The organism is Pseudomonas sp. KBN12P06040 (assembly GCF_037574965.1).
GTDB classification, from domain to species: Bacteria; Pseudomonadota; Gammaproteobacteria; order Pseudomonadales; family Pseudomonadaceae; genus Pseudomonas; species Pseudomonas aeruginosa.
In genome coordinates, this window is record NZ_JBBELS010000001.1 from 115,344 (window position 1) to 564,019 (window position 448,676).

401 protein-coding genes, 1 tRNA gene, 8 pseudogenes and 1 riboswitch (2 of these 411 cut by a window edge) are annotated in these 448,676 nt (G+C 67.3%); of the genes and pseudogenes, 222 read left to right on the forward strand and 188 right to left on the reverse strand.

Annotated elements, in window-relative coordinates; genetic code table 11:
- The 4 genes from VQ067_RS00525 to VQ067_RS00540 all read left to right on the forward strand — a co-directional run.
- A protein-coding gene (locus VQ067_RS00525; protein ID WP_003111522.1) for an MBL fold metallo-hydrolase crosses the window boundary here: on the forward strand, positions 1-262 show its final stretch. The gene continues 626 nt to the left of window position 1, outside the view; the window shows 262 of its 888 coding nt (coding positions 627-888); the start codon falls outside the window, past its left edge; the stop codon is at positions 260-262.
- A gap of 62 nt (positions 263-324) precedes the next feature.
- Positions 325-1,029, forward strand: a complete 705-nt coding sequence (gene dsbM, locus VQ067_RS00530; protein WP_003111521.1) for a disulfide reductase DsbM — start codon at positions 325-327, stop codon at positions 1,027-1,029.
- 83 nt (positions 1,030-1,112) lie between these two features.
- Positions 1,113-1,568, forward strand: a complete 456-nt coding sequence (locus VQ067_RS00535; RefSeq protein WP_003118563.1) for an OsmC family protein — start codon at positions 1,113-1,115, stop codon at positions 1,566-1,568.
- Between the two features lie 110 nt (positions 1,569-1,678).
- Entirely contained in the window at positions 1,679-1,912 is a 234-nt protein-coding gene (locus VQ067_RS00540) for a DUF1161 domain-containing protein (protein ID WP_003083610.1), read from the forward strand.
- Positions 1,913-1,923: 11 nt separating this feature from the next.
- On the opposite strand, the gene VQ067_RS00545 is transcribed toward VQ067_RS00540, so the two are convergent.
- Both VQ067_RS00545 and VQ067_RS00550 read right to left on the reverse strand, forming a co-directional pair.
- A complete protein-coding gene (locus tag VQ067_RS00545; protein ID WP_003083612.1) occupies positions 1,924-2,361 on the reverse strand; it encodes a PA0061/PA0062 family lipoprotein in 438 nt (145 codons plus the stop codon).
- A 56-nt stretch (positions 2,362-2,417) separates the two neighbouring features.
- The gene (locus tag VQ067_RS00550) at positions 2,418-2,834 is read right to left on the reverse strand and encodes a PA0061/PA0062 family lipoprotein (RefSeq protein ID WP_003083614.1); all 417 of its coding nucleotides are present in this window, start codon (positions 2,832-2,834) and stop codon (positions 2,418-2,420) included.
- Positions 2,835-2,925: 91 nt separating this feature from the next.
- On the opposite strand from VQ067_RS00550, the gene VQ067_RS00555 reads away from it, so the two are divergent.
- Positions 2,926-4,053, forward strand: a complete 1,128-nt coding sequence (locus VQ067_RS00555; protein ID WP_020750957.1) for an aminopeptidase — start codon at positions 2,926-2,928, stop codon at positions 4,051-4,053.
- A gap of 7 nt (positions 4,054-4,060) precedes the next feature.
- Here VQ067_RS00555 and VQ067_RS00560 read toward each other — a convergent pair whose 3' ends face one another.
- The 3 genes from VQ067_RS00560 to VQ067_RS00570 are packed head-to-tail and all read right to left on the reverse strand — an operon-like array spanning position 4,061 to position 6,277.
- The gene (locus tag VQ067_RS00560) at positions 4,061-5,044 is read right to left on the reverse strand and encodes a hypothetical protein (RefSeq protein ID WP_015502121.1); all 984 of its coding nucleotides are present in this window, start codon (positions 5,042-5,044) and stop codon (positions 4,061-4,063) included.
- Between the two features lie 32 nt (positions 5,045-5,076).
- Positions 5,077-5,742 carry an HAD family hydrolase gene (locus tag VQ067_RS00565; RefSeq protein ID WP_033991475.1) on the reverse strand — a complete coding sequence of 222 codons (666 nt, stop codon included), beginning with the start codon at positions 5,740-5,742 and terminating at the stop codon, positions 5,077-5,079.
- Positions 5,735-6,277, reverse strand: a complete 543-nt coding sequence (locus VQ067_RS00570; RefSeq protein WP_033991476.1) for a gamma carbonic anhydrase family protein — start codon at positions 6,275-6,277, stop codon at positions 5,735-5,737. The genes VQ067_RS00565 and VQ067_RS00570 overlap by 8 nt, the downstream gene beginning before the upstream one ends.
- 77 nt (positions 6,278-6,354) lie before the next feature.
- Here VQ067_RS00570 and prlC point away from each other — a divergent pair, with 77 nt between their 5' ends.
- From prlC to VQ067_RS00585, 3 genes are all read left to right on the forward strand, one after another.
- Positions 6,355-8,400, forward strand: coding sequence for an oligopeptidase A (gene prlC / locus VQ067_RS00575; protein ID WP_003083621.1), 2,046 nt, complete (start codon positions 6,355-6,357; stop codon positions 8,398-8,400).
- On the forward strand, positions 8,397-8,672 hold the full coding sequence (locus tag VQ067_RS00580) for a YheV family putative zinc ribbon protein (RefSeq protein WP_003083624.1): 276 nt from the start codon (positions 8,397-8,399) through the stop codon (positions 8,670-8,672). The genes prlC and VQ067_RS00580 overlap by 4 nt, the downstream gene beginning before the upstream one ends.
- A gap of 88 nt (positions 8,673-8,760) precedes the next feature.
- Positions 8,761-9,819 carry a PA0069 family radical SAM protein gene (locus tag VQ067_RS00585; protein ID WP_009314900.1) on the forward strand — a complete coding sequence of 353 codons (1,059 nt, stop codon included), beginning with the start codon at positions 8,761-8,763 and terminating at the stop codon, positions 9,817-9,819.
- A 230-nt stretch (positions 9,820-10,049) separates the two neighbouring features.
- On the opposite strand, the gene tagQ is transcribed toward VQ067_RS00585, so the two are convergent.
- The 12 genes from tagQ to tagH all read right to left on the reverse strand — a co-directional run bounded on the left by tagQ (position 10,050) and on the right by tagH (position 27,408).
- Positions 10,050-10,964, reverse strand: coding sequence for a type VI secretion system-associated lipoprotein TagQ (tagQ, locus tag VQ067_RS00590; protein WP_003083630.1), 915 nt, complete (start codon positions 10,962-10,964; stop codon positions 10,050-10,052).
- Between the two features lie 61 nt (positions 10,965-11,025).
- Positions 11,026-12,738: a type VI secretion system-associated regulator TagR gene (gene tagR / locus VQ067_RS00595; protein ID WP_015502123.1), complete on the reverse strand. Its 1,713-nt coding sequence runs from the start codon at positions 12,736-12,738 to the stop codon at positions 11,026-11,028.
- Positions 12,731-13,930, reverse strand: coding sequence for a type IV secretion associated ABC transporter permease TagS (gene tagS / locus VQ067_RS00600; protein ID WP_015502124.1), 1,200 nt, complete (start codon positions 13,928-13,930; stop codon positions 12,731-12,733). The genes tagR and tagS overlap by 8 nt, the downstream gene beginning before the upstream one ends.
- Entirely contained in the window at positions 13,930-14,649 is a 720-nt protein-coding gene (gene tagT / locus VQ067_RS00605) for a type IV secretion associated ABC transporter ATP-binding protein TagT (protein ID WP_003136959.1), read from the reverse strand. Before tagT ends, tagS begins: the two co-directional genes overlap by 1 nt.
- Positions 14,646-17,744 carry a serine/threonine protein kinase PpkA gene (ppkA, locus tag VQ067_RS00610; RefSeq protein ID WP_015502125.1) on the reverse strand — a complete coding sequence of 1,033 codons (3,099 nt, stop codon included), beginning with the start codon at positions 17,742-17,744 and terminating at the stop codon, positions 14,646-14,648. Before ppkA ends, tagT begins: the two co-directional genes overlap by 4 nt.
- A gap of 7 nt (positions 17,745-17,751) precedes the next feature.
- Positions 17,752-18,480 carry a serine/threonine phosphatase PppA gene (gene pppA / locus VQ067_RS00615; RefSeq protein WP_003083639.1) on the reverse strand — a complete coding sequence of 243 codons (729 nt, stop codon included), beginning with the start codon at positions 18,478-18,480 and terminating at the stop codon, positions 17,752-17,754.
- Between the two features lie 9 nt (positions 18,481-18,489).
- Complete coding sequence (gene tagF, locus VQ067_RS00620) at positions 18,490-19,170, reverse strand: type VI secretion system-associated protein TagF (RefSeq protein ID WP_003083642.1); 681 nt, start codon at positions 19,168-19,170, stop codon at positions 18,490-18,492.
- Positions 19,167-22,697 (reverse strand): type VI secretion system membrane subunit TssM, encoded by a 3,531-nt coding sequence (tssM, locus tag VQ067_RS00625; RefSeq protein WP_009875647.1) that lies wholly within the window; start codon positions 22,695-22,697, stop codon positions 19,167-19,169. Before tssM ends, tagF begins: the two co-directional genes overlap by 4 nt.
- Complete coding sequence (locus VQ067_RS00630; RefSeq protein ID WP_003118500.1) at positions 22,694-24,043, reverse strand: DotU family type VI secretion system protein; 1,350 nt, start codon at positions 24,041-24,043, stop codon at positions 22,694-22,696. Before VQ067_RS00630 ends, tssM begins: the two co-directional genes overlap by 4 nt.
- Positions 24,044-24,049: 6 nt before the next feature.
- Complete coding sequence (tssK, locus tag VQ067_RS00635; RefSeq protein WP_004355761.1) at positions 24,050-25,384, reverse strand: type VI secretion system baseplate subunit TssK; 1,335 nt, start codon at positions 25,382-25,384, stop codon at positions 24,050-24,052.
- 15 nt (positions 25,385-25,399) lie between these two features.
- Positions 25,400-25,864 carry a type VI secretion system lipoprotein TssJ gene (gene tssJ / locus VQ067_RS00640; RefSeq protein WP_003083660.1) on the reverse strand — a complete coding sequence of 155 codons (465 nt, stop codon included), beginning with the start codon at positions 25,862-25,864 and terminating at the stop codon, positions 25,400-25,402.
- 44 nt (positions 25,865-25,908) lie between these two features.
- A complete protein-coding gene (gene tagH, locus VQ067_RS00645) occupies positions 25,909-27,408 on the reverse strand; it encodes a type VI secretion system-associated FHA domain protein TagH (RefSeq protein ID WP_119564292.1) in 1,500 nt (499 codons plus the stop codon).
- 367 nt (positions 27,409-27,775) lie between these two features.
- On the opposite strand from tagH, the gene tssA reads away from it, so the two are divergent.
- The 10 genes from tssA to vgrG1a all read left to right on the forward strand — a co-directional run bounded on the left by tssA (position 27,776) and on the right by vgrG1a (position 40,559).
- Positions 27,776-28,810 (forward strand): type VI secretion system protein TssA, encoded by a 1,035-nt coding sequence (tssA, locus tag VQ067_RS00650; protein WP_033990906.1) that lies wholly within the window; start codon positions 27,776-27,778, stop codon positions 28,808-28,810.
- A gap of 88 nt (positions 28,811-28,898) precedes the next feature.
- On the forward strand, positions 28,899-29,417 hold the full coding sequence (gene tssB, locus VQ067_RS00655; RefSeq protein WP_003083666.1) for a type VI secretion system contractile sheath small subunit: 519 nt from the start codon (positions 28,899-28,901) through the stop codon (positions 29,415-29,417).
- 12 nt (positions 29,418-29,429) lie between these two features.
- Complete coding sequence (tssC, locus tag VQ067_RS00660) at positions 29,430-30,926, forward strand: type VI secretion system contractile sheath large subunit (RefSeq protein WP_003104973.1); 1,497 nt, start codon at positions 29,430-29,432, stop codon at positions 30,924-30,926.
- Positions 30,927-31,001: 75 nt separating this feature from the next.
- The gene (gene hcp, locus VQ067_RS00665; RefSeq protein WP_003083670.1) at positions 31,002-31,490 is read left to right on the forward strand and encodes a type VI secretion system receptor/chaperone Hcp; all 489 of its coding nucleotides are present in this window, start codon (positions 31,002-31,004) and stop codon (positions 31,488-31,490) included.
- Between the two features lie 167 nt (positions 31,491-31,657).
- Positions 31,658-32,503, forward strand: a complete 846-nt coding sequence (gene tagJ / locus VQ067_RS00670; RefSeq protein ID WP_003119488.1) for a type VI secretion system accessory protein TagJ — start codon at positions 31,658-31,660, stop codon at positions 32,501-32,503.
- Between the two features lies 1 nt (position 32,504).
- Positions 32,505-33,014 carry a type VI secretion system baseplate subunit TssE gene (gene tssE / locus VQ067_RS00675; RefSeq protein ID WP_003111625.1) on the forward strand — a complete coding sequence of 170 codons (510 nt, stop codon included), beginning with the start codon at positions 32,505-32,507 and terminating at the stop codon, positions 33,012-33,014.
- Positions 33,011-34,870, forward strand: a complete 1,860-nt coding sequence (gene tssF / locus VQ067_RS00680) for a type VI secretion system baseplate subunit TssF (protein WP_003083676.1) — start codon at positions 33,011-33,013, stop codon at positions 34,868-34,870. The genes tssE and tssF overlap by 4 nt, the downstream gene beginning before the upstream one ends.
- Positions 34,834-35,880, forward strand: coding sequence for a type VI secretion system baseplate subunit TssG (tssG, locus tag VQ067_RS00685; protein WP_003083679.1), 1,047 nt, complete (start codon positions 34,834-34,836; stop codon positions 35,878-35,880). Before tssF ends, tssG begins: the two co-directional genes overlap by 37 nt.
- The gene (gene tssH, locus VQ067_RS00690) at positions 35,873-38,581 is read left to right on the forward strand and encodes a type VI secretion system ATPase TssH (protein ID WP_031693485.1); all 2,709 of its coding nucleotides are present in this window, start codon (positions 35,873-35,875) and stop codon (positions 38,579-38,581) included. Before tssG ends, tssH begins: the two co-directional genes overlap by 8 nt.
- Before the next feature lie 46 nt (positions 38,582-38,627).
- Positions 38,628-40,559 carry a type VI secretion system spike protein VgrG1a gene (gene vgrG1a / locus VQ067_RS00695; RefSeq protein WP_340080958.1) on the forward strand — a complete coding sequence of 644 codons (1,932 nt, stop codon included), beginning with the start codon at positions 38,628-38,630 and terminating at the stop codon, positions 40,557-40,559.
- Between the two features lie 114 nt (positions 40,560-40,673).
- Here the strand turns inward: vgrG1a and VQ067_RS00700 are convergent, their stop codons facing one another.
- Genes VQ067_RS00700 through eagT6 form a run of 4 tightly spaced genes read right to left on the reverse strand, consistent with a single transcriptional unit; the run spans position 40,674 to position 43,026 of the window.
- Positions 40,674-40,958, reverse strand: coding sequence for an immunity protein Tsi6 family protein (locus VQ067_RS00700; protein WP_003111794.1), 285 nt, complete (start codon positions 40,956-40,958; stop codon positions 40,674-40,676).
- Positions 40,959-40,970: 12 nt separating this feature from the next.
- On the reverse strand, positions 40,971-41,204 hold the full coding sequence (gene tis1, locus VQ067_RS00705; protein ID WP_003083689.1) for a T6SS immunity factor Tis1: 234 nt from the start codon (positions 41,202-41,204) through the stop codon (positions 40,971-40,973).
- Positions 41,194-42,576, reverse strand: a complete 1,383-nt coding sequence (gene tas1 / locus VQ067_RS00710) for a T6SS effector (p)ppApp synthetase Tas1 (protein WP_023092250.1) — start codon at positions 42,574-42,576, stop codon at positions 41,194-41,196. The genes tis1 and tas1 overlap by 11 nt, the downstream gene beginning before the upstream one ends.
- 15 nt (positions 42,577-42,591) lie before the next feature.
- A complete protein-coding gene (eagT6, locus tag VQ067_RS00715) occupies positions 42,592-43,026 on the reverse strand; it encodes a type VI secretion system effector EagT6 (RefSeq protein ID WP_003083692.1) in 435 nt (144 codons plus the stop codon).
- Between the two features lie 253 nt (positions 43,027-43,279).
- On the opposite strand from eagT6, the gene vgrG1b reads away from it, so the two are divergent.
- The 9 genes from vgrG1b (at position 43,280) to VQ067_RS00760 (ending at position 54,143) form a co-directional block, all read left to right on the forward strand.
- Positions 43,280-45,505 carry a type VI secretion system spike protein VgrG1b gene (gene vgrG1b / locus VQ067_RS00720; protein ID WP_033990902.1) on the forward strand — a complete coding sequence of 742 codons (2,226 nt, stop codon included), beginning with the start codon at positions 43,280-43,282 and terminating at the stop codon, positions 45,503-45,505.
- Positions 45,506-45,532: 27 nt separating this feature from the next.
- A complete protein-coding gene (locus VQ067_RS00725; protein ID WP_003083695.1) occupies positions 45,533-45,982 on the forward strand; it encodes a DUF6484 domain-containing protein in 450 nt (149 codons plus the stop codon).
- Positions 45,983-45,998: 16 nt separating this feature from the next.
- Positions 45,999-47,111, forward strand: a complete 1,113-nt coding sequence (locus VQ067_RS00730; RefSeq protein ID WP_023081672.1) for a DUF2169 family type VI secretion system accessory protein — start codon at positions 45,999-46,001, stop codon at positions 47,109-47,111.
- Positions 47,108-48,145: a 3-oxoacyl-ACP synthase gene (locus VQ067_RS00735; RefSeq protein ID WP_003110648.1), complete on the forward strand. Its 1,038-nt coding sequence runs from the start codon at positions 47,108-47,110 to the stop codon at positions 48,143-48,145. The genes VQ067_RS00730 and VQ067_RS00735 overlap by 4 nt, the downstream gene beginning before the upstream one ends.
- Positions 48,146-49,093, forward strand: coding sequence for a DUF4150 domain-containing protein (locus VQ067_RS00740; protein ID WP_003123791.1), 948 nt, complete (start codon positions 48,146-48,148; stop codon positions 49,091-49,093). It abuts the gene before it with no gap.
- A gap of 10 nt (positions 49,094-49,103) precedes the next feature.
- Positions 49,104-50,018, forward strand: coding sequence for a WD40/YVTN/BNR-like repeat-containing protein (locus tag VQ067_RS00745; RefSeq protein WP_033990899.1), 915 nt, complete (start codon positions 49,104-49,106; stop codon positions 50,016-50,018).
- Between the two features lie 6 nt (positions 50,019-50,024).
- The gene (locus VQ067_RS00750; RefSeq protein WP_003110651.1) at positions 50,025-51,257 is read left to right on the forward strand and encodes a TIGR02270 family protein; all 1,233 of its coding nucleotides are present in this window, start codon (positions 50,025-50,027) and stop codon (positions 51,255-51,257) included.
- 375 nt (positions 51,258-51,632) lie between these two features.
- Entirely contained in the window at positions 51,633-52,361 is a 729-nt protein-coding gene (locus VQ067_RS00755; RefSeq protein ID WP_003083701.1) for a carbonic anhydrase, read from the forward strand.
- Between the two features lie 210 nt (positions 52,362-52,571).
- The gene (locus VQ067_RS00760; protein WP_003128311.1) at positions 52,572-54,143 is read left to right on the forward strand and encodes a SulP family inorganic anion transporter; all 1,572 of its coding nucleotides are present in this window, start codon (positions 52,572-52,574) and stop codon (positions 54,141-54,143) included.
- Here VQ067_RS00760 and VQ067_RS00765 read toward each other — a convergent pair.
- Positions 54,130-54,768, reverse strand: coding sequence for a hypothetical protein (locus VQ067_RS00765; protein WP_016254346.1), 639 nt, complete (start codon positions 54,766-54,768; stop codon positions 54,130-54,132). The genes VQ067_RS00760 and VQ067_RS00765 overlap by 14 nt on opposite strands.
- A gap of 371 nt (positions 54,769-55,139) precedes the next feature.
- Between VQ067_RS00765 and coxB the strand changes: the two genes are divergently transcribed.
- From coxB to VQ067_RS00785, 4 genes are read left to right on the forward strand one after another with little or no spacing between them, the layout of a single operon-like run.
- Positions 55,140-56,264, forward strand: a complete 1,125-nt coding sequence (gene coxB / locus VQ067_RS00770; RefSeq protein WP_003101203.1) for a cytochrome c oxidase subunit II — start codon at positions 55,140-55,142, stop codon at positions 56,262-56,264.
- A gap of 9 nt (positions 56,265-56,273) precedes the next feature.
- Complete coding sequence (ctaD, locus tag VQ067_RS00775) at positions 56,274-57,866, forward strand: cytochrome c oxidase subunit I (protein WP_003083723.1); 1,593 nt, start codon at positions 56,274-56,276, stop codon at positions 57,864-57,866.
- Between the two features lie 10 nt (positions 57,867-57,876).
- On the forward strand, positions 57,877-58,431 hold the full coding sequence (locus tag VQ067_RS00780) for a cytochrome c oxidase assembly protein (protein WP_003110652.1): 555 nt from the start codon (positions 57,877-57,879) through the stop codon (positions 58,429-58,431).
- A gap of 10 nt (positions 58,432-58,441) precedes the next feature.
- A complete protein-coding gene (locus VQ067_RS00785; protein ID WP_003115030.1) occupies positions 58,442-59,329 on the forward strand; it encodes a cytochrome c oxidase subunit 3 in 888 nt (295 codons plus the stop codon).
- A 15-nt stretch (positions 59,330-59,344) separates the two neighbouring features.
- Here the strand turns inward: VQ067_RS00785 and VQ067_RS00790 are convergent, their stop codons facing one another.
- Positions 59,345-59,554: a twin transmembrane helix small protein gene (locus tag VQ067_RS00790; RefSeq protein ID WP_003110653.1), complete on the reverse strand. Its 210-nt coding sequence runs from the start codon at positions 59,552-59,554 to the stop codon at positions 59,345-59,347.
- Between the two features lie 15 nt (positions 59,555-59,569).
- Between VQ067_RS00790 and VQ067_RS00795 the strand changes: the two genes are divergently transcribed.
- From VQ067_RS00795 to senC, 5 genes are all read left to right on the forward strand, one after another.
- A complete protein-coding gene (locus VQ067_RS00795) occupies positions 59,570-60,364 on the forward strand; it encodes an SURF1 family protein (protein WP_074241147.1) in 795 nt (264 codons plus the stop codon).
- The gene (locus VQ067_RS00800; protein WP_003110655.1) at positions 60,339-60,917 is read left to right on the forward strand and encodes a hypothetical protein; all 579 of its coding nucleotides are present in this window, start codon (positions 60,339-60,341) and stop codon (positions 60,915-60,917) included. The genes VQ067_RS00795 and VQ067_RS00800 overlap by 26 nt, the downstream gene beginning before the upstream one ends.
- Before the next feature lie 64 nt (positions 60,918-60,981).
- Complete coding sequence (locus tag VQ067_RS00805) at positions 60,982-62,055, forward strand: COX15/CtaA family protein (RefSeq protein WP_003115033.1); 1,074 nt, start codon at positions 60,982-60,984, stop codon at positions 62,053-62,055.
- A 25-nt stretch (positions 62,056-62,080) separates the two neighbouring features.
- Positions 62,081-62,995, forward strand: coding sequence for a heme o synthase (cyoE, locus tag VQ067_RS00810; protein ID WP_003083746.1), 915 nt, complete (start codon positions 62,081-62,083; stop codon positions 62,993-62,995).
- Between the two features lie 25 nt (positions 62,996-63,020).
- On the forward strand, positions 63,021-63,656 hold the full coding sequence (gene senC / locus VQ067_RS00815; RefSeq protein ID WP_003083748.1) for a cytochrome c oxidase copper chaperone SenC: 636 nt from the start codon (positions 63,021-63,023) through the stop codon (positions 63,654-63,656).
- Positions 63,657-63,695: 39 nt separating this feature from the next.
- Here the strand turns inward: senC and VQ067_RS00820 are convergent, their stop codons facing one another.
- On the reverse strand, positions 63,696-64,148 hold the full coding sequence (locus VQ067_RS00820; protein ID WP_009314933.1) for a GNAT family N-acetyltransferase: 453 nt from the start codon (positions 64,146-64,148) through the stop codon (positions 63,696-63,698).
- A gap of 131 nt (positions 64,149-64,279) precedes the next feature.
- Here VQ067_RS00820 and VQ067_RS00825 point away from each other — a divergent pair, with 131 nt between their 5' ends.
- The 7 genes from VQ067_RS00825 to VQ067_RS00855 all read left to right on the forward strand — a co-directional run bounded on the left by VQ067_RS00825 (position 64,280) and on the right by VQ067_RS00855 (position 70,089).
- Complete coding sequence (locus VQ067_RS00825; protein ID WP_003083753.1) at positions 64,280-64,753, forward strand: winged helix-turn-helix transcriptional regulator; 474 nt, start codon at positions 64,280-64,282, stop codon at positions 64,751-64,753.
- A 256-nt stretch (positions 64,754-65,009) separates the two neighbouring features.
- Positions 65,010-65,738: an SDR family oxidoreductase gene (locus VQ067_RS00830; protein ID WP_033990896.1), complete on the forward strand. Its 729-nt coding sequence runs from the start codon at positions 65,010-65,012 to the stop codon at positions 65,736-65,738.
- A 24-nt stretch (positions 65,739-65,762) separates the two neighbouring features.
- Positions 65,763-66,350 (forward strand): 2-hydroxychromene-2-carboxylate isomerase, encoded by a 588-nt coding sequence (locus VQ067_RS00835; RefSeq protein ID WP_003083757.1) that lies wholly within the window; start codon positions 65,763-65,765, stop codon positions 66,348-66,350.
- 229 nt (positions 66,351-66,579) lie between these two features.
- Positions 66,580-67,929, forward strand: coding sequence for a C4-dicarboxylate transporter DctA (locus tag VQ067_RS00840; protein WP_003137006.1), 1,350 nt, complete (start codon positions 66,580-66,582; stop codon positions 67,927-67,929).
- A gap of 48 nt (positions 67,930-67,977) precedes the next feature.
- The gene (locus tag VQ067_RS00845; RefSeq protein ID WP_003083762.1) at positions 67,978-68,664 is read left to right on the forward strand and encodes a FadR/GntR family transcriptional regulator; all 687 of its coding nucleotides are present in this window, start codon (positions 67,978-67,980) and stop codon (positions 68,662-68,664) included.
- Between the two features lie 100 nt (positions 68,665-68,764).
- On the forward strand, positions 68,765-69,499 hold the full coding sequence (locus VQ067_RS00850; RefSeq protein WP_003128333.1) for a GntR family transcriptional regulator: 735 nt from the start codon (positions 68,765-68,767) through the stop codon (positions 69,497-69,499).
- A 179-nt stretch (positions 69,500-69,678) separates the two neighbouring features.
- Positions 69,679-70,089 carry an aegerolysin family protein gene (locus tag VQ067_RS00855; RefSeq protein ID WP_003110659.1) on the forward strand — a complete coding sequence of 137 codons (411 nt, stop codon included), beginning with the start codon at positions 69,679-69,681 and terminating at the stop codon, positions 70,087-70,089.
- 31 nt (positions 70,090-70,120) lie between these two features.
- Here the strand turns inward: VQ067_RS00855 and VQ067_RS00860 are convergent, their stop codons facing one another.
- The 4 genes from VQ067_RS00860 to VQ067_RS00875 form a co-directional block, all read right to left on the reverse strand.
- The gene (locus VQ067_RS00860) at positions 70,121-71,029 is read right to left on the reverse strand and encodes a LysR family transcriptional regulator (RefSeq protein WP_033990895.1); all 909 of its coding nucleotides are present in this window, start codon (positions 71,027-71,029) and stop codon (positions 70,121-70,123) included.
- A gap of 299 nt (positions 71,030-71,328) precedes the next feature.
- Positions 71,329-71,610, reverse strand: a complete 282-nt coding sequence (gene parE / locus VQ067_RS00865) for a type II toxin-antitoxin system toxin ParE (protein WP_031640969.1) — start codon at positions 71,608-71,610, stop codon at positions 71,329-71,331.
- On the reverse strand, positions 71,607-71,834 hold the full coding sequence (locus tag VQ067_RS00870) for a CopG family ribbon-helix-helix protein (RefSeq protein WP_003083775.1): 228 nt from the start codon (positions 71,832-71,834) through the stop codon (positions 71,607-71,609). Before VQ067_RS00870 ends, parE begins: the two co-directional genes overlap by 4 nt.
- A gap of 175 nt (positions 71,835-72,009) precedes the next feature.
- Positions 72,010-72,630: a hypothetical protein gene (locus VQ067_RS00875; protein WP_003101226.1), complete on the reverse strand. Its 621-nt coding sequence runs from the start codon at positions 72,628-72,630 to the stop codon at positions 72,010-72,012.
- A 100-nt stretch (positions 72,631-72,730) separates the two neighbouring features.
- Here VQ067_RS00875 and VQ067_RS00880 point away from each other — a divergent pair, with 100 nt between their 5' ends.
- Complete coding sequence (locus tag VQ067_RS00880) at positions 72,731-73,231, forward strand: LEA type 2 family protein (protein ID WP_003101228.1); 501 nt, start codon at positions 72,731-72,733, stop codon at positions 73,229-73,231.
- A 71-nt stretch (positions 73,232-73,302) separates the two neighbouring features.
- A complete protein-coding gene (locus VQ067_RS00885; protein ID WP_003101229.1) occupies positions 73,303-73,644 on the forward strand; it encodes a zinc ribbon domain-containing protein YjdM in 342 nt (113 codons plus the stop codon).
- A gap of 81 nt (positions 73,645-73,725) precedes the next feature.
- On the opposite strand, the gene gabP is transcribed toward VQ067_RS00885, so the two are convergent.
- The 4 genes from gabP to bauA all read right to left on the reverse strand — a co-directional run bounded on the left by gabP (position 73,726) and on the right by bauA (position 78,532).
- Positions 73,726-75,153: a GABA permease gene (gabP, locus tag VQ067_RS00890; RefSeq protein ID WP_003083784.1), complete on the reverse strand. Its 1,428-nt coding sequence runs from the start codon at positions 75,151-75,153 to the stop codon at positions 73,726-73,728.
- 168 nt (positions 75,154-75,321) lie between these two features.
- Positions 75,322-76,815: a CoA-acylating methylmalonate-semialdehyde dehydrogenase gene (locus VQ067_RS00895; protein ID WP_003101230.1), complete on the reverse strand. Its 1,494-nt coding sequence runs from the start codon at positions 76,813-76,815 to the stop codon at positions 75,322-75,324.
- Between the two features lie 83 nt (positions 76,816-76,898).
- Complete coding sequence (bauB, locus tag VQ067_RS00900) at positions 76,899-77,186, reverse strand: beta-alanine degradation protein BauB (protein WP_003083790.1); 288 nt, start codon at positions 77,184-77,186, stop codon at positions 76,899-76,901.
- Positions 77,186-78,532, reverse strand: coding sequence for a beta-alanine--pyruvate aminotransferase (gene bauA / locus VQ067_RS00905; protein WP_003101231.1), 1,347 nt, complete (start codon positions 78,530-78,532; stop codon positions 77,186-77,188). Before bauA ends, bauB begins: the two co-directional genes overlap by 1 nt.
- A gap of 135 nt (positions 78,533-78,667) precedes the next feature.
- Here bauA and bauR point away from each other — a divergent pair, with 135 nt between their 5' ends.
- On the forward strand, positions 78,668-79,585 hold the full coding sequence (bauR, locus tag VQ067_RS00910; protein ID WP_003083805.1) for an HTH-type transcriptional activator BauR: 918 nt from the start codon (positions 78,668-78,670) through the stop codon (positions 79,583-79,585).
- A 112-nt stretch (positions 79,586-79,697) separates the two neighbouring features.
- Here the strand turns inward: bauR and guaD are convergent, their stop codons facing one another.
- Positions 79,698-81,068 carry a guanine deaminase gene (guaD, locus tag VQ067_RS00915; protein WP_074241149.1) on the reverse strand — a complete coding sequence of 457 codons (1,371 nt, stop codon included), beginning with the start codon at positions 81,066-81,068 and terminating at the stop codon, positions 79,698-79,700.
- A 1,110-nt stretch (positions 81,069-82,178) separates the two neighbouring features.
- On the opposite strand from guaD, the gene VQ067_RS00920 reads away from it, so the two are divergent.
- The 5 genes from VQ067_RS00920 (at position 82,179) to ahpF (ending at position 88,234) form a co-directional block, all read left to right on the forward strand.
- The gene (locus VQ067_RS00920; RefSeq protein WP_033990892.1) at positions 82,179-83,750 is read left to right on the forward strand and encodes an ABC transporter ATP-binding protein; all 1,572 of its coding nucleotides are present in this window, start codon (positions 82,179-82,181) and stop codon (positions 83,748-83,750) included.
- Entirely contained in the window at positions 83,750-84,847 is a 1,098-nt protein-coding gene (locus VQ067_RS00925; RefSeq protein WP_003083816.1) for an ABC transporter permease, read from the forward strand. The genes VQ067_RS00920 and VQ067_RS00925 overlap by 1 nt, the downstream gene beginning before the upstream one ends.
- A gap of 22 nt (positions 84,848-84,869) precedes the next feature.
- Positions 84,870-85,796: an ABC transporter permease gene (locus tag VQ067_RS00930; protein ID WP_003083821.1), complete on the forward strand. Its 927-nt coding sequence runs from the start codon at positions 84,870-84,872 to the stop codon at positions 85,794-85,796.
- Positions 85,797-85,960: 164 nt separating this feature from the next.
- Positions 85,961-86,524 (forward strand): alkyl hydroperoxide reductase subunit C, encoded by a 564-nt coding sequence (gene ahpC / locus VQ067_RS00935; RefSeq protein ID WP_003083828.1) that lies wholly within the window; start codon positions 85,961-85,963, stop codon positions 86,522-86,524.
- A gap of 144 nt (positions 86,525-86,668) precedes the next feature.
- Positions 86,669-88,234: an alkyl hydroperoxide reductase subunit F gene (gene ahpF, locus VQ067_RS00940; protein WP_023092263.1), complete on the forward strand. Its 1,566-nt coding sequence runs from the start codon at positions 86,669-86,671 to the stop codon at positions 88,232-88,234.
- A gap of 79 nt (positions 88,235-88,313) precedes the next feature.
- Here the strand turns inward: ahpF and ppk2 are convergent, their stop codons facing one another.
- Positions 88,314-89,210, reverse strand: coding sequence for a polyphosphate kinase 2 (gene ppk2 / locus VQ067_RS00945; RefSeq protein WP_003137024.1), 897 nt, complete (start codon positions 89,208-89,210; stop codon positions 88,314-88,316).
- Positions 89,211-89,664: 454 nt separating this feature from the next.
- On the opposite strand from ppk2, the gene VQ067_RS00950 reads away from it, so the two are divergent.
- Together VQ067_RS00950 and VQ067_RS00955 are read left to right on the forward strand one after the other, a co-directional pair.
- Positions 89,665-91,014 (forward strand): 8-oxoguanine deaminase, encoded by a 1,350-nt coding sequence (locus VQ067_RS00950; RefSeq protein WP_034019640.1) that lies wholly within the window; start codon positions 89,665-89,667, stop codon positions 91,012-91,014.
- 106 nt (positions 91,015-91,120) lie between these two features.
- On the forward strand, positions 91,121-92,173 hold the full coding sequence (locus tag VQ067_RS00955; RefSeq protein ID WP_033991517.1) for a nucleoside hydrolase: 1,053 nt from the start codon (positions 91,121-91,123) through the stop codon (positions 92,171-92,173).
- A 36-nt stretch (positions 92,174-92,209) separates the two neighbouring features.
- On the opposite strand, the gene VQ067_RS00960 is transcribed toward VQ067_RS00955, so the two are convergent.
- The 3 genes from VQ067_RS00960 to VQ067_RS00970 form a co-directional block, all read right to left on the reverse strand.
- Entirely contained in the window at positions 92,210-93,058 is an 849-nt protein-coding gene (locus VQ067_RS00960; RefSeq protein ID WP_003111661.1) for a nucleoside-specific channel-forming Tsx family protein, read from the reverse strand.
- A gap of 34 nt (positions 93,059-93,092) precedes the next feature.
- Positions 93,093-93,719: a nucleoside 2-deoxyribosyltransferase gene (locus tag VQ067_RS00965; protein ID WP_074241151.1), complete on the reverse strand. Its 627-nt coding sequence runs from the start codon at positions 93,717-93,719 to the stop codon at positions 93,093-93,095.
- Between the two features lie 149 nt (positions 93,720-93,868).
- A complete protein-coding gene (locus VQ067_RS00970; protein WP_033991516.1) occupies positions 93,869-94,387 on the reverse strand; it encodes a nucleoside 2-deoxyribosyltransferase in 519 nt (172 codons plus the stop codon).
- A 237-nt stretch (positions 94,388-94,624) separates the two neighbouring features.
- Here VQ067_RS00970 and VQ067_RS00975 point away from each other — a divergent pair, with 237 nt between their 5' ends.
- From VQ067_RS00975 to VQ067_RS01050, 16 genes are all read left to right on the forward strand, one after another.
- The gene (locus VQ067_RS00975; RefSeq protein WP_033991514.1) at positions 94,625-95,722 is read left to right on the forward strand and encodes a BMP family ABC transporter substrate-binding protein; all 1,098 of its coding nucleotides are present in this window, start codon (positions 94,625-94,627) and stop codon (positions 95,720-95,722) included.
- Positions 95,723-95,794: 72 nt separating this feature from the next.
- The gene (locus tag VQ067_RS00980; protein WP_003106716.1) at positions 95,795-96,757 is read left to right on the forward strand and encodes an isopenicillin N synthase family dioxygenase; all 963 of its coding nucleotides are present in this window, start codon (positions 95,795-95,797) and stop codon (positions 96,755-96,757) included.
- 104 nt (positions 96,758-96,861) lie between these two features.
- Positions 96,862-97,812 carry an adenosine deaminase gene (locus VQ067_RS00985; RefSeq protein WP_003083850.1) on the forward strand — a complete coding sequence of 317 codons (951 nt, stop codon included), beginning with the start codon at positions 96,862-96,864 and terminating at the stop codon, positions 97,810-97,812.
- Positions 97,813-98,009: 197 nt separating this feature from the next.
- The gene (locus tag VQ067_RS00990) at positions 98,010-98,555 is read left to right on the forward strand and encodes an RNA polymerase sigma factor (protein WP_003112642.1); all 546 of its coding nucleotides are present in this window, start codon (positions 98,010-98,012) and stop codon (positions 98,553-98,555) included.
- Positions 98,552-99,547, forward strand: a complete 996-nt coding sequence (locus tag VQ067_RS00995; protein ID WP_049243810.1) for a FecR family protein — start codon at positions 98,552-98,554, stop codon at positions 99,545-99,547. Before VQ067_RS00990 ends, VQ067_RS00995 begins: the two co-directional genes overlap by 4 nt.
- A gap of 147 nt (positions 99,548-99,694) precedes the next feature.
- A complete protein-coding gene (locus tag VQ067_RS01000) occupies positions 99,695-102,082 on the forward strand; it encodes a TonB-dependent siderophore receptor (protein ID WP_031686274.1) in 2,388 nt (795 codons plus the stop codon).
- A gap of 287 nt (positions 102,083-102,369) precedes the next feature.
- Entirely contained in the window at positions 102,370-103,287 is a 918-nt protein-coding gene (pcaQ, locus tag VQ067_RS01005; RefSeq protein WP_003083859.1) for a pca operon transcription factor PcaQ, read from the forward strand.
- 134 nt (positions 103,288-103,421) lie between these two features.
- Entirely contained in the window at positions 103,422-104,141 is a 720-nt protein-coding gene (pcaH, locus tag VQ067_RS01010) for a protocatechuate 3,4-dioxygenase subunit beta (RefSeq protein WP_003102187.1), read from the forward strand.
- Positions 104,142-104,151: 10 nt separating this feature from the next.
- Positions 104,152-104,757 (forward strand): protocatechuate 3,4-dioxygenase subunit alpha, encoded by a 606-nt coding sequence (pcaG, locus tag VQ067_RS01015; protein WP_003137038.1) that lies wholly within the window; start codon positions 104,152-104,154, stop codon positions 104,755-104,757.
- A gap of 206 nt (positions 104,758-104,963) precedes the next feature.
- Positions 104,964-105,803: an IclR family transcriptional regulator domain-containing protein gene (locus tag VQ067_RS01020; RefSeq protein WP_003083866.1), complete on the forward strand. Its 840-nt coding sequence runs from the start codon at positions 104,964-104,966 to the stop codon at positions 105,801-105,803.
- 152 nt (positions 105,804-105,955) lie between these two features.
- Complete coding sequence (gene triA / locus VQ067_RS01025; RefSeq protein WP_024946948.1) at positions 105,956-107,107, forward strand: triclosan efflux RND transporter adaptor protein TriA; 1,152 nt, start codon at positions 105,956-105,958, stop codon at positions 107,105-107,107.
- Positions 107,104-108,174, forward strand: a complete 1,071-nt coding sequence (triB, locus tag VQ067_RS01030; RefSeq protein ID WP_003083872.1) for a triclosan efflux RND transporter adaptor protein TriB — start codon at positions 107,104-107,106, stop codon at positions 108,172-108,174. Before triA ends, triB begins: the two co-directional genes overlap by 4 nt.
- On the forward strand, positions 108,171-111,218 hold the full coding sequence (gene triC / locus VQ067_RS01035; protein ID WP_003083874.1) for a triclosan efflux RND transporter permease subunit TriC: 3,048 nt from the start codon (positions 108,171-108,173) through the stop codon (positions 111,216-111,218). The genes triB and triC overlap by 4 nt, the downstream gene beginning before the upstream one ends.
- Before the next feature lie 198 nt (positions 111,219-111,416).
- Complete coding sequence (locus VQ067_RS01040; RefSeq protein ID WP_003083876.1) at positions 111,417-112,355, forward strand: LysR family transcriptional regulator; 939 nt, start codon at positions 111,417-111,419, stop codon at positions 112,353-112,355.
- A 115-nt stretch (positions 112,356-112,470) separates the two neighbouring features.
- The gene (locus tag VQ067_RS01045; protein ID WP_003083879.1) at positions 112,471-112,656 is read left to right on the forward strand and encodes a hypothetical protein; all 186 of its coding nucleotides are present in this window, start codon (positions 112,471-112,473) and stop codon (positions 112,654-112,656) included.
- A 586-nt stretch (positions 112,657-113,242) separates the two neighbouring features.
- Positions 113,243-114,577, forward strand: coding sequence for an OprD family porin (locus tag VQ067_RS01050; RefSeq protein WP_003102204.1), 1,335 nt, complete (start codon positions 113,243-113,245; stop codon positions 114,575-114,577).
- Between the two features lie 28 nt (positions 114,578-114,605).
- On the opposite strand, the gene VQ067_RS01055 is transcribed toward VQ067_RS01050, so the two are convergent.
- Positions 114,606-115,403, reverse strand: a complete 798-nt coding sequence (locus tag VQ067_RS01055; RefSeq protein ID WP_003083886.1) for an AraC family transcriptional regulator — start codon at positions 115,401-115,403, stop codon at positions 114,606-114,608.
- Between the two features lie 77 nt (positions 115,404-115,480).
- Between VQ067_RS01055 and VQ067_RS01060 the strand changes: the two genes are divergently transcribed.
- The 5 genes from VQ067_RS01060 (at position 115,481) to VQ067_RS01080 (ending at position 121,607) form a co-directional block, all read left to right on the forward strand.
- The gene (locus tag VQ067_RS01060; protein ID WP_003102206.1) at positions 115,481-117,097 is read left to right on the forward strand and encodes a gamma-glutamyltransferase family protein; all 1,617 of its coding nucleotides are present in this window, start codon (positions 115,481-115,483) and stop codon (positions 117,095-117,097) included.
- 671 nt (positions 117,098-117,768) lie between these two features.
- On the forward strand, positions 117,769-118,605 hold the full coding sequence (locus tag VQ067_RS01065) for an outer membrane protein OmpK (protein WP_003102209.1): 837 nt from the start codon (positions 117,769-117,771) through the stop codon (positions 118,603-118,605).
- A 241-nt stretch (positions 118,606-118,846) separates the two neighbouring features.
- Positions 118,847-120,253 (forward strand): uracil-xanthine permease family protein, encoded by a 1,407-nt coding sequence (locus VQ067_RS01070; RefSeq protein WP_003083900.1) that lies wholly within the window; start codon positions 118,847-118,849, stop codon positions 120,251-120,253.
- A 92-nt stretch (positions 120,254-120,345) separates the two neighbouring features.
- On the forward strand, positions 120,346-121,011 hold the full coding sequence (locus VQ067_RS01075) for a TetR/AcrR family transcriptional regulator (protein ID WP_003083903.1): 666 nt from the start codon (positions 120,346-120,348) through the stop codon (positions 121,009-121,011).
- Positions 121,012-121,016: 5 nt separating this feature from the next.
- Entirely contained in the window at positions 121,017-121,607 is a 591-nt protein-coding gene (locus VQ067_RS01080; protein ID WP_003102213.1) for an IMPACT family protein, read from the forward strand.
- 6 nt (positions 121,608-121,613) lie between these two features.
- Here the strand turns inward: VQ067_RS01080 and siaD are convergent, their stop codons facing one another.
- From siaD to VQ067_RS01145, 13 genes are all read right to left on the reverse strand, one after another.
- Positions 121,614-122,441, reverse strand: coding sequence for a biofilm formation regulator diguanylate cyclase SiaD (gene siaD / locus VQ067_RS01085; protein WP_003083910.1), 828 nt, complete (start codon positions 122,439-122,441; stop codon positions 121,614-121,616).
- Between the two features lie 6 nt (positions 122,442-122,447).
- The gene (siaC, locus tag VQ067_RS01090) at positions 122,448-122,828 is read right to left on the reverse strand and encodes a biofilm formation regulator SiaD modulator protein SiaC (RefSeq protein WP_003083913.1); all 381 of its coding nucleotides are present in this window, start codon (positions 122,826-122,828) and stop codon (positions 122,448-122,450) included.
- A 26-nt stretch (positions 122,829-122,854) separates the two neighbouring features.
- Positions 122,855-123,397: a biofilm formation regulator kinase SiaB gene (gene siaB / locus VQ067_RS01095; RefSeq protein ID WP_003083916.1), complete on the reverse strand. Its 543-nt coding sequence runs from the start codon at positions 123,395-123,397 to the stop codon at positions 122,855-122,857.
- A gap of 8 nt (positions 123,398-123,405) precedes the next feature.
- Entirely contained in the window at positions 123,406-125,397 is a 1,992-nt protein-coding gene (siaA, locus tag VQ067_RS01100; protein ID WP_003083920.1) for a biofilm regulation protein phosphatase SiaA, read from the reverse strand.
- 262 nt (positions 125,398-125,659) lie between these two features.
- A complete protein-coding gene (locus VQ067_RS01105) occupies positions 125,660-126,709 on the reverse strand; it encodes a protein-glutamate methylesterase/protein-glutamine glutaminase (protein ID WP_003083922.1) in 1,050 nt (349 codons plus the stop codon).
- Between the two features lie 19 nt (positions 126,710-126,728).
- Complete coding sequence (gene cheD / locus VQ067_RS01110; protein ID WP_031638337.1) at positions 126,729-127,331, reverse strand: chemoreceptor glutamine deamidase CheD; 603 nt, start codon at positions 127,329-127,331, stop codon at positions 126,729-126,731.
- A 5-nt stretch (positions 127,332-127,336) separates the two neighbouring features.
- Entirely contained in the window at positions 127,337-128,179 is an 843-nt protein-coding gene (locus VQ067_RS01115) for a CheR family methyltransferase (protein ID WP_023091475.1), read from the reverse strand.
- 69 nt (positions 128,180-128,248) lie between these two features.
- Entirely contained in the window at positions 128,249-130,288 is a 2,040-nt protein-coding gene (gene aer2, locus VQ067_RS01120; protein ID WP_003123817.1) for an aerotaxis transducer Aer2, read from the reverse strand.
- Positions 130,289-130,323: 35 nt separating this feature from the next.
- The gene (locus tag VQ067_RS01125) at positions 130,324-130,809 is read right to left on the reverse strand and encodes a chemotaxis protein CheW (protein WP_003083938.1); all 486 of its coding nucleotides are present in this window, start codon (positions 130,807-130,809) and stop codon (positions 130,324-130,326) included.
- The gene (locus VQ067_RS01130) at positions 130,796-132,724 is read right to left on the reverse strand and encodes a chemotaxis protein CheA (protein ID WP_033990151.1); all 1,929 of its coding nucleotides are present in this window, start codon (positions 132,722-132,724) and stop codon (positions 130,796-130,798) included. The genes VQ067_RS01125 and VQ067_RS01130 overlap by 14 nt, the downstream gene beginning before the upstream one ends.
- 27 nt (positions 132,725-132,751) lie before the next feature.
- A complete protein-coding gene (locus VQ067_RS01135; RefSeq protein WP_003083943.1) occupies positions 132,752-133,117 on the reverse strand; it encodes a response regulator in 366 nt (121 codons plus the stop codon).
- Between the two features lie 197 nt (positions 133,118-133,314).
- The gene (cttP, locus tag VQ067_RS01140) at positions 133,315-134,499 is read right to left on the reverse strand and encodes a trichloroethylene chemotactic transducer CttP (protein WP_404936398.1); all 1,185 of its coding nucleotides are present in this window, start codon (positions 134,497-134,499) and stop codon (positions 133,315-133,317) included.
- Between the two features lie 178 nt (positions 134,500-134,677).
- Positions 134,678-135,610, reverse strand: a complete 933-nt coding sequence (locus VQ067_RS01145; RefSeq protein WP_033990149.1) for a LysR family transcriptional regulator — start codon at positions 135,608-135,610, stop codon at positions 134,678-134,680.
- A 116-nt stretch (positions 135,611-135,726) separates the two neighbouring features.
- Here VQ067_RS01145 and VQ067_RS01150 point away from each other — a divergent pair, with 116 nt between their 5' ends.
- Positions 135,727-136,479, forward strand: a complete 753-nt coding sequence (locus VQ067_RS01150; RefSeq protein WP_003083953.1) for a 3-oxoacyl-ACP reductase family protein — start codon at positions 135,727-135,729, stop codon at positions 136,477-136,479.
- A 99-nt stretch (positions 136,480-136,578) separates the two neighbouring features.
- On the opposite strand, the gene atsA is transcribed toward VQ067_RS01150, so the two are convergent.
- The 3 genes from atsA to VQ067_RS01165 all read right to left on the reverse strand — a co-directional run bounded on the left by atsA (position 136,579) and on the right by VQ067_RS01165 (position 140,729).
- Complete coding sequence (gene atsA, locus VQ067_RS01155) at positions 136,579-138,189, reverse strand: arylsulfatase AtsA (protein ID WP_033990148.1); 1,611 nt, start codon at positions 138,187-138,189, stop codon at positions 136,579-136,581.
- Between the two features lie 87 nt (positions 138,190-138,276).
- Positions 138,277-139,116, reverse strand: coding sequence for an ABC transporter ATP-binding protein (locus tag VQ067_RS01160; RefSeq protein WP_003137062.1), 840 nt, complete (start codon positions 139,114-139,116; stop codon positions 138,277-138,279).
- Positions 139,113-140,729 (reverse strand): ABC transporter permease, encoded by a 1,617-nt coding sequence (locus VQ067_RS01165; protein WP_073665879.1) that lies wholly within the window; start codon positions 140,727-140,729, stop codon positions 139,113-139,115. Before VQ067_RS01165 ends, VQ067_RS01160 begins: the two co-directional genes overlap by 4 nt.
- Positions 140,730-140,995: 266 nt before the next feature.
- Here VQ067_RS01165 and VQ067_RS01170 point away from each other — a divergent pair, with 266 nt between their 5' ends.
- Entirely contained in the window at positions 140,996-142,063 is a 1,068-nt protein-coding gene (locus tag VQ067_RS01170; protein WP_019485360.1) for an ABC transporter substrate-binding protein, read from the forward strand.
- Positions 142,064-142,085: 22 nt separating this feature from the next.
- On the opposite strand, the gene VQ067_RS01175 is transcribed toward VQ067_RS01170, so the two are convergent.
- A complete protein-coding gene (locus tag VQ067_RS01175) occupies positions 142,086-143,444 on the reverse strand; it encodes an OprD family porin (protein WP_003083961.1) in 1,359 nt (452 codons plus the stop codon).
- A 247-nt stretch (positions 143,445-143,691) separates the two neighbouring features.
- Here VQ067_RS01175 and VQ067_RS01180 point away from each other — a divergent pair.
- A pseudogene (locus tag VQ067_RS01180) lies at positions 143,692-144,416 on the forward strand (acid phosphatase).
- 23 nt (positions 144,417-144,439) lie between these two features.
- On the opposite strand, the gene VQ067_RS01185 reads toward VQ067_RS01180, so the two are convergent.
- On the reverse strand, positions 144,440-145,357 hold the full coding sequence (locus tag VQ067_RS01185; RefSeq protein ID WP_003117232.1) for a LysR family transcriptional regulator: 918 nt from the start codon (positions 145,355-145,357) through the stop codon (positions 144,440-144,442).
- 350 nt (positions 145,358-145,707) lie between these two features.
- On the opposite strand from VQ067_RS01185, the gene VQ067_RS01190 reads away from it, so the two are divergent.
- From VQ067_RS01190 to VQ067_RS01230, 9 genes are all read left to right on the forward strand, one after another.
- Entirely contained in the window at positions 145,708-148,080 is a 2,373-nt protein-coding gene (locus tag VQ067_RS01190; protein WP_340080801.1) for a TonB-dependent receptor, read from the forward strand.
- 40 nt (positions 148,081-148,120) lie between these two features.
- Positions 148,121-149,023 (forward strand): TauD/TfdA dioxygenase family protein, encoded by a 903-nt coding sequence (locus VQ067_RS01195; RefSeq protein WP_033990146.1) that lies wholly within the window; start codon positions 148,121-148,123, stop codon positions 149,021-149,023.
- A gap of 67 nt (positions 149,024-149,090) precedes the next feature.
- A complete protein-coding gene (locus tag VQ067_RS01200; RefSeq protein ID WP_003137071.1) occupies positions 149,091-149,990 on the forward strand; it encodes a TauD/TfdA dioxygenase family protein in 900 nt (299 codons plus the stop codon).
- 646 nt (positions 149,991-150,636) lie between these two features.
- Positions 150,637-151,755, forward strand: a complete 1,119-nt coding sequence (locus VQ067_RS01205) for a Re/Si-specific NAD(P)(+) transhydrogenase subunit alpha (protein WP_003083972.1) — start codon at positions 150,637-150,639, stop codon at positions 151,753-151,755.
- A 75-nt stretch (positions 151,756-151,830) separates the two neighbouring features.
- Positions 151,831-152,139: an NAD(P) transhydrogenase subunit alpha gene (locus tag VQ067_RS01210; RefSeq protein ID WP_003083974.1), complete on the forward strand. Its 309-nt coding sequence runs from the start codon at positions 151,831-151,833 to the stop codon at positions 152,137-152,139.
- Positions 152,139-153,575 (forward strand): NAD(P)(+) transhydrogenase (Re/Si-specific) subunit beta, encoded by a 1,437-nt coding sequence (locus VQ067_RS01215; protein ID WP_003083975.1) that lies wholly within the window; start codon positions 152,139-152,141, stop codon positions 153,573-153,575. The genes VQ067_RS01210 and VQ067_RS01215 overlap by 1 nt, the downstream gene beginning before the upstream one ends.
- Positions 153,576-153,918: 343 nt before the next feature.
- The gene (locus VQ067_RS01220; RefSeq protein WP_033990144.1) at positions 153,919-154,731 is read left to right on the forward strand and encodes an energy transducer TonB; all 813 of its coding nucleotides are present in this window, start codon (positions 153,919-153,921) and stop codon (positions 154,729-154,731) included.
- A gap of 28 nt (positions 154,732-154,759) precedes the next feature.
- Positions 154,760-155,479: a MotA/TolQ/ExbB proton channel family protein gene (locus VQ067_RS01225; protein ID WP_003083979.1), complete on the forward strand. Its 720-nt coding sequence runs from the start codon at positions 154,760-154,762 to the stop codon at positions 155,477-155,479.
- 1 nt (position 155,480) lies between these two features.
- On the forward strand, positions 155,481-155,882 hold the full coding sequence (locus VQ067_RS01230; RefSeq protein ID WP_003106175.1) for an ExbD/TolR family protein: 402 nt from the start codon (positions 155,481-155,483) through the stop codon (positions 155,880-155,882).
- Between the two features lie 180 nt (positions 155,883-156,062).
- Here VQ067_RS01230 and VQ067_RS01235 read toward each other — a convergent pair whose 3' ends face one another.
- A complete protein-coding gene (locus VQ067_RS01235; protein ID WP_003111981.1) occupies positions 156,063-156,275 on the reverse strand; it encodes a DUF3079 domain-containing protein in 213 nt (70 codons plus the stop codon).
- Between the two features lie 215 nt (positions 156,276-156,490).
- Between VQ067_RS01235 and VQ067_RS01240 the strand changes: the two genes are divergently transcribed.
- The 10 genes from VQ067_RS01240 to madM all read left to right on the forward strand — a co-directional run bounded on the left by VQ067_RS01240 (position 156,491) and on the right by madM (position 164,556).
- On the forward strand, positions 156,491-157,072 hold the full coding sequence (locus VQ067_RS01240) for an alpha/beta hydrolase (RefSeq protein WP_003106176.1): 582 nt from the start codon (positions 156,491-156,493) through the stop codon (positions 157,070-157,072).
- 110 nt (positions 157,073-157,182) lie between these two features.
- Positions 157,183-158,847, forward strand: a complete 1,665-nt coding sequence (gene mdcA / locus VQ067_RS01245) for a malonate decarboxylase subunit alpha (protein ID WP_003145070.1) — start codon at positions 157,183-157,185, stop codon at positions 158,845-158,847.
- Positions 158,847-159,728 carry a triphosphoribosyl-dephospho-CoA synthase gene (locus tag VQ067_RS01250; RefSeq protein ID WP_012613463.1) on the forward strand — a complete coding sequence of 294 codons (882 nt, stop codon included), beginning with the start codon at positions 158,847-158,849 and terminating at the stop codon, positions 159,726-159,728. The genes mdcA and VQ067_RS01250 overlap by 1 nt, the downstream gene beginning before the upstream one ends.
- A gap of 1 nt (position 159,729) precedes the next feature.
- On the forward strand, positions 159,730-160,029 hold the full coding sequence (locus VQ067_RS01255) for a malonate decarboxylase subunit delta (RefSeq protein WP_003084001.1): 300 nt from the start codon (positions 159,730-159,732) through the stop codon (positions 160,027-160,029).
- On the forward strand, positions 160,022-160,885 hold the full coding sequence (locus VQ067_RS01260) for a biotin-independent malonate decarboxylase subunit beta (RefSeq protein ID WP_003084003.1): 864 nt from the start codon (positions 160,022-160,024) through the stop codon (positions 160,883-160,885). The genes VQ067_RS01255 and VQ067_RS01260 overlap by 8 nt, the downstream gene beginning before the upstream one ends.
- Positions 160,882-161,688, forward strand: a complete 807-nt coding sequence (gene mdcE, locus VQ067_RS01265) for a biotin-independent malonate decarboxylase subunit gamma (protein ID WP_003112668.1) — start codon at positions 160,882-160,884, stop codon at positions 161,686-161,688. The genes VQ067_RS01260 and mdcE overlap by 4 nt, the downstream gene beginning before the upstream one ends.
- Positions 161,689-161,703: 15 nt before the next feature.
- Entirely contained in the window at positions 161,704-162,396 is a 693-nt protein-coding gene (locus VQ067_RS01270) for a malonate decarboxylase holo-ACP synthase (protein WP_074241156.1), read from the forward strand.
- A complete protein-coding gene (gene mdcH, locus VQ067_RS01275; RefSeq protein ID WP_003133101.1) occupies positions 162,393-163,325 on the forward strand; it encodes a malonate decarboxylase subunit epsilon in 933 nt (310 codons plus the stop codon). The genes VQ067_RS01270 and mdcH overlap by 4 nt, the downstream gene beginning before the upstream one ends.
- A gap of 56 nt (positions 163,326-163,381) precedes the next feature.
- Positions 163,382-163,786, forward strand: coding sequence for a malonate transporter subunit MadL (madL, locus tag VQ067_RS01280; protein ID WP_003084010.1), 405 nt, complete (start codon positions 163,382-163,384; stop codon positions 163,784-163,786).
- Between the two features lie 5 nt (positions 163,787-163,791).
- Positions 163,792-164,556: a malonate transporter subunit MadM gene (gene madM, locus VQ067_RS01285; protein WP_003084016.1), complete on the forward strand. Its 765-nt coding sequence runs from the start codon at positions 163,792-163,794 to the stop codon at positions 164,554-164,556.
- 84 nt (positions 164,557-164,640) lie between these two features.
- Here the strand turns inward: madM and VQ067_RS01290 are convergent, their stop codons facing one another.
- Together VQ067_RS01290 and VQ067_RS01295 are read right to left on the reverse strand one after the other, a co-directional pair.
- Positions 164,641-165,570, reverse strand: coding sequence for a LysR family transcriptional regulator (locus tag VQ067_RS01290; protein WP_003084019.1), 930 nt, complete (start codon positions 165,568-165,570; stop codon positions 164,641-164,643).
- A 346-nt stretch (positions 165,571-165,916) separates the two neighbouring features.
- Entirely contained in the window at positions 165,917-166,837 is a 921-nt protein-coding gene (locus VQ067_RS01295) for a LysR substrate-binding domain-containing protein (RefSeq protein WP_003084035.1), read from the reverse strand.
- 350 nt (positions 166,838-167,187) lie between these two features.
- On the opposite strand from VQ067_RS01295, the gene VQ067_RS01300 reads away from it, so the two are divergent.
- From VQ067_RS01300 to VQ067_RS01315, 4 genes are all read left to right on the forward strand, one after another.
- Positions 167,188-168,678: an aldehyde dehydrogenase gene (locus VQ067_RS01300; RefSeq protein WP_003084042.1), complete on the forward strand. Its 1,491-nt coding sequence runs from the start codon at positions 167,188-167,190 to the stop codon at positions 168,676-168,678.
- Between the two features lie 57 nt (positions 168,679-168,735).
- Positions 168,736-170,169 carry an APC family permease gene (locus VQ067_RS01305; protein ID WP_003084045.1) on the forward strand — a complete coding sequence of 478 codons (1,434 nt, stop codon included), beginning with the start codon at positions 168,736-168,738 and terminating at the stop codon, positions 170,167-170,169.
- A 30-nt stretch (positions 170,170-170,199) separates the two neighbouring features.
- Positions 170,200-171,582 carry an aspartate aminotransferase family protein gene (locus tag VQ067_RS01310; protein WP_003101901.1) on the forward strand — a complete coding sequence of 461 codons (1,383 nt, stop codon included), beginning with the start codon at positions 170,200-170,202 and terminating at the stop codon, positions 171,580-171,582.
- A 163-nt stretch (positions 171,583-171,745) separates the two neighbouring features.
- The gene (locus tag VQ067_RS01315) at positions 171,746-172,804 is read left to right on the forward strand and encodes an ABC transporter substrate-binding protein (protein WP_003133095.1); all 1,059 of its coding nucleotides are present in this window, start codon (positions 171,746-171,748) and stop codon (positions 172,802-172,804) included.
- A 77-nt stretch (positions 172,805-172,881) separates the two neighbouring features.
- Here VQ067_RS01315 and VQ067_RS01320 read toward each other — a convergent pair whose 3' ends face one another.
- Positions 172,882-173,763: a dihydrodipicolinate synthase family protein gene (locus VQ067_RS01320; protein WP_003110235.1), complete on the reverse strand. Its 882-nt coding sequence runs from the start codon at positions 173,761-173,763 to the stop codon at positions 172,882-172,884.
- A gap of 59 nt (positions 173,764-173,822) precedes the next feature.
- Positions 173,823-174,605, reverse strand: a complete 783-nt coding sequence (locus tag VQ067_RS01325) for an aldolase (protein ID WP_003084054.1) — start codon at positions 174,603-174,605, stop codon at positions 173,823-173,825.
- 154 nt (positions 174,606-174,759) lie between these two features.
- Between VQ067_RS01325 and VQ067_RS01330 the strand changes: the two genes are divergently transcribed.
- The 10 genes from VQ067_RS01330 (at position 174,760) to VQ067_RS01375 (ending at position 184,443) form a co-directional block, all read left to right on the forward strand.
- Positions 174,760-175,299: a helix-turn-helix domain-containing protein gene (locus VQ067_RS01330; RefSeq protein ID WP_003084057.1), complete on the forward strand. Its 540-nt coding sequence runs from the start codon at positions 174,760-174,762 to the stop codon at positions 175,297-175,299.
- Positions 175,300-175,449: 150 nt separating this feature from the next.
- Entirely contained in the window at positions 175,450-176,301 is an 852-nt protein-coding gene (locus VQ067_RS01335) for a CoA transferase subunit A (RefSeq protein WP_003084060.1), read from the forward strand.
- Entirely contained in the window at positions 176,298-177,080 is a 783-nt protein-coding gene (locus VQ067_RS01340; RefSeq protein ID WP_003084062.1) for a CoA-transferase subunit beta, read from the forward strand. The genes VQ067_RS01335 and VQ067_RS01340 overlap by 4 nt, the downstream gene beginning before the upstream one ends.
- Positions 177,077-178,282: a 3-oxoadipyl-CoA thiolase gene (gene pcaF, locus VQ067_RS01345; protein WP_003101891.1), complete on the forward strand. Its 1,206-nt coding sequence runs from the start codon at positions 177,077-177,079 to the stop codon at positions 178,280-178,282. The genes VQ067_RS01340 and pcaF overlap by 4 nt, the downstream gene beginning before the upstream one ends.
- 149 nt (positions 178,283-178,431) lie before the next feature.
- Positions 178,432-179,730, forward strand: coding sequence for an MFS family transporter (locus VQ067_RS01350; RefSeq protein ID WP_033990142.1), 1,299 nt, complete (start codon positions 178,432-178,434; stop codon positions 179,728-179,730).
- Positions 179,731-179,752: 22 nt separating this feature from the next.
- Positions 179,753-181,132 carry a 3-carboxy-cis,cis-muconate cycloisomerase gene (locus VQ067_RS01355; protein ID WP_033990140.1) on the forward strand — a complete coding sequence of 460 codons (1,380 nt, stop codon included), beginning with the start codon at positions 179,753-179,755 and terminating at the stop codon, positions 181,130-181,132.
- 14 nt (positions 181,133-181,146) lie between these two features.
- Complete coding sequence (pcaD, locus tag VQ067_RS01360; protein ID WP_003110231.1) at positions 181,147-181,938, forward strand: 3-oxoadipate enol-lactonase; 792 nt, start codon at positions 181,147-181,149, stop codon at positions 181,936-181,938.
- 10 nt (positions 181,939-181,948) lie between these two features.
- Positions 181,949-182,350: a 4-carboxymuconolactone decarboxylase gene (gene pcaC / locus VQ067_RS01365; RefSeq protein ID WP_003084072.1), complete on the forward strand. Its 402-nt coding sequence runs from the start codon at positions 181,949-181,951 to the stop codon at positions 182,348-182,350.
- A 127-nt stretch (positions 182,351-182,477) separates the two neighbouring features.
- Positions 182,478-183,419 carry a LysR family transcriptional regulator gene (locus VQ067_RS01370; protein ID WP_003084073.1) on the forward strand — a complete coding sequence of 314 codons (942 nt, stop codon included), beginning with the start codon at positions 182,478-182,480 and terminating at the stop codon, positions 183,417-183,419.
- Between the two features lie 190 nt (positions 183,420-183,609).
- Positions 183,610-184,443 (forward strand): hypothetical protein, encoded by an 834-nt coding sequence (locus tag VQ067_RS01375; protein ID WP_003110230.1) that lies wholly within the window; start codon positions 183,610-183,612, stop codon positions 184,441-184,443.
- 138 nt (positions 184,444-184,581) lie between these two features.
- Here VQ067_RS01375 and VQ067_RS01380 read toward each other — a convergent pair whose 3' ends face one another.
- Positions 184,582-185,928: an MFS transporter gene (locus tag VQ067_RS01380; RefSeq protein WP_003137113.1), complete on the reverse strand. Its 1,347-nt coding sequence runs from the start codon at positions 185,926-185,928 to the stop codon at positions 184,582-184,584.
- Between the two features lie 305 nt (positions 185,929-186,233).
- On the opposite strand from VQ067_RS01380, the gene VQ067_RS01385 reads away from it, so the two are divergent.
- The 4 genes from VQ067_RS01385 to VQ067_RS01400 all read left to right on the forward strand — a co-directional run bounded on the left by VQ067_RS01385 (position 186,234) and on the right by VQ067_RS01400 (position 190,166).
- Positions 186,234-187,013: an IclR family transcriptional regulator gene (locus tag VQ067_RS01385; protein WP_033990135.1), complete on the forward strand. Its 780-nt coding sequence runs from the start codon at positions 186,234-186,236 to the stop codon at positions 187,011-187,013.
- 243 nt (positions 187,014-187,256) lie between these two features.
- Positions 187,257-188,300 carry a Gfo/Idh/MocA family protein gene (locus VQ067_RS01390; RefSeq protein ID WP_023109545.1) on the forward strand — a complete coding sequence of 348 codons (1,044 nt, stop codon included), beginning with the start codon at positions 187,257-187,259 and terminating at the stop codon, positions 188,298-188,300.
- A gap of 22 nt (positions 188,301-188,322) precedes the next feature.
- On the forward strand, positions 188,323-189,138 hold the full coding sequence (locus tag VQ067_RS01395) for a sugar phosphate isomerase/epimerase family protein (protein WP_340080802.1): 816 nt from the start codon (positions 188,323-188,325) through the stop codon (positions 189,136-189,138).
- Between the two features lie 149 nt (positions 189,139-189,287).
- A complete protein-coding gene (locus VQ067_RS01400) occupies positions 189,288-190,166 on the forward strand; it encodes a DMT family transporter (protein ID WP_003121656.1) in 879 nt (292 codons plus the stop codon).
- Between the two features lie 25 nt (positions 190,167-190,191).
- Here VQ067_RS01400 and VQ067_RS01405 read toward each other — a convergent pair whose 3' ends face one another.
- Both VQ067_RS01405 and VQ067_RS01410 read right to left on the reverse strand, forming a co-directional pair.
- Entirely contained in the window at positions 190,192-191,457 is a 1,266-nt protein-coding gene (locus VQ067_RS01405; protein ID WP_033990133.1) for an OprD family porin, read from the reverse strand.
- A gap of 65 nt (positions 191,458-191,522) precedes the next feature.
- On the reverse strand, positions 191,523-192,848 hold the full coding sequence (locus tag VQ067_RS01410) for an MFS transporter (protein WP_033990131.1): 1,326 nt from the start codon (positions 192,846-192,848) through the stop codon (positions 191,523-191,525).
- A gap of 546 nt (positions 192,849-193,394) precedes the next feature.
- Between VQ067_RS01410 and quiC the strand changes: the two genes are divergently transcribed.
- Both quiC and VQ067_RS01420 read left to right on the forward strand, forming a co-directional pair.
- On the forward strand, positions 193,395-195,299 hold the full coding sequence (gene quiC / locus VQ067_RS01415; RefSeq protein WP_033990129.1) for a 3-dehydroshikimate dehydratase QuiC: 1,905 nt from the start codon (positions 193,395-193,397) through the stop codon (positions 195,297-195,299).
- A gap of 92 nt (positions 195,300-195,391) precedes the next feature.
- Positions 195,392-196,060: a TetR/AcrR family transcriptional regulator gene (locus VQ067_RS01420; protein ID WP_033990127.1), complete on the forward strand. Its 669-nt coding sequence runs from the start codon at positions 195,392-195,394 to the stop codon at positions 196,058-196,060.
- Between the two features lie 39 nt (positions 196,061-196,099).
- Here the strand turns inward: VQ067_RS01420 and VQ067_RS01425 are convergent, their stop codons facing one another.
- The 4 genes from VQ067_RS01425 to pobA form a co-directional block, all read right to left on the reverse strand.
- Positions 196,100-196,954: a shikimate dehydrogenase gene (locus tag VQ067_RS01425; protein WP_023095058.1), complete on the reverse strand. Its 855-nt coding sequence runs from the start codon at positions 196,952-196,954 to the stop codon at positions 196,100-196,102.
- Positions 196,951-197,397: a type II 3-dehydroquinate dehydratase gene (gene aroQ, locus VQ067_RS01430; protein ID WP_003106162.1), complete on the reverse strand. Its 447-nt coding sequence runs from the start codon at positions 197,395-197,397 to the stop codon at positions 196,951-196,953. The genes VQ067_RS01425 and aroQ overlap by 4 nt, the downstream gene beginning before the upstream one ends.
- 116 nt (positions 197,398-197,513) lie before the next feature.
- Positions 197,514-199,019: an MDR family MFS transporter gene (locus VQ067_RS01435; RefSeq protein ID WP_003084091.1), complete on the reverse strand. Its 1,506-nt coding sequence runs from the start codon at positions 199,017-199,019 to the stop codon at positions 197,514-197,516.
- 174 nt (positions 199,020-199,193) lie between these two features.
- Entirely contained in the window at positions 199,194-200,378 is a 1,185-nt protein-coding gene (gene pobA / locus VQ067_RS01440) for a 4-hydroxybenzoate 3-monooxygenase (protein WP_033990125.1), read from the reverse strand.
- Positions 200,379-200,555: 177 nt separating this feature from the next.
- Here pobA and VQ067_RS01445 point away from each other — a divergent pair, with 177 nt between their 5' ends.
- Positions 200,556-201,422: a helix-turn-helix domain-containing protein gene (locus VQ067_RS01445; RefSeq protein WP_003111457.1), complete on the forward strand. Its 867-nt coding sequence runs from the start codon at positions 200,556-200,558 to the stop codon at positions 201,420-201,422.
- Here VQ067_RS01445 and VQ067_RS01450 read toward each other — a convergent pair.
- The 6 genes from VQ067_RS01450 to hudA all read right to left on the reverse strand — a co-directional run bounded on the left by VQ067_RS01450 (position 201,419) and on the right by hudA (position 205,816).
- Entirely contained in the window at positions 201,419-201,865 is a 447-nt protein-coding gene (locus tag VQ067_RS01450) for a GNAT family N-acetyltransferase (protein WP_003084100.1), read from the reverse strand. The genes VQ067_RS01445 and VQ067_RS01450 overlap by 4 nt on opposite strands.
- Positions 201,866-201,942: 77 nt before the next feature.
- The gene (locus tag VQ067_RS01455; RefSeq protein WP_003084101.1) at positions 201,943-202,377 is read right to left on the reverse strand and encodes a CBS domain-containing protein; all 435 of its coding nucleotides are present in this window, start codon (positions 202,375-202,377) and stop codon (positions 201,943-201,945) included.
- Between the two features lie 164 nt (positions 202,378-202,541).
- Positions 202,542-203,183, reverse strand: coding sequence for a suppressor of fused domain protein (locus VQ067_RS01460; RefSeq protein WP_003084105.1), 642 nt, complete (start codon positions 203,181-203,183; stop codon positions 202,542-202,544).
- Positions 203,184-203,450: 267 nt separating this feature from the next.
- A complete protein-coding gene (locus VQ067_RS01465) occupies positions 203,451-203,717 on the reverse strand; it encodes a hypothetical protein (protein WP_033990123.1) in 267 nt (88 codons plus the stop codon).
- 91 nt (positions 203,718-203,808) lie between these two features.
- Positions 203,809-204,285: a MarR family winged helix-turn-helix transcriptional regulator gene (locus VQ067_RS01470; RefSeq protein ID WP_074241158.1), complete on the reverse strand. Its 477-nt coding sequence runs from the start codon at positions 204,283-204,285 to the stop codon at positions 203,809-203,811.
- A 40-nt stretch (positions 204,286-204,325) separates the two neighbouring features.
- The gene (gene hudA / locus VQ067_RS01475; RefSeq protein WP_033990119.1) at positions 204,326-205,816 is read right to left on the reverse strand and encodes a UbiD family decarboxylase HudA; all 1,491 of its coding nucleotides are present in this window, start codon (positions 205,814-205,816) and stop codon (positions 204,326-204,328) included.
- A 196-nt stretch (positions 205,817-206,012) separates the two neighbouring features.
- Here hudA and VQ067_RS01480 point away from each other — a divergent pair, with 196 nt between their 5' ends.
- Positions 206,013-206,435 carry a hypothetical protein gene (locus VQ067_RS01480; protein ID WP_003118121.1) on the forward strand — a complete coding sequence of 141 codons (423 nt, stop codon included), beginning with the start codon at positions 206,013-206,015 and terminating at the stop codon, positions 206,433-206,435.
- A 19-nt stretch (positions 206,436-206,454) separates the two neighbouring features.
- Here VQ067_RS01480 and VQ067_RS01485 read toward each other — a convergent pair whose 3' ends face one another.
- The 12 genes and pseudogenes from VQ067_RS01485 to VQ067_RS01540 all read right to left on the reverse strand — a co-directional run bounded on the left by VQ067_RS01485 (position 206,455) and on the right by VQ067_RS01540 (position 222,405).
- Positions 206,455-207,141: a YoaK family protein gene (locus VQ067_RS01485; protein WP_074241160.1), complete on the reverse strand. Its 687-nt coding sequence runs from the start codon at positions 207,139-207,141 to the stop codon at positions 206,455-206,457.
- Positions 207,142-207,304: 163 nt separating this feature from the next.
- Positions 207,305-208,237 (reverse strand): hypothetical protein, encoded by a 933-nt coding sequence (locus VQ067_RS01490; RefSeq protein ID WP_003084116.1) that lies wholly within the window; start codon positions 208,235-208,237, stop codon positions 207,305-207,307.
- 262 nt (positions 208,238-208,499) lie between these two features.
- Positions 208,500-209,644: pseudogene (locus VQ067_RS01495) on the reverse strand (IS3 family transposase); the annotation flags it as partial.
- A 41-nt stretch (positions 209,645-209,685) separates the two neighbouring features.
- Positions 209,686-211,269: a type VI lipase adapter Tla3 domain-containing protein gene (locus tag VQ067_RS01500; RefSeq protein ID WP_317951663.1), complete on the reverse strand. Its 1,584-nt coding sequence runs from the start codon at positions 211,267-211,269 to the stop codon at positions 209,686-209,688.
- Positions 211,269-213,426: pseudogene (locus VQ067_RS01505) on the reverse strand (T6SS effector phospholipase Tle3 domain-containing protein). The gene VQ067_RS01500 and the pseudogene VQ067_RS01505 overlap by 1 nt, the downstream one beginning before the upstream one ends.
- The gene (locus VQ067_RS01510) at positions 213,423-213,920 is read right to left on the reverse strand and encodes a hypothetical protein (protein ID WP_003133038.1); all 498 of its coding nucleotides are present in this window, start codon (positions 213,918-213,920) and stop codon (positions 213,423-213,425) included. Before VQ067_RS01510 ends, VQ067_RS01505 begins: the two are co-directional and overlap by 4 nt.
- 3 nt (positions 213,921-213,923) lie before the next feature.
- A pseudogene (locus VQ067_RS01515) lies at positions 213,924-214,442 on the reverse strand (type VI secretion system tip protein VgrG); the annotation flags it as partial.
- Positions 214,443-214,785: 343 nt separating this feature from the next.
- Complete coding sequence (locus VQ067_RS01520; protein WP_153549362.1) at positions 214,786-216,069, reverse strand: T6SS immunity protein Tli4 family protein; 1,284 nt, start codon at positions 216,067-216,069, stop codon at positions 214,786-214,788.
- Positions 216,066-217,835 (reverse strand): esterase/lipase family protein, encoded by a 1,770-nt coding sequence (locus tag VQ067_RS01525; protein ID WP_023109553.1) that lies wholly within the window; start codon positions 217,833-217,835, stop codon positions 216,066-216,068. The genes VQ067_RS01520 and VQ067_RS01525 overlap by 4 nt, the downstream gene beginning before the upstream one ends.
- A gap of 40 nt (positions 217,836-217,875) precedes the next feature.
- Complete coding sequence (locus VQ067_RS01530; RefSeq protein ID WP_060853346.1) at positions 217,876-220,374, reverse strand: type VI secretion system Vgr family protein; 2,499 nt, start codon at positions 220,372-220,374, stop codon at positions 217,876-217,878.
- A 181-nt stretch (positions 220,375-220,555) separates the two neighbouring features.
- The gene (locus VQ067_RS01535; RefSeq protein WP_003083317.1) at positions 220,556-221,074 is read right to left on the reverse strand and encodes an Hcp family type VI secretion system effector; all 519 of its coding nucleotides are present in this window, start codon (positions 221,072-221,074) and stop codon (positions 220,556-220,558) included.
- Between the two features lie 1,254 nt (positions 221,075-222,328).
- Positions 222,329-222,405, reverse strand: a tRNA-Arg gene (locus tag VQ067_RS01540).
- 629 nt (positions 222,406-223,034) lie between these two features.
- On the opposite strand from VQ067_RS01540, the gene gabD reads away from it, so the two are divergent.
- The 3 genes from gabD (at position 223,035) to VQ067_RS01555 (ending at position 227,536) form a co-directional block, all read left to right on the forward strand.
- Entirely contained in the window at positions 223,035-224,486 is a 1,452-nt protein-coding gene (gabD, locus tag VQ067_RS01545) for an NADP-dependent succinate-semialdehyde dehydrogenase (protein ID WP_003106269.1), read from the forward strand.
- 244 nt (positions 224,487-224,730) lie between these two features.
- The gene (gabT, locus tag VQ067_RS01550) at positions 224,731-226,011 is read left to right on the forward strand and encodes a 4-aminobutyrate--2-oxoglutarate transaminase (protein ID WP_003084201.1); all 1,281 of its coding nucleotides are present in this window, start codon (positions 224,731-224,733) and stop codon (positions 226,009-226,011) included.
- 325 nt (positions 226,012-226,336) lie between these two features.
- A complete protein-coding gene (locus tag VQ067_RS01555) occupies positions 226,337-227,536 on the forward strand; it encodes an HDOD domain-containing protein (protein ID WP_003084206.1) in 1,200 nt (399 codons plus the stop codon).
- Positions 227,537-227,706: 170 nt separating this feature from the next.
- Here VQ067_RS01555 and pdxR read toward each other — a convergent pair whose 3' ends face one another.
- Complete coding sequence (gene pdxR / locus VQ067_RS01560; RefSeq protein WP_033991374.1) at positions 227,707-229,128, reverse strand: MocR-like pyridoxine biosynthesis transcription factor PdxR; 1,422 nt, start codon at positions 229,126-229,128, stop codon at positions 227,707-227,709.
- A 126-nt stretch (positions 229,129-229,254) separates the two neighbouring features.
- Here pdxR and VQ067_RS01565 point away from each other — a divergent pair, with 126 nt between their 5' ends.
- Genes VQ067_RS01565 through VQ067_RS01575 form a run of 3 tightly spaced genes read left to right on the forward strand, consistent with a single transcriptional unit; the run spans position 229,255 to position 230,429 of the window.
- Positions 229,255-229,692, forward strand: coding sequence for a carboxymuconolactone decarboxylase family protein (locus tag VQ067_RS01565; protein WP_033991372.1), 438 nt, complete (start codon positions 229,255-229,257; stop codon positions 229,690-229,692).
- Positions 229,693-229,703: 11 nt separating this feature from the next.
- Positions 229,704-230,111, forward strand: a complete 408-nt coding sequence (locus VQ067_RS01570; RefSeq protein WP_003084212.1) for a cupin domain-containing protein — start codon at positions 229,704-229,706, stop codon at positions 230,109-230,111.
- A 33-nt stretch (positions 230,112-230,144) separates the two neighbouring features.
- On the forward strand, positions 230,145-230,429 hold the full coding sequence (locus VQ067_RS01575) for an antibiotic biosynthesis monooxygenase family protein (protein WP_003106257.1): 285 nt from the start codon (positions 230,145-230,147) through the stop codon (positions 230,427-230,429).
- On the opposite strand, the gene VQ067_RS01580 is transcribed toward VQ067_RS01575, so the two are convergent.
- From VQ067_RS01580 to VQ067_RS01595, 4 genes are all read right to left on the reverse strand, one after another.
- Positions 230,426-231,358: a LysR family transcriptional regulator gene (locus VQ067_RS01580; protein ID WP_003137203.1), complete on the reverse strand. Its 933-nt coding sequence runs from the start codon at positions 231,356-231,358 to the stop codon at positions 230,426-230,428. The genes VQ067_RS01575 and VQ067_RS01580 overlap by 4 nt on opposite strands.
- 49 nt (positions 231,359-231,407) lie before the next feature.
- Positions 231,408-232,622 (reverse strand): cyanate transporter, encoded by a 1,215-nt coding sequence (locus tag VQ067_RS01585; protein WP_033991370.1) that lies wholly within the window; start codon positions 232,620-232,622, stop codon positions 231,408-231,410.
- A gap of 162 nt (positions 232,623-232,784) precedes the next feature.
- Entirely contained in the window at positions 232,785-233,555 is a 771-nt protein-coding gene (locus VQ067_RS01590) for a hypothetical protein (RefSeq protein ID WP_033991367.1), read from the reverse strand.
- Positions 233,556-233,663: 108 nt separating this feature from the next.
- On the reverse strand, positions 233,664-234,350 hold the full coding sequence (locus tag VQ067_RS01595; RefSeq protein WP_003128506.1) for a Crp/Fnr family transcriptional regulator: 687 nt from the start codon (positions 234,348-234,350) through the stop codon (positions 233,664-233,666).
- A gap of 75 nt (positions 234,351-234,425) precedes the next feature.
- Here VQ067_RS01595 and VQ067_RS01600 point away from each other — a divergent pair, with 75 nt between their 5' ends.
- Positions 234,426-234,941 carry an Mpo1 family 2-hydroxy fatty acid dioxygenase gene (locus VQ067_RS01600; protein ID WP_003084225.1) on the forward strand — a complete coding sequence of 172 codons (516 nt, stop codon included), beginning with the start codon at positions 234,426-234,428 and terminating at the stop codon, positions 234,939-234,941.
- A gap of 39 nt (positions 234,942-234,980) precedes the next feature.
- On the opposite strand, the gene VQ067_RS01605 is transcribed toward VQ067_RS01600, so the two are convergent.
- Together VQ067_RS01605 and VQ067_RS01610 are read right to left on the reverse strand one after the other, a co-directional pair.
- Positions 234,981-235,739 (reverse strand): M48 family metallopeptidase, encoded by a 759-nt coding sequence (locus VQ067_RS01605; protein WP_003084230.1) that lies wholly within the window; start codon positions 235,737-235,739, stop codon positions 234,981-234,983.
- A gap of 171 nt (positions 235,740-235,910) precedes the next feature.
- Positions 235,911-236,663 carry a sulfite exporter TauE/SafE family protein gene (locus tag VQ067_RS01610; protein ID WP_022580821.1) on the reverse strand — a complete coding sequence of 251 codons (753 nt, stop codon included), beginning with the start codon at positions 236,661-236,663 and terminating at the stop codon, positions 235,911-235,913.
- A 93-nt stretch (positions 236,664-236,756) separates the two neighbouring features.
- Between VQ067_RS01610 and VQ067_RS01615 the strand changes: the two genes are divergently transcribed.
- Positions 236,757-237,455: an ArsR/SmtB family transcription factor gene (locus tag VQ067_RS01615; protein WP_033991364.1), complete on the forward strand. Its 699-nt coding sequence runs from the start codon at positions 236,757-236,759 to the stop codon at positions 237,453-237,455.
- A gap of 12 nt (positions 237,456-237,467) precedes the next feature.
- Here the strand turns inward: VQ067_RS01615 and VQ067_RS01620 are convergent, their stop codons facing one another.
- From VQ067_RS01620 to VQ067_RS01645, 6 genes are all read right to left on the reverse strand, one after another.
- Complete coding sequence (locus VQ067_RS01620) at positions 237,468-238,457, reverse strand: sulfate/molybdate ABC transporter ATP-binding protein (RefSeq protein ID WP_003084237.1); 990 nt, start codon at positions 238,455-238,457, stop codon at positions 237,468-237,470.
- Between the two features lie 3 nt (positions 238,458-238,460).
- Positions 238,461-239,330, reverse strand: a complete 870-nt coding sequence (cysW, locus tag VQ067_RS01625; protein ID WP_003084239.1) for a sulfate ABC transporter permease subunit CysW — start codon at positions 239,328-239,330, stop codon at positions 238,461-238,463.
- Between the two features lie 10 nt (positions 239,331-239,340).
- Positions 239,341-240,159: a sulfate ABC transporter permease subunit CysT gene (gene cysT / locus VQ067_RS01630; protein ID WP_003084241.1), complete on the reverse strand. Its 819-nt coding sequence runs from the start codon at positions 240,157-240,159 to the stop codon at positions 239,341-239,343.
- Between the two features lie 161 nt (positions 240,160-240,320).
- Entirely contained in the window at positions 240,321-241,319 is a 999-nt protein-coding gene (locus VQ067_RS01635; protein ID WP_003084243.1) for a sulfate ABC transporter substrate-binding protein, read from the reverse strand.
- Between the two features lie 176 nt (positions 241,320-241,495).
- The gene (gene oscA, locus VQ067_RS01640) at positions 241,496-241,678 is read right to left on the reverse strand and encodes a sulfur starvation response protein OscA (protein WP_003084246.1); all 183 of its coding nucleotides are present in this window, start codon (positions 241,676-241,678) and stop codon (positions 241,496-241,498) included.
- A 163-nt stretch (positions 241,679-241,841) separates the two neighbouring features.
- A complete protein-coding gene (locus VQ067_RS01645) occupies positions 241,842-244,124 on the reverse strand; it encodes a putative bifunctional diguanylate cyclase/phosphodiesterase (protein ID WP_003084250.1) in 2,283 nt (760 codons plus the stop codon).
- Positions 244,125-244,295: 171 nt separating this feature from the next.
- On the opposite strand from VQ067_RS01645, the gene desA reads away from it, so the two are divergent.
- From desA to VQ067_RS01695, 10 genes and pseudogenes are all read left to right on the forward strand, one after another.
- Positions 244,296-245,474, forward strand: a complete 1,179-nt coding sequence (gene desA / locus VQ067_RS01650; RefSeq protein ID WP_003104496.1) for a delta-9 fatty acid desaturase DesA — start codon at positions 244,296-244,298, stop codon at positions 245,472-245,474.
- 228 nt (positions 245,475-245,702) lie between these two features.
- Complete coding sequence (locus tag VQ067_RS01655) at positions 245,703-247,088, forward strand: sodium:solute symporter (RefSeq protein WP_003104497.1); 1,386 nt, start codon at positions 245,703-245,705, stop codon at positions 247,086-247,088.
- A 55-nt stretch (positions 247,089-247,143) separates the two neighbouring features.
- A complete protein-coding gene (gene speB, locus VQ067_RS01660) occupies positions 247,144-248,100 on the forward strand; it encodes an agmatinase (RefSeq protein WP_022580766.1) in 957 nt (318 codons plus the stop codon).
- Positions 248,101-248,152: 52 nt separating this feature from the next.
- Complete coding sequence (locus VQ067_RS01665; RefSeq protein WP_009315018.1) at positions 248,153-249,115, forward strand: LysR family transcriptional regulator; 963 nt, start codon at positions 248,153-248,155, stop codon at positions 249,113-249,115.
- A 112-nt stretch (positions 249,116-249,227) separates the two neighbouring features.
- Positions 249,228-250,199, forward strand: a complete 972-nt coding sequence (locus tag VQ067_RS01670) for a GGDEF domain-containing protein (protein WP_003084261.1) — start codon at positions 249,228-249,230, stop codon at positions 250,197-250,199.
- 613 nt (positions 250,200-250,812) lie between these two features.
- Positions 250,813-251,973, forward strand: a pseudogene (locus VQ067_RS01675) (OprD family porin); the annotation flags it as partial.
- 91 nt (positions 251,974-252,064) lie between these two features.
- Entirely contained in the window at positions 252,065-252,400 is a 336-nt protein-coding gene (gene tnpA / locus VQ067_RS01680; RefSeq protein WP_023105889.1) for an IS66-like element accessory protein TnpA, read from the forward strand.
- Positions 252,397-252,732 (forward strand): IS66 family insertion sequence element accessory protein TnpB, encoded by a 336-nt coding sequence (gene tnpB, locus VQ067_RS01685; RefSeq protein ID WP_023105888.1) that lies wholly within the window; start codon positions 252,397-252,399, stop codon positions 252,730-252,732. Before tnpA ends, tnpB begins: the two co-directional genes overlap by 4 nt.
- A gap of 63 nt (positions 252,733-252,795) precedes the next feature.
- The gene (gene tnpC, locus VQ067_RS01690; protein ID WP_023105887.1) at positions 252,796-254,307 is read left to right on the forward strand and encodes an IS66 family transposase; all 1,512 of its coding nucleotides are present in this window, start codon (positions 252,796-252,798) and stop codon (positions 254,305-254,307) included.
- Positions 254,308-254,321: 14 nt separating this feature from the next.
- A pseudogene (locus VQ067_RS01695) lies at positions 254,322-254,564 on the forward strand (OprD family outer membrane porin); the annotation flags it as partial.
- A 134-nt stretch (positions 254,565-254,698) separates the two neighbouring features.
- Here VQ067_RS01695 and aguA read toward each other — a convergent pair.
- The 5 genes from aguA to VQ067_RS01720 all read right to left on the reverse strand — a co-directional run bounded on the left by aguA (position 254,699) and on the right by VQ067_RS01720 (position 260,353).
- Complete coding sequence (gene aguA, locus VQ067_RS01700) at positions 254,699-255,805, reverse strand: agmatine deiminase (RefSeq protein WP_033991362.1); 1,107 nt, start codon at positions 255,803-255,805, stop codon at positions 254,699-254,701.
- Positions 255,806-255,890: 85 nt separating this feature from the next.
- Entirely contained in the window at positions 255,891-256,769 is an 879-nt protein-coding gene (gene aguB / locus VQ067_RS01705) for an N-carbamoylputrescine amidase (protein WP_003111119.1), read from the reverse strand.
- 162 nt (positions 256,770-256,931) lie between these two features.
- Positions 256,932-257,597 (reverse strand): TetR/AcrR family transcriptional regulator, encoded by a 666-nt coding sequence (locus VQ067_RS01710; protein WP_003137218.1) that lies wholly within the window; start codon positions 257,595-257,597, stop codon positions 256,932-256,934.
- Between the two features lie 62 nt (positions 257,598-257,659).
- On the reverse strand, positions 257,660-258,721 hold the full coding sequence (locus VQ067_RS01715) for a polyamine ABC transporter substrate-binding protein (RefSeq protein WP_003107781.1): 1,062 nt from the start codon (positions 258,719-258,721) through the stop codon (positions 257,660-257,662).
- A 255-nt stretch (positions 258,722-258,976) separates the two neighbouring features.
- Positions 258,977-260,353 (reverse strand): glutamine synthetase family protein, encoded by a 1,377-nt coding sequence (locus tag VQ067_RS01720; RefSeq protein WP_003112937.1) that lies wholly within the window; start codon positions 260,351-260,353, stop codon positions 258,977-258,979.
- 278 nt (positions 260,354-260,631) lie between these two features.
- Here VQ067_RS01720 and VQ067_RS01725 point away from each other — a divergent pair, with 278 nt between their 5' ends.
- The 8 genes from VQ067_RS01725 to VQ067_RS01760 all read left to right on the forward strand — a co-directional run bounded on the left by VQ067_RS01725 (position 260,632) and on the right by VQ067_RS01760 (position 270,023).
- Positions 260,632-261,384 carry a gamma-glutamyl-gamma-aminobutyrate hydrolase family protein gene (locus tag VQ067_RS01725; RefSeq protein ID WP_003112938.1) on the forward strand — a complete coding sequence of 251 codons (753 nt, stop codon included), beginning with the start codon at positions 260,632-260,634 and terminating at the stop codon, positions 261,382-261,384.
- 40 nt (positions 261,385-261,424) lie between these two features.
- Entirely contained in the window at positions 261,425-262,783 is a 1,359-nt protein-coding gene (locus VQ067_RS01730) for a glutamine synthetase family protein (protein ID WP_003084290.1), read from the forward strand.
- 65 nt (positions 262,784-262,848) lie between these two features.
- Positions 262,849-264,219, forward strand: coding sequence for a putrescine--pyruvate aminotransferase (spuC, locus tag VQ067_RS01735; RefSeq protein ID WP_003084297.1), 1,371 nt, complete (start codon positions 262,849-262,851; stop codon positions 264,217-264,219).
- A gap of 115 nt (positions 264,220-264,334) precedes the next feature.
- On the forward strand, positions 264,335-265,438 hold the full coding sequence (spuD, locus tag VQ067_RS01740; protein WP_003084299.1) for a putrescine-binding protein SpuD: 1,104 nt from the start codon (positions 264,335-264,337) through the stop codon (positions 265,436-265,438).
- Positions 265,439-265,856: 418 nt separating this feature from the next.
- Positions 265,857-266,954, forward strand: a complete 1,098-nt coding sequence (gene spuE, locus VQ067_RS01745; protein WP_003084301.1) for a spermidine-binding protein SpuE — start codon at positions 265,857-265,859, stop codon at positions 266,952-266,954.
- A gap of 54 nt (positions 266,955-267,008) precedes the next feature.
- The gene (gene potA / locus VQ067_RS01750; RefSeq protein WP_340080803.1) at positions 267,009-268,163 is read left to right on the forward strand and encodes a polyamine ABC transporter ATP-binding protein; all 1,155 of its coding nucleotides are present in this window, start codon (positions 267,009-267,011) and stop codon (positions 268,161-268,163) included.
- A gap of 26 nt (positions 268,164-268,189) precedes the next feature.
- Positions 268,190-269,071 carry an ABC transporter permease subunit gene (locus VQ067_RS01755; RefSeq protein WP_003121722.1) on the forward strand — a complete coding sequence of 294 codons (882 nt, stop codon included), beginning with the start codon at positions 268,190-268,192 and terminating at the stop codon, positions 269,069-269,071.
- An 82-nt stretch (positions 269,072-269,153) separates the two neighbouring features.
- On the forward strand, positions 269,154-270,023 hold the full coding sequence (locus VQ067_RS01760) for an ABC transporter permease subunit (protein ID WP_003084307.1): 870 nt from the start codon (positions 269,154-269,156) through the stop codon (positions 270,021-270,023).
- 197 nt (positions 270,024-270,220) lie between these two features.
- Here VQ067_RS01760 and hacB read toward each other — a convergent pair whose 3' ends face one another.
- A complete protein-coding gene (gene hacB / locus VQ067_RS01765) occupies positions 270,221-272,608 on the reverse strand; it encodes an N-acylhomoserine lactone acylase HacB (protein WP_033990762.1) in 2,388 nt (795 codons plus the stop codon).
- A gap of 110 nt (positions 272,609-272,718) precedes the next feature.
- On the opposite strand from hacB, the gene VQ067_RS01770 reads away from it, so the two are divergent.
- The gene (locus VQ067_RS01770; RefSeq protein WP_031686310.1) at positions 272,719-273,771 is read left to right on the forward strand and encodes an AraC family transcriptional regulator; all 1,053 of its coding nucleotides are present in this window, start codon (positions 272,719-272,721) and stop codon (positions 273,769-273,771) included.
- On the opposite strand, the gene VQ067_RS01775 is transcribed toward VQ067_RS01770, so the two are convergent.
- Both VQ067_RS01775 and VQ067_RS01780 read right to left on the reverse strand, forming a co-directional pair.
- Positions 273,750-274,253, reverse strand: a complete 504-nt coding sequence (locus VQ067_RS01775; RefSeq protein ID WP_003110710.1) for a transcriptional regulator — start codon at positions 274,251-274,253, stop codon at positions 273,750-273,752. The two genes, VQ067_RS01770 and VQ067_RS01775, sit on opposite strands and share 22 nt — an antisense overlap.
- A gap of 104 nt (positions 274,254-274,357) precedes the next feature.
- Entirely contained in the window at positions 274,358-274,969 is a 612-nt protein-coding gene (locus VQ067_RS01780; RefSeq protein WP_023108702.1) for a DUF6436 domain-containing protein, read from the reverse strand.
- 76 nt (positions 274,970-275,045) lie between these two features.
- Between VQ067_RS01780 and VQ067_RS01785 the strand changes: the two genes are divergently transcribed.
- The gene (locus VQ067_RS01785; RefSeq protein WP_015502199.1) at positions 275,046-275,987 is read left to right on the forward strand and encodes an alpha/beta hydrolase; all 942 of its coding nucleotides are present in this window, start codon (positions 275,046-275,048) and stop codon (positions 275,985-275,987) included.
- Positions 275,988-276,006: 19 nt separating this feature from the next.
- On the opposite strand, the gene VQ067_RS01790 is transcribed toward VQ067_RS01785, so the two are convergent.
- On the reverse strand, positions 276,007-276,759 hold the full coding sequence (locus VQ067_RS01790; RefSeq protein ID WP_003084320.1) for a hypothetical protein: 753 nt from the start codon (positions 276,757-276,759) through the stop codon (positions 276,007-276,009).
- Positions 276,760-276,807: 48 nt separating this feature from the next.
- Here VQ067_RS01790 and VQ067_RS01795 point away from each other — a divergent pair, with 48 nt between their 5' ends.
- Entirely contained in the window at positions 276,808-277,506 is a 699-nt protein-coding gene (locus VQ067_RS01795; protein WP_003128868.1) for a 2OG-Fe(II) oxygenase, read from the forward strand.
- Positions 277,507-277,527: 21 nt separating this feature from the next.
- Here the strand turns inward: VQ067_RS01795 and VQ067_RS01800 are convergent, their stop codons facing one another.
- Positions 277,528-278,082 carry a DUF6160 family protein gene (locus VQ067_RS01800; RefSeq protein WP_003084327.1) on the reverse strand — a complete coding sequence of 185 codons (555 nt, stop codon included), beginning with the start codon at positions 278,080-278,082 and terminating at the stop codon, positions 277,528-277,530.
- A gap of 265 nt (positions 278,083-278,347) precedes the next feature.
- On the opposite strand from VQ067_RS01800, the gene VQ067_RS01805 reads away from it, so the two are divergent.
- Positions 278,348-278,842: a DUF523 domain-containing protein gene (locus VQ067_RS01805; RefSeq protein ID WP_003084333.1), complete on the forward strand. Its 495-nt coding sequence runs from the start codon at positions 278,348-278,350 to the stop codon at positions 278,840-278,842.
- 4 nt (positions 278,843-278,846) lie between these two features.
- Here VQ067_RS01805 and VQ067_RS01810 read toward each other — a convergent pair whose 3' ends face one another.
- Complete coding sequence (locus VQ067_RS01810) at positions 278,847-279,539, reverse strand: amino acid ABC transporter permease (protein ID WP_003084339.1); 693 nt, start codon at positions 279,537-279,539, stop codon at positions 278,847-278,849.
- Between the two features lie 71 nt (positions 279,540-279,610).
- A complete protein-coding gene (locus tag VQ067_RS01815; RefSeq protein WP_003084341.1) occupies positions 279,611-280,381 on the reverse strand; it encodes a cystine ABC transporter substrate-binding protein in 771 nt (256 codons plus the stop codon).
- A gap of 292 nt (positions 280,382-280,673) precedes the next feature.
- On the opposite strand from VQ067_RS01815, the gene VQ067_RS01820 reads away from it, so the two are divergent.
- Positions 280,674-281,111 carry a DUF4399 domain-containing protein gene (locus VQ067_RS01820; protein ID WP_003084345.1) on the forward strand — a complete coding sequence of 146 codons (438 nt, stop codon included), beginning with the start codon at positions 280,674-280,676 and terminating at the stop codon, positions 281,109-281,111.
- Positions 281,112-281,168: 57 nt separating this feature from the next.
- On the opposite strand, the gene serA is transcribed toward VQ067_RS01820, so the two are convergent.
- Positions 281,169-282,398: a phosphoglycerate dehydrogenase gene (gene serA, locus VQ067_RS01825; protein WP_003084348.1), complete on the reverse strand. Its 1,230-nt coding sequence runs from the start codon at positions 282,396-282,398 to the stop codon at positions 281,169-281,171.
- Between the two features lie 203 nt (positions 282,399-282,601).
- Here serA and VQ067_RS01830 point away from each other — a divergent pair, with 203 nt between their 5' ends.
- The 4 genes from VQ067_RS01830 to VQ067_RS01845 all read left to right on the forward strand — a co-directional run bounded on the left by VQ067_RS01830 (position 282,602) and on the right by VQ067_RS01845 (position 286,275).
- On the forward strand, positions 282,602-283,996 hold the full coding sequence (locus tag VQ067_RS01830) for an FAD-binding oxidoreductase (RefSeq protein ID WP_003084351.1): 1,395 nt from the start codon (positions 282,602-282,604) through the stop codon (positions 283,994-283,996).
- Positions 283,997-284,087: 91 nt separating this feature from the next.
- Positions 284,088-284,753 carry a fumarylacetoacetate hydrolase family protein gene (locus VQ067_RS01835; protein ID WP_003110705.1) on the forward strand — a complete coding sequence of 222 codons (666 nt, stop codon included), beginning with the start codon at positions 284,088-284,090 and terminating at the stop codon, positions 284,751-284,753.
- A gap of 98 nt (positions 284,754-284,851) precedes the next feature.
- On the forward strand, positions 284,852-285,841 hold the full coding sequence (locus VQ067_RS01840; RefSeq protein WP_004364976.1) for an SdiA-regulated domain-containing protein: 990 nt from the start codon (positions 284,852-284,854) through the stop codon (positions 285,839-285,841).
- 83 nt (positions 285,842-285,924) lie between these two features.
- Positions 285,925-286,275, forward strand: coding sequence for a NirD/YgiW/YdeI family stress tolerance protein (locus tag VQ067_RS01845; RefSeq protein ID WP_003084357.1), 351 nt, complete (start codon positions 285,925-285,927; stop codon positions 286,273-286,275).
- 80 nt (positions 286,276-286,355) lie between these two features.
- Here VQ067_RS01845 and aphB read toward each other — a convergent pair whose 3' ends face one another.
- The 6 genes and pseudogenes from aphB to VQ067_RS01875 form a co-directional block, all read right to left on the reverse strand.
- Positions 286,356-287,390: an acetylpolyamine amidohydrolase AphB gene (gene aphB / locus VQ067_RS01850; protein ID WP_022581068.1), complete on the reverse strand. Its 1,035-nt coding sequence runs from the start codon at positions 287,388-287,390 to the stop codon at positions 286,356-286,358.
- Positions 287,391-287,405: 15 nt separating this feature from the next.
- Entirely contained in the window at positions 287,406-288,800 is a 1,395-nt protein-coding gene (locus tag VQ067_RS01855) for an APC family permease (protein WP_022581067.1), read from the reverse strand.
- 420 nt (positions 288,801-289,220) lie between these two features.
- A complete protein-coding gene (locus VQ067_RS01860; RefSeq protein ID WP_033990764.1) occupies positions 289,221-290,264 on the reverse strand; it encodes an ABC transporter substrate-binding protein in 1,044 nt (347 codons plus the stop codon).
- Between the two features lie 47 nt (positions 290,265-290,311).
- Positions 290,312-291,100, reverse strand: a complete 789-nt coding sequence (locus VQ067_RS01865; RefSeq protein WP_003084366.1) for an ABC transporter permease — start codon at positions 291,098-291,100, stop codon at positions 290,312-290,314.
- Positions 291,097-292,026 carry an ABC transporter permease gene (locus VQ067_RS01870; protein WP_033990766.1) on the reverse strand — a complete coding sequence of 310 codons (930 nt, stop codon included), beginning with the start codon at positions 292,024-292,026 and terminating at the stop codon, positions 291,097-291,099. Before VQ067_RS01870 ends, VQ067_RS01865 begins: the two co-directional genes overlap by 4 nt.
- Positions 292,023-293,073: pseudogene (locus VQ067_RS01875) on the reverse strand (ABC transporter ATP-binding protein). Before VQ067_RS01875 ends, VQ067_RS01870 begins: the two are co-directional and overlap by 4 nt.
- Before the next feature lie 327 nt (positions 293,074-293,400).
- On the opposite strand from VQ067_RS01875, the gene VQ067_RS01880 reads away from it, so the two are divergent.
- On the forward strand, positions 293,401-294,366 hold the full coding sequence (locus VQ067_RS01880; RefSeq protein ID WP_014602377.1) for an SdiA-regulated domain-containing protein: 966 nt from the start codon (positions 293,401-293,403) through the stop codon (positions 294,364-294,366).
- Between the two features lie 38 nt (positions 294,367-294,404).
- Here the strand turns inward: VQ067_RS01880 and VQ067_RS01885 are convergent, their stop codons facing one another.
- Complete coding sequence (locus VQ067_RS01885) at positions 294,405-296,348, reverse strand: autotransporter outer membrane beta-barrel domain-containing protein (protein WP_033990768.1); 1,944 nt, start codon at positions 296,346-296,348, stop codon at positions 294,405-294,407.
- 289 nt (positions 296,349-296,637) lie between these two features.
- On the opposite strand from VQ067_RS01885, the gene VQ067_RS01890 reads away from it, so the two are divergent.
- Positions 296,638-297,363, forward strand: coding sequence for a CatB-related O-acetyltransferase (locus tag VQ067_RS01890; protein WP_033990769.1), 726 nt, complete (start codon positions 296,638-296,640; stop codon positions 297,361-297,363).
- Positions 297,364-297,404: 41 nt separating this feature from the next.
- Here the strand turns inward: VQ067_RS01890 and VQ067_RS01895 are convergent, their stop codons facing one another.
- A complete protein-coding gene (locus VQ067_RS01895) occupies positions 297,405-297,737 on the reverse strand; it encodes a YegP family protein (protein ID WP_003110581.1) in 333 nt (110 codons plus the stop codon).
- Positions 297,738-297,859: 122 nt separating this feature from the next.
- The gene (gene rpiA / locus VQ067_RS01900; protein ID WP_003084386.1) at positions 297,860-298,531 is read right to left on the reverse strand and encodes a ribose-5-phosphate isomerase RpiA; all 672 of its coding nucleotides are present in this window, start codon (positions 298,529-298,531) and stop codon (positions 297,860-297,862) included.
- A 234-nt stretch (positions 298,532-298,765) separates the two neighbouring features.
- On the opposite strand from rpiA, the gene ilvA reads away from it, so the two are divergent.
- The 4 genes from ilvA to VQ067_RS01920 all read left to right on the forward strand — a co-directional run bounded on the left by ilvA (position 298,766) and on the right by VQ067_RS01920 (position 302,677).
- A complete protein-coding gene (gene ilvA, locus VQ067_RS01905) occupies positions 298,766-300,304 on the forward strand; it encodes a threonine ammonia-lyase, biosynthetic (protein WP_017001827.1) in 1,539 nt (512 codons plus the stop codon).
- A gap of 119 nt (positions 300,305-300,423) precedes the next feature.
- Positions 300,424-300,891, forward strand: a complete 468-nt coding sequence (locus tag VQ067_RS01910; protein ID WP_003084389.1) for a DUF2269 domain-containing protein — start codon at positions 300,424-300,426, stop codon at positions 300,889-300,891.
- 50 nt (positions 300,892-300,941) lie between these two features.
- A complete protein-coding gene (locus VQ067_RS01915) occupies positions 300,942-302,213 on the forward strand; it encodes an SDR family oxidoreductase (protein ID WP_033990770.1) in 1,272 nt (423 codons plus the stop codon).
- Positions 302,210-302,677, forward strand: coding sequence for a DUF2269 family protein (locus VQ067_RS01920; RefSeq protein WP_003084393.1), 468 nt, complete (start codon positions 302,210-302,212; stop codon positions 302,675-302,677). The genes VQ067_RS01915 and VQ067_RS01920 overlap by 4 nt, the downstream gene beginning before the upstream one ends.
- Here the strand turns inward: VQ067_RS01920 and VQ067_RS01925 are convergent.
- Both VQ067_RS01925 and VQ067_RS01930 read right to left on the reverse strand, forming a co-directional pair.
- Positions 302,650-303,891, reverse strand: a complete 1,242-nt coding sequence (locus tag VQ067_RS01925; protein WP_340080804.1) for an MFS transporter — start codon at positions 303,889-303,891, stop codon at positions 302,650-302,652. The two genes, VQ067_RS01920 and VQ067_RS01925, sit on opposite strands and share 28 nt — an antisense overlap.
- Before the next feature lie 49 nt (positions 303,892-303,940).
- Entirely contained in the window at positions 303,941-304,594 is a 654-nt protein-coding gene (locus VQ067_RS01930; RefSeq protein WP_033990772.1) for a histidinol-phosphatase, read from the reverse strand.
- Between the two features lie 203 nt (positions 304,595-304,797).
- Between VQ067_RS01930 and VQ067_RS01935 the strand changes: the two genes are divergently transcribed.
- The 3 genes from VQ067_RS01935 (at position 304,798) to VQ067_RS01945 (ending at position 308,735) form a co-directional block, all read left to right on the forward strand.
- Positions 304,798-305,277, forward strand: coding sequence for an RNA pyrophosphohydrolase (locus tag VQ067_RS01935; protein ID WP_003084400.1), 480 nt, complete (start codon positions 304,798-304,800; stop codon positions 305,275-305,277).
- A gap of 22 nt (positions 305,278-305,299) precedes the next feature.
- Positions 305,300-307,579 (forward strand): phosphoenolpyruvate--protein phosphotransferase, encoded by a 2,280-nt coding sequence (gene ptsP / locus VQ067_RS01940; RefSeq protein WP_003084404.1) that lies wholly within the window; start codon positions 305,300-305,302, stop codon positions 307,577-307,579.
- A gap of 118 nt (positions 307,580-307,697) precedes the next feature.
- Entirely contained in the window at positions 307,698-308,735 is a 1,038-nt protein-coding gene (locus VQ067_RS01945) for a sensor domain-containing diguanylate cyclase (RefSeq protein WP_016254322.1), read from the forward strand.
- Positions 308,736-308,738: 3 nt separating this feature from the next.
- On the opposite strand, the gene VQ067_RS01950 is transcribed toward VQ067_RS01945, so the two are convergent.
- Positions 308,739-309,494: an NRDE family protein gene (locus VQ067_RS01950; protein ID WP_003084407.1), complete on the reverse strand. Its 756-nt coding sequence runs from the start codon at positions 309,492-309,494 to the stop codon at positions 308,739-308,741.
- A gap of 121 nt (positions 309,495-309,615) precedes the next feature.
- Here VQ067_RS01950 and VQ067_RS01955 point away from each other — a divergent pair, with 121 nt between their 5' ends.
- The 3 genes from VQ067_RS01955 to VQ067_RS01965 all read left to right on the forward strand — a co-directional run bounded on the left by VQ067_RS01955 (position 309,616) and on the right by VQ067_RS01965 (position 312,229).
- On the forward strand, positions 309,616-310,419 hold the full coding sequence (locus VQ067_RS01955; protein WP_003128899.1) for a sulfite exporter TauE/SafE family protein: 804 nt from the start codon (positions 309,616-309,618) through the stop codon (positions 310,417-310,419).
- A 9-nt stretch (positions 310,420-310,428) separates the two neighbouring features.
- Positions 310,429-311,229 carry a prolipoprotein diacylglyceryl transferase gene (gene lgt, locus VQ067_RS01960; protein ID WP_003128900.1) on the forward strand — a complete coding sequence of 267 codons (801 nt, stop codon included), beginning with the start codon at positions 310,429-310,431 and terminating at the stop codon, positions 311,227-311,229.
- Positions 311,230-311,434: 205 nt separating this feature from the next.
- Complete coding sequence (locus VQ067_RS01965; RefSeq protein WP_033990773.1) at positions 311,435-312,229, forward strand: thymidylate synthase; 795 nt, start codon at positions 311,435-311,437, stop codon at positions 312,227-312,229.
- Between the two features lie 26 nt (positions 312,230-312,255).
- On the opposite strand, the gene VQ067_RS01970 is transcribed toward VQ067_RS01965, so the two are convergent.
- From VQ067_RS01970 to VQ067_RS01980, 3 genes are read right to left on the reverse strand one after another with little or no spacing between them, the layout of a single operon-like run.
- Positions 312,256-313,053, reverse strand: a complete 798-nt coding sequence (locus VQ067_RS01970; protein ID WP_003112965.1) for an FkbM family methyltransferase — start codon at positions 313,051-313,053, stop codon at positions 312,256-312,258.
- A gap of 34 nt (positions 313,054-313,087) precedes the next feature.
- On the reverse strand, positions 313,088-314,467 hold the full coding sequence (locus VQ067_RS01975; protein WP_009315038.1) for a GTPase/DUF3482 domain-containing protein: 1,380 nt from the start codon (positions 314,465-314,467) through the stop codon (positions 313,088-313,090).
- The gene (locus VQ067_RS01980) at positions 314,460-315,845 is read right to left on the reverse strand and encodes a DUF2868 domain-containing protein (protein WP_004365009.1); all 1,386 of its coding nucleotides are present in this window, start codon (positions 315,843-315,845) and stop codon (positions 314,460-314,462) included. The genes VQ067_RS01975 and VQ067_RS01980 overlap by 8 nt, the downstream gene beginning before the upstream one ends.
- A 191-nt stretch (positions 315,846-316,036) precedes the next feature.
- On the opposite strand from VQ067_RS01980, the gene VQ067_RS01985 reads away from it, so the two are divergent.
- Entirely contained in the window at positions 316,037-316,399 is a 363-nt protein-coding gene (locus tag VQ067_RS01985; protein ID WP_004365011.1) for a hypothetical protein, read from the forward strand.
- 36 nt (positions 316,400-316,435) lie between these two features.
- On the opposite strand, the gene VQ067_RS01990 is transcribed toward VQ067_RS01985, so the two are convergent.
- Complete coding sequence (locus VQ067_RS01990) at positions 316,436-317,587, reverse strand: glycerophosphodiester phosphodiesterase (protein WP_003110415.1); 1,152 nt, start codon at positions 317,585-317,587, stop codon at positions 316,436-316,438.
- Between the two features lie 209 nt (positions 317,588-317,796).
- Here VQ067_RS01990 and VQ067_RS01995 point away from each other — a divergent pair, with 209 nt between their 5' ends.
- The 3 genes from VQ067_RS01995 to VQ067_RS02005 all read left to right on the forward strand — a co-directional run bounded on the left by VQ067_RS01995 (position 317,797) and on the right by VQ067_RS02005 (position 320,505).
- A complete protein-coding gene (locus tag VQ067_RS01995; RefSeq protein WP_003110414.1) occupies positions 317,797-318,891 on the forward strand; it encodes a hypothetical protein in 1,095 nt (364 codons plus the stop codon).
- Positions 318,888-319,928 (forward strand): hypothetical protein, encoded by a 1,041-nt coding sequence (locus VQ067_RS02000; protein ID WP_012613491.1) that lies wholly within the window; start codon positions 318,888-318,890, stop codon positions 319,926-319,928. Before VQ067_RS01995 ends, VQ067_RS02000 begins: the two co-directional genes overlap by 4 nt.
- A 70-nt stretch (positions 319,929-319,998) precedes the next feature.
- Positions 319,999-320,505: a dihydrofolate reductase gene (locus VQ067_RS02005; protein ID WP_003084430.1), complete on the forward strand. Its 507-nt coding sequence runs from the start codon at positions 319,999-320,001 to the stop codon at positions 320,503-320,505.
- Positions 320,506-320,520: 15 nt separating this feature from the next.
- Here VQ067_RS02005 and VQ067_RS02010 read toward each other — a convergent pair whose 3' ends face one another.
- The 5 genes from VQ067_RS02010 to pfpI form a co-directional block, all read right to left on the reverse strand.
- Positions 320,521-320,994 (reverse strand): metallophosphoesterase family protein, encoded by a 474-nt coding sequence (locus VQ067_RS02010; RefSeq protein ID WP_003102894.1) that lies wholly within the window; start codon positions 320,992-320,994, stop codon positions 320,521-320,523.
- A 138-nt stretch (positions 320,995-321,132) separates the two neighbouring features.
- Positions 321,133-322,518 (reverse strand): nucleobase:cation symporter-2 family protein, encoded by a 1,386-nt coding sequence (locus tag VQ067_RS02015; protein WP_003102887.1) that lies wholly within the window; start codon positions 322,516-322,518, stop codon positions 321,133-321,135.
- A 229-nt stretch (positions 322,519-322,747) separates the two neighbouring features.
- Entirely contained in the window at positions 322,748-324,586 is a 1,839-nt protein-coding gene (ilvD, locus tag VQ067_RS02020) for a dihydroxy-acid dehydratase (protein WP_003084436.1), read from the reverse strand.
- A 328-nt stretch (positions 324,587-324,914) separates the two neighbouring features.
- Complete coding sequence (locus VQ067_RS02025) at positions 324,915-326,111, reverse strand: class I SAM-dependent rRNA methyltransferase (protein ID WP_019485881.1); 1,197 nt, start codon at positions 326,109-326,111, stop codon at positions 324,915-324,917.
- 72 nt (positions 326,112-326,183) lie between these two features.
- Positions 326,184-326,723 (reverse strand): protease PfpI, encoded by a 540-nt coding sequence (gene pfpI / locus VQ067_RS02030; protein WP_003110411.1) that lies wholly within the window; start codon positions 326,721-326,723, stop codon positions 326,184-326,186.
- Positions 326,724-326,939: 216 nt separating this feature from the next.
- Here pfpI and VQ067_RS02035 point away from each other — a divergent pair, with 216 nt between their 5' ends.
- From VQ067_RS02035 to VQ067_RS02055, 5 genes are all read left to right on the forward strand, one after another.
- A complete protein-coding gene (locus tag VQ067_RS02035) occupies positions 326,940-327,764 on the forward strand; it encodes an HDOD domain-containing protein (RefSeq protein WP_003128920.1) in 825 nt (274 codons plus the stop codon).
- A 58-nt stretch (positions 327,765-327,822) separates the two neighbouring features.
- On the forward strand, positions 327,823-328,635 hold the full coding sequence (gene mutM / locus VQ067_RS02040; RefSeq protein ID WP_003102876.1) for a bifunctional DNA-formamidopyrimidine glycosylase/DNA-(apurinic or apyrimidinic site) lyase: 813 nt from the start codon (positions 327,823-327,825) through the stop codon (positions 328,633-328,635).
- Between the two features lie 76 nt (positions 328,636-328,711).
- Positions 328,712-329,290, forward strand: coding sequence for a lysophospholipid acyltransferase family protein (locus VQ067_RS02045; protein WP_003084450.1), 579 nt, complete (start codon positions 328,712-328,714; stop codon positions 329,288-329,290).
- Between the two features lie 82 nt (positions 329,291-329,372).
- The gene (locus VQ067_RS02050; RefSeq protein WP_003084452.1) at positions 329,373-329,717 is read left to right on the forward strand and encodes a hypothetical protein; all 345 of its coding nucleotides are present in this window, start codon (positions 329,373-329,375) and stop codon (positions 329,715-329,717) included.
- Positions 329,718-329,986: 269 nt separating this feature from the next.
- On the forward strand, positions 329,987-330,973 hold the full coding sequence (locus VQ067_RS02055; RefSeq protein ID WP_033990774.1) for a tetratricopeptide repeat protein: 987 nt from the start codon (positions 329,987-329,989) through the stop codon (positions 330,971-330,973).
- A 112-nt stretch (positions 330,974-331,085) separates the two neighbouring features.
- On the opposite strand, the gene VQ067_RS02060 is transcribed toward VQ067_RS02055, so the two are convergent.
- From VQ067_RS02060 to VQ067_RS02090, 7 genes are all read right to left on the reverse strand, one after another.
- Positions 331,086-331,517 (reverse strand): hypothetical protein, encoded by a 432-nt coding sequence (locus VQ067_RS02060; RefSeq protein ID WP_003084454.1) that lies wholly within the window; start codon positions 331,515-331,517, stop codon positions 331,086-331,088.
- A 151-nt stretch (positions 331,518-331,668) separates the two neighbouring features.
- Entirely contained in the window at positions 331,669-333,402 is a 1,734-nt protein-coding gene (gene ggt / locus VQ067_RS02065; RefSeq protein WP_004365022.1) for a gamma-glutamyltransferase, read from the reverse strand.
- A gap of 127 nt (positions 333,403-333,529) precedes the next feature.
- Positions 333,530-333,781 (reverse strand): YfhL family 4Fe-4S dicluster ferredoxin, encoded by a 252-nt coding sequence (locus tag VQ067_RS02070; RefSeq protein WP_003084462.1) that lies wholly within the window; start codon positions 333,779-333,781, stop codon positions 333,530-333,532.
- A 120-nt stretch (positions 333,782-333,901) separates the two neighbouring features.
- Positions 333,902-334,381, reverse strand: a complete 480-nt coding sequence (coaD, locus tag VQ067_RS02075; RefSeq protein ID WP_003084466.1) for a pantetheine-phosphate adenylyltransferase — start codon at positions 334,379-334,381, stop codon at positions 333,902-333,904.
- 147 nt (positions 334,382-334,528) lie between these two features.
- Entirely contained in the window at positions 334,529-336,124 is a 1,596-nt protein-coding gene (locus tag VQ067_RS02080) for a GMC family oxidoreductase (RefSeq protein ID WP_033990775.1), read from the reverse strand.
- A gap of 55 nt (positions 336,125-336,179) precedes the next feature.
- Positions 336,180-336,728 (reverse strand): hypothetical protein, encoded by a 549-nt coding sequence (locus tag VQ067_RS02085; RefSeq protein WP_003084486.1) that lies wholly within the window; start codon positions 336,726-336,728, stop codon positions 336,180-336,182.
- Between the two features lie 54 nt (positions 336,729-336,782).
- Entirely contained in the window at positions 336,783-338,213 is a 1,431-nt protein-coding gene (locus VQ067_RS02090; RefSeq protein ID WP_017001597.1) for a coniferyl aldehyde dehydrogenase, read from the reverse strand.
- Between the two features lie 288 nt (positions 338,214-338,501).
- Between VQ067_RS02090 and VQ067_RS02095 the strand changes: the two genes are divergently transcribed.
- On the forward strand, positions 338,502-339,149 hold the full coding sequence (locus tag VQ067_RS02095) for a TetR/AcrR family transcriptional regulator (protein WP_003084488.1): 648 nt from the start codon (positions 338,502-338,504) through the stop codon (positions 339,147-339,149).
- On the opposite strand, the gene VQ067_RS02100 is transcribed toward VQ067_RS02095, so the two are convergent.
- The 6 genes from VQ067_RS02100 to VQ067_RS02125 form a co-directional block, all read right to left on the reverse strand.
- Positions 339,134-339,544: a GNAT family N-acetyltransferase gene (locus VQ067_RS02100; protein ID WP_003084489.1), complete on the reverse strand. Its 411-nt coding sequence runs from the start codon at positions 339,542-339,544 to the stop codon at positions 339,134-339,136. The two genes, VQ067_RS02095 and VQ067_RS02100, sit on opposite strands and share 16 nt — an antisense overlap.
- A 62-nt stretch (positions 339,545-339,606) precedes the next feature.
- Positions 339,607-340,605 (reverse strand): hydrolase, encoded by a 999-nt coding sequence (locus tag VQ067_RS02105; RefSeq protein ID WP_003084490.1) that lies wholly within the window; start codon positions 340,603-340,605, stop codon positions 339,607-339,609.
- A 36-nt stretch (positions 340,606-340,641) separates the two neighbouring features.
- Positions 340,642-341,208: a hypothetical protein gene (locus VQ067_RS02110; RefSeq protein ID WP_023098354.1), complete on the reverse strand. Its 567-nt coding sequence runs from the start codon at positions 341,206-341,208 to the stop codon at positions 340,642-340,644.
- Between the two features lie 2 nt (positions 341,209-341,210).
- Positions 341,211-341,807, reverse strand: a complete 597-nt coding sequence (gene rsmD, locus VQ067_RS02115) for a 16S rRNA (guanine(966)-N(2))-methyltransferase RsmD (RefSeq protein WP_003102864.1) — start codon at positions 341,805-341,807, stop codon at positions 341,211-341,213.
- Positions 341,807-343,294 carry a M16 family metallopeptidase gene (locus VQ067_RS02120; RefSeq protein WP_023092305.1) on the reverse strand — a complete coding sequence of 496 codons (1,488 nt, stop codon included), beginning with the start codon at positions 343,292-343,294 and terminating at the stop codon, positions 341,807-341,809. Before VQ067_RS02120 ends, rsmD begins: the two co-directional genes overlap by 1 nt.
- Positions 343,287-344,684, reverse strand: a complete 1,398-nt coding sequence (locus VQ067_RS02125; protein WP_003084498.1) for a M16 family metallopeptidase — start codon at positions 344,682-344,684, stop codon at positions 343,287-343,289. The genes VQ067_RS02120 and VQ067_RS02125 overlap by 8 nt, the downstream gene beginning before the upstream one ends.
- A 120-nt stretch (positions 344,685-344,804) precedes the next feature.
- Here VQ067_RS02125 and ftsY point away from each other — a divergent pair, with 120 nt between their 5' ends.
- From ftsY to VQ067_RS02150, 5 genes are all read left to right on the forward strand, one after another.
- On the forward strand, positions 344,805-346,181 hold the full coding sequence (ftsY, locus tag VQ067_RS02130) for a signal recognition particle-docking protein FtsY (protein ID WP_034019553.1): 1,377 nt from the start codon (positions 344,805-344,807) through the stop codon (positions 346,179-346,181).
- Positions 346,178-346,849 carry a cell division ATP-binding protein FtsE gene (gene ftsE, locus VQ067_RS02135; protein WP_003084505.1) on the forward strand — a complete coding sequence of 224 codons (672 nt, stop codon included), beginning with the start codon at positions 346,178-346,180 and terminating at the stop codon, positions 346,847-346,849. Before ftsY ends, ftsE begins: the two co-directional genes overlap by 4 nt.
- Complete coding sequence (gene ftsX / locus VQ067_RS02140; protein WP_003084508.1) at positions 346,849-347,856, forward strand: permease-like cell division protein FtsX; 1,008 nt, start codon at positions 346,849-346,851, stop codon at positions 347,854-347,856. The genes ftsE and ftsX overlap by 1 nt, the downstream gene beginning before the upstream one ends.
- A 113-nt stretch (positions 347,857-347,969) precedes the next feature.
- The gene (gene rpoH / locus VQ067_RS02145) at positions 347,970-348,824 is read left to right on the forward strand and encodes an RNA polymerase sigma factor RpoH (protein ID WP_003084510.1); all 855 of its coding nucleotides are present in this window, start codon (positions 347,970-347,972) and stop codon (positions 348,822-348,824) included.
- Between the two features lie 64 nt (positions 348,825-348,888).
- Positions 348,889-349,494, forward strand: a complete 606-nt coding sequence (locus VQ067_RS02150) for a hypothetical protein (protein ID WP_003084511.1) — start codon at positions 348,889-348,891, stop codon at positions 349,492-349,494.
- 4 nt (positions 349,495-349,498) lie between these two features.
- On the opposite strand, the gene mtgA is transcribed toward VQ067_RS02150, so the two are convergent.
- Positions 349,499-350,230, reverse strand: coding sequence for a monofunctional biosynthetic peptidoglycan transglycosylase (gene mtgA, locus VQ067_RS02155; protein WP_019486534.1), 732 nt, complete (start codon positions 350,228-350,230; stop codon positions 349,499-349,501).
- Positions 350,231-350,266: 36 nt separating this feature from the next.
- On the opposite strand from mtgA, the gene VQ067_RS02160 reads away from it, so the two are divergent.
- The 5 genes from VQ067_RS02160 to VQ067_RS02180 all read left to right on the forward strand — a co-directional run bounded on the left by VQ067_RS02160 (position 350,267) and on the right by VQ067_RS02180 (position 354,137).
- Positions 350,267-350,644, forward strand: a complete 378-nt coding sequence (locus VQ067_RS02160; protein WP_003084513.1) for a DUF423 domain-containing protein — start codon at positions 350,267-350,269, stop codon at positions 350,642-350,644.
- 102 nt (positions 350,645-350,746) lie between these two features.
- Positions 350,747-350,947 (forward strand): sulfur carrier protein ThiS, encoded by a 201-nt coding sequence (gene thiS / locus VQ067_RS02165; protein WP_003084514.1) that lies wholly within the window; start codon positions 350,747-350,749, stop codon positions 350,945-350,947.
- A gap of 58 nt (positions 350,948-351,005) precedes the next feature.
- Positions 351,006-351,803, forward strand: a complete 798-nt coding sequence (locus VQ067_RS02170) for a thiazole synthase (protein WP_003084517.1) — start codon at positions 351,006-351,008, stop codon at positions 351,801-351,803.
- A 153-nt stretch (positions 351,804-351,956) separates the two neighbouring features.
- The gene (trmB, locus tag VQ067_RS02175) at positions 351,957-352,628 is read left to right on the forward strand and encodes a tRNA (guanosine(46)-N7)-methyltransferase TrmB (RefSeq protein ID WP_074198336.1); all 672 of its coding nucleotides are present in this window, start codon (positions 351,957-351,959) and stop codon (positions 352,626-352,628) included.
- Between the two features lie 162 nt (positions 352,629-352,790).
- Entirely contained in the window at positions 352,791-354,137 is a 1,347-nt protein-coding gene (locus VQ067_RS02180; RefSeq protein WP_003084522.1) for a DUF1329 domain-containing protein, read from the forward strand.
- A 12-nt stretch (positions 354,138-354,149) separates the two neighbouring features.
- Here the strand turns inward: VQ067_RS02180 and VQ067_RS02185 are convergent, their stop codons facing one another.
- From VQ067_RS02185 to VQ067_RS02240, 12 genes are all read right to left on the reverse strand, one after another.
- The gene (locus VQ067_RS02185; protein ID WP_003084524.1) at positions 354,150-354,407 is read right to left on the reverse strand and encodes a hypothetical protein; all 258 of its coding nucleotides are present in this window, start codon (positions 354,405-354,407) and stop codon (positions 354,150-354,152) included.
- Between the two features lie 61 nt (positions 354,408-354,468).
- The gene (locus VQ067_RS02190; protein ID WP_003084525.1) at positions 354,469-354,792 is read right to left on the reverse strand and encodes a DUF3392 domain-containing protein; all 324 of its coding nucleotides are present in this window, start codon (positions 354,790-354,792) and stop codon (positions 354,469-354,471) included.
- Positions 354,793-354,872: 80 nt separating this feature from the next.
- On the reverse strand, positions 354,873-356,027 hold the full coding sequence (gene hemW, locus VQ067_RS02195; RefSeq protein WP_031635657.1) for a radical SAM family heme chaperone HemW: 1,155 nt from the start codon (positions 356,025-356,027) through the stop codon (positions 354,873-354,875).
- A gap of 120 nt (positions 356,028-356,147) precedes the next feature.
- Positions 356,148-356,741, reverse strand: a complete 594-nt coding sequence (gene rdgB, locus VQ067_RS02200; RefSeq protein ID WP_033991905.1) for an RdgB/HAM1 family non-canonical purine NTP pyrophosphatase — start codon at positions 356,739-356,741, stop codon at positions 356,148-356,150.
- Positions 356,738-357,157, reverse strand: coding sequence for a DUF4426 domain-containing protein (locus VQ067_RS02205; RefSeq protein ID WP_003084528.1), 420 nt, complete (start codon positions 357,155-357,157; stop codon positions 356,738-356,740). The genes rdgB and VQ067_RS02205 overlap by 4 nt, the downstream gene beginning before the upstream one ends.
- Positions 357,158-357,288: 131 nt before the next feature.
- Positions 357,289-357,909 (reverse strand): methionine biosynthesis protein MetW, encoded by a 621-nt coding sequence (gene metW / locus VQ067_RS02210; RefSeq protein ID WP_003084530.1) that lies wholly within the window; start codon positions 357,907-357,909, stop codon positions 357,289-357,291.
- A 7-nt stretch (positions 357,910-357,916) separates the two neighbouring features.
- Positions 357,917-359,056 carry a homoserine O-succinyltransferase MetX gene (gene metX, locus VQ067_RS02215; RefSeq protein ID WP_003084535.1) on the reverse strand — a complete coding sequence of 380 codons (1,140 nt, stop codon included), beginning with the start codon at positions 359,054-359,056 and terminating at the stop codon, positions 357,917-357,919.
- A gap of 88 nt (positions 359,057-359,144) precedes the next feature.
- The gene (locus VQ067_RS02220) at positions 359,145-361,112 is read right to left on the reverse strand and encodes a dynamin-like GTPase family protein (RefSeq protein WP_031693617.1); all 1,968 of its coding nucleotides are present in this window, start codon (positions 361,110-361,112) and stop codon (positions 359,145-359,147) included.
- A 107-nt stretch (positions 361,113-361,219) separates the two neighbouring features.
- On the reverse strand, positions 361,220-361,516 hold the full coding sequence (locus VQ067_RS02225) for a DUF167 domain-containing protein (protein ID WP_031628111.1): 297 nt from the start codon (positions 361,514-361,516) through the stop codon (positions 361,220-361,222).
- Complete coding sequence (locus VQ067_RS02230; protein WP_003084544.1) at positions 361,513-362,106, reverse strand: YggT family protein; 594 nt, start codon at positions 362,104-362,106, stop codon at positions 361,513-361,515. The genes VQ067_RS02225 and VQ067_RS02230 overlap by 4 nt, the downstream gene beginning before the upstream one ends.
- A gap of 10 nt (positions 362,107-362,116) precedes the next feature.
- Entirely contained in the window at positions 362,117-362,938 is an 822-nt protein-coding gene (proC, locus tag VQ067_RS02235; RefSeq protein ID WP_003084546.1) for a pyrroline-5-carboxylate reductase, read from the reverse strand.
- 11 nt (positions 362,939-362,949) lie between these two features.
- Positions 362,950-363,642: a YggS family pyridoxal phosphate-dependent enzyme gene (locus VQ067_RS02240; protein WP_003084549.1), complete on the reverse strand. Its 693-nt coding sequence runs from the start codon at positions 363,640-363,642 to the stop codon at positions 362,950-362,952.
- Positions 363,643-363,856: 214 nt separating this feature from the next.
- Between VQ067_RS02240 and pilT the strand changes: the two genes are divergently transcribed.
- Positions 363,857-364,891: a type IV pilus twitching motility protein PilT gene (gene pilT, locus VQ067_RS02245; RefSeq protein ID WP_003084552.1), complete on the forward strand. Its 1,035-nt coding sequence runs from the start codon at positions 363,857-363,859 to the stop codon at positions 364,889-364,891.
- 177 nt (positions 364,892-365,068) lie between these two features.
- The gene (gene pilU, locus VQ067_RS02250; RefSeq protein WP_003110016.1) at positions 365,069-366,217 is read left to right on the forward strand and encodes a type IV pilus ATPase PilU; all 1,149 of its coding nucleotides are present in this window, start codon (positions 365,069-365,071) and stop codon (positions 366,215-366,217) included.
- Between the two features lie 7 nt (positions 366,218-366,224).
- Here pilU and czcD read toward each other — a convergent pair whose 3' ends face one another.
- A complete protein-coding gene (czcD, locus tag VQ067_RS02255) occupies positions 366,225-367,124 on the reverse strand; it encodes a CDF family zinc transporter CzcD (RefSeq protein WP_003100957.1) in 900 nt (299 codons plus the stop codon).
- Between the two features lie 154 nt (positions 367,125-367,278).
- Here czcD and VQ067_RS02260 point away from each other — a divergent pair, with 154 nt between their 5' ends.
- From VQ067_RS02260 to VQ067_RS02270, 3 genes are all read left to right on the forward strand, one after another.
- Complete coding sequence (locus VQ067_RS02260) at positions 367,279-367,683, forward strand: NINE protein (protein WP_003084560.1); 405 nt, start codon at positions 367,279-367,281, stop codon at positions 367,681-367,683.
- A 242-nt stretch (positions 367,684-367,925) separates the two neighbouring features.
- Positions 367,926-369,299, forward strand: coding sequence for a pyridoxal-phosphate dependent enzyme (locus VQ067_RS02265; RefSeq protein WP_004365040.1), 1,374 nt, complete (start codon positions 367,926-367,928; stop codon positions 369,297-369,299).
- The gene (locus tag VQ067_RS02270; RefSeq protein WP_003110017.1) at positions 369,296-370,480 is read left to right on the forward strand and encodes a cystathionine gamma-synthase; all 1,185 of its coding nucleotides are present in this window, start codon (positions 369,296-369,298) and stop codon (positions 370,478-370,480) included. Before VQ067_RS02265 ends, VQ067_RS02270 begins: the two co-directional genes overlap by 4 nt.
- Before the next feature lie 227 nt (positions 370,481-370,707).
- Here VQ067_RS02270 and VQ067_RS02275 read toward each other — a convergent pair whose 3' ends face one another.
- The 7 genes from VQ067_RS02275 to gshB all read right to left on the reverse strand — a co-directional run bounded on the left by VQ067_RS02275 (position 370,708) and on the right by gshB (position 376,673).
- On the reverse strand, positions 370,708-371,979 hold the full coding sequence (locus VQ067_RS02275; protein ID WP_004365041.1) for a dihydroorotase: 1,272 nt from the start codon (positions 371,977-371,979) through the stop codon (positions 370,708-370,710).
- Positions 371,976-372,980: an aspartate carbamoyltransferase catalytic subunit gene (locus VQ067_RS02280; RefSeq protein ID WP_003084569.1), complete on the reverse strand. Its 1,005-nt coding sequence runs from the start codon at positions 372,978-372,980 to the stop codon at positions 371,976-371,978. Before VQ067_RS02280 ends, VQ067_RS02275 begins: the two co-directional genes overlap by 4 nt.
- A gap of 23 nt (positions 372,981-373,003) precedes the next feature.
- Entirely contained in the window at positions 373,004-373,516 is a 513-nt protein-coding gene (gene pyrR / locus VQ067_RS02285; RefSeq protein ID WP_003084574.1) for a bifunctional pyr operon transcriptional regulator/uracil phosphoribosyltransferase PyrR, read from the reverse strand.
- Between the two features lie 111 nt (positions 373,517-373,627).
- A complete protein-coding gene (gene ruvX / locus VQ067_RS02290) occupies positions 373,628-374,062 on the reverse strand; it encodes a Holliday junction resolvase RuvX (RefSeq protein WP_003084575.1) in 435 nt (144 codons plus the stop codon).
- On the reverse strand, positions 374,062-374,631 hold the full coding sequence (locus VQ067_RS02295; protein WP_033991523.1) for a YqgE/AlgH family protein: 570 nt from the start codon (positions 374,629-374,631) through the stop codon (positions 374,062-374,064). The genes ruvX and VQ067_RS02295 overlap by 1 nt, the downstream gene beginning before the upstream one ends.
- 48 nt (positions 374,632-374,679) lie before the next feature.
- Positions 374,680-375,573 (reverse strand): TonB family protein, encoded by an 894-nt coding sequence (locus tag VQ067_RS02300; protein WP_003084580.1) that lies wholly within the window; start codon positions 375,571-375,573, stop codon positions 374,680-374,682.
- A 146-nt stretch (positions 375,574-375,719) separates the two neighbouring features.
- Positions 375,720-376,673 (reverse strand): glutathione synthase, encoded by a 954-nt coding sequence (gene gshB / locus VQ067_RS02305; protein ID WP_003100943.1) that lies wholly within the window; start codon positions 376,671-376,673, stop codon positions 375,720-375,722.
- A 254-nt stretch (positions 376,674-376,927) separates the two neighbouring features.
- Here gshB and pilG point away from each other — a divergent pair, with 254 nt between their 5' ends.
- The 10 genes from pilG to VQ067_RS02355 all read left to right on the forward strand — a co-directional run bounded on the left by pilG (position 376,928) and on the right by VQ067_RS02355 (position 391,862).
- Complete coding sequence (gene pilG, locus VQ067_RS02310; protein WP_003121755.1) at positions 376,928-377,335, forward strand: twitching motility response regulator PilG; 408 nt, start codon at positions 376,928-376,930, stop codon at positions 377,333-377,335.
- A gap of 46 nt (positions 377,336-377,381) precedes the next feature.
- Entirely contained in the window at positions 377,382-377,747 is a 366-nt protein-coding gene (pilH, locus tag VQ067_RS02315) for a twitching motility response regulator PilH (protein WP_003084587.1), read from the forward strand.
- A 50-nt stretch (positions 377,748-377,797) separates the two neighbouring features.
- Positions 377,798-378,334, forward strand: coding sequence for a chemotaxis protein CheW (locus VQ067_RS02320; RefSeq protein WP_003084590.1), 537 nt, complete (start codon positions 377,798-377,800; stop codon positions 378,332-378,334).
- An 84-nt stretch (positions 378,335-378,418) separates the two neighbouring features.
- Positions 378,419-380,467 (forward strand): chemotaxis chemoreceptor PilJ, encoded by a 2,049-nt coding sequence (gene pilJ, locus VQ067_RS02325; protein WP_003084592.1) that lies wholly within the window; start codon positions 378,419-378,421, stop codon positions 380,465-380,467.
- A gap of 60 nt (positions 380,468-380,527) precedes the next feature.
- Complete coding sequence (gene pilK / locus VQ067_RS02330) at positions 380,528-381,403, forward strand: type 4 fimbrial methyltransferase PilK (protein ID WP_003084594.1); 876 nt, start codon at positions 380,528-380,530, stop codon at positions 381,401-381,403.
- Between the two features lie 11 nt (positions 381,404-381,414).
- Entirely contained in the window at positions 381,415-388,845 is a 7,431-nt protein-coding gene (gene chpA / locus VQ067_RS02335) for a chemotaxis signal transduction system protein ChpA (RefSeq protein ID WP_317951667.1), read from the forward strand.
- Entirely contained in the window at positions 388,838-389,869 is a 1,032-nt protein-coding gene (locus tag VQ067_RS02340; RefSeq protein WP_003084598.1) for a chemotaxis protein CheB, read from the forward strand. Before chpA ends, VQ067_RS02340 begins: the two co-directional genes overlap by 8 nt.
- Complete coding sequence (locus VQ067_RS02345) at positions 389,866-390,372, forward strand: chemotaxis protein CheW (RefSeq protein ID WP_019485126.1); 507 nt, start codon at positions 389,866-389,868, stop codon at positions 390,370-390,372. Before VQ067_RS02340 ends, VQ067_RS02345 begins: the two co-directional genes overlap by 4 nt.
- Before the next feature lie 7 nt (positions 390,373-390,379).
- The gene (locus VQ067_RS02350) at positions 390,380-391,174 is read left to right on the forward strand and encodes an AraC family transcriptional regulator (RefSeq protein ID WP_003111539.1); all 795 of its coding nucleotides are present in this window, start codon (positions 390,380-390,382) and stop codon (positions 391,172-391,174) included.
- 76 nt (positions 391,175-391,250) lie between these two features.
- Positions 391,251-391,862, forward strand: a complete 612-nt coding sequence (locus tag VQ067_RS02355) for a LysE family translocator (protein WP_033955004.1) — start codon at positions 391,251-391,253, stop codon at positions 391,860-391,862.
- 7 nt (positions 391,863-391,869) lie between these two features.
- Here VQ067_RS02355 and VQ067_RS02360 read toward each other — a convergent pair whose 3' ends face one another.
- The 3 genes from VQ067_RS02360 to VQ067_RS02370 form a co-directional block, all read right to left on the reverse strand.
- Positions 391,870-393,285, reverse strand: a complete 1,416-nt coding sequence (locus VQ067_RS02360) for a hypothetical protein (protein ID WP_023443539.1) — start codon at positions 393,283-393,285, stop codon at positions 391,870-391,872.
- Between the two features lie 34 nt (positions 393,286-393,319).
- Positions 393,320-394,042 (reverse strand): 16S rRNA (uracil(1498)-N(3))-methyltransferase, encoded by a 723-nt coding sequence (locus tag VQ067_RS02365; RefSeq protein ID WP_023088759.1) that lies wholly within the window; start codon positions 394,040-394,042, stop codon positions 393,320-393,322.
- 92 nt (positions 394,043-394,134) lie between these two features.
- Positions 394,135-395,538, reverse strand: coding sequence for an adenosylmethionine--8-amino-7-oxononanoate transaminase (locus VQ067_RS02370; RefSeq protein WP_003106128.1), 1,404 nt, complete (start codon positions 395,536-395,538; stop codon positions 394,135-394,137).
- 173 nt (positions 395,539-395,711) lie between these two features.
- Here VQ067_RS02370 and VQ067_RS02375 point away from each other — a divergent pair, with 173 nt between their 5' ends.
- From VQ067_RS02375 to VQ067_RS02385, 3 genes are all read left to right on the forward strand, one after another.
- Positions 395,712-397,202, forward strand: coding sequence for a flavin monoamine oxidase family protein (locus VQ067_RS02375; RefSeq protein ID WP_003118815.1), 1,491 nt, complete (start codon positions 395,712-395,714; stop codon positions 397,200-397,202).
- Between the two features lie 180 nt (positions 397,203-397,382).
- Positions 397,383-397,952 carry a cytochrome b gene (locus VQ067_RS02380; protein WP_003106133.1) on the forward strand — a complete coding sequence of 190 codons (570 nt, stop codon included), beginning with the start codon at positions 397,383-397,385 and terminating at the stop codon, positions 397,950-397,952.
- Between the two features lie 11 nt (positions 397,953-397,963).
- Positions 397,964-398,539 carry a YceI family protein gene (locus tag VQ067_RS02385; RefSeq protein ID WP_003084626.1) on the forward strand — a complete coding sequence of 192 codons (576 nt, stop codon included), beginning with the start codon at positions 397,964-397,966 and terminating at the stop codon, positions 398,537-398,539.
- Positions 398,540-398,607: 68 nt separating this feature from the next.
- Here VQ067_RS02385 and mexR read toward each other — a convergent pair whose 3' ends face one another.
- Complete coding sequence (gene mexR / locus VQ067_RS02390) at positions 398,608-399,051, reverse strand: MarR family transcriptional repressor MexR (protein ID WP_004365054.1); 444 nt, start codon at positions 399,049-399,051, stop codon at positions 398,608-398,610.
- A gap of 274 nt (positions 399,052-399,325) precedes the next feature.
- Here mexR and mexA point away from each other — a divergent pair.
- The 3 genes and pseudogenes from mexA to oprM all read left to right on the forward strand — a co-directional run bounded on the left by mexA (position 399,326) and on the right by oprM (position 405,093).
- Positions 399,326-400,478: pseudogene (mexA, locus tag VQ067_RS02395) on the forward strand (multidrug efflux RND transporter periplasmic adaptor subunit MexA).
- Between the two features lie 15 nt (positions 400,479-400,493).
- On the forward strand, positions 400,494-403,634 hold the full coding sequence (gene mexB / locus VQ067_RS02400) for a multidrug efflux RND transporter permease subunit MexB (protein WP_003109724.1): 3,141 nt from the start codon (positions 400,494-400,496) through the stop codon (positions 403,632-403,634).
- A 1-nt stretch (position 403,635) separates the two neighbouring features.
- Positions 403,636-405,093 (forward strand): multidrug efflux RND transporter outer membrane channel subunit OprM, encoded by a 1,458-nt coding sequence (gene oprM, locus VQ067_RS02405; RefSeq protein ID WP_003084633.1) that lies wholly within the window; start codon positions 403,636-403,638, stop codon positions 405,091-405,093.
- Positions 405,094-405,188: 95 nt separating this feature from the next.
- On the opposite strand, the gene VQ067_RS02410 is transcribed toward oprM, so the two are convergent.
- From VQ067_RS02410 to ahcY, 5 genes are all read right to left on the reverse strand, one after another.
- A complete protein-coding gene (locus VQ067_RS02410; RefSeq protein WP_003084635.1) occupies positions 405,189-407,108 on the reverse strand; it encodes a DEAD/DEAH box helicase in 1,920 nt (639 codons plus the stop codon).
- Between the two features lie 250 nt (positions 407,109-407,358).
- Positions 407,359-408,429 (reverse strand): hypothetical protein, encoded by a 1,071-nt coding sequence (locus VQ067_RS02415; RefSeq protein WP_003084637.1) that lies wholly within the window; start codon positions 408,427-408,429, stop codon positions 407,359-407,361.
- A gap of 69 nt (positions 408,430-408,498) precedes the next feature.
- On the reverse strand, positions 408,499-409,347 hold the full coding sequence (gene metF / locus VQ067_RS02420; RefSeq protein ID WP_003084639.1) for a methylenetetrahydrofolate reductase [NAD(P)H]: 849 nt from the start codon (positions 409,345-409,347) through the stop codon (positions 408,499-408,501).
- A 66-nt stretch (positions 409,348-409,413) separates the two neighbouring features.
- Positions 409,414-409,968 carry an HD domain-containing protein gene (locus VQ067_RS02425; RefSeq protein WP_052150375.1) on the reverse strand — a complete coding sequence of 185 codons (555 nt, stop codon included), beginning with the start codon at positions 409,966-409,968 and terminating at the stop codon, positions 409,414-409,416.
- 40 nt (positions 409,969-410,008) lie between these two features.
- Positions 410,009-411,418, reverse strand: coding sequence for an adenosylhomocysteinase (gene ahcY, locus VQ067_RS02430; protein ID WP_033990527.1), 1,410 nt, complete (start codon positions 411,416-411,418; stop codon positions 410,009-410,011).
- A gap of 22 nt (positions 411,419-411,440) precedes the next feature.
- Positions 411,441-411,546, reverse strand: a riboswitch (S-adenosyl-L-homocysteine riboswitch).
- 178 nt (positions 411,547-411,724) lie between these two features.
- Between ahcY and VQ067_RS02435 the strand changes: the two genes are divergently transcribed.
- From VQ067_RS02435 to VQ067_RS02450, 4 genes are all read left to right on the forward strand, one after another.
- Positions 411,725-412,141, forward strand: a complete 417-nt coding sequence (locus VQ067_RS02435; RefSeq protein WP_169311258.1) for a DUF2946 domain-containing protein — start codon at positions 411,725-411,727, stop codon at positions 412,139-412,141.
- Positions 412,142-412,266: 125 nt separating this feature from the next.
- Complete coding sequence (locus VQ067_RS02440) at positions 412,267-414,459, forward strand: TonB-dependent receptor (protein WP_042852966.1); 2,193 nt, start codon at positions 412,267-412,269, stop codon at positions 414,457-414,459.
- Positions 414,460-414,469: 10 nt separating this feature from the next.
- Entirely contained in the window at positions 414,470-415,948 is a 1,479-nt protein-coding gene (locus VQ067_RS02445) for a PepSY domain-containing protein (RefSeq protein WP_033957785.1), read from the forward strand.
- Positions 415,949-416,032: 84 nt separating this feature from the next.
- Entirely contained in the window at positions 416,033-416,653 is a 621-nt protein-coding gene (locus VQ067_RS02450; protein WP_003084655.1) for a TetR/AcrR family transcriptional regulator, read from the forward strand.
- A gap of 36 nt (positions 416,654-416,689) precedes the next feature.
- On the opposite strand, the gene VQ067_RS02455 is transcribed toward VQ067_RS02450, so the two are convergent.
- The 5 genes from VQ067_RS02455 to hydA all read right to left on the reverse strand — a co-directional run bounded on the left by VQ067_RS02455 (position 416,690) and on the right by hydA (position 423,558).
- Positions 416,690-417,961, reverse strand: a complete 1,272-nt coding sequence (locus VQ067_RS02455) for a cytosine deaminase (protein WP_003084657.1) — start codon at positions 417,959-417,961, stop codon at positions 416,690-416,692.
- The gene (gene codB, locus VQ067_RS02460) at positions 417,951-419,201 is read right to left on the reverse strand and encodes a cytosine permease (RefSeq protein ID WP_003084659.1); all 1,251 of its coding nucleotides are present in this window, start codon (positions 419,199-419,201) and stop codon (positions 417,951-417,953) included. Before codB ends, VQ067_RS02455 begins: the two co-directional genes overlap by 11 nt.
- Positions 419,202-419,382: 181 nt before the next feature.
- A complete protein-coding gene (gene preA / locus VQ067_RS02465; protein WP_003118829.1) occupies positions 419,383-420,660 on the reverse strand; it encodes an NAD-dependent dihydropyrimidine dehydrogenase subunit PreA in 1,278 nt (425 codons plus the stop codon).
- The gene (locus VQ067_RS02470) at positions 420,657-422,024 is read right to left on the reverse strand and encodes an NAD(P)-dependent oxidoreductase (RefSeq protein ID WP_003084667.1); all 1,368 of its coding nucleotides are present in this window, start codon (positions 422,022-422,024) and stop codon (positions 420,657-420,659) included. Before VQ067_RS02470 ends, preA begins: the two co-directional genes overlap by 4 nt.
- Positions 422,025-422,118: 94 nt before the next feature.
- Positions 422,119-423,558, reverse strand: coding sequence for a dihydropyrimidinase (hydA, locus tag VQ067_RS02475; RefSeq protein WP_003099919.1), 1,440 nt, complete (start codon positions 423,556-423,558; stop codon positions 422,119-422,121).
- Between the two features lie 615 nt (positions 423,559-424,173).
- On the opposite strand from hydA, the gene VQ067_RS02480 reads away from it, so the two are divergent.
- Together VQ067_RS02480 and VQ067_RS02485 are read left to right on the forward strand one after the other, a co-directional pair.
- Positions 424,174-425,664, forward strand: coding sequence for an NCS1 family nucleobase:cation symporter-1 (locus tag VQ067_RS02480; protein WP_003084674.1), 1,491 nt, complete (start codon positions 424,174-424,176; stop codon positions 425,662-425,664).
- Positions 425,665-425,722: 58 nt separating this feature from the next.
- Complete coding sequence (locus tag VQ067_RS02485) at positions 425,723-427,006, forward strand: Zn-dependent hydrolase (RefSeq protein ID WP_019396478.1); 1,284 nt, start codon at positions 425,723-425,725, stop codon at positions 427,004-427,006.
- A 196-nt stretch (positions 427,007-427,202) separates the two neighbouring features.
- Here VQ067_RS02485 and VQ067_RS02490 read toward each other — a convergent pair whose 3' ends face one another.
- Both VQ067_RS02490 and VQ067_RS02495 read right to left on the reverse strand, forming a co-directional pair.
- Positions 427,203-428,426, reverse strand: coding sequence for a CaiB/BaiF CoA transferase family protein (locus VQ067_RS02490; protein ID WP_003099921.1), 1,224 nt, complete (start codon positions 428,424-428,426; stop codon positions 427,203-427,205).
- 119 nt (positions 428,427-428,545) lie between these two features.
- The gene (locus tag VQ067_RS02495) at positions 428,546-429,727 is read right to left on the reverse strand and encodes an acyl-CoA dehydrogenase (RefSeq protein ID WP_003084682.1); all 1,182 of its coding nucleotides are present in this window, start codon (positions 429,725-429,727) and stop codon (positions 428,546-428,548) included.
- Between the two features lie 220 nt (positions 429,728-429,947).
- On the opposite strand from VQ067_RS02495, the gene VQ067_RS02500 reads away from it, so the two are divergent.
- Positions 429,948-430,856: a LysR family transcriptional regulator gene (locus VQ067_RS02500; protein ID WP_003109731.1), complete on the forward strand. Its 909-nt coding sequence runs from the start codon at positions 429,948-429,950 to the stop codon at positions 430,854-430,856.
- A gap of 151 nt (positions 430,857-431,007) precedes the next feature.
- Positions 431,008-431,412: an acyl-CoA thioesterase gene (locus VQ067_RS02505; protein ID WP_003084686.1), complete on the forward strand. Its 405-nt coding sequence runs from the start codon at positions 431,008-431,010 to the stop codon at positions 431,410-431,412.
- A gap of 42 nt (positions 431,413-431,454) precedes the next feature.
- Here VQ067_RS02505 and VQ067_RS02510 read toward each other — a convergent pair whose 3' ends face one another.
- Complete coding sequence (locus tag VQ067_RS02510; RefSeq protein WP_033990531.1) at positions 431,455-433,077, reverse strand: inorganic phosphate transporter; 1,623 nt, start codon at positions 433,075-433,077, stop codon at positions 431,455-431,457.
- 379 nt (positions 433,078-433,456) lie between these two features.
- On the opposite strand from VQ067_RS02510, the gene VQ067_RS02515 reads away from it, so the two are divergent.
- From VQ067_RS02515 to VQ067_RS02525, 3 genes are all read left to right on the forward strand, one after another.
- Positions 433,457-434,788: an NfeD family protein gene (locus VQ067_RS02515; RefSeq protein ID WP_033983368.1), complete on the forward strand. Its 1,332-nt coding sequence runs from the start codon at positions 433,457-433,459 to the stop codon at positions 434,786-434,788.
- A complete protein-coding gene (locus VQ067_RS02520) occupies positions 434,785-435,579 on the forward strand; it encodes a slipin family protein (RefSeq protein WP_033957778.1) in 795 nt (264 codons plus the stop codon). The genes VQ067_RS02515 and VQ067_RS02520 overlap by 4 nt, the downstream gene beginning before the upstream one ends.
- 107 nt (positions 435,580-435,686) lie before the next feature.
- The gene (locus tag VQ067_RS02525; RefSeq protein ID WP_033990532.1) at positions 435,687-436,418 is read left to right on the forward strand and encodes a substrate-binding periplasmic protein; all 732 of its coding nucleotides are present in this window, start codon (positions 435,687-435,689) and stop codon (positions 436,416-436,418) included.
- Here the strand turns inward: VQ067_RS02525 and yccS are convergent.
- Positions 436,415-438,616 (reverse strand): YccS family putative transporter, encoded by a 2,202-nt coding sequence (gene yccS / locus VQ067_RS02530; RefSeq protein ID WP_033990534.1) that lies wholly within the window; start codon positions 438,614-438,616, stop codon positions 436,415-436,417. The genes VQ067_RS02525 and yccS overlap by 4 nt on opposite strands.
- Positions 438,617-438,877: 261 nt before the next feature.
- Complete coding sequence (dbpA, locus tag VQ067_RS02535) at positions 438,878-440,254, reverse strand: ATP-dependent RNA helicase DbpA (protein ID WP_003084703.1); 1,377 nt, start codon at positions 440,252-440,254, stop codon at positions 438,878-438,880.
- Between the two features lie 347 nt (positions 440,255-440,601).
- Between dbpA and VQ067_RS02540 the strand changes: the two genes are divergently transcribed.
- Both VQ067_RS02540 and rloA3 read left to right on the forward strand, forming a co-directional pair.
- The gene (locus VQ067_RS02540; protein ID WP_003084710.1) at positions 440,602-440,811 is read left to right on the forward strand and encodes a cold-shock protein; all 210 of its coding nucleotides are present in this window, start codon (positions 440,602-440,604) and stop codon (positions 440,809-440,811) included.
- A gap of 150 nt (positions 440,812-440,961) precedes the next feature.
- Complete coding sequence (rloA3, locus tag VQ067_RS02545; RefSeq protein WP_003084714.1) at positions 440,962-441,486, forward strand: retropepsin-like aspartic peptidase RloA3; 525 nt, start codon at positions 440,962-440,964, stop codon at positions 441,484-441,486.
- Between the two features lie 102 nt (positions 441,487-441,588).
- On the opposite strand, the gene mdtD is transcribed toward rloA3, so the two are convergent.
- Positions 441,589-443,022 carry a multidrug transporter subunit MdtD gene (gene mdtD, locus VQ067_RS02550; RefSeq protein ID WP_003084717.1) on the reverse strand — a complete coding sequence of 478 codons (1,434 nt, stop codon included), beginning with the start codon at positions 443,020-443,022 and terminating at the stop codon, positions 441,589-441,591.
- A gap of 374 nt (positions 443,023-443,396) precedes the next feature.
- On the opposite strand from mdtD, the gene clpG reads away from it, so the two are divergent.
- Together clpG and VQ067_RS02560 are read left to right on the forward strand one after the other, a co-directional pair.
- Positions 443,397-446,195 carry an AAA family protein disaggregase ClpG gene (clpG, locus tag VQ067_RS02555; protein WP_033990535.1) on the forward strand — a complete coding sequence of 933 codons (2,799 nt, stop codon included), beginning with the start codon at positions 443,397-443,399 and terminating at the stop codon, positions 446,193-446,195.
- 101 nt (positions 446,196-446,296) lie between these two features.
- Complete coding sequence (locus VQ067_RS02560; protein ID WP_003084725.1) at positions 446,297-446,875, forward strand: DUF2780 domain-containing protein; 579 nt, start codon at positions 446,297-446,299, stop codon at positions 446,873-446,875.
- 318 nt (positions 446,876-447,193) lie between these two features.
- Here the strand turns inward: VQ067_RS02560 and VQ067_RS02565 are convergent, their stop codons facing one another.
- A complete protein-coding gene (locus VQ067_RS02565; RefSeq protein ID WP_003084727.1) occupies positions 447,194-448,081 on the reverse strand; it encodes an acyltransferase in 888 nt (295 codons plus the stop codon).
- A 142-nt stretch (positions 448,082-448,223) separates the two neighbouring features.
- Between VQ067_RS02565 and rloA2 the strand changes: the two genes are divergently transcribed.
- Positions 448,224-448,676, forward strand: the 5' portion of a protein-coding gene (gene rloA2 / locus VQ067_RS02570) for a retropepsin-like aspartic peptidase RloA2 (protein WP_003084733.1). The gene runs 57 nt beyond the window's last position; the window shows 453 of its 510 coding nt (coding positions 1-453); it begins with the start codon at positions 448,224-448,226; its stop codon lies off the right edge, out of view.

Below are 448,676 nucleotides of genomic sequence, written 5' to 3' on the forward strand. Positions count from 1 at the left end.
CTGGGTGGCGATGCTCGACCGGATCGAGGCGCTGCAACCGCGGCGCGTGGTGCCCGGCCATTTCACCGGCGAGGAGCCGAAGGGCCTGGACGGCGTGCGCTTCACCCGTGACTACCTGAAGGCCCTGGAAGCCGAACTGCCCAAGGCCAGGGATTCCGCCGCGCTGGTCGAGGCGATGAAGCGCCGCTACCCGAACCTGCCGGGCGAGGAAGGCCTGGAGCTGAGCGCCAAGGTGCTCAAGGGCGAGATGCAGTGGCCCTGAGCCGCGCCCGCCGATAGCCGCTGATCGAGGCGTCCCCTGCGGGGCGTCTCGTGGAGACCGAGATGAACGACCTCACCCTGCATTACCTCTACGATCCGCTCTGCGGCTGGTGCTACGGCGCCTCACCGCTGCTCGCCGCCGCCCGCGAGGTGACGGGTCTGGACGTACGCCTGCATGGCGGCGGCATGATGACCGATGCCAACCGCCAGCCGGTCGGCGCCGGTCTGCGCCACTACGTGATGCCCCATGACCTGCGGATCGCCCAACTGACCGGCCAGCCGTTCGGCAAGGACTACTTCGACGGCCTGCTGCGCGACACCAGCGCGGTATTCGACTCGGCCCCGCCGACCGCCGCCGTGCTTGCCGCCGAAGCGCTCGACGGCCTCGGCGCGGCGATGCTGGCGCGGATCCAGCGTGCCCACTACGTCGAGGGCCGGCGTATCGCCGAGCGTCCGGTGCTGCTCGAGCTGGGTGCCGAACTGGGGCTTGGCGAGGGCTTCGCCGAGGCGTTCGACGCCTGCTCCGGCGAGCCGCTGCGCGCGCACTTCGCCGACAGTCGGCGGCTGATGAACCGTCTCGGCGCCGCTGGCTTCCCGACCTTCGCCCTGGAGCGCGACGGCCGCCTGCAGGTGCTCGACACCGGGCGCTACCTCGGCCAGCCGGACGACTGGCGGGCTTTCCTCGAAACGCAGCTGCGCCTTGCCGGCGGCAGCGGTGCCGTGGGCGGGGCCGCGGCGCCGCTCTGCCGCATCGACGGTTGCGCCTGAATCCCGCCGCCGCGCAAGCGGACTGAACTTGTCCGGCTGCGTCGTCCTCCCATGTAGACATGCCCGCTCGCCGACGCGAGCGGATGTCCATCCACAGCTCCGGAGGAGTCGACATGAAGAAGACGGCATCGGCGGTCTGGCAAGGCGGCCTGAAAGACGGCAAGGGCACCCTTTCCACCGAAAGCGGCGCGCTCAAGGACAACCCCTATGGCTTCAATACCCGCTTCGAGGGCGCACCGGGAACCAACCCGGAAGAGCTGATCGGCGCGGCCCACGCCGGCTGCTTCAGCATGGCCCTGTCGATGATGCTCGGTGAGGCCGGCCTGACCGCCGAACGTATCGAGACCCGCGCCGAGGTCACCCTCGACAAGCAGTCCGACGGTTTCGCCATCACTGCCGTGCACCTGGTGCTCAGGGCGCGCGTGCCGGGGGCGGACGCGCAGACCTTCGAGCAGATCGCCAACAAGGCCAAGGCCGGTTGCCCGGTATCCAAGGTGCTCAACGCGAAGATCAGCCTGGACGCCAGCCTCGACGGCTGAGCGGAACGCTTCCCCAGCCCGGCGAACTGGCCCTGGCCTGCCGCAGTCGAATGCGGCAGGATGCGCTGCGCAGCACTCGGCTGCCAGGCATCGACGAGGAGTGACGGGTCATGAAAACCATCGGGCTGGGGATTGCCGCCTTGCTGTTCAGCGCCACGGCGCTGGCCGCGCCGAAGCCGTGCGAGGAACTCAAGGCGGAGATCGAGACCAAGATCCAGTCGGCCGGGGTGACCTCCTACACCCTGGAGATCGTGCGCAACGACGAAGTCAGCGACCCGAACATGGTGGTCGGCAGTTGCGAGAACGGCACCAAGAAGATCATCTACCAGAAGAACGACGACTGAGCCGCTGCGTTTCAGTACGGCGGGCAGCGGCTGGTCTGGAAGTTCGAACGGGCGACCACCTCGCCGCGCTCGTCGCTCAGTAGCGCCAGCGCCCTGCGCAATTGCGGGCGCACCTCCAGGCGATAGCGCCGGCCCGCCTCGAAGCCGTCATAGACCACCTGCTGGTAGCAGTTGATCTGCACCGGCTCGCCGAAGCCGCCGCCCCCGCCGCCGGAACCGCCATAGAGTTCGTACTGGAAGCGCACCTCCAGCACATGGCGTCCCGGAGTGACCTGGAAGTAGCGCCCGTCGCTCAACCGCTCGCCGTCCAGGCGCTCGGCCAGCAGGGTATTGGCCGGCGCGCTGCGCAGCTCGACCCAGGCCATCTGCGGGTCCGGCTGCGGCAGCGGTCCGGCGCAGCCGGCGAGGAGCAGCAGCGCGAGCGGGACGAGACGGGTGAGTGGACGCATGGGGCGGGCTCCGGAGGGCGTTCAGCTCCTAGCATAGCGCCCTCGCCTTGCGCCGTTCAGACCTTCGCGCAGCGCCCCTCGCGGCCGCGCGCCAGTTCCCTGTTGTCCTGGTCGTAGAGCTTCGCCCAGGGACGGAAGCCGATGTGCCCGGCCTCCAGGCGGTAGCGCTGGCCGGCGCTGAAGTCCTTGAACTTGAGGTTGAGCTGGCAATCGCGCCAGAGCGGGCTGTCCACGGGGCCGATGTTGGTCGGGTCGACGGTGAACTGGTAGCGCACCGTGAGTTCGCGGGTGCCGGGATCGACCTCGAAGTAGCGCGTGCGGTCCCAGCTCTTGTCGTCGACTTCCACGGCGGCGAGATCGGCGTCGGGCTGGGTATCGAGGTCGACCCAGGCGCGGTTCGGGTCGGGGGTGGGCATCAGCAGTGAGCAGCCGCTCAGGACGAGCAGGCCACCGGCAAGCAGCAGCGTACGCATAGAAGACTCCGAAGCTCCTTTAACCCGGCCGCCATCCGTCGCGCCTTGGAAAAACGCCTTGCGTTCCTCCGCCTCGCCGGATCGCGGACCGGTGCTGGTAGGGCGGCGGGCGGTCCGCGTGCTGTGCTATGTTCCGCCCATGCCACGCCGCCTTCGCCATCCGCTTGCTGACCTTCGACTGCCCCGTTGGGTTCCCTGCCTGGCGCTGTTGGCGCTGAGCGGTTGCTCGACCGTCTCCTACTACGGGCAACTGGCCAGCGGCCAGTTCGCCCTGCTGCGCGCCCGCGAGCCGGCCGCCGCGGTGATCGCCGACCCGCAGCGCGACGCGCGCTTGCGCGAACGCCTGGCGAAGGCGGAAAAGGCCCGGCAATTCGCCAGCGAACGCCTCGGCCTGCCGGACAACCGCAGCTATCGCCTGTACGCCGATATCGGCCGGCCCTACGTGGTATGGAACGTGTTCGCCACCCCGGAGCTGTCGCTGCAGCCGGTCACCCATTGCTTCCCCATCGCCGGCTGCGTGGCCTACCGCGGCTACTACAGCGAGGCCGCCGCGCGCGCCGAGGCGGCGCGCCAGCGGGCGCTCGGCGACGACGTTTACGTCGGCGGGGTGCAGGCCTACTCGACCCTCGGCTGGTTCGACGATCCGATCCTCAGCAGCATGCTGCGCTGGGACGACGAACGGCTGGCGACCTTGATCTTCCACGAACTGGCGCACCAGAAGTTCTACCTGCGCGACGACACCGCCTTCAACGAATCCTTCGCCACCTTCGTCGAACAGGAAGGTACCCGCCAGTGGCGCGAGTATCGTGGACTGCCGCCGGCGGATGGCCGCGAGGAGAAGCGCCGCGAGCAGTTCACTGCGCTGGTCCTGGCCAGTCGTGCGCGCCTCGAAGCACTCTATGCCGGGCCGTTGGACGATGCCGCCAAGCGTGCCGGCAAGGCTGCCGAATTCCAGCGCCTGCGCCGTGAGTACGCGGCGCTGAGCCAGCGCGAATGGGGCGGCGAGTCGCCGTTCAAGGCCTGGATCGACGCGCCGTTCAACAATGCCAAGCTGCTTCCCTTCGGCCTCTACGACCAATGGGTGGCGGCGTTCGCCGCGCTGTTCCGCCAGGTCGGCGGCAACTGGCCGGCGTTCTATGCGCGGGTCCGTGCCCTTGGCCAGCTCCCCCTGGCAGAGCGCCAGGCGGCGTTGCAGCGGCTGGCCGCCGCAGCGCCCTGACGCCTGCTCAGGCGGCGAGCTGGTCGGCGTAGCACCAGCGCGTGGCCAGCCGGCCGATCGGCCAGAGCAGCGCCAACAGGCCGACGCCGAGCAGCGCCACCAGCAGCGTATAGCCGATGCCAGCGGGCGCCAGGCCGAGGATCATCAGCAGCGCCAGCCCCCCGCCGACCGCCAGCAGCGCGACGCTCCAGAGCAGCATGGCGACCACCGCGAGCAGCAGCGCGCGGCCGGCGGCGAAGCGTTGCAGGCGCGCCGGCAGGCGCGTGCAGACGGCGCCGAAGAGCAGCGCCGCGGGCAGCGCCACGCCGCTCAGGTACAGGCCGTATAGCCAAGGCTCGTCGTAGCGCAGCAGGGCGTAGGGAAGGAACTGCATCAGCTTGAAACACAGCGTGGCGAAACACAGCGCGGCGCCCAGGGCGACCTGCCAGGCAGCGACGCGGGCTTCTTCCCCTTCGGCCAGGCGCGGCGAGTTCACCCGGCTGCCGAGCAGCACCAGCCCCAACGGCAGCAGGCTGCCCAGGAGCAGGTAGACCCAGCTCATCGCTTCGTTGAACGCCATCAGCCAGACGCCGTAGCTGGATTGCGCCGTCACCCACTGGTAGAACGGCAGCGTCAGCGGTGCCAGGCCGATCCCGGCGAGCATGCCGCAGACCAGGTTGAGCAGACCGTAGCCGATCAGCAGCAGCGCCAGCGGGCGGAACTCGACGAGCCGCCGCTTCTCGCGGTAGGCATGCAGCACCAGCAGGTTGGCCGCCGCGTAGAACACCAGGCCGGTGAACCAGTGCGGCGCCATCAGTTGCAGGTGCTCGGAGAAACGCTGGCGGATCTCGCCGATGTCGTTGTACCACTGGATGCCCAGGCTCACGGCGAAGGACAGGCAGGTGACCAGCGCCAGCACCGCGATGAACGCATAGGGCTGGGTGGTGGCGGGCACCTCTCTGGCCGGCGGCTGCACCGGGGCGGTGGGGGTGGCGAAGGGATTGTCGGTCATGTCAGGCGTCCTTGTCTGAAACGGAGCATGGGTCAGTGGGATTCCAATACCTGCCGCAGGGCGGCGAGGTCGGCGCAGTAATGGGTCGGCTGGTGCGCGCGCAGTTCGTCTTCGCTGCCGAAGCCGTAGCCGACGCCGATGCAGGCGACACCGTTGCGGCTGGCGCCGAGCAGGTCGTGCATGCGGTCGCCGATCATCAGGCAATGCTCCGCTGCCAGGCCTTCGCTGTCGAGCAGATGGCGGATCAGTTCGTCCTTGTGCGTGCGGGTGCCGTCCAGCTCGCTGCCGTAGATCGCCTTGAAGTGACGGTCGAAGGCGAAGTGGCGGGCGATCTCGCGGGCGAACTCGCCGGGCTTGCTGGTCGCGACGTAGAGCGTGTGGCCGCGTCCGACCAGGGCTTCGAGCAGCTCGGGAATGCCGTCGAACACGCGGTTCTCGTAGAGACCGGTGAGCCTGAAGCGCTCGCGGTAGTGGTTCACCGCCTCCCAGGCGCGCGCTTCGTCGAAGCCGTAGGTCTGCATGAAGCACTGCAACAGCGGGGGGCCGATGAAGTGCTCCAGGCGCGCCAGGTCCGGCTCGTCGATGCCCAGGCGGGCGAGGGCGAACTGCACCGAGCGGGTGATGCCCTCGCGCGGGTCGGTGAGGGTGCCGTCGAGATCGAAGAGGATGTTCGGGTAGCGCAGCGTGGCGTCACGCATGGTAGTCCTCGGCGATGTGCAGGTCCTTGAGCTTCACGTAGTTGCCGGCGGTGTAGGTGAAGAAGCCGCGCTCCTTGTCGCTCAGCGGACGGGCCTTCTTCGCCGGGCTGCCGACGTAGAGGAAGCCGCTCTCCAGCACCTTGCCCGGCGGCACCAGGCTGCCGGCGCCGAGGATCACTTCGTCCTCGATCACCGCGCCGTCCATGACGATCGAGCCCATCCCCACCAGCACCCGGTTGCCGATGCTGCAACCGTGCAGCAGGACCTTGTGCCCGACGGTCACTTCATCGCCGATGCTCAGCGGAAAACCGTCCGGGTTGAAGGGGCCGGCGTGGGTGATGTGCAGCACGCTGCCGTCCTGGATGCTGCTGCGCTGGCCGATGCGGATGCGGTGCATGTCGCCGCGGATCACCACCAGCGGCCAGACCGAGCTGTCGGTGCCGATCTCGATGTCGCCGACGAGCACGGCCGAGGGATCGACGAAGACCCGCTCGCCGAGCAGTGGCGTTTTGCCCTGGTAGGAACGAATGGTCACGATAGTTTTCCTCAGGCTGCGGATGCCGCCGATTGTATTTAAGATGGTCGGGTATTTCCTTAGCCAAGGTTGCCAACGTGAGCGCGAATCCCCTTCTGCAGGCCTACGACCTGCCGCCTTTCTCCTCCATTCGCCCGGAACACGTGAAGCCGGCCATCGAGCGGATCCTCGCCGATAACCGCGCCGCCATCGCCCGCCTGCTGGAAACCCAGCGCGAGCAGCCGACCTGGAAGGGCCTGGTGCTGGCGATGGACGAACTCAACGACCGCCTGGGCGCCGCCTGGAGTCCGGTCAGCCACCTCAACGCGGTGTGCAACAGCGCCGAGCTGCGCGAGGCCTACGAGGCCTGTCTGCCGGAGCTGTCGGCCTACTCCACCGAGCTGGGGCAGAACCGCGCCCTGTTCGAGGCCTACGAGGCGCTGGCGAAGAGCCCCGAGGCGGCCGGCTTCGACGTGGCCCAGAAAACCATCCTCGAACACGCCCTGCGCGACTTCCGCCTGTCCGGCATCGACTTGCCGGCGGACAAGCAGAAGCGCTATGCCGAGGTGCAGTCGCGCCTGTCCGAGCTGGGTAGCCGTTTCTCCAACCAGCTGCTCGACGCCACCCAGGCCTGGACCAAGCATGTCACCGACGAAGCCGCGCTGGCCGGCCTGACCGATTCGGCCAAGGCCCAGATGAAGCAGGCCGCCGAGGCCAAGGGCCTGGACGGCTGGCTGATCAGCCTGGAGTTCCCCAGCTACTACGCGGTGATGACCTATGCCGATGACCGCGCCCTGCGCGAAGAGGTATACGCCGCCTACTGCACCCGCGCCTCCGACCAGGGCCCGAACGCCGGGCAGAACGACAACGGTCCGGTGATGGAAGAGATCCTCGACCTGCGCCAGGAGCTGGCCGGCCTGCTCGGCTTCGCCAACTACGCCGAGCTGTCGCTGGCGACCAAGATGGCCGAGTCCAGCGACCAGGTGCTCAGCTTCCTCCGCGACCTGGCGGTGCGCAGCAAGCCGTTCGCCGCCCGCGACCTGGAGCAGCTGCGCGCCTACGCCGCCGAGCAGGGCTGCACCGAATTGCAGAGCTGGGACGCCGGCTACTACGCCGAGAAACTCCGCGAGGCGCGCTACAGCGTGTCCCAGGAGGCGCTGCGTGCCTACTTCCCGGTGGACAAGGTGCTTTCCGGCCTGTTCGCCATCGTCGAGCGCCTCTACGGCATCCAGATCCGCGAACTGCACGATTTCGAGCGCTGGCACGCCGACGTACGCCTGTTCGAGATCCTCGAGAACGGCGAGCACGTCGGCCGCTTCTACTTCGACCTCTATGCCCGCGCCAACAAGCGCGGCGGTGCCTGGATGGACGGCGCCCGCGACCGCCGGCGCGACGCCCAGGGCCGGCTGATCGACCCGGTGGCCTACCTGGTGTGCAACTTCACCCCGGCGGTGAACGGCAAGCCGGCGCTGCTGACCCACGACGAGGTCACTACCCTGTTCCACGAGTTCGGCCATGGCCTGCACCACCTGCTGACCCGCGTCGAGCATGCCGCCGCCTCGGGGATCAACGGGGTGGCCTGGGACGCCGTCGAGCTGCCCAGCCAGTTCATGGAGAACTGGTGCTGGGAACCGGAAGGCCTGGCGCTGATCTCCGCCCACTACGAGACCGGCGAGGCGCTGCCGCAGGACCTGCTGGAGAAGATGCTGGCGGCGAAGAACTTCCAGTCCGGGATGATGATGGTCCGCCAGTTGGAGTTCTCCCTCTTCGACTTCGAGCTGCACGCTACCCACGGCGACGGCCGCAGCGTGCTGCAGGTACTCGAGGGCATCCGCGACGAAGTGGCGGTGATGCGTCCGCCGGCGTACAACCGCTTCGCCAACAGCTTCGCGCACATCTTCGCCGGCGGCTACGCGGCCGGTTACTACAGCTACAAGTGGGCCGAGGTGCTGTCCGCCGATGCCTTCTCGCGTTTCGAGGAAGAAGGCGTGTTCAACCCCGATACCGGGCGTGCCTTCCGCGAGGCGATCCTGGCCCGCGGCGGCTCCCGCGAGCCGATGCTGTTGTTCGTCGATTTCCGCGGTCGCGAGCCGTCCATCGACGCCCTGCTGCGTCACTCCGGGCTGGTCGGGGAGGCCGCATGAGCCCGGCGATCACCAGGAAGCGCTTCATCGCCGGGGCGGTCTGCCCGGCGTGCAGCGAACAGGACAAGATCCAGATGTGGGAAGAGGACGGCGTGCCGCACCGCGAATGCGTGGCCTGCGGCTACGCCGACACGCTCAACGCCCAGGGCCAGTCGATCCCGAAGGAGCTGGGTACGCGGGTCAACCAGAACGCGCCGAAGCCGGCCAACCCGAAGGTGCAGTCGGTGCAGTTCTTCCCCAATCCCAAGCTGAAGAAGAAGCCCGACGCCTGACCGCTCGCCGCCGACCGGCGGCGATGGCTGTGGGTCGGGGCCCGGTGCGATACTGTATACATATACAGTATCGCACCGGGTTCCCCTCATGAGCGCTCCCCTGCCCCCGCGCGGTCGCGGTACCGCCAGCAACCCCCTCAACCGCTTCGCCCCGACCCACAGCGAGGCCTTCGACGATGGCTGGGAGCAGGAGGTGCCGCCGATCCAGCTCACCGAGGTGCGCGAGGAGATCGCCCGCACGGTGATCTCCCGCAACCAGTCGCCGGACCTCCCTTTCGATCGCTCGATCAATCCCTACCGTGGTTGCGAGCATGGCTGCATCTACTGCTATGCGCGGCCCAGCCATGCCTATTGGGACCTCTCGCCGGGGATCGATTTCGAGACCCGGTTGATCGCCAAGAGCAACGTCGCCAGCGCGCTGGAGCAGGAACTGAGCAAGCCCGGCTATCGCTGCGCGCCGATCAACCTGGGTGCCAATACCGACCCCTACCAGCCGCTGGAACGCGAACGCCGCCTGACCCGCCAGGTGCTGGAGGTGCTGCTGCGCTTCCGTCACCCGCTGACCATCGTCACCAAGGGCTCGCTGATCCTTCGCGACCTCGACCTGCTGCGCGAACTGGCGGAGCAGAACCTGGTGGCGGTGATGATCAGCCTGACCACCCTCGACGACGAGCTGAAGCGCATTCTCGAACCGCGCGCGGCGGCGCCCTCGGCGCGACTGCGGGCGATCCGCACGCTCAGCGGCAACGGCATCCCGGTGGGCGTGCTCTGCTCGCCGATGATCCCGATGGTCAACGACATGGAGCTGGAGCGCCTGCTCCAGGCGGCGCGGGACGCCGGCGCGCGCAGCGCCGCGTACATGCTCCTGCGCCTGCCGCGCGAAGTCGGCCCGCTGTTCGAGGAATGGCTGGCGGCGCACTACCCGCAACGCGCCGAGCATGTGATGAGCCTGGTCCGCCAATGCCGTGGCGGCGAGGTCTACGACAGCCGCTTCGGCCACCGCTTTCGCGGCCAGGGACCGTTCGCCGACCTGCTGGCGCAGCGTTTCGCGGTGGCGATGAAGCGCCTCGGGCTGGACCGCCGCGAGGGCTTCGGGCTGGATTGCAGCCGGTTCGCCGTGCCGGGGGCGCAGATGGCGTTGTTCTAGCGTTTTCCCCGCGGCGCAGCATTTCGTATAGGGCGGAGTTGCGGCGGAGCGTGCCGGTGGCGGTATCCGCCCTGCGGGAAGAACCGCTGCCGCCGGGGAAGCCGGAAACGTCGGAAGCAGCCGTCCCGGCGAACGCTCGCCCTTCAGGCCGGCCGGGTCAGCGCGCCAGGCCCATCAACGAAACGGCGACCCGAAGGTCGCCGTCGCGTTCGTGCTGGTAACGAGGCCGATCAGGCCTTGGCGCAGCTCGGCGGTGCCCAGTCGCCCATGTCCGGGCTGTTGCAGACTTCCTGGATCATGCCCTGGCCCCGGGAGGCCACCTTGTTGCCTTCGCTTTGCGCGTCCTGGGCCTTGCGGATAGTCTGCTCGGTGGCGACCGCTTCCTTCGGCACCTTGGGATTGCTGCCGGTCTTGGGCTTGCTGCCGCCTTTCGTAGTGCTGGCGCGGTTCTCGGCCTCGGCGACCTTGGTCACTTCGGTGCGCGGTACGCCGACCTGCTGCAGGTCTTTCTCGTAGGCCTGGGTGTAGTTGTTGATGTTCTCGCCGGCACGGCCGTTGGCGGCGACCAGCAGAGCGTTGGTCTCCTGCAGGCCGCTGACGATCTCGGCCAGGCGCTTGCGCCCTTCGGCTTCGTTGATCGACTTGTTCTTGCGGCCGTCGAGCAGGGCCTTGAACTGGCTCTGGTAGCAGCTTTGCGCCGACTTGGCGTAGGCCACGCTACGGTTGATCTCGACGGTGCTGCGGTCGACGTCGGTAGCGTAGGAGCCGATGCGCGCGCGGTCGTCGCTGATCTGCTTCTGCTTCTCCATGTAGTAGCCCGCCGCGCCGCCGGCCAGGGCGCCGCCTGCGGCAGCGAGGGCGGCATTGCGGCCGCGGTTCTCGTCGCTGGCCAGGCCGCCGGCCAGGCCGCCCAGCAGGCCGCCGGTGATGGCGCCAGTGATGGCCGAGTTGCGCACCGCGTTATCGGTGCTGCGCAGGTGCGACACCGGCTCGTAGCAGGACGGGTAGTATTCCGCGCGGGTGGTCTGGGCGACCGAGCCGACGCCGCTGCTGGCGCAGCCGCTGAGCAGCACGCCGCTGGCGGTCAACAGGCAGAGCGCGTAGCGCGCCGAGGTGATCAAACGGTTTTCGCTGGGTTGGCTCATTGCATCTCACTCCTGGTTTGATGAACCGCCCGGCTGCCGAGAGGTGCCGGACGGAACTCCTTCAACGCCCGCTGGACGCGAGCAATTCCTTCAATACCGCCTCCGGCTCGGCCCGGTGCTGCTGGCGATAATCTCCGACGTGTTTGACGAACAGGGTCGCGCGCTTGACCAGGCTCTTGCCCAGAACCGGGTTGCGATTGAGTTCTTCCTGGATGCGCTGGAACTGCGCCTGGATCACCGCGTCGGTGTAACGGGTGCCGGTGGCGAGGTTGTCGATGTAGATGGCCAATGCGCCATCGAGGGCGCTGCGCCCGTTGGCGATGGCGCCGGCATAGAGCTGGGCGGTCGCCTGATCCCTGGCTGCCACGGCTTTCTCCCTGTCCTTCTTGAGGTTGGTCAGGCGTATGTTGTAGTTGTTGATCGTCTCGGCGACCAGTGCCGCCGACTGTATCAGGTTTCCGGCGGCCTCTTCGCGCTGCCGAGCGATCAACGAAACGTTACGCTTGAGTTCCTCGTTTATCTGGGCCAACTGCGCCTGCATCTGCGGGTCGCGGGTGGCGGCAATGATTCCGTCCAATTGCTTGGTGGGATCTTGAGCGTCATCGATGGCATCGGTCAATGCCGCTAGTCGGCCTTCCTTCTGCCATTGGGCGAACAGCTCGGGATAGCGCGAGCGCGGCGCGGACAGCGCGCCGATGGCGACGCGGAAACCGGTGGTCTCGTTGCGCTGTTCGCTGCCGTCGGCGGCGAACAGCGGGTATTCGCGGCGCATCCCGGTGAATAGAGTCATCTCGCCTTCGAGATAGTTCCCGCCCTTCACCACGAAACCGCCATATGTGCCCTGCCGGCGACCGGCGTGGACCAGTTGGAAGGACTCCTGGACCATCTCCGCGGCATTGCCGATCACGTCGAACAGGCCCAGCGGGTTCGGCCGCTTCATCCCTACCGGCAACAGTCGCGCGGCCTGGCCGGTGCCGCCGGCGACCTGGTTGTACACCGCCCAGTCGCCCAGCGGGCCTTCCTGGTCGCTGCCCTCGACCTTGCGCGGGAACAGCCGTCCTTCCAGTTCCTGGCGGCTGACCGCCTGGCCGCCGCGCGCGGCGAACTCCCACTCGACCTCGGTGGGCAGGCGGACGAAGCCGATGCCGCCGTCCTCGGGATTCTTGCCGCGGCCGCTGACCGGCAGCAGTTCCGGGTGATTCTTCATCAGCCAGGCGCTGTACACCGCGCCGAAGCGTTCGGCGTCGAAGCGCGAGAGGTTGACCTTGGGCAGCCGCGCGGCCATTCCGTCCGGCACGTCGCAGGCCGGCGCCTCGCCCTGGCCGGAGAGCGCGGCCGCCTGGCTCATCACTGCGGCGTACTGGCGGGCGGTCACCTCGTACTTGCCGATGAAGTACAGCATCGGCTTCAGCGGGGTGCCGGCGGCGGGCTTCGGCAGGCTGGCGGAGAGCTTCTGCTGCCAGGCCGGTGCCAGGTCGGCGAGGCTGAACTGGCCGTTCACGTAGTCGCGCCGGTAGCCGGAGATGAACGACTGCTGGTAGCCCGCCTCGCCTTCGTTGAAGGCGTAGCCGAGGTTGACCTCGCGATCGTCGAGGGCGCCTTCGGCGAGTACGTAGACATGCCGGAAGACCATCTCGCCGCCACACGGCAGCGGCAGGGCGACGTCGTCGGCCAGCGGCTTGGGATTGTCCGGCGAGTCGCCTTCGGCCCAGGCCGGCGCGGCAAATGCCAGGCAGGCGCCGAGGGTGAGCGGAAGAATGGCTTTCTCAAACATCGCGTAATCCCTCTGCGGCTTCGATCCGCGCCGCGCGCCAGCCGCCGCTGGCGGCGGCCAGGACGCTGCACAGCAGCGTGGCGAGCAGCGCCGTCAGGTAGTGGCTGGGCAGCAGGCGGCAGACGAACTCGCCGCTCTGGTTGTCGAACAGGTGGTTCAGCGCGCCGGCCGTGGCGGCGTACAGCAGCCCGGCGAGGAACAGGCCGAAGACGGCGCTGAACAGCGCCAGGAGCATGACGAAGCCGACCAGCGCGGCGGTCGGGAAGCCCAGTAGACGTAGCACTGCCAGGGCGCGGCGCTTGCGTTCGACGGCGGCCAGGCTGCTGGCGGCGATGGCCGCGAAGGCACCGCCGATGGCCAGCGCGGCGACGATCCAGAACACCAGGCCGAGGTTGCGGCTGAGGCTGCGCACCTGGGCGATGGCCTCGGCCTGGGTGGCGACCTCCACGCCGCTCGCGACGAAGTGCCGGCGCAGCCCTTCCACCGCGTCGAGGTCGCGGGCGTACAGGCGGAAGCCCGGGTAGATGCGTGCGCGCGGGGTCTCGCCGGCCTTCCCCGGCCAGCCGTAGGCGGCCACCGCGCGACCGTCGCGATAGTCCTCGGCGGCTTCCAGCAGGGCCAGCGGGGCGAACAGCGCGTCGCGGGCGAAACGCTCCTGCGGCAGCACCGCGAGCACTTCCAGCTCCAGGCGCTGGCTCTGTGCCTGGCCATCCATGCGCCGGCCGATGCGCGCGACGATGCGCTCGCCAGGCTGGGCGCCGAGTTTTTCCGCGGCGCCGTGGCTGAGCACCACGCGGGTCGGCCGGTCGGGTTGCGGCAGGCCGGCCAGCAGCGGGTCGCCGGCGGCGCTGGGAATCATCTCGACGCTCAGGGCGGTCTCGCCGCCGCCGCTGAGGTCGGCGGTGGCGGCGATCTGCCGGGTGCGCGGCACGGCGAAGGCGACGTCCACGCGTGCGGCCAGGGCGGCGATGTCCTCGGCGCGGTAGCGGGCGCCGCCGACCGGAATGATCTCGCGCACCGAAGGCGCGCGCTCCAGCCGCTCGGTGAGGGTGCTGACCAGGCCGTACTTGAGGCCGAACAGCACCAGCAGCGGGGTGATCACCGCCGCCAGGGCGAAGATCGCGCAGAGCGACAGGCGCGCCTCGCCGCGATAGTCGGCCCAGGCCAGCGAGAGCAGCAGGCCGGCGCGCATCAGCCGACGTCCTCGAGGCAGGCGCCGACGCTGTCGTCGGCCTCGCGTTGCCAGCGGATGGCCAGGACTTCGAGTCCGGCGGCGCGGGCCAGGCGCTCGTCGTGGGTGGCGACCACGGTGCAGGCGCCGCGCTCGCGGGCCTGTTCCACCAGCAGGCGCATCACCCGTTCGGCGTTCAGCGGGTCGAGCGCCGCGGTCGGCTCGTCGGCCAGCAACAGGCGCGGCGCATGCGCCAGGGCGCGGGCGATGGCGACCCGCTGGCGCTGGCCGACCGACAGCGCCGCCGGTTTCTTGTCCAGCTGGTCGCCGATTTCCAGCCGCTCGGCCAGCGCCTGCACGCGCTCGGCGGACGGGGCGCCGAGCAATGCGCAGGGCAGTCCGATGTTGCGCCGCACATCGAGGAACTCGAGCAACCCGCCGCTTTGCAGCACGTAGCCGCAGTGCTGCCGGCGCAGCGCCGCCAAGCGGTCCTGGCGGCCGTCGCGCCAGAGCGCGGCGATGTCCTGTGGGCGTTCCCCGGCGAGGAATTCGAAGCGCCCGCCCGGGTCCGGCGCCAGGGCCAGCGCCAGCAGGTCGAGCAGGGTGCTCTTGCCGCAGCCGCTGGGGCCGACGATGGCCAGCTGGCGACCCGCGCGCAATTCCAGCGCCGGCACCCGCAGGCGGTAGCGCTGGCGACCGGCGCCGTGGCTGCGGGCGACCTCGTGCAGGCGCAGGATCATGGCAGCGTCGACAGCGGCACGCGGTACAGCGCGTCGCCGGCGTCGGCGTCGCCGAACCGGACCCAGTTGGCGACGTCGTTGTGGAAGGTTTCGTAGAGGCGGATCTTCGACTCCAGTTCGTCGATGAAGTCCTGCTGCTCGGCGACGCTCAGCGACAGCCAGAGGTCCTGGGTCATGTTCAGCGACTTGCTGCGGTACGGCAGGCCTTCCAGGTATTCGCCGAGCACGCCGCTCTGCGCCAGGTTGCTGCCCTTCACCAGTTGCGCCGGGTCGCGGCTCATGTAGGCGCTGGCGCTGGCGATTTCCTGGAAGAAGTCCTTGGGCGAGGTCTGGGTGCGCTTGGCCGCGTCGACGATCAGTTTCAGCGACTGTTGCAGTTCGTTGAGTTGCAGCTTGCTCAGCAGCACGCAGACCTGGAACGCCGGCAGCGCCGGGTTGGTCAGGTCACGGTCGGCGGTCCAGGCGGTGACGACCTGCGGCGCGCGCACCGGGTCGCGGCGACCGAGGAATTCCATCTGCATGGCGTAGCCGATGGCCGCCGACTTGCTCGCCACGCTTGGCGCGGCGTCGAAGCGCGGCGCCTGCGGCTTGCGGTTGCCGGCGTCGTGGACCAGGTCGGCGAACACCGTGCCGATCTCCTTCACCGTGTTGCCGAAGGCGTTCACCTCGCCGCCGGCCACCGGGATGTAGAGGTCGGCGATCTTCGGGTTGGCGTCGGCGGTGAGGCTGCGGTACTGCTGCTCGGCGTAGCCGTGGTTGTTCTTCCCGGCCGGGGTGCGCAGGTGCAGCGCATAGATCTTCACGCCCTTGCGCAGCGCCGCCTGGCGGACCTCGGCCTCGTTCATCTGGGTGCGCCCGAGCGGGTCGTTCTTGCGCAGCGCGCCGGCGTCGGTGACCAGCAGCACCACGCGCCCGGCGTAGGGCGACCAGTCCATTTCGTCGACCGCCTGCATGATCCCGGCGAAGGCGTCTTCGTTGAACGAGTGGCTGGAGACGTCGGTGGCGCGCACCTGGCTGCTCAACTCGGCGAAGCGCTGCGCGTCGTTGCCCGGTTGCAGCGGCACCAGGGTCTTGCTGACGTATTCCAGGCCGGGGGTCTTGTCGGTGTTGTTGCGGAAGCCGACCAGGCCGAAGCTGACCTTGTCCAGGTCGCCGCGCTCGCCGATCTGCCGCTGCAGGCCGTCGATCACCTCGCGCACGCGGTCGATGTAGGGCTGCATCGACACCGAGGTGTCCACCACCAGGACGATGCCGGTGCGGAAGGTGTCGCTCGCCGCGCCGCTGGCGCCGCCCCGCCCGGCCTGGCCCGGCGCCTGGGGTGCCGTGGCGCTGCCGCCGGGGTCGATCGAAGCGACCTCCAGCAACTGCGCCGGCTGGCCGTCGGCGTCGAAGCTCTCCTTGGAGTCGAAGATCGGCAGCAGGTAGAACTGGTCCTGGGGGATCGCCCGGTCGTTGGGCTCGACCGCGACCACCTGCGGATCGCCCTTGTGGTCCACCGCCTGGGTCAGGGTGTCGCGCGCCGCGCGGGTATCGCCGAGCAGGCGTTCGACCTGCTCGGCGCTGTTGAGGAACATCACCGGCGCGCGGCCGGAGCGTTCGGTGAACTTCAGCACCAGGCTCTGCTTCCAGTCGCTCACCGCGCTGGCCGGCAGCCAGCCGTCGCCCTCGCCGTTGCTGGAGGCGCCGACGCGCAGCCAGGGGCTGCCGCCGACCTGCTTGCGGGCGTACACGTAGAGCACCGAGAAGGCCGGCACCGCGCCGGCCCGGGGCGGGCCGCCAGCCTCGGCGGAGATGGCCGCGCCGGGTTTGGTCAGGACGCGCTGGAACAGCGTCTTCTTGCCTGGCATCAGCAGCGGACGCTCGCCGCCGTCCTGTTCGGCATCGGCCACCGGGGTCTGCTGCTGCGGCTTGTCCGCCGGCGTCTGTCCCAGCGGCGCTGGATCGGCAGCGCTCGGCGCGTCGCCCGAGCCCAGCAGCCACCAGGCGCCGCCGCCGATCGCCAGGAGCACGGCGGCCGCGGCGGCGACGATCAACGGCGTGCGGCTGCCGCCGGCACGTGGCTTCGCCGGCGGCAACGGAGGCGGCGGGGGCGATGGCGGTTTCGCCGCTTGCGACGGCGGAGGCGGAGGCGGCGTGGCGCTGCCGGCGCTGGGCGTGACCGGCGGCAACTGGATCGACACCGGTTGCAGGCCGCCGAGGTCGGCGGGCGGCAGGGGCGCGGGTTCGGCCGGCGGCGGGTTGCTCGCTCGCGGCGAGCCCTGCGGCGTCGCCAGCGGACGGATCTGGGTGGCTTCCAGGGCGCTCGGCGCCAGGCGGTCGAGGGCGGCGATCAACGCGCCGGCGGTGGGGAAGCGCTCGGCCGGGTCCTTGGCCAGCAACTGGCGCAGGATGTCCTGGTAGCGGCCCTGCTCGATCGGCAGTTCCGGCAGCGGCTCGGTGAGGTGGGCCAGGGCGGTGGAGAGCGAGTCCTTGCCGTTGTAGGGCAGCTTGCCGGTGAGGATCTCGTAGAGCACCACGCCCAGCGCGTAGAGGTCGGCGCGGCCGTCGATCTCCTGCCCGCGGGCCTGCTCCGGGCTCATGTAGCTGGGGGTGCCGACGGCGAAGCCGACCTGGGTGAACTGGGTATTGTCCTCGATCGACTTGGCGATGCCGAAGTCCGAGAGCACCGCGGTGCCGTCGGCGCGGAACAGGATGTTGGCCGGCTTCACGTCGCGATGCACCAGGCCCTGGGAGTGCGCGTAGCCGAGCGCGGCGGCCACCTGCCGTACGTAGGCCAGGCCCTGCTCGGGATCGAGGCCCTGCTGGATGCGCTCCTTGAGCGTGCCGTTGGGCAGGTATTCCATGGCCATGTAGTAGCAACTGCCGACGTTGCCGATGTCGTGGATGGTCACCGTGTTCGGGTGCGACAGCCGCGCCAGGGTCCGACCTTCGCGCAGGAAGCGTTCGGCGAAGCTCGGGTCGGCGGCCAGCGCCGCGGCCATCACCTTCAGCGCCACCTTGCGCTGCAGCGAGCGCTGGGTGGCCAGGTAGACCGTGGCCATGGCGCCTTCGCCCAGCTCGCGTTCGATGTCGAATCCCGGAAGTTCTATGTCCATGTCCGTCTCAGAAGGCCCTGACCACCAGGGCCGTGATGTTGTCCGGGGCGCCGCGGGTCAGGCCCAGGTGGACCAGGCTGCGGACCACCGCATAGGGATCGCTGTGGCTGAGCACGTCGCGCAGTTCGCTGTCGTCGGCGGTCTTGTTGAGGCCGTCGCTGCAGAGCAGGAAGCTGTCGCCGGGCAGCACGTGCAGCGCGGCTTCCGACAGTTCCAGTTGCTCGTGCACGCCGACCGCGCGGGTGACCACGTTGGCGCGCGGATGGTGGCGCGCCTCTTCCTCGCTGATCAATGCGTTGTCGAGCAGCTCCTGGACGTAGCTGTGGTCCCGCGAGATGGCTTCCAGCACGCCGCCGCGCAGGCGGTACAGGCGGCTGTCGCCGGCCCACAGGCAGCTCGCCTGGTTGCCGCGCGCGGCGAGCAGTACCAGGGTGCTGCCCATCACGCTGACGCCACGCAGGCCGGCCTCCTGGCGAACCCGCTCGTTGACCTGGGCGAGGCCGGTGCGCAACGCGCCGACGTAGGCCGGTAGCGAGGAGGCCGCCGGGATGCGCCGCAGGGTATCGACGATCAGGCTGCTGACGAAGTCGCCGGCGGCGTGGCCGCCCATGCCGTCGGCGACCACCCAGAGTCCCGACTCGGGGGCGTCGAGACTGGCGTCTTCGTTGACCTTGCGGACCATGCCGACGTGGCTGTAGCTGGCCGACCTGTAGTAGCTGACTGAGTTGGGCACCATCAGTTGTCCTTAACCGGGTATGCCGGGAAAGAGCGGGATCACCTCGCCCTCTCCGGTGAGGAATCGTCCGAACGCCGGCGCCGGCGGCAGGCCCTGGTAGCGCATCAGGCCGGCGGAGATCCGTGCCGAGCCGCGTCCCCACCAGTGGCTGGCGCCGTCGCAGGCATGCTGGGCCAGCGCGGCGAGGCGCTGTGCCGGGGTCACCGCTTCGCTGCGCAGCAGGTTGCCGCTGATCAGCGATTGTTCGATGCGCGGTCCGCAGGGAGGGGCCGGGAGCTGCGCCACCGCCTGCTCGAAGGCCTCGACCTCGGCCTCCGGTTCGAGGGTGGAGAGCAGCAGGCTCTCGACCTGCTCGAACCAGCCGTCGTCGCCGCCGACCAGCCCGCCGAGGTCGGCGTTCGCCGGCAGCAGGCAGGCGACGGTCAGCGGGAAATAGCGACCGACCCGGTCGATGCTCGGCATCACCACCCCGGCCACCGCTTCGCCGCCGAGCAGGCCGGGGGCGATGGCGAAGCGCCACAGCGGGCTGGTCAGGTAGGCGTCGAGCCAGGCCGCGCCGAGTTCGTCCTGGCTGGCGCGCATGCCGCTGGCCAGCCAGGCGTCCCAGGGTTCGACGAAGGTGTTCGGCAGGCCGCGGCTGACGAAATCGCCGCGGCCGGCCAGCTTGCCGTAGAAACCGACGCTGTTCAAAGGCGCTCCGGGAGGCTGAAGCCGGACACGACCCGGCTCTTGAAGGGGTTGAAGGCGCTGCTGGCGCGCAGCTCGCAGGCGATGCTGGAGCCGTCGATGCGCAGCCGCAGGGTGAAGCGGTCCGGCGAGTTGCCGCGTTCCAGGTCCGACTGGTCGAGCAGGCGGAACCAGGCCCAGGGGCCTTCCAGGGTCAGGCCGGAACGGCCGCTGCTGGGCGGCGGCGTCACGGTCAGGCGGACCACGCCGAGGCCGTTGGCGCTCGGCCACTGCATCGCCACCGGGCGGGCGGGGCCGTGGTCGTAGGTCAGCTGCTGGCCGTCGAGGTCGAGGATGAACTGGCTGATCGCCGCGTCCATGGTCACCGGCTTGAGTTCGAAGCGCACCGCCGGCTGCATGCCGCCGGAGCGGAAGAAGGCGTCGCGGATCGCCGCTGCGCGCTGGAAGGTGTGCAGCACGCCGGGGTTGATGCCGAGCTTCTGCGCCGCGCCGGGCTGCCAGCGCCAGGTGCTGGCGGAGGTGTCGACGTAGGGTTGCAGGTACTGGCGGAAGTAGCTGTCCATCACCCCACCGGCACCGAAGAAGTGGCCGAAGTCCTCCAGGGTGGCGTCGCGCGAGCTGCCGGCGGCGATCGGGTAGCGCCCGGCCAGGGACTGCCGGTAGACGCTGACCACGTCGCTGATCCAGGCCGCGTTGAGCTGGTTGCGCACGCTGCCCATCATGCTGCTGGTGGTGGAGTTGACCACGTTCTTCACCAGGCCCTGGACCACCGGCGGCTGGCGCTCGGCGCTGAGGGCCACGCGCGAGGCGGCGGCGGCCACCTGGTTCTTGGCGTCGCCGAGCAGCGAGTCGCCGCTGGCCCCAGCCATGGCGCTGACCTGCACGTAGAGCGCGTTCATGTCCTCCAGCAGGCTGTCGATCGGCGCCGGCTCGTTGCCACCCTCGCCCTTGCTGACCAGGCTGTTGAGTTCGGCGAAGTGGGCGCTGATCGGGTCGCTGTCGACCTGCCGCGGCTGTTCGCGGGCGCCCTCTTCCTCCTGGCCGACCAGCGAGCCGAGGCGCTGCTTGAGCTTGTCCACGGTGCCGTCGGCGGCCTTCTTCACTTGCGCGGCGACCAGCCGGTCGCCCTTCTGCAGGTCGGTCTCGCGGGCCACCGCCTCGAGCAGCTTGCGGAACGGCGAGGTCGGTCCGGAGAGAATGCGCAGCACGTCGGCGGCCTGGGTGACATTGGTGATCGGCACCACGGTGAGGTCGGCGAGCAGGTCGTCCCATTGCCGCAGGTAGTCCTGGAAGTACAGGCGACGCACGTCGAGGGCCAGGTTGGCGGCATCGCCGGCATCGTTCAGGTCGCGCCCGAGCACCCACTGTTCCTCGGCGATGGTGCCGGCCTGGCTGAGGCTGGCGGTGAGGAACACCTCGCGATAGCCGCGGTAGGTGAAGAAGCCGCTGAGCGGGTCGGTGAGCGGCTTGCCGCTCTTGCGCGCGAACACCAGCGGTGCGTCGCGGCCGGCGGCGTCGCTGATGCGGAAGTCGGGCACGTCCTTGGGCAGCCTCTGCCGCTTGACCCGGTCGTAGACCCGCTGCGCCACCGGCAGTTGCTGCAACTGGCGGCGCAGGTCCTCGACCAGGTCCTGGTCCAGGCGCGCCGACGGCGGCCGTCGTTCGAGCAACGCGTCGAGGTGCGCGTGCAGCGCCTGGCGCTGTTCCGGCGAGAGGTCGCGCGGCAGGTTGCGTTCCCAGTCGAGGCTGATCCAGGCCTTGATGAAGTCGGCGTCGTAATGGTCCGGGCTGCCGAGCATCAGGTAGGCCTTCAGGCCCTCGTAGAGGAAATCGCTGCTGCCGCCGGAGCGCAACTGTTCCTCGATGCGGGTCACCAGGCGCGGGGCGAACACCGCGATCAGCAGCTTGCGGTAGACGCTGGCGGACTCCTCGCCGAGCATGTCGCCCTGGTACAGCCCGTAGCCTTCGGCCCAGCTCGGCGCGTCGCCGGCGAGATTCTGCACCGCGTTGAGCTGTGGCAGTACGGCCAGGACGTCGCGCTGGGCCGGGCTCAGCGACTCGATGCCGCGCGCCAGCGGGTCGACGCGCTGGTCGACCGCGGCGATGTAGCTCTGGTTGGCGCGGTAGCTGGCGATCCATACCGCCGTCACCGCCAGCACCACCAGCGCGGTGGCGCTCAGCGCGCCGATGGTCAGCCACTTGCGGCGGCGCTCGACCTTCGGGTTGGTGCCGACCAGGCCGCGTTCGCCGAACGCCACTTCGCGGAACAGCCGCTCGATGAAGTAGCTGCGCCCGGTTCCGGTCTGCCGCGCCAGGTGCTGGCGGTCGAGGTTCATCGACTGCGCCATGCTGCCGATCAGGCGGTCGATCGGACTGCCTTCCTGGGTTCCGCTGGTGAAGTACAGGCCGCGCAACAGCGGGCGTTCCTCGTAGGGGTTGGGCTTGAACACGCCGTTGAGGAACTCGCCGAGGCATTCGCGCAGGGCGGCGAATTGCTGCGGGAAGCCGTAGACCAGGTCGCGCCGCGCCGGGTCGCGCTCCTGCTGCAGGCGTTCCACCAGGCGCGCGGTGAGACGCTGTTCGAGCAGGGCGAATTCGCTGTCGAACACCGCCAGCGGGCCTTCCGCGCTCTTGCCGTCGTCGAGGGCGAAGGTCATCCCCCAGACCTGCGCGCGTTCCTCGCGGTTCAGGCTGTCGAAGAACTCCATGAAGCCCGGCACCAGGTCGAACTTGGTCAGCATCACGTAGATCGGGAAGCGCACCCCGAGCTGCTGGTACAGCTCCTGGATGCGTGCGCGGATCGCCTGGGCATGGGCGGCGCGCTCGGCGTCGCTGCCCAGCAGCAGGTCGGAAAGGCTGATGGCGATGAACGCGCCATCGATGGGGCGGCGCTTGCGCTGGGTCTTGAGCAGGTCGAGGAAGCCCAGCCAGGCGGCCTTGTCCACCTGGGCGTGGCTGTCCTGGGTGGTATAGCGGCCGGCGGTGTCCAGCAGCACCGCTTCGTCGGTGAACCACCAGTCGCAGTTGCGCGTGCCGCCGACCCCGCGGATCGCCCCGGCGCCCATCTGTGCGGCGAGCGGGAAGTCCAGGCCGGAATTCATCAGCGCGGTGGTCTTGCCCGAACCGGGCGGGCCGATGATCACGTACCAGGGCAACTCGTACAGGTTGCGCCGCTCGCTGCCGCCCAGCTTGGCCCGCTTGAGCAGGGCCAGGGCCTCGTCCATGCGTTGCTTGAGGGTCGCCAGCTCTTCGGCGGTGGCGACGCTGGCGGCGTCCGGCGCGCTGACCTCGGCGAGACTCTGCATGACCTTCGCCGCGTTGCGCCGGGCCTGCACGATGCGCAGCACGCGGAAGCCGATCCAGACCAGGAACAGCAGGACGATCAGCACCCAGCGGCTGGTCGCCGAGGCCAGCGGTTCGTAGTTGCCCAGGCGCAGCAGCGGGCCGAGGAACCAGATGATCAGGCTCAGGGCGAGCAGGCCGAGCACCGGCACCACCCAGCGCGCGAAGAAGTTGAGGAAGCCTTTCATTGCGCGCCCTCCGCGAATACGGTGATTTCCACCCGGCGGTTGCGTGCGCGGCCTTCGGCGCTGGCGTTGCTCGCCACCGGCTCGGTGTCGCTGCGCCCTTCGGCGGTGAAGCGGCCGGCGTCGCCGGTGGTCGCGCCGAGCAGGTCGGCGACCTCCTGGGCGCGGGCCTGGGACAGTTTCCAGTTGGACGGGTAGCGCAGCGTGGCGATCGGCCGGTTGTCGCTATGGCCGGTGACCAGCACCTGGCCCTTGACCTTGCGCAGGGCGTCGGCGATGCGCAGCAGCAGCGGCTGGAACTCGTCGCGCACGCTGGCGCTGGCGCTGGCGAACAGCTCGTCGCCGCGGATGGTCACCACCGAGCGGTCGACGGCGTCCTCCACCGCCACTCGCTGGGCCTTGATGTCGTCGGCGAGGAAGCGCGCCAGGCGTGGCCGTTCGATCACCCGCGGCTGCACCGCCGGGCGGTCGATGGCCTGCACCGGGATCTCGCCGATGGCGTGGATGCGCTTGAACACCGGCTCGGCGTCGGCGGCCAGCTTCATCCGCAGGCCGAACAGCAGGGCCAGCAGCAGGGCCAGGCCGATGGCGATACCGACCCACGGCGGCAGGTATTGCGAAAGGCGATCGCGCATCACGCTGAGGCCGCGCCAGTGCGGCGACAGTTCGTGCTCGTACTCGCCGCGGGTGCTGCGGATCACCGCCGCGGTGCGCTCGCGCAGCGCCTCCAGTTGGCTGCGGCCGTCGTGCATGACCCGGTAGCGGCCTTCGAAGCCGAGGCTGGTGCACAGGTACAGCAGCTCCAGCAGGTGCAGGCGCTGGTGCGGGTTCTGCAGGCAGTGTTCGAGCAACTGGAAGACCTTCTCGCCGCCCCAGGCCTCGTTGTGCAGGGTGATCAGCAGGCTCTGCTTGCCCCAGTCGCTGGTGCTGCCCCACGGCGTGCTGAGCACCGCTTCGTCGAGGGCGGTGCAGAGCACGTAGCGCGCCAGCATCACTTCGTCCGGCGCCACGCCGGCCTGGCGTGCCTTCTCTTCGAACTGGCGCAGGTAGCCGAGCAGTTGCGCGCGCAGGCTGGCCGGCGCTGGATGGGCGATGGTGTTGCGCAGGCGGGTGAGCATCGCCAGCAGCGGGCCGGCGGCCTGCTCCAGCGGGTTGAGGCCGTCGCCGCGGCCGCTCAGCGGCGCCAGGCTGGCCATCGGCGGCGGCGTGTAGGGGTCGCCGCCGCGGGGGCCGCCGGCCGGTTCCGGGGCGCGGCCGCCGGGACGCGGCATGATCATGGTGCGGTCGTCGGGCGGGCTTCCGTTGCCGCCGCCGGCCGGGGTGCCGAAGGGATCGTCGATGGGAGGCATCGTTGCTTATCCTCGAATGGCCCAGAAGGCCAGGTTCAGCCCGGGGAACTGGCCGGCGATGTGGAAGGCGAAGCCGCCGGAATGCGTCAGCTGCTTCCAATGCGCGCTGCCGCGGTCCAGTTCGAAATAGGTGGAGCCGGCGTGGTAGGGGATCTGCCGCGGCGCCACCGGCATCGGCAGCAGGCCGATACCCGGCAGTTGCAGGTTGACCAGGTCGCGGATGTGCTCCACCGAGCCGACCTTGGCCTGCTGCGGGAAGTGCCCGCGCAGGCTCTCGCCGGGGACGTCGGCGCGCACCACCAGGACGAAGCTGGCGTTGTCGATCAGGCTGCGGTCGCTGAGCATCGCGACGTGCACGCCGTAGGCCTTCTCGACGATCGGGATGGCGATCGCCTTGGCGTCGATCACCGTCGCCAGCGCCTGGCGCAGGGCGAGCATCACCGGGGCGAAGCTGGCGGCCAGGTCGTCGTGGTTGTACACCGGGTACTCCTCGGGACGCCGCTGGCTGGCGGTGAAGGTGCAGAACTCGCCGGCCAGGGCCACCAGTTCGCGGTACAGCTCCTGCGGGTGCAGCGGGCGCACGCGGGACAGGTGACCGGTGAGGGCCTCGGCGCGGTTGACCAGTTGCAGCAGCAGGAAGTCGGCGATTTCCGAGGCGCCCCCGGCGCTGGAGGCCACCACCCGCCCGGCGAGGGCTTCGCCGCGCTGGTGGAGCAGGCCCAGCAGCTCCTTGGCGAAGGACGCCAGGGGCGGCGCGGCGGCAATGTCGAGTACCGGCGGCAGGTAGTCCTCGTCCAGGCTCAGGGCCTGGTCCGCGCGCTTCTCGCGGACCCGCGCGACGCCCACCGCGGCGTATTCGCCGAGGCCGTCGCGCTCGGTCAGCAGGCGGAACGCCTGGCTGCCCAGGGCCACCGGCGCGCGGCTCTCGAAGGGGGCATTGTCGTCGCGCACTTCCTGCACCTGGCTGACGTAGCGGGCGCCGCCGAGGGCCTCGCCCTCCTCTACCGTGTCGCGGGTGCCGACCCGCTTCAGCGGCAGGCCGAGGTAGACGATGCCATCGCGCAGGCTTTCCTCGACATTCAGCGGCGCCGGCGCCGGATCGTCGGCGGGGATGTTGAACGGCGTACCATCCGGCAGCACGCCGCGGGCGCTGACGATGGCCAGCTTGCCCTGGGTCAGCAGGGCATCGTCCAGCTTCAGCTCGGAAAAGCCCCAGCCGCCCGCCAGGAGCGAGCGGCAGCGGCCATCCACCAGGGTTTCCAGGTAGCGGTCGTGCTGCTGGAAATGCTGTGGCCGCAGGAACATGCCTTCGGACCACACCACGCGGTTATTCCAGGACATAGGGACTCCGAAGGTTCAGGGCGCGGGACGCGCGACGATGCCGATGGCCTGCGCGCCGAGCGTGATGTCGAGATGGCTGGTGCGTTGCCCCGGCACGTCGAGGACCTGGCGCCAGGTGGCGCGGTCGAGGTCGCGGTAGGCGGCGACGAAGCCGAGCTGGCGGGTCTGCTCGTCGAGCGTGCGTTCGATGCGCCGTTCCTCGCCCGGACGCAGGAGGAACTCGTCCTGCTCCACCAGGTCGCCGCCGAGGGTCGACTGGGCGTTGTCGGTGAGGGCGAAGTAGTCGGCGCGGCCGAACGCGGTGTCTTTCTTCAGCTCGTACAGCCGCAGGCGCAGCGGCGCCGCCTGGCCGGCGGCGGACGGGTTGAGGTTCGGTGCGGCGTGGAGCCAGATCACCACCCGGGTCGGCGGGGTTTCCGGCGGGCTGGACGAACAGGCGGCGAGCAGCAGCCCGAACAGCGCGACGATCAGTTTCTGCATGGTGTCGTCCTCATTGACGTTGTTTCTCCTGGTGTTCGTTGGCGTCAGGAACGCCGTAGTCGAGCGCTGTGTTCCTCATAGGCGCGGCTGAATTCGCGGCCGAAAAGCTCCTGGAAGTCGTCCTCCGCCTCGCGCAGGATCTTCGCGTACAGCTCGGTGAAACTGTCCCAGTTCTGTGCCTGGCGGGCTCCCGGCAGCAGGCCGGAAAGCCCGGCCGGCTTGCCGAAGCGGGCTTCCAGCGCGGCCGGTTCGAAGCGCGCCAGCAGGTGGCGGATGGCGGCCTGCACGCCGGCCATCACCGCCAGCTGGTGCGCCTTGAGGTCTTCGAAGCTGTCGGCCACCGCGCGATCCGGCGCCATGAACGCCTGGTTGTCGCGGCGCAGCAGGAGCAGCATGGCTTCGTCGACGTTCGGCGCGAACTTCAGCGGGTTGTTCTGCACCGGCTGGATCATGGTCTGCGCCATGCGGAACTCGCCCTTCAGGCTGGCCCGCGCGCGCAGCACGTCCACCAGTCCTTCCACCAGGCCGCGATAGCTGCGGCCGATGGCTTCCATCTGCGCTTCGGCGCCGGCCGGGTCGACCTTCAACTGGGTCATGCCGGCGCCGCGCAGGAACGCCTGCAGCAGGTCGCCGCCGGCCGTCGCGGCGGCGCTTGCCGGCGGCGTCGGCGCCGCCACGCTCGCTGGCTGTGGCTGTGGCTGTGGCTGTGGCTGTGGCTGTGGCTGTGGCTGTGGCTGTGGCTGTGGCTGTGGCTGTTGGGTGATCCCTGGGTCGGCGAAGGGCATCGCCAGCGGCGTCGGTTCGGCCGTCGGCAGCGGTTGGGCGACGGGCGTGGCGCTTGGCGCGGGCGTGTTGCCGAGCAGTTCGGCGAACGGGTCCCAGTCGGCCGGAATCAGCGGTGCGCCGCCAGCGGGCGGTGGCGCCGGGGTGGTCGCGGGGGGCGGCGGGATCACCGGTTCCGGCGGGCGGAAGTCGTGCTGTTCGGCCGGTACATGGTCCGGACGCGGCGCCGCGCCGGGCGGCGGCGGGGTGAGGAAGTCGAACAGGTCGGGCTTGGTGTCCAGCGGCGAGCCGCCCTGGAAATGCGCCGTCACCGCGGGGTGCGGGGTGGGCGCCGGTTCGGCGAAGGCAGGCGCCGATCCGGCGGCCTGCCGGCTCATCAGGGCGTCGAAGCTGGTGAACGGATCGGTCTGCGGATTGCCGCTGCCGGGCAGGGCGATGTCATGGCCGAGCTGAACGAGGATGTCGTATTCGCCGAGGCGGACGGTCTCGCCGTCCTGCAGCGGCTCGCTGTTGCCGCGGCGCAGGCGGTGCCCGGCATTGACCAGCAGCACGCCGTTGGTGCTGGTGTCGGTGAGGTAGTACACCCCGTCGCGGTTGAGGATGGTGCAGTGGCGGCTGGAGACCAGGCGCTCCGGGTCCGGCAGGACCCAGTCGTTGTCCGGGCCCCGACCGATGGTCAGCTGTCCCTGGTCCAGTACCTTTTCCGAACACTGACCGGGGGTCAGCTTGTGGTAGCTGGTGATGGTCAATCGCAGCGGCATTGCTACTCCTTGCATTGCCAGCGCCCGGCTCTTCCAGGCGCTCACCCCCGTGCCCGAGGGATTTCGGTTCGCATCCAGGCTGGCCCGACGGCTTTCCGGCGTTTCGTCGCCTCGGGAAGACACATCGGGTGGTACCGGATTATAAAAGACTAATCCTACGTCTTTTAAAGATTTGTCCGATCTGCGGTGTCATGCAACTAGTGGCGTTGTGCCTTCCTTGACAAGCCTTGCGGCATGCCACAAGAATTTTGCCAACCTTTCGAGTCATCCGATATTCATCAATGGCTCCTACAAGATCCGACGGAGTGGATCTTACAAGCGAAGGTGAGGGCCGCGCAGCGGCTCCGATGATAGGGAGATCGTCACCGTGCTGGATGTACCCGTTTTGCTGGCTGCCGTGTCCCCGGACTCGCCCTGTGGCGACGATCTGGAGTACGACGCCGCGTTCCTCGAACTCGAACGCATCGCCCAGGGCCAACCCGAGCGCCAGATGGGCGATGCCGTGCTGCCCGCCGAACCGCCGGAGTGGCCGCGCGTACGCGCGCTGGCCAGCGAGCTGTTCGGCCGTAGCAAGGACCTGCGGGTAGCCAACCTGCTGCTGCAGAGCAACGTCGCCCTCGACGGCCTGGGCGGGCTCGCCGAAGGCCTGCTGCTGGTCCGCGAGCTGCTCGGCCAGTACTGGGACGGCGTCTATCCGTTGCTCGACGCCGATGACGACAACGACCCCACCTTCCGTATCAACGCCCTCACCGGCCTGGTCGCCGAACCGCTGCTGCAACTGGTCTGGGCGATCCCGCTGGTGCGCTCGCGGGCGTTCGGCCCGGTCAACCTGCGCGCCGCGCTGAACGCCGCCGGGCTGCAACGCTTCGCCAGCGAGACCCTGAGTCCCGAGCAGATCGCCGGCGCCTTCGCCGATGCCGACGCCGATGCGCTGGCCGCCACCCGGCGCGCCCTGGATGGCGCCCAGGAACATGCCCTGGCCATCGAGAGCGGCGTCGCCGAACGGGTCGGCTCGGCCCAGGGCCTCGACCTCGGTCCCCTTCGTCAACTGCTGCGCCAGGCCCTCCAGGTGTTCGACCTGTACGGCCCGCAGGGCGCCGGCGAGCCCTTGGCGCCGGGCGCCGAAGCGGCCACCGGCGAGCAGGGGGGCGCCGCGCCTGTCGCAGCCGTCGCCGCGCCGGCACCGCGTGCCAGCGGCGAGATCGCCAACCGCGAAGACGTCCTGCGCCAGCTCGATCGCCTGCTCGAGTATTACGTTCGCCACGAGCCGTCGAGCCCGGTGCCGGTGCTGCTCAAGCGCGCCAAGACACTGGTGACGGCCGACTTCGCCGAAATCGTGAGGAATCTCATCCCCGATGGGATTTCCCAGTTCGAAACCCTGCGAGGCCCGGAAAGCGAGTAACGCCTAGCGGCCGTCCGGGCCAACGCTGCAAGCCGCCGGGGCGATTCCGACGGCGCTAACAACCGCCGTCGCGCGAGGGAGAAACAAGATGGGAAGCACTACCAGCAGTCAGAAGTTCATCGCCAGGAACCGGGCGCCACGCGTGCAGATCGAGTACGACGTGGAGCTGTACGGTGCCGAGAAGAAGGTCCAGCTGCCCTTCGTCATGGGCGTCATGGCCGACCTCGCCGGCAAGCCCGCCGAACCCCAGGCGGCGGTCGCCGACCGCAAGTTCCTGGAGATCGACGTGGACAACTTCGATGCCCGGCTGAAGGCGATGAAGCCGCGGGTGGCCTTCAACGTACCGAACGTGCTGACCGGCGAAGGCAACCTGAGCCTGGACATCACCTTCGAGAGCATGGACGACTTCAGCCCCGCCGCGGTGGCGCGCAAGGTCGATTCGCTGAACAAGCTGCTCGAGGCGCGTACCCAACTGGCCAACCTGCTGACCTACATGGACGGCAAGACCGGCGCCGAGGAAATGATCATGAAGGCGATCAAGGACCCGGCCCTGCTTCAGGCCCTGGCCAGCGCGCCGAAGCCCAAAGACGACGAGCCGCAGGCGTAAGAGGATTCCAGCATGGCCGAATTGAGCACCGAGAACCTGGCCCAGGGCCAGACCACCACCGAGCAGACCAGCGAGTTCGCCAGCCTGCTGCTGCAGGAGTTCAAGCCCAAGACCGAGCGCGCCCGCGAAGCGGTGGAGACCGCCGTGCGGACCCTCGCCGAGCACGCCCTGGAGCAGACCAGCCTGATCTCCAACGACGCGATCAAGTCGATCGAGTCGATCATCGCGGCGATCGACGCCAAGCTCACCGCCCAGGTCAACCTGATCATGCACCACGCCGACTTCCAGCAACTGGAAAGCGCCTGGCGCGGCCTGCACTACCTGGTCAACAACACCGAGACCGACGAGCAACTGAAGATCCGTGTGCTGAACATCTCCAAGCCGGAGCTGCACAAGACCCTGAAGAAATTCAAGGGCACCACCTGGGACCAGAGCCCGATCTTCAAGAAGCTCTACGAAGAGGAATACGGCCAGTTCGGCGGCGAGCCCTATGGCTGCCTGGTCGGCGACTACTACTTCGACCAGTCGCCGCCGGACGTCGAGCTGCTCGGCGAGATGGCGAAGATCTCCGCCGCCATGCACGCGCCGTTCATCTCCGCCGCCTCGCCGACGGTGATGGGCATGGGTTCCTGGCAGGAGCTGTCCAACCCGCGCGACCTGACCAAGATCTTCACCACCCCGGAATACGCCGGCTGGCGTTCGCTGCGCGAGTCCGAGGACTCCCGCTACATCGGCCTGACCATGCCGCGCTTCCTGGCGCGCCTGCCCTACGGGGCGAAGACCGATCCGGTGGAAGAGTTCGCCTTCGAGGAAGAAACCGACGGCGCCGACAGCAGCAAGTACGCCTGGGCCAACTCGGCCTACGCGATGGCGGTCAACATCAACCGCTCCTTCAAGCTCTACGGCTGGTGCTCGCGGATCCGCGGCGTCGAGTCCGGCGGCGAGGTGCAGGGCCTGCCGGCGCACACCTTCCCCACCGACGACGGCGGCGTGGACATGAAGTGCCCGACCGAGATCGCCATTTCCGACCGCCGCGAGGCGGAGCTGGCGAAGAACGGCTTCATGCCGCTGCTGCACAAGAAGAACACCGACTTCGCCGCCTTCATCGGCGCGCAGTCGCTGCAGAAACCCGCCGAGTACGACGATCCGGACGCCACCGCCAACGCCAACCTGGCGGCGCGCCTGCCCTACCTGTTCGCCACCTGCCGCTTCGCCCATTACCTGAAGTGCATCGTTCGCGACAAGATCGGTTCCTTCAAGGAGAAGGACGAGATGCAGCGCTGGCTGCAGGACTGGATCCTCAACTACGTCGACGGCGACCCGGCCCACTCCACCGAGACCACCAAGGCCCAGCACCCGCTGGCGGCGGCCGAAGTGGTGGTGGAGGAAGTCGAAGGCAATCCGGGTTACTACAACTCGAAGTTCTTCCTTCGCCCGCACTACCAGCTCGAGGGACTGACGGTATCGCTACGCCTGGTATCCAAGCTGCCTTCGGCCAAAGAGGCCTGAGGCATTCAACGACAGCGCCTGCCATGGTGGCGGGCGCTTGCATAGCGTAGTGGCGCGAGCCACACGGGAGGAAAGATGGCTGTTGATATGTTCATCAAGATCGGCGACGTCAAGGGTGAGTCCAAGGACAAGACTCATGCCGAGGAAATCGACGTGCTGGCATGGAGCTGGGGCATGTCCCAGTCCGGGTCGATGCACATGGGCGGTGGCGGCGGCGCCGGCAAGGTCAACGTGCAGGACCTGTCGTTCACCAAGTACATCGACAAGTCCACGCCCAACCTGATGATGGCCTGCTCCAGCGGCAAGCACTATCCGCAGGCGAAGCTGACCATCCGCAAGGCCGGCGGCGAGAACCAGGTCGAGTACCTGATCATCACCCTGAAGGAAGTCCTGGTGTCCTCGGTGAGCACCGGCGGCAGCGGTGGCGAGGATCGCCTGACCGAGAACGTGACCCTGAACTTCGCCCAGGTCCAGGTCGACTACCAGCCGCAGAAGGCGGATGGCGCGAAGGACGGCGGTCCGGTCAAGTACGGCTGGAACATCCGCCAGAACGTGCAGGCCTGATGAGCCGGCTGCCGGTCATGGCGTGGCCAGGCCATGCCGTGGCCGGTGCGAGCGCCCGCCATGCCGGGTGCCGAAGGCGCGCGCGGCGCGCCGCGGACCTCGTCCGCCCGACCTCCTGCCGGAGGTACTGAATTCCACCGGGTCGTCCGTCGCGTCCGCCGGGCGCCATGGCCGACCCTTCATTCGCATCCGGGCGCCTGGGCTCCCGGCTACAGGGAAGTATCGCGATGATCGCCGAAGAACTGTTGCGCGCCGGGCGCCTGGACGATGCCTTGAAAGCCTTGCAGGAACAGGTGCGCAGCCAGCCGTCGAACGCCACCCTGCGGATCTTCCTGTTCCAGCTGCTGGCCGTGATGGGCCAGTGGGCGCGGGCGCAGAACCAGCTCAAGGTGGTCGGCGAACTGGATGCCTCGGCGCTGCCGATGGTACAGACCTACTCCACCGCCATCGACTGCGAGGCGCTGCGCCGCGAGGTGTTCGCCGGGCGCCTGACGCCGGTGATCCTCGGCCAGCCGGCGGAATGGATCGCGCCGCTGTTGCAGGCCCTGAGCCTGGACGCCGAAGGCCATGGCGAGGCCGCCCAGGCCCTGCGCGAGCAGGCCTTCGACGCCGCGCCGGCGGTGCCCGGGCGGATCGGCGAAGCGCCGTTCGCCTGGCTGGCAGATGCCGACACGCGCCTCGGCCCGGTGCTCGAGGTAATCGTCAACGGTCGCTATGCCTGGTTGCCGATGAGCAACCTGCGCAGCCTCAAGGTCGAGGCGCCGAGCGACCTGCGCGACCTGGTCTGGCTGCCGGCCGAACTGACCCTGGCCAACGGCGGCGCCACCGTCGCGCTGCTGCCGGCGCGCTACGCGGAAACCGTCGAGCACGGCGACGACGCCGCGCGCCTGGGGCGCAAGACCGAATGGCTGGACAGCGGCCTGCCGGTCGGCCAGCGGCTGTTCGTCACCGATGCCGGCGAGACCGCGCTGTTCGACCTGCGTGAGCTGGACTTCGAGCCGACGGACGCCTGACATGGCCGAACTGACCCTCCAGGAGCGCCTGCAGCCGTCGCTGCTCGACCGCCTCACCGACGACGAGCCGGGCAACCTCAAGGAAGCCGCGGAGCGCCGGGTGCTGACCCTGAGCCAGCTGAAGGCCTCGGTGCTGCGCGACCTGGCGTGGCTGTTCAACACCACTTCGCTGTTCGACCACGGCCCCGCCGCACGGATGCCGGCCGGCAACTCGGTGCTCAACTACGGGCTGCCGGCGCTGGCCGGGCACACCGCGTCGAGCGTCGACGTGCATGCCATCGAGGCGCTGCTCACCGAGACCATCGCCACCTTCGAGCCGCGCATCATCCGTTCTTCGTTGCGGGTGCGCGCGCAACTGCTGCCCGGCGAGATGGACCACAACGCCCTGAGCTTCGAGATCGAGGGTGACCTCTGGGCCGAACCGGCGCCGCTGCGCCTGCTGCTGACCACCAACCTGGACCTGGAGACCGGCCACGTGCGCGTCGCCCAGGGCGAGCGGAGGCGTACATGAACCCGCGCCTGCTCGAGTACTACAACCAGGAATTGCAACACATCCGCGAAAGCGCCGCGGAGTTCGCCGAGGAGTTCCCGAAGATCGCCGGGCGCCTGTCGCTGTCCGGCTTCGAGTGCGCCGACCCCTACGTCGAGCGCCTGCTGGAAGGTTTCGCCTATCTCACCGCGCGGGTCCAGCTGAAGCTCGACGCGGAGTACCCGACCTTCACCCACAACCTGCTGGAAATCGCCTACCCGCACTACCTGGCGCCGACTCCGTCGATGACCGTGGTGCAGCTGCGCCCGGACCCCAACGAAGGCGCCCTGAGCAGCGGCTTCAGCGTCGAGCGCGGGGCCTCCCTGCGCGGCCAGCTCGGCCCCGATGACCAGACCGCCTGCGAATACCGCACCGCCCACCCGGTGACCCTGTGGCCGTTGGAAGTGGCCCAGGCCGACTACTTCGGCAATCCCGCCGCGGTGCTCGGCCGCCTCGCCGCCAGCGAGCCGCGGGCCAAGGCCGGCCTGCGCATCCGCCTGCGCAGCGGCGCCGGTATCCCGTTCGACAGCCTGTCGCTGGACGCCCTGCCGCTCTACCTGCACGGCGCCGACGAACAACCCTACCGCCTCTACGAACAATTGCTCGGCAACGCCTGCGCGGTGTTCGTCCGCGCCCCGGACAATGCCTGGGTCGAACGCCTGCCGACGAGCAGCCTGCGTGCGCGTGGCTTCGACGACGAGGACGCGCTGCTGCCGGTGGTGCCGCGGGCGTTCCAGGGTTACCGCCTGCTGCAGGAATACTTTGCCCTGCCGGCGCGCTTCCTGTTCGTCGAGTTCTCCGGCCTGAACCGCGCCCTGCGTCGATGCCACGGCGAGGAGCTGGAACTGGTCGTGCTGTTCGGCAAGCACGACCAGCGCCTGGAGGGCACGGTGGACGCGGAGCAACTGGTGCCGTTCTGCACCCCGGCGATCAACCTGTTCCCGCGCCGCTGCGACCGCATCCACCTGTCCGACCGGGTCAACGAGCATCACGTGATCGTCGACCGCACCCGTCCGCTGGATTTCGAGGTGCATTCGCTGCAACAGGTGAGCGGCCACGGCAGCGGTCCGGAGCAACCCTTCCAACCGTTCTACGCGGTGCGCGACCCGGCGCGCTACGGCCGCGAGCAGGCCTACTTCAGCGTGCGCCGCGAACCGCGCGTGCTGTCCAGCAAGCAGCGGCGCAAGGGCCCGCGCTCGACCTACGTCGGCAGCGAGACCTTCGTCGCCCTGGTCGACGCCAACCAGGCGCCCTATCGCCACGACCTGCGCCAGCTCGGCATCGCCGCGCTGTGCACCAACCGCGACCTGCCGCTGTTCATGCCGATCGGCGCGCACAAGAGCGACTTCACCCTGGAGGACAGCGCCCCGGTCATGCAGGTGCGCTGCCTCGCCGGACCGAGCCGGCCGCGCGCCAGCCGTGCCCACGATGCCAGCGCCTGGCGGCTGATCAGCCAGCTGTCGCTGAACTACCTGTCGCTGGCCGAGCGCGGCCAGGGCGCCGCCGCCCTGCGCGAGCTGCTGCGGCTCTACGGCGACAGCGGCGATCCGGCGCTGCAACTGCAGATCGAGGGCCTGCGCGAGGTCAGCAGCAAGCCTTGCACGCGGCGCCTGCCGATGCCCGGGCCGATCGTCTTCGGCCGTGGCCTGGAGATCACCCTGGACTTCGACGAGAACGCGTTCCGCGGCACCGGGGTGTTCCTCCTCGGCGCCGTGTTCGAGCGCTTCCTGGCACGCTACGTGTCGATCAACAGCTTTACCGAGACGGTGCTGCGCACCGGCGAACGGGGCGAGGTGATGAGATGGCAGGCGAAGCCGGGCAGCCGTCCGAACCTCTGAACCTGCTCGCCGGGATGGCGGCGGCGCCCTGGGACTACGACTTCTTCCAGGCGCTGCGGCGCATCGAGTGCGAGTCGCCGCAACTGCCGCGCCTCGGTCATTCGGTGCGGCTGGCGGACGATCCGCTGCGCCTCGGGCAGAAGCCCGACTGTACCTTCGCGCCTTCGACCCTGGCCTCGGTGAGCCACACCGGCACCGCCGCGACGCCGCGCCTGGACCAGTTCTTCTTCGGCCTCACCGGCCCCAACGGGCCGCTGCCGCTGCACCTCACCGAATACGCCCGGGAACGCCAGCGCAACGTCAACGACGCGACCTTCAAGCGCTTCATGGACGTCTTCCACCACCGCCTGCTGACCCTGTTCTACCGGGCCTGGGCGGAGGCGCGGCCGGAGATCAGCCACGACCGGATCGACGACGACTACTGGTCGGCGCGTCTCGCCGCGCTCTCCGGGCGCGGTATGCCGAGCCTGCGGGGGCGCGAGCCGCTGGCGGACACCGCACGCTACTACTACACCGGCCACCTCGCCGCGCAGACCCGCTACCCGGACGGCCTGCGGGTGATCCTCGCGGAGTATTTCGAGGTCCCGGTGGCGGTCGAGGAATACGTCGGCCAATGGCTGGAGCTGCCCGAGCGCAGCCGCCTCGGCGTCGACTCGACGAGCCTGGGCATGGACGTCTGCCTGGGCACCCACGTCTGGGACCGCCAGCACAAGTTCCGCCTGCGCCTGGGGCCGCTGGACCTCGATCAATACCAGCGCTTCCTGCCCGACGGCGACCACTTCGTCGAGCTGGCCGCCTGGGTCGCCGAATACCTGGGCGAGGAGCTGGACTGGGACGTCAACCTGGTCCTGCAACGCCACGAAGTACCCCCGCTCGGCCTGCAGGGCGGCGGGCGGCTCGGTTTCAACACCTGGCTGGGCGATCCCGGCCAGGACGCCAGGGATCTACTGCTGGCCCGCCAGTACGCCACTGCGCGGCCGCACGAGCACAAGGAGAAGGAACATGAGTGAGATCAGTCGCGTTGCGCTGTTCGGCAAGCTGAACAGCCTGGCCTACAAGGCCATCGAGGCCGCCACGGTATTCTGCAAGCTGCGCGGCAATCCCTATGTCGAGCTGGTGCACTGGTTCCACCAGATCCTCCAGTTGCCGGACTCGGACCTGCACCAGATCGTCCGCCAGTCCGGGATCGACCCGGCGCGCCTGGCCAAGGACCTGACCGAGGCCCTCGACCGCCTGCCGCGCGGCTCGACCTCGATCACCGACCTGTCCTCCCATGTCGAGGAAGCGGTGGAGCGCGGCTGGGTCTATGGCAGCCTGATGTTCGGCGAGAGCCAGGTGCGCACCGGCTACCTGGTGATCGGCATCCTCAAGACGCCGAGCCTGCGCCATGCCCTCACCGGGCTGTCGGCGGAATTCGCCAAGCTCAAGGTCGAGGCGCTCACCGAGCGCTTCGACGAGTACGTCGGCGCCTCGCCGGAGAACGGCCTGTCGGCCAGCGACGGCTTCAACGCCGGCGCCGCCCCGGGCGAGGCCAGCGGCGCCCTGGCGCCGAGCGCGATGGGCAAGCAGGAGGCGCTCAAGCGCTTTACCGTGGACCTCACCGAGCAGGCCCGCAGCGGCAAGCTCGACCCCATCGTCGGGCGTGACGAGGAGATCCGCCAGTTGGTGGACATCCTCATGCGCCGCCGGCAGAACAACCCGATCCTCACCGGCGAGGCCGGCGTCGGCAAGACCGCGGTGGTGGAAGGCTTCGCCCTGCGCATCGTCGCCGGCGACGTCCCGCCGGCGCTGAAGGACGTCGAACTGCGCGCCCTCGACGTCGGCCTGCTGCAGGCCGGGGCGAGCATGAAGGGCGAGTTCGAGCAGCGCCTGCGCCAGGTGATCGAAGACGTGCAGAGTTCCGAGAAGCCGATCATCCTGTTCATCGACGAAGCCCACACCCTGGTCGGCGCCGGCGGCGCGGCCGGCACCGGCGACGCCGCCAACCTGCTCAAGCCGGCCCTGGCGCGCGGCACCCTGCGCACCGTGGCGGCGACCACCTGGGCCGAGTACAAGAAGCACATCGAGAAGGACCCGGCGCTGACCCGGCGTTTCCAGGTGGTGCAGGTGGACGAGCCGTCCGAGCATAAGGCCATCCTGATGATGCGCGGCGTCGCGTCGACCATGGAGAAGCACCACCAGGTGCAGATCCTCGACGAGGCGCTGGAGGCGGCGGTCCGGCTGTCGCACCGCTACATCCCGGCGCGCCAACTGCCGGACAAGTCGGTGAGCCTGCTGGATACCGCCTGCGCGCGCACCGCCATCAGCCTGCACGCGGTGCCGGCCGAGGTCGACGATAGCCGCCGGCGCATCGAGGCGCTGGAAACCGAGCTGGCGATCATCCGCCGCGAGAGCGCCATCGGCGTCGCCACCGCCGAACGCCAGCGCAACGCCGAGACCCTGCTGGCCGAGGAGCGCGAGCGCCTGGCCGCCCTGGAGCAGCGCTGGGCCGAGGAAAAACGCCTGGTCGACGAACTGCTGGAGACCCGCGCCCGTCTGCGCGCCGCCGCCGAAGCGGTGGACGCCGGCGGCGCGCCGCTGGGCGAAGGCGAGGCGCGTCTCGACGAGGAACAGCGCCAGGCGCTGCATGCGCGGCTGGCCGAACTGCAGGCGCAACTGAGCGCGTTGCAGGGCGAAGAGCCGCTGATCCTGCCGACCGTGGACTACCAGGCGGTGGCCTCGGTGGTCGCCGACTGGACCGGCATCCCGGTCGGCCGCATGGCGCGCAACGAGATCGACACCGTGCTCAACCTCGACCGGCACCTGAAGAAGCGCATCATCGGCCAGGACCACGCGCTGGAGATGATCGCCAAGCGCATCCAGACTTCCCGCGCCGGCCTCGACAACCCGAGCAAGCCGATCGGCGTGTTCATGCTCGCCGGCACCTCCGGGGTGGGCAAGACCGAGACCGCGCTGGCGCTGGCCGAGGCCATGTACGGCGGCGAGCAGAATGTCATCACCATCAACATGAGCGAGTTCCAGGAAGCCCACACCGTCTCCACCCTCAAGGGCGCCCCGCCCGGCTACATCGGCTACGGCGAGGGTGGCGTGCTGACCGAGGCGGTGCGTCGCAAGCCCTACAGCGTGGTGCTGCTGGATGAAGTGGAGAAGGCCCACCCGGATGTCCACGAGATCTTCTTCCAGGTCTTCGACAAGGGCGTGATGGAGGACGGCGAAGGCCGGGTGATCGACTTCAAGAACACCCTGATCCTGCTCACCACCAACGCCGGCACCGAGATGATCGCCAGCCTCTGCGCCGACCCGGAACTGATGCCCGAGCCGGAAGCCATCGCCAAGTCGCTGCGCGAGCCGCTGCTGAAGATCTTCCCGCCGGCGCTGCTCGGCCGCCTGGTGACCATCCCCTACTACCCGCTCAGCGACGACATGCTCAAGGCCATTTCGCGCCTGCAACTGGGGCGGATCAAGAAGCGCGTGGAGGCGACCCACAAGGTGCCGTTCGAGTTCGACGAGGGCGTCGTCGAGCTGATCGTCTCGCGCTGCACCGAGACCGAGAGCGGCGGCCGGATGATCGACGCGATCCTCACCAACACGCTGTTGCCGGACATGAGCCGCGAGTTCCTCACCCGCATGCTCGAAGGCAAGCCGTTGGCCGGGGTACGTATCAGTAGCCGCGACAACCAGTTCCACTACGACTTCGCCGAGGCCGAGTGACAACCGGCGACACGCAGAGCAGTAGAAGGAACCGTCGATGGGATTGATGCAACTGACCCGCCTGGTCCAGGTGGATTGCCCGCTGGGGCCGGACGTGCTGCTGTTGCAGCGCATGGAGGGACGCGAGGAACTGGGACGGCTGTTCGCCTACGAGCTGCACCTGGTATCGGAAAATCCCAACCTGCCGCTGGAGCAGTTGCTCGGCAAGCCGATGAGCCTGTCGCTGGAGCTGCCCGGCGGCAGCCGGCGCTTCTTTCACGGTATCGTCGCGCGCTGTAGCCAGGTGGCCGGGCACGGCCAGTTCGCCGGCTACCAGGCCATCCAGCGGCCCTGGCCGTGGCTGCTGACGCGCACCTCGGACTGCCGCATCTTCCAGAACCAGAGCGTGCCGGAGATCATCAAGCAGGTGTTCCGCGACCTCGGCTTTTCCGATTTCGAGGATGCCCTCACGCGCCCCTACCGCGAGTGGGAATACTGCGTGCAGTACCGCGAGACCAGCTTCGACTTCATCAGCCGGCTGATGGAACAGGAGGGCATCTACTACTGGTTCCGCCATGAGCAGAAGCGCCACATCCTGGTGCTCTCCGACGCCTACGGCGCGCATCGCAGCCCGGGTGGCTACGCCAGCGTGCCTTACTACCCGCCGACCCTCGGCCATCGCGAGCGCGACCACTTCTTCGACTGGCAGATGGCACGCGAGGTCCAGCCCGGTTCGCTGACCCTCAACGACTACGACTTCCAGCGCCCCGGCGCGCGCCTGGAGGTGCGTTCGAACATCGCCCGGCCGCACGCGGCGGCCGACTACCCGCTGTACGACTATCCCGGCGAATACGTGCAGAGCCAGGACGGCGAGCAGTACGCGCGCAACCGCATCGAGGCGATCCAGGCGCAGCACGAGCGCGTGCGCCTGCGCGGCGTGGTGCGCGGGATCGGCGCCGGGCACCTGTTCCGCCTGAGCGGCTATCCGCGCGATGACCAGAACCGCGAGTACCTGGTGGTCGGCGCCGAATACCGGGTGGTCCAGGAACTCTACGAAACCGGCAGCGGCGGCGCCGGCTCGCAGTTCGAGAGCGAGCTGGACTGCATCGACGCCAGCCAGTCGTTCCGTCTCCTGCCGCAGACTCCGGTACCGGTGGTGCGGGGTCCGCAGACCGCGGTGGTGGTCGGACCCAAGGGCGAGGAGATCTGGACCGACCAGTACGGCCGGGTCAAGGTGCACTTCCACTGGGATCGCCACGACCAGTCGAACGAGAACAGCTCCTGCTGGATTCGCGTGTCCCAGGCCTGGGCCGGGAAGAACTGGGGTTCGATGCAGATCCCGCGGATCGGCCAGGAAGTGATCGTCAGCTTCCTCGAAGGCGACCCGGACCGGCCGATCATCACCGGGCGGGTCTACAACGCCGAGCAGACGGTGCCCTACGAGCTGCCGGCGAACGCCACCCAGAGCGGGATGAAGAGCCGTTCGAGCAAGGGCGGCACGCCGGCCAACTTCAACGAGATCCGCATGGAGGACAAGAAGGGCGCCGAGCAGTTATACATCCACGCCGAGCGCAACCAGGACAACCTGGTCGAGAACGATGCCTCGCTGTCGGTCGGCCACGACCGCAACAAGAGCATCGGCCACGACGAGCTGGCGCGCATCGGCAACAACCGCACCCGCGCGGTGAAGCTCAACGACACCCTGCTGGTGGGCGGGGCGAAGAGCGACAGCGTCACCGGCACCTACCTGATCGAGGCCGGCGCGCAGATCCGCCTGGTCTGCGGCAAGAGCGTGGTGGAGTTCAACGCCGACGGCACCATCAATATCTCCGGCAGCGCCTTCAACCTCTACGCCAGCGGCAACGGCAACATCGACACCGGCGGCCGCCTCGACCTAAATTCCGGCGGTGCCAGCGAGGTCGACGCCAAGGGCAAGGGCGTGCAGGGCACCATCGACGGCCAGGTACAGGCGATGTTTCCGCCGCCGGCGAAGGGCTGAGGCGGCGGCATCCTGGCCGCCCGCCCTCGGGCAGGACGCCGCGGGAGCCTTGACGATTCGCGCATCTCCTCGCCAGGCAGAAGCGGCGGTCGCTCAAGACCGATGGTGTTGCGCTCAGGGTAGGTCGACCTTCAGGCCGCGGCCAGTGCGTATGCCGACGTAGAATGCGTCCTTGAGGGCCCTGGCGAGTTCCGGGTCGGTCTCCTCGAACTCTTTCCCGGCGATGCCGCCGAAGCTCAGCCGGTGCAACGCGGAACGGTCCAGGCTGCGGTCGAGCAGCACGGCTTTCAGGTACAGCAACTGCTTTTCCACGGAGAGCAGCATCCCGCATTGCGGATGCCGGGCCAGCCGCTCGGCGACCAGCGCCAGGGCGCGTTCGACATAGTTCACGGGGGACATGGCTGCGCCGCTTCAGCCCTTGGGAAAGCCCGTCTCGTACTCCTCGCGGGTGATTTCCCGGCCGAAACGCAGCGCATCGTTGAACAGGCGGTTGTCGTGCTCAACCGGCTCGGGGGATTCGGCTTCGCCGTAGAAGCGCACGTGGATCGTGCCCTGCCGATGGTCCCAGCGGTAGGTGACGTCTTCGAAGTCGTAGTCGATGTAGATATCGCGCCTGGCGAACGCTTCGCCCTTTTCAATTGCCATTGCCTTTCCTCACTGCGTCGTAGTACGCCCGGCTCTTCTCGGCGATGGCCTGGGCCTCCGGGGACTTCGGATCCAGTACCCGCCAGTCCTCATAGTACTTGTGGCCCTGCCCTCCGGGTACGCCGGCCTTGGCCGCCACCGCGTCGTAGGTGTCGTTGCCGAGGAGGATGCGAGCCATGTCCTCCGACTCCTTGGCGTAGATCATCTCCGGCGAGTTGACCTGGATCTCGCCGGGTATCCCGGCCTTGGTGTTCATCGTCGAGTTCACCCCGCTGTAGCCGAGCGGGTCGGCGTTGCCGTCGATCACCTTGACCTTGGCGCCGCGGTTGGCCAGCTCGGCGGCAACGGTGTTCACCTTGTCGCCTTCGACGATGATGGTGTTGCGGGCCAGATCCTTGATCTTGGTCGGATCGCCCTTGTAGTCGTTGTTGATCTTCTGCATGGCGCGTTCGCGCGACTTGATCGGTGCCTTGGCGACCCTGCCGCCGTGCTTCGCCGCCAGTCCGTCGGCCACCGCGTCGATCTCGGCCTTGGCTGCCGGCGCCTTGCCATAGACCTTCTCGAAGCCTTTCGGCACCTGGGTCTTCGGCGCGCCCTTGGGTGCGTTGCCGAGCCGTGCCATCTTCGGTCCGAAGCCCAGCAGCGCCATGCCGGCCACGCCCTGGAACAGGTCGCGGTAGCCGGGACCGAAGCGGTCGCCGAGGTCGCCGAGCAGGGCCATGCCGCCCATCATCAGGCCGCCGATGGCGACCACTCCAACCAGCGCCGCGACCCCGGCCATCGCCGCCAGCAGCAGGCCGCCGGCAAGGGCCGCCAGGCCCAGCGCCTCGAGGCCGGTGTGCAGCCATTCCTCCAGGTCGAGGACGAAGGCCACCCGCTCGGTGGGGCCGCCGATGAAGGTGTCCTGGCTGCCGGTCTTGATGTGCGCGCCGCAGACCATCTTGCTCTGCAGGCGCGCCGCCGGCTTGCCGTTGATGTACACGGTGGCGCTGCCTTCGGCGATCAGCACCGGGAACGGCCACAGCGGATGGTTCAGCGGCAGGCCGCTGCAGGTGGCGGAGACGTCGTCGCCGGCGCGCATCGCGTTGCGACTGTTCACGTAGACGTTGAAGCTGCCGCGTATGAGCACCCCGGTGGTCGGCTCGGGTAGCTCGAAGATGGTGGTCAGGCCCTTGACGATCTGGAACATCGACAGCCCGCCGGCGGCGATCGAACCGGCCAGGATCACCGCGGCCAGGCCGCCGGTGGCGGCGGTGGCGGCGACCACGGCGGCGCCGATCAGGGCTCCGGCCACGGCTCCGGCGACCATCGCGGCGACACCGAAACCGTGGGCTATCTCATCGCCCAGTCGGGCGGCGGCTTGCGCATCCATGCGTCGGTACTCGGATCAGCTAGGGGTCGGGCGCGGGACCAGGGTCTGCATCGCCTGCTTCCAGGCCGGCTCGTGGTGCGGCAGGTCAGCCGGGGTGGTGGTCAGGGTGGTGATCAGCACCGCCGGGCGGCGCTCGATGAATACCTGGCGCAGCATCAAGTCGCGGCCCTCGCGCTGCCACTGGTAGTCGAGGAGCACGGCGGCGTGGCCGTGGATGTTGATGTCCCAGCGCTTGTGCAGCTTGAAGCCGGGCAATTGCTTCTCGGCGTTTTCCAGTTGGCGGGCGACATAGTCGGCGAACGGCGCGTCGCCCTGGCTGGCGTCGCGGCTGATGACGAAACTGGCTTCGCGGGCGGGGCCGCTGGCGGGGAGCTTGAAGATGTTGATGCTCTGGTCCTGCCAGGCATCGGGAATCTCGAGATCGGCTTCGTGGAGGCGATAGAGCGTCACTGTGTTAACCCCTTCCCTAGGATTCTGAGTGAGTTATTGCTGGACAAAAGCTTTACGGAATGTTGCTCGCGAATCAAGGCTTTCCTGGCCCGAAGCGGCCTTTCGTGATGGCCTTCTGCCTGTTCGCCGTCGGTCGGGGCGCTCGTCGGAATCTGTGTCACGCAGCTCCCCTTTCCACCGCATCCGCGCCTATGCTGCTTGGGTGGCGCCGCTCCAACGGCGCCAGTGATGGACGTGGATCAAGGATGATTTCATGGCACTTGCGCAACAGACCCGCCTGGTCCGGGTCGACAGTCCGCTCGGCGCGGAGGTCCTGCAATTGCAGCGAATGGAGGGTCGCGAAGAGCTCGGCCGGCCGTTCGCCTACGAGCTGGAACTGATCTCGGAAAACCCCGACCTGCCACTCGACGGGCTGCTGGGCAAGCCGGCCAGCCTGGCGCTGGAACTGCACGACGGCAGCCGGCGGCATTTCCACGGCATCGTCGCCGCTTGCAGCCAGGGATCCGGCAACGGCCAGTTCGCCAGCTACCAGGTCACCCTGCGCCCCTGGCTGTGGCTGCTGACGCGCACCTCCGACTGCCGCATCTTCCAGAACCAGAAGGTCCCGGACATCATCAAGCAGGTGTTCCGCGACCTCGGCTTCTCCGACTTCGAGGACGCCCTGAGCCGCTCCTACCGCGAGTGGGAATACTGCGTGCAGTACCGCGAGACCAGTTTCGACTTCGTCAGCCGGCTGATGGAGCAGGAAGGCATCTACTACTGGTTCCGCCATGAGCAGAGCCGCCACATCCTGGTGCTCTCCGACGCCTACGGCGCGCACCAGAGCCCGCCGAACTACGCCAGCGTGCCCTACTACCCGCCGACCCTGGAACAGCGCGAGCGCGACCATTTCTACGACTGGCACATGGCGCGCGAGGTGCAGTCCGGCTCACTGAGCCTCAACGACTACGACTTCCAGCGTCCCGGCGCGCGCCTGGAGGTGCGTTCGAACATCGCCCGCTCGCACGCGGCGGCCGACTACCCGCTGTACGACTACCCCGGCGAATACGTGCAGAGCCAGGACGGCGAGCAGTACGCGCGGACCCGTATCGAAGCCTTGCAGGCGCGCTACGAACGGGTGCGCCTGCGCGGCCGCGCCCGCGGCCTCGGTTCGGGCCACCTGTTCAAGCTCAGCGGCTACCCGCGCGAGGACCAGAACCGCGAGTACCTGGTGGTCGGTGCCGATTACCGGGTGGTCCAGGAACTCTACGAGACCGGCGGCGGCGGGGTGGGCGCGCAGTTCGAAAGCGAGCTGGACTGCATCGATGCCGGCCAGGCCTACCGCCCCTTGCCGACCACTCCGCTGCCGATCGTCCGTGGCCCGCAGACTGCGGTGGTGGTCGGGCCCAAGGGCGAGGAGATCTGGACCGACCAGTATGGCCGGGTCAAGGTGCATTTCCACTGGGACCGCCACGACCAGTCCAACGAGAACAGCTCCTGCTGGATGCGCGTCTCGCAGGCCTGGGCGGGGAAGAACTGGGGCTCGATCCAGATCCCGCGGATCGGCCAGGAAGTGATCGTCAGCTTCCTCGAAGGCGACCCGGACCGGCCGATCATCACCGGGCGGGTCTACAACGCCGAGCAGACGGTGCCCTACGAGCTGCCGGCGAACGCTACCCAGAGCGGCACCAAGAGCCGTTCGAGCAAGGGCGGCACGCCGGCCAACTTCAACGAGATCCGCATGGAGGACAAGAAGGGCGCCGAGCAGTTGTTCATCCATGCCGAGAAGAACCAGGACATCGAGGTCGAGAACGACGAGAGCCACTGGGTCGGCCACGACCGGACCAAGACCATCGACCACGACGAGACGGTGCATGTGAAGCACGATCGCACCGAGACCGTGGACAACAACGAGACCATCACCATCGGCGTCGACCGCACCGAGAAGGTCGGCAACAACGAGAAGATCAGTATCGGCGCGAACCGCACCGAGGACGTCGGCAGCAACGAGACTATCAGCATCGGCGTCGACCGCACCGAGAAGGTCGGCAGCAACGAGAAGATCAGCATCGGTGCCAATCGCACCGAGGACGTCGGCAACGACGAGACCATCAGCATCGGCGCGAACCGTAGCGAGTCGGTGGGCAACAACGAGACGATCAGCATCGGCGCCGACCGCAGCGAGTCGGTGGGCGCCAACGAGACCATCGACATAGGCGGCAACCAGAGCACCAGCATCGGCAAGAACGAGTCGCGCAGCGTCGGCCAGGGCCGCGATACCTCGGTGGGCAAGGACGATAGCCTGGACGTGGGCAAGAGCTTCACGCTCAACGCCGGCGACTCGATCACCCTGGTCACCGGTGCCGCCAGCATCCGCATGAAGAAGGACGGCAGCATCGTCATCAGCGGCAAGAACATCACCATCGACGGATCCGGGGCGATCAACGTCAAGGCCGACAAGAACGTGGTGGTGAAGGGACGCAAGATCCTCCAGAACTGAAGCGGCGCAGAGCCAGGGAGTCAGCGCATGAGTGTCGAGATCCATCTACCTGGGGCCACGACGGCCCTTCCCGCGCGCCTGGACGGCGTGGTCATCGGCGTCCTCCTCGACGTGCCGGACGCCGCCGCTCCGGTGGTCGCCTATCCCGGTTGCCCGAGCGAGCACGGCCTGGCGGCGGCCACCACCACCCAGCTCAGTCGCGCCGATATCGGCGCCCAGGTGGCTTTGCTGTTCGTCGCCGGCGACCCGCGCCAGCCACTGGTGATCGGGCGTATCCAGCGCCTGCCGCAGGAAGCGTCCGCCCGGCTGGACGGCGAACGCCTGGAGTTCAGCGCCGAACGCGAGATCGTCCTGCGCTGCGGCAAGGCCAGCATCACCCTGACCCGCGCCGGCAAGGTGATCATCCGTGGCGCCTATCTTTCCAGCCGCTCCACCGGGGTCAACCGGATCAAGGGCGGTTCGGTGCAGATCAACTGAGCGCGGCGGGCCCGACATGGAACTGTTGAACGCCACCCCGCTGGCCGCCGCCTACAACCAGGGGCTCGACGCCGAAGGCCGGGAGTCGCTGGTGGTGATCGCCAAGGGCAGTTTCGACCTGCCGCTGGACGGTCGCGAGGCGCGCCTGCTGGACGAGCAGCAGACGCTGCTGATGGTCGATGAATTCTATGGCGAGCCGGGGCTTTCCGCGCCGCGCCGGGAGTGCGAGTTCGTTCCCTTCAAGCCGTTCTGCGATGTGCTGGTGCTGGGCAGCGCCCGGGCGCCCGGCGGGCGGCCGGTACAGCAGTTGACCGCGGGCATCCGCGTCGGCCGGGTGAGCAAGGCGCTGACGGTGCATGGGCCGCGCCAGTGGGAACCGGGATTGCTCGGTGCCGGCGCGGGCGTCGCGCAGCCGTTCCAGCGCCAGGATATTTCCTACGCCAGTGCCTTCGGCGGCAGCCATGCCTCGCCGGACAACCCCGGTTTCATGGATTGCTACATGGCCAATCCGGCCGGATGTGGCTGGTTTCCGCGCAGCGCCGACACCGCCGAGATCGTCGGCACGCCGATGCCGGCCACGGAAAAGCTCGGCGAGCCGGTGGACAGCCCCCACGGCCGCTTCACGCCGATGGCGCTCGGCCCGCTCGGTCGCCACTGGCAGGCCCGGGTCGGCTTCGCCGGTCGCTACGACGACGCCTGGCTGGCCGAGCGCTTCCCGTTCCTGCCCGCCGACTTCGACGAGCGTTACTTCCAGTCCGCGCCGGCCGACCAGTGGACCGACCATCTGCGCGGCGGCGAGGAGGTCCTGCTGCTCAACCTCACCGGCGAGGAGCGCGCGGCCTTCCGCGTGCCGCGCAGGGAGGTGCCGGTGACCTTCTTCCTGAAAAAGGGTGGCCACGAAACCGCGCAGGCGCGGATCGATACCCTGCTGGTGGACTGCGACGCCCGTCGCGTGGAAGTCACCTGGCGTATCCGCCGGCCGTTGAAGCGCAACCTGTTCGAGATCGCCCAGGTGCTGGTCGGCAGCAAGTCCGCCGCCTGGTGGCGCGCCCGCGAGCTGGGCAAGGACTACTACCCCTCGCTTGCCGCACTGGTACGCAGCCGCCAGGCCGAGGAGGACGAGGCATGAGCCAGGCCCTGAGCATCGTCGCCTCCGGCATGGTCAGTGCGGTCGGCCTCAGCGCGCCGGCCAGCTGCGCGGCGATCCGCTGCGCCCTGGACAACTTCCAGGAAACCCGTTTCATCGACCAGGGCGGCGAATGGTTGGTCGGCGCTCCGGTGATGCTGCCCGAGCCGTCCTCCGGCTACGCGCAATTGGTGGGGATGGCTGCCATGGCCATCGCCGAATGTGTGGCCGGGTTGCCCGCCGAGGACATTCGCGAAATGCCGTTGCTGCTTGGCGTTGCCGAAGTCGACCGGCCCGGACGACTGGCGGGGTTGGAGCAGCCTTTGCTACAGGCCATCGAAGAGCGCCTGGGTTACCGCTTCCATGAACGTTCCTGCGTCATCCCGCGCGGTCGGGTGAGCGCCGCGGTGGCGCTCCTCAACGCGCGCAAGCTCATCGAACAGGGGTGTTCGAAGGTGCTGATCGCCGGAGTCGATTCCTACCTGACCGCGGCGACGCTGGCGGCCTACCAGGAACGCGACCGGCTGCTGGGCAGCCACTGCCAGGATGGCTTCATCCCCGGCGAAGGCGCGGCGGCGGTACTGGTGACGGCCGCGTGCGCCAGCGAGGAACCGCAATTGCTGTGCCTGGGGCTGGGGTTCGGGGTGGAGAAGGCTACCGTCGAAAGCGAGGGCCTGCCGCTGCGGGCGGACGGCCTCACCCAGGCGGTGAAAGCGGCGTTCGCGGACTGCGGGTTCGGTTACGAACTTGTCGACTATCGCCTGGCAGACCTCCCCGGCGAGCAGTATTACTTCAAGGAGGCCGCGCTGGCCTTGAGTCGAACCCTGCGGGTGCGCAAGGAGCGCGTCGAACTCTGGAGCCCTGCGGATTGCATCGGCGAGTGCGGAGCGATGACAGGCCCCGCGCTGCTGTGCATCGCCCTTGCCGCCTCACGCAAGGGGTATGCACACGGCCCGCAGGTACTCTGTCATTCGGGCAACGATGCTGGCGAACGGGCCGCGGTGGTGCTTGGCTACCAGCGAGTGAGGGCGAACTAGATGGCCAACGAGGTCTATGCCAACGGCCGCGAGCTCTCCTGCAAGTCGGCCTCGGGGAAATCGATAGCGTCGTTCCCCGACGTCTGCTTCACGCCGCCTCAGGCACCACCGACGCCGTTGGGCGTGCCGGTCCCCTACCCTAATACCGGCATGTCGAAGGACACCACCCGAGGTAGCCGGACCGTAAGGATCACCCGCAAGGAAGTGATGCTCAAGAACAAGAGCCACTTCAAGAAGAGCTACGGCGACGAGGCTGGGCGTGCGCCGAAGAAAGGCATCATCACCAGTACCAATACCGGCAAGGTCTATTTCACTTCATGGTCGATGGACGTGAAGATCGAAGGCCTGAACGTCGTCCGCCATCTCGACCTGACCACCCACAACCACAACCCCTCTCCCGGCAATACCGCGACCTGGCCGCACACCTCGAAGATGAAGGCGGCCTTCAAGCCGGGCGGCAAGTGTGCCGGCATGGAGCACCTGCGCCTGCAGCCCTACAGCAAGGCGTGCCCTAGCACGGCGGGCGGGGGCGCACAGACCGGCCACCACCTGATTCCTGGTCGCTGTATGCGCGGCAAGGCCGGCTACAGCCACTCCAAGGCCCCGGTGATCTGTGTGTCGCGCGGCAACCAGCACCAGGGCTCGCACAAGCGTTGTCACGCGAAGTTCGATCCGGTCGAACTGGACCACTTCGACAAAGGCAAGCCGTTCAAGTACGAAACCGCGCGCAACACCGCGGCTGCTTCGGCAGGGGGAGCGTTGAGCCCGCCGCGCGAGCTGACGAAAAAAGAAAAGGAGTGCGTCGCCTTCCAGCTCGACCAGTACTACAAGGCCAAGCCCAAGAAGGGGCCGGGCTGCACCACCGCCACGAACCTCCGCGCCTCGGGCGCGGCGGGAAAAGTCATACCACCCGCGCGTTCCGCGCCGGCACCTGCGGGACGTCCATAGGAACTGAACCATGGCAAAGAGCGAGACCGCCCTCTATTTCACCAACATCATTGCGATCGGGCCTCAAGAGGCGCTGCTCGCCGGGCACCTCTACCTGGAGGGCGCGGAACCCAGCGTGACCCGGGTGATGATGATCGACCAGGACGACTGGTTCCACGTCTACGATATCCCCGAAGTCGTCTACAGCGCCCTGCAGAGGAGTCCGCGGCGCGGGCAGCAGAAAGGTGACTACTGCTTCCTGGGACGCGCCGGCCTGTTGCGTGAACACCCGTCCGGGCAGTCCAGCACGGATGCCACGCTGGACATCGACAACGTCTACCTGATGGATCTCTGCGAGGTGGACGGTGAGCTCTATGCCTGCGGCACCCAGAACCAGGTGCTGCGGCAGAACAAGGGCGTTTGGCAGCGTATCGACCAGGGGCTTTATGTCCCCCTGGGGGACGAGGTTACCGCTTGCCTGAACGGTATAGACGGGTTTTCGCGCGACGATGTGTATGCCGTCGGCGATGCCGGCGCCATCTGGCATTGGGACGGCAAGGGCTGGCAGGCATCGGCGGCGCCCACCAACCTGCCGCTCTACTGCGTGCACTGCGCCGCCGATGGCACTGTCTACATAGGCGGTTCCGGCGGCATCCTGCTACGCGGCAGCGCACAGGTCGGCTGGACCGATATCGGCGACCGCGACCTGTGCTCGGAGGTACTGGAGAATATGGTGGAGTTCGCCGGCAAGCTCTATGTGACCGCGACCGACCAGTTGCTCGAGTACGACGGTACGCGCCTGAGTGAGACCAAGGTGCCAGTGCAGGGTAAGAAGGCTTACTACGCCATCGATGCCAAACCCGAGGTGATGTGGGTGGTGGGCGATGAATGCGTGCTCAGCTACGACGGCGGCACCTGGCAGCGTCATGTCTGCCCGGAGAACTGACCGACGATGAATGTCGCCGCTGTCATCGACCAGCACGTCGAGGAGGCCGGCTTTCTGGCGGGGCTGCGCGACCATGCCGTGCGTGCTCCCCACTACGACCTGGCGCACCTGCTGGATCTCGACAATCGGATTGAGGCGCATCTGGATGCGTTGCAGATAGGTGGACTGAGGAGCCTGGACCTGGTGCTGAAGGCGCTGGACACAAACGCCGAGGGAGAGGTTTTCGTCGCTGCGATACTGGTGTTTCGTGGCACGAACGGTACAGCCCTGGCCCAGTTGTGCGAGCACCTACGGCGTTTTCCCGAGGGCGCGCGATTCTTCGCCGCAGCCCTCGGCTGGCTCGACTGGGGCCAGGCGCGGCCCTGGGTGGAGCGCCTGCTGGCCTCGCCCGAGCCGCTGTTCCGCGCCATTGGCCTGGCCGCCTGCGGCATGCACCGGCATGACCCGGGGCCGGCGCTGCTGTCCGCCCTTGGCCACGCCGACCCGGCGGTGCTGGCGCGCGCCGCGCGCACCGCCGGCGAGCTGCGTCGGCGCGACCTGATGGCGAATATCCGCGCCTACCGCGCCCACGACGACCCGAGCCTGCGCTTCTGGGCCAACTGGGCCACCGCGCAGATGGGCGACGAGGAGGCGTTAGGGCCATTGCGTGCGTTCGCCGGGCAGCCCGGCCCGTTCCAGCTGCCGGCGACCATGGTGCTGCTCGCCTGGCAGCCGCGTGACACCAGCATGGCCTGGATTCGCCAACTGATGCAGGCGGCGGACACGCGGCGGATCGGCATCCAGGCCACCGGCCTGTTCGGCGATCCGGTGGCGGTGCCCTGGCTGATCCAGCAGATGCGCGACGAGAGTCTGGCGCGGGTCGCCGGCGAGGCCTTCAGCCTGATCACCGGCGCCGACCTGGCGCTGCTCGACCTGGAGCTGGAGGCCTTGCCCGACTACGACCCTGGCCCCAACGACGATCCCGACGACGAAGACGTCGCCCTCGACGACGATGAGAACCTCACCTGGCCGGACGCGGCGCGGGTTACCGCCTGGTGGCGGGACCACGGCGCACGCTTCGTCGCCGGGCGCGCCTACCTGCTCGGCGAACCTCTGGGCGAGGCGCGCTGCCGCCAGGTCCTGCGTGACGGCCAGCAACGCCAGCGAATGGCTGCGGCGTGCCTGCTGGCGCGCTTCGTGCCGAACCTGCCGCTGTTCCCCACCGGTGCGCCGGTGCGCCGCCAACTGGACCTGTTCTGATAGCTGGCTGGCGCCGGGCGGCCAGGTCATGGCCGCTGGCGCGGTGCGCCGGATTTTCCCATTCGACGAATTTCCCTGCACGTAGCCAACCGGTTGACTGAAACCTTTCACCACTTATGCGGGACGAATGGAAATGCCACTCGTTTGCCATGATAGCCTGTCGACATCCTCTGGAAATATCGTGAAAAAAGCTGACAACGTGCGAGATAGAGGGATTTTTTAATTTATGGTTAAGCTTCGGGCATTAGCGTTGAGCACCAGAAGTGACCGGTCGGTCACATAGGTCGCTCTGCGTTTGTTGTGCCTTTTTCCTCTGGGGAAAGCGTCGGCAGACGTGGGAAAATTCAATCGATCCATTCATCGAGGTTCCGAACCATGCCAGACCGTATGCGGGGCGTTAAGTCCGATTCTCCAGAGCAGGAAAGCGCTGACGACGCATTGAAAAGGATTGTCGATGGATTCCAGCATTTCCGCCGGGAGGTCTTTCCCGAGCAGCAGGCGCTGTTCAAGAAGCTCGCCAATAGCCAGCGGCCGCGGGCGATGTTCATCACCTGCGCGGATTCGCGCATCGTTCCCGAGCTGATCACCCAGAGTTCCCCCGGCGACCTGTTCGTCACCCGCAACGTCGGCAACGTGGTGCCGCCCTACGGGCAGATGAACGGTGGCGTCTCCACCGCCATCGAATACGCCGTGCTGGCGCTGGGCGTGCACCACATCATCGTCTGCGGTCACTCCGACTGCGGGGCGATGCGCGCCGTGCTCGATCCGCAGACCCTGGAACGCATGCCGACGGTCAAGGCCTGGCTGCGGCACGCCGAGGTGGCACGCACGGTGGTGGCGGACAACTGCGACTGCGGCGCCAGCCACGACACCCTCGGGGTGCTCACCGAAGAGAACGTGGTGGCCCAGCTCGATCACCTGCGCACCCACCCCTCGGTGGCCTCGCGCTTGGCCAGCGGGCAACTGTTCATCCACGGCTGGGTGTACGACATCGAGAGTGCGCAGATCCGCGCCTACGACGCCAAACAGGGTCGCTTCCTGCCCCTCGACGGCGAGCATCCGGTGCCGATGGCCACGCCCGCGCCGCGCTACCTGAACTCGTGATAGCGGCGGCCGTGCGGGCCGCCGGATAACAACAGCGTTTTCGCGTCACCTTTCGCCGTTCCTGCCATGGACGACCTCTGGGAAGCCCCGTTCCGGGGCTGAACGGGTCGCTATTACAAGAAAAAACACACTGCGCACACACAACCGGCGCCGGGCCTGGTCCTGGCGTCGCTCCCTCGTCGTGGAAAAAATTCGCAGGAGAACTGTGCCATGCATGTTTCAAAGGTGTTTCCGTCCCTCCGGGACACGTTGCCGCGGGACCTGATGGCCTCCGTGGTGGTGTTCCTCGTCGCCCTGCCGCTGTGCATGGGCATCGCCATCGCCTCCGGGATGCCGCCGGCCAAGGGCCTGCTCACCGGCATCGTCGGTGGCCTGGTGGTCGGCTTCCTGGCCGGCTCGCCGCTACAGGTCAGCGGCCCGGCGGCCGGCCTCGCGGTGCTGGTCTTCGAACTGGTGCGTACCTACGGGGTGGCCATGCTCGGGCCGATCCTGCTGCTCGCCGGCGCCATCCAGCTGCTCGCCGGGCGGCTGCGCCTGGGCTGCTGGTTCCGGGTCACCTCGCCGGCGGTGGTATACGGGATGCTCGCCGGCATCGGCATCCTCATCGTCCTTTCGCAATTGCACGTGATGCTCGACCTGGCGCCCAAGGCGTCCGGCCTCGACAACCTGCTGGCATTCCCCCAGGCGGCGTTCGCCGCGCTCGGCTCGCTGGGCATGGACAGCGGCCTCGACGCGGCGCTGCTCGGGCTGGGCACCATCGCGGTGATGTGGGGCTGGGACAAGCTGCGTCCGCAACGCCTGCGCTTCCTACCCGGCGCGCTGCTCGGCGTGAGCCTGGCGACCCTGGCCAGCCTCTGGCTGGCGCTGGACGTGCGGCGGGTCGAGGTACCGGCCAACCTCGGCGAGGCCATCGACTGGCTACGCCCGGCCGACCTGCTGGCCCTGGCCGATCCCTCCCTGCTGCTGGCGGCGGTGGTGGTGGCCTTCATCGCCAGTGCGGAGACCCTGCTCTCGGCGGCGGCGGTGGATCGCCTGCACGACGGCCCGCGCTCGGACATGGATCGCGAGCTGTCCGCCCAGGGTGTCGGCAACATGCTTTGCGGCCTGCTCGGCGCGCTGCCGATGACCGGGGTGATCGTGCGCAGCTCGGCCAACGTCAACGCCGGTGCGCGAACCCGCGCCTCGGCGATCTTCCACGGCCTCTGGTTGCTCGCCTTCGTCCTCCTGCTCGGCAGCCTGCTGCGGCAGATTCCGGTGGCGAGCCTGGCCGGGGTGCTGGTCTATACCGGGGTCAAGCTGGTCGATTTCAAGGCCCTCGGCAACCTCTCTCGCTACGGCCGGATGCCGATGCTGGTGTACGCGGCCACCGCCCTGGCCATCGTCTTCACCGACCTGCTGACCGGCGTGCTGGTGGGCTTCGCCCTGACCCTGCTGAAGCTGGTGCTGAAGGCGGCGCGGCTGAAGATCGCCCTGCGCTACACCGGCGAGCATGAAGCCGAGCTGCGCCTGAGCGGCGCCGCGACTTTCCTCAAGGTGCCGGCGCTGTCGCGGGTGCTCGACGAGGTCAAGCCGGGGACCACCCTGCACGTACCGATGGATAACCTCAGCTATGTCGACCATGCCTGCATGGAGCTGCTCGAGGATTGGGGGCGGATGGCACCGGTGCAGGGCTCGCGCCTGGTGATCGAACCGCGCGCCTTGAAGCGTCGCCTGGAAGGGCGCCTGCGCGGCAGCGTCGGGTTGGGCGGCGCGCGCAGTGGCGGGGCGGTCAGCCCAGGCTGAGTTCCACCCCGAGCTGCTTCGACAGGCACGGCCACTGCTGCCAGGCGGCGACCACCCGCGGGTTCTTCAGGTTCTCGCGGTAGGCGCGGGCCGAGTCGGCGTCGAAGGTGGTGGCGTCGAGCATGTTCTCCACCGCATGGTGGACGGCTTCGTCCAGCCGGTTGGCGAACGGCTCGCCGATCAACTGGTGGGCCACCAGGTTGGCCACGGTGGTGTCCAGCGGGATCAGCGCCTGGCCGAAGTGGGCGATGTAGCGGTCGTTCACTTCTTCCACCAGGCGGTGCGCCAGGTAGGCCTCATCGAGCAGGGCGTCGAGGCCGTCGTGGCCGGCGAGCAACGCCGGCGGGGTGAGGAAGAACTGCTCGGCGACCTTCAGCACCGGCTTGATCCGTTCCTCGATGCCGGCTTCGCGGGCCACGCTGTTGGCGGCGTCGAGCAGGTCCGGTACCTGTTCGACGTAGGCGTGGACGAAGCGGGTGAGTATGTCTTCCGTGTTCTCGCCTTGCGGCTGGATGGTGCGATGCAGGCGGGGCAGGCAGCTGGCTATCAGATCAGCCAGGTGACCGTGGCGGGCTTCGCTGAGGTGCGCCTGCTGGATGAGTTCACGGAGGGCAGCGGTGTTCATGGGTTCTCCCATACAACGGGGATGGTGAAGAAGAGGAGAAACATAGCCGGCGGCGCGCGCCGGCTAAGACGCGATTGTCATAATCGCTTCGTGGTTATGCGAGGATGATATATCAGGCGGCCACCATTCGCCTGCAAAGCCACGCCGCTCGCGGCTTTTAGAGAAGAATCGGCACTTTCCAGCGACGTTTTTACGCTGCGTTGTTATGTCGCAGCCGCTGTCTATACTCCCACTCGAATGCTGAACCTGATGAACCCGGCCTGCCTTGCTGTGTGCCGAGGTGCGACGGTCAAAGTTCGTTGTCTTGGCGGTCCACCCCTTGGCCGTTGGCGTCTGCCGGCGGGATAAAAACAACGATAAGGGGAACCCGAATGCTGCGACATCCACGAGTCTGGATGGGCTTCCTTTTGCTCTCGGCGATCAGCCAGGCGAATGCCGCCTGGACGGTCAACATGGCCCCGGGCGCTACCGAGGTGAGCCGGTCCGTCTTCGACCTGCACATGACCATCTTCTGGATCTGCGTGGTGATCGGCGTGCTGGTCTTCGGCGCGATGTTCTGGTCGATGATCGTCCACCGCCGCTCCACCGGCCAGCAGCCGGCGCATTTCCACGAGAGCACCACGGTGGAAATCCTCTGGACGGTGGTGCCGTTCGTGATCCTGGTGGTGATGGCGGTGCCCGCCACCCGCACCCTGATCCACATCTACGACACTTCCGAGCCGGAGCTGGACGTGCAGGTCACCGGCTACCAGTGGAAGTGGCAGTACAAGTACCTGGGCCAGGACGTCGAGTACTTCAGCAACCTGGCCACCCCGCAGGACCAGATCCACAACCGGCAGGCGAAGGACGAGCATTACCTGCTGGAGGTGGACGAGCCGCTGGTGCTGCCGGTGGGCACCAAGGTGCGCTTCCTGATCACCTCCAGCGACGTGATCCATTCCTGGTGGGTGCCGGCCTTCGCGGTCAAGCGCGACGCCATCCCCGGCTTCGTCAACGAGGCCTGGACCAAGGTCGACGAGCCCGGCATCTACCGCGGCCAGTGCGCCGAGCTGTGCGGCAAGGACCACGGCTTCATGCCGATCGTGGTCGACGTCAAGCCCAAGGCCGAGTTCGACCAGTGGCTGGCCAAGCGCAAGGAAGAGGCGGCGAAAGTCAAGGAACTGACCAGCAAGGAGTGGACCAAGGAAGAACTGGTCGCGCGCGGCGACAAGGTCTACCACACCATCTGCGCCGCCTGCCACCAGGCCGAAGGCCAGGGCATGCCGCCGATGTTCCCGGCGCTGAAGGGCTCGAAGATCGTCACCGGGCCCAAGGAGCACCACCTGGAAGTGGTCTTCAACGGCGTGCCCGGCACCGCCATGGCGGCCTTCGGCAAGCAGCTCAACGAGGTCGACCTGGCCGCGGTGATCACCTACGAGCGCAACGCCTGGGGCAACGACGATGGCGACATGGTCACCCCGAAAGACGTCGTCGCCTACAAGCAGAAACAACAATAGGAGACCGCCATGAGTGCTGTGATCGATACGCCCGACCACCATGCCGGCGACCACCACCACGGACCGGCCAAGGGCCTGATGCGCTGGGTGCTGACGACCAACCACAAGGACATCGGCACCCTCTACCTGTGGTTCAGCTTCATGATGTTCCTGCTCGGCGGCTCGATGGCCATGGTGATCCGCGCCGAGCTGTTCCAGCCCGGCCTGCAGATCGTCGAGCCGGCGTTCTTCAACCAGATGACCACCATGCACGGCCTGATCATGGTCTTCGGCGCGGTGATGCCGGCCTTCGTCGGCCTGGCCAACTGGATGATCCCGCTGATGATCGGCGCGCCGGACATGGCCCTGCCGCGGATGAACAACTTCAGCTTCTGGCTGCTGCCGGCGGCCTTCGGCCTGCTGGTCAGCACCCTGTTCATGCCCGGCGGCGGTCCCAACTTCGGCTGGACCTTCTACGCGCCGCTGTCGACCACCTTCGCCCCGCACAGCGTGACCTTCTTCATCTTCGCCATCCACCTGGCCGGGATCAGCTCGATCATGGGCGCGATCAACGTGATCGCCACCATCCTCAACCTGCGCGCCCCGGGCATGACCCTGATGAAGATGCCGCTGTTCGTCTGGACCTGGCTGATCACCGCGTTCCTGTTGATCGCGGTGATGCCGGTGCTGGCCGGCGTGGTGACCATGATGCTGATGGACATCCACTTCGGCACCAGCTTCTTCAGCGCCGCCGGCGGCGGCGACCCGGTGCTGTTCCAGCACGTGTTCTGGTTCTTCGGCCACCCCGAGGTGTACATCATGATCCTGCCCGCCTTCGGTGCGGTCAGTGCGATCATCCCGACCTTCGCGCGCAAGCCGCTGTTCGGCTACACCTCGATGGTCTACGCCACCGCCAGCATCGCCTTCCTCTCCTTCGTGGTCTGGGCGCACCACATGTTCGTGGTCGGCATCCCGGTCACCGGCGAGCTGTTCTTCATGTACGCCACCATGCTGATCGCGGTGCCCACCGGGGTGAAGGTGTTCAACTGGGTGACCACCATGTGGGAGGGTTCGCTGACCTTCGAGACGCCGATGCTGTTCGCCGTGGCCTTCGTCATCCTGTTCACCATCGGCGGCTTCTCCGGACTGATGCTGGCGATCGCCCCGGCGGACTTCCAGTACCACGACACCTACTTCGTGGTCGCCCACTTCCACTACGTGCTGGTGCCCGGCGCGATCTTCGGCATCTTCGCCTCGGCCTACTACTGGCTGCCGAAGTGGACCGGCCACATGTACGACGAGACCCTCGGCAAGCTGCACTTCTGGATGAGCTTCATCGGCATGAACCTGGCGTTCTTCCCGATGCACTTCGTCGGCCTCGCCGGCATGCCGCGACGGATCCCCGACTACAACCTGCAGTTCGCCGACTTCAACATGGTCTCGTCGATCGGCGCCTTCATGTTCGGCACCACCCAGTTGCTGTTCCTGTTCATCGTCATCAAGTGCATCCGCGGCGGCAAGCCGGCCCCTGCCAAGCCCTGGGACGGCGCCGAGGGCCTGGAGTGGAGCATCCCCTCGCCGGCGCCCTACCACACCTTCAGCACCCCGCCCGAGGTCAAGTGAGGAGCGCGCCATGAGCGATGCCAAGGTCGATACCCGCCGCCTGGTCGGCCGCCTGCTGCTGGTGACCGTGCTGATGTTCGCCTTCGGCTTCGCCCTGGTGCCGCTCTACGACGTGATGTGCCGCGCCCTGGGGATCAACGGCAAGACCGCCGGCAGCGCCTACAACGGCGAGCAGCAGGTGGATGTCGGGCGCGAGGTGAAGGTGCAGTTCATGACCTCGAACAATATCGACATGGTCTGGGAGTTCCGCTCCGCCGGCGACCAGTTGGTGGTGCATCCCGGCGCGGTGAACCAGATGGTGTTCTACGCGCGCAACCCGAGCGACAAGCCGATGACCGCGCAGGCCATCCCGAGCATCGCCCCGGCCGAGGCCGCAGCCTACTTCCACAAGACCGAATGCTTCTGTTTCACCCAGCAGGTGCTGCAACCCGGCGAGAGCATCGAGATGCCGGTGCGCTTCATCGTCGACCGCGATCTGCCCAAGGATGTGCGGCACGTGACGCTGGCCTACACCCTCTTCGATATCACTGCGCGGAAGCCGCCCGTACCGGTTGCGGGACGATAAGGAGAACAACATGGCAAGCCACGAACACTATTACGTCCCCGCCCAGAGCAAGTGGCCGATCATCGCCAGCATTGGCCTGCTGGTGACGGTGTTCGGCCTGGGTACCTGGTTCAACGACCTCACCGCCGGCCACAAGGAATCCCATGGCCCGTGGATCTTCTTCGTCGGCGGGCTGATCATCGCCTACATGCTGTTCGGCTGGTTCGGCAACGTCATCCGCGAGAGCCGCGCCGGACTCTACAGCGCGCAGATGGACCGCTCGTTCCGCTGGGGCATGAGCTGGTTCATCTTCTCCGAGGTGATGTTCTTCGCCGCCTTCTTCGGCGCGCTGTTCTACGTCCGCCACTTCGCCGGTCCCTGGCTCGGCGGCGAGGGTGCCAAGGGCGTGGCGCACATGCTCTGGCCGAACTTCCAGTACAGCTGGCCGCTGCTGCAGACCCCGGACCCGAAGCTGTTCCCGCCGCCGAGCGCGGTGATCGAGCCGTGGAAGCTGCCGCTGATCAACACCATCCTGCTGGTCACCTCCAGCTTCACCGTGACCTTCGCCCACCACGCCCTGAAGAAGAACAAGCGCGGCCCGCTCAAGGCCTGGCTGGCGTTGACCGTGCTGCTGGGGATCGCCTTCCTGATCCTGCAGGCCGAGGAGTACGTGCACGCCTACAACGAGCTGGGCCTGACCCTCGGCGCCGGTATCTACGGCTCGACCTTCTTCATGCTCACCGGCTTCCACGGCGCCCACGTGACCCTCGGCGCGCTGATCCTCGGCATCATGCTGATCCGCATCCTGCGCGGTCACTTCGATGCCGAGCACCACTTCGGCTTCGAGGCCGCCAGTTGGTACTGGCACTTCGTCGATGTGGTCTGGATCGGCCTGTTCATCTTCGTCTACGTGATCTGACCGCCACCGGGGGAATCAGAAATGCCAGGGCGCGTGGCTGTTCAGCTCGCCGCTGTAGAAGCCCCAGGCGACCAGCGCCAGGGTCGCCGCGGCGAGCACCACGCGGACGGTCAGCGAATTGACCACGCGGGAACCATGGCCCTGGTCCTTGACCAGGAAGAACAGGCCGCTGAACAGGCTCACCAGGGTAGCCAGCAGTAGCAGGACGATCGCCACTTTCAACATGGTGGGACTCCGGCGATGGGGGGATTCATGCAGTATAGCCAGCGCCTCGGGGAGGCCGGACGCAATGACAGACGCAGCATGCGTGGCGCGTTCCGCCCCGGCCTGCTGCCGACCCTGGTGGTCCTCGGCCTGCTGCCGGTGCTGCTCTGGCTGGGCACCTGGCAGTTGCAGCGGGCCGACGAGAAGCGCGCCCTGCTGGCCAGCTACGAGGCCCGGCGCGGCGCCGAGCCGGTGTCGCCCGGGCAGCTAGAGGGGCTGCGCGACCCGGCGTACGTCCGCGTGCGCCTGCACGGCCGCTTCGACGAGCGGCATACGCTGCTGCTGGATAACCGGCTGCGCAACGGGCAGGCCGGGGTCGAGGTGCTGCAACCCTTCTACGACCAGGCCAGCGGCCTCTGGCTGCTGGTCAACCGCGGCTGGGTCGCATGGACTGACCGACGCTCGCCGCCGGCGCTGGAAACCCCCGACCGCGTCCTCCTGCTCGATGCCTGGACCTACCTGCCGCCACCCGGCGGCCTGCACCTGGCCGACGCGCCGGCCGGCGGCTGGCCGCGCCTGGTGACCCAGCTCGACATCCCGGCGCTGTGGCAGGCCTTCGGTCGCGCCGGGCTGCCCTGGGAAATCCGCCTGGAACCGGGCGACGCCAGCTTCGACACCGACTGGCCCGTGGTCTCGATGCCGCCGGAGCGGCACACCGGCTACGCCGTGCAGTGGTTCGCCCTGGCGACGGCCCTGCTCGCCCTCTACCTCTACCTCGGTGTGCGCCGCGCACGGGAGAAAAACCATGAGTCTCGCGATTCCGATGCCTGAACGTCCGCGCCGCGCCCGTGGCCGCCTGCAACTGCTGGCGATCATCGGCCTGGTGGTGGGGCCGATGCTGCTCGCCAGCGCCATGTACAAATGGAATTTCTGGGTACCGCAGGGGCGCAGCTACAGCGGCGCGCTGATCGGCAACGGCCAGACCCCCGCCGACCTCGGCGTGCAGGGACGCAGCCAGGGCGAGCAGTGGCAACTGCTGGTGACCGCGCCGGGCACTTGCGGCGAGGACTGCCAGCAACTGGTCTACCTGGCCCGCCAGGTCAACATCGCCCTCGGCCGCGAAGCCTCGCGCGCCGGCCACGCCCTGGCCGCCAGCGGCGAGCTGCCGGCGGCCTTCGCCAACCTGGTGAGGCAGGACTACCCGCGCCTGCAGCGCTACGGCCTGGACCCGGCCCTGTACGACAAGGCCGGCGGTGGCGAGCGGCCGCTGCTGTGGGTGGTCGACCCGCACGGCAACCTGGTGCTGCGCTACGACGCCAAGGCCAACGGCAAGAAGTTGCTGAAGGACGTGCAACTGCTGCTCAAGCTCTCGCATATCGGTTGATCGGCGTGGCCGGCGCGGTTCCCGGCCCGATGAGGACAGAACGACAAGAAAAAGGGGCCCGCGAATGTCAGGCGCAACCCGCAAACCCGGTTTCACCGTCGCCGTGCTGGCGACCCTGCTGGCCGCCGTGGTGGTCCTGCTCGGCGCCTATACCCGGCTGACCCACGCCGGCCTCGGCTGTCCGGACTGGCCAGGCTGCTACGGCTTCGTCCACGTGCCGTTGAGCGAGGCGCAACTGGCCCACGCCGAACTGCACTTCCCCGACGCCCCGGTGGAGGCGCAGAAGGGCTGGAACGAGATGATCCACCGCTATTTCGCCGGCGCCCTCGGCCTGCTCATCCTTGGCCTGGCTTTGCATGCGCTGGTCCGCCGCGGGCGCGACGGCCAACCGCTGAAGCTGCCGCTGCTGCTGCTCGCGGTGGTGATCGCGCAGGCCGCTTTCGGCATGTGGACGGTGACCCTCAAGCTCTGGCCGCAGGTGGTCACCGCCCATCTGCTCGGCGGCTTCACCACCCTGGCACTGCTCTTTCTCCTCGCCCTGCGCCTCTCCGGACGCTTCGCGGCGCGGCGCTACCCGGCGGCGACCCGCGGCCTGGCGGGGCTGGCCCTGCTCCTGGTGATCGGCCAGATCGCCCTCGGCGGCTGGGTCAGCAGCAACTACGCGGCGGTGGCCTGCATCGACCTGCCCACCTGCCATGGCGAGTGGTGGCCGCGGATGGACTTCGCCAACGGCTTCCACCTGACCCAGCACATCGGCCCCAACTACCTCGGCGGCCAGCTCGACAGCGACGCGCGCACGGCGATCCACATGACCCACCGGATCGGCGCGCTGTGCGTGACCCTGGTCCTCCTGCTGCTCGCCTGGCGCCTGCAGCGCAGCGGCCTGGTCTGGCCGACCGCGCTGATGCTGCTCGGCCTGTCGCTGCAGATCGGCCTGGGCATCAGCAACGTGCTGCTGCACCTGCCGCTGCCGGTGGCGGTGGCGCACAACGGCGGTGGCGCCCTGCTGCTGCTCAGCCTGGTGCTGGTCAACTATCGCCTGCGCGCGCCGGCCAGCGTCCGCGCGCCGGCACCGTCGCCGCAGCGCGTGCGCCGCACGCTGCCGCCTGCGCAAGGTTCGCGGCTGAAGGCCGCCTGACAGACAGAAGGATGGAGGTAAGGATATGGCCACCGTCATCGATCGCCACAGCCAGCCGACCTGGCGCGACTTCCTCGAACTGACCAAGCCCAAGGTCGTGGTGCTGATGCTGATCACCTCGCTGATCGGCATGCTGCTCGCCACCAAGGCGCCGCTGGATGGCTTCGTGCCCTGGCAGGTGCTGATCTTCGGCAACCTCGGCATCGGCCTTTGTGCCGGCGCGGCAGCGGCGGTCAACCATGTGGTGGACCGGCGCATCGACTCGATCATGGCGCGGACCCACAAGCGGCCGCTGGCCGAGGGCCGGGTGTCGCCGAGCATGGCGCTGGGCTTCGCGCTGCTCCTGGCGCTGGCCGGGATGGCCGTGCTGCTGGCCTTCACCAACCCGCTGACGGCCTGGCTGACCCTCGCCTCGCTGCTCGGCTATGCGGCGCTCTACACCGGCTTCCTGAAGCGCGCCACGCCGCAGAACATCGTCATCGGCGGGCTCGCCGGGGCGGCGCCGCCGCTGCTCGGCTGGGTCGCCATCACCGGCCACCTGAGCGCCGAGCCGCTGTTGCTGGTACTGATCATCTTCGCCTGGACCCCACCGCACTTCTGGGCGCTATGCATCCACCGCAAGGACGAATACGCCAAGGCCGACATCCCGATGCTGCCGGTGACCCACGGCGAGCGCTACACCAAGCTGCACATCCTGCTCTATACCCTGGTGCTGTTCGCGGTAAGCCTGATGCCGTTCGTCATCCACATGAGCGGGCTGGTCTACCTGCTCTGCGCCCTGGCCCTGGGCGCGCGCTTCCTCGACTGGGCCTGGGCGCTCTACTGTGACAGCCGGCCACATGCGGCGATAAAGACCTTCAAGTACTCTATCGTCTACCTGTTCCTGCTGTTCATGGCGCTGCTGGTGGACCACTATCTGCCGCTGAAGCTGCTTCTCTGATCCCACTCTAGAGCCTTGCCCACCCATGACTCGAGTCAACAAGACCGTCCTCGTCCTCGTCGCCCTGGTCGCCCTGGTCCTCGGCCTCACCGTGCACAAGGTGCTCACCGCCCAGCGCCAGGCCGATCCCACCGTGCTGCTCGACGCCGGCATCGTGATCCTGCCGCAGACGCGCAAGGTGCCGGCGCTGGAGTTCACCAACCAGGACGGCCAGGCGGTCAGCACCGCCAGTCTCAAGGGTCGCTGGCACCTGCTGTTCTTCGGCTACACCTTCTGCCCCGATGTCTGCCCGACCACCCTCGCCCAGCTCCGCGAATTGCAGGGCAAGCTGCCGCAGGAGGTGCGCGACGACCTGCAGGTGGTATTCGTCAGCGTCGATCCGAACCGCGACACGCCGCAGCAGATCAAGCAATACCTGGGCTACTTCAACGCCGGCTTCCAGGGGCTCACCGGCACTCCGGAAAACATCCAGAAGCTGGCCAACGCCATGAGCATCCCCTACATCCCCGCCGACACCAGCAAGCCCAACTACACCGTCGACCACAGCGGCAACCTGGTGATCATCGGCCCGGACGGCGAGCAGCACGGCTTCATCCGCGCGCCGCTGAACAACGCCAAGCTGGAAGCCCAACTGCCCGGCGTGCTCAAGCCGCAGGCCTGATTCCCTTCCCTCCCCCCACCGTCCGCGGCGTTCCGGGCCTCAGGCCCGGCGCATGCCGATGTGCGGGATGTCGTCTTCCAGGTAGACCTCGGTGACCGCGACGAAGCCATAGCGGCTGTAGTAGCCCTGCAGGTGGGCCTGGGCCGAGAGGTATACCGGGGTGTCCAGCCAGAGGCGCTCCGCCGCCTGCAGCGCGCGTTCCATCAACTGGTGACCGAGCCCCTGGCCGCGCGCGGCCGAGGAACTGACCACTCGGCCGATCACCACCTGGCCCTCGTGGCGAACCGGGTCTAGCAGGCGCAGGTAGGCGAGCAACTGGCCGTCGCGCCAGGCCATCAGGTGATGGGTATCGCCGACCAGGTCGAGGCCGTCGACTTCCTGGTAGGGGCATTTCTGTTCCACCACGAAGACCTCGGTGCGCAATTGCAGCAGTGCGTAGAGTTCCTTCAGGGTGAGGTCGGCGTGGTGCTTGCAGGTCCAGTCGAGCGACATGGTCGGGATTCCGGGACAGGGGACAGGAACGCGGTTATGCCATGGGCGGCGGGCCGCTGGAAAGGCGTGGCCGGTCGGTTTCGTTTCAGAACCCACGCGGCTATCCTTTGCCGAACGGCTGGAGGTGTCTCATGCGTTGGGAAGAACTGAGCGAGCAACCCTGTTCGCTGGCGCGGGTGCTGGCGATCCTCGGCGATCGCTGGACCCTGCTGGTATTGCGCGACTGCTTTCTCGGCGTGCGCCGTTTCGACGACTTCGAGCGCAGCCTCGGCGTGACCCGCCACGTCCTCGCCGACCGCCTCAAGCGCCTTGTCGAAGCGGAGATACTGGCCAAGGTGCCCTACCAGGAAAGGCCGCTGCGCGAGGAATACCGGCTTACCGAGAAAGGGATGGAACTGTACCCGGCCATCCTTTCCCTGGTGAACTGGGGCGACCGCCACCTCGCCGGCGTCGAGGGGCCGCCACTCGAGCATGTGCACAAGCATTGCGGCCAGCACATGCATGGCGTGCTGGTCTGTTCCGAATGCGGTGAGCCGCTGCACGCGCGGGACGTGACGGTACGCGAGGGGCTGTTCTGGAAGGGGCGCCTGCTGCGGCGCGGCTGAGCGTTCCAGGCCTGGCCGCCGACGCGAATCGGCGGATAAACGCCGATGGCGTTACGGCAGGAAGGACGCTGTCGTACCAGGCTCCGCCGACCGGTCCCCTCTCTTCAGGGAGAGGACGTGCCGGGCAGGCCGGGACAGGCAGAGTAATTGGTGCGCGGATATCACTCGAGCCCTTGCCAGTTGACAAGTTCCTTTTAAGAACTAACTATCGTCTCTATTGGGTTCTAAAAAAGAACTAACAAGAGAGGCCTCTGCAATGACCCAGCGCAAAGCGGTTCTGGTAATGGGCGCCGGCGACGCCACCGGTGGCGCCATCGCCCGGCGGTTCGCCCGCGAGGGCTACGTGGCGTGCGTCGCCCGGCGCAACGCGGAGAAGCTGGAGCCGCTGGTGCAGGCCATCCGCGACCAAGGCGGCGAGGCCCTGGCCTGCGGCTGCGACGCACGCCAGGAGCAGCAGGTGATCGACCTCTTCGCCCGCATCGAGGGTGAGGTCGGTGCGCTGGAGGCGGTGATCTTCAACGTCGGCGCCAACGTCTGGTTCCCGATCACCGAAACCACCGAACAGGTCTATCGCAAGGTCTGGGAGATGGCCGCCTTCGGCGGCTTCCTCACCGGCCGCGAGGCGGCGCGGGTGATGCTGCCGCGGCAGCGCGGAACGATCATCTTCACTGGCGCCACCGCCTCGCTGCGCGGACGCGCGCATTTCGCCGCGTTCTCCGGCGCCAAGTTCGCCCTGCGTGCCCTGGCCCAGAGTATGGCGCGCGAGCTGGGGCCGAAGGGCATCCACGTCGCCCACCCGATCATCGACGGCGCCATCGACACCGACTTCATCCGCGAAACCCTGCCCGAGCTGTACAAGCGCAAGGAGCAGGACGGCATCCTCGATCCCGAGCACATCGCCGAGACCTACTGGCAGATCCACTGCCAGCCGCGCGACTGCTGGGTACACGAACTGGACCTGCGCCCCTGGATGGAAATCTTCTGATCCCCGCCACGGAAAGAGCCACGCATGAGCAAGCAAATCGAGTTCTTCTTCGACTTCGGCAGTCCCACCACCTACCTCGCCTGGACCCAACTGCCGCGCATCGCCGCCGCCCATGGCGCGAGCATCGCCTGGCGGCCGATGCTGCTGGGCGGCGTGTTCAAGGCCACCGGCAACCATTCGCCGATCGAGGTGCCGGCCAAGGGGCGCTACACCCTCCACGACCTGGCGCGCTATGCGAAACGCTACGGCGTGCCGCTGGCCTTCAACCCGGCCTTCCCGATCAACACCCTGACGCTGATGCGCGGCGCCCAGGGCTATCTCGGCGGCGAAGGGTTCCATCCCTACCTGAAAGCGGTGTTCGAAGCGTTGTGGGTACGACAGCAGAACCTCGGCAAGCCCGAGGTGGTCGCCCAGGTGTTGGCGGAGGCCGGGTTCGATCCGGATGAGTTCCTCCGCCTGGTTGGCGACGAGCAGGTCAAGGAGGGGCTCAAGGCGACCACCGAAGAGGCGGTGCGGCGCGGCGTCTTCGGCGCGCCCAGCTTCTTCGTCGGCGACCAGTTGTTCTTCGGCCAGGATCGCCTCGATTTCGTCGCCGAGGCCCTTGCCGGCTGACCTCCCCTTCCCCGCGGCGAGCCGCTCTGGCCCGCCGCCTTGCGCCATCCGAGCGCCCTTCTCCCGGCTGCGGCCCGCGCGTGCCGTGGTTCCTGGCCATTCGTCGCGGCCACCGATAGCGGCTTGTCAGGCCGACTTCTTTGCGTATAGGCTGAACTGGTCAGACCGGTAATACCACAATAAAAATGCGTTCATCGCCCGCCTCCGCGAGGCCCGATGGAAGCGCCGAATGGAGACTCCTGCGATGTTCATCAAGCGCTGTTCCCGCTCGATATTCCTGCAAGTCGTGATTGGCCTGGTGATAGGCGTCATCTGCGGGGTCGGCATTCCCGACCTGGCCGTGCAGATGAAGCCGCTGGGCGATGGCTTCATCAAGCTGATCAAGATGCTCATCGCACTGATCGTCTTCTGCGTGGTGGTCAACGGCATCTCCGGTGCCGGCGACCTGAAGAAGGTCGGCCGCATCGGCCTGAAGTCGGTGATCTACTTCGAAATCCTCACCACCATCGCCCTGGTCCTCGGCCTGGTGGTCGCCTACAGCCTGGGCCTGGGCAGCGGCGCCAACATCCATCTCAACGAACTGCCCGCCGGCGACGTCGCCCTGTATACCGGGCGCACCCAGGAAATCCATGGCCCCGTGGCATTCCTCATGGGCCTGATCCCGACCTCTGTGTTCAGCGCCTTCGCCGAGAACGACATCCTCCAGGTCCTGCTGTTCTCCGTGCTGTTCGGCAGCGCCCTGAACCTGGTCGGCGAGCAGGCCAGCGGCGTGGCCCGCCTGATCAACGAATTCAGCCACATCGTGTTCCGCATCATGGGCATGATCGTGCGCCTGGCACCGCTCGGCGTGTTCGGCGCGGTGGCCTTCACCACCGCCCGCTACGGCGTCGACTCGCTCAGCCACCTGGGCGCGCTGGTGCTGGTGTTCTACGCCACCTGCCTGGTCTTCGTCATGGCGGTGCTCGGTAGCGTCCTGCGTCTCTCCGGGGTGCGCATGCTGCCGTTCCTGCGCTACTTCCGCGAAGAGCTGATGATCGTGATGGGCACCGCCTCCTCCGACGCGGTGCTGCCGCAGGTGATGCGCAAGCTCGAGCACATGGGCATCCGCAGCTCCACGGTAGGCCTGGTGATTCCCACCGGCTACTCGTTCAACCTCGATGGATTCTCGATCTACCTGACCCTGGCGGTGGTGTTCATCGCCCACGTCACCGGCACGCCGCTGGCGATGACCGACCTGGTCACCATCCTGCTGGTTTCGCTGGTGACCTCCAAGGGTGCCCACGGCATTCCCGGCTCGGCCCTGGTGATCCTCGCCGCCACCCTCACCGCGGTGCCGGCGATCCCGGTGGCCGGCCTGGTGCTGGTGCTTTCGGTGGACTGGTTCATGGGCATCGGTCGCGCGCTGACCAACCTGATCGGCAACTGCGTGGCCACCGTGACCATCGCCCGCTGGGAAAACGACATCGATATGCCGCGCGCGCAGGCCATACTCGACGGGCGCCTGGAGGCGCCGGCCAAGGCCGACGGCGAGCCGCTCAAGCGCAGCGCGGTGGCCGGGGAAGGCAAGCTGCATGGCTGACGCGCCGAGGCGCGTTGCACGTCCGATTGGCAAGTAAAGGGAGGCGACATGTTTTCTTCGTCCAAGCTGGTCAACGCGGTTGCCCAGCGCCTGCTCGACACCATCGAGCAGGGTCGCTGGGTCGCCGGCCAGATGTTGCCCGGCCAGCGCGAGCTGGCTGAGCAGATGGAAATCAGCCGGCCGAGCCTGCGCGAGGCGATCATGGTCCTGGAGACCCTGGGCGTGGTCCGTTCGCTGCCGGGCAAGGGCGTGATGGTCCTCGAACGCAGCGAGCCGCTGCGCGAGGTCGCGGCGCCCGGCGAGGCGACCATGGAAGACGTCCTGCAACTGCGCTATGCGCTGGAGCCGTTCATCGTTGGCATCGTCGCGCAGAGCGCCGGGGCGGCGGAGATCAGCGAACTGCGGCTGTTGCTGCTGGACCTGCGCGAAGCGGTCGAGGATGGCGACCCGCAGGCTCTGGTTGAGGCCTACACGGCCTTCCACCGGCGCCTGGTGAAGCTCACCTCGAACCCGATCTTCCTCAGCGTTTCCGAACAGATCGGCAGCGCCCTGGAACGCAGCGACAACCTGGTGCGCCGCCAGCCGGAATACGCCGAGGAGATCCTCCAGGAACACGACGCCATCCTCCGTGCGATCCGCCAGCACGACAGCGAGCGGGCGAGCCAGGCGATGCGCCAGCACATCCTCAACGAAGGCGCGCGCCTGAACATCGACCTGCGCTTGCCGCAGGTCTGATCGCCCGCGCCAGGGTTCCAACCCGGGACCGTCGCGGCACCCGGACGGCTTTCGTCCGCGGCCTGCGAAGGCCCACAAGCACGACTCGACAGGTGTGAACATGGTCGGATTCGACGCACGTACCCAGCAGGGCGCCGCGCTGCGCCCCACCAGCCATTTCGTCTACGAAAGCATCTACACGGCGATCTTGGAAAAGCGCCTGGCGCCGGCCGCCAAGCTGAGCAAGGAAACCCTCGGGCAGATCTTCCGGGTCAGCAACGGCACCATCCAGCGTGCCCTCACCCGTCTCGCCGAGGACGGCGCGGTGGTGATGCCGCCGAAGGAGGTCGCCAGCGTCGCCCGCCCGGACGAGCGCCAGGCGCGGCAGGTGCTGGACGCGCGCCTGCTGGTGGAAAGCGAAGTGGTGCGGCAACTGCCCGCGGGGCTGGATCCCGCCGCCCTTGCCGAGCTACGGGCGCTGGTCGACGAGGAGCAGGCTTGCCTCGCGGCCCGCGACAGCGCCGGGCTGATCCGTCTCGCCGGGCGTTTCCACCTGCGCCTGGCCGAACTGACCGAGAATCCCTTGCTGCAGGGTTTCGTCCGTGGCCTGGTGGCACGCGCCTCGCTGGACATCGCGCTGAACAAGGGGGCGGTCTATACCGCCGAGGCCTGCGCCGCGCAGCGCGCCCTGCTCGATGCCCTGGAGGACGGCGACAGCGCGACGGCGGCTGCGCTGATGGACGCTTACCTGCGAGGCCTGTTCGCCCGCATGCGCTTCCTGCCGCCACCCACCACCGACCTGCGCGAGGCATTCGGCATGAAGGCCCCTCGCGGGGAAAAACGCCGGAGGGCCTGACCTCCCCGGCCGCCGCCTACCAGATCTGGCAGGCGGTGGTGGCTGGTGGCCAGCCTATAGTGAAGCGGGTCAGGGATGGCGCCGTGCTGGTCGAAGTAGCCAAGGGTCCGTTGTGAGCGCCCGGTCCTGTCCGTGACGTCCTACAGGAAGCTGTGAACGCATGGTTAACGGAGATCGACATGGCATACGCAGAATGGATCGCAGTGAAGGTCGTGGTATCCAAATCCATCGGCACGGTGGGCATCCGCAACGCCACCTTGCAATGGGGCAAGTTCTACCGCTACACCAACAAGGACGACGAGATTTCCACCGAGGAAGTCAGCAGCATGAACGTGCAGGCCGGCAGCCCGCAATGGATCGCCTCCTGCGGACGGGAGAACGCTTCGTCCGGCACCCAGGGCAGCTTCGACTGCTACGACGGCAACACCAAGATGGGCACCTTCAGCTGGGATGACCCGTGGAAATCCGGCGCCACCAACACCTGGGGCTTCACGCCGGCATCGGCGGACTATGCCGGCATCACCAGCGGCGGCAACGCCACGGGCACGGACATCGGCGAGGTCACCCTGACCCTCGGCCGCTTCTCCTGACGGTACCTGGAGCTGGCCGGCAGTCCGTCGGTCAGCTCCAGCGCTCATCCCCGTCCGTGGCGAACGCTCGCCGCAGCGCCTCGATGGCGACCTTCACCTTGGCCGGCTGGGCCTCTCGCCGTGGCGTCACCGCATAGATGCCGAGCCCGGGAATCCTCCACTCCGGCAATAGCTGTTGCAGGCGCCCGTCGTTCAGCGCGTCGCGCACCTCCGGCAGCGGCTGGTAGGACACGCCGAGTCCGTCGAGGGTGAACTGACGCACCGCGAGCATCCCGTTGGCGGCCACCCGTGGCTCCAGGCGCAGTTTGCAGACTTCCCCGCCCGGCCCGCTGAGCGTCAGGTGGTTGAGGTGGTTCGAGGTGTTCAGGGAAATCCAGTCGACCTCGCTCAACTGCTCCGGACGGTTGATGGGCGCCCGTTGGCGCAAATAGGCCGGCGCCGCGCAGAGCACGCTGCTCCAGTCGCCGAGGTGGCGCGCCACCAGGCTGGAGTCGGCGAGATTGCCGACGCGGATCGCCAGGTCGATGCGCTCGGCGACCAGATCGATGCGCTCGTCCTGGAAGAACAGTTGCAGGCGCAACTGGCGGTGGTTCTCCAGCAACGGTTTCAGCGCCTGGGTGATCAGCGTGCCGGAGAACCCCACCGGCGCCGCCAGGCGCAACTCGCCCACCGGCGCATCGCGCCATTCGCCAAGCCGCCGCTCGGCTTCCTCGGCGATCGCCAGCATCTGCGCGCAACTGCGATAGAACGCCTCGCCGGCCTCGGTCAGGGTCAGCCGGCGGGTGGTGCGATGCAGCAAAGTGACCTGGGCGCGGCTCTCCAGCTTGCGGATCTGCTGGCTGACTGCCGAAGGGGTCATGCCCAGGCTCTGGGCCGCGGCTGCCATCGAGCCCTTGTCCACCACAGTGGCGAAGATCGCCATGCCTTTCAGCGAATCCATGCCGGTTCCTCCTTGCGGGAGACTGCGTCTGGGGAAAAATCACCGGAAAAAGCGCGAGAAAGCATGCCCAGCGGGCGAGGTCGTCGGGTTTCGGAAAAATACGGATGCGTATGGGAGCGAAGCATAAGTCAGTTAAAGAACTAATCAGGTTGCAGTGGTCGCAAGTTGTTCGCTCTCATTTATCTGGTCGAAAAATGTCCATTTCTTGTGAGTTATGGATGTTCTGTCCGAAATAAGTAACTACGTACAAGTCAAGGTAAATATTCGTTTTGAAACATCTTGTAACCATGTGACCACTTTTAGGGGGTAATTTCGACCCTGTCGATGCGCAAAATCTGGATTTCCTTGCCTTTTACCCGAAACGGGGCGCTGAACGGCCAGCGCTCCAGGTTCAGGGTGCGTACGCCTGGCACCTCGCTGGGCCGCCCTGCCCCCTGGTTGGCCACCTGCTGCAGCGGTTTCACCTGCTCGACGATGTCCTGGACGGCTTTCAGGGCTTTTTCCGGGCCGATCAGCACGACGTAATGGTCGTAGATGGCGTCCAGGTCGGCGGCCGCCTTGCGGGTCCACTTCAGGCTCATTGCAGCCCCCAGCGCTTCTCGATCTCGGTGTGTTCCAGCAGGCGACCGGCATTGGCATCGGCCAAGCCTTCATCGATGGCAGCGACCTGCCACTGCTGCCTTTCCAGGTACTGCGCGAGCGCCTGCCGCAGGTGATACGGGCGGTCGCGGTGGGTGGCGCGGGCCAGTTCGTCGAGGGCCGCGACCAGGGCGTCATCGGCGCGGAACGAGACTACGGTGCTCATTTTCTGATCAGCTTCGTTTTCGTTGTATACGGTGTTTACAGTGAAAACGAATGTATACGAAAGCCCTCGGGCGAGCAATCGCCAGGCTGTTTCGTCCGACGAAAAAACCTTTATCGATCAGTGGGTTGAATGAGGAGCCCGCCCCGAGCGGGGCGGGCGGAAGGGTGGCGCGGGATTACCAGGCCTGGTTGAAGTGGAAGCCCTGCCTGGGCGAGAAGCGGGTGTTGACGAGCTTGTAGCCTTCCTCGCCGCGTGGCTTGACCAGCGAGACCTGGCCGACCTGCGGTTGGGTGATCTGTTGCAGGGTGGTCAGGCTGGCCTGCTTGAGCACCTCGGGGTTCTTCGCCCAGTCCTTCACTTCGCGTGGCTTGACCTCGACGGTGACCAACCAGCCCTTTTCCACGGCCGGGCCGTAGTCGTCGGGCTTGGCGGGGTCCACCGAACGGACGCTGACGTCGAAGCCGCTGCTGTAGCAGAAGGCCTTCGACTCGGGCTTGTAGTCCTCGCGGCCGGCGGGCGTGAGGTCGTAGGAATCGCCGTCGCGGCGCAGCAGGCCGACGCCGACCAGCGCGTCGTAGACCGCAGCGTTGCCTTTCGCCGGGCCGGGGCCGGAGAAGCTGTCGGAGAGCGTCACCGGGAAGGTCTTGAACAGGGTGGAGCTGGCGCAGGCGGGTTTGTCGAAGCCGCGCTCGGCGAGCAGGCGGGCGATCTCCTCGCTGGACGGAGCGGAGTCCGAGCAGGCGGCGAGGAACAGTGGGAGGGCGGCGACGAGGCCGCGCAGAACGCGTGTAGGCATGGGCATGTCCTTTGTCCATTGGCGCAGCCGGATCGGCTGCGCGGCGAATTCTAGCGGCTGTGGCACCATGGGCGCACATTCGACCCAAGGAGGAGAACCCATGCGCCTGCCTGCGAACCTCGGCCGCCTGCTGCCGGCCCTGTGCCTGGGCGTCCTGTTGAGCGCCTGCAGCACCTTCGGCCAGCGCGATCCGTTGCGTATCGACCTGGTCGGCCTGGAACCCCTGCCGGGGCAAGGCATGGAGATGCGCTTCATGGTCAAGCTGCGGGTACAGAACCCCAACGACGAGCCGATCGAATACAACGGCATCGCCCTCGACCTCGACGTCAACGGCCAGCCCCTGGCCAGCGGCGTCAGCGACCAGACCGGCGAGGTGCCGCGCTTCGGCGAGCGGGTGGTGAGCGTGCCGCTGACCGTCTCCGCCTTTTCCGCCTTCCGCCAGGCCTGGGGCCTGAGCAACAACGCGCCGACCCGGGGCATGCCCTACGTGGTGAAGGGCAAGCTCGCCGGAGGCCTGTTCGGCACCGTGCGCTTCAGCGAAAAGGGCACCCTCGACTTCTCCGGGCCGGCCGTCGGCGCGCCGAAGACCAAGGGGCTCTGAGGCGGTTCGGCAGGGAGCGATAAACCCTATATAATCTGCGGTTTTCGTTCCCCTGCTGAAGAGAGAATGCCGTGAGCACGCTGCCGCCCTGTCCCCAATGCAACTCCGAATACACCTACGAGGATGGTGCGCTGCTGGTCTGCCCGGAGTGCGCCCATGAATGGTCGCCGAACGAGGCCGCTACGGCGTCCGATGATGGCAAGGTGATCAAGGATTCGGTGGGCAACGTTCTCCAGGACGGCGATACCATCACCGTGATCAAGGACCTGAAAGTGAAAGGCTCCTCGCTGGTGGTGAAGGTCGGCACCAAGGTGAAGAACATCCGCCTGGTGGACGGCGACCACGACATCGATTGCAAGATCGACGGCATTGGCGCGATGAAGCTGAAATCGGAATTCGTCAGGAAGGTCTGAGACGACCTTGCCTGAAGAAGCCCGGCCATTGGCCGGGCTTTTCTTTGGAGGGCTGTCTGGGTTCTTCTCCCGGTGGTGGACTCAGACCCGCGCCGTCTTCCCGGCGTAGTCCTCGCCGAGGCGCGGCTTGCGTCGCGCGTTGAGCAGCCCGAGGCAGACGGTGAAGATCGTCAGCAGAGCGGTGGCGAACACCTCGTGACGGTGCTCCGGCATGATCAGCATGATGCTCAGCGCGGCGACGATGAACAGGATCACCGCCCAGGTCAGCCAGGGATATAGCCACATGCGGAACTCGATGGGCTGGCCGCTGGCCTGCAATTGCTTGCGCATGCGCAACTGGGCCACGGCGATCACCAGGTACACCAGTAGCGCCACGGCGCCGGAGCTGGCGAGGAGGAAGGTGAAGACCTTCTCCGGCGCGAAGTAGTTGACGATGGTGGTGAGGAAGCCCACCGCGGTGCTGGCCAGCACCGCCGGGCGTGGTACGTGGGCGGTGTTGGTCAGCTTGAGCACGCTCGGGGCGTCGCCGCGCTTGGCCAGGGAGAAGACCATCCGCGACGAGGTGTAGATCGCCGAGTTCAGGCAGCTGGCCACGGCGACCAGTACCACCAGGTCGACGATCAGCTTGGCGTGCGGGATGTCCAGCAGCTCCAGGGCGCGCTGGTAGGAGCCGACCTGGATCAGCAGCGGGTCGTTCCACGGCACGATCGAGATCACGATGAAGATCGACACCAGGTAGAACAGGCCGATCCGCCAGATCACCGAGTTGGTGGCGCGGGTGATCTGCTTCGCCGGGTCCTTGGACTCGGCGGCGGCGATGGTGACGATCTCGGTGCCCATGAAGCTGAACATGGTCGTCAGCAGGGCGCCGAGCACCGCGCCGTAGCCGTTCGGCACGAAGCCGCCGTGGCTCGCCATCAGGCTGGACAGGCCGCTGACCTCGCGTTCCGGCAGGCCGCCGACGATGGCCACCGCGCCGAGCACGATGAAGGCGATGATGGCGATCACCTTGAGCAGCGCGAACCAGAATTCGAACTCGCCGTAGCGGGCCACGCTGAAGAGGTTGGTGACGGTGAGCAGGAAGGTCACCGCGAGGGCGAAGATCCAGGTGTCGATGGCCGGGAACCAGGCGTTGAGGATGGCCGCGGCGGCGATCGCTTCGAGGGGGATCACCAGCACCCAGAACCACCAGTAGAGCCAGCCGATGGTGAAACCGGCCCAGCGGCCGATGGAGCGATCGGCGTAGGTGGAGAAGGAACCGGTATCGGGGGAGGCGACCGCCATTTCGCCGAGCATGCGCATGACCAGCACCACCAGGGTGCCGGCGATCAGGTAGGCGAGCAGGGCGGCCGGGCCGGCGGCGGCGATGGCATGGCCGGAGCCGACGAACAGGCCGGCGCCGATCACCCCGGCGATCGACAGCATGGTGACGTGGCGTTGTTTCAGGCCGGGCGCGAGCGAGGCGTTGCGCTTGTTCGGCAGTTGTGAAGCCAGTACGACTTTGGACATCGTTGAGACCCTTTAATTGTTCTTGGGCAAGGTCTGGGCCGCCTTGTGGGCGACGCCATGGGTGCGGCCGTGGGTGAGGTTTCACGGCGGTGGAACGTTGCGGACTCCTGATTGCGGAAAAAGAAAAAAGGCATGGTCGTTACCGACCATGCCTGTTGTCGTCAGCCTTCAGAGGCTGGGGAAGGCGAATTGCGAGGCCTCGTGGCTGGCCCGCTGCGGCCAGCGCTGGGTGATGGCCTTGCGCCGGGTGTAGAAGCGCACGCCGTCCGGGCCGTAGGCGTGGAGGTCGCCGAACAGCGAGCGCTTCCAGCCGCCGAAGCTGTGGTAGGCCACCGGCACCGGCAGCGGGACGTTGACGCCGACCATGCCGACCTCGATCTCGTCGCAGAACAGGCGGGCGGCCTCGCCGTCGCGAGTGAAGATGCAGGTGCCGTTGCCGTATTCGTGGTCGTTGATCAACTGCATGGCCTCTTCCAGGCTGTTGACGCGAACCACGCACAGCACCGGGCCGAAGATCTCTTCCTTGTAGATGGTCATTTCCGGGGTCACCCGGTCGAACAGGCTGCCGCCGAGGAAGAAGCCGTTCTCGTGGCCGGCGACCTGGTAGCCGCGGCCGTCCACCACCAGCTCCGCACCCTGGGCCACGCCGCTGTCGATGTAGCCGGTGACCTTGGCCTGCGCGGCGGCAGTGACCAGCGGGCCCATGTCGAGGCCGCAGGAAGTGCCGGCGCCGATCTTCAGCGCCTTGATCTGCGGAACCAGCTTGGCGATCAGCGCGTCGGCCACCTGGTCGCCGACGCATACCGCCACCGAGATCGCCATGCAGCGCTCGCCGCAGGAGCCGTAGGCGGCACCCATCAGCGCGCTGACGGCGTTGTCGAGGTCGGCGTCGGGCATCAGCACCGCATGGTTCTTCGCGCCGCCCAGGGCCTGCACGCGCTTGCCGCGCTTGGTGCCCTCGGCATAGATGTATTCGGCGATGGGGGTCGAGCCGACGAAGCTGATGGCTTTCACTTCCGGCGCCTGGAGCAGGCCGTCCACGGCTTCCTTGTCGCCGTGCACCACGTTCAGCACGCCCTTCGGCAGGCCGGCTTCGTGGAACAGCTCGGCGATCAGCAGGGTGGAGCTGGGGTCGCGCTCGGAGGGCTTGAGGATGAAGGTGTTGCCGCAGGCGATGGCCAGCGGGTACATCCACAGCGGCACCATCGCCGGGAAGTTGAACGGGGTGATCCCGGCGACCACGCCGATCGGCTGGAAGTCGCTCCAGGCGTCGATGTTCGGGCCGACGTTGCGGCTGTACTCGCCCTTGAGGATTTCCGGGGCGGCGCAGGCGTACTCGACGTTCTCGATGCCGCGCTTGAGTTCGCCGGCGGCGTCTTCCAGGGTCTTGCCGTGCTCTTCGCTGATCAGCTTGGAAATCCGCGCCTCGTTCTGCTCCAGCAGTTGCTTGAAGCGGTACAGCACCTGTGCGCGCTTGGCCGGCGGGGTGTTGCGCCAGGCCGGGAAGGCGGCCCTGGCGGCATCGATGGCTTTCTGCAGGGTCTTGCCGTCGGCCAGCGGGACCTTGTGGATGGCTTCGCCGGTGGAGGGGTTGAAGACGTCGGCGCTGCGGCCGTTGTCGGCGACCATTTCGCCGTTGATCAGGTGGTGGAGGGTGCCCATCTTGTCTTGTTCTCTCTTCGCTAGGGGTGACGAAAGGGCCGTGGCCCTTTCCCTTTACCCGCTCCCTGGGGAGCGGGTGCGGATTACTTGATCTCGGTCTCGACGAAGACCACTTCGTGTGCGCTGGCGTTGATCACGTTGTGCTCGACGCCGGCCTTGCGGAAGTAGGCCTGTCCGGCGACCAGCGGCGCGTGGCGGTCGCCCTCGGGGGTTTCCAGCAGCAGCGTGCCGTCGGTCAGCGGTACCACCACATAGTCGTGTCCGTGGCGGTGGCGCCCGGTTTCCGCGCCGGGGGCGAAGCGCCATTCGGTCACGATCACCTCGGCGTTGTCTACCTGCACGGTGGGTACGGCTTGCGGGCGGCCGCTCATCAGGCGATGCCGTTGAGCGCTTCGCCGACCGCGTCGAACAGGCGGTCCAGCTCTTCCGGCCTGGCGTTGAAGGTCGGGCCGAATTGCAGGGTATCGCCGCCGAAGCGCACGTAGAAACCCTGTTGCCAGAGCTTCATGCCGGCCTCGAACGGACGCACGGTCGGATCGCCGTCGCGCGGGGCGATCTGGATCGCGCCGGCCAGGCCGCAGTTGCGGATGTCGATGACGTTCTTCGCGCCTTGCAGGCCGTGCAGGACCTTCTCGAAGTGCGGCGCCAGTTCGGCGGACTGCTGCACCAGGTTGTCCCTGGCCAGGATGTCCAGCGCGGCGAGGCCGGCGGCGCAGGCGACCGGGTGCGCGGAGTAGGTGTAGCCGTGGCTGAACTCCACCGCGTGCTCGGGCAGCGCCTGGTTCATGAAGGTGTCGTAGATCTCGCTGCTGGCGATCACCGCGCCCATCGGCACGGCGCCGTTGGTGACCTGCTTGGCGACGTTCATCAGGTCCGGGGTGACGCCGAAGTACTCGGCGCCGCTGTAGGTGCCCAGGCGGCCGAAGGCGGTGATCACCTCGTCGAAGATCAGCAGGATGTTGTGCTGGTCGCAGATCTCGCGCAGGCGCTGCAGGTAGCCGACCGGCGGCACCAGTACGCCGGCGGAGCCGGACATCGGCTCGACGATCACCGCGGCGATGTTCGAGGCGTCGTGCAGTTCGATCAGCTTGAGCAGTTCGTTGGCCAGCTCGACGCCGCCGGTCTGGGCCATCCCGCGGGTGAACGCCATGCCCGGTTGCAGGGTGTGCGGCAGGTGGTCGACGTCCATCAGCTGGCCGAACATCTTGCGGTTGCCGCCGATCCCGCCGAGGCTGGTGCCGGCGACGTTGACCCCGTGGTAGCCGCGGGCGCGGCCGATCAGCTTGGTCTTCTGCGGCTGGCCTTTCAGGCGCCAGTAGGCGCGGGCCATCTTGATCGAGGTGTCGGCGCACTCGGAGCCGGAACCGGTGAAGAACACGTGGTTCAGTTCGCCTGGCAGCAACCCGGCGATCTTCTCGGCCAACTGGAAGGACAGCGGATGGCCGTACTGGAAGCCCGGCGAGTAGTCGAGGGTGCCGAGCTGGCGAGCCACCGCCTCCTGGATTTCCTTGCGCGAGTGGCCGGCGCCGCAGGTCCACAGGCCGGACAGGCTGTCGTAGACCTTGCGGCCCTTGTCGTCGGTCAGCCAGCTGCCTTCGGCGGCGACGATGATCCGCGGGTCCTTCTGGAAGTTGCGGTTGGCGGAGAAGGGCATCCAGTGGGCGCGCAGGTTGAGTTCGCTGGAAACCGGCGGGGCCACGTTGAGCGGCTGGTTCATCGTTCGATCCTCGGGCTTTCTTGTTGGAAGGTTCCGCGCACGCGGCGGCGGAGCGTTGGGATCAAGCTTGGCCCTGACGAAAGGTTAGATAAAGCTTATTCTTCTCACGTTTAGTTTCGACTGGGTAAAACAATAATGGCCAAATCCCGCAACCCGTCGCTCGGCCAGGTCAGCGATTTCGATATCCGCCTGCTGCGCATCTTCAAGACCATCGTCGAGTGCGGCAGTTTCTCCGCCGCCGAGAGCACTCTCGGCCTCAGCCGCTCGGCGATCAGCCTGCACATGGGCGACCTGGAGAAGCGCCTGGGCATGCGCCTGTGCCAGCGCGGCCGCGCCGGCTTCGCCCTGACCGACGAGGGCCGCGAGGTCTATCGCGCGACCCAGACCCTGCTGGCGGCGCTGGAGGGGTTCCGCGCCGAGGTCAACGACCTGCACCAGCACCTGCGCGGCGAACTCAACATCGGCATCATCAACAACCTGGTGACCCTACCTCAGATGCGCATCACCCACGCCCTCAGCGCGCTCAAGGGGCAGGGACCGCAGGTGCGGATCAACATCGGCATGACCACCCCCAACGAGATCGAACTGGGCGTGCTCGACGGTCACCTGCATGTCGGCGTGGTGCCGTTGATCAGTCCGCTGTCGGGGCTCGAGTACCTGCCGCTGTATGACGAGCACGCGCAGCTCTATTGCAGCCGCGGCCACGCACTGTTCGAACGCGCCGACGGTGATATCGCGGTGGACGAGGTGCTCGCCGCGGACGCCGTGGCGCCCAGCTACCGCCTGCCCGCCGAAGCCCAGGCGCGCCACCAGGAGCTGAACAACAGCGCCAGCGCTTCGGACCGCGAGGGCATGGCGTTCCTGATCCTGACCGGCAACTTCATCGGCTACCTGCCGTCGCACTACGCCGCCGACTGGGTCGCCGCCGGGATGCTGCGGCCGCTGCTGCCGGAACGTTTCCACTACGCCATCGCGCTGACCATCGTGACCCGCAAGGGACGCCGGCCGAACCTGGTGCTGGAACGCTTCCTGGAGGCGGTGGCGGTGTCGTGAGGGCGCGGATGGAGTGACGCGAGCTTCGGCTGCCCGCCGAACGGCGCCTTTTCTCTACGGCGCGAGGAGGTGGCATGCAGCGACGGGCCGAGCCAACGCGGGAAAGAGGCTCTCACCCCTTCGCATGGCGCCGCTCCCCCATCACCCAGGTCTCCGCCACCGCGCGGTCGTCGCCCAGGGTGTTCAGCACGAACAGGGTATCGGCCAGGCCGCGCGCATGCTCCATGCGCTGGGCGATCATCGGCGTGGCGGCCAGGTCGAGGGCGACGAAGTCGGCCTCGCGGCCGGGCAGGAAGTTACCGACCAGGCCGTCCAGGTCGAGCGCCCTGGCGCCGCCGAGGGTGGCCAGGTAGAGCGCCTGGAACGGATCGAGGCTGGTGCCGCGCAATTGCTGGATCTTGTAGGCGTCGGCGAGGTTGGCCAGCAGCGACAGGCTGGTGCCGCCGCCGACGTCGCTGCCGATGCCGACGCGGATGCCGTATTGCTGGGCGCGGCCAAGGTCGAACAGGCCGGAGCCGATGAACAGGTTGGAACTGGGACAGTGCGCCAGCGCCGCGTTCTTGTGCGCCAGGCAGCGGCATTCGCGTTCGGAGAGATGGATGCCATGGGCGAACACGCTGCGTTCGCCGACCAGGCCGGCGCGATGATAGACGTCCAGGTAGTCCTGCGCCTGGGGAAACAGCTCGCCGACCCAGGCGACTTCCTTGAGGTTCTCCGAAAGATGGGTGTGCAGGTAGACGCCGGGATACTCGTCCAGCAGGCGCGCCGCCGCGGCCAGTTGCTCGGGCGAGGAGGTCGGCGCGAAGCGCGGGGTGACCGCGTATTGCAGGCGCCCGTTGCCGTGCCAGCGCTCGATCAGCGCGCGGCTCTCGGCGTAGCCACTGGCCGCGGTATCGCACAGCGCCGGCGGCGCGTTGCGGTCCATCAGCACCTTGCCGGCGATCATCCGCAGGCGGCGCTTCTGCGCGGCCTGGAAGAATGCCTCGGCGGATACCGCATGGACCGTGCCGAACACCAGCGCGGTAGTGGTGCCGTGGCGCAGCAGTTCGTCGAGGAACAGCTCGGCTTGGGCGGCGGCGTAGCCGGCATCGGCAAAGCGCTGCTCGGCGGGAAAGGTGTGGGTTTCCAGCCAGTCCAGCAGTTGGGTGCCGTAGGAGGCGATCACTCCGAGTTGCGGGTAATGCACATGGCAATCGACGAAGCCGGGCAGCAGCAGGCGCTGCGGATGCTCCTCCAGCGGCAGGTTGGCGGGCAGTTGTGGCAGCAGGTAGGCTGCGTGATCGAGCGCGCGCACGTGGCCGTGTTCGATCCACAGCAGGCCGTCCTCGAAATACTCCCAGGCCTTGTCGCCGAGCTTCGCCGGGTCGCCGAGGAAATGCAGGATCCGCCCGCGATGGGCCGAACTGCTCATCGCGCTCCCGCCGTGGTCGGAGCGCAGGACAAGTGGGGGGACGAAGTTGCCAGCAGGTACTGCATCGTTCATCTCCTCTGCTGCCGGAACGGCGCTTTCGCCTCTTTAGTCCGGGAAATCGACGGAAATATCCCGTCTTTGGCGCGTGATCTCGCTTCCGCCATTATGCACTGTGCGCATGCTGTGGATAAGTCTGTGTGTAGCGCGTGTGCGGAAAGATTGCACGAGCCATTGCGGGATGTGCCCATCTGGCTTCCGGCAGGCGATCCGCGGAAAGCGTTCCGGCACCTTGAATCCGCCTTGCGAAATGCCCGGTCGGCAACTGGCGCTTCTGTGGGTTTGTCTGTGGAAAAGCTGTTCGCATTCCCCGTTGAAAAAATGCCTTCGGCGGTCGGGGGAAAGGCATTGGACGGAGCCGCAGGATTTCTCCCGGTTGGCGAAAGAGCCAGGGAAAAGGTGCTGTGGAATGCGCCACGACGGTGCATCGCGAAACTGTGGACAGCGGATCCACCCATAGCGCCGCCGAGCATGCTTCCGTCGATCGCCGCGGACTTTCCTGGAAAGCCGGAAAACCCAGTATCCATGGGCATCATGGCGTCTAAAGGGGAAGTCCTGGAGACATTTTCACGGGCATTCCCGTTCCGCGGGTTTCCTGTGGAAAAGCTGTTGGCAAACTATGCCGGAAGCGGGCCGCCGGGGCTGCCCCAGGGATTCGGCCGAGCCATGGCTTGGCCGGGAGAGGTCGTTCTGCCGGGTTACTCCGAACGGCTGTCGATATCTTGTGGATAAAGCTGTTGGCAAAGTGTTGGAAAAAATGCCTTGCCAGGTCGTGCTCATGACCTGCCGGGTTGGCTGTTTTCTGTCCAGCGCCGATGTTGCGAAAATTGCCGGGACGGTCGGCGCGGGAGGCTTCCCAAGGTCCCGGATGGGCTCCCGACACGCTGTGGATAACTCTGTGAGCAAGGTGGTGATGACTGTTTTGCGACAAATGCTCACGCGGGTGCGCCGCAGGGTTGCCCGCAAATGTGCCGCGGCGTCCCAGGCGTGCCCCGGCTTGGTGCCGCTCGGCGCGGCAGCCTGGCCCGTGGCTCCCGGCGCAAGCCGCGTTCCAGGGCTTTCCTGACCTCCTGGCCAGGTATTTGCACCGGCCGCGGCATCGTCGAGCAACCGACCGGGTCCGCCATGTCCGCACCTTCCTCCTTCGCGCCGCCGCGCCTCGAACTGCGCGGGATCAGCAAGCGCTATCCGGGTTGCCTGGCCAACGACCGCATCGACCTGTGCATCGACGCCGGCGAGATCCACGCCCTGCTCGGTGAGAACGGCGCCGGCAAGAGCACGCTGATGAAGATCATCTACGGCGTGACCCGTCCCGATGCCGGCGAGATCCGCTGGCAGGGCGAGCCGGTGCAGGTGCGCGACCCGGCTCGCGCCCGGGCGCTGGGGATCGGCATGGTGTTCCAGCATTTCTCCCTGTTCGAGACGCTCAGCGTGGCGGAGAACATCGCGCTCGCCCTCGGCGCCGAGGCGGGCAGCCCGCGCCGGTTGGAGGCGCGTATTCGCGAGGTGTCGCAGCGCTACGGCATGCCGCTGGAGCCTCGCCGGCTGGTCCATGGGCTGTCCATCGGCGAGCGCCAGCGGGTGGAAATCGTGCGCTGCCTGATGCAGGACATCCGCCTGCTGATCCTCGACGAGCCGACCTCGGTGCTGACCCCGCGCGAGGCCGAGGATCTCTTCGTCACCCTGCGCCGTCTTGCGGAGGAGGGTTGCAGTGTCCTCTTCATCAGCCACAAGCTGGCCGAGGTCCGTGCGCTCTGCCAGCGCGCCACGGTGCTGCGCGGCGGACGGGTGGCCGGACAGTGCGTGCCGGCGCAATGTTCCGATCTCGAGCTGGCGCGGCTGATGGTGGGCGACGCCGAGGGCCTGGCGGCGGAGTATCCGAAGGTCACCGGCGGCGCGCCTTTCCTCCAGGTGCGCGACCTGCACTGGCGCAACCCGGACCCCTTCGGCGTGTCCTTCGCCGGCCTCGACCTGGAGGTGCGCAGCGGCGAGATCCTCGGTATCGCCGGGGTCGCCGGCAACGGCCAGGACGAGTTGCTTGCCCTGCTCAGCGGCGAAGTGCGCCTGCCGCGCGCCCAGGCCGAGCGCATCCGCCTCGGCGGCTGCGCCGGCGCGCACCTGGCGCCGGATGCGCGGCGCCGCGCCGGCCAGGCCTTCGTGCCCGCCGAGCGGCTGGGGCACGGCGCGGTGCCGGAGATGAGCCTGGCGGACAATGCGCTGCTCACCGCCTTCCAGCAGGGCCTGGTGAGGCGCGGGTTGGTCCGGCGGCGCAAGGTGCTGGCGCTGGCCGAGGAGATCATCCGCCGTTTCGCCGTGAAGGCCCCGGGTGCCGGGGCGCCGGCACGCAGCCTTTCCGGCGGCAACCTGCAGAAGTTCATCCTCGGCCGCGAGATCCTCCAGGCCCCGCGCCTGCTGGTGGCGGCGCATCCCACCTGGGGCGTGGACGTCGGCGCGGCGGCGCTGATCCACCGCGCGCTGATCGCCTTGCGCGATGCCGGTACGGCGATCCTGATGGTCTCCGAGGACCTCGACGAGCTGTTCCTGCTCAGCGACCGCATCGCCGCGCTGTGTTCGGGTCGGCTGTGCCCGGCGATCGCCACCGCGAGCGCTTCGCCGCAGCAGGTCGGCGGCTGGATGGCCGGTCAATTCGAGGCGCCGGCGGCGGTCGCCGGCGCCGTTGCCCAAGGGAGCCTGTGATGCTGTTGTCCCTGGAACCGCGCGGCCGGCAGTCGCGCTGGATGCTGCTGGCCTCTCCGCTGCTGGCGGGGTTGCTGACCCTGGTCTGCGGCGCGCTGCTGTTCGCCTGTCTCGGCCACGATCCCTGGCAGACCCTGCATACCGTGCTGGTACAGCCGGTCAGCGACCTCTATGGGCTCGGCGAGCTGCTGGTCAAGGCCATGCCGATCCTGCTCTGTGCCCTCGGCCTGGCACTGGCCTACCAGGCGCGCGTGTGGAACATCGGCGCGGAGGGCCAGTTGCTGGTCGGCGCCCTGGCCGGCAGCGCGGTGGCGATCCAGTTGCTCGACTGGCAGAGCCGCTGGGCGCTGGCCTGGGTGCTGCTCGCCGGCACCGCTGCCGGGGCGCTCTGGGCCGGGTTCGCCGCCTGGCTGCGAACGCGCTTCAACGCCAACGAGATCCTGACCACCATCATGCTCAACTACATCGCGCTGAACCTGCTGCTGTACGGCGTGCACGGGCCGTTGAAGGACCCGGATGGCTTCAACTTCCCGCAGTCGGCGCTGTTCGGCGAGGCCAGCCGCCTGCCGGCGCTGTTCGAGGACAGCCGGGTGCACCTTGGCGCATTGTTCGGCCTGCTGGCGCTGGCGGCGGTCTGGGTGCTGGCGCAGCGCAGCTTCCTCGGTTTCCAGGTCCGCGTGCTCGGCCTCGACCGCCGCGCCGCCGGTTTCGTCGGTTTCCGCGAGAAGCGCCTGGTCTGGTTCGTGCTGCTGTTCTCCGGCGCGCTGGCAGGCCTGGCCGGCGTCTGCGAGGTCGCCGGGCCGATCGGCCAACTGGTGCCGCAGGTCTCGCCGGGCTACGGCTATGCGGCGATCACCGTGGCCTTTCTCGGCCGTCTCAATCCGTTCGGCATCCTCTGCGCCAGCCTGCTGATGGCGTTGCTCTACCTCGGCGGCGAGGCCGCGCAGATGAGCCTCAACCTGCCGTTGGCGCTGACCGGGCTGTTCCAGGGGATGATGCTGTTCTTCCTCCTCGCCTGTGACGTGCTGATCCTCTACCGCCCACGTTTGCACGGACGCTGGCGCAAGCGCCCGGCGCTGCGCGACGCCCTGGCCTGAGCCGAACCGCCGAGGAACCACGATGGATATCGATCTGCTCGACAACCTGCTGTTCGCCATGGTCCGCACCGGTACTCCGCTGCTGCTGGTGGCGCTGGGCGAACTGGTCTGCGAGAGAAGCGGGGTGCTCAACCTGGGCCAGGAGGGGATGATGCTGTTCGGCGCGGTGATCGGCTTCATGGTCGCCTTCTCCAGCGGCAGCCTGTGGCTCGGCGTGCTCCTCGCGGTGCTCGCCGGCATGCTGCTGGCGGCGCTGTTCGCCGGGGTCGCCCTGTACCTGAACGCCAACCAGGTGGCCTGCGGCCTGGCGCTGACCATCTTCGGCGTCGGCCTGTCGTCGTTCGTCGGCGCCGCCTGGGTCGGCAAGCCGCTGCAAGGGTTCGCCCCGCTGGCGCTGCCGGTGCTGGGCGAGTTGCCGCTGCTCGGGCGCATGCTGTTCGCCCAGGACGCGCTGGTCTACCTGAGCCTGGCGCTGTTCGCCGCGGTCGCCTGGATGCTCCTGCGCAGCCGCGCCGGGCTGGTTCTCCAGGCGGTCGGCGAGAACCCCGACGCGGCCAGCGCGATGGGCCTGCCGGTGCTGCGCGTGCGCACCCTGGCGGTGCTCTTCGGCGGCGCCATGGCCGGCCTGGCCGGTGCCTACCTGTCGCTGGCCTACACGCCGATGTGGGCGGAGAACATGACCGCCGGACGCGGCTGGATCGCCCTGGCGCTGGTGGTCTTCGCCAGTTGGCGGGTGTTCCGCGTGCTGCTCGGTGCCTGGTTGTTCGGCCTGGCCAGCATCCTGCACCTGGTGGCCCAGGGGATCGGGCTGTCGATTCCGGCCAACCTGCTGGCGATGCTGCCCTATGCGGCGACCATCCTGGTGCTGGTCCTGCTCTCCCGCGATGCCCTGCGCACCCGGCTGTATGCCCCGGTTTCCCTGGGCCAGCCGTGGAAGGCCGGGCACTGACGAGGGCAGGTTCTTCGATTAGTTGTTTTAACTATTTATATATTCTTCGATAGAATTAGATAATTTCACTGATGGCCTAAATCAATGGGGCATTTTTGCCGAACCCCGTTAAGATTCTCCCAGTCGATTTGAAACACCCCATTCAACTGAGAGAGGAACGACTGATGTCCCTGATCAACACTCAAGTCCAACCGTTCAAGGTCAACGCTTTCCACAACGGCAAGTTCATCGAGGTGACCGAGGAATCCCTGAAGGGCAAGTGGTCGGTCCTGATCTTCATGCCGGCTGCCTTCACCTTCAACTGCCCGACCGAGATCGAAGACGCCGCCAACAACTACGGCGAGTTCCAGAAAGCCGGTGCCGAGGTCTACATCGTGACCACCGACACCCACTTCTCGCACAAGGTCTGGCACGAAACCTCCCCGGCCGTCGGCAAGGCCCAGTTCCCGCTGATCGGCGACCCGACCCACCAGCTGACCAACGCCTTCGGCGTGCACATCCCGGAAGAAGGCCTGGCCCTGCGCGGTACCTTCGTGATCAACCCGGAAGGCGTGATCAAGACCGTCGAGATCCACTCCAACGAGATCGCTCGTGACGTCGGCGAGACCGTACGCAAGCTGAAGGCCGCCCAGTACACCGCCGCTCACCCGGGCGAAGTCTGCCCGGCCAAGTGGAAGGAAGGCGAGAAGACCCTCGCTCCGTCCCTGGACCTGGTCGGCAAGATCTAAGACCGCGCCGGCGGCATTCGCCGCCAGCCTCTCCGGCGGACGATCCCTCGCGGATCGTCCACCCTTCACCCAGCCAACGCGCCGTGCAGGGCGGATGTCCCATCCGCCGGGGATACGTTTGCCCGAATTTCGAGGAGCTGAACCATGTTGGACGCCAATCTTAAAACCCAGTTGAAGGCCTACCTGGAAAAGGTCAGCCAGCCGTTCGAGATCGTCGCGTCCCTCGATGACAGCGACAAATCCCGCGAGCTGCTGGGCCTGCTGCAAGACATCGTCGGCCTGACCGACAAGATCACCCTGAAGACCGACGGCAGCGATGCGCGCAAACCGTCGTTCTCGCTGAACCGCCCCGGTGCGGACATCGGCCTGCGCTTCGCCGGTATCCCCATGGGCCACGAATTCACCTCGCTGGTGCTGGCCCTGCTGCAGGTAGGCGGCCACCCCTCCAAGCTCGACGCGGACGTGATCGAGCAGGTCAAGGGCATCGAGGGCACCTTCGAGTTCGAAACCTACTTCTCGCTGTCCTGCCAGAACTGCCCGGACGTGGTCCAGGCGCTGAACCTGATGGCCGTGCTCAACCCGAACATCCGTCACGTCGCCATCGACGGCGCGCTGTTCCAGGATGAGGTCGAGACGCGCCAGATCATGTCGGTGCCGAGCATCTACCTCAACGGCGAAGTCTTCGGCCAGGGCCGCATGGGCGTGGAAGAGATCCTCGCCAAGATCGACACCGGCGCCGCCGCCCGCGACGCCGAGAAGCTGACCGCCCGCGACGCCTTCGACGTACTGGTGGTCGGCGGTGGTCCGGCCGGCGCCGCGGCGGCGATCTACGCCGCGCGCAAGGGCATTCGCACCGGCGTCGCCGCCGAGCGCTTCGGCGGCCAGGTGCTGGACACCATGGCCATCGAGAACTTCATCTCGGTGCAGGAGACCGAAGGGCCGAAGCTGGCGCGGGCGCTGGAAGAGCACGTGCGTCACTACGAGGTCGACATCATGAACCTGCAGCGCGCCAGCAAGCTGGTTCCGGCGAAGAACACCGGCGAGTTGCACGAGGTGCAGTTCGAGAGCGGCGGCAGCCTCAAGGCCAAGACCCTGATCCTCGCCACCGGCGCTCGCTGGCGCGAAATGGGCGTGCCCGGCGAGCAGGAATACAAGGCCAAGGGCGTGTGCTTCTGCCCGCACTGCGACGGCCCGCTGTTCAAGGGCAAGCGCGTGGCGGTGATCGGCGGCGGCAACTCTGGCGTCGAGGCGGCCATCGACCTGGCCGGCATCGTCGCCCATGTGACCCTGCTGGAATTCGACAGCAAGTTGCGCGCCGATGCCGTGCTGCAACGCAAGCTCTACAGCCTGCCGAACGTCGAGGTGATCACCAGTGCCCTGACCAGCGAAGTGAAGGGCGACGGCCAGAAGGTCACCGGCCTGGTGTACAAGGACCGCAACTCCGAGGAGTTCAAGTCGATCGAGCTGGAAGGCATCTTCGTGCAGATCGGCCTGCTGCCCAACACCGAGTGGCTCAAGGGCAGCGTCGAGCTGTCGCCGCGTGGCGAGATCATCGTCGACGCCCGTGGCGAGACCTCGCTGCCCGGCATCTTCGCCGCCGGCGACGTGACCACGGTGCCGTACAAGCAGATCGTGATCGCCGTGGGCGAGGGCGCCAAGGCTTCGCTGAGCGCCTTCGACCACCTGATCCGGACCTCCGCGCCGGAGTGACCCGGCCAGCGACCGTCGAACCAGGGACGCCCGGAGCGCGAAAGCGCCCCGGGCGTTTTCGTTGGCGCGACCGCCCGCCTCAGGCCGGGATATCCAGGTTCGCGTGGCCCGGCGCGGCGGCCGCCTCGGCGTAGACCTTCTCGTCCTCCTCGATCACCCGCGAGGCCGGCCCCACCAGCAACGGGTCGGGCTCATGGGCGATGCGCCGGTCCTTGTCCGGGTAGTCCAGCGCGTGCAGGAAGTGGCGGATGCAGTTGAGTCGCGCGCGCTTCTTGTCGTCGGACTTGATGACCGTCCACGGCGCGTCGGCGGTGTCGGTATGGAAGAACATCGCCTGCTTGGCGGCGGTGTAGTCGTCCCACTTGTCCAGAGACTTGATGTCGATGGGCGACAGCTTCCAGTGCTTGAGCGGATCGTCGCGGCGCGAGATGAAGCGCCGCAGTTGCTCCTCGCGGCTCACCGAGAACCAGTACTTGAACAGCAGGATGCCGCTGTTGCTCAGCATGCGCTCCAGCTCGGGGGCCTGGCGCATGAACTCCAGGTATTGCAGTGGCGAACAGAAGCCCATGACCCGCTCGACGCCGGCGCGGTTGTACCAGGAGCGGTCGAAGAAGACCATCTCGCCGGCGGTGGGCAGGTGCTGGATGTAGCGCTGGAAATACCACTGGCCCTGCTCCTGGGAGGAGGGTTTCTCCAGGGCTACGATCCGCGCGCCGCGCGGGTTCAGGTGCTCCATGAAGCGCTTGATGGTACCGCCCTTGCCGGCGGCGTCGCGGCCTTCGAACAGGACCACCACGCGCTGGCCGGTCTCCTTCACCCAGCTCTGCACCTTGAGCAGTTCGATCTGCAGGTCGTGCTTGGCTTTCTCGTACTCGTTACGGCGCATCCGCGTGTGATAGGGATAGTTCGCCGGCAGGCTCGCCGAGGTGCTGTCCTCGCTGCTGCCGTGGGGCGCGCTGGCGACCTGCAGGGCCACGGGCTTCTGGCTGATCGCCTGGATCTCCTCGCGGGCCTTCTGCGCCGGGCTGGCCACCCGCGGGCGGCGGGTCGCCGGCTTGCGTGGGGCGCGGCGGGCGGCTGGCCGGGCCGGCTTGGCCGGCTGCGCGGCGGGTTGCTCGGGGGAGGGGGGAGTGACAGTGGGTTCTTCGCTCATGCGGGGCTCCTTCCGTTCTACGTTTTCAGCTATGCAGTCCCCCACTCTATGCCCCTGCCGGAGGTGGTCCGTTGACCCCCATCAAACCGCGCCCGGCTGCCGCCGGGAGGAAAGCCTTACACCTCTCCGACAATCCCTTGTAGGATATCGCCACGCGCGCGGCGTCCCGTCGCCCCGCGGACCTGGATCAGCAGACAGGGTGAACACTGAGCTGGCTCTCATCAACCGAGGGCCGGCAGCGTTCGCGCCGGCCCGCCGATCCGACGAAGGTCCGCACATGTCCCGCACCTGGATTCGCAACCCCCTCGCCATCTTCACCGCCAACGGTCTCGACGCCGCCGGCGGCCTGGTCGTCGAAGACGGCCGTATCGTCGAGCTGCTCGGCGCCGGCCAGCAGCCCGCGCAGCCCTGCGCCAGCCAGTTCGACGCCAGCCGGCACGTGGTCTTGCCGGGACTCATCAACACCCATCACCACTTCTACCAGACCCTTACCCGCGCCTGGGCGCCGGTGGTCAACCAGCCGCTGTTCCCCTGGCTGAAGACCCTCTATCCGGTCTGGGCGCGGCTGACCCCGGAGAAGCTCGAACTGGCCACCAAGGTGGCGCTGGCCGAGCTGCTGCTGTCCGGCTGCACCACTGCCGCCGACCACCACTACCTGTTCCCCGGCGGCCTCGAACAGGCCATCGACGTGCAGGCCGGGGTGGTCGAGGAACTGGGCATGCGCGCCATGCTCACCCGCGGCTCGATGAGCCTCGGCGAGAAGGACGGCGGCTTGCCGCCGCAGCAGACGGTGCAGGAAGCCGAGACCATCCTCGCCGACAGCGAGCGACTGATCGCTCGCTACCACCAGCGCGGCGAAGGCGCCCGGGTGCAGATCGCCCTGGCGCCCTGCTCGCCGTTCTCGGTGACTCCGGAGATCATGCGCGCCAGCGCCGAACTGGCGGCGCTCCACGACGTACGCCTGCACACCCACCTGGCGGAGACCCTCGACGAGGAAGACTTCTGCCTGCAGCGCTTCGGCCTGCGCACCGTGGACTACCTGGACAGCGTCGGCTGGCTCGGCCCGCGCACCTGGCTGGCCCACGGCATCCACTTCAACGCCGAGGAGATCCGTCGTCTCGGCGAGGCCGGCACCGGTATCTGCCACTGCCCGAGTTCGAACATGCGCCTGGCCTCGGGCATCTGCCCGACCGTGGAGCTGGAGGCGGCCGGCGCGCCGATCGGCCTGGGGGTCGATGGCTCGGCTTCCAACGACGCCTCGAACATGATCCTCGAGGCGCGCCAGGCCCTGTACCTGCAACGCCTGCGCTACGGCGCCGAGCGGATCACCCCGGAACTCGCCCTGGGCTGGGCCACCCGTGGCTCGGCACGCCTGCTCGGACGCAGCGACATCGGCGAGCTGGCCCCCGGCAAGCAGGCCGACCTGGCCTTGTTCAAGCTCGACGAGCTGCGCTTCTCGGGGAGCCACGACCCGCTCTCGGCGCTGCTGCTGTGCGCTGCCGACCGTGCCGACCGGGTAATGGTCGGCGGCGCCTGGCGAGTGGTCGACGGTGCCGTGGAAGGGCTCGACCTGGCCGCCCTGATCGCCCGCCACCGCGAGGCGGCGAGCGCCCTGATCGCCGGGTGAGGCGGGCGCCGACGGAGGAGGCGCCAGGCTTCCTCTGTCGGTTCGCATAGGTCGGCGCCTGGCCTGCAACCGGCTAGACTTCGGCATCCCCCACCAGGAGCCGACCATGTCCCGCGCCGCCCGCCCCCGCAATCGCTTTTGCAGCCTTCTGCTAGGACTCTCCCTGCTGATGCCCGCCAGCCTTCCTCTGTCCGCTGCCGAAACGGCGGCGGTGCAATCGCCGCGGACCCTGATCATCGACACCGACCCGGGCGCCGACGACGTGATCGCCCTGCTGTTCGCCATGGCCTCGCCGAAGGAGCTGAAGATCCAGGCGCTGACCACCGTCGCCGGCAACGTGCCGCTGGAAAAGACCGCGCGCAACGCCCGGCTGGCCCGCGAGTGGGGCAAGCGCCCGGATATCCCGGTCTACGCCGGCGCCCCGCGGCCGCTGCTGCGCACGCCGATCTACGCCGCCGACGTACACGGCAGCGAAGGCATCACCGGCGTCGAGGTGCATGAGCCGAAGCAGCCGCTGGCCGAAGGCAACGCGGTGGACTACCTGATCCGTACCCTGCGCGCGGCGCCGGAGAAGAGCGTGACCCTGGCCATGCTCGGCCCGGAGACCAACCTCGCGCTGGCCCTGACCCAGGCCCCGGACATCGTCAAGGGCATCCGCGAGATCGTGATCATGGGCGGCGCCCACTTCAACGGCGGCAACATCACCCCGGCCGCCGAATTCAATATCTTCGCCGACCCCCACGCGGCGGAAATCGTGCTCAAGAGCGGGGCGCCGATCACCATGCTGCCGCTCGACGTGACCCACAAGATCCTCACCAGCCCCGAGCGCATCGCCAAGCTGCGCAACCTCGGCAACCGAGCCGGCAAGACCGTCGCCGACATCCTCGACGCCTACGTCCAGTACGACATCAAGTACTACGGCCTGAAGGGCGGCCCGGTGCACGACGCCACGGTGGTCGCCTACCTGCTCAAGCCCTCGCTGTTCAAGGGCAAGCGGATCAACGTGCAGGTCGACAGCCACGAGGGCATCACCTTCGGCCAGACCGTGGCCGACTGGTACGGCGGCCTCAAGCAGCCGGCCAACGTCGAGTGGATCAACGAGGGCGATGCCCAGGGGTTCTTCGACCTGCTCACCGAGCGTATCGCCCGCCTGCCCTGAGCGGGCTTCCCGCGGCGCCCGGCGTGGGCGCCGCGCTCAGAACGCGTAGCCGACGTTGAAGTAGTGGCCGATCCCGCTGGAGTCGGTGCGGCGTCCGTCCAGTTGCTCGCCGTCGCGCCACTGGGTCATGTTGCGGTAGACCTTGGCGCCGTAGCCGAACTTCCAGTGTTCGGTGTGATACCAGAGCCCGAGGTAGGCCTGGAAGCCGTTATCGGTACGGTATTCGTGCTCGAAGGCATCGTCCTTGTCGGGCAGCTTCGAGCCGAACTCGTAGTCGAAGAAGCCCTGGAAGGCGATGAAGCGCTTGCCGCCGAACTGCGCCAGCGGCTTGAACCAGTTCATGTGGGCGACGTAGCCGTCCCAGGCGTTCTCGTTGGACGCGCCGTAGTTCTTGTCGATGTAGCGCGCGTAGAGATTGAGCCCCACCGTACCCAGCCAGGGCAGCTCGGTGTTGGTGCCGATGCCCGACCACAGCACGTTCAGCCCCGGTCCCTGGCGCGCGTCGGCGTAGTAGTAGTCGAAGGCGACGAACCATTCGCGGATCGGGCCGATGGAGAAGTCGCGGCCGAGCAGGCGGTCGATGGAGAGACGCGGCTCGATGTCGACGAACCAGTTCTCGCCGTCGGGTACGTCCGAGCTGGCGTCGTCGAAGAGGTTCTTGTAGTCGATGTAGCCGTACAGGTCGAGCACCCCCTTGCGGCCGCCGAACTCCCATTCCAGGTAGCTGTCGTCGGTCAGGTAGGGGCCGCCGCGCTGGTTGAACGCGCGGTAGACGTGCAGGTTGTTCCAGAGCCCTTCGCGGGCGGCGTTCTCGTCGTTGTTTTCGGCGCCGAAGGCGGCGGCCGCGCACAGCGGGGCGGCACAGCACAGCAGGGCTTTGCGCATGGGAAGTCCTTGCCTGGAGTGGGACGGGTCGGACTCAGCCGCGGGATTGCCCGGCGAGTTGCCGGAGAGCCTGCTCGGCGTCGCCGACGACGATCCTGCCGGGCACCGCCAGCATCAGGTTGAGCGGCAGGCCGAACTCTTCCAGGGCCATGCCGTCGCGGTCGCGGGTCGGATCCTCGCCGACCAGCTCCGGGGCGTGCCGGCGGATCCGCTCGGCGTAGCTGCCGGCGTCGTCGACGTAGCCATAGACCGGCTTGCCGAGAGCGGTGGCGTAGCCGACCTCGAAGGCGGTGCCGCTGTCCGGCTCGGCGCCGCGGAAGAAGTTCAGGTTGGCCAGCACCGCGTCGGCGCGTTCGATCAGGCCGATGTTGGCGCGGTAGATCCAGGCCGCCTGTTCGCGCGGCTCGGCGAGCTGTTTCGGCAGCGCGTTGTCCAGCGGGTAGAGGCCTTCGAAGCCGTAGCGTGCGCACTGTGCCTTGAGCGCTTCGCCGTGGGCGACGGCGTCGGCGCGGAACACGTCGGGACCGGCCAGATAGAGTTTCCGCGGTCTGGCCGCGGCGCGTACGCCCGGCAGGCTGCCGAGCAGGGCGCCGGCGGGCAGCAGCAGGGCCGCCAGACGCAAGAAGGTACGACGGCTGCTGGAACCGTTGGATCGGCTCATCGGATGCTCCCCCCAGGATGCCGGACGCCCCGCGCGGGGGCCGTTGTTGTCCGGGGATTATGGGCAGCAAGCGACATGCCAGGCGGCGCCTACCTGTCAGCAGATAGGCGGCGGCTCGCGTGCTTCTTCCGGCGCTCGGCGCGGGCGCTTCAGGCGTTCCCGCCGAGTTCCTCGGCGAGGCGTCGCAGGGCCTCGCGCGGGCCGCCGGCGACCAGCCGCGAAGGCACCGCCAGCATCAGGTTCAATGGCAGGCCGAAACCCTCCAGTTGCCAACCGTCGCGGTCCTCGCCGGGGCGCTCGCCAAGCCATTCCGGGGCCAGCCGGGCGAGGCGCTCGGCGTAGGCGCCGGCATCGCTGAGGTAGGCATATACCAGCTTGCCCAGGGCCAGGGCGTAGCCCACTTCGAAGGCGGTGCCGCTGTCCGGCTCGCTGCCGCGGAACGGTTCGAGGTTGGCCAGCACGCAGTCGGCGCGCTCGATCAGGCCGACATTGGCGCGGTAGATCCAGGCGGCCTGTGCGGCCGGCTCGCGGATGTCGGCGGGCAGGGCGTGGTCGAGCGGGTAGAGGCCGAGGAAACCGAACTCGGCGCAGAGCGCCTTGAGCATTTCGCCGTGGGCCTCGGCGTCGGGGCGGAAGACGTCCGGCCCGGCCAGGTAGATCGCGGTCATCGCGTGCGTGCCTTGTTACGGAAAGCCAGCGCCCATGGTAGGCCATCGTGGCGGCGCCGGCATGCACCAAGCGATGGCGCGCTGCACCGTCCTGCAGCCGCGCCGGCATGGCGCGGCACGCAGAAGCGCGGGCTTGAGCGGAGTTGTCCGGGTGGTCAGGTAATTGCATCGGCGGGCGGGCTGAACGCGAAGCCACGCCCGATGGCCAACCCTGCACTCACCGGAGCACGCCCATCCATGAAACACCGTCGCACGCAATCCCACATGTCCGTCCTGCGCCGCCTTGCCGCCGTCCTCGGCCTCGGCGCCTGCGCTCTCGCCGCCGAGGCCGCCGAACCACTGAAGATCGGCTTCGTCTATGTCGGCCCGGTCGGCGACCACGGCTGGACCTACCAGCACGAACTGGGCCGCCGCGAACTGGTGGAGCACTTCGGCGACAAGGTGAAGACCAGCTTCGTCGAGAACGTCGCCGAGGGCGCCGACGCCGAGCGGGTCATCCGCAACCTGGCGAAAGACGGCTACGGCCTGGTCTTCACCACCTCCTTCGGCTACATGAACCCCACCGCCAAGGTGGCCCGGCAGTTTCCCAAGGTGACCTTCGAGCACGCCACCGGCTACAAGCGCGACAGGAACCTCGGCACCTACCTGTCGCGCTCCTACGAGGGACGCTACGTCGGCGGCTTCCTCGCGGCGAAGATGACCCGCAGCCACAAGATCGGCTACATCGCCTCGTTTCCGATTCCCGAGGTGATCCGCGACATCAACGCGATCCAGCTGGCGCTGGACAAATACGACCCGCGGGCCGAACTCAAGGTGATGTGGGTGAGCACCTGGTTCGATCCGGGCAAGGAGGCCGACGCGGCCAACGCGCTGATCGACCAGGGCGTCGACGTGGTGTTCCAGCACACCGATAGCCCGGCGCCGATCCAGGCCGCCGAGCGTCGCGGGGTGTACGCCGTGGGCTACGCCTCGGACATGCAGCACTTCGGTCCGAAGACCGTGCTCACCTCGATCGTCAACGACTGGGGCCCGCACTATATCCGCTCGGCCCAGGCGGTGATGGACGGCACCTGGAAATCCGAGGACTTCTGGGGCGGCCTGGCCGAGAGTACGGTGGTCCTGCCGCTGAACCAGGAGGTGCTGCCGGCGCCGGTGCGGGAAGAGGCGGGCAGGCTGATCGAGTCGATCCGCAGCGGAGCCTTCCACCCCTTCACCGGGCCGATCCGCGACCAGTCCGGCAAGGAGCGTTTCGCCGCCGGCGTCAGCGCGACCAATGCCGACCTGGCGTCGATGAACTATTACGTGGAAGGCATCAAGGCCGACCTGCCGAAGTGAGCCCTGGCCTTGTATGGAAAAATTCGCCGAGCGCAGGCACTTTCCGTACAGGGCCCATCGAGGAGAGCGCGATTGGACCGTCTACCCATCATCGACATCGCCCCGCTCTACGGCGCCGACCGTGGCGCCTGGAACGACGTGGCGCGGCGGATCGACCAGGCCTGCCGCGAGTGGGGCTTCTTCTACATCGCCGGACACCCGTTGCCGGCCGCGCGCTTCGAAGCCCTGCTGGCGGCGGCGCGGGAGTTCTTCGCGCTGCCCGTCGAAGAGAAGCTAAAGATCGATATCACCCGTAGCCGCAACCATCGCGGCTATGGCGCGATCGCCACCGAGCAGCTCGACCCGGCGTTGCCCAGCGACTTCAAGGAGACCTTCGACATGGCCCTGCACCTGCCGGCGGAGCATCCCGACGTGCGCGCCGGCAAGTCCTTCTACGGGCCCAACCGACACCCCGACCTGCCCGGTTGGGAGGCCCTGCTGGAAGGACACTATGTCGACATGCTGGCGCTGGCCCGTACCGTGCTGCGTGCCCTGGCCATCGCCCTGGGGATCGAGGAGGACTTCTTCGACCGCCGCTTCGAGCAGCCGGTCAGCGTGTTCCGCCTGATCCACTATCCGCCGGCCGCCGCCCGGCAGAGCGCCGACCAGCCCGGCGCCGGCGCGCACACCGACTACGGCTGCGTGACCCTGCTCTACCAGGACGCCGCCGGTGGCCTGCAAGTGCAGAACCGCCAGGGCGAATGGATCGACGCGCCGCCCATCGACGGCACCTTCGTGGTCAACATCGGCGACATGATGGCGCGCTGGAGCAACGACCGTTACCGCTCGACCCCGCACCGGGTGATCAGCCCGCGCGGGGTGCATCGCTACTCCATGCCGTTCTTCGCCGAACCGCACATGGACACCGAGATCCGCTGCCTGCCGGGCTGCTTCGACGCGGACAACCCGCCGAAGTATCCGCCGACCACCTGTGGCGAGTGGCTGACCTCGCGCTTCGCGCAGACCTATGCCTATCGGCGCGGCGAAACGGCCTGAGCCGCCCGTCGCGCGCGGGAGCGGCTCGCGGGTTTCCCTCGGGCCTGACTCCCGGGACAGGTTAAACTTGCCGGCAAAGACCAGCCTGATCGAGAACCCACCCCATGTACGAATGGCTCAACGCCTTGCCCAAGGCCGAACTGCACCTGCACCTGGAAGGTACCCTGGAGCCGGAGCTGCTGTTCGCCCTCGCCGAGCGCAACCGCATCGCCCTGCCCTGGAACGACGTCGAGACCCTGCGCAAGGCCTACGCCTTCAACAACCTGCAGGAATTCCTCGACCTCTACTACGCCGGCGCCGACGTGCTGCGCACCGAGCAGGACTTCTACGACCTGACCTGGGCCTACCTCCAGAAGTGCAAGGCGCAGAACGTCGTCCACGTCGAGCCGTTCTTCGACCCGCAGACCCACACCGATCGCGGCATTCCCTTCGAGGTGGTGCTCGCCGGCATCCGCGCCGCGCTGCAGGACGGCGAGAAGCTGCTGGGCATCCGCCATGGGCTGATCCTCAGCTTCCTCCGCCACCTCAGCGAGGAACAGGCGCAGAAAACCCTCGACCAGGCGCTGCCGTTCCGCGACGCCTTCATCGCCGTCGGCCTCGACAGCTCGGAAGTCGGGCATCCGCCGAGCAAGTTCCAGCGGGTCTTCGACCGCGCCCGCAGCGAAGGCTTCCTCACCGTCGCCCATGCCGGCGAAGAGGGGCCGCCCGAGTACATCTGGGAAGCCCTCGACCTGCTCAAGGTCGAGCGCATCGACCACGGCGTGCGCGCCTTCGAGGACGAGCGGCTGATGCGGCGGCTGATCGACGAACAGATCCCGCTGACCGTCTGCCCGCTGTCCAACACCAAGCTCTGCGTGTTCGACGACATGAGCCAGCACACCATCCTCGACATGCTCGAACGCGGCGTGAAGGTGACGGTGAACTCCGATGACCCGGCCTACTTCGGCGGCTATGTCACCGAGAACTTCCATGCCTTGCAGCAGAGCCTGGGAATGACCGAGGAGCAGGCCAGGCGCCTGGCGCAGAACAGCCTGGATGCGCGCCTGGTGAAGTGAGGGGCGGCGCGCCGGGCAACCCGGCGCGCGACCCGCAAGGCGTTTCGTCGTCGCCGGCTTCTCGGTATTGATGATAAGCATTATCATTTGCGGGCTGCTCAGCATTCCCATGGCGCCGCCCCGGCGCCGGCTTTCGTGCAGCCGTCCCATCACCGATGCCCGACCGCGACCTTCCCTCCGGCCCGCGCCCGGATGCCTTGCCGGCAGACGGCGAGGCGGCGCGCCGCGCGGATCTGCTCAAGGCCTTCCTGGCCCAGCGCCAGCGCATGGAAAGCCTGGTCAGCCGCTGGGTCGGCTGCCGGGCGACCGCCGCCGACCTGGTCCAGGAACTGTTCCTGCGCTTCTGGCGGCGCCCGGCCGCCCCGGTGGAGGAGCTTGGCAGCTACCTCCTGCGCAGCGCGCGCAACCTGGCCATCGACCACTTGCGTGGCGAAGGATCGCGGCAACGGCAACTGGACGATTGGCTGCCGGAGCAGCGCCAGGGCGAGCCGGTCGGTCCCGAGCAGGCGCTCGAGGCCGGCGACCAGTGGCGCCGGGTCGAGGCCGCCTTGCGCGGCCTGCCCGAGCGGACCCGGCGGATTTTCCTGCTCAATCGCATCCACGGCCGCACCTACGCGGAGATCGCCCAGGCCATGCAGCTTTCCCAAAGCGCCGTGGAAAAACATATGATGCGCGCCCTCGACGCCTGCAAGGCGAGCCTGGCCGGCCCGGCCGGCGAGCAGGCAAGGAGCGCCCAGCCATGACCCGACCCGATAGCGACGCCGCGCCCTACGATCCCGTCCTCGAGCAGACCGCCCAGGCCTGGCTGGTGCGCCTGCGCGGTACGCCGGATGCGGCGACCCGGCGGGCCTTCGAGGACTGGCTGGCGCAGCGGCCGGCGCATGCCGAGGCCTATGCTCGCGCCGAGGCGCTCTGGCGCCTGACGGAAATACCGGCGAGCCGCCTGGCCATCGAAGAGGCCGATGCCCTGGAAGCCTACCTGCGGCCGCGCCGAGCGTCGCGCAACCCGCGGCGCTGGGCCTACCCGCTGGCCAGCGTCGCCTGCCTGCTGGCGATGCTCTGGCTGGGCGGCTGGTGGCAGCCCGGCGACTGGCTGCAGGACTGGCGTGCCGACTATGTCGCCGCGCCGGGACAGGTCGCCGAATGGAAGCTGGCCGATGGCTCCTACCTGAGCCTGGACGCCGGCAGCGCGGTGCGCGTGCGTATCGACGGCGGCCAGCGGCGGGTCGAACTGCTGCGCGGCGCCGCCGCGTTGCGGGTGAAGCGCGACACGCTGCCATTCGTGGTCGAGGCCGGCGAAGGCCGGGCGCGGGTACTGGGCACCGAGTTCGAGGTCCGTCGCGGCGCCGGGGAGACCCGCGTCACCGTGCTGCAAGGGCGGGTCGCGGTGAGCGCCGGCACGGGCGCGGGCGCCGCCGAGGAAGTGCTGGGCGCCGGCCAGCAGGTCGGCTTCGCCGACGGCAAGCTGGGCCGGCCCGTGGCCATCGACGCCGCCGCCGCGCTGGCCTGGCGCCAGGGCTGGCTGAGCTTCTACCGGCGGCCGCTGGCGGAAGTGCTCGACGAACTCGCTCGCTACTACCCCGGACGCATTCTCCTGCTCGACGACGCGCTCGGCCGCCAGCCGGTCAGCGGCAGCTTCCGCAGCGACGATCCCGAAGCCGCGCTGAAGTCGCTGCAGGCGGTGCTCGGCTATCGCCAGCAGATCCTGTTCGGACGCCTGGTGGTGATTCGCTGACGGCGGCCCCGCTCCGTTTGGCCGCAGGAATCTTTCCCGGCGAAGAATTTTTTTGCGCTGGGGGGTGAGGTAAATCCGGCGCCGCTTCGTGTAGTGCTCATGACCGCGATTGATTCGCATTAGAAAAGCGACCGACACGAGCAACCCATGACCCCCTTCCCGCGCTTCGCCCTGCGTACTCTCCCCGCCCTGTTCCTCAGCCTCGGCTGTCTCGCCGCCACCGCGCAGGCCGCCGAGGCGGTTCGCTACCGCTTCAGCCAGGCTGCCGCGCCGCTGGCCCAGGCGCTCAACGCGTTCAGCCGGGCCAGCGGGCAGACGCTGCTCTACACCGCCGAGCTGCCGCCGCAGGCGACCGCCCCGGCATTGCACGGTTCGCTGGACGCGGAGGAGGCGCTGCAACGCCTGCTGCAGGGCAGCGGCCTGCGCGCGCGGCGGATCGACGAGCGCACCCTGACCCTGGAACCGATCCCCGCCAGCGGCGCGCTCAACCTCGATGCCACGACGGTGTCCGCCGCCGCCCCGGCGCAGGGCTACCGGCCGGCGGCCAACGCCTCGATCAGTCGCGGCGATGCGCCGCTACTGGAAATCCCCCAGGCGATCAGCGTGGTCCCGGCACAGGCGCTGCAGGACCAGCGCCCGCGCAACCTTGACGACGCGCTGGGCAACATCAGCGGCATCACCCAGGCCAACACCCTCGGCGGTACCCAGGACGCGGTGATGAAACGCGGCTTCGGCGACAACCGCGACGGCTCGATCATGCGCGACGGCATGCCCTCGGTGCAGGGCCGCAATTTCACCGCCACCGCCGACCACGTCGAGGTGCTGAAGGGGCCTGCATCCCTGCTCTATGGCATCCAGGACCCGGGCGGGGTGGTCAACGTGGTGAGCAAGAAGCCGCAACTGCAACAAGCCAACGCCCTGACCCTGCGTGGCTCGGCCTACGCCCACGGGCGCAACGGCAGCGGCGGCCAGCTCGACTCCACCGGCCCGCTGGGCGACAGCGGACTGGCCTACCGGATGATCCTCGATCATGAGGACGAGGATTACTGGCGCGACTTCGGCAAGAGCCGCGAGACGCTGGTGGCGCCCTCGCTGGCCTGGTACGGCGAGGACACGACGGTCAACCTGAGCTACGAGCACCGCGAGTTCACCACGCCGTTCGACCGTGGCACGGCCATCGACCCGCGTACCAACCGCCCGCTGGACATCCCGCGCAGCCGGCGCCTGGACGAGCCCTTCAACATCACCGAGGGCCGTTCCGAGCTGACCCGCCTGGATCTCGAACGGCAGCTCGACGACACCTGGAAGGCCCACTTCGGCTACGGCTACAGTCGCGAGACCTACGACGACAACCAGGCCCGGGTGATGGCCGTGAATGCCGACGGCACCCTGACCCGGCGCATGGACGGCACCCACGGCGCGGTCAGCAGCGACAGCTTCGCCACCCTCGGCCTGAGCGGAACGCTGCAACTGGCCGGGATGCAACATGACCTGCAATTCGGCATGGACCACGAGAAGCGCAAGATCTTCCGCGCCGACCTGCTGCGCGACAGCAAGACCAGCCGCTTCGACTACCTCGACCCGGTCTATGGCCAGGTGGTGCCGTCGACCCGGGTGGTCGCCGGCGACAGCGACCAGACCGACAAGCTGCGCAGCGACTCGCTGTATTTCCAGGACTCGATCCACCTGGACGAACGCTGGATCCTGGTCGGCGGCGCGCGCTACCAGATCTACGACCAGCTCGCCGGGCGCGGCCGGCCGTTCAACGCCAACACCGATATCAACGGGCAGAAATGGGTGCCGCGCGGCGGCCTGGTCTACCGCCTGAGCGACGAGGTTTCGCTGTACGGCAGCTACACGCGCTCGTTCAAGCCGAACTCGACCATCGCCCCGCTGAGCACCGGCGAGACCATCGATTCGGCGATCCTGCCGGAGGAGGCGACCTCCTGGGAGCTGGGCGCCAAGCTGGATGTGCCGGGGCGTCTCAGCGGCACCCTGGCGCTGTTCGACATCCGCAAGAAGAACGTGCTGGTCAACGAACTCGACGGTGCCGGCAACAGCAGCGTGCGCGCCGCCGGCCGGGTCCGCTCGCGCGGCCTGGAGCTGGACCTCACCGGCCAGCTCAGCGAACGCTGGAGCCTGATCGGCAGCTACGCCTGGCTCGCCGCGGAAGTCACCGAGGACCCGACCCTGGAGGGCAAGCGCCTGCAGAACGTGGCGCGCAACACCGCGTCGCTGTCGGCGGTCTACGAACTCGGCCAGCTCTTCGGCGGCGACCGCCTGCGCCTGGGCGGCGGCGCGCGCTACGTCGGCAAGCGCCCGGGCGACCCGGCCAATTCCTTCGACCTGCCGTCCTACACCGTGGCCGATGCCTTCGCCAGCTACGACACCCGCTTCGGCGGACACGGCGTGAAGTTCCAGCTCAACGTGAAGAACCTGTTCGACCGCACCTACTACCCGTCCAGTGCCAATCGCCTGTACGTGGCGATGGGCGAGCCTCGGCAGTTCCAGCTGTCGACGACGGTGGAGTTCTGAGTCGGCGCCCGCTCCAGGTGGGGTTCCCCCGGCGTCCTCCTGGACGTGGAGGCCCCCCTGAAGGGCGAAGGGTCGGCGCGATGCTGCCCGACCATGCTCCATCCGGTTCCTTCTTCCCCCAGGGAAGGGATTGCCCGGCACGTGAGTCGTTCCGCCATCCAGTGCCTTCTCCCTTTGGGGAAAGGAAGGCGGAGTACCGCCTGGCACGACCTCGCCGCACGCCACACCTCGTTCCCAACCCGCCCGTTGGGTACCATGCCCGCACCACTCGCCGCCACGGCCACCCCATGAACCTCGACAACCGCATCAAGTTCCGCCACCTCGCCTGCTTCCTCGAAGTCGCCCGCCAGCGCAGCTTCGCCAAGGCGGCGGACGCCGTGGCGGTGTCGCAGCCGGCGATCTCCAAGACCCTCAAGGAACTGGAGGAAATCCTCGGCGCGCGGCTGTTCGAACGGAGCAAGGCCGGCGCCGAGCTGACCGAGGCGGGGGTGACCTTCCTGCGCTATGCCGGCCCCTGCGTGCAGGCCCTGCGCGACGGGGTGAACACCCTGCGCGGCCACGAGGCGCAGGTCGAGACGGTGCGGGTCGGCGTGCTGTCGACGGTGGAGAGCCTGGTGGTGCCCGAGGTGATCCGGCGCCTGCACCGGCGCCACGGCGCGCTGGTGGTCAGCGTCGCCACCGGACCCAGCGCCTACCTGCTGGCGCAACTGAAGGTCGGCGAGCTGGACCTGGTGGTCGGGCGGATGACCGATAGCCCGGACATCCAGGGCCTGACCTTCGAGCACCTGTACAGCGAGTCGATGATGCTGGTGGTGCGTCCCGGCCACCCCTTGCTCGCCGCGCCCCTCGGCGACCTGCAGCGGCTGGCCGAATTCCCACTGGTGCTGCCGCTGGCCGGCACCACCATCCGCCGCCACGCCGACAGCCTGTTCGTGCAATGGGGCATCCCGCTCGCCGGACAGCGCCTGGAAACCCTCTCGCCGACCCTCAGCCGCAGCTATGTGTTGCGCAGCGAGGCGATCTGGGTGGCGCCGCGCGATGCCGTGCGCCTGGACGTCGGCAATGGCGAGCTGGCCGAGCTGGACCTGGGTATCCGCGAACCGGGCGGTTCGGTCGGGCTGTGCCACAACGCGGCCTTGCCGTTGCCACTGGGGGCGCAATGGTTCAGCGCGGTGTTGCGCGAGGTGGCCGCCGAGTTGCACTGATAAAGCATAACCAAATGGTTATGTATGGGGCCGGATAATTCACTGTCCCCGCCCCGCCTCCTGCGCAAGACTTCGTTTTCCATGCCTGAATCCACAAGCCTGGCGACCGATAACGCGAATAACAGGAGCCCGACATGCACGACGCCGAAAGCCGTCGTTTCGTCATCCGTGACCGAAACTGGCACCCCAAAGCCTTGACCCCCGACTACAAGACCTCCGTGCCGCGCTCGCCGAGCCAGGCACTGGTGAGCATCCCGCAATCGCTCTCGGAAACCAGCGGGCCGGACTTCTCCCACCTCAGGCTCGGCCGTCACGACAACGACCTGCTGCTCAACTTCGACCACGGCGGCCTGCCCCAGGGCGAGCGCATCATCATGTTCGGCCGGGTCTTCGACCAGTACGGCAAGCCGGTCCCGCACACCCTGGTGGAGATGTGGCAGGCCAACGCCGGCGGGCGCTACCGGCACAAGAACGACCGCTACCTGGCGCCGCTCGACCCGAACTTCGGCGGCGTCGGCCGGACCCTCACCGACAGCGAGGGCCACTATTACTTCCGCACCATCAAGCCCGGGCCCTATCCCTGGCGCAACGGCCCCAACGACTGGCGTCCGGCGCACATCCACGTGTCCGTCAGCGGCCCGGCGATCGCCGCGCGGCTGGTCACCCAGATGTACTTCGAGGGCGACCCGCTGATCCCCAAGTGCCCGATCATCCGCACTCTTGCCGACCCGGAGGCGGCGCAGAGCCTGATCGGCCGGCTCGACATGAGCATGGCCAACCCGATGGATTGCCTGGCCTACCGCTTCGACATCGTCCTGCGCGGGCAGCGCAAGACCTTCTTCGAGAACGCCTGAGGAGCCGACCATGAGCCACGAACTGCTGCGGGAAACCCCTTCCCAGACCGCCGGTCCCTACGTCCACATCGGCCTGGCGCTGGCCGCCGCCGGCAACCCGACCCGCGACCTGGAGATCTGGAACCGCATGGCCCGCGAAGGCGCGCCGGGCCAGCACATCCTCCTGCTCGGCCACGTCTACGACGGCAACGGCCACCTGGTGCGCGACTCGTTCCTGGAGTTCTGGCAGGCCGACAGCGAAGGCCGCTACCAGGAGCGCTACGATCCGGAGCGACCGTTCAACAGCTTCGGCCGCACCGCCACCACCTTCGATGCCGGCGAGTGGACCCTGCACACGGTCAAGCCGGGGGTGGTGCGTAACGCCCAGGGCGTGCCGATGGCGCCGCACATCAACGTCTCGCTGTTCGCCCGCGGCATCAACATCCACTTGCAGACCCGGCTGTACTTCGATGACGAGACCGAGGCCAACGCCGCCTGTCCGGTGCTCAACCTGATCGAGCAGGCGCCGCGTCGCGACACCCTGCTCGCGCGGCGCTGCGAAGTGGACGGACAGCTCGCCTACCGTTTCGACATCCGCATCCAGGGCGACAACGAGACGGTGTTCTTCGACTTCTAGGTGCATCGATCGCGCGGGAAGGAAGGGCGCCCTTGCCGGAGCGGCAAGGGCGTACCCAGAACCCGCCGATGGGTACCTGACATTACTCCCGGAGGGCGATGGGTAGCCCCGACAGTACTACAGTCGGAGGCGCTCCGGTCAATTGCGATGATCGAACGAGTGTCCGATAATCGGCGAGCCTTTCCGTGACCCGAGCCCGAACGTCCATGAGCGAACTCCCGGAACACCCCGCCACCCTGGCGCCGCCGACCGTCCTTTCGCCAGCCAAGCGCATCGAGGCCTTCACCGGCGATCCCAACTTCATGACCTCGCTGGCCCGTGGCCTGGCGGTGATCCATGCGTTCCAGGAGCGCAAGCGGCACCTGACCATCGCCCAGATCAGCCACCGCACCGAGATACCCCGCGCCGCCGTGCGTCGCTGCCTGCACACGCTGATGCAGCTTGGCTACGCCACCACCGACGGGCGCACCTACTCGCTGTTGCCGAAGGTGCTCACCCTCGGTCACGCCTACCTGTCGTCGACGCCGCTGGCGATCACTGCGCAGCCGATCCTCGACCGCCTCAGCGAACAGCTCCACGAAGCCTGCTCGATGGCCACCCTGGAGGGTGACGACGTGCTCTACATCGCCCGTTCGGCCACTCCCCAGCGGCTGATTTCGGTGGACCTCAACGTCGGCAGCCGGCTGCCCGCCTATTGCACCTCGATGGGCCGCATCCTCCTCGCCGCGCTGGACGACGACGCGCTGCACGCCTACTTCGGCGGAGTGGAGATGCAGGCCAAGACCAGCCGTACCCTGTATACCCCCGAGACCCTGCTGCCGTGCCTGGTGGAGATTCGTCGCCAGGGCTGGTGCATCGTCGACCAGGAGCTGGAAGTCGGCCTGCGCTCGCTGGCGGTGCCGGTACGCGACTCCGCCGGCCACGTGCTCGCCGCGTTGAACGTCGGCACCCATGCCGGGCGGGTCTCCCGCGCCGAACTGGAAAGTCGCTTCCTGCCGTTGCTGCTGGAGGCCAGCCGCGAGCTGAGCGCGCGTCTGTTCACCTGACGCCGGAGGCGATCCCCTCCACAAGTTTGGAAAAGGAACCCCCGCTTCCATCTGATAGTCGCAATCCTTGGGGACGCGGCTAGAATCCCTGCCAATTCTGGGAGTTTCCGGCCGGATCGGCCGGTATCTGTATGGATCGCGAAGGGGAAGGCATGTCAGACGCCAGAGGCGCTTTTCATTCCAAAGGTCGCTGGTCGCGGATGGCGCTGCCCGCCATCCTGTGCGCCAGCCTGCTTGTCGGTTGCGGCGCCGAGCCGCCCGCCGAGGAACACGTCCGTGTGCTGGCGCAGACGGTGAAGATGGCCGAGTTCGCCTCGGCCACCTCGATCACCGGCGACATCCAGGCACGGGTACAGGCCGACCAGTCGTTCCGTGTCGGCGGCAAGATCGTCGAGCGCCTGGTCGATGTCGGCGACCACGTCGCGGCTGGCCAGGTGCTGGCGCGGCTCGACCCGCAGGACCAGCGCAGCAACGTGGAGAACGCCCAGGCGGCGGTCGCTGCGCAGCAGGCGCAGTCGAAGCTCGCCGACCTCAACTACCAGCGGCAGAAGGCGCTGCTGCCCAAGGGCTACACCAGCCAGAGCGAGTACGACCAGGCGCTGGCCTCGGTGCGCAGCGCGCAGAGTTCGCTGAAGGCCGCCCAGGCGCAGTTGGCCAACGCTCGCGACCTGCTTTCCTATACCGAGCTGCGTGCCTCCGACGCCGGGGTCATCACCGCCCGCCAGGCCGAGGTCGGCCAGGTGGTGCAGGCCACCGTGCCGATCTTCACCCTGGCCCGCGACGGCGAGCGCGACGCGGTGTTCAACGTCTACGAGTCGTTGTTCAGCCACGATGTCGACGGCCAGCGGATCACCGTCAGCCTGCTCGGCAAGCCGGAAGTCACCGCCAGCGGCAAGGTCCGCGAGATCACCCCGACGGTGGACGAGCGCAGCGGTACGCTGAAGGTCAAGGTCGGCCTCGACTCGGTGCCGGCGGAAATGAGCCTCGGCAGCGTGGTCAACGCCAGCGTCGCCGCGCCGGCCGAGCACAGCGTGGTGCTGCCTTGGTCGGCGCTGTCCAAGGTCGGCGAGCAGCCGGCGGTCTGGTTGCTCGACCAGCAAGGCAAGGCGCGTCTGCAACCGGTGCGGGTGGCACGCTACGCCAGCGAGAAGGTGGTCATCGACGGTGGCCTGGAGGCGGGCCAGACAGTGGTCACGGTGGGCGGCCAACTGCTCCATCCGGGCCAGGTGGTCGAGGTGGCCCAGCCGCCGCAGCCGACCCAGAGCACCGCCAGCCGCGACGCCGTGGGCGGAGGCCAGCCATGAAGCCGTTTTCCCTCGCCGGCCTGTTCGGCTTCGCCCTGCTCCTCTCCGGCTGCGGCGACGAGCCGCCGCCGGCACCGCCGCGGCCGGTGCTGACGGTGACCGTGAAGACCCTGAAGAACGACGACCTCGGTCGCTTCGCGGGGAGCATCCAGGCGCGCTACGAGAGCGTGCTCGGCTTCCGCACCAACGGACGGATCGCCTCGCGCCTGTTCGACGTCGGTGACTTCGTCGGCAAGGGCGCGCTGCTGGCGACCCTCGACCCCACCGACCAGCAGAACCAGTTGCGCGCCAGCCAGGGCGACCTGGCCAGCGCCGAGGCGCAGTTGATCGACGCCCAGGCCAATGCCCGGCGCCAGGAAGAACTGTTCGCCCGCAGCGTCACCGCCCAGGCGCGCCTGGACGATGCGCGGACCCGCCTGAAGACCAGCCAGGCCAGCTTCGACCAGGCCAAAGCGGCGGTGCAGCAGGCCAGGGACCAGCTTTCCTACACGCGCCTGGTGACCGATTTCGACGGCGTCATCACCACCTGGCACGCCGAGGCCGGGCAAGTGGTCAGCGCCGGCCAGGCGGTGGTCACCCTGGCCCGGCCCGAGGTGCGCGAGGCGGTCTTCGACCTGCCCACCGAGGTCGCCGAGAGCCTGCCGGCCGACGCGCGCTTCCTGGTCAGCGCCCAGCTCGACCCGCAGGCCAGGACCACCGGCAGCATCCGCGAGCTGGGTCCGCAGGCCGACGCCTCGACCCGCACCCGTCGCGTGCGCCTGAGCCTGGCGCAGACGCCGGAGGCGTTCCGCCTCGGCTCGACCATCCAGGTCCAGCTGAGCAGCGCCGGTAGCGTGCGCAGTGTGCTGCCGGCCAGCGTGCTGCTGGAGCGCGACGGCAAGACCCAGGTCTGGGTCGTCGATGGGAAACAGTCCAGCGTGGCCCTGCGCGAGGTACAGGTGCTCAGCCGCGACGAACGCCAGGTGGTGATCGGACAGGGCCTGGCCGACGGCGACCGGGTGGTCCGCGCCGGAGTCAACAGCCTCAAGCCCGGCCAGAAGATCAAACTCGACGAGGATGCGCGATGAAGGGCGGTTTCAACCTGTCGGACTGGGCCCTGCGCCACCAGTCCCTGGTCTGGTACCTGATGGCGGTATCGCTGGTGATGGGCGTGTTCTCCTACCTCAACCTGGGGCGCGAGGAGGATCCCTCGTTCGCCATCAAGACCATGGTCATCCAGACCCGCTGGCCGGGCGCCACGGTGGACGACACCCTGGAGCAGGTCACCGACCGCATCGAGAAGAAGCTCGAGGAGCTGGACTCGCTAGATTACGTGAAGAGCTACACGCGACCCGGCGAATCGACGGTCTTCGTCTACCTCAAGGACACCACCAAGGCCGGCGACATCCCGGATATCTGGTACCAGGTGCGCAAGAAGATCTCCGACATCCAGGGGGAATTCCCCCAGGGCATCCAGGGACCGGGTTTCAACGACGAGTTCGGCGACGTGTTCGGCAGCGTCTACGCCTTCACCGCCGACGGCCTGGACTTCCGCCAGCTGCGCGACTACGTGGAGAAGGTGCGCCTGGACATCCGCTCGGTGAAAGACCTGGGCAAGGTGCAGATGATCGGTGCGCAGAACGAGGTCATCTACCTCAACTTCTCCACCCGCAAGCTGGCCGCCCTCGGTCTCGACCAGCGCCAGGTCGTGCAGAGCCTGCAAGCGCAGAACGCGGTGACCCCGTCCGGCGTAGTCGAGGCCGGCCCCGAGCGCATCTCGGTGCGCACCTCCGGCAACTTCCGTTCGGAAAAGGACCTGCAGGCGGTCAACCTGCGGGTCAACGATCGTTTCTACCGGCTGTCCGACCTGGCCAGCATCAGCCGCGATTTCGTCGACCCGCCGACCTCGCTGTTCCGCTACAAGGGCGAGCCGGCCATCGGCCTGGCGGTGGCGATGAAGGAGGGCGGCAATATCCTCGAGTTCGGCGAGGCGCTCAATGCGCGCATGCAGGAGATCACCGGCGAACTGCCGGTCGGGGTCGGCGTGCACCAGGTGTCGAACCAGGCCCAGGTGGTGAAGAAGGCGGTCGGCGGTTTCACCCAGGCGCTGTTCGAGGCGGTGGTGATCGTCCTCATCGTCAGCTTCGTCAGCCTCGGCCTGCGCGCCGGGCTGGTGGTGGCCTGCTCGATCCCGCTGGTGCTGGCGATGGTCTTCGTGTTCATGGAATACACCGACATCACCATGCAGCGGGTTTCCCTCGGCGCGCTGATCATCGCCCTCGGCCTGCTGGTGGACGATGCCATGATCACCGTGGAGATGATGATCACGCGCCTCGAACTGGGCGACTCGCTGCACGACTCGGCGACCTACGCCTACACCTCGACGGCCTTCCCGATGCTCACCGGGACCCTGGTGACGGTGGCCGGCTTCGTGCCCATCGGGCTCAACGCCAGCTCCGCCGGCGAGTACACCTTCACCCTGTTCGCGGTGATCGCCGTGGCCCTGCTGCTGTCGTGGATCGTCGCGGTGCTGTTCGCCCCGGTGATCGCCGTGCACATCCTGCCGAAGACTCTCAAGCACAAGTCGGAGCAGAAGAAGGGCCGCATCGCCGAGCGTTTCGACAGCCTGCTGCACCTGGCGATGCGCCGGCGCTGGACGACCATCTTCCTCACCGCGCTGCTGTTCGGCGTGTCGCTGTTCCTGATGAAGTTCGTCCAGCACCAGTTCTTCCCGTCTTCCGACCGTCCGGAACTGCTGGTCGACCTCAACCTGCCGCAGAACAGCAGCATCCACGAGACCAGGGCGGTGATGGACCGCCTGGAAGCGACGCTGAAGGATGACGAGGACATCGACCACTGGAGCGCCTACGTCGGCGAAGGCGCGATCCGCTTCTACCTGCCGCTGGACCAGCAGTTGCAGAACAACTTCTATGGCCAACTGGTGATCGTCACCAAGGACTTGGAGGCCCGCGAGCGCGTCGCCGCGCGCCTGCGCGATCGCTTGCGCAAGGACTATGTCGGCATCAGCACCTACGTGCAGCCGCTGGAGATGGGGCCGCCGGTGGGACGGCCGATCCAGTACCGGGTCAGCGGACCGCAGATCGACAAGGTCCGCGAGTACGCCATGGGCCTGGCCGGCGTGCTCGACGGCAACCCGAACATCGGCGATATCGTCTACGACTGGAACGAGCCCGGGAAGATGCTCAAGATCGACATCGCCCAGGACAAGGCGCGCCAGCTCGGGCTGTCCTCCGAGGACGTGGCGCAGATCATGAACAGCGTGGTGACCGGCAGCGCGGTGACCCAGGTGCGCGACGACATCTACCTGGTGAACGTCATCGGCCGCGCCGAGGATAGCGAGCGCGGCTCGCTGGAGACCCTGGAGAGCCTGCAGATCGTCACGCCCAGCGGCACCTCGATCCCGCTCAAGGCGTTCGCCAAGGTCAGCTACGAGCTGGAGCAGCCGCTGGTGTGGCGCCGCGACCGCAAGCCGACGATCACGGTGAAGGCGTCGCTGCGCGGCGAGATCCAGCCCACCGACCTGGTCGCCCGGCTGGCGCCGGAGGTCAAGCGCTTCGCCGACGGCCTGCCGGCGAACTACCGGATCGAAGTGGGCGGCACGGTGGAGGAGAGCGGCAAGGCCGAGGGCCCGATCGCCAAGGTGGTGCCGCTGATGCTGTTCCTCATGGCGACCTTCCTGATGATCCAGTTGCAGAGCGTGCAGAAGCTGTTCCTGGTGGCCAGCGTCGCGCCGCTGGGGCTGATCGGGGTGGTCGCGGCGTTGCTGCCGACCGGCACGCCGATGGGCTTCGTGGCGATCCTCGGGATTCTCGCGCTGATCGGCATCATCATCCGCAACTCGGTGATCCTGGTGACCCAGATCGATGCCTTCGAGAAGGACGGCAAGACGCCCTGGGAGGCCGTGCTGGAAGCCACCCACCACCGCACCCGGCCGATCCTGCTGACGGCGGCGGCGGCCAGCCTGGGGATGATCCCCATCGCCCGCGAAGTGTTCTGGGGGCCGATGGCCTATGCGATGATCGGCGGCATCGTTGCCGCCACGCTGCTCACGCTGATCTTCCTGCCGGCGCTGTACGTCGCCTGGTACCGGATTCCGGAACCGGGACGCTGAGCGCGGCGGAAGGGGAAGGGGGCGCCGCCGTAGCAGAGTCTGTGCGGGGGGAAGGAGAGCGGACGGCGGGTGGGCCATCCGCCCCGACGCCGGGCAGGGTATGCCCGGCGTTGCTACGGCGACGGCGGCCAGTATAGGCAGCCCGGCGCCAGGGAAAATCCGACCAATTTACGAATCTGTTTTGCAACCGAGGTAATAGTGGACACATTGCAAGGCATGCGCGTGTTCGCCAGGGTGGTGGACAGCGGCAGCTTCACTTCCGCCGCCCAGGCCCTGGACCTGTCCACCGCGCAGGTATCGCGGCTGATCTCCGACCTGGAGGCGCACCTGCAGACGCGCCTGCTGCACCGCACCACCCGGCGCCTGGCCCTGACCGAGGCCGGCGAGCGCTACCTGGAGCGGTGCCGTGGGATCCTCGAGGACATCGAGGTCGCTGAGGCCGAAGCCGCCGGCGCGCACATCCGCCCCTGCGGCCGCTTGCGCGTGCAGTCGCTGATGGGCATGGGCCAGCATCACCTGGTGCCGATGATCGCCCGCTACGGCGCACTGTTCCCCGACGTGGTGATCGAGCTGACCCTGTCCCAGCGCAACCCGGACATGCTCGAGGAAGGCCAGGACGTGCTGATCACCGGCGAGCGCCAGTTGCCCGACTCGGAGTTCGTCGCCCAGCGCCTGGGCAGCATCCACAGCGTGCTCTGCGCCAGTCCCGGCTACCTGCAACAGCACGGCGTGCCGCGCTCGGTGGACGACCTGGAGCGCCACGTCTGCCTGCGCCTGCAGGACCCGGCCTACCCGGAGGGCTGGATCTTCGCCGACGAGCAGGGCGAGCGCACCGTCAGCCCGCAGAACACCTTCATGGTCAATGTCGCCGAGGTCATGGCCCAGGCGGCCAAGGCCGACCTCGGCATCGCCCTGCTGCCCAGCTACGTGGCGGCCGCGGCGCTGCGCAACGGCGAGCTGCTACGGGTGTTGCCCGGCCATGCCATGCACGAGCGGACCATCTATGCGCTGTATCCCTCGCGGCGTTACCTGGACGCGAAGATCCGCACCTGGGTCGATCTGTTGCAACAGGAACTTCCCCAGGCATTCGCCCGCGACGAAACCACCATGCAAAGTTCAAGTTACTGGGCACAGTGAAGGATTGTTGTTATTGAGGTAATACTCTCTCGTCTGTTTGGCTATTTTTCCGAGCATGGCGGTTAACTAATATGGCGCCTGTCCCAAGTGAACAGGGTGTCATCGGAGACCCGCCATGAATCGCCAGATCCTTGCTGCCGCCATACTCAGTTTGTTTTCCCTCGCATTTTCCCAGGCCGGTTTCGCCGAAGAGTCCTCGCTGATGACCAACCGCATGGTCGACGCCAACCAGCAGGCCATCGAGCACCAGCAGGAACTTTCCGCCTCCGCCGCGCAGGCCGGGGCCCGCAGCGACTCCTGATCTAGCGCATGGCGCCAGCCGCGCCATGGCTTCCCCCGGGTACTCGGGAAGCGTGAGCCTGGGTACCCTGTCCTTGCGCCGCATATGATATGCGGCGTTTTTTTTGCCTTTCTGACCGTTCGGAGAATTCTTGCAGAATATGTAAAAGACTTTCGTTGGATATCGGGTTTTTCCGATAGTGGCAAAAAAATATAATCGCGCCAGCTCAATGGATAATTGTCGCTGGCTGTCGACGATATTCGTTCTGTCTTCATCGATCTCGCCATGCAAGAGCGGGACGTGGAAAGCCTAAAGCCCGATGAGTCGAAGAGACTTTCAATAGAAGAGTCCGACTGTGTTCCAACCGGTTTCCAGTGTCCGGAAATACACTGGCAAGACTTCCCGACGCCGAACTTTGATTGCTCCTATTCGACGTCTTCTCAAGGCCGCTGATACCAGCGGCCTTTTTTTTCGGGTTGCGCCCGGCTGGGCGCCCCATGGGAGCGATCGCCCGCGCGACGCCAGCAGAAGCGTCGCCGGGAACGACACCACAACACGCTTTCCGGCCTTGCCGGATTTCACCACGCTGTAAGAAGGAGCAACCGCAATGAGGAATCTGTTCGCCTTGACGCCGATGGCGCTGGCGCTGTGCACCGCGTCCGCCGCCTGGGCCGATGAGGGGGAAGCCAAAGAAGGCTTCATCGAAGGCTCCAGCCTCCAATTGCTGACCCGCAACTACTACTTCAACCATGACCGCCGGCACGCTTCCGGGCACGACAGCAAGGAATGGGCGCAAGGCTTCATCGCCACCTTTCAGTCCGGCTACACGCCCGGCGTGGTCGGCTTCGGCGTCGACGCCTACGGCATGCTCGGGCTGAAGCTCGACGGCGGCGGCGGTACCGGCGGCACCAGCATCCTGCCGATCACCGCGCCGAGCAAGGAAGGCTACGAGTCCGGCAAGGCGCCCGATGAGTTCTCCAGTGGCGGGGCGGCGCTGAAGATCCGCGCCTTCGACACCGAGCTGAAGCTGGGCGACCAGTTCCTCAGCAACCCGGTGGTCGCCGGCGGCGAGTCGCGCATGCTGCCGCAGACCTTCCGCGGTGTGAGCCTGACCAACAACAGTTTCGAGGACCTGACCCTCACGGCTGGCCAGGTCAGTTTCACCAAGTACTACAACCAGAGTGGCCACCGTCGCCTCGGCTCGTACTACGGCGAACTGCCGGGCGACCGCGACAGCCATCATCTCAGCTGGCTGGGCGGCACCTGGGGCGGCATCGAGGGCTTCACCAGCAGCCTGTACGCCGCCGAACTGCAGAACGTCTGGAAGCAGTACTACGCCGACGTCGACTACACCTACGAGATCGACGACAACTGGTCGCTGAACCCCGGCGCGCACTACTACAAGACCGTCGACAGCGGCGACTCGTTGCTCGGCCGGATCGACAACAACACCTACAGCCTGCATTTCGCGGTCGGCTACAGGCAGCACACCGTCACCGCGGTGCTGCAGAAGGTCAACGGCAACACGCCGTTCGACTACATCAACCAGGGCGACAGCATCTTCCTCGACAACTCGCAGCAGTATTCCGACTTCAACGGTCCCAACGAGAAGTCCTGGAAGCTGCAATACGACTACGACTTCGTCGCCCTCGGCCTACCCGGCCTGAGCGCCTCGGCCTCGTACTCGCGCGGCAAGCTGGACCTGACCCGGGTCGATCCGGACAGCCCCGGCTACGGCGGCTGGTACAGCGCCGACGGCAAGAACGCCAAGCACTGGGAACGCGACCTCGACCTGCAGTACGTGGTCCAGGGCGGTCCGGCCAAGGACCTCTCGCTACGCCTGCGCTGGGCCACCCACCGCGGCACCGGCGGCTACAGCGCGGTGGACAACGACATCGACGAATACCGGGTGATCGTCGACTATCCCATCGACGTGTTCTGAGCCCCGCGCGCTGGGCCCTTCGCCGGGCTCAGCGCTGGCGGAACAGTTCGCCGGGAGTGAAGCCGAAGAGTCCCTTGAAGGCGGCGATGTAGGCCGAGGTCGAGTCGTAGCCGCTGTCCAGGGCGGCGCCGGTGACGCTGTCGCCGGCTTCCAGCGCGTTGAGCGAGGCGAGCAGGCGCTGGCGTTGGCGCCAGAGCCGGTAGTTCATCCCGGTCTCGCGCTGGAACAGGCGCGACAGGGTCTTTTCCGAGGTGCCCAGGCGCTGCGCCCAGTCGCCCATGGTCAGGCTCTGGGTCGGTTCGTCGATCAGTGCCTGGCACAGCCGCAGCAGGCGCGGCTCGCGCGGCATCGGCAGGGAGAAGGCGACCTCCGGCAGCAGGCGTAGCTGGTCCAGCAGCACCTGCACCAGTCGCGACTCGGCGCTGTCGCCCTCCGGGTAGTCCACCGGCAACTCGCAGAAACTCTTGATCAGCTCGCGCGCCAGCGGCGTCACCTCCAGCACCCGGCAACGCGTCGGCGCCCAGGCGCAGGCGTCGCCACGGATGTACAGGCTGCGCATCTCGGCGCGGGTGGAGGTGACCACCTCGTGTTCCAGCTGCGCCGGAATCCAGATCGCCCGCTGCGGCGGGGCGAAGAAGCTGCCCTCGGCGGTATGTACGCCGAGCACGCCGCTGATGGCGTAGGAAAGCTGTACCCAGGCGTGCCGGTGGCGCGAGGTCCAGGAGCCGGCGCGCAGGCTTTCGGCGCGCGCGTAGACCGGCCGTGGCAGGCGGGCGAGGGTGGGAATCGGGCGGTGCAGTTCCGCAGGCTGTCCGTTCATCGTCATGACTTGGCGTCGTGTCGCTAGTCGGCAGAGTCTGGCAGGGCTAACCTGCCGCCTCAAGTTTCCCGGAGCCCACGCCGATGCTCGACTTCTCCGCCCACGCGCTTCCCTACGCCTCGCAACGTTCGCCGGTCCATGCCCGCCGCGGCATGGTCGCCACCTCGCAGCCGCAGGCGGCGCAGGTCGGGCTGGAGATATTGCGCCGTGGCGGCAATGCCATCGACGCGGCGATCGCCACCGCCGCCGCGCTGACGGTGGTCGAGCCGACCGGCTGCGGGATTGGCGGCGATGCCTTCGCCCTGGTCTGGACCCGCGGACGCCTGCACGGCCTGGACGCCAGCGGGCGCGCGCCGGGCCTGCTCGATCGCGAGCGGGTGCGCGCCGCCGGCCACGAGCGGATGCCGCTGTACGGCTGGACGCCGGTCACCGTGCCGGGCTGTCCGGCGGCCTGGGGCGAACTGTCGCGGCGCTTCGGCAAATTGCCGTTCGAACAACTGCTGCGGCCGGCGATCGAGCTGGCTCGCGATGGCTTTCCGGTCTCGCCGGTGATCGCCCGCCTGTGGCAGAGCGGCCTGGACAAGTTCCGCGCGGCGTTGCCGCAGCGACCCGAGCTGCGGGCCTGGTTCGACGAGTTCCTCATCGACGGCCGGGCGCCGCGCGCCGGCGAGGTGTTCCGCCAGCCGGGCCAGGCCGACACCCTGGACGAGCTGGCGCGCAGCCAGTGCGAAAGCTTCTATCGCGGCGAGCTGGCCAGGGCCATCGTCGGCCACGCCGAGCGCAGCGGCGGCTACCTGCGCGCGGAGGACCTGGCCGGCTACCAGGCGAAGTGGGTCGAACCGATCTCGCTGAACTACCGTGGCTATGACGTCTGGGAGATTCCGCCGAGCGGCCAGGGCCTGATCGCCCTGATGACCCTGAACATCCTCAAGGGCTTCGAATTCGGCGAGCGCGACTGCGCGCGGACCTGGCATCGCCAACTGGAGGCGATGAAGCTGGCGTACGTCGACGGGCTGCACTACATCAGCCAGCCGCAGTCGATGCGGGTCTCGGTCGAGGAACTGCTGCACGAGGACTACGCCGCCAGCCGCCGTGCGCTGATCGGCGAGCGCGCGCTCGATCCCAGCCCCGGCCAGCCGAGGCCGGGCGGCACGGTGTACCTGGCCTGTGGCGACGAGGAGGGCAACCTGGTCTCGTTCATCCAGAGCAACTACCACGGCTTCGGCTCCGGCGTGGTGGTGCCCGGCACCGGCATCGCCTTGCAGAACCGCGGCGCCGAGTTCAGCCTCGATCCGGACCACGTGAATTGCCTGGAGCCGGGCAAGCAGACCTTCCACACCATCATTCCCGGTTTCCTCAGCAAGGACGGCGTGCCGCTCGGCCCGTTCGGCGTGATGGGCGCCTATATGCAGCCGCAGGGCCACGTGCAGATGGTGATGAACCTGGTGGACTTCGGCCTCAACCCCCAGGCTGCCCTCGACGCGCCGCGCTGGCAGTGGCTGGGCGGGCTGCGCGTCGGCATCGAACATGCCGCGCCGCGCGCGCTGGCGGCGGAGCTGGCGCAGCGTGGGCACCAGGTGGAGATCGCCTACGACTCGACCAGCTACGGGCGCGGCCAGATCGTCCTGCGCGACCCGGCCAGCGGCGTGCTCTGTGGCGGCACCGAGCCGCGCACCGATTCGCAGATCGCGGTGTGGTGAGGGGACCCATGTGGGTGAGGCGGGGAGACCTGTCCGGCGGATAATGCCCAAGGCGTATCCGCCCTGCGGATGGCGAAGCAAGAAGTCCCGGCAGGCATAGGCTGCCAGGCGACCCGTACTCGAGCGCGCTCCGCTACGCAACATCGAGAGCGCCTTCTGGATGTCATGCCACCGGAGTCTCCCAGGCCCTGGCGAATTTACGTCCGGGCGTCCTGAAACCCGACGAAAAACCCCATTCGGGGATGAATTCCGCCCGCCGTCTCTGGCATCATCCGCGCCGCTTCTCGCCCGAACGCCGGGGCGGTGATGTGTAGAAAGACCACGCAGTGTTTTGTGTACAAAAGTCTGCTGATTCTTTTTGTCACAAATCGTTTTTGTGTATCCAGTTTTCTTCGCGCTGCCAACCCAAAGTCGAGCACGCCCCTCCCGACCACGCACCAGTGGAAGGCAAAAACTGTCCTTGGGGTCAGGTTTTTGCCGTCGTAGAGAGGTTAGAGGCATTTCGCCGCCTTTGTCCAAAACACTGAAAAAACAGGCGTTCCCTTCGCCGCAGGAAACCCGGCGAAGCGCCCGCGCCGTCTTGGCTTCGTTCTTGCTATCCATGGCGAGGCCTGACCGCTCGGACAGGTTCGCCCACGAGAAGAAAAGCTATTCACTCCAGGAGCGTTTCAATGAGCCGCACACTCGCCACCGTGATGCTAGCCGGGGGGCTACTGGCCGCAGGCCAGGCTGTCGCCGAAGACCATGACATGACGCCGACCCACGAGACCGACTCGGGGCCGCTGCTCTGGCACAACGAGAGCCTGACCTACCTCTACGGCAAGAACTTCAAGATCAACCCGCCGATCCAGCAGACCTTCACCCTGGAACATGCCAGCGGCTGGACCTGGGGCGACCTGTTCATCTTCTTCGACCAGATCAACTACAACGGCAAGGAAGACGCCAGCAACGGCAAGAACACCTACTACGGCGAGATCACTCCGCGCCTGAGCTTCGGCAAGCTCACCGGAGCGGACCTCTCCTTCGGCCCGGTGAAGGACGTGCTGCTGGCCGGCACCTACGAGTTCGGCGAAGGCGACACCGAGGCCTACCTGCTCGGCCCGGGCTTCGACCTGGCGATCCCCGGCTTCGACTACTTCCAGCTCAACTTCTACTACCGCAAGCCCGACGGCAACCGCGTGCGCGCCGGCGCCTGGCAGATCACCCCGGTGTGGTCCTACACCATTCCGGTGGGCAACTCCGACATCCTCATCGACGGCTACATGGACTGGGTGATCAACAACAAGAGCGCCAGCACCAGCCGCCGCAACCAGAGCGACTATCACGCCAACCTGCACTTCAACCCACAGGTCAAGTACGACCTGGGCAAGGCCCTCGGCTACGAGCCTAAGCACCTGTACGTGGGCCTGGAGTACGACTACTGGTCCGACAAGTACGGTGTGAAGGACTCGCAGTACTTCACCACCGACCAGAACACCGCAAGCTTCCTGGTCAAGTACCACTTCTGAGTCCGTCGCGCGGGGCTGCCGGCCGGGCCCCGCCAGCGCGCCCCGTCATTGCGCGCCGTGCATCGGCACGGTGCGCGACGGTCGCCTTCGTCGTCCTTGCGTTTGCCTCCCGTTGTTCGCTCGACCCACGCCGGGCGCGCCTTGCAGCCTGAGCGGCAGGAATAAGCTGATCACCTGGACAGCTTTTTGCAGAAGCCGTGCATCCTCCTCCTGTCCGAGGAGCGCCACTTGAGACGGCCCGATGCATAGCGAAGACCAGCGCCCCAACGACCTCATCTACGGCCTCGACGACCGGCCGCGCCCGCTTCCCGCCTTCCTTGCCGCGCTACAGCACGTGCTGGCCAGCTTCGTCGGTATCGTCACTCCGCCGCTGGTGATCGGCTCGCTGCTCGGCCTCGGCGAGCACCTGCCATACCTGATCAGCATGGCGCTGATGGTTTCCGGCGCCGGCACCCTGATCCAGGCGCGCCGGCCGTTCGGCATCGGCGCCGGGATGATCTGCCTGCAAGGCACCAGCTTCGCCTTCCTCGGCGCCGTGCTGGCCGCCGGGATGCTGGTGAAGCAGCGCGGCGGCGGTCCCGAGGAGATCCTCGCGATGATCTTCGGCGTGTGCTTCTTCGGCGCCTTCGTGCAGATCGTCCTCAGTCGGTTCCTCGGCCATCTTCGCCGGGTGATCACGCCGCTGGTCACCGGCATCGTCATCACCCTGATCGGCGTCAGCCTGATCAAGGTCGGCATCACCGACCTCGGCGGCGGAGCCGGGGCCACGGACTTCGGCGCACCGGCCAATCTCGCGCTGGGCGCGCTGGTGCTGCTGAGCATCGTCCTGCTGAACCGCTCGCGCCTGCCCTGGCTGCGCCTGGCCGCCATCGTCATCGGCCTGGCGCTGGGTACCCTGGCGGCCTGGGCGACCGGCCTGTTCGTTCCGCGGGCGTTGCCCGAGCTGCCGCTGGTCAGCCTGCCGCAGCCGTTCCGCTTCGGCTTCGCCTTCGACTGGATGGCCTTCCTGCCGGTGGCGCTGATCTACCTGATCAGCAGCATCGAGACGGTCGGCGACCTGACCGCCAACTGCATGCTCTCGCGGCAGCCCCTGGAGGGGCCGGCGTACCTGCAGCGGTTGCGCGGCGGGGTGCTCGGCGACGGCGTCAGTTGCCTGCTGGCAGCCACCTTCAGCGCCTTCCCGAACACCACCTTCGCGCAGAACAACGGGGTGATCCAGCTCACCGGGGTGGCCAGCCGGCACGTCGGGATCTATATCGGCGGCGTGTTGCTGGCGCTCGGCCTGTTCCCCTGGATCGGCGCGATCCTCCAGCAGATCCCCAAGCCGGTGCTCGGCGGCGCCACCCTGGTGATGTTCGGCAGCGTCGCCGCCGCCGGCATCCGCATTCTCGGCCAGACCGCGATGGACCGCCGCAGCGTGCTGATCATCGCCGCCTCGTTCGGCGTCGGCCTCGGCGTGGCCGCGCAGCCGACTCTGCTCGACCAGATGCCGGCGGTGGTGAAGACCCTGTTCGACTCGGCGATCACCAGCGGCGGCATCACCGCCATCCTGCTCAACCTGCTGCTGCCCGAGGAGCGCGTTGCCGAAGCGGCGCAAGCCAGCGCGAAGGGCGGCGCCCTGGCGCGCTGGCGCAAGCCGCTGGGTTGATACGGGCGTTTGCAAATTTTTCCGCCCCTGGCTTGTGTCCCGCGGCCGGGCTGGGGTATCAACGCGGGGATCACGCCGATGGAAACCTGCGCATGACCCTGACAGTGCCCGCCCACGACCCGGCCGCCCGCGACAAGCCGGCCGGGCGCATCCGCCAGAAGAACGAGGAGGCGATCCTCGCCGCGGCCGAGGAGGAGTTCGCCCGCCACGGCTTCAAGGGCACCAGCATGAACACCATCGCGCAGAACGTCGGCCTGCCCAAGGCCAACCTGCACTACTACTTCGGCAACAAGCTGGGCCTCTACACGGCGGTGCTGAGCAACATCCTCGAACTCTGGGACAGTACCTTCAACACCCTCGGCGTCGACGACGATCCGGCCGAGGCGCTGGCCCGCTACATCCGCGCCAAGATGGAGTTCTCCCGCCGCTACCCGCTGGCCTCGCGGATCTTCGCCATGGAGATCATCAGCGGCGGCGAGTGCCTCACCGCGCATTTCAACCAGGACTACCGCAGCTGGTTCCGCGGCCGCGCCGCGGTATTCGAGGCCTGGATCGCCGCCGGCCGGATGGACCCGGTGGATCCCGTGCACCTGATCTTCCTGCTCTGGGGCAGCACCCAGCACTACGCCGACTTCGCCAGCCAGATCGGCCTGGTCACCGGCCGCAAGCGCATGTCCAGGCAGGACTTCGCCGCCGCCGCCGACAACCTGGTGCGGATCATCCTCAAGGGCTGCGGACTGACCCCGCCGGCGGCCTGAACGCGATGCCGAGCACCCTGCAAGGCCTCGCCGAATACCGCGAGGAAATCCGCAAGAGCCGCTTCCACACCATCGCCGCGCCGGTAGCCGACGAGGACGAGGCGCAGGCGTTCATCGCCGCCCACCGCGACGCTTCCGCCGGACACAACTGCTGGGCCTGGAAGTGCGGCGCGCAGTACCGCTTCAGCGACGACGGCGAACCCGGCGGCAGCGCCGGGCGGCCGATCCTGGCGGCCATCGAGGGACAGGACATGGACTGCGTGGCGGTGCTGGTCAGCCGCTGGTTCGGTGGCATCAAGCTCGGCACCGGCGGCCTCGCCCGCGCCTATGGCGGCGGCGCGGCCAAGTGCCTGCAGCAGGCGCCGCGCAGCGAGCTGGTCGAGCGCTGCCGGGTGCGTTTCGCCTGTGCCTTCGCCGACCACGCGCTGCTCAAGGCGCGCAGCCTGGCGCTGGGCGCCAGCGTGGCGGCGGAAGACTACGGCGCCGACGGCGTCGTCCTGACCCTGGAGTTGCCGGTGGCGCGCTTCGAGGCGCTTCAGGCGCTGCTGGTGGACCTCAGCCGAGGCCAGGTGCGGCCGCAGCGGCTGGACGCCTGAGGAGGCTCAGCGCGCTGGAGCCGGGCGGGAAGGGGCAGGAAGCGGCGGGAGCGCGGCGAACACGCATTTGTCGCGGCCGCTGCGCTTGGCGTCGAGCAGTGCGGCGTCGGCGCGATTGACGGTCTGCGAATAGGTTTCGCCGATGCGGTGTTCGGTGACGCCGACGCTGGCGGTGACGCTCAGCGCCTCGGTGCCGACGCGTACCGCCAGGGTCCGTACGCTGTCGCGCACCCGCTCGAGTACCGGGCCGGCGTCCTGCAGGCGGGTCTGCGGCAGCAGCAGGAGGAATTCCTCGCCGCCCCAGCGGCCGCAGAGGTCGTATTCGCGCAGCTCGGACTCCATGGCCCGGGCGATTTCCACCAGCACCCGGTCGCCGCTGTCGTGGCCCCAGGTATCGTTGACCTGCTTGAAGAAGTCCACGTCGAGCATCGCCAGCACGTAGCTCTGGCCGTGGCGCTGGGAGCGTTCGTTCTCCTCCCTGAGGCGCTCCAGCAGCATGCGTCGGTTGGGCAGGCCGGTCAGCGGGTCGCGGATCGAGGCTTCCTTCAGCGCCAGGTTGAGGTCGCGCATCATCTGCTGGTAGCGGTCGGAGATCCGCGCCACCTTTTCCAGGCGCCGCAGTTGCTTGTGGTAGCGCTCGGACAGCGACAGGTTCTGCTCCCGCGCCATCGACTGGAAACCGTCGGAGATCCGGGCGATGCGCTCCAGCCGCACCAGTTGCTCCAGCGATTGCTGGCGCAGGCGGGCCAGCGCCTGGTGCAGCGGATGCCCGTGGAACTGCGGATCGGCCAGCAGGCCGTCGATCCAGGCGTCCAGTTCGCGTTCGCGGCTCATCGTCGGCTACTCGTCGTGGGCCTGGATGGCGAAGGGGAAGCTGCAATCCTCGCGGAACTCCTCGGCCAGCTCGGCGACCCGTTCGTTGCGCCGGTCGTAGTGCCAGCGCAGGCTGACCGGGCGACCGCCCTGGTGGGCCTCTTCGAGCAGGTCGAGGATGTCCATCATGGCCTTGATCGAACTGGTGTTCAGGTACAGCAGGCGCAGGTCTAGTTCCAGCGGCCGCTGCCCGTCGGCGAGGAAGCGCTCGACCCAGTCGATCACCTGGCCGAACAGTTCATAGGAGTTTTCCGGGTAGGAATCGCCTTGCATGGACAGGCGTCCGGCCTGCCAGTCGCCCTGGATGGCGGGCGTGGACTGGGTGCCGGGTATGTGCAGGTCACTCATGATGGTGTTCTTCCTAAAACACGGGGTCAGATCACGGCGCGCAGGCTGAAGAAGGCGCGCCCGTCGGGCTGTTCCTTCAGCGATGCGGCCAGTGGTTCGCTGGACTTGCGGGCGATGTCCAGCAGGCCGAGACCGGCTCCGCTGGCGCAGCCGCTGTCGCGCGGGCGGCGTAGCTGCTCCTTGTAGGCGGCCTTGAGGGCGGCCTTGTCGAGGTTGGCGATGGCCTGGATGCTGCGCACCAGGCTCTGGCCGTCGTCGCGCTCCACCAGGTTGCCGGCGGACACCACGTAGTGGCCGTCCTCGTTGCGGGCGATGGCTACTGTGGCCGCCGCCTCGTGTTCGCCGTAGCCCTTGAGATTGGCGTAGTGGCGGATGTTCTGGGTCATCTCGATGTACACCGCGAAGACGTCCATCGCTTCGCTCGGCTTGGCCTGTTCGGCGTGCAGGTAGTTGCGCAGCGCGTGGCCTATCTCCTCGATCAGGCTGCGCGAGATCGGTCCGTTGAAGCAGAGCAGGATGCGTTGGCGGGTGTAGCTTTCACGCATGGCCAGCAGGTCTAGCGTTTCCATGGGTGCCCCTAGTCGAATCGGAAGGACAGGATGGTGATGTCGTCGCGTTGCGGGTGCTCGCCCTGGTACTCGGCGAGCGTCGCCACGAAGGCCTCGGCCTGCTCGGGGAGCGGCTGCCGCGCGTGGTCGCGGAGCATGTCGGCGAAGCGCCGGCTGCCGAAGCCGAAGCCGTGTTCGCCGCCGGCCTGGTCGAGGAAACCGTCGGTGCTCAGGTAGAAGGTCCAGCCCGGCGCCAGCGGTACCTCGATGTTGCGGTAGTCGCCACGGCGCTTGTCGCCGATCGCCCGGCGCGCGCCCTTGAGTTCCTGGACCTCCTCGCCGTCGCTGGCGTACAGCGAGATCTTCGCCCCGGCGAAGGCCAGCTGGCGGCGCCGGCGGTCGACCCAGACCAGCCCGGCATCCATGTTGGTGGCCAGCGCCTGGGGGATCTGCTCCTGGCTGAGCATGCTGCGCATCGCCTGGTCGGTCTCGCCGAGGATCGCCGCCGGGTCGCGGCTGCCCACCGCCTCGATGGCGTGGTCGATGGCGGCGCGGGCGAGCATGGTCATCAGCGCGCCGGGCACGCCGTGACCGGCGCAGTCGACCACGCCGATCAGGTAGCCGTCGGCCTGCTCGCGGTACACGTAGAAGTCGCCGCCGACCACGTCGCGCGGTTTCCACAGGATGAAGTGATGCTCGCCGAGCGTGGCGCTGAGCTGGCGGTCGGGGAGGATCGCGCGCTGGATCAGGCTGGCATAGTCGAGGCTGTCGCCGATCTTCTTCTGCGCGGCGGCCATCTCGCGGTTGGCTTCCTCCAGCGCCTGGGTGCGCTCCTGGACCTTGTCTTCCAGCTCGGCGGTGTGCCGGCGGACCTGGTCGGCCATGCTGGCGAAGGCCTTCGACAGCGAGCCGATCTCGTCCTGGCGCGCCAGCGGCAGCGGCGTGTCGTAGCGCCCGGCGGCGATCGCCTTGGCCGAGCGCTTGAGGCTGCGCAGGGGGCGCAACAGCAGGCGCTCGACGGCATAGGCGAAGCCCAGCAGCAGGGCCACCAGCAACAGCAGGAACGTGCCCGCCAGCGGCCAAAGCCAGCGGTTGTCGAGGACCTGGGCGGCGTGCAGGTCGACGGCGGTGAGCACGTACCAGCGCAGTTGGGGAATGTAGGCCACGGCGAAGAGTTGCTGGCGGCCGTCGAGGCCGGCCCACAGGCAGTGCACCGAGCCGGCCTTGGCGCGGGCCAGGCGCATGGCCTCGCGCAGGGCGTCGCGCTGTTCCGGCTGGTCGAGCAGGTCGAACACCCGGTGGCGTTCGCTGGCGCCGCCGGCGGCGGAGCTGTAGGCGATCAGGCGGCGGTCCGGGTGGGCCTGGATGGCGCCGTCGTCGCCGACGATCATCGGCGTCACGCCCGGCTCGCGGGCGATGATGAAGTCGTCGAGGAAGCCGCTCAGGTCCAGGCCGCTGCCGGCCAGGCCGATGGGCCGGCCCTGGTCGCGGATCACCAGGTTGAACCAGACCTTGGTCAGGTTCAGCTTGCTGTCGACATTGACGTTGATGTTGTAGGCGGCGCTGTTGCGCAGGGTATTGAAGTACCAGGCGTCTTCCGGGTCGCCGGCCTCCAGGGTGTAGCGCGGCCGTTCGCTGTAGGGTTGGCTGCCGTCGTTGAAGTAGTAATGCTGGGAGCCGCTGGCGATGATGAAGTAGGCGTGGTCGCGGAAGTCGCCGCGGTAGCCCTCGGCCTCGCGGAAGAACAGCGCGCGGCGCGCCGGGTCGTCTTCCTTCAGCAGCCAGTCGCGGGTCACCACCGATTCGGCGAAACGGCGCGACAACGCCAGTTCGCGGGAGACCGGGGCGAGGATCTTCTGCCGGTGCAGCAGGGTGAAGTTCTTCGCGTAGGCCAGGCCGAAGTGCGTACGGATGTCGTCCATCGCGCGCCAGCCCAGCAGCACCGCCGGGACCAGTGCCAGGGCACAGGCCAGCAACAGCGCCACCACCGATTTGCCGCGCAACCCCCAGTTCGCCGCCATGGCTATCCCTATCAGTTTCTCGCCCGGCCCGCGGCCGAAATCATGGATCGAAAGCGTGTGTCGAACTTTTGGCGAAAGGGCCAATTGTGCAGATGTGCATTATTTCAGGCAACGTAATTTGGTTTTATTTCGCCATTAATTTGACGTCACAATGATGGCGAGCAGGCAAAGGCCCGTGGTTCGGGCCTGTCGTCGGCGGGGACTCGGCGGGGGAGGTTGCGGGGGGCGGCGAAAAAGCGCAGCGGGCCGGCCAGGATCCCGCTCAGAGGCGGTTGCCGCTGCCGCGCCGGGCGGCTTGCTGGAGCAGCGCGGCGGCGATCCGTTCGAGCGGCAGCACGTCTTCCGCGGCGCCCAGTTCCACCGCTTCGCGGGGCATGCCGTAGACCACGCAGGTAGCCTCGTCCTGGGCCAGGGTGTAGCCGCCGGCCTGGCGGATCGCCAGGAGCCCGCGCGCGCCGTCCTTGCCCATGCCGGTGAGCAGGCCGGCGAGCAGGTTGCGCCCGGCGCAGCGAGCCAGCGACTCGAACATCACGTCCACTGCCGGGCGGTGGCCGTTGACCTGCGCCTGGCGGTTCAAACGCACCACGTAGTTGGCGCCGGAGCGCTGCACCTCCATGTGGTGGTCGCCCGGCGCGACCAGGGCGTGGCCGGGCAGTATGCGGTCGCCGTCGCGCGCTTCGCTGACGCTGAGCCGGGTCAGGCGATCCAGGCGCTCGGCGAAGCTGCGGGTGAAGCCGGGAGGCATGTGCTGGGTGATGACCACCCCGGGACTGTGCGCCGGCAGGCCGAGCAGCACTTCCTTGAGCGCCTCGGTGCCGCCGGTGGAGGCGCCGAGGGCGATGATCTTCTCGGTGCTGAGCAGCGGCGCCGCGCTTTCCGGCGGCGCCGGCGCGTCCGCCGCACGGCGGCGCAGGCGGGCGCGGGCGACGGTCTTGAGCTTGGCGCGGATTTCCTCGGCATAGGCCTGCATGCCTTCGGCGATGCCCAGCCGGGGCTTGGCGATGAAGTCCACCGCGCCCAGTTCCAGCGCGCGCAGGGTGGCTTCGGAACCGCGCTCGGTGAGCGAGGAGATCATCAGCACCGGGGTCGGCCGCGCCTTCATCAGCTTGTCGAGGAAGGTCAGGCCGTCCATCCGCGGCATTTCCACGTCGAGGCTGATCACGTCCGGCGCGTGCTGCTTGATCAGGTCGCGGGCGACGAAGGCGTCCGGCGCACAGCCGACCAGGCGTAGCTCCGGGTCGGCCTGGATGATCTCCTTGAGCAGGCTGCGGATCAGGGCGGAATCGTCGACGACCAGGACACTGATGGGCATGGCGGGCTCTCCCGGAGAGTCAGAACAGGTCGATGGGGCCGCCGTCCGCGTTGCGATCGATACGGCGGCGGTAGTCGCGTTCACGCTGCAGCACGGTGTCGTTCTTCAGCTCCACCAGGGACTTCACCAGGACCCGGCCATTGCGCGGGAAGAAGTAGATCTTGCGCGGGAAGGCCTCCAGCACGTCGCTGGCGAGCAGCGGGATACGCTCGGTGGCCAGGTAGTCGAGGGTGAACTCGACGTTGCGCTGGCCGATGGCGGCGCTGATCTGGCGCAGTACCGAGCCGCCGCCGAAGACCTTGGCCTGCAGGCGCTCGCGGCTGGCGCCGAGGGTCAGCATGCGGTTGATCAGCAGTTCCATGGCATGGCTGCCGTAGCGCGCCGACGGCGAGGCCGGGTCGCCGCCGAGGCCGCGCTCGGGGAGCATGAAGTGGTTCATCCCGGCGATGCCGTTGAGCGGGTCGCGCAGGCACACCGAGACGCAGGAGCCGAGCACGGTGACGATGACCAGGTCTTCGCCGCTGGCGAAGTACTCGCCGGGCAACAGCTTCACCGCATCGCAGGCGAAGTACGGATCGTAGTAGCGGTTCAGCGGCGCGCCTTCCCGGGCCTGGAGGTTCATCGCGATCAGGCCGGGCTGTAGACGGTCTGGCCGACGGAGCGCACCAGGTGGCTGGCGTGGACGAAGTTCTCCGAATGTCCCGCGAAGAACAGGCCCTCCGGCCGCAGCAGGGCCACCATGCGTTCCAGCAGGCGGGTCTGGGTCGGCTTGTCGAAGTAGATCATCACGTTGCGGCAGAAGATCGCGTCGAGTTCCCCGGCGATCGACCAGTCCGCCTCCAGCAGGTTGATCTGGCGGAACTCCACCAGTTGCCGCAGTTCCTCCACCACCCGCGCCTTGCCGGCGTTGGGCCCGGTGCCACGGAGGAAGAAGCGTTTCTTCAACGGCGCCGGCATCTGCTCCAGGCGTTCCAGCGGATAGACGCCCAGGCGGGCGCAGTCGAGCACCCCGGTGTCGATATCCGAGGCGACGATCTTCACCGGCGGATCGAAGCTGCCCAGCGCCTCCACCAGGGTGATGGCGATCGAATAGGGTTCCTCGCCGGTGCTCGCCGCCGCCGACCAGATGCGCAGCGGGCGATGCCGCTGCAACTGGCGGCGGGCGAGGTCGGCGAGCAGGGGGAAGTGGTGGCGTTCGCGGAAGAATGCGGTGAGGTTGGTGGTCAGCGCGTTGACGAACAACTGCTGCTCGCCCGGCTCGCGGTCGAGGTGGGTGAAATATTCGGCGAAGCTGCCGAGCCGCAGCAGGCGCAGGCGCCGCGAGAGGCGGCTATAGACCAGTTGCGCCTTGCTCTCGGCCAGGCTGATGCCGGTCAGCCGGTAGAGCCGCTCGCGTACTTGCTGGAAGTCCTCGCGGGTGTAGTGGAACTCCTGGTTGCCGAACACCGGCGAAGGCGTGGAGGTGGGCATTGGCGTCGGGTTTCCCTGGTCGACCCTAAGGGCTTGCCGCCCTCCGCCTGGCGGAGGCGCGGCGTGGTCTCAGAACTCTTCCCAGCCGTCTTCCTTGCGCGCCTTGCTGGCCCGCGCCATGCCGCTGCGGGCCAGCGGCGCCGGCGCGCTGGGGCGTGGCGCGGACGGCCGCGCGCTGGCGAGCTGGACCACGCTCGGCGGAGTGTCCAGCCTGAACACCGCCACCGACTGGTTGAGCAGGCCCGCCTGCTCCTGCATGGCCTCGGCGGCGGCCGCGGCTTCCTCCACCAGCGCGGCGTTCTGCTGGGTCATGTCGTCCATCTGCGAGACCGCGCTGTTCACCTCTTCGATGCCGGTGCTCTGCTCGGCGGAGGCGGCGGCGATCTCCGACATGATGTCGGTGACCCGGCGGATCGCCACCACGATGTCGCTCATGGTCTGTCCGGCCTGGGCCACCAGGGTGTTGCCGTTCTCCACCTTGTCCACCGAGTCGGAGATCAGCGTCTTGATCTCCTTGGCCGCGGCGGCGGAACGCTGGGCGAGGGTGCGCACTTCCCCGGCGACCACCGCGAAGCCGCGGCCCTGCTCGCCGGCGCGGGCTGCCTCGACCGCGGCGTTGAGGGCGAGGATGTTGGTCTGGAAGGCGATGCCGTCGATCACCCCGATGATGTCGGCGATCTTGCGCGCCGACTCGTTGATCGAGGACATGGTGCTGACCACCTTCTGCACCACGGTGCCGCCCTGGGTCGCCACTTCCGAGGCATTGGCCGCCAGCGAGTTGGCCTGGCGGGCATTCTCGGCGTTGAGCTTCACCGTGCTGGTCAGTTCTTCCATGCTCGAGGCGGTTTCCTCCAGGCTCGACGCCTGCTGCTCGGTGCGCGCCGACAGTTCGGCGTTGCCGCTGGCGATCTCGCTGGCGGCGGTGTTGATGGTATCGGCGGCCTCGCGAATCTGTCCGAGCATCCGCGACAGGCTCAGCGCGGTCTCGTTGGAGAAGTCCTTGAGCTGGCCGAAGGTGCCCTGGTAGTCGGCCTCGATGCGCTGGGTGAGGTCGCCCTGGGCCAGCGCCCCGAGCATCCGCGAGACGTCGCGCAAGCCGCGGTCGGCGGTATCCACCAGGCTGTTCAGGTCCTTCGCCAGCCTGAGGAAGAAGCCTTCCTTGCCGGCTTCCTCGACGCGCTTGCTGAAGTCGCCGGCGGCCGCCGCCTGCACCAGTTGCGAGACTTCCTGCTCGGCGCGGTGTTCCTCGGTGCGGTCGGTCCATTGCACGGCGGAGCCGAGGCGTTCGTTGGCGTCGTTGAACACCGGCACCACGTCGAGGGAGAAGCGCCGGCCGCCGAGGTTGAGCTCGGCCTTGTGCACGCCGGTGAGGTTGGCCAGCAGGTGCCGCTGGTGCGCCGGGTTCTTGTGGAACACGTCGATGTTGGCGCCCATCAGGCGGCCGGCGTCGAAGTTCGGCAGTTGCTTGCGGATATCCGCTTCGGCGCGGCCGAGCATCTCGCTGACGGTGCGGTTCATGTAGATGATGTTGAGGTCGTTGTCGGCGATCATCACGTTGGCCGAGACGTTGTCCAGCGCGCTCTTGATCCGCGCGTTGTAGGCCGCCGTGGCCAGTTGCGCCGAGGTCGCCTCGGCGGCCCCGCGCAGGCGCTCGCGAACGCCGTCGATGGCTTCGGTGATCTGCGCCTTCTTGCCCGGCAGGCGGTCCATCAGCGGCTCGAAGTTGCCCTGGCCGTAGGCGGTGACCACGCTGACCACCTTCATCTTCACCGCGATGTGCGCGGCCACCAGTTCGTTGACGCCCTTGGCGATGCGCGCCGCGCGGCCTTCCAGGCGTTCGGCGGGAATCGTCTGGTCGATCCAGCCGGCTTCGTGCTGGCGGCTCATCTCCGCCAGCCCCGCCTCCAGGCTTTCCACCTGCTGGAGTTCGGCGCGTTGTTCGCGCAGTTGCCGCTGCAGCGCCCGCAGGCTGTCGTAGAGACGCTCGTAGCCGGGCGCCGGGGCCTCGCCGACGGCGGTGTCGAGCTGGCCGTCGGCGAACGACTGGAGGAGCGTGGCGATCCGGTCGGCGCGTTGCTGCGCCACCGCATGTGCATTGAACAGACCCATTTCGATATCCCCTGCCTATCCCTCGTTGGCGCCGCTCAGGCCGCGGCTTCGTCGACCAGCGCCATTTCGCGGCTGGTCATCAGTCTCTCGATGTCCACCAGGATCAACATGCGCTCGCCCGCGGTGGCCAGGCCGAGCAGGTATTCGGTGTCGAAGCTGGCGCCGAACTCCGGCGGCGGCCTGATCGCGTCGCCGCCCAGGGCGATCACGTCGGATACCGAGTCCACCACCACGCCGACGATGCGCCGGCCGATGTTGAGGATGATCACCACGGTGAACGGGTCGTAGGTGACCTCGGCGAGGTGGAACTTGATGCGCAGGTCGACGATCGGCACGATCGCCCCGCGCAGGTTGATCACGCCCTTGATGAAGGGCGGCGCGTTGGCGATCGCGGTGACCTGGTCGTAGCCGCGGATCTCCTGCACGCGGAGGATGTCGATGGCGTACTCCTCGCGGCCCAGGGTGAAGGTCAGGTATTCCTGCGCCGGGCCGTTCGCCTGGCTTGCCTCAGTGCCGTTCATCGGCGGTGTCCTCCCGCGCCGCCAGGCGTGGCAGCGCATCGACGTCGAGAATCAGGGCGACGCTGCCGTCGCCCATGATGGTGGCGCCGGCGATACCCTCCACGCGGCGGAAATTCTGTTCCAGGCTCTTGATCACCACCTGCTGCTGGCCGACCAGTTCGTCCACCTGCAGGGCGAAGCTGCGCCCCTCGGACTCGAGGATCACCACGATGCCCTGCTCCGGCGCCGGCGCTTCGCCGCCGATGCGCAACAGCTCGTGCAGGCTGAACAGCGGCAGGTACTCGCCGCGTACGCGGATCATCGCGTTGTCTTCGCCGCCGAGGCCGCGCACGTCGTCGCTGCGCGCCTGCAGCGACTCGACGATGTAAGTCAGCGGAATCACGTAGTTGACCGCTTCGACGGCGACGATCAGGCCGTCGAGGATCGCCAGGGTCAGCGGCAGGCGGATGCCGATGCGAGTGCCCATGCCGGGCGCCGAGTCGATGTCGATGCGCCCGCCCATGGCACCGATGTTGCGCTTCACCACGTCCATGCCGACGCCGCGTCCGGACAGCTCGGTGACCGTCTCGGCGGTGGAGAAGCCGGGCATGAACACCAGTTGCCAGACCTCGGCGTCGCTCATCCTGTCATGCACCGGCAGGTTGCGCTCGCGGGCCTTGGCGAGGATGCGCGGACGCGACAGGCCGCGACCGTCGTCGGAAACCTCCACTACCACGCTGCCGCCCTGGTGGCTGGCGGCGAGCTTCACCGTGCCGCTCGCCGGCTTGCCGGCGGCGAGGCGTTCGGCGGGTGTTTCGATGCCGTGGTCGATGCTGTTGCGGACGATGTGGGTGAGCGGATCGCTGAGTTTCTCGATCACGCTCTTGTCCAGTTCGGTGTGCTCGCCGTGCAGGTGCAGCTCGACCTGCTTGCCCAGGCGCGTGGCGGTGTCGCGCACCAGCCTGGGGAAGCGGCTGAAGATGAAGTTGATCGGCAGCATGCGGATCGACATCACCGATTCCTGCAGGTCGCGGGTGTTGTGTTCGAGCTGGGCCAGGGCGTGCTGCAAGCGCTCGTGGTGGCTCGGATCGAGCTGCTCGCCGAGCTGGCCGAGCATGGCCTGGGTGATCACCAGTTCGCCGACCAGGTTGATCAGACTGTCGATCTTTTCCACGCTGACCCGGATCGAGCCGGACTCGCCGTCGCCACGCGCCGGCGCGACTGCGCCCCTGGCCGGCACGGCGACGGCTTGCGCGGGCGCGCTGGGCGCGGCGGGGCTGCCGGGGGCGCCGTCGAACAGGCCGAAGGCGCGTTCCTCCGTGGGCGGGGAACCCGGCGCGTCATCGAAGAGGCCGAACGCTTCGCTCGCGGCCGGCGCGCCGGGCGCCTCGTCGAAGAGCCCGAACGCTTCCGGCGCGGCCGCTCGTTCCGGAGCGCCCGGGCCTTCGTCGAAGAAGCCGAAGGCATCGTCGCCCGCGGTTTCCCTGGCGGGACTGGTGGGCGCGTCGTCGAACAGGCCGAAGCCTTCCTCCGCCGCTTCCTGTTCCGGCGCCCGCAGCCAGCCGCGCAGCCGCTCGACCGTCTCCAGCAACGGCACCCCGGGGTCGGGACGACCGCTGCGATGGGCGTCGAGCAGGCGCTGCAGTACGTCGCGGGCTTCGAGGAAGGAGCTGATCATGTCCGGCCGCAGGCCCATCTGGCCGCAGCGGATGCGGTCGAGCAGGGTCTCCAGTTCGTGGGTGACGGCGGTGATGTCGTCGAAACCGAACATTCCGCTGGAACCCTTGATCGAATGCGCGGCGCGGAAGATGCCGTGCAGCGTCTCGCTGTCCGGCCGGTCCAGGTCGAGACCGATCAGGAGGAGTTCGAGGGTGGCCAGGTGTTCCTCGGTTTCCTCGAAGAACACCTGGAGAAACTGGCTCATATCCTGGGGCATGGGACCTCCCCCGCGGGGGAACGGGAATCAGGGCAGGACCTTGCGTGTCACTTCGAGCAGTTTCGGCGGGTCGAACGGCTTCACCAGCCAGCCGGTGGCGCCGGCGCTGCGTCCCTGCTGCTTCATCGCGTCGCTCGATTCGGTGGTCAGCATGAGGATCGGCACGCTGCGGTAGCCGGCCAGGTTACGCAGGCTGCGGATCAGCGACAGGCCGTCCATGTTCGGCATGTTCTGGTCGGTGAACACCAGGCTGTAGCTCTTGCTCTGGGCCTTGCCGAGGCCTTCCTTGCCGTCCGCGGCCTCGTCCACCTCGTAGCCGGCGGACTTCAGGGTGAAGCTCAGCATCTGGCGGATAGACGCCGAGTCGTCGACGATCAGAATCGGTTTGCCCATGGTCTTGCGTCCTCACGGTGTCCCTACCGCAGCGCCAAGTTCGGCGGCGAAGGTGGTGTGTGCCAGGTGGCTGTGACGGAGGGCTCTGATGGCCCTTTGCTAGTTCCAGTAAAGACAATGTCCGGTGGATTTCAATTATTGGCGCCGGTTTCTCGTCGGATAGTTATCCGGTTAGACGGATTGGCTATCGATAACCCTCAGAACAATTCCACTTCGCCCACGTTGACGCTGTTCTGGCTCACCGGGCTGGGCAAGGGCCGGCGCAGTTCCTCGACCTCCCGTGCGACCCGTTCGGGCCATTCCTGGCGCGGCCGCGCCTCCAGCGCGCCGAGGCCGAAGGCGAAGGCGCCAAGACGCGCATGGTGCTTGCGCATCTGGCCGAGCAACTGGCTGCCCATGTCCTGGAATTGCAGGGCGGTGACCGCCGCATCGACGCCCTGGCCGACTTCCAGCGAGAGCCGGTCCAGTTCGTGGATGACCTTCAGGGTGTGCCGGTTCATCGCCTCCAGGTCATCGAGCATGCCCTGGATCTTCTGCTTGGAATCGAGGGCGAAGGACATGTCCTTGTCGGCCAGTTGCGAGATCGCGCTCTCGGCGTCCTGGATCTCGTGGTGGACCACGTCGACGTGCTTGCGGATGGCGGCGGAAAACTCCGTGGAGCGGGTCGACAGCGCGCGCACCTCATCGGCGACCACGGCGAAGCCGCGGCCGCTCTCGCCGGCTCGGGCGGCCTCGATGGCGGCGTTGAGGGCGAGCAGGTTGGTCTGCTTGGCGATGGCGTCCATGTCCTGGGTCGACTGCAGGATCTCGGTGATCTTCAGGCGCACCTGGTCCATGCGTTCCACCAGTTGCTGCGAGGTCCGGCTGGTTTCCAGGGTAGCCTCGACGAACAGGCTGAGGGTCTGCTGGGTGGTCCTGACGAAGTCCTGGAAGTTGATGCCTTCGTCGACCTGGCCGCGCCCGTCGTAGCGCTCGATCAGTGAATGGGACAGGCCGCGCTGGGTATCGATGCGTTCGGCGAGGCCGTGGAAGCTGTCGCTGAGCTGGCGGATCGCCGAATGCAGCAGTTCATCGATCTGCCGGGCGTGGCCGTCCAGTTGCGCGGTTTCGTCGGCGAGCGCCCGTTGCGCCGCGCTCCAGGCCGGCGAAGCGGCATCCGCCTGCGGGCTGGCATTCGCTACCGCTTGCCGAGGGTCGCGCAGGAGGAGGAAGAGCATGGCCAGGCTGGCGAACCAACCGAGCGCCAGGGCCAGCCAGACGCCGAGGCCGACGGCATGCAGCCCGGCGCACAACGCCCAGGGTAGGGAAAGCAGGCCCAGCTTCAGCAGCAGGGGCCGGGATGGTAACGAAACACCGAGGGACTCGCGCATGCTGCACTCCATGTGCCGGATCGGAGCAGGGCTTCCAGGTGGTCCCGGGACCGTGCGGAAGACACCTTCCAAGCTCGTCGGCGGCGTTTTCTAAAACTAGAGTCCCAATCGGTAATGTCAAACTGCCGTTTTTCCGGCGAGGCCGGTGCCAGGGCCTTTTCCCGGTTGCCGAAGCGACGGATGGCTGGCGCTAGCCGGTTGGGAAGGCGGAGAAGCGCCGGGCCAGGTCCTGGCGGCGGAAGTAGTCGACGACGAAGTCGACGAAGACCCGGGTCTTGGCCGGTAGCAGCTTGTTCGCCGCGTAGTAGAGGCTGGTGTTGCCGGCGTCGACGTACCAGTCCGGCAGGACCCGCACCAGGGCGCCGGACTCCAGGTAGGCATAGGCGTGCTGCATGCATACCAGGGTGATGCCCAGGCCCATGGCGGCGACCTCGCAGGTGGCTTCCGGGTCGCTCATGGTCATGCGTTCGCGCAGCTCGATCGGCGCCTCCTCGCCGTTGCGCTGGCGCAGCGGCCAGGAGCGCACGCGGCCGGTCTGCGGCGAGCGGATGCGGATCCCGTCGAAGCCGCCCAGGTCGCCTGGATGGCGGATCGGCGGCTTGTCGCGGAGGTAGGCGGGCGAGGCGAGGAGGATCAGGTGGCCCGGCGTCAGGTTGCGCGCCACCACCCCGGGAGGCAGTTCGAAACCGCCGCCGATGGCGGCGTCGAAGCCTTCGCCGATGAGGTCGACCTGGCGATTGTCGAAATGCCAGTCGGGCACGATGTCGGGATAGCGTTCGAGGAACTCGCCGAGCAGCGGCAGGATGTAGTCGCGGCCGAAGGCCAGCCCCATGCTGACCTTCAACGTGCCGCTGGGTTGGTTGCCGACGCTGGAGACGTTGGCGAGAGCGGTCTGGATGCCCTCCAGGCTGCCGCCGACCTCTTGCAGGAAACGCTCCCCGGCTTCGGTCAGGGTCAGGCGCCGGGTGCTGCGCTGGAACAGGCGCACGCCGAGGTTGCTTTCCAGGCGGGCGACGTTCTTGCCCACCCCGGCCGGCGTCAGGCCCAGGCGCCTGGCGGCCTCGGCGAAGCTGCCGGCCTCGGCGCTGCGGACGAAGCACTGGATATTGCTGAGGGTTTCCATGGGAAAGGGCCCGCATAAACCATTGGTATCGGCTGAATATAGCGATTACCCGCTACCAGGTCTGCAATGGACGGCGGAAACTCGGGGCCTGTCTATCCACTCCGATGGAGATTTCCATGTCCGTATCCTCTGCATCCCTCGCCGGCAAAGTCGCCTTCGTCCAGGGCGGTTCCCGTGGCATCGGCGCCGCCATCGTTCGCCGGCTGGCCGCCGAAGGCGCCAGCGTCGCCTTCACCTACGTCAGCTCGGCGGACAAGTCCCGGGCCCTGGCGGCCGAACTCGAAGGCGCCGGAGCCAGCATCCTGGCCCTGCATGCCGATAGCGCCGACGCGGCCGCGCTCGTCGCCGCCGTCGACGAAGCGGCGGCTCGCTTCGGACGCATCGACATCCTGGTCAACAACGCCGCTGTCCTCGCCCTCGGTTCGGTGGAAGAGCTGCCGCTGGCCGACTTCGAGCGGACCCTGGCGATCAACGTGCGCAGCGTCTTCGTCGCCACCCAGGCGGCGGTCAAGCACATGGGCGACGGCGGGCGGGTGATCAGCATCGGCAGCACCAATGCCGAACGCATGCCGTTCGCCGGCGGCGCCACCTACGCGATGAGCAAGTCGGCGCTGGTCGGCCTGACCAAGGGCCTGGCCCGCGACCTCGGCCCGCGCGGGATCACGGTGAACAACGTGCAGCCGGGTCCGGTGGATACCGACATGAACCCGGACGACGGCGACTTCGCCGAGACCCTCAAGGGCCTGATGGCGCTGCCGCGCTACGCCCGCAGCGAGGAAATCGCCAGCTTCGTCGCCTACCTGGCCGGGCCGGAAGCGGCCTACATCACCGGGGCCAGCCTGACCATCGATGGCGGTTTCTCGGCCTGACCCGGGGCGCCTCGTTCCGCCCGGCGAAGTAGCCCCTCTCCCCGACCTTATGGCCAGACGTTCCCTCCTGAAGGGAGAGGGCGAGGGGAGAGGTTCCGCTTATCGCACCAGGAAAGGCAAAGCCCCCTCTACGACACCGGTCTCGCTGACGTAGCGCTTCCAATGCTCGATCAGCTCCGCCAGCTTGCCCGGCTGGCTGTCAGCGAGGTCGTGGATCTCGCCCGGGTCGCGGGCCAGGTCGTAGAGCTGCCAGGTGGCCGGACCCACCGGGGCCGGCAGGTACACCGCCTTCCAGTCGCCCTGGCGGATCGCACGCATGCCGAACAGCTCCCAGCCGGTCACGGTGTTCTCGTCGTGGGCCGCCTCGGTCTCGCCGGAAAGCCAGCCCAGCCACGACCTGCCGCGCGGTTCGGCGATCTCGCGGCCGCGCCAGCGCTTGCCTGGGTGGCGGACACCGGCGAGGTCGAGGAGGGTCGGGGTGACGTCCATCACCGTGGCGAAGGCATGGCTGATCGCGCCCTGCCGGCTTAGCCGCGGGTAGCGCACCAGCGCTGGCACGCGAATGCCGCCCTGGGTGGTGAACGCCTTGTACAGGCGCGACGGCGCGGTGGCCGCCTGGGCCCAGCGCGGGCCATACCAGACGTAGGAATTGGCGCGGCCGATGTTTTCCAGGCTGTTGTCGTAGTGCCGGTCGAGAAAGCCCAGCAGGTCCGGGCCGAATTTCGGGAACGCCTCCAGCAGGGCGCCTTCGGCGCCGTTGTCGGACATGAACAGGACGAAGGTGTTGTCCAGCTCGCCCTGCCGGCGCAGGTAGTCCACGACCCTGCCGATGTTCCAGTCCATGCGCTCGACCATCGCCGCGTAGACCTCCATCGCCCGCGCCGACTTCGCCCGTTCCTCGTCGTTCAGGGCTTCCCACTCGCGGCTCAGGGCGAGCACCGGATGGGCTTCGACGTCCGCCTCCACCAGGCCCAGCTCCTTGAGCCGGGCCAGGCGTTCCTGGCGCAGCGCCTCTGGGCCGGCGTCATAGCGGCCGCGGTACTTCTCGACGATCTCCTGCGGCGCCTGTAGCGGCCAGTGCGGCGCGGAGAACGGCAGGTAGGCGAAGAACGGCCGGCTCTGGTCGCGCTCCTTGAGGTAGTGCAGCAGCTTGTCGCCGAAGGCATCGGAGGAATAGAAACCCTCCGGCAGCGTGTCGAGGTAGCGCTCGTCTTCCACGTAGAGCGCCGGCGTGCCCTTGAGGATGCGCGGAGTGCTTTCGTCGTAGGGAGGCTCGAAGCCGTAGTGGTTGGCGGCGCCCGGCAGCAGCGAGAAGGAACGCTCGAAACCGCGTGCATGGGGCGTCTGTTCCGGCTTCAGACCGAGGTGCCACTTGCCGGCCATGAGGGTCTGGTAGCCGGCCTCGCGGAGCAGCTCCGGCAGCGCCACCACGCGCTCGTTGAGATGCCCTTCGTAACCCGGCTTGCCTGCCAGTTCCGGGGTCAGCGCCTCGGCCATGGTGCCGATCCCGGCGATGTGGTGGTCGGTGCCGGTGAGCAGCATCGAGCGGGTCGGCGAGCAGGTCGAGGCGGTGTGGAAGTCGGTCAGGCGCAGGCCGGCGATGGCCAGGGCGTCGAGGTTCGGCGTGGCGATCTCGCCGCCGAAGGCGCCGATATCGGAGAAGCCCAGGTCGTCGGCGACGATCACCAGGAAGTTGGGGCGTTTGCTCATGCGCGGGTCTCGTCTGGATGGGAGGAGAGGGTGGGGCCCTCGCCCCCGCCCTTCCCGCAGGGGGAAAGGGCCAGGGCAAGGGGCTTTTCAGCAAGCGAGGAATTCGAAGGGCAGGTTTTCCACCCGTCGCGGCGGTGGCGCGACGTACTCGCCGTCGGCGGTCAGTTCGTGCAGCAGCGCTTCGCGCTGGCGCAGGAAGTCGAAGCCACCGCGCTCGCGCGGGTGCGCCAGGTCCACCTCGACCACCCGCCTGATCCGCCCCGGGCGCGGCTCCATCACCACCACCCGGTCGGCCAGGTAGAGCGCCTCCTCGACGTCGTGGGTGACCAGCAGGGTGGTGATGCGGGTGCGCCGACGGATCGCCAGCAACTCTTCCTGCAACTGCTGGCGGGTCAGTGCGTCGAGGGCGCTGAACGGCTCGTCGAGCAGCAGCAGGCGCGGGCTGGCCACCAGGCCGCGGGCGATCGCCACGCGCTGGGCCATGCCGCCGGACAACTGGTGCGGGTAGGCACGCTCGAAGCCGTGCAGGCCGACCAGGCGGATGTATTCGTCGATCCGCGCCGCCTTGTCGGTTTCGCCAAGGGCTTCGTTGACCAGGCCGAGGGCGACGTTCTGCTGCACCGTCAGCCAGGGGAACAGGCGGTGCTCCTGGAACACGATGCCGCGTTCGCCGCCGATGCCGGCGATTGGCCGGCCGTCGACGCGGATCTCGCCGTCGTAGTCGCGGTCCAGGCCGATCAGCAGGCGCAGCAGGGTCGACTTGCCGCAGCCGCTGGCGCCGACGATGGCGATGAACTCGCCCTCGCCGATCTCCAGGTCGAACTGCTGGATCGCTTCCAGTCGCCGGCCGTCCACGGCGAAGTGCTTGCGCACCTGGCGGAAGCTAACCAGCGGGGTGCCCGTGGCGGGCGCGGTGAATGCGTTCATGCGTGTCTCCAGCGCGTGGCGCGCGCTTCGATGCGTTGGCCGAGGGCATTGAGCAGGGCGCCGGTGAGGCCGACCAGGAGCATGCCGGCGCCGATCAGGTCCATGCGGAACAATTGCTGGGCGCCGATCATCAGGCTGCCGATGCCGCCGTCGGAGGGCATGAAGTACTCGGCGCCGATGGTTCCCAGCCAGGCGTAGATCAGCGCCAGGCGCAGGCCGGCGAACACCGACGGGGCGGCACCCGGCAGGACCAGCCGGAGCAGCCGTCGCCAGGGACCCAGGCGCAGCACCCGGGCCGCCTCGCCGAGGCTCGGCGGCAGGCTGGCGATGCCGCGCTGGGTGGCCAGCAGCAGCGGGAAGAAGGCGGCGATTGCGACGAACGTCAGCTTGGCCGGTTCGCCCAGGCCGAACCAGGCGGTGAGCAGCGGTACCCAGGCGAAGATCGCCACCTGCCGCAGTGCCGCGAAAGTGGGGCCGAAGAAGCGTTCCGCCGGGCGCCACAGGCCGAGCAGCAGGCCGCCGAGGAAACCCAGGCCGCCGCCCAGCAGGAGGCCGCCGAGCGTGCGCTTCAGGCTGTCGAACAGGGCGCCCGGCAGGCTGCCGTCGAGCGCTCCGCTCCAGGTCGCCCGCGCCACTTCCAGAGGGCTGGCGAGGATCGCCGGATCGACCCATTCGGCGCTGCTCGCCGACTGCCACAGGAGCAGCAGCGCCAGCGGCGGCAGCCAGACCTGCAGGCGCTGCCAGCCGCGTCCCGGCGGGCGCCGGCGGAATTCGCCGGTGGCGGCTTGCGGCCAGTGCAGCAGGCGGTGGTCGAGCCACTGGATGGCGCGGTCCATGCTCACCCCGACCAGGCCGATGACGAGGATGCAGACGAACACGATGTCGAGCATGAACAGTTGCCGGCCCTGCACCATCAGGTAGCCGATACCCTCGCTGGAAGCCAGCAACTCGACCGCCAGCAGCGAGGTCCAGCCCTGCGCCAGGGCCAGGCGCAGCCCGGTGAGGAAGGCCGGCAGCGCCGCCGGCAGGATCAGCCGCCAGACCAGCAGGCGTGGCGGCAGGCGCAGCACCGCGGCGGCTTCGCGCAGCTTGGGCTGGGCGTCGCGCACGCCGACCAGGGTATGGATGGTCACCGGCACCACGACCGCTTTCACCAGCACCACCAGCTTGAGCAGTTCGCCGATGCCGAAGAACAGCATGAACAGCGGGATCCAGGCCAGCGTGGGGATCTGCGCGAGGGCGCTGAAGGTGGGGAAGACCAGGCGCTCGGCACGCGGACTGAAGCCCAGCCAGGCGCCTAGCGCGGCGCCGCTGGCGACCCCGGCGAGCAGGCCCCAGGCCAGGCGCCGCAGGCTGATCGCCAATTCGCTCCAGAGTTCGCCGGCGAGCAACTCGCGGGCGCTCTGCCAGACCAGCTCGGGAGTTGGCAGCACCTGGGCCGACATCCAGTGGCGATGGCTGGCGACCCACCACAGCAGCGCCAGCCCGAGCGGCAGCAACCAGGGCAGCAGGCTGTCCCCCAGGCGCCGGGCGAAAGCCGCGGAGGGCGGCGGCGCCAGGCGCGGCAGGGGCCGGCTCCAGGCGGGCGAAAGGGTTTTATCGATATTCTTCATGGGAATATAAATCGCCACATCAATGCGTTTTTTCGCTAAGAAGGGTCATTTAAAGAAAGGCGCCAGGCAGCGGCAAATGCATTTGGAGAATATTTTCCATGCTCTGGCTGCATATGACGCGGAGAGGCCCGTGCGGCCTGTCATACTGCTTATGGTTATAAAAAAATGAATTTTTATTATTTATTTTCGAGGCGCCGCTGTGCATAGCTAGCCGCTCACCCGCTCCCGGCGGGAATCCCTCTCTTCCCGTTCCAAGGAGCCGCCCCATGAAAGCGCTTACGTCTTCCCTGCTCGGTCTGTTCGCCGTGCCTGTCCTCGCCGGCCTGCTCGGTGCCTACGTGCCGCTGGCGAGCGCCGCTCCGCCGAAGGAAATCCGCATCGCGGTGCCGGACGTCAGCGCCGGCAGCTCGCACTCGGGTGGCGGCGTGGTCGACGTGCTCTACACCCGGCAGTTGCTGGAGAAGGAGTTCGCCAACGACGGCATCGCGGTGAAATGGAGCTTCTTCAAGGGCGCCGGTCCGGTGGTCAACGAAGCGTTCGCCAATGGCCAGGTGGACTTCGCCTACCTCGGCGACCTGGCGGCGATCATCGGCAAGTCCGGAGGCCTGGACAGCCGCCTGCTGGCCGCTACCGCGCGAGGGGTCAACCACTATCTCGGCGTGCAGCCGGGCTCCGGGATCAAGACCCTGGAGGATCTCAAGGGCAAGCGCGTAGGCATCTTCCGTGGCACCGCCAGCCAGCTGTCGTTCGACAATGCCCTGGCCAGCGTCGGTCTCAGCGAGAAGGACCTGAAGGTGATCAACCTCGACTTCAGCGCCGCCCTGTCCGCCCTCGCAGCCAGGCAGATCGATGCCACCTGGGGCCTGGCCGGGCTGTTCGCCCTGCGCGACCGCGGGCTCGCGGAAATTCCGCTGAGCACCCGCGACCTGAACGGCGCCGGCACCCTGCAGGCGCTGCTGGTCGGCTCCGGAGCCTTCGTCGATGCCCATCCGGACATCACCGAGCGGCTGCTCAAGGTGCAGTTGCAGGCCCAGGACTGGCTGGCCCGCGAGGAGAACCGCGACGCCTACATCGAACTGGTGTCGAAGCAGGCCAGCTACCCGGTGGTGATCCTGCAGAGCGAGTACCGTGGCCGCAAGCTGGGCGACGCCCTGTCGCCGCGCCTGGACGCCGATTTCCTTGGCCGGCTGGATGCTTCGATCCAGGCGGCCAAGCGTTTCGGCCTGATCCGTCGCGAATTCAGCGCCGAGCAGTGGGCCGCGCCGGAACTGCTGGAAGCGGCCGGCAAGCTGGCGAAGGCCAAGGCCAAGGCCGTGGCGCAAGCGGCGGAGTGACGCCGCGCCGCGGCCCGGGGTGTCACCAGATCGAGCGGGAGTAATCGACGACCAGCCGGGTTTCGTCGATGTCGCCGTCGAGATAGCTCGCGTTGCCCCGGTGCCAGGCCTGCGAGGCGCGCAGCGCCAGGCCGGCGAGGGGGCCCGCCTTGACCCGATAGGCGAAGCCGAGGTCGCTTTCCCGGTGCCGCCCGTCACGCCCGTAGAGTCCGGCGTAGATGCTCTCGGCGGCACTGCTGGCGCTGGCCCCGGCACGGCCGCGGGCATGCAGCGCATGCAGGCTGAGCCCAGGCAGGCCGAGCGCGCCGAGGTCCAGGTCATAGCGTAATTGCCAGGAACGCTCGCCCGGTCCGTTGAAGTCGGAGTAGCCCACCGAGTTGGCCAGTACCATGGACGCGCTGGAGCGCCCGTCGCCGAAGGCCATGTAGTCGAACGGCTGCTCGCCGTGGACACGCTGGTAGGCCAGGGTGATGCGCTGCGGCCCCTGTTCGTAGCCCAGGGCCAGGGAGCTGGCCAGGGTGTCGATGCGGCCGAAGCGGCTCTGGCCGCTGTCGCGGGTGCGGTAGGCGTCGAGGTCGACCCGCAGCGCGCGCTCCCCGCCCAGCGGCTGGCGATGGCTGGCGCCGAAATAGGCCTGCTGCCAGATGTCGTCGAAGCGCGAGGCGTAGAGCGACAGTTGCAGCCGCTCCGTGGCCTGCCATTGACCGCCGAGGAAGCCGACCGCGTCGAGGCGCACCGGATAGGCGCCGAGGCGTCCGTAGACGGTGCTGATGTCGCCACGGACCTTGGATTCGCCGGGGCCGGAGGCGGCGGTGAAGCGCCCGCCCTCGAGCAGCAGCCCGTCGAACGAGCGATCCTCCAGCAGCAGGCCGTAGGCCATGCCGGCCAGCGTGCGGTTGCTGCTGGCGGCGAACACCGGCGCGCTGGTGGTGGTCTGGCCGTACTTCAGGCGGGTTTCGCCGTGGCGTAGCCTGAGGGCGCCGCCGACCTTGCCGTAGCGATGGTCGGGATGGCCGTCGGCGCCGACCGGCAGGTTGCCGGTGCCGGTGCGGCCGCCGCCGCTGTCCAGTTGCAGGCCGAGCATGGCATGGGCGTCGAGGCCGAAGCCGAGGCTGCCCGGCGTGTAGCCGGAGGCGAACTGGAGGCGCAGGCCCTGGGTGGTTTCCTCGCGGTAGCCGTTGCGCTCGCTCCTGGGCTTGAAGCGGTTGCGCCCGGCGTTGTTCGGGCTGTCGCGGTAGTCGCGGTTGAAGTAGTAGGTGCGGGCGAGGAACTGCAGTTCGCTGTCCTCGACGAAGCCCCCATCCCCGGCCGTCGCGGCCGCCCCTTCGGAAAGCGTGCCGGCGACCAGGCCGGCGAATACAGCGCGTCTGAGATTTTGCATTTATTGTTTTCTCCCACCTGAGTGCCAGGTGGGCGCAGTCTCGGAAGTCGCTCCGCAGGCCGCTTGTGTTTCCCTGCCTCGGCTTTTGCCGGGGCCTGCCATTGGCAGGGGCTGGCATGTGCAACGGCAGGCCGGGTCAAGCATTTCGGAAGTCACCGACGGAGAGTGTGGCGTCGGCCGTCATCCGCAACGGCCGTGGGTGGGAGCCTCGGCTCCCGATGCAACCTCGCCTCAGGGAATACGCTTCATGAACAACAAGACCCTATGCCCTTCGCTCTTGCTCTGCCTTTCGCTGCTCGCACCGCTGTCTTGTCTCGGGGAGACCGCCGCCGCGCCCTATCCGCTGGCCCACCCACCGCGCCTGGCCGACTACCTCCCGCCGCCGCCGGCGGCGGACTCGGCTGCGGCCGTCGCCGATCTCGGCGCGGTGCTGGAGGCGCAACGCCTGCGCACGCCGAACAGGTACGCCGGGTACGCGCCCACGACCAGTGGGAGGACAACGTCTTCCCCTTCGCCGGCGACCTGCTGGGCGCGTCGTTCGACAAGGAACGCCTGCCGCTGACCCGGAGCTTCTTCAACCGCGCCCAGGAAAACCTGGTCGAGGTGCTGATGCCGGCGAAGAAGCACTTCGCCCGCCCGCGTCCCTACGAAGTGACACCGAAGGTGAAGCCGGTGCTGCCGCCGCCGGAGGGGGAGTCCTATCCCAGCGGCCACACCATGGACAGCTACTTCAAGGCCTCGCTGCTGAGCATGCTGGTGCCGGAGCATCACGATGCGTTCTTCGCCCGCGCCGAGGAGCATGCGCAGAGCCGGGTGCTGGCCGGCGTGCACTTCCCCAGCGACCTGGAAGGCGGGCAGACCGCCGCCGCGGCGCTGGTGGCGAGCCTGCTGGCCGATCCGGCGGTGGGCGCCGACTTCGCCGCGGTGCGCGAGGAGCTGCGCGGCGCGCTGGGGTTGCCGAAACTCCAGTAGAGGAAGGGAAACCGCGCGGCGGCTCAGGCCGCCGCGTGTTGCGCCTGGTCCAGTTCCACCAGCGTCTCGATCATCGCCTTGGCCGCTGCCGAAAGCCGGTAGCCGCTGCGGCTGATGATGCCGCAGCGGGCGCTGAGGCTATCCAGGTTCTGCGGCAGGTTGCGCCACTGTAGCGGTTGCAGTTCGCCGCGCTGCAGGTAGGGGCGCAGGGTCTCGTCGCTGGCGATGCCGATGGCGTCGGTCTGGCGGACGATGCGGATCAGCGCGTGCATGTTCTCGCAGCGGATGTTGGCGGCGAAGTCGATCTTGCCGCTGAGGTTCGCCAGCAGCTTGCGGATGCCCGGGGGAATCAGGGTCGAGGCCAGCGGGTAGTTGAACAGGTCGTTGGTGGACAGGCTGTCCTTGCCCAGCAGCGGATGTTGCGGACGGCAGAAGAACTGGCCGCGGCGCGGGGTCAGCGGGCGCGTCTGGAAGTTCGGGTCGGCCTCGAAGTCGCGGATGTCGGCGACGAAGAATTCGATCTCTTCGCGGAGCAGGGAGCGGCTGAGCTTTTCCCAGTTGTCCACGTCCAGGCTGATCTGCACCCGCGGGTGGCGGTTGATGAAGTCGGCCACCGCGTCCGGCACCAGTTGCTGGGCCGGCGCCGGCCCGCTGCCGAAGCGCAGCTCGCCGGCATCCAGCTTGTTCAACTGGGCGATCTCGTGGATCAGGTTGGCCGACCCCTGCACCAGGCTCAGCGCGTGTTGCAGCACCACCTGGCCTTCCGGCGTCGGGCGCAGGTCCTTGCTGCCACGGTCCACCAACTGGCAGCCAAGCTCCTGCTCCAGGCCCTGGATGCTGCGGCTGAAGGCCGGCTGGGTGATGCCCATGGCGTCCGCCGCGCGGACGAAACTGCGGTGTTCGGCGAGGGCGATGAAGTAACGCAGTTGGCGCAGATCCATGATGCTTTACCGGCATTGGAAATATTGGACAAAGGCATTTGCCGTTCGGGATGTGCTGGTTTTAAATGCAAGCTCTTATTCCGTCAACAAAGAACAAATTAGAAAAATATGCGATTTAGTAATAAGCATAGATAGACCCCAGGAGCTGAACATGGTCCACCGTGCCTTTGCCGCGCCACCTCCGCCGTTCCGAATGCCCTTCCGCGTCGCCGGCGGCTGTCGTCCCTGACAGTCGCCCGGGGCTGAGCCGTCCGCCGGCCCCCCTTCGAACCTTTCGCCAGATCGCTGCCTTGCGCGGCATGGCCGCCTGCTGCCTGCGTCCGGCTGTGCCGGAACCGAGGACATTCACGATGAAGTATCACTACCGCTTGCCGCTCCGCCGAACGCCGCCCGGCGGCTCCGACTACGCCCTGGCCCTGCTGCTCGCCCTCGGCGGTGCGTTGCCGGCCAGTGCCGCCGATGCTCCCGCGCCCGCCGAGGAGGCGCCGCCGCTGGCCGGCAGCGCACCGGCCAAGGCCGATACGGCCCTGGGCAAGGTTACCGTCACCGCGCGTCGCCGCGAGGAGGATTCGCAGAAGGTACCGACGCCGATCACCGTGCTCGGTGGCGAGACTCTCGAGGCCCAGCGCATCTCCCGGGTGCAGGACCTGCAGCAGGTGCTGCCCAGCGTCAATGTCGCCTACATCCATGCGCGGCAGTCGAGCGTCGCCGTGCGCGGCATCGGCAACAACCCCGCCAGCGACGGCCTGGAAGGCAGCGCCGGGATCTACCTCGACAACGTCTACCTGGGACGTCCGGGAATGGCCGTGTTCGACCTGCTGGACATCGAGCAACTGGAGCTGCTGCGCGGTCCGCAGGGCACTCTGTTCGGCAAGAACACCACCGCCGGGGTGCTGAACATCAGCACCCGCGCGCCGACCTTCACTACCGAGCGCACCGTCGAGGTCTCCGGCGGGCAGGACGGCTACTTCCAGGGCCGCGGCACGGTTTCCGGGCCGCTCGGCGAAACCCTCGCCGGACGCCTCTCGGCCTATCGCACCCGCGACGACGGCTACATCAAGAACATCCACGACGACAACTATCTCAACGGCGGCGAGCGCCAGGGCGCGCGCGGGCAATTGCTGTTCGAGCCGAACGAGGACTTCAGCCTGCGCTGGATCGCCGACTACAACGAGGAGGATTCGAGCAACGGCAGCATGGTGGTCTACGGCGCCGCCGAGCGTTTCTGGCAGCGCGACGCGCTGGTCGGCGCTTCGCCGTTGCGCGATCCGCAGCGCAGGAAGGTCAACATCAACGGCCGCCAGCACGTCAGCGTGCACCAGGGCGGCAGCTCGCTGGAGGCCAACTGGAACCTCGCCGGCGGCTACCGCCTGACCTCCATCAGCGCCTACCGCTACTGGCACTTCACCCCGGCCAACGACGAGCAACTGAACGTCTCGGCGATCAACGACACCGGGGTGGAAGTGCACGACCGGCAGTTCTCCCAGGAGATCCGCCTGGCCTCGCCCACCGGCGGTGCCTTCGACTACGTGGTGGGCGCCTACGCGTTCAGGCAGAACCTCGGCAACAAGACCTTCACCTCCTACGGACCGCTGGCCGACCTGTACCTGCTCGGCGCCAATCTCGGCGCGCTGAACGACACCTACTCGAAGGCCAACGGCAAGATCGAGACCGACAGCTTCGCGCTGTTCGCCCAGGGCACCTGGCACCTCAGCGAACGCCTGGACTTCACCGCCGGCCTGCGCGGTACCTACGAGGAGAAGAACGCCAAGGTCGAGCGCTTCGCTCCGCTGGGCGGCGCGGCGGTCGGCGGGGTCGGCGCGGCGGTGCGCAACGGCCAGCTCGGCGCCTACGATTCCGGCGATCTCAGCCAGTACAACTTCGCCCCTTCGGCGTTGCTCAGCCTCAGCTACCAGTTCAGCGACGACCTGCTCGGCTACGCCAGCCTGTCCCACGGCGAGAAGTCCGGCGGGGTCAACCTGGCGGTGGGCAGCGCGCCGAGCGCCGGCGCCGATTCGCTGCTGGTCGGACCGGAGCGCGCCAACGACGCCGAGCTGGGCCTGAAGAGCACGCTCTTCGACCGGCGCCTGCTGCTCAACGCCAACCTGTTCTGGACCGGCATCCACGGCTACCAGGCCACCACCCTGTACCAGGCGCCGGGCTCGACGCAGTTGGTGCAGGTGCTGGCCAACGCCGGCAGCGTGCGCTCGCGCGGCCTGGAGTTCGAGGCCACCGCGCTGCCGTTGCGCGGCCTGACCCTGAACTTCAACGGCTCCTACAACGACGTCACCTACCTGTCGTTCAAGGATGCCCCGTGCCCTGCGGAAGTCAGCACCCGGCCCGGCGCGCCGAGCAGTTGCGACCTCAGCGGGCAGCGCGTGGTCGGCGCCTCGAAATGGATCGCCAACCTCAATGGCGAATACCAGTGGCGCCTCGACGACCGCTTCCAACCCTACGTCAGCGCCAGCTACGCCTACCGCTCCGCCGCCGAGGGCACGCTGGACAACTCCGACCTTTCGAAGATCGACGGCTACGCCCTGGTGAACCTCGCCGCCGGCCTGCGCAGCGATCTCGGCGACGGCCAGCTGGACACCTCGGTATGGCTGAAGAACGCCTTCGACAAGGACTACTACCTGAGCGCCTTCGCCAGCATCAACGGCTCCTACACCGCATCGGTGGGGCAGCCGCGCACGCTCGGCGTATCGCTGCGCTACGACTTCTGAGCCTTCACCCACGCAGTACCCCACGCATGAGGAACATGACATGAGCAATGCAGCACAAGCCCTCGCCACGCCGGTACGGCTCGACATCCAGCCGGTCGCCGGACGGATCGGCGCGGAGATTCGCGGCGTGACCCTGTCCGGCGAACTGGACGCCGCCACCGTCGAGGCGATCCAGGCCGCCCTGGTACGCCACAAGGTGATCTTCTTCCGGGACCAGAGCCATCTCGACGACCAGACCCAGGAGGCCTTCGCCCACTTGCTCGGCGAACCGGTCGCCCACCCCACCGTGCCGTCCCGCGAAGGCACCCGCTTCCTTCTCGAGCTGGATGGCGCCGAAGGCCGCCGGGCCAATTCCTGGCATACCGACGTGACCTTCGTCGAGGCCTACCCGAAGGCCTCGATTCTGCGCAGCGTGGTGGCCCCGGAGTCCGGCGGCGACACCGTCTGGGCCAACACGGCGAGCGCCTACGCCGACCTGCCGGCGGAGCTGCGCGAGCTGGCCGACCGGCTTTGGGCGGTGCACAGCAACGAGTACGACTACGCCGGGGTCAAGCCCAGCGCCTCGCTGGAGCAGTTGGAGAACTACCGCAAGGTGTTCACCTCGACCGTCTACGAGACCGAGCACCCGGTGGTCCGCGTGCATCCGCAAAGCGGCGAGCGGACGCTGCTCCTTGGCCACTTCGTGAAACGCCTGAAGGGTCTTTCGCAGCATGACTCGGCGCACCTCTTCGCGGTGCTGCAGGGGCACGTCACGCGCCTGGAGAACACCGTGCGCTGGCGCTGGGAGGCCGGCGACGTGGCGATCTGGGACAACCGCGCGACCCAGCACTACGCGATCGACGACTACGGCGACCAGCCGCGCGTAGTGCGCCGGGTGACCCTTGGCGGCGACGTGCCGGTAGGCATCGACGGGCAACGCAGCCGGACGATCCGGAAGGCATGACGGACCCGGCCCTCTCCTCGCCGGGGAGGGCGACCACAGGCAGAACGAACCCGCGAGGACCCCTTACATGAGCCAATCCGCCACCGCCCGGCAACCCGAACCCGAGGTCGCCGAGGCATTCCGCATCACCCCCCTGGAGGCGCCGCTGGGCGCCGAAGTCCGTGGCCTCGATGCGCGCCGGCCGCTGGCGCCGGAGCAGGTCCTGGCGCTCAAGCAGGCGCTGCGCGAGCACCACATCCTGGTGTTCCGCCAGCAGCACCTCGACGATGAGCAGTACTTGCGCTTCGCCACCCTGTTCGGCTCGGTGTTCCAGCCGCCGGCGGACATCCCGGTGCTGTCCTCGGGTGGCGACGGCAAGGTGCCGGAGATCGTCAAGGTGGCTAACACCGGCGACGGCGAACTGGGCAACTTCGCCCTGCCGGCACACATCGACCACCAATGGACGCCGGTGCCGTCCTCCGGCTCGTTGCTCTACGCGCTGGAGGTGCCGTCCAGTGGCGGCGAGACGCGCTTCACCAACCTGGCGCGCGCCTACGAGAGCCTCGACGAGGCGACCCGGCGCGAGATCGATGGCCTGCGCCTGATCAACTACAACCCCTTCATCCGCCTGCGCGAGGGCGGCTACGGCGGCGGTTTCGCCACCTACCGCACGCCGGACATCGAACCGATCCAGGGCAGCGAGCACCCGCTGGTACGCACCCACCCGGAAAGCGGCCGGCGCGTACTGTTCCTCAGCGCCCACACCGAGGTGGAGATTCCCGGCTACGACCCCGCGCGGGGCCAGGCGCTGATCGGTCGCCTGCGCGAACATCTGGCGCGCCCGGAACTGAGCTACAGCCACGCCTGGTCGGTGGGCGACATCGTCTGGTGGGACAACCAGGCCGTGCTGCATGCGCGCAACGCCTTCCCGGCCAGCGAGCGGCGGCGCCTGAAGCGCATCAGCCTGGCGGGCAGCCGTCCGTTCTGAACCGGCGTCCCCCAGCGTGCGCCGGCTCCTCCGTTGCCCACCGGCGTAGGTCGCTGCGCACCGCTCTGGCGAGCCCCTTCCGTTCCGGCGAATAGCTAGCAGAACTGCGACATGCTGTCGCAGTTCTGCCATTTCTCCGCGTCTATCCTGCCCATAGGGCAATTCGCCTTTGGTCTAACGAGCTGGCCTGCAGCGCCCATGGAAAGGCGATCCTGACTTTGTAGTCAAAGTTTTGCTTTGCTACTTTGGCCAGGCATCAGGGATTGCTGATACAGCGTATTAAAAACATTAATTACCCCGGCATTCCGCGGCGCTGGCAGGATATTTTCCCGTCGAAGCCGTAGCGGCTTGACCTGATAGCCGGTCATTCACGGCAGGGATGTCATATTCTCGCGCGGGCTTCCCCGGATAGGCTGCACGCCAGTCAGGACGCGCCCGGCGGCGATGGGCGGGAATTGTTGGTCGGTTTATGACTTGTAGTTTCTCTGTCGTATGCCTTCAGAACTTGTTGAAGGCTTTTCGGCTCGATTGCACAATGCCGCGCCAAGGTTCGTTCGCGAATCGCGGTATGTGAGCTAGACCTCCGCAGCCGGTGCGCCATCCGCAGTGCCCCGGACTACTCGACAATCACGCAGGAGATTCGTGAGTGCAGATCGGTGTCCCCCTCGAGACCCATGCCGGTGAGACGCGGGTTTCCGCCACCCCGGAAACCGTCAAGAAGCTGATCGGCCAAGGCCACCAGGTGATCGTCCAGAGCGGCGCCGGCGTCAACGCCAGCCAGCCGGACAGTGCCTATGAAGCCGCCGGCGCGACGATCGGCAGCGCCGCCGAGGCCTTCGGCGCCGACCTGGTGCTGAAGGTGGTCGCGCCCAGCGCCGCCGAGCTGGCCCAGATGAAAAGCGGCGCCGTGCTGGTCGGCATGCTCAACCCCTTCGACAACGAGAACATCGCCCGCATGGCCGAGCGCGGCATCACCGCCTTCGCCCTCGAGGCCGCGCCGCGTACCTCGCGGGCGCAGAGCCTGGACGTGCTCTCCTCGCAGGCCAACATCGCCGGCTACAAGGCGGTGATGCTCGCCGCCAACCACTATCCGCGCTTCATGCCGATGCTGATGACCGCCGCCGGCACCGTGAAGGCCGCCCGCGTGCTGATCCTCGGCGCCGGCGTCGCCGGCCTGCAGGCGATCGCCACGGCCAAGCGCCTGGGTGCGGTGATCGAGGCTTCCGACGTGCGTCCGGCGGTGAAGGAGCAGATCGAGTCGCTCGGCGCCAAGTTCGTCGACGTGCCCTACGAGACCGACGAAGAGCGCGAGTGCGCCGAAGGCGTCGGCGGCTATGCGCGGCCGATGCCGGCCTCGTGGATGGAGCGCCAGGCCAAGGCCGTGCACGAGCGCGCCAAGCAGTCGGACATCGTCATCACTACCGCGCTGATCCCCGGCCGCAAGGCGCCGACGCTGCTGCACGAGGCGACCGTGGCGGAGATGAAGCCGGGCTCGGTGGTCATCGACCTGGCCGCCGCCCAGGGCGGCAACTGCCCGCTGACCGAGGCCGACCAGGTCGTGGTCCGGCACGGCGTGACCATCGTCGGCCACAGCAACCTGGCCGCGCTGGTACCGGCGGACGCCTCGGCGCTATACGCGCGCAACATCCTCGACTTCCTCAAGCTCACCCTGAACGCCGAAGGCTTCAGCGTGAACCTCGAGGACGACATCGTCGCCGCCTGCCTGATGTGCCGCGACGGCCAGGCGGTGCGCAAGAACGGCTGAGCCGCTGCGTCGGGAAGCTTCGATAACGATAAATGCGCACGCCTCGCGCCTGCGCCCTGAAGACCGGTGAAAACGATGGATATCATTTCTGACGGGATCTACAACCTGATCATCTTCGTGCTGGCCGTGTACGTCGGCTACCACGTGGTATGGAACGTCACCCCTGCCTTGCACACCCCGCTGATGGCGGTGACCAACGCGATTTCCGCGATCGTCATCGTCGGCGCCATGCTCGCCGCCGCCCTGACCGTGACCCCGCTGGGCAAGGCCATGGGCACCCTCGCCGTGGCCCTGGCCGCGGTCAATGTGTTCGGTGGCTTCCTGGTCACCCGGCGCATGCTGGAAATGTTCAAGAAGAAAGCGCCGAAGGCGGGGGGCCACTGATGAGCATGAACCTGGTCACCCTCCTGTACCTCATCGCCTCGGTCTGCTTCATCCAGGCCCTGAAAGGCCTGTCGCACCCGACCACCTCGCGCCGCGGCAACCTCTTCGGCATGGTCGGCATGGCCATCGCCGTGGCCACCACCGTCGGCCTGGTGTTCAAGCTGGGCGCGGAGATCGCCACCACCGGCGTCGGCTACATCGTCGTCGGCCTGCTGGTCGGCGGCACCGCCGGCTCGATCATGGCCAAGCGCGTCGAGATGACCAAGATGCCCGAGCTGGTCGCCTTCATGCACAGCATGATCGGCCTGGCCGCGGTGTTCATCGCCATCGCCGCGGTGGTCGAGCCGCAGTCGCTGGGGATCGTCGCGCACCTGGGCGACACCATTCCCACCGGCAACCGCCTGGAGCTGTTCCTCGGCGCGGCCATCGGCGCCATCACCTTCTCCGGTTCGGTGATCGCCTTCGGCAAGCTCTCCGGCAAGTACAAGTTCCGCCTGTTCCAGGGCACCCCGGTGCAGTTCTCCGGGCAGCACCTGCTGAACCTGGTGCTCGGCCTGGCGACCCTCGGCCTGGGCCTGGTGTTCATGTTCACCGGCAACCTCACCGCCTTCGCCGTGATGCTGGCGCTGGCCTTCGTCCTCGGCGTGCTGATCATCATCCCCATCGGCGGCGCCGACATGCCGGTGGTGGTGTCGATGCTCAACTCCTATTCCGGCTGGGCCGCGGCGGGGATCGGCTTCTCGCTGAACAACTCGATGCTGATCATCGCCGGCTCGCTGGTCGGCTCCTCGGGTGCGATCCTCTCCTACATCATGTGCAAGGCGATGAACCGCTCGTTCTTCAACGTCATCCTCGGCGGCTTCGGCGCCGAAGCCGACGCCGGCGGCCCGGCGGGCTCCAAGGAGCAGCGTCCGGTGAAGTCCGGTTCGGCCGACGATGCCTCGTTCCTGCTGACCAACGCCGACAGCGTGATCATCGTCCCCGGCTACGGCCTGGCGGTGGCCCGCGCCCAGCACGCGCTGATGGAACTGGCGGAGAAGCTGACCCACCGCGGGGTCACCGTGAAGTTCGCCATCCACCCGGTCGCCGGGCGCATGCCGGGGCACATGAACGTGCTGCTGGCCGAGGCCGAGGTGCCCTACGAGCAGGTGTTCGAGATGGAGGACATCAACTCCGAGTTCGGCCAGACCGACGTGGTCCTGGTGCTCGGCGCCAACGACGTGGTCAACCCGGCGGCGAAGAACGATCCGAAGTCGCCCATCGCCGGCATGCCGATCCTCGAGGCCTACAAGGCCAAGACCGTGATCGTCAACAAGCGCTCCATGGCCAGCGGCTACGCCGGCCTGGACAACGAGCTGTTCTACCTGGACAAGACCATGATGGTGTTCGGCGACGCCAAGAAGGTCATCGAAGACATGGTCAAGGCGGTGGAGTGATTCCCCGCTGAATCCACCAGAACCCCGGCCCAGGCCGGGGTTTTTCGTTTTCGCGGGTTGCCCGCGCAGCGTTCTCCGCCGCTTCCAACGGCGAAAACACCAGCCTTTCAGGAATATTTTTCATGCCCGCAAGGCATGGATTTTTCGTCGGATCGCTGTAGCCCGCCAACCACGCGGCCTGTGGCGACATGGGCGAAACCCATAGCTCCAGAAGTTATTTCCATAACAAAAATAATTACTTCAGGCGCTAAGCCTCCTTGCCAATCATGCAACTCCCTGCGCCGCTAGGACTCCAGCACGGACCTGAGCGGCCATCGAGTTCGTCAGTGCAAGGAGCTTTTCCATGGCAACCCCCCAGCCCGTCGATGCCCGCACGCAGCCCTGGCGCGAGACGCCCGGCGGCGACCTGGTGGCGCTCGGTCGGCCGGTTCGCCAGGCGTTGCACCTGGTTCGCCACAACCCGACACAGGGTCGGGTGCTCAGCCGGCGCGAGACGATCCTGCTGGTCCTGTTCGCCCTGACCCTGCACGGAGCGGTGATCCATTGGCTGAGCCAGCAGAGAACCCCGGCGCTGCCCGAGGTGCCGCCACAGGTGCCGCCGATGACCATCGAGTTCACCGCCCCGGCGCCGCCGGTGGTGGAACCGCCGCCGCCCGAGCCGTTGCCGCCAGTGGTCGAGGAACCGCCACCGCCGGTGGTCGACGAGAACGCGGTGAAGCCGCCGCCGCCGAAGCCGGTGCCCAAGCCGAAACCCAAGCCCAAGCCGCAACCCCGGCCGAAGCCGGCGCCGAAGGCCGTCGAGCCGGCTCCGCCCGCGCCGCCGCAACCCGCCGCGCCACCCGCCCCGCCGGTGCCGGTCGCTGCTCCGGCGCCGTTGACGCCGCCGTCGGCGAACGCCGGCTACCTGCACAACCCGGCGCCGGAATACCCCGCCCTGGCCATGCGCCGCGGCTGGGAGGGCACCGTGCTGTTGCGGGTGCATGTCCTCGCCAGCGGCAGTCCGAGCGAGATCCAGGTGCAGAAGTCGAGCGGACGAGAAGCCCTCGACCAGGCCGCGGTGAAAGCGGTCAAGCGCTGGTCCTTCGTTCCCGCCAAGCGCGGCGACAAGGCCGAGGACGGCTGGGTCAGCGTACCGATCGATTTCAAGTTGAACTGAATCTGCAGCGTCACGAGGAGCATCCGTCATGAGTCTGTTAACCACCCCGCTCGAATCCGTCGAAGGCGCCGTCATCTGGCTGCTGGTCGGCTTTTCCGTGGTCACCTGGGGCCTGGCCCTGGTCAAGGGCGTGCAGTTCGCCCGGCAGAAGCGCCAGGACCGCCAGTTCCAGAAGCAGTTCTGGAGCGCCACCAGCCTCGACTCCGCCGGCGAGCAGGCGCAGGACAAGCAGGGCGCCGGCGCCCGCGTGGCCCAGGCCGGCTTCGCCGCGATCCAGGTGCAGGACAACGGCCAGCCCGACCTGGCCCAGTCGATCAACCACCAGGACCGTCTCGAACGCGCCCTGCGCCAGCAGATCCAGCGCGAGCGGCGTTCCCTGGAGTCGGGCCTGGCGGTGCTCGCCTCGATCGGCTCGACCTCGCCCTTCATCGGTCTGTTCGGCACCGTCTGGGGCATCATGGAGGCGCTCAAGGGGATCAGCGCGGCCGGCTCGGCGAGCCTGGAGACCGTGGCCGGGCCGATCGGCAGCGCGCTGATCGCCACCGGCGTGGGAATCGCCGTCGCGGTGCCGGCGGTGCTGGTCTACAACTACTTCCTGCGGCGCCTGAAGCTGACCGCCGCCGACCTCGACGACTTCGCCCACGACTTCTACAGCCTGGCGCAGAAGAGCGCGTTCCGCGTCATCGTCCATCCCTCCGCCGCGCGCCAGGCCGGCAACCCCTCGCGCAACGTGAAGGAGGCGTCCTGACATGGCCTTCTCGACCCAGGACAGCGACGAAGTCCTTTCCGAAATCAACGTCACCCCGCTGGTCGACGTGATGCTGGTGCTGCTGGTGGTGTTCATCGTCACCGCGCCGCTGCTGACCAACTCGATCCCGATCAACCTGCCGAAGACCGAATCGGTGGCCCCGCCGGAGCAGAAGGATCCCCTGGTGGTGAGCATCGATGGCGCCGGCAAGCTGTTCGTCAACAAGGACGAGATCCAGCCGGAGCTGCTGGAGAGCAACCTGGCCGCGGCCAAGGCGAAGGACGCCGAGGTCCGCGTGCAGTTGCAGGCCGACGAAGGGGTGAACTACGGCCAGGTGGCGAAGGCCATGGCTTCCATCGAGCGCGCCGGGATCACCAGGCTGGCGGTGATCACCGCACGCTGAAGCGAATCCACGCCGTCCGGCGCAGGCCGGGCGGGCAACGGTTTCGACCGCTCCGATCCGGGCAGGGGAGAGCGGTCTTTTTTATTCCGGATGGACGCTCCTCGGGCGTGTCCGCCGAGGCCGGGCTCGCGAATGCGTCGCGCACCCTGTCCGGCGCTCGCACGTCCCACGCCTGGGCGCTCAGGCCTGGCGTGCCGGCGCCTCCTGCTCCTTGGCGTCCTCCGTTCCTTCGACTTCCCATTCACCGGCCCAGTCCTCGCCGAACAGTTCGCTGGGATGCTGGGTGCGGCTGGCGCCGTTGCCGCAGCCCATCGATTCCGCCGAACAATAGCGGTCGCAACCCCAGCAGATGCGCTCCGGATGGCTGGGATGGAGGGGAAATTTCTTGGCCATGATCCTGTCCCGATACCTGATGCCTGCGCTCAGGTATACCGCCGATGGCATGCGCCGCCCAGGCGTTGCCGCGGAAAAGTGGCTTCGGCTTGCGCTGGATCAACTCGATTGGCATATATGTATTAATAGAATATTAAAATTGCTTTTTATTCCTTAGAGAAAAAAGGCTGCGCCCTTACACTTCCCTGGTGATGAATTTTTCTGGAGGGATCTCCATGCACAGCGAACGCGTCCGTTATGTGTTGGTGCCCGGTTGGTACGGCTCGGAAGACGCCCATTGGCAAAGTCACTGGCAGCGCGCGCTGCCCAATGCCTCACGGGTCGAGCAACAGGACTGGATCACCCCGCTGCGCGCCGACTGGATCGCCGAGCTGGACGCCGAGATCCGCCGCCAGCCCGGGCCGGTGGTGCTGATCGCGCACAGCCTGGGTTGTGTGACAGTGGCGCTGTGGGCGGCCCAGGCCGAGCGCCGGGTGCGCGACCAGGTACGCGGCGCCCTGCTGGTGGCGCCGGCCGACGTCGAGCGCGAGAGCTGCGCCGAGGCGCTGCGCAACTTCGCGCCGATCAGCCGCGAGCCGTTGCCGTTCCCCAGCGTGCTGGTGGGTTCCGACAACGACCAGGCCTGCAGCCCGCAGCGCGCCATGCACCTGGCCCGCGCCTGGGGCGCGGAGACGGTGATCCTGCCCGAGGCCGGGCACATCAACGTGAAGTCCGGCCACGGCGCCTGGGAGGCCGGCTACCGTCACCTGTTTCGCTTGCAGTACCTGATCGACAGCCAGGCTCGTCGCCGCGCCTGATCCTTCAGATCGTTAACCTTGGCGTAACGGTTCGTCGCCCGGCTTGATTGAACAGGCCTGGCGGCCTGCCTAACGTGGCTCCTCACGACAGCGTGAAACCTGGAGCCGACATGACGACACCGATCTCTCCCCCGCCGCAGTGGTCGCGGCGCCGCCAGGAAAAGCAGCGGCGCCTCGAGCGCGTGCGCGGCCTGGCCGACGGCGCGGTGCTGCCGCGCGAACGCCTGGTCGCCGCGCTGGAGGCGCTGATCGCGCCGGGCGATCGGGTGGTGCTGGAAGGCAACAACCAGAAGCAGGCGGACTTCCTCTCCCGTTCGCTGGCGCGGGTCGATCCCGGCAAGCTGCACGACCTGCACATGATCATGCCCAGCGTCGGTCGTCCGGAGCATCTCGACCTGTTCGAACTGGGCATCGCGCGCAAGCTCGACTTCTCCTTCTCCGGCCCGCAGAGCCTGCGCATCGGCCAGTTGCTCGAAGACGGCCTGCTGGAGATCGGCGCGATCCACACCTACATCGAGCTGTACGCGCGGCTGGTGGTCGACCTGATCCCCAACGTCGCACTGGTCGCCGGTTTCGTCGCCGACCGCGAAGGCAACGTGTACACCGGGCCGAGCACCGAAGACACCCCGGCGCTGGTGGAGCCCACCGCGTTCAGCGACGGCATCGTCATCGTCCAGGTCAACCGTATCGTCGACGACCCGCGCGACCTGCCGCGAGTGGACATCCCGGCGTCCTGGGTGGACTTCGTGGTCGAGGCCGACCAGCCGTTCTACATCGAGCCGCTGTTCACCCGCGACCCGCGCCACATCAAGCCGGTCCACGTGCTGATGGCGATGATGGCGATCCGCGGCATCTACCAGCGGCACAACGTGCAGTCGCTGAACCACGGCATCGGCTTCAACACCGCGGCCATCGAGCTGATCCTGCCGACCTACGGCGAGTCCCTCGGCCTGAAGGGCAAGATCTGCCGACACTGGACCCTCAACCCGCACCCGACCCTTATCCCCGCCATCGAGAGCGGCTGGGTCGAGAGCGTGCACTGCTTCGGCACCGAGCTGGGCATGGAGGGCTACATCGCCCAGCGTCCCGACGTGTTCTTCACCGGTCGCGACGGCTCGCTGCGTTCCAATCGGATGTTCTGCCAACTGGCAGGACAATACGCCGTCGACCTGTTCATCGGCGCTACCCTCCAGGTCGACGGCGACGGCCATTCCTCCACCGTCACCCGCGGACGCCTGGCCGGCTTCGGCGGCGCCCCGAACATGGGCCACGACCCGCGCGGCCGGCGCCACTCGACGCCGGCCTGGCTGGACATGCGGGGCGAACCCGAGGCCTTGCTGGAGCGCGGCAGGAAGCTGGTGGTGCAGATGGTCGAGACCTTCCAGGACGGCGGCAAGCCGACCTTCGTCGAGCGTCTCGACGCGCTGGAGGTGGCGCGCCAGACCGGCATGCCGCTGGCGCCGGTGATGATCTATGGCGACGACGTCACCCATGTGCTCACCGAGGAAGGCATCGCCTACCTGTACAAGGCGCGCTCCCTGGAGGAACGCCAGGCGATGATCGCGGCGGTGGCGGGGATCAGTCCGATCGGCCTGCGCCACGATCCGCGCGAGACCCAGCGGATGCGCCGCGAAGGGCTGATCGCGCTGCCCGAGGACCTCGGCATCCGCCGCACCGACGCCTCGCGCGAGCTGCTGGCGGCGAAGAGCATCGCCGAGCTGGTCGAGTGGTCCGGCGGGCTGTACCAGCCGCCGGCGCGTTTCAGGAGCTGGTGATGAACGCCATCGCGAACCTCGCGGCGACGCCGTGCGCCGACCTCGGCGAATGCCTGGCCGACCTGGCGGTGGACGCCCTCATCGACGAAGCCGAACTGTCGCCCAAGCCGGCCCTGGTGGACCGCCGCGGCAATGGCGCGCATGCCGACCTGCACCTGGGCCTGATGCAGGCCTCGGCGCTGAGCCTGTGGCCGTGTTTCAAGGAAATGGCCGACGCCGCCCAGCGGCATGGGCGCATCGATGCGCGCCTGCGCGGCGTCCTTGGCCAACTGGGGCGCGACGGCGAGGCGGCGATGCTGCGTACCACCGAAGGCGTGAACACCCATCGCGGAGCGATCTGGGCGCTCGGCCTGCTGGTCGCGGCCGCCGCTCTCGAACCGCGCCGCACGCAGGCCGGCGAAGTGGCCGCGCGCGCAGGACGCATCGCCCTGCTCGACGATCCGGCGGCCGCCATCGGCGACAGCCACGGCGAGCGCGTCCGTCGGCGCTACGGCGTCGGCGGCGCCCGCGAGGAGGCGCGTCTCGGCTTCCCCCGCGCAGTGCGCCACGGCCTGCCGCAGCTATGGCGCAGCCGCGAAGGCGGCGCTGGCGAGCAGAACGCCAGGCTCGATGCGCTGCTGGCGATCATGAGCGTCCTCGACGATACCTGCGTGCTGCACCGCGCCGGCCGCGTCGGCCTCGCCGTGATGCAGGATGGCGCCCGCGCGGTGCTCGCCGCCGGCGGCAGCGCCAGTCTCGCCGGGCGTCGCCGCCTGTGCGAGCTGGACCGCCGCCTGCTGGCGCTGAACGCTTCGCCCGGCGGCGCCGCCGACCTGCTGGCCGCCTGTCTTTTCCTCGATCGCCTGCCCGCCGTGTCCGGTGGGTGGGCTGGGAGTCTCTGAGATGGAAACCCTGACCTTCGAATTTCCCGCCGGCGCTCCGGCGCGCGGTCGCGCCCTGGCCGGCTGCGTCGGCTCCGGCGACCTGGAGGTGCTGCTCGAGCCGGCCGCCGGAGGCGCGCTGAGCATCCAGGTGGTGACCTCGGTAAACGGCAGCGGCCCGCGCTGGCAACAACTCTTCGCGCGGGTCTTCGCGGCGTCCACGGCGCCGGCCGCGTCGATCCGCATCCACGATTTCGGCGCCACTCCCGGGGTGGTCCGCCTGCGCCTGGAGCAGGCACTGGAGGAGGCTGGCCATGACTGACGTCGCCCGCCTGCTGGCGCTGCGCAGCTTCACCGAACTGGGAGCGCGCCAACGCGCCCGTGCCCTGCTTGACGCGGGCAGCTTCCGGGAGTTGCTCGATCCCTTCGCCGGCGTGCAGTCGCCCTGGCTGGAACGACAGGGCATCGTGCCCCAGGCCGACGATGGGGTAGTGGTCGCCCGTGGCCTCCTCGACGGCCAGCCGGCGGTGCTCGCCGCCATCGAAGGTGCTTTCCAGGGCGGCAGCCTTGGCGAAGTCAGCGGAGCGAAGATCGCCGGCGCGCTGGAGCTGGCCGCCGAGGACAATCGCAACGGCGTTCCGACCCGGGCCCTGCTGTTGCTGGAAACCGGTGGCGTGCGCCTGCAGGAAGCCAACCTCGGACTGGCGGCGATCGCCGAGATCCAGGCGGCCATCGTCGATCTGCAGCGCTACCAGCCGGTGGTGGCGGTGATTGCCGGGCCGGTCGGCTGCTTCGGCGGCATGTCCATCGCCGCCGGGCTGTGCAGCTACGTGCTGGTGACCCGCGAGGCGCGCCTCGGCTTGAACGGTCCGCAGGTGATCGAACAGGAGGCCGGCATCGCTGAATACGACTCGCGCGACCGGCCGTTCATCTGGAGCCTCACCGGCGGCGAGCAGCGCTTCGCCAGCGGTCTCGCCGACGCCTACCTGGCCGACGACCTCGATGAGGTACGCACCTCGGTACTCGCGTATTTCGCCAAGGGCCTGCCGGCACGGCCGCGCTGCCGCCGCGCCGAGGATTACCTGCGGCGGCTGGGCGACCTCGATACCGCCGAGCAACCGGATGCCGCCGGCGTGCGCCGGCTGTACCAGGGGCTGGGCCAAGGAGATGCAACATGAGCCAACCGTTCGCTTCCCGTGGCCTGGCCTGGTTCCAGGCGCTGGCCGGTAGCCTCGCGCCGCGTCCCGGCGATCCTGCTTCGTTGCGCGTCGCCGATGCCGAGCTGGACGGCTACCCGGTGCGTTTCCTGGCCGTCGTGCCCGATCCCGACAATCCGTTCCCGCGCGCTCGCCAGGGCGAGGTCGGGCTGCTCGAGGGCTGGGGCCTGGCCGCCGCCGTCGACGAGGCGCTGGAGGCCGACCGCGAGGCGCCACGCAAGCGCGCGCTGCTGGCCATCGTCGACGTGCCGAGCCAGGCCTACGGCCGCCGCGAGGAGGCCCTGGGTATCCACCAGGCGCTGGCCGGGGCGGTGGATGCCTACGCCCGCGCCCGACTCGCCGGGCATCCGCTGATTGGCCTGCTGGTGGGCAAGGCGATGTCCGGCGCGTTCCTCGCCCACGGCTACCAGGCCAACCGCCTGATCGCCTTGCACGATCCGGGGGTGATGGTCCACGCCATGGGCAAGGCCGCCGCCGCGCGGATCACCCTGCGCAGCGTCGAGGAACTGGAGGCGTTGGCGGCGAAGGTGCCGCCGATGGCCTACGACATCGACAGCTACGCGTCGCTCGGCCTGCTCTGGAGGACCCTTCCGGTGGAGACCGTCGAGGTGCCGTCGACGGCGGACCTGGTGCGGGTCCGCACCTGCCTGGGCGAGGCCCTGGCCGATATCCTCGGCGGCCCGCGCGACCTCGGCGGCCGCCTCGGCGCGGCCAACCGCGAGGCGTCGGCGCGGGTGCGCCGGCTGCTGCGCGAGCAGTGGTGAATTCAGGAGCGAGCCGTGGTCATCGCGAACAGCTCACAGCTGGGCTCCAGCCGGCGACGGCTCGCTCCTGATCCGATGCGTCGCAGGGCAGGGCCGGAACCCCATGACTTGCTCCTGGGCATGGCGCCGGCGCATTTGCCGGAGAATGCTCCGGCCTGGGTCTGCGCGGCACTGAAGGCCGGCTGGCCGGTGGTGGTGCGCCGTGCGCCGGCAGATCCTGCGCGGGTGGCCATCGGCGTGCGCGGCCTGGCGCGGGAGCAGCGCTGGGCCGGCTGGATGCCGTTGGCGACAATCACCCGGCGCTTGCGCCCGGAAGCGCTGGGCCAGCGCGAGCCGGCGATGCTGCGCGATCTGCCGGCCTGGCGTGCCTTGCGCGACCTGCGTGCGCCGCTGAACGCGCTGGGACTGGCCTGGGGCGTGACCGGCGGCGCCGGTTTCGAGCTGGCCAGCGGGGTCGCCGTGCTGCATCCGGACAGCGACCTCGACCTGCTGCTGCGCACCCCGCGCCCGTTCCCGCGCGATGACGCGCTGCGCCTGCTGCAACGCTTCGAGCAGTGTCCCTGCCGGATCGACCTGCAACTGCAGACCCCGGCGGGCGGCGTGGCCCTGCGCGAATGGGCCGAGGGTCGGCCCCGGGTGCTGGCGAAAGGCAGCGAGGCGCCGCTGTTGCTGGAAGACCCCTGGCGGGTCGCGGAGGTCGAGGCATGAGCGTGCTGTTCGCCTATCCCGGCCAGGGCGCCCAACGTCCCGGCATGCTCGCGGCCTTGCCCGACGAACCGCCGGTGCGCGCCTGCCTGGAGCAGGCGGCGGACTGTCTCGGCCAGGCGCCGGCCGAACTGGAGAGCGCCGAGGCCTTGCGCGGCACCCGCGCGGTGCAGTTGTGCCTGCTGATCGCCGGGGTCGCCGCCAGCCGCCTGCTGGAGACGCGCGGGCATCGGCCGGGGCTGGTCGCCGGGCTGTCCATCGGCGCCTATCCGGCGGCGGTGGTAGCCGGCGCGTTGGACTTCGACGACGCGCTGCGTCTGGTGGCGCTGCGCGGCGAACTGATGCAGGCCGCCTGGCCCGAGGGCTACGGGATGAGCGCCATCCTCGGTCTCGACCAGGCGCAACTGGATGCGCTGATCCTGATGGTGCGGCGCGAGCACCCGCCGCTCTACCTGGCCAACGTCAACGCCGAGCGGCAACTGGTGGTGGCCGGCAGCGAAGCGGCGCTGGCCGCCCTCGCCGAACGCGCGCGTGCCGCCGGCGCCAGCGCGGCGAAGCGCCTGGCGGTGAGCGTACCGTCGCACTGTGCGCTGCTCGACGAACCGGCCGCGCGCCTGGCCGAAGCTTTCGCCGGTATCCGCCTGCGTCGGCCGCGCGTGCCCTACCTGAGCAGCAGCCGGGCGCGCCTGGTCGCCGAACCTGCCGCGCTGGCCGACGATCTCGCCGGCAACATGGCGCGCCGCGTCGAGTGGCTGGCGACATTGCGCAGCGCCTACGAGCGCGGTGCCCGCCTGCATCTCGAGCTGCCGCCGGGACGGATCCTCAGCGGGCTGGCGCGGCCTCTGTTCGGCTGCGCCACGCCGGCCTTCGAAGGCTCCCGGGCGGATACCCTGGACGCGCTGTTGCGCGAGGAGGAAAAGAGAACCCGATAAGCGTTCGTTCGAGGCATAAAAACAACAACATCGATCCGCAACCGAGGACAACAATAATGATTATCTACGGTGTCGCACTGCTGTCTCTGTGTACCCTCGCCGGGCTGTTCATCGGCGAGATCCTTGGCGTGCTGCTCGGCGTGCCGGCCAACGTCGGTGGCGTCGGCATCGCCATGCTGCTGCTGATCTTCGTCGGCAGCTACCTGGGCAAGCGTGGCCTGCTCTCGGCGAAGACCGAGCAGGGCGTGGAGTTCTGGAGCGCGGTCTACATTCCCATCGTGGTCGCCATGGCCGCCCAGCAGAATGTCCTCGGCGCGCTGAGCGGCGGGCCGGCCGCTATCCTCGCCGGCATCGCCGCGGTCGCCGTGGCCTTCGCCCTGGTCCCGCTGCTCGACCGCTTCGGCCGGAAGAAAGCCGAAGGCGCCCCGCCGTTGAAACCGCGCACCAGCGTGCAGGGGTGAGCGCCATGTTCGAGTCCCTGAACAAAGTCATCAATGGCTACGGCCTGATCAGCGGCTTCGCCATCATCGGCGTGACCATGGCGGTGTCCTACTGGTTGTCGGCGCGCCTCACCCGCGGGCGCCTGCACGGCTCGGCGATCGCGATCTTCCTCGGCCTGGTGCTGTCCTATGTCGGCGGCGTCGCCACCGGCGGGCAGAAAGGATTGGTGGACGTGCCCCTGATGTCCGGTATCGGCCTGCTGGGCGGCGCCATGCTGCGCGACTTCGCCATCGTCGCCACGGCCTTCGGGGTGAATGTCGAGGAACTGCGTCGGGCAGGGGTTTCCGGGGTGGTGTCGCTGTTCCTCGGGGTCGGTTCGTCGTTCGTCGCCGGGGTCGCGGTGGCCATGGCCTTCGGCTACACCGATGCGGTCAGCCTGACCACCATCGGCGCCGGCGCGGTCACCTACATCGTCGGACCGGTGACCGGCGCCGCCCTGGGGGCCAGCTCCGAGGTGATGGCGCTGAGCATCGCCGCCGGGTTGGTGAAGGCGATCCTGGTGATGGTCCTGACGCCTTTCGTCGCGCCCTACATCGGCCTGAACAATCCACGTACGGCGGTGATCTTCGGTGGTCTCATGGGCACCTCCAGCGGCGTCGCCGGCGGCCTCGCCGCCACCGACCCGAAGCTGGTGCCCTACGGTTGCCTGACCGCGGCGTTCTATACCGCCATCGGTTGCCTGCTGGGGCCGTCGCTGCTGTATTTCAGCGTGCGCGGCCTGGTTGGGTGAGCGGGCTGGTCCGGGCACCCTCTCCCTGAAGGGCGAGGGTTGGGGAGAGGTCAGCGGGCCAGCGGCAATGTGGACTTCCGTCCGCTATCCCGCCGCCTCCTGCTCCAGGCGCAGGCTGTACATCCGGCACTCCGCGAGCAACGCCAGCAGGTTCGGGTCGCGCTCCTTGGCCTTGAGGAACACCACGCCGATGTGCTGCTGCAGGCGATAGCGCGGTTGCAGCGGGATCAGCCGCACGCGGTTCTCGTAGACCGCCTCGATGCGTTTGGGCAGCAGCGCATGGCCGACCCCCGAGCTGACCATGCTGAGGAGGGTGAAGATGTCGTTCACCTGCATCGCGATCTGCGGTTCGAAGCCGGCCTGCTGGAACACCCGGGTGCCGTCCTGATGGGTGGCGAAGCCCTGGGTGAGCGTGACGAAGGGCGTGTCGCGCAGGGTGCTGAGATCGATCTCGGCGAGCCTGGCGTAGGGCGAGTCCACCGGCACGGCGAGGAAAATGTCATCGGAGAACAGCGGCAGGTGCTCGCAGTCGGGATCGCTGACGCTGTCGTTGAGCGACACCAGGATGGCGTCCAGCTCCATGTTCTTCAGCTGGTAGAACAGGTCGACGTTGGAGCCGAGGATCAGGTCGATATTCAGCGCGCTGCGTCGCAGCTTGAGGCCCATGATCAGTTGCGGCACGGTCTTCACCGTCAGCGAATAGAGCGCGCCGAGCTTGAAGCGCTCGGCGGAGAAGCCGGCCGCCTCGCGGGTCAGGCGCACCGTGTCGAGTACCTCCTGGACCAGCTTCTGCGCGCGCTCCTCGAGCACGTAGGCGCTTTCCAGCGGGGTCAGGTTGCGTCCCTCGTGCTTGAACAGCGGGCAGCGCAGGGCGCTTTCCAGCGAGTGGATGGCGCGGTGCACGCTGACGTTGCTGGTGCCCAGTTCCGCCGCCGCGCGCGCCAGGTTGCCGGTGCGCATGAAGGCGAGGAAGGTTTCCAGCTTCTTGAGGGTGATTTCTTCGTCGATCAGCATTCGCGTTCCCCTGGCCGGTGGCGTCGGGGGATTGTGCCTGAGGCGGCGCGGGAGGGGTAAAAAGGGCCGTCATGTCCTAGCGCGTGGCGGAGCATGACGGCCTGGAAACGCCTTGGGGAAGGCGGAGTTGCACTGACCGGATGGAATCCCGCTTCGGCAGCCTGAGCCGCCGATAGGCTAACGGAACTCAGCGGATGGAGCGGATGGTGCCCTTGCTGCCGGTGACCTGCCGGACCGGGGTGGTCCGGAGCGCCGGCCACCCTAGCAACGGAGGCTTTTTGCCACAGTCATCGGATTCGTCTTTGTCAGAAAGAAAGTTCCTCTTGGAGTGTCGGAAAGCTGAGGGTCAGTGCCGGCGCTCGGCAAGCTTGCCCAGTTGCTCCCGGCAGTAGTCGACGAACAATCGTGCCGGCTTGGTCAGTTGCGCGCGTTTCAGCCAGGCGGCGGCGAGCCCGGAGGTGGACACCGGCTCGGCGAGGTCGACCATGACCACCTTCTTGCCGTCGTAGGTGCATTCCGAATGCGGGCGGGTGACCAGCAGGGAGAAGCCGAAGCCCTGGCCGACCATGCCGCGCACCATCTCGATGGACGGCGAGCTGAAGGCGATGTTCGGCGTCAGGCCGAGTTCCTCGAACAGGCTGACGAAATAGGTGCGGCTGGGCTGCACGTCGAGCAGGATCATCGGTTCCAGGCACAGGTCGCGCAGCGACACTTGCGCCTGCCCGGCGAAGCGGTGGCCTTCGGGGAGCAGCGCGTGGGGTCGTTGCGGCGGCATCAGCGGCTCGGTCTCGATGGTCGAGTCGAGGTCGTGCTCGTAGAGGAAGGCCAGGTCGAAGCGCCCCGAGGTGAGGCCTTGCACCAGTTCCTGCTGCTCGCCGTCGCGGATGCGGATCTCCACCCCCGGATAGGCCTGGCGAAAGCCGGCGATCAGGCCCGGCAGGTAGAGCGGGGCGACCGTCTCGAAGCAGCCGATGTCGATCTGCCCGGCGATCACGTCGTTGTCGGCCAGGGCGTTCTGCTCGAACTCGTGGGCCATCCGCAGCAGCTCCTGGGCCTTGCGGTAGAAGCGCGCGCCGGCGGGGGTCAGCGACACGCCCTGGGCGTGGTGGCGGATGAACAGCTGCACGCCGAAGCTTTCCTCCAGACCCTTCACCGCCGTGGAGATCGACGGCTGGGCGATGTACAGCTTGCGCGAGGCCTCGGCCACGCTGCCGCATTCCACGGTGGTCACGAAATACTTGAGTTGCCGCAAGGTATAGGACGCCACTGCAAGACCTCATCGGCGCATCATCCTCCCCGGGCCGGGCGTGCGCGCCTCGATTGTTGTGTCCGCCGCGCTGCAAGCAAGTTGCAGGCCGCTGCCGAGCGTCGCGGCGCTGGCCGCGACGACGATTGCCCGCCTGCACGATAACCCAGCACGACGCACTTTGCCGGGGCACGCCTGGCCAGCTTTTTCTTATGTCCCGAGGACATTTTTAATAATTTTCCTTCGCCGCGGCTTGCGCGACCATCCTTCCCCATCGACCCCATGGACAGCGGTCCGCCTCCCGGCGGTCCGGGCCATGCGTGCAGAACCACGACCGGCGCAGACCGGCGAGATAACAAGGAGAAGGTGGGGTGTTCGAACTCAGCGATTGGCAACGGCGCGCCGCGACACAGCGCTTCATCGACCAGGCCCTGATCGGCGGCCGCCAGCGTCCGGCCGCCAGCGGCGCTACCTTCGATGCCATCGATCCGGCGAGCAATCGCCTGCTGGCGCGGGTCGCGGCCTGCGATGCGGCCGACGTCGACGCGGCAGTGGCCGCCGCCCGCCGCGCCTTCGACGAAGGCCCCTGGGCGCGTCTCGCCCCGGTCGAGCGCAAGCGCGTGCTGCTGCGCCTGGCCGAGCTGATGCTGGCCCATCGCGAAGAGCTGGCGCTGCTCGACTCGCTGAACATGGGCAAGCCGGTGATGGACGCCTGGAACATCGATGTGCCCGGCGCCGCCCACGTCTTCGCCTGGTATGCGGAAAGCCTCGACAAGCTCTACGACCAGGTCGCGCCGACCGCCCAGCAGGCCCTGGCCACCATTACCCGCGTGCCGCTGGGGGTGATCGGCGCGGTGGTGCCGTGGAACTTCCCGCTCGACATGGCCGCCTGGAAGCTCGCCCCGGCCCTGGCCGCCGGCAACTCGGTGGTGCTCAAGCCGGCCGAGCAGTCGCCGTTCTCCGCCCTGCGCCTGGCCGAGCTGGCCCTGGAGGCGGGGGTGCCGGAAGGCGTGCTGAACGTGGTGCCGGGCCTCGGCGAGCAGGCCGGCAAGGCCCTCGGCCTGCACCCGGAGGTGGACGCACTGGTGTTCACCGGCTCCACCGAGGTCGGCAAGTACTTCATGCAGTATTCCGCGCAATCCAACCTCAAGCAGGTCTGGCTGGAGTGCGGCGGCAAGAGTCCGAACCTGGTGTTCGCCGATTGCCGCGATCTCGACCTGGCGGCGGAGAAGGCCGCCTTCGGCATCTTCTTCAACCAGGGCGAGGTCTGTTCGGCGAACTCGCGCTTGCTGGTGGAGCGTTCGATCCACGACGAGTTCGTCGAGCGCCTGCTGGCCAAGGCCCGCGACTGGCAGCCGGGCGATCCGCTGGACCCGGCCAGTCGCGCCGGCGCCATCGTCGACCGCCGGCAGACCGCCGGGATCCTCGCCGCCATCGAGCGGGCGCAAGGCGAGGGCGCGACCCTGCTCGGCGGTGGTCGCCAGTTGACGATCAACGGTTCGGACAACTTCATCGAACCGACCCTGTTCGGCGACGTACGCCCGGACATGCAGCTGGCCCGCGAGGAAATCTTCGGTCCGGTGCTGGCGATCAGCGCCTTCGACTCCGAGGACGAGGCCATCCGCCTGGCCAACGACAGCCGCTACGGCCTCGCCGCCTCGCTGTGGAGCGACGACCTGCACCGTGCGCACCGGGTGGCGCGGCGCTTGAATGCCGGAACGGTGTCGGTGAATACCGTGGACGCGCTGGACGTCGCGGTGCCTTTCGGCGGCGGCAAGCAGTCCGGCTTCGGTCGCGACCTGTCGCTGCATTCCTTCGACAAGTACACCCAGTTGAAGACGACCTGGTTCCAGTTGCGCTGAAGACGCGACGGACGCGACACGACTCGATGCCGATAACGACAACAAGAGGACGATCGAATGAACGACACGCCGAACGTGCGTGAGCCGGCCCTGCGCCGCGTGCTCGGGCTGGGACCGCTGCTGGCGGTGGCCATCGGCCTGGTGGTTTCCCAGGGCGTGATGGTACTGATGCTGCAAGGCGCCGGGACAGCCGGCCTGGGCTTCATCGTGCCGCTGGGAGTGGCCTACCTGCTGGCGCTGAGCTACGCCTTTTCCTTTTCCGAGCTGGCCCTGATGATTCCCCGCGCCGGTAGCCTTAGCAGCTACACCGAGGTGGCCATCGGGCATTTCCCGGCGATCCTGGCGACCTTTTCCGGCTACGTGGTGGTGGCGATGTTCGCCCTCTCGGCGGAACTGCTGCTGCTCGACCTGATCATCGGCAAGGTCTACCCCGGCGCGCTGCCGCCGATGCTGGTGGCCTACGGCGTGCTCGGCCTGTTCACCCTGCTCAACCTGCTCGGCATCGACATCTTCGCGCGCCTGCAGAGCGCCCTGGCGCTGCTGATGATGATCGTCCTGCTGGTGCTCGGCCTGGGTGCGGTGAGCAGCGACCACGCTTCCGCGCAGACCGCCCTGGCGAGCGGCTGGAACCCGCTCGGGGTAAGCGCCCTGGCGCTCACCGCGATGGCCGTGTGGGGCTTCGTCGGCGCCGAGTTCGTCTGCCCGCTGGTGGAGGAGACGCGGCGTCCGGAGCGCAATATCCCGCGTTCGATGATCCTCGGCCTGAGCATCATTTTCCTGACCATCGCCCTCTACTGCTTCGGTGCGCTGCTGTGCATCCCGCAGGCGGAACTGGCCGGCGACCCGCTGCCGCACTTCCTCTTCGCCAACCGTGTGTTCGGCGAGTACGGCCAGCTGTTCCTGGTGATCGCCGCGATCACCGCCACCTGCAGCACCCTCAACTCGTCGCTGGCGGCGATCCCGCGGATGCTCTACGGGATGGCACAGAACGGTCAGGCCTTCCCGCAATTCAAGCAGCTCAGCCGGCGGGCGCGCACGCCCTGGGTGGCGGTGCTGTTCGTCGCCGCGATCACCGGCCTGCCGATCCTGATCCTCGGCCAGGACCCGGACTCGATCAACCTGCTGCTGCTCGCCGCCGCGCTGGCCTGGCTGCTGGCCTACATCATCGCCCACGTCGACGTGCTGGCCCTGCGCCGTCGCTATCCGCACATCGCCCGTCCGTTCCGCACGCCGTTCTACCCGCTGCCGCAACTGTTCGGCATCGCCGGGATGATCTACGCGGTGGTCCACGTCTCGCCGACCCCGGAAATGACCGGACGGATCTTCGCCAGCGCCGGCGTGGTGCTGGGCGTGGTCTCGCTGGTGGCGGTGGTGTGGATCAAGGGCGTGATGCGCAAGCCCCTCTTCGTACCCGAACCGCTCGAGACGGCCGGTGAGACTGCCCAGGGCAAGTCCGTCGCCCTCGATCCCCTGCAATCCCCTTCGGCCTGACGCGCCAAGGGAACAAGGAGAACACAGACGATGACCGCTCAGCTCAACCCGCAGCGCGACACCCGCGACTACCAGCAACTGGACGCCGCGCACCACATCCACGCCTTCCTCGACCAGAAGGCGCTGAACCGCGAAGGCCCGCGGGTGATGGTCCGCGGCGATGGCCTGCAGCTCTGGGACAACGACGGCAAGCGCTACCTGGACGGCATGTCCGGCCTCTGGTGCACCAACCTCGGCTACGGCCGCCAGGACCTCGCCGCCGCCGCCAGCCGCCAGCTGGAACAACTGCCGTACTACAACATGTTCTTCCACACCACCCACCCGGCGGTGGTGGAGCTTTCCGAGATGCTCTTCAGCCTGCTGCCGGACCACTACAGCCACGCGATCTACACCAACTCCGGCTCCGAGGCCAACGAGGTGCTGATCCGTACCGTGCGGCGCTACTGGCAGATCCTCGGCAAGCCGCAGAAGAAGATCATGATCGGCCGCTGGAACGGCTACCACGGCTCGACCCTGGGCAGCACCGCGCTCGGCGGGATGAAGTTCATGCACGAGATGGGCGGCATGCTGCCGGACTTCGCCCACATCGACGAACCCTACTGGTACGCCAACGGCGGCGAGCTGAGCCCGGCCGAGTTCGGTCGCCGCGCGGCGCTGCAACTGGAGGAGAAGATCCTCGAACTGGGCGCGGAGAACGTCGCCGCCTTCGTCGCCGAACCCTTCCAGGGCGCCGGCGGCATGATCTTCCCGCCGCAAAGCTATTGGCCGGAGATCCAGCGCATCTGCCGGCAGTACGACGTGCTGCTGTGCGCCGACGAAGTGATCGGCGGCTTCGGCCGCACCGGCGAATGGTTCGCCCACGAACACTTCGGCTTCCAGCCGGACACCCTATCCATCGCCAAGGGCCTGACGTCCGGCTACATCCCCATGGGCGGCCTGGTACTCGGCAAGCGCATCGCCGAGGTGCTGGTGGAGCAGGGCGGGGTGTTCGCCCACGGCCTGACCTATTCCGGCCACCCGGTGGCGGCGGCGGTGGCCATCGCCAACCTCAAGGCGCTGCGCGACGAGGGCGTGGTCACGCGGGTCAGGGAGGAGACCGGTCCCTACCTGCAACGCTGCCTGCGCGAGGTCTTCGGCGACCATCCGCTGGTCGGCGAGGTCCAGGGCGCCGGCTTCGTCGCCGCGCTGCAGTTCGCCGAGGACAAGGCGACCCGCAAGCGCTTCGCCAACGAGAACGATCTGGCCTGGCGCTGCCGCACCATCGGCTTCGAGGAGGGCGTGATCATCCGCTCCACCCTCGGCCGCATGATCATGGCCCCGGCGCTGGTGGCCGGGCGTGCCGAGATCGACGAACTGATCGACAAGACCCGTATCGCGGTGGATCGCACCGCGCGCGAGATCGGCGTGCTCTGACGCGCCCCGGTGGCCCGGCCTCGGCCGGGTCGCCTGCGACACGGAGCGTCCCCCCATAACGACGACGCGGCGCCTGGCGACCGCGCGCGGAACCGTTTCGGCCTCTGGCCGGCAACTGCCTCAGCAACATCACAACAATGCCAATCGGCTGTGGGAGTGTTCCATGTACAAGTCCTTGCACCAGTACGCACACGTGTTTTCCCGGTTGTCCCTGTTCGGCCTGGCGTTCGCCGCGGCGGCCCAGGCGCAGAGCCAGAGCCTGACGGTGATCTCCTTCGGCGGCGCGACCAAGGCCGCCCAGGAGCAGGCCTATTTCAAACCCTTCGAGCGAAGCGGCGGCGGGCAGGTGGTCGCCGGCGAATACAACGGCGAAATGGCCAAGGTGAAGGCCATGGTCGACGTCGGCAAGGTCAGCTGGGACGTGGTCGAGGTGGAGAGCCCCGAACTGCTCCGCGGCTGCGACGAGGGGCTGTTCGAACGCCTCGACCCGGCGCGTTTCGGCGACCCCGCGCAGTTCGTCCCCGGCACTTTCAGCGAGTGCGGGGTGGCCACCTACGTCTGGTCGATGGTGATGGCCTACGACTCGACGAAGCTGGCCAGGGCGCCGCAGTCCTGGGCGGATTTCTGGAACGTCCGCGAGTTCCCCGGCAAGCGTGGCCTGCGCAAGGGCGCCAAGTACACCCTGGAAGTGGCGTTGCTGGCCGACGGGGTGAAGGCGGAGGACCTCTACAAGGTACTCGCCACCCCGGAGGGGGTCAGCCGCGCCTTCGCCAAGCTCGACCAGCTCAAGCCGAACATCCAGTGGTGGGAGGCCGGCGCCCAGCCGCCGCAATGGCTGGCGGCCGGCGACGTGGTGATGAGCGCGGCCTACAACGGGCGCATCGCCGCTGCGCAGAAGGAGGGGGTGAAACTGGCCATCGTCTGGCCCGGCAGTCTCTACGATCCGGAGTACTGGGCGGTAGTGAAGGGCACGCCGAACAAGGCGCTGGCGGAGAAATTCATCGCCTTCGCCAGCCAGCCGCAGACGCAGAAGGTGTTCTCCGAGCAGATCCCCTACGGGCCGGTACACAAGGGCACCCTGGCGTTGCTGCCGAAGACGGTGCAGGAGGCGCTGCCGACCGCGCCGGCCAACCTCGAAGGCGCGCGGGCGGTGGATGCCGAGTTCTGGGTGGACCACGGCGAGGAGCTGGAACAGCGTTTCAATGCCTGGGCGGCGCGCTGAACGCGCTGCGCGTCGGCAAAAAAAACGACGGGCCCCAAGTCGTCCGGGCCCGTCGGGTCAAAGCGCTGACGGGGTGATCAGCGCAGCTCTTCCAACAACCCCTGCAGATACCGACAGCCCTCGGTATCCAGCGCCTGCACCGGAAGGCGCGGCGCCCCCACCTCCAGGCCGGAGAGGCCCAGGCCGGCCTTGATGGTGGTCGGCAGGCCCCGGCGGAGGATGAAGTCGAGCAGCGGCAACTGCCGGTAGAACAGCGTGCGGGCCTTCTCCAGGTCGCCGTCGAGCACCGCCTGGTAGAGCTGGCCGTTGAGCGTCGGGATCAGGTTCGGCGCGGCGCTGCACCAGCCTTTCGCGCCGGCCACGAAGGCCTCCAGCGCCAGCGGGTTGCAGCCGTTGTAGAAGGGCACCCGGCCTTCGCCGAGCAGGCGCAGCTTGTGCATGCGCTGGATGTCGCCGGTGCTCTCCTTGACCATGGTCACGTTGTCCACTTCGCGGACGATGCGCAGGATCAGTTCCACCGACATGTCGATGCCGCTGGTGCCCGGGTTGTTGTAGAGCATCACCGGCACGCCGATGGCTTCGCCCACCGCGCGGTAGTGCTGGAACACTTCCGCCTCGTTGAGCTTCCAGTAGGAGATCGGCAGGACCATCACCGCCTCGGCGCCGAGGGATTCGGCGAACTGCGCGCGGCGCACGGTCTTGGCGGTGGTCAGGTCGGAGACGCTGACGATGGTCGGCACGCGATGGGCGACGGTCTTCAGGGTGAAGTCGACCACCTCGTCCCATTCCGGATCGCTCAGGTAGGCGCCTTCGCCGGTGCTGCCGAGCGGGGCGATGGCGTGCACGCCGCCGTCGATCAGGCGCTCGATGGAGCGGCCGAGGGCCGGCAGGTCGAGACCGCCGTCGGCGGCGAAGGGGGTGATGGTGTAGCCGATGATGCCGTGGATGGATGCGGACATTGGATGTACCCGTGACATTGAGTGGGAAATGCCAGGACGGACCTGGTGGGAAAGGTCGTTCAGCTCAGGCAGTCGCTGTTGCGCGGCAGGCAGCGCCGGGCGTAGTAGTTGAATGCGGCGCCGTGGCGCTTCGGGGTGGAGATCCAGTCGTGGGCCTCGCGCGCCAGGGCCGGCGGGATCGGCTTGATCTCCCCGGCGGCCATCGCCAGCAACTGCATCTTCGCCGCGCGCTCGAGCAGCACCGCGATCACGCAGGCCTCCTCGATGCTCGCACCGGTGGCCAGCAGGCCGTGGTGGGAAAGCAGGATGGCGCGCTTGTCGCCGAGGGCGGCGGAGATGATCTCGCCTTCCTCGTTGCCTACCGGCACGCCCGGCCAGTCCTTGAGGAAGGCGCAGTCGTCGTATAGCGGGCAAAGGTCCATGTGCGAGACCTGTAGCGGTACTTCCAGGGTCGACAGCGCGGCGATGTGCAGCGGGTGGGTGTGGATGATGCAGTTGACGTCCGGGCGGGCGCGATAGACCCAGCTGTGGAAGCGATTGGCCGGATTCGCCATGCCGTGCCCGTGGAGGACGTTGAGATCTTCGTCGACCAGCAGCAGGTTGCCGGCGCTGATCTCGTCGAAGCCCAGGCCCAGTTGCTGGGTGTAGTAGGTCCCCGCCTCCGGGCCGCGCGAGGTGATCTGCCCGGCGAGCCCGGAGTCGTGGCCGGCCTCGAAGAGAATCCGGCAGGTCAGGGCCAGCTTTTGCCGGTCAGTCCACGTATTATCGCCGAGGCTGCTTTTCATCTGCTTCAGCGCGTGCTGGATCAGTTGATCCTTGGGTAATTCCAGTGTCGTAGCCATGCGAGGTTCCTTTGACGGAGCGAGTCGGGGGAAACGCCAGGCAGTTGCGCGCCACGCAACGACCCGGCTGTAAATGACACGGATCAAGTTATATGACACAAAGTGTCATTAGCAAGAGAAAAGTTTCACCGCCATCGGGAGAAGGCTGTCCTCAATGTCCATGCGCTTGAAATTGCTGAGAAAAAAACTCGGGGTCACGCTGGAGACCCTGGCCGACAAGACCGGCCTGACCAAGAGCTACCTGTCCAAGGTCGAGCGCGGGCTGAACACGCCGTCCATTGCCGCCGCGCTGAAGCTGGCGAAGGCCTTGAACGTGCAGGTGGAGGAGCTGTTCTCCGAGGAAAGCGACGGTGTCGACGGCTACAGCATCGTTCGTCGCGACCAGCGCAAGTCGCTGTCCAGCGGCGACGACGGCCCGGCCTACGCCTCCCTCGCGCAGCAGATCGGCGCCCGTGCGTTGTTGCCGTTCATCGTCCACCCGCCGCGCGATTTCAGTCACTCGACGTTCAAGGAGCACCTCGGTGAAGAGTTCATCTTCGTCCATGAGGGTCAGGTCGAGGTCGACTTCATGAACCAGCGGATCATCCTCGAGCGCGGCGACGCCCTGCATTTCAACGCACAGAAGCCGCACCGCATCCGCTCCCTGGGGGAGACCCAGGCGGAGTTGCTGGTGGTGATCCACAGCGACGAATGAGGCGACGGCTTCGGTCGATCGGATGCTTGCTAACGTTCTGTTCGATTATCGAACTGTTAATCGATTATCGGATTGTGAGCCCTCGGACCCCGGCGTAAGGTTCTCGTCACGTGCCGTCCAGGCAGCGCACAACAAGACGAGACCCGACCGATGGCTGAAATCCTCTCCCTGCGCGAAGCGGTGCGACGCTTCGTCCACGATGGCGACAGCGTCGCCCTCGAAGGCTTCACTCACCTGATCCCGACGGCCGCCGGCCACGAGCTGATCCGCCAGGGCAGGAAAGACCTGACGCTGATCCGCATGACTCCCGACCTGGTCTACGACCTGCTGATCGGTGCAGGCTGCGCGAAGAAGCTGGTGTTCTCCTGGGGCGGCAACCCCGGCGTCGGTTCGCTGCACCGCCTGCGCGACGCGGTGGAGAAGGGCTGGCCGCAACCGCTGGAGATCGAGGAACACAGCCACGCCGACCTCGCCAACGCCTATGTCGCCGGCGCCTCCGGGCTGCCCTTCGCGGTGCTGCGCGCCTACGCCGGCTCCGACCTGCCGAAGGTCAACCCGCTGATCCGCAGCGTCACCTGCCCGTTCACCGGCGAAGTGCTGGCGGCGGTGCCCTCGGTGCGTCCGGACGTCAGCGTGATCCACGCGCAGAAGGCCGACCGCAAGGGCAACGTGCTGCTCTGGGGCATCCTCGGCGTGCAGAAGGAAGCGGCCCTGGCGGCGAAGCGCTGCATCGTCACCGTCGAGGAGATCGTCGACGAACTGGACGCCCCGATGAACGCCTGCGTCCTGCCGAGCTGGGCGCTCAGCGCCGTGTGCCTGGTGCCCGGCGGCGCGCATCCGTCCTATGCCCACGGCTACTACGAGCGCGACAACCGCTTCTACCAGGACTGGGACCCGATCGCCCGCGACCGCGAAAGCTTCACCGCGTGGATCGACGAATACATCCGGGGGACCGAGGATTTCGGCGCCTTCCAGGCCAAGCTCGCGGAGGGCAAGCGATGAGCAGCTACAGCACCAACGAGATGATGACCGTGGCCGCCGCCCGCCGCCTGCACAACGGCGCGGTGTGCTTCGTCGGCATCGGCCTGCCGTCGAAGGCCGCCAACCTGGCGCGCCTGACTTCCTCGCCGGACGTCGTGCTGATCTACGAGTCCGGCCCGATCGGCGCCAAGCCCAGCGTCCTGCCACTGTCCATCGGCGACGGCGAGTTGGCCGAGACCGCCGATACCGTGGTCCCCACCGGCGAGATCTTCCGCTACTGGCTGCAGGGCGGACGGATCGACGTCGGCTTCCTCGGCGCGGCCCAGGTCGACCGCTTCGGCAACATCAACACCACCGTGATCGGCGACTACCGCCAGCCCAAGGTGCGCCTGCCGGGAGCCGGCGGCGCGCCGGAAATCGCCGGCAGCGCCAAGGAAGTGCTGATCATCCTCAAGCAGTCGCACCGCACCTTCGTCGACAAGCTGGCCTTCGTCACCTCGGTCGGCCATGGCGAGGGCGGCGACTCGCGCCAGCGCCTGGGCCTGCCGGGCAAGGGGCCGGTGGCGATCATCACCGACCTGTGCATCATGGAGCCGGAAGCCGGCAGCAACGAGTTCGTGGTCACTTCGCTGCATCCGGGCGTGACCCGCGAGCAGGTGGTCGAGGCCACCGGCTGGGCGATCCGCTTCGCCGAGCGGGTCGCCGAGACGCCCGCGCCGAGCGAGGTCGAACTCGCCGCGCTGCGCGACCTCGAGGCGCGCACCGCGGCCGCCCATGGACAGAAGGGGAGCGACGAATGAGCCGCGAGGTATTCATCTGCGATGCCGTGCGCACGCCGATCGGCCGTTTCGGCGGCAGTCTTTCCGCGGTGCGCGCCGACGACCTCGCGGCGGTGCCGCTGAAGGCCCTGGTCGAGCGCAACCCGGGGGTCGACTGGTCGGCGTTGGACGAGGTGTTCCTCGGCTGCGCCAACCAGGCCGGCGAGGACAACCGTAACGTGGCGCGCATGGCGCTGCTGCTGGCCGGTTTGCCGGAGAGCGTGCCCGGCGTCACCCTCAACCGCCTCTGCGCCTCGGGGATGGACGCCATCGGCACGGCGTTCCGCGCCATCGCCTGCGGCGAGATGGAGCTGGCCATCGCCGGCGGCGTCGAGTCGATGTCGCGCGCGCCGTACGTGATGGGCAAGGCCGATAGCGCCTTCGGGCGCGGCCAGAAGATCGAGGACACCACCATCGGCTGGCGCTTCGTCAATCCGCTGATGAAGGAGCAGTACGGCATCGACCCGATGCCGCAGACCGCCGACAACGTCGCCGACGACTATCGCGTGTCGCGTGCCGACCAGGATGCCTTCGCCCTGCGCAGCCAGCAGCGCGCCGGCAGGGCGCAGGAGGCCGGTTTCTTCGCCGAGGAAATCGTCCCGGTGACGATTCGCGGGCGCAAGGGCGACACCCTGGTCGAGCACGACGAGCATCCGCGTCCCGACACCACCCTGGAGGCGCTGGCCCGGCTCAAGCCGGTCAACGGGCCGGAGAAGACCGTCACCGCCGGCAACGCGTCCGGGGTCAACGACGGCGCCGCCGCGCTGGTCCTGGCCTCCGCCGAGGCAGTGGAGAAGCACGGCCTGACTCCGCGCGCGCGGGTGCTGGGCATGGCCAGCGCCGGCGTCGCCCCACGGATCATGGGCATCGGCCCGGTGCCGGCGGTGCGCAAGCTGCTGCGGCGCCTGGACCTGGCGATCGACGCCTTCGACGTGATCGAACTCAACGAAGCCTTCGCCAGCCAGGGCCTGGCCTGCCTGCGCGAACTGGGCGTGGCCGACGACAGTGAGAAGGTCAACCCGAACGGCGGTGCCATCGCCCTCGGCCACCCGCTGGGGATGAGCGGTGCGCGGCTGGTCCTCACCGCGCTCCATCAACTTGAGAAGAGCGGCGGCCGGCGCGGCCTGGCGACCATGTGCGTAGGCGTCGGCCAAGGCCTGGCGCTGGCCATCGAGCGGGTCTGACTGGCACAACCGGGTCGCCCGCCCGGTATCAAGAGCGCGCGTCGCGCGGCGCTGCCCATGTTTCGGCGGCGGCGCGGCGCGTGTGCAGCGGAACAGGACGCTCCGTCGCACGGTCAGGATGAAACGGACCCTGTCGAGAGAACAACAGCATGACTGCCCCTGTTCACCAGTACAGCAACGAAGAACGCCGCAAGCGCATCTTCGCTATCGTCGGCGCCTCCTCCGGCAACCTCGTGGAATGGTTCGACTTCTACGTCTACGCCTTCTGCGCGATCTACTTCGCACCGGCCTTCTTCCCCTCCGACAACCCCACGGTGCAGTTGCTGAACACCGCCGGGGTCTTCGCTGCCGGCTTCCTCATGCGCCCCATCGGCGGCTGGATGTTCGGCCGCATCGCCGACAAGCACGGGCGCAAGACCGCCATGCTGATCTCGGTGGTGATGATGTGCGCCGGCTCCCTGGCGATCGCCTGCATGCCCACCTACGCCAGCATCGGCACCCTGGCGCCGGCGCTGCTGTTGCTGGCGCGGATGTTCCAGGGCCTGTCGGTGGGCGGCGAGTACGGCACCAGCGCGACCTACATGAGCGAGGTGGCGCTCAAGGGCCAGCGCGGCTTCTTCGCCTCGTTCCAGTACGTCACCCTGATCGGCGGACAGTTGCTGGCGGTGCTGGTGGTGGTGATCCTGCAGCAGTTGCTGAGCGAAGACGAACTGCGTGCCTGGGGCTGGCGGATTCCCTTCGTGATCGGCGCGATCACCGCGGTGATCGCCCTCTGGTTGCGGCGCTCGCTGAACGAGACCGCTTCGAAGTCGACCCTGGAGCGCAAGGAATCCGGCACCTTCGCCGAGCTGTTCAAGCACAAGCGGGCCTTCTTCACCGTGCTCGGTTTCACCGCCGGCGGCTCGCTGATCTTCTACACCTTCACCACCTACATGCAGAAGTACCTGGTCAACACCGCCGGGATGAGCGCCAAGACCGCCAGCGCGGTGATGACCTTCGCCCTGCTGGCGTACATGCTGATGCAACCACTGTTCGGCATGCTTTCCGATCGCATCGGGCGCAAGACCTCGATGCTCTGGTTCGGCACCCTGGGCACGCTCTGCACCTTGCCGATCCTGCTCGCGCTGAAGACCGTGAGCAGTCCCTACGTGGCCTTCTTCCTGATCATCCTGGCGCTGGCCATCGTCAGCCTGTACACCTCCATCAGCGGCCTGATCAAGGCCGAGATGTTCCCGCCGGAGGTGCGCGCCCTCGGCGTCGGAGTGTCCTACGCGGTGGGCAACGCGATCTTCGGCGGCTCGGCCGAGTACGTCGCCCTGGGGCTGAAGTCGGTAGGGATGGAGAACGTCTTCTACTGGTATGTTTCAGCCATGTGCCTGCTGGCGCTGCTGGTCTGCGTGAGCCTGCCGGACCTGCGCAAGGTCAGCTACCTGAACGACGAGCCCTGACGGGCCGGGAAAAGGAAAACCGATGAGCGACGTACCCGCCAACCAGTTGTTCGATGCCTATTTCACGGCGGCGCCGATGCGCGCGGTGTTCTCCGACCGCGGCCGCCTGCAAGGCATGCTCGACTTCGAGGCCGCCCTGGCTCGCGCCGAGGCGCGCACCGGGGTGGTTCCCGCGACGGCGGTGGCGCCGATCGAGTCGGCCTGCCGCGCCGAACTGTACGACCCGCTGTCGCTGGCCGAGGCGGTCGCCACTGCCGGCAACTCGGCGATCCCGCTGGTCAAGGCGCTGGGCCGCCAGGTGGCGGCTGGCGACGCCGAGGCCGAGCGCTACGTGCATCTCGGCGCCACCAGCCAGGACGCCATGGACAGCGGCCTGGTGCTGCAACTGCGCCGTGCGCTGGCCTTGCTCGAGCAGGATCTGCAACGTCTTGCCGAGGTCCTGGCGGACCAGGCCGAACGGCATGCCGACACGCCGCTGGCCGGGCGCACCTGGTTGCAGCACGCCACCCCGGTGACCCTGGGCATGAAGCTCGCCGGCCTGCTCGGCGCCTTGACCCGGCACCGCCAGCGCCTGCGCGAGTTGCGCCCGCGCCTGCTGGTGCTGCAATTCGGCGGCGCCTCTGGGACGCTCGCCGCGCTCGGCGAACAGGCCCTGCCGGTGGCCGCGGCGCTGGCCGAGGAGCTGGGCCTGGCTTTGCCCGAACAACCCTGGCACACCCAGCGCGACCGCCTGGTGGAATTCGCCAGCGTGCTCGGCCTGGTGGCTGGTAGCCTCGGCAAGTTCGGTCGCGATGTCAGCCTGCTGATGCAGACCGAGGCCGGCGAGGTCTTCGAGCCGGCCGGCGCCGGGCGCGGCGGTTCCTCGACCATGCCGCACAAGCGCAACCCGGTGAGCAGCGCGGTGCTGATCGCCGCCGCCACCCGTGCGCCGGGGCTGGTCTCAACCCTGTTCGCGGCGATGCCGCAGGAACACGAGCGCAGCCTCGGCCTCTGGCACGCCGAGTGGGAAACCCTGCCGGAACTCTGTTGCCTGGTTTCCGGCGCGCTGCAACAGGCGATCGGCCTGCTCGAAGGCCTGGAGGTGGACGCCCAGCGGATGCGCCGCAACCTTGGCCTGACCCACGGCCTGGTGCTCGCCGAGGCGGTGAGCATCGCCCTGGCCCGTCGTATCGGCCGCGAAGCCGCGCACCATCTGGTGGAACAGTGCTGCCGCCGCGCCGTCGAGCAGCGCCGCGAGTTGCGCGCGGTGCTCGGCGAAGAGGCGCGAGTGAGCGCCGAGCTGTCCGGCGACGAACTGGACCGCCTGCTCGATCCCGCCCATTACCTCGGCCAGGCCCGCGCCTGGGTCGAGCGCGCGCTCGCCGAACACCATGCCCTGGGCTTCGAACCCCATCCCGCCTGACTGGAGATCCCTTCGTGCCAACCGTACGCCTCGCCGACGGCGACCTGAACTACTCCCTGGAAGGACCGGCCGGCGCGCCGGTCCTGCTGTTGTCAAACTCGCTGGGCACCGACCTGGGCATGTGGGACACGCAGATCCCCGCACTCACCGCCCACTTCCGCGTGCTGCGCTACGACACCCGCGGCCACGGCGCCTCGCTGGTCACCCCCGGACCGTACGCCATTGGCCAGCTCGGCGCCGACGTGCTTGCCCTGCTCGATGCCCTCGACCTGCCGCGCGTGCATTTCTGCGGGCTGTCCATGGGCGGCCTGATCGGTCAGTGGCTGGGCATCCACGCCGGCGAGCGGCTCGGCCGGCTGGTGCTGTGCAACACCGCGGCGAAGATCGCCAGCGACGAGGTCTGGAACACCCGCATCGATACCGTCCTGAAAGGCGGCGAGCAGGCCATGCGCGACCTGCGCGACGCCTCGGTGGCGCGCTGGTTCACTGCGGGCTTCGCCGAGCGCGAACCGGCGCAGGTCGAGCGCATCGTCGCGATGCTCGCGGCCACCTCGCCGCAGGGCTACGCGGCCAACTGCGCTGCGGTACGCGACGCCGATTTCCGCGAGCAGCTCGGGCTGGTCCAGGCGCCGACGCTGATCGTCGCCGGCAGCCACGATGCCGTGACCACTCCGGACAACGCCCGCTTCATGCAGGCGCGCATCGCCGACGCGCAGTTGGTCGAGTTCGCCGCCGCGCACCTGTCCAACGTCGAAGCGGGCGACGCCTTCAGCCGCCGCCTGGTCGATTTCCTGCTGTCCGCCTGAGGAGCCGCCGATGGACGAGAAACAACGCTACGAAGCCGGCATGCAAGTGCGCCGCGCGGTGCTCGGCGACGCCCATGTCGAGCGCAGCCTGGCCAACCTGACGCCGTTCAACGAAGAGTTCCAGGAGATGATCACCCGCCACGCCTGGGGCGACATCTGGACCCGTCCGGGGCTGCCGCGACACACCCGCAGCCTGGTCACCATCGCCATGCTGATTGGCATGAACCGCAACGAGGAACTCAAGCTGCATCTGCGCGCGGCGAAGAACAACGGGGTGAGCCGCGACGAGATCAAGGAAGTGATCATGCAGAGCGCCATCTACTGCGGCATTCCCGCGGCCAACGCGACCTTCCACCTGGCCGAATCGGTGTGGGACGAGCTTGGCGTGGAGTCGCAGCAGGCGTCCCGGTAGGCCGCCGGGCGGGGCTATCGGTAGGGCGAATGGCGTCGCAGGCGTTATCCGCCGAGGCGGCGCTTCCCCTTGCCATTCGCCGGCGTTTCCCGGAAGGTCGACAGCTCCGTCATCCCTTCGGTCCGCCATGAGCCGCAAGCTGCATATCCACGCGCCCGCGATCCACTACTTCGACATGGTGCGCCGCTGCCATTCGATCCGCGAAGCCGCGCGACGCCTGAACGTCGCCTCGTCGGCGGTGAACCGGCAGATCCTCAAGCTGGAGGACGAGATCGGCGCGCCGCTGTTCGACCGCCTGCCCGGCGGCCTGCGCCTGACCGGAGCCGGGGAGATCTTCGCGCGCCACGTCACCGTGGTCCTGCAGGACATGGAGCGCGTGCGTTCCGAACTGGACGCGCTGCAAGGCCTGCGCACCGGCCATGTGGAGATCGCCACCATCGAGGCGGTGACCAGCGACCTGCTGCCCTGCGTGCTCAAGGCGATGCGCGAACGCTACCCGGACATCACCGTCGGCGTCACCCTGCTCGGTTCCCAGGCGATACCCGAGGCGGTGAGCAGCGGCGCGGTCGACCTCGGCCTGGCCTTCGCCCTGCCGCGCAGCGCCGACCTGCAACAGGTCAGCGTCGGCCATTTCCGCCTCGGTGCCATCGTCTCCCCGCAGCACCCGTTGGCGCGACACCAGGCCATCGCCTTCGCCGATTGCGTCGAACATGGCCTGATCATGGCCAAGAGCGAGCTGTCCATCCATCACCTGCTGGCGCCGCTCCAGCGCCGTTTGCGCGAACCGCGCCGGGCGGTGCTGGAGAGCAGTTCCCTGGAGCTGTCGCGACAACTGGCGCGGCGCGGGCTCGGCGTCGCCTTCCAGACGCGCCTGGGGATCGAGGCCGACATCGCCCAGGGCGAGCTGCGCTTCCTGCCGCTGAAAGACAATGGCGGCATCCACAGCGACCTCGGCCTCTACGTGCGCACCGGCCGCTACCTGCCGGTGGCGGTGGACGCCCTGGCCCGACAGATCGCCGAGGAAGTGCGCCTGCGCGAGCGCGAGGAAGCGCGCCTGAACGAGGCCTGAGCGGCGCTCGCGCCGATGCCAGACGGCTTGCCCGAGCTTGCTCGTTCGCTGATGCCGTTTCGGCATCGGCATGTTCGATATTCTGTTCTTTGGTCAGCGCGGCGAAGTGCCGATACTGCCCCGCGACCCCGGCGCGAAACCGGGGGCTGAGTCGCCACAAGAACAACAAGCAACCAGCAGGACACACAGCATGAAGAAGATGATGCAGGGCGCCGCCGCCCTGATCGCGCTCGTCGGCGCCGGGGAGAGCATGGCGCTGGAATGGATGAGCAACAGCGTCGGTTTCCGCTACGGCCAGCAATTCACCAACCCGAACAACCCGGACAAGTTCGCCAAGCGCATCTACAGCTTCACCCACGCCGACGGCTATCGCTACGGCAGCAATTTCTTCAATCTCGATGTGTTCCTTTCCGACAACCGCGACCCGCGCAAGGGCACCGACCACGGTGGCAGCGAGGTCTATGCGGTCTACCGCCACCAGCTCTATGCCTCGCGGGTGTTCGACCGGCCGCTGGGCACCGGCCTGGTCAAGGACTACGCCTTCACCCTGGGCTTCGACGCCAGCCGCAACAACAACCTGGCTTCGGCCAAGAAGCGCGCCCTGGTGTTCGGCCCGACCCTCAAGTTCAACGGTCCCGGCGTGCTCGACCTGAGCCTGCTCTACTACCGCGAGAAGAACCACTTCGGCGTGCCCGGCGCGCGCCATCCCGACCACACCTTCGACACCACCTACATGCTCAACCTGACCTGGATGCGGCCGTTCAAGGTCGGCAACCGTGCGGCGAAGTTCCAGGGCTTCGTCAACTACGTGGGAGAGAAGGGCGAGGACTACAACGACAAGGACACCGCGGCGGAAACCCTGGTCCGCACCGCCCTGATGGTCGCCGCCCTGCCAGGCGACAAGCGCCAGCCGAACCTGTGGCTCGGCGTCGGCTACGAGTATTGGCACAACAAGTTCGGCGTCGACGGCGGCACCGGCAGCCGCACCTCGACGCCGACGTTGAACATGGAATTCACCTTCTGAAGCGAAGCGCCGTCGCCCTACGCGATGCCGCCAACCCTGGGGTGGGGCGAATAACGCCACCGGCGTTATCCGCCGATACACCGACGCCCGGCGGCGGATAACCGCAAGCGGTTATGCGTCCTACGCGATGGGGCAGTTTCACCCCGCATCCGCGTGACTGACCAACCCCTTCAGCAGCACCGCGGCGGTGGCCAGTGCAGCCGGCAGCACCAGGGCGGTCAGCACCTGTTCGAAGTTCCAGCCAAGGCCCAGCAGGGTGGCTCCGATCCAGGCGCCGAGGATGGCGCCGAAGCGGCCGATACCGAGCATCCAGGAGACCCCCGTGGCCCGCCCCTGGGTCGGATAGAAGCGCGCCGCCAGCGACGGCATCGCCGACTGCGCGCCGTTGATGCACATGCCGGCCAGCAGCACCAGGGTCGCCAGCAGGGTGACCTGGCCGAGGCTCTGGCCGACGCACCAGGCGAACACCCCCGCCAGCAGGTAGAACAGGCCGATCACCTTGTGCGGGTTGAAGCGATCCATCGCCCAGCCCACCGCTACGGCGCTGAGCACCCCGCCGAACTGGAACAGCGCGCCGATGAACGCCGCGTGCTCCAGGCTCGCGCCGCTATCGCGCATCAGGGTCGGCAGCCAGCTGGTGAGCAGGTAGACGATCACCAGGCCCATGAAGTAGGTCAGCCAGAGCAGCAGGGTGCCGGCGCTGTAGGTACCGGAAAAGATCACCGCGAACACGTTGCGGGCCTGCACCGTCTGCTGCTCGGGGACGTGGAAACTCCGTGCCAGCGCCACCTGCGCCGGGGCGATGGGGGCCAGCACCTGGCGTACCCGCTCGCTGCCGCGGTTGCGCACCACCAGGTAGCGCGCCGATTCCGGCAGGCGGAACAGCAGGACTACCGCCAGGACCAGCGGTAGCAGGCCGCCGAGCAGCAGCAGGCTGTGCCAGCCGAACAGCGGGATCAGCTTCGCCGAGACGAATCCGCCGCAGGCCATGCCCAGGTTGAAGCCACAGAACATGCTGGTCACCAGCAGCGACTTGAGGCGCTCGGGGGTGTATTCGGAAAGCAGGGTGGTGGCGTTGGGCATCGCCGCGCCGAGGCCGAGGCCGGTGAGGAAGCGCAGCGCCAGCAGTTGCTCGACGTTGGTGCTGTAGGCCGAGGCCAGGCTGAACAGGCCGAAGAGGAAGACCGCCGCGACCAATACCAGCTTGCGTCCGTAGCGGTCGGCCAGCGGTCCGGAGCCGAGGGCGCCGAAGACCATGCCGATCAGCGCGGCGCTCATCACCGGGCCGAGGCTGGCGCGGTCGATGCCCCAGTCCTGGGTCAGCGCCGGCGCGATGAAGCCCATCGCGGCGGTGTCGAGGCCATCGAGGAAGACGATCAGGAAGCACAGCAGGACGATCCGCCATTGGTACGGCGAAAGCGGCTGGGCATTGATGAAGGCTTGCACGTCGAGTCGTTCGACGGCGGGCAGGCTGGGGCTGTTCATGGGACGGGTTCCGCGGCGAGAGTGAGGGCGTGGGATGAGGGTCGGACGCGTGGCTCAGGTGCAGGCGGCGGAAGGCAAGGCGTGCTGCGGCATGTCGGGATTCCCCTGTTGTTTTTGTAGCGGAGGCGCTCGGCCTGCCGGGGTGCAGACACATTACGGAGGGCCATGGGGAGTGGCAATCCGATAATCGTTTATCGGTTCGCTGATCGAACGGAACCCTGTGAAATCTCGACCTTTGCCAGGCTGTGAAAATCCGGAACCAGATTCTAGAATCCTGCCTTCCCTCGACTCAGGAACGTCCTTCCATGGCCGGTAGCCTCATCGAACGCGCCCTCGGCTTGCTCGAACTCCTCGCCAGCGATGCCCGCGGCCTGCCCCTGCAACAACTGGCGGACCGCCTGGATATCCCCAAGAGCGCCGCGCACCGCATGCTCGCCGAGCTGATCCGGCTCGGCTACGTGCGCCAGGACGACGACACCAGCCGCTACCGCCTCAGCACCCGCCTGGCCGCGCTGGGCTTCCGCTTCCTCGCGTCCAGCGGGGTGGTCGACCTGGTCCAGCCGGTGCTCGACGGGCTCGCCCGGGAGACCGGCGAACTGGTGCGCCTGGGGGTGATCGAAGGCGATCGCCAGACCTGGATCGCCAAGTCCCAGGGCGCCACCTCCGGGCTACGCTACGACCCCGACATGGGGCGCGAGGCGCCGCTGTTCTACACCGCGTCCGGGCACGCCTGGCTGGCCAGCCTGAGCGACAAGGCGGCGCTGGCGCTGGTGGAGCGCCAGGGCGTAGGGACGGCGCGGGACTTCGGTCCCAACGCGCCGCGCTCCAGGAGCGAGCTGCTGCGTTACCTGAAGCGCGCCCGCGAGCACGGCTATGCGTGGCAGATCGAATGCTCGGCGCCGGGCATGGCGGCGATGGCCGCACTGGTGCGCCACCCCGAGGACGGACGGGCTCTCGGCGTGCTCAGCGTGGCCGGGCCGAGCGCACGCTTCGGCGAGGCGCGCATGCACGAACTGGCGCCCCTGCTCCTGGCCGCGGCGCAGGACCTGTCCCACGCCAGCCAGGCGTCCGAGCTGTTCCGCTGAGCCATCCGGCCCGGCCCCAGTCCTTTCCCGACATCGGCGTTCGAATAGCGAACGCTTTCTTGCCTGCCACGGAGCCCGCATGCAGCGGGCCTTTCCGCACTTCCATGGAGGTCCTGGCGGCGCTGCCGTCTCGAAGCGCTCTTGCGCGGGGCCAACTCCTCGTTCAAATAATCTCCTTCGTTAAATCTGGAACGACGTTCTGGAATCCTGAGACGAACAAGAAAACAACGATTGGGGACCGCCTTGGACGCACCGCTTCGCATCGCCCTCATCGGCGCCGGCAACATGGGCCGCCAGCATTACCATCGCTTGCAGCGAATCGCCGGCGCGCGCCTGTGTGCGGTGGCCGATCCTCAGGGCCAGGCGTTCGCCGCGGACGCCGGCGTGCCCTGGTTCGGCGATCATCGGAGGTTGCTGGAAGAAGCCCGGCCGCAAGCGGCGATCGTCGCCAATCCGAACAACCTGCATGTCGCCACCGCCCTCGACTGCCTCGCCGCCGGGGTGCCGCTGCTGCTGGAAAAACCGGTCGGCGTGCAGCTCGACGAAGTGAGCGAGCTGGTCGCCGTCGCCCGGCGATCTGGCGTTCCGCTGCTGGTCGGTCACCATCGTCGGCACAATCCGCTGGTCGTGCGGGCGCGCCAATTGATCGCCGAGGGCGCGCTCGGTCGGTTGCTGTCGGTCACCGCGCTCTGGCAGTTGAAGAAGCCCGACAGTTATTTCGAGGTGGCCTGGCGTCGCGAGCCCGGCGCGGGAATGTTGCTGACCAACCTGATCCATGACCTCGACCTGCTCCGCTACCTGTGCGGGGAAGTGCGGGAGGTGCAGGCGCTGGCCGGCAACGCTATCCGTGGCCTGCCCAACGAAGACAACGTCGCGCTGCTCCTGCGCTTCGCCAATGGCGCCCTGGGCAGCCTGACCGGTTGCGACGCTGCGGCGGCACCCTGGAGCTGGGAGCTGGCCGCCGGGGAGAACCCGGTCTATCCGCGCCAGGCCGAGCAACCCTGCTACCTGCTGGCCGGCACCGAGGGTGCCCTGAGCCTTCCCCAGCTCCGCCGCTGGCGCTACGCCGAGGCCCGGCAGGGCTGGCACGACCCGCTGGCGGCCAGCGTGGAGGCCGTGGCGGCAGGCGACCCCCTGCAACGCCAGCTAGAGCACTTCGTCCGGGTCGCGCGGGGCGAGGAAGCGCCATTGATGGATGCCACCGACGCCGCTCGCACCCTGGCGCTGGTCGAGGCGGTTCGCGAGGCCGCGCGCAGTGGCCGGGCCTGCGCGCCGGCCAGTTTCTGAACCGCTGACGATGAGGTAGTGCATGGAATCGAGGATTCTTTCCCTGGCGGCGCTCACCGTGCTCGAGCTGTCGCCCCCGGACATGGTCGAGGCTGCCGCCCGCGCCGGCTACAGTCATGTCGGCCTGAACCTGGTGCCGGCCACCGTGGAAGAGCACCACTATCCGCTGCTGGCCGATGCCGGCCTGCGCCGGCGGACCCTGGCGCGGCTGCGCGACAGCGGAGTGCGCACGCTGGACGTGGAGATCCTGCGCCTGCGTCCGGACACCCGCGTCGGCGAGTTCGCCGCGGTGCTGGAGGTCGGCGCCGAGTTCGGCGCGCGCTATGTGCTGGTGGCCGGCAACGATGACGACGAGCGGCGCAGCGCGGACAATTTCGCCGCGTTGTGCGACCTGGCGCGGCCGCTCGGCCTCGACCCGCACCTGGAGTTCATGCCCTGGACCGGGATCCGCGACCTGCGGCAGGCCGCGCGGGTGGTCGAGGCGGCGGCGCGGGACAACGCCGGCCTGTTGCTGGACGCCTTCCATTTCGACCGCTCGGCCAGCAGCCTGGAAGACCTGCGGGCAATCCCGCCTGCGCGCCTGGGCTACGCGCAACTCTGCGATGTCGTCGGACCGCGTCCGACGTCGATGGACGAAATCCTTCGCCAGGCCCGCGAGGAACGGCGTTTCCCTGGCGATGGCGGGCTCGATCTGCTGGCGCTGCTGCGCGCCCTGCCGGAGAACCTGCCGCTGAGCCTGGAGGTGCCCGCGCTGGATTTGCTCGCGCGCGGCGTGGATGGCACGGAGCGGGCGCGGCTGGCGATCGAGCGGACCCGGGCGCTGCTCGCCCGCCTGTAGCGCCACCGCGCAGGCAGGTTGCCCGTTTGCATAATGGAACGGGGTTCTATAGTTTCCAAACGTCGAAGCCGATCGTTTCTTTCCTCGATGGCGGGTACCGTCAGAATAAATAGCCTGCTATCGATTTGCCCTGGTGCCCGGACCCTCCGATGAACGCATCCACCTCCCCGCTGCCCGCCAGCGACCAGACCCTGCGCGGCATCCTGCTGATCTGTGCCGCGGTGTTCCTGTTCGCCAGCCACGACGGGTTGTCCAAGTTCCTTTCCGGTTTCTACCCGATCGTCATGGTGGTCTGGGCCCGCTACCTGGTGCACACCCTGCTGATGGTCGCCGTGTTCGTGCCGCGCAACGGCCTCGCGGTGATCCGCACCCGCCGTCCGCTCATGCAGTTGGCGCGGGCGCTGTGCCTGATCGGCACCAGCCTGTTCTTCACCACCGGCCTGCGCTACCTGCCCTTGGCCGAGGCGACCGCGGTGAACTTCCTGGCGCCGCTGCTGGTGACCGCGTTATCCGTGCCGTTGCTGAAGGAGAAGGTCAGCCTCGGTCAATGGCTGGCGGTGCTCACCGGCTTCATCGGCGTGCTCTTCATCGTGCGTCCCGGTGGCGCGCTGTTCACCCCGGCGGCGTTGTTCCCGCTCGGCTCGGCGCTGTGCTTCGGGCTCTACCAGCTGCTCACGCGGATGCTCGCCAACAGCGACAGCCCGACCACCAGCAACTTCCTCGCCGGCATCTTCAACACGCTCATCATGAGCCTGCTGGTGCCGTTCTTCTGGCAGACCCCAAGTCTTCTCCACGGCCTGATGATGATCGCCCTGGGCGGTTGCGGCATGGGCGGCCACCTGCTGCTGACCCAGGCCTTCCGCCATGCGCCGCCGGCGACCCTGGCGCCGTTCAGCTATGGCCAGATCATCTTCGCCGGCCTGCTCGGCCTGCTGGTGTTCGGCCACGTGCCGGACGCCTGGGCGCTGCTCGGCATCCTCGTCATCTGCGCCAGCGGCCTGGTGGTCGCCTGGCGCCGTGGCCGCTGAACGCAACGGGGTCGGCGCGTAGGCTTCACAACAGGCTCAGCGGATAGCTGACGATCAGCCGGTTCTCGTCGAAGCGGGTATTGCTGCCCCAGTCGCGGCGCTGGCTGGAGTTGCGCCAGCGGACGTTGAGACGCTTGAAGGCGCCGCTCTGCAGCGTGTAGCCCAGCTCGCTCTCGCGTCCCCATTCGCTGCCGTCGTCGGTGACTCCGGCCAGGCGCACATGGTCGCCATGCAGGTAGCGGGTCATGAAGGTCAGGCCGGGTAGGCCGAGGCCAACGAAGTCGAAGTCGTAGCGCAGTTGCCAGGAGCGCTCGCCGGGATTGTCGTAGCTGGCGTTGTAGCTGTCGTTGGCCAGGGTTCCGCCGCTGGTGCCGTTGACCCGCATCCAGCCATCGTCGCCACTGACCTTCTGCAGGCCGAGATAGAGGGTATGCAGCCCGTAGCCCGCGGAGAACAGCGCGGAAACGGTGCGGTTATCGAGCTTGCCGGCGCGCGCGCTGCCAGCGTCGCGGCCACGGAAGCCGCCGAGGTTGGCGCCCAGCAGCCAGTCGCCGAGCGGCTGGCTGTGTTGCAGTTGCAGGTACTGTTGGCGGTAGATGTCCTTCAGCTCGGCGTTCCACAGGCCGAGCAGGCTGCGTTCGCCATTGAAGCGATATTCGCCGCCGGCGAAATCGAAGCGGTCGGAAGTGGCGGCTGGCCGGCCGAACAGCGACATGTCCTGCATGCTTGCGTCGTTGCGCGGGCTGTTGCCGCGGAACTGGCCGGCGTAGAGGGTCAGGCCGGCGATCTGGTTGGCGCTGAGCTGGCCGCCGCGGAAGGTCTGCGGCAGCGAGCGGCCATCGTCGGAGCGGAGGATCGGCAGCACCGGCATCCATTCGCCGATCTTCAGTTCGCTGTTCGACACGCGCAGCTTGCCGGCCACCGCCAGGCGTCCGAAGTCGTCGGCCGGGCGGCCGTCGTCGTGGGTTGGCAGCAGTTGGGTGCCGGCCGTTCCCTTGCCGCCATCCAGCTTCAGGCTGTAGAGACCGAGGACATCGAGGCCGAAGCCGACGCTGCCCTGGGTGAAGCCGGAGCGGGCGTCGAGGATGAAGCTCTGCGTCCACTCCTCGGCCTTGCCCTGGCTGGCATCGCCGACGAAGTTGCGGTGCAGGTGGAAATTGCGCGCGGTGAGGCTGGCCTTGGCATCTTCGAGGAAACCTTGCCCGGCATGGACGTGCCCGGCATGGACTGGCAGGCCGGCGCCCAGGCAGAGGGAAGCGCAGAGCGCGCGGACGTGGCTCGGGTGCGACATGGGAGTGTCCCTTCGTTCTTGTTCTCTAGGCAGGGAGGCGCCCGGCGGGCGCCGGGCGCTTGGACTCAGGCTTCGATCCGGCGCGGGGCCATGAAGTACAGCCAGGTCAGGGCGATGAAGTACATCGCCGGGATCATGGTGAAAAGCAGCGCGTAGTTGTTGTTCGTCGCGGTCAGTACGCCGCCGACGATCTGGGTCATGAACATCCCGCCCAGCGCCGCGCACATGCCGCCGAAGCCGAACACCGTGCTCATCAGGTGCTTGGGCGTGTAGTCCATCACCAGGCTCCAGATGTTCGCCGTCCACGCCTGGTGTGCGCCGACCGCCAGGGCGATGGCCAGCACGGCGATCCACAGGCCGCTGGCGTTGGCGGCGAACACCACGCCGACGATGGTGCAGGCGAACAGCAGCATCGACAGCAGGCGCGCGCGGATCGCCGGCATGCCGCGGCCGATCAGCCAGGACGAAAGGATGCCGCCGCCGACGCTGCCGAAGTCGGCGGTCAACCAGATCAGGATCAGCGGGATGCCCATCTGCGTCACGCTGATGCCCAGGCCGTACTGCTGGTTGAGGAACGGCGGCAGCCAGTAGAGGTAGAACCAGAACACCGGCGCGGTGATCGAGTAGGCCAGGGCGAAGGCCCAGGTGCCGCGGCGGCGGAGAATCTGCGAGAAGGGCACGCGGGTGGCGGGCGGCTCCTCCTGCTGCTGGATGTATTCCAGCTCGCTCTGCTTCACCCGCGGATGCTCCTCGGGGTTGTAGTAGTTGCGCCACCAGAACACCAGCCAGACCAGGCCCAGCGCCGACATGCAGAGGAACGCCGCCTGCCAGCCCCAGACGCCGAGGATCAGCGGCAACAGGGCCGGGGTGACCATCGCGCCGACATTGGTGCCGGCGTTGAAGATGCCGGTGGCCACCGCCCGTTCCCCGGCGGGGAACCACAGGCGGGTGGTCTTCACGCAGGCCGGGTAGTTGGCCGCCTCGGTCAGGCCGAGGATGAAGCGGCAGACCATGAAGCCCGCCGCCGAGGTCGCCAGGCCGTGGGCGCCGGTGGCCAGGCTCCAGAGCAGCACGGCGAGGAAGAACGCGCGCTTGACCCCGACCTTGTCGATGAAGCGGCCCTGGAGGATGAAGCCGATGGCGTAGCCGACCTGGAACCAGAAGTTGATGTTGGCGTAGTCCATCGCCGTCCAGCTCATCTTCTCGGCCAGGATCGGCTGCATCACGCCGAGGGCGGCGCGATCGATGTAGTTCAGGGTGGTGGCGAAGAACACCAGGGCGAGCATGCCCCAGCGCGTCCGGCCGACGGCGAAGGCGTTGCGGATCCTGCCGCCGCGGGATTCCCGCGGGGCGTCGGCGGCGAGCAGTCGAGAGCTGGAAGAGTGGATCATTGACGGGGCCATCCTTTCGGCGGCCGGCGCCTGGGCGCCCGGCCTGGATTTGTCGTTCTGGGTTGCACGCAGGCGGGCCAGGGGCCGCGCCGGTGTCAGCGGGCCAGGGGCGGTCGGGCCGGGCGAGCGGCGAGCGGACGGGATGGAGGGCGGACGGAGAGGTCGGCGATGGACATGAGCGGGTACCCGATTCTTGAAATTGTTATGTCGCGTGGGTTGCGCAGGTGCCCGGGGAAGAAGCGCGGAGCGCTTCCGGCAGATCGGGACGGCCTGCACGGGTGGCTGCGATGGTGCGCGATTGGTCGAAAAAGCGTCAATTCGATAATCGTGCTTCCGTTCGATATTCGAACGGAATACTAACTAGTTCGTACATTTTGCGTTGCCCGTCAGTTGGCGCAAACCAATAATCGGCTTGCCGGGCGAGCGGTCTCAGCGACCCGAAGTGGCTTCCCGGCGCATCCCGCGCGGGCTATCCGCGCCTCTGCCGTTCCGCCGCCGGCCCTCGCGCGGCGCCAGGCGCCGTAGGGCGCATTGAGGAGTCGAAGCATGCAGCGTTCGATCGCCACCGTATCCCTGAGCGGCACCCTGCCGGAAAAGCTCGAGGCCATCGCCGCCGCCGGTTTCGACGGGGTGGAAATCTTCGAGAACGACCTGCTTCATTACGACGGCAGCCCGCGCGACGTACGCCGGCTGTGTGCCGACCTGGGCCTGGAGATCCTGCTGTTCCAGCCGTTCCGCGACTTCGAGGGCTGCCGCCGGGGACGCCTGGGGCGAAACCTGGAGCGCGCCGAACGCAAGTTCGACCTGATGCAGGAGCTCGGCACCGACCTAATGCTGGTGTGCAGCAACGTCGCTGCCGATGCCCTCGGCGAACCGGCGCTGCTGGCCGATGACCTCCGGCAGCTGGCCGAGCGCGCCGCCGTCCGCGGCCTGCGCATCGGCTACGAGGCGCTGGCCTGGGGGCGCCAGGTGAACACCTGGGAGCAGGCCTGGGACCTGGTGCGGCGGGCCGACCAGGCGAACCTCGGGCTGATCCTCGACAGCTTCCATACCCTTTCGCTGGACGGCGATCCGCGCGGCATCGCCGATCTTCCGGGGGAAAAGATCTTCTTCGTGCAGATGGCCGACGCGCCCTTGCTGGCAATGGACGTGCTGGAATGGAGCCGGCACTTCCGCTGCTTCCCGGGTCAGGGCGGCTTCGACCTGGCAGGCTTCCTCGCGCCGGTCGTCGCGTCCGGCTATCGCGGTCCGCTGTCGCTGGAGGTCTTCAACGACGGCTTCCGCGCCGCGCCGACCCGCGCCAACGCCGTCGACGGCCTGCGCTCGCTGCTCTACCTCGAGGAGAAGACCCGCGAGCGCCTGCAACGCCAGACGCTGCACGTGGCGGTGGACGAGCTGTTCGCGCCGCCGCCGGCAAGCCTCTGCGACGGCATCGAGTTCCTCGAGTTCGCCGTCGACGAGACGCTCGGCGCGCGCCTTGGCCAGTGGTTGCAGCGACTGGGCTTCGCCAGGGCCGGCGAGCACCGTTCGAAGAATGTCAGCCTGTTGCGCCAGGGCGACATCAACCTGGTACTGAACGCCGAGCCCTATTCCTTCGCCCACGGTTTCTTCGAGGCCCACGGACCGTCCTTGTGCGCCACCGCGCTGCGCGTGCGTGACGCCGGCCAGGCGCTGGAGCGCGCTCGTGCGTACGGAGGCCAGCCGTACCGCGGACTGCTCGGCCCCAACGAGCGGGAAATCCCGGCGGTGCGCGCCCTCGACGGCAGCCTGCTGTATCTGGTCGAGCGGCACACCGAGGGCCGCAGCATCTACGACAGCGACTTCGTGACGAACGACGCCGACACCTCCGGCCTCGGCCTGCGACGCGTCGACCACGTGGCCCTGGCGCTGCCCGCCGAAGGCCTGGACAGCTGGGTGCTGTTCTACAAGAGCCTGTTCGACTTCGGCGCCGATGACGAGGTGGTGCTGCCCGACCCCTATGGCCTGGTCACCAGCCGTGCCGTGCGTAGCCCCTGCGGCAGCGTGCGCCTGCCGCTGAACATTTCCGAGGACCGCAACACCGCCATCGCCCGATCGCTGTCCAGCTATCGCGGTTCCGGCGTGCACCACATCGCCTTCGATTGCGCCGACATCTTCGCCGCCGTGGCCCAGGCCAAGGAGGCCGGGGTCGCACTGCTGGAAATCCCGCTGAACTATTACGACGACCTCGCCGCGCGCTTCGACTTCGACGACGAGTTCCTCAGCGAACTGGCCTACTACAACGTCCTCTACGACCGCGACGCCCAGGGCGGCGAGCTGTTCCATGTGTTCACCGAGCCGTTCGAGGAGCGTTTCTTCTTCGAGATCCTCCAGCGCCGCCACGGCTACGCCGGCTACGGCGCGGCCAACGTGCCGGTGCGCCTGGCGGCGATGGCGCAAGCGCGGCGGGGTGTGCGCCGGGCCAAGCTGTGAGAATTGTCGGGGCTCCGGCAGGTGCTCTTCCTACAGCCGGGCGGGCCCCGCATAATCGGCCGCAATTCCCGCCGGCCACGAGTGAGTCACCGATGTCCAAGCCTGATCCCGCCCTCGTGGAGGAATCCGCTCCGCGCGGCAAGGGACGCAAGAACAATCCCGAGAAGACCCGCCAGGACATCCTCCGCGCCGCCATCGACGAGTTCGTCGCCCAGGGCCTCTCGGGTGCGCGGGTGGACGCCATCGCCGAGCGCACGCATACCTCGAAGCGGATGATCTATTACTACTTCGGCAGCAAGGAGCAGCTCTACCAGGCCGTGCTGGAGAAGCTCTACAGCGACATCCGCGGTATCGAGGGCACCCTGCGGCTGGGTGCGCTGCCTCCGGCCAAGGCGATGGAGAAGCTGGTGGAGTTCAGCTTCGACTACCACGACCGGCACGTGGATTTCGTGCGCATCATCAGCATCGAGAACATCCACAAGGGCGAGCACATCGCCAGCAGCGAGCTGGTGCAGAGCGTCAACAGCTCGATCGTCCAGAGCATCGCCGAGATTCTCCGCCGCGGCGAAGCGGAAGGGGTGTTCCGCGCCGGGTTGGAGGCGCTCGACGTGCACATGCTGATCAGTTCGTTCTGCTTCTACCGGGTGTCCAATCGCTACACCGTGTCGCGGATCTTCCGCACCGACCTGCACGACGCCGAGGTTCGCCAGCGGCATCGGCAGATGATCGGCGAGGCGGTATTGCGCTACATCCGTGCCTGACTGCCGTCCCCTCTCCCCTTGGCGGGAGGGGGGGGCCATTCAGTCGCCCAGGCTGGCGAAGTGCGCCTGCATGCGCGCGGCGTCAGCCTCTACTCCGCTGAGCAGTTCGAATGCCTTCACCGCCTGGAACACCGCCATGGTGCCGCCGTCCAGTGTGCGGCAGCCGAGGGCGCGGGCCTGGCGCAGCAGCTCGGTTTCCAGCGGAAAGTAGATCACCTCGGCGACCCACAGGTCGGCGCGCAACAGTTCCGCCGGCACCGGCATGCCGGGCAGCTTGGCCATGCCCACCGGGGTGGTGTTGACCAATCCCTGGGCGTCGCCCAGGGCGCCGGCCAGGTCGCTGCCGGCGAGCGCTCGTGGCGCGCCGAAGTGCTGGTTGAGGTTGTCCGCGAGGGCCTGGGCCCGCGCCGGGTCGACGTCGAACAGGGCCAGCCGCTCGACGCCCTCGGCGAGCAGCGCATGGGCCACTGCCGCGCCGGCGCCGCCCGCGCCCATCTGCACCACGCGCTGGCGCGGCGCGTCGGCCAGGCCGCGCCGAAAGCCCTCGGCGAAGCCCAGGCAGTCGGTGTTGTGGCCGATGCGCCGGCCATCGCGCAGCACCACGGTGTTCACCGCGCCGATGCCGCGCGCCTCGGCGGAGAGTTCGTCGAGCAGGGGGATGATCGCCTGCTTGCAGGGGAAGGTGACGTTCAGCCCGGTGAAGCCGAGGTCGCTGGCGGCGGCGAGCAGGAACTCCAGGTCGTCCGCCGACTTGCCCAGCGGGTCGAGATCGATCAGCCGGTACAGATAGCGGATGCCCTGGGCGTCGCCTTCGCGCTCGTGCAGTGCCGGGGTCCGCGACGCCTGGATGCCGGCACCGATCAGGCCGGCGAGAACCGATCGCGGCGCGCTCATGCGGCAGCCTCGAAACGCTCGGCGAAATGTTCCAGGGCTAGGCGGTAGCCGAGGCTGCCGAATCCGCAGATCACCCCCAGCGCCACCGGCGAGACGTAGGAATGGTGGCGGAACGCTTCGCGCTGGTGGACGTTGGACAGGTGCACTTCGACCACCGGCAGTTCCACCGCGGCCAGGGCGTCGCGCAGCGCCACCGAGGTGTGGGTCCAGGCGGCGGGGTTGATGACGATGCCGGCGACTCGGCCGCGGGCCTGGTGGATCCAGTCGAGCAGTTGGCCTTCCTGGTTGGTCTGGCGGAAGTCCACGGCGAAGCCGCGCGTTTCGGCGAAGGCCGCGCATTCGTCGGCGATTTCGCCCAGGGTCCGCCGGCCGTAGGTCTGTGGCTCGCGGGTGCCGAGCAGATTCAGGTTGGGGCCGTTCAGGACCAGTACCGTGCGCGTCATGGCGCAGCCTCCACAGCAATGATGTCATCGATGCCGGGAAAATGTACCGAACGGTTACTTTTGTAAACCGGACGCCGTCGCCGACGGGACGAAAGCGTTCGATTATCGGCGTCCGCTCACTCGCCTGCCGCCGGTTGCGTCGCGCCGCGGCCGCGCAGGGTCATGTCGGGCAATGCCGAGGCCACCGCCAGGCCGAGCAGCGCCACCGCCGCGTTGACCAGGAAGAGCACCTTGAAGGCATCCGCGAGGACATGCTGGAGGATCACCCGGGCCGGCCCGCTGGCGGCGTCCAGGCTGCTCAGCAGGGCGCTCTCGGAAAAGCCCTGGTCGAGCCCGCCGCCGATCCGCAGGTGCTTGAGCAGGGCCAGCAGGATCGCCGACATCAGCGCCACCCCGACCGCCCCGCCGAGGGAGCGGAACAGCGTCGCGTTGCTGGTGGCGACGCCGATGTGGCGTTGCTCCACGGCGTTCTGCGCGGCCACCAGGCTGGTCGGGAACTGGGTACCGATGGCGATCCCGGTGAGCAGCATGCACAGCCCGGACAGCCAGTGGTCGCCGACCGGGACCAGGGCCAGGCCGGCGATGCCGCAGGGCAGCAGGACGGCGCCGAGCAGGATCAGCGGCTTGTAGCGTCCCAGGCTGGCGGTCAGCCGCCCGCAGCAGTACGCGCCCAGCGGCAGGCCCATGACCAGCGGCAGCAAATGCAGCGCGGCGCTGTCGGCGCCGGCGCCGGTAACGCTCTGGTAGCGCAGCGGCACCAGCACGGTCAGCGAGATGGCCTGGAAGCTGGCGAAGAACGCAACCAGCCAACTGAGGGTGGCGGCGCGGACGGCGAACAGTTGCATCGGCACCAGCGGTTCGCGGAAGCGCCGCTCCTGGGCGACGAACAGCAGCAGGGCGAGCGCCGCCAGGGCGAACAGGCCGAGCAGCGCCGGGTCGCTCCAGGCTGCGCCCTGGCCGATCTGGGTGATGGCCAGGAGCAGCGCGGTGAGACCCACCACCATCAGCACGATGCCCAGGTAGTCGATCACCGGTTGCCGGCGCGGCACCGGCAGGCCGACCAGGGTCCGCCGCGAGATGGCCAGCGCGAGAAGGCCGATCGGCAGGTTGATCCAGAACACCCAGCGCCACGACAGGTACTCGGTGAGCAGGCCGCCGAGCACCGGGCCGGCGACGCTGGCGATGGCGTACATGCTGCTGAAGTAACCCTGGTAGCGGCCGCGCTCGCGCGGCGGGACGATGTCGCCGATGATCGCCTGGCTCACCGCCATCAGCCCGCCCGCGCCGACCCCTTGCAGCACTCGCGCCAGCACCAGTTGGCCCATGCTCTGCGCGAGCCCGCAAAGCAGCGAGGCGGCGGTGAACACGACGATGGCGAAGAGCATCAGACGGCGGCGGCCGTAGAGGTCGCCGAGCTTGCCGTAGATCGGCATCGATACGGTCATCGCCACCATGTAGGCCGAGATCACCCAGGCCAGCAGGTCGAGGTCGGCGAAGTCGGCCGAGATCGCCGGCAGGGAGACGGCGACGATGGTCTGGTCGAGGGCGCTGAGGAAGATCGACAGCATCAGGCCGGCGAGGACGGTACGGACGGCGGGCGGGTTCTGGGCGAGATCGGACAAGACGGCACCTGGGGCGGACGGAACGCGAAGGCAGCGGGCATCATACTGCGCCTGGGGTAGGACAGGTGCCGGGGAATATCGATCCGAGGGTCGTCTTTCGTCGATATTCGCCTGCGCCAACGTTGCGTCCCGCCTTGGGAACGGTGCCCCGGCGTTGCGCCGGGGTGGCGCGGCCTACTCGATTTCCTCGTAGGGCAGGCCGACATAGTTCTCGGCGATGGTCGCCAGGCCCGCCTCGGAGCCCAGGTAGTACTCCAGTTCGGTCTGCTGGATGCGCTGGCTGAACGCGTCGGTGTCGGGGAAGCGATGCAGCACCGAAGTCATCCACCAGGAGAAGCGTTCGGCCTTCCAGATCCGCCGCAGGCAGATCGCCGAGTAGCGCTCCAGCAGTTCGCCGCGCCCTTCGCGGTAGGCCTTCAGCAGCAGCCGGTAGAGCGTGCTGACGTCGCTGGCCGCCAGGTTCAGTCCCTTGGCGCCGGTGGGCGGCACGATGTGCGCGGCGTCGCCGGCGAGGAACAGCCGGCCATGCTGCATCGGCTCGACCACGAAGCTGCGCAGCGGCGCGATGCCCTTCTCCAGCGAAGGACCGGTCACCAGTTTCTCCGCCACCTCGGCCGGGAGGCGCGCTTTCAGTTCCGTCCAGAAGCGCTCGTCGGACCAGTCCTCGACCTTCTCTGTCAATGGCACCTGTACGTAGTAGCGGCTGCGGGTCGCCGAACGCTGGCTGCACAGGGCGAAGCCGCGCGGATGGTTGGCGTAGATCAGTTCGTGGCTGACCGGCGGGGTGTCGGCGAGCAGGCCGAGCCAGCCGAACGGATAGACCCGCTCGAAGACCTTCAGCCGTTCCGCCGGGATCGATTGCCGCGAGATGCCGTGGAAGCCATCGCAGCCGGCGATGTAGTCGCAATCCAGGCGCAGCCGTTCGCCGTCGCGTTCGAAGGTCACGTAGGGGCGCTTACCTTGCAGGTCGTGCAGGCGCACCTCGGCGGCCTGGTAGACGGTAGTGGCGCCGCAGGCTTCGCGGGCTTCCATGAGGTCGCGGGTGACCTCGGTCTGGCCGTAGACCGTCACCGTCTTGCCGCCGCTCAGGCGCTTGAGGTCGATGCGCCGGCGCTGCCCGGCGAAGGCGATCTCCACGCCTTCGTGGACCAGCCCGTCGCGCGCCATGCGCCGGTCGACGCCGGCCTCGCGCAGCAGGTCGACCATACCCTGTTCCAGCACGCCGGCGCGGATGCGGCCGAGCACGTAGTCCGGGGTCTGGCGTTCGAGGATCACGTTGTCGATGCCGGCCTTGTGCAGCAACTGGCCGAGCAGGAGGCCGGACGGACCGGCGCCGATGATGGCGACTTGAGTCTTCATTGCGGATAGCCCTCTCGCTGTTATGGCTGGCCGGCGGCGCATGCGCCGGCGCTGATCTTGTCTGGAGGTGGCTGTATTTTTGTTTGCCGTGGGGTGCTATAGAAGGCAAATTGCCGATCTATTTCTGGACTTTTATAAACTCTGTTCGGCAATCGGCCATTTCGCTCGGAGGGCTCGATGACGGATTCCACCCGCGACGTCCCGGTGTTCAAGCTCTACGGCGCGCCCCTCGAATGGCCGACCCCGGACCTGCTGCACTGCGAGTCGATCCCCGCCCGCAGTCGCCTGCACGACTGGGAGATCAAGCCGCACCGGCACGCCGATCTCGCTCAGTTGCTCTACGTGCGCAAGGGCTGGGCGCAGCTCCAGGTCGAGGGCGAGCCGACTCGCGTCGAGCAGCCTTCCATCCAGTTCGTACCGCCGTTGTGCATCCATGGCTTCCAGTTCTCCGAGCGCATCGACGGCTACGTACTGACGCTCGCCGCACCGTTGCTGGCCCGCTTGCAGGCGCACCTCGGCGCGCAGCGCCAGGCGCTGGAAGCGCCGGGGCTGTACCCGGTGGGCGCGGACCGGCGCTATATCGACACGCTGTTCGACGCCATAGATGGCGAGTACGCCGGCACTGCGCCGGCGCGCGAGCTGTTGTTGCAGTCGCTGATCGGCGTGCTGGCGGTGTGGCTGGGGCGGCAGGTGATGGTCCGGCGGGCGGAGGCACGGCCGGGTCGCGGTCAGGAATATCTATCGGCCTTTTCGCAACTGGTCGAGCGGCATTTCCGCGAGCACCTGGGAATCGACGAGTACGCGCGTCGCCTGGGCATCTCCCCGGCACACCTGAACGGCGTGGCGCGTCGCCTCAGCGGGCAGACCGCGCTGGGCATCGTGCACCAGCGCCTGCTGCTGGAGGCCAAGCGCGACCTGGTCTACACGGCGATGACGGTGAACGAGATCGCCGACCGCCTCGGCTTCAGCGAGCCGGCCTACTTCACCCGTTTCTTCAAGCGCCTGAGCGGCGTCTCGCCGAGCGTTTTCCGTAAGGGCGACTAGTGTTCGCGGCGCAACTGGACGATCTCCAGCGCGCGCCCCTCGTCGTCGCGCGGGCGTCGGCCGCTCTCGACGAAGCCGCAGCGCGCGTAGAACCCCAGCGCCTCGCGGTTGGCGGCGTAGACCTCGACCTCCAGCGCGCCCTTCAGGGTTGCCGCGTGCTCCACCAGTTGCCGGCCGATCCCGCGCCCGTGGGCCGTCGGGGCGACGAACAGGCCGCCGATGAAGGCATCGAGCAGGCCGATGAAGCCCAGCGGCGTATCGCCGTCCAGCGCCAGCCAGGTTTCCGAGGCATCCAGATAATGATCGCGAACCAGTGCCTTCTGCTTCTGCAACTCGGCTTCGCCGAGGAAACCGTGGCCGACGCGCGAGGCCTCCAGCCAGATGGCGAGGGTGGCATCGCGGTCGGCGGGAATGTAGCGGCGGATCTTCGGCGGAGAGGACATGGCGGCGGCTCGCAACGGGAACAGCCGCGGATTATCGCGTGAGCCGGCGGGAAAAGGGCAGGGCCGGCATGTACGCTTCAGTCGCCGCGGATGTACTGTTCCAGTTGCTGGATCAGCTCGGCCTGCTCGGCGATCGCCGCCTTGACCAGGTCGCCGATGGACAGCAGGCCGAGCAACTGGCCGTCTTCCACGACCGGCAGGTGGCGCAGGTGGCGATCGGTCATCAGGTTCATGCAGGTGTCGACGCTCTGCTTCGAGTCCACGCTGACCACCGGCGCGCTCATGATCGCGCTGATCGGCGTACCGATGGACGAACGGCCCTTGAGGACCATCTTGCGCGCGTAGTCGCGCTCGCTGACCACCCCGACCACCTCGCCATGGTTCACCACCAGCAGCGCGCCGATGTTCTTTTCCGCCATCAGGCGCAGGGCGTCGAGCACCATCTCGTCTGGTCCGATGGTGTACACCTGCTGGTTCTGCTTGGCGTTCAACAGTTGTGCCACGGTTTTCATGCGCGCCCCTCCGGAGCCGTTCTCACGTCCAGCAAGAATCGTAGACGGCGAGCGGATCGGCAAGCGGGGAAAACGGCATCGAACCGATTGAAAAACGTCATCGCCGGCTTCCCCGACGAAGGTAGGGCCTGGCGACGGGCCTCTTGCTCCGGTTGCCCGGCGACCTAATGCAGTATCCGCTCGAACCCTTCCGGACGTTGGCCGGTGACGTAGCAATGGCGATGCCGGTCGAGGCTGAGCGGATGTCCGGCGTCGTTCAGCACTTCGGCGATGCCTTCCAGGTGCTTGTTCACTTTCACCTGGTATTCCTGCTCGGTCAGCGGCACGACCCAGAGCAGGTCGACCGGATGGGCGGACAGGTCGAAACCGTCGAACAGGGCGGCATCTTCGCCCAGCGGGGTCGGCAGGAGAAGGAAGTGACGCAGCAGGCTGTGCTCGTAGAGCGGGAAACCGAATGCCACGCTGTGTCCGTGGCCGAGGGCCAGGCGTTCGTGGAACGGCAGGCCGGCGAGCCACTGCAGGTGGCGCAGGTCCTCACCGCCGAGGACGTCAAGGTAGCAGATCAGCTCGCTGGACCAGCGCGCGCTGCCCATATAGGGCGCGAAGTGCATCCGTGCCTGGCTCATCCCCGCGGTGATCACCACGTGGTGCGGGCGCCGGCTGCTTTCCAGGCGGTAGCCGAACACCGCCATTTCCGGTGCCGTCACGCAGTGCCTCCAGAAGTCACGGCAGTCCAGGACGATGCTCGGCGCACAGCCGAAATGGTCGTCGTATTTCTCGCGCAGCCGGGCGATGTAGTCGTTCATCTTCAGTCCTCGGAGTGGGGCGGGTAGGGCCGGACATGGGCAGGCGCCGGGGGCGCGTCCGTTGCCATGCGAGGGCAATCCAGTCATGGCCGATCCTCGTTGCCGTTGGGTGACCAATGGAATGCGAACGGCGACTGCCGAGAAATCGGCTCGTTCCGAGAGAGGCGAGAGGCTTTCCTTCTTGGTGCGTAGGAAATCGCTGAGGGCAGCTGGGGGTATCTGTCGGGAACGGAAAAAAGCCCGTCGGGAACGGGCGAAGAGGGAAGCTTACCAGGGCAGCGGGAAGTCAGGATCGGGGGTGAACGGGTCGATCTTCTGCCGCTCGCTGCAACCCTGGCGTTCGCAGTCCCGCAGGCGCTGCAACGGCGAGCGGTCGTCGCGCTGGATGCGGATGCCTGTGACAGGCGCGTCCTCGGAAAAGCTGTAGCTGCGGCCGCTCTCGCAACCGGGCAGGGTCAGGCAAAGGCAGAGGAGCAGGGTGGTGTGCGGGGGGCGTGGCATTGCGGGTCGAATGGACTTGCGAAGGCCGCCCATGCTATCAATCGGCCAGCAAATAGGGGGCCGGATGGTCAGTCCATGACCGGGATGAGAGTTGCTTCGCAAACCCGGAGATGCCCTCGAAAGGCTATTGCGTCACGCGGGAAAGCCCGTCGAAGGCCCGCAGCAACTTGCCCAGGGCGAGGGTCAGCGCCTCTTCTTCCGGGCCGGCGCCGAGAGCCGCCAGCAGCCTTTCGTCGAGCCCTGCGACCTGTGCCAGGGCCTGCTCGAACACCGCCTGTGCCGCGGGGCTGCGGCGCACCAGCACGGCGCGACCGTCGTTCGGGTCCGGCAGGCGGCTGACCCAGCCGCGCCGCACCAGCCGTTCGATGGTCCGGCCCAGCGCGGTGCGGTCGGTCTGCGAGTGCTCGATGAGCACGCTCATCGGCACGTCACCGTCGAAGGCGTGGATGATCCGCAACGCACGCCATTCATGCAGCCCCAGTTCGAGAGGGGCAAGCAGGGCGGTGAGTTGCCGTTCGCGCTGGCGGACGATCTCCGTCATCAGGTACAGCGGGCCTTGGGGCAGCCCCAGTGCGTTCGTCTCGGTCATTGGCCCGGTCACCTTCCTCGATCCTCTTTCGCCAGGGCGGGGATTGTAGCGCTCAGGCGTCGGCGAATCCGTAGTCGCTCCAGCGTTCTTCGACTCGCCTGCGCAGCGCCGTCGGATAGGCGTGGCGGAACGACGCCGTAGCGGCACGCATTTGCCCGGCGAACTGTTCCGGGTACAGGCAGTTGATCACCAGCCGACCGCCGCTGCCTCGTGCCTTGTCCTCGGCATCGAGGTAGGGAACCATCGGGAAGTCACGGATCTGCGGGAAGGCGAAATGGTCGTGCAGCGGATGCGCGCGGGTCGCCAGCGCCCATACCACCTGGTCGATCTCGGTGACGTCGATGTCGTTGCCGACCAGGATCAGCTTCGGCACCAGGTGTCCGGCATGCGAGCCGAAGACGGTCTCGGTGACCCGTGCGGCGAAGGCCGCGGCGTCGGTGCCCAGGGCCGCCAGGCGCTGCACGTCGATCGACAGCACGGCCCAGCAGGTCGCCGCCTCGTAGGAGCACCAGACCATGTCCACCGGCAGTCCGGCGTTCTGCGCCACGTCCAGCAGTTGCGCGGAAATCATGGTGCCCCAGATGGTGTGGTTTTCCTCCGGTGGCGTGCCGGCGACGCAGATCGGCAGGATCGGCTGGTCGCGGAAGCTCAGCGCATGGACGTGGAACAGTGGCTGCGGCTTGCCGGTGGGGAAGGAATAGCCGTGGTATTCGCCCATCGGGCCTTCCAGCGCGGTTTCGTCGAGGCTGATCTCGCCCTCCAGGACGATCTCGGCATTGGCCGGAACCCACAGGCCGTTGGTCTGCGTGCGCACCACCTCCACCGGCTCGCCGACCAGGGCGCCCACGTAGCCGGCTTCGCCGACCCCCTCCGGCAACGGCATACCGGCCGCCGCGAGTGCCGCCGGCGGTGCGCCGAGGGCCATCGCCCAGGGCGTTGGCTTGCCCTGGCGGCGCCACTGCTCGCGGATGATGCCGATGTGCTGGGTGGGAATGGTCGGACCCGCCAGGGTGTTGCGGTCCACCAGCATCAGCCGGCCCACCGACCAACTGTCCCAACTGCCGTCCGGCGTCTGTACCACGTGGAAACCGTAGGTGCCGAAATAGCGGCCGCCGTCCTGCTCATGGAGCAAGGGGACCGGGAAGCGGGTCAGGTCCACCTGCTCGCCGAGCCAGACGTTTTCCTGCACCGGCCCGCGCTCCAGCCGGCGCGGTGCGATCGGTTCCGCGCGCATCGCGGCGCGCAGCGTGGCCACGATGTCCCGCGGCCCGCTGTGTTCCGGCAGGCCGAAATGCAGCGCCAGGCGCGAATGGGCGCGGGCCCTGTCGGCGCGCAGGCCGGCCGGCGCGCCCAGTATCCGCGCGCCGGGCAGGCTGTCGCGGATGTTGTGGAACAGCGGGGCGGGTGCGCGGCGTTCGTAGACCCGGCGGGTGATGGCGCCGATCTCCAGGTTGGCGTCGACCTCGGTGTGCACGTCCACCAGGTCGCCCTGGCGACGCAGGTGGTCGACGAAGTGGCGGAAATCCAGGGCGCTGCGGTTCATCGGCTCGCCACTCCATATAAGTGCGTGTGCATGCATCTTATGTGCTGGCGCGTTCTTTAGACAAGCGGAGCCCGGTCGGTTCGCGGGCTGGCCGGAAGGTCGCCACCTAGGCAAGATATATGGTTGGTTGGAAGCCCTGGCAAGCTTCCTTGCGCAGTCGCGGCACAGGATCGGCAAGCGCCGTCGTGGAGGAAACATGGAAGCGTGCGATACAGCGGGCATTATGGATGCGATCACGGCTGTCACCGGCGTACTCACCCTTCTGGTGGCGTGGGCAGCATTGTTTTCGTGGCGCCGGCAAGAGCGTCAGAAAGCGATATTGGCGTGGAAGGCCGATCTGGTGGACTACGCCTACGGGTTTCCCAATCTGCCGGTGATATGGGGTTACCAGACGCACAAGGACGAGATCGACCAGGCCGCAGAGCGTTTTTATCGGTGCGTGAAAAGCTACATGGTCATGCGCGAGCTGGTGTCGCGGAAGCGGATGAAAGCCTATGAGCGAATCTGGCGCCAGGCTCATTTCGTTCATGAGAAATGTACATTCGAAGGGCAAATGACCTGCGCCATCGCCCGGGATCTGCTTTCCCAGGCTTACCTGAACGATTTTCTGAAATCTTGATGGGACAGCTCCCGGCCGCTCAACGCACCATATAGTCCATCTGCCATGGCCGCGGAATCACCAGTGCCAGCAACGCGAGAAGAGCCGCCAGCGCTGCGCTCGCCGCCATCGCCGCGAGGCCCAGTTGCTGTTCCAGCAGGGCGCCGAGCACCGCGCCGACGCACATGCCGCTCCAGGGCACCAGTTGCACCCGCCAGCCGTTGCGCCGCTCGCCCAGCAGCCAGCGGCCGAGGCCGCGGCCGAAGCGGGAGAGGGCGCCGGTGACGTAGGTCAGGCCGATGGGCAGGCCGTTGACCTGCTCGACCACGGCGTTGAGCATGCCCATGGCGAGGATCGCGGCGACCAGCGCCGGCACGTTCCAGTCGAATGGCCAGACCGCCGACACCGCCAGCAGCATCGCGCAGCAGACCAGGATCGGCGCCGCCCGGCGCCCGCTGAAGCGCGCCAGTATCACTCCCAGCGCGTTGCCGACGACGAAACTGGCCAGGGCGACGCTCAGCCGCACCAGCCCGCCGAAGTCGCCCTCGCCCAGCGATACCGCCAGGCGCGTGGTGTTGCCGCTCATGAAGGAAACGAAGTCGCCGGTGGCGAGGAAACCGATGGCGTCGGTCATGCCTGCCAGTACCGACAGCCCGGCCACCAGGCCGAGCCCGACACGCCCGCGCGTCCGCCGCAAACGAAGGCGCCGCGCGCTGCTACCCACCATGCTGTCTGGAAGCATCCGGAGAAACCACCCGCAGGAAGAGAAGGTCCGCCCCAGTGCGGACTCCCGATCTTAAGGCTCTCCCCAGGGAAAAGGCCAGGGGCGAGGCGGAGCGTCTGGGGCCGAAGATCCTGGGCAATCGGCAATGACAGTGCGGGGCGGGGCCTCAGATATCGAATACCGGTACCTGGTTTCCACCCAGTACCTCGATCTTGTCGGTCCGGTAGACCACCATCGCCTTGCTGCAGGTCACCGTGGAACGACCCTCTTTGCTGGCATTGAGATACACCGTGCCCTTGCCGGCGTAGACCGCTCTCGCGTTGGCGGCGATGCGCAGCTCGAGGGCCGCCGCTTCTCCGTCCTCGTCCCCGGCGAAGTCGCACCCGTAGAGGGCGATGGCCAGTTCCTTGCCGAACAGTTCGAGAAGGGTCGCACCAAAGGCCTGGGGCTCGACGAACTGCTTGCCCTGGACACGCCGGGCCATGACGTCCGCGGTGCTATCGCCGTGGGGGTTGCCCAGCCAGAGTTGGCCAGCCGTGCCGTGGGTGGCGATGAGGATCGTATCGATGAAGTACTGTTCGCCGCTCTCCGCGGCAACCTTGCCTAGATCCCGAACCAACTGGGCGTAGTTGGTATCGGCCTTGATCGCGAAGGCCGGCTTGTAGAGCTTGTTCCGAGCATAGGCGACGACCGCCTCCGCGAAGGCGCTGCCGGAGTCGCCTCTCCGGATCTCCTGCTGGAAGTCGTGGTAGATGACCAGGACCGCCCCTTTCCTGACCGGGCCGCTGAGCCCTCCCTTGACGATGTCGAGGGCGAAACGGAAATTGGCGCTGAGCACCTGGGACGCATGGGTAGGAAAGGTATCCGTATCGGTCAGCAGTTCCACTTCGGTACCGACCAGCACCTCCTTTCGTTCGTCGCCCTCCGCCCAGGGCGTGTCGTCCACATCCGTTCCGTAGATCCTTGCGTCCAGGTCGACCTCGACGAGCGTACTCACTGTGAAGGGCACCAGAAGCTCTTCCGGGCCGAGTCGATTCTTGACCACGGCGCCCTTGCCTTGCTTGGCGATTTTCGTGACTACGCCATGCCATGAGCGCATCCTGTTGCTCCTGTGGGAGTCCTGGTAGGAACGGCATCCGAGCATGCAGAACTATAGACGTGAAACGGCCAGCCCCGAGGAACTATCCGCCGATCGACCCTCCATCTGGCCCCGGCCTTGAGTGCCATTCCCGGCCGGACAGGATCGGTTGCTCTGGTCTCGCGGCGAGGGACAGGCGCTGCTCGGCGGAGCGGGTCGCGGCGAGGCAGGTCTTGTCTAGTCCTGAAATAGGTTTACACCTGCTCAGGTAGGCCGATAGGCCTCAAAACGCCCGATGCACCGCATCGGGCGTTTTGTTTTTCAGGGCCATGTGAGGCCGCTCTGTGTTGTAGATCTGCACGGCTTCAGCAACCATCTTCCTTGTCTGCTCCAGATTTTCAGGGCTACTCAGCAGCAGCTCTGTTTTGAGGATCCCGTTGATGCGCTCAGCTAGCGCGTTCTGGTAGCAGTCATATCCGTCAGTCATCGAGCACTGGACGCCATGCCGTGCATGCAGTGACTGATACAGCGCCGAGCAATATTGAATACCGCGATCCGAGTGGTGGACCAGTGACTGGCGACGCTGCCGTTTGCGTAGGGCCTGCCTAAAGGCTTGTGCAACTGACTTGGCATGCAGGCTTTCATGCACATGGTGGCCAACAATTTTTCTGGAATACGCATCCGTTACCAGGCTTAGGTACAGCGGGCCGCTACTGGCTGGCAGGTAAGTAATGTCCGCCGCCCAAACATGCTCCGGTCCTGACGGGACAACCTGGTTCGGGCCTGACTTGAGTAGGTTCGGATGGCGGTAGAAGCGATGAAAGCTTTGTGTTGTCTTGTGATACGCCCGCTTGGGCAACACCAGCAAACGGCGCTCTCCCAGGACCTGAAATAGTCGGTCTCGGCCAATTTGGAGCCGCCTATCAGGCTGGCAATGCAGCAGATAGTGCAGCTTTCGTGCGCCTAGTCGTGGCTGACGTATCCGGATTTGTTGAACAAATTCGACAACCCGATCTGCCTGGCGTGCTTTGCTATCAGCAGCTCGATTGCGCTTGTAGTAAGCCTGTCGGCTCATGCCAAGAAACTGACAAGCCCTGGCAATGCTCAGTCCTGCGACTTGACCTTGCGAGAGGACTTGCCGGATCGCTTTTTTACGACCGATACACCGTAATCATTTTTCAGGACATCGACGACGGTCTCGAAGAACTGAGCCTTCTGGCTCATCAACTCAAGCTGCTGCTCAAGCTCTTTGATCCGCTGCTCTGGAGTGAGCGTTTTGGGGTCAGACATCGCGCAACTCTTCTCGGCCCGAATCGACGCCCCTTGGCTCCAATCCTGCCGACCATGCTTGCGCAACCATACCAGAACCGTCGACCGGCCCTGGATGCCATACCGCACCTGGGCCTGCTTGTAGGTCACCTGTCCTTGTCATCTGACGAAAACTCCATCTGGCGCGGGACACCATCGACCTACAAATCGTCCTGCCAGTCGGTGCTGGGTTTGAGGCTGCTCAGGAACTCTTCCAGGGCATAGTCTTCGCCGGGCGGCAACCGGGTCGTGAGCCGACTGGCGGGCGCCACCGGGTCGGCCGATGGCGGCGGACCGTCGCCGCTGGCGGTCTGCGGCAGCAGGTCGACGCCGAACGGGTCGTGAGCGGGCTTCTTCCCCGGCGTCGGCGAGCTGATGCCGATCAGGGTCGCCTGGTCCTTGCGCCGCAACGGCATCACCATGCTGCTGTCGCCGTTGAGGTAGCTGGCCATGGTCGCCAGGGCGATGCCAACGAAGGGCGAGGCCGCGCCGGTGTCGCCCAGGCGCTGGGTCAGGTCGTAGCTTTCCCGCGAGTCCAGCAGGTCCAGCGAACTCTGCGCGGCGCCCAGCGCCGGGGTGAGTTCGGCCAGCGGCGTGGCGTTCAACCCGCCGTCGTAGAACAGCCGGGCGGGCGCCGGCCTGAGCCCGGCACTGGCCGTCTTCCAGGCAGCGGCCAGTTGTGCGGTGAGAGCTTCGCGCTTGAGCCGTTCGCCGGTATCCGGGCGGGTCAGCGGCACACTCACCGGCCGATGCAGCCTGGCCAGCACCGGCAACGCATCCCACTGCTCCAGAGCCCGCTCGGTCCAGGGCTGGGGAATGAACGGCGTGGGGCGGAACTCAACCGGTGGCTTGCGCCAGCCCCAGCCACGGAACTCGGGGTCGATCCGGTTTTCGTTGACCTTGGTGTAGGGGGCGAACTGGCGTAGCCAGTCGACCCGCTCGGGGCGGCCGACGATCAGGGCGACCATGGTGTCAGTCAACTCGCCCGGCTGTCTTGGGCCAGTTCCCACACCGATGGGCTTCTCTCCTTTTGCCATCAGGGACAGGGCCATGTTGAAGCCTTCATTGGCATATATCAGTACTGCCGGCAAGTCAGGATTGCGTTCGAACAATCTGAACAACGCCTCCAATACTCCTTCAGGCGTATCGTTGCAGATAATGCCATCCTGCAGATTGACAATACGATGCCAGTGCAGTCCTGCTGGAATGCGCATGTCATTAACCATTGCTGATAGGCTTCCCTGAGTCTCTTCAGGAGTGAAGCGCAAATTCGGTGTATTCGGGTTCCAACCACGTACCACCGTTACGGTAGGAATAGGCCATTTCTCCAGAAAGTTCTTCAGTCCTAGCTCCAGAGCATCAGCCTCTCGCTTTTCAGAAGCAATATCCTTGTCATCGGCTGTAACCGGATACTTCCTCGGGTCCATCGGCAGGATGCTGCCGACATGTAAGGCCTCGGCCTGCATGGCATTTTGCTCCTGCAAGGCCTTCCACACCTGCCCCTGGCGAAACACATCCAGACTCATGCCTACGCTGAGTACATCCAGGGTTTCCAGGCGCGGCGACGTTTTCGGAGCGTGATAAGCATCAGCGGACATGGCCTCCTTGGCCGGGGCGTAGGCGGTAACGGGCGCCGCCGGACTGGCGAAGCAGCGCATCGAGGACAATTGCGGCTCGGCTGCTTGCCCGACAGAGCAGCTCAACAGAATCCCAACGAGAGACAAGACAGGAAACGTCAAACGCATTAGATCGGCCCTCCAAAGCAAACAGGGCGATCGTAATAGCGATCATTTATCGTTTGCGTCGCCACTAAGCTAGGTAAGGTATTTCCAACAATCGAGGGAATGGCCCCACTTCTGCGATAAATCTCTGTGGAATCGATCAGTTTACGGTTTCCAGCTTCTTCCGCGCGATATAAGGCGCGAACATCTTTATCAGGCAGGTCTAGTTCGGTATCTGACTCAACTTGCGCTCTTCCTTTTGCGCGAGTTGCATTCCAATCCAACCGCCAATCCGCCACCCGACACAGATACTGATAGAAAACCACATCATCCACGCTGTCCCCGGCCCCGATGGCCAGGTCATAGGCCAGTACCCGCCGGTTATGCTCCGGGTTGTTGGGTATGGCCGAGTGGAACGACAAGGGCTCCAGATGGCCCTCCGCCGTCTGCAGGCGCAGCCCGGCCTCGTAGGGAGTTTCCGCGCGGGTGACCAGAACCATGCCGGTGCCCAGTTCACGAGCGGAAAACACATGGGTCTGCAGGGCCAGTTCCTTGCCTTCGTTCAACGCCCTCTCCACGCAGCGCGCGTCGCGCCCGTAGCGGTACGCCAGCGCGGCGTCCACCTGTTGCGCGACGGCGTGCCCGCTGTCCTTTTCCTTCCAGCCGCCGTTGCTTATGCCGATGGCGGCGTCGATCGGATCGAGGGTATCGCGCACCTGATAGACGCCGCTGGCGGAGTTCTCTCCCGGCGCCGTGACGGTTCCGTCGAAATCGAATCGCGCTTCCGTCGGCAACGGCAGACGCGGCGCGGTCAGCAGCACGCTGTCGCCCTGGTCGAAGTTCGCCCGGCCGAATCTGTCCTTGCCGCCCAGCCCGGTGTCTTCCCAGGTCTTCTCGCCGGCCAGCAGAAGAGGGTAGACATGGGGAGGGGCGTGCCCGCCGATCTTTTCCTTCTCGCCATTGCGCTTGCGTACGGTGAAGATGCGCTGGTGAAAACCCTGCGGCAGCCCGGTCCTTCCCGGGAGCCCCTTGACCTGCTCAGCAATGCCGCGCCAGCCGATACCCTGGACGTTGGCAAGTCCCACCGTCTGGTCCTGGGGCGTGAAATACAGGTAGACACTGCCGCGATTGTCGCGCTCATCGAAGCTGAGCCGTTCCCCGTCGATGGTCGTCTGGCAGCCCTGGCCACCCACCCAGCCGGGGCCGCCTATCGCGCCGTAGCCTTGGCAGTTGCGCAACGCGACGCTGCTCAGCGCGGGGACCGGATGGCGTCGGCCGCAGATGAACTCGAGGATACCTTTGAGCGTGGCCAGCCGCGCCTCTCTGGTCTGCTGGCTGCTCCAGCCCTGGAGCTTCTCGTTGAGGGGTTCGAACAGGCCGTAGGGTGAGTTGAGCATGATCACCCCGTCCGCCGGCTCCACGCCGTCATCCTTGAGGAAGGCATGTGCCAGCAGGGTCAACAGGGTGCCCTGGCTGTGCCCGACGACATTGATGGTGTCGTCGGGGGTAACGCTTGCGGATGATCTTGATCAACATGGCCAGGCGCATGGCCGCAAGGACCATGTACTTGCGCCCTGCCGCCGAAAACAGCGGATGGGTCATGGTGCCGCCGAACCAGTCCAGCGAGATGAAACCGAACAGCTTGCCGTTGAAACCCTGGCCCCACATGTCCGGCAGGTTGGTGGTGGCATTGACGAACTGCCCGCCTTCCTTGGTGCCGGACTTGTCCAGCCGGTTGCCGTTGCGGTCCAGCCATTCGCCGTGGGCCGCGGTCTTGTTGATGTATTGCTCTTCCTCGCGGAAGCCCCAGTAGAAAGGTACGACTACGCTGCGTACGGCGGCCCCGCCGGCGCCACTGGCGAACTTGCGCCGGTAGTAGACGGCGTCGGGGTTCTCCGCCTTGCCTTCGTCGTCCGCCGGCAGGCTGTAGCCCGCCGGCGTCAGGTAGCCGGGATTGGCCTGCCCGCCGGGCAAGGTCGGCGGCATGTCCAGGCGTTCGTTGAGCCCCTGGCAGAGCCCTCGCTCGATCCGTTCGTAGCAACCCGCGAGATCGTTGACGCCATGCACCACGATGGTCACGCAAGGCTTGGGCGGAGGCGGCACCAGGTGCACGTCGCCGCCCTTGGGCAAGGTGATGGACTGGGCAGAGACGATCGTCCTCGACCGAACCCTATCGTTCATGGCTTCTCTCCTTGCCGCTCCTCGGCGTTGCGTCGTGCCAGGCAGGTCGCTTCGTCGAGCAGCATCCAGTTGCCAGGTTCGCCGGCCAGGCAGAATTCGACGGCAATGCTGGAAACCGTTTGCCGGTGCCGACGGCTACGCTCGTTGAAATGAATGAATGCGTTGTAGCTCCCATCTGGCTGCAAGCGCTCCGGCCGGCGCAGGAGCACGCTGGAGCCGGGATAGTCGCCGAAGACCTCGATCTCCCCGGCACGCCACCCGGGCGGGAGCTCGATCCGCCACAGCGTTTCCTGGCAATGGCTGCCGGCCCGCCGACATACCGAAACACGGGTGATCTCGACGTCGTTGGTTTCCGCCAGCAAGGGGCGTAGATCCAGTGTCACGCGCCCGGAGCCGGCGTGCACCGGGATCTGCGGTGGCAGTTTGGAAACGGCCAGGGCCTGGACGCTTCCCAGGCCGAACAGGCAGGCAATGAGCAAGGTCTTGCATTTCATTGGTCAGTATCCCGTTGGGAAGTTTTTCAGTACGCCAGCGAACCTGCTGTTCGCAGAGGCTTCCCCGAACTCGTTCTTCTCGAGGAAATAATCTCGAACGATGTCTCCCTGCTGTTCGATGTTGTAGTCCTTCAACGTCTTTCCCGGCTCCAACCGGTAGGCGTACTGGTCGCCTAGGAGAAACTGCCTGGCTTGCTGGTAGGCCCCCACCAGAAGGACGTTGACGCCATGCTGGTGCTGCCAGACATGGGTCATTTCGTGGATGAACAGGCCCTGGCGCTGCAGACTCTCCAGGCTCCAGTCCGCCACGCCGCGCAACTCCTCGCCGAAGTAGATGTGGCCGTTCGGCGCCATCACGTAGTCCTTGCCCTGCCAGGGGACATAGTCCTCGTCGCGCAGGCGGACCGTGGAATAGTCGATGGAATCGCCGAATACGCCTTTCGCCAGGCTGATTTCCCCTTCGCTGAGAGCACGTCCGGCCTCGGCGTCGGAGCCACCCAGGAGTTTGCCGGCGACCAGCGATTTCGCGTGCTGCAGCAGCTCAGCTTCCAGGCAAACTGCACGCATGGAGGTCGCCGACCTGCCGAGAATGCCTAAGCTCCTCCATTCTCCTACTCTAGGCCGCCCTCTGCGACCCACTGGCAATCAGGCATCCTCATCTCGAGCAAGGCGGCCGGCGTTCCCATCCACATCCAGCAGCGCACTGCTCCCGATGATGGGAAATATGCTCGTCATCGGGAGCAGACCACCTGGTGGCCTCCGCCATCGATCAGTCTGGCCAAACGGCTCCGTGACCGTGATACCGTGGTAGGTGCTTTCACCGAGCCAAACGATATCCATTGCCAATTACTCCTTCTTCTGGTCCTTACAAGTCATCCAACCAATTCTCTTTCGGCGTCAAACTGGTGAGAAACTCCTCCAGAACATAATCGTCTCTGTCATAGGTCATCAGTGGTGCCGGGCGAACAGGAGGGCTACCGACGCTACTGGCCATTGGACCCGAGTTTGGTGGAGGAGGTGTCAGTGCTCCGGGGCGATAACGGACACTATTGAGAATTGTGTCCCAGAGTTCAAAGAACTCTGCCTCAGTCGGGTAAGCCGGAGCCTCGTCGTGGGTGGGGAAATCACCAAGTTCCGCAGGCTTCGTCGCAGTCTTAAAGGTCGTTTCCAGATCAATGCCAACGCTCGGCATCGGATAAGGACTTCCGGCACCAGGGAAACTCCATTCGCCACCGATGTTGGTTTTGAAATACTTCCAATTACCTCTTCCTTCAGTGCCACCAACCACACGCTCATCGCCCTCCAGATCGCCTACATTGCGTTTGCGAGCTCTATATTCCTTTCGACCGGCGACAACCCCCGGCTTGGCAAGATCTTTCGCCAGAAGCCCGGTGAATTCATCCTCTCCTTCCCGATAACGTTCCAACATTGGCTGCTCGGGTTCCCACACCTTCGCATGACGCACTACCAACCCTAGCTCCTTTGGCAGTCTGAATCCCCAGCTAACTGACTCGAACGGAGCATTGAGGTCGTAGTATGACTCAACAAAGGCTCCATTCAGGCATAGCCCTGGCCTGTCGGGTATTTCATTGTTCTTCCGTGTATACAGCCGGGGAAGCCAACGCAGAATATCCTCAGCAGCGTTTAGCGTGCGGCCGAAGGTGAACAATGTGTTGTCACGCCACAAATATCCCTCAGCCTCATGAAAAACCTCTTTACGCATAACTCCATTCAGGTCAGGTCCTTCGACCCACACATAGTTATATATAAATACTGAGCTATTTTTTAGAGGACTCCTTTTATTTGCCGACCGTGGAGCAAGTCTGGTGGATTTCTTTTCTTCTGCCTCGATCTCCGCCCATCGTTTCTCCATCAAAATAGCGTAATCAGCCTCAGACACTCCCGTGGTGACCGAAAGAGCTAAATAACCGTCAAGATGCGCCCCGCTGGCGGTAGGCTCCCACTCCGTTCCTTCTGGTAGATCGATGAGTAAGCGCCCAACACAATGGGTCTGCATTTTTTTTGTCAATTCTGTCATGGGATAATTCCTATGCAATTTGCTGTCACCCCAGTAACGCAAGGCATAGAAGCTCACGGCTATCGCTATGCCCAGCAAGATAGCGTGCGGTATATACTTACGCCATTTCATGCGGGTATTTCTGTAGTTGTCGTGGATTTTCCGGCCTCTTTTCGTATTGCCAACGCACCGATACATAGAACCGAATACAGAGTGACGTTTTGCACCATTCGATTATCGTACGAGGCCTGATGGTCAAACCCTGTCATACGAGCGGAGAAAACAGCGGCCTTTGCCGAGTCTTCGGAAGAATGCGCAGGTACCGTCGCATCACCTACTTGGTCTTGCCCCTGTATTTTCCCAACATAAGAGTTGCCTTTAGTGCTTCGCATGACCCCCACTCCATGCTGCATGACCATATCCTGTCCATCAGCATCATTAACCAGATAAGCCGTCCCCTCGTGGTCATCGCGCCACATACGCAACCCTATAGCGTGAACGGTCGATGGTACGGGCCCTCGGGTAGCAGGCAGGTCCTTGCGGTATGCAGCGATCATTTGCGGCTGAAGATTCCATGTGACGCGATGAAAAGCCATTTCCCCTTCATCTGCGCCGTAATGCGAGTATGTATTAGGGTGATAGCTGCTACCGAGTTCGGTGTGAAAATGCTTTGCCTCGCCCAGTCGCATTCCATAGCGCCCCCAGGCTTTCTGAAGTGCTTGAAGCGCTGCGGGACCTTTTATTTTATTGACCGCCGGATCAATCCAAAGCGGATCAACCAAGCGCCACCACGCTCGAGGCTCCATATAAATTTGCATATAGGGATCCGCCTGCCCCACACGTGCCTCCGGTAGTTGTGCGACAACTCTGCCCTCGCAAGTGATGCGCAGCCAACCGGCCCCATAACGATGATTGGGCAAAAGCTCCAATGGGCCTGCTGCATTAGCAAATACCGGCATAATTTTCTTTCCAGTTCCACCAAGCCCGATGCTTCCGGCGAAGTCCTCCCAACCCGCACGCACCCTACGATAAGCCGTTCCGGCTCCAACCGCTGGCTGCACGCCATGAACTACTCCCTGAATCAAAGCGGGATAGCGTTTGGCACACATTCGGCCAACTAACCCTCCCATAGAGTGGGTAACCAGTATCACCCCATGGTCACACTTGACTCGAAGTTCTTTCCTGCAACGATCAATGATGGCTTCGATTTTTCCCGCCAGATAGTCGGCGGCTTTGCCGTTGGTCTGCAGCCAGTTGTAGCCCACTGCATAGACGGGATAACGAAACTCGGCAGCCTCCCGCAACATCTCCTTTGTGAGTACTTGATAGCCATTGAGCTGCCCCCACACCTCTGGGTTGTGCGGCACCGCACCTTGCACCCCCGGATACACCTCCCCCTTCGAGGTGATGATGAAGCGAAGCTGCGCTTCTAGGAAATTGAGAATGCCGCCGTACGAGCTGATCATCACCGACCCCCAACCACGACTAAGTGCCTCCTGCAACGGCAGAGTAGTAATGTGCTCGGAAACAACTTCACGATCTGCATCCTCGGGAGACGAGACTGGCCGTGTAGTGTCGGGATCAAGCAACAATTTCCGCTCTGTCGGGCTCAGATGACGGTACCCTCTTTTCGCAGTAAACCCCGCCACCCACCCCACGCCATCGTCTGGAAACCAAGCCCAACGATTGTTTTCCCCAAGTAACCTTCCAGCCTCCGCATTTGACGTCAATAACGGACTACCCATGATGCCCGGCACAAAAACAACCGGAATCGCCTGATCCGGAGGGGCAGTAATTTCGGCACGAACCTTGTTACTAGTTGGACTCATCGTCACACGAGCAGTGGTGTGTCCATTGGTCCCAATGTGCGTAGACACAAGCCTAGTTGGCTCACTCATCTCGATCTCCTCTCCATGTGGGCCCATATGCCAAGTTGCATCAGACCTCTGCCGGCCCTAGCAACTCGATCTCATATCCCTCCGAAGTCAGTCCTTGCTGCAGCGCTGTCCAGCCGTCCTTGTCGGTAACGCCCTCTACCCTTGCCCCATCGCTATACACAAGCGCATAACGATAGTTGGGAAGCGGTCTACCTCCACGCACAACACGTACGCGCTGATCGAACGGTGCTCCGGACCAAGAGTTGAAGGCCGTAGACGCATAGGCAGGACCAACATGACTATGCTTCGCCGCCTTGACCACGAAGTTGCCGGGCATGCCCAGCTCGATGTTGCCGCCCTTGAGGGTCAGGTAGGCGCCGCCGCACATCAGGGTGATGTGCTCCTTCGCGGTGACCAGCACGTGCTGCTGGCTGGCGCTGACCTCCACGCTCTGCTCGGCCTCCAGGCGGATGTCGTTCTTCTGCGCCTGCAGCAGCATCGGCCCCTGGTGGGTGATCTGGCGCAGCTCGCCGCCCTGGGCGAACAGGCCGATGTCGCTGCCGGCGTTGATCACCACCTTCTGCCCGGCGGTCACCTGCTGGTTCTGCCGGGCCACGCTGTCGACGTGCTCGCCGGCGGCCAGGGTCAGGCTCGCCGGCGTCGCCGCGGCGATCCCTGCCGGACCGCTCAAGGCGATCGCCGGCTTGCCTCCATTGCTCTTGCCGGACTCGTCGTTGGCACCGTGGCCGAGGTCGCGCACGGCTTCCTGGAGGGTTTGCTGCGGCGCCGCGTCGTGCCCCACGCCCTGGTGCTCCCCGGCGTAGTCGCCCAGCTCGCGGGCCAGCTCCAGCGCCGCCTCCAGCACCTGCACCACGACGCCTCGGTCGAGATGGCCGGCGCCGGCCCTGAGCTGCTCCTCGGTGCTCAGCAGCAGGCCCCTGGCCGCACGTACCGCGCCATGTTCGTCGGTGCGCAGTTCGAAGCCCTCGCCGCGCGGCTTGCCGCCTTCGGGCCGAGGATGGGTCAGGTAGCCCAGGTGCAGCGCGCTGGCACCGTGGTCGCTCATCAGCGCCGCACTGATCTGCGCCGTGGTGTCGTCGATGCGCAGCTCGTTGGCCCGACTGCCCTTGTACTCCTTGCTCTTGATGGTGCTGAGGATCTTGTGGTCGGGCAGCGCGTAGGGTGGTCGGTTGGTCGCCCGGTAGGTGCGCCCGGTGACGATCGGCTGGTCGCAGTCGCCGTCCAGGTAATCGACGATCACCTCCTGGCCAATCCGCGGGATCGCCATGTGCCCCCAGTCGGCACCTGCCCAGTTCTGCGCGACCCGTATCCAGCAGGTACTGAATTCATCGTGACGTCCCTCGCGATCCCAGGGGAACTGGACCTTCACCCGTCCCCACTCGTCGCAATGGATCTCTTCCCCTGCCGGGCCGACTACCGTCGCGATCTGCGGACCATCGATACGCGGCCGAGGCAGCGGTGCGGGACGCCATTCGACGTCCTCGGGTACCAGTTCGGCGCGCAGGTCGTAGCTCACCCCCAGAGGGGCGTCGGCGGACTCTTCCTCCTGGCCGGCATACTGGGTGCCGCGATGGACCACCCGCACCGGCCGCCACCAGGCGTTGAAGTCGGCACGCGGATGACCTTCCAGGGCAAAGGCGTGGCCCGGGATCAGCCGCGGGTCGTCGCCGCTGACCGATGCCACCCGTGCATCGCGCCGATGTCCTCTGAGGCGGCTTTCGCTGAAAGGCCGGCCCGCGCCGCTCTGCTTGTAGCGACCGGGGTAGTCGTAGCGCTCGTAGGACGAGCCCTGATGCTCGAGCGCCTCGCCAGCGAGATGATGCTCCTGGTCGTAGGTCGGGCGCTTGAAGCTGTAGTCCCGCTGGGTCTGTCGAGCCGTACGAACATTTTCGCTGTAGCGGAAAGAATGAAGCACCGGCTGTGGGTTGTCGCCCTCCGGCTGGGCGCTGAACAGTACCGGGCCGCCGGCGATACGCTCCTGGACGTAGAGCCGGTCGCTGCAGACCAGGGTGTGGCGGTGTTCGTCGAAGCGGAAGTAGTAGACCAGGCCTTCCTCGAAGGCTAGCCGGTCGTGCAGGTAGTGATCGCTGTCGCCGGCCTGCACGCAGTATTCGCGCGGCAGGTGCTCATGGTAGATGCGCTGTTCGTAGTCGAGCACCCGGTGTTCCTTGAGCAGCGCCTGGAGAATCTCCGGAACACTCTTCTCCTGGAATATCCGCCAGTTGCAGCACAGCTCCAGGCGCGCCAACTGCGGTTCCAGCAGCAGTTCGTAGCGGGTCCGGCGAAAACCCGAGCTGCCCTGGGTGAAGTGGCTGACGATGCCATGGACGTAGCGGGCCGGACGGCCGTCCTGCCAGAGGGTGAAGGTGCCCGGCTGGTCGAGTACCTGCTTGAAATCGATGGCGTTCTTGTCGCTGGCCAGCTTCAGGTTCAGGCGGAAAGGCTCGCAGAGCGCTTCTTCCAGTTCGAACTCGACGACATCGAACGCGAGTTTCCCTTCGCCGACGACGAAGGTGAATTTCAGGTCCCTTTGACGCATGGATCGTTCCTTGTTCCTGGCGGGCGGTTCCTCCCCCATCCGTTGGAGAAGCGAGCCCCACGTTACTCTTGCTCAGCCGCTGCCGAAAGTCTTGGCTCTGTGTCGATTTCGCGAAGTAGCGGACATTTTCGGCTCGACGGAGAACCGATCGCACAGGTGTACGACCGGTGTGCCTGTCAACTCACCCTGCGACCGGCGAGCGCCAGTCGTCGGAGCCGGAGGTGCCGGAGACTTCGTGGGTCCAGGTGATCTTGCGGTAGGTGAAGTGCACGTCTTCCAGGTGGGTGAAGTGGGCGTTGCCCGGGTCCTGGCAGTTGTGCATGTAGTCCTTGATGTCGACGATGATCGCGTCTTCCAGGACGGTGGTGTAGTAGTGCTCCTGGGTGCCGGCGGCGGAGGTGCGGTACCACTGGATCTCGACCTTGGTCAGGCGCTCGCCGGAGGTCAGGGCGGCCAGCAGCAGCGGCGAGGCCTTGTCGAAGACCTTGGTGATGACCACCGGCTTGTGCACGCGCTGGCCGGTCGGCTGGCCGGACTGCGGATCGCGCGGGATGATCACTTCGTGGTTGAAGCCCTGGACCATCACCTGGTCCTCGTGGCCTTCTTGGTAGGTGTTGCCGACCGAATCCTCGGTGAAGGCGCCGGCGGTGATCAGGCCCTGCTTGGTGCCGGTGATGGACATATAGGCGGGGGTTGCCATGGATACGTTCCTTGTCGTTGAAAGTGCCCAGGCGATATGCCGGGGTCACCGGTGCTAGACAAGAACTGTGCCACTGGTCTTGAAACTCTTTTCCATCAAGGCGTTATTGGGGGAAACCAAAAATTCGCTGGCGATTCTCATGGGAAGAACACTGAAAATTGCGCAACTTTTTGCGCACCGCTTGCAAAAAGTTGCGCACTCTCTCGGAGCCCTTTGGGTATTTGTTCCCTAGCGTTCTATCCACAACGTTATCAACCAAAAAGTTGCACAATGGCTTTTGGATTGTGAGGCTGAATGGTTGGAGTATTTTCTGCCTCTGCCCCTATCCAAACAACGCTTCAGCACGCGTAGTCTGATTGTCCAAACGTTCACCAAGCCCAGCCGGTACAAACTCACCTTTCCACCGTATGCGTGACCTCTCCCTCAGCCGGTATTCCCCCAATGGGGGCGAACCGTCGTTCAAATGCGGGTGGCCGGCTTGAAGTCGGATAGTCCGACCTCAAAACCGGCAAATCGCCGGTTTTGGATCTCCTGCATTGCAGGCAAAGGCTCGCTGCGTTCAAGCGCAAATACGGGAATATCCCGCATTTGAAAACCCGGCTTCAAAAGTACGCAAAACGTCCTTTTGACTGCGGACGAAATTCGTCGTCAGTCGGTGTTTTGTGCGTCCGAATTTCGGACGCACAAAATCCCCCAGATTCGGGGTATTACGAGAGTCTCGTAAAACTCTCACTCCAGCCACCGGCTGAAGCCGCCACTACAAAATATTCGTAGTGAACATGCCCTGATTTTTCAGGAGATGATCGCGCGACCGTGGCCGCAATTTTGTGGAGACGGCGACCCCGCTGAGTTACGGCCTCGGGCATTAACGTTGGAGCAACGTTGGCTAACGGTGGACTAACGTTGATCGCGTTACCGGGAAGGGGCGCATTTCAAGTGCGCCCCTTGGCGCGACCAGCGATGGCTCCGAACTGAGCCATGGGCTAACGCGGCGCTATCTCACAACCGCCAATGGGGGAAGTGAGGAAAATCCCACCTTGCCTGACCAATCGCCAGGGGATCGAACTTACCGGGAGCGACGCAGACCACCCGGTTGCCCTGCTGGAACTGACGACAGACATTTGAGCTGGCCGGCATAAAAAAGCCCCGCCTGAGCGATTCAGGACGGGGCTTTCCTTTAGGCTTACTGCACCCACCATGCACCCATGAGAGGTGGCTTGTGGCTAATGACTTTTGGTAAGTGCTTGATTTGTATGGCGCATCCGGCGGGATTCGAACCCACGACCCCTGCCTTCGGAGGGCAGTACTCTATCCAGCTGAGCTACGGATGCAGCGCCGCGGCTCGCGCGGCAGGCCGCAATCATACGCATCTCGTCGGCGGGAGTCCATTCCATGTGCGTACGTTCGTGATTTCGAACGAAAACGACCGTCCGTCGAGGATGTGCTCAGAAAAGCAGCAGAATTTTCCGACTTTCGTTGATTTTATCGAACGGGGTATTGCCCTTTGTCAGTGGTGGCCCTAGGATTCGTTTGAGATTTCAAACGCCCCCAAAGCCACAACAACAGGAGACCGGGGAATTGGCATCAGTTCAGCCGGCCGCGTGCCCCTGGAATGACCTCTTTCTGACCTGCCCGTCGCTCGTCCGGCCTTTCGCGCTGCCGGGCCGCCGTGGTGCCGGCGTGGCGTTTCGTCCGCAATCCCTTTCCCGCACGAGTCTTTCGTATCCTCCCCGACGCCTGTCGGCGGTCGCGTTCGTCCGCGTCCGCCCGTTGCGCACGGTGGCCGGCCGGTAACGGCGACGCCGCTGGCACAGGGCGCAGGAAATGGAACACCGGGGCGCTGGCCCTTTCGAATAACCAGCAGGCAACACTTTCCGGTTACAACCGAACCAGACAACCAGGCACGCGGGGTAGTCGAGGTAGACCCGCTGCTCACGGCATTCCTCGAAGGAGACAGGTCATGCAACTCAAAGATGCCAAGCTGTTCCGTCAACAAGCCTACGTCGATGGCGCCTGGGTGGATGCCGACAACGGCCAGACCATCAAGGTGAACAACCCGGCCACCGGCGAGATCATCGGCAGCGTGCCGAAGATGGGCGCCGCCGAGACCCGCCGCGCCATCGAGGCTGCCGACAAGGCCCTGCCGGCCTGGCGCGCGCTGACCGCCAAGGAGCGCGCCAACAAGCTGCGCCGCTGGTTCGACCTGATGATCGAGAACCAGGACGACCTGGCCCGCCTGATGACCATCGAGCAGGGCAAGCCGCTGGCCGAGGCCAAGGGCGAGATCGCCTACGCCGCCTCCTTCCTCGAATGGTTCGGCGAAGAAGCCAAGCGCATCTATGGCGACACCATTCCCGGCCACCAGCCGGACAAGCGCATCATCGTGATCAAGCAGCCGATCGGCGTGACCGCGGCCATCACGCCGTGGAACTTCCCCTCGGCGATGATCACCCGCAAGGCGGGCCCGGCCCTGGCCGCCGGCTGCACCATGGTGCTCAAGCCTGCTTCGCAGACCCCGTATTCCGCGCTGGCCCTGGCCGAACTGGCAGAGCGCGCCGGCATTCCGAAGGGCGTGTTCAGCGTGGTCACCGGTAGCGCCGGCGAAGTCGGCGGCGAGCTGACCAGCAACCCGATCGTGCGCAAGCTGACCTTCACCGGTTCCACCGAAATCGGCCGCCAACTGATGGCCGAGTGCGCCCAGGACATCAAGAAGGTGTCCCTGGAGCTGGGCGGCAACGCGCCGTTCATCGTGTTCGACGACGCCGATCTGGACGCCGCCGTCGAGGGCGCGCTGATTTCCAAGTACCGCAATAACGGCCAGACCTGCGTCTGCGCCAACCGCCTGTACGTGCAGGACGGCGTGTACGACGCCTTCGTCGACAAGCTGAAGGCCGCCGTGGCCAAGCTGAACATCGGCAACGGCCTGGAAGCCGGCGTGACCACCGGTCCGCTGATCGACGCCAAGGCCGTGGCCAAGGTCGAGGAACACATCGCCGACGCGGTCTCCAAGGGCGCCAAGGTGGTTTCCGGCGGCAAGCCGCACGCCCTCGGCGGCACCTTCTTCGAGCCGACCATCCTGGTCGACGTGCCGAAGAACGCCCTGGTGTCCAAGGACGAGACCTTCGGCCCGCTGGCGCCGGTGTTCCGCTTCAAGGACGAGGCCGAGGTCATCGCCATGTCCAACGATACCGAGTTCGGCCTGGCGTCCTACTTCTACGCCCGCGACTTGGCCCGCGTGTTCCGCGTCGCCGAGCAACTGGAGTACGGCATGGTCGGCATCAACACCGGCCTGATCTCCAACGAAGTGGCGCCGTTCGGCGGCATCAAGGCCTCGGGCCTGGGCCGCGAAGGCTCCAAGTACGGGATCGAGGACTACCTCGAGATCAAGTACCTCTGCCTGGGCGGTATCTGAGTCCGGCGAGAAACGCATCCGGAGGGGCCGGACGGCAGGCAAGAGCTGCGCCGTCCGGTGTCGACGTTGCCGGTGGTGGCACCGGACGAACCGGGAGTCGCGGTCGCCGATCGCGAAGCGGCTCCGAGCCCTGGCGGGCCTGCAAGTCCCGAGGCAGTCGATCATCGCATGCTGCCTTGGGGAGCTTCCTTCCCGCCTTCATCCTTTGACCCGGCCGACCCGATGAGCGGCCACTGAGGAAGCCATGAGCAAGACCAACGAATCCCTGCTGAAGCGTCGCCAGGCCGCGGTACCCCGCGGCGTGGGCCAGATCCACCCGGTCGTCGCCGAGCGCGCCGAGAACTCCACCGTCTGGGACGTGGAAGGCCGCGAGTACATCGACTTCGCCGGCGGCATCGCCGTGCTGAACACCGGCCACCTGCATCCGAAGGTGATCGCCGCGGTCCAGGAGCAACTGGGCAAGCTGTCCCACACCTGCTTCCAGGTGCTGGCCTACGAGCCCTACATCGAGCTGGCCGAGGAAATCGCCAAGCGCGTGCCGGGCGACTTCCCGAAGAAGACCCTGCTGGTCACCTCCGGCTCCGAAGCCGTGGAGAACGCCGTCAAGATCGCCCGCGCCGCCACCGGCCGCGCTGGCGTGATCGCCTTCACCGGCGCGTACCACGGCCGCACCATGATGACCCTGGGCCTGACCGGCAAGGTGGTCCCGTACTCCGCCGGCATGGGCCTGATGCCGGGCGGCATCTTCCGCGCCCTGGCGCCCTGCGAGCTGCACGGCGTGAGCGAGGACGACTCCATCGCCAGCATCGAGCGCATCTTCAAGAACGATGCCCAGCCCCAGGACATCGCCGCGATCATCATCGAGCCGGTGCAGGGCGAGGGTGGCTTCTACGTCAACTCCAAGTCCTTCATGCAGCGCCTGCGTGCCCTGTGCGACCAGCACGGCATCCTGCTGATCGCCGACGAAGTGCAGACCGGCGCCGGCCGTACCGGCACCTTCTTCGCTACCGAGCAACTGGGCATCGTTCCTGACCTGACCACCTTCGCCAAGTCGGTCGGCGGCGGCTTCCCGATCTCCGGCGTGGCCGGCAAGGCCGAGATCATGGACGCCATCGCGCCCGGCGGCCTGGGCGGCACCTATGCCGGCAGCCCGATCGCCTGCGCCGCGGCACTGGCCGTGCTGAAGGTGTTCGAGGAAGAGAAGCTGCTGGAACGTTCGCAAGCCCTCGGCGAGCGCCTCAAGGCCGGCCTGCGCGAGATCCAGGCCAAGCACAAGGTGATCGGCGACGTTCGTGGCCTGGGTTCGATGGTGGCCATCGAGCTGTTCGAGGGCGGCGATACCCACAAGCCGGCCGCCGAGCTGGTCAGCAAGATCGTCGTCCGTGCGCGCGAGAAGGGCCTGATCCTGCTCTCCTGCGGCACCTACTACAACGTCATCCGCTTCCTCATGCCCGTCACCATCCCCGACGCGCAACTGGAGAAGGGCCTGGCCATCCTGGCCGAGTGCTTCGACGAACTCGCTTAAGCTTCACCGGCAAAGCGATACCCCCGAGGCCCGCGCGTCCGCGCGGGCCTTTCTTTCAGAGGCTTCACGGAAACGGAAGCCTCTTTTTTCTGCCAGGGTTTTCCGCGAAACGCCCGACGAACGGTTTTCCCCTGTTACCCTTGGGCGCCTGGCGCATACGAATCCTCCCGCATTTCTCCGGTCGTTCCGTTCGTGGCGATTAGGACAGGTCCTAGAGGCGCACCGTGTTCGTCCGTCATACCCTTGTGTGCCCGCGGGCCGTGTCGTGCCCGCCTGTCATGCCTGGTGCGTCCCGCTCGGTTCGCCAGGTTCGAAGAGGAACGCCATGAGTGCCGCGAAAAAGGCCCCCGTCATCCTGATTGCCGACCCGGACCCCTGGAGTCGCGACTTGCTTGGCCAACTGGTCCTCGGCGTGCGTTGCGATGCCCGGCTGGTCCTCTGCGGCGATGGCGGGGAAGCGCTGGCGCATTGCCGGCGCCGGCGCTTCGCGTTGATCCTGGCCGAGCTGAACCTGCCGCAGGTGGATGGCTTCGAGCTGCTGCGCGAAGCGCGCCTGCGCCGCTCGGTCGCCGAGCAGCCGTTCATCCTGATCAGCGACCGCGCCGACCAGGCCAGCGTGCGCGCCGCCGTGGCACTGGCGCCGACCGCCTACCTGGTGAAGCCGTTCCAGGCCGAGAACCTGATGCAACGCCTGCGAGGGTTGTTGCTGAAGGGCGACGAAGTGGTCGCCTGTCCGCTGCCGGAGCGGGACGCGGGCGAGAACCTGGAGGCTTTCCTCGAACGCGCGCGCGACTCCGCGGAGGGGGCGCCGTTGCTGGCCGACGTGCGTGCCGCCAGCGATCGTTGCCTGAGCGCCGAGGAGCATCCGCTGCGCGTGCTGGAGGATGAGTTCGGTCGCGACCCGCAGATCACCGCTGGCCTGATCGCCGCCGCCAACAGCGCCGCCCGGCACGTCGGTCCGGCCTGCCAGACCCTGGGCCAGGCCCTGCGGCGGCTGGGACTCGGGCACAGCCTGAACCTGGTGCTCGGTTTCAGTCTGCAGCGGGCCATCCAGCTCGGCGAGCCGCTGCTGGCCGAGCGCGCCATGCACTTCTGGGATCTTTCGCAACGTTGCGCGGACATCGCCTGGGAACTGGCCGACGCCCTCGGCGCGGACGTCGAGCGCTGCTATACCGCAGGGCTGCTGCATCGCCTGGGCGACCTGGCGCTGCTGCGGACATTGCAGGATTGGTGCGATGGCGGCGGCGCGCTGGACGAGGCGCGGCTCGACGAGCTGCTGGGGCGTTTCGGCGCCAGCTTCGGCTCGGCCCTGCGGGCGCGTTGGCGGCTGCCGCTGGAGCTGCGCCGGCTGATCGCTGCGGCGTACCAGTTCGGTGGCGTGCTTTCCCGCGAAGAGCTGATCCTCAGCCTGGCGACCCAGGCCGCCAGCCTGCCCGAGGACGACGCGGAGCAACTGGCCGAGAGCAAGGCTGCCCGCATGCTCGGCCTGGACGGCGAACGACTGGCGAAACTGCTGCAGCCCTGAGCCGCCCTCGCCGGGCCTTTGCAAGGGGCGGCGCCTCCCGTAGGGCGGATAACGCGGCGCGTCATGCGCCGCTGGGCATGGGGCGCGGTTGCAATCGAGCCTCTGGCCGGGGAGATCGGCACCTACCTGCGCGCCGCCGAGTTGCCGGCCGTGGATGGGCGGAAGCGCGCCTAGCGCCGCAGCTCGGCGCGCAACAGGTCCAACGCCGGGTCGATGTCGTCCCGTTCGATGCAGCCGAAGCCGAAGAGGAAGCCGGCCTGTGCCGGGGTTTCCGCGTAGAAGGGCGGCAGGGTGCCGACCTCCAGACCTTGCTGGCGCAAATGACGGGCGATGCGCAGCACATCCAGCGGTTCGCGACAGCGCGCCGCGAAGTGGATCCCGGCCACCGCCGGCAGCGCTTCGAGCCAGGGGCTCAGGTCGCCGTGCAGGCGTTCCAGCAGGCGTCCGCGCCGCTGGGCGTATTCGCGTTGCAGGCGGCGCGTATGGCGGGCGAAGTCGCCGCGCTGGATGAACAGCGCGAGGGCGCGTTGCTGCAAGGTCTCGCTGTGCCGGTCGACCAGCTTGCGCGCCGCCAGCACCGCTTCGCGCAGGCTCGCCGGCGGCAGCAGGTAGCCGAGGCGCAGCTCGGGGAAGAGGGTCTTGGAAAAGGTCCCGAGGTAGGCCACCTGGCCGTTCCGGTCGAGGCTGCGCAGCGACTCCAGCGAACGCCCGTCGAAGCGGTACTCGCTGTCGTAGTCGTCCTCGATGATCAGCGCCCGGTGGCGCTGCGCCCAGTCCAGCAACTGCAGGCGCCGCTCCAGGCTCATCGGCATGCCCAGCGGGAACTGGTGCGACGGGGTGACGTAGACCAGCTTGGCGTTGTCCGGCAGCAGGTCGACGCGCAGCCCCTCGGCGTCCACCGGCACTCCGCGCACCTCGGCGCCGGTGGCCAGCAGGCTGGCGCGGGCCGGCGGATAACCGGGTTCCTCGACCACCGCCAGGTCGCCGGGGTCGAGCATCACCCGGGCCAGCAGGTCGAGTCCCTGCTGGGCGCCCTGGGTGACCATCAGGGCGTTCCAGTCGCACTGCACGGCGCGGTTGATCGCCAGGTAGCGGGAGATCGCCAGGCGCAGTTCGGGGTCGCCTTCGGTTTCCTTGTAGAACGCCGGCGAGCGCTGTTGCAGGCGTAGCGCCTGGAGCACGCAGGTACGCCAGGTATCGAAGGGAAAGCGGCGCTTGTCGGTCGTGCCGCCGGCGAAGCTGTAGCGGAGCGGTGCTCGCTGGTCCATCAGACCGGACTGCGGTTCGATGCGTGCCCAGCGCGCGGCCGGCCGCAGCGGACCGTCGGCGCGCTGCGGCGGCGCTTCCCCGGCGGGCCCGCGGGCGACGAAGGTGCCGCTGCCGACCCGGCCTTCGAGGAAGCCCTCGCTGGTGAGGCGCTCGTAGGCTTCGCTGACGGTCTTGCGCGACACTTCCAGGCGTTCGGCGAGGTAGCGCGTGGCTGGCAGGCGATCGCCGGTGGCCAGGCGACCATGGAGGATCGCGTCGCGCAGCTGGCGATAGAGCTGGCCGACCAGGTCGTGGCGGCCGTCGAGGATCAGTTGCAGTTCCATGGCGAAATTGGCTACCTGGTATTTCTGGTAATTGGCTCTTCGTGGAAGCCAAAGGCAGGCTTAGTGTTACCCCATGCCGCGCCGCTTTCCACTCTCGCGGCTGCCAATCAGCCAAGGAGATTCGCCATGACCACCCGCCTCGAATGGGCCAAAGCCTCCCCCGACGCTTATAACGCCATGCTCGGCCTGGAAAAGGCCCTGGCCAAGGCCGGCCTGGAGCGCCCGTTGATCGAACTGGTCTACCTGCGCACTTCGCAGATCAACGGTTGCGCCTACTGCGTGAACATGCATGCCAACGACGCGCGCAAGGCCGGCGAGACCGAGCAGCGTCTGCAAGCGCTCTGCGTCTGGCAGGAAACCCCCTACTTCACCCCGCGCGAGCGCGTTGCCCTGGCCTGGACCGAGCAACTCGCCCGCCTCAGCCAGGGGGCGTTGCCGCACGGCCTGCTCGACGAACTGCGCGAGCACTTCGACGACAAGGAGATCGCCGAACTGACCCTGGCGGTCTCGGCCATCAACGCCTGGAACCGCTTCGGCGTCGGCATGGGCATGCAACCGGAGTGAGGTGGGCGGCGATGAAGGCCAATCGATCGATCGCCTGCCTGCTGCTCGCCGCGCTGCCGACGCTGGCCAGCGCCCATGCTGCGGAGAAGGTGGAAACCCTGCGCGACCAGGCCCTGGCCGAGATTCCCGGCCATCGTGGGTTGATGCTGACGGTGTCGTTCAAGCCCGGCCAGGTCTCCGCGCCCCATGTGCATCCCGGCTCGGTGTTCGTCTACGTGCTCGAAGGCACCGTGCAGACGCAACTGGAAGGCGGCCCGGTGGAAACCTACACGGTGGGCCAGAGCTGGTACGAGCCGGCGAACGTGCCGCACCTGCTGGCACGCAATCCCGATCCGATGAAGCCGGCCAAGTTGCTGGTCTGGGAGTTGCTCAAGGAGGGCGACCCGATCCTCAAGCCACTGGAGCGCGGCGCCCACTGAGGCGTCGCTCGTTCGTCCGGAGGAGCGTCCGTCATGAGCGCCAGCCAGGTCATCCGTATTCGCGCGCGCAACGGTCAGTCGGAACGGCTTGGCCTGCGCCTGCAACAACTGGTCGAACCGGGGCTGGAGGCGCCGGGTTGCCTGGAGTACCAGGTGCGCAGGGACGCCCTCGAGCCGGATCTCTGGCTGGTGTGCAGCCAGTGGCGGGAAGCGCAGCAGATGTTCGACTACCTGGCCGGCGGCATCCAGCAGGTATTCGCCGAAGTGCTCTGGCGCTCCCTGGCGGCGAGCCTCGAAGTGCAGGATGACGCAGGCTAGAGCAAACCCAACTCGGCGCAGACGATCAGCACCTGTTCGCGCAGCCAGAGGTTCGCCGGGTCCTGGTCGGCGGCGCGGCTCCATGACAGGTGCAGGGCGAACGGCGGCAGCCCTGACGGTGCGAGGCAGGCGCGATGGCGGCCATCGTCGAGCAGCGCGTGGATACGTCGCGGCAGCATCAGCACGAAGTCGCTGCCCGACAGCAGTTGCAGGGCGGCGACGTAGCTGTTGGCGCGCGCGGCGACTTCGCGGCTGCGGCCCTGGCGTCGCAGCCACGTGTCCACCAGGTTGGCGTTGCTGGCGTCGAGCGGGGTCGGGAAGACGAAGCGGCGCCGGCAGAACTCGTCCAGTTCCAGGCGCTCGTGGCGCGGCTGGGCACGATCCTGCACGCAGAGCAGTTCGTCGCTGAACAGGGCGAGCGCCTGTAGCTCCGGTGCCGGTCGGTGGTACTCGGGACCGAAGTCGAAGACCAGGTCGACCTGGCCGTCGAGCAATGCTTCGGTGGGCAGTTCGGGACCCAGGCGGCGGATGTCCAGGCCGATCCTCGGGCCGTTGGCGGCGAGCCGTCGCAGGAGTGCCGGAAGGATCAGCAGCTCGACGTATTCCGGCGCGCAGAGGGTAAAGGTCCGCGGCTCGCCACGCGGGTCGAAGCTGCCCTGGGCGGCGTGACAGGCGTTGATGCGGGCAAGCATTTCCTCCACATGGGGCAGCATGGCGCGACTCTTGTGGGTCGGCTGCATGCCGCCGCGGGTGGCGATGAACAGCTCGTCGTCGAAGGCCTGGCGCAGCTTCTTCAGGCAGTAGCTGACCGTCGACGGACTGAGATTCAGCTGTTCGGCGACCTCGACGAGGTTCTGTCGTTGGTGGACCTGGAGGAAGACCAGCAGGTCCTGCATGTCGACCTTGCGCAGGCCGTTGGCGATCAGCATCGGGGCGTCCTGACGGCGTCGGGAGCGCCATCAGAACCCGTCCCTTTCCTCAGCGCAAGCTTTCGGCGCCGACGCCTCGCGCCTGCCGCTCGGCGAACAGTGCCGCATAGCGCCGTGGGTCGAAGCGCAGACCCAGTCCCAGCAGCAGCGCCGCCACCGCGGCCAGCCCGAGCCAGGCGCCGGTGAAGCTGCCGAGGCTGTCGCGCAGCAGCCCGGCGATCCACGGCGAGACCCCGGCGATCAGGTAGCCGGCGCCTTGTACCAGGGCAGCCAGTTGACCGGCGCGTTGCGGCGCGTCGAAGTGGTCGAGGCAGACGATCAAGCCCATGGGGAACAGCCCGCCGATGCCCAGTCCGAGGCACAGCGCCCAGAGCAGCGGCAGGCTGGCCGGCGCCCAGGCGAGGCCGAGGAAGCCGGCCAGCATCAGCGCCGTTAGCCCGACCAGCACCGGGCGGCGATCCCGCGAGCGGCTGGCCAGGGCCGGCGCGAGCAACCCGGAGAGCACCTCCATGGCCGTCAGGAAACCGAGCAGCAACCCGGATTCCTGGGCGCTCCAGCCCTGCTCCAGGTAATAGGGCGCGAGCCAGGCCAGCACGCAGGTGTAGCAGGCCGTGCCGAGGCCGAAGAACAGGACCAGCAGCCAGGTCCGCGGATAGCGCAGGAGGCTCCTGCCGGGCTGCGCGGCGGGCAGGCGCAGGCGGGTGCCGGGTTGCAGCCACCAGGCCAGCAGCGCGAGCGCGGCGAGCGCCGCCCAGGCACCGAGGCCGAGCCGCCAGCCGGCGTGCTCCGCCAGGGTCGGCGCAGCACTGGCGGATAGTGCCGCGCCAGCCATGATGGCGGTGACGTAGAGCCCCATGCAGAGCGGCGTGCGCGCGCCGAAACGGGCCTTGATCAGGGCCGGCATCAGCGCCTGGATCAGGGCGATGCCGAGGCCGGCGAGCATGGCACTGCCGAGCAGGTCGGGCAGGCCTCGGCTGCCCAGGCGCAGGGCGCTGGCGGCGCCGATCAGCAGCAGGGCGAGGGCCACCGAACGCCACTCGCCGACGCGGCGGGCGATGCCCAGGCCGAAGAACATGCCGAGGCCGAGGGTCAGCACCGGCAGGGCGGTCAGCAGCGAGACGTCGCCGAAGCTGAGCGCGATCTCGCCGCGCATGGCGTTCAGCAGTGGGCCGACGGCGGCCATGGAGGGCCGCAGGTTGAGGCCGACCAGGACGATGGCGGCCATCAGCCAGAGGGTGCGGCAGGGTGGGTTGGCAGTGGGCATGGCGATCTCCTTTCGGGAGCACCATTGCGCCTGCGCCAGGGCGTGGCGGCAAATCAAAATCCGCAGGGCGGATTCGAAAAAATGCGCTGGCCAGGGAGTCGGGGCGGACGCTGGCGCAGCGTGGCGAGTGGCGAGGTTATCCGCCCCGTGCGGCGCGTGGCCTCACTCCGCGCTCAAGCGCATCAGGCTTTCGCTCAGGGCCCGCGCGTGGCGGTCGACGATGATCGGCGCCCAGGGCCTGCCGGAAGCGCTGACCAGCGCGCTGCTCTTGCTGTTCAGGTCGCGCAGGGCCTGGCTCAGGTACTCCCAGCGGTTTTCCAGTTTCTTCAGTCCCGCCGGGTTGGCGCTTTGCTCCACCAGCAGGGCGATGCGCCGGTCGATCAGCGGAACCAGCACGCTCTCGTCCTGGCCGAGATAGTCCCGGGGCTGTTCGCGGGCAATCTCCAGCCCGCCCAGGTAGGCGCGCGCCAGGTATTGCAGGGACAGGTACTCGACCCGCACCGGCAACTGCCAGAGCGGCAGGGGCTGGCCTGGCGGGGGCGGCGGCACCTGGCGTTCCACCAGGTTGAGGAAGTCACGCAGGGCGCGGCTCAGTTGCTGCGGGTAGCGCCAGGGCAGGTCCTCCTCGCGGGGGCCGTAGGCCGCGCCTTCACGGATGCGCGCCACCAGCGCCCTTTCGCCTTGCCGCAGGAGCACCCCCTCGGGGGCGGCGGCGAGCGCGCGGTCGAGGCTGGCGAGATCCTTCTCCAGTTGCGCCGCGTGCTGTTCCTGGAAGCCCTCGCCGCGCAGCAGCAACAGGCTGCCCACCGCGCGACAGGCCTGGACCTGCAGTTGTTGCAGGGCGCGTTGCTGGTCGTCGAGGGCGGCACGCGCCGGCAGCGCCAGCAACAGGCAGCAAAGACAGAGGACAGCGGGAAGCGCGGGACGGAGCATGGGGAGATCCTGTTGTTGTCGTTATGGATATCCGCACCGAGGGCAGGTGCCCTGCACACGGTAGCCGGCCATGGCGCGCCTGCAAGCGTTCGAAAGTGTGATTCGCGCTCAGCCGTGGGTGGCCGCGCGCAGGCCGGCGAGGTCGAGGATCTCGATGCCGCCGTAGCTGAGCTGGAGGATGCCCTGGGCTTCGAGGTCCTTGAGGATCTGGTTGGTGGTCTGCCGCGACAGCGACAGCATCAATGCCAGCTGTTCCTGCGGCAGGTGCAGGACCTGCCGGCTGCGGCTGTTGTCGTAGCCCTCGGCGAGCATCAGCAGGCGCCGCGCCAGGCGTTGCGCGGCCGGCAGCAGGGCCATCTCTTCCAGGGCGATGAATGCCAGGCGCAGCTTGTGGCTCATCAGCAGGGCCATGTCGCGCCAGTAATGCGGCTCGCGGCGAAGCAGTTCGAGCAGCGCCGCCTGCGGTACCTGGAGTAGCTGGGTGTGGCCTTCGGCGTAGGCGTCGTGGGTGCGCGCCTGGCCGTCGAACAGGGCGATCTCGCCGAACCAGTGCGGTGCTTCCACCAGGATCAGCAGCGCCTCCTTGCCGTTCTCGCTGACCGCGCTGATACGGATCGCGCCCTCGACCACGCAGTACAGTCCGCAGGGCGCGTCGCCGCGGGCGAACAGGCGCTGGCCCGGCGGCAACTGGCGCGGTTGGGCGAGTGCCAGCAGGTGCGTCTGCAAGGCCTCCGGCAAACCCTGGAACCAGCGGCCGGCCTGGAGTTGCGAACGGTAGTCGGTACGCTCGTTCATGTTTGTCGTCTAGCTGACAGAGTGGAAAACCGGGGCGGCGCGATGATGCGAGAACCCTGGCGTGAGACCACAACAATGAAAACCCTAGTCGATCACCTTGCGCAATACGCCGCCTACCACCGCGACCGGCGCAACATCTTCAGCCATTTCATCGGCATTCCGATGATCGTCCTCTCCATCGCCGTGTTGCTGGCGCGGCCGGCGCTGGGGTTCGGCCTGTCTCCGGCGCTGCTGCTGGCGCTCGCCGCGGCGCTGTTCTACCTGCGCCTGGACCTGCGCTTCGGCGCGGCCATGACGGCGCTGCTGGCGCTGACGGTGTGGGGCGCTGCGCAATTGGCGGCGGGGACTACCGCGGCCTGGCTGGGCTGGGGCGTCGGCCTGTTCGTGGTCGGCTGGATCATCCAGTTCGTCGGTCATTACTACGAAGGACGCAAGCCGGCCTTCGTCGACGATCTCAGCGGGTTGATCGTCGGTCCGCTCTTCGTGCTGGCGGAACTGGCCTTTCTGCTGGGGCTGCGCGGCGACGTGCAGCGCGAGGTCGAGGAGCGCGCCGGCCCGACCTGCATTCGCGAGCACAAGCGGGCGGCGTGAGAAGGTCTCCCGCGAGCGCGGGAGACCGGGGCGGGAGCGTTACTTGCGATCCGCAGCGATGCGCTGGCGGATGTGATCGGCGCGGGCCTGGGAGCCCGGGTGCGAATCGAACATGCTGCTGTCGCCGCCGCCCAGCTTGGCCAGCTTCTCGAAGGCGGTGACCAGGCCCTGGGTGTTCACTCCGCGCTTCTTCAGTAGCTCGTAGGAGAAATCGTCGGCGTCGGATTCCTGGGACTGGGAGAACTGCGCGTTGACCAGCGATTCGGTGAGTTCGCCCAGCTGGGAGCCGGACAGGGCGGCCAGCGCGCCGCTCTTCGAGGCGCCGGCGGCGCCGCGCACAGCGGCGGCCGCGTAGGCGGTCTGGGCGGCCTTGCGGGTGTGGCCGAGGGCGACGTGGCCCATCTCGTGGCCGAGTACGCCTTCGATCTCGTTGTCGCTCATCAGCTCCATCAGCCCGCTGTAGACGCGGATGCAGCCGTTGGCCATGGCCCAGGCGTTGACCTCCTCGGTGAGGTAGACCTTGTAGTTCACCGGCACGCCGTCGATCTGGTCGCCCAGGGCCTTGGCGATCTTGTCCAGGCGCTGGCCGTACTTGCTGTTGGCCGGGGCGATGCGGTTCTGCTGGTCGGACTCGGCACAGGCCTGGTCGGCGACCTGGCGGACCTCGGCGTCGCTCAGGGTGGCGGCCTTCACCGCCATCATGCCGTGCTGCATGAGGTCCCCCTGGGGCAGGTTCTGGCAGCCGGCCAGGGTGGCGCAGGCGAGGGCCAGGGCGGAAAGGGAAAGACGGGTCTTCATCGTGTGCTCCTTGCGATAGGTGGCGTTCCGTGCCGGACGGGCGTGTTCCGCCCGGTGCCGCGCGCCCGGTGGGGGTCGCGCGGCGGCGGATGATAGCGGCTTGTGCCGTTCGTCGGAAGTCCCGCGAAGGCCGCAGGCCCGCCCTGGCGGGTGCGCAATGCGTCCCTGGCGTCAGTGGAAACCGCGCCAGGCGAGGTCGGCGCCGAGCAGCAGGAGACCGACGAAGAAGCAGCGCCTGAACAGCGTCGCGCTGATCCGCTGGCGCAGCCACTGGCCGAGGAGCATCCCGCCCAGCGCCGGGACCAGGGTCAGCAGCGAGGCACCGAGCATCTGCGGTTCGAGCAGGTCGCCATGCACGCCGAGAGTGACCGCCAGGGCCAGGGTCGAGGCGCTGAACGACAGGCCGAGGGCCTGGACCAGTTCGTCGCGCTGCAATCCTAGGGCTCCCAGGTAGGGCACCGCGGGAATCACGAAAACCCCGGTGACCGCGGTCAGCGCGCCGGTCGCCAGCCCGACCAGCGGGCCGGCCCAGGGCTCGTGGCGTGCCGGCAGGTGCAGCGGGATCGCGGCCAGGCCGAGCAGCGCGTAGGCCGCCAGGGCCAGGCCGAGCACGCCGGTGGCCTGCCTTGGTGCGTCGCCGCCGAGCCATGCGCCGACCAGCAGGGTGCCCACGACCACCCCGAGCAGCAGGCCGGCCAGGCGCTTCATCAAGCCGAGGAAGCGCGGGCCGCAGGCGAGCTGCCAGAGGTTGGTCACCATCGACGGTACGATCAGCAGCGCCGCCGCCTGCATCGGCGGCATGGCCAGGCCGAGCAGGCCCACCGAGACCGTCGGCAGGCCCAGGCCGACCACGCCCTTGACGAAGCCGGCGAGAAGGAAGGTGAGGGCGATCAGCGGGATCAGGGCGTGGAGGTCGACGGACATGCGGGTTCTTCCTTGTCTCGGGCTGGCGCGAACGGGCGATGGCGGCCAGTATCTCTCGTCGTCGACAGGCAATGTTTCATCCGGAGGTGAAGCATGCAATTCAATCCCGGCTTCAGTTCGCTGGCGGCGCTGCTCGCCGATCCCGGCCGCGCGCAGATGATCTGGGCACTGATGGATGGCAGCGCCCGCCCGGCCAGCGAGCTGGCGCTGCTGGCAGGCGTTTCGCCGTCCTCCGCCAGCGGCCACCTGGGACGGCTGGTCGAGGGCGGCGTGCTGAGCCTGGAGGCGCGCGGGCGCAATCGCTTCTATCGCCTGGCCGGGCCGGAAGTGGGGCAGGCGGTGGAAGCGCTGGCCAGCGCCTCCCTGGCCCTGCAGCCGCAGCGGCGCAGCCTGCCGCCGAGCCACGGCACGCCGTCGGCGTTGCGCGAGGCGCGGACCTGCTACGACCACCTGGCCGGCGAACTCGCGGTCGGTGTGTTCGCACGGATGCTGGATGCCGGCTGGATCGAGCAGGAGGGCAGGACGCTGCGCCTGAGCGCGACCGGCGAGGCCGGGCTGGCCGGGTTGGGGATCGACCTGGCGGAGGTCCGCCGCCGCCGTCGGCAGTTCGCCTGCGCCTGCCCCGACTGGAGCGAACGCAAGCCGCACCTCGGCGGCGCGCTGGGGACGGCGTTGCTGGAGGCCTGTCTGCGCCAGGGCTGGTTGCGGCCGCAGGACGGCTCGCGGGCGTTGCAGGTGTCGTCGAAGGGCCGCGCGGGACTGCGCGGCCTGGCGGAGCGCACGGCGGGCTGAACCCGCCGGGGATCAGAGATTGGCCACCGGCTGGAAGGCCTTCGGCTTGAAGTAGAGGGTCTCGCCGCGGGCCAGGCCGGCCAAGCTGTCGTGGTCCTTCACCACTTCGGCTTCGATCAGTTCGTCCTGGCCATCGACCTTCAGCGTTACCCGGGTGATCGCCCCCAGCGGACGGATGTCGCGGACCTCGGCGGCGCGGTGCTCGGCCACCGCGGAACGCGACAGCGACACCTCGTGGGGGCGGAACAGCAGGTGCTGGTCGTTGCCCAGTTGCAGGCGGTTGGAGTCGCCGAGGAAGTGGTAGACGAAATCGCTGGCCGGGTTCTCGTAGACCTCGCCGGGCGAGCCGATCTGCTCGATCACGCCCTTGTTCATCACCACGATGCGGTCGGCCACTTCCATCGCCTCTTCCTGGTCGTGGGTGACGAACACCGAGGTCAGGTTGATCTCCTCGTGCAGGCGCGCCAGCCAGCGGCGCAGCTCCTTGCGCACCTTGGCGTCGAGGGCGCCGAAGGGTTCGTCGAGGAGCAGGATCTTCGGCTCCACCGCCAGCGCGCGGGCCAGGGCGATACGCTGCCGCTGGCCACCGGAGAGCTGCTCTGGATAGCGGTCGGCGAGCCAGTCGAGCTGCACCATGTTGAGCAGCTCGTGGACCTTGGCCTTGATCGCGGACTCGCCCGGCCGCTCGCCCTTGGGCTTCATGCGCAGGCCGAAGGCGACGTTGTCGAACACCGTCATGTGGCGGAACAGCGCGTAGTGCTGGAAGACGAAGCCGACGTTGCGGTCGCGCACGTCGTGCTGCGAGACGTCCTCGCCATGGAACACGATGTTGCCGGCGTCCGGGGTTTCCAGCCCGGCGATGATCCGCAGCAGGGTGGTCTTGCCGCACCCGGAGGGGCCGAGCAGGGCCACCAGCTCGCCGCTCTGGATATCCAGGTTGATGTCGTCCAGGGCCTTGAAGGCGTTGAAGTTCTTGCTGACGTTACGGATTTCGATGCTCATGGTTCATTCCTCGTCAGCATTGCTTTTCAGTCGGGACATGCGGGATTCGCTCCACTGCTTGAGCAGAAGGATGACCAGCGCCATCAGCAGCAACAGGCTGGCGACGCTGAAGGCGGCGACGTGGTTGTATTCGTTGTAGAGGATCTCGACGTGCAGCGGCAGGGTGTTGGTGACGCCGCGGATGTGTCCGGAAACCACCGACACCGCGCCGAACTCGCCCATCGCCCGGGCGGTGCAGAGCACCACGCCGTAGATCAGGCCCCACTTGATGTTCGGCAGGGTCACGTGCCAGAACATCTGCCAGCCGTTGGCGCCGAGCAGGCGGGCGGCCTCCTCTTCCTGGGTGCCCTGTTCCTGCATCAGCGGGATCAGTTCGCGGGCGACGAAGGGCACGGTGACGAAGAGGGTCGCCAGGACGATGCCGGGCACCGCGAAGACGATCTGGATGTCGTGGTCGCTCAGCCATTCGCCGAAGTAGCCCTGGGCGCCGAACAACAGCACGTAGATCAGGCCGGCGATCACCGGCGAGACCGAGAACGGCAGGTCGATCAGGGTCACCAGGATGCTCTTGCCGCGAAACTCGAACTTGCTCACGCACCAGGCGGCGGCGACGCCGAACAGCAGGTTGAGCGGCACCGAGATGGCCACCGCGATCAGGGTCAGCTTCAGCGCGGCCAGCGCGTCGGGTTCGAGGATCGCCTCGAAGAAGGTGCCGAAACCCTGCTTCAGCGCCTCGCTCAGGACCACGTAGAGCGGCAGCAGGAGGAACAGGGCGAAGACCAGCCAGGCCAGGACGATCAGGGCCAGGCGGCCGCCGGCGTTGCCGCGGCGGGAGGCGCTGGCGGTGGCAGCGGAAATGCTTGCACTGGACATGGCGCCCTCCTTACGGGGTTTCGATGCGGCGCTGCAGCAGGTTGATCAGCAGCAGCAGGATGAAGGACACCACCAGCATCAGCACGCCGATGGCGGTGGCGCCGGTGTAGTCGTACTGGTCCAGCTTGACCATGATCAGCAGCGGCAGGATCTCGGTCTTCATCGGCATGTTGCCGGCGATGAAGATCACCGAGCCGTATTCGCCGACGCCCCGGGCGAAGGCCAGGGCGAAACCGGTCAGCCAGGCCGGCAGCAGCGCCGGCACGAGGATATGGCGGAACACCTGCAGCGGCCTGGCGCCGAGGCAGGCGGCGGCTTCCTCGACTTCCTTGGGAATGTCGGCGAGCACCGGCTGCACCGTGCGGACCACGAACGGCAGGGTCACGAAAGTCAGCGCCAGGGTGATCCCCAGAGGGGTATAGGCGATCTTGAAGCCGAGGTCGCTGGCGAACTGGCCGACCAGGCCGGCCGGCGCATAGAGCGCGGTGAGGGCGATGCCGGCGACGGCGGTGGGCAGGGCGAAGGGCAGGTCGATCATGGCGTCGATGATCTTCCGTCCGGGGAATTCGTAGCGCACCAGGACCCAGGCCAGCAGCGTACCGATCAAGCCGTTGAGCACGGCGGCGGCGAGCGCGGTGCCGAAGCTCAGCTTGAGCGCGGCGAGCACCCGCGGCGCGCTGATGATGGCCCAGAATTGCTCCCAGCTGAGCTGGGTGGTCTTGAGGAACATGGCCCCCAGCGGGATCAGGACCAGCAGGCTGAGGTACACCAGGGTGTATCCCAGGGTCAGCCCGAAGCCGGGTATGACCGGGGAAATGCGTCGTGACATGTTCTGTCCTTACTCTGCGTTGGAACGCTTGGTGGCTCTCTCGGTGCCGGTTCCTTCCGGCAGTGGGCCCGGTACGGGACCGGGCCTGCTAGCCCCCTCGCCCGTCCGGGAGAGGGTCTGGGAGAGGGGCCGTGGTTCGGGCGACGGGTCTGCCGTCGCGATCATTGCGCCTGGTAGATCTGGTCGAAGATGCCCCCGTCGTTGAAGAACTTCGGCTGGGCCGTCTTCCAGCCGCCGAAATCGGAGTCGACGGTGACCAGGTTCAGTTTCGGGAACTGCGTGGCGAACTCGGCGGCGACCTTCTGGTTGCGCGGCCGGTAGAAGTTCTGCGCGGCGATGCGCTGGCCTTCCTCGCTGTACAGGTATTGCAGGTAGGCCTCGGCGACCTTGCGGGTGCCTTTCTTCTCGACCACCTTGTCGACCACCGCGACCGGCGGTTCGGCGAGGATGGAGATGGAGGGTACGACGATCTCGAAGTTTTCCCCGCCCTGTTCCTTCTTCGCCAGGAACGCCTCGTTCTCCCAGGCCAGCAGCACGTCGCCGATCTGGTTGTTGACGAAGGTGATGGTCGAGCCGCGGGCGCCGGTGTCGAGCACCGGTACGTGCTTGTACAGCGCCTGCACGTAGTCCTTGGCCTTCTCGTCGCTGCCGTACTGCTTCTTCGCCCAGGCCCAGGCGGCGAGGAAGTTCCAGCGCGCGCCGCCGGAGGTCTTCGGGTTCGGTGTGATGACTTCCACGCCTTCCTTGGTCAGGTCGCCCCAGTCCTTGATGCCCTTGGGGTTGCCCTTGCGCACCAGGAACACGATGGTCGAGGTGTAGGGGGTGCTGTTGTCCGGCAGGCGTGCCTGCCAGTCGGCCGGCAGCAGCTTGCCGAGCTTGTGCAGTTCGTCGATGTCGCCGGCCAGGGCCAGGGTCACCACGTCGGCCTTGAGCCCGTCGATCACCGCGCGGGCCTGCTTGCCGGAGCCGCCGTGGGACTGCTGGACGGTCAGGTCCTCGCCGCCCTGGGCCTTCCAGTGCTTGATGAAGGCCGCGTTGTAGGCCTGGTACAGCTCGCGGGTCGGGTCGTAGGAAACGTTCAGCAGTTGCGTGGCCGCGGCAACCGGGCCGGAGACCAGGGCGCTGGCGAGTGCGGCCAGGGCGAAACGACGAAGGGACATGTGCAGCTCCTAGGTGTGTGCTGTTTCGATTGTTCTAATGGGGTGTTGGCGGAACGACGGGAACACGGGGCGTCAGGCGCGCATTCGCGGCCGACAGCTGCAGTACCGGTGCGGATGGGGTATCGAACGGATGTTCATGGCGAGACGCCTCCGGTGGTCCAGTCGGGTCGTGTGCTTCAGGCCTGCTTGACGGCCGGTTGCTGCAGACGGAATTTTTCCTTGCGCTCGATCTGCACCACCTGGCCGTTGTGCACGGTGATCTCGACGGCGCCGAAGCGCAGGCCGCGCAGGGCACTCTGGATTTCACGCAGGATGGTGGCTTCGTCCTGGCCATCCAGGCTTCTGAGGGTTGCGCTCATGGGTCTCTGCTCCTGTGGCTCGAGGTGCCGCGTTGCTCGACGAAGTGGAGGCGGCGTGAGGTGCATAGTAAGCAGTGGGCAATATTCTTAAAAATATTGTTTAAGAATCTTTATAGGTAAAGTGGTTATAAGACGGCGAAGCGGCCCGGCTTCGCCGCCAGGCTCAGTCTTCCGGCAACGCCACGGGCGGCAGGTCGAAGCGCAGCGCTTCCGCCGGTTGCGGCCGTCCGTACCAGTAGCCTTGGCCGAAGTCGCAGCCATGTTCGCGCAGGAACAGCGCCTGGTCCTGGTGCTCGATACCCTCGGCAACCACCCGCAGGCCCATGCTTTGCGCCAGGGCAACGATCGCCCGGGCGATCGCGGCGTCGTCCACCGCGCCGGGCAGGCCGGCGACGAAGCCCTGGTCGATCTTCAGCTTGTGCACCGGCAGCCGCTTGAGGCGCATCAGCGAGGAATAGCCGGTGCCGAAGTCGTCGATGGCCAGGTTCACGCCGAGGATACGCAGGCGGCAGAGCAGGTTGAGGGACTGCTCGAAGTCCTCCATCACCGCGCTTTCGGTGACTTCCAGCTCCAGGTAGCGGGGCTCCAGCCCGGACTCTTCCAGGGCATTGGCGATCCTTTCTTCCAGGCCGCCGCGGTTGAACAGCCGGCTGGAGACGTTGACCGCGACGAACTCCAGCTCGACACCGCGCTGTTGCCACTCGCGCATCTGCCGGCAGGCACGCTTGAGCACCCAGTTGTCCAGCGCGGCGATCAGCCCGCATTCCTCCGCCACCGGGACGAACTCGCCTGGCGGCACCAGGCCGCGCTCGGGATGCTGCCAGCGCACCAGCGACTCGACGCCGACGATCCGCCCGCTGGCCAGGTCGTGCACCGGCTGGTAGTGGACGCGCAGTTCGTCGTGCTCCAGCGCATGGCGCAGGGCCGATTCCACCTGGACATGGGCGCGGGCCCGGGCGGTCAGCACGCGGGTGTAGAAGGCGTAGGCGTTACGCCCGCTGTCCTTGGCCTGGAACAGCGCGGCGTCGGCGTGTTGCATCAGGTGGTCGACGTCGCTGGCGTCTTCCGGGTAGAGGCTGACACCGAGGCTTGCGCTGATATAGATCGGCTGGCAGTGGATGTCGAACGGCGCGTTGAAACCGTCGAGGATGCGCTGCGAGAGTCGCGCGACGGCTTCCGGGTCGTCGTTCTCGACGAGGATGGCGAATTCGTCGCCGCCCAGTCGCGACAGCAGGCAGCGCTCGTCGAGCTGGTGTTGCAGGCGCTTGCTGACTTCCTTGAGGAGCATGTCGCCGGTGGTGTGGCCGAGGCTGTCGTTGATGTGCTTGAAGTGGTCGAGGTCGATCAGCAGCAGGGCCCCGGCCACCGTCCGGTCCTTGCCGTTCTCCAGCGCCTGCTCGATGCGCTCGCGCAGCAGCACGCGGTTGGGCAGGCCGGTCAGCGAGTCGTGGTGGGCGAGGAAGTCCAGCTCGTTCTCCGAGCGCTTGATGCTGCTCAGGTCGGAGAACACCCCGACGTAGTGGGTCAGTTGGCCCTGGTCGTTGCGCACCGCGCGGATGTGCAGCCACTGCGGGTAGATCTCGCCGCTCTTGCGACGGTTCCAGATCTCTCCGCTCCAGACGTCCTGCTCGCGCAGGGCCAGCCACAGGCGCTGGTAGAACGCCTGGTCCTGGCGGCCGGAGCGGAGGATCGCCGGGGTCTTGCCGAGCACGTCCTCGGAACGGTAGCCGGTGATGCGCTCGAAGGAAGGGTTGACGTGCACGATCACCGCCTGGGCATCGGTGACCAGAACGCCCTCGCGGGTGCTGTCGAATACCGCCGCGGCCTGGCGCAGGTGGTCTTCCTTGAGCCGCTGCAGGGTGATGTCGCGGGCCACGCCGGTGTAGTGCAGCGGCTTGCCCAGGGCATCGCGGAGGACCCGGCCGCGCGAGTGGATCCAGCGGTAGTCGCCGTCCTTGTGGCGCAGGCGGTAGATGTGGTCGAGATTGTCGGTCAGGCCCTGCAGGTGGTTGCGGTGGGCCTCCAGCACGGTGGCGTACTCTTCCGGGTGCAGGCGCTTCTTCCAGGTCTCGATGGGGTCGCCGAGTTCCTCCGGGGCGAGGCCGATCAGCGCGGCGTAGCCCGGCGAGACGAACATCCGGTCGGTCACCAGGTCCCAATCCCAGAGTCCGTCGCGCACCGCTTCCAGGGCACGGTTCAGGCGCTGCTCGCTGCCGTGCAGTTCGTCGTAGGCCTGGGCCTTGCGGCGAAACTGGCGTACCAGGTAGAGGTACAGGAGCAGGCCGGTGGCGGCGAAGAAGAACAGCCGCTTGGCGGTCATCCAGAACACCAGCTGGTCGTGGTCCTGGACCTGGTTTTGTAACAAATGATCGCTCAGGAACGCCCAGGCGATGGCGATTGCGAGATAAGCCAGGCTCAGGCGAAGGGCACTCAGGCGGGGGCTCATGGGATTTTCAGTGGGCAATTATTGGCCGGGCAGTATAAATGATGGCCATCCGGCCCTGTTCATATCTAAAAGAACGGATGGTAATCCCCAGCCGCTTGGTGATAATGCCCCCAGGTTTTGTCAGACAAGGCCCTCATCACTCCCAAATCCCCCCGAGGTTCAGTACCGCCTATGTGGTTCAACGGTTTTCTCGACCTGTCGCCCTGGCAACTGGTGGCAGTTACCCTGGTGCTGACGCATATCACCATCGTCAGCGTGACCGTCTACCTGCATCGCTATTCCGCCCACCGTGCACTCGACCTGCACCCTGCGTTGCAGCACTTCTTCCGTTTCTGGTTGTGGTTGACCACAGGGATGAACACGCGCGAATGGACCGCGATCCACCGTAAGCACCATGCCAAGTGCGAGACCGTCGAGGATCCGCACAGCCCGGTGCACAAGGGCCTGTTCACCGTCCTGCGCGCAGGCGCTGAGCTGTACAAGGCCGAGGCGAAGAACCAGGACACCCTGCGCATCTACGGCAAGAACTGCCCGGACGACTGGATCGAGCGCAATCTCTACTCGCGCTTCCCGATCGGCGGCGTGGTGCTGATGGCGCTCATCGACCTGGCCCTGTTCGGCGCCCTTGGCCTGACCGTCTGGGCCGTGCAGATGGTATGGATTCCGTTCTGGGCCGCCGGCGTGGTCAACGGCCTCGGCCACGCGGTCGGCTATCGCAACTTCGAATGCCGCGACGCCGCCACCAACCTGGTGCCCTGGGGCATCCTCATCGGTGGCGAAGAGCTGCACAACAACCACCACACCTACCCGAACTCGGCCAAGCTGTCGGTGAAGAAGTGGGAATTCGACCTGGGCTGGGCCTGGATCAAGCTGTTCAGTTTCCTGCGCCTGGCCAGGGTCGCCCGGGTCGCGCCGATCGCCCATCGGGTCGAGGGCAAGCACAGCCTGGACATGGACACCGCCATGGCGATCCTCAACAACCGCTTCCAGATCATGGCGCAGTACCGCAAGCTGGTGATCGCGCCGCTGGTCAAGCAGGAAGTGGCCAAGGCCGACGAGTCGGTGCGCCACCTGTTCCGCCGCGCCAAGCGCCTGCTGTCGCGCGAGACCAGCCTGCTGCAGGACCGCCACCACGTGCGCATCGACTCGATGCTCGCCCACAGCCAGGCGCTGAAGGTGATCTACGAGAAGCGCCTGGCGTTGCAGCAGATCTGGGCCAAGACCAGCGCCAACGGCCACGACATGCTGGCGGCGATCAAGGACTGGGTGCATGAGGCGGAAGCCAGCGGTATCCAGTCGTTGAAGGAGTTCGCCGCGCAACTGAAGACCTACTCGCTGCGTCCCGCCTGACGCCTGGCGCGCCCTCGCGGGTGCGTCAGCCGCCTCTGCAACGCGCCGGCTCCTGCCGGCGCGTTGCGTTTCGGCGTCGCCAATGCGACGCCCCGCCGATACTTCTCTTCCTCCGCAAGTCGACTTGCCCGATCCGGGATTCAGCCCGGGCGGCGCCCGGCCTATCTTCGGCGTGCCCAGGCGCCACGCCGGGCGTCACGCAGAACAACAAGAAAAGGAGCGCGGGCGATGTTGCTGGATTACCTGATCATGCTGGTCTACGCCCTGGCCATGCTGGGCCTGGGCTGGTACGGAATGCGCAAGGCGAAGAGCCAGAGCGATTTCCTCGTCGCCGGACGCCGCCTCGGCCCCGGCCTCTACCTGGGAACCATGGCCGCGGTGGTGCTCGGCGGCGCGTCGACCATCGGTACGGTCAAGCTCGGCTACCAGTTCGGCCTGTCCGGCTTGTGGCTGGTGTTCATGCTCGGCCTGGGGATCATCGTCCTCAGTCTGGTGTTCTCGCGGCAGATCGCGCGCCTGCGGGTGTTCACCGTGACCCAGGTGCTGGAGCAGCGCTACCAGGCCTCCTCGCGCCTGATCGGCGGGGTGGTCATGGTCGCCTACGACCTGATGGTGGCGGTCACCGCGACCATCGCCATCGGCTCGGTCACCGAAGTGGTATTCGGCATCCCGCGGATCCCGGCGATCCTCTGCGGTGGCGGGATCGTCATCGTCTATTCGGTGATCGGCGGCATGTGGTCGCTTACGCTGACCGACATCATCCAGTTCGTGATCAAGACCGTCGGTATCTTCCTGGTCCTGCTGCCGTTGTCGATCGACGGCGCCGGTGGCCTGGCGCGCATGCAGGAGGTGCTGCCGGCGGGCTTCTTCGACCTCGGCCACATCGGCCTGGATACCATCCTCACCTACTTCCTCCTGTACTTCTTCGGCGCGCTGATCGGCCAGGACATCTGGCAGCGGGTGTTCACCGCGCGCAGCGAGACGGTGGTGCGCTACGCCGGGCTTGGTGCCGGCGTCTACTGCATGCTCTACGGCGCCGCCTGCGCGCTGATCGGCGCGGCGGCGCGGGTCCTCCTGCCGGACCTGGCGGTGCCGGAGAACGCCTACGCCGAGATCACCCGCGAGGTACTGGCGCCGGGCCTGCGCGGCCTGGTGGTGGCGGCCGCACTGTCGGCGATCATGTCCACCGCCAGCGGGTGCCTGCTGGCGGCGGCCACCGTGCTGCAGGAAGACATCTATGCGCGCTTCCTGCGCCCCGGTACCACCAGCGACATCCGCCTGAGCCGTTGCATCACCCTGCTGATGGGGGTGGCGATGCTGGTCCTGGCGTGCCTGGTCAACGACGTCATCGCGGCCCTGAGCATCGCCTACAACCTGCTGGTCGGCGGCCTGCTGGTGCCGATCGTCGGCGCGCTGCTGTGGCGTCGGGCCAGTCCGCAGGGAGCGATCGCCAGCATCGTCGCCGGTTGCCTGGCGGTGATCGCCTGCATGGCCCGCGACGGCCTGCTCGCCAACTCGCCGATCGTCTACGGCCTGCTGGCCAGCCTGGCGACCTTCGTCGCGGTCAGCCTGGCTACCCGTCCTGCCGCCAGCCTGCGAGCCCAGCCGGAATGAACCCACCGCGCCGGGCGGCGCCCGGCGCTTTCTTCCCGCCACACGGAGACGCCCCATGTCGAACGACCATCCGCAGCCCCTCGACGCCGCCGAGATTCCCCGCTTCGCCGGTATCCCGACCTTCATGCGCCTGCCGGCGTTCACCGACCCGGCGGCGCTGCAGGTCGGCCTGATCGGCGTGCCCTGGGATGGCGGCACCACCAACCGCGCCGGTGCCCGCCATGGCCCGCGCGAGGTGCGCAACCTGTCCAGCCTGATGCGCAAGGTGCATCACGTCAGCCGCATCGCGCCCTACGACCTGGTGCGGGTCGGTGACCTCGGTGACGCGCCGGTGAATCCCATCGACCTGCTCGATTCGCTGCGCCGCATCGAAGGCTTCTATCGCCAGGTCCATGCCGCCGGCACCCTGCCGCTGTCGGTCGGTGGCGACCACCTGGTGACCCTGCCGATCTTTCGCGCCCTGGGTCGCGAGCGGCCGCTGGGCATGGTGCATTTCGATGCGCATTCCGATACCAACGACCGCTACTTCGGCGACAACCCCTACACCCACGGCACGCCATTCCGCCGAGCCATCGAGGAAGGTCTGCTCGATCCGCTGCGCACGGTGCAGATCGGCATCCGCGGCTCGGTGTATTCGCCGGACGACGACGCTTTCGCCCGCGAGTGCGGCATCCGCGTGATCCACATGGAGGAGTTCGTCGAACTGGGCGTCGAGGCGACCCTGGCCGAAGCGCGGCGGGTGGTGGGCGACGGGCCGACCTATGTGAGTTTCGACGTCGACGTGCTCGACCCGGCCTTCGCGCCCGGCACCGGTACCCCGGAGATCGGCGGCATGACCAGCCTCCAGGCCCAGCAGTTGGTCCGCGGCCTGCGCGGGCTGGACCTGGTCGGCGCCGACGTGGTGGAAGTCTCGCCGCCGTTCGATGTCGGCGGCGCCACGGCGCTGGTGGGGGCGACCATAATGTTCGAGCTGCTCTGCCTGCTTGCCGAGTCGGCCGCGCGAAGCGCCTGACGGCGTTCCGCCGGCCCGGCTTTGGCGCTATAACGAAGGCGGACCGAACGCCATGGGGGCGGGAATGCTGGGCAACCTCAACGACATCGACCTGCGCATGCTGCGCACCTTCTGCGCCATCGTCGAGGCCGGCGGCTTCACTGCCGCCCAGGCGCGCCTGAACACCAGCCTGTCGCGCCTGAGCGTGCTGGTGCGCGACTTGGAGGTGCGCCTGGGCTATTCCCTGTGCCGGCGCGGCAACGGCGGTTTCCAGTTGACCGAGGAGGGACAGGAACTCTACGACGCCGCGCTCGGCCTGTTCAGCGACATCGCCCGTTTCCGCGAGCAGGTCCGTGGCCTCGGCGGGCGCGATCGCGAGGCGTTGCACCTGGGCTGCGTCGATGGCGTCATCGGCCAGCATTGCCTGCCGTTGCCGCTGGCCATCCGGCTGTTTCGCCAGCGCGCCCCGGAGGTGCTGCTCAAGCTGCACACGCGGCGTCCCGACGAACTCGAACACGCGGTGCTGGAAGAGCGCCTGCAACTGGCGGTGGGGGCCTTTCACCACCGGTTGTCCGGGCTCTACTACCAACCCCTGTTCCGCGAGGAGCAGAACCTCTATTGCGGCAGCGCGCACCCCTTCTTCGCCCGGGCGGACGACGAGCCGACGCTGGGCGAGATCTGCGCCGCCGACTATGTCGGCCGCGGCTACATGGCGGAAAACCACCGCCCGCACGACCTGCGCTTCAACCAGGGAACCGACGCCTACACCATGGAGGCCATCGCTACCCTGGTCTTCAGCGGCACCTACATCGGCTACCTGCCGACGCACTATGCCGCCACCTGGGTCGCCGAAGGGCGCATGCGGGCGATCCGGCCACGGCAACTGGCCTACGACTCGGAATTCCATTGCATTACCCGCCAGGGACACGAAGAACGACCGACCCTGACCCTGTTCCTGCGCTCGCTGTTCGAGGCGCAGAAACAATTGGGCGTGCAGGCTCCGGCGAATACGAACGGCATCGCTCGGCAATTGTGATCGAGCGCACTGGCTGGAGCCTTTCCCTGCCGTTCGGCGGGCATTTCTGTATCGCCGCGACCCCTGCGCTAAGTTGGCGGTCGAACCCGTTCCGCGAGCAGAGCGACGATCCATGGACGACCTAACCGGCATTCCCGAAGACCCGCAGGAGGCCGCGCTGGCCTTGCTGCACAGCCGTGCCGAAGTGGCCCGGCTGAAGGAGCGCGAGCAACTCTTCAGCGCCTTGCTGGCCAGCGTCAACTCGGTGCTCTGGGCCTACGACTGGCAGAACCGGCGGATGGTCTACGTCAGCCCCGCCTACGAGAAAATCTTCGGCCGTTCCGCGGCGCTGCTGCTGGCGGACTACGAGGAGTGGCGCAACAGCATCTACCCGGACGACCTCGACTACGCCGACAGCAGCCTGCTGCAGGTGCTCGAACGTGGCGCCGTGGAACAACGCGAATACCGCATCGTGCGCGGCGACGGCGAGGTCCGCTGGCTCAACGACAAGTGCTTCGTCAGTCGCCAGGGCGAGGCGGGACTGCCGCTGATGGTGGTGGGCATCGCCGAGGACATCACCGACAAGAAGCACATGGAGAGCGAGCTGCAACGGCTGGCCACCACCGACGTGCTGACCCAGAGCAGCAACCGTCGCTATTTCTTCGACAGTGCCGAGGCGGCCTTCAAGGAGTGTCGCCGCGAGGGGATACCGTTGGCGTTCCTGCTGCTGGACGTCGATGACTTCAAGAAGATCAACGACCGCTTCGGCCACCAGGTCGGCGACCAGGTCCTCCAGCGTATCGCCCAGAGCGGCAGTGCCGCGTTGCGCCGTGGCGACCTGTTCGGGCGGATCGGCGGCGAGGAGTTCGCCGTGCTGCTGCCCGGCTGCGACGAGCAGACCGCGCGACAGATCGGCGAACGCCTGCAGCGCGAGGTGCAACGCCTGCGCTTCCAGGAGGGCGAACAAAGCTTCGGGATCACCGTCAGCCAGGGCCTGACGGTCCTCCAGGCTGATGACGAGGGGCTCGGTGCCCTCTACAGCCGGGCCGACGCCGCGATGTACTCGGCCAAGCGCCAGGGCAAGGACTGCATCGTCGTGGGCTGACCGCTGGGCAAACGTTTCCGTTTTGTCGACGGCGCCACGGAATACCTCTTTGGGGAGGCGACCGGCAGGCTGCGGCTGCGGTACAATATTCCTTAAAGCTATTAAATACGAATAATTAATTCTTTTTAGGTTTATTGCGGATATTTTACTGTTTATTACCCACGCGCTATAAAGCGCAGGAAATAACGATTTTCTGAAACGTGGCGGTAACTCGCCAGAAAGGAAGCTGTAATAGGCGGTTTTTTGCCGATACCCTTCGGCCCGTCAGCCGGGAGAAGGGCAGGAAGCCCGAGAGGATGCGAAGGCGGAGCCCGATGGAAAGATTGGCTTACAAATTGCCTTCACTGGCGGTGGGTCGAGACACCCGCCGCACAATAACAAGACACGAGTACGCCCATGCACACGCTTCCGTTCGCTGCCTCCCTGCCTGCTTGCCTGCCCCGTCGTTCCATCGTCGCGGGTTGCGCCGTTTCCTGATCCATCGAATGCCGAGTTTCGCGCGCGCCATCTTCCGGGATGGTACGGCGCTCAGTGTTTCAACGACCGGTCGGGCCCACGCGTTCCACTTCCCCCGACCGGAAGACAATTAGCAATACCAATGGGGAAAAGACCAATGAAGAGTCGCAAGATCAACAAGTCACGACTGGCCCTGGCCATCACTGCCGGTACCCTCGGTGCCCTGGCGCAACAGGCGGTCGCCGCCGGTTTCATCGAGGACAGCAAGGCATCGCTGACCCTGCGCAACTTCTACATCAATACCGACAACCGCAATGGCACCGCCTCGCCGAGCAAGCAGGAAGAGTGGGGCCAGGGCTTCATCCTGAATTACCAGTCGGGCTTCACCCAGGGCACCGTCGGCTTCGGCGTCGACGCGCTGGGCCTGCTCGGCGTGCGCCTGGACGGCGGCGGCCGTGCCGGCAAGAGCGGCCTGGACCGCCAGCCGGGCACCGTGTTCCCGCTGGAAAGCAACGGTGAGCCGGTGCACGATTTCGCCAGCCTGGGCCTGACCGCCAAGGCCAAGGTATCCAACACCGAGTTCCGCTACGGCACCCTGCAGCCGAAGCTGCCGGTGGTCACCTACAACGACGGCCGCCTGCTGCCGGTCACCTTCGAGGGCGGCCAGGTCACCTCGACCGATCTCAAGGACTTCACCCTGGTTGCCGGCCAACTGGAGCACTCCAAGGGCCGTAACTCCACCGACAACCGCAGCCTGAGCATCGCCGGCGCCAACGGCAGCAGCGCCAGTTCGCGCGACAGCAACAAGTTCTACTACGCGGGTGGCGACTACAAGGTCAACAAGGACCTGACCCTGCAGTACTACTACGGCAACCTGGACGACTTCTACAAGCAGCACTTCCTCGGCCTGATCCACAACTGGCAGATTGGCCCGGGCGTCCTGAAGACCGACCTGCGTGCCTTCGACAGCAGCTCCGACGGCAAGAACGGCAGCCGTTCCGGCCGTGCCGACGGCTACGTCAGCAGCGGCTACTACGGCAGCGGCGTGACCAAGGGCGAAGTCGACAACCGCGCCTTCAGCGGTCTCTTCACCTATACCGTCAGCGGCCACAGCATCGGCGCCGGCTACCAGATCCTCAACGGCGACAGCGACTTCCCGTTCCTGAACCGTGGCGATGGCGAAGGTTCCACCGCGTACCTGATCACCGACGTGCAGATCGGCAAGTTCCAGCGTGCCGGCGAGCGCACCTGGCAGGTCCGCTACGGCTACGACTTCGCCACCGTCGGCGTGCCGGGCCTGACCTTCGTAAGCGTCTGGCCAACACACCTCCCCGGTTCTTCCAGCTAGCGGCATGGTGTCCACCTGTTTTTGGTGGACACCATTTCAAGCCCCTTGCGGAGGATCTCCCGTGCCAGGCCAACGCCGCTCCTATCCCAAATCTTTCAAGGCCCAGGTCGTCGAGGAGTGTACCCAGCCCGGCGCCTCGGTTGCCGGCGTGGCCTTGAGCCACGGCCTCAACGCCAATCTCGTGCACAAGTGGATTCGCCGCCAGCAGGCACAGCTGCCCGCGGTACCCTCAGGTTTTATTCCAATTCCTCTCGTCCCGAGCGTGCCGGCTACCCCGAGTGCGGCCGACAGGGCCATCCAGATCGCAATTCCCCATCGGGCCGGCAAACTGTCGGTGCAGTGGCCGGGCAAGGACCCTGAAGGCTGCGCCCGCTTTCTGCGCGAGCTACTGAAGTGATCCGCATCGAGCGCATCTGGCTCGCCACCGAGCCGCTGGACATGCGCGCCGGCACCGAAACCGCGTTGGCCCGGGTGGTTCAAGTTTTCGGTGCGGCGCAGCCGCACTGCGCCTACCTGTTCACCAACAAGCGCGCCAATCGGATGAAGGTGCTGGTGCACGATGGCTTCGGCATCTGGCTGGCTGCTCGCAGGCTCAATCGAGGGCGCTTCGCCTGGTCGGGCAATTGGCAGGGACAGCAGTTGGAACTCAGTCCCGAGCAGTTGCAGGCCCTGGTGGTCGGCCTACCTTGGCAGCGTCTTGGGCCCAATGCCGAGATCAGACTCCTGTAGCCGGGGCGCAATTAGGCCAATGGCCTATCGCCGAGGGGGCCGACAATCCGCACACTCGGCGCCATGAGTCCTGCCGCTTTCGATCACCTGACACCCGAGCAACTGCGCCAACTGGCCGCGCAGTTGAGTCAGCGCGTCGATCACCTGGAAACGCTCAACCAGCGGTTGAACCACGAACTCGCCGTGCTGCGGCGCCACCGCTTCGCCCGCCGCAGCGAGCAGCTCAATGCCGACCAGCTCAATCTGCTGGACGAGATGATCGAGGCCGACATCGCCGCCATCGAGGCAGAGCTTGAAACGGCCCGACCAGAGCCCGCCAAGCGCGAGCCACGGCAGCAGCCCAAGCGAGCGCCGCTGCCGGCCGAACTGCCGCGCACGCTGATACTTCACGAGCCGGACAGCACCCAGTGTGCCTGCGGCTGCCAGCTCAAGCGCATCGGTGAAGACGTCAGCGAGAAGCTCGACTACACCCCGGGCACCTTCACCGTCGAGCGGCATATCCGTGGCAAGTGGGTCTGCGCCCAGTGTGAAACGCTGATCCAGGCCCCAGTGCCTGCGCAGGTGATCGACAAGGGCATCCCGACTGCCGGGCTACTGGCTCAGGTCATGGTGGCCAAGTTCGCCGATCACTTGCCGCTATACCGCCAGGAAAAGATCTTCGCCCGCGCCGGGCTGGCTATCGCGCGTTCCACGCTGGCGCAATGGGTCGGCGCTTGCGGTGTCCAGCTGCAACCCCTGGTCGATGCCCTGCGCGACTGCCTGCTCCAGCAGGACGTCATCCTCGCCGACGAAACCCCGGTGCAGATGCTCGCCCCGGGCACGAAGAAGACCCAGCGGGCTTACGTCTGGGCCTATGCACCCAGCCCCTTCGCCGACCTCAAGGCCGTGGTCTACGACTTCAGGCCGAGCCGGGCTGGCGAGCACGCGCGCAGCTTCCTGGGCGACTGGCAGGGCAAACTGGTCTGCGACGACTTCGTCGGCTACAAGGCCAGCTTCGAGCAAGGCGTGACCGAGATCGGCTGCATGGCCCATGCACGGCGCAAGTTCTTCGACCTGCATGCCGCCAACCAGAGCCAACTGGCCGAGCAGGCCCTCCAGTACATCGGTCAGCTGTACGAGGTGGAGCGCGAAGGGCGAGAGTTGCTCGCCGCACAGCGACGGCAACTGCGCCAGGACAAAGCCAGGCCGATCATCGATGGCCTGCATAGCTGGATGCTTGGGCAGCGGCAGAAGGTGCCGGAAGGCAGCGCGATCGCCAAGGCACTCGACTACAGCCTCAAGCGCTGGGCAGCGTTGGTGCGCTACCTGAATGACGGCAACCTGCCCATCGACAACAACTGGATCGAGAACCAGATCCGCCCCTGGGCCCTGGGGCGTGCCAACTGGCTGTTTGCCGGCTCTCTGCGCAGTGGCCAGCGTGGCGCAGCCTTGATGACGCTGATCCAGTCAGCCCGCCTGAACGGGCACGATCCGTACGCCTACCTGAAGGACGTGCTCACGCGCCTGCCGACGCAGAAGGCCAGCGCCCTGGCCGAGCTGCTGCCGCACAACTGGGTATCCGCCGGCAAGGTGTGATGCCCGTTCGCTTACTGACCTTCAACACCATTTACCTGAGCGGCGACAAGATCAAGACCGCCCGCGGCGACCAGAGCGAGTGGGAACGCGATATCTCCCTGGCCTACGTGATCCCGGACGGCACCTTCAAGGGCCTGGGCTTCACCTGGAAGAACGCCTCCTTCCGCAGCGGCCTGCCGGCCGCCGGTTCGAGCAACAACCAGCGCGACCAGGACGAAAACCGCCTGATCGTCAGCTACACCCTGCCGCTGCTGTAAGCTCCGGCCGGACAGGAAAAAGCCCGCGTCCTCCAGGAGGACGCGGGCTTTTTTCATTCAGGGCGCCACTCGGCGTGCCGGGCCGGCCAGCGCGAACAGCGCCGCGGCTGGCCATCCGCCCTGGGGGATGCCCGTCAGGCCTTGCGCGGCGCTGGTTGCTGCTGGGTGATGCAATGGATGTTGCCGCCGCCGAGGAGGATCTCGCGCCCCGGGACCATCACCACCTCGTGCTCGGGGAACACGCGCTGGAGTATCGCCCTGGCCTCGGCGTCCTTGGGATCGTCGAAGCTTGGCGCGACGATGCCGCCGTTGACGATCAGGAAGTTCACGTAGGAACCGGCCAGGCGAATGGAGGGATCGCGCGGCTGGCTGCCCTCGACGATATCCACGCCGTCGCACTCTTCCTGGGTCGCGTACAGCGGGCCGGGGATCGGCATCTTGTGCACCACCAGCTTGCGTCCCTTGGCGTCGCGGCTTTCTTCCAGCACGCGGAGGGCGGCCTGGCAGCGCAGGTAGTTCGGGTCGTCCTGGTCGTCGGTCCAGGCCAGCAGCACCTCGCCGGGACGCACGTAGCAGCAGAAGTTGTCGACGTGGCCGTCGGTCTCGTCGTTGTAGAGGCCGTTCGGCAGCCAGATGATGCTGTCCACCGCAAGGTAGTCGCGCAGGGTCCGCTCGATCTCCGCCTGGCTCAGGTGCGGGTTGCGGTTGTGGTTGAGCAGGCATTCCTCGGTGGTGATCAGCGTGCCTTCGCCGTCGACGTGGATCGAGCCGCCCTCGAGGACGAAGTCGTCGGTGCGGTAGCGGGCGCGCCGTTCGATCTCGAGGATCTTGCGTGCCACCTGGTCGTCGCGCTGCCAGGGGAAGTACAGGCCGCCTTCGAAGCCGCCCCAGGCGTTGAAGCCCCAGTCGACGCCGCGTACATTGCCCTTGTCGTCGATGACGAAGGTCGGGCCGGTGTCGCGGACCCAGGCATCGTCGCTGCTGATTTCCACGACGCGGATGTTGCCGTCGTCGAGGCGTGCGCGCGCGTTCTCGTACTGCCCGGCGCTGGCGCAGACGGTGACCGGCTCGAAGCGCGCGATGGCCTTGGCCACCGCGGCGAAGGCCGCTTGGGCCGGCTTGCCGCCGTTGCGCCAGTTGTCCGGGCGCTCCGGCCAGACCATCCAGGTCTGCTCGTGGGGTTCCCATTCGGCGGGCATGCGGAAGCCGTCGGCGCGTGGGGTGCTGGTCGGATTGCTCATCGCTGCTCCTGAAATCGTTGCTATGCGCGGCGGACGCCGGCGCGGAATGCGCGGGGCGTCCCCGCGCGGATCGTTTCCCGAGGCCTCAGGACTCCAGCGAGCCGTCCAGGGTCTTCAGCGGACCGTAGAGGTTCGGCCGGCGGTCGCGGAACACGCCCCAGGCGCTGCGGGTGCGCTCCAGCGCATCGAGGTCGAAGGTGTGGACAAGGATACCTTCCTCGGTGCGGTTCAGCTCCTCGACTTTCTCGCCGAACGGGTCGGCGATGAACGAAGAACCATAGAAGGTGATGTCGTAGCCATCCTGCTCCTCGCGGCCGATGCGGTTGGAAGCCACCAGTGGCATCAGGTTGGCCCCGGCATGGCCTTGCTGCACGCGCTGCCAGTGATCGCGCGAGCTGATGCTGGCGTCGTGCGGTTCGCTACCGATGGCGGTCGGGTAGAACAGGAGTTCCGCGCCGAGCAACGCCATGCTGCGCGCCGATTCGGGGAACCACTGGTCCCAGCAGATACCGACGCCGATCCGTGCGTAGCGGGTCTGCCAGACCTTGAAGCCGGTGTCGCCCGGATTGAAGTAGTACTTCTCGTGGTAGCCCGGGCCGTCCGGGATGTGGCTCTTGCGGTAGACCCCGAGGTTGCCGCCATCGGCGTCGATGACCGCGATGCTGTTGAAGCGGGCGCGCCCGGCGCGTTCGAAGAAGCTGATCGGCAATACCACCTGCAACTCCCGGGCGAGGGCCTGGAAGTGGGCGATGGCGGCGTTCTCCTCGACCGTGGTGGCCAGCTGCAGGTAGTCCGGGTTCGGCTTCTGGCAGAAGTAGGGGGTCTCGAACAGTTCCTGGATCAGGATGATCTGCGCACCCCTGGCGGCGGCCTGGCGCACCAGTTTCTCGGCGCGGGCGATGTTCGCCGGACGATCCCAGGAGCAGGCCATCTGGGTGGCGGCGACGGTGACGTTGCGGGTCATGGAACACCTCGTGTGCTGGCTCGGATGGCTGCCGGGCTTGGCGGCGGCCGGTTGTGGGTCGGGCGGGCGGGAACGGGGTGTCGCGCCCGATCGAGTGATGGGCGGATTTATATCCGATAAAAATCGGACTGTGAAGCGGTTTAAGGGAGTGTTATGGATTTTCTATCGATTTAAATCGGATATAAATCCGGTTAATGGTTCGCTACGCTTTTCCAGGATCGGCGGCAGGTAGAGCCCCAGGTAGGCGTCGAACACCCGCATGCCTTCTTCCGCCAGGCGTGCGTCGATGATCCCGTGACGCTGTACCGACAATGCGTAGACGCGATCGCCTAGCTCCATGGCCAGGCTGAAGATCTCGATATCGGTCGGCAGCGGAGGCAGCAGGAAATGCCGCTCGAACAGGGCGCGCATGGCCTGGCCGAGTTGCACGTCATGTTGGCGATCGGCCTGGGTGACTTCGGCCAGGCCGTGGCTGGCGAGAATCAGTTGGCGGGCCGCCGCGTCGCGGGCGTAGACCGCCAGCATGCGCTCCTCGACGATCCGCGACAGGTCGCGCCAGCAGCGCAGGCCTGCATGGTCCACCGGCTGTTCGAGGCACGCGCGGAAGGCGGCGTGGACCTCGCCGGTCAGCCCCTGGAGCAGGGCCGGCACGCTGGGGAAGAAGTGGTAGACCGACGATGGTGGCATTTCCGCGCGTTCGGCCACGCTATAGATGGTCAGGCCGCCGATGCCTTCGTCGGCGAGCAGGCCGCGAGCGGCGTCGAGGATCGCGGCGATCCGGGCCTGGCTGCTGGCGCGGGGCTTGCGGGTGGGCGAGGTGGGCTGCATGTGGCGGGTCTCCGGGCGTGAGCGGCTATTGGACGCCAGCTCACGCGACCGGGGCAAGCCGCTCAGTGGCTGGCGCCGCGGAAGGCCTTCCAGATCTCGTCGACCACCGGCCGGAGTTTTTCCGGCGGCGTTTCCAGGGCGAACAGGCGGCGGCTGGTGTCGCGGTCCGGATACAGGCCGGGTTGCTGGCGCAGGGCGGGATCGAGGAAGCCGGCGGCGTCGGCGTTGCCGCTGGGGTAGAGGGTGGCGGCGGTGATCTGTGCGGCGATCTTCGGTTGCATCAGGTAGTCGATGAAACGGTGCGCCTCGCGTGGATGCTGGGCGCCGGCCGGGATCACCAGGTTGTCGATGAACAGCACCGAGCCTTCCTGCGGTACCTCGAAACTTACCGGCTGGCCCGCCTTGGCCGCGCGCAGGGCGTCGCCGACCCAGGCCATGGCCAGGCAGAGGCGACCGCCTTCGAGGTCGGCGATGTAGCGCTCGCTGTCGACGTAGCGCAGGTTCGGTCGCAGTCCGTGCAGCGCCTCGGCGGCGCGGCGTACCTGGCTCGGAGCGGTACGACCGAGGTTGCGGCCCTGGTAGTTGAGGAGGATCGCCAGGGTTTCGTCCGGCGCGTCCAGCAGGCTGATGCCGCAGCTTTTCAGGCGCTGGCTCTGGCTGGCGTCGAACAGCAGGCTCCAGCTGTTGGGCAGCGGCCCGCCATAGGCGGCTTCGGCCTGCGGGGTATTGATGGCCAGGCCTACGGCACCCCATAGATAGGGGACGGCGTGGCGGTTGTCAGGGTCGACCGCGGCCAGTTTGCTCAGCAATTGACGGTCGAGATGGCTGCGGTTGGGCAGCTGGGTGAAGTCCAGCGGCCGCAGCAGGTTGTCCTTCAGCAGGGCCGGCAGGGTGTCGTGGGAGGGGACGGCGACGTCGATCGCCTCGCCACTGCGCAGCGCCTTGTCCAGTTCCTCGGCGGTGGCGAAGGTGTGGTACTCGACGCGGATGCCGGTGTCCTTCTGGAAGGACTCGAGCACCTGCGGGTCGATGTAGTCGTTCCAGTTGTAGACGCGCAGGGTCTCCTCGGCCTGGGCCAGCCAGGGTGCGAGGGCGAGGAACAGCAGGGCGGAAAGGCGGGGCATGGAATCTTCTCGCTGGACGGAACGGAGCGGACGATGGTGCCGGAGCCAGGCGGCAGAGGCATTGATGCAGGCCAGCATCGAGTCTGGCGGGAGGCGTGGCGGCAGGCTGTGCCGTGGCGCACATTTCCCGGTTCCGAGAAAAGGACCGGGGCGGTTTCCCAGACACAGACGCCCCCGCGTTGAGTGTCTGCGAAACCGCCCCGGATTTCGCTGCGTACGGCGCCGGCCCAGGACCGGCGCGCCGATACCGCTACCTCAGACGGTATGCAGGTACCAGTTGTACTCGAGGTCGGAGATCGAGTGCTCGAACTCCTCCAGCTCGCTTTCCTTGCAGGCGACGAAGATGTCGATGTACTTCGGGTCGATGTACTTCGCCATGATCTCGCTTTCGTCCAGCTCGCGCAGGGCGTCGCGCAGGTTGTTCGGCAGGCTCGGCTCCATCTGCTCGTAGGAGTTGCCTTCGATCGGCGCGCCCGGCTCGACCTTGTTGGTCAGCCCGTGATGAACGCCTGCCAGCACCGCTGCCAGTAGCAGGTAGGGGTTGGCGTCGGCGCCGGCCACGCGGTGTTCCAGGCGTACCGCGTCCGGGCTGCCGGTGGGCACGCGCAGGGCCACGGTGCGGTTGTCCAGGCCCCAGCTCGGCGCGTTCGGCACGTAGAACTGCGAACCGAAGCGGCGGTAGGAGTTGACGTTCGGGCAGAGGAAGGCCATGGAGGCCGGCAGGGTCTCGAGCACACCGCCGATCGCATGGCGCAATGCGGCGTTCTGCTCGGGATCCTCGCTGGTGAAGATGTTGTTGCCGTGCTTGTCGAGCAGCGAGATATGCACGTGCAGTCCGTTCCCGGCCTGGCCCGGATAGGGCTTGGCCATGAAGGTGGTGTCCATCTCGTGGTCGTAGGCGATGTTCTTGACCAGGCGCTTGAGCAGCACCGCGTGGTCGCAGGCCTTGAGGGCGTCGTTGACGTGGTTGAGGTTGACCTCGAACTGCGCCGGTGCGGATTCGGCGACGATGGCGTCGGCCGGGATGCCCTGGGCGCGGGCGCCGTCGATGATGTCCTGGAGGCACTCGACGTATTCGTCGAGGTCGTCGATGGAGTACACCTGCACCGACTGCGGACGCTTGCCGGAGATCGGCGAGCGTGGCGGCTGCGGCCGGCCGTTCACGTTCTCCTGGTCGATCAGGTAGAACTCCAGCTCGAATGCGGCGACGATGGTCAGTTCCATCTCGGTGAACCTGGCCACCACCTGGCGCAGGACTTCGCGGGGGTCGGCGAAGAACGGCTCGCCTTCCAGTTCGTGCATGGTCATCAGCAGTTGCGCGGTCGGGCGCTTCTGCCAGGGTTCCATGGAGAGGGTGCCGGGGATCGGGTAGCAGATCCGGTCGGCGTCGCCGATGTCGAGACCCAGGCCGGTACTCTCTACGGTGGAGCCGGTGATATCGAGGGCGAACAGGGAAGCGGGGAGATTGATACCTTTTTCGAAGACTTTGTTCAGACTGTTGCGTTCGATCCGCTTGCCGCGAACCACGCCATTCATGTCTGCAATAAGGAGGTCGACGAACTGGACCTCGGGATGTTCCTTGAGGAACTCGCTCGGTTCAGTGAGCTGAACGGCACGCTGGGGTACCGACATGATGCAACACCTTTTTTGTTAAAAATTTCAATCATGCGGGGGGTAGGCTATGAGTCAATCCGAAAGCCTGTGGGATGTCAATAGCCGCCAAAAACGCCCTCTTGTGGGGCGTTGAGGCCGTTTTCAGGGCATTTTCGCCGGACGAAAAGCCGAAAAAAACCTCGCGTCGAAGGGTGTTCAGGAGTGCGTGTTCAATTTTTTACAGGCCTATTGTGTAAAAAAATGAACAACGCTAAGCTCGGCCAAACCCCATAACATCTACAAACAACGGGTGTCTCATGTCTCGCCTGCCGTTAATCGGCGTCACCGCCTGCACCAAGCAGATCGGTCTTCATCCCTACCACATTGCCGGCGACAAATATCTGCGTGCCGTCGTCAACGGCGCTGGCGGTCTCCCGCTGATCATTCCTGCGCTGGGCGAGTCGATCGACCAGGCAGCCCTGCTGGACAGCGTCGACGGCTTGCTCTTCACTGGCTCGCCGTCGAACGTCGAGCCCCGTCATTATAGTGGACCGGCGAGCGAGCCCGGCACCCTCCACGACTCCGACCGCGACGCCACCACGCTGCCGCTCGTCCGCGCCGCCATCGACGCCGGCATTCCGGTCCTCGGCATCTGCCGCGGTTTCCAGGAAATGAACGTGGCTTTCGGCGGTAGCCTGCACCAGAAGGTGCACGAGGTCGGAACCTTCATGGACCACCGCGAGCCGGCCGACCAGCCGCTCGAGGTTCAGTACGCGCCGCGCCATGCCATGCATGTGCAGCCGGGCGGAGTGCTCGCCGGCATCGGCTTGCCGAGCGAGTTCCAGGTCAATTCCATCCATGGCCAGGGCGTTGATCGTCTGGCGCCGGGCCTTCGAGTAGAAGCACTGGCGCCTGACGGGTTGGTCGAAGCCATCTCCGTAGAAGGTGCAAAAGCCTTCGCTCTTGGTGTGCAATGGCACCCGGAGTGGCAGGTTCTGACGAACCCCAACTATCTCGCTATCTTCCAGGCTTTCGGTAAGGCCTGCAGCAAGAGGGCGGGGCAACGTTGAGTCCGGCTGTTGGGGCCGGACTCTCAACCCTGAGGTCTTTATGACTACCAAGTTAGACCAGCTGACCAGCTGGCTGAAGGAACGCAAGATCACCGAAGTGGAATGCCTGATTTCCGATCTGACAGGCATCGCCCGCGGCAAGATCTCGCCGACCAACAAATTCATCGCGGAAAAGGGCATGCGCCTGCCGGAGAGCGTTCTGCTGCAGACCGTCACCGGCGACTACGTGGAAGACGACATTTACTACGACCTGCTCGACCCGGCCGACATCGATATGGTCTGCCGCCCGGACGAGAATGCCGTGTTCCTCGTCCCCTGGGCCATCGAGCCCACCGCGATGGTGATCCACGACACCTTCGACAAGCTCGGCAATCCCATCGAGCTGTCGCCGCGCAACATCCTCAAGCGCGTGTTGAAGATGTATGCCGACAAGGGCTGGCGGCCGATCGTGGCGCCAGAGATGGAGTTCTACCTGACCAAGCGCAGCGACGACCCCGACTATCCGTTGCAGGCCCCGGTGGGCCGCTCCGGACGCCAGGAAACCGGGCGTCAGTCGTTCTCCATCGACGCCGCCAACGAGTTCGACCCGCTGTTCGAGGACATGTACGACTGGTGCGAGGCCCAGGGCCTTGACCTGGATACGCTGATCCACGAGGAAGGCACCGCGCAGATGGAGATCAACTTCCGTCATGGCGACGCCCTCGACCTGGCCGACCAGATCCTGGTGTTCAAGCGCACCATGCGCGAGGCCGCGCTCAAGCACAACGTCGCCGCGACCTTCATGGCCAAGCCGATGACCGGCGAGCCGGGCAGCGCGATGCACCTGCACCAGAGCATCGTCGACGTGAAGACCGGCAAGAACATCTTCTCCAATGCCGACGGCACCATGAGCGAGCTGTTCCTGCACCATATCGGCGGCCTGCAGAAGTTCATCCCGGAAGTGCTGCCGCTGTTCGCGCCCAACGTGAACTCGTTCCGCCGCTTCCTGCCCGATACCTCGGCGCCGGTGAACGTCGAGTGGGGCGAAGAGAACCGTACCGTCGGCCTGCGCGTGCCGGACTCCAGCCCGGAGAACCGCCGGGTCGAGAACCGTCTCGCCGGCGCCGACGCCAACCCTTACCTGGCGCTGGCTGCCAGCCTGCTGTGCGGCTACATCGGCATGGTCGAAGGCATCAAGCCGAGCGCCCAGGTCAAAGGTCGCGGCTATGAACGCCGCAACCTGCGCCTGCCGCTGACGATCGAAGCGGCGCTGGAGCGCATGGAGAACTGCAAGCCCCTCGAGCAGTATCTCGGCAGCAAGTTCATCAGCGGCTACGTCGCGGTGAAGCGTGCGGAGCACGAGAATTTCAAGCGGGTAATCAGCTCCTGGGAGCGGGAATTCCTCCTGCTTTCCGTTTGATCCTGACCGGGGGCGGCCGGCGTGGTCCGCCGCTCCCGGACAGTCTTGAATAGAAGAGGTGTGACATGAACAGCCAAATCACCAACGCCAAGACCCGTGAGTGGCAGGCGTTGAGCCGCGACCACCATCTGCCGCCGTTCACCGACTACAAGCAGTTGAACGAGAAGGGCGCGCGGATCATCACCAAGGCCGAAGGCGTCTATATCTGGGACAGCGAGGGCAACAAGATCCTCGATGCGATGGCCGGCCTCTGGTGCGTCAACGTCGGCTACGGCCGCGAGGAGCTGGTCCAGGCCGCCACCCGGCAGATGCGCGAGTTGCCGTTCTACAACCTGTTCTTCCAGACCGCCCACCCGCCGGTGGTCGAGCTGGCCAAGGCGATCGCCGACGTCGCTCCGGAAGGCATGAACCACGTGTTCTTCACCGGCTCCGGCTCCGAGGCCAACGACACCGTGCTGCGTATGGTCCGCCACTATTGGGCGACCAAGGGCCAGCCGCAGAAGAAAGTGGTGATCGGCCGCTGGAACGGCTACCACGGCTCCACCGTCGCCGGCGTCAGCCTGGGCGGCATGAAGGCGTTGCATGAGCAGGGTGATTTCCCCATCCCGGGCATCGTCCACATCGCCCAGCCCTACTGGTACGGCGAGGGCGGCGACATGTCGCCGGACGAATTCGGCGTCTGGGCCGCCGAGCAGCTGGAGAAGAAGATTCTCGAAGTGGGCGAGGAAAACGTCGCCGCCTTCATCGCCGAGCCGATCCAGGGCGCCGGCGGCGTGATCGTCCCGCCGGACACCTACTGGCCGAAGATCCGCGAGATCCTCGCCAAGTACGACATCCTGTTCATCGCCGACGAAGTGATCTGCGGCTTCGGCCGTACCGGCGAGTGGTTCGGCAGCCAGTACTACGGCAACGCCCCGGACCTGATGCCGATCGCCAAGGGCCTCACCTCCGGCTACATCCCCATGGGCGGGGTGGTGGTGCGCGACGAGATCGTCGAAGTGCTCAACCAGGGCGGCGAGTTCTACCACGGCTTCACCTATTCCGGTCACCCGGTGGCGGCCGCCGTGGCCCTGGAGAACATCCGCATCCTGCGCGAAGAGAAGATCATCGAGAAGGTGAAGGCGGAAACGGCACCGTATTTGCAGAAACGCTGGCAGGAGCTGGCCGACCACCCGTTGGTGGGCGAAGCGCGCGGGGTCGGCATGGTCGCCGCCCTGGAGCTGGTCAAGAACAAGAAGACCCGCGAGCGTTTCACCGACAAGGGCGTCGGGATGCTGTGCCGGGAACATTGTTTCCGCAACGGTTTGATCATGCGCGCGGTGGGCGACACTATGATTATCTCGCCGCCGCTGGTGATCGATCCGTCGCAGATCGATGAGTTGATCACCCTGGCGCGCAAGTGCCTCGATCAGACCGCCGCCGCCGTCCTGGCTTGAGTCCCTGAGCGGACTTTTGCCAGACTGCGCCAGTGCGTTGGCCAGGCTCACCGGGTGGTGACGCGATCGGTTGCGCCACCGCCCGGATACTTCAACAAAAATGGAGCTACCCCGCATGATGAAACGTTTCGGTAAGACCCTGCTCGCCCTGACCTTGGCGGGCTCTGTGGCCGGTATGGCGCAGGCTGCGGACAACAAGGTACTGCACGTCTACAACTGGTCCGACTACATCGCGCCGGACACCCTGGAGAAGTTCACCAAGGAAACCGGGATCAAGGTCGTCTACGACGTCTACGACAGCAACGAAGTGCTGGAAGCCAAGTTGCTGGCGGGCAAGTCCGGGTACGACGTGGTGGTGCCGTCCAACTCCTTCCTCGCCAAGCAGATCAAGGCCGGGGTCTACCAGAAGCTCGACAAGTCCAAGCTGCCGAACTGGAAGAACCTGAACAAGGACCTGATGCACACCCTGGAAGTCAGCGACCCGGGCAACGAGCATGCGATTCCCTACATGTGGGGCACCATCGGCATCGGCTACAACCCGGACAAGGTCAAGGCGGCCTTCGGCGACAATGCGCCGGTGGATTCCTGGGACCTGGTATTCAAGCCGGAGAACATCCAGAAGCTGAAGCAGTGCGGCGTCAGCTTCCTCGACTCGCCGACCGAGATTCTCCCGGCGGCCCTGCACTATCTCGGCTACAAGCCGGACACCGACAATCCCAAGGAACTCAAGGCGGCCGAAGAGCTGTTCCTGAAGATCCGTCCCTACGTCACCTACTTCCACTCGTCGAAGTACATTTCCGACCTGGCCAACGGCAACATCTGCGTCGCCATCGGCTACTCCGGCGACATCTACCAGGCCAAGTCCCGCGCCGAAGAGGCGAAGAACAAGGTCACCGTCAAGTACAACATTCCCAAGGAAGGCGCCGGCAGCTTCTTCGACATGGTCGCCATTCCCAAGGACGCCGAGAACACCGAGGGCGCCCTGGCCTTCGTCAACTTCCTGATGAAGCCGGAAATCATGGCCGAGATCACCGACGTGGTTCAGTTCCCCAACGGCAACGCGGCGGCCACCCCGCTGGTGTCCGAGGCGATCCGCAACGACCCGGGCATCTACCCGAGCGAAGAGGTCATGAAGAAGCTGTATACCTTCCCCGACCTGCCGGCCAAGACCCAGCGGGCGATGACCCGCAGCTGGACCAAGATCAAGTCCGGCAAGTGATCCGCGAGGAGCCCGGCGGCGCCTGAAGCCGCCGGCGCTCCGGCACGAGAGAACCGGAACGCGGCCGGGTTTCCTCCGGCCACGCTCCCCTGCGAAGAGGTTCGACTCTTTTGCCCGTTCGTCCAGACGCTTCCTCCTGGGGGCCCGACGACCGGACGCAGTATCGACGACGAAGACGCTGCCATGGGCGCTGCGCCAATCTGCCGCGCCGGGGCCGGTCGTGTCGCTCGCACCGGGGCCGAGGGCCCGGAAAACCTGAAACCAACACGCCGGTAGGGAACCCAGCTCACTCATGTTTCCCGGCGGAATCGTCGGGTTGTCATGAAACCCGAGTGATCTGGGCTTACATCGGCACTTGAAGAACACGGGTCGAACAGGCAGGGTGCTGCCGTGAAAAGGCCCGGAACAGGAGTCGGACATGCAACATTCCATTGGCAAGACACTGCTGGTAGCCGCTCTGGCTACGGCGATCGCGGGCCCCGTGCAGGCGGAGAAGAAGAGCCTGCACATCTATAACTGGACCGATTACATCGCTCCCACCACCCTCAAGGACTTCACCAAGGAGAGCGGGATCGACGTCAGCTACGACGTCTTCGACTCCAACGAGACCCTCGAGGGCAAGCTGGTCTCCGGCCACTCCGGTTACGACATCGTGGTGCCGTCGAACAACTTCCTCGGCAAGCAGATCCAGGCCGGTGCCTTCCAGAAGCTGGACAAGAGCAAGCTGCCGAACTGGAAGAACCTCGATCCGGCGCTGCTCAAGCAGCTGGAGGTCAGCGACCCGGGCAACCAGTACGCGGTTCCCTACCTGTGGGGCACCAACGGCATCGGTTACAACGTGGCCAAGGTCAAGGAAGTCCTCGGTGACCAGCCGATCGACTCCTGGGCCATCCTCTTCGAGCCGGAGAACATGAAGAAGCTCGCCAAGTGCGGCGTGGCCTTCATGGACAGCGGCGACGAGATGCTGCCCGCCGCCCTCAACTATCTGGGGCTGGACCCCAACACCCACGACCCGAAGGACTACAAGAAGGCCGAGGAAGTCCTGACCAAGGTTCGCCCCTACGTCAGCTACTTCCACTCCTCCAAGTACATCTCCGACCTGGCCAACGGCAACATCTGCGTCGCCTTCGGCTATTCCGGGGACGTCTTCCAGGCCGCTGCCCGCGCCGAAGAGGCCGGCAAGGGCATCGACATCCAGTACGTGATTCCCAAGGAAGGCGCCAACCTGTGGTTCGACCTGATGGCGATTCCCGCCGATGCCAAGGCCGCCGATAACGCCTATGCGTTCATCGACTACCTGCTGCGTCCGGAGGTGATCGCCAAGGTCAGCGACTATGTCGGCTACGCCAACGCGATACCGGGGGCCCGCCCGCTGATGGACAAGAGCGTCAGCGACAGCGAGGAGGTGTATCCGCCGCAGGCCGTGCTCGACAAGCTCTACGTTTCCGCCGTGTTGCCGGCCAAGGTGCTGCGCCTGCAGACCCGTACCTGGACCCGGATCAAGACCGGCAAATAAGTTCAAATTCCGCCCGGTAGCGTGACCGGGCTCAACGACTTGGGAGTTGTGGTAATGGCGATAGCCTCCGGTGCCTACAAGAAAGCCCTAGAGGGCAACCAGCAGCCGAAAGAGGTGCTGGTAAAGATCGACCGGGTAACCAAGCAGTTCGACGAGACGCTGGCGGTGGACACCGTGTCCCTGACCATCAACAAGGGCGAGATCTTCGCCCTGCTCGGCGGCTCCGGCTCGGGTAAATCCACCCTGTTGCGCATGCTCGCCGGTTTCGAGCGGCCCACCGAGTGGCGGATCTTCCTCGATGGCCAGGACATCACCGACCTGCCGCCCTACGAGCGACCGATCAACATGATGTTCCAGTCCTATGCGCTGTTCCCGCACATGAGCGTGGCGCAGAACATCGCCTTCGGCCTCAAGCAGGACGGCCTGCCCAAGGCCGAGATCGACGAGCGCGTGGCCGAGATGCTCAAGCTGGTGCACATGACCCAGTACGCCAAGCGCAAGCCGCACCAGCTCTCCGGCGGCCAGCGCCAGCGGGTGGCCCTGGCTCGCTCGCTGGCCAAGCGGCCGAAGCTGCTGCTGCTCGACGAGCCGATGGGCGCGCTGGACAAGAAGCTGCGCTCGCAGATGCAACTGGAACTGGTGGAGATCATCGAGCGCGTCGGCGTGACCTGCGTGATGGTGACCCACGACCAGGAAGAGGCCATGACCATGGCCCAGCGCATCGCCATCATGCACCTGGGCTGCATCGAGCAGATCGGCAGCCCGATGGACATCTACGAGACCCCGGCGAGCCGCCTGGTCTGCGAGTTCATCGGCAACGTCAACCTGTTCGACGGCGTGCTGGTGGAGGACGTGCAGGACCATGCGGTGATCGCCTGCCCGCAGCTGGAGAACCCGATCTACATCGGCCACGGCATCAGCACCCGCGCCGAGGACAAGCGCATCACCTACGCGCTGCGGCCGGAGAAAGTGATGATCAGCGCGCAGAAGCCGGACAACCTGGAACACGCCGGGCACAACTGGGCCCAGGGCACCGTCTACGACATCGCCTACCTTGGCGGCCACTCGGTGTACTACATCAAGCTGGCCTCCGGGATGATCGTCCAGGCCTTCATGGCCAACGCCGAGCGCCACGTCGCCCGGCCGACCTGGGACCAGTCGGTGTACATCAGCTGGTACGACGACAGCGGCGTGGTACTGCAGTCATGAAATTCGCCAACAGCCTGAAAAAGCGCATGCCCACCGGGCGGCATGCGGTCATCGGGGTGCCGTTCCTGTGGCTCTTCCTGTTCTTCCTGCTGCCCTTCGCCATCGTGCTGAAGATCAGCCTGGCGGAAGCGGACGTGGCCATCCCGCCCTACACCGAGATCTTCGCCTACGCGGACCAGCAGTTGCAGGTGCTCCTCAACCTCGGCAACTACCTGATGCTGACCGATGACCCGCTCTACATCGATGCCTACCTCGGCTCGCTGAAGATGGCCTTCATCAGTACCCTGATCTGCCTGCTGGTGGGCTACCCGATGGCCTACGCCATCGCCCGCTCCAGCCAGTCCTCGCAGACTGTCCTGCTGCTGCTGATCATGATGCCGACCTGGACGGCGATCCTGATCCGGGTCTATGCCTGGATGGGCATCCTTTCCAACAACGGCCTGCTCAACAGCGTACTGATGGGGCTGGGGCTCATCAGCGAGCCGCTGACCATCCTCAATACCAACATCGCGGTGTACATCGGCATCGTCTATTCCTACCTGCCGTTCATGATCCTGCCGCTCTACGCCAACCTGGTGAAGCACGACCCGAGCCTGCTGGAGGCCGCTTCCGACCTGGGCGCGCGTAACTTCACCAGCTTCTGGAAGATCACCGTGCCGCTGTCGAAGAACGGCATCATCGCCGGCTGCATGCTGGTGTTCATCCCGGCGGTGGGCGAGTTCGTCATCCCGGAACTGCTCGGCGGCCCCGAGACCCTGATGATCGGCAAGGTGCTCTGGCAGGAGTTCTTCAACAACCGCGACTGGCCGGTGGCGTCCGCCCTGGCGGTGGTAATGCTGGCGATCCTGATCATCCCGATCATCCTGTTCAACAAGAACCAGGCCAAAGAACTGGAGGGCAAGGTATGAGCCAGCACAGCGTATCCCGCTCCGTATCCCGTTCAACAGGCTCTCCATCCAGAAGCGTGGCCAAAGAACTGGAGGGCAAGGTATGAAGCGCTGGAATTTCTCCAACGTCATGCTGATCGTCGGCCTGCTCTTCATCTACCTGCCGATGCTGATCCTGGTGATCTATTCGTTCAACGCCTCCAAGCTGGTGACGGTGTGGGGCGGCTGGTCGGTGAAGTGGTACGTCGGCCTGCTGGACAACACCCAACTGGTCAGTTCGGTCGGCCGCTCCCTGGAGATCGCCTTCTATACGGCGTTCTCCTCGGTGCTCCTCGGCACCCTGGCGGCCTTCGTCCTCACCCGCATCCCGCGCTTCCGCGGTCGTACGCTGTTCGGCGGCATGGTCACCGCGCCGCTGGTGATGCCGGAAGTGATCACCGGCCTGTCGCTGCTGCTGTTGTTCGTGGCCATGGCGCAACTGATCGGCTGGCCGCAGGAACGGGGTATCGTGACCATCTGGATCGCCCACACCAGCTTCTGCTCGTCCTACGTGGCGGTGGTGGTGTCGGCGCGCCTGCGTGAACTCGACCTGTCGATCGAGGAAGCGGCGATGGACCTGGGCGCCAAGCCCTGGAAGGTGTTCCTGCTGATCACCATCCCGATGATCGCGCCCTCGCTGGCGGCGGGCGGCATGATGTCCTTCGCCCTGTCGCTGGACGACCTGGTACTGGCCAGCTTCGTCTCCGGACCCGGCTCGACCACCTTGCCGATGGAAGTGTTCTCGGCGGTACGCCTGGGCGTGAAGCCGGAGATCAACGCGGTGGCCAGCCTGATCCTGCTGAGCGTTTCGCTGTTCACCTTCTTCGCCTGGTACTTCACCCGCCAGGCCGAGGAGCGGCGTCGCCGGGCGATCCAGCAGGCGATGGAAGAGACCGCGACCGACTGGCAGAAAGGCTCGCCGACCCCGGCCTGAGCCCTCCGCCGAAAAGAAAAGGCCACCTGCGGGTGGCCTTTTTCATTGGCGCGTCGGTGGCGGGAAATGCCTGGCTACGCTCCGTAGGACGAATAACGCCCGAGGTGTTATCCGCCGATACCCTGTTGTATCCGGCGGACAACCACCATCCGGTTACTCGCCCTACGCCACGCCGGGCGGATGCTCCGCCGGCCGGCTCAGCGCTTCGGTTCCAGCACCAGCACGCCCTTGCTGTTCGCCTTCACCTCGTTTTCCTCGTAGTGCTGCGGCAGGTAGTGGCCCTCGATGTAGGCCTCGGCCTGGTCGTCGTAGTGGCCGTCGAAGGGCACGCCGCTCTGCCCGACCGGGTTGATGCCAAGGCTGTGGGTCGGGTCGGCGAAGTCCACCAGGCGCCGGGTCGATGGGCCGTAGGTGACCGCCCAGGGGGCCGGGCCGATCTTCGCCGACAGGTTGTTCGGTACCTCGTGGGTGCCGGGGGCGGCGAACGGACCGACGTTGAGAAGGCGCTTGAGCAGCGCTTGCTGGCCCAGGGCGTGCTCGTGGGTCAGGGTATGCGCCTTGCCCCACAGCCAGCCGGACGGGTCGTTGCCGAGGGTGCCGCGCAGATGCGCGAGGGAGGCGTTCCAGGCGGCCCTGACGATATCCGCGCGGGTTTCCCGGCGTTCTGTGCGGCGGTCGTCCCACCAGGGCGAGTCGGCGTCGGCAGCCAGCCGAGGCAGCGCGCTGTCGATGGCGCGGGTGGCGATCAGGCTGTCGAAGAAGGCATCGCCCAGTTCGTCGTGCAAGGCGCTCTCGGCAATCTGGAACAGCAACTGGTTGAACAGCGTGGCGGCGGTCGAGTCGACCGGGTAGTCGCCGTTCCAGGCCGCCAGTTGCTCGACCAGGCGCTTGCCTTCTGCGTCGTCGACCACCTCGCGCAGGACCGGCAGCAAGGGTGCGAGCAGGCGTGGCGCGTAGCCGGTGCGATTGCCGAGTTGCAGCGCGCGGCTGTTGTCCAGGTTCCATTTGGTGCCGCGGTCGGCCAGTTGGGTATCCAGCCACTGGCCGCGGTCCGCCAGGTTGTAGTAGCCGGGAATCGGCCGGCCATTGGCCGGGACCGGCTGGAAGTTGGCGGAGACGATGTAGCCGCGCGCCGGGTTTTCCTCCTGCGGGTTGTCGGCGAACGGATAGAAGCCGGACTTGTCCGCCTCGCCCTTGCTGCCGTCGAGGATGAAGCTCGGGTTCACTCCCTCCGGCCGCTTCGGCAGGGCCGCCGAGGCCCACCAGCCGATATCGCCGGCGGCATTGGCCCAGACCAGGTTGAGTCCTGGCGAATGGATCTTCGAGGCCGCCGCGCGGGCCTTGGCCAGGGTATCGGCGCGATTCAGCTGGTAGAAGGCGTCGAGCACCGGGTTCTCGGTCTCGAGGAAAGCCCACCACATGGCGATCGGGGTCTTGCCGGAGCTGGCGCCGAGCGCGTCGTTGACGATCGGACCGTGGGGCGAGCGGCGCAGGGTGAGCTTCACCGGGGCGGCGCCCTTGACCGCGATTTCCTGCTCCTCGCTCTGCAGGTCGACCCATTTGCCCTGGTACCAGACCTGGTTGGGGTTGTCCGGGTTGACCTTCTCGGCGACCAGGTCGAGGTCGTCGTTCTGGAACATCGTCAGGCTCCAGCCGAACGCGCGGTTGTGGCCCAGCGAGGCGAAAGGGTTGAGCGCCTGGTAGTGGCCATAGAGTTCGAAGCCGGGCGCGCTCAGCTGGGCCTCGTACCATACTGCCGGCGCGGCGAAGCGGATATGCGGGTCGCCGGCCAGCAGGGGCTTGCCGCTGGCGGTGCGGCTGCCGGCGACGACCCAGGCGTTGCTGCCCTCGAACTGCGGCAGGCCGGCGTCCTCCAGGACCTGCTGGCTGAGACGGGCGAGGGCGCCGAGGTCCTTCCAGTCGCCGGCGCCCAGTGCGCCGGAGGGCGTCAGCACGCCCTGCGGATGCCAGTCGAGATCGAAGATGCGCAGGTAGTCGCTGCCCAGTTCGTCGCGGATGTAGGTCAGCACCGGCTCGGTGCGGAAGGCGGCGGCGAAGCTGTAGGCCATGTAGCCGGCGATGCTCAGGGTGTCTTCGGGGGTGAAGGGACGCCTGGGTATGCCCAGCAGGTCGAATTCGAGCGGCGCCGGGTTGTTTTCCTGGAACTGGTTGACCCCGTCCAGATAGGCCTCCAGCACCTTCCAGGGCTGCGACTGCTTGTCCTGGCGGGCGCTGTATTCGGCGGCGTGGTCGCGGATGCGCAGGGTGCGGAACAGACGGTCGGTATCCACCAGCTTGGCTCCGAGCACTTCGGCCAGCTCGCCGCGCGCCAGGCGCCGCAGCATTTCCATCTGGAACAGGCGGTCCTGGGCGTGCACGTAGCCGAGGGCGCGGTAGAGGTCGGTCTGGTTCTGCGCGTACAGGTGCGGAACCCCGCGCTCGTCGTAGCGCACGTCGACCGGCGCCTGCAGGTGGGCCAGGGCGAGCGAGCCGTTGCGGAGCGGCTGCTTGGCATGGAGGTACCAGGCGCCGCCGGCAGCCGCGGCGGCGACCGCCACGGCGATCACGGTCAGGGTGCGTTTCATCGATCCTTTCTCCTTGTTGTAGTGCCGAGCATTCTGCGGATGCCGCCGGCCTGCGGCATTGACCGAATGCTCGGGCCCTGGAAGTCTTTGGTCAATCGCGAGGAGCCGCCATGCAGGACGACCCGTCTACCAGCCCCCTGACCCATTCCGCCACGTTGCGGCGTCTGTTGTATGAAGCCCTGGACGCCCTCGGGCTCGACCCCACCCGCGTCTACCGCAGCGTCTACCGGCGTATCCCGCTGCCGCCGCCGACCCTGGGCGGCCGCCTGGTGCATGACAACGCCCCGTTGTTCTGGACCGAGCTGGCGGCGGTGACCGGCGATGCCGACATCGGCCTGCACCTGGGCGAGGCAATGAAGCCGCGCCTGCTCGATGTGGTCGGCTACCTGCTGCTGTCCGCGCGCGACCTGGAGGAGGCGCTGCGCAGCTTCGTGCGTTTCCAGCACATTCTCTCCGGCGGTTTCGCCGCGCGCCTCGAGGTCGAAGGGGAAACGGCAAGGCTGATCCTCGACATCAACTACCTGGGCTATGCCTCGCTGCGCCAGCAGATCGAATGCCTGATGCTGCTGTTCCTCAAGCTGCTGGCGCTGATCAGCGACGACGAGTTCGTCGCCGAGCGCATCGAGTTCCGCCACCGAGCCCCGTCGCGGCTGGGCGAACACCGCCGGTTGTTCGGCAGGCTGCCGCTGTTCTCGCGGCCGCACGATGCCCTGGTGTTTTCCGCCGCCTTGCTGCGGCGTCCTTCGCGCAACGCCAATCCGGACATGCATGACGTGCTGACCCGCCACGCGGAAGAACAGTCCCGCGAACTCAGCGAGAACCGCTTGCTCAATCGCGTGCGCTACCTGATCGAGCTGCGCCTCGGGGAGGGCTATGGCTTGCGCCAGTGCGCGGCGGAGCTGGGTCTTGGCAGCGGTGCCTTGCAGCGTGCGCTGGCCGCTGGGGGAGCGAGTTTCCGGCAGGTTCGCGATGAGGTTCGCCGGCAGCGGGCGAGCGAGATGCTGTTGGCCGGTCGCGCCATCCGCGAGGTGGCCAAGGCTTGCGGGTTCGCCGAGCTGTCGCCGTTCTACCGGGCCTTTCGCCGCTGGCACGCCGCGCCCCCGGAGCAATACAGGGCGCGGCTGGCGAAGCGGGAAGAGGGTTACTCGACCAGCGGTACCTGACGGCCGATCTCCAGGGTGGCGATGGCGTCGAGCTGGATCTCGATCTGCAGGAAGCGCATGGCGCGCTTGGGCGAGACGTTCTTGGCGATGCGCTTGACGTACTTGTCGCGCAGTTCCAGACGGTCCTCCTGGAGGTCGTCGACACGCTCGATCAGCTTGCTCGCCTGGTCGTCGCTGACGTTGCCGCTGTTGTAAGCCTGGGCGTAGTCGAGCAGGAGCCTGAGGGTTTCCTTGCTGAGCTTGTCCGACTCGGTGCGGTAGGTGTTGTAGATTGGCCAGAACTTCTCGCCTTCCTGGTCGGTGAGGTTCATGTTGGCCTCGACGATGCGCTTGCGCTTGTAGTCGACGTCGGCCAGGTCGTTCTGGATCTGCGCCTGGTGCTCCTTCATCAGTTCCTTGCTGCTGGGCTGAGGGTCGTTCTGGGCGGCCATCAGCGGCAGGCTGACGAGGGCGAGCAGGGCGAGGGTGGGACGTAGGGACATGCAGCGACTCCTTGGTTCGGCAACGGCCCCTCGTGGGCCGACCCGGGCAGTGTAGCCGCTACGCCTTCCGGCGCCCCCTCCGGAAGGCCCGGTGTTGAGCCAGGTCAGCCTTTTTCCGGGGTCCAGGGGCAGTAGCAACCCACGGCGAGGGTATGGGTGGCATCCACCGGACGTCCCTGCAGCAGCGCTTCGAGGATCGGTTCGATGAAGCTGTTGCTGGAGGTGCATACCGCGCCCTCGCTATAGGGGCCGAAGTAGGCCAGGCGGCCGTCGCGGTTCCAGATCGCCACGGCCGGGCTGGCCGGCAACTGCTCGGAACCGGGCAGACCGGCGAGGGGGCGCAGGGCGGCCAGGTTGTCCGGCAGGCGGCCCTGGCTGCCAGGCTTCTGCAGGACATGGAACTCCACGCCCTTGCCGGCGAAGCGTTCGATCAGCTCGCCGAGGTGCTGCTGGTTGCCGACGTTGCAGGGGCAGGCCGGGTCCCAGAAATGCACCAGGCGGATCGGCCCCGGCCCGGCCAGCTCGGCCGGCAGGCGCAGGCTGTCGCCGGAGAACAGGGTGGTCTGCTCGCTGAACGGACGGATGTAGCGGATCTCGAACCACCAGTAGGCGGCGAGCAGGCCGCCGGCCCAGAGCAGGCCGACCAGGCTGACGAGGAGCGTCTTGCGGCGGGGAGTCATGGCATTCACACGGAAAACGGGTGCCAAGCTTGCCATGTGTTCGCGCGCAGCTGAATATCCCTGGGTTTCGCCCGTGGCCCGGCCACGAATCGATTGCAGCCCGGAACCGCCGATGTCAGAAGCCTTCAACCCCGATTACCTGCGCCAGCACCTGCGACCCTTGGCCGCGGCCGAGGCGGACGCCGCCGTCCTCGCCTACCAGGCCTACTACGGCCTGGACCTGCGCTCCCACCATCCGCGCCTGCAAGCGCGGCTCGGCAGCATGGCGGTCGATGGGCGCCGCCTGGCGGTGCAGGCCTGGCTGCTGCCGGAAGCGCGCGGCAGCCTGTTGCTGATGCATGGCTATTACGACCACATGGGACTGTATCGGCACGTGGTCGACTGGGCGCTGGGCATGGGCTTCTCGGTGCTCGCCTGCGACCTGCCGGGGCATGGCCTGTCCGAAGGCGAGCGGGCCAGCATCCGCGACTTCGCCGAATACCAGGCGGTGTTCAAGGGCCTGCTGGGCCAGGCTGCCGAACTCGACCTGGCGGCGCCCTGGCACCTCTGCGGACAAAGCACCGGCGGGGCGATCCTGCTGGACTACCTGCTGCACGGCGGCGAACGTCCCGAGCTGGGCGAGACGATTCTCCTGGCGCCGCTGGTGCGTCCGCGCGCCTGGGGCTGGTCGAAGCTCAGCTACCGCCTGCTGAGTCCTTTCGTCGATTCGATCCCGCGGCGCTTCTCGGAGAACTCCAGCGATCCGCAGTTCCTCGACTTCCTCCGCGAGCACGATCCGTTGCAGCCGCGCACCCTGCCGACCGCCTGGGTCGGCGCGCTGACCCGCTGGGTGCCGCGCATCGAGCGGGCGCCTCGGCGTGCCCTGAGCCCCCTGGTGGTGCAGGGCGAGTCCGACGAGACGGTGGACTGGCGCCATGGCCTGAAGGTGCTGCGGGAGAAATTCGACGAGCCGCGGATACTGTTGCTGGAAGAGGCGCGCCATCACCTGGCGAACGAAAGCGAGGGGCTGCGGCGGCGCTATTTCGATTTCCTGAGCGACGCGCTGGGGGCCTGAGTTCCAGGCCCCGCGGCGATCAGGGGGCGACCGCCTGGTCCACCGCCAGGCCGGCTTTCAGCGCCGCCAGGGCCGCCTGGTAGTAGCTGCGGCCGGCCGGCGACTCGGCGAAGTTCACGTACTGGGTGAGTTCCGCGTCGGAGAGATCGCGGTAGACATACAGCAGGGTGTTCTCCAGGTCCGCGCCGATCTGCTGCACCAGGCGCTGGCGCTGGCCTTCCAGCAACTGGCCGGTCTGTCCGCCGCCAAGCAGGCCGGGGAGGCCCGGAAGCATCTGGCTGAGGCTGTCGGCGGCGACCCCGGCCAGGGCCAGGCTGACTTCCGCACCGGCCTCTCGGGCCGGAAGGACCTGGGCCAGGCGCTTGACCAGGGCCCGGCGTGGCTCGCTGGCGGTCTGCCGCGGCAGGCCGTTGCTGTGCTGGAGCAACTGGTCGCGGCGGGTGGCGAGCACCTCGGCGGCGACCACCTTGCGTCCCAGCGGCGACTCGAAGAAATTCAGCGGGCTGGCGCTGTCCGGCAGGTTCTCGCGCAGGCCGTTGAGGGCGCGCTGGTCGACTTCGGCCGGGGCGAAGCGGCGATTGCTGTTGTCCACCAGGGTCTGGTAGAGCGCGGGTGGCAGCTTGTCCTGGTAGCGCTTCTGCGCCGCGTCCAGGGCATCGCTGAAATGCGCGCGCTGGTCGGGCCAGCCAGCGGCCTGGTACAGGCGTTGATAAGGGTCGGCCAGGGCGGGCAGACCAACCAGCAGTAAAGCGAAGGCGAGCAAAGCGCGCATTGATACTCCTTTGGCGGCGAAAGCCTCGTCGTTCGGGTGGTGCCGTCCATGGGGCGCTATTGTCGACATGCGGCGGACCGCTTGTCGAGACACCGGGGCGGCACGCTACAATGGACAATGCACATCAACGTCAATCATCCACTCCTGCATCGCATCGTCGATGAACTGGTCGACCAGGGCTGGTCGCACCAGAGCATCTTCATGCCTGAGCGTCTGACCACCAGATTGGCCGAAGAGTGCCGCACCCGTGCGGTCGCGGGCGACCTGACCCCGGCGGCGATCGGCCGCGGCGACGGCCAGGTGATCCGCGAAGGCATCCGCGGCGACCTCACGCAATGGCTGGAGCCCGGAGAATCCGTGGCCTGCGACGAATACCTGGGGGTGATGGACAGCTTGCGCCAGGCGCTCAACGCCTCGCTGTTCCTCGGCCTCGAGGATTTCGAGTGCCACTTCGCGCTGTACCCGCCGGGCGCCTATTACCAGAAGCATGTCGATCGTTTCCGCGACGACGACGCACGCACCGTCTCCGCGGTTCTCTACCTCAACGATGCCTGGTTGCCCGAGCATGGCGGCGCGCTGCGCCTGCACCTGCCGCAGCGGCAGGTGGACATCCAGCCGACGGGCGGTAGCCTGGTGGTGTTCATGTCCGCCGGCACCGAGCACGAAGTCCTGCCCGCCAGCCGCGACCGGCTGTCGCTGACCGGCTGGTTCCGCCGGCGCAACGAATCCCTCCTGCAACTCTCCTGAACCCTCGGCGGGGTCGCCGCCTCAGTGACCCCAGACCTTGATCGTGCCGCGCAGGTCGGTGATGTCGCGCAGTTCGATGCGGCCGATCGAGTTGTCGCCGATGTACAGGTCGCTGGCCACCCGCAGGCGGATGCGCTGCGCCGGCAGGCCGCTGGCGATCAACTGGTCGTTGATGGTGGCGAGGTCCGGCAGGCTGATCGCCAGTTGCTGCCCGCCGCCGCTGCCGGTGGTCACGTCCAGTGCCAGGGTCGGCTGCTCGACGCCGAAGATCGGCAGGCTCAGGCCGAGCTGGGCGGCGCCCAGGGGGATGTTGCCGCCGCGCCCGTCCGGGCAGTCGCCGGCCTTCACGCAGCCGTTGTCGATCACCAGGTTGCGCAGCGAGAGGCTGCCGCCGTCGTCCACCCAGGCGACCCTGGCCGCGCCGGCGCGCAGGTCCAGGCGCAGGCTGATGCCGGCCTGGCCGGTGACCTGGCTGAGACTGTCGTTGTCCAGGGCCTCCATGGCCGCCTGGCTGGCAGCGCTGGCGAGCAGCGCGGGGGCCAGGAAAAACGGTAGAAGCGAGCGGGTCGGGAGCATGACGGGCGGGTCCTTCGCGGTTGCGCGGGAAGCCAGTCTGCTCGGGGCGGCGGAGGTTCGCCATGGGCCGCCCGCAGTTCTATCCTAAGGATCGGCAAGAAATAGCCCTGGTCCCCGCCATACGGGCGCTGGAGCGCTACCGCGAGGCCTAACTCCGGTTGGGTCGAGGGCGGGTTTCCCCGGTGCTTCCCGGCTACTGTTACCGGGCGTGACCATCGGTGAGCGGCAGGCTACTCTGTGTGCCTGTCAAAGGGGTGGAGCATCCATGCAGAAGGTTCTGGTCAGCCGTTGCCTGCTGGGCCACCTGGTGCGCTACGACGGTGGCAGCCATGGCCCGTTCGACCTGCTCTCGCGCTGGCATGCGCAGGGGCGGATCGTCGCCCTTTGCCCGGAGGTCGCCGGCGGCCTGCCGACGCCCCGCCCGCCAGCGGAGATCCCCGGCGGCCAGGGCGGCGAAGTGCTGGACCGGCTGAACCGGGTCTTCACCGTCGACGGCGAGGATGTCAGCGAAGCATTCCTGCTGGGTGCGGAGGCGGCAGTGGAGCTGGTCCGCCGCCATGACATCCGGATGGCCGTGCTCAAGGCGCGCAGTCCTTCCTGCGGCAACCTGGAGAACTACGACGGGCGCTTCAACGGCAGCCGGGTCGCCGGCGAGGGCGTGACCGCCGCCGCCCTCAAGCGCATGGGCGTGCTGGTCTTCAACGAAGACGAGCTGGACCGCGCCGCGGTCTGCCTGGCCGGCCTCGACGCCGGCGGCTGAACGCTCAGCGCCGCAGCGGCGCGGTCAGGCGGTTCTCCAGGGCTTTCTGCACACGCTCGAAGAGCGCCGAAAGCAGCCAGTAGATCCCGGCGGCAGCGAGATAGAGCGGCAGCGGCTGGAAGGTCTCGGCGATGACCTCCTTGGTCGCCAGCATCAGCTCGGTCACGGTGATCACGGAGATCAGCGAAGTGTCCTTGATCAGGCTGATCAGGCTGTTCGACAGGCTCGGCACCGCCAGGCGCAGGGCCTGCGGAGTGATGATGTTCCACAGGGTCTGGCCCCAGGTCAGGCCGACCGAGAGCCCGGCTTCCCATTGTCCCTTGTCGATGCCGAGGATCGCCCCGCGCATGGACTCCGAGAGATAGGCCGCGACATTCAGGGTCAGCGCCAGGATGCCCGCGGTGACCGGGGTGAACTCGATGCCGACGCTCGGCAGCCCGTAGTACAGGACGAAGATCTGCACCAGCAGTGGCGTCCCGCGGAAGGCGCTGACGTAGACCGCGGCGATCTGCGAGACCACCGGCACCTTGGTCACCCGGACCACCGCGACGCTGAAGCCGAGGATCAGGCCCAGGACCATCGATACCGCGGCGAACAGCACGGTATACATCGCGCCCTGGAGCAGGAAGGGCCAGGCCATCCCGAGCAGCTCGACCAGGTTGGCGAGCCATTCGAGCAATTTCTGCAGCGAATTCATTCAACACTCCATCGACAAACACGACGGCCGCGTCCCTCGGACGCGGCCGCTTCCCCCGTTCGGGCGGGAACTCACTTCGGCGGCTGGCTGACGTCCAGGCCGAACCACTTTTCCGAGAGCTTGGCGAAGCGGCCGTCGGCCTTGATCTTCTCCAGCGCCGCGTTCAGCGCCTCGCCGAACTTCGGGTTGTTCTTCCGGTAGGGAATCGCCATGTTCGCCACCGGTCCCACCGCCGCGCCGGGCTTGACCGGGAGCTTGGCCTCGCGGATGGCGAAGGGGATCAGCAGGCGGTCGTTGAGCGCCGCGTCGATACGCTTGCTGGCCAGGTCCTGCAGGTATTCCGGGGCGCCCGGATAGGTGCGCACGTTGACGCCGGCCACCGACTTCGCCAGGTCGGCGTAGTTGGTGCCCTGGCCGACGCCGAGCTTGAGGCCCTTGAGGTCTTCCAGCGACCTGAACTGGCGGGTGTCGTCGGCGCGCACGATCAACTGGGCGCTGGAGATGGTGTACGGCTCGCTGAAGTCGAAGACCTTGCGCCGCTGCTCGTTCACCGAGACCTGGTTCAGCGCGATGTCGTACTTGCCGCTCTGCAGGCCGGCGAGGATGCCGCTCCATTCGGTGGTGACGAATTCCGGCTTGACCTCCAGCTCGGCGGCCAGCAGTTCGCCCAGTTCGGTCTCGAAGCCGGTGAGCTTGCCGCCCTGCTTGAAGTTGAACGGCGGATAGGTGCCCTCCAGGGCGATGCGCAGGGCGCCGCGCTGGTGGACGTCGTCGAGCAGCTCGGCATGGGCCAGCGGAGCGGCCAGGGATACCAGCATCAGCAGGCGGGGCAGAAATCGCATGTAGTACTCCTCGGGTGGGAATGAACGTCGGTCGGGCCTATGCTGTTCGTTCAGCTTAGCCGGGCCCGCGTCCTGGACAATCGCGAACCTACTGGGTTGCATGCGGTCTTTCCAGGGGTTGCGGGCATTGACCCGGATTATGTGCGCGAGCGCCGCTCTAACACGGGCTTCGCAGTGGAAATCGCTGTGCCAGCGATGCCTTTCCCTGATTCGGAAGGCACGAAGAGTGCCGGGGAAATTCCGTCCAGTGGCGTTTCCCGGGTGCTAACGGAAGTGAAAACAGGAGACTCCCATGAGAGTGACATTGCCTTGCCTCGGTCTAGCCGCCCTGATGTTCGGCGCATCCGCCAGCCTGATGGCTGCCGACCTGCCCCGGACTAAGGCGCCCGAAGGGGCGAAAGTGTATTTCATCACGCCGGCCGATGGTGCAACCGTCGACAAGACCTTCACCGTGAAATTCGGCCTGAAAGGCATGGGCGTGGCGCCGGCCGGCGTCGACATGCCGGATACCGGCCACCATCACCTGCTGGTGGACCTGAAGGAGCAGCCGGCGATGAACCTGCCGCTGCCGATGACCGACAACATCCGCCACTTCGGCAAGGGCCAGACCGAAACCGAGATCACCCTGCCGCCGGGCAAGCACACCCTGCAACTGCTGGTGGGCGACAAGAACCACGTGCCGCTGGAGCCGACCGTGGAGTCGGAGAAGATCACCGTTACCGTCAAGTGACGGAAACGAAAAAAGGAGGCCGCTGGGCCTCCTTTTTCCTTTCCGCCGGACGCTACCTTAGAACAGCACGCGGCTACGGATGGTGCCGTTGACCTGCTGGAGTTTCTCCAGGGCCAGGTCGGAGTACTCGGCGTCGACGTCGATCACCACGTAGCCGACCTTATCGTTGGTTTGCAGGTACTGGCCGGAAACGTTGATGCCGTTGTCGGCGAAGACCTTGTTGATCTCGCTCATCACGCCGGGGATGTTGGCGTGGATGTGCAGCAGGCGGTGCTTGCCCGGGTGCGACGGCAGGGCCACTTCGGGGAAGTTGACCGAGGACACCGAGGTGCCGTTGTCGCTGTACTTGACCAGCTTCTCCGCCACTTCCAGGCCGATGTTGGCCTGTGCCTCGGCGGTGGAGCCGCCGATGTGCGGGGTCAGGATCACCCGGTCCAGGCCACGCAGCGGGCTGGCGAATTCCTCGTCGTTGGATTTCGGCTCGACCGGGAACACGTCGATGGCGGCGCCGATCAGGTGCTCATCCTTGATCGCGGCGGCCAGATGGTCCAGCTCGACCACGGTGCCGCGCGCGGCGTTGATCAGGATGCCGCCCTTCTTCATCGCGCGGATTTCCTTCTCGCCGATCATCCACTGGGTGGAGGGCAGTTCGGGAACGTGCAGCGAGACGATGTCGGACATGCCCAGCAGCTCGTGCAGGCTGCCGATCTGCACCGCGTTGCCCAGCGGCAGCTTGGTCACGGTGTCGTAGAAGAACACCTGCATGCCCAGGGCCTCGGCGAGTACCGAGAGCTGGGTGCCGATCGAACCGTAGCCGACGATGCCGAGCTTCTTGCCACGGATCTCGAAGGAGTTCGCCGCGCTCTTGATCCAGCCGCCGCGATGGCAGGAAGCGTTCTTTTCCGGGATGCCGCGCAGCAGCAGGATCGCCTCGGCCAGTACCAGCTCAGCCACAGAGCGGGTGTTCGAGTAGGGCGCGTTGAACACGGCGATACCGCGTTCGCGAGCGGCGTTGAGGTCGACCTGATTGGTGCCTATGCAGAAGCAGCCGACCGCGATCAGTTTCTTCGCGCAGTCGAAGACCTCTTCGGTCAGCTGGGTGCGGGAGCGAATGCCGATGAAGTGCGCATCGGCGATCCTTTCCTTCAGCTCATCGCCGGAAAGCGCGGTCTTGAGGTACTCGATATTGGTGTAGCCGGCGGCCTTCAGCGTGTCCACGGCGTTCTGGTGGACACCTTCGAGAAGAAGGAACTTGATCTTGCTCTTGTCGAGAGAGGTCTTGCTCATCTGCGTAAACCTGTTGTCCCGGAGGAAGTGGCTGGAAAGCGAACTGCGCGAAGCGGGTCCGGCCGGCGCTGGCCGGCACCCGCAACTCGGCGCCCAGAGGCACTAAGCGCGGGGGGCGTATGCTAGCATGTTCTCCCTTTTCCTTGCCCGGTTGCGACCTGAGTTGTTCTCAGGGCGACCATGAATCATTTGAGAGTTCCCGAATGACCCGCGAAGCCCTGATCGAATCGCTCAAGCCCCTGGTCGAGCCTGGCAAGCTGCTCGACGACGCCGCCTCCCTGGACGCCTACGGCAAGGACTGGACCAAGCATTTCGCCCCTGCGCCGCTGGCCATCGTGTTCCCCAAGAGCGTCGAGCAGGTCCAGGCGATCGTCCGCTGGGCCAACCAGCACAAGGTCGGTCTGGTCCCGTCGGGCGGCCGTACCGGGCTCTCCGCCGCGGCCGTGGCGGCCAACGGCGAAGTCGTGGTGGCCTTCGACTACATGAACCGGATCCTCGACTTCAATGCCTTCGACCGCACCGTGGTCTGCCAGCCCGGCGTGGTTACCAAGCAACTGCAGACCTTCGCCGAGGAAAACGGCCTGTACTACCCGGTTGACTTCGCTTCTTCCGGTTCCAGCCAGATCGGCGGCAATATCGGCACCAATGCCGGCGGGATCAAGGTCATTCGCTACGGCATGACCCGTAACTGGGTGGCCGGGATGAAGGTCGTCACCGGCAAGGGCGACCTGCTCGAGCTGAACAAGGACCTGATCAAGAACGCCACCGGCTACGACATGCGCCAGCTGTTCATCGGCGCCGAAGGTACCCTGGGCTTCGTGGTCGAGGCGACCATGCGCCTGGAGCGCACGCCGAAGAACCTCACCGCTATGGTCCTCGGCACGCCCGACTTCGACTCGATCATGCCGGTGCTGCATGCCTTCCAGAGCAAGCTCGACCTGACCGCCTTCGAGTTCTTCTCCGACAAGGCCCTGGCCAAGGTCCTGGCCCGTGGCGATGTACCACGGGCGTTCGAAACCGACTGCCCGTTCTACGCCCTGCTGGAGTTCGAGGCGACCACCGAGGAAGTCGCCAACGAGGCGCTGGCCACCTTCGAGCACTGCGTCGAGCAGGGCTGGGTGCTGGACGGGGTGATGAGCCAGAGCGAGCAGCAGTTGCAGAACCTGTGGAAGCTGCGCGAGTACATCTCCGAGACCATCTCCCACTGGACGCCGTACAAGAACGACATCTCGGTCACGGTTTCCCGGGTGCCCGCCTTCCTCAAGGACATCGACGCCATCGTCGAGGCCAACTACCCGGACTTCGAGGTGGTGTGGTTCGGCCACATCGGCGACGGCAACCTGCACCTGAACATCCTCAAGCCGGAAAACCTCGGCAAGGACGAGTTCTTCGCCAGGTGCGCGACCGTCAACAAGTGGGTGTTCGAGACCGTCGAGAAGTACAACGGCTCGATTTCCGCCGAGCATGGCGTGGGCATGACCAAGCGCGATTACTTGACCTACACCCGCTCGGAAACCGAAATTGCCTATATGAAGGCACTGAAGGCGGTGTTCGACCCCAACGGGATCATGAATCCCGGCAAGATCTTCGCCGAGTAGCAGGTTTCGCAACGCAGAGGGCCGGTCATCCGGCCCTTCTCGTCTGTGGCGGGCGCCACGGATGCCCTTCCACCCGTTCAGGAGTCGGTAAATGAGTTACCAGCATCAATATATCGACGGCACCCCGATCCACTTCCCCCTGGGCAAGCTGGTCTGCGTCGGGCGCAACTACGCCGAACACGCCAAGGAACTGAACAACCCGGTTCCCACCGAGCCGCTGCTGTTCATCAAGCCCGGCTCCTGCGTGGTGCCGGTGAGCGGCGGGCTGAGCCTGCCGCAGGAGCGCGGCTCGGTACACTACGAGGCGGAAATCGCCGTGCTGATCGGCAAGCCGCTGTCGCGCAAGCCGAACCGCGAGGAGGTCCTCGACGCGATCTCCGGCTATGCGCCGGCGCTGGACCTGACCTTGCGCGAGGTCCAGGCGAAACTGAAGGAAAAGGGCCTGCCCTGGGAGCTGGCAAAGAGCTTCGATGGCGCCGGCGTGCTGTCGCCGTTCGTGAACGCCGACCAGTTTCCCGACCCGACCGACATCGGCATCCGCCTGACCATCAACGGCGAGGTGCGCCAGGACGGCAACAGCCGCGACATGCTCAATCCGATCGTGCCGCTGATCCAGCACATCGCCGGGCATTTCTCGCTACAGGCCGGCGATGTGGTGCTGACCGGCACGCCGTCCGGGGTCGGGCCGCTGAACAGCGGCGACGAGTTGCTGCTCGAATTGCCGGGCGCCAGCCGTTTCGAGACCCGCGTGCTCTGAACCGCTGCGGCCGCCGGGGGCGGCCGACCTCCCTAGCGCCGGCAGCGGAAGCGACTGTCGGTCGGCTGGGCGACGCTTCGATTGACAGGCCGGGGGCAATGCCCTTTCATGGCGACGCCCAAGAAAACACCTGGCCAAACAGTCGAGCCTCGCCCATGTCCCTTGCCTCCAAGCTTCCCCGTTTCCGCTGGCTGCTGCCGGCGTTCGTCGTGCTCGTCGGCGTGGTGCTGACCATCGTCATGCATTGGGACGATCGCGCCGGCCTTTGGTGGAAGGAAAGCCAGGCCAGCCAGCAGCAGCGCGACGACAGCATCTGGCTGCCGGGCTATCGGGTGGTGATCGACGCCAAGCCGTTGCAGGGCCTGGAGGAGGAAGAAACCTCGGACCTGGCCTACAACCCGGCAACCAGGACCCTGTTCACCGTTACCGGCAAGCGGCCGCTGCTGGTGGAGCTGTCGCTCACCGGCGACGTGCTGCGCACCATCCCGCTGCTCGGCCTGAGCAATCCCGAAGGCGTGGCGGTGCTGGAGAACGGCAACGTCGCGGTGACCGACGAGCGCCGCAATACCCTGACCATCTTCCATGTCGACCCGCAGACCGCCGAACTGAGCACCAAGAGCCTGGCCGAATTCCCGCTGGGCAATATCGGCAAGAAGAACAAGGGCTTCGAGGGCATCGCCTGGGATCCGCGCCAGCAGCGTCTGTTGCTGAGCAAGGAGCGCGATCCGATGACCCTGTTCAGCTGGAAGAGCGACGGCGGGCCGAGCCTGAGCGGGGCGATGACCGCGCTACCGAGCGACGACCTTTACATGCGCAACGTCTCGGCGCTCAGCGTCGACCCGCGTACCGGGCATACGCTGGTGCTGTCGGCCGAATCGCATCTGCTGCTGGAGCTGGACGAGAAGGGCGAACCGGTCAGCTTCATCAGCCTGCTCGGCGGCTTCAACGGCCTGGACAGCAAGATCCCGCGCGCCGAAGGGGTGGCCATCGACGACGAGGGCACCATCTACATGGTCAGCGAGCCGAACCTGTTCTACGTGTTCCGCAAGAAGAGCGGCGAGCGCCTGGCCACCAGCGACGCCGATTAAGCTTCGCTTAAGCGCCGATTAAGCCTGGTTTCAGCAAGGCTTCGTAGCCTGGACCCATCGAAACCAACTACGAGGCGTTACCCATGAAACTTCGTCACCTGCCCCTCATCGCTGCCATCGGCCTGTTCTCCACCGTCACCCTGGCCGCCGGCTATACCGGCCCGGGCGCTACCCCGACCACCACCACGGTGAAGGCCGCGCTGGAAGCCGCCGACGACACCCCGGTGGTCCTCCAGGGCACCATCGTCAAGCGCATCAAGGGCGACATCTACGAGTTCCGCGATGCCACCGGCAGCATGAAGGTGGAGATCGACGACGAAGACTTCCCGCCGATGGAAATCAACGACAAGACCCGGGTCAAGCTGACCGGCGAAGTCGACCGCGACCTGGTCGGCCGCGAGATCGACGTCGAGTTCGTCGAAGTGATCAAGTAAGGCCCTGAATCGAAACGGCCCGCCTCCCGGAAGAGAGGCGGGCCGTTTCGCGTTCCGACCGGGTGAAGTTGCGGGCGGGCTTACCGGTGAACCCCTTCGAAACCCTGTAGCACGTTCACTGCGTTGATCCCGATTTCCTCCACCGCGTAGCCTCCCTCCATCATGAACAGCGTGGCCAGGCCGAGCTTGCCGATGGCTTCGCCCATGCGCAGGTAGTCGGGGCTGTCCAGGCGGAACTGGGAAATCGGGTCCTCCTTGAAGGTATCCACCCCCAGAGAAACGATCAGGACGTCCGCCGCATAGGCCTGGATCTGCCGGATCGCCGCCTGCAGCGCCTGGCTCCAGGTCGCCCAGTCGCTGCCGGCCGCCAGTGGGTAGTTGAAGTTGTAGCCGGTGCCGACGCCGTTGCCCTTCTCGTCGGCGTAGCCGAGGAAATAGGGGTATTCGAAGCGCGGATCGCCGTGGATCGAGGTGAACAGCACATCGGCGCGGTCGTAGAAGATGTCCTGGGTGCCGTTGCCATGGTGGTAGTCGACGTCGAGGATCGCCACCCGCCCGGCGCCCCGGTCGAGGAAGGCCTGGGCGGCGATGGCGGCATTGTTGAAGAAGCAATAGCCGCCCATGTAGTCGGCCGCGGCGTGGTGGCCCGGCGGGCGACAGAGCGAAAATACCGAGCGCGCGCCGTTGGCGAGTTCGGACTGGCCGCTGAGGGCGACGTTGGCCGAACTGGTGATCGCCTGCCAGGTCCCGGCGGTGATCGGCGCGCCGGCGTCGAAGGAGTAGTAGCCGAGGCGACCGTCGATGTTGTCCGGCTCCGTCTGCCGCAGGCGCCGGGTCGGCCAGGCGATCGGCAGCATGTCGTGGCTGCGGCCGGTGGCCAGCCAGTCCTGCCAGGCGTTCTGCAGGAAACGCACGAAACCCTCGCTGTGCACCCGGCGGATCGGTTCCAGGCCGAAGTCGCGCGGTGCGCGGACTTCGCCGAGGCCGACGGCCTTCACGCGGTCGAGGACCATATCGGCGCGGCTGGGTTTTTCGAAGCAGGGGGTGAACTGGCCGCCGATCAGTTCGTGCCGGCCGTGGTGCAGGCGATGGTCGTCGCTGTAGATGGTCAGCATGTCGGGCTCCCGGGCTCAGTTCTGTTCGGAGAAGGTCACGGTCGGCGCCTTGCGGCGGAAACCGCCGGTATGCAACGCCAGGTAGGCGAGGCCGGCGGCGAACCAGGTCAGGCCGATCACCAGGGTCAGCGCCGAGAGGCTGGTCCACAGCCACAGGGTCAGGCCCAGGCCGATGGCCGGCACCAGCCCGTAGCGCAGCAGGTCGCGCGGGGCGCGGCGGCCGTCGAGCAGCAGGTAGCTGCGGATCACCGCCAGGTTCACCGCGGAGAACGCCACCAGCGCGCCGAAGCTGATCATCGAGGCCAGGGTGGTGAGGTCGATGACCACCGCCAGCAGGGAAATCACCGAGACCACCAGGATCGCGATCACTGGCGTCTTGAAGCGCTCCGAGAGGCTGCCGAACACGCGCCGCGGCAGGATGCCGTCGCGGCCCATGCTGTAGAGGATGCGCGACACCGAGGCCTGCGAGGCCAGCGCCGAGCCGGCGGCGCCGGCGACGTAGGCGGCGGTGAAGAAGCTGGCGAGGAACTTGCCGCCGGCCGCCAGCATCACTTCGTTGGCCGCCGACTCGGCGTCCTGGAATACGCTGCCGGGGAACACCAGTTGGCTGAAGACCGCCAGCACGGTGAACAGCAGGCCGGCGCCGACCGTGGTGATGACGATGGCGCGCGGGATGTCGCGTTGCGGGTCGCGGGTTTCCTCGGCCAGGGTCGAGACCGCGTCGAAGCCGAGGAACGACAGGCACAGCACCGCCGCGCCGGCCATCAACGGGGCGAAGCCCGGCTGGCTGCCGTCGCCGACGAAGGGCAGGCTCAGGTCCAGCGAGGGGATGCCGGCCAGGTGCTTGACCGCCATGGCGACGAACACCACGGCGAAGACGAACTGGGCGCCGACGATCACGTTGCTCATGCCGGCCACCGAGCTGATGCCGATCACGTTGAGCACGGTGACCAGGCCGATCGCCGCGAGCACGAAGACCCAGGCCGGCACCATCGGGAAGGCGATGTTGAGGAACAGGCCGATGAGCAGGTAGTTGATCATCGGCAGGAACAGGTAGTCGAGCAGCAGCGACCAGCCGGCGAGGAAGCCGACGCAGGGGCCGAAGCTGAGGCTGGTATAGGAATAGGCCGAGCCGGCGATGGGATATTTCTTCACCATGAAGCTGTAGGAAAAGGCGGTGAAGAGCATCGCCGCCAGGGTGATCAGGTAGGCGCTGGCGGTGCGACCGCCGGTGATCTCGGTGACTACCCCGTAGGTGGTGAACATGGTCAGCGGAACCATGTAGACCAGCCCGAAGAAGACCAGGGCGGGGAGCCCGAGGATGCGCCGCAGGCCGGTGCCCTGGGCGCTGTGGACGTACTCGGGGCGCTTGCCGCCGATGAGGATGCCGTTGTTGCGTTGGCTGGCCATGTTCCGCTCCTCGCGAAATGCCGTATCGATCCCGCAGGCGGCCGCGTGGGCGGACCTTTCCTGCGCCGGGTGAATGGACGGGCTAGTGGAAAACCGCTGGGGTTTCCGTCGGGTCGGTGGAAATGGCAGTGACGAGAGGGCACGCGGCGTGTGCGGGCACGGGCGTTGGGGCGTCGATAGTGTTCATGGCGTTCTCAGGAAGCGTTCTTGTTGGATTTCTAGCTCGCGGTCGCGAGGTTCCCTTGGGCTCTGCCGGCGCCGTTTCCGCGGCTCCGGGCGACCCCTCGAGGAGGGCGCGGTTCGACTCTAGCAATCCGGTTTCGCCGGGGAGAACCCTGTAGACGGTCAAAAAGGGATCGAGATGGCCAAACTGGCTGGCCGGCCAGCGCTGGCGCGAGCTGGCCGCCAGCGCCGCGTCGATCATTTCTTAAGCTTGGTCCAGACCTTGCTGCGCAACGCCAGGGCTTTCGGCGAGCAGAGCTTGAACGGCTTCAGGCGGTCGAGCTTGTCCTTCGGGGTGTTGATCGCCGGGTCGTCGAACAGCGCCTTCTCCATGAATTTCTCCGAGCCGACGATGGCGTTGTTGTACTTGGCGAAGTTGGAGGCGGCGGCGATGTTCTCCGGGCGCATCATCCAGTCGATGAAGACGTGGGCTTCCTTGACGTTGCTGGCGTCGCGCGGAATCGCGAAGTTGTCGATGAACAGCCGGATGCCTTCCTTCGGATAGACGTATTCGAGGCTGGCGCGTTGGGCGTGGGCGCGGTGGAAGGCGCCGTTCCACTGCTGGTGCATGGCGACCTCGCCGGCGGCCATGCGCTCGATGGTGCCGTCGCTGTTGTACATGGCCAGCGCCGGCTTTTGCCTGAGCAGCAGGTCGAGGACCTTCTGCGCTTCCCTGGCGTCCTCGGTGCATTCGTCGATGCCGAGGTAGTAGGTGGCGGGAATGAACAGTTCCTCGATGGAGTTCAGCGCCACCACCTTGCCTTTCAGCTCGGCTGGTGGTTCGAAGAACGGCTTCCAGCTTTCTTCCAGCCTGCCGCCCGGCACCTTCGCCGTATCGTAGCTGTAGCCGGTGGTGCCCCAGAGATAGGGAATGCTGTAGTCGTGGCCGGGATCGAAGCCAAGGGTCCGGAAGTTTTCCTTCAGGTTGCCCAGGCTCGGCAACTGGCTCTTGTCGAGCTTTTGCAGCAGCCCCTCCTTGACGAAAATCTCTATGAAGCTGTCCGACGGCACCACCACGTCGTAGGCGCCGCCCCCGGCCTTGAGCTTGGCCAGCAGCGTCTCGTTGCTGTCGTAGGCGTCGAGGGTGGCCTTGATCCCGGTGTCCTTCTCGAACTTCTTCAGCAACTCCGGCGGGTAGTAGTCCGACCAGTTGGCGAAGTGCAGGGTGCCTTCGGCGCGAGCCTGGCCGCCCAGGGCTAGACCGGCGGCGAAGAGCAGGGTGAGCGGTGTGCGGTAGGTCATGGTGGACTCCTGGCGATCTTCTGTTTTTTCTTCGTGGAGGCAGATTCTCAGCGGCGGCGTTGGCCGAGGTAGTACGACAGGGCGACGAAGGCGATGGAAATCATGAGGATGATCGATGAAATCGCATTGATCTTCGGGGATATGCCCATGCGGATGGAGCTGAAGATGTACACCGGCAGGGTGGTTGCGCCGGCGCCGGCGACGAAATAGGTGATGACGAAATCGTCCATCGAGATGATGAACGCGAGCATCGCCCCGGACAGCACGCCGGGCATCAGCAGCGGCAGGGTGATTTTCCAGAAGGCCTTCCACGGCGAGGCGTAGAGGTCGGCGGCGGCCTCCGCCAGGCGCGGGTCCAGGCCCTCCAGGCGGGCGCGGATCGGCAGGTAGGCGAAGGGGATGCAGAACACGATGTGGGCGATGAGGATGGTGAACAACGACAGCTTCAGGCCGATGAAGGAGAAGAACATCAGGGTCGCCACCGCGGTGACGATCTCCGGCACCAGCAGCGGCAGGCCGAGCACGCCGTTCATCAGGGTCTGTCCGCGGAAGGCGCGACCACGCATGCCCAGCGCGGCGAGGGTGGCCAGGACGGTCGAGGCCAGGGTGGCGAGGGTGGCGACGATCAGCGAGTTCTTCGCCGCGCGGAGGATTTCCGGATCGTTGGCCACCACCGCGTACCATTTCAGGCTGAAGCTTTCCCAGAGCGTCGCCGACTGGCCGCTGTTGAAGCTGAGCGCTACCAGCACCAGGATCGGGATGTAGAGGAAGGCGAAGAACAGCCAGGCGGCCTGGCGCACTCCGCTGAAGGTCCAGAGTGGATTGCGGCCGTTCATGGCTGGCCTCCGCCGGCGTTGGCCCGGAAGCGCAGGTTGTGGATCAGCATCGCCAGCAGGACGAAGGCCAGCAGGGCGAACGAAAGGGCGGCGCCGAAGGGCCAGTTGTGCGCGGTACCGAATTGCAGCTGGATCAGGTTGCCGATCATCAGCGCCTTACCGCCGCCGAGCAATTCCGGAATGATGTAGCTGCCCAGGGCCGGGATGAATACCAGGATGCAGCCGGCGACTATCCCCGGCATCGCCAGCGGCACGATCACCCGGCGCAGCGCTTTCCAGCGGTTGGCGCCGAGGTCGAATGCCGCCTCCACCAGGCGCCAGTCCATCTTTTCCAGGCTGGTGTAGATCGGCAGCACCATGAACGGCAGGTAGGTATAAAGGAGGCCGATGATCACCGCGTTATCGGTATAGAGCAGCCCCAGCCCGGTGTCGGTCAGGCCGATGCCTTGCAGGCTGGCGTCCACCAGCCCGCCGTTGCGCAGCAGCAGGATCCAGGCGTAGACCCGCACCAGCAGGTTGGTCCAGAACGGCACGGTGACCAGGAACAGCAGCAGGTTGCGCCGGCGTTCCGGCTGCAACGCCAGGTACAGCGCGGTGGGGAAGCCGAGTGCCAGGCAGCCGAGGGTGGTCAGCAGCGACAGCCAGAACGAGCGCTGGAAGATGCCCAGGTAGTCGGCGTTGAACACCAGGCTGTCGTCCAGGTCGCGTTCCCAGAGGAAATTGAGGTAGGCCTCCAGGCTGTGCTGGCCCCATTTCACTCCGCCGTAGTCGCCGGATTGCTGGATCGACACGGCGAACATGATGCCCAGCGGGATCACCAGGAACAGCACCAGCATCAGCATCGCCGGGCTGCTCAGCAGCAGGCGCCGACGCAGCTGCCGGCGTTCGGCCGACTGTTGCGCGGTAGGTCGCCCGGCGGTGCTCATTCGGCGAGCACCCGGATGGCGGCGGCGGGAATCCGCACCCGCACCTTCGCCCCCGGACTGTGCGGGCAGCGTGCGCCGTCGCGGTTCTGCTGGCGCACGCGGAAGCCCGGCTGGCCGGCCACGTTCAGGTGGTAGACGGTATCGGTGCCGACATAGACGATGTTTTCCAGCACGCCTTCCAACTGGCCGTCGGCGGCCAGTTCGGTGCGCTCCGGGCGGATCGCCAGGGTCACCGCGCCGCTGCCCGGGGTCGTCGCGGCCAGCCGCTGGCCGTCCGCCAGGCGCACGCCGTCGGCGTCGGCCTGGCCCTCGAGGAAGTTGGTTTCGCCGATGAAGTCGGCGACCGCCCGGTTCAGCGGCGCCTCGTAGATGTCGCTGGGCGTGCCGACCTGCAACACCTTGCCCTTGCTCATCACCGCGATGCGGTCGGACATGGTCAGCGCTTCCTCCTGGTCGTGGGTGACGAAGATGAAGGTGATCCCGGTCTCGTGCTGCAGGCGCTTCAGCTCGATCTGCATTTCCTTGCGCAGCTTCAGGTCCAGCGCCGACAGCGACTCGTCGAGCAGCAGCACCTTGGGCCGGCTGGCCAGCGCGCGGGCCAGGGCGATGCGTTGCTGCTGGCCACCGGACAACTGGTCGGCGCGGCGCTTGCCGACCTCCGGCAGCTTCACCAGCTCGAGCATGCGGCTCACGGTGGCGTCGATCTCGCTGCGCGGGCGGCCCTGCATCTCCAGGCCGAAGCCGATGTTGTCGGCGACGCTCATGTGCGGGAACAGCGCATAACTCTGGAACACCGTGTTGACCGGGCGGCGGAACGGCGGCAGGCCTTCCATGCGTTCGCCATAGAGGCGGATGCTGCCGGAGCTGGGTTGTTCGAAACCGGCGATGAGGCGGAGGAGGGTGGTCTTGCCGCAGCCGGAAGGGCCGAGGAGGGTGAAGAATTCGTTGGCGTGGATATCCAGGGACACATCGTCAAGGGCCTTCAGGCCTTGGCCGGGGGGTACCGAATTCCATGCAGATCCGCTCGATGGCTATCGCGCTGGTCATGCTGAATTCCATGCAGTCAAGCAGTTGTTATTGTTGAGGTTTTGCGGTTTCTGGGGCCCGCTTCACCTGCTGCGGTTCGATAATGACCGGGGCGCCGCGGGCGCAGAACGATAGATGCGGCCAATAAGGGATCGAACAGGCCAATCTGGTGGCGCTGGAAGAAGACTGCGGATGCTCTCTTGTCGTCTCTTTCGGACAGGAAACTCGGACCTGTCCGAGTCGCCCGGGCGGCTGGCTGACTTTAAGCTTGGCTTCAGCCTGGAGCCGTAGCTTGCGTAGGAAAGGTCGGGCGCAGCCCGTTTCCATACAGCGTACAGGCTCTATGCTATGACTATCCACGCCCAAACTCCCGAGCCGTTTTCCATGTCCCGAGCTTTTACGCCTCGCCGTCTGCTGCTGGCCGTCCTGCTGGTCGCGCTGGCCGCGCTGGTCCTTCTCGGCCAGAGCTTCCGCGTCTTCGACCGGGCCTGGTTCGCCGTCCAGGAGTGGCGTCACGCCGATGCCTGGAAAGAGCGCTCGATATGGCTGCCGGACTACCGCGTGCGGATCGAGGCGCAGCCCATCGAGGGGTTGAACGACGACGTTTCCGCGCTGACCTTCGATCCCGACCGGCGCACCCTGTTCACCGTGACCAACCAGCCGGCGCAGATCATCGAGCTGTCCTTGCAGGGCAAGGTACTGCGGACCATCCCGCTGACCGGCTTCGGCGACGCCGAGGCCATCGAGTACATCAGCCGCGGTGTCTACGTGATCACCGACGAGCGCCAGCAACGCCTGGTCAAGGTGCGCCTGGAGGACGATACGCGCTTCATCGACGCTGCCGATGCCCAGCAGCTTTCGCTGGGTATCGGCCTCAACGGCAACAAGGGTTTCGAGGGGCTGGCCTACGACGCCGAGGGCAAGCGCCTGTTCGTCGCCAAGGAGCGCGACCCGGTGCGCATCTACGAGATCCACGGTTTCCCCCACACCCAGGCGGACAAACCGTTCGCCGTGCACGTGGTGGACGACCCCGGGCGCGACAAGCGCCTGTTCGTCCGCGACCTGTCCAGCCTGCAGTTCGACGAGGGCACCGGGCACCTGCTGGCGTTGTCCGACGAGTCGCGCCTGGTAGTCGAGCTGGACACCGACGGCGAGCCGGTCAGCACCCTGTCGCTGCTGCGCGGCATGCACGGCCTGAAGCGCAGCGTGCCGCAGGCCGAGGGCGTGGCGATGGACGACCGTGGCGTGCTCTACCTGGTCAGCGAGCCGAACCTGTTCTACGTGTTCAGCAAGGACGAGCCGGCGCAGCCCTGACGCGGCTGCGGGGACGGCAGGAGCGTCCCCTGGCCCGCTCAGAACTGCCAGCTCACCCCGAGCGAATAGCCCGCCTGGTTGCCTTCGCTGTGGGCGAAGCGGCTGTTGGCTTCGGCGAAGACCCCGAGCTGCTCGGTGATCGCCAGTTGCGCGCCAAGCTGGGCGCGGCCGAAATCCTTGTCCACGCCGCCCATGTCGGCGACCCGGACACGCCCGTCGCCGCGGCTGGTCAGGTCCATGTCCTCCAGGCGTCCGTCCGCCAGCTCGCGGACCCAGCGCAGGCTGGCGTAGGGTTGCAGGCGCATTCTCGCACCCAGCGCCAGCTCGCCGCGCAGGCGCCAGCCGAGGCTCGCCTCCAGCGAGTCGTAGTCCTGCTTCTCGTAGCCGAGTGCGGTACGCAGGGCCTCGTCCTCGCGGAAGTCGTCGATGCGGTAGCGCATGTAGTCGAGACCGGCCAGCGGCCCGCTCCGCAGTTCGCCGAAGCTGAAGTCATAGCCGCCTTCCAGCCGGGCGCCCCAGGACCAGGCCGAGGTGTCGCCCGACAGACGCTGGTCGAGCAGCACCGGCCCGCCGGCGGCCTGGAGGTAGACCGAACGCTTGCTGTCGTAGCGGGTATGCCCGAGGTTCAGCTCGCCGGCCAGCCATTCCGGACCGCCGTCGTTGTACAGGCCGAACAGGCCGAGCTGCCAGGTGTCGCCCTCGATGCGCCCGCCATGGTCCAGCTTGTCGCGGCTGCGCTGGAAGGCCAGGCTGCCGCCGAGGGTCAGGGCCTCGCTGTAGCGGTAGTCGCCGAGCAGATGCACGCCGGCGCGCCTGGACTCCGGATCGCCAGGCATGTCGAAACCGCTGTCCGGCGAGACCTCGCCCTCCGCGCCCACCTCGCCGTCGAAGCTGCCTACCGGCCGGTTGCTGCCGAGCAGGGTCAGCCAGCGGCGGTCGTGCAGGCGGGTCAGTGCCTGGTGCTGGCGCTGCAACTGGTCTTCCATCTGCCGCGCCAGGGCGCCGCCGGAGGCGGTGGAGGCCAGCAGGTCGGCGTTGGTCAGCTCCAGCACCAGGCGCGTCAGCAGGCGGGAAAAGTCGCGCATGCGTTGCTCGATGCGCTCCTGGCCGAGGGCGTTGGTCAGTACTTCCTTGTTGTCCTCGGCCGGGTCGTGCCAGGTTGAGCCGCCGGGAATCGCCGGGTCGTCGGTCTGCTCGTAGCCGTCCAGGTCACCCAGTTCCCAGTTGGTCGCCTCGATGAACAACACCGGGATGTCCATCCCGTTGAAGCTTTCGCCGTCGCTGCAGCAGCCGGTACCCGCCGGGTATTCGGCGTTCAGGCCGGGGTTGGTGAACAGCGGGATGTCCAGCTCGCGGGCGATGCGCAGGATCTGTTCGCGGTAGGCGCCGAGGGCCGGGTTGGACACGCTGTTGGAGCCGGCATGGGCGTACATCTTGTCGCCGGTGACCAGGCTGTCGAGGTTGATCATTCCCAGCAGGTTGGCGCGCTGGCTGGCGTCGAGGGACTCGACGTAGGCACGCGAACCGCGCAGGCCTTCCTCCTCGGCGCCGAAACCGACCACCTCGAGGCCGTTCTCCAGGGCGATGCCGCCGAGGTTGCGGGCGATCTCGGTGAGCACCGCCGCGCCCGAGGCGTTATCGTCCAGGCCCTGCAGGGTCGGGCGACCGTAGTAGGTGTCGTAGTGCGCGCCGAGTACAAGGAACTTCCCGCTGCTGCCGGGCGCCGAGGCGATGACGTTCTGCGAACTGCGGTTGCCGGCCCAGGTGAAGTCCTGGCGACTGGTCTGGTAGCCGAAGCCCAGGCGCGACTGCATCAGTTCGCTGGCACCGGCGAAGCTGGCGGTGCCGCGATAGCGGCCCGGGTAGTCGGTGATCAGGCGCTCCAGGGTCTCCCCGGCGTATTCCCCGTATTGATAGGCGTTGGCACCCAACGACAGCGCAGCACATCCCAGGCCTACAGCGACAGCTAATGGTTTGAACACGGCACTTTCCTCTGTGTCGGTACGATGGTGCATCGAATGATGCTCGCGCCGCGAAAAGCAGGATGCGGACCGTTTCATGTCCTTGGAGCACGAATTGACGCCTGGGCGACCTGCGGTGTCGCCAGGTTGTAAGAAGCGTCGCTCCTGGCGATGGGCAGGAAGCTTCGTGCAGGACGTAGTGTTACCGGCGATGGCCGCTACTGGGGCGTGACTTCCCGTTTCGGGGCTTGGTAACCGCGAGCGGTCGATTTACAGTGCTCGCCCTGCCGATCTCCTGGATACCCGTCGCATGAACATTTTCCGCGAAGCCCTGCTCAACCGTCGCCTGAAGAAGGCCCTGGCACGTCACGGTTGCCGCATGGCCAGCGGGGTCGAGACGCTGCGCGACGGCACGCAGGTGACGCTGGAGCCGAACGTGAAGCTGGGCAAGGCGAAGATCCACTCGCCAGCACTGGAGGTCGGTGCCTATACCGACGTGGTCAGCGGCTGCGAGTTCTTGGAGGTGGCCAGCATCGGCCGCTTCTGCTCGATCGCCACCGGGGTGGTGATCGGCCAGCCGCGCCGCTCGCATCCAATGCACTGGCTGAGCACCCACGCCTTCACCGCCAATCCGAAGCTGTTGCGCAAGCCGTTGCAGCCCGAGCGCGAAGCGACCCCGGCGCGGATCGGCCACGATGTATGGATCGGGCGCGACGCGCTGATCCTCGATGGGGTGGAGATCGGCACCGGCGCGGTGATCGGCGCGCAAACGCTGGTCAATCGCGACGTGCCGCCCTACGCGGTGGTGGCGGGTTCGCCGGCGCGGGTACTCCGCTATCGCTTCGCGCCGGAGCTGATCGAGCGACTGCTGGCGAGTCGCTGGTGGGAGTTGCCGCTGGACGTGCTCGGCGAATTGCCGCTGGACGATCCGCAGGCCTGCGTCGAGGCGCTGGAGCGTCGGCCGCCGCAGGCGCGCCAGGAGGCGCGGCGCTTGCGCATCCGGCACAAGCCGTTCGCCATCGAATGGCTGTCCTGAGGCCCTGGCCGCCGCCGGCGTCGACGGCGGCCAGGGCTGGATCAGCTTTCGTCGCTGAGGCCGGCTTCCGGCGCTGCGCGCTTCACCGACTGCACGCCGGCTTCGGCGTTGGCCTGGCTGGCATAGAGCTGGCTCTGGCCGACGACCTGGCCATTGGTGGCCTTGAGCACGAAGTGGAACTTGCCGTTGTTGGCCGGCTTGACCTCGAAGGCACCGTCGCGCTGGGAGTTCTTGCGCACCGACTCGATGCCGCCGAGCGCCGAGTCCTTGGCCTTGTACAGTTCGCTGGTGAGAATGATCTCGCCGTTGGCGGCATGCAGGTTGAAGTGGAACTGGCCGTCTTTCGCTTTCTTCAGATGGAATTTGGCTGCCATGTCTAGCTCCTTGTTCACGGGGTGCGGCGGATCGCAACGGACCAGCCGTCTGCTGAGACACAGCGTAGCCGCTTTTGTTGCAGTGTCGCCCCGCACCGGTCATCGGCCTGGGGCGAGCGGGCTCAGGCCTTGAGGGTCTTGACGCCGTCGGCGGTGCCGAGCAGCAGCAGGTCGGCCGGGCGGGCGGCGAACAGGCCGTTGGTGACCACGCCGACGATGGCGTTGATCTTCTCTTCCAGTTCCACCGGGCTGTCGATGCGCAGGTTGTGCACGTCGAGGATGATATTGCCGTTGTCGGTCAGCACGCCTTCGCGGTAGACCGGATCGCCGCCGAGCTTCACCAGTTGGCGGGCGACGTGGCTGCGAGCCATCGGGATGACCTCCACCGGCAGCGGGAACTGGCCGAGGATGGGTACCAGCTTGCTGGCATCGGCGATGCAGATGAAGGTCTTGGCCACCGCGGCGACGATCTTCTCGCGGGTCAGCGCGGCACCGCCGCCCTTGATCAGCTCCAGGCGCTCGTTGCTTTCGTCGGCGCCGTCGACGTAGAACTCCAGCTCGCTGACCGTGTTCAGCTCGTAGACCGGGATGCCATGTTCCTTCAGGCGCTTGGCGGTGGCCTCCGAACTGGCCACTGCGCCGTCGAACTCGGCCTTGTGGCGGGCCAGGGCATCGATGAAGAAGTTGGCGGTGGAGCCTGTGCCGACGCCGACGATGCTCTTGCTGTCGAGGTGCGGAAGAATGTGGTCGACGGCGGCCTGTGCCACTGCCTGCTTGAGCTGATCCTGGTTCATCCCGGGTGCCTGTCTGGTTGCCTGGCCGGCCGTCCCGGCGGCGCAGGCGGAGGGTGCGCGCGGCCGGGGCGGCCCGGCGGGTTTCCGGCACGTCCTGTGCCGCTGCGATACGAAGGGACGAATTATAGCGGCCTGGCGTCCTCCGGTCTTGCCCCGGATAACCGGCAGTCGCGGTGTTTTCCTGCGGCACGCCGGTAGTCCGCCCGGCGGGCCTGGAGTAGACTCCGGGCTTCCGTGAAGTCCGCCGAACCGCCTCCGATGCTCGAACAATACGTCAAGAAGATCCTCACCTCGCGCGTCTACGACGTCGCGGTGGAAACGCCCCTGCAACCCGCCCGCCAGTTGTCCGAACGCCTCGGCAACCAGGTCCTGCTCAAGCGCGAGGACCTGCAGCCGGTGTTTTCCTTCAAGATCCGCGGCGCCTACAACAAGGTCGCGCAGCTCACCGAGGAGGAGAAGGCCCGCGGGGTGATCGCCGCCTCGGCCGGCAACCACGCCCAGGGCCTGGCCCTGGCGGCCAAGCGGCAGGGGATCAGGGCGGTCATCGTGATGCCCAAGACCACCCCCGAGATCAAGGTCCAGGCGGTGCGCGCCCACGGCGCCAAGGCGGTGCTGCACGGCGACGCCTTCCCCGAGGCGCTGGCCCACGCGCTGAAGCTGGTCGACGAGAAGGGCTACACCTTCGTCCATCCCTACGACGATCCGGACACCATCGCCGGCCAGGGCACCGTGGCCATGGAGATCCTCCGCCAGCAGCCCGGCCGCCTCGATGCGATCTTCGTCCCGGTGGGCGGTGGCGGACTGGTCGCCGGCATCGCCGCCTACGTCAAGTACCTGCGTCCGGAGATCAAGGTGATCGGCGTCGAGCCGGACGAGTCGAACTGCCTGCAGGCGGCCATGGCCGCCGGCGAGCGGGTGGTGCTGGGCCAGGTCGGGCTGTTCGCCGACGGCGTGGCGGTGGCGCAGATCGGCCAGCACACCTTCGACATCTGCAAGGACCACGTCGACGAAGTGATCACCGTCAGCACCGACGAGATCTGTGCGGCGATCAAGGACATCTACGACGACACCCGCTCGATCACCGAGCCGGCCGGCGCGCTGGCGGTGGCCGGGATCAAGAAGTACGTCGAGCGCGAGCGCGCCGAGGGGCAGACCCTGGTGGCGATCGACTCCGGCGCCAACGTCAACTTCGATCGCCTGCGGCATGTCGCCGAACGCGCCGAACTGGGCGAGCGCCGCGAAGCGATCATCGCGGTGACCATTCCCGAGCGGCCGGGCAGCTTCAAGGCCTTCTGCGAGGCGGTCGGCAAGCGCCAGATCACCGAGTTCAACTATCGCTACCACAGCGGCAGCGAGGCGCACATCTTCGTCGGCGTGCAGACCCACCCGGAAAACGACCCGCGCGAGGCGCTGGTGGCCTATCTGCGCGAGAAGGGCTTCCCGGTCCTCGACCTGACCGACAACGAACTGGCCAAGCTGCACATCCGCCACATGGTCGGCGGTCATGCGGTGAAAGTCAGCGACGAGATGGTGTTCCGCTTCGAATTCCCCGAGCGGCCCGGCGCGCTGTTCAACTTCCTCACCAAGCTCGGCGGGCGCTGGAACATCTCGATGTTCCACTACCGTAACCATGGCGCGGCCGACGGCCGGGTGGTGGCCGGGTTGCAGGTGCCGGAAGACGAGCGCCACCTGATCCCGCAGACCCTGGAGGCGATCGGCTATCCGTACTGGGACGAGACCGCCAACCCGGCCTACCAGCTGTTCCTCGGCTGACCCGCGGCGGCTCGCCGACACGGGCTGCTAAGCTTCACGGGCAGGTGATCTCCTTCCTCGGGAACTGAGCCCGCCCCCGGCCCCTCAAACGGGCCGGGAACACGGACAAGGATGCGCTGATGGAACATTTTCTCCAGATCAAGATTCTCCACGGAGTCGCCACCGTGCTGCTCTTCGGCGGCCTGCTCGGCCTGGCGTTCTACGCCTGGCGCAGCTGGCGGACGGGCGACGCGGCTCGGATCGCGCGCGGTTTCAAGCGGGTCCGCCTGATCGGCTGGCCGCTGCTGGGGCTCAGCCTGCTGGCCCTGCCGGTCAGCGGCTGGTGGCTGGTGCACCTGGCCGGCTGGCCGTTGGGCCAGAGCTGGCTGCTGTTCGGCGCCTGCCTCTATCTGCTCGGCTGCATCTTCTGGCTGGTCCTCGCCGGCCGCCTGGCGCGGGTCCAGCACCAGGCCGGCGCCGCCGAGACGGCGGGGGCCGCGCTGGGCGAGCAGACCCTGCGCGAGATCAAGGTGGGCCTGGTCATGGCCCTGCTCGGTGCGGCCAGCTTCATCGCGGTGGCGGTACTGATGGTCAGCAAGCCGCTCTGAAACGCCAACGAAATGGACTTCACCGGCCTTCGCCGGTTCTGTAGGAACGCATGCGTATTCTGCTGGTAGGCGCGGGAGGTTTCGTCGGGCGGCACCTGCTCCCGGCGCTGCTCGCCGCCGGACACGAACTGCTCCTCACCGCGCGCCGCCCGCCGGTCGATGCGCCTGCCGGCGTACGCTGGCTGGCGCTCGACCTGGAGCGGCTTGCGGAAAGGCCGGACAGCTTCGCCTGGCCCGCCGGGGTCGACCTGCTGATCAACGCCGCCGGCACCATGAGCCTCGACGAGGCGAGCATGGCTCGCGTCCAGGACAGCGGCGCGCGAGCACTCTTCGACCTCGCTGCGGCCCATGGGGCGAAGGTCCTGCAGATTTCCGCGCTGGGCGCCGGTGCGCACCCGGACGTGGCCTTCCTCGCCAGCAAGGCGGCGGCCGACCGCCACCTGCTGGAACTGGGCATCCCGGCGCTGGTGCTGCGCCCGTCCCTGCTGCTGGGGCCGGGCGGCGCCAGCAGCGCCTGGCTGGAACGCCTGTCGCCGCTACCGCTGATTCCCTTGCTGGACAATCGCGCGCGCCTGCAACCGCTGCATGTCGAGGACCTGGTCGGCGCGGTGCTGGCCTTGCTGCGCTGCTGGCCGGAGCGGGCGCAGGTGATTCCGCTGGTGGGCCCGCAGGCGCTGTCCCAGGGCGAGCTGCTGGACGAGCTGCGCCGCGCCCAGGGTTGGCCGCGCGGCCGCTATGTGGTGCCGCCCGCGGCGCTTCTCGATGCGTTGGGCGGGCTTGGCCGGCGTGCTGGCTGGCGGACACTGAGTCCATCGATGCTGAAGCTGGTGCGCCACGACAACCTGGCCGACCCGGCACTCCTCGATGAGGCCTGCGGCTATCGTTGCGCGCCGCTGGCCAGTCGGCTGCTCGGCTGGCCGCAGGCGGCACGCAGCCTGGCGGCTCTGATGCGGCCGCTGATGCTGGCGGCCCTGGTGCTGATCTGGCTGGGTACCCTGGTCGCCTGCCTGGGGCCGGGTTACGGCTGGGGCCTGCGGATCCTCGGCGAGGCCGGCATCCACGGCTGGCCGGCGAGCCTGGCGGTGATCGCCGGGGCCCTGCTCGACGGCGCGCTCGGCGTCGGCCTGCTGCTCCGCCGCTGGCGTCGGCGCGCGCTGCTGGCGCAGTTCTGGCTGATGCTTGGCTACAGCCTGGCGATCAGCCTGATCCTGCCGCATTACTGGTACGACCCCTACATGGCGGTCGGCAAGAACATCGTGCTGATGGTGGCCACGCTCTGGCTGCTGGGCGACGAACCTCGAGCCAGGGAGGCCCGTGGATGAACCTTTACCTGCTGCTGAAGACCCTGCATATCCTTTCCTCGACCATTCTTTTCGGCACCGGCCTGGGGTCGGCCTACTACGCCCTGCGTGCCTGGCGCAGCGGGCAGTTGCCGGTGATCGCAGTGACCTTCCGCCACCTGGTCACCGCCGACTGGCTGTTCATCGCCACCACCGCGGTGTTCCAGCCGCTCAGCGGCCTGGCCATGGTGCATGTCGCCGGCTGGTCGCTGGCCCAGGGCTGGTTGCTGTGGAGCCTGGGCCTCTACGTGTTCGCCGGGCTCTGCTGGCTACCGGTGGTGTGGTTGCAGATCCGCGTACGCGACATGGCAGAGGCGGCCTTGCGCGAGGCGCGGCCCATCGAACCGCTGGCGTACCGCTACATGAACGCCTGGTTCATCCTCGGCTGGCCGGCCTTCATCGCCTTCATGGTCATCTTCTACCTGATGGTCAACAAGCCGGTCTGAGAGTCCGCTCGGCGCAACCAGAGCAACGCCAGGACCAGGAACGCCAGGGAGCCGCCCCAGTACAACCAGGCGAAGCCGCCGGGCCGCTCCAGCAGGAGGAAGGCCAGGGCCGGGCCCAGCGCGGCACCGAGGTCCTGGACGATGGAGTAGCGGGTCATGAAGCCGACCACGTCGCCGGCGCGGGCGACGTCGGCGGCGAGGGCGTCGGTCAGGGTGGTGAGGGCGGTGGCGACCAGCATCACCAGCAGGGCGATGGCCAGCCAGGCGAGAATGGGCAGCCTGCTGGAAAGCAGGCCGAAGCCCATTGCGCCGACCAGTAGCGCCGCCACGTAGAAGCGCCGACGCCCGCGCGGGCCATCCGACCAGGCACCGAAGCGCCCGGCCAGCCAGGGCTCCCAGGACCAGCGCAGGGCCTGGATGATCCCGGAGAGGCCGGCGGCGCTGAGCGCCAGGCCGAGCAGGCTGACCTCGGTGCCGAAGCTGCGGGCGATCAGGGCGCTCAGGGTGGCGGCGAGTACGCCCTGGATCAGGAGCGCGGTGGCGAAGCCGCTGAGGATCACCAGGCCGCGCGGCGGCGGGCGCCTGGCGACGCTGGTGGATGCCGTTGCGGCGGAGGTCCGCGCATGTCCGGCGGGACTCTCCGGCAGGTCGAAACCCTTCGCCAGCAGCGGCAGGCCGAGCAGTGCCAGGAACGCGAAGGACAGCGCCAGCGCCGGCAGGCCGAGGACCGGCACCAGCAGCCCACCGAGCAGCATGCCGACCAGGCTGCCCAGGCGGTAGAGGCCGTTGTACAGGCCCATGGCGCGGCCGCGCTGGTGGTCGGCGGCGCAGTAGACTACCGCCGAGAGCCCGCCGATGCGGAGGAACGACCAGCCGATCCCCCACAGTCCGCGCAGCAGCACCCAGGCCAGGAAACCGCTGGCCAGGCCGTAGCCGGCGGTGCTCAACACGCCGATGACGACCGCCAGGAGCAGGCCGGTCTTCAGTGCCAGGTGCTTGTACAGGCGGCCGATCAGCGGATTGAAGGGCAGGCGGATCAGGCGGTTGATCGACAGCAGCACGCCGACCTGCCAGAGCGCCTCCAGGCCGACCTCGTGCCAGTAGATCGGCAGGGCGATATAAAGCATCGAATCGCCGGCCAGGCATAGCGCGGTGACCAGGGCGACGATCACGACCGGCCGCAGCGAGCCGGGAGCGGGGGCGGTGTGGGGCATCCTGGGTCCGCCGTGGCGCCGCCCGTCGGACGGCGCGCCTGTCAGTGGGTCAACGCAGGGAAATGATCGGCCAGCCGCGTTTTTCCGCCTCGGCGCGCAGGCGCGAATCGGGGTCGACGGCCACCGGCCGGCTGACCTTCTCCAGCAGCGGCAGGTCGTTCAGCGAGTCGCTATAGAAGCTGGCGCCTTCCAGGTCCAGGCCGTTCTCGTCGAGCCAGCGTTGCAGGCGAACCACCTTGCCGCCCTGGAAGCAGGGCACGTCGAAGGTCTGCCCGGTGTAGCGGCCGTCGCGCATCTCGCACTCGGTGGCAATCAGGGTCTCCACCCCGAGTCGTTCGGCGATCGGGCCGGTGACGAAGCGGTTAGTGGCGGTGATGATCACCAGCCGGTCGCCGGCGGCGCGGTGCTCGGCGAGCAGCGCCTCGCCCTTGGCCAGCACGATCGGCTCGATCACTTCCTGCATGAATTGGCGGTGCCAGGTTTCCAGCTGGGCCATCTCGGTGCGACCGAGGATCGCCTGGGTGAAGGCCTGGTAGGCAAGGACGTCGAGCTTGCCGGCCACGTAGTCGGCATAGAAGGCGTCGTTGCGCGCCTGGTATTCGGCGGCGTCGACCAGGCCGCGCTGGCACAGCCATTCGCCCCAGCTATGGTCGCTGTCGCCGGCGAGCAGGGTGTTGTCGAGATCGAAAAGGGCCAGACGCACGGGGTGACTCCATCGGTTGGCGGGTGGCGGGAGGGCCGCGAGAGCCTTTTGCGAAGGCTCCCACCGGGCCTTGGGAAAACCCCTAGCCTACCGGCTTTTGCCGGCCCTGTATCCTCCCCGCACGAGTCGCAAAGCCGCGCGTTGCCGCTATCACAAGCTTTATGGAACAATGCGGGCACATGCGATTTCGAGGATGTCCCAGCGTGATCGATTCCGATGGTTTTCGCCCGAATGTCGGCATCATTCTCGCCAACGAGGCGGGGCAGGTGCTGTGGGCGCGGCGTATCAATCAGGAAGCCTGGCAGTTCCCGCAGGGAGGCATCAATGATCGCGAAACGCCGGAAGAGGCGCTGTATCGCGAATTGAACGAAGAAGTCGGGCTGGAGGCCGGGGACGTGCGCATCCTGGCCTGCACCCGCGGCTGGCTGCGCTACCGTTTGCCGCAGCGCCTGGTGCGGACCCACAGCCAGCCGCTGTGCATCGGCCAGAAGCAGAAATGGTTCCTGCTGCGGCTGATGTCCGACGAGGCGCGCGTGCGCATGGATATCACCAGCAAGCCCGAGTTCGACGGCTGGCGCTGGGTGAGTTACTGGTACCCCCTGGGACAGGTGGTGACCTTCAAGCGCGAGGTCTACCGCCGCGCCCTGAAGGAACTGGCCCCGCGCCTTCTGGCGCGGGACTGAACACGGAGACAAGGCCCCGAGCATGCTCAACACGCTGCGCAAGATCGTCCAGGAAGTGAACTCCGCCAAGGATCTGAAGGCGGCGCTGGGCATCATCGTGCAGCGGGTCAAGGAAGCCATGGGTACCCAGGTCTGCTCGGTGTACCTGCTCGACACCGAGACCCAGCGTTTCGTCCTGATGGCCACCGAAGGCCTCAACAAGCGTTCCATCGGCAAGGTCAGCATGGCCCCCAGCGAAGGCCTGGTCGGCCTGGTCGGCACCCGCGAGGAGCCGCTCAACCTGGAGAACGCCGCCGCCCACCCGCGCTACCGCTATTTCGCCGAGACCGGCGAGGAGCGCTACGCGTCGTTCCTCGGCGCGCCGATCATCCACCATCGGCGGGTGATGGGGGTGCTGGTGGTGCAGCAGAAGGAGCGCCGCCAGTTCGACGAAGGCGAGGAGGCCTTCCTCGTCACCATGAGCGCCCAGCTCGCCGGGGTCATCGCGCATGCCGAGGCGACCGGTTCGATCCGCGGCCTGGGCAAGCTCGGCAAGGGCATCCAGGAAGCCAAGTTCGTCGGCGTGCCCGGCGCCCCCGGGGTCGGGGTGGGCAAGGCGGTGGTGGTGTTGCCGCCGGCCGACCTGGAAGTGGTGCCGGACAAGCAGGTCGACGACATCGACGCCGAGATTGCCCTGTTCAAGCAGGCCCTGGAGGGCGTTCGCGCCGACATGCGCGCGCTGTCGAGCAAGCTCGCCAGCCAGTTGCGCAAGGAAGAACGCGCGCTGTTCGACGTCTACCTGATGATGCTCGACGATGCCTCCATCGGCAACGAGGTCAAGCGCATCATCCGTACCGGCCAGTGGGCCCAGGGCGCCCTGCGCCAGGTGGTGATGGAGCACGTGCAGCGCTTCGAGCTGATGGACGACGCCTATCTCCGCGAGCGCGCCTCCGACGTCAAGGACATCGGTCGCCGCCTGCTCGCCTACCTCCAGGAAGAACGCAAGCAGAACCTGACCTACCCGGAACAGACCATCATCGTCAGCGAGGAGCTGTCGCCGGCGATGCTCGGCGAGGTGCCGGAAGGGCGCCTGGTCGGCCTGGTCTCGGTGCTCGGCTCGGGCAACTCGCACGTGGCGATCCTCGCCCGTGCCATGGGCATCCCCACGGTGATGGGGGCGGTCGACCTGCCGTACTCCAAGGTCGACGGCATCGACCTGATCGTCGATGGCTACCACGGCGAGGTCTACACCAACCCCTCCGCCGAGCTGGTGCGCCAGTACAGCGACGTGGTCGCCGAGGAGCGCGAGCTGAGCAAGGGCCTGGCGGCCCTGCGCGAGCTGCCCTGCGAGACCCTCGACGGCCACCGCATGCCGCTCTGGGTCAACACCGGCCTGCTCGCCGATGTCGCCCGCGCCCAGGAGCGTGGCGCCGAGGGCGTGGGCCTGTACCGCACCGAAGTGCCGTTCATGATCAACGACCGCTTCCCCAGCGAGAAGGAACAGCTGGCGATCTACCGCGAGCAGCTCAGTGCCTTCCACCCGCTGCCGGTGACCATGCGCACCCTGGATATCGGCGGCGACAAGGCGCTGTCCTACTTCCCGATCAAGGAAGACAACCCGTTCCTCGGCTGGCGCGGCATCCGCGTCACCCTCGACCACCCGGAGATCTTCCTGGTCCAGACCCGCGCCATGCTCAAGGCCAGCGAAGGACTGGACAACCTGCGCATCCTGCTGCCGATGATCTCCGGCACCCACGAGCTGGAAGAGGCCCTGCACCTGATCCACCGCGCCTGGGGCGAGGTGCGCGACGAGGGCGTGGACATCGCCATGCCGCCCATCGGCATGATGGTCGAGATTCCCGCCGCCGTGTACCAGACCCGCGAGCTGGCCCGTCAGGTCGACTTCCTTTCGGTCGGTTCGAACGACCTGACCCAGTACCTGCTGGCGGTCGACCGCAACAATCCGCGGGTCGCCGACCTCTACGACTACCTGCATCCGGCCGTGCTGCATGCGTTGAAGAAGGTGGTCGACGATGCCCACCTGGAAGGCAAGCCGGTGAGCATCTGCGGCGAGATGGCCGGCGATCCCGCGGCTGCCGTGCTGCTGATGGCGATGGGCTTCGACAGCCTGTCGATGAACGCCACCAACCTGCCCAAGGTGAAGTGGCTGCTGCGCCAGATCACCCTGGACAAGGCCCGGGACCTGCTCGGCCAGTTGCTCACCTTCGACAACCCGCAGGTCATCCACAGCTCGCTGCACCTGGCGTTGCGCAACCTCGGCCTGGGTCGCGTGATCAACCCGGCGGCTACCGTCCAGCCCTGATTTCCCGCGCGCCGGACGCTTCGTCGTGCGGCGCTTACGCTTTCCCCGCAAGCGTATAGACTGCCTGCCATTCGGTAGAGGCCACTGGCCAGTCGAACGTGCGAGGGATTGCCGCAAAATGGACGAACGGGCGTCGAAGCCGCCAGGTCTTCTTCCGCTGTCACGCGAAGACCTTGAGAAAACCCTGCGATATGCCCTGGAGATCGTCAGCGACGGGATCTGGGACTGGAACATCGCGACCAACCAGGTCAGCCGCAGCGCCGGCTGGTACCTGATGCTCGGCTATCCGCCACATAGCCTGCCGGAGAGCGTGGAGACCTGGAAGAACATCATCCATCCCGAGGACTATCCGCGGGTGATGGCCAGCTTCCAGGCCTACCTCGACGGCGAAAGCCCGGAATACTGCGAGGAATACCGCTGCCGCACCTACAGCGGGGATTACCTGTGGATCAGCGATCGCGGGCGTTTCGTCGAGTTCGACGAGCGCGGCGAGCCACGGCGGATGATCGGTGCGCACCACGAGATCCATCAGCGCAAGCTGGTCGAGCTGGAGTTGCAGCAGCGCAACGAGGAACTGTTCGACTGGAACCGGCGTCTCGAGGACCTGGTGGCCGAGCGCACCGAGGCGCTGCACCGGGTCAACCAGGCGCTGGCCTCGAAGATGGCCGAGGCCCAGCGCCTGAGCGAAATCGATCCGCTCACCGAGCTGTACAACCGGCGCAAGTTCGAGCAGTGCCTGCACCATGAATGGATGCGCCGGCAGCGCCATGGACGCGCGACGGCACTGATGATGATCGATGTCGATCACTTCAAGCGGATCAACGACCTGTTCGGCCACTCCACCGGCGATCGCGTGCTGGTCGCCTTCGGCCGCCTGGTCGCCAGCGAGCTGCGCGAGGTCGACGTGCTGGCGCGCTGGGGCGGCGAGGAGTTCATCCTGCTGCTTCCGGAAACCGGCCTGGAGGCCGCGGCGGCCTTGGCCGAACGCCTGCGCCAGCGGGTTCGCTCGCAGTCCTTCGAGATGGGCGAGCGGTTGACCGCCAGCTTCGGCGTCGGCGTGCTGAACGATGGCGAGACCCTCGACCTGCTGCTGTGCCGGGTGGACGACGCCCTCTATCGGGCCAAGCAGCGTCGCGATTGCGTGGCCTGTTGCTGAAGGTCAGCCTGGCGGCAGCACCAGGCTGACCTCGCCGAGCCGGGCGCCGGACGGCCCGAAGCTGCGCTCGATCATCTCCCGCGTGCCGTCGGCGTGTACCCGTACGACGCTGCTGGCGCGAGTGCCGTAGCTCGGGCTGGCGATGAACACGCTGGAGAGCAGACGTTCCGTGGCCAGACCCACGCCGGTATCCGGCAACTGGCTGTCGGCGGCCGGCGCTGCGTCGGCCAGCAGCTCCAGCAGGGCCTGCGGATGCGGCTCGGCAAGCCGCTCGGCGAGGGCGGCGCGAGCCTTGAGCAGCTTCGGCCAGGGCGTATCGAGGGCCGCGTTGGACAGCCCGTAGACCCCCGCCGGCAGCAGGCGCGGTGGCCCTACGCGGGGGTTGTAGTGCCAGAGCTGATGGCGATCGCCAATGAGCAGGTTGAAGCCGGAATAGTCCGCAGCGCGCCCGGCGACCTGCGCCAGGTAGTCGGCCGGGTTGCCGCCGCCGCGCAGGAAGTCCGCCACCAGTTCGCCACGGGAGCGCTTGCCGAGAGCCTGCGACGGATCGCGGACGTTGGTCAGGGCGGCGAAACGGCCGGCCGGGCCGAGCCCCAGCCAGGTGCCGCCGGCCTCCAGGTCGCGTCCGGCGAATACCCCCTCGGCGTCCTCCCAGGCCGCCAGCGGCAGGCTCGGGCGGGCATAGAATTCGTCACGGTTGGCGGCGACCAGCAGCGGCAGGGCGTGCCCCGGTTGCCAGGCGAAGACGATCAGGCACATGCGCGGTCCTTGGGATGGGCTGGCCGTCAGGCTAAAGGCATCCGCCATCGCCGTTCAAGCACGACGCCTGCCGCACGGCGCGCAATTCCGTTACCATGCCGGCTTTCCAACGGGGGCGTGCATGGAGTTTCTCCTCTATATCGTGCTGGGCGCCTGTGCCGGCGTGCTGGCCGGACTGTTCGGCGTCGGTGGCGGCCTGATCATCGTCCCGGCGCTGGTCTTCAGCTTCACCGCGCACGGTTTCGGCGGCGACGTCCTGACCCAGATGGCGGTCGGCACCTCCCTGGCGACCATCGTCTTCACTTCGATCAATTCCATTCTCGAACACCATCGGCGCGGCGCGGTGCGCTGGCCGGTGTTCGCCTGGATGACCCTCGGCATCCTCATCGGCAGTGCCCTCGGCGCGCTGACCGCGGCGCAGATCAAGGGGCTGCTGTTGCAGAAGATAATCGGGGTGTTCGCCATCCTGGTCGCTTTGCAGATGGTTCTCGATCTCAAGCCAAAGGGTAGCCGCGAGGTGCCCGGCAAGGGCGGCCTGACCCTGGCCGGCGCGGTGATCGGCTGGGCCTCGGCGATCTTCGGCATCGGCGGCGGTTCGCTGACCGTGCCTTTCCTCAGTTGGCGCAGCGTGCCGATGCAGCAGGCGGTGGCGACTTCCTCGGCCTGCGGCCTACCTATCGCCATTTCCGGCGCCCTGTCGTTCATCGCGGTCGGCTGGCACAACCCGCAGTTGCCGGAGTGGAGCCTGGGCTACGTCTATCTGCCGGCGTTGGTCGGCATCGCTGCCACCAGTATGCTGTTCGCCCGCTTCGGCGCGCGCCTGGCGCATCGTTTGTCGCCGCGTGTACTCAAGCGACTGTTCGCCCTGCTGCTGTTCAGCGTGGGCATAAGTTTCCTGACCCCCGATCTCGCTTTTCTGTCGTAGGAGTTATCGATGCTGACGTATCCCCAGATCGATCCGGTTGCGCTGGCCATCGGCCCGCTGAAGATCCACTGGTACGGGCTGATGTACCTGATCGGGATCGGCGGCGCCTGGCTGCTGGCGTCGCGCCGGATGAAGCGCTTCGACCCGACCTGGACCAAGGAGCGCCTTTCCGACCTGGTCTTCTGGGTCGCCTGCGGCGTGATCCTCGGTGGCCGCCTGGGCTACGTGCTGTTCTACAACCTGGACGAGTACATCGCCAACCCGACGCTGATCTTCGAGGTCTGGAAAGGCGGCATGTCCTTCCATGGCGGTCTGCTCGGCGTGATGCTGGCGGTCTGGTGGTTCGGCAAGCGCCATGGCAAGAGCTTCTTCCAGCTGATGGACTTCATCGCCCCGCTGGTGCCCATCGGCCTGGGCGCCGGGCGCATCGGCAACTTCATCAACTCGGAGCTGTGGGGCAAGGTCAGCGATGTGCCCTGGGCCATGGTCTTCCCCAACGGCGGCCCGCTGCCGCGGCATCCCTCGCAGCTGTACCAGTTCGCCCTGGAAGGCGTGGCGCTGTTCGTCATCCTCTGGCTGTTCACCCGCAAGCCACGGCCGACCGCCTCGGTCTCCGGCCTGTTCGTGCTGTGCTACGGGATCTTCCGCTTCGTCGTCGAATTCGTCCGCGTGCCGGATGCCCAGCTCGGCTACCTCGCCTGGGGTTGGCTGACCATGGGCCAGGTGCTCTGCGTACCGATGGTGCTGGCCGGCATTGCCCTGATGGTCTGGGCCTACCGCCGCGACGCGGCGCAGCCGAAGACGGCCTGAGCCGCTTTTCGTGCCCGGGGCGGATAACGTCGCAGGCGTCATCCGCTCCGGGCAGCCGGCTTTCCGCGCCAGGGCGTGCATGGCTTGCGCCGGTCGCGCCGAACTGGCGATGCAGGCTCCGTCGCCGTAGACTTGGCCATCCTTCTGTCATCCCTCGGTGGGAGCCGCCACGTCGGCGCCGCACCGATATCGATCCGAGCCTCCGATGAAACAGTACCTCGACCTGATGCGCCACGTGCGCGAGCACGGCACCTTCAAGAGCGACCGCACCGGCACCGGCACCTATAGCGTGTTCGGCCACCAGATGCGCTTCGATCTGGCCGCGGGCTTCCCCCTGGTGACCACCAAGAAGTGCCATCTCAAGTCGATCGTCCACGAGCTGCTGTGGTTCCTCAAGGGCTCCACCAATATCGCCTACCTCAAGGAGCACGGCGTCTCGATCTGGGACGAGTGGGCCGACGAGAACGGCGACCTCGGCCCGGTGTATGGCTACCAGTGGCGCTCCTGGCCGGCGCCGGACGGCCGCCACATCGACCAGATCGCCAACCTGATGGCGATGCTGAAGAAGAGTCCGGACTCGCGCCGGCTGATCGTCTCCGCCTGGAACCCGGCGCTGATCGACGAGATGGCCCTGCCGCCCTGCCACGCGCTGTTCCAGTTCTACGTCGCCGACGGCAAGCTCAGCTGCCAGCTCTACCAGCGTTCGGCGGACATCTTCCTCGGCGTACCCTTCAACATCGCCAGCTATGCCCTGCTGACCCTGATGGTGGCGCAGGTCGCCGGCCTGCAGCCGGGCGAGTTCATCTGGACCGGCGGCGATTGCCACCTGTACGCCAACCACCTGGAGCAGGCCGACCTGCAGTTGACCCGCGAGCCGCTGCCGTTGCCGAGCATGAAGCTGAATCCCGAGGTGAAGGATCTGTTCGACTTCCGCTTCGAGGACTTCGAGCTGGTCGGCTACGAGGCCCATCCGCACATCAAGGCACCGGTCGCGGTCTGACCCTTCGGCGGAGCCGTCGGCTCCGCTCAACCGAACAGGCGGCGGTACCAGGGAAGCGCGCGCCAGTCCCGCAAAGCCCGCTCCGCATCTTCTGCGCGTTGCAGCGCCTGCTCCAGGGCCTGCTCCAGCGGTGCGACCGGATGGCTCATGGCGTGGCCATGGCAGAGCTGGAAGTCGTCCAGCAGGTTCGGCGGTAGCGCGAAGGCGCCTTCCAGGCGGGCCTGTTCCTCCGCCAGGTAATAGCCGTTAAGGCCGTCGAAGTGGACGAAACGGTAGCCCGCGGCGAGCAGCGGCGCTTTCCACTCGGGGTCGTGGTCGAACGGAGTTTCCGCGAGGATCAGCCACGGGCGCCAGCGGTTCAGGTCGAGGCCGCGGAGCACCGCGCCTTCCAGCCCTTCGACGTCGATCTTGAGGAAGTGGATCGGCCCTTCGACATGGGCCGCGCAGATCGCGTCCAGGGTGCTGACCTTCACTTCGCGCGGAGTGGCCGTGCAGCCCTCGGCCTGGCGCTGGCGGGCTAGCTCGGGGTCCAGGGTGGAGAGACCCGAGGCGGCCATCTCGTAGAGCGTGGCGCGGCCTTCGCGCTCGCCAATGGCGAGGTTCAGGTTGAGGTCTTCCGGCCGTTCCCGCTCCAGCTCGCGGTGCAGGTGGGGCAGCGGTTCGATGTTGATGCCGCGCCAGCCGCGCTCGTAGAACGCCAGGGTGACCGAGTCGATCCGCGGGTGGTTGGCGCCGACGTCGATGTAGAACCCCCTGGGGAAGAGTTTCAGGGCCCGCCAGAGTCGGACGTCTTCCAGGTTCTGCGCGTAGGAAACGAAGGGCATGGGCCTACCTCTTGGGCGATCGTCGCCCAGTCTGTCATTCCCCGCGTCCGCTCTCCAGCAATTCGGCCAGCGCGTCGATCTGTTCCTGGCGGTCGCTGCCGCTCACCCGCCTGCCGTTCAGCGACGACCACTCCGGATGCGCGCGCGCCTTGCGCAGTGCTTCCGGCAGCTTGCCTTCGCGCCACTGCTTGTCCTCCGGGGTCTCCAGGCGGATCGCCTCGATCGCCGCGTGGCCGCGCGTTTGCAGGGCTGCCAGGAGCTGCCGTTGGCGCAGCGCAAGCAAGCGCAGCACGGCGTCGTTGACGGTCAGCTCGCGGGCGCCCTTGAGCTTGCCGAGCAGGCGCGAACCGTAGTGCCCGACGGTCTGCCAGGCGCCGCCAGCGAGGGCGCCGAGGGCGGCGGCGGCGCCAAGGGTGACGCCGCCCACCAGCAGGTCGATGCCGGCGCCGGCCGCGGCACCGGCCGCAACCCCGCCGCCGAGGCGGATACCGAGTTGGCGCAGGGTCTCCGGATTGAACAGATCGTCGCCCCAGCGGCCGTCGAGCAGCGGCAGGTCGGCGGCGCGGGCGTCGTCCCTGGCGAAGGCGTAGAGCCGCAGCAGCGCTTCCACGCAGGCCTGCTCGCGCTTGCGCACCTGCTGGTGCAGGTCGCGGGTGGCTTCCTGCACGGCGCTTTCGCCGCCGGGCACCAGGCGCCGGCAGGCGGCGACGTCGACCAGCAATTCGGCGATCAGCCGTTGCCCGGCGCGCAGGCGCGCGGCGGCCTGGGTCTCATGGTCGGCGATCAGCCGGTCGAGTTGCGGCCGGGCGCGCTCCAGCAGCAGCGCCAGGCTCTCGTAGAGGCGCCGTTCGCCGTCCAGCGGCGGCGCCACGCTGTCGAAACGCACCAGGGCGTGCAGGCCCAGGCGAGCGAGGGCGGCGCGCCACTCCTCCTCGCGATGCTGCGGGCTGGCGACGAAGTTCAGCACCGGCAGCAGCGGCCGGCCGCAGCCGGCAAGCACCGCCAGTTCGTCGCGATACTTGGCCAGCACCGGTTCGCGGGCGTCGATCACGTAGAGCCCGGCATCGGAGGCGAGCAACTGGCGGACCACCTTGGCTTCCTGTTCGAAACGCCCGCGCGCTTCGTTGCTGTCCAGCAACCGCGCCATGCGTTCCGGGCCATCGAGACGCTCGCCGGGGCGCTCCAGGGCGTCCAGGTAGTCAAGCAGGGCGATGGCGTCTTCCAGGCCGGGCGTGTCGTAGAGTTCCAGCAGCGCTTCGCCGTCCACCGACAGCCTGGCGCCCTCGACGTGGCGGGTGGTGCTGGGGCGATGGGAGACTTCGCCGAATCCGCGGTCGCGGGTCAGGGTGCGCAGCAGCGAGGTCTTGCCGGTATTGGTGTGGCCGACCACGGCCAGGATCAGCGGCTCAGTCATGGCCGGTCTCCAGCCAGGCCAGCGGCGAGGTCTCGCCGTGCGGCAGTTGCAGGCGCTCCAGGGCGGTGTGCCAGTCGCCCAGGCGGTCGCTGTCGAGCGCTTCGCCGGGCGGAGCCTGGAGCAGCCAGATGCGAGTGCTGGCGGCGCAGCGGGCGAGTTCGCCGAGCAGTGCCAGGGTGCCGCGGTCCGGCGAGCGACGCGGGTCGCAGGCGATGGCCAGGCGCGCCGGCGGGTAGCGGGTCAGTTGATCGAGCAGGCGACGGCGCTGCTGGCCGTCGTCGAGGATGCCGGCGTCGGCGACGCCTTCGGCGAGCTTCGGCGGCCAGGGCCGGCGATCGTCCAGCTCCACCGCCACCAGCACCGCTCCGGCGGCTTCCTGGCCGGACTGGCCGCCCTGCGGCTCCGGTAGCCAGTCCGGCGCCGCGTCGCTGACGCCGAGGCGTTCGCTGGCCGGCATCAAGCGTTCGCGCAGCAGGCTGTAGCCTGGGTCGTCGAGGTCCAGGTCGAGGTCGGCCAGGCCGCGTTTCCAGCGCCACAGGCAGAACAGACCGAGCAGCGCGCGCGGCAGGACCCCATAGACCAGCAGTACGCCTACCAGCCAGCCGGCCCAGGCGTGCCGTGCGGCTTCGCTGGCCAGGGCGGCGTCGCCGCTGGCGCGGATCAGCTCGGCGTCCGGCAACGGGAAGCCAAGCAACGCCGGCAGGGCGCCGAGCGCCTGGGTGAGGGCGATGAAGGTATCGCTGCCGAGAATGGTGGTTTCCCAGACGAAACCGTAGCGGCGGGTCGCCAGCAGGCCGAGGAGCATGGCCAGCGCGGTCAGCAGGCCGAGCAGCCAGAGCCCGTGGACCAGCGCGCCGAGGCCCCAGCGCGCCAGCCGGCGCCGGCCGAGCAGGACCAATAGCGCCGGCGCCAGGTGCGCGGCGCGGGCATCGCGCGCCAGCTTGCCGCTGAGCCACAGCCAGAGCCGGCCGAGCGCGCCCGCGGCCTCGCCGCCGGCGAGCAGGCCGAGGGCCCAGCCGAGCAGGGTCAGCAGGTGCAGGCCGAGGAGGCTGGCCAGCGCCCAGAACACGTTGACCGGGCGCTGGCCGTCGCCAAGCGCGGCGAAGGCCAGTCCGGCGCCGCTGGCCAGGGCCAGCACCAGCAGCAGGGCCAGCGCCAGCCGCGAACCCTGGCGCCAGGTCCGCTGGGCGTCCAGCAGGCCCTCGCGGCGGCCCAGCCAGTGGGCGCGGGTGAGAATACGGCGCGGCAGGGAACCGCCCTGGGCCAGCGCCTGGCGAAGCGCCTCGCTGTCTTCCAGCGGACCGGCCTGCTCCTCGCGCAGGCGAACGGCCTCGGTCAGCCAGAGGGCGTCGAGGCCGGGATGCGTCGTGTGACTCAAGTCACCTCCTGTGTCGATTTCCCTGCCGAGCGTGAATCGTGCCCGGCCAACGGCGTCTGATCAGCGCCAAACATAGCAAAAAGCGCCCCGGCGGCTCATGCTGGCTTGCCAGCCGGCTGGCGGCGGGGTGTGGGATTTTGACTGGCGCCGTGGCGAAAGCGTTCGGCGCCGGTAGCGAGAGGAACACTGAGATGAAGGTAGTACGCCGATACCCCCTGGCGCTGTTGCTGGGGATGGCGGGCGCGCTGGCCGACGAGTTGCCCGATGGCTCCTTGCTGCAACGCTATGGCGTGCAGGCCGACCAGTTGCCGACCCTGGCGGCGGATCCGCCGTCGCGCAAGGAGGAGAAGGAAACGCCGTCGCGCTTCCGGGTGGAGCCGGAGCAGCCCTTGGTGACCTTTGGCGTCAAGGACCACAAGGGCGTGGAACCCACCGGCAACCTGTCGATCGACGCCATGCACGAGCGCGATCGGCGGATCTGCCGGAACATCAGGCGGCAGGCGCTGGAGAAGGGCAAGGCACAGCCCTTCGACGGCTACATCGAGTGTCCATGAGGCCGGCGCCCGCGTACGAGCGCCGGTCGGGCTGCGTCAGCGCTGCTCGCGCAGGCGCACGGCGACGTCCGGCTGGTCGCTGAACAGGCCGTCGATGCCGGCGTCGAGGTAGGCCCTGATCTCGCCGGCCAGGTCGCCGCGCGACTGCGGGTTGCCGTCGGCGCTGCGGAACTCCGCCGGAAGGAAGCTGTTTTCCGCGCGGAAGGTGTAGGGATGCACCTTCAGCCCGGCGGCGTGGGCGTCGCCGACGAAGCGGGTCGGCTGGCCGAGGTTGCCGTTGGCATCGCGAGGAATCACGTAGCTCTTGTCCGGACCGACCCCGTAGGCGTAGCGCGCCACCTGGCGCAGGCCCTTGGCGGTGGCCATCTCGGCGTAGGTCAGGCTGCCGCCGCTGGCCTGCTGGTCGTAGGGCTGGCCGCTGCCGTAGAGCTGGACCAGGCGGATGCCGGTGAGGCGCTTGAGTTCCTTCAGGTTGTTCACCTCGAAGGACTGGATGAATACCGGCGCGCGCGGACCGAGGTAGCCGTTGCGGTGCAGGGTCTTCACCAGCGGGCGTTCCATGGCCAGGCCGAGGCGCTGGAAGTGGGTGCCGTGCTTGATCTCGGGGTACAGGCCGATGGTGCGTTGCTGGCTGATTTGCAGGCTTTTCACCAGGTCGATGATCTCCTGCAGGGTGGGGATCTCGAAGGTGCCGTCCAGGCGCGCATTGCCCGGGCGGATCGTGGGGATGCGCTCGATGGCGCGCAGGGTCTTCAGTTCGGCGAGGGTGAAGTCTTCGCTGAACCAGCCGGTGAGTTCCACTCCGTCGACTTTCTGCGTGCGCTTGCGGTCGGCGAATTCCGGGTGCTGGGCGACATCGGTGGTCAGGCCCAGCTCGTTGTCGTGGCGGGCGACCAGCTTGCCGTCGCGGGTCATCACCAGGTCCGGCTCGACGTAGTCGGCGCCCATCATCACCGCCAGGGCGTAGGCGCCCAGGGTGTGTTCCGGTACGTAACCGCTGGCGCCACGGTGGGCGATGACCAGAGGCGAGCGTTCGTGGCCGGCCGGGTGGCGAACGGAGGCCTGGCCCTGGGCCCAGTCGATGGCGCGTTGTACGTTGCCGGTGTCGGCGTGGGCGGCGCTGGCCAGGCCAGCGGCGAGCATCAGGCAGGCGGCGCCGAGGTGGCGGCGCAGGAAGGCTGGTTGCATGACGGGTCCTCGTCGGCGGTTCGGGAGTGTTCCAGTCCAGCAGAGTGACGCAGCCAGGTGATACTTCTTTGCCCGTTTCGCGACATTCCCGTGACAATCGCCGCCAGCGTGACGACGTCGGCGTTTTCCCGGCCAATCCAACGAAAGGGGCGGACGGCCGGGGCAGGGTATAGGGTGACGGCGCTCGCATAACAATAAGAGGATCGGTGATGGCTTCCGCGCAACCTGCCTCCGCGTTTCCCTGCCTGTCGTTGCAACTGGCCTGCCTGTTGCTGGGCGCCTGGCTGGCCTTCGATGCCCACGGTGGCGGCCAGGCCGTGGCGCCGCCGGCCCGTGTCGAAGCGCGTGTGCCGACGGCCGCTACCGATGACTGGGGGCGCCAGCCGGACAGCCTGATGAGCGCCGTGCCGCCGCGTACGCTGGAGGCGAGTGTCGGCGCCCGCGGCTCGGGATCGGCGAGTTCGCGACTGTGGATCGCCGATACCGACTTCCGCCTGCACGACGACATCGGTTTCTTCATCCAGCGCATGCTGATCCGCATGGAACCGACTCGTCCCGGCGCGCCCTTGTCGCTCGACGATCCGACGGCGATGGTGGCGCGGATCCAGGCCGGTGAGATATTCGTCAGCGACGCCACCCTGGCGACCCTGCTCAACCAGGACCTCGCCGCGTCCCGCGCGGCCGTGCGCAACCTCAGGATGAGCACCCGCAAGGACGGCCAGGAAGTGCGTGGCGAGTTGTTGCGCAAGGGGCGCTGGCGGCCGCTACGGATGCTCACCGAGATCGAGCTGAGCGGTCCGCTGGAGGTGACCCTGGTACCCCGGCGGATCTTCGTCGACGGGGTCGAGGTCACTTCGTCGCTGGCGGCGGCCTCGATCGAGATGTCCGAGGTGCTGAAGCTGAAGACCCGGCACATGGAGCTGGTCGGCAACCGCATCCGCGTCGACCTCGACGGTTTGTTCCCGCCGCCGCGCCTGGACTTCCGCGTCAGTCGCCTGGCCCTGGCCGACGGCGGCATGCAACTCGCCCTCGGCGACTCCCTGGCCGACCTGCAATGGCCGGCATTACGGGCGCCGGACAGCTACATGTTCATCGAGGGCGGCGATATCAAGATGGCGCGCACCGTGCTGGTCAAGGCCTACGCCCTGTTCACCAGCCTCAGCCCGGGGCAGCCGCTGCTGTTCAATCTCTACGACTACCGGCGGCAACTGCAGAACGGTGTGATCCGCCTGCGCGAGGACGGCATGGTGCAGATCGCCGTGTCGCCGGTGAAGGCGCCGGCGCCGCTGGAGGCACGGCTGTGAGCCGGCGTCCGTGGGGCGTGCTGCTTGGCTGGTGCCTGTTGGCGGCCAGCGCGGTCCAGGCCGAAAGCGCCATCGACCGGCAGCAGCGCGAACTGGCCCTGCTGCGCGAGGGCTGGTACCGGCAGGTCCCGCCGGCGCCGGTGCCGCTGCCCATGCGTACGGCCGGGCCGGCGGATTCCGGCCAGGATGGCGTCGGCATACTGCTGCGCAACGTGGACATGTACCTGCGCGGCAACATCGGTTTCCACGTGCCCGAGGTGAAGGGCTGGCTGGTGCCGAACCGGGCCGGCCAGCCGGTGGACTTCGATCGCCCGCAGGACATGCATTTCCAGGTGATGGAGGGCGAGGTGCTGCTCAGCCCGCGGCAACTGGCCAACCTGTTCAACGAGCACATCCTCGCCTACGACGGGACCATGTTGAAGGACTTTCGCATGAGCAGTGCGGCGGGACGCCTGGAGGTGGAGGGACGGGTGCGTCCGCTCGGCGTAGGGCCCTGGCTGCCGCTGCGGCTGGGCGGCGGCGTGGAGGTGGACGCGGCCAGCGGCGCGCTGGTCTATCGGCCCGACCAGTTGAAGGTGATCGGTCTGCCGCTGTACGGGGCGATGAGCCTGGTCGGCTTGCCGATGTCGGCGCTGGTCAGCCTCGATCGGCCGGGGGCGAGCCTGGTGGGCAGCGCCATGCGCCTGGACTACCGCAAGGTCTTCCCGCTGCTGGGCATCGATGGCCACGTACAGGAGGCCTGGCTCGACGACCAGGGGCTGCACCTGCGTTTCTCCCAGGCGCCCGGCCAGCCGTCGCCGGTGTTCAGCCCGCCGGCCGCGGCGGGCCCATCCTTCCTCTGGCTACAGTCCGGCGACCTGAAGATCTTCGAAATCCTCATCACCTACGCCCAGGTGCTGCTGAAGACCGAGACCCCGGACCAGGTGCTGACCTTCAACCTGCAGGACTACCGCAAGGTGCTGGCGACCGGCACCACCCAGGTCAACGAGGATGGCACCTTCTTCATGCAGGTGCCGCCGTATGCCAATCCCTTGTAGGCCGGGCCTGGAGTCCGCCGGCGCGAGTGTTTATCCTCGCGCCTTTGTCCTTCCACGATGAGGTAACCCCATGGCACGACCGCTGGCGATGATCGCCGCCCTTGGCGAGAACCGCGCGATCGGCATCGACAACCGCCTGCCCTGGCGCCTGCCGGCCGACCTCAAGCATTTCAAGGCGATGACCCTCGGCAAGCCGGTGATCATGGGGCGCAAGACCTGGGACTCGCTGGGTCGGCCGCTGCCGGGCCGGCTCAACCTGGTGGTCAGCCGCCAGGCCGGCCTGGCACTGGAGGGTGCGGAAGTGTTCGCCAGCCTGGACGCCGCGCTGGCGCGCGCCGAGGCGTGGGCGCAGGCGGAGGACGCCGACGAACTGATGCTGATCGGCGGCGCCCAGCTCTATGCCGAGGCCTTGCCGCGCGCCGCGCGCCTCTACCTGACCCGGGTGGGCCTGGCGCCGGAAGGCGACGCCTTTTTCCCCGAGATCGATGGTGCGGCCTGGCGCCTGGCGTCGAGCATCGAACACGCCGCGGCTGACGATGCGCCTGCCTACGCCTTCGAGGTATGGGAGCGCCGCTGACGGTTCCAGGCGGGGTCAGAGGGTGATCAGCTCCGCCTCGATCTTCTTCCCCGCCACTTCCAGCACGCCGATCCCGATCGGCAAGCTGAAGCGCCGCGGTCCGGCGCTGCCCGGGTTGAGGTAGAGCACGCCGTCGCGCTCTTCCTTCAGCGGCTTGTGCGAATGTCCGGCGACCACCACGTCGATGCCTTCGGCGGCCGGGTCGAGGTCGAGTCGCTTGAGGTCGTGCAGTACGTAGAGGGTCAGCCGGCCGATCTTCAGCAGCAGGCGCTCGGGGATGTCCGCCGCCCAGTCCTGGGTGTCGTTGTTGCCGCGCACCACCGAGAGCGGCGCCAGGCGTTCCAGCTCGGCGAGGATTTCCGGCTTGCCGATGTCGCCGGCATGGATCAACTGGTCGCAGCCGCGCAACCGTTCCAGCGCCTCGGGCCGGAGCAGGCCATGGGTGTCGGCGATCAGGCCGATGCGCAACGGGCGGCGGGACTGGGGCATGGGCGCGGGTCCGGGTTGCGGGACGGAAGAGGGTGGCCGACGGGCATGGCCATGCCGTCGATCATACCCAACCATTGGCCGGGTACGAAAACCCTTCGGCGAAAACCGCGACGCCACCCGGAGGTGGCGCCGCGCCTATCAGTGTCCGGCCTTCTGGACCGGGCTTTCCGGCAGGAACCAGTTCAGCAGCAGGGCGCAGATGCCGCCGGTGGCGACCCCGGACTCCAGCACGTTGCGCAGCGCCGCGGGCATGTGCGCGAGGAACTCCGGCACCTGCGAAACGCCCAGGCCGAGGGCCAGGGACACGGCGATGATCAGCAGGGCGCGGCGGTCCAGCTGGATGCCGGCGAGGATGTTGATGCCCGAAGCGGCCACCGCGCCGAACATCACCATCGCCGCGCCGCCCAGTACCGGTTCCGGCACCGCCTGGATGACGCCGGCGACGCTCGGGAACAGGCCGAGCAGGACCAGCATGGCGGCGATCCATAGGCCGACGTAGCGGCTGGCCACTCCGGTGAGCTGGATCACCCCGTTGTTCTGGGCGAACACCGAGCTGGGGAAGGTATTGAAGATACCGGCGAGGAACGAGTTGGCGCCGTTGACCAGCACGCCGCCCTTGATCCGCTGCATCCACAGCGGGCCTTCCACCGGCTGCTTCGACACCTTGCTGGTGGCGGTGACGTCGCCGATGGCTTCCAGGGAAGTGACCAGGTAGATCACCAGCATCGGGATGAACAGCGGCCAGGAGAAGTCCAGGCCGAAGTGCAGCGGGGTCGGTACCTGGAACAGCTCGGCCTGGTGCATGCCGGTGAAGTCCAGGCGGCCGAGGTAGCCGGCCAGCGCGTAGCCGACGGCCAGGGCGATGACGATGGCGCAACTGCGCATCCATACCACCGGGATGCGATTGAGCACCACGATGATGCCCAGCACCACGCCGGACAGCAGCAGGTTCTCGCCGTTGGCGAAGGTGCCGTTGGACATCGCCGAGAAGCCGCCACCCATGCTGATCAGGCCGACCTTGATCAGGGTCAGGCCGATCATCAGCACGACGATGCCGGTCACCAGCGGGGTGATCAGCCGCTTGACGAACGGCAGTATGCGCGAGATGCCCATCTCGACGAAGGAGCCGGCGATGACCACGCCGAAGATCGCCGCCATCACGCTTTCCACCGGCGTACCCTGCTTGACCATCAGCGCCCCGCCGGCGATCAGCGGGCCGACGAAGTTGAAGCTGGTGCCCTGGACGATCAACAGTCCGGCGCCGAACGGGCCGAAGCGCTTGCACTGGACGAAGGTGGCGATGCCGGAAATCACCAGCGACATCGACACGATCAGATTGGTGTCGCGCGGCGATACGCCCAGCGCCTGGCAGATCAGCAGGCCGGGGGTAACGATCGGCACGATGATCGCCAGCAGGTGCTGGAGGGCGGCGAGCAGGGCGATGGGAGCGCTGGGACGGTCGTCCAGGCCATAGACCAGGTCGTTGCGGGCGCTGGCGTCCGACGGGCTTTGCAGGGAACTCATGGTGGCGGTCCGGGGAAAAAGAGCGCGATTTTACTGGGCGAACACGGTCTCGCCCAGGCCTGGCTGCGCCGCATGTCGGCGGATAACGCCGGTGGCGTATGCGCCCTACGGTTGGAGCGTGGGTGAGCGGTAGGGCGAATGACCGCTTGCGATTATCCGCCATTCGGCGCGCGCACGCGTGAATGAAAAAGCCCGGCGCGGGACCGGGCTTTTTTCGTCGCGGGACGATTCAGCCGTCCAGCAGTGCCTTGTTGCGTACCGCGCCCTTGTCGGCGCTGGTGGCGAGCAGGGCGTAGGCCTTGAGCGCGGTGCTGACGCGGCGGGCACGCGGCGCGGCCGGCTTCCAGCCCTTCTTGTCCTGTTCGGCGCGGCGTGCGGCGAGTTCTTCGTCGCTGACCAGCAGGTTGATCGAGCGATTGGGAATGTCGATCAGCACCTTGTCGCCGTCCTGCACCAGGCCGATGGCGCCGCCGGCGGCGGCTTCCGGGGAGGCGTGGCCGATGGACAGGCCCGAGGTGCCGCCGGAGAAGCGTCCGTCGGTGAGCAGGGCGCACTGCTTGCCCAGGCCCTTGGACTTCAGGTAGCTGGTCGGATAGAGCATTTCCTGCATGCCCGGCCCGCCCTTCGGTCCTTCGTAGCGGATGATCACGATGTCGCCGGCCTTCACCTCGTCGCCGAGGATGCCTTTCACCGCGGCGTCCTGGCTTTCGAAGATCTTCGCGCTGCCTTCGAACACGTGGATCGACTCGTCGACCCCGGCGGTCTTCACCACGCAGCCGTCGAGAGCGATGTTGCCGTAGAGCACGGCCAGCCCGCCTTCCTTGGAATAGGCATGCTCGACGCTGCGGATGCAGCCCTCGGCGCGGTCGTCGTCCAGGCTCGGCCAGCGGGTGTTCTGGCTGAACGCGGTCTGGGTCGGGATGCCCGCCGGACCGGCCTTGAAGAAGGTGTGCACGGCTTCGTCGCGGGTCTGGGTGATGTCCCACTGGGCGATGGCGTCGGCCATGCTCGGGCTGTGCACGGTGGGGACGTCGGTGTGCAGCAGGCCACCGCGGGCCAGTTCGCCGAGGATGGAGAAGATGCCGCCGGCGCGATGCACGTCTTCCATGTGGTACTTCTGGATGTTCGGCGCCACCTTGCACAGTTGCGGCACCTTGCGCGACAGGCGGTCGATGTCGCGCAGGTCGAACGGCACCTCGGCCTCCTGGGCGGCGGCCAGCAGGTGCAGGATGGTATTGGTCGAGCCGCCCATGGCGATGTCCAGGGTCATGGCGTTCTCGAAGGCCTTGAAGTTGGCGATGTTGCGCGGCAGCACGCTGTCGTCGCCTTCGCCGTAGTAGCGCTGGCAGAGTTCCACGGCCAGGCGCCCGGCGCGCAGGAACAGTTGCTCGCGGTCGGCGTGGGTGGCCAGGGTCGAGCCGTTGCCCGGCAGCGACAGGCCGAGCGCCTCGGTCAGGCAGTTCATCGAGTTGGCGGTGAACATGCCGGAGCAGGAGCCGCAGGTCGGGCAGGCGCTGCGCTCGTACTCGGCGACCTTCTCGTCGGAGCAGGAGTCGTCGGCGGCCACCACCATGGCATCGACCAGGTCCAGGCCGTGGCTGGCCAGCTTGGTCTTGCCGGCTTCCATCGGCCCGCCGGAGACGAACACTACCGGGATGTTCAGGCGCAGCGCGGCCATCAGCATGCCGGGGGTGATCTTGTCGCAGTTGGAGATGCAGACGATGGCGTCGGCGCAGTGGGCGTTGACCATGTATTCCACGGAGTCGGCGATGATCTCCCGGCTCGGCAGCGAATAGAGCATGCCGTCGTGGCCCATGGCGATGCCGTCGTCGACGGCGATGGTGTTGAATTCCTTGGCCACGCCGCCGGCCTTCTCGATCTCGCGGGCGACCAGTTGGCCGAGGTCCTTCAGGTGCACGTGGCCGGGCACGAACTGGGTGAAGGAGTTGGCGATGGCGATGATCGGCTTTTTGAAGTCTTCGTCCTTCATCCCGGTGGCGCGCCAGAGGGCGCGGGCGCCGGCCATGTTGCGGCCGTGGGTGGAGGTTTTCGAGCGGTAATCGGGCATGACGATTTCCTGCGGCTAATCAGGTTCGGGTTATGACTGTATCGTGAGCGTCGAAGGAACCGGATGCAAACGGGGAATAGCCGAGTGTACGGAGTTGGCCGGGGTCTGAATGGGGTCACCATTGGCGACGGCCTGGGCTCACTGCCCGCCGGGGGATGATTGGCGAGGAATGCCCGGATTCTAAGCCCAGAGCGGGCGAATGGGGAAGGCTGGCGGTCGGCGGAGCGGCGCGTCGCGACCAGGGTTGGCCTCTTGCGCCGCCCGTCGCGCCGCGAGAGGCGGTGGCCGTAGGGCGGATGAACGCAGGCGCTCATCCGCCGGGACGGGCTCAGCCGTTGGGCAGCAGCCGGCAGATCAGGCTCTTGATGTAGCGGGTTTCCGCGATCGCCAGGTGCACCGGATGGTCGGGGCCCTGGCCGCCGCGCTCGAGCAGCTGGATGTTGCGGTCGAGATGGCGGGCGCTGCCGATCAGGATGTTCTGCAGGTCGTCCTCGGGCAGGTGCATCGAGCAGGAGGCGCTGACCAGGATGCCGTCCTTGCTCAGCAGGCGCATGGCCTGTTCGTTGAGACGGCGGTAGGCGGCCTCGCCGTTCTTCAGGTCCTTCTTGCGCTTGATGAAGGCCGGCGGGTCGGCGATCACCACGTCGAAGCGTTCGTCGGCGGCCTTCAGCTCGCGCAGGGCCTCGAACACGTCGCCCTCGACGCAGGCGACCTTCTCCGCCACGCCGTTCAGCGCCGCGTTGCGCTCGACGCCGTCGAGGGCGAAGGCGGACGCGTCCACGCACATCACTTCGCTGGCGCCGAAGGCGGCGGCCTGGATGCCCCAGCCACCGATATAGCTGAACAGGTCGAGGACCCGCTTGCCCTGCACGTAGGGCGCCAGGCGCGCGCGGTTCATGCGGTGGTCGTAGAACCAGCCGGTCTTCTGCCCGGCCAGCACCGGCGCCTCGAACTTCACGCCGTTCTCTTCCAGCGCGACCCACTCCGGCACTTCGCCGTAGGCGTTGGCCACGTAGCGCTCCAGGCCCTCGGCGTCGCGCGCGCTGGAGTCGTTCTTCCAGAGCACGGCGGCGGGCTTGAGCACCTGCAGCAGGGCAGCGAGCACCTCGTCCTTGCGCAGTTCCATGGCCGCGGACGCCAGTTGCACCACCAGCACGTCGCCGAAGCGATCGACCACCAGGCCGGGCAGCAGGTCGGAATCGCCGTAGACCAGCCGGTAGAACGGCTTGTCGAAAAGCCGCTCGCGCAGGCTGAGGGCGATGTTGATGCGATGAACCAGCAGCGATTTGTCGAGAACGTGCTTGGTATCACGGGAAATGAGGCGGCCGCAGATGAGATTGTTCGGGCTCAGCGCGACGATGCCCAGCGGCTTGCCGTTGGCCATTTCCAGCACCGCCTGGTCGCCGGCGGCGAAGGCATTCAGCGGCGTCGCGGCGACATCCACCTCGTTGCTGTAGACCCACAGGTGGCCGGCGCGCAGGCGGCGCTCGGCGTTGGCTTTGAGACGCAAGCTGGGCAGGGTCATGGGAAAGGCTCCGGCAAAAGAGCGCGATTATAGCGCAGCGACGGGATTCGCCGCTGCGCGAACGCGGGCCGTTCAGCCGGCGAGGATTTCGATGAATCGACGGTTGAAGGCCGGGATGTCTTCGGGTTTGCGGCTGCTCACCAGCTTGCCGTCCACCGCTACCTCCTGGTCCACCCAGTGGCCGCCGGCGTTGTTGATGTCGTCCTTGAGCGACGGCCAACTGGTCAGGGTACGACCCTGCACCAGGCCGGCGGAGATCAGCAGCCAGGCGCCGTGGCAGATCACCGCCACCGGCTTGCTCGCCTGTTCGGCGCGGATCGCCAGTTCCTGGGCCTTGGCCAGGCTGCGGATCTGGTCGGAATTGATCACCCCGCCGGGCAGCAGCAGGGCGTCGTAGTCGTCCAGGCTGGCGTCTTCGAAGGTGCCGTCGACGCGGAAGGCGTCGGCTGGCTGGTGATGGTTCCAGCCGCGCACCTCGCCGGCCTTGTCGGAAAGAATCCTTACCGTGGCGCCGGCGTCTTCCAGCGCTTTTTTCGGACCGGTCAGTTCGACCTGTTCGAAACCGTCGGTCACCAGGGCGGCGACGACCTTGCCGTGCAGGGATTGGGTCATGGCGTGTCTCCCGATATCGGATGGGGGTATTCATTCCGACCCTGGCGGCTGCGGGAAAAGTTCCATGCCCGTTGCCTGGCGCCGCTTTTCCGGCAGAAGCCCGCCCCATGGCGGGGTTCTCCGGGTAAACTGCGCACACCGTCAACTTTCGCCCCCGCCCTCATGGTCCAAGAACTCACCGCCGAGCAGATCCGCCAGGCCCTGCAAGGCATCAGCGTGCCGCCGCAACCCCAGATCATGGTCGACCTGCAGATGGAGCAGGTCATGCCCAATCCGGACCTGAAGAACATCGCCAGGCTGATCAGCCAGGACCCGGGCCTTTCCGGCGCCCTCCTGAAACTGGTGAACTCGCCGTTCTTCGGCCTGGCCAACCGCATCACTTCGATCCAGCGCGCGGTGAACCTGCTGGGCAGTCGTTCGGTGATCAACCTGATCAACGCCCAGTCGATCAAGGGCGAGATGAGCGACGACACCATCGTCACCCTCAACCGTTTCTGGGACACCGCCCAGGACGTGGCCATGAGCTGCCTGAGCCTGGCCAAGCGGGTCGGCTACGAGTCGGTGGACGAAGCCTACGCCCTCGGCCTGTTCCACAACTGCGGCATTCCGCTGATGCTCAAGCGCTTCCCGCACTATATGGCGGTGCTGGAGGAGGCCTATGCCGCCGCCAGCGACGAGCGCCGGGTGGTGGACACCGAGAACCGCGTGCTGAACACCAACCATGCGGTGGTCGGCTACTACACCGCGCGTTCCTGGCGCCTGCCGGAGCACGTCTGCGAGGCGATTGCCAACCACCACAACGCGCTGTCGATCTTCGGCGACGAGTCGGCCCGCGACACCCAGCTGAAGAACCTGCTGGCGATCCTGAAGATGGCCGAGCACATCTGCGGCTCGCACCGGATTCTCGGCAACCAGCCGGAAGACCACGAGTGGAACAGCATCGGCGCGCTGGTGCTGGACTACGTCGGGCTCACCGACTACGACTTCGAGAACCTCAAGGGCTCGATTCTCGAGCTGGGCGTCGGCCAGGGCAGCTACTGACTGGCCGCGCCGCGGCGCTTCCTGCTAAGGTGCCGCGGTCAACCGGATTGCTGCCGCCATGCCCGAACTACCCGAAGTCGAAACCACCCGCCGGGGCATCGCCCCCTACCTCGAAGGCCAGCGCGTCGAGCGCGTGATCGTGCGCGAGCGGCGCCTGCGCTGGCCGATCCCCGAAGACCTGGACGTGCGCCTCTCCGGACAACGCATCGTCAGCGTCGAGCGCCGCGCCAAGTACCTGCTGCTGGGCGCCGAGGCCGGTACGCTGATCAGCCACCTGGGCATGTCCGGCAGCCTGAGGCTGGTGGAGAGCGGCACCCCGGCCAGTCGCCACGAGCACGTCGACATCGAGTTGGCCTCGGGCATGGCCCTGCGCTACACCGATCCGCGGCGCTTCGGCGCCATGCTCTGGAGCCTGGCGCCACTGGAACACGAGCTGCTGCGCAACCTCGGCCCGGAACCGCTGACCGACGCTTTCGCCGGCCAGCGTCTGTTCGAGCTGTCGCGCGGGCGGAGCATGGCGGTCAAGCCGTTCATCATGGACAACGCGGTGGTGGTCGGGGTCGGCAACATCTACGCCAGCGAAGCGCTGTTCGCCGCCGGCATCGATCCGCGCAAGCCCGCCGGGAGCATCTCCAAGGCGCGCTACCTGCGCCTGGCGGAGGAGATCAAGCGGATCCTGGCGATCGCCATCGAGCGCGGCGGCACCACCCTGCGCGATTTCGTCGGCGGCGACGGCCAGCCCGGTTACTTCCAGCAGGAATTGTTCGTCTATGGCCGTGGCGGGGAGTTCTGCAAGGTCTGCGGCAGCACCCTGCGCGAGATCCGCCTAGGCCAGCGCGCCAGCGTGTACTGCCCGCGCTGCCAACGCTGAAGCGCCGCGCCGCGCATACTCTACCGCCACAAGAAGGGCCGCCACGGTGAGCGGCCTGCCATAAGAAAGGTGCACGATGTCCGGCAATTACCTGCCTCGCAACACCCTGGTCGAGTCGCTCGGCCATGCCATGCTGAAACTCTCCGGCTGGAAGATCGAGGGCCAATTGCCCGCGCTCGACAAGTTCGTGGTGATCGGCGCCCACCACACCTCGAACTGGGACTTCGTGGCCTTCCTCGCCGCCAAGTTCGTCCTGCGCCTGAACGCCCGCTGGTTCGGCAAGCACACCCTGTTCAACGGCCCGCTGGGCGGCCTGATGCGGCGCTGGGGCGGTATCCCGATCCAGCGCCACCTGAAGCTGAATACCGTGGACCAGGCGATCCAGGCCTTCCGCGAGCACCGTGAGTTCATGCTGATCATCGCTCCGGAAGGCACGCGCAAGAAGGTCGACCGCTGGCGCATGGGCTTCTACCACATCGCCCGTGGCGCCGGCGTGCCGGTGGTGCCGGCGGCGCTGGACTACGAGAACCGGCGGATCGTCATCGGCGAACCCTTCTGGCCGACCGGCAACGAGGACGCCGACCTGTGCAGCCTGATTGGCTTCTACCGGCCGTTCATCCCGAAAAAGCCGCACTACGCATTCCTCGGCGATTGAAGGCGGTCACGCTGGCACTACCCGCAGCGCTGTTATAGTTAGGCGATATCTGCCCAACCAAAAACCAGAAAGGACCGCCTCCATGAACCTGTTTCGCACCACCGCGCTCGTGCTGGCGCTGACCACCGGGCTCTCGTCCATGCCCGCGCTGGCGGATGCCGTGCAGGAAAACGCCAGCGGCGACCCGATGTACACCGTCGAAGCGCCCCCCGCGTACGCCATGATCGGCGATCTGCTCATCGCCCGTCCCTTCCTGATCGCCGCCACGGCCGTCGGGGCGGTGGCCTTCGTGGTCAGCCTGCCGTTCACCGCGGCCAGCGGCAGCGTCGGCAAGGCCGGCCAGGCGCTGGTGGTCGATCCGGGCAAGGAAGCCTTCGTCCGTTGCCTGGGCTGCACCACCAGCGGCTATAACCACGACGAAAGCTGAGTTTCCAACGGAATGAAAAAAAGCCGGTCATCGACCGGCTTTTTGTTTTCTCGATGCATTGCAGGGGGCACGGAGATTGGGCTAAGTCTTTTCTTCCGCCACGGCAGGCGGCAGCTATAGCGCCGCATCGGCCGATGACAGATGTTCCGCACGGACCGTTCGCGGCACTTGATCGGACTCTCCGATGGTGACAGTGTCCTGCTGACCAGCAAGGTCACAAGGTCGACCAGGGGTGGCCGACCGGCTCAACCAAGATAAGGATTTCGCGTATGTTCAGTCAGTGGGTGTTCCTGTCCGTCCTTGCTCTTGCCGTACCCTCGTTCGCCTGGGCGGAGGACGCGGTGTCCGACCTCGCCAAGGAGCAGTCCAAGGCCGAGCAGGGCGACAAGCGCGGCGATGAACTGTTCGCCGAATTCACCCGCCTCCGCCAGGCCGCCGAGACGGGGGAGCCGCAGGCGCTGTTCGATTTCGGCGCCTACTTCTACCAGCAACAGAACTACGCCAGCGCGCGCGAATGGTGGGGCAAGGCGGCCGCTGCGGGGGTGGTCCGCGCGCAGATCCAACTGGCCATGCTCTATCGCGATGGTGACGGCGGGCCACAGGACAAGACCGAGGCGGCACGCTGGTTCCGGAAGGCCGCGGAGCAGGGGGATGCCGCCGCCCAGAATGAAATGGGCGTTCTCTACTGGAGAGGCGAAGGGGTCGACCAGGACCGGGTGAAGGCCGGGACCTGGTTCGAACGCGCGGCGGCCAGCGGTAGCGAAGACGCCGAAACCAATCTGGGATGGTTCTACCTGGACGACTCGCAAGGCGTCTATTCCGCCACTTCAGACGAGGAAGCCGCCCTGCTGGACCGTTATGCCGGCAGCCGGGAAAAGGCCTTCCAGTGGTTCTGCAAGGCTGCGACCCAGGGAGATGCCCGTGCCCAGTTCAAGGTGGGCGAGGCCTACTGGAACGGTTCCGGTGCCGGGATGAACAAGCTGCAAGCACGGCTCTGGCTGGAAAAGGCCGCACAGCAGCAGGATGCGGATGCCATCGCCTGGCTGGAGAGCGCCGCGAACGCAGCCTGGTACACCCGCCTGGAAAACTGGATTCACGCTGCGCTGGATGGAGAGCTGTCCGGCGTCGCCGACTGCTCCGGTGTCGCCGATCGCCGGCACTCCGGCCGAGGCATGGAGGGCGCCTCGTCTGAACCGGAGGCGGTGGAAGCCAGTGCGGAGGATGCGCAACAGGCGGCTGAAGCGGCGAGCCAGTGAGGCCCGCCGCCTGGATTGCCAGCCGGACTCGTCGGCGAGACGTCTACGCGTGGGCCGGGGCGCCCTGTCGGTCGAGGAGGACCCGGCCGGTCATCGATCGGCTTTTTCTTGTTCAGGGGGTGTAGCGGTATTTCGTTTCCACGTCCTGGCGCTTCCGCGCCAGCGTGGCGCCGTCCAATGCGCCGTTGTCGGCCAGCCGTTGCAGTTCGTCGAAGTCGCGCTGGCGCAGCTTCTCCAGGTGCACCCGGGTCGCGGTGTAGTTGATGCGCTGGGATGCGTCGTAGCCGCTCACCGGGTCCCAGAGGATCGACAGCGGCCAGAACAGCAGGTTGACCACTCCGAGTCCGTAGGAACGGCCGTAGAAGGAGCCGCCGCCGGGGAGCAGGCCGAGGGCCGCGCCGGTGCCGGGGGATTTCTCGATGACCGCCAGGTTGCGGGCTTCGTAATACTCAAGTTCGGCCGTCTGCTGCGAGTTGAGGCCGCTGGCGCAACCGCTGGCGAGGGCGAGGGTGGAGGCGATCAGGAGGGGACGAAACAGCGACATCGGGTTTCCTTGCTTTTGATTATCCAGTATCCGTGTGAGCCGCCTGCGCGGCGGCGCGCAAGCTAGCATGGATGGATGTCAAAAGGCCATTATCGATCGCTGGTATCCGCGTTTTTGAGCGCTGTCTCTCGTTTCGCCGCTCTCCTGGGGTTCAGTGCGCCTGGGGCTGTGCCTGCATCTCCGGGGAAAACGCCGAATAACCGATCCCGCGCGGGTCGCTGGCGGCGTCGACGCGGCCGCTGCGCTTGTCCCAGTAGAGCACCTGCTGGTTGCCGTAGCTGCGCTCCAGGCGTTTGAGCTGATAGCCGCGCCGGCGCAGTTCGGCGGCCTCGGCATCGCTGAAGGCGCGCGGTTCGTACTCGACGACGTCCGGCTTGTACTGGTGGTGGTAGCGCGGCGCGGCGACCCATTGGCCGACCGGGCGACCGTCGAAGTACTGCAGCATGGAGATCAGCACCATGCTCGGGATACGGCTGCCGCCAGGGGTGCCGAAGGCGGCGAAGTCGGTCGGGCTTTCCAGGAAGCTCGGGCTCATGCTCGATAGCGGGCGCTTGCCGGCCGCCACCGCGTTCGCCTGGCTGCCGGCCAGGCCGTAGCTGTTGGCGCCCTGGGTGTCGGCGGCGAAATCGTCCATCTCGTTGTTCAGCACCACGCCGGTACCGGGAACGGTGAAGGCGGCGCCGAACGGCAGGTTCACCGAGAGGGTGGCGGCCACCGCGTTGCCCTGGGCATCGATCACCGCGAAGTGGGTGGTGTGGTCGCCTTCGCGCCAGGCCGGCGCCTCCGGCAGCGCCGAGCTGGGCGTGGCGCGGCGCGGGTCGATGCCGGCGGCAAGGCGCTTCAGGTAGTCCGGCGCCAGCAAGCTGGGCAGCGGGTTGGCGACGAAGTCCGGGTCGCCGAGCAGGCCTCGATCGCGGTAGGCACGGCGCAGGACCTCCAGCACGTAATGGGCGCGCTGTACCGGCTCGGCCTTCTGCCACGGCAGCTGTTCCAGCATCTGCAGGCTCTGTGCCAGGGCCACGCCGCCGGCCGAGGGCGGCGGTGCGCTGATCAGTTCGCGGCCGTTGGCCAGCTTCACCTCCAGCGGGCGGCGTTCGATCACCCGGTAGTCGCGCAGGTCGGCGGCGCTCCAGATGCCGCCGCCGGCGCGGACCCCGGTGAGCAGCTTGTCCGCTGTCTCGCCTTCGTAGAAGCCGATCCGCCCGTAGCGCCCGAGGCGTTCCAGGGTACGTGCCAACTGCGGTTGGCGGAGCAGGTTCCATTCGTCGGGGATTCCGCCCTTGTCGAGGAAGATCCGCGCGGTTTCCGGGTCCTTGCGCATCGCTTCCAGGCGCATGGCGACGCGGTCGCGGTAGACCCGGTCGACGGATACGCCATCCACCGCCAGGCGGATCGCCGGCACCAGGTTGTCGGCCAGGGGCTTGCGTCCGTAGCGGCCGCTCAATTCGACCAGCGCCGCCGGCAAGCCGGGGATCGCCGCCGCCAGCGGGCCGTCGACGGACAGCCTGGGGTCGACCTTGCCGTTGCGCCGGTACATGTCGGCGTAGGCGGCCTTCGGCGCGCGCTCGCGGGCGTCGAGGAAGCGATAGGTCGGCTGCGCGCCGGCCTGGCGCAGAAGGAAGAATCCACCGCCGCCGAGTCCCGAGCCGTAAGGCTCGGCTACCGCCAGGGCAGCGGCGATGGCCGCCGCGGCGTCGAAGGCGTTGCCGCCATTGGCCAGGGTTTCCAGGCCGGCGACGGTCGCGGCCGGATGCGGCGTGGCGACGGCGGCCTGCTGCGGTGCGTGGGCGTCGCCGCGAAAGCTGTCGGCATGCGCCGCGAGGCTGAGCAGGGACAGGCCGCAGGCGGCGACCAGGGTACGGACGGGCAGGTTCAGGAAGGACATGGCGGCTCACTGTTCAGCGGCGTTCGCGGGACGGGACCGCGAACGCCTCAGACTGGATTGCCAAGGATAGCCAAAAGCGCGTCGGACGGGGCGCGAACCGTCCCTGAAGGACAGGCGCCGGCGGGGATCAGGCCTTGCCGGTGATCTTCCGGTATTTCTCCATCAACTGGTCCTTGCTCTCGACATTGGCGTCGTCGAGGGGAATGCAGTCCACCGGACAGACCTGCTGGCACTGCGGCTCGTCGTAGTGGCCGACGCACTCGGTGCAGAGATTGGGATCGATCACATAGATTTCTTCGCCTTGCGAGATCGCGCCGTTCGGGCATTCGGGTTCGCAGACGTCGCAATTGATGCAATCGTCAGTGATTTTCAGGGACATCTAACAACTCCAACCGCGACGGACAGCCACGGCATCGGTAACGGGAATAGCGGAATTGTGCCGCATCGGCGCCCGCAGTGCACGCGGGGCGCCGACGGGAGGCCGGCGAAGAGACGCGGATCAGCGCTTGAAACGTTCCGCCAGGGCGTCTGCCACGGCCGGATGCACGAACTTGCTGATATCCCCGCCGAGAGCGGCGATTTCCCGGACCAGCGTCGAGGAAATGAAGGAATACTTCTCCGACGGGGTGAGGAACATGCTTTCCACGTCGGGGGCGAGCTGGCGGTTCATGTTGGCCAACTGGAACTCGTACTCGAAGTCGGAAACCGCGCGCAGGCCGCGGAGGAAGACATTCGCCTTCTGCTCCTTGACGAAGTGCGCCAGCAGGGTGGAGAAGCCCACCACCTCGACGTTCGGCAGGTGCTTGGTGACCTCCTGGGCCAGCGCCACCCGCTGTTCCAGGCTGAACAGGGGGTTCTTCTTGGGGCTGGCGGCGACCGCGATGATCACATGGTCGAAAAGCCGTGAAGCACGTTCGATCAGATCGCCGTGACCCTTGGTGATGGGATCGAAGGTGCCTGGGTACAGCACTCGGTTCATCGCTACGTCCTGGCAGGGTTTCGTAAGGGAATCGGATGGTAGCGCAGGGATGCCCGTGCGGCCAAGACGCACGGGCCATCGGCCTTAGCCCATAGGTCTGATGGCGCCGGGCCGGCTGCCGCGGCGCGCGGCCGGCCCGGCGGCGGTTCAGGCCCTGGCCAGGCGTTCGGCCAGCGCGCTGGCCAGTTGCGCGGTAAGACCGTAGACCGAGAGCTGCGGGTTGGCGCCGATGCTGGTGGGGAACAGCGAGCCGTCGTGGATCGACAGGTTCTGCAGGTGGTGATGGCGGCCGAGGCTGTCGGCCACCGCCACGGCCGGGTCTTCGCCCATGGCGCAGCCGCCCATGACGTGGGCGCTGCCCAGGCGCGTGCGGTAGATCTCCAGGCGCAGGCCGTCGATGATCCCGCGCGCCTCCTGCAGGTTCTTCGCGCTACGCGCGTCGCTGTGCACCGGCCGCACTTCCCGGGCGCCGGCAGCGAACTGGATCTCCGCCATGGTATGGAAGGCACGGCGGATACCGTCCCAGGTGTAGTCGGTCATCCGGTAGTCGAGCACCGGGGTGTCGTCGCCGCGCAGGCCGACCGAGCCCTCCGCGCTGTCCGGGTGGAAGCCGTCGCGGAGCAGGGCGAGCATCATGTTGGTATGCGGTAGCTGTTCCATGCGCAGGGCGTTGTCGCTGCCGAAGCCGCCGAGCAGCACCGAGGCCAGCGACGGTTGCAGCGGCGGCACCTCCAGTTTGTAGGACATGCGTCCGGTGACGCCGTCGTCCCATTGGAAATGGTCGGAGTAGATCGACTGCGGTGCGCCGTAGAAGGGGTTGATCACCCGGTCGAACAGTCCCGCGCTGAAATTCACCGTGTGCAGGAAGGTGCGCTTGCCGACCCGCTGGCTCGGATCAGGCGCCTTCGAGCGGAGAAGAATCGCCGGGGTGTTGATGCCGCCGCCGGAGAGCACGTAGTGCCTGGCCCGGACCCTGATCCGGCGGCCGTTGGGCGCCACGCAGCGCTCATCCATGCCCAGGCATTCGAGGCCCGTCACCTTGTCGCCGTCCAGCAGCAGCCGGTTGGCGCGCGCCAGGTAGAGCAGCTCGCCACCCTTGTCGAGGGTCGCCGGGATGGTGGTGACCAGCATCGACTGCTTGGCGTTGACCGGGCAGCCCATGCCGCAGTAGCCGAGGTTCCAGCAACCGAGGACGTTGCGCGGGATGACCTTCCAGTGATAGCCGAGCTTCTCGCAGCCCAGGCGGATCACGTCGTTGTTGGCATTTGGCGGCAGCGCCCAGGGCGCCACGTGCAGGCGCTGCTCCATTTTCTCGAACCAGGGCGCCATGTCCTCCGCGCAGTGGCCCTTGACCCCGTAGACCTGGGCCCAGTGCTGCAGGGTCGGTTCCGGGGTGCGGAAGCTGCTGGTCCAGTTGATCAGGGTGGTGCCGCCCACGGCGCGGCCCTGGAGGATGGTGATGGCGCCGTCCTTGCTCATCCGGCCGATGCCTTCCTGGTACAGCTCGGGGTAGGCGTCGGCCTCCTGCATCTTGAAATCGCTGCTGGTCTTCAGCGGGCCCTCTTCCACCAGCAGCACCTTCAGGCCGGCGGCGCTGAGGATTTCCGCGGTGGTGCCGCCGCCGGCGCCGGTGCCGACCACGACCACGTCGGCCTCCAGCTCCAGGTCGTCGTCCAGGCGCGAGCCGTTGTAGGTTTTCCAGCCGCGGGCGAGGCCCTCGGCGAACAGATCGGGTACAGGCATGAATGCACTCTCAGGCTAGGCGGCTTCGGGCTCTTCGTATTGTTCCGGGGGCGGCTCAAGCGATCTTCGGCGGTCCGGGGTAGCCACAATGGGCCCACGCCTCGGGGCGGGCGTACCAGGCCATCATCGCCAGTTGCATCAGCGAACTGTGGCCCATCCGCAACAGGCCGATGAAGCTGTTTTCCCAGCGCGAAAGGAATGCCCGCACGTCGTCGCCGCTGGCGTTCTCCCAACTGCCCCAGATACCGGTCAGCGGGCCACGGGTGAGCGGCAGGGCGAGCACGTCGAAGAGTTGCTGGGTGAGCTTGAACATCTCCGGGGAGAGCCGCGCCAGGTTGTGGTCGAGGCTCTGGATCGCGCCCTCCACGGCTTTCGGCATCTGCTCGGCGGAAACCGCGCCGAGCAGCATCACCGGCAGCAGCGCACGGAGGAACGGCAGGTCGGATTCGCGGACCTTTTCCAGGCCGCTCGCCGGTTTCTCCGCCGAACAGCCGGTGAGGCTGGCGGTGACGCCCGCGGTGGCGAGGAAGGCGCCGCCGATCAGGCCGACTTTCATCAGGCTGCGTCGGGACAGGCCGGCGCTTTCGAGAGTGGTGTCGCTCATTGTTGTTATGTCACCTGCAGCGTAGGAATGAGGGGGCGCCGCACGCGCCCCGGTTCAGCGCACGAACAGCTTGTAGACGAGCTTCTGGATCGACTTGCCGTAGGGCGGGTAGATCATTCGCGCGGCGTTGAAGCGCGGCTTGCTGAACACGCCCTTGGCCTTGCTGAAGGTGAGGAAGCCTTCGTGGCCATGGTAGTGGCCCATGCCGGAGGGACCGACGCCACCGAACGGGATGTCGTCCTGGGCGACATGCAGCAGGGTGTCGTTCAGACACACACCGCCTGAGTGGGTCTCGTGCAGCACGCGCTGCTGCTGCGCCTTGTCGTAGCCGAAGTAGTACAGGGCCAGCGGTCGCGGGCGCTGGTTGACGTAGGCCAGGGCGTCTTCCAGGCGCTCGTAGGGGATCACCGGCAGCAGCGGGCCGAAGATTTCCTCCTGCATCACTTTCATGTCGTCGCTGACGTTCAGCAGCAGCGTCTGCGGCAGGCGCCGTTGCTGGCCTTCGGCGAACAGCGGGACGAGGGTCGCGCCCTTCTCGCGGGCGTCGTCGAGATAGCCCCGGAGGCGGCCGAGCTGGCGCTCGTTGATGATCGCGGTGTAGTCGGGGTTGTCCGAAAGACGCGGGAAGAAGCCCTGGACCACCTCCTTGTACTGACTGACGAATTCCTCGACGCGCCGGCTCGGTACCAGCACGTAGTCGGGCGCGACGCAGGTCTGCCCGGCGTTGAGGCTCTTGCCGAAGGCGATCCGCTCGGCGGCGTCCTTCATCGGCACGCTGTCGGAGACGATCGCCGGCGACTTGCCGCCCAGCTCCAGGGTGACCGGGGTCAGGTTCTCGGCGGCGGCGCGCATCACGTGCTTGCCGACGCTGGTGGCGCCGGTGAACAGCAGGTGGTCGAACGGCAGCTTGGAAAAGGCCACGCCGACGTCTACCTCGCCTAGCACCACGGCGACCTGGTCCTCGGGGAAGATCCGCGCCAGCAGGTCCTTGAGCAGGCGCCCGGTGGCCGGGGTCGACTCGCTCATCTTGATCATCACCCGGTTGCCGGCGGCGAGGGCCCCGGTCAGCGGGCCGATGGAGAGGAACAGCGGATAGTTCCAAGGCACGATCACCCCGACCACGCCCAGCGGCTGGTACACCACCTGGGCCGAGGCCGGCTGGAATTGCAGGCCGACCGCGCGGCGCGCGGGCTTCATCCATTTCTTCACGCGCTTGGCGGCGTAGTGGATGCCGTGCAGGCTGGGCATGATCTCGGCGAGCAGGGTCTCGTCGGCGGAGCGCGCGCTGAAGTCCCGGTCGATGGCCTCGATCAGTGCCTGCTGTTCCTTGAACAGCAGCTCGCGCAGGGCCTTCAGCCACTGCACGCGCTGCGTGGCGTCGGGCATCGGCTGCGCCAGGTAGGCGGCGCGCTGGCGGGCGAAGAGGGCTTCGAGCTGGTTGATTTCCTGCTGGCTCTGCTGCAGGTAGGCGATATCGGCGACCATGGGCTGGCTCCTCGGCGAAGCGTGGGCGGCTGCGTGGCCGCGCGTCTGTCGTTATGGCGGACCTGGGTCGGTCCGATGAATTTCGCTGCGTCGCTGGATTTCTAGAGTAAATACTCTAAAGTGTCAAACAGCATGCCTGCCAGCCCGGCGCTTGCGTACCCAACGAAAGGCGGGCCGGTCGCCGGCCGCCACCCCGGGGGCTGACCCGGGCGGCCAGCTTTGTGTACCTTCTACGCTGTCACGGCGGGGCGCGCCCCGCACTGTTACCCGAACGAGCCCGTCGTCCCCATGGCACCACGCATCAAGACCCGCGATCGCATCGCCCAGGCCAGCCTGGAACTGTTCAACGCCCAGGGCGAGCGCAGCGTCACCACCAACCATATCGCCACCCACCTGGGTATATCGCCTGGGAACCTCTACTACCACTACCCGAACAAGCAGGCGATCATCGCCGAGCTGTTCGCCGAGTACGAAAGCCACGTCGAGAGTTTCCTGCGCCTGCCCGAAGGGCGGGGTCTGACGGTGGACGACAAGACCTTCTACCTGGAAGCGCTACTGGCCGCGATGTGGCGCTACCGCTTCCTCCACCGCGACCTCGAGCACCTGCTGGAAAGCGACCCGGAGCTGGCGGCGCGCTACCGCGCCTTCGCCCAGCGTTGCCTGGTCAACGCCAAGGCGATCTACCGAGGCTTCACCGAGGCCGGCATCCTGCGGATGAACGAGACCCAGCTGGAGGCCCTGACCCTCAACGCCTGGATCATCCTCACCTCCTGGGTGCGCTTCCTCTGCACCACCCTCGATCTCGACGGCGACCTCAGCGAGGCGCAACTGCGTCGCGGCATCTACCAGGTGCTGGCGCTGGAGAGCGGGCACATCGAGGCGCAGGCCCAGGATGCGGTGGACGGGATTTCCGAGCGGCTCTACGTGCCGCTCTGATCGCGCAGGGTTTTCTCCAGCACCTGCTGGATGTGGATGCCGTGGCGGCGGAAGAAGGCTTCGGTACCGAGGGTGGCGTCGGTGAACAGGTAGGCGCCGCGGTGATCCTCGGCGAAGCGCCGCAGCAGGGCTGCGCCGACGCCGCTGCGCTGTGCGCCGGGCAGCACGGCGATTTCCGCCAGCCAGACGCGAATCGGCGTTTCTTCCTCGGCGCGCAGCAGGCCGACCAGGCGGCCGTCGCGTTCGGCCAGCAGGGAATAGCCGGAATGCTGGTACAGCGTGCGTAGCTCGGCAGGCGGCATGCGCCGGTCCCAGCCGACCGCCGCGTGGATCGCCAGGATCGCCTCGCAGTCGGCGTCGTCGAGCATCGGGTTGTGCCGCAGCGTCAGTTCCATTCGCCCCCCTTTTTCCTTCAGCCTGTTCCTATTCTGCCGCCCGTCGCCGGACGCCGGCCAGCTCAGTGCTGCCGCAGGCGGGCCTCCAGCCAGTCGGGGATGCGTCGTTCCAGGTAGTAGGTGGGCTGGCGCGGAGAGCCGTCGACGAAGCCGACGTGACCGCCGCGGGCGTGCAGTTCCAGCTCGGTGCAGGGTGCCAGTTCGCTGCGATCGGGCAGGCTGCGGGCGAACACGAAGGGGTCGTCGCTGGAATGGATGATCAGGCTCGGTGTGCGGATGTCCGGCAGGTAGTAGCGGCTGGACGCGCGCCGATAGTAATCCCTGGCGTCGGCGAAGCCGTGCAGCGGCGCGGTGACCCGGCCGTCGAAGTCCCAGAAGGTGCGCATGCCCTCCAGCGGACCGAGGCGTTGCAGGGCGGCCAGGCCTTCCGCCTGGCCCTGCTCGCCGAACAGCCGCTGCTTGTCCTGCACGTAGGCCAGCATGGCCTTCATGAAGTGCGCCTGGTAGACCCGGGAAAAGCCCAGGCCGATGCGGTCGGCGCACTCGTCCAGGCGGAACGGCACCGACACCGCGACGCCGCCGAGCAGCGGGCAGTCCCCAGCGGTTTCGCCCAGGTACTTGAGCAGCACGTTGCCGCCCAGCGAATAGCCGACCGCGTACAGCGGCGCTTGCGGGCGCCTGGCGCGCAGGTGCGCGACCACCTCGGCGAGGTCGTCGCTGACCCCGGAATGGTAGCCGCGCGGCAGGCGGTTCGGCTCCCCCGAGCAACCGCGCCAGTTCAGCGCCACGCTGGCCCAGCCGCGCTCCAGCAGGGCGCGCTGCAGACCGAGGATGTAGTGTGACGAGGATGACCCGGTGAGGCCGTGCAGTGCCAGCACCAGCGGGGTTTCGGCATCGTGCGGGCCGGCCCAGTCGAGGTCGATGAAGTCGCCATCGGCCAGCCACAGGCGTTCGCGCTGCCGTTCCAGGGTCGGCCCGCGGCGGAAGAACGGGCTCCACAGGGTCTGCAGGTGCGGATTGGGCAGCCACCAGGCGGGCTGGAAGGTCGGGGACGCGGTCATGCGCAGGTCATGGGCGGTGGTGGTGTGGTCACCAGCTTACCAGCCGAACTCGTCGGCGAGGTCCTCCGCCCGCTGGCGCGAACCGAGGATCGGTTGCAGTTCGTCGACGAGCTGCTGCCGATAGCGGGGCGCGACGCTGCAGTCGTCCAGCAGGATGTCCTCGCCGGCGCCGCTCCAGACCTCGCCGAAGCAGGCCAGGCTGGCCGCCATCTGCCACAGGTCGTCGAAGCACGGGGCCGGGTCCCAGCCCCTGCCGCCATGCAGGTCGAAGAGTATGCGCCCGCTGCCGGTCTCGAGGATGAACGGGTCGGCGCCCTGGTCGGCCACCACCAGCCAGTCGTCCTGCCAGCCCGACAGGCGCTCGCCGCTGATGCCGTGCCAGCGATAGCCGGCCTGGCGCTGCCAGAGGCGGGCCAGGGACGGCAGGAAAAATGGGTTGCCGGCACTCTCCAGGGTGCAGTCGAGCGGGCCGACCTCGTGGTAGAAACGCTCCAGCTCGGCGGGCAGGGCGATATCGCCCTGCCAGTCGGCGGCGGGTTGCGCCGCGCAAGGCTCGCCAAGCGCCAGCAGGCGTTGGCGAATGCTCGCGGAAGCCGGGCTCATCCTCAGGCTCCCCGCTGCCAGAGCGCGTAATGTACGTTGCCGGCTTTCTTTTCCCGGTGCAGCCGCCAGTTTCCGGGCAGGCCGAGGGACGAGGGGACGCTCTCGCTCTCGGTATAGATCCAGGCGTCGGGGTTCAGCCAGCCGCGGGTTTCGAGCAGGCGGCAGGCGTCCTGCAGCAGGTTCTGATGGAACGGCGGGTCGAGGAACACCAGGTCGAAGGCGCTCGGGGCCTGGTTTCCCAGGTAGCGCACGGCATCGCCGAGGACCAGTTGGGCGGTGCCGCACTTGAGCGCGTCGAGGTGGTTGCGCAGGGCCGCCACCGCTTCGCCGTTGGTATCCAGGGCCAGCCCCTCGCGGGCGCCGCGCGACAACGCCTCGAGGAACAGCGCGCCGCTGCCGGCGAAGGGATCGAGCACCCGCGCGCCTTCGACATAGGGTGCCAGCCAGTTGAACAGGGTCTCGCGGACCCGGTCCGGGGTCGGTCGCAGGCCGGGCCCGTCGGGAAAGACGAAACGCCGGCTGCGCCATTCGCCGCCGATGATCCGCAGCTGTCCCTGGCCGCCGTGGCGGCCGGGGGCTTTCGCAGTAGGTTTGCTCATCAATGCTCCGGAACGCCGCTGGGTTGCTGGGCCGGCTTGGCGGTGGGCGGCGGCAGGGGTTTCTGCGGCACGCTCGGGCCGGCGCTGACGATGACGAAGGCGTCGGCGTCCAGGTGTTTGGCCATGGCGGTCCTGACCTGTTCGACGCTGAGTCCCTCGACCTGCTTGAGGAAGCTTTCCAGGTAGTCCAGCGGCAGGCCGTAGAAACCGATGGCGCCGAGCTGGCCGACGATGTCGGCGTTGCTCGCGGTGGACAGCGGGAAGCTGCCGGCCAGTTCGCGCTTGGCGTCGTCCAGCTCCTTCTGGGTCGGGCCGTTGGCCAGGTAGTCGCGGACGATGTCCTGGACCAGCTTCAGCGCACCTTCGCTGAGTTCGGCGCGGGTCTGGAAGTTGATCATGAACGGACCGCGTGCCTGCATGGCGGTGAAGCCGGAATAGATGCCGTAGGTCAGGCCGCGCTTTTCTCGCACCTGGTCCATCAGGCGGGTGCCGAAGCCGCCGCCGCCGAGGATCTGGTTGCCCAGGTAGAGCGCCGCGTAGTCGGGATCCTGGCGGTCGATGCCAAGCTGGGCGAGCATCAGGTGGGTCTGCTCGGAGGGGAAGTCGATGTGCGTCAGGCCGGGCTTGGGCGTTTCCGGCTGGGCGGTCTTGGCCAGCGCCGGGCCCTGGGGCAGCGCCTTGGAGACTTCTGCGGCGATCGCTTCGGCCTCCTGCCGCGAGAGGTCGCCGACCAGCGCGATGACCACGTTGCCGGCGGCGTAGGCTTTCTTGTGGAACGCCTGCAATTGTTCGCGGCTGATCGGTGGAACGGACTTTTCGTCGCCGTCGCTGGAGTGCGCGTAGGGATGCTCGCCATAGAGGCGCTTGAACAGCTCCAGCCCGGCCAGCTTGCCGGGGTTCTGCTTCTGGTACTCGAAACCGGCCAGGACCTGGTTCTTGATGCGTGCCAGGGCGTCCTCGGGGAAGGTCGGCTGGCCGATCACCTGTTCGAACAGCTTCAGCGCCTGGGTCCGCTTGTCGGCGTCGGACAGGCTGCGCAGGCCGGCCACCGCCATGTCGCGGTAGGAGCCGTTGCTGAACGAGGCGCCGAGGTCCTCGAAGCCGGCGGCGATGGCAGTGGTGTCCTTGCCCGGCACGCCTTCGTTGAGCATGGCGTTGGTCAGCATCGACAGGCCGGGGGTGCCGGCGTCCTGGCTGCTGCCGGCGGCGAAGGTCAGGCGCAGGTCGAACATCGGCAGTTCATGGGCTTCGACGAACAGCACCTTGGCACCTTCGGCGGTCTTCCATTCCTGGATGTCCAGCTTGCGATGGACCGGCGGCTGCTTGGCGACGTCCTTCAGCGACTGCAACTGGTTTTCCTCGACCGCCGCGGCATGGGCCGCCGCCGGGGTCTGGGTGGGACGCGCGACGAAATAGGCCAGCGCGGCCAGCAACGCAATGACGATCAGGCCGAGCAGGCCATAACGCAGCCCTGTGCGCTCACTCATGACGGGCCTCCTTTTCCTCGGCCTTCACAGGCAGCACTTGCGCCAGGGTCAGGCGCGACGGGGTGAAATAGGTGCGGGCGGCTTTCTGGATATCGTCCGGAGTCACTGCCTTGAGGGCCTCCAGGTCCTGGTCGATCAGCTTCCAGGACAGGCCGACGCTTTCCAACTGGCCGATGCTGCTGGCCTGGGCGGCGATGGAGTCCTTCTCGTAGACCATCCCGGCGATCATCTGCGCGCGCACGCGCTCGATCTCCGCGGCGCTGGGCGGGTTCTGCTTGAGGTCATCGAGCTGCTTCCACAGACCGGCCTCGACCTGCTCGAGGGTCTTGCCCTTCTGCACGTTCGGCGTGGCCGAGAGGACGAACAGGCTGTCGCCGCGGTTGAACGCGTCATAGTAGGTGGAGGCGCCGGCGACCAGCTCCTCGCCGCGCTCCAGGCGCGAGGCCAGGCGGGCGCTGTAGCCGCCATCGAGCAGCGCGCCGATCAGGCGCAGGGCGTTGACTTCGCGAGGGTTCTCGCTGCTGCCCAGGCTGGGCACATTGAAGCCCATGATCAGGTTCGGCAGCTGGGTGCGTACGTACAGCTTGAGCCGGCGCTCGCCGGGCTCGGCCAGTTCCAGCGGCTTGCGCGCCGGCGGCAGCTGGCGCCAGGGGATCTCGCCGAAGTAGCGCTTGGCGAGGGTCTTGACCTCGTCGGCGGTGACGTCGCCGACCACTACCAGGGTGGCGTTGTTCGGCGCGTACCAGGATTCGTACCAGTGGCGCAGGTCGTCGATGGTCATGCGCTGCAGGTCGGCCATCCAGCCGATGGTCGGGGTGTGGTAGCCGCTGGCCGGGTAGGCGGCGGCCTTGAAGCGCTCGAAGGCGAGGGCGTTGGGATTGTCGTCGGTGCGCAGGCGGCGCTCCTCCTTGATCACCTCGATCTCGCTCTTGAACTGGTCGGCCGGCAGGCTCAGGTGGGCCATGCGGTCGGCTTCCATCTCCAGCGCCACCGGCAGGCGGTCGCGGGCCAGGACCTGGTAATAGGCGGTGTAGTCGTCGGTGGTGAAGGCGTTCTCTTCCGCACCCAGGTCGCGCAGCACCCGCGAGGCTTCGCCCGGGCCGAGCTTGCGGCTGCCCTTGAACATCATGTGTTCGAGGGCGTGGGACAGGCCGGTGAGCCCGGGTGTCTCGTAGCTGGAGCCGATCCTGTACCAGAGCTGGGAAACCACCACCGGGGCGCGGTGGTCTTCACGCACTATGACCTTCAGGCCGTTGTCGAGGCTGAACTCGTGGGTGGGCTGGGTTTCCGCCGCCTGGGCGAAAAGCGGGAGACAAAGGCTGGCTAGGAGCAGGCCGACGCGGCGGCGAGCTGGGGTTTTCATGGTGATCTGGACCTTTCGTGCCGCCACCGGGGTCTCAGGTCACTGCGGGGCAGGACCCTTAGCCCCGTCGGGCGAGGAGATGCTAGGATACCCATCCGTTTTCCGGGCGGCCACGTCCCGTGCCGCTCCCTTGAGATACAAGCATTCATGTTTGGTTCCAACGACGACAAGAAGGCCCCGCAGGGCGGGGAAAAGAAAGGTCTGTTCGGCTGGTGGCGGAAAAAGCCGCAAGCCGGCGAGCAGCCTGCCGATCAGCCTGTCGAGCCGGTCTCCGAGACAGCGGCCGCCGAGCAGCGCGCGCCCGCCGATGACGTAGCGCAATCCCTGACAGAACAGCCAGGTCGGCAGCAGCCCTCCGCTGCCGAGCCGGCCGAGCCGGCCGAGCCGCCGGCGCCGGCGCCGGTTGCCGAAGCGCCGCTCGCCGGTGACGAGCCAGCGTCGGCCGAGGAGCATTCGCCCCGGTCCGAGGCGCCCGTCGCGCAACCCGAGCCTATCCTGGCTGCCGAGCCCGAGCCCGAGCCCGAGCCCGAGCCCGAGCCCGAGCCCGTTGCGCCGCTGGCCGCCGCTCCGGCAGTCAGCGAGCCGGCGACCAGGCCGGGCTTCTTCGCCCGCCTCCGGCAGGGACTGTCCAAGACCAGCGCCAGCATCGGCGAAGGCATGGCCAGCCTGTTCCTCGGCCGCAAGGAAATCGACGACGACCTGCTCGACGACATCGAGACGCGCCTGCTGACCGCCGACGTCGGCGTCGAGGCCACCACCCTGATCGTGCAGAACCTGACCAAGCGCGTGGCGCGCAAGGAGCTGGCCGACAGCGGCGCGCTGTACAAGGCGCTGCAGGAAGAGCTGGCCAGCCTGCTGCGCCCGGTGGAGCAGCCGTTGCAGGTCGACGTCGCGCGCGAGCCCTATGTGATCCTGGTGGTCGGGGTGAACGGCGTGGGCAAGACCACCACCATCGGCAAGCTGGCGAAGAAGCTGCAACTCGAGGGCAAGAAGGTCATGCTGGCCGCCGGCGACACCTTCCGCGCCGCCGCCGTGGAGCAGTTGCAGGTCTGGGGCGAGCGCAACCGCATCCCGGTGATCGCCCAGCACACCGGCGCCGACTCCGCCTCGGTGATCTTCGACGCGGTGCAGGCCGCCAAGGCCCGCGGCATCGACGTGCTGATCGCCGATACCGCCGGACGCCTGCATACCAAGGACAACCTGATGGAGGAGCTGAAGAAGGTGCGCCGGGTGATCGGCAAGCTGGACGAGACGGCGCCCCATGAGGTCCTGCTGGTGCTCGACGCCGGCACCGGGCAGAACGCCATCAACCAGGCCAAGCAGTTCAACCTCGCGGTGGAGCTGACCGGCCTGGCCCTGACCAAACTGGACGGCACCGCCAAGGGCGGGGTGATCTTCGCCCTGGCCAAGCAGTTCGGCCTGCCGATCCGCTATATCGGTGTCGGCGAGGGGATCGACGATCTCCGTACCTTCGAGGCCGACGCCTTCGTCCAGGCACTCTTCGCAGAGCGGGAGAACGCATGATCCGCTTCGAGCAGGTCGGCAAACGCTATCCCAACGGCCACGTAGGCCTGCACGAGGTGTCCTTCCGCGTGCACCGTGGCGAGATCCTCTTCGTCACCGGCCACTCCGGCGCCGGCAAGAGCACCCTGCTGCGCCTCATCCTGGCGATGGAGCGACCGACCAGCGGCAAGCTGTTGCTCGGCGGCCAGGACCTGGGGCGCATCACTACCGCGCAGATCCCTTTCCTGCGCCGGCAGATCGGCGTGGTGTTCCAGAACCACCAACTGCTCACCGATCGTACGGTGGCGGACAACATCGCCCTGCCGCTGCAGATCCTCGGCATGCCCAAGCCGGAGATCGCCAAGCGCGTGGCCTCGGCCCTGGAGCGGGTGAACCTGAAGGAAAAGGGCGAGGCGTTGCCTTCCGACCTTTCCACCGGCCAGCAGCAGCGGGTCGGCATTGCCCGCGCCATCGTCCACCAGCCGGCCCTGCTGCTGGCGGACGAACCCACCGGCAACCTCGACCCGCGACTCGCCTCGGAAATCATGGGCGTGTTCGAGGATATCAATCGCCTGGGCACCACCGTACTGATCGCCAGCCACGACCTGGCCCTGATCGCCCGTATGCGCCATCGCATGCTGACCCTGCAGCGTGGCCGGATCATCGCTGACCGTGAGGACGAGGCCTGATGAGCGCCAACGATCTTCCCCGTGGCCCCGAAGAGGGCGCACCGGAACGCAAGACCCGCGAGAAACCGAGCCAGGAACAGACCGACTGGAGCGGCTCGTTCAGCGCCTACCTGGAAAGCCATCGCGCCAGCCTGGTGGACAGCCTGCGCCGGTTGTTCGGCCACCCGTTCGGCAGCTTCTTCACCTGCCTGGTGATGGGTATCACCCTGAGCCTGCCGATGGGCCTCTCGCTGCTGCTGAACAATGTCGAACGGCTCGGCGGCTCCTGGCAGCGCGCCGCGCAGATCTCCCTGTTCCTCGACCTGAAGACCAGCGAAAACCAGGGCCAGGACCTGCGCGAGCAGATCGAACGCCTGCCGGACGTGATCGAGGCCCAACTGATCAGCCGCGAGCAGGCGCTCAGCGAATTGCAGGAACAGTCCGGCCTGGGCGAAGCGCTCAAGGAGCTGCCGGAGAACCCGCTGCCGCCAGTGATCTCGGTCACGCCCAAGCAGATCGACCGGGCCGGCCTGGAAGCGCTGCGCCAGCAGCTCGCGGAGCTGCCTCATGTGCAGCAGGCGCAGCTCGACCTGGTATGGGTCGAGCGCCTGAGCGCGATCCTCAAGCTCGGCGAACGCTTCGTCTTCGGCCTGACCATCCTGCTGGTGCTGACCCTCTTGCTGGTGGTGGGCAACACCATCCGCCTGCACATCGAAAATCGCCGTAACGAAATCGAGGTGATCAAGCTGGTCGGCGGGACGGACGGTTACGTGCGCCGGCCATTCCTGTACATGGGCGCGTTGTACGGCCTGGGCGCGGGCATCCTGTCCTGGGCGCTGCTGGCCTATTCGCTGAACTGGCTGAACGGTTCGGTGGTCAACCTTTCAGGGCTGTACGGCAGCGACTTCGGCCTGCAGGGCGTGCCGCTGGACGACGGCCTGTCGCTCACCGTCGGCGCGGTGCTGCTTGGCTGGGTCGGCGCCTGGCTGGCCGTGGCCCGCCACCTGCGCGAGCTGGCGCCGCGCTGAGGACAGGGGAATCACGACCGGCCGGCGGGTCGCTGTAAAGGAACTTATACACCCGCTTGCAGTCAGATATCCGAGTGCTACACTGCGCGAGTTTCGTGAATCGGAGGATTCGCATGACCACTTCTTTGCAACCTGTACATGCCTTGGTTCCAGGCGCAAACCTGGAAGCCTACGTGCACTCGGTGAACAGCATTCCGCTGTTGTCGCCGGAACAGGAGCGTGAACTGGCCGAACGCCTCTTCTATCAGCAAGACCTGGAAGCGGCGCGGCAGATGGTGTTGGCGCACCTGCGCTTCGTTGTTCATATCGCCAAGAGTTATTCGGGGTACGGCCTGGCCCAGGCCGACCTGATCCAGGAAGGCAACGTCGGCCTGATGAAGGCCGTGAAGCGTTTCAACCCGGAAATGGGCGTTCGCCTGGTGTCCTTCGCCGTGCACTGGATCAAGGCGGAGATCCACGAGTTCATCCTGCGCAACTGGCGGATCGTCAAGGTCGCCACCACCAAGGCGCAGCGCAAGCTGTTCTTCAACCTGCGCAGCCAGAAGAAGCGCCTGGCCTGGTTGAACAACGAGGAAGTCCATCGCGTCGCCGAGAGCCTGGGGGTCGAGCCCCGCGAAGTGCGCGAGATGGAAAGCCGCCTGACCGGCCAGGACATGGCGTTCGACCCGGCCGCTGACGCGGACGACGAGAGCGCCTACCAGTCGCCGGCGCATTACCTCGAAGACCACCGCTACGACCCGGCGCGCCAGTTGGAAGACGCCGACTGGAGCGACAGCTCCAGCGCCAATCTGCACGAGGCGCTGGAAGGCCTCGACGAGCGCAGCCGCGACATTCTCCAGCAGCGCTGGCTGTCCGAGGAGAAGGCCACGCTGCATGACCTGGCGGAAAAGTACAACGTCTCCGCCGAGCGTATCCGGCAGCTGGAAAAGAACGCCATGAGCAAGCTGAAAGGGCGGATTCTCGCCTGATCACCGCGCCTCGCGAAAACCGCACCCCGCAAGGGTGCGGTTTTTTTCTGCCCGGAGGAATCCCATGCCGCGCAATACCCGCTGGCTGTTCTACCTGTCGCTGGCGGTCCTGACCTTCGTCGTCGGCGCCTGGCTGGTCCGTACGCCGGAACCGGCACGGCCGTTGCCGTGGCTGGCCGACTGGCAGGAGCAGGTGCTGGCGCCGTTGGCGGACAACGCCCTGACCCTGCGCCAGCTGCACGACGCGGTGGATGGCGAGCTGTGGGTGGACCCGCGCCTGGATGGCGTGCGCCTGGCCTTCCGTGGCCGCCTGCTGGGCGACGGCGGCCCCTGGCAGGTGGAAGGCGAGCTGGGCCTGAGCGCCGAGGAGCAACTGAGCCTGCAGCGGGCATCCGCGTTGCAGCCTGGCAGCGCGCCGCAGCCATTGAGCGCCGGGCTGGAAGGACAGTTGGGCGACAAGCCGATCGTGGCGCTGAGCATGATTCCCGAAGGCAGGGTCGGTGCCGAGCGGCTGCTGGCCAGTCTCGGCCAGCCGCGCCTGCGCCTGCAACTGGCCCAGGGCGAGGCCTGGGTCTATCCGCAACTGGGCCTGACCGCGCACCTGCCGGACGACGACTTGCGACTGATGCTCGCGGTGCCGCGCCAGGCCCTGGAAAAACCGCCGCGTTGAGCTTTCAGCGCTCCAGGCGCAGCAGGTAGTCGTCGCCGCCCAACTGCCACATCTGCTGGCGAATCCAGGCCGCGCGCTGGCGCACGTAGGGGCCCGGCTTGGCCGCGCTCCATTTCAGCGGGCTGGGCAGCACCGCGGCGAGCTGGCTGGCCTGGGTGCGGCTCAGGCGCTCGGCGTCGAGGCCGAAGTGATAGCGTGCCGCAGCCTGCGCGCCGAAGACGCCCGGGCCCCATTCGGCGCTGTTCAGGTAGACCTCGAGAATCCGTTGCTTGGTCCAGAGCGTCTCGATCAGCAGGGTGAACCAGGCCTCCAGGCCCTTGCGCAGCCAACTGCGCCCGGACCAGAGGAAGACGTTCTTCGCCACCTGCTGGCTGAGCGTACTGGCGCCGCGGATACTGCCGCCGCGCTCGTTGTGCGCGAGGGCCTGCTGGATGGCCGGCAGGTCGAAGCCGTGGTGCTCGGCGAAGTGCTGGTCCTCGCCGGCGATCACCGCGACCTTCAGGCTGTCCGGCAACTGCTCCCAGGAGCGCCAGTCGCGCTGCAGGTCGATGGGCTGGCCGTCGACCCAGGAGCCGACCTTGCGTTCGACCATGACCATGGTCCCCGGTGGCGGCACCCAGCGCAGGACCGCGACCAGCACGACGCTGGCGGCCATGAACCAGAGCAGGTACTTGAACAGGCGGCGGAACAGGGATCGCAACATGCGCGGCTTGGCTTGGAAGAAGGGGGCGGCCATTATAGCGGGCTGGATGCTATCACCGGAGTCTTGTCCATGCTTCGTCCCTTCCTGTTGTTGGCGGCATTTTTCGGTTTCACCGGCGTGGCCCTCGGGGCGTTCGCCGCCCACGGCCTGAAGAAGCAGCTGAGCGCCGAGTACCTGGCGGTATTCCAGACCGGCGTGCACTACCAGTTGATCCATGCCCTGGCGCTGTTCGGCGTGGCGCTGCTCGCCACCCGCCTGGACGGCCGCCTGGTGAGCGCGGCGGGTGGCCTGTTCACGCTGGGCATCCTGCTGTTCTCCGGCAGCCTCTACCTGCTGACCCTAAGTGGCATCGGCAAGCTCGGCATCGTCACCCCGTTCGGCGGCGTCTCCTTCCTCGCCGGCTGGCTGTGCCTGGGGCTGGCCGCCTGGCGCCTGGGCAACGCCTGAGACCGGTTGCCTCAGGCGGCGCACTTGTCGACAAGGCGCCTTGGTCATCGGGGTGGATCGGGCTAGAATGCCGCTCCCTTTCACTTTCGTGACCGTCCAGCCATGCAGATTCAACTGAACGGCGAGCCCTTCGAGCTGCCCGACGCGCAGAGCGTCGCGGACCTGCTGGCCCGCCTGGAGCTTGGCGGCCGCCGCGTGGCCGTCGAGCTGAACCTGGATATCGTGCCGCGCAGCCAGCACGCCAGCACCGCGCTCAAGGATGGCGACCGCGTGGAGATCGTCCACGCCATCGGCGGCGGCTAGGCCTGGCCCCCGAACCCTTCCATCGGCCCCGCAAGCCTTTCCATCCAGGAGTCATCCGATGAGCCAAGCATCCAGTACCGATACCCCCTTCGTCATCGCCGGCCGTACCTATGGCTCGCGCCTGCTGGTGGGGACCGGCAAGTACAAGGACCTCGACGAGACCCGCCGGGCCATCGAGGCCTCCGGAGCGGAGATCGTCACGGTGGCGGTGCGGCGCACCAACATCGGGCAGAATCCCGACGAGCCGAACCTGCTGGATGTGATCCCGCCGGATCGCTACACCATCCTGCCGAACACCGCCGGCTGCTATGACGCGGTCGAGGCCGTGCGCACCTGCCGTCTGGCCCGCGAGCTGCTGGACGGGCACAACCTGGTCAAGCTGGAAGTCCTCGCCGACCAGAAGACCCTGTTCCCCAACGTCGTCGAGACCCTCAAGGCCGCCGAGCAACTGGTGAAGGACGGCTTCGACGTGATGGTGTACACCAGCGACGACCCGATCATCGCCCGCCAGCTGGCCGAGATCGGCTGCATCGCGGTGATGCCGCTGGCCGGCCTGATCGGCTCCGGCCTGGGCATCTGCAACCCCTACAACCTGCGCATCATCCTCGAGGAAGCCAAGGTCCCGGTGCTGGTCGACGCCGGCGTGGGCACCGCTTCCGATGCAGCGATCGCCATGGAGCTGGGTTGCGAGGCGGTGCTGATGAACACCGCCATCGCCCATGCCAAGGACCCGGTGATGATGGCCGAGGCCATGAAGCACGCGATCGTCGCCGGTCGCCTCGCCTACCTGGCCGGACGCATGCCGCGCAAGCTGTATGCCAGCGCCTCGTCGCCGCTGGACGGCCTGATCGACTGATACCGACTACCTGGGGCGGGCTGTCCGCCGGATGCGGGAAGCGTCCGGCAGGCAGCCCGCCCTTCTGTCTCTAGCAAGGTTTTCTTTTCCATGAGCGATACCCCGCAATCCCCGGCCCAGGACTCCCTGGCGGAACACGACGAAGCACGGCCGATGCGCACCGTGAAGAGCTTCGTGATGCGCGCCGGGCGCATGACCGAAGGCCAGCAGCGTGGCCTCGACCTGGGCTGGCCGAAGTTCGGCCTGGAACTGAGCGATGAGGTTCAGGACTTCGACGCGATCTTCGGTCGCCAGGCGCCGCGGACTTTCGAGATCGGTTTCGGCATGGGCCATTCCACCCTGGAAATGGCCGCCGCCGCGCCTGACATCGACTTCATCGGCGTCGAGGTGCACAAGCCGGGCGTCGGCGCGCTGCTCAACGGCCTGCTGACCCAGGGCCTGGGCAACGTGCGGGTGTATAGCTGCGACGCGCTGGAAGTGCTGCGCCACTGCGTGGCCGACGCCAGCCTCGATCGGCTGCTGCTGTTCTTCCCCGATCCCTGGCACAAGAAGCGCCACCACAAGCGGCGGATCGTCCAGCCGGAATTCGCCGAACTGGTGCGGCGCAAGCTGAAGGTCGGCGGCGTGCTGCACATGGCCACCGACTGGGAGCCCTATGCCGAGCATATGCTGGACGTCATGAGCGCGGCGCCGGGCTACCGCAACCAGGCCGAAGACGGCCGCTTCGTACCGCGCCCGCAAGAGCGTCCGGTGACCAAGTTCGAACGGCGCGGGGAGCGCCTGGGACATGGCGTCTGGGACCTCAAGTTCGAGCGCATCGACTGACCCACCGCACCAGCGACGTACCCCTGGCGCCGAACCGGCGCCGGGACTCCAAGCAGACCGGGCACACCCGGCGGACCTCACCTTCAAGCTGCACGTTTCCCGGCTTCGGCCGGATCCAATAATAAGAGCGGCACGGCTCGGCCGGCTGCAAAGGAGACTGCTGTGTTGAAGAAACTGGGCATCCTGTTGCTCGGGGCCGGTTGCGCCTGGGCGGCGCAGGCCAAGGTAGACGAAGTCCAGGCCGCACGCCTGGACCAGGACCTGACCCCGCTGGGAGCGGAGCGGGCCGGCAACGCCGATGGCAGCATCCCGCCCTGGACCGGCGGCATCACCCAGGCGCCGGCCGGCTACCGGCCCGGCATGCATCACCTCGACCCGTTCGCCGCCGATCGTCCGCGCCTGGTCGTCGACAGCCGCAACATGGCCGCCTACCAGGCGCTGCTGACGCCGGGCACCCAGGCCTTGCTGCAGGCCAACCCGGACTACCACCTGCGGGTCTTCCCCACCCGCCGCAGCGCATCCCTGCCGCAGCGCCTGTACGACGCTACCCGCGCCAACGCCAGCCGCGCCGAGCTGATCGCCGACGGCAACGGCGTGCAGGGCGCTGCCGCCGGTGTGCCCTTCCCCCTGCCGCAGAGCGGCCAGGAAGCGATCTGGAACCACATCATGCGCTACCGCGGCGAGCAACTGCACCTGCAGACCAACCAGGCGGCGGTGCTGGCCAACGGCAGCTACAACCTGCTCAAGCTCGACCGCTACCTGTACTTCGTCTATGGCCGCGAGGGGATGATCCCGGAGAACCTCGACAACACGTTGTTCTACTACAAGTACAAGGTGGTCGCGCCGGCGCGCCTGGCCGGTTCGGCGCTGGTGGTGCAGGAAACCCTCGACCAGGTGCTGTCGATCCGCAAGGCCTGGCGCTTCAACCGTGGCGAGCGGCGCGTGCGGCGCTTGCCGACCCTGGCCTACGACAGCCTGCAGCCGGATACCAACGGCATGGCCACGGCGGACACCGTGGATGTCTACAACGGCGCACCGGACCACTACGAGTGGGCGTTGCTCGGCAAGCGCGAGATGCTGGTGCCTTACAACAGCTACGCGGTGCACCAGAAGGGCCTCGCCTATGGCGACATCCTCAAGAGCCGCTTCATCAATCCCGACCTGCTGCGCTACGAGCTACATCGCGTCTGGGTGGTCGAGGCGACCCTGCGCAAGGGCTTCAGCCATCCCTACGCCAAGCGCCGCTTCTACCTCGACGAAGACAGCTGGCAGATCCTCGCCGCCGACATCTACGACAAGGATGGCGTGCTGACCCGGGCCCAGGAGGTCCATCCGATCAACTACTACGATGTGCCGCTGGTCTCCAGCACCCTGGAAGCGATCTACGACTTCAAGGGCGGCCGCTACTTCGTCGATGGGCTGGACAACAACGAGCCGATGTACGACTTCGGCGTCCAGGTCGGGCCGCGCGACTTCACCCCGCAGGCGCTGCGCCGGGAGGGTAACTGAGGCGGACGGCCCTCAGACGATCAGCTCGGCGCCGCGCAGCGTGCCGTCGTCGTCCAGGCGCGCCGGCGCCGGGCTGATCTGCAGGTACTTGATGCTGTCCCGCGGAATCAGCAGCAGGTCGCCGTCGACCTCGACGCTGAGATAGGGCGTGTCCAGTTGCTGGCGGATGCTGCGGGCGACCTCGGCCGGGTCGTCCTGCTGGCGCGGGAAGCGCAGCGACAGGCGCTGGCCGTCGGTGAAATGCAGATAGAGGTGCTTGATCGGTTTCATGCGGGCTCCCGGAGGCCATGACGCTCTTGGGGACGGCGCTGGCCGCCGGGAGACCGGGGGCTCAGCTGCGATCGGCGATCATGCCGATCACGAAGAACACTAGCAGGAGCACGGGCGCCAGGGTGTAGTTGTTGAAGTAGCCGAGGCCCTTGGCCAGCCAGGGGGTGACGAAGACCATCGCCAGGCCGTAGCCGACCGCGCAGATCAGCACGAACAGCAGGGTGCGGAAGACGAAGTTGAGGCTGCCGATGCGCTGCTGTACCCAGGCGTTGATCGCCGGGCCGAACAGCACCAGCAGGGTGGCCATGATGGCCAGGGAGATGTCCGACAGGTGGCTGCGGCTCCAGCGCGACAGGGTGGCGATCAGGTCCAGCGCGTAATCCATCGAGGGTTCCTTGTAACGAATCGGCGTGTCGGTCGGCGGAGTTTACCTGCCTGCCGGCACGGATGGGCGTGCATCCGTCGTCACGGCAGGAAATGTTGCAGCAGGTCGTTGAGGAACAGCTGGCCGCGTTCGTTGGGACGCAGGCGCTGCGGGTCGTCGGCGAGCAGCCCGGCGTCGCGCGCGGCGGCGCAGGCATCGGCGATCGCCGCCAGCGGCTGGCCGGTGCGCTGCGGGTAGAGCGCGGCGGGGACGCCGTCGACCAGGCGCAGCACGTTCATCATGAATTCGAATGGCAGGTCGGCCGCTTCCAGCGGGCGCTCGCCGGCCTGGAAGGCCTTTTGCGGGTTGAGGTAGTCCTTCGGCAGGCGGGTCTTCCAGGTCCGCACGATGTGTCCGTCCGGCGCGCTCAGCTTGGCGTGGGCGCCGGCGCCGATGCCGAGGAAGTCGCCGAAGCTCCAGTAGTTCAGGTTGTGCCGGGCGCGCAGGCTGTCGCGGGCGTAGGCGGAGGTCTCGTACTGGCGGTAGCCGTGCGCGTCGAGCAGGGCCTGGCCGGCTTCCTGGATGTCCCAGAGGATGTCGTCCTCGGGCAGCTCCGGTGGCTGGCTCCAGAACACCGTGTTCGGCTCCATGGTCAGTTGGTACCAGGAGAGGTGCGTGGGGGCCAGGGCGAGGGCCTGGCGCAGGTCGGCCAGGGCGTCGTCGAGGCTCTGCCCGGGCAGGCCGTGCATCAGGTCGAGGTTGAAGTTGTCGAAGCCGGCCTGGCGCGCCATGTCGGCGGCGCGTACTGCCTCGTCGCCGTCGTGGATGCGTCCCAGGGCCTGCAGCTTGTCGGCCTGGAAGCTCTGTACGCCGATGGACAGGCGATTGATGCCGAGGCGCCGGTAGTCGGCGAACTTGACCTGTTCGAAGGTGCCGGGATTGGCTTCCAGGGTGATCTCGATGCCGTCGGCGAAGCCGACCTTGCGTTCGACGCCTTCCAGTAGCCGGCCCAGCGCCTTGGCCGAGAACAGGCTGGGTGTGCCGCCGCCGAAGAAGATCGAACCCAGGCGCCGGCCGTGGACATGGCGCAGGTCCTGCTCCAGGTCGGCGAGCAGGGCGTCGACATAGGCCTCTTCGGGCAGCTCCGGGCCCGCGGCGTGGGAGTTGAAGTCGCAATACGGGCACTTGCGCACGCACCAGGGGATATGCACGTACAGGGCCAGGGGCGGGAGCTGGAACGGGGCGGCTTGGGTCACGGCGGGGCGGGGTGGCGGCGGTTTCGGGGCGCTATCGTGGCATGAGTTCGGCCAACCTCCAAGGCGGCCGGACGAAACGCCGTGCCGACGCCGCCCGGGGGCGGCGCCGGCGGTTGCGGCTCAGAGACCCAGGCGCTGCTTGAGCAGGGCCATGGCGCGGGCCCGGTGGCTGAGGCGGTTCTTCTCCTCGGGCGCCAGCTCGGCGCTGGAGCAGTCGCGTTCCGGCACCCAGAACAGCGGGTCGTAGCCGAAGCCGTGGGCGCCGCGGGCTTCGCGGAGGATGCGGCCTTCCCAAATGCCCTCGCAGAGGATCGGCAGCGGGTCGTCGGCGTGGCGCACCAGCGCCAGCACGCTGACGAACTGCGCGCCGCGCTCGGCGTCCGGGACATCCTTCATGGCCTCCAGCAGCTTGGCGTTGTTCGCCGCGTCGCCCCGGCCGTCGGCATAGCGCGCCGAGTAGATGCCCGGCGCGCCGCCGAGGAAGTCCACCGCCAGCCCGGAGTCGTCGGCCAGCGCCGGCAGGCCGGAGAGGTGTGCGGCGTTGCGTGCCTTGAGGATGGCGTTCTCGACGAAGGAAAGACCGGTTTCCTCCGGTTCCACCTGGCTGAACTCGCCGATCGAGCGCACCTTCACGCTGGCGCCGAGCATGGCCTGGAGTTCCTTGAGTTTGCCGGCATTGTGGCTGGCCAGCACCAGCTGTTCGAGCTTGATCATTCGTCCGGGAAGATTTCCTTGTTGAAACTGAAGGTTTGCGCAGGTTCGCCCTTGGCCTCGACCTTGATGGTGAAGACCAGGGTCTCGCGCTGGCTGATCGGGAACTGCGCCAGGTTGTAGATGGCGCCTTCCTCGCTGACCCGGCGGAACTCCAGGGGAATGACCTTGCCGGTCAGGTCCTTGGCCGAGCCGGTCACGCTGGCTTCCACCGGCTTGCCTTTCTCCATCGGCACCACGTTGATCACGCCCTGCGCCTTGCTGCGTACCAGGCCGACCGCGCTGGCCACGTTGGGTTGGAGGAAGCTGGAGTTGAACACGTTGTAGTGGACGTCCAGGTCGCCGAAGCGCTGCACCTGCTCGGCGAGGACCGGCAGGCTCAGGCAGAGGCCGAGGACGAAAGCGGTGAAGCGGCGCATGGTGGTTTCTCCTGAAAGGTGGCATGGACGTTGTCCATGGTCTGCTGCCGGCGGCCTTGGCCGGCTTCGGCAGCGCTCTCCCGAGGACGAGCGGAGGGGCGCCCGGCCCTGGCCCGCAGCCTGGCGCGTTCCTAGACGGCGAGGTTGCGGGTCTGCACTCCGGGTCCGGTGACCCGGTAGATTCCAATCTCACCCAATAGATTAGGCCACAGCCGGCTGGCCCAGCCATGCCGGTGGTCACGGTCCACGGCCAGACGGTCGAGCACGCGCATGCGCAACTGGCGGCACAGGCGCTCGAAGTCCTGGAAGGTGCAGAAATGGATGTTCGGCGTGTTGTACCAGGTATACGGCAGGAACTCGGAGACCGGCATCCGGCCGTTGCGCGCCAGGTACCAGCGGCAGCGCCAGTGGCCGAAGTTGGGGAAGGTGATGATGCAGGTCTTGCCGACCCGCAGCATCTCTTCGAGGATCTTGTCCGGATAGTGCACGGCCTGTAGCGCCTGGGTCATCACCACCACGTCGAAGCTGTCGCTGGCGAAGTTGCCCAGGCCCTTGTCGAGGTCCTGCTCGATTACGTTCACCCCGTTTTCGATGCAACGGGCGATGTTGTCGGGGTCGATCTCCAGGCCGTAGCCGCTGACCTGCTTGTGGTCGCGCAGCCAGGCCAGGAGTTCGCCGTCGCCGCAGCCGAGGTCGAGGACGCGGCTGCCGGCGGGAATCCATTCCTGGATGATTTCGAGATCGGCGCGCATCGGGTCCTCACACGCTGATGCGGTTCATGTAACCGCTGAAGGCTTGCAGGTACCGGGGGATCGGCATGAGGAAGGCGTCGTGGCCTTGCGGGGCGTCGATCTCCAGGTAGCTGACGTTCTTTTTCGCCGCGATCAGGGCGTCGACGATTTCCCGCGAGCGGGCCGGCGAGAAACGCCAGTCGGTGGTGAAGGACATCAGGCAGAAGTCCGCCTCGACGCCCTCCAGGGTGCGCACCAGGTCGTCGCCGTGGGCGGCGGCGGGGTCGAAGTAGTCCAGCGCCTTGGTCATCAGCAGGTAGGTATTGGCGTCGAAGCGGGTGGAGAACTCCTCGCCCTGGTAGCGCAGGTAGCTCTCGACCTGGAACTCGACGCTGTGCAGGTCGTAGTTGAGCTTCTCGGTCTTCAGTACACGGCCGAACTTGGCGCCCATGGCGTCGTCGGACAGGTAGGTGATATGGCCGACCATCCGCGCCAGCTTGAGGCCGCGCTTGGGAATCACGCCCTGCTCCTGGAAGTAGCCGCCGAGGAACTCAGGGTCGGAAAGAATCGCCTGCCGGGCGACTTCGTTGAAGGCGATGTTCTGCGCCGACAGCTTCGGCGCGCTGGCGATGCACAGGCAGTGACGGACGCGCTCGGGATAGCTGATGGTCCATTGCAGCGCCTGCATGCCGCCGAGGCTGCCGCCGACCACCGCGGCCCACTGGCGGATGCCGAGGCGGTCTGCCAGGCGCGCCTGGCTATGCACCCAGTCTTCCACCGTGACCATCGGGAAGTCCGCGCCGTAGACCTTGCCGGTCGCCGGATTGATGCTGGCGGGGCCGCTGGATCCGTTGCAACCGCCGAGGTTGTTGAGGGCGACGACGAAGAACTTGCGGGTGTCGATCGGCTTGCCCGGACCGATGCAACTGTCCCACCAGCCCGGCTTGCGCTCGTCGACGCTGTGGTAGCCGGCGGCGTGGTGGTGGCCGGAGAGGGCGTGGCAGATCAGCACCGCGTTGCTCTGCGTGGCATTCAGCTCGCCGTAGGTTTCGATCACCAGGTCGTACTCGGCCAGGGACTTGCCGCTGGTCAGCTCGAGCGGTTCGTTGAAGTGCAGCGTCTGGGGGGAGACCAGACCGACGGAGTCGTCGGGGAAGACTGTGGGCATCGACCCTGCTCTCGAACAAAGGAGGGCGCCAGTCTAAAGAGCGTCGCCCCCAGCGGCAAGCGCGCTGGCGCGCGCCGTGGGAGCGGGGTCAGGCGCGCTGCGAGCCGGGCAGGTTGACCACCTTGGCCTGGCGCTGCAGGGGCGAGGGGCGGCGCAACTGGCGGAGGATGTCGCCGGCTTCGCGCAACTGTTCCTGCAATTCCCCGGCGAACCCGGCGAAGGCCTGGCTGCGCTGGCGTACCTGCTGGGTCTCCTGGGCCAGGCCCTTGAGGCGGAGCATGTGGCTTTCGAGCAACTGTTTGTTTTCCAGGGTGTGCTGCATCAGCGGCATCAGCGCGTCGTTGGCCCAGCGCTCGGTTTCCTCGCGCAGGCGCTGGTGCAGGCCGACCACCTCCTGCACCAGGGTGGCGAAGAAGCGCCGGGTCAGCAGGCGTTGCTCGGTAAGCACGGTCTTCAACTGCAGGCGGAACTGGTCGCCCTTCTTCTTCAACTGCAACAGTTCGCGCTGGTAGCGCTGGACCCGCAGCTGCGGCGCGTCGAGGGCGTAGAGCGGGTTCTCCTCGTTGTGCCGGCGGTAGATGGCGGCGACCATGCGGTTGGCCATGCCGGCCTCGTGCTCGAGGTTGTCGAGGTCGTGCTCCACCGCGCGGAAGAACGCCAGGATCGCCTGGTTGATGCCGACCGTGGTCAGGCTGCCGTTGAGGTTGCGCCGCACCTTCTGCAGGTGCTGTTCCATGCGTTCGCTGCGGATCGTCTCGCGCAGCGTCGCGCCCTGGTGCTGCAGCAGGCGCTGGTTGGTCTTCAGGTTGAGCAGGCGGCGGTGGTGGCGGCCGTGGTCGTCCTTGGTCTTCGCGGTCAGTTCGAACAGCAGTTGGCCGCTGTCGCGCTGCTTGTCGTCGAGCAGCGCGCGCTGTTCCTCGACCTTCTCCAGGCGCAGGCGCAGCAGATGCTGGCTGTTGTGCAGCAGGCCGAGGACCTGGCCGAGCACGGCGTTCTCCAGGAGTGCTTCCTTCTGCGCGACGATGCGCTCGCAGAGCAGCGCTTCCAGCCGATCCAGGCGACTGCGTTCGAGCAGCGCCGGTTCGCCGCGGACCTTGGCCAGCAGCGCCTGCTTCGCCGATAGCGGCAGCACGTCGCCGCGCTGCAGGCCGAGCTGGCGGGCCGTGCCGTCCTGGATCAGGCGGATGGCGTTCTGTACGAAGCGCTCGCCGGAAAGGTCGTCCCAGAGCACGTCGATCTTGTTCAGCACGGCGAACAGGCTGCTGTGGCCGTCCTCGCGCAGTGGCTGGATGTACTTCTGCCAGATTTCCATGTCCGAGGCGGTGACACCGGCGTCGGCGGACAGCAGGAACAGGATCGCCTGGGCGTTGGGCAGCATCGACAGGGTCAGCTCCGGCTCGCTGCCGAGGGCGTTCAGGCCGGGCGTGTCGAGGATCCGCAGGCCCTGGCGCAGCAGCGGGTGGTCGAAGTTGACCAGGGCGTGGCGCCAGGCCGGGACGCGCACCTGGTCGGGTTCGTCGGCGGCTTCCAGGGCATCCGGATGGAAGCCGAGCTGGATCGCCTGTTCCACCGGCAGCGCCTTGGTCTTGGCGACCTGGGCGAAGGCCTGGGCCATGCCCTCCGGGTCGCCGGTGTCCAGCGGAATGTTCACCCAGTGGCGCGGCACGCGCTTGAACTGGGCGACGCTGGCGTCGGCCAGGCGCGTCTCGATCGGCAGCAGGCGGATGTAGCTGTGCTCGGCGCGCGGATCGTGGAACAGCTCGGTGGGGCACATGGTGGTGCGCCCGGCGTGGGACGGCAGCATGCGCTGGCCGTAGCCGGCGAAGAACAGGCTGTTGATCAGCTCGGTCTTGCCACGCGAGAACTCGCCGACGAAGGCCAGGGTGATGTGGTCCGCGCGCAGTTGGCGCAGGGCGCGTTCGAGCTTGGCCTCGACCGCCGGGCTGTTCAGCCGGCTGCGCTCCAGCCAGCCGCGATAGCGGGTGATTTCCCGCATCAGCTCGCGCTTCCAGGCGACGTAGGCGTCGATTTGATGGCTGAGTCTTTCCATGCTCATCCAGGGGCTCCAGGGCGCGGGACCGGCGGGGGAAGGATGGCGTGGATTATGCGGGGGAGCGGGGGAGCGTCAATTGGCCTGCTTCACATTCCTGCACGTAAGGTCGGTCAAGCGGGTCGAGCGGCGATCCCCAGTTCCTCCGGCAATCGGGTCGGACGGCGGATGCGCACCCGTTTCTGCCGGTTCAGCTCGCCGCTTTCGAGACTCACCAGGCTCTTGGCCACGCCGAAGGCCTTGCCGAGGAAGGCCAGCAGATGGGCGTTGGCCTTGCCCTCCACCGGCGGTGCGGTGAGGCGGATCTTCAGGCGTTCGCCGTGCAGCCCGGCGAACTCGTCGCGGCTCGCCTTGGGCTGCAGGTGGCAATCGAGGAGCAGGTCCTCGCCGTCCCAGCGGTAGAAGCTCAGAGGAAGATGCTCAACTGCTGGGGCATGCCGGTCATGGCCGCCAGGTTGTTGATCACCAGCATGTCGATCAGCTTCAGCGCGAGGAACGCGAAGATCGGCGAGAGATCCAGTCCGCCGAGGTTCGGCAGGAGCTTGCGGAACGGCATCAGCAGCGGTTCGCAGATCTGGTTCACCAGTTGCGCGCCGGGGTTGTAGCTGCCCGGGGCGACCCAGGAAAGGATCACGCTGATGATCAGGGCGAAGAAGAACACCTTCAGGAACAGCGAGGTGACGGCGATGATCGACCAGATCAGCAGTTGCATGATGAAGCCGCCGACGCCGTAGCCCATCAGCATCAGGATCAGGATCATCAGCACCAGCTGGATCAGGATCGCCAGCACCAGCGAGGCCAGGTCGATCCCGCCGAAGCCGGGGATGATCCGCCGCAGCGGGTTCAGCAGCGGCTTGGTGGCGCGCACGATGAACTGGCTGAGGGGGTTGTAGAAGTCCGCGCGGACCAGTTGCAGGATGAAGCGCAGCAGCACGATCAGCAGGTAGAGGCTGCCGAGGGTCTGGAGGATATAGATAGCAGCGGTGTTGAGGCCGATCATCGACTACTCCTTATTGGCCAAGCTGTTCGGCCAGCTCGGCGGAGCGCTGGCTGGCGGCGTTCAGGGCCTGCTCCACCAGTGCTTCGAAGCCGTTGGCCTGGAAGGATTTGATCGCCGCCTCGGTGGTGCCGTTGGGCGAAGTCACCCGGCGCCGCAGTTCGGCCGGCTCGACCTCGCTGGACAGCGCCATCTGTGCCGCACCGAGGGCGGTCTGCAGGGTCAGGCGCGAGGCTGTCTCGCGGGACAGGCCGAGCTTCTCGCCGGCGTCGGTCATGGCCTGCATCAGCAGGAAGAAATACGCCGGGCCGCTGCCCGACACCGCGGTCACCGCGTCGATCTGCGCTTCGTCGTCCAGCCACAGGGCGATGCCTACCGCAGACAGCAACTGCCCGGCCTGCTCGCGTTGCGCGGCGCTGACCTGCGCGTTGGCGTACAGCCCGCTGGCGCCCTGGCGCAGCAGCGCCGGGGTGTTGGGCATGCAGCGGACCACCGGGCGCGGCTGGCCGAGCCAGGCTTCGAGGCTGGCGCAGGGGATGCCGGCGGCGATGGAGACGATCAGTTGCTCCGGCTTCAGCGCCGGCGCCAAGGCCTGGCACACGGCTTTCATGGCCTGCGGCTTGACCGACAGGACCACGACGTCGGCGTCGGCCACGGCCTCGGCGTTGGACTCGACCACGTCGATGGCGAACTCGCCGGCGATCTTCGCGCGTTGCTCGGCGCCCGGGTCGCTGGCGCGGATCTGCGCCGCCGGCACGCCTTGGGCGCGCAGGCCGCCGATCAGGCTGGCGGCCATGTTGCCGGCGCCGATGAACGCTATGCGGGGTGTGCTCATAGGGGATTCCTTCAAGAAGCCGGCGCGCCGTAGTCGCGGGCGCCGAACAGGGCGGTACCGATGCGGACCCAGGTCGCACCTTCGCCGATGGCTGCCTCGAGGTCGTCGCTCATGCCCATGGACAGGGTGTCCAGGCCAAGGTTCAGGTCCAGCAGCAGTTCGCGCAGGCGGGCGAACGCGGCGTGTTGCGCGGCGCGTTCGGCGGTGGGTTCGGGGATGGCCATCAGGCCACGCAATCGGAGGTTGGGCAGTTGCTTCACGGCCTCGGCCAGGGCCGGCAGGTCCTCGGGGGCGCAGCCGGACTTGCTGGCTTCGCCGCTGACGTTGACCTGCAGGCAGACATTCAGGGGCGGCAGCCCGGCCGGGCGTTGCTCCGACAGGCGCTGCGCGATCTTCAACCGGTCCACCGAGTGCACCCACTGGAAATGCTCGGCGATGGGCCGCGTCTTGTTCGACTGGATGGGGCCGATGAAGTGCCAGTTCAAGGGCAGGTCGGCCAGTTCGGCCTGCTTGCCGAGGGCCTCCTGCAGGTAGTTTTCGCCGAAGTCGCGAAGGCCGGCGGCGTGCGCCTCGCGCACCGCGGCGGCGGGCTTGGTCTTGCTCACGGCGAGCAGGCCGACCGTGGCCGGATCGCGCCCCGCAGCTTGCGCTGCCTCACGGATGCGTGCGGCAACCTTTGCAATATTCTCTGCTATCGTGGACATTACCTGCGCCCTATGGAAGTGCGGTCGGCGTCGGCTAGACGCCCTCGAAACCGCCGGCCTCGATGGCCATCTTCCTGTTCCAGTGTCGAGGTTCCGCGTCTGGCGCAGGACACCACGCGTGTCCTGGAAGCACCCTGGTTCATCCGGTGTTTTCCTTGTCCGAGACGGCGGCTTTGGCGGCATTCTACCTGCTTGCTTGTAATTGGGGAGTCCCATGGATATTACCGAGCTGCTCGCCTTCAGTGCCAAACAGGGCGCTTCGGACCTGCACCTCTCCGCCGGCCTGCCGCCCATGATCCGGGTGGATGGCGATGTACGCCGGATCAACCTGCCACCGCTGGAACACAAGCAGGTGCATGCGCTGATCTACGACATCATGAACGACAAGCAGCGCAAGGACTTCGAGGAATTCCTCGAGACCGACTTCTCCTTCGAGGTGCCGGGCGTCGCGCGTTTCCGGGTCAACGCCTTCAACCAGAACCGTGGCGCCGGCGCGGTATTCCGGACCATTCCCTCCAAGGTACTGACCATGGAGGAGCTTGGCATGGGAGAAGTGTTCAAACGTGTTTCAGACGTCCCGCGCGGGCTGGTACTGGTCACCGGGCCGACCGGTTCGGGCAAGTCCACCACCCTGGCGGCGATGCTCGACTACCTGAACAACACCAAGTACCACCACATCCTCACCATCGAGGACCCGATCGAATTCGTCCACGAATCGAAGAAGTGCCTGGTCAACCAGCGCGAGGTGCATCGCGACACCCTCGGCTTCAGCGAAGCGCTGCGCTCGGCGCTGCGGGAGGACCCGGACATCATCCTGGTCGGCGAGATGCGCGACCTGGAGACCATCCGCCTGGCCCTGACCGCGGCGGAGACCGGCCACCTGGTATTCGGCACCCTGCACACCACCTCGGCGGCCAAGACCATCGACCGGGTGGTCGACGTGTTCCCGGCCGAGGAAAAGGCCATGGTTCGCTCGATGCTCTCCGAGTCGCTGCAATCGGTGATCTCGCAGACCCTGATCAAGAAGATCGGCGGCGGCCGGGTGGCGGCCCACGAGATCATGATCGGCACCCCGGCGATCCGCAACCTGATCCGCGAGGACAAGGTCGCGCAGATGTATTCGGCGATCCAGACCGGCGGCTCGCTGGGCATGCAGACCCTCGACATGTGCCTCAAGGGCCTGGTCGCCAAGGGCCTGATCAGCCGCGAGAACGCCCGCGAGAAGGCGAAGATCCCGGAAAACTTCTGATCCTGGCGCCGATCCGCCGCGCTTCGCCCGAATCCCGGAACTGCGTCTAGGATTCAAGAGCGGGAGAGCGGTACCGTAGGCGCATTCCTACCTATCCTTGCCGGCGAGCGCGTCCAGCGCCCGCTCGCCCGCATCCGGCTCGCCGTCGCGGCGCGCCCCTGAGTGAGCGAGAACATCATGGAATTCGAAAAGCTGCTGCGCCTGATGGTGGAAAAGGGCGGCTCCGACCTGTTCATCACCGCCGGCGTACCGCCGTCGATGAAGGTCAACGGCCGGGTGATGCCGGTGACCAAGACGCCGCTGTCGCCGGAGCAGACCCGCGAGACCGTGCTAGGCGTGATGAACGAGCAGCAGCGCCGCGATTTCGCCGAGAACCATGAGTGCAACTTCGCCATCAGCGCCCGCGGCATCGGCCGCTTCCGGGTCAGTGCCTTCTACCAGCGCAACCTGGTGGGCATGGTATTGCGCCGGATCGAGACCAACATCCCGACCCTGGAAGAGCTGAAGCTCCCGGAAATCCTCAAGAAGCTGGCGCTGACCAAGCGCGGCCTGGTGATCTTCGTCGGCGCCACCGGCACCGGCAAGTCCACCTCGCTGGCGGCGATGATCGGCTACCGCAACAAGAACTCCACCGGGCACATCATCTCCATCGAGGACCCGATCGAGTACATCCACCAGCACCAGGGCTGCATCGTCACTCAGCGCGAGGTGGGGCTGGACACCGACTCCTTCGAGGTGGCGCTGAAGAACACCCTGCGCCAGGCGCCGGACGTGATCATGATCGGCGAGGTGCGCTCGCGGGAGACCATGGACCACGCCGTGGCCTTCGCCGAGACCGGCCACCTGTGCCTGGCGACCCTGCACGCGAACAACGCCAACCAGGCGCTGGAGCGGATCATCCACTTCTTCCCGGCCGACCGTCATGGCCAGGTGTGGATGGACCTGTCGCTGAACCTCAAGGCCATCGTCGCCCAGCAACTGGTGCCGACCCCCGACGGCAAGGGGCGGCGGGCGGTGATCGAGGTGCTGCTGAACACCCCGCTGGCCGCCGACCTGATCCGCAAGGGCGAGGTACACGAGCTGAAGCCGCTGATGAAGCGCTCCACCGAGCAGGGCATGCAGACCTTCGACCAGGCGCTGTACCAGCTCTACACCCAGGGCGAGATAACCTACGAGGACGCCCTGGCCCACGCCGACTCGGCCAACGACCTGCGCCTGATGATCAAGCTCGGTTCGGAAAGCGACGCCGACCACCTGTCGAACCTGACCCAGGGCCTGAGCCTGGAAATCACCGACGACGACCCTGCCGGCCGGCGCTTCCGCTGAACCGTCTTCAGTAGGCCAGCGGCTCCTCGGCCTGGGCGCAGGCCGAGGTTTCCAGTTGCAGGGTGCTGTGTTCGATCTCGTAGCGGTCGTGCAGCAGCGCCTTCACCGTTCCCAGCAGCGCCTCGGCGTCGACCAGGGCCGGGTCGTAGACCAGATGGCTGGTCAGGCTGATCTTGCCGCTGGTGATCGACCACACATGCAGGTCGTGCAGCCCGGTCACGCCGGGAATCCCCAGCAGCGCTTCGCGCAGCTCGGCCAACTGGATTTCCTTCGGCACCCCTTCGAGCAACACATGCAGGCTCTCGCGCAGCAGGATCCAGGTGCGCGGCAGGACCCAGAAACCGATCAGCACCGCCACCAGCGAGTCGACCCAGGCCCAGCCGGTGAAACGGATCACGATAGCGGCGACGATCACCCCCAGCGAGCCGAGCATGTCGCTCCAGACCTCCAGGTAGGCGCCCTTGACGTTCAGGCTGTTGCCCTGGGCCGGCGCCAGCAGGCGCATGCTGGCCAGGTTCACCAGCAGACCGAGCACGGCGATCACCAGCATGCCCACGGACTGGATCTCCGCCGGCTGGTTGAGCCGCTCGTAGGCCGCGTAGAGGATATAGAAGGCCACGCCGAACAGCAGGAAGGCGTTGAACGCCGCGGCGAGGATCTCGAAGCGGTGGTAGCCGTAGGTCAGGCGATCGTTGGTCGGGCGCCTGGCGATGTTGATCGCGGCCAGGGCGATGGCCAGGGCCACGGCGTCGGTGAGCATGTGCGCGGCATCGGAGATCAGTGCCAGGCTGCCGGTGAGGATGCCGCCGACGACCTCGGCGACGAGGAAGCTTCCGGTCAGCAGCAACGCCCATTTCAGGCGGGTCGAGTTGGTCTGGGCGAAGCTGTGCTCGTGTCCGGCGCTCATGGCGGCTCCTGTGGGGCGGTGGCGGCAGCACCAGCCTACAGGATAGGCAATTGCAAAACTGTCATGCGCCGGGCCGCTCTGGCGCGGCGTCCGCCGCTCCGCTAACCTGCGGCTCAGGCGCGGCCGCAGCCGCGCACGGAACGAGGGGGGACGCATGACTCAACAGCACGACACCCATAGCAAGGCCATCGGCTACCTGCTGTGGATCTTCGGTTTCACCGGTTCGCACCGCTTCTATTACGGCAAGCCGATCACCGGGACGATCTGGTTCTTCACCTTCGGCCTGTTCTTCATCGGCTGGATCATCGACCTGTTCCTCATCCCGTCGATGGACCGCGAGGCCGACCGGCGCTTCCAGGGCGGCAACCTGGACTACAACGTGGCCTGGATCCTGCTGACCTTCCTCGGCGTGCTCGGCGTGCACAGGATGTACATGGGCAAGTGGATCACCGGGATCATCTACCTGTTCACCGGCGGCCTGTTCTTCCTCGGTGTGCTCTACGACTTCTGGACCCTCAACGGACAGGTGTCCGAGCGCAACGGGCCGCAGCGTATCTGAGGCTCGTCGCCAGGTGCGAGAAGCCCGCCATCCGGCGGGCTTTTTCATGGGTGTCGCCGCGGTCGGCAGGGAATTCCTCCGGCGGGACTTAAGGAACCAAAGGTTCTAACGTTCTACCTGTAGGTTATTGGCGCCCGCGCGCGCCAGCCCCTATGGTCTGCAAGCCCCAGAACGGATAGGTGCAATGGCTCACGAGGCCGCGCACCGTATCGCTCCGTGCGGAAACACCGAAAGGAGAAAAGATGACTTCCGACTCACGCCCCGCCGTGCTCGACCTGATCGGCAACACCCCGCTGGTTCGCGTGACGCGCTTCGATACCGGCCCCTGCACCCTGTTCCTCAAGCTCGAATCGCAGAACCCCGGCGGCTCCATCAAGGATCGCATCGGTGTCGCCATGATCGAGGCCGCCGAGCGTGACGGCCGCCTGCGGCCCGGTGGCACCATCGTCGAGGCCACCGCCGGCAACACCGGTCTCGGCCTGGCCCTGGTCGGTCGCGCCAAGGGCTACCGGGTGGTGCTGGTGGTGCCGGACAAGATGTCCACCGAGAAGGTCCTGCACCTGCGCGCCATGGGCGCCGAGGTGCACATCACCCGCTCGGACGTCGGCAAGGGCCATCCGGAGTACTACCAGGACGTTGCCGCGCGCCTGGCGCAGGACATTCCCGGCGCCTTCTTCGCCGACCAGTTCAACAACCCGGCCAACCCGCTGGCCCACGAGTGCGGCACCGGCCCGGAGCTCTGGGCGCAGACCGGCCACGATCTCGACGCCATCGTCGTCGGCGTCGGCTCCTCCGGTACCCTGACCGGCCTTACCCGGTTCTTCCAGAAGGTCCAGCCGGAGCTGGAGATGGTGCTCGCCGACCCCGAGGGCTCGATCATGGCCGAGTACTCCCGCTCCGGCACCCTGGGTACGCCGGGTTCCTGGGCGGTGGAGGGCATCGGCGAGGACTTCGTACCGGCCATCGCCGACCTCTCCAGCGTGCGCCATGCCTATTCCATCAGCGACGAGGAAAGCTTCGCCATGGCCCGCGAACTGTTGCGCGTCGAGGGCATTCCCGGCGGCTCCTCCACCGGCACCCTGCTGGCCGCGGCGCTGCGCTTTTGCCGCGAGCAGAAGGAGCCGAAGCGGGTGGTCAGCTTCGTCTGCGACACCGGCACCCGCTACCTGTCGAAGATCTACAACGACCAGTGGATGACCGACCAGGGCCTGCTGCAACGCAAGCACTACGGCGACCTGCGCGACATCATCGCGCGGCGCTTCGAGGAGGGCCGGGTGATCAGCGTCGGTCCGGACGACACCCTGCTCACCGCCTTCCAGCGCATGCGCCTGGCCGACGTTTCGCAATTGCCGGTGCTGGACGATGGAAAACTGGTCGGTGTGATCGACGAGTCGGATATCCTGCTCGGCGTCCACGCCGACGCGCCACGCTTCCGCGATGCGGTAAGCAGCGCGATGAACGCCGCGCCGGAGACCCTCGCGCCCGGCGCCAGCCTGGCCCAGTTGCAGGCGGTCCTGGACCGCGGCCTGGTGGCGATCGTTGCCGATGCCAGCGGCTTCCACGGCCTGATCACCCGTTTCGACCTGTTGAACCATTTGCGGAGAAAGCTCACATGAGCCAGCACGACCAGCATCCCGACGCCCCGGCCCAGGCCTTCGCGACCCGGGTCATCCACGCCGGGCAGGCCCCCGATCCCTCGACCGGCGCGATCATGCCGCCGATCTATGCCAACTCCACCTACATCCAGGAAAGCCCCGGGGTACACAAGGGGCTCGACTACGGCCGCTCGCACAACCCGACCCGCTGGGCCCTGGAGCGCTGCGTGGCCGACCTCGAGGGCGGCGCCCAGGCCTTCGCCTTCGCCTCCGGCCTGGCGGCGATCTCCTCGGTGCTGGAGCTGCTCGACGCCGGTTCCCACATCGTTTCCGGAAATGACCTCTACGGCGGTACCTTCCGCCTGTTCGAGCGGGTCCGCCGGCGCAGCGCCGGGCATCGCTTCAGCTTCGTCGACCCGACCGACCTGCAGGCCTTCGAGGCCGCGCTGACCCCGGAAACCCGCATGGTCTGGGTGGAAACCCCGAGCAACCCGCTGCTGCGCCTCACCGACCTGCGCGCCATCGCCCAGCTCTGCCGCGCCCGCGGCATCATCAGCGTGGCCGACAACACCTTCGCCAGCCCCTACATCCAGCGCCCCCTGGAACTGGGCTTCGACGTGGTGGTGCACTCCACCACCAAGTACCTGAACGGCCATTCCGACGTGATCGGCGGCATCGCCATCGTCGGCGACAACCCGGACCTGCGCGAGCGCCTGGGCTTCCTGCAGAACTCGGTGGGCGCCATCTCCGGGCCGTTCGACGCCTTCCTCACCCTGCGCGGGGTGAAGACCCTGGCGCTGCGCATGGAGCGCCATTGCAGCAACGCCCTGGCCCTGGCCCAGTGGCTGGAGCGCCAGCCGCAGGTGGCGCGGGTCTACTACCCCGGCCTGGCTTCGCACCCGCAGCATGAGCTGGCGAAACGGCAGATGCGTGGCTTCGGCGGGATGATCTCCCTCGACCTGCGCTGCGACCTGGCCGGCGCCCGGCGCTTCCTGGAGAACGTGCGGATCTTCTCCCTGGCGGAGAGCCTGGGCGGGGTGGAAAGCCTGATCGAGCATCCGGCGATCATGACCCACGCCAGCATCCCGGCGGAAACCCGCGCCGACCTGGGCATCGGTGACTCGCTGATCCGCCTGTCGGTGGGCGTCGAGGCGCTGGAGGACCTGCAGGCCGACCTGGCGCAGGCGCTGGCGAAGATCTGAGGCTCCGCAGGGAGCGGCGCCGACCGGCGCGGCTGCTGGCCATCGGGTGTTCCCGGCGAGCATGCCTCGGCGGATAACGCTCCGCGTTATTCGCCCTGCCGTTAAGGCGGGTTGGTGGCAGAGGCTGGGATAGGGCGCCCGCCCCGGCAACGGATACGCCCCCCGGAATCGCGAACGCGAAGGTGAAAAAGCCCGCCGGATGGCGGGCTTTTTCGTGGTGGCAGGGATCAGCCCTCGTGGGTCAGGTGTCCGTCCACCAGGGTGTAACGCACTCGTCCCGGCAGGCAGTGACCGACGAACGGGCTGTTCTGCCCCTTCGAGTACCAGCTCTCACCGGCCAGGGTCGAACCCTGCGGGTCGAACAGCACCAGGTCGGCGGCCTGGCCGACCGCCAGGCGCCCGGCAGGCAGGCGCAGGGCCTGGGCCGGGCCGTGGGAGAGGCGGGCGAGCAGGGTCGGCAGGTCGAGCAGGCCGTCCTGCACCAGCGTCATCGCCAGCGGCAGCAGCAGCTCGGCGCCGCTGATGCCCGGCTCGGTGGCGGCGAACGGCGCGTTCTTGGCGTCCGCCTCGTGGGGTTGGTGGTGGCTGGCGATGGCTTGTACCACGCCGTTCTTCACCGCCTCGCGCAGGGCTTCGCGGTCGGCCTTGGTGCGCAGCGGCGGTTGCACGTGGTAGAGGCTGGAGAAGCCCACCAGCGCTTCGTCGGTGAGGATCAACTGGTACAGCGCCACGTCGCAGGTCACCGGCAGGCCACGGGCCTGGGCCTGGGCGACGAGTTCAATGCCGCGGGCGCTGGTCAACTGGCTGAAGTGCGCGCGCACGCCGCTCTGTTCCACCAGCAGCAGGTTGCGGGCCAGGGCCACGGTCTCGGCGGTTTCCGGGATCCCCGCGAGGCCGAGGAAGCTGGCGGTCGGGCCTTCGTGGGCGAGGCCGCCTTCGGCGAGATCGGTGTCCTGCGAGGTGAAGATCACCGTCAGGTCGAAGGTCGCCGCGTACTCCAGGGCGCGCCGCAGGATGCGGTTGCTGGCGAAGCCATGCAGGCCATTGGTGAAGGCCACGCAACCGGTGTCGCGCAGGGCCACCAGTTCCGACAGTTGCTCGCCGCCGAAGCCGCGGGTCAGCGCGCCGATGGGGTAGACCTTGGCGTTGCCGGCCTCACGGGCGCGGTCGAGGATCAGCTCGGCCACCGCCGGGGTGTCCAGCACCGGCCGGGTATAGGGCGGGCAGCACAGGCTGGTGGTGCCGCCGGCCGCGGCGGCGCGGGTCTCGCTTTCGACGTTGCCCTTGCGTCCGTAGCCCGGCTCGCGCAGGGCGACGCTGAGGTCGACCAGTCCCGGCGCGGCCACCAGGCCGGCGCCGTCGAGGGTCTTCTGGGCGCTGAAGCCGGCCGGCGCGGCGCCGATGGCGACGATCTTGCCGGCCTCGATGTGAAGGTCGCCGACCTGGTCCAGGCCGCTGGCCGGGTCGATGACGCGGGCGCCTCGGATACTGATGGTCATTCGGCGTCCTCCTGTTCCAGCTGGCGTTGGGTGTTCTGGCCGCTCATGGCCATGGACAGCACCGCCATGCGGATGGCGATGCCGTAGGTGACCTGGTTGAGGATCACCGACTGGGCACCGTCGGCCACCGCCGACTCGATCTCCACGCCACGGTTGATCGGGCCAGGGTGCATGACGATGGCATCCGGCTTGGCCAGCTTCAGGCGCTTCTCGGTCAGGCCGTAGAGCTTGAAGAACTCGCCCTCGCTGGGTAGCAGGCCACCCTGCATACGCTCGCGTTGCAGGCGCAGCATGATCACCACGTCGACGTCCTTCAGGCCTTCGTCGGCGTTGGTGAACACGCGCACGCCGTACTGCTCTTCCAGTCCGATCGGCAACAGGGTGCGCGGGGCGATCACGCGGATGTCCGGGCAACCCAGGGTCTTGAGCGCCAGCATGTTCGAACGGGCTACTCGCGAATGCAGGATATCGCCGACGATCGCCACCGATAGCTGCTCGAAGTTCCCTTTGTGCCGGCGGATGGTCAGCATGTCGAGCATCCCCTGGGTGGGGTGCGCGTGGCGGCCGTCGCCGCCGTTGATCACCGCCACGTTGGGGCTGACGTGCTCGGCGATGAAGTGCGCCGCGCCCGAGTCGCTGTGGCGCACCACGAACATGTCGGCGGCCATCGCCTCCAGGTTGCGCAGGGTGTCGGTGAGCGTCTCGCCCTTGCTGGTGGAAGAGGTGGATACGTTCAGGCTGATCACGTCGGCCGACAGCCGCTGGGCGGCCAGCTCGAAGGTGGTGCGGGTGCGTGTGGAGTTCTCGAAGAACACGTTGCAGACGGTCTTGCCGCGCAGCAGCGGAACCTTTTTTACCGCGCGGGCGCCGACCTCCAGGAAGGAATCGGCGGTATCGAGGATTTCGGTGAGCAGCTCGCGGGGCAATCCGTCGAGCGAGATGAAGTGGCGCAGCTGGCCCTGGTCGTTGAGCTGCAGCGGGCGCTTGGCGTCTGTCGGCATGGGGCAGGCCCTAGTGAAGAGGATCAGGAAGCGGAGGAAAGGACCTTGCGCTCGAGGGCGAGCGGTGCGGGACCGACCAATTTTACCCGTTCATCGCGACCCAGGGACAGGGTCTGGCCGACCACGTCGGGGCGGATAGGCAACTCCCGGGCGTTCAGGTCGAGCAGGCAGACCAGGGTCACGCTGGCCGGACGGCCGTAGTCGAACAGTTCGTTGAGCGCGGCGCGGATGGTGCGGCCGCTCATCAGCACGTCGTCCACCAGCACTAGGTGCTGGCCGTCGATCTCGAACGGCAGCGCCGACGGGCGGACCTGTGGATGCAGGCCGTTCTGGGTGAAGTCGTCGCGGTAGAAGGAGACGTCGAGGGTGCCCAGCGGCTCTTGGTTGCCCAGTTCCCTCAGCAGCGCCTCGGCGACCCAGATGCCGCCGGTATGGATGCCGACGAAGCGCGGCCGCTCGATGCCGCGCTCGGCGAGATGGGCGCGCAGGTCGCTGGCCATGCGCGGCAGGAGTTCGGCGGGATTGGGTAGGCTCATGGTGGCTCCTCGCTGACATCGATGGGATGGCCGCCGGGAGAGCCCGCTGTAGGGAGGCGCCCGCGGTGGCGAAAGCATAATGGCAACCGGCGGCGTGCCGGCTGCCATGGGTCAATCCGGGTGTTCGGCCAGCCAGCCTTCCAGCAGCAGGGCGGCGGCCAGGGCGTCCACCGGTCGCTCGCGGTAGCCGTCGCGCTGGCCCTGGGCCAGGCGCTCGCCCTTGGCGGCATAGGTCGTGAGGCGTTCGTCGTGGGTAAAGACCGGCAGGTTGAAACGGCCGTTGAGGCGGCGGCCGAACTTTTCCGCGCGCTCGCTCATCTCGCTTGGGCTGCCGTCCATGTTCAGCGGCAGGCCGACGACGATGGCGTCCGGCTGCCATTCCTTGATCAGCGCTTCCACCCGGTTCCAGTCCGGCACGCCGTTCTGCGCCTTCAATACGCACAGCTCGCGGGCCTGTCCGGTCACCGCCTGGCCGACGGCGACGCCGATCTGCCGGGTGCCGTAGTCGAAGCCCAGCAGCAGGCGCAGCGGCTTGTCGCTGGCCATCAGGCGTGACCGGCCTGGGCGGTGAGCAGGCTGAGGTTGACGCCCAGGCGCGCGGCGGCGGCGCTGAGGCGCTCCTCGGCCGGCAGGTCGAAGAGGATCGCCGGGTCCGCCGGGCAGGTCAGCCAGGCGTTGTCGCTCAGCTCGGCCTCCAGCTGGCCGGCTTCCCAGCCGGCATAGCCGAGGCTGATCAGGCTCTTTTCCGGGCCGGTGCCGGCGGCGATGGCGAACAGCACGTCCTGCGAGGTGGACATCGCCAGCTCGCTCAGTTCCAGGGTCGACTGGTAGCTCAGGCCGCTGGGATGGAGGACGAAGCCGCGGTCGGTCTGCACCGGGCCGCCGTTGTAGATGTCGATGTGCTGGCAGCGCGCCGGCGGCAGGGCGTCCGGCTTGAGCTGTTCGAGGACTTCCGCCAGGTTGAGGCCGCTGGGACGGTTGATCACCAGGCCCATGGCGCCCTGCTCGTTGTGTTCGACCAGGTAGGTCACGGTCTGGGCGAAATTGGGGTCGGCCATGTGCGGCATGGCGATCAGGAAATGATGCTTGAGGTAGGTTGGGCTGCTCTGTTTCATGGCCGCTAGTGTCCTGCTTCGGACGCGAGAAAGCCAGCCTTGCCGGCGCTACTTGCTGGACAGCCGGTCGCCGCGTTCGAAGCGCCAGGTACGGATGATCTCCAGCCGGTCGATGTCGGCCAGGTCGCCGCTGAACGGCGCATAGGGCGCGGCCAGGCGGACGATGCGCTGGGCGGCCTGGTCGAGGATCGGCTCGCCGGAAGACTCCAGCACCTGCACCTCGTAGATGGTGCCGTCGCGGTTGATCGACACCAGCAGCCGCAGGCTGCCGTAGAGCTTCTGCCGGCGGGCCTCGTCGGGGTAGTTGAGGTTGCCGATGCGTTCGATCTTCTTGCGCCAGTCTTCCTTGTACCAGGCGCCCTTGTCGCGCATGGTCGAGGCGGCGCTCAGGCGGTGGATGCGCGGGCGCTTGGCGTAGGCCTGCTGCTCCTTGGCCAGGTCGGCCTCGAGGCTGGCGATTTCCGCCGACAGCTGGGTTGAGTCGAAATGCGGCGCCGGCTTGGCGACCTGCTCGGCCTTCTGTGCCTGGGTCTTGCTCGGTGCCTTCTGCTGGCGCTGGCGGGTGGTGGTCACCGCGGCCTTGGGCGCCTCTTCGCTCCTGGCCTGCTTCGGCGTAGCCGGCGGCGCGACTTTCTTCACCTGGTTGTCCTGGAACGGCGCGACCTCGGTGGTCTTCGGCGCGGCCTTGTGCTCCAGGGTTCCGCTGCCCTGCTGGTTCATCTGCGCGAGGTAGTCGGCCTTCTCCGGCGCCTTGTCGCTCTTGAAGGTGGCTAGGGTGATTTCCAGGGTCTTGCTGATCTGGCTCGGCGCGGGCATGGAGAAGCCCACCCCGAGGATGAAGGCGACGTGCAGGATGGCTGCGATGAACAGGGTGAAGCCCAAACGGTCCGCCGGGCGGACGCCGGCAGCGGCGGAGGGGGACTTGAGGACGGCGGCGTTCATTGCGGATCGTGGTGGCTGGCGTGGGGCGAAGTCTGCCGATGGGGGGCGGAAAAGTCTATGACGCACTCCGCGCCTTGGACACGCGGTCGCTCGCCGTGGCGCATCGGCCGGGCCGAGGCGGGCGGACCGAGGCCCGCCCGCGCGATTCAGCGGGCAGCCAGCTGGGCGGCGATGGCGTCCATCAGCTTGTCGCCGATGCGGGTGTCGAAGGCCTGGTCGATCTCGCGGATGCAGGTCGGGCTGGTGACGTTGATTTCCGTCAGATAATCGCCGATCACGTCGAGGCCGACGAACAGCAGGCCGCGCTCGCGCAGGTGCGGGCCGACCTCGGCGGCGATCCAGCGGTCGCGCTCGCTCAGCGGCTGGGCCACGCCGCGGCCGCCGGCGGCGAGGTTGCCGCGGGTCTCGCCCTGGGCGGGGATGCGCGCCAGGCAGTAGGGCACCGGTTCGCCGTCGATCATCAGGATGCGTTTGTCGCCGTCCTTGATTTCCGGCAGATAGCGCTGCGCCATGATCTGCTGGCTGCCATGCTGGGTGAGGGTCTCGAGGATCACCGAGAGGTTCGGGTCGCCTTCGCGGTGACGAAATATCGACGAACCGCCCATTCCGTCCAGGGGTTTGAGAATGATGTCACGATGCTCGGCGGCAAACTCGCGCAGAATATCGGATCGCCGGCTGACCATCGTCGGCGGAGTGCACTGGGTGAACTGCGTGGCGAAGAACTTCTCGTTGCAGTCGCGCAGGCTCTGCGGCCGGTTCACCACCAGGGCGCCGGCACGCTCGGCCTGTTCCAGCAGGTAGGTCGAATAGACGAATTCGTTATCGAAGGGCGGGTCCTTGCGCATCAGGATCACGTCCAGTTCGTGCAGCGGTTGGTCGCTTTCCGCTTCCAGTTCGAACCAGCGGGAGGCATCGTTGAAGACCTTCAGCGGGCGCATGCGTCCACGCGCGACGCCGGCCTTCTGGTAGAGGTCCTGCTGTTCCATGTAGAACAGCGACCAGCCGCGGGCCTGGGCAGCCAGCAGCATGGCGAGCGAGCTGTCCTTCTTGAAGTTGATGCGCGCGATGGGGTCCATGACGATCCCGAGGCGTACGCTCATGGGAATTCCTCCGAAAGGGGGTGGGTTGTCCGGTCGCGGCGGGGAGGCCGCGTGGCAAGCGGGTTTGACGCTCAGGTTGGCGCCCCGTTTGCGCTTGGTCAAGGAAAAAGCCGGCCTGTTCCGGGCATTATGGATAGAGTTGCGTCGAGTGTGCTAAAAAGGCCCGCGATTGGGTCGCAGCCCGTCGGTGACAGGGCGTTAGCGCACTGAAGAAAACACAGAAGAATGATTCACCGAGTCGATATAGGGCGAACATGGAACAGCAATCCGACGGTTTGAAAGTGATGGTGATCTACGATTCGAAAACGATTCGTCGCACCGCCGAAACACTGCTGAAAAAGGTCGGTTGCGACGTGATCACGGCAATCGACGGCTTCGATGCCCTGGCGAAGATCGCCGATACCCATCCGAACATCATTTTCGTCGACATCATGATGCCGCGCCTGGATGGCTATCAGACCTGCGCCCTGATCAAGAACAACAGCGCGTTCAAGTCCACCCCGGTGATCATGCTGTCCTCCAAGGACGGCCTGTTCGACAAGGCCAAGGGGCGCATCGTCGGCTCCGACCAGTACCTCACCAAGCCGTTCAGCAAGGAAGAGCTGCTGGGCGCGATCAAGGCACACGTACCCAGCTTCACCCCGGTGGACGCCGTTTCCTGATATCCGGCCGCATGGCCGTTGATGCTTATTTCGTGATGGGGATCCCATGGCTCGTATTTTGATTGTTGATGACTCTCCGACCGAGATGTACAAGCTGACCGCCATGCTGGAAAAGCATGGTCACCAGGTACTCAAGGCCGAGAACGGCGGCGACGGCGTCGCCCTGGCCCGCCAGGAAAAGCCCGACGTGGTCCTGATGGACATCGTCATGCCCGGCCTCAACGGCTTCCAGGCGACCCGTCAATTGACCAAGGACGCCGAGACCAGCGCCATCCCGGTGATCATCGTCACCACCAAGGACCAGGAGACCGACAAGGTCTGGGGCAAGCGCCAGGGCGCTCGCGACTACCTGACCAAGCCGGTGGACGAAGAGACCCTGCTGAAAACCATCAATGCGGTGCTGGCGGGCTGAGCCCGTCGCAGCGCATCGCTCACCCTGACCCCGGAAAGACCAGGCCCCGCATGTCGGACGTTCAGACCCCCTTCCAGCTCCTCGTCGACATCGATCAGCGCTGCCGACGCCTGGCCGCCGGCCTGCCGGCCCAGCAGGAGGCGGTGCAGAGCTGGAGCGGGATCGGCTTCCGCATGGGCGGGCGGTTCTTCGTCGCCCCCATGGGGGAGGTCGGCGAAGTCCTGCACGAACCGCGCTACACCCAGCTGCCGGGCGTGAAGACCTGGGTCAAGGGGGTGGCCAACGTACGTGGCCGCCTGCTGCCGATCATGGACCTCTGCGGTTTCCTCGGCACCGAACTGTCGCCCTTGCGCAAGCAGCGGCGGGTGCTGGTGGTGGAGCACCTGGACGTGTTCGCCGGCCTCATCGTCGATGAGGTGTTCGGCATGCAGCACTTCCCGGTGGACACCTTCAGCGAACAGCTGCCGCCACTAGAAGCGGCACTGCAACCCTTCATTCATGGCGTCTTCCATCGAGAGCAGCCGTGGCTGGTGTTCAGCCCGCATGCGCTGGCGCAACACCAGGGCTTCCTCGACGTCGCCGTATAAACAGCTTCACCGGTTGGGCCGGTCTGCCGGCCCGTGTCGTGACATGGAAATCGTAATCGTGGTCGGTCCGGGCGGGGGCCAAATATGAAGAAAATCAACGCAGGCAATCTTTTCGCGGGCATGCGCAGCAGCTCGGTGATCGCGGGGCTGTTCATCGTCCTCATCGTCTCGATCGTGTTGCTGTTCGCCAACTTTGCCTACCTCAACACCCAGTCGAACCATGACAAGCAGTACATCGGCCATGCCGGCGAACTGCGCGTCCTGTCGCAGCGGATCGCGAAGAACGCCACCGAAGCGGCGGCGGGCAAGGGCGAGGCGTTCAAGCTCCTGAAGGATGCGCGCAACGACTTCGAGAAACGCTGGAACATCCTGGTCAACGGCGACGAGAGTACATCCCTGCCGCCCAGCCCCGAAGCGGTGAAGCCGCAGATGGACGTGGTGCAGCAGGACTGGGACGGCCTGCGCAAGAACGCCGACTCCATCCTCGCCAGCGAACAGACCGTACTGTCCCTGCACCAGGTGGCCTCGACCCTCGCCGAAACCATCCCGCAGCTGCAGGTGGAATACGAAGAGGTGGTCGACATCCTGCTGGAGAACGGTGCCCCGGCCGACCAGGTCGCGGTCGCCCAGCGCCAGTCGCTGCTCGCCGAACGTATCCTCGGCTCGGTGAACAAGGTGCTGGCCGGCGACGAGAACTCGGTGCAGGCCGCCGACAGCTTCGGCCGCGACGCCAGCCTGTTCGGCCGCGTACTGAAGGGCATGCAGGAAGGCAACGCGGCGATGAGCATCTCCAAGGTGACCAACGCCGAGGCGGTGGATCGCCTGAACGAGATCGCCGAACTCTTCGAGTTCGTCTCCGGCTCGGTGGACGAGATCCTCGAGACCTCGCCCGACCTGTTCCAGGTCCGGGAAGCGGCGAACAACATCTTCAGCGTTTCGCAGACCCTGCTGGACAAGGCCTCGCAACTGGCCGACGGCTTCGAGAACCTGGCCGGCGGGCGTAGCATCAACCTGTTCGCCGGTTACGTCCTCGGCGCCCTGGCCCTGGCCTCGATCATCCTGATCGGTCTGGTGATGGTGCGCGAGACCAACCGCCGGCTGGCCGAGACCGCCGAGAAGAACGACCGCAACCAGGCCGCGATCCTGCGTCTGCTCGACGAGATCGCCGACCTCGCGGACGGCGACCTGACCGTGGCCGCGACCGTGACCGAGGACTTCACCGGCGCCATCGCCGACTCGATCAACTACTCCATCGACCAGCTCCGCGAACTGGTGGAGACCATCAACCAGACCGCCGTGCAGGTGGCCGCAGCGGCCCAGGAAACCCAGTCCACCGCGATGCACCTGGCCGAAGCCTCCGAGCACCAGGCGCAGGAAATCGCCGGCGCCTCGGCGGCGATCAACGAAATGGCGGTGTCGATCGACCAGGTATCGGCGAACGCCTCGGAATCCTCGGCGGTAGCGGAACGTTCGGTAGCCATTGCCAACAAGGGCAACGAGGTGGTGCACAACACCATCACCGGCATGGACAACATCCGCGAGCAGATCCAGGACACCTCGAAGCGAATCAAGCGCCTCGGCGAATCGTCCCAGGAGATCGGCGACATCGTCAGCCTGATCAACGACATCGCCGACCAGACCAACATCCTCGCCCTGAACGCCGCGATCCAGGCGTCGATGGCCGGGGACGCGGGCCGCGGCTTCGCCGTGGTAGCGGACGAGGTACAGCGACTGGCGGAACGTTCCTCGGCGGCGACCAAGCAGATCGAGGCGCTGGTGAAGACCATCCAGACCGACACCAACGAAGCGGTGATCTCGATGGAGCAGACCACCTCCGAGGTGGTCCGCGGCGCGCGCCTGGCCCAGGACGCCGGTGTGGCCCTGGAGGAGATCGAGAAGGTATCCAAGACCCTCGCGGCACTGATCCAGAACATCTCCAACGCCGCCCGTCAGCAGGCATCGTCGGCCGGCCACATTTCCAACACCATGAACGTCATTCAGGAGATCACCTCGCAGACCTCCGCCGGTACCACCGCCACCGCGCGGAGCATCGGCAACCTGGCGAAGATGGCGAGCGAGATGCGCAACTCGGTATCCGGCTTCAAACTGCCGGAGGGCGTGGAGCAGGCCTGAGCATAGGCGCGGCGGCCGCCTGGCGGGCGCCGCGTCGACACCTTGGACGAGGGGCACGGCATGCAGGCGAACGGCGTCTGGTCACTGCAGCCGCTGGCCGATATGTCGGCAGCGGAGTTCCGCGACTGGCAGGTCCTGTTGGAGAACCGCACCGGCGTGGTGCTCAACGAGCAGCGCCGGACGTTCCTGCAGGCCAGCCTGACCGCGCGCATGCGTGAACTGGGCATCGGCGACTACCACAGCTACTACCGCCAGGTGACCGACGGTCCGCGTGGCGCAGTGGAGTGGGCGACCCTGCTGGACCGCCTGACCGTCCAGGAAACCCGTTTTTTCCGTCATCCCCCGTCTTTCGAGCTGCTCGAGCGCTACCTGGGCGAGCGCCTGCGCCGCGAAGGCATGCCGCGGCCCTGGGCCCTGTGGAGCGTCGGCTGCTCCAGCGGCGAGGAACCCTACTCGCTGGCGATGTGCGCCGCGCAGGCGTTGCGCGGGCAGGAACGGGAAGATTTTTTCGGCGTCACCGGGACGGATATCAGCCTTCACGCCCTGCAGCGGGCGCGGCAGGCGAACTATCCGGCCCGCAAGCTGGAGCAACTGGAGGCCGGACTGGTCGAACGCTATTGCGAACGCCAGGCCGACGGCAGCTTCAGCGTGAAAACGATACTGACCGAGCGCGTCTGCTGCGCCCGGCTGAATGTGCTGGACCTGGCGAAGGCGCCCTGGTCCGGCATGGACGTGATTTTTTGTCAGAACCTGCTGATCTACTTCCGTCGCTGGCGACGGCGCGAGATCCTCAACCGGTTGGCCGAACGGCTGGCGCCGGGAGGCTTGCTGGTGATCGGGGTCGGCGAAGTGGTCGACTGGAGCCATCCGGAGCTCGAGCCGGTCGCCGACGAGCGGGTCCTGGCCTTTACCCGTAAGGGGTACTCAGGCACATGAATGGAGTGGCTATGGGTGACCGGCACGACTACGTCGCTCTGGAATGGGTGAAAGGCGAGATCGCCGAAACCCTGAAACAGGCGCGCCAGGCGCTGGAAGCGTTCGTCGAGAACCCGCAGGACCCGACCCGCATGCGGTTCTGCCTGACCTACGTGCACCAGGTGCAGGGCACCCTGCAGATGGTCGAGTTCTACGGCGCGGCCCTGCTCGCCGAGGAAATGGAGCAGTTGGTCCAGGCCTTGCTGGACGGTCGCGTGCCGAACCAGGGCGAGGCCCTGGAAGTGCTGATGCAGGCGATCCTGCAACTGCCGGTCTACCTCGACCGGATCCAGACCGCCCGGCGCGACCTGCCGATGGTGGTCCTGCCGCTGCTCAACGACCTGCGCGCCGCGCGCGGCGAGAAGCTGCTCTCGGAAACCAGCCTGTTCGCGCCCGACCTGTCGCAGCGCCAGCCGCAACTGGACGGCGAGGCCATCGCGCAACTGCGCACCGACGAACTCGGCGGCTTGCTGCGCAAGCTGCGCCAGACCCAGCAGATGGCCCTGGTCGGCCTGCTGCGCAACCAGGACGTGGCGACCAGCCTCGGCTACCTGGCGCGTGTCTATGCGCGCCTGGAGGGCCTGTGCCGCGAGGCACCGCTGGGGCCGCTGTGGAGCATCGCTTCCGGCCTGGTCGAGGGCCTGGCCAACGGTAGCGTGGTCAACAGCGCCTCGGTGCGCACCCTGCTGCGCCAGCTCGACCGCGAACTCAAGCGCCTGGTCGAGCAGGGCGCCGACGGCCTGAACCAGGCCGCGCCGGACGAGCTGGTGAAGAACCTGCTGTTCTACGTGGCCAAGGCGCCTTCGCAGTCGCCGCGAATCCGCGCACTGAAGGAACAGTACCGCCTCGACGAGGCGCTGCCCGACCACGAGACGGTGGATGCCGAGCGCGCCCGCCTCGCCGGACCCGACCGCGACGCGATGCGTTCGGTGGTCGGTGCGTTGTGCGAGGAACTGGTGCGGATCAAGGACAGCCTCGACCTGTTCGTGCGCAGCGACCGTGGCCACCCCTCGGAACTGGACGCCCTCCTGGCGCCGCTCAAGCAGATCGCCGATACCCTGGCGGTACTCGGCTTCGGCCAACCGCGCAAGGTCATCCTCGACCAGTTGGACGTCATCCACGCCCTGGCCCAGGGCCGCCGCGAGCCGAGCGACGCGATCCTGATGGACGTCGCCGGCGCGTTGCTCTACGTCGAGGCCACCCTGGCCGGCATGGCCGGTCCCGGCGACGAGCGCAACAGCGAGGAAAGCCGCCTGCCCACCACCGATGTGGCGCAAATCCACCAGTTGGTGATCAAGGAAGCGCGCAACGGTCTGGAGCAGGCCAAGGACGCGATCATCGAGTTCATCGCCTCGCAGTGGAACCACGAGCACCTGGCCCGCGTGCCGGAGCTGCTGACCCAGGTCCGCGGCGGCCTGGCGATGATCCCGCTGGAGCGCGCCGCGACCCTGCTGGAAACCTGCAACCGCTATATCCAGGAACAGCTGCTGGCGCGCAAGGCGGTGCCGGACTGGCAGAGCCTGGATACCCTGGCCGATGCCATCACCAGCGTCGAGTATTACCTGGAGCGCCTGAGCGAGGACCATGCCAGCCAGAGCGACCTGATCCTCGACGTCGCCGAGGACAGCCTGGCGAACCTCGGCTATACGCTGAAACCGAATTCGTCGACCCCGGTCGAGCCCGGCCTGTCCGGGCCCGCTGCCATCGAGTCCCCGGCTGCCGAGCCGGAGAGGCCGGAGGCGGTCGTCGAGGTCGCCGAGACAGCGGAGCAACCGCCCGCCGACACGGCTCCTGCAGAGGCGGCGAGGGAAGATGCCCCGCTGCTGGCCAGCGACGACAACTGGACCCTTGGCGAAGTCGCGCCCGACGTCGGCGAGCCGTCCCTCGACCTGGCCCTGGACCTGCCGCTGGACGATTCCGCCGAAGTGCCGCCGGCGTTGCCGGAGGTGGTCGAGGAGAGCGGCCAGCCGCAGTCGACCCCGGCGCCTGCCCGCAGCCTGGACGATTTCAGCCTCGACGAGATCGATCTCTCCGGCCTCGACCTGCCCGCCGATGCGGCCCCGGCCTCCGGGCCGGCGGCCCTGGCGGACTGGTCGCTGCCGGAGCCGTGGGGGCTCGGCGATGACCTGGCGCAGCCGGCGCAGGCCGACGAGACGTTGGATCTGAGCCTGGAGGAGCCGGCGCTGTCCTTCGACGAGCCGCTGGAAAGCCTCGAGCCGTTGCCGGCGCTGGAGCCTTTCGACGGCTCCGCTGAACAGGAGCTGGTTCTCGATGCGCTCGATCCGCTGCCGCTGGATGTAGCCTTGCCGGAGGCGGAGGGCGAGGTGTCCGCCTGGGAGGGCTCGAGCCTGGAGGAACTGGATCTTTCCGACCTCGATCTCCCCGAGGTGCAATTGCCCGAGGCCGAGGCGCCGCCTGCCGCCGAGGCGCTCGCCAGCGCAGCGCCGGCCCTGTCTCTGGCCGAGGTGATGGCTGCGCCGGTGCAGCCGATCAACCCGCCGGCGCAGAACGTTCCGGTCAGCCTGCTGCCGCCGCCGGCCGACGAGGAGCCGGTGGACGAGGAACTGCGCGAGGTCTTCATCGAGGAGGCCGGCGAGGTCCTGGAGACCCTCGGCCGCTACCTGCCGGCCTGGAAAGCCGACCACGACGACCGCGACGCGCTGACCGAGGTACGCCGTGCCTTCCATACCCTCAAGGGCAGCGGACGGATGGTCCGTGCCCTGGTGATCGGCGAACTGGCCTGGTCGATAGAGAACCTGTTCAACCGCGTGCTCGATCGCAGCATCGCCGCCAGCGAGCCGGTGCAGCGAGTGGTGGACCAGGTCGTGGCCCTGTTGCCGGAGCTGGTCGAGGAGTTCGCCGCCAATGCCCAGCGCCAGCGCGACGATGTCGACCTGCTGGCGGCCACCGCGCATGCCCTGGCCAAGGGCGAGCCGCTGCCGGAACCGCCGGCGCCGGACGACGGCGGAGTACCGCCGGAAGCCGGGGCGGAGCAGCCGTCGAGCCTGGACAACGGCGTCCAGGCGCCGCCATTGGCCGACGCGCCGCAGGCCGCTGCCGAGGCGCAGAGCGACGTCGAACTGCTCGATCCGCAACTGCTGGAGATCTTCACCAACGAGGCGGAGACCCATCTCGAGGCCCTGGTCGGCTTCCTCGCCGACTGCGCCCGCGAACTGCCGCAGCCGGTCACCGATGCCTTGCAGCGTGCCCTGCATACCCTCAAGGGCAGCGCGCACATGGCCGGCATCCTGCCGATCGCGGAGATCGCCACGCCGCTGGAAAAACTGGTCAAGGAATACAAGTCCAACCTGCTCGCCTTCGACCTGCGCGAAGCCGAGTTGCTGCACGACGCCGAGCAACTGTTCCGCATCGGCCTGGAACAGGTCGGTGCGCACCGGCCGTTGAACCCGATCCCCGGCAGCGACGCGTTGCTGGAGCGTATCGAGGCACTGCACCAGGAGCGCATCGCCTCGCTCGAGGCCGAGCGCTACAGCGATGCCGGCGAGCGCCGCGATCCGTTGCTGATCGAGGCGTTCCTCGTCGAAGGCATGGACATCCTGCTGGACGCCGAGGACTTGCTCGAGCGCTGGCACGAGCATCCGCAGGAGCGCCAGGAGCTGAGCGCGCTGCGCGAGGAACTCAGCGCTCTGGACCAGGGCGCCCGGCATGCCGAGCTGCCGCAGGTGGAAGAACTCTGCCAGGCCTTGCTGGCGCTCTACGATGCCGTCGAGGAAGGCCGCCTGGCGGTCAGCCCGGCGTTCTTCGAGGAAGCCCGCCAGGCCCATGAGGCGCTGATCGGGATGATGGACCAGGTCGCCGCCGGCCTGCAGGTCACGCCGCGTCCGGAGCGGGTCGCGGCCCTGCAGGAACTGTTGGAAGCGCCCGCCGCCGAGGCCGTTCCGCTCATCGACCCGGAGAGCCTCGGCGCCGACGATTTCCCCCCGGAAGACGAAGAGCTGGCCCTCCCCGAGGCGATCTTCGAAGAGGCCGGGACGCCTGCCGAGGAGACCGTACCGGCAGCGCCTGCACCGGCTCCCGGCCGCGAGCTGGACGAGGAAATGGTGTCGATCTTCCTCGAAGAGGCGGTGGACATCCTCGAAAGCGCCGGCCAGGCACTGGCCCAATGGCAGGCCGAGCCGGGCGCGCTGTCTTCGCTCAGCGCCCTGCAGCGCGACCTGCACACCCTCAAGGGCGGCGCACGGATGGCCGAGATCGCCGAGATCGGCGACCTGGCCCACGAGCTGGAGGCCCTCTACGAAGGACTGGTCGACCGCCGTTACCAGCACTCCCCGCAACTGGCCGGATTGCTGCAAGCCTGTCACGACCGGCTGGCCGAACAGCTCGACCAGTTGAGCGCCGGCCAGCCCCTGGCCGACCCGGACGACCTTATCCAGGCGATCCGCCGGTTCCGCCAGGGCCCGCTGGCCGAGGCCGCGACACCGGGCGAGGCGGAAAGCCCCGTCGAGGAACTCGTTGCACCGGCCGTCGAGGAGCCCGCCGCGCCTGCCGCGACGCAGCCGCCCGCTGCGGAGGCGTTCGAAGAGCGCGATCCGGAACTGGTGGAGATCTTCCTCGAGGAAGGCTTCGATATCCTCGACAGCGCTGCCGCCGCGTTGCAGCGCTGGATCGACGACGTCGACAACACCATCGAACTGGAAGCCTTGCAGCGCGACCTGCATACCCTCAAGGGCGGTGCGCGGATGGCCGAGATCGGCGAGATCGGCGACCTCGCCCATGAGCTTGAATTCCTCTACGAAGGCCTCTGCGGCGGACGCCTGCGCGCCAGCCCGGCCTTGTTCGGCCTGCTGCAGCGCTGCCACGACGAGCTGGCCGAGATGCTCGAGGCGGTGCGTGGCCATCGCACGCTGCCCGACGGGCAGGCGCTGATCGCGGAGATCAGGCGCCTGCGCAGCGATCCCGACGAGCAACTGAGCGTACCCACCAGCGTCAGCCTCAAGCCGCTGGCGGCGAAGGGTGCGGCGGCCGACGAGAGCGAGATCCTCGACATCTTCCTCGAGGAAGCCGACGACCTGCTGGAGAACCTCGAACTGGCGCTCGGCCGCTGGGACGGCGGCAACGGCGACGCCCAGCCGCTGGACGACCTGCTGCGGATCCTGCACACCCTCAAGGGCGGCGCGCGCCTGGCCGGGCAGACCGAGCTGGGCAACCTGGCCCACGACCTCGAGCAGCATCTCACCGATGCGCAGCAACAGGGCGCGCCGTGGCCGGACAGCCTGCTGCTGGATGCGCAGTCGGGGCTGGAAGGCCTGCAGCGGCAGGTCGACCTGTTGCGCGAGCGGCTGGCCGAGGACGACGAGGCCGGTGAACGGCCCGATCCCGCCCAGGCGCTGGTCCAGGCCGACGATACCGACCGCGCGGTGGCCTCCGCGCTGGCCGAGCTGACCAGCCTGGCCCCGGCGGCCGGCGCGATCATGGCGGCCGAGGCGGCGCCTCCGGCTGCTCCGGCCACCACCCTGCCGTTCGTGCGCAAGGCCCAGGAGGCGGCCCAGGAGGCCGCTTCCCGGCGTGCCCCGCAGGAACTGGTGAAGGTGCCGGCGGAACTGCTGGAGAATCTGGTCAACCTGGCGGGCGAGACCTCGATCTTCCGCGGCCGGGTCGAGCAGCAGGTGAGCGACGTCGGCTTCACCCTCGGCGAGATGGAGTCCACCATCGAGCGGGTGCGCGACCAGTTGCGCCGCCTCGACACCGAGACCCAGGCGCAGATCCTCTCGCGTCACCAGGCCGATGCCGAACGCGCCGGCTACGAAGAATTCGACCCGCTGGAAATGGACCGCTATTCGCAGTTGCAGCAGCTCTCGCGCGCACTCTTCGAATCGGCCTCCGACCTTCTCGACCTGAAGGAAACCCTGGCGGCGAAGAACCGCGACGCGGAGACCCTGCTGCTGCAACAGGCGCGGGTCAACACCGAACTCCAGGAAGGCCTGATGCGCACCCGCATGGTGCCGTTCGATCGGCTGGTACCGCGTTTGCGGCGGATCGTCCGGCAGGTGGCCGGCGAGCTTGGCAAGCAGGTCGAATTCGTGGTCGGCAACGCCGACGGCGAGATGGATCGTACCGTCCTCGAACGCATCGTCGCGCCGCTGGAGCACATGCTGCGCAACGCCGTGGACCACGGCATCGAGTCCGGCGAGACGCGCCGCGCGGCGGGCAAGCCGGAGCACGGTACGATCCGCCTGAACATCGGCCGCGAGGGCGGCGACATCCTCCTCACCCTCTCCGACGACGGTGCCGGCATCCGCCTCGACGCGGTACGGCGCAAGGCCATCGAGCGTGGCCTGATGAGCTCCGACAGCGACCTCAGCGATCATGAAGTGCTGCAGTTCGTGCTCGAGTCCGGTTTCTCCACCGCCGAAAAGGTCACCCAGATCTCCGGGCGCGGCGTCGGCCTCGACGTGGCCAACTCCGAGGTCAAGCAGCTCGGCGGCTCGGTGAGCATCCAGACCGAGCCGGGCCAGGGCACCCGCTTCAACGTGCGGCTGCCGTTCACCGTGTCGGTGAACCGGGCGCTGATGGTGCTATCCGGCGAGGATCTCTACGCGGTGCCGCTGAACACCATCGAGGGTATCGTGCGGGTTTCGCCCTACGAACTGGAGGCGCTCTACGACCAGCGCGGCGAGGCGGGGCTGGATACGCCCAGCTTCGAATACGCCGGGCAGTCCTACGAACTGAAGTACCTCGGCGAGCTGCTGAACAACGGCCAGGAACCCAAGCTGGTCGGCCAGTCGCTGCCCTTGCCGGTGATCCTGGTGCGCTCCTCGGAGCATGCGGTGGCGGTGCAGGTCGACTCGCTGGCCGGTTCCCGCGAGATCGTGGTGAAGAGCCTCGGTCCGCAGTTCGCCGGGGTCGCCGGGATTTCCGGGGCGACCCTGCTCGGCGATGGCCGGGTGGTGGTGATCCTCGACCTGCTGGCGACCATCCGCTCCCGGCACGCGCTGCTCGGCCAGGAAAACCGTCGCGAACGCCTGGCGCTGCGCCAGGAAATGGCGGCGAGCGAAAGCGAGCAGCAGCGGCCGCCGCTGGTCATGGTGGTGGACGACTCGGTCACCGTGCGCAAGGTCACCACCCGCCTGCTGGAGCGCAACGGCATGAACGTGCTGACCGCGAAGGACGGCGTGGACGCCATCGCCCAGCTCCAGGAGCACCGTCCGGACATCCTCCTGCTGGACATCGAGATGCCGCGCATGGACGGTTTCGAGGTCGCCACCCTGGTGCGCCACGACGAGCGCCTGGGCAACCTGCCGATCATCATGATCACCTCGCGGACCGGCGAGAAACACCGCGAGCGCGCGCTGGGCATCGGCGTCAACCAGTACCTCGGCAAGCCTTACCAGGAAACCGAGCTGCTCGAAGCCATCCAGTCCCTGGTCGGCCAGCATGAGTGAGCGCGCCACGCCACGGGTCGCGGTGATCGCCGACACCTCGTTGCAGCGCCACGTGCTGCAACAGGCGCTGCTCGGCCATGGCTACGAGGTGGTGCTCAACGCCGACCCGGCCAGGGTCGACGACGCCGCGCTGGAGTGCGCGCCCGACCTGTGGCTGGTGGACCTGACCCAGCAGGACGACTCGCCGCTGCTGGACAGCCTGCTGGAGCAGGACCGTGCGCCGGTGCTGTTCGGCGAGGGCCACGCGCCGGAGCGGCATACCGAACATTACCCGCGCTGGGAGCGGCGGCTGATCGGCAAGCTGAAGCGCTTGATCGGCGACCCCAGCGATGGCGTTGGCGACAGCCTCGGCGCATTGCTCGACGAGGAGCGTCCGCCGCGCCTGGAGATTCCCGGCGACCTCGCGGCGATGCCGCTGCAGGCCGGCGAAGCGGCCCGCGAGGTGTGGCTGCTGGCGGCCTCGCTCGGCGGCCCGGCGGCGGTGAAGGCATTTCTCGACGCCTTGCCCGGCGGCCTGCCGATCGGCTTCCTCTATGCCCAGCACATCGACGCCAGCTTCGAGCAGAACCTGCCGCAGGCAGTCGGCCGGCACAGCCAGTGGCATGTGAAGAACGTCCGCGACGGCGAAGCGCTGCGTTGCGGCGAGGTCATGGTGGTGCCGGTGCTGCACGAACTCGGTTTCCACCACGATGGGCGACTGAAATGCAGCCAGCGTCCCTGGCCGGAACCCTACACCCCGTCCATCGACCAGATGATGCTCAACCTGGCCCAGCAGTTCGGGCCCGACTGCGGGGTGATCGTCTTCAGCGGCATGGGTAGCGACGGCAGCGCCGCTGCCGCCTACGTGCGGCGCCAGGGTGGCGAGGTATGGACCCAGCGCGCCGACAGTTGCGTCTGTTCGAGCATGCCGGACAGCTTGCGCGAAGCCGGTTACAGCAGTTTCAATGCCAGCCCCCGCGAACTGGCCGAGGCATTGGTCAAGCATCTGGCCGCACGCTGCGCGCCGACAGGAGTCGAAACATGAACCAGGCCGTGATCGAGCAGGATGGCATGAGCCGGAATACCCCAGCCAACCCGACCCCGGACAGCCTCACCGGGCTGCTCCTGCCGCTGAGCGACCGCACCCTGCTGTTGCCCAACGTCGCCGTGGCCGAACTGATCGCCTATCGCAACCCGCAGGTCGCCGCCGGCGTGCCGCAGTGGTACCTGGGCCAGGTGGCCTGGCGCGACCTGCGCCTGCCGCTGCTGTCCTTCGAGGCGGCCTCCAGTGGCGAACAGCAGCCGGTACTCGGCAGCAGCGCGCGGGTGGTGGTCATCAACGCCCTCGGCGGACGTCCCCATGTGAAATTCCTCGCCCTGCTGGTGCAGGGCATTCCGCGCTCGGTGCGGCTGGACGCCAATCTCGCGGGCACCGCCGCGCCGCTGGCGGCGCTGGAACTGGCGGCGGTGGACATCGGCGGCGAAACCGCGCGGATTCCGGACCTGGCCGGGCTCGAAGAGAAGCTCGCCGACGCCGGCCTGATCTGAGCCGTCCATGGCCGGCCTGCAACACGCGCGGATCGGCGCCTCCCTCGAGGTCGCCAGCGCCAGCCTGGCCGGGCACCGCTTCGAGAAGCACAGCCACGACGAGTTCGTCATCAGCGCCAACCTCTGCGGATTGGAAGATGTCTGGCTGGATGGCCGTACCTTCCAGGCCGACAGCGGCGACCTGACCCTCTACAACCCGGGGCAGATCCAGGGCGGCGGCGTCCGCGACGGCCAGCCCTGGCGCTTCGCCAGCCTCTATCTGCCTGCCGCCGAACTGGCGAGCAGCCTGGATCTTTCCTCCGTCGAGTTCGACCGCCCGCTGCTGCGCAGTCCGGCGCTGGGCCGCGAGTTGGCCGCTAGCATCGAAGCCTTGCTGGCCAGCGACCGCTTCGCCCGCGAACGGGGCGAGGAGCGCCTGCTGGAGTTCCTTGGCCGCCTGCTGGCGGCGAGCGGCACCCGCCTGCCGCAGAGGGCCGATCCTGGGCGCCCGGCTGTCGCCCGCCTGCAGGCGCTGCTCGCCGAGCGCCTGGCCGAGCCGCCGGACCTGGATGGGATGGCGGAGCAGGTGGGCCTGTCGAAATACCACCTGCTGCGGGCGTTCAAGAAGGCCACCGGGCTCAGCCCGCGCCAGTGGAGCATGCAACTGCGCACCCGCCGCGCCCTCGGCCTGTTGCGCCGTGGCCTGGCGGTGGGCGAGGTGGCCCACGCCCTGGGCTTCGCCGACCAGAGCCACCTGACCCGTTACTTCACCAGCGCCTACGGCATTTCGCCGGGCCGCTACCAGCGCGCCGTGCGCGGCTGAACTGCGCAATCCGGTTCAAGTCCGCTTCGCTGCCGGCCGGGATAATCCGACGACCCACCCACGGAGTCGTCGTCCCATGCTCGCCATCTTCCTCGCCGCCTTGCTGTTCGGTTTCGCCTTCAATGTTTCTCCTGGCGCGGTGTTCAGCGAAACGCTGCGCCGTGGTTTGACCGGCGGCTTCCGCCCGGCGTTGCTGGTGCAACTGGGGTCGCTGATCGGCGATGCCGTCTGGGCCCTGCTCGGGCTCACCGGGCTGGCACTGCTGCTGGGCTACGAACAGGTGCGGATTCCCCTGACCCTGGCCTGTGCCGCCTACCTGGCCTGGCTCGGCGTGCAAGGCTTGCGCGACGCCTGGAGTCCGCCGCTGGCGGCGGAGGATGCCGGCGAGCAGGGGCGCAACGCCTTCGGCGCCGGCGCGGCGATCTCCCTGTCCAACCCGAAGAACGTGGTCTATTGGGGCGCCCTCGGCAGCGCCCTGGCGGGGATCGTCGACGGCACGCCGAACCAGGCGCAGTCGCTGGTGTTCTTCGCCGGTTTCATGCTCTCGTCGCTGATCTGGTGCTTTTGCTGCGCGGCGCTGGTGGACTGGCTGCGGCGCAACACCTCGCTGTTCTGGCACCGCCTCAGCTACGCCGGTTGCGGCGTGCTCCTGCTCGGCCTGGCAGGACTGGCGCTGCGCGGGCTGTAGCCGCGCCTCAGGCCGGCGCCAGGCGCCGCCGCAGCAGGCGTTGGCGCAGGCTTTCGAACCTGCCGAGGTCGACATGCCGGGCATGGTCGCCGACGACGATCCGGCCGTCGGGCAGCTCCGCCCAGTGCTGTAGTCCGCCCTCCAGGTCCAGTTCGCCGTAGCGGATGCGCAGCGCCCGGCCGGATTCGAGGTGCCAGAGCTGGGCGAGGTCCCGCGAGCGATGCGGTTCCAGCCACGGCGCCAGGAGCAGCCAGCCTCCGTCCAGGGCCTGGAGCTTCAGGTAGGGGCCTTCGGCCAGGCCGTCCAGCGAGTGGCTGCGGATCTCGCCGCTGTCGAGCCGGCCTTCGCAGAGCGTTTCACGCTCCAGCCAGACGATGGTCCCGGGCGCCGCCGAGGTCGGTTGCGCCGGATCGGCGGGCAGATCCTTGCCGACGGGGAACGGCAGGGGCTGGATGCGTGCCTCGCGCCATTCGAAGAACTGCCCGCGGGAGAGCAGGCAGACGCGCTGGTCCGGAGTGGTGAAGACCGCCGGCGGATTCTCGATGGAGCGCCGCGCTTGCGGCACCTCGAAGAGCAACCGCGGTTCGTCGTTGCCCTGGGCGAAGCCCGGATAGAGGAAGAACAGGCCGCGGTCGGCCAGGAGCAGGTCGTCCCCGGCCAGGCCGATGGCAAGTTCCGGGGTGCGGCGTTGGCGCAACGACTGCGCCGGCGGCAGCGGCAAGGGCGGTAGTTCGGGCGTCAACGAGGCGAGGTCGCGGGAGCGATGCAGCCAGGCGTAGGGGCTTCCCGAACGGGTCATCCTGACCCAGGCGTGCAGGCCGTCCGCCGAACTGGCCCGGCAGAGCAACGCGCCCTGGGTTTCCTCCGCGCCATCGGGCAGGCGTTGCAGCCTGGGCCATTGGCGCAGGTCCAGCAGGTTGCGGCTGTCCTCGCCCGGCAGGCGGGCGATGGCCAGGCCGGGCGCCAGGTGCTCGGCGTGTTCGAGGCAGATGTAGGCCGAAGCCGGCGCCAGGCCGGCCGGCGCGGCGGCGGGGAGGGCCGCCCGGGCGCCCTCGGGTGCGTCTTCCTGGCGCAGCGTGCGGGCGTTGTGGCCCTGCGCTGCGAGCGCATCGAGGAGGCGCTGGCTGTGGGGGGCGCCGACCACGTACAGGTTCAGGCTGTCGTCTTCGTCCAGGCGTTCCACCAACGCCAGTCCGAGGGATTCCAGCTCCTGGCCGAGGGCTGGCAGGAAATCCTCGGGAAGGTCGTCGCGCAGGCGCTCCAGCAGCGTCTCCAGTGCGGCGGAGGCCAACTGCGGGAAGCGTCCGGCATAGTCTCGGCGGAGTACGCCGAGCACGTCGGGCAGGCGGATCTTCCAATCGAAGGTAACGGGCGTGTCCATGCGTGCGATCCGTTGCGAAGTGGGTTGCGCAACGGTATTCACTGGCTGTCGCCGTTGTAAAGCGGCGGGAGAGATATCAGGCGAAGTCGCCCCAGAGTTGCTGGGCCACCGCCAACGCTACCACCGGCGCGGTCTCGGTGCGCAGCACTCGCGGGCCGAGGCGCGCGGCGTGGAAACCGGCCGCCTGCGCCTGCTCCACCTCGGCATCGCTCAGGCCGCCTTCGGGACCCACCAGGAAGGCCAGGCGCGACGGCGGCGCATGGCTGGCCAGGGGGGCGGCTACTGGGTGCAGGACCAGCCTGAGCTCATCGTCCCGCCCGCGCAGCCAGTCCTCCAGGGCCAGCGGCGGATGGATCAGCGGCAGGCTCGAACGGCCGCACTGCTCGCAGGCGCTGATCGCCACCTGGCGCCAGTGTTGCAGGCGCTTGTCGGCGCGCTCGTCCTTCAGGCGCACTTCGCAACGCTCGCTGACGATCGGGGTGATTTCCGCCACCCCCAGCTCGGTGGCCTTCTGGATCGCCCAGTCCATCCGCTCGCCGCGCGACAGGCCTTGCCCCAGGTGGATACGCAGGGGCGAGTCGGGCTGGCCGGCGAACTGCTCGCGGAGTTCGACGCGGACATTCTTCTTGCCGACCTCGACCAGCTCGCCGAGGTATTCCCGGCCGCTGCCGTCGAACAGTTGCACGGCGTCGCCCGTGGCGTGCCGCAGCACGCGGCCGATGTAGTGGGCCTGGGTCTCGGGCAGGTCGTGCTGGCCGAGGGCGAGGGGCTGGTCGACGAAGAAGCGGGACAGGCGCATGGCGATTCGAGGGTAGTGGCGACAGGCGCGCAGTTTACTGCCTGCCGCGGGGCGCTGGAACCGGCCCCCTCGGGACGAAGGGGCGGCGACGTTCAGCCCGGATCGCGGTGGTCCGGGTGGAAGTCGCTGACCGCCACGCTGACCGCGTCGCGGGTGGCGATGTCGATGCCTTCGCTGGCCACCTCGGCGAGGAAGTCGATCTGCTCCGGGGTAATCACGTAGGGCGGCAGGAAATACACCACGCTGCCCAGCGGGCGCAGCAGCGCGCCGCGCTCCAGGCCATGCTGGAAGACCTTCAGGCCGCGGCGCTCCTGCCAGGGGTAGGGCGTCCTGGACGCCTTGTCCTGGACCATTTCGATGGCCAGGACCATCCCGGTCTGGCGCACCTCGGCGACATGCGGGTGGTCGGCCAGGTGCGCGGTGGCCCTGGCCATGTGGGTGGACAGCGCGCGGTTGGCCTCGATCACCTTGTCTTCCTCGAAGATGTCCAGGGTCGCCAGGGCGGCGGCGCAGGCCAGCGGGTTGCCGGTATAGGTGTGCGAGTGGAGGAAGGCGCGCAGGGTCTGGTAGTCGTCGTAGAAGCCCCGGTAGATGGTCTCGCTGGTCAGCACCGCGGACATCGGCAGGTAGCCGCCGGTGAGGGCCTTGGACAGGCAGAGGAAATCCGGGGCGATGCCGGCCTGCTCGCAGGCGAACATCGTCCCGGTGCGGCCGAAGCCCACCGCGATCTCGTCGTGGATCAGGTGCACGCCATAGCGGTCGCAGGCTTCGCGCAGCAGCTTGAGGTAGACCGGATGGTACATGCGCATGCCGCCGGCGCCTTGGATCAGCGGTTCGACGATGACCGCGGCGATCTCGTCGTGCCCTTCGGCCAGGGTGCGCTCCATGTGGGCGAACATGTTCCGCGAATGTTCTTCCCAGCACATGCCGTCCGGACGCAGGAAGCAGTCCGGGCTGGGCACCTTGATGGTGTCCAGCAGCAGCGACTTGTAGGTTTCGGTGAACAGCGCCACGTCGCCCACCGACATCGCCGCGATGGTTTCGCCGTGGTAGCTGTTGGTCAGGGTGACGAAGCGCTTCTTGCGCGGCCTGCCGCTATTGAGCCAGAAGTGGTAGCTCATCTTCAGCGCGACCTCGATGCCCGCCGAGCCGCTGTCGGCGTAGAACACCCGGTCGAGCCCCGGCGGGGTGATCTTCACCAGTCGCTCCGACAGCTCGATCACCGGCTGGTGGCTGAATCCGGCGAGGATCACGTGCTCCAACTGGTCGACCTGGTCCTTGATGCGCTGGTTGATGCGCGGGTTGGCGTGGCCGAACACATTGACCCACCAGGAACTGACCGCGTCGATGTAGCGCTTGCCTTCGAAATCCTCCAGCCAGACGCCTTCGCCGCGGCGGATCGGGATCACCGGCAGGCGTTCGTGGTCTTTCATCTGGGTACAGGGATGCCAGAGTACGTTCAGGTCGCGCTGCATCCAGTCGGCGTTAAGGCCCATGGGCTGTCTCCTCGGATCGATCGGCAAAGCCTATGCAATGGGGGTGAGATGAACAACCCGGTGGGTTGGGACACATCCGACAGCAGCCGCCGACGGACTCCTATGGTGGCCCAAACGGCTCTGGCGTATGCTGCGCGCCGTTGCGTCTTTGCTTTTTTTCTGGGGAGTCCGGTATGTCGTTAAGGTGGCTGCGCGCCGCGGCGTTTCTCATGTTGGGGGTGTTCAGCGCGGTGGCGCTGGGCAAGGATAAACAGCCTACGGCGATCGTCGTCGGCGCGGGCCTGGCAGGCCTGAGCGCGGCCTACGAATTGCAGAAGGACGGCTGGCAGGTCACGGTGCTCGAGGCGCGGCCGCAGGTGGGCGGGCGTTCCGGCCTGGCCACCAGCGAATGGGTCGGCAACCAGAAGGTCCAGCCCACGCTCAATGCCTACCTGGACACCTTCAAGCTGAAGCCGGTGCCGGCGCCGGACTTCGTCCGCACCCCCAGCTACCTGATCGACGGCCTGTACTACAGCAGCAGCGATCTCGCGCTCAAGCAGCCGAACGTCGCCGCCGACCTCAAGCGCTTCGAGTCGACCCTGGACGATCTCTCGGCATCGATCTCCGATCCGCTCAACCCCGCCTCGAGCAATACCCTGTTCGCCCTCGACCAGATGAACGCCGCGCGCTGGCTGGACAAGCTGAACCTGTCGCCGACCGCGCGCCTGCTGGTCAACCAGCGTATCCGCTCGCGCTACGACGAACCGTCGCGCCTGTCGCTGCTCTACCTCGCCCAGCAGGGCCGCGCCTACCGTGGCGTCGATGACCGCGACCTGCGCGCGGCGCGCCTGCCCGGCGGCAGCCAGGTGCTGGCGGAAGCCTTCGTCAAGCAGATCAAGACGATCAAGACCAAATCCAAGGTGTCGAGCATCGTCCAGGCCAAGGACGGCGTCGCCGTCAAGGCCGGCAGCGAGACCTACAAGGCCGACTACGTGGTTCTCGCCGTGCCGCTGAAGGCGCTCGGCCAGATCCAGATGACCCCGTCCCTGAGCGGTACCCAGATGTCCGCGCTGAAGGGCACCAACTATGGCTGGCGCGACCAGATCCTGCTGAAGTTCAAGCGCCCGGTGTGGGATGACAAGTCGCGCCTCTCCGGCGAGATCTTCAGCGACCAGGGCCTGGGCATGATCTGGGTCGAGCCGGCGCTGAAAGGCGGCGCCAACGTGCTGATCAACCTGTCCGGCGACAACGCCCGCGTGCTGCAGGCTTTCGGCGACCGGCAGATGGTCGACCAGGTGCTGATCCGCATGAACAAGTTCTATCCGAAGATGCGCGGTGCCTTCGCCGGCTACGAAATTCGTCGCTACAGCGCCGACCCGGGCACCGGCGGTTCCTACCTGGCCTACGGTCCGGGCCAGGTGACGCGCTTCTGGCGGATCTGGGAACAGCCGCTGTCGCGGGTCGCCTTCGCCGGCGAGCACACCGATGCGCTGTACCCCGGCACCATCGAGGGCGCGCTGCGTAGCGGCAAGCGCGCGGCCAGCCAGGTGCGCGACCTGTATGCCGGCAAGACGCCGGTGATCGAGGGCGCGCCGATGGTGGCGAAGGCCGAGAAGGTGGCCGCACCGACGACCGGCGGCGAGAAGAAGAACCCGTTCGCCTGGTTCACCCGCCTGTTCGATTGATCCCCTTCGCCGGCGCCGGAAGCTCCGGCGCCTTGCGCTTCCCGGTTCGCAGCGCAATCCGGGGTTTTTTCTTAGCCTGCGAACCTATCTTGTGAATCGATGTTTCAAAGCAGAATTTTCTGCTTTAACTCGATGGATTTGCCGCTAGTCTTGAGGCTTCGCTTTTCAAGGAAGTTTTTCATGCAGTGGCGCAATACCTCATCCCGTTACGGCGTATTCAGCCTGTTCCTGCACTGGGGCAGCGCGCTGGTGGTCTTCGGCCTGTTCGGCCTGGGCCTGTGGATGCGCGAACTGAGCTATTACGACCCCTGGTACCACCCCGCGCCGGCGCTGCATAAAAGCATCGGCATCCTGCTGGCCATTGCCCTGCTGGTGCGGATCGTCTGGCGTTTCGTCAGCCCGCCGCCGCCGGCGCCGGCCAACCACGGTCCGCTCACGCGGGTAGCGAGCAAGCTCGGCCACCTCGCGCTGTACGGGCTGCTGCTGGCGGTGATCGTCGCGGGCTACCTGATTTCCACCGCCGACGGCGAACCGATCAGCGTGTTCGGCTGGTTCTCCGTGCCGGCAACCCTCAGCGGGCTGCCCGACCAGGCAGACGTCGCGGGTGAAATCCATCTCTACCTGGCCTGGGCGCTGGTGGTCTTCGCCGTCCTCCATGCCCTGGCCGCCCTCAAGCATCACTTCGTCGACCGCGACCCGACCCTAAAGCGCATGCTCGGTCGCTCGTCGAATGATCAACAACCACGTTAAGGAGAATGTCCATGCTGAAGAAGACCCTTGCCGCGCTGGCGCTCGGCTCCGCACTGTTCACCGCCGGCCAGGCAATGGCCGCGGACTACAAGATCGACAAGGAAGGCCAGCACGCCTTCATCGAGTTCCGCATCAAGCACCTGGGCTATAGCTGGCTGTACGGCCGCTTCAACGACTTCGACGGCAGCTTCACCTTCGACGAGAAGAACCCGTCGGCCGACAAGGTCAAGGTGACCATCAACACCAACAGCGTGGACACCAACCATGCCGAGCGTGACAAGCACCTGCGCAGCGGTGATTTCCTCAACGTCAGCAAGAACCCGACCGCTACCTTCGAATCCACCGAAGTGAAGGCCAACGGCGACAGCGCCGACATCACCGGCAACCTGACCCTGAACGGCGTGACCAAGCCGGTCACCATCAAGGCCAAGCTGATCGGCCAGGGCGACGACCCGTGGGGCGGCTACCGTGCCGGCTTCGAAGGCAGCGCCACCCTGAAGCTGAAAGACTTCGGCATCAAGATGGACCTCGGCCCGGCATCCCAGGAAGTCGAGCTGCTGCTCTCCGTCGAAGGCATTCGCCAGTAAGCGGATACCTGAAACGAAAAACGCCGGCGATCGCCGGCGTTTTTCATTGTGCTTCGAAAAGAATGTTCTTAAATATCCTCAAGCGGTTGCGCGGCCAGGCATTGGTCGAGGAGATGCACCAGGGTGGCTTGTTCCTCCGGGGTGAGCGGGGCAAACAACTCGTCATGCACGCGTGACATGATGGCTTCCGCATGCTGGTGGATGGCCAGCCCCTCGTCGGTGAGGAAGAGCTGGAAGCTGCGCTGGTCGCTGGGGTTGCGCTCGCGGCGGACCAGGTTTCTTCCCTCCAACTCGCGGATCTTCCGGGTGATCAGTGCCTTGTCGCGGCACATCTGGCGTCCCAGGTCCTGCAGGTTCAGCCCGCGTTGTTCGTCGATAAGCTTCAATACATGGACGTCGGGCGGGGTCAGGTCGAGTCGCTGGCAATCGAGCTCGCTCTGGATGCGCGTCCGCACATGCTGGAAGACCGCCATCAGCGCGGGCATCAGGTCGGGATTCACGGGGTAGTTCATTGGTTTGGCCGAGTAAACCTAATGTAAATGTGGTTGATCCAGTCAACTATTTTGCTTATTTTAGTTGACCTTATCAACCTTGTTTCAGGTTCTGAATATGGGCCATGGCGCCGGGTGGATAACCGGCCATCGAGCTAAAACGTTTCAGGTGTTTTCACGCGAGGCTTTCGGACGTTTACAAACACCTATGAATGTAAGTATTTTGCCTGCCTTCTTCGAGCCGGTGCAGCGCCTTCACGCTGCATCGGCCGCTTTCGCTCATGAGGACAACGCTATGCAACGAACGCCAGCCATGCGTGTACTGGTTCCGGCCCTGCTGGTCGCGATTTCGGCCCTTTCCGGGTGCGGAAAAAGCGAGGCGCCGCCGCCGGCGCAAACGCCGGAGGTCGGAATCGTGACCCTGGAAGCGCAGACGGTGACCCTGAATACCGAGCTGCCGGGCCGGACCAATGCGTTCCGCATCGCCGAGGTGCGTCCCCAGGTGAACGGCATCATCCTCAAGCGCCTGTTCAAGGAAGGCAGCGACGTCAAGGCCGGGCAGCAGCTCTACCAGATCGACCCCGCCACCTACGAGGCCGACTACCAGAGCGCCCAGGCCAACCTGGCCTCGACCCAGGAGCAGGCCCAGCGCTACAAGCTGCTGGTCGCCGACCAGGCCGTGAGCCAAGCAGCAGTACGCCGACGCCAATGCCGCCTACCTGCAGTCCAAGGCGGCGGTGGAACAGGCGCGGATCAACCTGCGCTACACCAAGGTGCTGTCGCCGATCTCCGGCCGCATCGGCCGTTCCGCGGTGACCGAAGGCGCCCTGGTGACCAACGGCCAGGCCAACGCGATGGCCACCGTGCAACAGCTCGACCCGATCTACGTCGACGTCACCCAGCCGTCCACCGCCCTGCTGCGCCTGCGCCGCGAACTGGCCAGCGGCCAGCTGGAGCGCGCCGGCGACAACGCTGCGAAGGTCTCCCTGAAGCTGGAGGACGGTAGCCAATACCCGCTGGAAGGCCGCCTCGAATTCTCCGAGGTTTCCGTCGACGAAGGCACCGGCTCGGTCACCATCCGCGCCGTGTTCCCCAACCCGAACAACGAGCTGCTGCCCGGCATGTTCGTTCACGCGCAGTTGCAGGAAGGCGTCAAGCAGAAGGCCATCCTCGCTCCGCAGCAAGGCGTGACCCGCGACCTCAAGGGCCAGGCTACCGCGCTGGTGGTGAACGCGCAGAACAAGGTCGAGCTGCGGGTGATCAAGGCCGACCGGGTGATCGGCGACAAGTGGTTGGTTACCGAAGGCCTGAACGCCGGCGACAAGATCATTACCGAAGGCCTGCAGTTCGTGCAGCCGGGTGTCGAGGTGAAGACCGTGCCGGCGAAGAATGTCGCGTCCGCGCAGAAGGCCGACGCCGCTCCGGCGAAAACCGACAGCAAGGGCTGATCAAGGGGATTCGTAATGTCGAAGTTTTTCATTGATAGGCCCATTTTCGCGTGGGTGATCGCCTTGGTGATCATGCTCGCGGGCGGCCTGTCGATCCTCAGTCTGCCGGTCAACCAGTACCCGGCCATCGCCCCGCCGGCCATCGCCGTGCAGGTGAGCTACCCGGGCGCCTCGGCCGAGACGGTGCAGGACACCGTGGTCCAGGTGATCGAACAGCAGATGAACGGGATCGACAATCTGCGCTACATCTCCTCGGAGAGTAACTCCGACGGCAGCATGACCATCACCGTGACCTTCGAACAGGGCACCGACCCCGACATCGCCCAGGTTCAGGTGCAGAACAAGCTGCAACTGGCCACCCCGCTGCTGCCGCAGGAAGTGCAGCGCCAGGGGATCCGGGTGACCAAGGCGGTGAAGAACTTCCTCATGGTGGTCGGTGTGGTTTCCACCGACGGCAGCATGACCAAGGAAGACCTGTCGAACTACATCGTTTCCAACATCCAGGACCCGCTCTCGCGGACCAAGGGCGTCGGTGACTTCCAGGTGTTCGGCTCGCAGTACTCGATGCGCATCTGGCTCGACCCGGCCAAGCTGAACAGCTACCAGCTGACCCCCGGCGACGTGAGCAGCGCGATCCAGGCGCAGAACGTGCAGATTTCCTCCGGCCAGCTCGGCGGCTTGCCGGCGGTCAAGGGCCAGCAGCTCAACGCCACCATCATCGGCAAGACCCGCCTGCAGACCGCGGAGCAATTCGAGAACATCCTGCTCAAGGTCAATCCCGACGGTTCCCAGGTGCGCCTGAAGGACGTCGCCGATGTCGGCCTGGGCGGCCAGGACTACAGCATCAACGCGCAGTTCAACGGCAGCCCGGCGTCCGGTATCGCGATCAAGCTGGCCACCGGCGCCAACGCGCTGGATACCGCCAAGGCGATCCGCCAGACCATCGCCAACCTGGAACCGTTCATGCCGCAGGGCATGAAGGTGGTCTACCCGTACGACACCACCCCGGTGGTCTCGGCCTCGATCCATGAGGTAGTGAAGACCCTCGGCGAGGCGATCCTCCTCGTGTTCCTGGTGATGTACCTGTTCCTGCAGAACTTCCGCGCCACGCTGATCCCGACCATCGCCGTACCGGTGGTGCTGCTGGGGACCTTCGGCGTGCTCGCCGCGTTCGGCTTCTCGATCAACACCCTGACCATGTTCGGCATGGTGCTGGCCATCGGCTTGCTGGTGGACGACGCCATCGTGGTGGTGGAGAACGTCGAGCGGGTGATGGCCGAGGAAGGCCTGTCGCCAAGGGAGGCGGCGCGCAAGTCCATGGGCCAGATCCAGGGCGCGCTGGTCGGTATCGCCATGGTGCTCTCGGCGGTATTCCTGCCGATGGCGTTCTTCGGCGGCTCCACCGGGGTGATCTACCGGCAGTTCTCCATCACCATCGTGTCGGCCATGGCCCTCTCGGTGATCGTGGCGCTGATCCTCACCCCGGCGCTCTGCGCGACCATGCTCAAGCCGATCGAGAAAGGCGACCATGGCGAGCACAAGGGCGGCTTCTTCGGCTGGTTCAACCGGATGTTCCTTTCCACCACCCACGGCTACGAGCGGGGCGTGGCGTCGATCCTCAAGCATCGCGCGCCGTACCTGCTGATCTACGTGGTGATCGTGGCCGGGATGATCTGGATGTTCACCCGCATTCCCACCGCGTTCCTCCCCGACGAGGACCAGGGCGTACTGTTCGCCCAGGTACAGACCCCGCCGGGCTCCAGCGCCGAGCGTACCCAGGTGGTGGTGGACTCGATGCGCGAATACCTGCTGGAGAAGGAAAGCTCTTCGGTCAGCTCGGTGTTCACCGTGACCGGCTTCAACTTCGCCGGCCGCGGCCAGAGTTCGGGCATGGCGTTCATCATGCTCAAGCCCTGGGAAGAGCGTCCCGGTGGCGAGAACAGCGTGTTCGAGCTGGCCAAGCGCGCGCAGATGCACTTCTTCAGCTTCAAGGACGCGATGGTGTTCGCCTTCGCGCCGCCGTCGGTACTGGAACTGGGTAACGCCACCGGCTTCGACCTGTTCCTCCAGGACCAGGCGGGCGTCGGCCACGAGGTCCTGCTCCAGGCGCGCAACAAGTTCCTCATGCTCGCCGCGCAGAACCCGGCGCTGCAACGCGTGCGCCCCAACGGCATGAGCGACGAACCGCAGTACAAGCTGGAGATCGACGACGAGAAGGCCAGCGCCCTCGGCGTGTCCCTCGCCGACATCAACAGCACCGTGTCCATCGCCTGGGGTTCCAGCTACGTCAACGACTTCATCGACCGTGGCCGGGTCAAGCGGGTCTACCTGCAGGGCAGGCCGGACGCGCGGATGAACCCGGACGACCTGAGCAAGTGGTACGTGCGCAACGACAAGGGCGAGATGGTGCCGTTCAACGCCTTCGCCACCGGCAAGTGGGAATACGGTTCGCCGAAGCTGGAGCGCTACAATGGCGTGCCGGCGATGGAGATCCTCGGCGAGCCGGCGCCCGGCCTGAGTTCCGGTGACGCCATGGCGGCGGTCGAGGAGATCGTCAAGCAATTGCCGAAAGGCGTTGGCTACTCCTGGACCGGCCTGTCCTACGAGGAGCGCTTGTCCGGCTCGCAGGCGCCGGCGCTGTATGCGCTGTCGCTGCTGGTGGTGTTCCTCTGCCTGGCGGCCCTGTACGAAAGCTGGTCGATTCCGTTCTCGGTGATGCTGGTGGTGCCGTTGGGCGTGATCGGCGCGCTGCTGGCGACGTCCATGCGCGGCCTGTCCAACGACGTGTTCTTCCAGGTGGGCCTGTTGACGACCATCGGCCTGTCGGCGAAGAACGCCATTCTCATCGTGGAGTTCGCCAAGGAGCTGCACGAGCAGGGCAAGGGCATCGTCGAGGCGGCCATCGAGGCCTGCCGCATGCGTCTGCGGCCGATCGTGATGACCTCCCTGGCGTTCATCCTCGGTGTGGTTCCGCTGGCGATCTCCACCGGCGCCGGCTCGGGCAGCCAGCATGCGATCGGTACCGGCGTGATCGGCGGCATGGTCACTGCGACCGTCCTGGCGATCTTCTGGGTACCGCTGTTCTACGTGGCGGTCAGCACGCTGTTCAAGGACGAGGCGTCCAAGCAGCAGGCTGAGGCCGAAAAGGGGCAATGATATGAAAAGGTCCTTCCTTTCTCTGGCGGTAGCCGCTGTCGTTCTGTCCGGCTGCTCGCTGATTCCCGACTACCAGCGCCCCGAGGCGCCGGTAGCCGCGGCCTACCCGCAAGGGCAGGCCTACGGGCAGAACACCGGCGCGGCGGCCGTTCCGGCCGCCGACATCGGCTGGCGCGAGTTCTTCCGCGACCCGCAGTTGCAGCAACTGATCGGCGTGGCGCTGGAAAACAACCGCGACCTGCGGGTCGCCGCGTTGAACGTCGAGGCCTTCCGGGCGCAGTACCGCATCCAGCGGGCCGACCTGTTCCCGCGGATCGGCGTGGACGGTAGCGGCACCCGCCAGCGTTTGCCGGGCGACCTGTCGACCACCGGCAGTCCGGCGATTTCCAGCCAGTACGGGGTGACCCTGGGCACTACCGCCTGGGAACTCGATCTCTTCGGCCGCCTGCGCAGCCTGCGCGACCAGGCCCTGGAGCAGTACCTGGCGACCGAACAGGCGCAGCGCAGCGCGCAGACCACCCTGGTGGCCAGCGTGGCGACCGCCTACCTGACGCTGAAGGCCGACCAGGCGCAGTTGCAACTGACCAAGGACACCCTGGGCACCTACCAGAAGAGTTTCGACCTGACCCAGCGCAGCTACGACGTCGGCGTCGCCTCCGCGCTCGACCTGCGCCAGGCGCAGACCGCCGTGGAAGGTGCCCGCGCGACCCTGGCGCAGTACACCCGCCTGGTAGCCCAGGACCAGAATGCGCTGGTCCTGCTGCTGGGTTCCGGGATCCCGGCGAACCTGCCGCAAGGCCTGGGCCTGGACCAGACCCTGCTGACCGAAGTGCCGGCGGGCCTGCCGTCGGACCTGCTGCAACGGCGCCCGGACATCCTCGAGGCCGAGCACCAGCTCATGGCCGCCAACGCCAGCATCGGCGCCGCGCGCGCGGCGTTCTTCCCGAGCATCAGCCTGACCGCCAACGCCGGCACCATGAGCCGCCAGCTGTCCGGCCTGTTCGACGCCGGTTCGGGTTCCTGGTTGTTCCAGCCGTCGATCAACCTGCCGATCTTCACCGCCGGCAGCCTGCGTGCCAGCCTGGACTACGCGAAGATCCAGAAGGACATCAACGTCGCGCAGTACGAGAAGGCGATCCAGACCGCCTTCCAGGAAGTCGCCGACGGCCTGGCCGCGCGCGGTACCTTCACCGAGCAGTTGCAGGCGCAGCGCGATCTGGTCAAGGCCAGCGACGAGTACTACCAGCTTGCCGACAAGCGCTACCGCACGGGGGTGGACAACTACCTGACCCTGCTCGACGCGCAACGCTCGCTGTTCACCGCGCAGCAGCAACTGATCACCGACCGCCTCAATCAGCTGACCAGCGAGGTCAACCTGTACAAGGCCCTCGGCGGCGGCTGGAACCAGCAGACCGTGACCCAGCAGCAGACCGCGAAGAAGGAAGATCCGCAGGCCTGATCGCCTTCCGCGCCATGCAAGAACGCCGACCCTAGGGTCGGCGTTTTTTTATCCTCGCGGAAGTCGGCGGGTCCGCGTCACGGACCCGCTCGGCCTTAGCGGTTGCGGGTCAGCAGTGCGGGGCGCTCGCCCTTGCGCCGCGGTTCCAGCTCGTCGAGCTGCTCGGCGGTGGGGAAGCGATCCATGCGCACCAGGTCGCGCTTGTTGATCACCACCGGCTGGCGGCTCGGCTGCTTGCCGGTGCCGTACTCGGACGGCTCGCGCAGCGGCGCGTCGCTCATCCGCGAGGCATTCTCGCGACCCTGGCCGCGCGGCTTGCTGGCGCGCGGTTTCTTCGCCTTGCCCTGGCCGGCACCCTGACCGCGAGCGCCGCCTTGAGCGGCGCCCTGGCTCTTGCCGCGAGCTTGGCCCTGGCCTTGGCCACGACCCTGCTGGCCGGTGCCGCCCTGGGGTTTCTGCTGGCCACCGCGGCGTCCGCGTCCCTTGTTTTCCTGACCCTGGTAGGGGCTGACGTAGTCGGCGCGGTTGCCGAAATTGTCGAAGTCGTCGTCGAGGAACTCTTCCGGATCGCGATTACCGTCGACTTCCGGCGGCCGATTGGGCTTGGCCGGACGCGCTTCGCGGCTCTGCCGCGGCTGCTGCGCTTGGCCGGCCTCGCGGTTTTCCTTGTTCTTGCCACCACGACGGCGGCGCTTGCCGGCCGGCTTCTCGGTACCGTCCTGGGCCGCAGCGACATTGCTGTCGGGGTTGCTCGCCTGGGCGTCTTTCGGCTTGCGCTCGCGGCTGCTGCGCCGTTCCTTGTCGCGGCGCGGCTGCTTCTGCGGCGCCTCGCGGGGCTCCGGCTGGGCTACCTCGGGCAGCACGGCCTCGGGGTCGAAGCCCTGGGCATCGCCATCGGGAATACGCTGTCTGGTCATCTTCTCGATGGCCTTGAGCAGCTTCTCTTCGTCCGGCGCCACCAGCGAGATCGCCTCGCCGCTGCGTCCGGCGCGGCCGGTACGGCCGATGCGGTGGACGTAGTCTTCCTCGACGTTGGGCAACTCGTAGTTGACCACATGGGGCAACTGGTCGATATCCAGGCCGCGGGCGGCGATGTCGGTCGCCACCAGGATGCGCACGTCGTTGGCCTTGAAGTCGGCCAGCGCCTTGGTCCGCGCGTTCTGGCTCTTGTTGCCATGGATCGCGGCGGCCGGCAGGCCGTGCTTGGTCAGGTACTCGGCGAGACGGTTGGCGCCGTGCTTGGTACGGGTGAAGACCAGCACCTGTTCCCAGGCGCCGACGGTCACCAGGTGCGCCAGCAGGGCGCGCTTCTGCGGCGCCGGCAGGCGGAACACGCGTTGCTCGATGCGCTCGACCGTGGTGTTCGGCGGCGTTACCTCGATGCGTTCCGGGTTGTGCAGGAGCTTGTTGGCGAGGTCGACGATGTCTTTCGAGAAGGTAGCCGAGAACAGCAGGTTCTGGCGCTTGGGCGGCAGCTTGGCGAGAACCTTCTTCACATCGTGGATGAAGCCCATGTCGAGCATGCGGTCGGCTTCGTCGAGGACGAGGATTTCCACGTGGGACAGGTCGACCTTGTTCTGCCCGGCCAGGTCGAGCAGGCGGCCGGGGCAGGCGACGAGTACGTCGACGCCCTTGGCCAGGGCCTGGATCTGCGGGTTCATGCCAACCCCGCCGAAGATGCAGGTGCTGTTCAGCGGCAGGTCGCGGGCGTAGACCTTGAAGCTGTCATGCACCTGGGCGGCCAGCTCACGGGTCGGGGTCAGTACCAGCACGCGCGCCTGGCGCGGGCCGTGGCGGTGTTCGCGGTCGGGATGACCGGCGGGGAACAGGCGCTCCAGTACCGGCAGGGCGAAACCACCGGTCTTGCCGGTGCCGGTCTGTGCCGCAACCATCAGGTCGCGACCTTGCAACACGGCGGGAATCGCCCGCTGTTGCACGGGAGTGGGCTGGCTGTAGCCCGCAGCCTCCACAGCGCGGGCAAGCGCCTCGGAGAGTCCGAGGGAAGAAAAGGACATGCGGGTTTTCCTATATGGGCCGGGGCGAGGCCGGCTGCTGTGAAATCACCAAGTTCTGCGAACTCCTGTCTACCTTCGGGCCCTGTCGGCCAGGGCGGAAGGTCTGGCCGCGGCGCTGCGTATGCGCTCGGTGGCCGGTGTCGAACGGGTGCCCTCGCGGGCATGGCCGCGCACCTGGTCGGGGGCGCTGGCCGGTTCGCTCCCGGCCCTGGGTGGGGGGGCCGGGGGCAGCGTCAACGGAGGGCTGCGGTCAGAGCAGGTCACGCTGGCGCAAATGCTGGCGGATCTCGTTGGCCCGGGAGCCAAGGAGGTTGCGCAGCAAGCTGTGATTCAGCCAATCCTCGATTTGTTCCGCAATCGGTTCCTGCGGATAGCGTTCGATGGCATTGGTCGCGGCTTTCTCCCACCAGACGGGGCCGCAGGCCCGGTCGAACTCGTTACTATATTCGTGGCAACCGTAGAGCAGTTCGATACTGAACTGGCGCATCGGAGCCGGCAACGGCAGGGTTCCCAGCTTGTACAGCAGACGCTTGGCACGCGGTGGGCGTGGCAGTCGATCGGTCACCTTGAGGGTGTCGTCGAGGGCTGCAGCGCTGAGAAGGGAGGAACCGTGCTTGCACAACCAGGCCTGGATCTTCGCGCGGAACAGCTGTTTCCGGCTCCAGTAATGGTGGATCAGGTCGGTACAACCCACCAGCTCCAGCCGCTTGTGGGCGGCGACGGCCAGGACGAATTCCTCAAGAGTATAGGCACCGTTGGCAATTGGATAGAGTTCATCCATTAATTCCAACGAACGGTCGAGTATTTTCGCCTCTTCCCGAGGCAGGCCGATGACGCCGGAGTTGAGCTGGTGCATCTCGTCGTCGGCCCAGCCGCGCTCGAACAGGTAGGGCGAGAGGTCGCGGTAGAGCGGGAAGTTACGGTGTTCGCCATAGCGCGCGCCGATCGCGTTGCACAGCAGGCTGCCGGGCTGGATGCGGTCGAACAGGCGCAGGGGCGAACTGTGGAAGAAGGTATCGGTGTCGATCAGCAATGCCTGGTCGGCGTCTTCCAGGGCGTCGCGCAGGGCCACGTGCTTGGCGCGGAAGTGATAGCCGTGCGGTTGGCACCAGGCGACCAACTCCTCGGCCGTCACTTCGCGGACCTGCACCGGCAGGCCGGCGTAGGGACTGGGGTCGTCGGTATAGACCCTGACCGTCAGGCCATGCGCCGCCCCGTCGCGGAGGTGGGCGAAGGCGCTGGCGATGCTGAACAGGGCTTCCTGGTGGTAGGTCTGTCGCCCGTAGACCAGGTAGATCAGATGCTTGCGTGAGTTGGCCATGTCTGTCGTGGATCGCGTGAGAGGCTTCCCTGCCGGTATACGCTGCCGGGCCGAACCGCGTGGGCGGTATCAGCGTGGCAGCTGGAGATTCTTCCAGATCGCCAGGCTCGGATCGGCCTGGTTCAAAGTATAGAAATGCAGTCCCGGTGCGCCGCCCTCCAGCAGGCGTTCGCACATCTCGCTGATGACCTGCTCGCCGAAGGCCTGGATGCTGCGGCTGTCGTCGCCGTAGGCTTCCAGTTGCTTGCGGATCCAGCGCGGCAGTTCGGCGCCGCAGGCGTCGGAGAAGCGCGCCAGCTTGGAGTAGTTGGTGATCGGCATGATGCCGGGGACCACCGGGATGTCCACGCCGAGCTTGGCGACCCGCTCGACGAAGTAGAAATAGGCATCGGCGTTGAAGAAGTACTGGGTGATGGCGCTGCTGGCGCCGGCCTTCACCTTGCGCACGAAGTTCGCCAGGTCATCCTCGAAGCTGCGCGCCTGGGGGTGGACTTCCGGATAGGCGGCGACCTCGATGTGGAAGTGGTCGCCGGTCTCGGTGCGGATGAAGTCCACCAGTTCGTTGGCGTAGCGCAGTTCGCCGCTGGCCATGCCCATGCCCGACGGCAGGTCGCCGCGCAGGGCGACGATGCGGCGGATGCCGGCCTCGCGGTAGCGGCCGAGCAGTTCGCGCAACTCGGCTTTCGAGTCGCCGACACAGGACAGGTGGGGCGCGGTCGGCACTTTCACCTCGCCGTCCAGTTGCAGCACGGTACTCAACGTGCGGTCGCGGGTGGATCCGCCGGCGCCGTAGGTGCAGGAGAAGAAGTCGGGCTTGTAGCCCGCCAGGTTGCGGGCGGTGGCCAACAGCTTTTCATGGCCGGCCTCGGTCTTCGCCGGGAAGAACTCGAAGCTGAAACGGCGTTCGCTCTGACTCATGATCGGTTCCTTGGACGCGACCACGGCCGCGCCTCTTCTTGTTGATTCCGACTAGCGCCGGGTACTTCAGTAGTACTGGCGGTAGTGCTCGATTTTTTCCCGCAGGCGTCGGGCCGTCGCGGCGTGGGCATGGCCGAGGCGAGCGAGGATCAGCTGCGACTCCTGGTGGTAGTTCGCGATCTTGTCCTGGTTCCAGGTCTGCGGCGGTGGCTGCAGGTTGGTGATGCGGTCGCACAGCTTGACCAGGGCGTACTGCGCCGGGCCCTCGGCAAGCGCCTGGAGATAGTCGTCGAGGGAACGCTTGGGGCCGTCGCCGACGCGCTTGCTCAGGGCCTGCACGCCGGCACAGACGAACTCGCCGAACTGTTGCCGCAGCTCCTCGGGTGAGGTCGCCGTGTCTTCCAGGGTGTCGTGCAGGACCGCGACCTGCAGGGTTTCCCCGAGCCGTTCGATGGCACCGTCGCGATCGGCGGCCAGCAGCTCGTTGGCGACCATGCCCAGGTGCACCAGATAAGGCAGCGGCGAGCCGCTGAGGGTCTGGTTGCGGTGGGCGCGGGCGGCGAACAGCCAGGCCTGGTTGTAGCGATCGGCGAGGTGCGTGGACATCGTGGGAGCGCTCATGCGAACGGGGCAGGCGCATGGCGCCTGCCCCGTGGTCCGCTTAGTAGCGATAGGTGTCCGGCTTGAACGGGCCTTCCACGCTCACGCCGATGTACTCGGCCTGTTTCGGGGTCAGCTGGGTGACCACGCCGCCGAAGCCCTTGACCATCTCCAGGGCCACTTCCTCGTCGAGCTTCTTCGGCAGCACTTCGACGCTCAGGCGCTTGGCCTTCTCGGCGGCCGGCAGGTCGGCGTACTTCTGCTCGAACAGGTGGATCTGCGCCAGCACCTGGTTGGCGAAGGAACCGTCCATGATCCGGCTCGGATGGCCGGTGGCGTTGCCCAGGTTGACCAGGCGGCCCTCAGCGAGAAGGATCAGGTAGTCGTCGTTGTGCGCGTCGAAACCGTCCTTGCCGGTGCGGTGGATCTTGTGTACCTGCGGCTTGACCTCTTCCCAGGCCCAGTTCTTGCGCATGAAGGCGGTGTCGATCTCGTTGTCGAAGTGGCCGATGTTGCAGACCACCGCGCGCCTCTTCAGCGCCTTGAGCATGTTGGCGTCGCAGACGTTGACGTTGCCGGTGGTGGTGACGATCAGGTCGATCTTGCCCAGCAGCGCGGCGTCGATGCTGGCCTCGGTGCCGTCGTTGATGCCGTTCTTGTACGGCGAGACGACTTCGAAGCCGTCCATGCAGGCCTGCATGGCGCAGATCGGGTCGACTTCCGCGACCTTGACGATCATGCCTTCCTGGCGCAGCGACTGCGAGGAGCCCTTGCCCACGTCGCCGTAGCCGATCACCAGGGCCTGCTTGCCCGACAGCAGGTGGTCGGTGCCGCGCTTGATGGCGTCGTTGAGGCTATGGCGGCAGCCGTACTTGTTGTCGTTCTTGCTCTTGGTCACCGAGTCGTTGACGTTGATCGCCGGGACTTTCAGGGTGCCGTTCTTGAGCATGTCGAGCAGGCGGTGGACCCCGGTGGTGGTCTCTTCGGTGATGCCGTGGATGCGCTCGAGCATCTGCGGGTATTTCTTGTGCAGGATCTCGGTCAGGTCACCGCCGTCGTCCAGCACCATGTTGGCGTCCCACGGCTGGCCGTCCTTGAGGATGGTCTGCTCGATGCACCATTCGTACTCTTCCTCGGTCTCGCCCTTCCAGGCGAACACCGGGATGCCGGCTGCGGCGATGGCGGCGGCGGCCTGGTCCTGGGTGGAGAAGATGTTGCAGCTCGACCAGCGGACTTCGGCGCCCAGCGCGACCAGGGTCTCGATCAGCACGCCGGTCTGGATGGTCATGTGGATGCAACCGAGGATCTTCGCGCCTTTCAGCGGCTGCTGGCCGGCATACTTGCGGCGCAGGCCCATCAGTGCGGGCATTTCCGATTCGGCGATGATCAGCTCGCGGCGGCCCCAGGCGGCCAGGGTGATGTCGGCGACCTTGTAGTCGGTGAAACCGGCGGGCGTCATGACAGCGCTCATGCGTAACTCTCCATTCGTTGTCTGCGAATGGGCGCCGTTGGTGCGTTGACAGACCGGCGAGGCCGGCCTGAGAGCGCGCTCCGTTCGAGCCTGACAGGCCTAGGCCTGCTGCAGCGCCCCTCGAACGGAAGGCGGGAGCGACCCGAAGGGCCGCCTGAGCGGGCGATTATAGCGGCGCCACATGAAACTCCCAAGTCACCCCTGATACGCCGCTCGTCGCCGTGCGTCGTGTCCTCGGGCTGCGGCGATGCACCGCAGCGCAGAAGCGCGGGGAATTTGCGGGTCAGGATGCTAGAGTGCGCGGTCATGAGAATCGCTCCCAACTCCTGCTCGCCGCTGCTGCAGTGGCTGAGCTTCGCCCTCTGTGCCTGCGTGCTGGTCAACGCGCTGGCTTGCGGCGTCCTGCACCTGCAGGCGCTGGGAGTGGGCAGCGACAAGGGGCAGAAGGCCAGCGTCGGGCTGTTCTGCGTCGCCGGTGCCAGCCAATGGCTATCCCTGGATCCCGACGACGGGTCCGCCGGCGATCCGGCACCGGTCAATCCCCAGTTGCCGATGAGCTGCCCGATGTGCAGCGCCCTGGTGCTGTTCGTCGCGCTCGGGGTGATCTGGTCCTGGCGCTTGCAACGGCGACGCCAGGCGCGTTTCCGCCCGCCCGCCACGCGCGAGCCGGTGCCGCCCCGGTACGTCTGGCCGCCGGCCAACCCGCGCGCTTCCCCCGCCTGATCCTGAACGCCCGCCGCGCCGGGCATTTGCATCCGTCGCCCGTCCTGCCTCGTCCGCGCAGCGCTCGCCGCTGTCCATCCGGGCGAGGCGGGCGTGCCCACCATGCCTTGCTTCAGGATCGCTCGATGAAAAAGCACTCCACGGCCCGCCGCGTCCTCGCGCTGGGTCTCAACCTCACCCTGGCCGGCGTTCCGGCCTGGCTCTGGGCCGATGAGGAACCCACCGAACTGCCCGCCCTCACCGTCAGCGCCGGCGCCGCCGGGGAAACCCCGCCGGCCCTCGATCTCGACGACAGCGCCGGCGGCGGCTCGCGCCTGGGCCTGAGCCTGCGCGAGACTCCCGGCTCGGTAAGCGTGGCCAACCGTGCCAGCTTCGAGCGGCGCGGCCTGCGCAGCACCCAGGACATCGCCAACAGCCTGCCCGGCGTGAACGCCTCGGCGCCGCCCGGCTTCGGCGGCTTCGTCACCTACCGCGGCTTCAGCTCGAACCAGGTCAACCAGTTGTTCAACGGCATTCCGGTGCAATACAGCAGCGCCATGCGTCCGCTGGACGACTGGATCGTCGACCGCGTCGAGCTGGTCGGCGGTCCGTCCTCCTTCCTCAACGGCGCCGGTGCCGTCGGCGGCTCGCTGGACTACATCAGCAAGCTCGCCGACCGCTACGGCGATTTCATGGAAGGCCGGGTGCGCTACGGCAGCTACGACGATTCGGAAGTCGCCTTCGGCTTCAACCAGGCCCTGGGCATCGGCCCCGAGCCGAAGCACTTCGTGCGCCTGGACGTCAGCCGCAGCGGCGGCAACGGCTACGTCGACCGCAATTCGCGCGAATCGTGGAACGTCGCTTTCTCCCTGCTCAGCGACCTGACCCCGGACCTTTCCCACACCCTGGCCCTGGAGTACCAGGACGAGCAGGAAGACAGCCCCTACTGGGGCACGCCGGTGCTCAATCCCTACGCCGGCGAGCTGAATATCGACAAGAGCCGTCGCCACGAGAACTACAACGTCGCCGATGGCCGCTACGAACAGCGCGTGCGCTGGCTGCGCTCGATCCTCGAATACCGGGTCAGCGACAGCACGCGCTGGCGCAACACCTTCTACCACTACGACGCCGAGCGCGATTACCGCAACCTCGAGACCTACCGCTACAACGCCGACAACAGCGGGGTGGTGCGCTCCAACGCATTCCTTCAGCGCCACGACCAGCAGCTCAACGGCAACCGCTTCGAGCTACAGCACAGCCAGCCGCTGTTCGGACTGGCCAGCGACTGGGCGCTGGGCTTCGACTACAGCATCAACAAGCAGACGCGCTTCCCGAGTACCGCCTCCGGGCCGTTCGGTACTGTCGATCCGGCCAGTTTCGAGCCGGGCCACTTCTACGACCTGCCGGGCATGCGTCCCGGCCACCGGAAGGACCGCAGCAACGAGGTGCGCACCAGCGCGTTGTTCGCCGAGAACCGCCTGGGCCTGACCGACGAGCTTTCGCTGGTCACCGGGCTGCGCTACGACCACCTCGACCTCGACGTGCGCAACCATCGGGTACCCGACAAGGACAATCCCGCACACTTCGAACGGCGCTGGGACGTGGTCACCGGGCGCGCCGGGCTGGTCTACCAGTTCACTCCGCACGCCAACGTCTACCTGCAATACAGTACCGCCGCCGACCCGCCGGGCGGGGTGCTGACCAGCGCCAGCTTCGGCCAGGTCCGCGACTACGACCTGTCCACCGGCGACCAGTGGGAGCTGGGCAGCAAGTTCGATTTCCTCGACGGTCGCGGCAGCGCCACCCTGGCCGCCTACCGCATCGTCCGCCGGGACTTCTCGGTGGCCGACCCGAACAACCCCAACCTCAGCGTGCCGGTGGGCCAGCAGACCTCCAGGGGCATCGAGGCCGCCGCCTCCCTGCGGATCACCCCGAAGCTGCTGGCCGAGGGCAATTTCGCCTGGGTCGACGCGCAGTACGACGAGTTCACCGAGAACGTCGGCGGCGTCGCCGTCTCGCGCAAGGGCAAGACGCCGCCGAACGTGCCGGAGCGGGTCGGCAACCTGTGGCTGACCTACGACTTCGACCCGGCCTGGCAGGGTGGGGTGGACGCGCGCTACGTGTCCTCGGTGTACGCCAACAACGCCAACACCTGGCACGTGCCGTCCTACACGGTCTACGGGACTTTCCTCAGCTACCGGCTGGACGAGCGCACGCGGATCACCGGGCGCGTGCGCAACCTCACCGACGAGGTCTACGCACGCTTCGTGCAGAGCACGCCGCTGTACTACGTCGGCGACCCGCGCACCTTCGAGCTGAGCGTGCAGACGCGCTTCTGAGGAGTCGTCGATGAAACGCTACCTGTACCTGTGGCACCGCTGGCTGGGCATCGGCTGCTGCCTGCTGATGGTGCTCTGGTTCGTCTCCGGCATGGTCATGCTGTATGTCGGCTATCCCAAGCTGACTCCGCTGGAACGCCTGGCCCACCTGCCCGAGCTGGACGGCTGCGAGGCCTGCGTACCGCTGCGGACGGCCCTCGCCGGCGGCGACGGAAAGACCCCGCGGAGCATCCGGCTGGCCAGCGTAGGAGGCCTGCCGACCTACCTGCTGGACGATGCCGACGGACGCACGCGTGCGCTGGCGGCGCGCGACGGCCGACCGCTGGCGGTGGACGCGGACAGGGTGCTGGCTTCGGCCCGTGCCTTCAGCGGCGAAGTACCGATGCAGTTGCAAGGGCGGATCGAGGAAGACGCCTGGACCCATACCCGCAACCTCGATCCGCACCGGCCGCTATGGCGGGTGCAGACCGCGGACGAGCAGGGCCGGCTGCTCTACCTGTCCTCGCAGACCGGCGAGGTGGTACGCGACGCCAGCCGCCGGGAGCGTGCCTGGAACTGGCTCGGCGCCTGGCTGCACTGGCTCTATCCGCTGCGCGGCGGCTGGTTCGACGGGCAGTGGGCGAATCTGGTGATCGGCCTGTCGCTGCTGGCGACCCTGGCGACCGTCCTCGGCATCCTCGTCGGCCTGCTCCGCTGGCGCTTCCGCAAGCCCTACCGCAGCGGCTCGCGCTCGCCCTATGTGGGCGGTTTCCAGCGCTGGCACCACCTCGCCGGCCTGCTCTTCGGCGCGCTGGTGCTGAGCTGGATCTTCAGCGGGCTGATGTCGATGAATCCGTGGAACCTGTTCGGCCGCGGCACGCCGCTCGACCTCGCGGCCTACCAGGGCGGTAGCTGGGACCGGGCGCTGCCCGCCGGACTGGAGGCGGACGCTGTCCTGCGGCGCTTGCGTGCCGCCGGGTTGCGGGTGCGCGAGCTGGAGTGGCGGGCGCTCGACGGCGAGCCCTATGCGCTCGGGCGCAGCGCCAGCGGCCACAGCCTGCTGCTGACGGCGGATGGCGAAATCCTCCGCGAGCTACCCGCGGATCGCCTGCTGGCGGCGGCTCGCACGCTGCTGCCGGGCGTGCCGATGCAGGCCGAACGGTTGGAACGCTATGACTTCTATTACTACCCGCGCGAAGAACACAGCATGATGGGCTACCTGGAACGGCGCCTGCCGGTCTGGCGCCTGCGTTTCGACGATCCCCGGCATACCTGGGTGCACCTGGATCCCTACAGCGGCGCGGTGGTTGGCGTGCTCGACGACGGTCGGCGCGGCAGCCGCTGGCTGTTTTCCCTGTTGCATAGCTGGGACTGGCTGCCGCTGCTGACCCGGCGTCCGCTGTGGGACCTGTGGATGCTCGGTTTCAGCCTCGGCGGCCTGGTGGTCTGCGCCAGCGGCTGCTGGATCGGCTGGCGTCGCCTGCGCGGCCGCCGTCCGAAGCGTCGCTGAGAGGGGCTACCTGGCAAGACTGGGCGTCGCCGCACGCCCGGATTTGCTGGTAGCCTTGGTTGAATTCGCAGTAATGGATCGCACATGGGCACACACAAGATCGAGATCCGCCGCCGCAACGTCGAGAAGATTCTCCTGGCCGCCGAAAAAGTCTTCGCCGAAAAAGGCTACGCCGGCACCTCCATGGGCAACATCGCCGAAGAAGCCGAACTGCCGCGCTCCAACCTGCACTACTACTTCAGCACCAAGGACGAGCTGTACCGCGACGTCCTCCTCGGCCTGCTCGAGGTCTGGAAGCAGGACGCCCTCTGCTTCGAGATGTTCGATGACCCAAGGGTGGTATTGACCAGCTATATCCGCGCGAAGATGAACCATTCGCGCACCCGCCCGCATGGCTCCAAGGTCTGGGCCAACGAAATCATGCATGGCGCGCCGCTGCTCGGCGCCACCCTCGACGACAGCCTCTACGAATGGGCCAAGATGAAGGAGGCGAAGATCCGCCAGTGGGTCGAGGAAAAGCGCATCCTGTCGATCGAGCCGAGCAGCCTGCTCTACATGATCTGGGCCTCCACCCAGCACTACGCCGACTTCGGCTACCAGGTCGAGGTGCTCAACGGCCACCAGCCGCTCAGCGACATGCAGTTCGAAAGGGCGGTACAGACGGTGACCAGCGTGGTCCTGCGCGGAATCGGATTGGAGCCCTGAGCAGCGGAGCCTTCGCTAGAAGGCTCCGGCGATGGCTCAGCTGGCGCGGGTGAAGTCCACCGCTTCCGCCTGTTCGAGGAACACCGTGGTCTGCGCCGGGACCGTCTCGGCGAGCAGCCGTCCGCCGCGGATCGAGTAGCGCACCGGGACCTGCCGGCGCACCGCGTCGAAGCCGTCGCGGGCCGGCAGCACCAGCAGGTTGGCCGGATGGCCGACCTCGATGCCGTATTCCCGCAGGCCGAGGGTGCGGGCGCTGTTGCGGGTGATCAGGTCGAGGCCGCCGTCGATCTCGTCGTAGCCCATCATCTGCGTCACGTGCAGGCCCATGTGCAGCACCTGCAGCATGTTCGCGGTGCCCAGCGGGTACCAGGGGTCGAACACGTCGTCGTGGCCGAAGCAGGTGTTGATCCCGGCACCGAGCAGTTCCTTGACCCGGGTGATGCCGCGGCGCTTCGGGTAGTCGTCGAAGCGACCCTGCAGGTGGATGTTCACCAGCGGGTTGGCGACGAAGTTGATTCCCGACAGTTTCAGCAGGCGGAACAGCCGCGAGGTGTAGGCGCCGTTGTAGGAGTGCATCGCCGTGGTGTGGCTGGCGGTGACCCGTGCGCCGAGGCCGTCGCGATGGGCGAGCATGGCCAGGGTCTCGAGGAAGCGCGACTGCTCGTCGTCGATCTCGTCGCAATGCACGTCCACCGGCAGGTCGTAGCGCTTGGCCAGGTCGATGGCCTTGTGCAGCGACTCGACGCCCAGCTCGCGGGTGAATTCGAAATGCGGGATCGCCCCCACCACGTCGGCGCCCAGGCGCAGCGACTCCTCCAGCAGTTCCAGGCCGTTGGGGTAGGAGAGAATGCCCTCCTGGGGGAAGGCGACGATCTGCAGGTCGACCCAGGGCGCCACTTCGCCGCGCACCTCGAGCATGGCCTTGAGCGCGGTGAGGGTCGGGTCGGAGACGTCGACGTGGCTGCGCACGTGCTGCACGCCGTTGGCGATCTGCCATTTCAGGGTCTGCCAGGCGCGCTGCTTGACGTCCTCGTGGCTGAGCAGGGCCTTGCGCTGGGCCCAGCGCTCGATGCCTTCGAACAGCGTGCCGGAGCGGTTCCACTCCGGCTGGCCGGCGGTCTGGGTGGTGTCGAGATGGATGTGCGGCTCGATGAACGGCGGCACGGCAAGACCGCCGGCGCCGTCCAGGCGCTCGCCGGCGTCGTCGGCGGCCTGTTCCATCGGCACCAGGGCGGCGATACGGCCATCGGCGACACGCAGTTGCCAGAGACCTTCGCGGCCGCGCAGGCGCAGGTTGTCAATCAGCATGGAGGACCTCTTCTGGTTTGTTCGGGCTGCGGCTCAGCAGGGGATTGAGCAGCAGGTAGGCGATGGCGGCGCCGAGCACCGCGTTGACCGGCACTATCCCCGGCAGCCAGTGGCCGGCGGCGGTGCCGCAGGCGACGGCGAGGATCGCCGCCCAGTTGATCGCCTGGATGTCCGCGCAGGGGTGCTGGCGGTAGCGCCGGCGGCGACTCAGGTAGTCGGCGATGATCACCCCGCCGATCGGCGGGATGGCGGCGGAGAGGAAGGTCAGCCAGCCGACGAAGTGGTTGTACAGCCAGAGCGCGGCGAGGGTGCCGAGGGCGCCGTTGAGCATCGCCAGGAAGCGGCTGGAGAGGCCGGTGATGTTGGCGAAGCCGAGGCCGGAGGCATACAGCGCGTTGTCGTTGGTGGTCCAGATGTTCAGGCCGAGGACCAGGATCGCCGGGATCAGCAGGCCCTGGGCGATCATCACGTCGGAGATGTCCGACTTGCCCACCGCCGCCGCGCCGGCCGCGCCGAAGATGAACATCAGCGAGTTGCCGAGGAAAAACGCCACCAGGCACACCACCACGGCGGTACGCGCGCTGCGGCCGAAGCGGACGAAGTCGGCGGTGAGGGTGCCGGCGCTGACGAACGAGCCGACCACCAGGGCGATCGCGGTCGAGAGGCTCAGCGGCGCGCTCGGCGTCACCTGCTGCAGCGCCGCCAGGCCGCCGGCGTCGCGCACCGCGAGCCACACCGAGTAGCTGCCGAGAACGACGATCGCCGGGACCGCGATGGCCGACAGCAGGGTCAGACCGGCGATGCCGAAGAACACCGTGAGGGTCATCAGCGCCCCGGAGACCAGGATCAGCAGGTTGACGTCGAGGCCGGTGGCCTTGGCCACCGGGATCGCGAACATCGCTACGCCGACGCCGAACCAGCCGACCTGGGTGCCGCCGAGCAACGCCGAGGGCAGCCAGGAGCCCTTGCTGCCGAACGAGTAATGCGCCAGCAGGTGGGTGGAAAGGCCGGTGCGCGCGCCGATGAAGCCGAGGATCGCGGTGTACAGGCCGAGCATCAGGTTGCCCAGCAGCACGGCGAGGAAGAAGTCGTCGTAGCTCAGGCCGGTGCCGAGGGTGCCGCCGGTCCACATGCTGGCGGAAAAGAAGGTCAGGCCGAGCATCACCACGCTCAGGGCCAGCGCGCTCTTGCGCGCCGCCAGCGGGACCGGTTGCTGGCTGTAGTTGCTGTCTGCGGACATGCGCGAGTCTCCATGGGGCGCCGGCCGTCCGGGAGCGTCGGCCGGGCCGCGGCGAATGGTAGTCGAAGGCGGGTCGATCCGACAGACGCCGTTGCGCGTCGTCGGACCGCAGCGGCACGCAGGAAGCGTGCCGGCGCGCGGCAGGGCGGCGTCCGCCGGGGATGCGGGCGCCGCCCTGCGTTCAGGAGGCTTCGCGGTAGGGGTTGCGCGGATCCTGGGTCCAGTTGAGATAGGGCTTGCCGGTGTCCTGCGGCACCATTTCGATGCAGTTCTCCACCGGACAGGTGATCTGGCACAGGTTGCAGCCCACGCACTCGGCGTCGATCACTTCGTAGCGGTGCGTACCGTCGGCCCGGGGCAGGCTGGCGATGGCCTGGTGCGAGGTGTCCTCGCAGGCGATATGGCAGCGGCCGCAACCGATGCAGGCGTCCTGGTCGATGCGGGCGATCACCTGGTAGTTGATGTCCAGGTACTTCCAGTCGGTGGTATTGCCCACCGCGCCGCCGCTGAAGTCGGACAGCCGCTGGTAGCCATGGCTGTCCATCCAGCGCGCGAGACCGTCCTGCATGTCCTCGACGATACGGAAGCCGTGCAGCATCGCCGCCGTGCATACCTGCACCGCGCCGCAGCCGAGCGCGACGAATTCCGCTGCGTCGCGCCAACTGCCGATACCGCCGATGCCGCAGATCGGCAGGCCGCGGGTCTGCGGGTCGCGGGCGATCTCGGCGACCATGTTCAGGGCGATCGGCTTCACCGCCGAGCCGCAGTAGCCGCCGTGGGTGCTCTGGGTGCCGACCACGGGGAGGGCGACCATGCGCTCCAGGTCGACGCTGGTGATCGAGTTGATGGTGTTGATCAGCGACACCGCGTCGGCGCCGCCGCGATGGGCGGCGCGCGCCGACTGGCGGATGTCGGTGATGTTGGGGGTGAGCTTGACGATCACCGGCAGCGAGCAGTGGGTCTTGCACCAGCGGGTGACCATCTCCACGTACTCCGGTACCTGGCCCACCGCCGCGCCCATGCCGCGCTCGGGCATGCCGTGGGGGCAACCGAAGTTCAGCTCGATACCGTCGGCGCCGGTGGCTTCCACCAGCGGCAGGATGTATTTCCACGACTCCTCGACGCAGGGCACCATCAGCGACACGATCAGCGCGCGGTCTGGCCAGTCCTTCTTCACCTGGGCGATCTCGCGCAGGTTGATCTCCAGCGAGCGGTCGGTGATCAGCTCGATGTTGTTGATCCCCTGCACCTGGCGGTTCGGTCCGAAGTGCGCGGAATAACGCGACGACACGTTGACCGCCGCGGGGTCTTCGCCGAGGGTCTTCCAGACCACCCCGCCCCAGCCCGCCTGGTAGGCGCGGACCACGTTGTAGGCCTTGTCGGTGGGCGGCGCGGAGGCCAGCCAGAAGGGGTTGGGCGACTTGATGCCGGCGAATTCGATAGACAGGTCGGCCATCACGCAGCCTCCACGTTGAGCATGAGTTGGGCGTGGATCGCTTCCGCCGCCAGTTTGCCGTGCTGCACCGCCTGCACGGTGAGGTCCTCGCCGAGCGCCACGCAGTCGCCGCCGGCGTAGATGCCGGGGATGCTGGTGCGCATCTGTCCGTCGACCTGGATGCGCTCGCCGTCGCGCCGCAGTTGCGCTGCCAGCGGATCGCCCAGGCTGGCGCCTTCGAAGGCCTGGCCGATGGCCTTGAAGATGGCGTCGGCGGCCAGTTCGAAGTGCTCGCCGGTGTCGCCCAGGCGACCGTTCTCCAGGCGCGTGCGGGCGAAGCGCATGCCGCGCACCCGGCCGTGCTCGTCAAGCAGTACCCGTTCCGGTCGGGCCCAGGTCAGCAGGCGCACCTGGCTGGCCTTGGCGATCTCCTGCTCATGGCCGGTGGCGCCCATTTCCTCGAAGCCACGGCGGTAGACCAGGTTGACGTCGCGGGCGCCGAGCCGGCTCATCTGCACCGCCATGTCGATGGCGGTGTTGCCGGCGCCGATGACGATGCAACGGTCGGCGACGGGCAGGTCGAGCAGGTCGTCGCTCTGCCGCAGTTCGCGGATGTAGTCGGTGGCGGCGAGCAGGCCGGGAGCGTCCTCGTCTTCCAGGCCGAGGCGCTTGCTGGCGGCCAGGCCGATGCCGAGGAACACCGCGTCGTACTCGTCGTGCAGGGCGCCGAGCGCCAGGTTGTCGCCGAGACGCTGGCCGTGGCGCAGTTCGATACCGCCGATCTGCAGGAGGAATTCCACTTCGCGCCGGGCGAAGTCGTCCACCAGCTTGTAGCGGGCGATGCCGTACTCGTTGAGGCCGCCGGCCTTGGCGCGGGCCTCGAAGAGCACCACGTCGTGGCCGTGCATGGCCAGGCGGTGGGCGCAGGACAGCCCGGCCGGCCCGGCGCCGACCACGGCGATGCGCTTGCCGGTGGCCGGCGAGCGCTTGAACGGATGTTCGCCGAAGCCGGCGTGGTCGAGGGCGTAGCGTTGCAACTGGCCGATCAGCACCGGTGCGCATTCCTGGGCGTTGTTGCGTACGCAGGCCCGCTGGCAGAGGATTTCCGTGGGGCAGACGCGGGCGCAGCTGCCGCCTAGGATGTTCGCCGAGAGGATCTTCTGCGCCGCGCCCTGGACATTCTCCTGGGCGATGCTGCGGATGAACCCCGGGATGTCGATCTCGGTCGGGCAGGCGTTGACGCAGGGCGCGTCGTAGCAGTACAGGCAGCGGGCGCTTTCCAGGGCGGCCTGGCGGGCGTTGAGCGGCGGCGCGAGGTCGGCGAAGCGCTCGGCGAGCGTGTCCGCGCCGGCGTCCGGACGGGGGAGGTGGTTCAGGGAATCGATCACGGTTGTAGCCTCTCTTCTGGTTTCTTCTCGGGGCAGTCAACGGCAATACGGCACCGTCCGGCCTCTACGGGCCGGTCCGGTATTGCGGGAAGGATCAGCGCTCGACGGCGACCGGGCGCTGGCGTTCGGCGCGGCGGCCGAGCACTTCGTACACCGACGGGTAGGCCGGGCGCTCCACGTAGCGTCCGGCGCCGGGTTCGGCGCGCAGGTCGCCGGCGGCCCAGAGCAGCTTGCCCTGGCTGATGGTGTGGCTGGGAATGCCGCGCACGGTGCGACCTTCGAAGATGTTGAAATCGACCCGCTGGTGGTGGGTGGCGGCCGAGAGGGTGCGGCTGCCCTGCGGGTCCCAGAGCACCAGGTCGGCATCCGCGCCGACGCGGATCGCGCCCTTGCGCGGGAACAGGTTGAAGATCTTCGCGGTGTTGGTGGAGGTCAGCGCGACGAACTCGTGCATCGACAGGCGCCCGCTGTTGACCCCGGCGTCCCACAGTAACGCCATGCGGTCCTCGATGCCGGCCGTGCCATTGGGAATCTTGCTGAAGTCGTCGCGGCCCATGGCCTTCTGCTCGGCGCAGAAGCAGCAGTGGTCGGTGGCGGTGGTATGCAGGTTGCCGGACTGCAGGCCGCGCCACAGCGCTTCCTGGTGTTCGACGGGACGGAACGGCGGGCTCATCACGTAGCCGGCCGCGGTGGCCCAGTCCGGGTGGCGGTAGACGCTGTCGTCGAGCAGCAGGTGCCCGGCCAGCACCTCGCCGTAGACCGGCTGGCCCTTGGCGCGGGCATAGGCGATCTCGTCCAGCGCCTCGCGGCTGGAAATATGCACCAGGTACAGCGGCGTACCCAGCGTCTCGGCGATGCGGATGGCGCGGCTGGCGGCCTCGCCCTCGACTTGCGGCGGACGCGACAGCGGATGCGCCTCGGGGCCGGTGAGGCCCTGGGCGAGGAGTTTCTGCTGCAGGTGGAAGACCAGTTCGCCGTTCTCCGCGTGCACCGTCGGCACCGCGCCCAGCTCCAGGCAGCGCTCGAAGCTGGCCACCAGGGTATCGTCGGCGGCCATGATGGCGTTCTTGTAGGCCATGAAGTGCTTGAAGCTGTTCACCCCGTGCTGTGCCACCAGCTCGCCCATTTCCCGGGCGACCTCGTCGCTCCACCAGGTGATGGCGACGTGGAAGCCGTAGTCCGCAGCGGATTTCTGCGCCCAGCCGCGCCAGGTGTGGAAGGCCTCCAGCAGCGACTGTCGCGGGTTGGGGATGACGAAGTCGATGATCGAGGTGGTCCCTCCGGCCAGCCCGGCCGCGGTGCCGCTGAAGAAGTCCTCGCTGGCCACCGTGCCCATGAAGGGCAACTGCATGTGGGTATGGGGGTCGATGCCGCCCGGCATCAGGTACTGGCCACCGCCGTCGAGGACGTCGCAGCCGGAGGGGGTTTCGAGGTTCTCGCCGATGGCCTGGATGAGGCCGTTGGCACAGAGCACGTCGGCTCGATAACTCTCTTCGTGAGTAACCACGGTGGCGCCACGGATCAACAGGGACATGCCGTCTTTCCTCGCAGGCTGACCGGTCGTTGCCGGTTCTTGAAATTGTTTTTTCGCCATGCGCCGAGGGCTTCTGTAATCCTGTCAGCGCTGACAGGATTCGAATCTAGATGCTGATCATCGATTGAGCAAGATTATTTTCAAATGGTTGTTTGAGTTTATAACTTATTGATTTTAAATAATTAAAAATAAATATCACCAAAATGGTGAGGGTTCTCACCATTTTGACGCGCTTGACAAGAATTCAAAAAGGTCGAGATTTCCCATGCAAAATCAGCCGCTTGAAAGCCGTGTTCGAGCGGTTGTGGGGAGATGAAAAAAGTTCGCCTGCACTCCTTTGGTTCCTGACCGGGGCGACAGGCTCGCGCATTTCCCCCGGTGACACGCCGGACTGCCCGTCGGCGTGTCACCGACGTTGTCGATGAAGTGTTTCAGATCAGTCGGTTACCTCCAGTAGACCGGCCTGCCCAGTGACGTCGCGGGGTTTTCGGCACGCTTATTGAGTGCCGCCCGCCACGGCATTGTCCGGACCGGAGGTGCAGTACTGGTGGTGCGGTACTCCGGCCATCGCATTAGCCCGATGAGCGAATAACTAAAAGAATTCTGGAGAGGCCCATGCAACAGAGCAGATCGGAAGTGACCGAGCGCGACGGCTTGGTCGAGCTGTCCGCCGGCAGCGACGTACTCGACAGTCCTCGCTACAACCACGACATCGCCCCGACCCGGGTGGAACAGCGTACCTGGAACAGGTGGCACATCACCGCGCTGTGGATCGGCATGTCCATCTGCGTGCCCACCTACACCCTCGGCGGCGTCCTCACCGCCTACTTCGGCCTCAGCGTCGGCGAAGCGCTGCTGGCGATCCTGCTGGCCAACCTGGTGGTGCTGATCCCGCTGACCCTCAATGCCTTCGCCGGCACCCGCTACGGCATTCCCTTCCCGGTGCTGCTGCGCGCTTCGTTCGGCATCATCGGTTCCAACGTGCCATGCCTGATCCGCGCCGTGGTCGCGTGCGGCTGGTTCGGCATCCAGACGCTGTTCGGCGGGCTGGCGATCCATCTCTTCCTCGGTTCGATCTTTCCCGCCTGGAAGGCCCTCGGCGGCACCGGCGAGGTGATCGGTTTCCTCCTGTTCTGGGGGCTGAACCTGTGGGTGGTGCTGCGCGGTGCGGAGTCGATCAAATGGCTGGAGACACTCTCGGCACCGCTGCTGGTGCTGGTCGGCCTCGGCCTGCTGGTGTGGGCGCTGCCGCACATATCGGTCAGTGAACTGCTGGCGCAGCCGCCGAAGCGGCCGGAAGGCGCCAGCGTCACCGGCTACTTCATGGCCGGGCTGACGGCGATGGTCGGCTTCTGGGCCACGCTGTCGCTGAACATCCCCGACTTCAGCCGCTATGCGCGTAGCCAGAAGGACCAGATACTCGGGCAGATCTTCGGCCTGCCGCTGACCATGTTCCTGTTCGCCGCCCTCGGCGTGGTGATGACCGCCGCCTCGGCCTCGCTGGTGGGCGAGACGGTTTCCGACCCGGTCAGCCTGATCGGCCACATCCCCAGCCCCGGCTGGGTGGCGGTGGCGATGGCGCTGATCATCGTCGCCACCCTCTCGACCAACACCGCGGCGAACATCGTCTCGCCGACCAACGACTTCCAGAACATCGCACCGAAACTCATCGGCCGCACCCGCGCCGTCTGGCTCACCGGTTTCATCGGCCTGGCGCTGATGGCCCACGAGTTGCTGAAGAAGCTCGGCTGGATCGTTTCCGACCTCAGCCTGGAAAGCGTCTACTCCAACTGGCTGCTCGGCTACTCCAGCCTGCTCGGGCCGATCGCGGGGATCATGGTGGTGGACTACTTCCTGGTGCGCAGGCAACGCCTCGACCTCGCCGGACTCTACCGCGACGACGTCTACCCGGCCTGGAACTGGCCCGGCTTCGCCGCCTTCGCGGTGCCGGTGGCGCTGACCGTCATGGCCCTCGGCAACCGCCAATTCCACTGGTTCTACGACTACGGCTGGTTCACCGGCTCGCTGCTCGGCGGCGCGCTCTACTACGGCCTCTGCGGCCGCCGCGCGCGGAGCCCGGCGGCATTGGCCAAACCGCTGCCCTGATGGGCATACAGGCGGCCGGGGAGCCGCCGACACCTACTCCAAGCCTGAGGAGACGACAATGAGCACTGCCCGGAACGTCCTGCAATCCACCCAGCGACACATCGATGGCCAGCGCCTCTGGCAATCGCTGATGGATCTCGCCCGCCTCGGCGCCACCGCCAAGGGTGGGGTCTGCCGCCTGGCCCTGAGCGATCTCGACCGCCAGGCCCGCGATCTCTTCGTGCAATGGTGCGAAGCGGCCGGCTGCACGGTCAGCGTCGATCGGGTCGGCAACATCTTCGCCCGTCGTCCCGGGCGTAACCCGGACTTGCCCCCGGTGATGACCGGTAGCCACATCGACACCCAGCCCACCGGCGGCAAGTTCGACGGCTGCTTCGGGGTGATGGCCGGCCTCGAGGTGATCCGCACCCTCAACGACCTCGGGGTGGAAACCGAGGCGCCGCTGGAGGTGGTGGTGTGGACCAACGAGGAAGGCTCGCGCTTCGCGCCCTGCATGATGGGCTCGGGCGTATTCGCCGGGAAGTTCACCCTGGAGGAGACCCTGGCCAAGCGCGATGCCGACGGTGTCAGCGTAGGCGAGGCGCTGGACGCCATCGGCTACGCGGGAGCGCGCGATTGCCTCGGACATCCGGTGGGCGCCTATTTCGAGGCGCACATCGAACAGGGGCCGATCCTCGAGGACGAGGAGAAGACCATCGGCGTGGTGCTCGGCGCGCTCGGGCAGAAATGGTTCGACCTGTCCCTGCGCGGCGTCGAGGCACACGCCGGGCCAACGCCGATGCACCTGCGCAAGGACGCCCTGGTCGGTGCCGCGGCGGTGGTCGAGGCGGTCAATCGCGCGGCCCTCGGCCATCAGCCGCATGCTTGCGGCACGGTCGGCTGCCTGCACGCCTATCCCGGCTCGCGCAACGTGATACCCGGCGAAGTGAAGATGACCCTGGACTTCCGCCATCTGCAACCGGAGCGCCTGGACTCGATGATCGCCGAAGTCCGCCAGGTGATCGCCGCGACCTGCGAGACGCATGGCTTGCAATACGAGCTGGTGCCGACCGCCGATTTCCCGCCGCTGTACTTCGACCAGGGATGCGTCGGCGCGGTGCGCGAGGCGGCGCAGGCGCTGGGCATGCCGCAGATGGACATCGTCAGCGGCGCCGGCCACGACGCGATCTTCCTCGCCGAACTCGGTCCGGCGGGGATGATCTTCGTGCCCTGCGAGAACGGCATCAGCCACAACGAGATCGAGAACGCCAGCCCCGACGACCTGGCCGCCGGCTGCGCGGTGCTGTTGCGGGCCATGCTCAAGGCCTCCGAGGCGATCGCCGGCGGCCGCCTGGCGGCCTGAGTGGCGCTTCCATCGAGGCGCCGGCATTGACTGCCTTCTGCACGGGGTCGGTAGGGCGAATAACGCCAGGGGCGTTATCCGCCGATGCGCGGCTGGGCGGCGGATAACCGCGTTGCGGTTATGCGCCCTACGTGGTGCTGCGCGGGGTACGGTGGGGCGTTGTCCGCCGAGGCGTCGCTGGGGCGGCGCGCGGGGCTCAGATCACCTTGCCGTCGCGCAGCCTTTCCAGCGCGGTCGCGTCCAGGCCGAGGAGCGTCTCGAGGACCTCGTCGGTGTGCTGGCCGAGGGTGGGCGGCGGGTTGCGGTATTCCACCGGCGTCTCGGACAGGCGAATCGGGCTGGCCACCTGCGGCACCGTCCCGGCCAGCGGGTGCGGTAGCTCCACGCGCAGGCCGCGGGCCTGCACCTGCGGGTCGGCGAACACCTGCGCCAGGTCGTTGATCGGCCCGCAGGGCACGCCGGCGCGCTCCAGGGAAAGAATCCACTCGGCGGTGGTGTGCAGCACCGTGGCCTGGCGGATCAGCGGGATCAGCACCTCGCGGTTGGCCACCCGCGCCTTGTTGGTGGCGAAGCGCGGGTCGTCGGCCCATTCCGGGTGGTCTGCCAGCTCGGCGAACTTGCGGAACTGGCTGTCGTTGCCGACCGTGAGGATCATGTCGCCGTCGGCGGTGGGGAAGTCCTGGTACGGCACGATGTTCGGGTGTGCGTTGCCCAGGCGCCGCGGCGGCACGCCGGTGGTCAGGTAGTTGAGGGTCTGGTTGGCCAGGCAGGCGACCTGCACGTCGAGCAGGGCCATGTCGATGTGCTGGCCGATGCCGCTGACGTCGCGGTGGGCGAGGGCGGCGAGCACCGCGGTGGAGGAGTACAGCCCGGTGAGGATATCGGTCAGCGCCACGCCGACCTTCACCGGACCGGCGCCTTCCTCGTTGTCGGCGCGCCCGGTGAGGCTCATCAGGCCGCCCAGGCCCTGGATCATGAAGTCATAGCCGGCGCGCTTGGCATAGGGTCCGGACTGGCCGAAGCCGGTGATCGAACAGTAGATCAGCTTCGGGTTGACCTGCTTCAGCGATTCATAGTCGAGGCCATAGGCCTTGAGCCCGCCGACCTTGAAGTTCTCCAGCAGGATGTCGGCCTTGGCCGCCAATTCGCGAACGATGCGCTGGCCTTCCGGCTGGGTGAAGTCCACCGTCACCGACTTCTTGTTGCGGTTGGCCGACAGGTAGTAGGCCGCCTCGCTGGTGTCGTTGCCTTCGGCATCCTTGAGGAACGGCGGGCCCCAGGCGCGGGTGTCGTCGCCGCTGCCGGGGCGCTCGATCTTGATCACCTCGGCGCCGAGGTCGGCGAGAATCTGCCCGGCCCAAGGGCCGGCCAGGACACGGGACAGGTCGAGTACGCGGATATGGGAAAGGGCGCCGGGCATGACGGTTCTCGCTGCTGGGGGCTGGAAACGGAAATGGCCGGGAAGACGGGTTCCTTGCCCGTCTCCCCGGCGGCCGGCGCGCTACCGTGAAAAAGCGCGCCGGGGTGTTGCTCGGTGGCTCAGAAGAATGCCTGGATGCCGGTCTGCGCGCGGCCGAGGATCAGCGCGTGGACATCGTGGGTGCCCTCGTAGGTGTTCACCACTTCCAGGTTGACCAGGTGGCGGGCGATGCCGAATTCGTCGGAGATGCCGTTGCCGCCCAGCATGTCGCGGGCCAGGCGGGCGATGTCGAGGGCCTTGCCGCAGCTGTTGCGCTTCATGATCGAGGTGATTTCCACCGCCGCGGTGCCTTCGTCCTTCATCCGCCCCAGGCGCAGGCAGCCTTGCAGGGCCAGGGTGATCTCGGTCTGCATGTCGGCCAGCTTCTTCTGGATCAGTTGGTTGGCGGCCAGCGGGCGGCCGAACTGCTGGCGGTCGAGCACGTACTGGCGGGCGGTGTGCCAGCAGAACTCGGCGGCGCCTAGGGCGCCCCAGGAGATGCCGTAGCGCGCCGAGTTCAGGCAGGTGAACGGACCGCGCAGGCCGCGCACTTCGGGGAAGGCGTTCTCTTCCGGAACGAACACGTTGTCCATCACGATCTCGCCGGTGATCGAGGCACGCAGGCCGACCTTGCCATGGATCGCCGGGGCGCTCAGGCCTTCCCAGCCCTTCTCGAGGACGAAGCCGCGGATCTGCCCTTCGTCGTCCTTGGCCCAGACCACGAAGACGTCGGCGATCGGGCTGTTGGTGATCCACATCTTGCTGCCGCTCAGGCGATAGCCGCCGTCGACTTTCTTCGCCCGGGTGACCATCGAGCCCGGGTCGGAACCGTGGTTCGGCTCGGTCAGGCCGAAGCAGCCGATGTATTCGCCGCTGGCCAGCTTGGGCAGGTACTTCTGCCGGGTGGCTTCGTTGCCGAATTCATGGATCGGCACCATTACCAGCGAGGACTGCACGCTCATCATCGAGCGATAGCCGGAGTCGACGCGCTCGACTTCGCGAGCGATCAGGCCATAGCAGACGTAGTTGAGGCCGCTGCCGCCGTAGGCTTCGGGAATGGTCGCGCCGAGCAGGCCGGTCTCGCCCATCTCGCGGAAGATCTTCGGGTCGGTCTGTTCGTGGCGGAAGGCTTCGAGCACGCGCGGGGCCAGCTTGTCTTGGGCGAACTGCTGGGCGCTGTCGCGAACCATGCGCTCTTCTTCGGTGAGCTGCTGGTCCAGCAGCAGGGGATCTTCCCAGTTGAAGCTAGCTTTGGTGGCCATGCGTACATCCTCGTCAAGCGGTAGCGGAGGCTGGCGTGGGCCAGCCGGAATGGAAGCATCCTAAGAGCCTAGCGAATGGGGCGGCAAACGAGGAATTCGCACGCACTTGTGCTATTTTCTCACTCCGAGAAAATGAGTCTCGTATTTCATGCCCTTGAAGAGGCGCGAGGAATCGTGACCTGGGCGTCATAGATGCGAAACCGGCACTCCGGAGTCCTCCATGCGACGCAAGATCCCTTCCACCGCCGCGCTGGTCAGCTTCGAATCCGCCGCGCGCCACGAGAGCTTCACCAAGGCGGCGGAGGAGTTGTCCCTGACCCAGAGCGCGATCTGCCGGCAGATCGCCACGCTCGAGGAGTTCCTCGGTGTCGAGCTGTTCCGTCGCTCGCGGCGCGGGGTCAAGCTCACCGAGGCCGGGCTGTCCTATAGCCGGCGGGTGGCGGTACGCCTCGACGCGGTGGAGCGCGACACCCTGGCGGTGATGGGGCACCAGGGCGGCGGCGCGATCGAACTGGCGGTGGTGCCGACCTTCGGCACCCAATGGCTGTTGCCGCGGCTCAAGCGCTTCCAGCGGCTGCACCCGGAGGTCACGGTCAACCTGACCAACCGCACCCGCCCGTTCCTCTTCGCCGACACCGAGTTCGACGCCGCGCTGTACTTCGGCGACGCCGACTGGTCGGGTACCGTCTCGCATTTCCTGATGCGCGAGAATCCGGTGCCGGTGTGCAGCCCGGAGCTGCTGGGCGGGCGTCGAACGCTGAGCGCCGAGCAGGTCGCCGGGCTGCCGCTGATGCAGCAGAGCACCCGGCCCTACGCTTGGCGCCAGTGGTTTCACTCCCAGGGACTGAACGTCGCCCACGACATGAGCGGGCCGCGCTACGAGCTGTTCTCCATGCTTGCCCAGGCGGCCATGCACGGCATGGGCGTGGCCCTGATACCGCCCTTCCTGATCCAGGACGAGCTGGCCGACGGAAGGCTTATCGTGCCCATGCAACATGCCTATTTGAGCGAGAATGCGTATTACCTGATCATTCCCGAGCGCAGGGTCGAATCGGCGATGCTCAATGCCTTCCGCGACTGGCTGGTGGAAGAGGCCAGGCAGTACCGCGAGGCCAACGGGCTGGGCTGAACGCGCAGGAACATCGGGCGGTGCAGGCAGGACGCGCCGCCCCGGGACCGGGCCGATCCGCCGGGTCCCGCGGAGCCGCGGCGGCGATACCGCCGGGCATCCTCCACGACGGCCAGGATGGCGGCCGTGGGGCACCACACCAGGAGTTCACATGAATTTCCACACCCGCAAGTGGGTCAAGCCAGAAGATCTCAACCCCAACGGCACCCTGTTCGGCGGCAGCCTGCTGCGCTGGATCGACGAAGAAGCGGCGATCTACGCGATCATCCAGCTGGGCAACCAGCGCGTGGTCACCAAGTACATTTCCGAGATCAACTTCGTCAGCTCGGCGCGCCAGGGCGACATCATCGAGCTGGGCATCACCGCCACCGACTTCGGTCGTACCTCGCTGACCATGACCTGCCACGTGCGCAACAAGATCACCCGCAAGAGCATTCTCACCATCGACAAGATGGTCTTCGTCAACCTCGGCCCGGACGGCCTGCCGGCGCCCCACGGCAAGACCGAGATCACCTACATCAAGGACCAGTTCAAGGAAGACGAAGTCCTGCCCTGAGCGGCGCGACGAGCGGCCGGCACCCATGCCGGCCGCCGTGTTTCAGAATAGCCGGGTGAGCAGCCAGTAGAGCGAGGCCGAGAGCAGGATCGCCGCCGGCAGCGTCAGCACCCAGGCCATCAGCAGGTTGCGGATGGTCTTCCACTGTAGTCCCGAACCGTTCGCCGCCATGGTCCCGGCCACCCCGGAAGACAGCACATGGGTGGTGGAGACCGGCAAGCCATATAGGTCCGCCGCGCCAATGGTCAGCATCGCCACGGTTTCCGCCGAGGCGCCCTGGGCGTAGGTCAGGTGGGTCTTGCCGATCTTCTCGCCGACCGTCACCACGATGCGTTTCCAGCCGACCATGGTGCCCAGGCCGAGGGCGATGGCCACGGCGATCTTCACCCATAGCGGGATGAACTTGGTGGCATCGTCGATCTTCCGCTTGAACGCCTGCAACTTGCCGTGGGTGTCGGCGTCGAAGCGGCCGACGCCGTCCTTGTCCATCAGGCGGATCGCCTCGGAGGTCAGGTACATGTCGTTGCGCACGTTGCCCATGGCTTCCGCCGGTACCCGCGAGAACGCGCCATAGCCTTTCACTTCCTGGCCGATCGAGCCGGTCAGGGCGGCCAGCGCCGGGATCAGCTCAGGCGATGCCTGCTTGCTGCGCACGTAGTCGGAGAGTACCTGGCGCGGATCGGCCGGCGCCGGTTGCGGCGCGCTCTTCACCAGCGCTTGCTGGGTGACCTCGGCGACGGCGGCGAACTGCACCGCCTGGTCCGCCGGCATGGTGCGGTTCAGGGCGTAGGCCATCGGCAGGGTGCCGACCAGGATCAGCATGATCAGGCCCATGCCTTTCTGTCCGTCGTTGGAGCCGTGGGCGAAGGACACCCCGGTACAGGTCAGGATCAGCAGGCCGCGGATCCACCAGGGCGGCGGCGCCTTGCCCTTCGGCGCCTTGTACAGCGCGCGGTTCTTCACCAGCAGGCGCAGCGCCAGGAGCAACAGGGCGGCGCAGGCGAAGCCGATCAGCGGCGAGAGCAGCAGGGAGTAGCCGACCTTGGTCGCCTGGCCCCAGTCCACCCCGCTGGTGCCATCGCGCCCGTGCATCAGCGCGTTGGCCACGCCGACGCCGATGATCGAGCCGATCAGGGTGTGCGAGGACGACGCCGGCAGGCCCAGCCACCAGGTCCCGAGGTTCCACAGGATGGCGGCGATCAGCAGGGCGAAGACCATGGCGAAGCCGGCCGAGGAACCGACCTGCAGGATCAGTTCCACCGGCAGCAGGGCGATGATGCCGAAGGCCACCGCGCCGCTGGAGAGCAATACGCCGAGAAAGTTGAAGCAACCCGACCAGACCACCGCGAAGTGCGGCGGCAGCGAGTGGGTGTAGATCACCGTGGCCACCGCGTTGGCGGTGTCGTGGAAGCCGTTGACGAACTCGAAGCCGAGGGCGATCAGCAGGGCCACGCCGAGCAGCAGGAAGGGCGTCCAGGTGGTGATCGCGGAACCGACGTCATCGACGTCCTGCATCAGGCTGTAGGCGCTGAACAGCAGTCCGGTGGCGAGCACGGCGAAGAATACGAGGGCGGTGAGGCGGCCGGGACGCTGCTCGAGATGGGGCTTGTGCGCGTTGCCGGCGGCACTGACGACGGCGTCGGCGGGAAGGACATCGGAGGTCATGGTGCGGGTCCGCGCTGGGGATGACCGGCACATGATGGGCAGGCGATTGTGACAAGTTATGTCTTGCGCATACCGGCTTCGTCTGGCGAAGAAAGGACAAGGGCCGCGGGAGGCCGCCGGAAGCCGGATGGGGTCGGGCGCCAGGCGGCCTGCCCGCTGCGGCCGCGAAGATTAATGAATTCCTGTGGCGAGTGCCATCATTTCGTCGCTAAAAAGTTGGCATGTTGAGGGATTTGCCGATCCGGACACGCGCGGGGAAGGCGAGAGCCACTGAACTAGACTGAGAAGTGCGCGGCGGGGCCGGTCGCTTGCCGGCCCGGTGCGCGGGACGAGCACCTTCGTCCCGGGGTGGCCCGGCCGGGCGGTCGGGGAGGTCGATATGCGGATGCCGTGCCGGCTCGCGCTGGCGCTGTTGTTGTGCTTCGCCGGCCCGGCCTGTTTCGCGGCCTCCGGCCCGGTTCGGGTGCTCTCGGTGGATGGTGCGATCGGCCCGGCCAGCGCCGATTACCTGGTGCGCGGCATCGAGCGTGCCGCCGAGGACGGCGCGCAACTGGTGGTGCTGGAACTGGACACGCCCGGCGGCCTGGACGCATCGATGCGGCGCATCGTCAAGGCGATCCTCGCCAGCCAGGTGCCGGTCGCCGGTTTCGTCGCGCCCAGCGGGGCGCGGGCGGCGAGCGCCGGCACGTACATCCTGTATGCCTGCCATATCGCGGCGATGGCGCCGGGCACCAACCTCGGCGCTGCCACCCCGGTGCGCCTGGGGACGCCGGACAAGCCCGCAGAGAAGCCCCCGGCGCGGGACGCCGAACCCATGGCGCGCAAGCAGGTCAACGACGCCGCCGCCTATATCCGTGGCCTCGCGCAACTGCGCGGGCGCAACGCCGAGTGGGCCGAGCGCGCGGTGCGCGAGGCGGTCAGCCTGGCGGCGCACGAGGCCGCGGCGCAGAAGGTGATCGACCTGCAGGCCCGCGACCTGCCCGACCTGCTGCGCCAGCTCGACGGCCGCAGCCTGCGCGTCGGCGAGCGCGTGCTGACCCTGGCTACCGGCGGCGCCACGGTCGAGCGCCAGGCACCGGACTGGCGCGCGCGGTTGCTGGCGGTGCTCACCGATCCCAGCGTGGCGCTGATCCTGATGATGATCGGCATCTACGGGCTGATCTTCGAACTGGCCAATCCCGGCATGGCGCTGCCCGGCGTGCTCGGCGGCATCTGCCTGCTGCTCGGCCTGTACGCCCTGCAGATGCTGCCGGTCAACTACGCCGGGCTGGCGCTGATCGCGCTGGGCCTGGCGTTCATGGTGGGCGAGGCGTTCGTCGCCAGCTTCGGCGTGCTTGGCATCGGCGGAATCGTCTCGTTCGTGGTCGGCGCGCTGATCCTGATCGATACCGAGGTGCCCGGCTACGGCATTCCGCCGGGCCTGGTGGTGGCCTTGGCGTTGCTCAGCGCCGCGCTGATCGTCGGTCTGCTGGGCATGGCCCTGCGTACTCGCCGGCAAGCGGTGGTAAGTGGCACCGCCGGATTGGTCGGCAGCCTGGCGACGGTGGCGGCGGTGGATTCCGAACAACCCTGCGCAGGCTGGGTGCTGCTCCAGGGCGAGCGCTGGCGGGTGCTCGCCGCGCGGCCGCTGGCGGTGGGCCAGCCGGTCTGGGTGCTGGCGCGCAAGGGCCTGCTCCTGGAAGTCGCGCTGGCCGATGAAGGAGGTGGATGATGGGTGTTTCCTATGGTTTGGCGATGTTGCTGGTGTTCCTCGCGCTGCTGCTGTTCAGCGCGCTGCGCATCCTCCGCGAGTACGAGCGTGGCGTGGTGTTCCAGCTCGGGCGGTTCTGGAAGGTCAAGGGGCCGGGGCTGGTGCTGGTGATCCCGGCGATCCAGCAGATGGTGCGCATCGACCTGCGCACCATCGTTCTCGACGTGCCGCCGCAGGATGTGATTTCCCGCGACAACGTTTCGGTGAAGGTCAACGCGGTGGTGTACTTCCGCGTGCTCGATCCGCAGAAGGCGATCATCCAGGTGGAGAACTACCTGGCCGCCACCAGCCAATTGGCGCAGACCACCCTGCGCGCGGTGCTGGGCAAGCACGAACTGGACGAGATGCTCGCCGAGCGCGAGCGCCTGAACCTGGATATCCAGCAGGTGCTCGATGCGCAGACCGACGCCTGGGGCATCAAGGTGGCGAATGTGGAAATCAAGCACGTCGATCTCAACGAATCGATGGTCCGCGCCATCGCCCGGCAGGCCGAGGCGGAGCGTGAGCGCAGGGCCAAGGTGATCCATGCCGAGGGCGAGCTGCAAGCCTCGGAGAAACTCATGCAGGCGGCGCAGATGCTCGGCCGGCAGAGTGGCGCCATGCAGTTGCGCTACATGCAGACCCTCGGCGCGATCGCCGGCGACAAGAGTTCGACCATCGTCTTCCCGATGCCGATCGAACTCTTCGGCGGCAAGTACGCAGGTCCCGCGCCGCGAAACGAAAAGGCCGCCGGAGAGGACGAGGAGAGGTGAAAGCGCGCGGTTTGTGATGGAAATATCATCGAGCCGCGACACGGGGACATGCGTGCCCGGGGTCGGGATGGCTATGCTGTGGCGATCCACTCCCGGGACGCTCCTTCATGCTGCGATGCGCACTCCTGCTGCTGACATTGCTCCTCCCTTGCGCGCTGCCTGCCGCCAACCTGCGCCTGGTCGGCGACTCCTGGCCGCCTTTCGTCGATTCGCGCATGCCTGGCAACGGCCTGGCGGTGGAACTGGTGACCACCGCGCTCAAGCGCGCCGGCTTCGACTCGAGCTTCCAGCAGGTACCCTGGTCGCGTGCCCTGCACGGCGTGCGCAGCGGTGACTACGACATCGCCCTGAGCGCCTGGTACGAGCCCGCCCGCAGCCTCTACGGGCAGTTTTCCCGCGCCTACCTGAGCAACCGCATTCGCCTGCTGCAACGCAAGGGGCGGGGTATCGAGTTTTCCCGCCTGAGCGACCTGCGTCCCTACCGCATCGCGGTCGTGCGCGACTATGCCTACGCGCCCGAATTCGACCGTGACAGCCGTCTGCAGAAGGTCAACGTGACCAGCTTCGCCAACGCCGCGCGGATGCTCGAGGCGGGGCGGGTCGACCTGGCGGTGGAGGACGAGCTGGCGCTGGGGGTCGCCTTCAAGGGCGAGCTGGCCGATTTGCGCGACAAGCTGGAGGTACTGCCCACCCCGCTTGGCGAGAACGGACTGCACCTGCTGGTGAGCCTGAGGAACCCCCGGCATGACGAGATCGTCGACGGCTTCGACCTGGCCATCCGCGGCATGCGCGACGACGGCAGCTACCAGCGTCTGCTGGAGCGCTACGGCGCGCGCTAGGGCTGGCCTGGCAGCGGCTGCGCGCCGGCCAGTTCCTTCTTCAGCAAGTGCGCGGCCAGGGTGCGCAGCGGGGCGAGCTGGCGACAGATGTGCGCCAGTTGGGTCTGTACCAGGCGATGGCTGTCGTCCATGTCCTCGGGCATCTGCTCCAGTTCCTTGGCCAGCGCTTCCTCCTCTTCGCTGTAGATGGCGACCGGGCGTTTCTGTTCCAGGCTCGCGGCGATTTCCTCGAGGCTGGCGGAGAGTCGCTCGGCGGCGCGCTCCAGGAGGCCGTCGCTGGCGTCCTCGGGCAGGCTTTCGCGGTGCGCGCCGAGGCCGGATAGATAGCTGAGCAGGGTGTGCGAGAGGACCAGGAAGCGGAAGCCGATCTCGGCGTCCTTCCTGAAGTGGCCGGGCTCCAGGAGCATGTTCGACAGGGTGGTCGAGAGCGCCGCGTCGGCGTTGTGCGCGTTGCGCCGGGCGGTGCGGTAGTCGAGGTCGTCGCGCTTGCCGGTGGCGTACTGCTGCATGATCTGCCGCAGGTAGCGGCTGTTGCAGGCGAGGGTGTTGGCGAGCATGCGGTTGAGCCGGCGGCCCTGCCAGTCGGGCAGCACCAGGAACACCGCGAGGCCGGCGATCAGGCTGCCCAGCAAGGTATCGAACAGGCGGGGCAGGATCAGCCCGTAGCCATCGCCGACCTGGTTGAAGCAGAACAGCACCAGCAGGGTGATCGCCGCCGTCGCCAGGGTATAGCGACTGCTGCGGGTGGCGAAGAAGGCGACCCCGGCGGCGACCGCGAACAGCGACTGCACCAGCGGGCTGGGGAACAGGTCGATCAGCGCCCAGCCGACCACCAGGCCGACCACCGTACCGAGGATCCGCTGCACCAGGCGCAGGCGGGTCGCGCCATAGTTGGGCTGGCAGACGAACACCGTGGTGAGCAGTATCCAGTAGCCCTGGGTCGGATGGATCCAGTGCAGCACGCCGTAACCGGCGGTCAACGCCAGGGCCATGCGCAGGCCGTGGCGGAACAGCAGCGAGGTCGGGGTGAGCTGCTGGCGCAGGCGCTCGAAGGCGTCCTTCAGGCTGCGCGGCGAGCGGTCGAGCAGGGCGCTGTCCTGTTCGTCGGCGATGGCGTCCGGGTTGCTCGCCCCGGCCAGCTTGCGGTCCAGCGTGGTGAGGTTGGCGGACAGGGCGCCGAGCGAGCGCAGCAGGCCCTTCCAGGCCGGGTTGCTCTGCTGGCGCAGGTGTTCGAGCGAGGCCTGGAGGTCTTCCAGGGCCAGCTCGCGGTCGGCGTAGTCGAACGGCTGGCGCAGGCGGATAGCCCGCGCCAGGGCCTGGCAGGCCTTGCCCTGCTGGTTGAGCAGGCGCTGGCAGCGGAACAGCACGTCGCTGTGGAAGAACGCCTCGGCCAGCCGGTTGTACGGGTAGTGCGAGGAACTGGCGCGCTCGTGGACGTCCTGGGCGATGAAATAGAGCTTCAGGTAGCGGCTCACCTTGGGGCCCGGCCGGCCATGGCCGAGGCGGTTGAGGATGGTCTCCTTGGCCTGGTTCAGCGCCACCACCACCTTGCCGTTCTGCCGTGCCAGGGCGAGGCGCTGGCCCTCTACGTCGAGCTGGCGCAACGGTTCGAACAGGCTCGACTTGATCCTCAGGTATTCGCCCAGCTCGAAATACAGGCGGGAAAGACTCTGCTGCACCGGCTGGTTGGAGAACAGCGCGTTCCACAGCACCGAGAGCAGCCCGTACCAGGCCGCCCCGGCCACCAGCAGCAGCGGTTCGTGCCAGACATCGGCGACCTCGCCGCCGCGCTGGTCCACGCCGATCATGGTGTAGATCGAGAGGATCAGGGTCGCCGAGGCGATCGCCGCATAGCGCTCGCCGAGGGCGCCGAGGAGGATCATGCCGAACGCCGACAGCGCCATCCCGGAAACGAACAGCCAGGGATAGGGGAACAGCAACTCGACGGCGAAGGCGGCGACGCTGAAGCACAGCAGGGTCACCAGCAGCGCTTGCAGGCGGCCGAGCCAGTTGTCGTCGGTCTCCGCCAGAGCGCTGGCGATGATCCCGAGGAACAGCGGGATCAGCAGCTCGATGCGGTCCTGCCACCAGCACAGCAGCAGGGCGCCGGCCAGGGCGATGAACACCCGCAGGCTGTAGGCGAACTTGTCGAGGGCCCAGAGGCGGCGGAGCGTGTGTGTCAACGAAGAGGGCGGCATGGGGGCGGAGTGCTATCCGATGGTCCGTGGTTCAGCCTATGTGGCCTGTCCGGCTAATTCAATCGGCCGATTTCGCGCGACTGGAAGTCCGCTGCCCGCCGCAGTCGCAGGAAACGCTGCCGTGGGCAACTCGGTCGAGCCGGGCATCTGGCGGATGCAGGCTTCGTGCCTGCGAACGCTAAGACGTCATTGCCGCGCCGGAAGTTACCCGGCGGCGATATCGCGCGCCGGAGCGGGCCCGGCGAGCGAAGCGGCGGCGCGCTACAGCAGGCGGACCTTGAACGAGCGCCCCTTGATCTTGCCTTCGCTCAGGCGCTTGAGGGCCTGATGGGCGAGGCCGCGCTCGATGGCGACGAAGGCCTGGAAGTCGAAGATGGCGATCTTGCCCACCGCGCTGCCGGGCAGCCCGGCGTCGCCGGTGAGGGCACCGAGCAGGTCGCCGGGGCGCACCTTGTCCTTGCGTCCGCCGGCGATGCACAGGGTGCTCATCGGCGGCAGCAATGGCTCCGGGCTGGCCTTCAACTGGCCGAGGGCGTACCAGGCCAGCGGCTGCTTCTGCAGGTCCTCGATGGCCTGCGCACGGCTGGCCTCGGCCGGTGCCACCAGCGACAGGGCCAGGCCTTTCTCGCCGGCGCGACCGCTGCGTCCGATGCGATGGATGTGGACCTCCGGGTCGCGCGCCAGCTCGACGTTGATCACCGTTTCCAGGGCGGCGATGTCCAGCCCGCGGGCGGCCACGTCGGTGGCCACCAGTACGTTGCAACTGCGGTTGGCGAACACCGTCAGGACCTGGTCGCGCTCGCGTTGCTCCAGGTCGCCGTGCAGGGCCAGGGCGGAAATCCGCTGCGCCTTCAGTGCGTCGGCCAGCTCCTGGCACTGCTGGCGGGTCTGGCAGAAGGCCACGCAGGACTGCGGCCGGAAATGCTGGAGCAGGCGTACCACGGCGTCCATGCGCTGCTTCGGATCGATCTCGAAGAAGCGCTGCTCGATCTGGCTGTCGGCGTGCAGCGACTCGACCTTCACCTGTCGCGGATCGCGCATGAAGGTCTTCGCCAGCTTCTCAATGCCGTCCGGGTAGGTGGCGGAGAACAGCAGGGTCTGCCGGCGCTCGGGGAGCTGGCCGATGATCTCGGCGATGCTGTCGTAGAAGCCCATGTCGAGCATCCGGTCGGCTTCGTCGAGGACCAGGGTATTGAGCCCGTCGAGGACCAGGGTGCCCTTGCGCAGGTGCTCCTGGATGCGCCCCGGGGTGCCGACCACCACGTGCGCGCCGTGCTCCAGCGAAGCCACCTGCGGGCCGTAGGGGACGCCGCCGCAGAGGGTGAGGACCTTGATGTTGTCGGCGGCGCGGGCCAGCCGGCGGATCTCCTTGGCGACCTGGTCGGCCAGTTCGCGGGTCGGGCACAGCACCAGTGCCTGGCAGCCGAAGTAGCGCGGGTTCAGCGGGCTGAGCAGGGCGAGGCCGAAGGCTGCGGTCTTGCCGCTGCCGGTCTTGGCCTGGGCGATCAGGTCGTGGCCCTGGAGGATCAGCGGCAGGCTCTGCGCCTGAATCGGCGTCATCTCCCGGTAACCGAGGGAGTCGAGATTGGCCAGGAGGTCCGCGGAAAGCGGCAGCGAGGAGAAAGCGGTGGAGGTCACGGGGCAGGGCTCGGCAGGCGATACGAGCGGCTAGTCTAGCAGCCTGCGGCGGCTTGCCGCGTGCGATCGCCGCCGGAGCAGCAGCGACAGGCAATGTATCTTTGGCCAGTACCGTTCGTCCGAAAAACGAAAAAAGCGCGTTTCTGTATTTTTATACAGGTTCGCTTTCCTCAGTTTTTTGTCGTAGAGTGCTGACACTGTGTTTGCATGGGTCGCCGTCGATCGTGACCTGATGCGGTCGGAAATTCCAGCCCGTCCTGCTCGACTCCTTGTAACTCCTTGCAACTCAGTTACCGGCTACGATTTCGTGGCTAAATCAATACCCATAGTTCCAAGGAGAACTTGCAATGTCCCGTCAGAACGGCACCGTTAAGTGGTTCAACGAAACCAAAGGCTACGGCTTCATTACCCCGGAAAGCGGCCCGGACGTTTTCGTTCACTTCCGTGCCATCGAAGGTAACGGCTTCAAGACCCTGGCCGAAGGCCAGAAGGTCAGCTTCGAAGTCGTACAAGGCCAGAAAGGCATGCAGGCCGAGCGCGTTCAGGTGATCAACTAAGATTCCTGGGCCCCAGCCCGAAGAACCCGGATGGAAGCATCCGGGTTTTTTATTGCCCGGAGAAAACCGTCACACTGTCTTCGCCTGCCGTTCACCCTGTCTTGACGAGTTCCCGCCCAGAGTGGCCCGGTCCCGTTCGGAGTCGTTTCGATGAAGCCTGTGCAATCCCGTCGTCTGGCCTTCGCCGCGCTGTTGTCGCTGTCGTTCTCTTCCGCGTCCTGCCATGCCGCCACCGAGCACTGGGGCTGGATCGAGCAGTCCTGGCTGATGCCCGAGCGCATGCAGGCCAAGGCCAAGCTGGATACCGGCGCGCTGACCTCGTCGCTGGACGCGAGGAATATCCATCGCTACAAGAAGGACGGCGAGCGCTGGGTGCGCTTCGATGTCGTGCTGCCCACCGCCGACAGCAAGGCGCCGGTCAGCGTGACCTTCGAGCGCAAGGTGCTGCGGCTGATCAAGGTGCGCGGCGCCGGTGGCAGCGACAGCCGTCCGGTGGTGGCGATGGACATCTGCCTGGGCGCCAAGCTGCTGCGCGAGCAGTTCTCCCTGCGCGACCGCGGCAACATGAACTATCCGGTGCTGCTCGGCCGCCGCACGCTCGAACACCTCGGCGCGGTCGACGTGTCCCGAACCTTCACCCGCAAACCCACCTGCGGCGCGCTTGCCGCTCAGTAGAAGAACCCGCGCGGCAGTCCGGCGGCCAGCGCCAGCCGGGGCAGCACGATCAGCGCCGTCATCCACAGGTTGCGCGGGCGCGCCTCGTCCTCGCGAGCCCGGCTAGAGGTCCGGGTCCTTTTCCGGATCGACCCGGCGTGGGCTGGTGCGGCCGTCCTCGCTGCCGAGCTGGAAGAAGATCGCTGCGGCCAGCATCGACATCAGGCCGACGCTGACATAGGTGGCGTGGAAGGCGCCGAGTACGGTGTCCTGCCCCGTATCCAGGTCGGTCTGGAAACCGCCCAGCAACGCCGCCGCGCAAGCCACGCCAAGGCTGATCGACAATTGCACGACCACCGACATCAGGCTGTTGCCGCTGCTGGCGTTGCTGTCCTGCAGGTCGATCAGGGTGAGGGTGTTCATCGCCGTGAATTGCAGGGAGTTCACCGCGCCGAGCAGGCTCAGGTGCAGCAGCAGCCAGACGTAGGGGGTGTCCTGGTCGACCAGGCCGAAGCCGGCGATCAGGCAGCCGAGGATCAGGGTGTTGCCGACCAGCAGCTTGCGATAGCCGAAGAAGTCCAGCAGTGGCTTGGCCATCGGCTTGGCGACCATCGCGAACAGCGCCAGCGGGATCATGGTCATGCCCGCGGTGGAGGGCGGGTAGCCCAGTCCCACCTGCAGCAACAGCGGGGTGAGGAAGGGCAGGGCGCCGCTGCCCAGGCGGGCGAACAGGTTGCCGAGGATGCCGACGGCGAAGGTCCGCGCCTTGAACAGGCTCGGTGGGAACAGCGGCTTGTCGATGCGTAGCGCGCGCAGCCAGTAGGCGGTGAGCAGGACCAGTCCGCCGATCAGCAGCAGGACCACGCGCAGGTGCGACAGGTGCAGCTCGCCGAGTCCTTCCAGGGCGATGGAGATCAGCACCATGGAGCCGCCGAAGAGCAGGAAGCCGATGCTGTCGAAACGGCTCGGCACCGGGCTGCGCAGGTCCGGCATCAGCTTCATCGCCACCAGGCAGCCGAGCAGGCCGACCGGCAGGTTGATCAGGAAGATCCAGTGCCAGGAGGCGTACTCCACCAGCCAGCCGCCCAGCGTCGGTCCCGCCAGCGGGCCGAGCAGGCCGGGAATGGTGACGAAGCTGAGCACCCGCACCAGGTCCTGGCGCGGGTAGACGCGCAGGATCACCAGCCGTCCCACCGGCATCATCAGCGCGCCGCCGACGCCCTGTACGATGCGCGCGCCGACCAGCAGTTCGAGGCTCGGCGACAGCGCGCAAAGCAACGAGCCGAGGCTGAACAGCAATACCGCGCCGAGGAATACCCGGCGTGTGCCGAAACGGTCGGCGATCCACCCCGAGGCCGGTATCAGCAGGGCCACCGTGAGCAGGTAGGCGATCACCACCGCCTGCATGCGCAGCGGGTTTTCGTTCAGCGAACTGGCCATGCTCGGTAGTGCGGTGTTGAGGATGGTGCCGTCGAGGGCTTGCATGAAGAAGGCGACGGCGACCAGCCAGGGCAGTTGGCGGGCGATGCGGGGGGTGAGCTGGAACGGCTCGCTCATGGACGGGCTCCCTCGGGCGGACAGGGCCCAAGCATAGAGAAGTTCTCGCCGCGATGGGACGGCCGACGACCGGATCGGGGCGAACAGCGGGCATTGCGGCGGAAGTCGCGGGCCAGAGCGGTCGCCTTTCATTGTCCTGGGTCAAGCCGAAGCGCTGGCGCTCGCCGGCTGCTGTGCTAGTACTCAAGAGTCACCCCGTCAGTGGCTGCGGATGCGACGCCGGCGCTTCGTCATCGCACGGACATGTCCCGCGTTGCATGCTCGACGGCGCGTGCTTCACCGCCTTGTCGCGATGTTCTCCACGCAGCGCTCGGCGACCCCGGTCGCCGCCGCCGTCGCCGAAGCCCACCTTCCGTGGAAACAGGAGCCCTCCCATGGCCCAGGAACTTTGCGCTATCTGCCACGAACGTCCCGCCGTCGCCCGCGTCAGCCTGGTACAGAACGGCCAGCGCCGCGAACTCGCCCTCTGCGAACTGCACTACCGCCAGTTGATGCGCCAGCAGCGCATGCGCTCGCCGCTGGAGTCGCTGTTCGGCGGCAGCAGCCCGTTCGACGAGATCTTCTCCGGCTTCGGCGAGCAGAGCCCGGTCACCCCGGTGCGCGCCCGCGAGCCGGAGGCGGTGGACATCGCCGAGTACTTCAGCAAGCAGACCACCGAGTACCTGCAACGCGCCGCGCAGGTCGCCGCCGAATTCGGCAAGCGCGAAGTGGACACCGAGCACCTGCTCTACGCCCTGGCCGACGCCGACGTGGTGCAGGCGGTGCTCAAGCAGTTCGGCCTGTCGCCGGCCGACCTCAAGCAGTACATCGAGGCCAACGCCGTGCGCGGCGCCAGCAAGGGCGAGGCGAGCGAGGACATGACCATCTCGCCGCGGGTGAAGAGCGCCTTGCAGCACGCCTTCGCCCTGTCCCGCGAACTCGGCCACAGCTATGTCGGCCCCGAGCACCTGTTGCTCGGCCTGGCGGCGGTGCCGGACAGCTTCGCCGGGACGCTCCTGAAGAAGTACGGCCTGACCGAGCAGGCGCTACGGCAGAAAGCGGTCAAGGTGGTCGGCAAGGGCGCCGAGGATGGCCGCGTGGACGGCCCGAGCAACACTCCGCAACTGGACAAGTTCAGCCGCGACCTGACCCGGCTGGCCCGCGAAGGCAAGCTCGATCCGGTGATCGGCCGCTCGAAGGAAGTCGAGACCACCATCGAGGTGCTCGCCCGGCGCAAGAAGAACAACCCGGTGCTGATCGGCGAGCCCGGCGTCGGCAAGACCGCCATCGTCGAAGGCCTGGCCCAGCGCATGGTCCAGGGCGAGGTGCCGGAGGTGCTGCGCGACAAGCGCCTGGTCGAACTGAACATCAACGCCATGGTCGCCGGCGCCAAGTACCGCGGCGAGTTCGAGGAACGCCTCAAGCAGGTGATGGACGAACTGCAGGCGGCGCAGAGCGAGATCATCCTGTTCATCGACGAGGTGCACACCATCGTCGGTGCCGGCCAGGGCGGCGGCGAAGGCGGGCTGGACGTGGCCAACGTGCTGAAGCCGGCGATGGCGCGCGGCGAGATGAACCTGATCGGCGCCACCACCCTCAACGAGTACCAGAAGTACATCGAGAAGGACGCCGCGCTGGAGCGGCGCTTCCAGCCGGTGTTCGTCCCCGAGCCGACGGTGGAGCAGACCATCTCCATCCTCCGTGGCCTGCGCGACAAGCTCGAAGGCCACCACAAGGTGACCATCCGCGACGAGGCCTTCGTCGCCGCCGCCGAGCTGTCCGACCGCTACATCGGCAACCGTTTCCTGCCGGACAAGGCCATCGACCTGATCGACCAGGCCGCCGCCCGCGTGCGCATCGCCAGCACCTCGCGGCCGGCCGAGATCCAGGAACTGGAGGCCGAGCTGGCGCAGCTCAAGCGCGAGCAGGACTACGCCGCCAGCCGCAAGTGGTACGACGAGGCGAAGGTCTTCGAGAAACGCATCCAGGAACGCAAGGAACACCTCGAGCAGATCACCGAGCGCTGGCAGCAGACCCAGGGGTCGAAGACCGAGGAGGTGCGGGTCGAGGACATCGCCGAGATCATCTCCAAGCTCACCGGCATCCCGGTCACCGAACTGACCGCCGAGGAGCGCGAGAAGCTCCTGCAGATGGAAGAGCGCCTGCACCAGCGGGTGATCGGCCAGCAGGAAGCGATCACCGCGGTCAGCGACGCCGTGCGCCTGGCCCGCGCCGGGCTGCGCCAGGGCAGCCGGCCGATCGCCACCTTCCTGTTCCTCGGCCCGACCGGGGTGGGCAAGACCGAGCTGGCCAAGGCCCTGGCCGAGGTGGTGTTCGGCGACGAAGACGCGATGATCCGCATCGACATGAGCGAATACATGGAGCGCCACGCGGTGTCCCGGCTGATCGGTGCGCCGCCGGGCTACGTCGGCTACGACGAGGGCGGCCAGCTCACCGAGCGGGTGCGCCGGCGGCCGTACAGCGTGATCCTGCTCGACGAGATCGAGAAGGCCCACGCCGACGTCAACAACATCCTCCTGCAGGTGTTCGACGACGGCCGCCTGACCGACGGCAAGGGGCGCGTGGTGGACTTCACCAACACCATCATCATCGCCACCAGCAACCTCGGCTCCGAGCTGATCATGAAGAACGCCCAGGCCGGCGAGTTCGCCCAGCCGCCGGAGAAGCTCAAGCGCGAACTGATGACTACCCTGCGCGGGCATTTCCGCCCGGAATTCCTCAACCGCCTCGACGAGGTGATCGTCTTCGAGTCGTTGAGCAAGGCGCAGATCGAGGACATCGTGCGCCTGCAACTGGAGCGGGTGAAGCGCGCCGCGCACGCCCAGGACATCTACCTGCACATCGACGACAGCCTGGTCGGCCACCTCGCCGAAGAGGCCTACCAGCCGGAGTTCGGCGCCCGCGAACTGAAGCGGCAGATCCGCCAGCAACTGGAGACGCGCCTGGCTACGGCGATGCTCAAGGGCGAGGTGAAGGAGGGCGAGACGGTCACCTTCTTCTACGACGCCAAGGACGGCGTCGGCTACCGCAAGGGCGCCGCGCCGAAGCCGGCGGCACGCAAGAAGTCCGGTGCCGGCGAGACGCCCAGGGGCCGCGCGACGGCGGCGAGGAAGCCGGCGGCGAAGAAAGGCGCCGCCGCCAAGGGCAAGGCCGACAAGCCGAAGGCCAAGTGACCCGACCAAGGTTGGGGAACAAGGCACCGGCCGGCCGGTCGAAATCTCACCCCGGCCTGCGAATGCGGCCGGGGCGTTCGATATCTCATGAGGAATTGCCGATGCGCGTCACCACTCACGCTACCCTGGCCGCGGCCCTGCTGCTCAGCGCCGCCTCCGCGTTCGCCTTCAATCTCGGGGATGCCGCCAAGGCGGTCGCCGGGGCGTCCCAGGGCGACTCCGCCCAGGTAGCCACCACCCCGCAGACCAGCGGTCTGCTCGGCGCACTCACCGGTCAGCTCGGGGTCAGCCAGGAGCAGGCGGTCGGCGGTACCGGCGCCCTGCTCGGCCTGGCCAAGAACCAGTTGGCCGGCAACGATTATTCGCAACTGGTTAAGACCATCCCCGGCCTCGACAAGCTGGCCGGCAACAACGCCCTGGCCGGTCTCGGCGGGCTCGGCAACGTGCTCGGCAAGAGCGGCGGCGACAGCAAGGGCCTCGGTTCGCTGCTCGGCAATGCGGACAGCATGGGCGACGTGAACAAGGCCTTCGGCACCCTGGGCATGGATAGCGGGATGACCGAGAAGTTCGCCCAGGTGCTGGTCGACTACTTCGGCAAGCAGGGCGCCAACAGCGAGCTGCTGGGCAGCCTGAGCAATCTCTGGGGAGTGAGCAAGGCGGGCGGCTCGTCGCTGCTCTGATCTGCCGCCAGCGGATCGGCGGATAACCGCGTTGCGGTTATTCGCCCTACGAAGTGGGTGCGGCGCCCGGGTATTCGCTGCCCGCACCGGTAGGGCGAATAACGCCCTCGGCGTTATCCGCCGCTGCGCCGTGGAAACGGCGGATAACCGCGTTGCGGTTATTCGCCCTACGAGGTGGGTGCGACCCCCGGGTATTCGTTGCCCGCACCGGTAGGGCGAATAACGCCCCCGGCGTTATCCGCCGCTGCGCCGTGGAAACGGCGGATAACCGCGTTGCGGTTATTCGCCCTACGAGATGGGTGTGCTTCGGCCGGTACTTCAGCGCAGTTGCCGCAAGCGGGCGATGCGTTCGTCCTTTTCTTCCCACATGCGCGAGACCCATTCCTGCACGTACTGGCGGAACACCGGGTCGTTCTCGTAGTCGCCCTGCCACAGGGCGGGATCGATCGGCCGGGTCTGGATGTCGACGATCACCTTCGGCACCCGTCCGCAGAGCAGGTCCCAGAATCCCGGCACCTTGTCGCTCGGGTAGACCACGGTGACGTCGAGCAGGGCGTCCAGCTGCTCGCCCAGCGCGGCGAGGACGAAGGCCACCCCGCCGGCCTTGGGCTTGAGCAGGTGGCGATAGGGCGACTGTTGCTGGGCCTTCTTCTGCTCGCTGAAGCGCGTGCCTTCCAGGTAGTTCACCACGGTCACCGGGATGCGCTTGAACTTCTCGCAGGCGGCCTTGGTGATCTCCAGGTCCTTGCCCTTGAGTTCCGGGTGCTTCTCCAGGAAGGCCTTGGAATAGCGCTTCATGAACGGATACTCCAGCGCCCACCAGGCCAGGCCGAGGAAGGGCACCCAGATCAGCTCCTTCTTGAGGAAGAACTTGAAGTACGGGGTGCGCCGGTTGAACACCTGGATCAAGGCGGGGATGTCGACCCAGGACTGGTGGTTGCTCACCACCAGGTACGAGGTGTCCTGGCGCAGGTCGCCGGCGCCGCGCACGTCCCAGACCGTCGGCGTGCAGGTGGCGAAGATCCACTTGTCGATCTCCGCCCAGGTCTCGGCGATCCACATCACGCCCCTGGAGCAGAGGTCCTTCAGGCGCTGGCCGGGGAGCACCAGCTTGAGCAGTGCGATCAGCATCATCGGGCCGATCAGGATCAGCGTGTTGAGAAGCAGCAGAAGGCTGCTGGTCAGGCCGGTCAACAGTTCCCGCATGGTTGGTTTCCCTGTCCTGGGTGTGGGTCGACGCGGCCCATCATACGCATCCGCGCCGCGCCGCCCAAGCCGCCGGCGTGGCGAACGAAACCGCGCCGTGCTAGTCCTATGTGGACCTCGTATCACTTCAGGAGATGCCCGCGTGAAGCGTGCCCTTGCCTTGCTCTCGCTGTTCGCCCTGCCGGTCCTCGCCGCCGAGCCCAACCTCTACGGCCGCTACGAATGGGTCTCCCTGCCGGAGCTGGACCGCACCCTGCAGGCGAAGATGGACACCGGCGCCTACACCTCCTCGCTGTCGGCCAAGGACATCGAGTTGTTCCAGCGCGACGGCGAGGAGTGGGTGCGCTTCCGCCTGGCCACCAAGGAGGCCGATGGCTCGGTGTTCGAGCACAAGCTGGCGCGCATCGGCAAGATCAAGAACCGCGCCGACAACCGCAACGGCGAGGACGAGGATGAGGACCGCCTGAGCGAACGCCCGGTGATCGACCTGCAGGTCTGCCTGGGCGGAGCGATGAAGACCATCGAGGTCAACCTCACCGACCGCAGCGCCTTCAACTATCCGTTCCTGATGGGCACCAAGGGCTTGCGCAAATTC

Excerpts from the sequence above, each read along its gene's own strand:
- VQ067_RS01335 (WP_003084060.1), top strand. The coding sequence starts at position 175,450 with ATGGCTGAAATCCTCTCCCTGCGCGAAGCGGTGCGACGCTTCGTCCAC.
- VQ067_RS01080 (WP_003102213.1), top strand. The coding sequence starts at position 121,017 with ATGCCGAGCACCCTGCAAGGCCTCGCCGAATACCGCGAGGAAATCCGC.
- VQ067_RS02170 (WP_003084517.1), top strand. The coding sequence starts at position 351,006 with ATGAGCCAAGCATCCAGTACCGATACCCCCTTCGTCATCGCCGGCCGT.
- pcaC (WP_003084072.1), top strand. The coding sequence starts at position 181,949 with ATGGACGAGAAACAACGCTACGAAGCCGGCATGCAAGTGCGCCGCGCG.
- thiS (WP_003084514.1), top strand. The coding sequence starts at position 350,747 with ATGCAGATTCAACTGAACGGCGAGCCCTTCGAGCTGCCCGACGCGCAG.
- VQ067_RS01865 (WP_003084366.1), bottom strand. The coding sequence starts at position 291,100 with ATGAACGGCCGCAATCCACTCTGGACCTTCAGCGGAGTGCGCCAGGCC.
- mexB (WP_003109724.1), top strand. The coding sequence starts at position 400,494 with ATGTCGAAGTTTTTCATTGATAGGCCCATTTTCGCGTGGGTGATCGCC.
- VQ067_RS02085 (WP_003084486.1), bottom strand. The coding sequence starts at position 336,728 with ATGAGCGACACCACTCTCGAAAGCGCCGGCCTGTCCCGACGCAGCCTG.
- siaA (WP_003083920.1), bottom strand. The coding sequence starts at position 125,397 with ATGGCGGCGAACTGGGGGTTGCGCGGCAAATCGGTGGTGGCGCTGTTG.
- VQ067_RS02320 (WP_003084590.1), top strand. The coding sequence starts at position 377,798 with ATGTCGGACGTTCAGACCCCCTTCCAGCTCCTCGTCGACATCGATCAG.
- triB (WP_003083872.1), top strand. The coding sequence starts at position 107,104 with ATGAAGCCGTTTTCCCTCGCCGGCCTGTTCGGCTTCGCCCTGCTCCTC.
- VQ067_RS01795 (WP_003128868.1), top strand. The coding sequence starts at position 276,808 with ATGGGGCGCTATTGTCGACATGCGGCGGACCGCTTGTCGAGACACCGG.
- tagS (WP_015502124.1), bottom strand. The coding sequence starts at position 13,930 with ATGCGCGCCGGCCTGCTGCTCTCGCTGGCCTGGGCCGACTATCGCGGC.
- VQ067_RS01050 (WP_003102204.1), top strand. The coding sequence starts at position 113,243 with ATGAGGAATCTGTTCGCCTTGACGCCGATGGCGCTGGCGCTGTGCACC.
- VQ067_RS00735 (WP_003110648.1), top strand. The coding sequence starts at position 47,108 with ATGAGCCAGGCCCTGAGCATCGTCGCCTCCGGCATGGTCAGTGCGGTC.
- VQ067_RS00985 (WP_003083850.1), top strand. The coding sequence starts at position 96,862 with ATGTACGAATGGCTCAACGCCTTGCCCAAGGCCGAACTGCACCTGCAC.
- VQ067_RS02375 (WP_003118815.1), top strand. The coding sequence starts at position 395,712 with ATGTCGTTAAGGTGGCTGCGCGCCGCGGCGTTTCTCATGTTGGGGGTG.
- VQ067_RS02270 (WP_003110017.1), top strand. The coding sequence starts at position 369,296 with ATGAGCCAGCACGACCAGCATCCCGACGCCCCGGCCCAGGCCTTCGCG.
- VQ067_RS01655 (WP_003104497.1), top strand. The coding sequence starts at position 245,703 with ATGTTGCTGGATTACCTGATCATGCTGGTCTACGCCCTGGCCATGCTG.
- VQ067_RS01240 (WP_003106176.1), top strand. The coding sequence starts at position 156,491 with ATGCACAGCGAACGCGTCCGTTATGTGTTGGTGCCCGGTTGGTACGGC.
- desA (WP_003104496.1), top strand. The coding sequence starts at position 244,296 with ATGTGGTTCAACGGTTTTCTCGACCTGTCGCCCTGGCAACTGGTGGCA.
- VQ067_RS02275 (WP_004365041.1), bottom strand. The coding sequence starts at position 371,979 with ATGACCATCAGTATCCGAGGCGCCCGCGTCATCGACCCGGCCAGCGGC.
- VQ067_RS01585 (WP_033991370.1), bottom strand. The coding sequence starts at position 232,622 with ATGCCCACTGCCAACCCACCCTGCCGCACCCTCTGGCTGATGGCCGCC.
- VQ067_RS01385 (WP_033990135.1), top strand. The coding sequence starts at position 186,234 with ATGGCCGGTAGCCTCATCGAACGCGCCCTCGGCTTGCTCGAACTCCTC.
- mdcH (WP_003133101.1), top strand. The coding sequence starts at position 162,393 with ATGAGCGTGCTGTTCGCCTATCCCGGCCAGGGCGCCCAACGTCCCGGC.
- VQ067_RS01915 (WP_033990770.1), top strand. The coding sequence starts at position 300,942 with ATGCGTATTCTGCTGGTAGGCGCGGGAGGTTTCGTCGGGCGGCACCTG.
- pilU (WP_003110016.1), top strand. The coding sequence starts at position 365,069 with ATGGAATTCGAAAAGCTGCTGCGCCTGATGGTGGAAAAGGGCGGCTCC.
- vgrG1a (WP_340080958.1), top strand. The coding sequence starts at position 38,628 with ATGCAACTGACCCGCCTGGTCCAGGTGGATTGCCCGCTGGGGCCGGAC.
- VQ067_RS01790 (WP_003084320.1), bottom strand. The coding sequence starts at position 276,759 with ATGCGCGCTTTGCTCGCCTTCGCTTTACTGCTGGTTGGTCTGCCCGCC.
- VQ067_RS01305 (WP_003084045.1), top strand. The coding sequence starts at position 168,736 with ATGAACGACACGCCGAACGTGCGTGAGCCGGCCCTGCGCCGCGTGCTC.
- VQ067_RS01800 (WP_003084327.1), bottom strand. The coding sequence starts at position 278,082 with ATGCTCCCGACCCGCTCGCTTCTACCGTTTTTCCTGGCCCCCGCGCTG.
- VQ067_RS01160 (WP_003137062.1), bottom strand. The coding sequence starts at position 139,116 with ATGAACGCATTCACCGCGCCCGCCACGGGCACCCCGCTGGTTAGCTTC.
- VQ067_RS01400 (WP_003121656.1), top strand. The coding sequence starts at position 189,288 with ATGAACGCATCCACCTCCCCGCTGCCCGCCAGCGACCAGACCCTGCGC.
- VQ067_RS00855 (WP_003110659.1), top strand. The coding sequence starts at position 69,679 with ATGGCATACGCAGAATGGATCGCAGTGAAGGTCGTGGTATCCAAATCC.
- VQ067_RS00740 (WP_003123791.1), top strand. The coding sequence starts at position 48,146 with ATGGCCAACGAGGTCTATGCCAACGGCCGCGAGCTCTCCTGCAAGTCG.
- mdcA (WP_003145070.1), top strand. The coding sequence starts at position 157,183 with ATGACGACACCGATCTCTCCCCCGCCGCAGTGGTCGCGGCGCCGCCAG.
- mutM (WP_003102876.1), top strand. The coding sequence starts at position 327,823 with ATGCCCGAACTACCCGAAGTCGAAACCACCCGCCGGGGCATCGCCCCC.
- VQ067_RS01445 (WP_003111457.1), top strand. The coding sequence starts at position 200,556 with ATGACGGATTCCACCCGCGACGTCCCGGTGTTCAAGCTCTACGGCGCG.
- VQ067_RS01370 (WP_003084073.1), top strand. The coding sequence starts at position 182,478 with ATGAGCCGCAAGCTGCATATCCACGCGCCCGCGATCCACTACTTCGAC.
- VQ067_RS01815 (WP_003084341.1), bottom strand. The coding sequence starts at position 280,381 with ATGCGATTTCTGCCCCGCCTGCTGATGCTGGTATCCCTGGCCGCTCCG.
- VQ067_RS01920 (WP_003084393.1), top strand. The coding sequence starts at position 302,210 with ATGAACCTTTACCTGCTGCTGAAGACCCTGCATATCCTTTCCTCGACC.
- VQ067_RS02260 (WP_003084560.1), top strand. The coding sequence starts at position 367,279 with ATGACTCAACAGCACGACACCCATAGCAAGGCCATCGGCTACCTGCTG.
- yccS (WP_033990534.1), bottom strand. The coding sequence starts at position 438,616 with ATGCCGCCCTCTTCGTTGACACACACGCTCCGCCGCCTCTGGGCCCTC.
- VQ067_RS01860 (WP_033990764.1), bottom strand. The coding sequence starts at position 290,264 with ATGACCTACCGCACACCGCTCACCCTGCTCTTCGCCGCCGGTCTAGCC.
- VQ067_RS00850 (WP_003128333.1), top strand. The coding sequence starts at position 68,765 with ATGGTCGGATTCGACGCACGTACCCAGCAGGGCGCCGCGCTGCGCCCC.
- VQ067_RS01315 (WP_003133095.1), top strand. The coding sequence starts at position 171,746 with ATGTACAAGTCCTTGCACCAGTACGCACACGTGTTTTCCCGGTTGTCC.
- czcD (WP_003100957.1), bottom strand. The coding sequence starts at position 367,124 with ATGAGCGCCGGACACGAGCACAGCTTCGCCCAGACCAACTCGACCCGC.
- VQ067_RS01855 (WP_022581067.1), bottom strand. The coding sequence starts at position 288,800 with ATGGCCAGCCAACGCAACAACGGCATCCTCATCGGCGGCAAGCGCCCC.
- VQ067_RS01170 (WP_019485360.1), top strand. The coding sequence starts at position 140,996 with ATGAAAGCGCTTACGTCTTCCCTGCTCGGTCTGTTCGCCGTGCCTGTC.
- VQ067_RS01590 (WP_033991367.1), bottom strand. The coding sequence starts at position 233,555 with ATGCTCCGTCCCGCGCTTCCCGCTGTCCTCTGTCTTTGCTGCCTGTTG.
- VQ067_RS01250 (WP_012613463.1), top strand. The coding sequence starts at position 158,847 with ATGAACGCCATCGCGAACCTCGCGGCGACGCCGTGCGCCGACCTCGGC.
- VQ067_RS01925 (WP_340080804.1), bottom strand. The coding sequence starts at position 303,891 with ATGCCCCACACCGCCCCCGCTCCCGGCTCGCTGCGGCCGGTCGTGATC.
- speB (WP_022580766.1), top strand. The coding sequence starts at position 247,144 with ATGTCGAACGACCATCCGCAGCCCCTCGACGCCGCCGAGATTCCCCGC.
- tssJ (WP_003083660.1), bottom strand. The coding sequence starts at position 25,864 with ATGCAGAAACTGATCGTCGCGCTGTTCGGGCTGCTGCTCGCCGCCTGT.
- VQ067_RS01570 (WP_003084212.1), top strand. The coding sequence starts at position 229,704 with ATGAAGGCCAATCGATCGATCGCCTGCCTGCTGCTCGCCGCGCTGCCG.
- VQ067_RS02105 (WP_003084490.1), bottom strand. The coding sequence starts at position 340,605 with ATGACCGCGTCCCCGACCTTCCAGCCCGCCTGGTGGCTGCCCAATCCG.
- VQ067_RS01870 (WP_033990766.1), bottom strand. The coding sequence starts at position 292,026 with ATGAGCACCGCCGGGCGACCTACCGCGCAACAGTCGGCCGAACGCCGG.
- metF (WP_003084639.1), bottom strand. The coding sequence starts at position 409,347 with ATGAGTCAGAGCGAACGCCGTTTCAGCTTCGAGTTCTTCCCGGCGAAG.
- VQ067_RS02025 (WP_019485881.1), bottom strand. The coding sequence starts at position 326,111 with ATGACCCTGCCCAGCTTGCGTCTCAAAGCCAACGCCGAGCGCCGCCTG.
- VQ067_RS00880 (WP_003101228.1), top strand. The coding sequence starts at position 72,731 with ATGCGCCTGCCTGCGAACCTCGGCCGCCTGCTGCCGGCCCTGTGCCTG.
- cysW (WP_003084239.1), bottom strand. The coding sequence starts at position 239,330 with ATGTCCAGTGCAAGCATTTCCGCTGCCACCGCCAGCGCCTCCCGCCGC.
- madM (WP_003084016.1), top strand. The coding sequence starts at position 163,792 with ATGTTCGAGTCCCTGAACAAAGTCATCAATGGCTACGGCCTGATCAGC.
- oprM (WP_003084633.1), top strand. The coding sequence starts at position 403,636 with ATGAAAAGGTCCTTCCTTTCTCTGGCGGTAGCCGCTGTCGTTCTGTCC.
- ahcY (WP_033990527.1), bottom strand. The coding sequence starts at position 411,418 with ATGAGCGCTGTCATGACGCCCGCCGGTTTCACCGACTACAAGGTCGCC.
- VQ067_RS01665 (WP_009315018.1), top strand. The coding sequence starts at position 248,153 with ATGGGGGCGGGAATGCTGGGCAACCTCAACGACATCGACCTGCGCATG.
- VQ067_RS02190 (WP_003084525.1), bottom strand. The coding sequence starts at position 354,792 with ATGGATTACGCGCTGGACCTGATCGCCACCCTGTCGCGCTGGAGCCGC.
- VQ067_RS02185 (WP_003084524.1), bottom strand. The coding sequence starts at position 354,407 with ATGAAACCGATCAAGCACCTCTATCTGCATTTCACCGACGGCCAGCGC.
- VQ067_RS01200 (WP_003137071.1), top strand. The coding sequence starts at position 149,091 with ATGAGCCAATCCGCCACCGCCCGGCAACCCGAACCCGAGGTCGCCGAG.
- VQ067_RS01845 (WP_003084357.1), top strand. The coding sequence starts at position 285,925 with ATGAAACTTCGTCACCTGCCCCTCATCGCTGCCATCGGCCTGTTCTCC.
- VQ067_RS01260 (WP_003084003.1), top strand. The coding sequence starts at position 160,022 with ATGACTGACGTCGCCCGCCTGCTGGCGCTGCGCAGCTTCACCGAACTG.
- VQ067_RS02080 (WP_033990775.1), bottom strand. The coding sequence starts at position 336,124 with ATGCCTGTACCCGATCTGTTCGCCGAGGGCCTCGCCCGCGGCTGGAAA.
- tssF (WP_003083676.1), top strand. The coding sequence starts at position 33,011 with ATGAACCCGCGCCTGCTCGAGTACTACAACCAGGAATTGCAACACATC.
- VQ067_RS01500 (WP_317951663.1), bottom strand. The coding sequence starts at position 211,269 with ATGCGTTTGACGTTTCCTGTCTTGTCTCTCGTTGGGATTCTGTTGAGC.
- metW (WP_003084530.1), bottom strand. The coding sequence starts at position 357,909 with ATGCGCGCCGATCTCGAAATCATCCAGGAATGGATTCCCGCCGGCAGC.
- VQ067_RS02520 (WP_033957778.1), top strand. The coding sequence starts at position 434,785 with ATGATGGGTGTTTCCTATGGTTTGGCGATGTTGCTGGTGTTCCTCGCG.
- VQ067_RS01985 (WP_004365011.1), top strand. The coding sequence starts at position 316,037 with ATGAAGGTAGTACGCCGATACCCCCTGGCGCTGTTGCTGGGGATGGCG.
- pilT (WP_003084552.1), top strand. The coding sequence starts at position 363,857 with ATGGATATTACCGAGCTGCTCGCCTTCAGTGCCAAACAGGGCGCTTCG.
- VQ067_RS01635 (WP_003084243.1), bottom strand. The coding sequence starts at position 241,319 with ATGTCCCTTCGTCGTTTCGCCCTGGCCGCACTCGCCAGCGCCCTGGTC.
- VQ067_RS02055 (WP_033990774.1), top strand. The coding sequence starts at position 329,987 with ATGTTCAGTCAGTGGGTGTTCCTGTCCGTCCTTGCTCTTGCCGTACCC.
- VQ067_RS02220 (WP_031693617.1), bottom strand. The coding sequence starts at position 361,112 with ATGAGCATGGAAAGACTCAGCCATCAAATCGACGCCTACGTCGCCTGG.
- tssH (WP_031693485.1), top strand. The coding sequence starts at position 35,873 with ATGAGTGAGATCAGTCGCGTTGCGCTGTTCGGCAAGCTGAACAGCCTG.
- VQ067_RS02100 (WP_003084489.1), bottom strand. The coding sequence starts at position 339,544 with ATGGAACTGACGCTGCGGCACAACCCGATGCTCGACGACGCCGACTGC.
- VQ067_RS01190 (WP_340080801.1), top strand. The coding sequence starts at position 145,708 with ATGAAGTATCACTACCGCTTGCCGCTCCGCCGAACGCCGCCCGGCGGC.
- VQ067_RS02410 (WP_003084635.1), bottom strand. The coding sequence starts at position 407,108 with ATGTCCTTTTCTTCCCTCGGACTCTCCGAGGCGCTTGCCCGCGCTGTG.
- spuC (WP_003084297.1), top strand. The coding sequence starts at position 262,849 with ATGAACAGCCAAATCACCAACGCCAAGACCCGTGAGTGGCAGGCGTTG.
- tagR (WP_015502123.1), bottom strand. The coding sequence starts at position 12,738 with ATGTTTGAGAAAGCCATTCTTCCGCTCACCCTCGGCGCCTGCCTGGCA.
- pcaF (WP_003101891.1), top strand. The coding sequence starts at position 177,077 with ATGAGCCGCGAGGTATTCATCTGCGATGCCGTGCGCACGCCGATCGGC.
- VQ067_RS00580 (WP_003083624.1), top strand. The coding sequence starts at position 8,397 with ATGAGCCCGGCGATCACCAGGAAGCGCTTCATCGCCGGGGCGGTCTGC.
- clpG (WP_033990535.1), top strand. The coding sequence starts at position 443,397 with ATGGCCCAGGAACTTTGCGCTATCTGCCACGAACGTCCCGCCGTCGCC.
- cysT (WP_003084241.1), bottom strand. The coding sequence starts at position 240,159 with ATGTCACGACGCATTTCCCCGGTCATACCCGGCTTCGGGCTGACCCTG.
- VQ067_RS01460 (WP_003084105.1), bottom strand. The coding sequence starts at position 203,183 with ATGAACGACTACATCGCCCGGCTGCGCGAGAAATACGACGACCATTTC.
- bauA (WP_003101231.1), bottom strand. The coding sequence starts at position 78,532 with ATGAACCAGCCGCTCAACGTGGCCCCGCCGGTTTCCAGCGAACTCAAC.
- VQ067_RS00535 (WP_003118563.1), top strand. The coding sequence starts at position 1,113 with ATGTCCATCCACAGCTCCGGAGGAGTCGACATGAAGAAGACGGCATCG.
- VQ067_RS02160 (WP_003084513.1), top strand. The coding sequence starts at position 350,267 with ATGCTTCGTCCCTTCCTGTTGTTGGCGGCATTTTTCGGTTTCACCGGC.
- pdxR (WP_033991374.1), bottom strand. The coding sequence starts at position 229,128 with ATGGAACTGCAACTGATCCTCGACGGCCGCCACGACCTGGTCGGCCAG.
- pyrR (WP_003084574.1), bottom strand. The coding sequence starts at position 373,516 with ATGAGCCTACCCAATCCCGCCGAACTCCTGCCGCGCATGGCCAGCGAC.
- VQ067_RS02070 (WP_003084462.1), bottom strand. The coding sequence starts at position 333,781 with ATGTCCCTGAAAATCACTGACGATTGCATCAATTGCGACGTCTGCGAA.
- VQ067_RS01990 (WP_003110415.1), bottom strand. The coding sequence starts at position 317,587 with ATGCAACCAGCCTTCCTGCGCCGCCACCTCGGCGCCGCCTGCCTGATG.
- VQ067_RS02150 (WP_003084511.1), top strand. The coding sequence starts at position 348,889 with ATGCCGCGCAATACCCGCTGGCTGTTCTACCTGTCGCTGGCGGTCCTG.
- VQ067_RS01150 (WP_003083953.1), top strand. The coding sequence starts at position 135,727 with ATGTCCGTATCCTCTGCATCCCTCGCCGGCAAAGTCGCCTTCGTCCAG.
- VQ067_RS00700 (WP_003111794.1), bottom strand. The coding sequence starts at position 40,958 with ATGTCCCCCGTGAACTATGTCGAACGCGCCCTGGCGCTGGTCGCCGAG.
- VQ067_RS00550 (WP_003083614.1), bottom strand. The coding sequence starts at position 2,834 with ATGCGTACGCTGCTGCTTGCCGGTGGCCTGCTCGTCCTGAGCGGCTGC.
- VQ067_RS00730 (WP_023081672.1), top strand. The coding sequence starts at position 45,999 with ATGGAACTGTTGAACGCCACCCCGCTGGCCGCCGCCTACAACCAGGGG.
- guaD (WP_074241149.1), bottom strand. The coding sequence starts at position 81,068 with ATGAACGATGCAGTACCTGCTGGCAACTTCGTCCCCCCACTTGTCCTG.
- VQ067_RS01020 (WP_003083866.1), top strand. The coding sequence starts at position 104,964 with ATGAGCGAACTCCCGGAACACCCCGCCACCCTGGCGCCGCCGACCGTC.
- VQ067_RS01350 (WP_033990142.1), top strand. The coding sequence starts at position 178,432 with ATGACTGCCCCTGTTCACCAGTACAGCAACGAAGAACGCCGCAAGCGC.
- vgrG1b (WP_033990902.1), top strand. The coding sequence starts at position 43,280 with ATGGCACTTGCGCAACAGACCCGCCTGGTCCGGGTCGACAGTCCGCTC.
- bauB (WP_003083790.1), bottom strand. The coding sequence starts at position 77,186 with ATGAGCGGCCGCCCGCAAGCCGTACCCACCGTGCAGGTAGACAACGCC.
- VQ067_RS01115 (WP_023091475.1), bottom strand. The coding sequence starts at position 128,179 with ATGCCCACCTCCACGCCTTCGCCGGTGTTCGGCAACCAGGAGTTCCAC.
- ctaD (WP_003083723.1), top strand. The coding sequence starts at position 56,274 with ATGAGTGCTGTGATCGATACGCCCGACCACCATGCCGGCGACCACCAC.
- gabP (WP_003083784.1), bottom strand. The coding sequence starts at position 75,153 with ATGTCCAAAGTCGTACTGGCTTCACAACTGCCGAACAAGCGCAACGCC.
- VQ067_RS02515 (WP_033983368.1), top strand. The coding sequence starts at position 433,457 with ATGCGGATGCCGTGCCGGCTCGCGCTGGCGCTGTTGTTGTGCTTCGCC.
- ppkA (WP_015502125.1), bottom strand. The coding sequence starts at position 17,744 with ATGGACATAGAACTTCCGGGATTCGACATCGAACGCGAGCTGGGCGAA.
- VQ067_RS00955 (WP_033991517.1), top strand. The coding sequence starts at position 91,121 with ATGTCCCGCGCCGCCCGCCCCCGCAATCGCTTTTGCAGCCTTCTGCTA.
- VQ067_RS02050 (WP_003084452.1), top strand. The coding sequence starts at position 329,373 with ATGAACCTGTTTCGCACCACCGCGCTCGTGCTGGCGCTGACCACCGGG.
- VQ067_RS00785 (WP_003115030.1), top strand. The coding sequence starts at position 58,442 with ATGGCAAGCCACGAACACTATTACGTCCCCGCCCAGAGCAAGTGGCCG.
- ahpF (WP_023092263.1), top strand. The coding sequence starts at position 86,669 with ATGTTGGACGCCAATCTTAAAACCCAGTTGAAGGCCTACCTGGAAAAG.
- VQ067_RS01670 (WP_003084261.1), top strand. The coding sequence starts at position 249,228 with ATGGACGACCTAACCGGCATTCCCGAAGACCCGCAGGAGGCCGCGCTG.
- VQ067_RS02435 (WP_169311258.1), top strand. The coding sequence starts at position 411,725 with ATGAGAATCGCTCCCAACTCCTGCTCGCCGCTGCTGCAGTGGCTGAGC.
- VQ067_RS02230 (WP_003084544.1), bottom strand. The coding sequence starts at position 362,106 with ATGATCGGCCTCAACACCGCTGCTATCTATATCCTCCAGACCCTCGGC.
- mtgA (WP_019486534.1), bottom strand. The coding sequence starts at position 350,230 with ATGGCCGCCCCCTTCTTCCAAGCCAAGCCGCGCATGTTGCGATCCCTG.
- VQ067_RS00790 (WP_003110653.1), bottom strand. The coding sequence starts at position 59,554 with ATGTTGAAAGTGGCGATCGTCCTGCTACTGCTGGCTACCCTGGTGAGC.
- mexR (WP_004365054.1), bottom strand. The coding sequence starts at position 399,051 with ATGAACTACCCCGTGAATCCCGACCTGATGCCCGCGCTGATGGCGGTC.
- VQ067_RS01410 (WP_033990131.1), bottom strand. The coding sequence starts at position 192,848 with ATGATCCACTCTTCCAGCTCTCGACTGCTCGCCGCCGACGCCCCGCGG.
- VQ067_RS02300 (WP_003084580.1), bottom strand. The coding sequence starts at position 375,573 with ATGAACGCCGCCGTCCTCAAGTCCCCCTCCGCCGCTGCCGGCGTCCGC.
- gabD (WP_003106269.1), top strand. The coding sequence starts at position 223,035 with ATGCAACTCAAAGATGCCAAGCTGTTCCGTCAACAAGCCTACGTCGAT.
- VQ067_RS01950 (WP_003084407.1), bottom strand. The coding sequence starts at position 309,494 with ATGTGCCTGATCGTCTTCGCCTGGCAACCGGGGCACGCCCTGCCGCTG.
- VQ067_RS01775 (WP_003110710.1), bottom strand. The coding sequence starts at position 274,253 with ATGTCCCTACGTCCCACCCTCGCCCTGCTCGCCCTCGTCAGCCTGCCG.
- pilK (WP_003084594.1), top strand. The coding sequence starts at position 380,528 with ATGCAGGCGAACGGCGTCTGGTCACTGCAGCCGCTGGCCGATATGTCG.
- cheD (WP_031638337.1), bottom strand. The coding sequence starts at position 127,331 with ATGAACCTCCAGGCCCGGGAAGGCGCGCCGCTGAACCGCTACTACGAT.
- VQ067_RS00920 (WP_033990892.1), top strand. The coding sequence starts at position 82,179 with ATGTCCGCACCTTCCTCCTTCGCGCCGCCGCGCCTCGAACTGCGCGGG.
- VQ067_RS01785 (WP_015502199.1), top strand. The coding sequence starts at position 275,046 with ATGTCAGAAGCCTTCAACCCCGATTACCTGCGCCAGCACCTGCGACCC.
- rdgB (WP_033991905.1), bottom strand. The coding sequence starts at position 356,741 with ATGATCAAGCTCGAACAGCTGGTGCTGGCCAGCCACAATGCCGGCAAA.
- tssK (WP_004355761.1), bottom strand. The coding sequence starts at position 25,384 with ATGTCCTGGAATAACCGCGTGGTGTGGTCCGAAGGCATGTTCCTGCGG.
- VQ067_RS01965 (WP_033990773.1), top strand. The coding sequence starts at position 311,435 with ATGAAACAGTACCTCGACCTGATGCGCCACGTGCGCGAGCACGGCACC.
- ftsE (WP_003084505.1), top strand. The coding sequence starts at position 346,178 with ATGATCCGCTTCGAGCAGGTCGGCAAACGCTATCCCAACGGCCACGTA.
- VQ067_RS02565 (WP_003084727.1), bottom strand. The coding sequence starts at position 448,081 with ATGCGGGAACTGTTGACCGGCCTGACCAGCAGCCTTCTGCTGCTTCTC.
- spuD (WP_003084299.1), top strand. The coding sequence starts at position 264,335 with ATGATGAAACGTTTCGGTAAGACCCTGCTCGCCCTGACCTTGGCGGGC.
- VQ067_RS00995 (WP_049243810.1), top strand. The coding sequence starts at position 98,552 with ATGACCCGACCCGATAGCGACGCCGCGCCCTACGATCCCGTCCTCGAG.
- VQ067_RS02280 (WP_003084569.1), bottom strand. The coding sequence starts at position 372,980 with ATGCCGACAGACGCCAAGCGCCCGCTGCAGCTCAACGACCAGGGCCAG.
- potA (WP_340080803.1), top strand. The coding sequence starts at position 267,009 with ATGGCGATAGCCTCCGGTGCCTACAAGAAAGCCCTAGAGGGCAACCAG.
- VQ067_RS00780 (WP_003110652.1), top strand. The coding sequence starts at position 57,877 with ATGAGCGATGCCAAGGTCGATACCCGCCGCCTGGTCGGCCGCCTGCTG.
- VQ067_RS01535 (WP_003083317.1), bottom strand. The coding sequence starts at position 221,074 with ATGGCAACCCCCGCCTATATGTCCATCACCGGCACCAAGCAGGGCCTG.
- VQ067_RS00895 (WP_003101230.1), bottom strand. The coding sequence starts at position 76,815 with ATGGGCACCCTCCACCACCTGATCAACGGCGAAATGGTCGCCGACAAC.
- cttP (WP_404936398.1), bottom strand. The coding sequence starts at position 134,499 with ATGGAGTGCAGCATGCGCGAGTCCCTCGGTGTTTCGTTACCATCCCGG.
- tagJ (WP_003119488.1), top strand. The coding sequence starts at position 31,658 with ATGGCCGACCCTTCATTCGCATCCGGGCGCCTGGGCTCCCGGCTACAG.
- hydA (WP_003099919.1), bottom strand. The coding sequence starts at position 423,558 with ATGTCCCTGTTGATCCGTGGCGCCACCGTGGTTACTCACGAAGAGAGT.
- VQ067_RS02265 (WP_004365040.1), top strand. The coding sequence starts at position 367,926 with ATGACTTCCGACTCACGCCCCGCCGTGCTCGACCTGATCGGCAACACC.
- VQ067_RS02120 (WP_023092305.1), bottom strand. The coding sequence starts at position 343,294 with ATGAGTGAGCGCACAGGGCTGCGTTATGGCCTGCTCGGCCTGATCGTC.
- VQ067_RS01755 (WP_003121722.1), top strand. The coding sequence starts at position 268,190 with ATGCCCACCGGGCGGCATGCGGTCATCGGGGTGCCGTTCCTGTGGCTC.
- VQ067_RS01210 (WP_003083974.1), top strand. The coding sequence starts at position 151,831 with ATGGATATCATTTCTGACGGGATCTACAACCTGATCATCTTCGTGCTG.
- VQ067_RS01780 (WP_023108702.1), bottom strand. The coding sequence starts at position 274,969 with ATGGCAAGCTTGGCACCCGTTTTCCGTGTGAATGCCATGACTCCCCGC.
- VQ067_RS01490 (WP_003084116.1), bottom strand. The coding sequence starts at position 208,237 with ATGCGCTCATGGCATGGCGTAGTCACGAAAATCGCCAAGCAAGGCAAG.
- VQ067_RS01125 (WP_003083938.1), bottom strand. The coding sequence starts at position 130,809 with ATGAACGGCACTGAGGCAAGCCAGGCGAACGGCCCGGCGCAGGAATAC.
- VQ067_RS02205 (WP_003084528.1), bottom strand. The coding sequence starts at position 357,157 with ATGCGCCGCTTCACCGCTTTCGTCCTCGGCCTCTGCCTGAGCCTGCCG.
- VQ067_RS01840 (WP_004364976.1), top strand. The coding sequence starts at position 284,852 with ATGCCCTTTCATGGCGACGCCCAAGAAAACACCTGGCCAAACAGTCGA.
- pfpI (WP_003110411.1), bottom strand. The coding sequence starts at position 326,723 with ATGACCCAATCCCTGCACGGCAAGGTCGTCGCCGCCCTGGTGACCGAC.
- VQ067_RS00835 (WP_003083757.1), top strand. The coding sequence starts at position 65,763 with ATGAGCAAGCAAATCGAGTTCTTCTTCGACTTCGGCAGTCCCACCACC.
- hacB (WP_033990762.1), bottom strand. The coding sequence starts at position 272,608 with ATGAAACGCACCCTGACCGTGATCGCCGTGGCGGTCGCCGCCGCGGCT.
- VQ067_RS02340 (WP_003084598.1), top strand. The coding sequence starts at position 388,838 with ATGAGTGAGCGCGCCACGCCACGGGTCGCGGTGATCGCCGACACCTCG.
- ftsX (WP_003084508.1), top strand. The coding sequence starts at position 346,849 with ATGAGCGCCAACGATCTTCCCCGTGGCCCCGAAGAGGGCGCACCGGAA.
- VQ067_RS02005 (WP_003084430.1), top strand. The coding sequence starts at position 319,999 with ATGGCACGACCGCTGGCGATGATCGCCGCCCTTGGCGAGAACCGCGCG.
- VQ067_RS01320 (WP_003110235.1), bottom strand. The coding sequence starts at position 173,763 with ATGTCCGCATCCATCCACGGCATCATCGGCTACACCATCACCCCCTTC.
- VQ067_RS00825 (WP_003083753.1), top strand. The coding sequence starts at position 64,280 with ATGCGTTGGGAAGAACTGAGCGAGCAACCCTGTTCGCTGGCGCGGGTG.
- VQ067_RS02355 (WP_033955004.1), top strand. The coding sequence starts at position 391,251 with ATGCTCGCCATCTTCCTCGCCGCCTTGCTGTTCGGTTTCGCCTTCAAT.
- VQ067_RS01620 (WP_003084237.1), bottom strand. The coding sequence starts at position 238,457 with ATGAGCATCGAAATCCGTAACGTCAGCAAGAACTTCAACGCCTTCAAG.
- VQ067_RS00950 (WP_034019640.1), top strand. The coding sequence starts at position 89,665 with ATGTCCCGCACCTGGATTCGCAACCCCCTCGCCATCTTCACCGCCAAC.
- ruvX (WP_003084575.1), bottom strand. The coding sequence starts at position 374,062 with ATGGCCAGCGACAAGCCGCTGCGCCTGCTGCTGGGCTTCGACTACGGC.
- coaD (WP_003084466.1), bottom strand. The coding sequence starts at position 334,381 with ATGAACCGAGTGCTGTACCCAGGCACCTTCGATCCCATCACCAAGGGT.
- VQ067_RS00585 (WP_009314900.1), top strand. The coding sequence starts at position 8,761 with ATGAGCGCTCCCCTGCCCCCGCGCGGTCGCGGTACCGCCAGCAACCCC.
- VQ067_RS01725 (WP_003112938.1), top strand. The coding sequence starts at position 260,632 with ATGTCTCGCCTGCCGTTAATCGGCGTCACCGCCTGCACCAAGCAGATC.
- VQ067_RS00540 (WP_003083610.1), top strand. The coding sequence starts at position 1,679 with ATGAAAACCATCGGGCTGGGGATTGCCGCCTTGCTGTTCAGCGCCACG.
- VQ067_RS00925 (WP_003083816.1), top strand. The coding sequence starts at position 83,750 with ATGCTGTTGTCCCTGGAACCGCGCGGCCGGCAGTCGCGCTGGATGCTG.
- VQ067_RS00755 (WP_003083701.1), top strand. The coding sequence starts at position 51,633 with ATGCCAGACCGTATGCGGGGCGTTAAGTCCGATTCTCCAGAGCAGGAA.
- VQ067_RS02010 (WP_003102894.1), bottom strand. The coding sequence starts at position 320,994 with ATGCCCCAGTCCCGCCGCCCGTTGCGCATCGGCCTGATCGCCGACACC.
- VQ067_RS01880 (WP_014602377.1), top strand. The coding sequence starts at position 293,401 with ATGACTATCCACGCCCAAACTCCCGAGCCGTTTTCCATGTCCCGAGCT.
- dsbM (WP_003111521.1), top strand. The coding sequence starts at position 325 with ATGAACGACCTCACCCTGCATTACCTCTACGATCCGCTCTGCGGCTGG.
- VQ067_RS01420 (WP_033990127.1), top strand. The coding sequence starts at position 195,392 with ATGTCCAAGCCTGATCCCGCCCTCGTGGAGGAATCCGCTCCGCGCGGC.
- tssC (WP_003104973.1), top strand. The coding sequence starts at position 29,430 with ATGGCCGAATTGAGCACCGAGAACCTGGCCCAGGGCCAGACCACCACC.
- mdtD (WP_003084717.1), bottom strand. The coding sequence starts at position 443,022 with ATGAGCGAGCCGTTCCAGCTCACCCCCCGCATCGCCCGCCAACTGCCC.
- VQ067_RS01310 (WP_003101901.1), top strand. The coding sequence starts at position 170,200 with ATGACCGCTCAGCTCAACCCGCAGCGCGACACCCGCGACTACCAGCAA.
- lgt (WP_003128900.1), top strand. The coding sequence starts at position 310,429 with ATGCTGACGTATCCCCAGATCGATCCGGTTGCGCTGGCCATCGGCCCG.
- codB (WP_003084659.1), bottom strand. The coding sequence starts at position 419,201 with ATGTCCGCAGACAGCAACTACAGCCAGCAACCGGTCCCGCTGGCGGCG.
- VQ067_RS02015 (WP_003102887.1), bottom strand. The coding sequence starts at position 322,518 with ATGAGTTCCCTGCAAAGCCCGTCGGACGCCAGCGCCCGCAACGACCTG.
- quiC (WP_033990129.1), top strand. The coding sequence starts at position 193,395 with ATGCAGCGTTCGATCGCCACCGTATCCCTGAGCGGCACCCTGCCGGAA.
- tagT (WP_003136959.1), bottom strand. The coding sequence starts at position 14,649 with ATGATCCTGCGCCTGCACGAGGTCGCCCGCAGCCACGGCGCCGGTCGC.
- rpiA (WP_003084386.1), bottom strand. The coding sequence starts at position 298,531 with ATGAACCAGGATCAGCTCAAGCAGGCAGTGGCACAGGCCGCCGTCGAC.
- VQ067_RS02510 (WP_033990531.1), bottom strand. The coding sequence starts at position 433,077 with ATGACCTCCGATGTCCTTCCCGCCGACGCCGTCGTCAGTGCCGCCGGC.
- VQ067_RS02500 (WP_003109731.1), top strand. The coding sequence starts at position 429,948 with ATGCGACGCAAGATCCCTTCCACCGCCGCGCTGGTCAGCTTCGAATCC.
- trmB (WP_074198336.1), top strand. The coding sequence starts at position 351,957 with ATGCGCACCGTGAAGAGCTTCGTGATGCGCGCCGGGCGCATGACCGAA.
- VQ067_RS02095 (WP_003084488.1), top strand. The coding sequence starts at position 338,502 with ATGGCACCACGCATCAAGACCCGCGATCGCATCGCCCAGGCCAGCCTG.
- triA (WP_024946948.1), top strand. The coding sequence starts at position 105,956 with ATGTCAGACGCCAGAGGCGCTTTTCATTCCAAAGGTCGCTGGTCGCGG.
- VQ067_RS00970 (WP_033991516.1), bottom strand. The coding sequence starts at position 94,387 with ATGACCGCGATCTACCTGGCCGGGCCGGACGTCTTCCGCCCCGACGCC.
- VQ067_RS00760 (WP_003128311.1), top strand. The coding sequence starts at position 52,572 with ATGCATGTTTCAAAGGTGTTTCCGTCCCTCCGGGACACGTTGCCGCGG.
- VQ067_RS02450 (WP_003084655.1), top strand. The coding sequence starts at position 416,033 with ATGGGCACACACAAGATCGAGATCCGCCGCCGCAACGTCGAGAAGATT.
- madL (WP_003084010.1), top strand. The coding sequence starts at position 163,382 with ATGATTATCTACGGTGTCGCACTGCTGTCTCTGTGTACCCTCGCCGGG.
- VQ067_RS01945 (WP_016254322.1), top strand. The coding sequence starts at position 307,698 with ATGGACGAACGGGCGTCGAAGCCGCCAGGTCTTCTTCCGCTGTCACGC.
- VQ067_RS01175 (WP_003083961.1), bottom strand. The coding sequence starts at position 143,444 with ATGCAAAATCTCAGACGCGCTGTATTCGCCGGCCTGGTCGCCGGCACG.
- VQ067_RS01055 (WP_003083886.1), bottom strand. The coding sequence starts at position 115,403 with ATGACGATGAACGGACAGCCTGCGGAACTGCACCGCCCGATTCCCACC.
- VQ067_RS02440 (WP_042852966.1), top strand. The coding sequence starts at position 412,267 with ATGAAAAAGCACTCCACGGCCCGCCGCGTCCTCGCGCTGGGTCTCAAC.
- VQ067_RS00725 (WP_003083695.1), top strand. The coding sequence starts at position 45,533 with ATGAGTGTCGAGATCCATCTACCTGGGGCCACGACGGCCCTTCCCGCG.
- VQ067_RS01810 (WP_003084339.1), bottom strand. The coding sequence starts at position 279,539 with ATGAATTCGCTGCAGAAATTGCTCGAATGGCTCGCCAACCTGGTCGAG.
- metX (WP_003084535.1), bottom strand. The coding sequence starts at position 359,056 with ATGCCCACAGTCTTCCCCGACGACTCCGTCGGTCTGGTCTCCCCCCAG.
- VQ067_RS01185 (WP_003117232.1), bottom strand. The coding sequence starts at position 145,357 with ATGGATCTGCGCCAACTGCGTTACTTCATCGCCCTCGCCGAACACCGC.
- VQ067_RS01910 (WP_003084389.1), top strand. The coding sequence starts at position 300,424 with ATGGAACATTTTCTCCAGATCAAGATTCTCCACGGAGTCGCCACCGTG.
- VQ067_RS01290 (WP_003084019.1), bottom strand. The coding sequence starts at position 165,570 with ATGCTGATCGACGAAGAAATCACCCTCAAGAAGCTGGAAACCTTCCTC.
- VQ067_RS01730 (WP_003084290.1), top strand. The coding sequence starts at position 261,425 with ATGACTACCAAGTTAGACCAGCTGACCAGCTGGCTGAAGGAACGCAAG.
- VQ067_RS01330 (WP_003084057.1), top strand. The coding sequence starts at position 174,760 with ATGTCCATGCGCTTGAAATTGCTGAGAAAAAAACTCGGGGTCACGCTG.
- VQ067_RS01220 (WP_033990144.1), top strand. The coding sequence starts at position 153,919 with ATGGCAACCCCCCAGCCCGTCGATGCCCGCACGCAGCCCTGGCGCGAG.
- VQ067_RS00930 (WP_003083821.1), top strand. The coding sequence starts at position 84,870 with ATGGATATCGATCTGCTCGACAACCTGCTGTTCGCCATGGTCCGCACC.
- gabT (WP_003084201.1), top strand. The coding sequence starts at position 224,731 with ATGAGCAAGACCAACGAATCCCTGCTGAAGCGTCGCCAGGCCGCGGTA.
- VQ067_RS01455 (WP_003084101.1), bottom strand. The coding sequence starts at position 202,377 with ATGAAAACCGTGGCACAACTGTTGAACGCCAAGCAGAACCAGCAGGTG.
- VQ067_RS01045 (WP_003083879.1), top strand. The coding sequence starts at position 112,471 with ATGAATCGCCAGATCCTTGCTGCCGCCATACTCAGTTTGTTTTCCCTC.
- VQ067_RS00745 (WP_033990899.1), top strand. The coding sequence starts at position 49,104 with ATGGCAAAGAGCGAGACCGCCCTCTATTTCACCAACATCATTGCGATC.
- rpoH (WP_003084510.1), top strand. The coding sequence starts at position 347,970 with ATGACCACTTCTTTGCAACCTGTACATGCCTTGGTTCCAGGCGCAAAC.
- VQ067_RS02350 (WP_003111539.1), top strand. The coding sequence starts at position 390,380 with ATGGCCGGCCTGCAACACGCGCGGATCGGCGCCTCCCTCGAGGTCGCC.
- ggt (WP_004365022.1), bottom strand. The coding sequence starts at position 333,402 with ATGTCCTTCCTGAACCTGCCCGTCCGTACCCTGGTCGCCGCCTGCGGC.
- VQ067_RS01235 (WP_003111981.1), bottom strand. The coding sequence starts at position 156,275 with ATGGCCAAGAAATTTCCCCTCCATCCCAGCCATCCGGAGCGCATCTGC.
- VQ067_RS00630 (WP_003118500.1), bottom strand. The coding sequence starts at position 24,043 with ATGCCTCCCATCGACGATCCCTTCGGCACCCCGGCCGGCGGCGGCAAC.
- VQ067_RS01480 (WP_003118121.1), top strand. The coding sequence starts at position 206,013 with ATGGAAGCGTGCGATACAGCGGGCATTATGGATGCGATCACGGCTGTC.
- coxB (WP_003101203.1), top strand. The coding sequence starts at position 55,140 with ATGCTGCGACATCCACGAGTCTGGATGGGCTTCCTTTTGCTCTCGGCG.
- VQ067_RS01135 (WP_003083943.1), bottom strand. The coding sequence starts at position 133,117 with ATGGGCAAACCGATTCTGATCGTCGACGACTCGGCGTCTATCCGCCAG.
- tssM (WP_009875647.1), bottom strand. The coding sequence starts at position 22,697 with ATGAAAGGCTTCCTCAACTTCTTCGCGCGCTGGGTGGTGCCGGTGCTC.
- chpA (WP_317951667.1), top strand. The coding sequence starts at position 381,415 with ATGGGTGACCGGCACGACTACGTCGCTCTGGAATGGGTGAAAGGCGAG.
- VQ067_RS01605 (WP_003084230.1), bottom strand. The coding sequence starts at position 235,739 with ATGAAGACCCGTCTTTCCCTTTCCGCCCTGGCCCTCGCCTGCGCCACC.
- VQ067_RS02365 (WP_023088759.1), bottom strand. The coding sequence starts at position 394,042 with ATGCGCCTGTCCCGCTTCTTCGTCGACCAGCCCCTCGCCCTCGGCCAG.
- VQ067_RS00830 (WP_033990896.1), top strand. The coding sequence starts at position 65,010 with ATGACCCAGCGCAAAGCGGTTCTGGTAATGGGCGCCGGCGACGCCACC.
- VQ067_RS02560 (WP_003084725.1), top strand. The coding sequence starts at position 446,297 with ATGCGCGTCACCACTCACGCTACCCTGGCCGCGGCCCTGCTGCTCAGC.
- tnpC (WP_023105887.1), top strand. The coding sequence starts at position 252,796 with ATGAGTCCTGCCGCTTTCGATCACCTGACACCCGAGCAACTGCGCCAA.
- VQ067_RS02240 (WP_003084549.1), bottom strand. The coding sequence starts at position 363,642 with ATGTCCACGATAGCAGAGAATATTGCAAAGGTTGCCGCACGCATCCGT.
- tssB (WP_003083666.1), top strand. The coding sequence starts at position 28,899 with ATGGGAAGCACTACCAGCAGTCAGAAGTTCATCGCCAGGAACCGGGCG.
- VQ067_RS02090 (WP_017001597.1), bottom strand. The coding sequence starts at position 338,213 with ATGGTCGCCGATATCGCCTACCTGCAGCAGAGCCAGCAGGAAATCAAC.
- VQ067_RS01060 (WP_003102206.1), top strand. The coding sequence starts at position 115,481 with ATGCTCGACTTCTCCGCCCACGCGCTTCCCTACGCCTCGCAACGTTCG.
- ilvD (WP_003084436.1), bottom strand. The coding sequence starts at position 324,586 with ATGCCCGATTACCGCTCGAAAACCTCCACCCACGGCCGCAACATGGCC.
- VQ067_RS01890 (WP_033990769.1), top strand. The coding sequence starts at position 296,638 with ATGAACATTTTCCGCGAAGCCCTGCTCAACCGTCGCCTGAAGAAGGCC.
- tagQ (WP_003083630.1), bottom strand. The coding sequence starts at position 10,964 with ATGAGCCAACCCAGCGAAAACCGTTTGATCACCTCGGCGCGCTACGCG.
- VQ067_RS01510 (WP_003133038.1), bottom strand. The coding sequence starts at position 213,920 with ATGAAATGCAAGACCTTGCTCATTGCCTGCCTGTTCGGCCTGGGAAGC.
- VQ067_RS02540 (WP_003084710.1), top strand. The coding sequence starts at position 440,602 with ATGTCCCGTCAGAACGGCACCGTTAAGTGGTTCAACGAAACCAAAGGC.
- VQ067_RS00805 (WP_003115033.1), top strand. The coding sequence starts at position 60,982 with ATGTCAGGCGCAACCCGCAAACCCGGTTTCACCGTCGCCGTGCTGGCG.
- VQ067_RS02295 (WP_033991523.1), bottom strand. The coding sequence starts at position 374,631 with ATGAAACAGAGCAGCCCAACCTACCTCAAGCATCATTTCCTGATCGCC.
- VQ067_RS02445 (WP_033957785.1), top strand. The coding sequence starts at position 414,470 with ATGAAACGCTACCTGTACCTGTGGCACCGCTGGCTGGGCATCGGCTGC.
- VQ067_RS00765 (WP_016254346.1), bottom strand. The coding sequence starts at position 54,768 with ATGAACACCGCTGCCCTCCGTGAACTCATCCAGCAGGCGCACCTCAGC.
- VQ067_RS01375 (WP_003110230.1), top strand. The coding sequence starts at position 183,610 with ATGAAGAAGATGATGCAGGGCGCCGCCGCCCTGATCGCGCTCGTCGGC.
- VQ067_RS01715 (WP_003107781.1), bottom strand. The coding sequence starts at position 258,721 with ATGCCCCGCCTTTCCGCCCTGCTGTTCCTCGCCCTCGCACCCTGGCTG.
- VQ067_RS02485 (WP_019396478.1), top strand. The coding sequence starts at position 425,723 with ATGAGCACTGCCCGGAACGTCCTGCAATCCACCCAGCGACACATCGAT.
- VQ067_RS01615 (WP_033991364.1), top strand. The coding sequence starts at position 236,757 with ATGCAATTCAATCCCGGCTTCAGTTCGCTGGCGGCGCTGCTCGCCGAT.
- VQ067_RS00965 (WP_074241151.1), bottom strand. The coding sequence starts at position 93,719 with ATGAGCCGATCCAACGGTTCCAGCAGCCGTCGTACCTTCTTGCGTCTG.
- VQ067_RS01405 (WP_033990133.1), bottom strand. The coding sequence starts at position 191,457 with ATGTCGCACCCGAGCCACGTCCGCGCGCTCTGCGCTTCCCTCTGCCTG.
- VQ067_RS02425 (WP_052150375.1), bottom strand. The coding sequence starts at position 409,968 with ATGAGCGCTCCCACGATGTCCACGCACCTCGCCGATCGCTACAACCAG.
- VQ067_RS01595 (WP_003128506.1), bottom strand. The coding sequence starts at position 234,350 with ATGAACGAGCGTACCGACTACCGTTCGCAACTCCAGGCCGGCCGCTGG.
- VQ067_RS01830 (WP_003084351.1), top strand. The coding sequence starts at position 282,602 with ATGACCCGCGAAGCCCTGATCGAATCGCTCAAGCCCCTGGTCGAGCCT.
- senC (WP_003083748.1), top strand. The coding sequence starts at position 63,021 with ATGACTCGAGTCAACAAGACCGTCCTCGTCCTCGTCGCCCTGGTCGCC.
- VQ067_RS01805 (WP_003084333.1), top strand. The coding sequence starts at position 278,348 with ATGCAGAAGGTTCTGGTCAGCCGTTGCCTGCTGGGCCACCTGGTGCGC.
- VQ067_RS01165 (WP_073665879.1), bottom strand. The coding sequence starts at position 140,729 with ATGAAGAATATCGATAAAACCCTTTCGCCCGCCTGGAGCCGGCCCCTG.
- VQ067_RS01820 (WP_003084345.1), top strand. The coding sequence starts at position 280,674 with ATGAGAGTGACATTGCCTTGCCTCGGTCTAGCCGCCCTGATGTTCGGC.
- VQ067_RS01645 (WP_003084250.1), bottom strand. The coding sequence starts at position 244,124 with ATGAGCCCCCGCCTGAGTGCCCTTCGCCTGAGCCTGGCTTATCTCGCA.
- rloA3 (WP_003084714.1), top strand. The coding sequence starts at position 440,962 with ATGAAGCCTGTGCAATCCCGTCGTCTGGCCTTCGCCGCGCTGTTGTCG.
- VQ067_RS00750 (WP_003110651.1), top strand. The coding sequence starts at position 50,025 with ATGAATGTCGCCGCTGTCATCGACCAGCACGTCGAGGAGGCCGGCTTT.
- VQ067_RS02060 (WP_003084454.1), bottom strand. The coding sequence starts at position 331,517 with ATGTCGCTGTTTCGTCCCCTCCTGATCGCCTCCACCCTCGCCCTCGCC.
- VQ067_RS00565 (WP_033991475.1), bottom strand. The coding sequence starts at position 5,742 with ATGCGTGACGCCACGCTGCGCTACCCGAACATCCTCTTCGATCTCGAC.
- VQ067_RS01720 (WP_003112937.1), bottom strand. The coding sequence starts at position 260,353 with ATGTCGGTACCCCAGCGTGCCGTTCAGCTCACTGAACCGAGCGAGTTC.
- aguA (WP_033991362.1), bottom strand. The coding sequence starts at position 255,805 with ATGAGCAATCCGACCAGCACCCCACGCGCCGACGGCTTCCGCATGCCC.
- spuE (WP_003084301.1), top strand. The coding sequence starts at position 265,857 with ATGCAACATTCCATTGGCAAGACACTGCTGGTAGCCGCTCTGGCTACG.
- atsA (WP_033990148.1), bottom strand. The coding sequence starts at position 138,189 with ATGAGCAAACGCCCCAACTTCCTGGTGATCGTCGCCGACGACCTGGGC.
- pilJ (WP_003084592.1), top strand. The coding sequence starts at position 378,419 with ATGAAGAAAATCAACGCAGGCAATCTTTTCGCGGGCATGCGCAGCAGC.
- VQ067_RS00860 (WP_033990895.1), bottom strand. The coding sequence starts at position 71,029 with ATGGATTCGCTGAAAGGCATGGCGATCTTCGCCACTGTGGTGGACAAG.
- tssE (WP_003111625.1), top strand. The coding sequence starts at position 32,505 with ATGGCCGAACTGACCCTCCAGGAGCGCCTGCAGCCGTCGCTGCTCGAC.
- VQ067_RS01380 (WP_003137113.1), bottom strand. The coding sequence starts at position 185,928 with ATGAACAGCCCCAGCCTGCCCGCCGTCGAACGACTCGACGTGCAAGCC.
- mdcE (WP_003112668.1), top strand. The coding sequence starts at position 160,882 with ATGAGCCAACCGTTCGCTTCCCGTGGCCTGGCCTGGTTCCAGGCGCTG.
- serA (WP_003084348.1), bottom strand. The coding sequence starts at position 282,398 with ATGAGCAAGACCTCTCTCGACAAGAGCAAGATCAAGTTCCTTCTTCTC.
- VQ067_RS01485 (WP_074241160.1), bottom strand. The coding sequence starts at position 207,141 with ATGGTGGGTAGCAGCGCGCGGCGCCTTCGTTTGCGGCGGACGCGCGGG.
- hcp (WP_003083670.1), top strand. The coding sequence starts at position 31,002 with ATGGCTGTTGATATGTTCATCAAGATCGGCGACGTCAAGGGTGAGTCC.
- VQ067_RS01955 (WP_003128899.1), top strand. The coding sequence starts at position 309,616 with ATGGAGTTTCTCCTCTATATCGTGCTGGGCGCCTGTGCCGGCGTGCTG.
- VQ067_RS00800 (WP_003110655.1), top strand. The coding sequence starts at position 60,339 with ATGAGTCTCGCGATTCCGATGCCTGAACGTCCGCGCCGCGCCCGTGGC.
- VQ067_RS02370 (WP_003106128.1), bottom strand. The coding sequence starts at position 395,538 with ATGGGCCTTAACGCCGACTGGATGCAGCGCGACCTGAACGTACTCTGG.
- tis1 (WP_003083689.1), bottom strand. The coding sequence starts at position 41,204 with ATGGCAATTGAAAAGGGCGAAGCGTTCGCCAGGCGCGATATCTACATC.
- VQ067_RS02345 (WP_019485126.1), top strand. The coding sequence starts at position 389,866 with ATGAACCAGGCCGTGATCGAGCAGGATGGCATGAGCCGGAATACCCCA.
- VQ067_RS01450 (WP_003084100.1), bottom strand. The coding sequence starts at position 201,865 with ATGTCCTCTCCGCCGAAGATCCGCCGCTACATTCCCGCCGACCGCGAT.
- VQ067_RS01975 (WP_009315038.1), bottom strand. The coding sequence starts at position 314,467 with ATGACTGAGCCGCTGATCCTGGCCGTGGTCGGCCACACCAATACCGGC.
- VQ067_RS02380 (WP_003106133.1), top strand. The coding sequence starts at position 397,383 with ATGCAGTGGCGCAATACCTCATCCCGTTACGGCGTATTCAGCCTGTTC.
- VQ067_RS01215 (WP_003083975.1), top strand. The coding sequence starts at position 152,139 with ATGAGCATGAACCTGGTCACCCTCCTGTACCTCATCGCCTCGGTCTGC.
- VQ067_RS01105 (WP_003083922.1), bottom strand. The coding sequence starts at position 126,709 with ATGCCCATCAGTGTCCTGGTCGTCGACGATTCCGCCCTGATCCGCAGC.
- VQ067_RS01075 (WP_003083903.1), top strand. The coding sequence starts at position 120,346 with ATGACCCTGACAGTGCCCGCCCACGACCCGGCCGCCCGCGACAAGCCG.
- VQ067_RS02490 (WP_003099921.1), bottom strand. The coding sequence starts at position 428,426 with ATGCCCGGCGCCCTTTCCCATATCCGCGTACTCGACCTGTCCCGTGTC.
- VQ067_RS01070 (WP_003083900.1), top strand. The coding sequence starts at position 118,847 with ATGCATAGCGAAGACCAGCGCCCCAACGACCTCATCTACGGCCTCGAC.
- VQ067_RS00975 (WP_033991514.1), top strand. The coding sequence starts at position 94,625 with ATGAAACACCGTCGCACGCAATCCCACATGTCCGTCCTGCGCCGCCTT.
- VQ067_RS00845 (WP_003083762.1), top strand. The coding sequence starts at position 67,978 with ATGTTTTCTTCGTCCAAGCTGGTCAACGCGGTTGCCCAGCGCCTGCTC.
- VQ067_RS02480 (WP_003084674.1), top strand. The coding sequence starts at position 424,174 with ATGCAACAGAGCAGATCGGAAGTGACCGAGCGCGACGGCTTGGTCGAG.
- ftsY (WP_034019553.1), top strand. The coding sequence starts at position 344,805 with ATGTTTGGTTCCAACGACGACAAGAAGGCCCCGCAGGGCGGGGAAAAG.
- aroQ (WP_003106162.1), bottom strand. The coding sequence starts at position 197,397 with ATGACGCGCACGGTACTGGTCCTGAACGGCCCCAACCTGAATCTGCTC.
- VQ067_RS02385 (WP_003084626.1), top strand. The coding sequence starts at position 397,964 with ATGCTGAAGAAGACCCTTGCCGCGCTGGCGCTCGGCTCCGCACTGTTC.
- VQ067_RS01610 (WP_022580821.1), bottom strand. The coding sequence starts at position 236,663 with ATGTCCGTCGACCTCCACGCCCTGATCCCGCTGATCGCCCTCACCTTC.
- aphB (WP_022581068.1), bottom strand. The coding sequence starts at position 287,390 with ATGCTGACCATCTACAGCGACGACCATCGCCTGCACCACGGCCGGCAC.
- VQ067_RS01145 (WP_033990149.1), bottom strand. The coding sequence starts at position 135,610 with ATGGAAACCCTCAGCAATATCCAGTGCTTCGTCCGCAGCGCCGAGGCC.
- VQ067_RS01565 (WP_033991372.1), top strand. The coding sequence starts at position 229,255 with ATGACCACCCGCCTCGAATGGGCCAAAGCCTCCCCCGACGCTTATAAC.
- VQ067_RS00960 (WP_003111661.1), bottom strand. The coding sequence starts at position 93,058 with ATGCGCAAAGCCCTGCTGTGCTGTGCCGCCCCGCTGTGCGCGGCCGCC.
- hudA (WP_033990119.1), bottom strand. The coding sequence starts at position 205,816 with ATGAACCGCAGCGCCCTGGATTTCCGCCACTTCGTCGACCACCTGCGT.
- VQ067_RS02495 (WP_003084682.1), bottom strand. The coding sequence starts at position 429,727 with ATGGCCACCAAAGCTAGCTTCAACTGGGAAGATCCCCTGCTGCTGGAC.
- VQ067_RS01770 (WP_031686310.1), top strand. The coding sequence starts at position 272,719 with ATGCAGGACGACCCGTCTACCAGCCCCCTGACCCATTCCGCCACGTTG.
- VQ067_RS00840 (WP_003137006.1), top strand. The coding sequence starts at position 66,580 with ATGGAGACTCCTGCGATGTTCATCAAGCGCTGTTCCCGCTCGATATTC.
- VQ067_RS01995 (WP_003110414.1), top strand. The coding sequence starts at position 317,797 with ATGGCTTCCGCGCAACCTGCCTCCGCGTTTCCCTGCCTGTCGTTGCAA.
- VQ067_RS01065 (WP_003102209.1), top strand. The coding sequence starts at position 117,769 with ATGAGCCGCACACTCGCCACCGTGATGCTAGCCGGGGGGCTACTGGCC.
- siaD (WP_003083910.1), bottom strand. The coding sequence starts at position 122,441 with ATGAGCCGCGAACGCGAACTGGACGCCTGGATCGACGGCCTGCTGGCC.
- VQ067_RS01255 (WP_003084001.1), top strand. The coding sequence starts at position 159,730 with ATGGAAACCCTGACCTTCGAATTTCCCGCCGGCGCTCCGGCGCGCGGT.
- VQ067_RS01195 (WP_033990146.1), top strand. The coding sequence starts at position 148,121 with ATGAGCAATGCAGCACAAGCCCTCGCCACGCCGGTACGGCTCGACATC.
- cyoE (WP_003083746.1), top strand. The coding sequence starts at position 62,081 with ATGGCCACCGTCATCGATCGCCACAGCCAGCCGACCTGGCGCGACTTC.
- rsmD (WP_003102864.1), bottom strand. The coding sequence starts at position 341,807 with ATGAGCAAACCTACTGCGAAAGCCCCCGGCCGCCACGGCGGCCAGGGA.
- VQ067_RS01425 (WP_023095058.1), bottom strand. The coding sequence starts at position 196,954 with ATGAGCGCGCCGCGATCGGTTCTCGCCGGCCTGATCGGTGCCGGCATC.
- aguB (WP_003111119.1), bottom strand. The coding sequence starts at position 256,769 with ATGACCCGCAACGTCACCGTCGCCGCCACCCAGATGGCCTGCTCCTGG.
- pilH (WP_003084587.1), top strand. The coding sequence starts at position 377,382 with ATGGCTCGTATTTTGATTGTTGATGACTCTCCGACCGAGATGTACAAG.
- VQ067_RS01130 (WP_033990151.1), bottom strand. The coding sequence starts at position 132,724 with ATGCCCCAGGATATGAGCCAGTTTCTCCAGGTGTTCTTCGAGGAAACC.
- VQ067_RS01575 (WP_003106257.1), top strand. The coding sequence starts at position 230,145 with ATGAGCGCCAGCCAGGTCATCCGTATTCGCGCGCGCAACGGTCAGTCG.
- VQ067_RS02525 (WP_033990532.1), top strand. The coding sequence starts at position 435,687 with ATGCTGCGATGCGCACTCCTGCTGCTGACATTGCTCCTCCCTTGCGCG.
- VQ067_RS00820 (WP_009314933.1), bottom strand. The coding sequence starts at position 64,148 with ATGTCGCTCGACTGGACCTGCAAGCACCACGCCGACCTCACCCTGAAG.
- VQ067_RS01355 (WP_033990140.1), top strand. The coding sequence starts at position 179,753 with ATGAGCGACGTACCCGCCAACCAGTTGTTCGATGCCTATTTCACGGCG.
- VQ067_RS01580 (WP_003137203.1), bottom strand. The coding sequence starts at position 231,358 with ATGCTGATCGCCAACGGCCTGCGCAAGGTCGACATGCAGGACCTGCTG.
- bauR (WP_003083805.1), top strand. The coding sequence starts at position 78,668 with ATGGCCAAATCCCGCAACCCGTCGCTCGGCCAGGTCAGCGATTTCGAT.
- VQ067_RS01525 (WP_023109553.1), bottom strand. The coding sequence starts at position 217,835 with ATGAGTGAGCCAACTAGGCTTGTGTCTACGCACATTGGGACCAATGGA.
- VQ067_RS01225 (WP_003083979.1), top strand. The coding sequence starts at position 154,760 with ATGAGTCTGTTAACCACCCCGCTCGAATCCGTCGAAGGCGCCGTCATC.
- ahpC (WP_003083828.1), top strand. The coding sequence starts at position 85,961 with ATGTCCCTGATCAACACTCAAGTCCAACCGTTCAAGGTCAACGCTTTC.
- pppA (WP_003083639.1), bottom strand. The coding sequence starts at position 18,480 with ATGGTGCCCAACTCAGTCAGCTACTACAGGTCGGCCAGCTACAGCCAC.
- pcaQ (WP_003083859.1), top strand. The coding sequence starts at position 102,370 with ATGAACCTCGACAACCGCATCAAGTTCCGCCACCTCGCCTGCTTCCTC.
- tas1 (WP_023092250.1), bottom strand. The coding sequence starts at position 42,576 with ATGGATGCGCAAGCCGCCGCCCGACTGGGCGATGAGATAGCCCACGGT.
- pcaG (WP_003137038.1), top strand. The coding sequence starts at position 104,152 with ATGAGCCACGAACTGCTGCGGGAAACCCCTTCCCAGACCGCCGGTCCC.
- parE (WP_031640969.1), bottom strand. The coding sequence starts at position 71,610 with ATGAGCCTGAAGTGGACCCGCAAGGCGGCCGCCGACCTGGACGCCATC.
- VQ067_RS01530 (WP_060853346.1), bottom strand. The coding sequence starts at position 220,374 with ATGCGTCAAAGGGACCTGAAATTCACCTTCGTCGTCGGCGAAGGGAAA.
- VQ067_RS02415 (WP_003084637.1), bottom strand. The coding sequence starts at position 408,429 with ATGGCCAACTCACGCAAGCATCTGATCTACCTGGTCTACGGGCGACAG.
- VQ067_RS01000 (WP_031686274.1), top strand. The coding sequence starts at position 99,695 with ATGACCCCCTTCCCGCGCTTCGCCCTGCGTACTCTCCCCGCCCTGTTC.
- VQ067_RS00795 (WP_074241147.1), top strand. The coding sequence starts at position 59,570 with ATGGGGGGATTCATGCAGTATAGCCAGCGCCTCGGGGAGGCCGGACGC.
- siaC (WP_003083913.1), bottom strand. The coding sequence starts at position 122,828 with ATGAGTGACCTGCACATACCCGGCACCCAGTCCACGCCCGCCATCCAG.
- VQ067_RS01325 (WP_003084054.1), bottom strand. The coding sequence starts at position 174,605 with ATGGCTACGACACTGGAATTACCCAAGGATCAACTGATCCAGCACGCG.
- VQ067_RS00870 (WP_003083775.1), bottom strand. The coding sequence starts at position 71,834 with ATGAGCACCGTAGTCTCGTTCCGCGCCGATGACGCCCTGGTCGCGGCC.
- VQ067_RS01895 (WP_003110581.1), bottom strand. The coding sequence starts at position 297,737 with ATGGCAGCCAAATTCCATCTGAAGAAAGCGAAAGACGGCCAGTTCCAC.
- VQ067_RS02045 (WP_003084450.1), top strand. The coding sequence starts at position 328,712 with ATGTCCGGCAATTACCTGCCTCGCAACACCCTGGTCGAGTCGCTCGGC.
- VQ067_RS02110 (WP_023098354.1), bottom strand. The coding sequence starts at position 341,208 with ATGAGCCCGGCTTCCGCGAGCATTCGCCAACGCCTGCTGGCGCTTGGC.
- proC (WP_003084546.1), bottom strand. The coding sequence starts at position 362,938 with ATGAGCACACCCCGCATAGCGTTCATCGGCGCCGGCAACATGGCCGCC.
- VQ067_RS02505 (WP_003084686.1), top strand. The coding sequence starts at position 431,008 with ATGAATTTCCACACCCGCAAGTGGGTCAAGCCAGAAGATCTCAACCCC.
- VQ067_RS01340 (WP_003084062.1), top strand. The coding sequence starts at position 176,298 with ATGAGCAGCTACAGCACCAACGAGATGATGACCGTGGCCGCCGCCCGC.
- VQ067_RS02455 (WP_003084657.1), bottom strand. The coding sequence starts at position 417,961 with ATGCTGATTGACAACCTGCGCCTGCGCGGCCGCGAAGGTCTCTGGCAA.
- oscA (WP_003084246.1), bottom strand. The coding sequence starts at position 241,678 with ATGAGCGCAACCCTCAGAAGCCTGGATGGCCAGGACGAAGCCACCATC.
- pobA (WP_033990125.1), bottom strand. The coding sequence starts at position 200,378 with ATGAAGACTCAAGTCGCCATCATCGGCGCCGGTCCGTCCGGCCTCCTG.
- pcaH (WP_003102187.1), top strand. The coding sequence starts at position 103,422 with ATGCACGACGCCGAAAGCCGTCGTTTCGTCATCCGTGACCGAAACTGG.
- VQ067_RS01710 (WP_003137218.1), bottom strand. The coding sequence starts at position 257,597 with ATGCAGCCCACCTCGCCCACCCGCAAGCCCCGCGCCAGCAGCCAGGCC.
- pilG (WP_003121755.1), top strand. The coding sequence starts at position 376,928 with ATGGAACAGCAATCCGACGGTTTGAAAGTGATGGTGATCTACGATTCG.
- gshB (WP_003100943.1), bottom strand. The coding sequence starts at position 376,673 with ATGAGCGTACGCCTCGGGATCGTCATGGACCCCATCGCGCGCATCAAC.
- triC (WP_003083874.1), top strand. The coding sequence starts at position 108,171 with ATGAAGGGCGGTTTCAACCTGTCGGACTGGGCCCTGCGCCACCAGTCC.
- VQ067_RS01760 (WP_003084307.1), top strand. The coding sequence starts at position 269,154 with ATGAAGCGCTGGAATTTCTCCAACGTCATGCTGATCGTCGGCCTGCTC.
- VQ067_RS01555 (WP_003084206.1), top strand. The coding sequence starts at position 226,337 with ATGAGTGCCGCGAAAAAGGCCCCCGTCATCCTGATTGCCGACCCGGAC.
- VQ067_RS01835 (WP_003110705.1), top strand. The coding sequence starts at position 284,088 with ATGAGTTACCAGCATCAATATATCGACGGCACCCCGATCCACTTCCCC.
- VQ067_RS01970 (WP_003112965.1), bottom strand. The coding sequence starts at position 313,053 with ATGCCCTTCGTTTCCTACGCGCAGAACCTGGAAGACGTCCGACTCTGG.
- VQ067_RS00875 (WP_003101226.1), bottom strand. The coding sequence starts at position 72,630 with ATGCCTACACGCGTTCTGCGCGGCCTCGTCGCCGCCCTCCCACTGTTC.
- VQ067_RS00560 (WP_015502121.1), bottom strand. The coding sequence starts at position 5,044 with ATGACCGACAATCCCTTCGCCACCCCCACCGCCCCGGTGCAGCCGCCG.
- VQ067_RS01520 (WP_153549362.1), bottom strand. The coding sequence starts at position 216,069 with ATGAAATGGCGTAAGTATATACCGCACGCTATCTTGCTGGGCATAGCG.
- ptsP (WP_003084404.1), top strand. The coding sequence starts at position 305,300 with ATGCTCAACACGCTGCGCAAGATCGTCCAGGAAGTGAACTCCGCCAAG.
- tssG (WP_003083679.1), top strand. The coding sequence starts at position 34,834 with ATGGCAGGCGAAGCCGGGCAGCCGTCCGAACCTCTGAACCTGCTCGCC.
- VQ067_RS01465 (WP_033990123.1), bottom strand. The coding sequence starts at position 203,717 with ATGGGCGGCCTTCGCAAGTCCATTCGACCCGCAATGCCACGCCCCCCG.
- VQ067_RS01230 (WP_003106175.1), top strand. The coding sequence starts at position 155,481 with ATGGCCTTCTCGACCCAGGACAGCGACGAAGTCCTTTCCGAAATCAAC.
- VQ067_RS01395 (WP_340080802.1), top strand. The coding sequence starts at position 188,323 with ATGGAATCGAGGATTCTTTCCCTGGCGGCGCTCACCGTGCTCGAGCTG.
- VQ067_RS01600 (WP_003084225.1), top strand. The coding sequence starts at position 234,426 with ATGAAAACCCTAGTCGATCACCTTGCGCAATACGCCGCCTACCACCGC.
- VQ067_RS00545 (WP_003083612.1), bottom strand. The coding sequence starts at position 2,361 with ATGCGTCCACTCACCCGTCTCGTCCCGCTCGCGCTGCTGCTCCTCGCC.
- tagH (WP_119564292.1), bottom strand. The coding sequence starts at position 27,408 with ATGCCGCTGCGATTGACCATCACCAGCTACCACAAGCTGACCCCCGGT.
- siaB (WP_003083916.1), bottom strand. The coding sequence starts at position 123,397 with ATGGAAACGCTAGACCTGCTGGCCATGCGTGAAAGCTACACCCGCCAA.
- aer2 (WP_003123817.1), bottom strand. The coding sequence starts at position 130,288 with ATGGGTCTGTTCAATGCACATGCGGTGGCGCAGCAACGCGCCGACCGG.